Raw genomic sequence first — 325,980 nt, 5'->3', positions numbered from 1 at the left:
CTGCCGCCGAAACCTACATAACTCATTGAATCTCAAGGAGTTTTCCGTTTCGACTGCGCCGGAAGTGGGGCGAATTATAGACATCCTGAATCTGCCGTCAACCGTTAATTTCGCTTTTCTTGCAAAACCTGCTTTTTAGCCAGCAAACGCGGGATCCGACGCATCACTGGCGGAATACGCAGCAACAGAAGCACCGCGCCTACAAAGGCATAGATCGCCCATTCCTCGAGATCAGCACGCACGATCCACAGCATATGCAGCAAACCCAGGCCAAGAATCACATAGACCAGACGATGCAGCTTCTTCCAGCGCGAACCCAAACGACGCTGACTGTAGCGATTTGACGTCACCGCCAGCGCCAACAATCCGAGAAAACCCAAAGCCCCCACTATTATGTAGGGCCGCTTACGCAACTCGACAGTCAGCTGCGACCAATCGAAACCCAGAATAAACGCCATATAACTACACAGATGCAAAACCACATAGGCAAAACACCAGAGCCCCAGCTGTCGGCGCACTGCAATCCACCCAGCCCAACCGGTGAGCTTCTGCATAGGTGTCATGCTCAGAGTGATCAACAACAACACCAACGTCCCCAAGCCCAGCCGATCCACCAGCACTTTGCCAGGATCGGGCCCGAGTAAATCCCCGAGAGCCTGATACAACCACAGCATCGGCCAGACTGCCGCCGCAATGAAAACGCCTATACGCCAGTACGGGAATCGCATCAGTAATTCTTCCGCAGATCGAGCCCTGTGTATAAAGAAGCGACTTCATCCGAGTAGCCGTTGAACATCTGCGTATCCCGCACATTTGGCTTGAACAGACTGTTTGGCAATCGCCGCTCCCGCGCCTGGGTCCAGCGTGGGTGATCAACCGTCGGGTTCACATTCGCATAGAAGCCGTATTCATCTGCCGCGATACTCTGCCAGGTCGTCTTCGGCTGCTCGCTGACCAGGCTGATACGGACGATGGATTTAACGCTCTTGAAGCCGTACTTCCATGGCACCACCAAGCGCAGAGGCGCACCGTTCTGATTCGGTAACTCGCGGCCATACATACCCACCGCCAGAATCGCCAGTGGATTCATCGCCTCATCCAGACGCAAGCCTTCTACATAAGGCCAATCGATCAGGGCAAACCCTGAACGCTGGCCAGGCATGCTCTTGGGATCCTGCAAGGTTTCAAAACGGATGTATTTGGCCTTGGACGTTGGCTCGACCTGCTTGAGCAGCGCCGAGATTGGAAAACCGATCCACGGAATGACCATCGACCACGCCTCGACACAGCGCAAACGATAGATACGCTCCTCCAACTGGTAAGGCTTCATGAAGTCTTCCAGCGCATAGCGCCCTGGCTTACCCACCTCCCCGTCGACCACCACACTCCATGGTTCGGTTTTCAGCGAGCCCGCATTCGCCGCCGGGTCGCCCTTGTCGGTACCAAACTCATAGAAGTTGTTGTAGTGAGTGGCGTCTTTATAAGGCGTGACCGACTCATCCTTGACGTTGACCGCCCCCCATTTAGTAGAAGGCAGTTTCTCGGTGAACCATGCAGGTGACTTGCCCGGCTCGACGTCGGCATACCGCGCCGCATCGTCGGCATTGGCCCAGCGCGACAGGCTACTGACGGCGATACCGGCAGCAGTCGCCCCCAGCAATTGGCGGCGAGAGAGATAAATGGACTCAGGCGTGACATCCGACTCGTAGCAGTCGGACGCTTTGGGGACTTTGATCAACATGGCAACTCCGCAGCTTTGGAGGACAGATGCACCCATAGACTGCGGAGTATGCGGGAAATTACATCACTCGGCTTTTTTGTGCCGACGAAGATGCAACAGGTACTGAACCGGGCCGGAAGCCGCGTAAGCGAGGAACACCAGCAACAGAATGCGCGGCGGATCACTGAAGACCACGGCGAACACCAGCACCACCGCAAGGATCGCCACGAACGGTACGCGCCCTTTCAGATCCAGCTCTTTAAAGCTGTTGTACTTGATGTTGCTGACCATCAGCATGCCGGCAGCCGCCACCATCAACGCGACCAGGAACGACATCTTCGAACCCTGGATCCCGTAATCACTGAATGCCCAGACAATCCCCGCCACCACACCGGCCGCTGCCGGGCTGGCCAGACCGATGAAATAACGTTTATCCGCCGTGCCAACCTGCGTATTGAAACGCGCCAGACGCAACGCCGCGCCTGCTACATAGATGAAGGCAACCATCCAGCCGACCTTGCCCATGTCGCCCAACGCCCAACCGAATGCCAGCAACGCCGGTGCAACACCGAACGCGACCATATCCGACAGCGAGTCGTACTCGGCGCCAAAGGCACTTTGCGTATTGGTCATGCGCGCGACACGACCGTCGAGGCCGTCGAGCACCATGGCGACGAAAATCGCGATCGCGGCGAACGCAAAATACTTGCTCGCGTTCGCCGAATCACCGGCACTCAACGCAGCCTGGGCGCTCATCGAGTTGATGATGGAGTAAAACCCTGCGAACAGGTTCGCAGTGGTGAACAGGTTCGGCAGCAGATAGATACCACGATGCCGGACTTTACGACCTTCTGCGTCGTGCCCTTCTTCGATGTGCTCATCGATGGGCAACAGGCTTTCGGCGTCAGAAGCCTTGTTCGGCTCTTCGGGACGTTCGCTCATGGACATTACCTTGCAACGGTTTGAAGAAAATTCGACAGGTGCTTGAGGACGACAGTTCGGCCACAAACGCTGCAGCTTTATACCAGAACCACCGCCTCAAACGAAAAAACGCGGCCGAGGCCGCGTTTTTTCATACAAGGGACAACGACTTAGTTTTTGGCTTTGTCGACGATCTTGTTGGCACCGATCCACGGCATCATGGAGCGCAGTTGCTCGCCGATGACTTCGATACCGTGAGCGGCGTTGTTACGACGCTTGGCGGTCATCGAAGGGTAGCCGGTTGCGCCTTCGCTGATGAACATTTTGGCGTATTCGCCGTCCTGAATACGTTTCAGGGCGTTGCGCATGGCCTGACGGGATTCGGCGTTGATCACTTCCGGACCGGTCACGTACTCGCCGTACTCAGCGTTGTTGGAGATCGAGTAGTTCATGTTGGCGATACCGCCTTCGTACATGAGGTCAACGATCAGTTTCAGTTCGTGCAGGCACTCGAAGTAGGCCATTTCCGGCGCGTAGCCAGCTTCAACCAGGGTTTCGAAACCGGCTTTTACCAGTTCAACGGTACCGCCGCACAGAACGGCTTGTTCGCCGAACAGGTCGGTTTCGGTCTCGTCCTTGAAGGTGGTTTCGATGATGCCAGTACGACCGCCACCAACGCCAGCGGCGTAGGACAGCGCAACGTTTTTGGCGTTGCCCGAGGCGTCCTGGTAGATAGCGATCAGGTCAGGGATACCGCCGCCCTTCACGAACTCGGAACGTACGGTGTGACCCGGAGCTTTCGGCGCGATCATGATCACGTCGAGGTCGGCACGCGGAACAACCTGGTTGTAGTGGATCGCGAAGCCGTGGGAAAAGGCCAGGGTGGCGCCTTTCTTGATGTTCGGCTCGATTTCATTCTTGTACAGCGAGGACTGGAACTCGTCCGGGGTCAGGATCATGACCAGGTCGGCCGCAGCAACAGCGGAAGCAACGTCGGTCACTTTCAGGCCGTGAGCTTCAGCTTTGGCAACAGTGGCCGAACCTTTACGCAGACCAACGGTAACGTCGACACCGGAGTCTTTCAGGTTGCACGCTTGGGCGTGGCCCTGGGAACCGTAACCGATGATGGCAACTTTCTTGCCCTGGATGATCGACAGGTCGCAGTCTTTATCGTAGAAAACTTTCATGAATTTCCCCTTTATATCCAGGCCGTTCAGGCCATTCGCTAATTTGGTTTAGATGCTGAGTACTTTGTCGCCGCGGGCAATGCCGGTCACGCCGCTACGGACGGTTTCCAGAATCGATGCGGTGCCGATGGACTGAATGAAGCTGTCGAGCTTGTCGCTGGTACCGGTCAATTGAACGGTATACACGCTGGCGCTGACGTCGACGATCTGTCCACGGTAAATATCGGTGGTGCGTTTGATCTCGGCGCGCTGGGCGCCAGTGGCCTTGACCTTGACCAGCATCAGTTCGCGCTCGATGTGAGCGCTTTCCGAGAGGTCCACCAGCTTGACCACTTCGATCAGCTTGTTCAGGTTTTTGGTGATCTGCTCGATGACTTCATCGTGACCCACAGTGGTCAGCGTCAGACGCGACAGGGTCGGGTCTTCGGTCGGGGCCACAGTCAGGCTTTCGATGTTGTAGTTGCGCTGCGAGAACAGGCCGACTACGCGAGACAAAGCGCCGGGTTCGTTTTCCAGAAGCAAGGAAATAATGTGCCGCATGATTAAGTACGCTCCGTCTTGCTCAGCCACATATCGCGCATCGAGCCGTCTTTGATCTGCATCGGGTAGACGTGCTCGCTGGTGTCGACCGAAATATCGATCACGACCAGGCGATCCTTCATGGCGAACGCTTCTGCCATCTTCGACTTCAAATCTTTCGATTCAGTGATGCGTACGCCAACGTGGCCGTAGGCTTCAGCCAGCTTGACGAAGTCAGGCAGCGATTCCATGTAGGAGTGCGAGTGACGGCTGCCGTAGCTCATGTCCTGCCACTGACGAACCATCCCCAGAACACCGTTGTTCAGGATGACGATTTTGACTGGCAAGCCATATTGCAGGCAGGTCGACAGTTCCTGGATGTTCATCTGGATACTGCCTTCACCGGTGACGCAGGCAACGTCGTCATCCGGGAAGCTCAACTTGATGCCCATGGCCGCCGGAAAACCGAAGCCCATGGTGCCCAGACCACCGGAGTTGATCCAGCGATTTGGCTTGTTGAACGTGTAGTACTGCGCCGCGAACATCTGGTGCTGGCCCACGTCGGAAGTGATGAAGGCATCGCCTTTGGTCACTTCGCAGAGGGTTTCGATCACGGTCTGCGGCTTGATCAGGCTGCCGTCGCCCTTTTCATAAGGGAACAGGCCGCGATCACCGCGCCATTCATCCACCTGCTTCCACCAACTGGCCACGGACTCTTTGTTCGGGGTCTCGCCGATTTCCTTGAGGATCGCGACCATTTCGGTCAGGACGCTCTCCACCGGACCCACGATTGGCACGTCGGCCTTGATGGTCTTGGAAATCGAAGCCGGGTCGATGTCGATGTGAATGATCTTGGCGTTCGGGCAGAACTTCGCCGCGCCGTTGATCACGCGATCGTCGAAACGCGCGCCGACCGCCAGGATCACGTCAGCATGGTGCATCGCCAGGTTGGCGGTGTAACTGCCGTGCATGCCGAGCATGCCGATGAACTGACGATCAGTCCCCGGGAAACCACCCAGGCCCATCAACGTGTTGGTCACGGGCAGGTTGAGCATTTTCGCCAGTTCGGTCAGCGGTGCGGAACCGTTGCCGAGAATTACGCCGCCACCGGAGTACATGACCGGACGCTTGGCCGCCAGAAGCATTTCTGCTGCCTTGCGGATTTGCCCGGAGTGACCACGAACGGCCGGGCTGTAGGAACGCAGCTTGGCTTTCTTCGGGAAGATGTATTCGAACTTCTCGGCCGGGTTGGTCATGTCTTTCGGGATATCGACCACGACCGGGCCCGGACGACCGGATTGCGCCAGGTAGAACGCCTTCTTCATGACTTCCGGGATTTCCGAGGCGTGCTTGATCATGAAGCTGTGCTTCACGATCGGCCGGGAGATACCGATCATGTCGGTTTCCTGGAACGCGTCGGTGCCGACCATGGTGCTTGGCACCTGACCGGAAATGATCACCATTGGAATCGAGTCCATATAGGCGGTCGCGATACCGGTGATGGCGTTTGTGGCGCCAGGACCGGACGTCACCAATACCACGCCCGCTTTACCGGTGGCACGGGCATAACCGTCAGCCATATGGGTTGCCGCTTGTTCGTGACGAACCAGGATGTGAGTCACTTCCGGTTCTTTGAACAGGGCATCGTAAACATGCAGGAGAGCACCACCCGGGTACCCGTAGATATATTTGACGCCTTCGTCACGCAAAAAGCGGACGAGCATCTCACCGCCAGATAAAAGCTCCACGTTGTTCACCTCTAAAACGCCAGAATACCGTCCACAAAAAAGGGGCGGGTCTTAATAGGTTTACTTCTCGGCAGAGCATGAGCGACGGTGGTCGCCGACTACGTCAGCACTGACTGAGCAAGTATTGGGATCGTCCCAAGTGTTGCGGGCCTTTCCCACCCAGCGCGAGGTAACGCGTTGCGGGTGTAACAGGTCGGCGCGGATGTGCGCCTCATGATCTACCGAGTGGGTCTGCTTCTGGCAGTCCCTCTACAGCGGACTTTGGATTCTTCTGTTTCGCCCTCTCCAAGTCAAGCCGTCTATGTGGTTAATTGTGGGTAAGCACATGAGAACGCAAGAAAAAACCTGAAAACCGCTACTCTGTTAGTGTCAATTGCGCAATTTTGCCAAGGAATCAGCATGCGAACGCTCCTCCTTACTCTGCTGATCGGCCTCAGCCCATGGTGCATGGCCGCTCAAATCTACAAATGGGTCGATGCCCAGGGGGTCACGCACTTCGATGCGCAGCCGCCACCGGGTCAGCCATCGACGACAATGCAGACGCCCTCCTCGCCTCCGACCACACCGGCGGCAATGCCGGGCAGCGGTGTACTCGGTGACCAGAAGACTATCGACAACAAAGTGAAGAAACAGGTGGCCGACCAACAGGCGCAGCTCAAGCAGTTTTGCGAGCAGGCACGCACGAACCTTGCGCAATTGCAGAACAATCCGCGTTTGAGGGAAGAGGTGGAGGGACAGATGCGACGGCTGGATGATGCGCAGCGTCAGGAACGCATTGTCGAGGCTCAGAAACAGATAGCCGAGAATTGCCAATAGGCATCTGCAGGACGGTAGGAGCTGTCGAGTGAAACGAGGCTGCGATCTTTTGACTTTAAAGATCAATAGATCGCAGCCTTCGGCAGTTCCTACACAGAATCGGTATTAGCGCGAGGCAGTGATCAAAAGGTCAAACTCTTTGAGCAACACCTGAAGCTGACGATCCTTGCCCTGCAAGTTGCGCTGGGCGAAGACCATTTCAGCCATTTCCTGAATCCCCGAGGCGTTCGGCAACGGCAGATCCTGCTCAAGGATGTATTTCATCTTCGGCAGGAAGATCCATTGCAGCCATTGCTCGAAGTCGAGCGTATCGACCGAAAACGGCTCGACACTGCTCAACGCTTCCACCGACGGCTGAACCTCGTCCCACCAGCCTTGAGTGCGCAGTTCACGCTCGATCAGCAACAGCTGATCGGCGATTTTCGGGAAACGAGCATCCATTACAGCGAAACCTTGGCCTTCTGACGGGCCTGAGCGGCACCGGCGGAATCGCCTTGTTTCTCACGGGACTGAGCGATGATTTCCCACAGGTTGGCTTGCAGGTCCGGGCGACCGTTGGCCATGGTCAGCGCGCGACGAGCGAATTGCTCCGCTTGTGGCGCATCACCTTGGGCCATGCGCACCTGCGCCAAGCGATAAAGCACTTGCGGCTCACGCGGGGCAACACGCTGAGCACGCTCCAGGCTGGAGGACGCACCGTTGAGGTCACCGCCGGCCTGTTGCTGTTGAGCTGTCGTCAGCAAGGCGAGTACCGGGCCGTCCAGTTGCTCATCCGCCAACAGGCCACCGCCGCTGCTAGCCGAGGGAATACCGCTCGGTGTCGACGGCATGCTGTAGCTGCCCGTGTTGACCGGCGCAGAATCAATCGCTGAAGGGTTGTACGGGCCTACCGTGATACCACCGGACGCAGGGCCCGGCACAATCGGCGAAGAGCTGATCGGCGCGGACGTTGTCGCGCCGCCACCCGGCACCATCACCACCACGCCGGTATCGCCTTGCGGGATCGCTTGAGTCTGCGCTTGCGCAGGACGCTTTACGGTGGTTTGACGAAAGCCGCCATTGGCCGAAATACGTTCGCTGTTGGACACCGCAGTACCGGAGTCAACAACCGGAATCGAACCACGCTGTACGGTAGAGCAGCCGCTGAGCAAAGCCACGGCGGTCACCGCTGGAATCAACCACTTGTTCACTTGAAACCCTCTTTGCTTAATTCATCCAGCCCTTGACCCAATCCATCACCGACTCGCCGGAGGCAGGCGTTTCGCCCGCACACGCGGCGCCGGGTGGCGGTTCGCTGCCGCGAATATACGGCATCTGCACCGCCCCCGGACAGTTGGCATCGGAGCCCTGCCCGGTACGCGAATCGACCCAAGCCTGTACGACATTGTCCGGCTGCGGCATGTCCAGCGGTAGCGGATCGGCCTTGCGCATGAAACTGGTCCAGACCTGCAACGCACCGGTGGCCCCGGTGAACGGCGTCTTCCCGTTGTCATCGCGCCCCAGCCAGACCACCGCCAGCAGATCCTGACTGAAACCGGCGAACCAGCTGTCACGGGAATCGTTACTGGTACCGGTCTTGCCCGCCAGCGTCAAAGTCTTCGGCAACACGTTATAAACCGAGCTGCCGGTACCTTCACGCATCACGCGCTGCATGGCGTTCTGGATCAGATAGATGGACGCCGGATCGAAGCGCTGCTCGATCTGGAACGGATAACGCTTGAGCGGTTCGCCCTCGGCGGTCAGCACACTGCGAATACCGCGCATCGGCGTATTGAAACCACCGTTGGCCAGCGTCTGGTACATGGTCGCGACTTCGATCGGGGTCATGCCACCGGCACCGAGCAACATCGACGGGAATGCAGGAAATTCGCGCGTCACACCCAGACGACCCAAGGTCTTGAGCACATTCGGCACACCAACTTCCAGACCTAGACGCGAAGTCGAAAGGTTGTAGGAATGCGCGAGCCCCTGATAAAGGAACACGGTGCCGTGGGAGCGACGGTCGTAGTTCTGCGGTTTCCACACCTGACCGTTCGCGCCTTTGACCGACAACGGGTCGTCCGACAGCCAACTGGTCAGGGTGTACTGGCTCGGTTTTTCCAGCGCAGTCAGATAAACCGCAGGCTTGATCAACGAGCCGATCGGTCGCACGGCATCCAGTGCGCGGTTGAACCCGGCATAACTGGCCTGACGGCTGCCGATCATCGCCTGGACTTCACCGGTTTCCGGATTGGTCACGACCATCGCCGCTTCCACGTCATCAGAGCCTTTGCGCCCGGACAGACGTTTAAAGGTGTCGTTGACCGACGCCTCGGCTTTCATCTGCAGGATCGGGTCGAAGCTGGTGAAGATGCGCAGGCCTTCTTCGGTCAAGTCTTCGTCGCGATAGTCTTCACGCAACTGACGTTTGACCAGATCGATGAAGCCCGGGAACGAACTGTCGGCCAGTTTGCCACGAGTGGTCACGCCCAACGGCATGCTCTTCGCTGCGGCCACTTGCTCGGCCGTCGCCACGCCTTGCTGCTCAAGCACGTCGAGCACCAGGTTGCGCCGCTCCAGCGCACGCTCCGGGTTGCGACGCGGGTTGTAGTAAGACGGGCCTTTGACCATGCCGACCAGCAACGCCACCTGATGCAGTTTCAGCTCGGACAACGGCTGACCGAAGAAGAACTGACTGGCCAGACCGAAACCGTGGACCGCACGTTGACCGTCCTGGCCGACAAAGACTTCGTTGAGGTAGGCCTCAAGGATTTCCTTTTTGTCGTAATGCAGCTCCAGCAGCATCGCCATCATCGCTTCGGTGAGTTTGCGGGTCAGGCTGCGTTCGTTGGTCAGGTAGAAGTTTTTCACCAACTGCTGGGTCAGCGTACTGCCGCCCTGCGTCATCTTGCCGCCCGAGGTGTTGACCCAGATAGCGCGGGCAATCGACTTCGGCGACACGCCCCAGTGGCTGTAGTAATCGCGGTCTTCGACAGCGACCAGAGTTTCAAGCAGGTACGGCGGCACCTGATCGAGTTTGATCAGAATGCGGTCTTCGAGATTTTTCGGATAAATACCACCGATCATCAGCGGTTCGAGGCGCACCACAGACAATTTCGATCCGTTGGTCGCTGACAGCTCAGCCACATAATCGCCAGAGAAACGCACGCGCACCGGCTGCGGCTTTTCCAGACCTTCATAGAACTGGAAGCCACGGGTATTCAGATCGACGGTGTTGCCGCTAACGGCTGCCGCGCCGGGACCATTGCTCACGGCTTCGCGGCGATAACCGAGGGCATCGAGTTCGGTAAGGAAGTCGTCCTTGCTGAGCTTTTGTCCGACGAACAGCTCGAGCGGCCGCGCGTAAACCTTGGCCGGGATGGTCCAGCGCTTGCCGGAGAACTTCTCCTGCACCACGGCATCGAGGTAAACGGCGAAGCCAGCCAGCACGACAAGGCCGACCAGACTGAGTTTAATGGCCCAGCTCAACCATGGGCTAAGGCCCTTGGAGGGTGGTTTTTTCTTGGTACGGGGGGATCGAGTTCGAGTCATGGCGGCGGATTATACGCACTTTATTCATCCTCAACAGGAGCGCTCCGAGGTTTGCGTCGGGCTGGCGAGCGGCCATAATGGCGGCCTCGAATTTCCCCCAGTCTCTGAAGGATCGCCCGTGAGCCAGTCTCTGATCGCTGCCCTGCAAAACCCGGCCCTCTACCCGCACCCTGTCGAAGGGTTTCAGGTCATCGAAACCCATATCTCGTGGGTGATCCTCACCGGTCCCTTCGCTTATAAAGTGAAGAAGCCGGTTAATTTCGGCTTCCTCGACTTCACTGACCTCGAATCGCGCGCGCATTTCTGTGCGGAAGAGCTGCGTTTGAACCAGCGCCTGACCGATGATTTGTATCTGGAAGTGTTGCCAGTCACCGGCAGCCTTGAAGCACCGCAACTGGGCGGCGACGGTCCGGCCATCGAATACGTACTGAAAATGCGTCAATTCCCGCAGAGCGGTTTGCTCAGCACCTTGCAAGCCAACGGCGAGCTGACCACTCAGCACATCGACGAGATGGCCGAGCAGATCGCCCGCTTCCACCTCACCGCGCCAAAGGTCCCGGCCGAACACGACGCCGGCACCCCGGACAGCGTGATGGCGCCGGTCTCGCAAAACTTCGAACAGATCCTGCCGTTTCTCAGCGACAAAAACGATCTGCTGCAACTCGAGGCACTGAAAGCCTGGGCCGAAAGCAGCTTCGAACGTCTCAAGCCACTGTTCGCTCAGCGCAAGGTCGAAGGGTTCACCCGTGAATGCCACGGCGATATCCACTTGGGCAACGCCACGGTCATCGACGGCAAATTGGTGATCTTCGACTGCATTGAGTTCAACGAACCGTTCCGCTTCACTGACGTCTGGGCCGACACCGGTTTCCTCGCGATGGACCTGGAAGACCGTGGTCTGAAATCCCTGGCGCGCCGCTTCATCAGCCAATATCTGGAACTGACTGGCGACTATCAGGGCCTGGAAGTGCTGAACTTCTATAAAGCCTACCGTGCACTGGTGCGTGCCAAGGTTGCCCTGTTCAGCATGCCGGCTGACGCGACCCCGGTGCAGCGCGCCACCACCCTGCGCCAGTACCGCAACTACGCCAACCTGGCGGAAAGCTACAGCACCATTCCATCGCGCTTCATGGCAATCACCCACGGTGTTTCCGCTGTCGGCAAGAGCCACGTGGCCATGCGTCTGGTCGAAGCGCTGGGTGCCATCCGTCTGCGTTCGGACGTAGAACGCAAGCGTCTGTTCGGTGAGCAAACTGTTGCTAATGATGTGCAGGCTGGCATTTACAGTGCCGACGCCAGCGCCGCCACTTACGCGCGTCTGCATGAAATCGCTGAAGTGATCCTGCACGCCGGTTTCCCGGTGGTGATCGACGCGACTTACCTGAAGCGCGAACAACGCGACAACGCGGCAAAAATTGCCGAAGCCACCGGCACGCCATTCCTGATCCTCGATTGCAACGCGCCAAAAGCGGTGATCGAGAGCTGGCTGGCGATTCGTCAGGCCGACCAAAAGGATCCGTCCGACGCCACCCTGGCGGTGATCGAAGCGCAGCAGGCCAATCGCGAAGCGCTGACGCCGGAAGAAATCCTGCGCAGCAAACGCGTACAGACCAATGAATCCGGCACGCTGGACACCGTGGTCGCGCAGATTCGTCAACGCCTGCCAGGCCTGTAAAAAACTATTTCGGCCGTGAAGCCCACGCTTGCTTCACGGCCGCCAAATAGTGGCACTATACTGGCGTCATAAAACCAACGGTGATATGACATGAGCCAGCCGAAACTTCTCGACACCCCGCTATATGCCTTGCTGCACAAAGACGACATCACAGGTTTCAACAAAGAGCGCCCACAAGATGGCCCGATCGACATGGTCGGCGGCGATTTCCGTGGTCTTGATTTGCGTGAACTGAATGCCGATGGCGTGGATTTCAGGGACGCGTATTTCCGTTCTGCCGATCTGCGAGGCATCGATTTCCGCAACGCGTCGCTGGAAGGCGCGAGCCTGGCTCACGCGCAAATTTCCGGGGCTTACTTCCCGCCGGAACTGAGCGCTGACGAGATTCTGATGTCGATGAATTTCGGCACGCGCCTGCGCTATCGCACCCGCTGACAGATCTTTGCCTCTCTGACACAACGCCCCCCTCCTGTGGGAGCGAGCTTGCTCGCGAAGGCGTAGTGTCAGTGCCCCTATCGTGAGAGTCATACCGCTTTCGCGAGCAAGCTCGCTCCCACATTTATCAGCATTTCTCCCCGCCTCCCTGCGTCCGCCGAGCTTTTCGCAACCTTATACAGGGCCCTTTCTTAGAAGCGTTTGCGTTGAATCCGACCAAACAATCACGCTTTTCCTACTGATGGCTACACTCCTGAGAAGCTCGCCCACGCACCATTCGGCCGTCGCAAGGAGGCTTGATGAATGATGAACTGCAACACCTGAAGAATCTTGGCAAGACGTCGGCGCAATGGCTGCATGCCGTGGGCATCCACAGCGCCTCGGACTTGCGTCGCCTGGGCGCGGTGGACGCCTACCGGGCCGTGCGTACCCGCGGGTTTCGCGCATCGAAGGTGTTGTTGTATGCGATCGAAGGCGCGCTGATGGATGTGCACTGGAACGACATCCCCGCCGAACGCAAGGACGCCCTCAACAAGCAACTCGAAGCCATTTCCTCGCGCCACAAGAACTGAACGGGCATTGACCGTCATGTATTTACTGGGGGAACAATCGGCCTGCGCCGATGCCTTGATCAATCGTTTACAGACCTTGCCCGCACTGTGGCTGCGCGATTTGGCGCCTTGCGGTCCAATGCTGGAACTGGAGGCGGCGGATGATTTGCTGACGCAGTTACCCGCCGATCAGCTATTCATGCTGAATGAAGGGATGATCAACGGCTGTATCGGCGCCCGTCCGCTGTTTTATTGGCAGGACGGCGATTTGATCGGCCTTCAGCAAGGTGAGGACTGGGCTGATTGCCGTTTGTGCAGTGACGGGGCGTTGCGCTTGACGCCCTATTGGCGCCGTGAGGTTTTCCAGCATGTGTATGCCGACGCTCATCGGACAGACCAGTTTCTAGAGTATCTGCTGGGGCAGATGGCGATCCTCGCCCATGCCGTCGCGGAACTGAAACCGCGCGAGTTTCGCAGCACCAATGGCTTCAAACGGGTCGAGGCGGGTGAAATCCTCATCAGCCAGGGGGACGCGGCTGATCACGTGTTCGTGATCATCGACGGGCATGCCGAAGCGTTTGTCGACGGGCATAAGGTGGGAGATGTGGCCAAAGACGAGATTTTCGGTGCCATGGCCGTGTTTACCGGCGAGCCACGCAATGCCACGGTGATCGCACGAGAACCGAGCACGGTGATGCTGATTCCCGGTGATCATTTTTTGAGCATGACCCGCACCAATCCAAAGATCGCCCACAGCCTGATCGAGAGCATGGCACGGCGGATCGGCCAGTTGAATCGGCAGATCACGCAAATGACACCGACTGAAGGTCAACGCTAAAAGTCTTTGTTTGCGGGGCGTACCGACCATTTTCCAGACGATTTCAAAGAAACGGAAAAACAGTTGTTGACTCGGTAATGAGAATCGCTATGATTATCACAACTGGTCGCGAGATCAGTCGATATTCTGAAAAGCCCTTGGTTCGGACTCTCAGATTATCTCCTCATCAGGCTAATCACGGTTATTTGACCCGGTTTTTACCGGGTCTTTTTTTGCCTGTGGAAAAGTCATTTGCCGAACTGTTTACGCATCTGCTCGCAGTAATCCTGTTTTGGCGTGGCCGGCGTGTACCAAACGTAGTCGGCCATCGCGGCGGTCACTTCGGCGCCCTGCTCTGCCAGCATCAACACGGTGGGTGCCTGGGCGGCGCCCAGATCCACAACATGCAACGGCACGCCGACGTCCTTGCGCGCATGCCACGCACCGGCCAGCAGGACTGAAGATGAAGGAGCCGCCAGCAGACGCTCGGCCATACGCCGATCACGTTGTTGCTGAACGGCGAGCATCGCCGGCATCTGTGATTCGGGCAGCAGGCCACAGTGGGAATCGCTGATCTGCTCCAGCAAAACGGCTTTCACGGATTCCGTATTGCTGCGCGTCCCCTTTAACACCGGCGGATCACGATAGAAGGCGCGGATTTCAGCGCTATCCAGATTCGCCGCCAGCAGTGGATACGGCTGAGTCAGCGCGAAGCGGACAATCGGCCCATAGAAATTCCAGTCCCAGCCGTCCTCCCAGGCCAATGCACCCGGCAGTTCAGCGGGCGGCGTTTTCGCCTGACGCACTTGATCAACGCGAGGCTGCTGATCCGGCGTGAGCATTTCCAATAGCAGACTGCCCTGCGACCGCTGTTCACCGAGCGAGCGCAACAGCCACAATTGCGCGGCGTGATGATCGGCGTTGTCATGCTGCTCACCAATGATCAGCCGCTCAGGCTCGGCAAGACCCGTCAGCAACTGCTGTGCCGTCAGCACCTGACCGTTGCGCAGGTCGCGAATCTCGCCATTGATCGGCGGTGGCGCCGCAACATGCTGACACCCCGCAAGTAACATCACCGCCAACAACCACAACCCACGCATGCCATCACCTCAAGGATCCTGTCAGCGGGCGATGATCAGCGGATGCCCGCGCTCCGGGTGCGGCTGCACCAACACTTCGAGACCGAATACAGCCTGGAGCGTGTCCGGTCGCAAAACCTGCTGCGGTGTATCCAGCGCCACCGGACACCCACCTTCCAGCAGCAGAATGCGATCACAATAACGCGCCGCCAGATTCAGATCATGCAGGATCACCAACACCGCCGCGCCACGATCGGCAAACTCGCGTACGGCCTGCAGTGTCGTGTGTTGATGCAGCGGATCGAGCATTGACGTTGGTTCATCCAGCAGCAGCGTCTGTCCGGCCTGCCCCGGCCAAAGCTGCGCGAGCACCCGCGCCAGATGCACACGCTGACGCTCCCCCCCGGACAACGCCAGATAACTGCGACCGCTCAAGTGCCCGGCATCCGCTGCCGTCAATGCCTGTGCGATGATTTCGGCATCCCGCACCCGCCCGCTTTGCCAAGGCAAGCGGCCCATGCCGACCACTTCCTCAACGCGAAAAGCAAAATCCAGGGTCGACACCTGAGGCAACACCGCCAGTCGTTGCGCGCGCTGCGGGCCTGTCCAGTGACTCAACGCTTGCCCATCGAGCGAAACTCCGCCCGCGCTCGCTGCCAGCTCACCGCACAAGGCACCGAGTAACGTACTTTTGCCAGCACCGTTCGGCCCAAGCACACCGAGCACTTGACCCGGTTCGAGCTGCAACGAGACATCGCTGAGCACAGCCTTGCGAGCCCGAAGGATGTGCAGATTCTGCGCACCCAACATCAGGCACGCCCTCGCAGTAGCAAATAGAGGAAGAACGGCGCACCGATAAACGCGGTGACGATGCCGATCGGCAACTCTGCCGGTGCCAGCGCCAGCCGCGCGACCAGATCAGCCAACAGCAACAGGCTCGCCCCCGCCAGCACGGAGGCCGGCAGCAACACTTTGTGATCTGGCCCCGCCAGCAAGCGCACCAGATGCGGCACCACCAGCCCGACAAAACCGATCATCCCGGCGGCCGCCACTGCTGCGCCAACCCCGAGCGCCGTGCAAAACACCAATTCACGCTTGAGCCGCTCGACATCAATGCCCAAATGACCAGCCTCGGATTCCCCGAGCAGCAAGGCATTCAGCGCTTTGGCGCGACGCGGCAACCACAACGCCACGCCGGCGCTGATGATCAGCAATGGCCACAACCGCGCGTAACTGGCGCCGTTGAGACTGCCGAGGTTCCAGAACGTCAGCGTACGCAAGGTCGCGTCATCCGCCAGATAAGTGAACAGCCCCACCGCCGAACCGGCCAGCGCCGTCAGTGCGATGCCCGCCAGCAACATGGTAGCGACGTTGGTCTGGCCATTACGGCGACCCAGTCGATACACCAGCGCCGTCACGCCGAGGCCGCCGAGAAACGCGCAGACCGACAGCAGATACGGCCCGATCCATTCCGGCAGGCCGCCAAAAAAAGCACCGCCGACAATCGCGATCGCTGCGCCCAATGCCGCTCCGCTGGAAACACCGACCAGTCCCGGATCGGCCAGCGGGTTACGAAACAAGCCCTGCATCGCCACGCCAGACAACGCCAGCACACCGCCCACTGCAAGTCCCAGCAGCGTTCGCGGCAGACGAATCTGCCCAAGGATCAGTTCAGCCTGCTCCAGTCCGTCCGGTGCCAACGGCACACCAAGCATGCGTAACGCGGCACGCAACGTGTCGAACAGCGGCAGACTGACGGGCCCGAGTGCCAACGATAGCCAGATCGCCAATAAACACAGGAGCGTCAGGCCAATGAACAAGCCACGGGGTTTTACCAGTGTGGTCATTGGCCGCTCTTGGCCGGGTAGAAACCGTCAGTCAGGGTTTTCAGCGCCGCTGGCAAACGCGGCCCGAGCCCACCGACCAGCAGGGTCGGATCCAGCTCCAGCACACGCCCGGTCTTCGCGGCGCGACTTGAATTGAGAATAGGGTTTTCCTTGAACAGCGCCGCTTTCGCCGCCTCACCGGTCAACGCACGGTCGGCGAACACCAGCACTTCAGGATCGAGACTGGCAAGGGATTCCACGGAAAACGGCTTGTAACCCGTGTGCGTCGCCAGGTTATGTCCGCCCGCCTGTTGCAGCAACCAGTCGGCGGTGGTGTCCTTGCCCGCAATCAATGGCTTGCCACCGGCATGTCCAAGCAACAGCAGCACACCCGGCGCTTTTTGTTTGGTCTGCACTTCGGTAACCCGAGCCTTCTGCGCATCGAGTTGCTGTTGATAACTTTGCAGCAGTTGCGCGGCCTGAGCCTGTGCGCCGAGCAATTGGCCCAAATGAGTAACGTTTTTCTCCAGCGTTGGCAGATCTGGCTGAGCCGAAAACAACGCCACCTGAACCTTGGCCGCTTTTACCTGCGACAGTACCGATGGCGGGCCCATTTCTTCAGTGCCGATGAGAATGTCCGGACGCAGGCTGAGAATGCCTTCAGCGGAAAGGCTGCGCTGATAACCAATACTTGGCAGCGCCTTCAACGACTCCGGATGCTGGCTGGTGGTATCGACGCCAACCAGTTTCGACTCGCCGCCCAATGCCGTTACCCACTCCGACAGCGCACCGCCGGCGCTGACCCAACGTTGCGGCAAATCGGCCGCTGCAGCCTGGTGGCTGACCAAAAGTCCGACACACAGCACGGCAACGCGGGTACTCAGGCGCATACACAGCTTCCTTGAATAAGGTTTTTTCCCGGGCATCCGGATGGCAGGCCAAGTATCCTCGACATCTGCCAGACGCCTGCGGGTGAAGGCCGCCATTTGATAATTGTTTGCATTTAAACGTCAAGCTCGGACATATCCAGACACGAGCGGACACTAGAGGATAGTCATGAAGCTTCTCTGCGCAGGCGCCGATCTGGCGGAAGCGAAAAGTCGTGGATTCGAGATCGACGGAAAAAAGCTGTTTGCCGTGCGTCGCAATGGTCAGGCCTATGTCTACCTCAATCGCTGCCCGCACCGGGGCGTGGGCCTGGAATGGCAACCCGACCGGTTTCTCGACCCGAGCAACAGCCTGATCCAGTGCGCCACCCACGGCGCACTGTTTCTGATCGAGGACGGTGAATGCGTCGCCGGGCCTTGCGCCGGGCAAGCACTCACCGCCATTTCTTGCCGGGAAGATGCGCAAGGGCTGTGGATCGATGTTTAACCGTTAAGCAGCACGTCGAGACGCCGGTCGATGACCATCTCTTCATGGTCCAGCCGCACGCCATACGCCAGCACCTCAACGCCACAAGCCACCGCTTCGAGAAGGGCATCGGCGTAGGCCGAATCGATTTCCTTCGCCGGCCGCACCGCGTCAATCCCGGTCAGATTGACGCAATACAACTGCACCGCCCGAATCCCGTCCCGCGCCAGATGTGCCAATTCACGCAAATGCTTGGCGCCGCGCTGGGTCACCGCATCGGGAAACGCCGCCACGGCGGTGCCGTCGAAACCGAGGGTGACGCTTTTCACTTCAACATAAGCCGGGCCGCTCGGGTATTCGAGGCGGAAGTCGATTCGGCTCTTTTCCTGCCCGTACGCGACTTCACGTTTCAATGCGGTAAAGCCGTTCAACTCGCTGATGACGCCGGCCTGCAACGCCTCCTCGACCAAACCGTTGGCCCGTGCGGTATTCACGCAAAACAACCGACCCTGCGGGGTTTCACCAATTTCCCAAGTGCCCGGTAATTTACGTTTCGGGTCATTTGAGCGGCTGAACCAGACCTGCCCGCCTTCGACCTGACAGTTGAGCATCGAACCAGTGTTCGGGCAGTGAATGGTCAGCAACTCGCCGTCAACGGTTTCGATATCGGCGAGAAAACGCTTGTAACGACGGATCAGTCGCGCCTCTTCCAGAGCAGGATAAAAGCGCATCAGCCTTGCCAGCTCTTCAAACCACGGGCAATACGCTCCACCGCTTCCTGTAAGCGAGGGAGGTTTTGCGTGTAGGCAAAACGCACATGGTGGCTGGCCTGATAGCGACCGAAATCCAGACCCGGGGTGAACGCTACATGTTCGGTTTCGAGAAAATGTCGGCAGAACGCGAAGGCATCGCCGCCGAACTGGCTGATATCGGCATAAAGATAGAAAGCGCCTTCCGGCTCCACGGCGATGTTGAAACCCAACTCGCGCAACGCTGGCAGGAGGAAATCACGGCGGCGACCAAATTCGGTTCGGCGCTCTTCCAGAATGGCGATGGTGTCCGGTTCGAAACAGGCCAACGCCGCATATTGGGCCATGCTCGGCGCGCTGATGTAGAGGTTCTGCGCCAGTTTTTCCAGCTCGCTGACGGCAGCATCCGGCGCCACCAGCCAGCCGAGACGCCAGCCGGTCATGCCGAAATATTTGGAGAAACTGTTCAACACAAAAGCGCTGTCATCGACTTCCAGCACGCTCGCCGCATCGGTGCCGTAAGTCAGACCGTGATAGATCTCGTCCACCACCAGATGCCCGTGTTTCGCCTTGATGGCTGTGGATAACCCGGCCAGCTCATCGCGGGTCAGGATCGTCCCGGTCGGGTTGGCCGGCGAAGCGACCAATGCACCGACGCTGTCGTGATCCCAATGACGCTCGACCAGATCCGGAGTCAGTTGATAGCGCACGTCCGGGCCAACTGGCACCAGCTGCGCTGCGCCTTCGACCAGTCGCAGGAAGTGCCGGTTGCACGGGTAGCCCGGGTCCGCCAGCAGCCAGTGTTTCCCCGGATCGACCAGTAATGCACTGGCCAGCAACAGCGCACCGGAACCGCCCGGCGTGATCAGAATCCGCCGCGGATCGATGTTCAGGCCATAGCGCAATTGGTAAAAACCGGAAATCGCCTCGCGCAATTCAGGAATGCCGCGCGCAGCGGTGTAACGGGTCTTGCCCGCCGTTAAAGCGGCCTGCCCGGCACGGATGATCGGCTCGGCAGTAGTAAAGTCCGGCTCGCCGATTTCCAGGTGGATCACGTCGTGGCCTTCAGCCTGTAATTCATTGGCCCGCGCCAGCAGCGCCATCACATGGAACGGTTCGATCGCACGACTGCGCGCACTGTAGGGCTGAGCCATTGGTTTTCCTTCGGCAGGGAAAAAGAGACGATTCTACCCATCTGCCGGAACGAGCGAGAACCCGCAGCGGTCACAGCCTCAAGAACGCTGGACTGTAACGATATGAGCGTACGCTCCAGGATTGACTAAAATCAGTGATTGAACAGGTCTTCAGCACCACCAGACACGGCTTGCCAAACATTTGCAAGCGCCACCCGCCGGGGCCTCGACATCCGGGAGTAGCGCAGGCCGAATTGATCTGGTAAGTTCGCCCGCTTGCAGCCGCAGGGCCGGCAGGTGTCGGTGATGGAGCAATCCTGCGCAATGGATTACAAGAGTAGAGGCGGTCCATTTCATGCCCACCCAAGCAAAGCAACAGCAGCAAACGGCGATCAGTGGCTTCGAACCTTACGTTCAGGCCAAAGACGAAGAGTACATGGGCAAACCCATGCGCGCGCACTTCACCAAGATCCTGACCAAGTGGAAACTGGACTTGATGCAGGAAGTCGACCGAACTGTTGATCACATGAAGGACGAAGCGGCCAACTTTCCCGACCCGGCCGACCGTGCCAGTCAGGAAGAAGAGTTCGCCCTTGAACTGCGTGCCCGTGATCGCGAGCGCAAGCTGATCAAGAAGATCGACAAGACACTGCAACTGATCGAAGACGGCGAATACGGCTGGTGCGATTCGTGCGGTATCGAGATCGGCGTCAAGCGCCTTGAAGCCCGTCCTACCGCCGACATGTGCGTCGACTGCAAGAACCTGGCTGAGATCAAGGAAAAGCAGGTCGGCAAGTAATCTCGACCTGAACGAAAAACGGAGCGTGCGAACGCTCCGTTTTTGTTTCTGCCTTTTGCCTTTTGTAGGAGTGAGCCTGCTCGCGATAGCGGTGGGTCGGTCGATATCGGTGTTGAATGTCACACCGCTATCGCGAGCAGGCTCACTCCCACAGGTTGACCTGCGTATAGCCTGAAAAGTAGCTTCGTCTCCATGACTGCCAAAACATCCCCCGCCTACATCGGCCGCTTCGCCCCAACCCCCAGTGGCCACTTGCACTTCGGTTCGCTGGTTGCCGCCCTCGCCTCTTACCTCGACGCTCGCTCGGTCGGCGGTCGCTGGCTGGTGCGCATGGAAGATCTCGACCCGCCCCGCGAAGAACCCGGCGCACAAGCGGCGATTCTCAAGGCGCTGGAAAGCTACGGCTTCGAATGGGACGGCGACATGGTGCGCCAGAGCGATCGCCACGACGCCTACGCGGACGTGCTCAATAGCCTGTTCAATCACGGCCTCGCTTACGCCTGCACGTGCTCGCGCAAACAGCTCGAAGCGTATAACGGGATTTATCCGGGCCTGTGCCGCAATGCTGGCCACGATCAGCAAGACGCCGCTATCCGCCTGCGCGTACCCGAACTGGAATACCACTTTATCGACCGCGTGCAAGGCGAATACCGCCAGCATCTGGGTCGCGACGTCGGCGATTTCGTGATCCGCCGCCGTGACGGTCTCTACGCCTATCAACTGGCGGTGGTGCTGGATGATGCCTGGCAAGGTATCACCGACATCGTGCGTGGTGCCGACCTGCTCGACTCGACGCCGCGCCAACTCTATCTGCAAGAGTTGCTGGGGTTGCGCCAGCCGCGCTATCTGCACCTGCCGCTGATTACCCAACCGGACGGCAACAAACTCGGCAAGTCCTATCGCTCGCCGCCGCTGCAAGCCGATCAAGCCACACCATTGTTGCTGCGCGCCCTGCGTGCTCTGGGGCAAAACCCTGGCGCTGAACTGGCCCACGCCTCACCGCAAGAATTACTCAAGTGGGGCAGCGCACACTGGGATGCCACGAAGATCCCGCGCACACTGACCCTGCCCGAAGCGCAACTGCTATGACGACACTTGCAGTCGTGCGCCCATCCGTTACCATCGCCGCACGTTTTCGGGCACGCGCATAAAAAAGAGAGGCCGGGATGTACATCTATCGCTTGGTCCTGCTTTTAGTCGTGGGGATCTACCTGTTTTCCCCCGCCATCATGGATTGGTGGATCGACGCTACGGGCGCCTGGTATCGCCCCTATCTGCTCTGGCTGATCCTGATTGTCGTGACCTTCATCCTGCAGAGCCAAAAAGATGCCGATGAGCTTTAGCCTGACCCAGATGATCCTGATCAGCGCCGCGTACCTGGCGGTGCTGTTCGGCGTCGCCTGGATCAGCGAACGGGGCATGATCCCGCGGGCGATCATTCGCCACCCGCTGACCTACACCTTGTCGCTGGGGGTTTACGCCAGTGCGTGGGCGTTCTACGGCACGGTCGGCCTCGCCTATCAGTACGGCTACGGCTTTCTGTCCAGTTACCTCGGCGTGTCCGGCGCATTTCTGCTGGCGCCGGTGTTGCTCTATCCGATCCTGAAAATCACCCGCACCTATCAACTGTCGTCGCTGGCGGATCTGTTCGCGTTTCGCTTTCGCAGCACCTGGGCCGGCGCGCTGACCACTATTTTCATGTTGATCGGTGTGCTGCCGCTGCTGGCGTTGCAGATTCAGGCGGTGGCCGACTCCATCGGCATTCTGACCGGCGAGCCGATCCAGAGTCGCGTCGCGCTGGCGTTCTGTGCGCTGATCATCCTGTTCACGATTTTCTTCGGTTCCCGGCATATCGCCACCCGTGAGAAGCACGAAGGACTGGTGTTTGCGATTGCCTTCGAGTCGGTGATCAAACTGATCGCTCTCGGCGGCGTCGGCCTGTATGCGCTGTACGGCGTGTTCGACGGCCCGCAACAGCTTGAGATTTGGCTGCTGCAAAACCAGACTGCCCTCGCCGCGCTGCACACGCCGTTGCAGGAAGGCCCCTGGCGTACGCTGCTGCTGGTGTTCTTTGCCTCGGCGATCGTGATGCCGCACATGTATCACATGACTTTTACCGAAAACCTCAACCCGCGCTCGCTGGTCAGTGCGAGCTGGGGCCTGCCGCTGTTCCTGCTGCTGATGAGCCTGGCGGTGCCGCTGATTCTCTGGGCCGGCCTCAAACTCGGCGCCACAACCAACCCGGAATACTTCACCCTCGGCATCGGCATCGCCGCCAACAGCAAACCGCTGGCGTTGCTCGCCTATGTCGGCGGTTTATCGGCGGCCAGCGGGCTGATCATCGTCACCACGCTGGCGCTGTCGGGCATGGCGCTGAACCACTTGGTTTTGCCGCTCTACCAGCCGCCGGCCGAAGGCAACATCTACCGCTGGCTGAAGTGGACCCGCCGCGCGCTGATCGTCGCGATCATCATGGCCGGTTTCGGCTTCTACCTGATGCTTGGCGCCGAGCAGGATCTGGCCAACCTCGGCATCGTCGCGTTTGTCGCGACCCTGCAATTCCTGCCCGGGGTATTGTCGGTGTTGTACTGGCCGACCGCCAACCGTCGCGGCTTTATCGCCGGTCTGCTGGCGGGCATTCTGGTCTGGGTAGTGACCATGCTGCTGCCGCTGGTCGGCAATCTGCAGGGTTTCTACATCCCGCTGCTGAACATGATTTACGTGCTCGACGACACCAGTTGGCACATGGCTGCAATCGCCTCGCTGGCTGCAAACGTCTTGATGTTCACGCTGATCTCGCTGTTCACCAACGCCAGCCCGGAAGAAGCCAGCGCCGCCGAAGCCTGTGCGGTAGACAACGTCCGTCGTCCGCAGCGCCGTGAACTGCATGCGGCCTCGCCACAGGAATTCGCCACACAACTGGCCAAACCGCTGGGCGCCAAGGCTGCGCAGAAAGAAGTCGAGCAAGCGTTGCGTGACCTCTATCTACCATTTGACGAACGCCGTCCTTATGCACTGCGCCGTTTGCGTGACCGTATCGAGGCCAACCTTTCCGGTCTGATGGGCCCGAGCGTGGCGCAGGACATGGTGGAAACCTTCCTGCCCTACAAGGCGGGTGGCGAAAACTATGTGACCGAAGACATCCACTTCATCGAAAGCCGCCTCGAGGATTACCACTCGCGCCTCACAGGTCTGGCCGCCGAACTCGACGCCCTGCGCCGTTACCACCGCCAAACCTTGCAGGAACTGCCGATGGGCGTCTGCTCGCTGGCCAAGGATCAAGAGATCCTGATGTGGAACAAGGCCATGGAAGAGCTCACCGGAATCGCCGCCCAACGCGTGGTCGGTTCGCGCCTGAGTACCATCGGCGAGCCGTGGAAAGAGTTACTCCAGGGTTTCATCAACCTGCCCGACGAGCATTTGCACAAACAGCACCTGGCCCTCGATGGCCAAACACGCTGGTTGAACCTGCACAAAGCGGCAATCGACGAACCGTTGGCACCGGGTAACAGCGGCCTGGTGCTACTGGTCGAAGATTTGACCGAAACGCAGATGCTCGAAGACAAACTGGTGCACTCCGAGCGTCTGGCCAGCATTGGTCGTCTCGCGGCGGGTGTGGCTCACGAAATCGGCAACCCGATCACCGGCATTGCTTGTCTTGCGCAAAACCTGCGCGAAGAGCGTGAAGACGACGGCGAACTGACGGAAATCAGCGGGCAGATTCTCGAACAGACCAAACGTGTGTCGCGCATCGTCCAGTCGTTGATGAGTTTCGCCCATGCTGGCAGCCATCAGCACAGTGACGAGCCCGTTTGTCTGGCAGAGGTCGCTCAAGATGCAATCGGCCTGCTGGCCCTGAACCGACGCAATTTCGAGGTGCAGTTCTACAACCTCTGCGATCCTGATCATTGGGTCGAGGGCGATCCGCAGCGACTTGCCCAGGTACTGATCAATCTGCTCTCCAACGCCCGCGACGCCTCACCGCCGCACAGTGCGGTACGGGTCAAGAGCGAAGCCGGCGAACACACGGTCGATCTGATCGTCGAAGACGAAGGCAGCGGTATTCCGAAGAACATCATGGATAGATTGTTCGAACCCTTCTTCACCACCAAGGATCCTGGCGAAGGCACCGGTCTGGGCCTTGCACTGGTCTATTCCATCGTTGAAGAGCATTATGGACAAATCACCATCGACAGCCCGGCTGATGTACAGAGCCAACGCGGCACCCGTATCCGGGTGACCTTACCGCGTCATGTCGAAGCGACGTCCGCTGTGAACTGAGACCGTCGAGAGTATCGAATCAATGCCGCACATTTTGATCGTCGAAGACGAAACAATTATCCGCTCCGCCTTGCGCCGCCTGCTGGAACGCAACCAGTACCAGGTCAGCGAAGCCGGTTCAGTGCAGGAAGCACAAGAACGCTTCACCATTCCTACGTTCGATCTGATCGTCAGCGATCTGCGTTTGCCGGGCGCGCCGGGCACTGAGCTGATCAAGCTCGGCCAAGGCACGCCGGTGCTGATCATGACCAGTTACGCCAGTCTGCGCTCGGCGGTCGACTCGATGAAGATGGGCGCGGTGGACTACATCGCCAAGCCTTTCGACCACGATGAAATGCTTCAGGCTGTCGCGCGGATCCTGCGTGATCGCCAATCGGCACCGGCTGCTGGCGAAGCAGTTGCCAGTAAACCGGCCAATGGCAGCGGCAAATCTGCCGTCGACAACAGCAATGGCGAGATTGGCATCATCGGCTCCTGCCCACCGATGCAGGACTTGTACAGCAAGATCCGTAAAGTCGCGCCGACCGATTCCAATGTATTGATCCAGGGCGAGTCTGGCACCGGTAAAGAACTGGTGGCCCGCGCACTGCACAACCTGTCGAAACGCGCCAAGGCGCCGATGATCTCGGTGAACTGCGCAGCCATTCCGGAAAGCCTGATCGAGTCCGAACTGTTCGGCCACGAGAAAGGCGCATTCACCGGCGCCAGCGCCGGGCGTGCCGGTCTGGTCGAAGCGGCGGACGGCGGCACCTTGTTCCTCGACGAAATCGGCGAACTGCCGCTGGAAGCTCAGGCTCGCCTGCTGCGTGTGTTGCAGGAAGGCGAAATTCGCCGTGTTGGCTCGGTGCAGTCGCAGAAGGTCGATGTACGCCTGATCGCGGCCACTCACCGGGACCTGAAGAGCCTGGCGAAAATCGGCCAGTTCCGTGAAGACCTTTATTACCGTCTGCACGTGATCGCGTTAAAACTGCCGGCCCTGCGCGAGCGCGGCGCCGACGTCAACGAGATCGCCACGGCTTTCCTCGCTCGCCAAAGTGCGCGCATCAACCGTACCGACCTGAAATTTGCCGCGGATGCCGAACAGGCGATTCGTCATTATTCCTGGCCGGGTAACGTGCGTGAACTGGAAAACGCAGTCGAGCGCGCGGTGATTCTGAGCGAAAGCGCGGAAATCTCCGCCGACCTGCTGGGCATCGACATCGAGCTGAGCGATCTGGAAGACGACGAGTTCATCGGTCTGCCGCCACAAACGCCGGGTAACGCCAGCAACAGCAGCCACGAGCCGACCGAAGACCTGTCGCTGGAAGACTACTTCCAGCACTTCGTTCTCGAGCATCAGGACCACATGACCGAGACCGAACTGGCGCGCAAACTGGGCGTCAGCCGTAAATGTCTGTGGGAGCGCCGTCAGCGTCTAGGCATCCCACGGCGCAAGACCGGGGTCGCCAGCGAGAGCTGAACGTTACCTGTCGAGTGTGCGGGTAACGCTTGAAGATGTGAAAAAACTGTTACCTCAGTCGATTCACGTAACAGAAGCCGGGGTTATCGGTAACGAAACCCCGGCTTTTTTTCGCCCCGACAAAACGGTTATATCGACCTAACCCCTTGTTTTATTGGGTTTCGCAAAAGTTGGCACGGCCCCTGCTATATGTTTGGTACAAGAACAATAACAAGCAATGCACAAGACAATAAAAATAAGACGAATCGACTCACGCACAATAAAAACAAGACGGCGAGAGGCGCAGCTAACTGATTCTTTTGGAGAGGCGTTGTATTTGGGGCTTGCCCCACGACCAGGCCGAGAACAACAAAAACTGTCCTAAGACAGAGCCTGTACTGGTTGGATCGAGAGATCACTGCAATTCAGCGACCAAAGCAATCCGTTTGCTCTTGGCTCCCGATTGGGAGGGTCACGAAGGAAACACTTCGTGGCGAGGGCACTCAACAAAAACAAGAAGCCCGAATCAATAATAAAAAGAGCACGCAACTACTTCTTGGGGAGCTTCGGCTCCCCTTGTAGTTTCTCCCTTCCGGCAAAATCCTTCGAATTTCCCTTGCTCGCCCCTTGCAGCTTGGGGCTTACAGCTCAAATCTGCCGTGTCCTACACCATCCCCCGACTAAATGCTAGAATCTGCGCCCATCATGCGGTCATTCTTTGGTATGGCCGAACATTCCTTCAAACAGTGCATCCCATGCTGAAGAAGCTGTTCCAGTCATTCCGAACTCCCGTGCGTCGTACGCAACACATCCGCAGCACCCCTGAAGTGCTCAACAGCGGCCAACATTCGCTGCAGAAAACGCAATTCAGCCGCTATGCGGTGAATATCGTCGAACGCCTGCAAGGTGCCGGTTACCAGGCTTATCTGGTCGGCGGTTGCGTGCGTGACATGCTGCTGGGCATCACGCCCAAGGATTTCGACGTCGCCACCAGCGCCACCCCCGAGCAAGTCCGTGCCGAATTCCGCAATGCGCGGATCATTGGCCGTCGCTTCAAACTGGTGCACATCCATTTCGGTCGCGAAATCATCGAAGTCGCGACCTTCCGCGCCAATCACCCGGTCAACGAAGACGACGAAGACAGCAACCAGTCTTCGCGTAACGAGAGCGGGCGGATTCTGCGCGACAACGTTTACGGCACCCTGGAAGAAGACGCGCAACGCCGCGACTTCACCATCAACGCCCTGTATTACGATCCGGTCAGTGAGCGCATCCTCGATTACGCCAACGGCGTACACGACATCCGCAATCACCTGATCCGTCTGATCGGTGATCCGAAGCAGCGCTACCAGGAAGACCCGGTGCGCATGCTGCGCGCCGTGCGTTTTGCCGCCAAGCTCAATTTCGGCATCGAGAAGCACACGGTTCAGCCGATCCGCGAACTGGCGCCGATGCTGCGCGAGATTCCGTCGGCACGCCTGTTCGAAGAAGTACTCAAGCTGTTCCTTTCGGGACACGGCGCAATCACCTTCGAAATGCTGGTCGACCTGCAACTGTTCGCCCCGCTGTTCCCGGCCAGTGCCGATGCGCTGGAACATAACCCGGAGTACACCCACACACTGATCAGCGAAGCGCTGACCAACACCGACTTGCGCATCAAGCAGAACAAACCGGTGACCCCGGCGTTCCTGTTTGCCGCACTGTTGTGGCCTGCTTTGCCGGCTCGCGTGTTGCGCTTGCAGGAACGTGGCATGCCGCCGATTCCAGCGATGCAGGAAGGCGCGCACGAGCTGATCGCCGAACAATGCCAGCGCATTGCGATTCCGAAACGCTTCACTATGCCGATCCGCGAGATCTGGGACATGCAGGAGCGCCTGCCACGCCGCAGCGGCAAACGTGCCGACCTGTTGCTGGACAATCCGCGTTTCCGCGCCGGTTACGACTTCCTGTTGCTGCGTGAAAGCGCCGGCGAGGAGACTGATGGCCTCGGTGAATGGTGGACTGACTATCAGGACGCCAACGACAGCGAACGTCGCGATATGATCCGCGACCTCAGCGGCAAGGGCGATGACGCCAGCGGTGCTCCGCGCAAACGTCGCCGCAGCAGCGGTTCCAAGCGCAAACGCGCCGGCGCCCCGAGCGCTACAGGCGAATAAAGGCATGGAACGCATCTACATCGGCATGGGCAGTAACCTCGCTGACCCGGCCGAACAGTTGCGCAGCGCCGTCGAGGCGCTGGGGCAACTGCCGCAGACCACACTCGCGGGCGTTTCCGCCTTCTATCAAAGCGACTCGTTGCTGCCAGGCCAACCGCGGTACACCAACGCGGTCGCTGCGCTTGACAGCGATCTTGCGCCGCTGGATCTGCTCGATGCCTTACAGGCGATCGAGAATGATCAGGGCCGCGAGCGTCTGGAGCGCTGGGGCCCGCGCACGTTGGACCTGGATATTCTGCTGTTCGGTGATCGCTTGATCGACGAACCGCGCCTGAAAGTCCCGCATTATCAGATTCAGGAACGTGCGTTCGTGCTCTATCCCCTCGCCGAACTGGCGCCGCAAGATATGCGTCTGGCCGATGGCCGCACCTTGTCCGAGCTGCTGGCAGCCTGCCCGTTCGTCGGCCTGGAACGCCTCCCCCACGCCTGACACAAATCCGCCCTTTGTAGGAGTGAGCCTGCTCGCGATAGCGGTGGATCAACCAATAAATCTTTGGCTGACAGAACGCTATCGCGAGCAGGCTCACTCCTACAGGGATTGCGCCACATCCAGATTTATTGTCCGACAAAAACCCCGCGAATCAGGCCCGCCGCAGCGCTGAATCGCATCAGTAACGCCGGTAACACTCCCCTCGTAACAATGCGGTAACACACGCAATTGACTTCCTGTTGGCTCATCACGACTATAGGCGTCCCGCTGCCGCCAACCCGGCACATACGGGCGCAATCCAGGCCTTATAAGCACGACAAAAGAGCGTGCGCCTGAGTAGATGAAGAATCACGCGCGTTACTCGCAGTAGTTTCCAGAGCGCCTGAACGAGGATTTTTTACATGCCAGCCATCACCCTGACCACGCTCCAGAGCCTCAAGCAGAAAGGTGAAAAGATCACCATGCTGACCTGCTATGACGCGACCTTCGCCCACGCCTGCAACGAGGCTGGTGTCGAAGTGCTGCTGGTGGGCGACTCCCTCGGCATGGTCCTGCAAGGTCACGACAGCACTTTGCCGGTGACCACCGCAGAAATGGCCTACCACACCGCTTGCGTCAAACGTGGCAATACCGATGCCCTGATCCTGGCTGACTTGCCGTTCATGGCCAACGCCACCCTTGAACAAACCATGACTAACAGCGCCATGCTGATGCAGGCCGGTGCGCACATGGTCAAGGTCGAAGGTCAACTGTGGCTGGCCGAGTCGATCCGTCTGCTCGCCGAGCGCGGTGTGCCGGTTTGCGCGCACATGGGCCTGACCCCGCAAGCGGTGAACATTCTTGGTGGCTATAAAGTGCAGGGCCGCAACGAGAACCAGGCGCGGCAGATGCGTGCCGATGCGATCTCGCTGGAACAGGCCGGCGCCGCCATGCTGCTGCTCGAATGCGTACCGAGCGAACTGGCTGCCGAAATCAGCCAGGCGGTGAAGATTCCAGTCATCGGCATCGGCGCCGGTAACGCCACCGACGGCCAGGTCCTGGTACTGCACGACATGCTCGGTCTGTCGATCACCGGCCGCGTGCCGAAATTTGTCAAAAACTTCATGCACGGCCAGGACAGCATCCAGTCCGCGCTAAAGGCTTACGTCAACGAAGTCAAAGCCACCACGTTCCCTGGCATCGAACACGGATTCTCTGCATGAACACCGTTAAAACCGTACGCGAACTGCGCGCCGCCGTAGCCCGCGCCCGCAGCGAAGGCAAGCGCATCGGCTTTGTGCCGACCATGGGCAACCTGCACAGCGGTCACGTTGCACTGATCACCAAAGCCACCCAACGTGTGGACTTCGTGGTCGCGAGTATTTTCGTCAACCCGCTGCAGTTCGGTGCCGGCGAAGACCTCGATAAATACCCGCGCACGTTGGCAGCGGATCAGGAGAAGCTGCTCGAAGCCGGTTGCTCCCTGCTCTTCGCGCCGACTGTCGAAGAGATGTACCCCGACGGCATGGCCGGACAGACTCGGGTCAGCGTGCCGCAGTTGTCCGAAGGCCTGTGCGGCGCCAGCCGTCCGGGGCATTTCGAGGGTGTGGCGACCGTCGTCAGCAAACTGTTCAACATGGTCCAGCCGGACCTGGCGATTTTCGGCCAGAAGGATTACCAGCAACTGGCGGTGATTCGCGCGCTGGTGCACGACTTGAACATGCCGATCCAGATCATCGGCGAACCGACCGTACGTGCAGCCGATGGCCTGGCGCTGTCATCGCGCAATGGCTTCCTCAACGAGGAACAGCGCGCGGTGGCTCCGGTGGTCTATCGCTCACTGAGCAACATTGCCGAGTCGATCAAGCAAGGCCAACGCGACTTCCCGGCAATGATCAGTGCCCAGGTACAGCAGCTGGAAGCGGCGGGCCTGCGTCCGGATTACCTGGAAATCCGCCATGCACTGACCTTGCGTCCGGCGACGCCGGAGGATCGCGATCTGGTGATTCTGGTGGCGGCGTTTCTTGGCACTACTCGGTTGATCGACAACCTGCACCTGAATCTCGACACCCCCGCTTAAAAACACCGCAATACCCCCTGTAGGAGTGAGCCTGCTCGCGATAGCGGTGTGTCAGTCAGCATTAGTGTTGAATGACACACCGCTATCGCGAGCAGGCTCACTCCTACAGTGGTTTTCGGTGTTATGAAAATTGCGTTTCAAGCCTTATTGCCGCCCCTAAAGCCTTCGGGCACACTGCCCGCCGTTCGATTCCAACCCGGGAAAATCCCTCATGCACGCGATCATGCTCAAGGCCAAACTGCACCGCGCCGAAGTCACTCATGCGGTGCTCGATTACGAAGGTTCGTGCGCTATCGATGGCGAGTGGCTGGACTTGTCCGGCATTCGTGAATACGAGCAGATCCAGATTTATAACGTCGACAACGGCGAGCGTTTCACCACCTACGCGATTCGTGGCGAAGAAGGCTCGCGGATGATCTCCGTCAACGGCGCCGCAGCGCACAAGGCCAAGGTTGGCGACCGTGTGATCATTTGTGCCTACGCCCATTACAGCGAAGCGGAACTGGTCAATTTCAAGCCACGCATGCTCTACATGGCGCCAGGCAACGAGCTGAGCCACACCAGCAACGCCATCCCGGTTCAGCTCGCCTGATCCCGATTTTGCCCCGCCCCCTCCGTTTGTCGGCCAAATCCCGGTCTCGATGTTAAAAAAGTACAGGGATCTGGTCAGACAAAGTCAAGACAGAACGCAGCGCGAGGTTTACTGTATTCGCCCTGTGTCCAGAAATCGTGTCGACGCAGTTGATCCCATGCCCAAACATGGCGTGCCGGGTCTGTTCAGTGTTCAAAAGGCCGTTCAAGTAAAAAGGAAAACCGCAGCGATGGCGTATTACCTCACTCCTCAAGACGTTACCGCTCTGCCCGCCTGGCAAGCGTTGAAAGATCACCGCCAAGCCATGCAGGATTTCAGCATGCGCGAAGCCTTCAACGCCGATCCGCAGCGCTTCAACCAGTTCACCCTCAGCAGCTGCGGACTGTTTCTCGATTATTCGAAGAATTTGATCAACGCCCAGACCCGCAACCTGCTGGTCGGTCTGGCCAATGAAGTCGATCTCAAAGGCGCCATCAAAGCGCTGTTTGAAGGCGAAATCGTCAACACGTCCGAAGGCCGCCCGGCGCTGCACACCGCCCTGCGCCGCCCGGTAGGCGACAAGCTGTCGGTCAACGGCGTCAACGTGATGCCGGAAGTCCACAAGGTCCTGAACCAGATTACCGATCTGGTCGGCCGCATCCACGACGGTCTGTGGCGTGGTTACACCGAGAAGCCGATCACCGACGTGGTCAACATCGGCATCGGTGGCTCGTTCCTCGGCCCTGAGCTGGTTTCCGAAGCGCTGCTGTCGTACGCACAGAAAGGCGTGCGTTGCCACTATCTGGCGAACATCGACGGCAGTGAGTTCCACGAGCTGACGCAGAAACTGCGCGCCGAGACCACGCTGTTCATCGTTTCGTCGAAATCCTTCAACACCCTCGAAACCCTGAAGAACGCGCAGGCTGCGCGCGCCTGGTACCTGGCGCAGGGCGGTTCGGAGGCCGAGCTGTATCGTCACTTCATCGCCGTATCGAGCAACAACGCAGCGGCCGTTGCGTTCGGTATCCGCGAAGAAAACATCTTCCCGATGTGGGACTGGGTCGGCGGTCGTTATTCGCTGTGGTCGGCCATCGGTTTGCCGATCGCCCTGGCCATCGGCATGTCCAACTTCAAGGAACTGCTGTCCGGCGCCTACACCATGGACCAGCATTTCCAGACCGCGCCGTTCGAACAGAACATGCCGGTGCTGCTGGCCCTGCTCGGTGTGTGGTACGGCAACTTCTGGGGCGCGCAAAGCCACGCGATCCTGCCGTACGACCACTATTTGCGTAACATCACCAAGCACTTGCAACAGCTGGACATGGAATCCAACGGCAAGAGCGTGCGTCAGGACGGCACGCCGGTGTCGACCGATACCGGTCCGGTGATCTGGGGCGGCGTCGGCTGCAACGGTCAGCACGCCTACCACCAGTTGCTGCATCAAGGTTCGCAGTTGATTCCGGCCGATTTCATCGTGCCGATCGTCAGCTTCAACCCGGTCTCCGACCACCATCAGTGGCTGTACGCCAACTGCCTGTCGCAGAGCCAGGCGCTGATGCTCGGCAAGACCTTGCCGGAAGCCGAGCAGGAACTGCGCGACAAGGGCATGAGCGAAGATGAAGTGCACAAGCTCGCGCCGCACAAGGTGATCCCGGGCAACCGTCCGAGCAACACCCTCGTGGTCGAGCGCATCAGCCCGCGTCGTCTCGGCGCACTGGTGGCGATGTATGAACACAAAGTGTTCGTGCAAAGCGTGGTCTGGGGCATCAACGCCTTCGACCAATGGGGCGTGGAACTGGGCAAGGAACTGGGCAAAGGCGTTTACAACCGTCTGGTCGGCAGCGATGAAAGCACTGCTGATGACCCTTCCACTCAGGGCTTGATCAATTACTTCCGCGGTCGTCACCGCGGTTGATGTGATGGTTCGGCCCACAAGGTTTGGCTCAACCCAAATCCTGTGGGCACAGAAATCCCTTGTAGGAGTGAGCCTGCTCGCGATAGCGGTGAATCAGTCAGCATTGATGTTGAATGACACACCGCTATCGCGAGCAGGCTCACTCCTACAGTTGTTTTGGGGGCATTCAGAATCAGCTTCAGCCATCAGATTCCTGATCCGGCTTGAACCCTTCGCCCGCTCGGCGCATCTTTATTCCTGTCGCACCACAAGAATAAGGAACCGTCATGTTCGATATCAGCACGTTCCCCAAAGCCGATGCCGTCCGCCGGGCTGCGCAATTGAGTCAGGAAGACTATCGGCGCCTGTACCGCGAATCCATTGAACACCCCAGCACCTTCTGGGCCGAACAGGCCACGCGGTTCCTCGACTGGAGCACGCCGTGGCAGACCGTTCAGCGCTACGACCTGAAAACCGGTGAAGCCGCCTGGTTTGCCGGTGCGAAGCTGAACGTCAGTTACAACTGCATCGACCGCCATCTGGACAAGCGCGGCGATCAGACCGCCCTGCTCTGGGAGGGCGACGACCCTGCCGAATCGGCGCATATCACCTACAAAAAACTCCATCACCACGTCTGCCGTCTGGCCAACGTGCTGAAAAGCCGTGGTGTGAAGAAAGGCGACCGGGTGTGCATCTACATGCCAATGATCCCCGAGGCCGCATACGCCATGCTCGCCTGTTCGCGGATCGGCGCAATCCATTCGGTGGTGTTTGGCGGTTTCTCCCCTGACTCCCTGCGTGACCGCATCCTCGATGCCGATTGCCGCACGGTGATCACCGCCGATGAAGGCGTGCGCGGTGGCAAGTTCGTCCCGCTCAAGCAGAACGTCGACAAAGCCCTGCAAAGTTGCCCCGACGTCAGCACCGTCGTGGTGGTCGAGCGCAGCCAAGGCAGTGTCGACTGGGTCGAGGGTCGTGACCTCTGGTATCACCAGGCCGTGCGCGAGGTCAGCGACGATTGCCCACCGGAGCCGATGGACGCCGAAGACCCGCTGTTCATCCTCTACACCTCCGGCAGCACCGGCAAACCCAAAGGCGTGCTGCACACCACCGGCGGCTACCTGCTGCAAGCGGCGATGACCTTCAAGTACGTGCTCGATTACCGCGACGGCGAAGTGTTCTGGTGCACTGCTGACGTCGGCTGGGTCACCGGTCACAGCTACATTGTCTACGGCCCGCTGGCCAATGGTGCGACCACGCTGATGTTCGAAGGCGTGCCGAGCTATCCGAGCAGTTCGCGTTTCTGGCAGGTGATCGACAAACACAAAGTCAATATCTTCTACACCGCGCCGACCGCCCTGCGCGCGTTGATGCGTGAAGGTGCCGAACCGTTGAAGGAAACCTCGCGCGCCAGCCTCAGATTACTCGGCAGCGTCGGTGAGCCGATCAACCCGGAAGCGTGGGAATGGTATTTCAATGTCGTCGGAGAACAGCGCTGCCCCATCGTCGACACTTGGTGGCAGACCGAAACCGGCGGCATCATGCTCAGTCCCCTGGTCAGCGCCCAGCGAATCAAGCCTGGCTGCGCCACGCAACCGATGTTCGGCGTGCAACCGGTGCTGCTCGATGAGCACGGCAAGGAAATCAAAGGCGCCGGCAGTGGCGTGCTGGCGATCAAGTCGAGTTGGCCGGCGCAGATCCGCAGCGTCTATGGCGACCCGCAGCGCATGGTCGACACCTATTTCAAACCCTACCCCGGCTACTACTTCACCGGCGACGGCGCACGCCGCGATGAGGACGGCGATTACTGGATAACCGGGCGCATCGATGACGTGATCAACGTCTCCGGCCACCGCATCGGTACCGCCGAAGTGGAAAGCGCACTGGTATTGCACGACAGCATCGCCGAGGCCGCCGTGGTTGGTTACCCCCACGACGTCAAAGGTCAGGGCATCTACGCCTTCGTCACTCCCATGAACGGCACCGAACCCAATGACGAGTTGAAGAAAGAATTGCTGGCCCACGTCAGCAAGGAAATCGGCAGCTTCGCCAAACCGGATCTGATCCAGTGGGCGCCGGCCTTGCCGAAAACCCGTTCAGGCAAGATCATGCGGCGCATCTTGCGCAAGATCGCCTGCAACGAACTCGACAGCCTCGGTGATACCTCGACCCTGGCCGATCCGAGTGTGGTGCAAGGCCTGATCGACAAGCGCCTCAATCAGTAACACCCCGGGCGCGGTCAACCGGCCGCGCCTGGCCTTTCTCACTGAGTGGTCATGGAATTCATCCGCAGCCGTATCGAACAGCAACTCATGAGCCTGACCGGGCTGTCGCTCGGTCAGCTCGACCTGGAAAACCCCAAGGGCGATCCCGGCCTGTTTGGTCCGGACTCGATCAGTTGGCAGGTGCACGGCGATTTCAGCAGCATGTTGATCGGCGGTATCAGCGCGTTGTTGCTACAAGCTTTGCATCCGCTGGCGCTGGCCGGGGTTTGGGATCATTCGAACTTTCGTGAAGACATGCTCGGGCGTTTGCGGCGCACCAGCCAGTTTGTATCCGGTACCACGTTTGGCTCGCGCCGGGACGCCGACTGGTTGATCGAGAAAGTGCGCACCATTCATTTGCAGGTGGTCGGCACGGCGCCTGATGGCCGGCCCTACGCAGCCAGCGATGCGGATTTGTTGACCTGGGTGCATGTGGCGGAAGTGAGTAACTTTCTGGCGGCGCATTTGCGTTATCGCAATCCGCAGTTGTCGGGGGCAGATCAGGATCGTTATTACACGGAAATCGCCGTGATAGCCGAACGCCTGGGCGCGCGCGATGTACCGAAATCGCGGCAAGCCGTGGCCGAGTATCTGCAACGCATGCGCCCGCAGTTGCTGTGCGACGAGCGCAGCCGTGAGGTTTTGCGCCTGCTGCTCGACGCGCCGGCGCCGAGTGTTCTGGCGCGACCGTTTGGCGATCTGATGATGAAGGCCGGGATCGACCTGTTGCCGGACTGGGCCAGCGACATGCTCGACGTCCGCCAGAGTTCGCTGCAACGGCAACTGATTCGCGCCAGCGTCAGACGCAGCGCACCGATGCTGCGCTGGGCAATGCGCAACGGCTCAGTGCAACGGGCCAAACGCCGGATGGGCTTGAGCTGAAAACTTCGTCGGACGCCTTCGCGAGCAAGCTCGCTCCCACAGGAGATCTAATTTGCACCATGGATCCCATGAGGGAGCGAGCCTGCTCGCGAAGGGCGCAACTCGATTGCCCGCCAAGCTGCTAAACTCCCGCGCCCCCATTCTCACCAGCAAGGCGCCCGCATGTCTTCCTTGAATCAGGCGCTGCGCGCCGCCCTCGATCAACGCCAGGATCTGCTGGCCGAGCTGCACCGCCAGGGCACCGATTGCTATCGGCTGTTCCACGGCAGCCAGGAAGGCGCCGGCGGCCTGACCATCGACCGCTACGGCCCGCAACTGCTGGTGCAAAGCTTCCACCAGACGCTGGAGCGTGACGACCTGCTGCAACTGCACGCCATGGTTAATCAGAGCCTGGGGATGGAAACCTTGCTGGTTTACAACGACCGATCCCGAGGCAACTCGCGCATTGACCGTGAAGACAGCGTCTACAAAGCTGAAGACGCGGCACTGGCCGATCTGGTCGGCCACGAATGGGGCCTCAACTACCGGGTGCGCGGACGCCACGCCGGGCAGGATCCCTTGCTGTTCCTCGATCTGCGCAACACCCGTGGCTGGGTCAAGGATCACGCCCAAGGCAAATCCGTGCTCAACCTGTTCGCCTACACCTGCGGCGTCGGCCTCAGTGCGGCCGCCGGTGGCGCGCGTGAAGTGTGCAATCTGGATTTCGCCGAAGGCAATCTGGCGGTCGGTCGCGAAAACGGCCTGCTCAACCCGCAGTTGCCGGAGATGGAATTCATCCAGTCGGACTACTTCCCGGCCATCCGCCAACTCGCCGGGCTGCCGATCAGTCAGCGCCGTGGACAAAAACTGCCGAGCTACCAGCGCCTCGATCAGCGCCAATACGATCTGGTCCTGCTTGATCCGCCAGCGTGGGCCAAGAGCGCATTCGGCACTGTCGATTTGCTGCGTGACTATCAGAGCCTGCTCAAACCGGCCCTGCTGACCACCGCCGACAATGGCGTGCTGATCTGCTGCAACAATCTGGCGAAAGTCAGCATGGACGACTGGCGCGAGCAGGTGCTGCGCTGTGCCGAGAAGGCCGGGCGACCGGTGCGTGAGTGGAGCGTGATGACCCCAGGCGCCGACTTCCCGTCGATGGATCAGCAACCGCCGCTGAAAACCCTGATTCTGCAGCTCTGAAGCGCTCGCGCGGCGGCAACTGTTCCCCTGTGGGAGCGAGCTTGCTCGCGAAGGCGTCGTGTCAGTCGGCATCTTGATCAACTGGACGACCGCTTTCGCGAGCAAGCTCGCTCCCACATTTTTTGTGATTACAGAGAAATCTGAACAATCCTGCAGCACGGCTGTTACTTCGGAACCAGAATCGCGTGCCATACTCCAAGGCACTCCGATTCAGACAGATGAAGCCGCACATGCCCAAAGGATTGATTCGCGCGATTGGCGCCTTGTTGACTGCTCTGGCCCTCTACAGCCTGCTGGGGTTTCTGATTTTGCCGGGCATCGCCCTGCGCGTGGCCAATCAGCAACTGGCCAACTACGCAACAGTGCCTGCGCATATCCAGCGTATCGAGCTCAACCCGTTCAGCCTTGAAGTTACCTTGTGGGGGCTGGTCATCGGCGAGCCGGGCAAGGAACAGGTCGGTTTCGATCGCCTGTACGCCGACCTGCAAATCGACAGTCTGTGGACCAAAGCTCTGCATCTGGCCAACATCGAGCTGGACAAGCCAAAGACCGAAATCCTTTTCGCCAAAGACGGCAAGCTCAACCTGCTCGGCCTGTTCAATGTGCCGGCCAGCGAGCCGACACCGGCCGACCCTGACGCCAAGCCCTTCCCGCTGCGCATCGACAACATCAAACTGGCCGGCGGCGTCGTGCACTTTGAGGACGTGCGCCCGAGCGAGCCGATCGAATTCCTCTACGACGACCTCAGCTTCGAACTGAAAAACCTCAGCACCCTGCCCGAAGACAGCGCCGACATGACCCTGGTCGCCATCGGCCCTGCCGGTGGCCGGATCGACTGGAGTGGCAATTTCAGCCTGATCCCGTTCACTTCCGAAGGCACCCTGAAAGTCACCGACGGCAAGATGAAAGCCTTCTGGCCCTACGTGCGCGACTCGGTGCCTTTGGTACTCGAAGACGGCGTGATCAGCCTCAGCAGCGAATACAAACTCAATCTGTCGAAAGAAACCGAACTGCAGTTGAACAATGTCGCAGTGAGCATCGCGCCATTCGCCATCAAGGCTCCGGACGGGCGGCCACTGGCGAAACTCGAACGCCTCGACGTCAGCGAAGCCTCGGTGGATCTGGCCAAACAACAAGTGGTGGTCGGCAAGATCCGCAGCAACAAACTGGAAACCTGGGCTGCCCTTGAAGCCGACGGCCAGCTGGACTGGCAGAAACTGTTCGCCAGCCAACCGTCCAAACCTGCTGCCAAAGCCGCCGCAGAACCGGCGAACACGCCAGCCGCTGCCGACTCGCCGAAAGCTGAACCGACTGCGCCGAGCAAGCCTTGGCAAGTGCTGCTCAAAGACGTGCAATTGCGCAACTACACCGTGCATCTGGCCGACCGCTCGGCCAAACCGGCAGTAGCACTGGACATCACCCCGCTGAATGTCGATCTGCAAGACTTCGACAGCCTCAACGGCTCGCCCTTCAAGCTCAAGCTCGATAGCGGCGTGGGCAAACAAGGCAAGATCAGCGCAGACGGCACGGTCAATCTCGCCCCGGTCAACGCCCAGCTCAATGTAAAAACCCAGGACATCGACCTGCGCGTCGCGCAGTCTTACATCAACCCGTTCATTCGCCTGGAACTGCGCAGCGGCATGCTCGGCAGTGATCTCAAGGTCAATCTCAAGAGCACCGAGCCGCTGGCCCTAAGCGTCACCGGGCGCGCGCAGATCGATCAACTGCACACCCTCGACACCCTGAAAACCCGCGATTTCCTCAAGTGGCAGCAGGTCGTGGTCGAAGGCTTGAACTATCAGCACGGCGACAGCCTGTCGATTGACAAGGTCAACCTGTTCCAGCCGTATGTGCGGTTCATGATCAACGATGATCGCACCACCAACATCGATGACCTGCTGATCCCGCAGCCCGCCGACAGCGGCACCAAAAGCGCAGCAGCGAAACCGGCCAGCAACGAGAAACCGCTGGGCATTCACATCGGCGGCATCGCCATCAACGACGGTTCGGCCAACTTCGCCGACTTCAGCCTGACGCCGAATTTCGCTACCGCCGTGCAGCAACTCAATGGCCAGATCGGCACCATCGACAGCCGTCAGGCGAAACCGGCCAGTGTCGACATCAAAGGCAAGGTCGACCGCTATGCACCGGTGACCATCAAGGGCGCGGTCAATCCGTTCGACCCGATGGCCAGCCTCGACATCGCCACCAGTTTCAAACGTGTCGAGCTGACCACGTTGACGCCCTACTCCGGCAAATTCGCCGGTTACCGCATCCGCAAGGGCCGGCTCAACCTCGACCTGCATTACCTGATCACCAAGGGCCAGCTCAAAGCCGAAAACAAAGTGGTGGTCGAGCAATTGCAGCTCGGTGAGAAAGTCGACAGCCCGGATGCTGTGAGCCTGCCACTGAAACTGGCGATTGCCTTGCTCAAGGACGTCGACGGCAAGATCTCCATCGAATTGCCGGTGACCGGCGACTTGAACAACCCGCAGTTCAGCGTGATGCCGATTGTCTGGCAGACCCTGCGCAACCTGATCGTCAAAGCCGCTGCCGCGCCCTTCAAAATGATTGGCGGGCTGATCAGTGGTGGCGGTTCGGAAGACCTTGGCACGGTGTCGTTTGCCCCGGGTTCCAGCGAGTTGAACAAGGATGCCGAAGCGGCGCTGATCAAACTGTCTCAGGCGCTCAAGGAGCGCCCGGCCCTGCGTCTGGAAATCGAAGGCACTGCCGCGCAGAGCAGCGATGGTCCATTGCTCGCCGAGCAGCGTCTGGAGCGTGAATACCAGTACAACTACTACAAGATGCTCCAGCGTCGCGGCGATAAAGTCCCGGCGCAGGCGTCATTGCTGCAAGTGCCGGACAACGAGAAAGGTCCACTGCTCGAAGGCATTTACCGCACCCGCCTGAAAACCCAGCCACCGGCGCAATGGAAGGATCTGGGCAAGGAAGAACGCACGGCGAAGATGCGCGAAGGCGTGATCAAGTTCTGGAGTGGCAGCGAGGTGTTGTTGCGTCAGTTGGGTCAGGACCGTGCCAGCAGCATCAAGGATTATCTGGTCGATAAAGGCCAGCTGGCAGACGACCGCGTGTACTTCATCGACGCCAGTCTCGGTGAAGCCGAGAGCGATGGCCGCGTGGTGACGCAAATGCACCTGGATGCCGAATGATGAAACTGCAGTGGCTGGCCTTGATCGCAATGACCTTCGCGGCCAGCCACGCCTCGGCGTCCGATACCCTGCGCTGCGGCAGTCAACTGATCAGCCTGGGCGACCGTTCCAGCGAAGTCCTGCAAAAGTGTGGTGAGCCGGTCAGCCGTGATGTCTTGGGTTACAAGCGCAGCGCCAACCGCCGCGAGGAGTTTCAGGTCGAGGAATGGACCTATGGTCCGAGCAACGGCATGTACCAATACCTGCGCTTCGAAGGCAATCGCCTGCGACAGATCAACAGCAAACGCGGTAACTGATCCAAATCACTTACCCATGTGGGAGCGAGCTTGCTCGCGAAGGCGTCTGGTCAGTCAAATCCATTGTGACTGGCATACCGCTTTCGCGAGCAAGCTCGCTCCCACAGTTGTTTTGCGGTGCCCTTCGACTCTTTCGTCCCTGAAATAGAACAGGCCCCGACACAAGTGCCGGGGCCCGTAATGGTCACATCCGTGTGACCGTTCGCATGAACTCTAAAGTTGCGGCAGACGTATGGCTCGGCCCGTCTGTCGCGCCTTCTCCCGGTCCAGGCGAGAAGTCATGCCTTACTCGGCTTTCAGGCCGTCAGCGGAGACCGCTTTAACGCCTTTGATTTTCTTGGTGATGTTAACGGCTGTGGTTTTCTGAGCTTCGGTAATGGCTACAGTCGACGACAGCGACACAACACCTTTGTTGGTTTCTACTTTGATGTCAGTGCCTGGGATGCCTTTTTCGGTAACCAGGTCGCTTTTGACTTTGGTGGTGATCCAGGTGTCGGAAGTAGCTTCTTTCGCCTTGGTGACTTCACCGGCAGCCAGAGTCATTGGAGCCTGAGTAGCCTGGGTGGATTGTGCGAATGCACCGGAAGCCATGGTCAGGGTCAGCGCGGTAGCAGCAGCGGCAGTGATAGCGAACTTCTTCATACGAGTAACTCCTGTTTTTCTGGAAAGTCTGCTGGTTGTCTTGTCAGCAGGGTTACCAAGGTAGTTGCGAACGCTGTGCCAACTTTTTGAAAGACACAAAACCTATATAAATCAATTATTTACAGATATCTGAAAATTCCGGATTCATGCAAAATGCATGACTTGTGGAATATTCACATGCAAGTTGCGGTTTTTTGGAAAGTTCCTAAGGCGCTGAAATTATTGAAGCTTTTGTGAAGTGCCAGACAATAAAAATGCCCCGCAGAGCGGAGCATTCTGGCCAGCACACGTCAGCTTATGTACCGGTGGCAGTGCAGCCTTTAGGCGAATAGTCCGGAGCAACGGTGGTACCACAAGTCCACACACCTGCGCCGGTCCCTGAGGAACGTGTGAGGGTGATGGTTTTGCTCAGCACCGGACCCGGAGCATTGAGCAATGTGCAAGTGATGGTCCCGGCACCGGTGGATGCCGTGCCGGAAGCGGCCAGTGTGCAGTTGGAAGTCGCAGCGGTGGCACTGCCCGCCACTAGGGTCAGGGTCGGATCAGTGCCTTGATTGATGGTGTCCTCGAACGGCACCTTCAGCGCGCTGATTTCCGCCAGCCCCGCCGTCACCTTCGACCGTGCCTGATATTTGGAATATTGCGGCAACGCGATGGTCGCCAGAATCCCGATGATCGCCACCACGATCAGCAGCTCGATCAGAGTAAAACCTTGTTGTTTTTTCATAGACACGCTCCATGCATGAGTCGAATTCTCATGATCTGCAAGGGACGGAGCATAGGCCATGCCAATGCCTGCAAAGCCCCGTTCATTAGGCGCGAAGCGCTTGCAACGCCAATTCCTACAACCTGTAACCGCACTATCTGACACTTTTTGTCACCTGCACCCGCCGTGTTTGGCGCTGTCACTTGACTAGGCTATAAGTCATGAACGGCAAGCGTGCGGAATCCCCATGAATGACATCGCTCTGAGCGGTCTGGCCAAGCAATTGGTCCAGGCCGAACTGCTCACGGAAAAAGGCGCCCAGCAAGCCTGGCAACAGGCCCAGCGCAATCGCCTGTCGCTGGTCAGCTATCTGGTGCAGAACAAACTGGTCAAGAGCTGGCAGGTGGCCGAGATTGCCAGTGAGCATTTCGGCATGGCCTTGCTTGATCTCAATTGCCTGGACAAGGAAACCCAGCCCAAAGGCCTGGTCAGCGAAAAACTCGTGCGTCAGCATCACGCCCTGCCCTTGTGGCGGCGTGGCAACAAGCTGTTCGTGGGCATTTCCGACCCGAGCAATCATCAAGCAATCAACGACATTCAATTCAGCACCGGGCTGAGCACCGAAGCCATTCTGGTCGAGGACGACAAACTTACCGATGCCATCGAAAAATTCTTCGACACCCACACCAGCGGTCTCGAGGACATGGCCGATGTCGATCTCGACGGGGTCGATGTCGAATCCGTCGACGACAGCAAGCAGGACGCCATCGGCGGCCTCGACGCCGACGATGCGCCGGTGGTGCGCTTCGTGCACAAGATGCTGCTCGACGCGATCAAAAGCGGTTCTTCCGACTTGCACTTCGAGCCTTACGAAAAAAACTACCGGGTGCGGGTGCGCACCGACGGCATCCTGCGCGAGGTTGCCAAACCGCCGATCCAACTGGCCGGGCGCATCGCCGCACGCCTGAAAGTCATGGCCAGCCTGGATATTTCGGAACGGCGCAAACCTCAGGACGGGCGGATCAAGATGCGCCTGTCGAAAAGCAAGTCGATCGATTTCCGGGTCAACACCCTGCCGACCCTGTGGGGCGAAAAAGTGGTGATCCGGATTCTCGATCCGTCCAGTGCGCAGATCGGCATCGACGCGCTCGGCTATGAGCCCGAGCAAAAGGATCTGTACATGGCCGCACTCAAGCAACCACAGGGCATGATTCTGGTCACCGGGCCCACCGGTTCGGGGAAAACCGTGTCGCTGTACACCGGCCTGAACATCCTCAACACCGTCGACATCAATATCTCCACCGCCGAAGACCCGGTGGAAATCAACATGGAAGGCATCAACCAGGTCAACGTCAATCCCAAGCAAGGGCTCGACTTTGCCCAGGCATTGCGCTCGTTTCTGCGTCAGGACCCGGACGTGATCATGGTAGGTGAGATCCGCGACCTGGAAACCGCCGAGATCGCCATCAAAGCCGCGCAGACCGGTCACCTGGTGCTCTCGACCCTGCACACCAACAGCGCTGCGGAAACCCTGACGCGCCTGCACAACATGGGCATTCCCGGTTTCAACATCGCCACCTCGGTCAGCCTGATCATCGCCCAGCGCCTGGCGCGCAAACTGTGCAGCCACTGCAAGAAAGCCATCGAGATCCCACGCGAAACCTTGCTCAAGGAAGGCTTCCCCGAGGAACGCATCGGCCATTTCACGATCTACGAGCCGGTCGGTTGCGATCACTGCAACGGCGGTTACAAAGGACGCGTGGGGATTTATGAAGTGGTGAAAAACACACCGGAGCTGCAACGCTTGATCATGGCTGAAGGCAACTCGCTGGAAATCGACCTGCAGATGCGCCGCGACGGCTTCGACGACCTGCGCACCTCCGGGCTGCACAAGGCCATGCAAGGCATCACCAGCCTTGAAGAAATCAACCGGGTCACCAAGGACTGAACATGGCGGTCAAGGCAGCAAAAATCAGTATTTATGCCTGGGAAGGCACGGACAGAAAAGGCAGCAAAGTCACCGGTGAACTGAGCGGCCAGAACCCGGCGCTGATCAAGGCACAATTGCGTAAACAGGGGATCAATCCCGGCAAGGTGCGCAAGAAATCCGCGTCATTGCTGAGCTTTGGCAAACGCATCAAGGCCCGGGACATTGCCCTGTTCACCCGGCAGATGGCGACCATGATGAAAGCCGGCGTACCGCTGTTGCAGTCGTTCGACATTATTGGCGAAGGCTTTGATAACCCGGCCATGCGCAAACTGGTGGACGACGTGAAGCAGGAGGTCGCGGCCGGTAACAGCTTCGCCGCAGCCCTGCGCAAGAAACCGCAGTATTTCGACGAGTTGTATTGCAACCTGGTCGATGCCGGCGAACAGTCCGGCGCCCTCGACACCTTGCTCGAACGCGTCGCGACCTATAAGGAAAAAAGCGAAAGCCTCAAAGCCAAGATCAAGAAAGCCATGACCTATCCCACCGCCGTGGTGCTGGTCGCGGCTGTTGTCACCGGGATTCTGCTGGTCAAAGTAGTGCCACAATTTCAGTCAGTGTTTTCCGGTTTCGGTGCCGAACTGCCGGCGTTCACCCTGATGGTGATCAGCCTGTCGGAATTCATGCAGCAATGGTGGTGGGCGATTCTCGCTGCACTGGTCGCAGCGATTTTTGGCACCCGCCACGCGCTAAAAACATCCCAGGCCTTGCGCGATCGCAAAGACACCTGGCTGCTGAAACTGCCACTGGTGGGCACACTGATGTACAAGTCCGCCGTGGCGCGATTCGCTCGAACCTTGTCGACCACGTTTGCCGCCGGTGTGCCGTTGGTCGAAGCGCTTGACTCGGTGGCCGGCGCCACCGGCAACGTGGTCTTCAAGCGAGCCGTGCTGCGCATTCGCCAGGACGTGTCCACCGGTATGCAACTGAATTTCTCGATGCGCAGCACCGGGGTCTTTCCCAGCATGGCCGTGCAAATGACCGCAATTGGCGAAGAGTCCGGCGCCCTGGATGACATGCTCGACAAGGTTGCGGGCTTTTACGAGGAAGAAGTGGATAACATGGTCGACAACCTCACCAGCCTCATGGAGCCGTTCATCATGGTCGTGCTGGGGGTAATCGTCGGCGGGCTGGTGGTGGCCATGTACCTGCCGATCTTCCAACTCGGCTCAGCGATCTGACATGCCTATCGACGAACTGTTTGCCATGTATCCGCTAGCGTTTGTCGGCACCGCCCTGCTGCTGGGCCTGGTGGTCGGCAGCTTCCTCAATGTGCTGATCTGGCGCCTGCCGAAAATGCTCGAACGCGACTGGCGCCAGCAGGCACACGATGTGCTCGGTTTGCCCGGCGAAGCCTCGCAACCCATCTACAACCTGATGCTGCCGCACTCCGAATGCCCGCATTGCGCCCACCGGATTCGCCCGTGGGAGAACGTTCCCCTGCTCAGTTATCTATGGCTGCGCGGGCGCTGTTCAGCGTGCTCAGCTCCGATCAGCAAACGTTATCCGTTGACCGAGCTGGCCTGTGGGCTGCTTTCGGCCTTCATCGCCTGGCACCTGGGTTTCGGTTGGCCGGCGTGCCTGCTGATCGTCCTCACCTGGGGTCTGCTGGCGATGAGTCTGATCGACACCGAGCATCAACTATTGCCTGATGTGCTGGTGTTGCCGTTGCTGTGGCTGGGGTTGATCGTCAACAGTTTCGGCCTGTTCGTAACCTTGCACGATGCGTTGTGGGGCGCGGTGGCCGGTTATCTGGCGCTGTGGTCAGTGTTCTGGCTGTTCAAGCTGCTGACCGGCAAGGACGGCATCGGTCATGGTGATTTCAAACTGTTGGCGCTGCTGGGGGCATGGGGCGGCTGGCAGATTCTGCCGCTGACGATTCTGTTGTCATCACTGGTCGGCGCCATTATCGGGGTGATTTTGTTGCGCCTGCGCGAGCAAAAAACCTCGACGCCAATCCCCTTCGGCCCTTATCTGGCAATTGCCGGCTGGATTGCCTTGCTCTGGGGTGGTCAAATAACCGCCTTCTATTGGCAGTTTGTCGGTTTGAAATGAATACCCCTGTGGAAAAACCCTGGATTCTCGGCCTCACCGGCGGCATCGGCAGCGGCAAAAGCGCAGCGGCTCAGCACTTCATTGATCTGGGTGTCCACGTGGTGGATGCCGATCACGCGGCGCGTTGGGTGGTTGAACCCGGACGTCCGGCACTGGCAAAAATAGCCGAACACTTCGGGCCTGGCGTTTTACAGGGCGACGGCACGCTGGATCGCGCCGCCCTGCGCAAACTGATCTTTGAAGTGCCGGAAGAACGCCGCTGGCTCGAAGCCCTGCTGCATCCGTTGATCGCCGAGGAAATCGCTCATCATCTGGCGCTGGCAAAATCGCCTTACGCGATACTGGTTTCGCCGCTGTTGATCGAATCCGGGCAATACGCGATGACTCAGCGCATCCTGGTGATCGACGCCCCGCAACAATTGCAGATCGAACGTACCTTGCAGCGTGACCAGACCAGCGAGCAGCAGGTTCAGGCGATCCTCAAGGCTCAGTCGAGCCGCGAAGAGCGTGTGAGCCGCGCCGACGACGTAGTGGTCAACGACCGCGACCTCGCCTGGCTGCACAGCGAAGTAGAGCGTCTGCATCACTTTTACCTGACTTTATCCGGAGGCCAAGCATGAGCCAGATCCCCACCGTTGAATGCCCAACCTGCGGCGCCCCCGTGGAATTCACCCCCGCGAACAAATTCCGTCCGTTCTGCTCCGATCGCTGCAAACTGATCGACCTCGGCGCCTGGGCGTCGGAAGAACACAAGATTCCGGTCGCACCGGATGCCGAGGACGAACTGTTTTCCGGCGACTTCGATCCGCGTCACTGATCTCGATCAGGGCCGCATAAAGCCGTAGTCCTGATCGTCGTCGAGGTTTTCCGCCAGAAAGCGCAACTCGTCGGCCAGGTCTTCGGCGTTGCGCACGGCCTTGCTCTGCTGCACCACCGCACTGAGCAAGGCGCGCAAACTCAACCCCGGGTCAAAACCCACTTCCTGCGCCATCTCCAGACTCTGCCGGGTTTCCTGCCTGGCCCACTCGTAAACACTCATGCCGTTGCTCCTGAAGGGATTTGCGCGAGCATGAAATTTCCCGCGCGCAGCGGGTTTGATGTGGATCAAGACTTCGGATCGTCGTCCTTCCACGGCGCCGAAAGGTAGCGTGTGCGGTTGAAGGTCTCCAGCCATTCCGGGCTGAATACCACCAGAGCACTGACGATCATGCCGTTGATGAACGCCTCGGGGAAAATGATCAGCCACACGTAACCGATGAAGTCTTCCAGCCATTCCGGCATGGCGAAGAGGCCGTCGTACCACAGCAGCGTCAGGCTGAGGATCAGGCACAACAGGGCTGACAGCGCGGCGGCAAAGAAGCCGGAACAGAAGATGTACACGAACGGATTGCGTGGCTGAGCACGCTCGACGAGGATCGCCACACACTCGGTGACCAGCACCGGCAGCAAAATGAACAAGGCGCTATTGACCCCCATCGCCGCGAGATCCTGACGCCCGAGCAGCACCAGGCCGATTTGCGCCACCAGTCCGCCAACGATCGCCAGCGGCCAGTCCAGCAACAGGGTTACCGCCGTCATACCGAGGAAGTGATACGACACGCCCGTGTCGAAATCCCTGCGCATCAACCACAAGAGAAACAACGCAAACACGGTGCCGAACAGCAGATGCTGACGCCGGCTGTCGCTGAACAACTCGACCCACGGCGCACGCACGATCGCCCAGAGCAGCACCGGCAGATAAATCAGCCAGCCCAGCAACAGACTTTCACTTGCCAGCACCTCGACGCCGATCATGGGCGCGCCTTCTCCAGTGCCTCGCGCAGGTCACCCGCGTTGGCGTACTCACGTTGCGAGAGCAATCGACCGTCCTTGAGTTGCAACCACAACACCTGGCCTTCCGCGCCGGAATAGCGCGACGCAACCCGTCCTTCTCGATCCAGCATGACCCGATAGTGGTAGTCGCGCATGGCCGGTACGGCAAACATTCTGGCAATCAGCGCCGGCATGCGCTGGATGTCGGCAACGAACACCGCGTGACGGGCCTCCAGATAGCCCTTGGGCTGATCCTTCAACGCTTCCTTGATCAGCTTGGCGCCGTCCATATCCCGTGCCACCAGCAGCGTGGTGGTGCTGTTATCGAGGGTGAAGGGTTGCTCGTACTGATCGAGCAACGTCCAGGGAGCCAGACGCTCACCGGTTTCGAGCGCATGGGCACACAGCGGAAAAACAGCAAACAGCAGCAGCCAGCGAAATTTCACGATGAGTCCTCACGGTTTGGCGCAAATAATCGATTTCCATGAGTCTACACCGCCCTTCTCCACTGCCCACTGATGCACTTTGCCGCGGAACGCTTTCAGCTTGTCGCATTTGAACGCTAAGCTTGGGCTTATGGATGACTCAGATTATTTACGCCTGCTGACCATCGCGGCCGAGCAGGCCAACGCCTTTCTGTCCAATGCCCGCAAATGGGAGCGTGAGCGTTGGGTTTGCCAGCGCCTGCTGCAAGGCCTGAACATTCCCTACCGCGCCGACGAATTCGCGCCGGCCGGCGAGCCGCCGGACGTATTGTTTCGCGATGCCAATTTCGAGGTGTTCTTCGTGCTCGACGAGGGCCGTCGGCTCAACGACGAATGGCGCGATGAATTGCAGCGACGACGTAGCGCCTTTTCCCTCAGCCAACTGGTGCGCCGCGAAGCCAAGCCGAAACGAATCCCGGCCAATGAATTCCTGCTGCGACTGGCACCGACCTTGCGCAAAAAAGCACATAACTACAAGGAACGTGGCATGGATCTGGGCGAACTGGATATCATCGCCTTCGCCAGTCTTAAACGTGAGGTGCTGGATCTGAACAGCCATTTCCCCCCGCCTACTGAATACCTGCGCCAAGGCTGGCGCTCGCTGTCCCTCGTCGGCCCGACCTTCGCCCGCGTGCTGTTCGCCCACCCGGATGCGCCGGACTTTCTGCGCAGCAACCTCGGCCGCAGCATCGTCTTCGACGTCGGGATCAGCCTGTGACGCCACTTCAGCAATTGATTGCCGATGTGCCACAGACCGGGTGTGTGCGCTGGATTGGCGTGCGCCCTGATTCCCGTGGGCCGATGATCGAACTGGATGCCGTGGAGGCGCGACTTGAGGCCGGGCTGACCGGCGATCATGCGCGCCCCGGTGTGCGTAATGCGCGCCAGGTAACGCTGATCCAGTGGGAGCATCTGGCGGTGATCAGCGCATTGATGGGGCGCCCTGATGATCAACCGGTTAGGCCTGAAGATCTGCGGCGCAATCTGGTTATCAGCGGTATCAATTTGTTTAGTCTCAAGGGTCGGCGCTTTCGCATCGGTCAGGCAATATTCGAAACCACGGGCTGGTGTCAGCCCTGTGCACGCCTGCAGAACAACCTCGGCCCGGGCACCTTTCAAGCGGTGCGCGGGCATGGCGGAATTACCGCGCGGGTGTTACAAAGCGGGATCATTCGCCTCGAAGACCGGGTGAGCGTCGAACCGGTTCCGGACAGCGGCTATGCTGCGTTCAACCCCGGATAAAAACCGCTGTAGCTTCTGCCCATTCAGCAACGTCTACCTGACGAGGCAAATATGACCAGCCGCCTGAACCCCGAAGACCAGAAACATGTCGAAGAGTATCTGCAACTGTCCCAACACCGAGTCGAGCGCCGGCCTTTCCGGCCGTGGATGCTCCTCGTGCTGGTGCTGGCAGTGACCATTGGTCTTGGCCTGTTGAGCCGATTTATCAGTTACCTGACGCTATGAGCAGCTTGGCGCTCGCTTGGGTAACCGCACCGATTTCCTTTAAAAACCTTGCGAGTTATCCCCATGTCCCATCGTATTGTTATTGTCGGCGGCGGCGCCGGCGGTCTGGAGTTGGCTACCCGTCTGGGTAAGACTCTGGGCAAGCGCGGCACGGCCAGTGTGATGCTGGTCGACGCCAACCTGACGCACATCTGGAAACCGCTGTTGCACGAAGTGGCCGCCGGATCGCTGAACTCCTCCGAAGACGAACTCAACTATGTTGCCCAGGCAAAATGGAACCACTTCGAGTTCCAGCTAGGGCGCATGAGCGGGCTCGATCGCGCACAGAAGAAAATCCAGCTGGCCGCCACCTACGACGAAAACGGCGTAGAACTGGTGCCGGCGCGTGAAGTGCAATACGACTCGCTGGTGATCAGCGTCGGCAGCACTACCAACGATTTCGGCACTCAGGGCGCGGCGCAGCACTGCCTGTTCCTCGACACCCGCAAGCAAGCCGAGCGCTTCCATCAGCAACTGCTTAATCACTATCTGCGTGCACACGCCGGGCAAACCGATGTGGTCGAGCAAATCAGCGTTGCGATCGTCGGCGCTGGCGCCACTGGCGTCGAGCTGGCGGCCGAACTGCACAACGCCGCGCACGAACTGGCGGCTTATGGCCTGGACCGGATCAAACCGGAAAACATGCACATCACCCTGATCGAAGCCGGTCCACGGGTGTTGCCCGCCCTGCCGGAGCGCATCAGCGGGCCGGTGCACAAGACCCTGGAAAAACTCGGGGTCAACGTGATGACCAACGCTTCGGTCAGCGAAGTGACCGCCGACAGCCTGATCACCGCCGATGGCAACGAGATCAAGGCCAGCCTGAAAGTCTGGGCAGCGGGCATTCGCGCGCCAGGTTTCCTCAAGGACATCGACGGCCTGGAAACCAACCGCATCAATCAACTGCAAGTGCTGCCGACGCTGCAAACCACCCGCGACGAGAACATCTTTGCTTTCGGTGACTGCGCCGCGTGCCCGCAACCGGGTACCGATCGCAATGTGCCGCCGCGTGCCCAAGCCGCACACCAACAGGCGTCGCTGCTGGCTAAATCGCTGAAACTGCGCATCGAAGGCAAGACCTTGCCGGAGTACAAGTACACCGACTACGGCTCGCTGATCTCGTTGTCGCGCTTTTCGGCGGTGGGTAACTTGATGGGCAATCTGACCGGCAGCGTGATGCTCGAAGGCTGGCTGGCGCGGATGTTTTACGTGTCGCTGTATCGCATGCACCAGATGGCGCTGTACGGGCCGTTCCGCACGGCGATGTTGATGCTGGGCAGCAAGATTGGCCGTGGCACCGAGCCACGCCTGAAACTGCACTAAAACCTGTGGGAGCGAGCTTGCTCGCGAATGCGTTCTGTCAGTCAATGTTAATGCGACTGACCCGACGCTTTCGCGAGCAGGCTCGCTCCCACAATGTTTTGTGTTGATCGAAAGATCTGTTTCTTACTGTATCCCCGCCCCGCTTTTCCCTCCTTCGCTTACAAACTCCCCCGCTCCGCGACACAGACGCGATACACCGCCACCGCTTAATGGCCACACCCGAGCAACACCTGCTCAGGCAATCGTCCTTAACGTGTGGTTGCGCAGTGCAGCCCAGGAGAATGTAAATGTCCCGTACTTCGACCCTCGGTAAAAAATCCATTGGCCTGATCGGCGCCGCGCTGGCGGGCGGCCTGATGTTGTCTGGTTCGGTGTTTGCCGCTCAACCACTGGCGCAGGGCTACATGGTTGCGTCGGCGGAAACCTCGGTGAAAGCGCCGGAAGGCAAATGCGGTGAAGGCAAATGTGGCGATGCTTCGATGGCCAAGACGGACAGCGACGGTGACGGCAAGGTCTCGCGCGCCGAATTTCTGAAAGTCGCGCCGAAGTCCGATTTCGACAAGATCGACACCAACCATGACGGTTTCATCGACGAACAAGAGGCCTACAACAACGTGAAGGCCAACTTTGAAGCCAACGGCAAGAAGATGCCAAAAGGCTTGTTCGAGCACCTGAAAGATCAAGACGGCGCTTGATCGACAGTAAAAAACAAGCCGCGCTTCTCCTGAGAGAAACGCGGCTTTTTCACGCCTGCCCGTTTACAACTGGAAGCGCCGTACCATGCCCTGCAAGGCATTGGCCAGTTGCGACAACTCATGGCTGGACGCGCTGGTCTGGTCAGCGCCTGCGGCAGAACGTAACGATAAATCACGAATATTCACCAGGTTGCGATCCACTTCCCGGGCTACTTGCGCTTGTTCTTCAGCTGCGCTGGCGATCACCAGATTGCGCTCATGGATCTCATGCACCGACGCGGTAATGGTTTGCAGCGCCTCACCGGCACGCTCAGCCAAGGCCAGTGTGGTCGTCGCCCGCGCGGTACTGGCCTGCATCGAATCCAGCGCCAGGCTCGAACCGCTGCGCATGCCCTGGACCATCTGCTCGATCTCCTGCGTCGATTGCTGCGTGCGATAGGCCAGCGCGCGTACTTCATCGGCGACTACGGCAAAGCCTCGCCCGCTCTCACCGGCCCGCGCCGCTTCAATCGCCGCGTTGAGCGCCAGCAAATTGGTCTGCTCGGCAATCGCCCGAATCACGTCGAGCACTTTGCCGATGTCCTGCGATTGATTGGCCAGTGATTGCACCAACTCACCGGTCTGTTGCACATCGCTGGCCAGTGCATTGATGGCCGTGGCGGTCTCACTGACCCGCACCTGACCCAGATGCGCCGACTCGCTGGATTGACGGGTCGCGTCAGACGTCGACACCGCATTGCGTGCGACCTCTTCCACTGCTGCCGTCATCTGGTTGACGGCCGTCGCGGCTTGTTCGATTTCGTTGTTCTGCTGTTGCAGTCCCTGGGTGCTGTCGAGCGTCACCGCATTGAGTTCATCGGCAGCGGTCGCCAGTTGCGTGGCCGAACCGCTGATGCCTTGCAGCGTATCGCGCAGGTTCTGCTGCATGGTCGCCAACGCTTTGAGCAAGCGACTGACTTCATCGTTGCCATGGGTTTCGATCGGCCGGGTCAGATCCCCCTGCGCGACACTTTCTGCTGCGCTCACGGCGCTGCTGAGCGGACGAACGATACTGCGGGTGAGCATCATCGCCAGTGCCACCGTGGCCAGCGCGGCCAACGCAATAAACAAACTGACAATTGTGCGCGAGTTTTCATAGTGCGCAGCGGACTTCTGGCTTTCGGCGGCGACCTGTTTGGCGAACAGATCCGCCAGGTCGTTGAGTTGTTTGCCGGAGCCATCGACAACGGTTTTCATGTCGACCAGCAACAACCTGGTCAACTCATCACGCTTGCCTTGCTCGGCGAGGGCGAAGGATTGAGCGATACCGTTGCGGTACGCGGCGAAGGTCTTTTTGAATTGGTCGTATAGCTGCTGGCCCTCCGGGGTGTCGACCAGTTTGTCGTAGGCGGCGATTTTCTCGCTCAGCTCTTTGTCGCGGGTGTCCATCTGGCTGCGGTAGGTGGCGATATTGTTCGCGTCCTGATCCAGCGCCATACGCAACGAGATGGTGCGGATGCGCAGCATGATCTCGCGGATCTCGTCGCCGCCACGAATGCTCGGCAGCCACTGGTTTTCTACTGCGACTTCACTATCGCGAATGCTCGACATCTGCCCCAGCGCAAACACGCCGAGCAAGGCTACCAACACCGCGATCAGGGCGAACCCCAGGGCTGCCCGGGGAGCAATATTCAACTGACGAAGCAACATGACGAACGCCCTTATTCTTGTATTGGCCAGATTCAAGGGGCGAAAGCCATGGCAGTCCCCTCGTGTTAGCGGGCTATCGGCAGGTTGTATGATGACTTGAAGGGGAAATGAGTTTTTGTCGGACAAAAAAAATCCCCGTATCTTTCGATACGAGGATTTTTAATATGGTCGGGGTAAGGGGATTCGAACTCCTGACATCCTGCTCCCAAAGCAGGCGCGCTACCGGACTGCGCTATACCCCGGTAAAAAAAAGGCGACCTTTCAAAGATCGCCTTCTTCGATCAGCGCTTTTGGCCTCTGATCTTAAGATTCGATCCCAGCGCAAACTGGTTTCAAAAATGGTGGGTCGTGTGGGATTCGAACCTACGACCAATTGGTTAAAAGCCAACTGCTCTACCAACTGAGCTAACGACCCAAAAATGGTCGGGGTAAGGGGATTCGAACTCCTGACATCCTGCTCCCAAAGCAGGCGCGCTACCGGACTGCGCTATACCCCGGTTTGAAATTGGCTCCGTGACCAGGACTCGAACCTGGGACCCAATGATTAACAGTCATTTGCTCTACCGACTGAGCTATCACGGAACTACATATTTCAATTTACAACGGTGAAACTTACTGCATCTAGCCACTCGTTCGCATCGCTGCGTTCGTGTGTCTGAGGCGCGCTATTCTACAACCTAGAACACCTCTGTCAACCCCCTAAATTGCTTTCAAGTTAATGATTTGCAACTTATTTCAGATTTCAACTCAGTGAGCTGAGACCGTCTTGGCGACTGACTGCGGGGCGCACTTTACAAGCCTTTTCCTTTGAGTTCAACAGCCTAACGAAAAAAAAGGCCCCACAATGTGGGGCCCTCCTTTTTTCATTGGCGCTCAGGCTTAGTTGAAAACGATTTCGTCGTTCTCGACAGTGCCGGTTGCCGTGTCGCCCGGCATGAAGTGACCCGAGAGGATCAACTGCGCCAGCGGGTTTTCGATCCAGCGCTGAATTGCCCGTTTCAAAGGACGTGCGCCATACACCGGGTCGTAACCAACGGCGATCAACTTGTCCATCGCCTCCGGGCTGAGTTCCAGCTTCAGCTCGCGCTCGGCCAGACGGCTACGCAGACGGCCCAACTGGATCTCGGTAATGCCCGCGATCTGATCCCGCGCCAAAGGCTCGAAGATCACCACTTCGTCGACCCGGTTGATGAACTCCGGACGGAAGTGCGACGTCAGCGCATCCATGACTGCAGCACGTTGAGCCTCACGATCACCGACCAGTTCCTGGATCTGTACCGACCCCAGGTTCGAAGTCATGACGATCACGGTGTTGCGGAAATCCACCGTACGGCCATGGCTGTCGGTCAGGCGCCCATCCTCGAGCACTTGCAGCAAGATGTTGAACACATCCGGGTGCGCCTTCTCGACTTCGTCCAGCAGGATCACCGAATAAGGCTTGCGACGCACCGCCTCAGTCAGGTAACCACCCTCTTCGTAGCCGACGTATCCCGGTGGTGCACCGATCAGGCGAGCCACAGAATGTTTCTCCATGAACTCGGACATGTCGATCCGCACCATCGCCTCTTCCGTATCAAAGAGGAATTCGGCCAGCGCCTTGCACAGCTCGGTTTTACCGACACCGGTGGGGCCGAGGAACATGAACGAGCCGCTCGGACGATTCGGGTCGGACAACCCGGCGCGCGAACGGCGTACCGCGTTGGCGACGGCGACCACGGCCTCTTCCTGACCGATCACCCGTTTGTGCAACAGGCTTTCCATCTTCATCAGCTTGTCGCGCTCGCCTTCGAGCATTTTCGACACCGGAATGCCGGTCCACTTCGACACAACTTCAGCGATTTCTTCTTCAGTCACCTTGCTGCGCAGCAACTGGTTCTCGCTCTTGCCGTGCTGATCGACCATTTGCAGGCTGCGTTCCAGGTCCGGGATCACCCCGTACTGCAATTCAGCCATACGGTTGAGGTCACCTTTACGGCGCGCGGCTTCCAGTTCCTGCCGCGACTGCTCGATCTTCTGCTGAATCTGCGCAGAACCCTGCACCTCGGCTTTTTCCGAGTTCCAGATTTCTTCCAGATCGGAATACTCGCGTTCGAGGCGGACGATTTCTTCCTGGAGTTTCTCCAGACGTTTCATCGCCGCTTCGTCGCTTTCTTTCTTCAGCGCCTGGGATTCCACCTTCAACTGAATCAGGCGACGTTCCAGACGATCGAGCACTTCCGGTTTGGAGTCGATTTCCATGCGGATGCGGCTAGCGGCCTCGTCGATCAGATCGATGGCCTTGTCCGGCAACTGCCGGTCAGTGATGTAGCGATGGCTGAGCTTGGCCGCGGCGATGATCGCGCCGTCGGTGATTGCCACCTTGTGGTGAACCTCGTAACGCTCTTTAAGGCCACGCAGGATGGCAATGGTGTCTTCTTCGCTCGGCTCATCCACCAGAACTTTCTGGAAGCGTCGCTCAAGCGCCGCATCCTTCTCTATATATTGGCGGTACTCGTTGAGCGTGGTCGCGCCAACGCAGTGCAACTCACCGCGAGCCAGCGCAGGCTTGAGCATGTTGCCGGCATCCATCGAGCCTTCGCCTTTACCGGCGCCGACCATGGTATGCAGTTCGTCGATAAACAGAATGATCTGCCCTTCCTGCTTCGACAGTTCGTTGAGCAACGATTTCAGGCGCTCCTCGAACTCACCGCGATACTTGGCACCGGCAATCAGCGCGCCCATGTCCAGCGAGAGCAGACGCTTGCCTTTAAGACCGTCCGGGACTTCGCCGTTGATGATGCGCTGGGCCAGACCTTCGGCAATCGCGGTTTTGCCCACGCCTGGCTCACCGATCAACACCGGGTTGTTCTTGGTGCGGCGTTGCAGAACCTGAATGGTGCGGCGAATTTCGTCGTCACGACCGATCACCGGATCGAGCTTGCCATCTTCGGCGCGCTTGGTCAGGTCGACGGTGTATTTATCCAGCGCCTGCCGCGACTCTTCGTGGTTGGCGTCGTTTACCGCTTCGCCGCCACGCAGGTTGTTGATCGCGTTTTCCAGGGCCTTCTTGCTCACGCCTTGGCCGAGCAGCAATTTGCCGAGCTTACTGTTCTCGTCCATTGCGGCGAGCAGCACCAGTTCGCTGGAAATGAACTGGTCGCCCTTCTGCTGGGCCAGACGGTCAGCCTGATTGAGCAGGCGCGCCAGATCCTGCGACATGTTGACGTCGCCGGTCGGGTTCTGGATTTTCGGTAATTGGTCGAGCTCTTTGGTCAGCTCTTTGCGCAAGCTGTTGACGTCGAAGCCCACCTGCATCAGCAGAGGTTTGATCGAACCACCCTGCTGTTCAAGCATGGCTTGCATCAAGTGCGCCGGCTCAATCGCCGGATGATCGTGGCCGACAGCCAACGACTGGGCGTCGGACAAGGCCAACTGTAATTTGCTGGTTAAACGGTCTATTCGCATAAGTCACCTTCCTTTTGAGCAGGCCGGACCTAAAAACCATCCTGAATAAAGAAACCTGCCAGATACCACTGTAGATGCGGTCGATTCTGCAAGATTCAAGCGTCAGAGCGTTGATTCAGGTCAGGCAAGTCTAGCGGGTGAGCCAAACGAGGGAGGCAAATCGACCGGTGCGCGAGGCGCGGCGATAAGAGAAGAAGCGCGGATCAGTCACGGTGCAGAAACCGCCACCATAAACAGCGGTGACACCACGTTCAGCCAGACGCAGGCGCGCCAGCAAATAGATGTCAGCCATGAACTTGCCAGCATTGTGGCTTGGCACGAAGGCTGATGCCGCTTCCGGCAATTGCTTGACGAAGACTTCCCGAACCTCCGGGCCGACCTCAAAGGCTTGCGGGCCGATGGCAGGGCCGAGCCAGACCAGTACTTCTGCGGCCGGAACATCGAGACTGTCGAGGGTAGCTTCCAGCACACCCGCCGCCAGCCCCCGCCAACCAGCATGAGCCGCCGCGACACGGGTGCCGGCGCGATCGCAGAACAATGCCGGCAAGCAGTCCGCCGTCATCGCCGCGCAGGCGATACCCGGCGTTGCTGTCCAACTGGCGTCTGCGGTCGCAACAATGCCCGGATCCGCATGCGCCACGGCAATTCCGTGCACTTGCTGCAACCAGGCAGGCTTTATAGAGAAGTGATCGGTCAGGCGTCGACGGTTCTCGGCAACGGCCTCAGGACGATCATCAACATGATCGCCCAGATTGAGGCTGTCGAACGGCGCCTCACTGACACCACCCTCGCGGGTGGTGACGCAGGCTTTGACGCTGGCCGGCGCAGGCCAGTCCGGCGTCAGCCAGTTCATCCGATGAAGGCCTCGCGATCCTGCTTGAGCAAGGTCAGCAGCCAGACGAAATCTTCCGGCAGCGGTGACTCCCAGCTCATGCGCTCACCGGTCGTCGGATGATCCAGCTCAAGGAAGCGCGCGTGCAGGGCCTGACGCGGGAAATGCTTGAGGGATTCAACCATCGTCGGGTTCGCGGCTGGCGGAATGCGGAAACGGCCGCCATACGCAGGATCGCCGACCAACGGGAAGTTGATGTGCGACATGTGTACGCGGATCTGGTGGGTACGACCGGTTTCCAGCTTCACCCGTACGTGGGTGTGCGAACGGAAACGCTCCAGCACGCGGTAGTGGCTGACAGCAGGCTTGCCGCCTTCCATCACCGCCATGCGCTGGCGCTGCTGGCCATGGCGACCGATCGGGGCGTTGATCTTGCCCCCGGCAGTGACCACACCGATCACGATGCACTCGTAGATGCGGCTGACGCTGCGACTCTGCAGTTGCGTCACCAGCTTGGTCTGCGCCTGAATGGTCTTGGCCACCACCATCAGACCGGTGGTGTCCTTGTCCAGACGATGCACGATACCGGCGCGCGGGACATTGATGATGTCCGGCACGTGGTGCAGCAAGGCGTTGAGCAAGGTGCCATCGGCGTGACCGGCAGCCGGGTGCACCACCAGGCCCGCAGGCTTGTTGATCACCAGAATGTCGTCGTCTTCATAGACGATGTCGAGTTCGATGTCCTGGGCGATCCATTCGCCCTGGGCTTCCTGCTCGGCAGTCAGCTCAAGGATGGCACCGCCGTGCACGATGTCGCGAGGGCGGATGATCGCCCCGTCCACAGTCAGGCGACCTTCTTTGATCCAGGCGGAAAGGCGCGAGCGAGAGTGCTCAGCGAAGAGTTGGGCAGCGACTTGATCGAGGCGTTGGCCGCCCAATTCGGACGGCACCTCTGCGCGAAGTTCAATTTTATCGGACATGCTCTGACTGTGCGTCGGCACAGCTTTTGGTTTCGGCTGCGCGCTTGTGGTTAAATACGGCGTCTTTTGCCCCGAGGCTTTTCAACGGGGCGCTCATCATAACAGGACGGCCCCGCCCAAGACAGCGGCCGTCATAGGGACGCAAGCCGCCATGCAAGTGAAACACCTGCTGCTGATCGCCATCCTCGCATTGACCGCTGCTTGCTCATCGAAGGAAGTCGTAGACGAAAACCTCAGCGAAGCCGAGCTGTATCAGCAGGCTCAGACTGACCTGGACAACAACAGCTACACCAGCGCCACAGCCAAGCTGAAGGCTCTGGAGTCGCGTTATCCGTTCGGTCGCTACGCCGATCAGGCACAGCTGGAGCTGATCTACGCCAACTATAAAAACGCCGAGCCGGAAGCTGCAAAGTCTGCCGCCGAGCGTTTCATTCGTTTGCACCCGCAGCATCCGAACGTGGATTACGCGTACTACTTGAAAGGTCTGACCTCGTTCGACCAGGACGTCGGCCTGCTGGCGCGCTTCCTGCCGCTGGACATGACCAAGCGTGACCCGGGCGCCGCGCGCGACTCGTACAACGAGTTCGCCCAGCTGACCAGCCGCTACCCGAACAGCCGCTACGCGCCGGACGCCAAGCAGCGCATGATTTATCTGCGCAACCTGCTGGCCGCCTACGAAATCCACGTGGCCGACTACTACCTGACCCGTCAGGCTTACGTAGCCGCTGCCAACCGTGGTCGCTATGTCGTGGAAAACTTCCAGGAAACCCCATCGGTCGGCGACGGCCTGGCGGTGATGACTGAAGCCTACCAGCGTCTGCACCTGGACGACCTGGCAGCCACCAGTCTGGAAACCCTGAAGCTCAACTACCCGAACCACCCGAGCCTGCAAGACGGCCAGTTCGTGCCACGGGTTGCCGAAGCCGACAACCGTTCGTTCCTGAGCAAGGCGACTTTGGGTCTGATCGAGTCGCGTCCACCGCTGCCGCCGGGAGAAACCCGTGCCAACCAGGACGTGCAGAAGCAGTTCCAGGACGCGAAAGACGCAATTCCGAACGAGCTCAAGCCTAAAGACGAAAACGGCGACGTGATCGAAGAGCCAGAGCCTGAGTCGAGCAACACCGACCGCTCGTGGTTCAGCTACATGACTTTCGGCGTGTTCGACTGATCACACCGGATGTACAAAAAGGGAGATCTGCGGATCTCCCTTTTTCATTTCTGCGCTTTAATCCGCTGTGCGCTTGTCGGGAGCTTGGCTAAACTGCCGGATCATCAGTCGGAAAGCCGCTCATCATGCTTCGTTTATTGTTCTGGATCGTCGTGATTTTTGCCGCGATATGGTTGTGGCGTAAATTCAAGGCGCCTGCCGCGTCCAATCAATCCAACCGTGCCCCTCGCGAACAGGACGCCCCACCAATGGTGCGTTGCGCCCATTGCGGCGTGCATCTGCCGCGCGACCGCGCGCTGAGCGTGCAACAACAGTGGTATTGCAGCCAGGCTCACCTTGAGCAAGGCCCGGGTACCCGTGATCGCTGAGGCCACCCACGCCGACAGCAAACAGGCGCAGCGCCTGCTGCGCCTTTATCATCTCTACCGCTTGAGTATCGGCATCACGCTGGTGCTGCTGATCTCCAGCAACATGGACAACCGCCTGCTGACGTCGGCCAACGACGAATTGCTGCGCGGTGGCAGTTGGCTGTATCTGATCCTCAACATTCTGTTGGTAGTGTTCCTTGAGAACACCCGACGGCCAGCGCAGCTGTTCAGTCTGGCCCTCGTCGATGTCCTGCTTTTATGCGGTTTGTTCTTTGCTGCGGGCGGCGTCGGCAGTGCGCTGGGCAATTTGCTGATTGTCTCTGTGGCGATCAGCAACACCCTGCTACGGCGGCGCATCGGGCTATTGATCGCCGCCATCGGTGCGCTGGGCATCGTCGGCTCGAGCTTCCTGCTCGGCTTCAACCATGCCCTTAGCGCCAATGAATACTTGCAGGCCGGCACCCTTGGTGCGCTGTGCTTTGCCGCGTCGTTGCTGGTGCAGGGACTGATCCGCCGCCTCGAAGTCAGCGAAACCCTTGCCGAGCAACGTGCCAGTGAAGTGGTCAGCCTCGAAGCCCTCAACGCGCTGATCCTGCAACGCATGCGCACCGGCATTCTGGTGCTCGACGAGGCGCGGCGAGTGCAACTGGCCAATCACAGCGCGAAAACCCTGCTTGCGCAGTCGCACCTCCAGGGGCATTTGATCGATGACTATTCCACGGCGCTGGTCGATCGCCTGCAACTGTGGCTGAACAACCCGACCTTGCGCCCGCAGAGCCTGAAAATCCCCGGCAACGGCCTGGAACTGCAACCGAGCTTCATTGCCCTCGAACAAAGCCCCCACCAACAAACCCTGGTATTTCTCGAAGACCTCGCGCAAATCGCCCAGCAAGCCCAGCAACTTAAGCTCGCCGCACTCGGGCGCTTGACCGCCGGCATCGCCCACGAGATCCGCAATCCGTTGGGCGCCATCAGTCACGCCGCGCAGCTATTGGCTGAGTCCGAGGAACTCGATAGCGCGGATCGGCGTCTGACGCAGATCATTCAAGACCACTCCCAGCGCATGAACCGAGTCATCGAAAACGTCCTGCAACTGTCCCGCCGCCAGCAAAGCGCGCCGCAACGCCTGGATCTCAAGCCATGGCTGGAAAACTTCGTTGTCGAGAGTCGTGAACAGGCCAGCGAACGCCAGCAGATTCACCTGCGGATCAATTCGGGAGACTTCACCACGCTGATGGACCCGAACCAGCTCACGCAAATTCTCGACAATCTGTTACGCAACGGCTGGCGCCACAGCGCCCTACTGCATGATCAGGCCGAAGTCTGGCTGTCGTTGTTCAGTGATCCCGACAGCCAGTTGGCGGTCCTCGAAGTGCAGGACAACGGCCCCGGCGTCCCGCTCGATCAACAGACGCATCTGTTCGAACCGTTCTTCACCACCAGCAGCCAGGGCACCGGCCTTGGGCTTTATCTGTCCCGTGAGCTGTGCGAAAGCAACCAAGCGCGCCTAGACTTTCAGTCACGCCAAGGCGGCGGTTGCTTTCGCATCACCTTTGCTCACGGACGGAAACAAAGTTGAACACGAGCCCACGGCAAAAAATCCTCATCGTCGACGATGAACCGGATATCCGCGAACTCCTGGAAATCACCTTGGGACGGATGAAACTCGACACCTACAGCGCGCGTAATCTGGTTGAAGCCCAAGCGCTGCTGGACCGCGAGAAATTCGATCTGTGCCTGACAGACATGCGCCTGCCCGATGGTACCGGGCTAGAGTTGGTGCAGCACATCCAGCAACGCTATTCACAACTGCCGGTGGCAATGATCACCGCCTATGGCAGCCTGGAAACGGCCATCAACGCTTTGAAAGCAGGTGCTTTCGACTTCCTCACCAAACCGGTGGACCTCACTCGCTTGCGCGAACTGGTCGGTACAGCCCTGCGCATGCCGGCGGCGGGAGGCAGCTTTACCTCCATCGATCGGCGCTTGCTCGGCGATTCGCCACCGATGCGCATTCTGCGCAAGCAAATCGACAAACTCGCTCGCAGTCAGGCGCCGGTGTACATCAGTGGCGAATCGGGCAGTGGCAAGGAACTGGTTGCGCGGCTGATCCATGAACAAGGGCCGCGCGCCGGCCAGCCGTTCGTGCCGGTGAACTGCGGGGCGATTCCGTCAGAGCTGATGGAAAGCGAGTTTTTTGGCCATCGCAAAGGCAGTTTTACCGGCGCCGTCGAGGACAAACCCGGACTGTTTCAAGCCGCCCATGGCGGCACGTTGTTTCTTGATGAGGTGGCGGACTTGCCGCTGTCGATGCAGGTAAAACTGCTGCGGGCGATCCAGGAAAAAGCCGTGCGCAGTGTCGGCGGCCAGCAGGAAAGCGTGGTCGATGTGCGGATTCTCTGCGCCACGCACAAGGATCTCGATGCAGAGGTCGCGGCCGAACGCTTTCGTCAGGACCTTTATTACCGCTTGAACGTGATCGAACTGCGCGTGCCGTCCCTGCGCGAAAGACGTGATGATATTGAAGTGCTGGCGGCCAGTATGCTCAAGCGTTTGGCCAAGGACACCGGCCAGCCGGCAGCACGCTTGCATCCACAGGCGTTGGCAGCGCTGAAGAATTACCGGTTTCCGGGGAATGTGCGGGAGTTGGAAAACGTGCTTGAGCGGGCACACACCTTGTGTGAAAACCGCACGATCGAGGCTGAAGATTTACGTCTGAGCGAAGGCAACTGCGCGGCGGACGGCGGGATTGCCGATCTGACGCAGATCGACAATCTGGAAGATTATCTGGAGAACGTCGAGAGGAAGCTGATCTTGCAGGCGCTGGAAGAAACACGCTGGAATCGCACGGCGGCGGCGCAGCGGTTGAGTCTTTCGTTTCGTTCGATGCGCTATCGGCTGAAGAAACTGGGCCTGGATTGAGGGCCCCTTCGCGAGCAGGCTCGCTCCCACAGTTGATCTTTGTCGGTCACAAAATCCAGTGTGGGAGCGAGCCTGCTCGCGAAAGCGATCTGCCAGGCTCAACAGATATATCTGACTAGATCCGGCCCTCGGGCGCATACGGCGCCGGATCAATAATCGGCGCCCTTCCCAGCATCACATCGGCAAACAACTGACACGACGCCGGCGCCAGCACCAGTCCATTGCGGTAATGCCCGCAGTTCAACCACAACCCGTCAAACCCCGGCACCCGACCAATGTAAGGAATGCCCTCCGGCGAGCCCGGACGCAGCCCTGCCCAGTGCCCGATCACTTCGGCATCGGCCAACGCTGGCAATAACTCCACTGCCGAAGCCTTGAGACTTTCCAGCGCCACATCGGTCGGCGTCTTGTCGTAGCCTTCGTGCTCCAGCGTGCTGCCAATCAGAATGTGGCCGTCGCGACGCGGGATCGCATAACGGCCCTTGGCCAAGACCATGCTCGGCAGAAAATCCGCCGCGCACTTGTAGAGAATCATCTGCCCTTTGACCGGTTCGACCGGCAGCGTCAGGTCCAGCGTCTTGAGCAAATCACCGCTCCACGCACCGGCCGTCAACACGATCTGATCACCTTTGATCACGCCGTTGGAGGTTTCGACGCCGACGACCTGCGCGCCCTCACGGACGAACCCGCTGACCTCGCACTGTTCGTGAATCGTCACGTTCGGCAGTGCCTGTAGGGCCGACTTCAACGACTTCACCAGACGCGGATTGCGCACGTTGGCGACATCGGCCATGTAGATCGCCCGCGCGAACCCGCCACCGAGGACCGGCACCGCATCATGCGCCGCCGAGATATCCACAGCCCGCAACGGGCGGTTTTCCCGCTCGGCCCAGGCCAGCGCTTCGGCTTCGTCGTCCAGATCCAGCCAGTACAGGCCCGTGGTGTGCACTTCAGGATCAACGCCAGTGTCGGCAAACAAACGCTCGCCGAGCTGTGGATAAAAGTCCTGCGACCAGTGCGCCAGTGCGGTAACCGCCGGGCTATAGCGCCACGGATACAACGGCGAAACGATACCGCCGCCCGCCCAGGACGATTCCTGGCCGAGGTTCGAGCGATCGAGCAGCACCACGCTGCGCACTTCGGAGGCGAGATTGTAGGCGGTCAGCAGGCCAATCACCCCGCCACCGACAATCACCACTTGCTGTTGCCTGGTCATGTTTGATCCAACCGTAAAAAAGACAGTGGGCGCAAAAGGCACCCGAAAGAAAGCGCCTCAGCGGCCCCAGCAATCCTTGGTGGTCAGCCCGGTAGTCGCGTTGTTCATGCTTCTGACGCCGGTGTTGGTCAGGGTGAAATCCCCGCACTTGTCGGTGGCCATGGACGTACCCGTTTTGCGGGTAGCGGTCAGCAGGAAGGTCTGGTCAGCGATGGTCGGGGTGATGGTGTAGAAATCATTGCCCGTGCTCAGACCAGTGATGCCGGTATAGACATTGTTCTTGGTGTAGAAACGCTCGAGGGTTTGCGCCTGCTCCGAGAGCAGTGACACCACTTCGGCGCGACGGCCTTTTTTCAGGTACTCGGTATAGCTCGGTGCGGCGATGGTGATGACGATACCGATGATCGCAATCACGATCATGATTTCGATCAGGGTGAAGCCTCGGTTGAATCTGCGCATGCCTCAAACTCTCACTTACTGTATTTGTCGCCACATGATACGACGGCTGCCACCGCCGCCCTTTTCATTGATTATCGTGAGCTTTCCACTGGTGTCATTCACTCCCTTTTTCGTAGCGTTCGGGTTTATAAACGCCACGTTGGGAATGCCGTCAGCGAAACTCACGCCGCTGGAGATTGAGTCATTGTTGTCGACCAAACTATCGCCACCAGTATCAATCACCGCATAGTTGAGCATCTTACCGCTGAACGCCTCGAGTTCGACCAACTTGCCCGTACCAAAACTCGCACAAGGATCGGTGGTATCGACAATGGCCGTGGTGAAGACGATACGGCCAAGCACGATATTCGCTTGATTGATCACCCGTTCGCCGGTCAACACGTTGTTGTACACCAATGGCAGGAACCAGCCCTTCTCCCCCGGATATGTCGTGTCATTTTGCGTCGTGGTCAGAAACTGCCCGGAGCTGCCAGTAAATGATCCGGTAATCGCCTGTGCCTGCAAACTGCTGACAGTGATGTTTCCGGAGCCGCCATCGGCATCCCATACCGAATAGAACGCCTGCAAATCCTTGTTGGTCTTGTCGGCCGTTTCATTGAATTTGCCAGTGCCGACAAAGATCTGTTTGCCGCCCAATGCGTTATCCGCCAGCAGCGGCTGCGCGGTAATCGGCTGTGTCGCCCCGCCCGCCGTGGTGAACAGTGGTTTACCGGAAAACGCCACGCCCCAGCTGTCCGTCGATGTCGCGCTCAGATCAAACTTCCACAGGCGCCCTTTCAAATCACCGCCATAAGCGGCCTGGACGACATTTGAAGAGTTGACCTTGAGTTTTACCGAGGACAATCCGTTAGTGGTTTCCGTGCTGTCGATGACGATTTTCTTGATCAGCGAACCATCGCGCACATCCAGCACATACATCGCGGCCACACCGGAGTTGCTGCCGTAACCATTCGAGATGAACGCCGCCCAACGACCATCGGCCAAGCGTGCCACTTCCGGGCGGGCATAAGCGTAACCCAGATCATTAAATACATTGGCGGTGTTGGCCGTGGTCGGCGCGCTGACCTCCCACAACGCCTTGATCACATTGCCCGCAGAAGCATCAAACAGCTGCAGCCCGTAGAACGTTTTACCCCCGGCACCGACGCCACCAATGGCCAGGGTTTTCCAGGCCGTGCCAGACTGCGCGTCGAACACCCCGACCTGACCGTCGACGAGAAACTTGTGGCTGACACCGTTGATATAGGTCGGATCAGCAATCAGCCGTAGCGATGGCAACACACTGGATGGCATGTAGGCATAGCGTCGGGTGCCGTTGGCCGAGTTGATGACGTTGACGAAACCGTCGTTGGCATTCACCACCAGGCTGGAGTTCATGTTGGCAGCTTTGGTGGTCAGGTATGAGGTGTAAGTGGTGTCGCCGGACAAGTCAGCTGCGGTCTTGTCCGTGGGGGCCGCCAGCACCAACGGCGAGTTGATGATGTCACCGAGCAACACACTGCGAACCTTTAGCCCGGTTTTGTTGGTGCCTTTGCTCCACTCCACCAGGTCATTGCCGGTAATACCCGTGGGCAGACTCTGGCTGAGCGTCGCCTGCTGCGCAGGGGAAAAGTTGCCGTAAGCCAGCGTCACGGCGGCGCTGCTCGTGGTGTTCCATGATTGATACGTCGGCGCCGTCGCCCCCGGCACGATGGTTGTGTCAGTCGTCCAGAGTGCGGTCGAAGTATTCACAACCCCGGCCGACGTAAAACCGAAAGACTTGATGGTGCCTCGCCAATCCTTGGGATCATAAGTGGTTTGGTAAAAACTGCTGCCACTGGTGAGCGTGCCGACGCTGGCAACAGCTGCGCCGCCGGAACCGGCCTTGGAGGTGATATCACTCAGGGCCGACGACAACGCGGCGTTGAGGCCGGTGCTGTCAGTCGCCTGGTAATACCTGCCCTGTCCGTAACTGGCCGCGTCCGACAGCATGTCGTTATCGGCGGTGAAGCCCACGGTGTAGGTATTCATGTTCTGCTTGGGAAAATCCACCGCGTTCCAACTCTTGCCCGCCGCGTCGGTACCGGTCGAGCGCATGTCGATATCGAAGGCGAACTTGGCGATGTCATCCAGATACAGCGTGTCCCCTTCGTTGTCACCATTGAGATTGTTGCCGTCATTGTTGACGCCGTCCCAGTTCGGCAAACGGCTGCCGCCCAATGGGTCGTTAGTCGGGAAGGTTCGGTCGAAAGTGGGTAGACCGTCGGTAATCACGACGCCGTAGTTTTTCTGGCAGCGATACTGAATCGGGCTCGTGTAGGTAGTCGGCGTGCTGTTGTAGTACGGCGCCATACCGCGCATGTAGCGGGTGATTTCGTAATAGGCTTCCGCCAACGGCGTGTTGGCCACGGCGCTCAAGCCGTTTATGGAAGAGATCAGTGCGTTGTAATTGGTGTCGGCCTGGGCTTGAGTCACGCTGCCGGACACCGGCGACAAATCGGTGATCGATCGGGCGATGAAACCACCATTGCCCGAGTTGGTACTGGTGGCCGGGTTGAAGGTCGATAGGCCCATACGCAGGGTGCGGTTGCTGCTGACCAGTGCTGTGGAAACGCTTCGCGCAACGTTCATTCGATAATCGTTGGGAATCGCCCCTGTGGTGAAGTCACGGGTGCCGTTGCTCGTGGCCAGGCCGACGATATAGGAAATGTAATCGGCGGAATATCGGGTGTTCTCATTGCCTACGGGGTCGGGCAGCTTCAGGCATAACGGCGCCACGCTGTTGTTGTAGAACGCATAGGCGCCGCCCGAGCACCCGGAGGTCGGCAGGCTCGATAGAAACACCGTGTCGCCGGTGATCTGCGGAGCATTGAGCGCAGAGCACAATCCCAGGAAGGCATTGCACTGCCGGGCGGGTGCACGGTTGATGTTCGGATCAAATCCGGCGGCGTAAATGATGCTGTTCATACTCCCCGAATCATCGATCAGCAGCATCACATTCGGTGGCACCGCTGCAGCACTCAACAGCGGCGAATCGGAGGGCGTGAATGCATAGACGGGCGTCGCCAGATACAAGCTCAGCAGCAGGCCGAGCAGCAGCGATGTGCAGCGTTCAATACTTCGCATAGACACTCTCCACCACACTGCGCGAGCTGCCGGCAATGCCGACAGCAGTGACGCGATACAACGTCGCCGAGGTGTTGCTCGGCACGTTGACGGCGGTCAGTGTGGTGCCAATGTTCTGCACACCATAGAAACCATTACCGGTCGCAATCCAGGTCACACCCGAGGTCGAGTTGAACCCCGCCGCACTGACCACCGACGACTCCGCCGGCGGTGCGCATTGGGTGGTGCCGCTGCACACGGCGAGCGAATAACTGTCCAGTTGCACAGCGCTCTCCCCAACACGCAGAGTCGCCTCGGCCGTTTGAAACGACTGATTACGCAGACTCACGCTGCCGGCCATTTTTTCCTGCAGGTTGGCGCTTTGCATCGACGACAAACCAATCAGGGTCAACAACAGCAGGAATACCAGACTGACCAGCAACACCATGCCGTGCTGAGTCTGACGGGTGTGAAGAGAAATCCTCATCAGCGCGCCCTCACTGCAAGCGGTTGCGCAAAGCGGCAACCACGTTGAAGGTTTGACTGCGCACCCGGTTGTTCGGGTCGGTTAGGGTCAGGCTCAGGCGCACACTGCGGATACGCGCCGGGTCGCTGGGGTTGGCGTTGTAAGTCGAGGCCGCCACATCCGTCGCGGAACTGGCCAGACCGAAGGTGACGTTGAATGCACTGACATTGTTCACCAACACCTGCTGGGTCGGCGTTCCGCTGCCGGTGCCCATGAGAATCTGATTGTTGCTGAAGCTGTAGATCAGACGCCGGATCGGGAACGCGATCTGCCCGCTCGCCGGTGACCGCAAGCCGGTATAGGCCGTTGCGCTATTGCGACAGTCGGAGAGCACTGTCCAGGTTGGCGTGCCCCCGCCGCTGCCGATATCGGCGGTGACCAGCGTCAGTTTAAGGTTCGCATTATCCCAACTGATCGGGAGGACCTGTGCGGCGTTGAAATCCCCCGCCGAACTGGAATCCGTGATGGTGCCGAGACAACCGAACATCCCCACCATACGAATTTCCTGAATCATTTTGCTCAACACAAAACGCGCGTCTTCCTGCATCGCTGCGGCACTGTTCTGGCTGACATAGGTATTTTTTGCTGCAATGAAAATCTGCACCACACCCAGCACCACGATGAGGCCCAGTGCCAGGGCGATGAGCAATTCGATCAGGCCGAAACCACGTTGATGGCGCCTCATGGTGTGGCCACCGGATCGACTGCGGCGCGACTGCTCAGGACAAAACTGCGTTGAGCGCTGGCGGTGTTGGCTGCTCGCGCATCGCTCCAGTTGATGGTGATGGTGTAAACGCGCTGATTGAGGCTGATGCTACCGGTGGCCGTCGGCCCGCCGAAATTGCTGATATTGGTGGAGAAGTCGTAGAGGTCTTGATCGCGGGCAACGCTCAGATTGCCCGAGGTCGGCGGTGTGACAGTGTAGTCAGCGCCGGAGTTGGCGCGGATGCGGTCCATCATGTCGTAGGCGATGAAACTGGCCTGACTGGTCATCCGTGAGCTGTCGGTGTACTTCAGTGCATTCAGTTGCACGGCCGCCGCGCCCAGCAACCCGACCGTCAGTATCAGCAACGCGACCAGCACCTCGATCAGCGTCATGCCCTGCTGTGCGTGTTGACTCCCTACCCTCATCCGCAAGTTCCACCCAATTGAATTCGTCCGTTCAAACACACGTTCAGCGTCCTGCTTTGCGTTCCCAACGTGTAACTGATGGTCACCGCCGTCGACGGCGCTGCCAGACCACCGAGGTTATTGAAATCCAGTGCGGTCACTCCTGAGGGTAGCGTCAGAGTTGCGCCACTGCTCATCGCGGGAACAACCCGCAACACATTGGCCGAAGTGCCAGTACTGTCGTAAACCGACAACTCACTGGTCCAGACGCTGCCACCGGCGGTCGGGCGCAGACGCAGGGTAGTGCCTCGGTCGATGGCTTCGAGCCTGGCGAAATTGATCGCCCGCTGCAGGTCGCCCATTTCGGTGTCGGCCTTGCTGCCCTGAACCGAACGGGTGAATGCCGGCACCGCCAGGGTGATCAGAATCACGAAGATCGCGATCGCAACCAACAACTCGATCAGCGTGAAACCTTTTGTACGAAGATCCATCGATGCCCTCCGTTGCCGTCGGCTATACCTGCTTCTACACGCTAGAACATTCAACCGGCCCGCGTCGGTTGATTTGCCATGCCCGGCGCACGGAGCGCGCCGTTCATCACACTCCACGGAGGGATTTTTCATGCCGCAACAGGGTTTCAGCCTGATAGAACTGCTTATGGGACTGGCGATTGGCGCAATTGTTCTGCTGCTGGTCAGTCCGGCGTTTGCCGCGCTCAAAGAATCGAACCATCGGGATCAAGCGGCGCAATCGCTGCTCGATGGCCTTCGCAACGCCCGCACACTGGCCATCACGCGCAATCAGGGCGTGGTGATTCATGGCATCAACGGCGACTGGAGTCAGGGCTGGCGGATCATTCTGGATATCAGCGGCAAGGGGCAGAAAGACAGCAACAATCCACTGCTACAAGAAAGTGTGAGCGACACGCAGGTGCCAATTGTCGGCAATTGGTCGGTGAGTCGTTACGTACGTTTCAGCAGTCTGGGGCAACCGCTGATGCCCGGGCGGGCATTTCAGGCAGGGACATTACATGTCTGCTCGGCTCGCGAGCCGGTCAGCCAGCGTCAGATAGTACTGGCGGCGACCGGCCGTGTACGCCTGAACAGCCAAGAGACTGAGCAGGCGCTGTGCCACAAAAACCAGCGTGTCAGATCGAACGCACGCGCAGCTCTTTAGGCATCGAGAACGTGATGTTCTCTTCGCGACCGGCCAGCTCATCGGCACCGGTGGCACCCCAAGCCTGCAGTTGCTGAATCACACCACGCACCAGTACTTCCGGCGCGGAGGCACCGGCGGTGATGCCGATACGCTCAACGCCATCGAACCAGCTCTTTTGCAGGTCTTCCGCGCCGTCAATCAGGTAGGCCGGTGTGGCCATGCGCTCAGCAAGCTCACGCAGACGGTTGGAGTTGGAGCTGTTCGGGCTGCCAACTACCAGCACCACGTCGCACTCGTCGGCCAGTTGCTTGACCGCGTCCTGACGGTTTTGCGTGGCGTAGCAGATGTCGTCCTTGCGCGGACCGCCGATGGCCGGGAAGCGCGTGCGCAATGCATCGATGACGCGACTGGTGTCGTCCATCGACAGCGTGGTCTGGGTCACGAAAGCCAGTTTATCCGGGTTCTGCACCTGCAACTCGGCGACGTCATTCTCGTCTTCGACGAGGTAAATCGCGCCGCCATTGCTGCCGTCGTACTGACCCATGGTGCCTTCGACTTCCGGGTGACCGGCGTGGCCGATCAGGATGCACTCGCGACCGTCGCGGCTGTATTTCGCCACTTCGATGTGCACCTTGGTCACCAGAGGGCAGGTGGCGTCGAACACTTTCAGGCCACGGCCGGCGGCTTCGGTGCGTACGGCCTGGGATACGCCGTGAGCACTGAAGATCACGATAACGTCGTCCGGCACCTGATCCAGCTCTTCGACGAAGATCGCCCCGCGGCTGCGCAGGTCTTCCACGACGAACTTGTTGTGCACTACTTCGTGACGCACGTAGATCGGCGGCCCGAAGACTTCCAGGGCGCGGTTGACGATTTCGATCGCCCGGTCCACGCCAGCGCAGAAGCCACGGGGGTTGGCGAGTTTGATTTGCATGCTGTGCCTCGTGTCTTGCGCGCGAAAACAATGAAAAACCACTGTAGGAGCGAGCTTACTCGCGAAGGGGGCGTCACCTTCAACATCTCTGTTAGCTGACACACCGGTTTCGCGAGCAAGCTCGCTCCCACATTTGACCTTATACAGTCAGTTACAGCGCTTTAACGTTGATGATTTCCACGTCAAAGGTCAGCGTCTTGCCCGACAGCGGGTGGTTGAAGTCGATGGTCACTTGCGTGTCGTCGAACTCTTTCACCACACCCGGCAGCTCAGTATTGGCCGCGTCATTGAAGATCACCAGCAAACCCGGTGACAACTCCATATCGACGAACTGCGAACGCGGAATGATCTGTACGTTCTGCGGGTTCGGCTGACCGAAGGCGTTTTCCGGCTCGACGGTCAGCGTGCGCTTGTCGCCGGCCTTGAAGCCGAACAGCGCCGCTTCGAAACCCGGCAGCAGGTTGCCGTCGCCGACCTTGAAGGTCGCCGGGGCTTTGTCGAACGTACTGTCGACGGTGTCGCCGTTCTCCAGGCGCAATGCAAAGTGCAAGGTGACTTCCGTGTTCTGGCCGATGCGTTGCTCAGCCAATACCTGTTCAGTCATGAACGGCTTCTCCGGTCTTTTTACTTTTGAACATATCCAGTGCCAGCATCACCGCACCAACAGTGATGGCGCTGTCGGCGAAGTTGAACGCCGGGAAGTACCAGCGGTTCTGCCAGTGCACCAGAATGAAATCGATCACATGGCCCAAGGCAATGCGGTCATACAGATTGCCCAGCGCGCCACCCAGCACCAGCGCCAAAGCGACGGCCAGCCAGGTTTCGTTGCGGCCCAGGCGCTTGAGCCAGACCACCAGCACCGCACTGACCACAATCGCGATCAGGGCGAACAACCAGCGCTGCCAGCCGGAGCTGTCCGCCAGGAAGCTGAACGCCGCGCCGGTGTTGTAAGCCAGGGTCCAGCTGAAGTAATCAGGAATGATCACGATCTGCTGGAACATTTCGAGCTTGCCTTCGAAGTAGAACTTGCTGGCCTGGTCGATGACCAGAACCAGCAAACTCAACCACAGCCAGCTCAACCGTCCAAAACGGCCAACGGCATTAGGCATAGTGACGAACCTCGCCAGCGCCGCTGATGTTGTCGACGCAACGACCGCAGATTTCCGGATGCTCCGGGTTCACACCGACGTCTTCACGGCAGTGCCAGCAACGGGCGCATTTCGGGAAGGCCGATTTGACGATCTTCAGCTTCAGGCCGCTGACTTCAGTCACTACTGCATCGGCCGGAGCCTGTACGAACGGCGCAACGCTGGCTGTCGAAGTGATCAATACAAAGCGCAGTTCGTTGCTCAGCTTGGCCAGATCGGCGCTCAGGGCGTCTTCGGCGTACAGCGTCACTTCGGCTTGCAGGTTGCCACCGACAGCTTTCGCTGCGCGCTGGATTTCCATTTCTTTGTTGACCGCTACTTTGACCGCCATCACGCGTTCCCAGTAGTCGCGGCCCAGTTCAACGTCGGCCGGCAGTTCGGTCAGACCTTCGTACCAGGTGTTGAGCATGACCGATTCGTTACGCTCGCCCGGCAGGTATTCCCACAGTTCGTCGGCGGTGAAGGCGAGGATCGGCGCGATCCAGCGCACCAGCGCTTCGGAGATGTGGAACAGCGCGGTTTGCGCCGAGCGACGGGCCTTGCTGTTGGCGCCAGTGGTGTACTGACGGTCCTTGATGATGTCGAGGTAGAAACCGCCCAGCTCCTGCACGCAGAAGTTGTGGATCTTCGAGTAAACGTTCCAGAAACGGTATTCGCCGTAGTGCTCTTGCAGCTCACGTTGCAGCAGCAAGGTGCGGTCGACCGCCCAACGATCCAGCGCGAGCATTTCTTCAGCCGGCAGGATGTCGGTAGCCGGGTTGAAACCGCTCAGGTTCGAAAGCAGGAAGCGCGCGGTGTTTCGGATACGACGATAAGCGTCCGCACTGCGTTGCAGGATCTGATCGGAAACCGCCATTTCACCGGAGTAGTCAGTCGAAGCAACCCACAGACGCATGATGTCGGCGCCCAGAGTGTCGTTGACTTTCTGCGGCGCGATCACGTTACCCAGCGACTTGGACATCTTGCGGCCGGCTTCGTCGACGGTGAAACCGTGGGTCAGCAGTTCGCGGTACGGCGCGTGGTTGTCGATGGCGCAACCGGTCAGCAGCGACGAGTGGAACCAGCCACGGTGTTGGTCGGAACCTTCCAGGTACAGGTCGGCACGCGGGCCGCTCTCGTGACCCATCGGGTGCGAACCGCGCAGGACGTGCCAGTGCGTGGTGCCCGAATCGAACCAGACGTCGAGGGTGTCGCTGATCTTGTCGTACAGCGGCGCTTCGTCGCCGAGCAACTCGGCAGCGTCCATCTTGAACCAGGCTTCGATACCTTCGACTTCAACGCGTTTGGCCACTTCTTCCATCAGCTCGACGGTGCGTGGGTGCAGTTCGCCGCTTTCCTTGTTGAGGAAGAACGGGATCGGCACGCCCCAGTTGCGCTGACGCGAGATGCACCAGTCCGGACGGTTGGCGATCATCGAGTGCAGACGCGCCTGGCCCCAGGCCGGAACGAATTTGGTGTCTTCGATGGCTTTGAGCGAGCGCACACGCAGGGTGTCACCGCTGGTTGGCTCTTTGTCCATGCCGATGAACCACTGCGCGGTGGCGCGGTAGATCAGCGGGGTCTTGTGGCGCCAGCAGTGCATGTAGCTGTGTTCGATGACGGTGGTGTGCAGCAGCGCACCGACTTCGGTCAGTTTGTCGACGATCGCCGGGTTGGCCTTCCAGATGAACTGGCCGCCGAAGAATTCCAGCGACGGCACGTACACGCCGTTGCTCTGCACCGGGTTGAGGATGTCGTCGTTGACCATGCCATATTTCTTGCAAGTCACGAAGTCGTCCACGCCGTAGGCCGGAGCGGAGTGAACCACGCCGGTACCAGCGCCCAGTTCGACGTAGTCAGCCAGATACACCGGCGACAGACGGTCATAGAACGGATGACGGAAGTTGATCAGTTCCAGCTGTTTACCGGTGGTGGTGGCGATGACCGAGCCTTCGACGCCATAGCGCGTCAGGCAGGCTTCGACCAGCTCTTCAGCCAGTACCAGCAGCTTGTCGCCGATGTCGACCAACGCGTAGTTGAATTCCGGGTGAACGTTGAGCGCCTGGTTGGCCGGGATGGTCCACGGGGTGGTGGTCCAGATCACGATCGAGGCAGGTTTGCCCAGCGACGGCAAACCGAACGCGGCAGCCAGTTGGGCTTCGTCAGCGATCGGGAAGGCGACGTCGATGGTCGAGGACTTTTTGGTCTCGTACTCGACTTCCGCTTCAGCCAGGGCCGAACCGCAGTCGAAGCACCAGTTCACAGGCTTGAGGCCCTTGAACACGAAACCGCCCTTGACGATTTCAGCGAGGGCGCGGATTTCACCGGCCTCGTTCTTGAAATCCATGGTCTTGTACGGGTTGGCCCAATCGCCCAGCACGCCGAGACGGATGAATTCGGACTTCTGCCCTTCGATCTGCTCGGTGGCGTAGGCACGGCACAGTTCGCGAGTCTTGTCCGCGCCCAGATTCTTGCCGTGGGTCACTTCAACCTTGTGCTCGATCGGCAGGCCGTGGCAGTCCCAACCCGGAACGTACGGCGCGTCGAAGCCCGACAGGGTCTTCGAGCGGATGATCATGTCCTTGAGAATCTTGTTCAGTGCGTGACCGATGTGGATCGTGCCGTTGGCATACGGAGGACCGTCGTGCAGAACGAACTTCGGACGATCCTTGCCAATCTCGCGCAACTTTCCGTACAGGCCAATACTGTCCCAGCGCTGCAGGATCTGCGGTTCGCGCTGTGGCAGGCCGGCCTTCATTGGGAAGGCGGTGTCCGGAAGGTTAAGCGTGGCTTTATAGTCGGTCATTTAAGGCTCTTCATTAGCGATGGGCGCTAGGTGCGGCTAGTGCACGGGCGGTGGCGACATCCGCATTGATCGCCGTTTTCAATGCCTCCAGGGAGGCGAAGCGCTGCTCTTCACGCAGCTTTTGGTGGAAAACCACCGTCAAACGCCGGTCATACAGATCGCCGGCAAAATCTAGAAGATGGACTTCAAGGTGGGCCTTGCCATCACCTTGTACCGTGGGTCGTACGCCGATATTGGCGACACCGGGCCAGGTCTTGCCGTCGATATCGACATTCACCAGGTACACACCTGTGAACGGCACGCGACGACGTTTGAGTTGAATGTTGGCAGTGGGCGTACCCAGTTGCCGGGCCAGTTTCTGGCCATGCAGCACGCGACCGGCAATGCGGTACGGGCGACCGAGCAAACGTTCGGCCAGGGCAAAATCGGCGGCAGCCAATGCATTACGCACCTGCGTACTGCTGACGCGAATGCCGTCCAGCTCGACGGTTTGCGCGGCTTCGACGGTAAAACCGTGCATCTGCCCGGCCTGCAGCAGGAAGTCGAAATCGCCGAGGCGGTCGCAACCGAAGCGGAAGTCGTCACCGACTTCCAGATGCTGCACGCCGAGACCATCAACGAGGATGGTGTCGACGAACTCGCTGGCGCTGAGCTTGCTCAAGCGCTGGTTGAACGCCAGGCACAACACCCGGTCGACGCCTTCGGCAGCCAGCAATTGCAGCTTGTCGCGCAAGCGGGCCAGACGCGCCGGCGCGGTCTCGGGGGCAAAGAATTCCCGTGGCTGCGGCTCGAAAATCACCACGCAGCTGGGTACGCCCAACTCGAGCGCACGCTCACGCAGTCGGGCCAGGATAGCCTGGTGACCACGGTGAACACCGTCAAAGTTGCCAATAGTGGCGACGCAGCCCCGATGCTGGGGGCGCAAGTTGTGGAGGCCTCGAACCAGCTGCATAACGCGCTTCTTGCTCATAAAGTGGTCGATTATAACCACACCCGACGGTCGACGACAGGCAACACCGTAACGCAAAGTGAACGAGCCGACAAAACTGCCGGCCCGCGCCTGTTTATAAAGGGTAAAACCTTAACTCAAGGCCTTGCGATTGAAGTCGCGCAAACGGAAACCAAGCAGCAGCAACATACCGAAATAGGCGACCACGCCCGCCGCGACCAATGCGCCCAGACGCAGGAAGCGCTCAAGCATGTGCCCTTGGTCCCACGCCGGCATGAAATGCATGCCAACCAGTAACACCGCCGACATCACCGCCACCGCGACCACAAGCTTGAAGGCGAACTTGGCCCAACCCGGTTGCGGCTGATACATCTGCTGCTTGCGCAGTTGATAGAACAGCAACCCGGCATTCAGGCAGGCACCGGCGCTGATCGCCAAGGCCAGACCGGCATGAGCCAGCGGGCCGATCAACATCAAGTTGAACAACTGCGTGCACACCAGAGTGAATATTGCGATTTTCACCGGGGTACGGATGTTCTGCTGCGCATAGAAGCCCGGCGCCAACACTTTGATCACGATAATCCCGAGCAGACCGACAGAATAAGCAATCAGCGCACGCTGAGTCATTTCAGCGTCGAAACCACTGAACTGACCGTACTGGAACAGCGAAACGGTCAGCGGCTCAGCAAGAATCCCCAGCGCCAGCGAGCAAGGCAGCACCAACACGAAGCACAGACGCAGGCCCCAATCGAGAATCCTCGAATATTCGTGGCGATCCTTGCTCGCGTAGGTTTTTGCCAGCGTCGGCAGCAAAATTGTCCCCAATGCCACGCCAAGCACACCGGATGGCAATTCCATCAAGCGGTCGGCGTAATACATCCACGACACCGAACCCGCGACCAGAAATGAGGCGAAAATCGTGTTGATGATCAGCGAAATCTGGCTGACCGAGACACCGAGAATCGCCGGCAGCATCTGCTTCATCACGCGCCAGACACCGGTATCACGCAGATTCAGACGCGGCAGCACCAGCATGCCGATCTTTTTCAGGTGCGGCAGTTGATAGAGCAACTGCGCCAGACCGCCGACCAAGACCGCCCAACCCAATGCCATGACCGGCGGATCGAAGTACGGCGTGAGGAACAGCGAAAACACAATCATGCTGACGTTGAGCAACGTTGGCACAAAGGCCGGCACTGAGAAACGGTTCCAGGTATTGAGGATCGCCCCGGCCAGCGATGACAGGGATATCAGCAATATATACGGGAAGGTCACCCGCAACAGATCGGAGGTGAGCTGGAATTTTTCCGGCGTATCGGTAAAACCGGGCGCGGTGGCCCAGATCACCCAAGGCGCGGCGATCATGCCCAGCGCAGTGACAACCGCCAGCACCAACGTCAGCAAGCCCGATACGTAGGCAATGAACGTGCGCGTCGCCTCTTCGCCCTGCTGGCTTTTGTATTCGGCCAGAATCGGCACGAATGCCTGCGAGAAAGCGCCCTCGGCGAAGATCCGCCGCAGCAGATTGGGCAGTTTGAAGGCAATAAAGAAGGCATCCGTCGCCATCCCGGCGCCGAATGTACGGGCAATCAGCGTGTCACGAACAAAGCCCAGAATCCGGGAAAGCATCGTGATAGAGCTGACGGCGGCCAACGATTTGAGCAGATTCATTGAGGGAATTTGTGCCTGTCGATAAACAGCAGGCGAACAAAGCGCCTACTTGTGCGATACTCCGCGCCGCAGCAGCACAGAGCCAAAGCTCGCGAGTTTACAGGTCAAGCGCCGGAAATAAATATCCCGCCTCTTTATACCTACCACTTAGCGGAACGTTTCAAGTGCCCTTGACAAGACTTCAACTCATCGGCATGATTCGCGGCCTATTTTGTTTGCTATTTCCTAAAAAGTCTTTCGAGGAGCTCGACGGTGGCCAACTCACCTTCCGCCAAAAAACGTGCAAAACAGGCTGAGAAGCGTCGCAGCCACAACGCCAGCCTGCGTTCCATGGTTCGCACCTACATCAAGAATGTAGTTAAAGCCATCGACGCAAAAGACGCTGAAAAAGCTCAAGCTGCATACGTTCTGGCTGTGCCAGTTATCGACCGTATGGCCGATAAAGGCATCATCCACAAGAACAAGGCTGCTCGCCATAAGAGCCGCCTGAATGGCCACGTCAAAGCGCTGAAAGAAGCTGCTTAATCCGACGTAGTCATTAAAAAACCGACCTTAGGGTCGGTTTTTTATTGCCTGTGATTTAGCAAATCCAGCGCAAAAAAAATGTAGGAGTGAGCCTGCTCCGGGCGGCGTTCCGACGATGGCGGTTAGTCAGATGTACATTTGCTGACTAACACAGCTATCGTCGGAACGCCGCCCGGAGCAGGCTCACTCCTACAGTGGTTTTGCGGTGTTATTGCTGGACGGGTACCCACGGCAGGATCGGGATCGCGGTCACGGCATTCTGCGGACTGCCTTCGATCAAGCGATCGCTGTAGACCAGATACACCAGCGTATTGCGCTTCTTGTCCAGGAATCGCACCACCTGCATGGTCTTGAATACCAGCGAAGTGCGCTCCTTGAACACCTCATCGCCATCCTTCAGATCACCTTTGAACTTGATCGGGCCGACCTGACGGCAAGCGATCGACGCTTCTGCGCGATCTTCAGCCAGACCCAGACCACCCTTCACACCGCCCGTCTTGGCGCGCGACAGGTAGCAGGTCACCCCCTCAACTTTCGGATCATCGAAAGCCTCGACCACAATGCGGTCGTTCGGACCGACAAACTTGAACACCGTCGACACCTGACCGATTTCCTCGGCCGAGGCCAGCAATGGCATAGCCATCAGCAAGCCCAACAATCCTTTCGCTAAACGCATCGAATTTTCCTTAGACCAGAATCAGGTTGTCACGGTGAACCAGTTCAGGCTCCGCCATGTAACCAAGCAAACCGACAATCGCATCCGACGACTGACCGATGATTTTTTGTGCTTCCAGCGCACTGTAGTTGGCCAGGCCACGAGCAATCTCACGACCATCGGGCGCCACGCAGACGACCATCTCGCCGCGACGGAAACTGCCCTGCACCAACTTCACACCTACCGGCAGCAAACTTTTATTGCCCTTGGACAACGCCGACACCGCCCCCTCGTCCAACACCAACGTGCCGCGAGTCTGCAGATGTCCGGCCAGCCATTGCTTGCGCGCCGCGAGCATGCCGCGCTCAGGCGACAGCAACGTGCCGATGCGCTCACCCGCCTTCAGGCGATCAAGCACGCGCTCAAGACGCCCGCCAACGATAATAGTGTGCGCACCGGAACGCGCAGCCAGTCGCGCCGCTCGCAACTTGGTCTGCATACCGCCACGCCCCAGCGCACCGCCCGTACCACCCGCTACCGCATCGAGACTCGGATCATCGGCGCGCGCTTCGTAAATCAGCTGCGCCTCGGGATTATTGCGCGGATCGGCGTCAAACATGCCATCGCGGTCGGTCAGGATCACCAGCAGATCCGCCTCGACGAGGTTGGCCACCAGCGCCGCGAGCGTGTCGTTGTCGCCGAAACGGATTTCGTCGGTGACCACGGTGTCGTTTTCGTTGATCACCGGGATGACTTTCAGCTCGACCAATGCGCGCAAAGTGCTGCGGGCGTTGAGGTAGCGCTTGCGGTCGGACAAATCGTCGTGAGTCAGGAGAATCTGCGCAGTGTGCCGGCCATGCTCGGCGAAACTCGATTCCCACGCCTGCACCAGACCCATCTGACCAATCGCAGCGGCTGCCTGGAGCTCGTGCATCGCACTGGGTCGTGCGGTCCAGCCCAATCGACTCATGCCGGCCGCTACCGCCCCGGAGGACACCAGCACCAACTCGACACCAGCCTCATGCAAGGCCACCATCTGCTCCACCCAGACACTCATTGCCGCGCGATCCAGCCCTTTGCCATCAGCTGTCAGCAAAGCGCTGCCGATCTTCACGACCCAACGCTGCGCACCTGTCACCTTGCTCCGCATCATCTTCAACCTTAGCTTGAGGGCAACGCGACCCAGCGCCGCCCATGACGTTATTTGTGACTTGCGATTTCCAGATACTAAAACGCCGCTCGATTGAGCGGCGCTTAAGTTTACTGCAACGAATCAGTCACGCACGTAAATGATTTCCGGACCGTCTTCGTCATCCACATCTTCTTCGTCCCAATCATCGTCGCCGATGTCATGGACCGACTTCACGCCGCTGCGACGCAGGGCACGCTTGTCATCCAGCGCCTGCAGTTGCGCCCGCGCTTCGTCTTCGATGCGCTGATCGAGATCGGCCAGCTCTTCCTTGTAAGCCGGGTCATTGGCCAAGCGATCGGCACGATCTTCCATGTAACGCATGATGTCGTGACACAGACGCTCGGTACCGATCTTGGCGATCGCCGAGATCACATAGACCGGACCGGTCCACTCGAGGCGATCAACGATTTCCTTGACGCGCTCTTCGTGCTCTTCTTCAAGGATCTGGTCGCACTTGTTCAGCACCAGCCAGCGATCACGCTCGGCCAGGGACGGGCTGAACTTGATCAGTTCGTTGACGATCACTTCAGCGGCATCCGGTGCGCTGGAATCATCCAGCGGCGCCATATCGACGAGGTGCAGCAACAGACGCGTACGCGCCAAGTGCTTGAGGAAGCGAATGCCCAGACCGGCACCGTCGGAGGCACCCTCGATCAGACCCGGAATGTCGGCAATGACGAAACTCTTCCAGCGATCGACACTGACCACACCGAGGTTTGGCACCAGCGTAGTGAACGGGTAGTCGGCGACTTTCGGCTTGGCCGCAGAAACGGAACGGATAAAGGTACTTTTACCGGCGTTCGGCAAGCCCAGCAGACCGACGTCAGCCAGTACTTTCATTTCCAGTTTCAGGTCGCGCTGCTCACCCGGCTTACCCGGCGTGGTCTGACGCGGCGCCCGGTTGGTACTGGATTTGAAACGGGTGTTACCCAGACCGTGCCAACCACCCTGCACTACCATCAGTTTTTGGCCAGCCTTGGTCAGGTCGCCAATCACTTCCTGAGTAGCAGAGTCGATCACCGTGGTGCCGACCGGCACGCGCAGGATCAGGTCTTCGCCCTTCTTGCCGGTGCAGTCGGTGCTGCCGCCATTGGAGCCGCGCTCGGCATCGAAGTGCCGGGTGTAACGGTAGTCGACCAGGGTGTTGAGGTTTTCGTCAGCCATCATGTAGATGGAACCGCCGTCACCGCCATCACCGCCGTTCGGGCCACCGTTTTCGATGAATTTTTCCCGACGGAAACTCATGGCGCCATTGCCGCCGTCACCAGCCTTTACGCGAATCGATACTTCATCAACAAACTTCATAACCAACGCCTCTCGCCGTACGGACGAGCCGAAAAACAATCAAGACATAAGACTCTTGCAAAAATGAGCGCAGCGACCCCAAAACACGACCTGCATCGCACGCCGACAGCCCATACAAACAGTTTTGCAAGAGACTCACCCCACAAACGAAAAAGCCCCGTCGCGAGACAGGGCTTTTCCAGCGATCGCGCAATTAAGCTGCGACAACGCTCACGTAACGGCGGTTGAACGCGCCTTTTACTTCAAACTTGATCACGCCTTCGATTTTCGCGAAGAGGGTGTGATCCTTACCCATGCCAACGCCGTAGCCAGCGTGGAATTGGGTGCCGCGCTGACGCACGATGATGTTGCCCGGAATGATTTTCTGGCCGCCATACATCTTAACGCCAAGGCGTTTGGCTTCTGAGTCGCGACCGTTACGGGTACTACCACCAGCTTTTTTGTGTGCCATGAGTCAATTCTCCTAGTGAGGAATTAGGCTGAAATTAAGCCTGAATACCGGTGATTTTGATCTCGGTGTACCACTGGCGGTGGCCCATACGCTTCATGTGGTGCTTACGGCGACGGAACTTGATGATGCGGACTTTATCGTGACGACCTTGGGAGATCACTTCAGCCACAACGGTAGCGCCAGCAACAACTGGAGCGCCGATATTCACGTCGTCGCCATTGGCAACCAACAGAACGCGATCAAAGGTAACGGATTCGCCGGTAGCGATTTCCAGTTTTTCGATCTTCAGGTATTCACCCGGGGCGACTTTGTACTGCTTGCCGCCAGTAACGATTACTGCATAAGACATGGTATTTCTCCGATAATCCTGCTCACCCAGCTCTTTATAAGAAGAGGTATTGGCTGGCATGGCTGCATAAGGCTGGAAGGCCCGTTGCAATTGCGTAAGGCAGGTGCTGCCCAGGAAGTTCAGGGTGCGCGATTGTACGCAAGGTGCCGCAGGCTTGCAAGTAGCCGTCTATCGCGCCTTGACAGGTCTGGATGGGGGTCCTAGCATGCCGCGCAACCCTTCTGGAGCGACTCTCGCTGATGCAACCCCAAGCTTTCTACCGCGCGGTGGCGGACGATTTTAGCGCCGTCGACGGCATCATCAAGAAGCAGCTGACTTCCCGAGTACCGCTGGTATCGAAAATCGGCGATTACATTACCTCGGCCGGCGGCAAACGTCTGCGTCCTTTATTAGTGTTGCTCTGTGGCAAGGCCCTGGGTCGCGAAGGCGACGACATGCGCCTTTTGGCCGCCACCATCGAATTCCTGCACACCGCCACCCTGCTGCATGACGACGTGGTCGACATGTCCGGCATGCGCCGTGGCCGTTCTACCGCCAACGCCATGTGGGGCAACGCCCCGAGCGTGCTGGTCGGCGATTTCCTGTACTCGCGCTCGTTCGAAATGATGGTCGAACTGGGCTCGATGCCGGTGATGAAGATCCTGTCCCAGGCCACGCGCATCATCGCTGAAGGCGAAGTACTACAACTGTCCAAGGTGCGCGACGCCAGCACCACTGAAGAAACCTATATGGAAGTCATCCGCGGCAAGACCGCGATGCTCTTCGAAGCTTCGACCCACAGCGCCGCTGCATTGGCCGGTGCTACCGCTGAGCAGAGCGAAGCCCTGCGCACCTTCGGTGATCACCTCGGCGTGGCGTTCCAACTGGTCGACGACCTGCTCGACTACAAGGGCGACGCCGAAACCCTGGGCAAGAACGTCGGTGACGATCTGGCCGAAGGCAAGCCGACACTGCCGCTGATCTACACCATGCGTGAAGGTACGGCTGAACAGGCTGCACTGGTGCGTCAGGCGATCCAGAAAGGCGGGATCGAAGACCTGGAAAGCATCCGCATTGCCGTGGAAGCCTCCGGTTCGCTTGAGTACACCGCGCAACTGGCCCGCGATTACGTGGCCCGTGCGATCAAGTGCCTCGATGCCCTGCCGGCCAGCGAATACCGCGATGCGCTGGTTGAACTGAGCGAGTTTGCGGTCGCCCGTACGCACTGATACAGCCCACTGTGGGAGCGAGCCTGCTCGCGAAAGCAATCTGCCAATCGACATCAATGTTGACTGACACACCGCTTTCGCGAGCAGGCTCGCTCCCACAGTTGTTTCTGCGCTATGCCCTCCCTCGCGTAAAACCCTATACAATGTGCGACTTTTAGCGATCCATACCCAAGGAGCCTTAGTGAGCACGTTGCCACCCTGCCCGAAATGCAATTCCGAATACACCTACGAAGACGGTACCCAACTGGTGTGCCCGGAGTGCGCCCACGAGTGGTCCGCCAGCGGCGAAGCCGAAGTGGCGTCTGATGATGCCGTGAAGAAAGACTCGGTCGGCAACGTCCTGCAGGACGGCGACACCATCACCGTGATCAAGGATCTGAAGGTCAAGGGCACTTCGCTGGTGGTCAAGGTCGGCACCAAGGTCAAGAACATCCGTCTGTGCGATGGCGACCACGATATCGACTGCAAGATCGACGGTATCGGCCCGATGAAACTCAAATCCGAGTTCGTCAGAAAGGTCTGATTCCGTTGTCATCCATCCCGCGCCAGGCGTGGGATGGAGCTTCGCCCTCCCCGCTCTACCCCAGCAAAACCGCGCAATAGCCAAACGCCAGCCGTTTTGACCTTACGCAATCTTTACCCGGAAAATTTCAGAATCCGCCAATAGACGCTTGCTATTTGACGAATAAGAATTATTCTCATTGAAACCCTTCAAGGAGATGAGAACCATGACTTATTTGATCGACGCGTGGCTGGATCGCCCACACCCTTACCTCAGAATCCTCCATCGGGAGACCGGTGAAGTCTGTGCGGTGCTTGAGGAAGAAGCCCTGCATGAGTTGCAAGACCAAGGGGATCTGGACGTCAGCAGCCTAAATTCCAGCGAACCATTGGTGCTCAAGGAGCTGGTGCGCAATCTGTTCCTGTTCTGCTATGCCCGGGCCTTGCGCCCGACCAGTGAACTGCAGCACAAGATAGAACTATGAGCAGTAATACAAAACCTGTGGGAGCGAGCTTGCTCACGAAGGCTTCAACTCGAATCTCAAGTTAGATCCAGTCGCCTGCATTCGCGAGCAAGCTCGCTCCCACAAAGGTCTTACAGAACGTCCAGCAGCTCGACGTCGAATACCAGAACGCTGTGCGGCGGGATGCTGCCAACGCCTTGAGCGCCGTAAGCCAGTTCGCTCGGCACGTACAGACGCCATTTGCTGCCGGCATTCATCAGTTGCAGGGCTTCGGTCCAGCCAGCGATCACCCCGCCAACCGGGAATTCTGCAGGCTGGCCACGCTCGTAGGAGCTGTCGAACACAGTGCCGTCGATCAGTGTGCCGTGGTAGTGAGTACGGACCTGGTCTTCACGGGTAGGCTTGGCGCCTTCGCCCTGAGTCAGCACTTCGAATTGCAGGCCGGAAGCCAGGGTGGTGATGCCGTCACGCTTGGCGTTTTCAGCCAGGAAAGCCAGGCCTTCGCCAGCAGCGGCTTCAGCTTTGGCAGCGGCTTCGGCTTGCATGATTTCGCGGATAACCTTGAAGCTGGCGGACATTTCTTCCTGACCCACACGGCTTTCCTTACCGGCGAAAGCGTCGGTCAGACCGGCCAGGATCGCGTCCAGGCTAACGCCCGGTGGCGGGTTGTCGCGCAGCTGGTCGCCCAGTTGACGGCCGATGCCGTAGCTGACGCGGGTTTCGTCGGTGGACAGATTTACTTCGGACATGACACTGCTCCGCTGTGCGGACGGCCACAAGACTTGCCGTGCGAGCACAGCGCGTCCCGGCGCGCCCGGAACCAAAAGGGCGAGCAGACTAGCACAGATGCCCGGCGATGGGGCGCAAGGCCTACAGGGCTGAACGCCAGGCGAGCGGCACCTTCAGGCATTCATCGATACTGCCGCCCAGGCCGCACATTTCGTCATGCACCGAGGTGTGTACAAGATTGAAGGGCAGCACCGGAAACGCATGCAGCAGATCCCGCGCATGCTCCACTGATCGCAGGGTCAGCATCTTGCCTTTGGGATCACTCAACGGATATGCCGCCCCGTGCATCCGCGCTTCGAGCAGATAAATCCCGCCCTCCATGGAGATCAGGTTCAACTCATCGACCTTCCTGGCGATGGCAAACGCATTCAGCTCTTGCAGGTTCATGAACGCACCTCACAAAGTGGCGAGTCAGGACCTCTACAGGGATATGCTTGCGCGCACCAAAGCACAAGCCACAAACGACACCGCCCGTCTGTTTCGCAACAGACGGGCGGTGTTTTTTTGCAGCGATCAACGGTTGATCAGTGCTTGGTGACTTTGTCCAGGTAACCCATGGCGAACGCCGAAACGACGAAGGTCATGTGGATGATCACGTACCACATCAAATGCTCGGGATCGACGTTCTTGGCGTCCATGAAGATGCGCAGCAAGTGGATCGATGAAATCGCCACGATCGAAGCCGCCACTTTCATCTTCAACGACGAAGAGTCCATGGTGCCGAGCCAGCTGAGCTTTTCCTTGCCTTCGTCGATGTTCAGTTCAGAGACGAAGTTCTCGTAGCCGGAAATCATCACCATCACCAGCAGGCCGCCGACCAGTGCCATGTCGATCAGCGACAGCAGCACCAGAATCAGTTCCGACTCGGCCATCGAAAAAACGTTGGGCAGGATGTGGAACACTTCCTGGAAAAACTTCAGTGCCAGCGCCAGCAACCCGAGCGAGAGCCCGATATAGATTGGCGCCAGCAGCCAGCGCGAGGCGTACATTGCATTTTCGATAAAGCGTTCCATTGAATCTCACACAAGGGGGTGGAAATGGCGGCGAGTATACCAGCCCCCTGTGACAGCCAGAAACTGCCCGAAAATCCGCCACCTGCGCGTGTGGATGATTTTTTCTGCTAGTGTCGAAACCATTGACAGCCCAGTGACTGCAGACAGGACGTGTGGAAATGGATGTGCGATTACCGATAACGACGGCCGGAATTTGCCTTGCTCTGTTGATCAGCGGTTGCTCGCCCGGCGACGAAAAACACGCCACCAGCCTTGAAGAAAAAACCGCAAAGTTCGAACAATCGCTGGACGCCATCACCGACACCAAACTCAAGGACGCCATCACCGAACTCGGCGGCTCACTGCTGCTGCTCGAACGCGCGCAACTCAAGCTCAACGACAATCCGCCGCGCACCGAATACGGTGAAGACGCACTCGCCGTGCTCAAGCACTATCCTGCCCCGCAGGCGCTGGTCGATACGTTTATCAACGGCCTGTTCGTGCTGCACAAGGATGCCAGCTCCGATTACCTCACCGATCTGCAACCGGTGTTCCCGTTCAACCTGAACATTCCCGGCGGCTTCTTGTTTCCACACGGTGTGGAATGGCAGTCGGTGACGTTGAGCAACAAACGCGTGATCGCCTATCAGCCGGAATGGTCGGAAACCGATCCGGGCATTCAGCTCAGCCCCTCCAGCTCCAACGTCACCAACCCCGATGACCTGACCGTGACCTACCCGTTCATTGACGGACTGGACGTGGACAAGAAGTCCCTGCCGCAACCGGTCAGCCTGCAAGGCCAGATCGAAGTCATCGCACCGCGCCGCTTGTACAGCTTCGACCTGACGCAAAAAGACGTCGGCCAGACCCGCAGTAACGACAACCTCAGCGTCAAACTGCTGAAGCTCGAGAACAACTACGCCGAAGTGGAATTCAGCAACAATCTGCCACTGGCGGCGGAAGTCGCAGAGACGCAGCTCAATCCGCTGATCGTCCAGGCCCGCGACAAGACCGGGCAATACCTGATACGCGCCGGCTCGATCAACGAGAGCCCGGAGCAAGTCGCGTTCTACGAAAAACAACTGGCCTACCTGCAACAGCAGAAGGGCTGGAGCGATGCGCTGGAGAAGCAACTCACCGAAGAGCAGCAGGCATTCGAGGACAAGCACCCGCGTCGCTATAACAAGGTCTATTTCAATGGCCCGATCGACACTCTGGAAGTCAGCGTACTCGACTTCTCCTCGGCGACGGTGACGCGCAAATCGCTGGATCTGCCGATTCGCACGTTCAATCAACATACGACGCAGAAGGCCATTCAACCGCTGGATCTGCCAGTGACGGTCTACGACGATCTGGCAGCCAACTGGCTCAAGGGTGCGAGCCTGACCGAAGAGCAACTGAAGGCAGGCATCCGCGTCCATCAATACGTTGAAGAACCGAGCGCTGCGCGCATCGAGTTTTCCCATCGCCGTACGTTCAACGATGAACTGCTGGGCGATGACTTCAGCCCGGGGGTCAGCCCTGTCACGTTCTTTACCGAAAAACGCAGTGGCAAACTCGATGAACCGATCGAACTGCCGCCCGAGGCATACCAGGTCGATCCGCTGCGCGCGACGATCACTTACGACCTGAACCTGTTCCCGGAAACCCCAGCGATCGCCGTCGGTTCAATGCCGCTGTTTCTCGCGACTGTGGCCAAGCAGGCATACGACGCCAAGTCCTTGCCCAAAGGTCTGGAGATCAAGAACAACCTGCTGGTGGTGGACCTGAAATTGTTTCCGCCCAACGAATGGCGTTTCTTCGTCAAAGACGACAGCGGCAACTACCTCAAGCAGATTCTTTCTGTCAGCCACGATGCGAGCGCAGAAGGCCCGGCGCTGTTCGGCGTGCACTATTTTTATGGCCGCCCGACGCACGTAGAAACCTATCAGCGCACCGACCTCGCCACTGTGCACTACGGCTTTGAGGTCAAACTCGACCGGGCGCAGGTGCCTGAGGCTGCCCACTGAAGAGCCAGATCAAAAGATCGCAACCTGCGGCAGCGCCTACAGGGCGCGGCCACGGCCACCGTTGATCTGCCGCAACTGGGCTTGCAGGTGCAGGCTCCAGATCTGCGGATCATCGGCCAGTTCATAGCCGTGCAAGGTCAGGCTTTCAACGATGGTGTCGAGTATCGATTCGGCGGCGACCGGCCCATGAAACGGGCCCTGAGCTTTGATGGCGGAAGGTTGTTCACCGGCCATGCCGGCCGCGAAGAGCAGCGTCCACATGCCGTTATCGCCGGCCAACGGCTTGATGGCGCATTCGATACGGGTCACCAGACCCAGGCATTGACGGGTGAGACAGAGGTTGCGCGACATGGCGGCGACCCTCGGTGAAGCCGGTATTCAGCCCTCACGGGAGGACTGGCTCGATCCAGTGATACTGTCGATATCCTTGAGCTGAGAATAGAAGAAAAGTCCGCTGCGCAAGCCGAATGAGACCAGAAGGCGCCGAATGGTCATTGTGTGAATATTGGCGTCAGAGTTGTGGCATATCTCCCGAAGATCTCCACAAAAATCAATCTGGAAAAACAACTGTGGGAGCGAGCTTGCTCGCGAATACGGAGTGTCAGGCAACTGATTCGTCGACTGATACGCCGCTTTCGCGAGCAAGCTCGCTCCCACAGGGTTCGCTTTAAGACTGTTAAGCCGGTTTGGCTTCGGCCAGCGCTTCTTGGGCCAACTCTTTCTCGGCTTCCTTGAGGTCTTCTTCGCTGATCATCTCGGCGATGTCGCGCAAGCGCTCGACCACCCGTGCGTTGATGCTGCCTTCCGGGAATTCGCCGTCGGCATTCGGTTCACCGGCCGGTTCGCCCACCAACAGACTCAACGCCTCGTCGGCCTGACGCACCGCGTACACGTGGAACTGCCCGGCACGCACCGCCGCCAACACTTTCTCATCAAGCATCAGCGTGGCCACGTTGGCCTGTGGAATGATTGCGCCCTGCTCGCCAGTCAGCCCGCGCGCTTCGCAGAGTCGGAAGAAGCCTTCGATCTTCTCGTTGACCCCGCCCACCGCCTGCACTTCGCCGAACTGGTTGATCGAACCAGTGATCGCAAAGCACTGCTTGAGCGGGGTTTTCGACAGCGCCGAAATCAGCGTGCACGCCTCGCCCAGCGACGCGCTGTCGCCGTCGACGTAACCGTACGACTGCTCCAGCGCGATGCTCGCGGAAATCGCCAGCGGGAATTCCTGGGCATAACGGCTGCCCAGATACCCGGTGAGGATCATCACGCCTTTGGAGTGGATCGGCTGACCGAGGTTGACCTCACGCTCAATGTCGACAATGCCGCTGCCACCCGGGTAAACCGTGGCGGAAATCCGCGCCGGCACACCGAACGCCGAATCGCCGACTTCGAGCACGGTCAGACCGTTGCACTTGCCGACCGCCGCGCCATCGGTGTCGATCAGGATGATCCCGGCAAGCATGTCGTCGAGAATCCGCGCCGACACACGACCGGTGCGCGTGGCCTTGGCTTTCAAGGCACGTTCGATATGCCCGGCATCGGTCATTTCATCGCCGGCCAGGTGACGGATGAAATCCGCTTCGCTGACCAGTTGGAACAGATCACCAATGCGCGCCGACAAACGCCCTTGGTGCTCGGCCAAACGTGCGCTGTAGGTCGCCAGACGCGCTACCGCATCAGCGGTCAGCGGCGCCATGCCTTCTTCCGAAGTACGGGTTTTCAACAACTGGGCGAATTGCTCCAGGCTCTCGTCGACCATCGGGATGTCTTCGTCGAAATCCACGAGGACGCGGAACATCTCCTGGAAGTCCGGATCGAGGTCTTGCAGCGTGTAGTACAGCGACCGCGCACCGATGATGATGACTTTGACCTGCAACGGAATGTGCTGCGGGTTGAGCGTCACGGTGGCGAAACGGCCCATCTCGCCCAGCGGCGATTCCATTTTCAGCTTGCGCGATTGCAGGGCGCGTTTCAGCGCATCCCACACAAACGGCTCGCTGAGCATTTTTTCCGCTTCAAGAATCAGGAAACCGCCGTTGGCGCGGTGCAAGGCACCCGGACGCAACTGGCGATAAGTGGTGTAAAGCGCACCCTGATCGGTGGTGTATTCGATGCGACCGAAGAGGTTTTCGTACGTCGGGTGCGGCTCGAAAACGACTGGCGCACCGCCGCTGAGCGGATGACCGACCACCAGGCTCGGTGCGTATTGTTCTTCCAGCAGTTTGCGCGCGACGGCGTCGGTCTTGCTGTCGTCGACCAGTTGCTCGACCACGGTTTTCAGCAGATAGACCTGCATGGCTTGCAGGTAACCGCAGACCGCAGCGTTCTCGGCGTACTTCTCCGACAACGGCGACAGTAGCGGCTGCAGCGCCAAGGTAATGGTTTCTTCGTTGAGCGAGCGCAGTTGATTGTTCGACTCACGCTTCCACTGCGGCAGACTGGCGAGTTCTTCGTTCAGGCGCTCTTCGAGGCCGGAAATGTCGTCGTGAAAACGCTCACGATCAGCTTCCGGCAACTGGGCAAATTCCGCTTCGTCCAGTGCTTTGCCGTCGAGCATCGGCGTGAAGGCGATGTTGCTGCTGTCGCGATACAGGGCAACGTCTTTTTCCAGGGCCAGGCGCTCGATGATGTCGAGGGCTTTGTCGTAGCGCTGGTTGAATGCACGGTCGATGGCACTTTTCTTTTGCTGATAGGACGGGTGTTCGAACACCGCTGGAAACGTCGCCAGCAAGTTGTCGATCAAACCGTTGATGTCACCGATAAACGCGCCGGCAGTGCCCGAAGGCAGTTCCAGCGCACGCGGCTCGCGCGGCTCATCGAAGTTATTGACGTAGACCCAGTCCGCCGGGGTCTGCAGGCGCTTGCCTTCGGCCTTCAGGTAGCGTTTGACGAACGAGAAACGACCAGTGCCGGGCTCGCCCATGACGAATACGTTGTAACCGGGGCGTGGCATGGCCACACCGAACTGCAAGGCTTCGACCGCGCGTTCCTGGCCGAGCACACCGCGAAAGGGCTCCAGATCATTGGTGGTAGTGAAGCTGAACTGTTCAGCGGAAAACGGACGGGTCAGCGCTTCGGGCGCGAGACGCAAGCTGGCAGCAACAGGATCAGGCATCGGGCTTCCTTAACAATCAGGCGGGGCAGATAGCGGCATTCTGGCGCTGCCTGTGCCCCACTGGCAAGGCGCGCCACATGACAAAGCATAGACAACCGCGCCTCTGCACAGCAGCTCCCCTGAAACCGGGGTCATTAGCGAATCTTTTGTAAAAAATCACGGAACCGCAGGAACATGCCTAAACTCCAAACTGCGCGGCTGGAACTAATACCGGCCCACTGGCTTCGTTTGGATCTGTCTCGTACAGAGCTTGGGGGGCCAGAACCCTGTCCATTGGTATGCACACAAAGAGAAAAAAGCTATGAAACGGATTCTTCTCGGTACTCTCTTCACCGCTGTATCCATCAACGCAATGGCGCAAGCTCCAGGCGGCCCGGATTGCGGTTGGGGCAACATGCTGTTCGAAGGTCAGCGTGGCACCCCTGCTCACTTCCTCGCTTCCACCACCAACGGCACGTCCGGTAACGCCACCTTCGGGATGACGTCCGGCACCAACGGTTGCTCGACCAACGCATCGCTGACCTACGGCGGCAAATCCTGGTTTGCCATGAATGGCATGATGAACGAGCTGTCCGAAGACATGGCCAAAGGCAACGGCGAAGCGCTGACGACTTATGCCGTGGTACTGGGCGTGGCGCCGGAAGACCGTGCGCACTTCGCGGCTGTGACTCACGAGCACTTCCAGCAGATCTTCAGCAAGGCTGACGTGACCGCTGAAGACGTGCATACCAACACCCTGGCCGTACTGAAATCGGATCCTCGTCTGGCCAAGTACGCAACTCAGGCTTAAGCTCGACCTCGCCCGCTTCCTTCGGGAAGCGGGTTTTGTTTTTTCGGCCCGCCCTCCTTGGGTCTTTATTTCTTTCCTGTTCAAGTTGCCGACTATGCTCAAACGCCTTGCCTGGCTGGCGCTCTGTGTCTGCGCCCCGCTGTCCGCCGCGCCCCACATCGACCCTCAACGTTTGCAGCAACTGGCCAACGACCGCTTCTGGATTTCCCTCGGTCACTACGAAACCGCCAAGCTTGGCGGCTGGCGCAGCTATGTCAGCGACAAGAAATTCTTTCTCGCGCCCGATGGCAATGAGCATCCCGACCACGAACTGGCGGCCACCGTGCAAGCGCTGTACGCCCCGGCCAGTCTTGGCGAGCAACATGCGCAATGTGTTTATCCGGCGCGCACTCGCTGGCTGAAGGCGCAACTCAATCTCAGCGATCTGCCGACACCGGCATGCGCCGAATACAAAAAGTGGTTCAAGGACGTCTCGCCGCACAGCGCGGTGATGATCTTCCCGGCGGCTTATTTGAACAGTCCGTCATCGATGTTCGGCCACACCCTGCTGCGCATCGATCAAGCCGATGTGCAGGCCGACAAGACCTCGCTGCTCAGTTACGCGATCAACTTCGGTGCCTACATCGAAGGTTCGGACAACAGCATTCTGTATGCCTGGAAAGGTTTGATGGGCGGCTATCCCGGGTTGTTCGCGCTGGTGCCCTATCAGGAAAAACTCTCGGAATACCGCAGCCTGGAAAACCGCGATCTGTGGGAATACCGATTGAATCTGACCCAGGAAGAAACCGCGCGCATGGTCGAGCATGTGTGGGAGTTGAAGCAGATCCAGTTCGACTATTTCTTCTTCGACGAAAACTGCTCGTATCGTCTGCTTGAGTTGCTGCAGGTGGCGCGGCCGAGCCTGCGCCTGACCGAACAATTCCCGTTGACCGCAATTCCCACCGACACCGTCAAAGCGGTGAAGGAAGCCGGGCTGGTGGAAAGTATCGAATACCGCCCGTCCCGCGAGCGCGAATTGCTCAGCCGTGCCGAGCCTTTGAACAGTGACGAACAGCAATGGGTGCTGAACGTCAGCGCCGATCAACAGCAGTTGCAGGATCCGGCGTTCAAAGCCCTGCCCCGCGACCGTCAAGCGTTGATCATCGACGCGGCATATCGTCTGGAGCGCTACCGCGCCAACGGCCAGGAACGCGACCCACAACGGGCACAGCGCAGCTTTGAACTGCTGCGGGCGATCAACAAGAACCCCGCTCCCGAACTGGACATCCCGCAACCGGGCTTGCCCGAAGACGGCCACGAATCGCGCACCTGGCAGGCCGGTCTCGGCACCCGTGGCGACCGTGCGTTCGCTGAGTACGGCTTGCGCATGGCGTATCACGATCTCAACGACAACGCCGAGAGCTTCCCGCTCGGCGCGCAGATCGAGATCCTGCAGATGAAACTGCGTCAGTACGAAGGCAATCACTGGCAGTTCCAGCAGCTGGATCTGGCGACCATTCGTTCGCTGACGCCACGTAATGAGCTGTTGCAACCGCTGTCGTGGCAAGTCACTGGTGGTCTTGAGCGCGTACCGGGCAAGCACGATGACGAGACGCTGGTCAGCCACGTGAATGGTGGCGGTGGCGGCACTTGGGCGTTGGGTGATGACGTATTGGGTTTTGCCCTCGGCACCGTGCGCGTCGAGCACAACAATGACTTCGCCGAATTCGTCTCCCCGGCCGGCGGTTTCAATACCGGCGTGCTGTGGAAAAACCCGCTGGGCAATCTCAGCCTCGAAGCCAAAGGTGATTACTTTTTCAATGGCGAAGTGCGCCGCAGTCTGAGTCTGAATCAGCAGTGGGAGTTGTCGCGCAACCTTGGTTTGCGCCTGAGTGCGCAGCGTGAGTTCAGCCATCTCGCCACCCCGGAAACCGAGGTCATGCTTGAAGTGAAGTGGTATCACTACTGATCCCGAACACAGCACAAAACCAATGTGGGAGCGAGCTTGCTCGCGAAAGCGGTGGGTCAGTCGATATCAGAGTTGCCTGACACGAAGCCTTCGCGAGCAAGCTCGCTCCCACAGGGGATTTGTGGTGTTAATGGATTTTTCACGGCGCTTCGACAGCCGCCTCATGAATCAGCTTCTAGACTTTCCCCATAGGCCGGAGAACCGGCGCGGGAGAGTGCGATGTGGCGGTGTGCGGGTTTGCTGGGTGTTGTGCTGTTACTGGGCGGTTGCCAGACCACCCATGAAGATCTGATCGCCAAGGGTTATCCACCGGCCTTCGCCGACGGCTTCGATGACGGTTGTGTCAGCGGTCGTCAGGCGGCGGGTTCGATCAGCGGCGAGTTTCGCAAGAACGTGCCGCGCTATCTGAAGGACAAGCAATACGCCGAAGGCTGGACCGACGGCTTCCGCCAGTGTCAGGCAATGTTGGAAAACAAGGACCGCGAACAGTATCGCAATGAACATTGGGACGAACGCGAGCGCGCCTGGCAGCAACAGAAAGATCAGGACGCCGGGCGGGCCTATCGCTCGCAATAGGTCGTTTCCAGACATCCAGTGAAACCAAATGCCTGCGAGCATGGCCCAAACCTCATACGAGGAGGACACCATGAGTCGCGCATTCGTCAACGAAGACAACGCCGCCGCGCAAGCCGATCAGCCGGTAGAACGGCAGGTCAGCACGCAGCCCAATTACGTCACGCCGCAAGGGCTGGCGCAGTTACAGGCGAAGGTCGCCGAACTGCAAACCTTGCATGCCGAACAATCGGCCAAAGGAGAGCAGGCTGACAAGCAGCGTCTGGCGGATCTGGAAAGGGATTTGCGGTATTTCAATCAACGCCTGAGCAGCGCACAAGTCGCGGTTGCCGCGACCTCCACCGACAAAGTGCAGATCGGCAGTTGGGTGACCTACGCCGACGAGCACGATACCGAACGCCGGGTACAACTGGTCGGCGAGGATCAGGCCGATGCCAGCAAAGGCCTGATCAATTGGGGCTCACCGCTGGGCCGGGCGCTGCTCGGTGCGCAGCTCAATGACGAGGTGCTGTGGCAGCGCCCCGCCGGCGATCAAGTGATTGAAGTGATCCGCATCGAACCGGCTTAAACCACGCCCTGCGCGAGCATTGCGTCGGCGACTTTGACGAAGCCGGCGATGTTCGCGCCTTTGACGTAGTTGATCCGCCCGCTCTCTTCGCCGTAATGCACGCAAGCGTGGTGGATCGACTGCATGATCGCGTGCAGCTTGCTGTCCACCTCACCTGCCGTCCACAGCAAGCGCATGGCGTTCTGTGACATCTCCAGGCCACTCACCGCCACACCGCCGGCGTTGGATGCCTTGCCCGGAGCGAAGAGAATGCCGGCCTCTATAAAGATATCCACAGCCTCGAGCGTGGTCGGCATGTTCGCGCCCTCAGCTACGCACACGCAGCCATTGCGCAGCAGTGTGCGCGCGGCTTCGGCGTCGAGTTCGTTCTGCGTAGCGCACGGCAGCGCGATATCGCACGGCAACGACCACGGCAACTGACCGGCGCGGAATTCCAGGCCGAACGCTGCCGCCAGTTCGCTGATGCGTCCGCGTTTGACGTTTTTCAGTTCCAGCAGTGCCAGCCACTGCTCTTCGCTCAGCCCGGCTTCGCAATACAACGTGCCTTCGGAGTCGGACAGGGAAATCACCTTGCCGCCCAGGTCCATCACCTTGCGCGCCGCGTATTGCGCGACGTTGCCGGAACCGGAGATCGCCACACGCTTGCCTTCGACGGTCTGCCCGCGACGCTTGAGCATTTCTTCAGCGAAATATACGCAGCCGAAACCGGTGGCTTCCGGACGAATCAGGCTGCCGCCGTAGGTCATGCCTTTGCCGGTCAGCACACTGGTGAACTGGTTGCTCAGGCGCTTGTACTGGCCAAACAGGAAACCGATCTCGCGCGCACCGACGCCGATGTCACCGGCCGGCACGTCAACGTCGGCGCCGATGTGGCGGTACAACTCGCTCATGAACGCCTGGCAGAAACGCATGACTTCAGCGTCGCTCTTGCCCTTCGGATCGAAGTCGGAGCCGCCCTTGCCGCCGCCCATTGGCAGCGAGGTCAGGGAGTTTTTGAAGGTCTGTTCAAAGGCGAGGAATTTCAGCACGCCCATGTTCACCGACGGATGGAAACGCAGGCCACCCTTGTACGGGCCGATGGCGCTGTTCATCTGGATGCGGAACCCGCGATTGACCTGGACTTTGCCCTGATCGTCGACCCACGACACGCGAAACATCACCGCGCGCTCCGGCTCGCAAATGCGCTCCAGAATCCCCGAGTTCAGGTAATGCGGATTGGCTTCGAGAAACGGCCACAAACTGCGCAGGACTTCTTCGACGGCCTGGTGGAATTCGGGTTGATCCGGGTCGCGTTTTTTCAGGCGAGCGAGGAAGGATTCGACGGATTCGATCATGGGAAAAGTCTCGGCAAATTTATTGTCGTTGGAGGAGATTGGGCCGGACTGTAACAAACGAAATGCGCACAGGAACAGAGCAAAATGTCGCAGTTATGAAATTAAATGGTGCACAGGATATAAATCAAGCCGGTTTTTTGACCTGCTTTGCACGCTAATGGTGAGATTAGATTCACGTCATGCACCAACAGTTACAGCCCCTTCGCGAGCAAGCTCGCTCCCACATTTGAAATGCGTTCCCCTGTGGGAGCGAGCTTGCTCGCGAAGGGTTCGACTCGGTTAAACCTGAAAAACACAAAAAAAAACGGAGCCCGAAGGCTCCGCTCTTTTATGCCACCAACCCGATATCAGGCCAGTTTCTTGTGACGTACCCGGTGTGGCTGAGCAGCCGCTTCGCCGAGACGCTTTTTACGATCCGCTTCGTACTCGGTGTAGTTGCCTTCGAAGAAGATCGCCTGCGAATCGTCTTCGTACGCCAGGATGTGCGTCGCCACGCGGTCAAGGAACCACCGATCGTGAGAGATCACAATGGCAGCGCCCGGGAAGTCCAGCAGGGCTTCTTCCAGGGAACGCAGGGTTTCCACGTCGAGGTCGTTGGACGGTTCGTCGAGCAGCAGGACGTTGCCGCCCTCCTTCAGGGTCAGCGCCAGGTGCAGACGACCGCGCTCACCACCGGACAGATCCTTGACGAACTTCTGCTGATCGCCGCCCTTGAAGTTGAAACGACCGACGTAGGTACGCGACGGGATCTCGTAGTTGCCGATGCGGATCTGGTCGGAACCGTCGGAGATTTGCTGGAATACAGTCTTGCTGCCATCCAGGTCATCACGGCTCTGGTCAACGCAGGCCAGTTGCACGGTTTCACCGACTTCGATGCTGCCCGAATCCGGTTGTTCCTTGCCCATCAGCATGCGGAACAGGGTCGACTTACCGGCACCGTTACCGCCGATCACGCCGACAATGGCGCCTTTCGGCATCGAGAACGACAGGTTGTCGATCAGCACGCGGTCGCCGTAGCCCTTGGTGACGTTCTTGAATTCGATGACCTTGTCGCCCAGGCGCGGACCGGCCGGGATGTAGATCTCGTTGGTTTCGCTGCGCTTCTGGAATTCCTGCGATTGCATTTCTTCGAAGCGTTGCAGACGCGCCTTGGATTTCGACTGGCGGGCTTTCGCGCCTTTGCGCACCCACTCCAGTTCTTCTTTCATGGCTTTTTCGTGAGCCGACTGCTGCTTGGATTCAGCGGCCAGACGATCGGACTTGGCTTCAAGCCAACCGGAGTAGTTGCCTTCGTATGGAATGCCCGCGCCGCGGTCGAGTTCGAGAATCCAGCCAGCGACGTTATCGAGGAAGTAACGGTCGTGCGTGATCGCTACCACAGTGCCCGGGAAGTCGTGGAGGAAGTGCTCCAGCCACGCCACCGAGTCGGCGTCCAAGTGGTTGGTCGGTTCGTCGAGCAGCAGCATGTCCGGCGCGGACAGCAGCAGACGGCACAGGGCCACACGACGCTTTTCACCACCGGACAGGTGTTCTACTTTGGCGTCCCAGGCCGGCAGACGCAGCGCATCGGCGGCGACTTCCAGTTGACGCTCAAGGTTGTGACCATCGCTGGCCTGCAGGATCGCTTCGAGTTTGGCTTGCTCGGCGGCCAGCTTGTCGAAGTCGGCATCCGGATCGGCGTAAGCGGCGTAGACCTCGTCCAGACGCGCTTGCGCATCCTTGATCACGCTGACCGCTTCCTCGACCACTTCACGCACGGTCTTGGTCGGATCAAGTTGTGGCTCTTGCGGCAGATAACCGATGTTCAGGTCCGGCATCGGACGGGCTTCGCCCTCGAACTCGGTGTCGACGCCAGCCATGATTTTCAGCAGCGTGGACTTACCCGAACCGTTGAGGCCGAGTACACCGATCTTGGCGCCGGGGAAGAACGACAGCGAAATGTTTTTGAGAATTTCCCGCTTCGGCGGAACAACTTTGCCCAGCCGATGCATGGTGAAGACGTATTGAGCCATGGAGAACCTTGGGTCAGTGACAGATGAATGATTGCAGCGCAGGCGAAGCCCGGCCAGACCATGCGCGTCGTTCACTTGATGGTTATCAATGCGTGCGCGCTGAAAAAGTCTGAGTCTAGGAGCTGGAACGCTCCCGCGTAACCGGCAAAGCTACCTTAATGACCGGTGGCAGTCCAGCCGCGCGGGGCTGGCACTTCGCCACGACTCAAGGCATGCTAGCCGCCCTTTGGGCGTCCGGCTTATAGTGCACGTCGCGCCAGTCCAGCCAAATCGCAGGATCACAGCTTGTCCAATGTCACTCCGCCAGCTTCTGTGAGCAGCACCCCACCGGCGCCCGGCTCGTCCCTGCGCGGTACATTAAAGGGTGCGCTGGCGACGCTCGTGCTTTTATTGCTGGCGTTGCTGTTCTGGCAACTGCTCGATCAACTGCGCGAAACCCAGAAAAACCAGCGTCAGTACACCATCGATTACACCGCCGACCTCGCCGCGCAGGTCAGCCTGAACATGGCGCTGAACGCGCAAATCGCCCTCAATCTGCTACCGATCGTCGAACAACCGCAATCAGCCGACGAACAGCAGGTGCTATTGCGCAAGCTCCAGCAATCCTTGCCTGACCTGCGCAGCCTGGCCCTGCTCACCCCTTCCGGCAAAATCATCAGCGACAGTGACGACAACAGCCACGACGCCAGCTACCTCACCGAACTGGTACGCCGCAGCCGTGCACAGGCGCATTACTTCAGCAACGCCGACGACGGTTCTGTGGTGCATCTGTTATTGCATCAGGCCAGCGGCAGCACGCGCGGTTATTGGGCATTGCGCCTGACGCCGACGTTCTTCGACTCGCTGACCAAACAGGGCGAAACCGGCATCCGCCCATTGTGGCTGGTGGAAAACCGCCTCAATCATCAGATCATCAGCCGTGACGAAGCGCAGCCCTCGGCCAAGGCTGGCGTCTTGAGTCCGGACGACATGGCCAACACGGTGTTGACCGTGCCGCTGAGCAGCAGCGACTGGCAGTTGCGTGGTCTGTTTGACCGCCAGCGTGTGCTCGAAGAACTGCTGCCGGCGTTCATCGGCAAATGCCTGCTGGGCCTGGCGTTCTCGATGTTGCCGGTGATTGCCCTGCTCAACATGCGCCGGCGCCAGCGCCAGTTGCATGAGGGTCGCCGGCGTTATCAGGACATCTTCGAAGGCACTGGCGTGGCCCTCTGTGTGCTGGACCTGTCCGGTCTGAAGCAGGTCTTCGACAAGGCGCAGATCCAGACCAGCGACCAGCTCAAGGCCTGGCTCGACCAACCGGCGCAACGCCAGCAACTGTTGCAGGAATTGCGCGTCACCGAGGTCAACCAGGTCGCGCTGCAACTGCTTAACGTCAACTCCTGCGAGCACGCCTGGCAGCTGTTGATCGACGGCCATCCGCACCGCCAGTGCGCCATCGGCAATCAAGTGCTCGACGCCGTGTTGCAGCAACAAAAGCAGCTGGAACTGGAAATCAAACTGCCGGACATCAACGGCCGCGACCAACATCTGTGGATGGTATTGCGCCTGCCCACCGAGCAACACGACTACAAAGCGGTGATCCTCAGCATCAACGACATCACCAGCCGCAAGCTGATCGAACTGTCGTTGCTCGAACGCGAAGGCTTCTGGTCGGACGTGGTGCGCACCGTGCCGGATCATCTGTATGTGCAGGACGTGATCAGCCAGCGGATGATTTTCAGCAACCACCACCTCGGTCAGACCCTCGGCTACAACCGCACCGAATTGCACCAGATGGGTGAGTATTTCTGGGAGATCCTGCTGCACCCGGAAGATGCCGACTACTACCATCGCTCGCGGCAGATGCAGCGCCACGCCGGTTACAGTCAGTTGCTCCAGTGCCAGTTGCGTTTCCGCCATCGCGACGGCAAATGGCGGCGTTTCGATATTCGCGAACAGGCACTGGCACGGGACAAACACGATCAGGTCACGCGGATCATCGGCGTGGCCAAGGACATCACCGAACAGATCGAAGCCAGCGAATCCCTGCGCGACAGCGAGCAGCGCTACCGCATGCTCGCCGAAAGCATCAGCGACGTGATTTTCTCCACCGACAGCAAGCTCTCGCTGAACTACGTCAGCCCGTCGGTGCAGGCCGTGCTGGGTTATGACGCCGAGTGGATTTTCCAGAACGGCTGGCAATCGACTATCGCCAACCCGCAACAACTGAGCGGCATCTACACGCTGATGGATCGCGTCAGCAAGGCGCTGGACAAACCCGAGCAACTGGCGGTGTTGCGCAACCAGGTACAGACGCAATTGTTCCTGTTCGACTGCCTGCGCGCCGATGGCCGCAAGATCCCGATCGAGCTGCGTCTGGTGCTGGTGTGGGACGAACATGGTGCGTTTGAAGGCGTCCTTGGTGTCGGTCGCGACATCAGTCAGCAGCGCCGCGCCGAGAAAGACCTGCGCATGGCCGCCACGGTTTTCGAACACTCGACCTCGGCGATCCTGATTACCGACCCGGCCGGTTACATCGTGCAAGCCAACGAAGCCTTCAGTCGCGTCAGCGGTTATGCCGTGAGCGAAGTGCTCGACCAATTGCCGAACATGCTCACCGTTGATGAGCAGCAGGACGCGCACCTGCGCTACGTGCTCAAACAATTGCATCAACACAGCACCTGGGAAGGCGAAGTCTGGCTCAAGCGCCGTAACGGCGAGCATTACCCGGCGTGGGTCGGCATCACCGCGGTGCTCGACGACGAAGGCGATCTGGCCAGTTACGTGTGCTTCTTCAGCGATATCAGCGAACGCAAGGCCAGCGAGCAGCGGATTCACCGCCTCGCCTACTACGACGCCCTGACCCACTTGCCGAACCGCACGCTGTTCCAGGATCGTCTGCACACCGCGCTGCAATCGGCCGAGCGGCAGAAGTCGTGGGTGGTGCTGATGTTCCTCGACCTCGACCGTTTCAAACCGATCAACGACTCCCTCGGTCACGCCGCTGGCGATCGCATGTTGAAAGACATGGCCACTCGCCTGCTGGCCTGCGTCGACGATGACGACACCGTGGCGCGCATGGGCGGCGACGAATTCACTTTGCTGCTGCAACATCGCTCCAGCCGCGAACTGGCGCTGAACCGGGCGATTCATGTGGCCGAGCAGATCCTTGGCAGCCTGGTGCGGCCATTCGTGCTCGAAGGTCGCGAGTTCTTTGTCACGGCCAGTATCGGCATTGCCCTGAGTCCACAGGACGGCAATGAACTCAGCCAGTTGATGAAGAACGCCGACACCGCGATGTACCACGCCAAGGAGCGCGGCAAGAACAACTTCCAGTTCTATCAGGCCGACATGAACGCCAGTGCGCTGGAGCGTCTGGAACTGGAAAGCGATTTGCGCCACGCCTTGGAACAGAACGAATTCGTCCTGTATTACCAACCGCAATTCAGCGGTGACGGCAAACGCCTGACCGGCGCCGAAGCGCTGTTGCGCTGGCGCCATCCGCGCCGTGGCCTGGTGCCGCCGGGGGATTTCATTCCGGTGCTGGAAGAGCTGGGTCTGGTGGTGGACGTCGGCGACTGGGTGATCAGCGAGGCGTGCCGTCAGCTGAAGACCTGGCACCAGAATCGTGTGCGTGTGCCGAAGGTGTCGGTGAACATCTCGGCGCGGCAATTTTCCGATGGCCAACTCGGCACGCGGATCGCCACAATCCTGCGTGAAACCGGCCTGCCACCGGCGTGTCTGGAGCTGGAGCTGACCGAAAGTATCCTGATGCGCGAAGTCAGCGAAGCGATGCAGATTCTCGCCGGGCTGAAAAACCTTGGCCTGAGCATTGCGGTCGACGACTTCGGCACCGGTTACTCATCGCTGAACTACCTAAAACAATTCCCGATCGACGTGTTGAAGATTGACCGCACCTTTGTCGATGGTTTGCCGTCCGGTGAGCAGGACGCGCAGATCGCCCGGGCGATCATCGCCATGGCGCATAGCCTGAATCTGGCGGTGATCGCCGAGGGCGTGGAAACCCATGAGCAACTGGACTTCTTGCGTGAGCATGGTTGCGATGAGGTTCAGGGGTATCTGTTCGGCCGACCGATGCCGGCGGGACGGTTTGAGGCGCAGTTCAGCAATGATGCACTGTTCATGTTCGACTGAAGATCTGCGGCGCGCCCTTCGCGAGCAGGCTCGCTCCCACAAGGGATTGATGTCGGTCAGGAAATCGCAAGAGCACCTCGGTTACTGTGGGAGCGAGCTTGCTCGCGAAGAGGCCTTCAAAAGCACCGCACATCTGTCATGAACGCCACTTGTCTGCGACATGATGTCGTTTCATATGCCATCCAAAACCCATTGGGTTAGAATGCCCCCCTTTTCTGCCCCCGATCCTTGAGGACCGCCATGTTCAGCCGTGATTTGACTATTGCCAAGTACGACGCCGACCTTTTTGCCGCCATGGAGCAAGAAGCTCAGCGCCAGGAAGAACACATTGAGCTGATCGCTTCGGAAAACTACACCAGCCCAGCGGTGATGGAAGCTCAAGGCTCGGTCCTGACCAACAAGTACGCTGAAGGCTACCCAGGCAAGCGTTACTACGGTGGTTGCGAGTACGTTGACGTTGTTGAGCAACTGGCCATCGACCGCGCCAAGGAACTGTTCGGCGCCGATTACGCCAACGTTCAGCCGCACGCCGGTTCGCAAGCCAACGCTGCCGTTTACCTGGCCCTGCTGCAAGGTGGCGACACCATTCTGGGCATGAGCCTGGCCCACGGTGGTCACCTGACCCACGGCGCCAGCGTTTCCTCCTCCGGCAAGCTGTACAACGCCGTACAGTACGGCATCGACGCCAACGGCCTGATCGACTACGACGAAGTCGAGCGTCTGGCGGTTGAGCACAAGCCGAAAATGATCGTGGCCGGTTTCTCTGCCTACTCGCAGATTCTCGACTTCCCACGCTTCCGCGCCATCGCCGACAAAGTCGGTGCTTACCTGTTCGTCGACATGGCTCACGTAGCCGGTCTGGTTGCCGCTGGCGTTTACCCGAACCCGGTGCCTTTCGCTGACGTCGTGACCACCACCACCCACAAGACCCTGCGCGGTCCACGTGGCGGCCTGATCCTGGCTCGCGCCAACGCCGAGATCGAGAAGAAGCTGAACTCCGCGGTATTCCCGGGCGCCCAGGGTGGCCCGCTGGAGCACGTGATCGCCGCTAAAGCGATCTGCTTCAAGGAAGCGCTGCAGCCTGAGTTCAAGGCCTACCAGGAACAAGTGGTGCTGAACGCCCAGGCCATGGCCGAAGTGTTCATCGAGCGCGGTTTCGACGTAGTGTCGGGCGGTACCAAGAACCACCTGTTCCTGCTGTCGCTGATCAAGCAGGACATCTCCGGTAAAGACGCCGACGCCGCGCTGGGCAAAGCGTTCATCACCGTGAACAAGAACTCCGTGCCAAACGATCCACGCTCGCCGTTCGTCACGTCCGGCCTGCGCTTCGGTACTCCGGCTGTGACCACTCGCGGCTTCAAGCAAGCCGAGTGCAAAGAGCTGGCTGGCTGGATCTGCGACATCCTGGCTGACCTGAACAACGAAGCGGTGATCGACGCCGTTCGTGAGAAAGTCAAAGCCATCTGCAAGAAACTGCCGGTATACGGCGCTTAATTGCGACGTTAACCCCGCAGCATGAAAAACCGGCCAAGTGATTGGCCGGTTTTTTTTCGCCCCTGATTTCCCGTGTGGGAGCTGCCGAAGGCTGCGATCCTTTGATCTGGGTCTTAAAAACGAGATCAAAAGATCGCAGCTTTCGGCAGCTCCTACACGTGGTTTTGGCCACTGGTCAGACCGGTCATGCCAATTTTGATATTTTCACTTGTCATCCCAAAAAAACCGAGCGTAGACTGCACCCGCACTGGACATACCGGTAAGACCACAATAATTAAGTCCTGAATCTGATGCGTTCAAGCGCACGGCAGCCAGGACACCGACCAGGATTCCTCCCATGCTCAGATGGTGCTCGCGTTCAATCTTCCTCCAAGTGGTTCTCGGACTGATGCTCGGCATCGTCTGCGGGCTGACCCTTCCTGAATACTCGGCCCAGCTCAAACCGCTCGGCGACGGTTTCATCAAACTGATCAAGATGCTCATCGGCCTCATCGTGTTCTGCGTGGTGGTCAGCGGCATCAGCGGCGCCGGCGATCTGAAGAAGGTCGGGCGCATCGGCCTTAAATCGGTGATCTACTTCGAAGTCCTGACCACCATCGCGCTGGTGATCGGCCTGGTCTTCGCCTTCAGCACCGGCATCGGCAGCGGCGCGAATATCCATCTCGAGCAATTGTCCGCCGCCGATATGGGCGATCTCGCCGAACGCGGCCAGCACATGCACACCACCACGCAGTTCCTGATGGACCTGATCCCAACCTCGGTGATCGGCGCCTTCGCCGACAACAACATCCTGCAAGTGCTGCTGTTTTCGGTGCTGTTCGGCAGCGCGTTGAATCTGGTCGGTGAAGCGGCCTCCGGGATTTCCCGACTGATCAACGAACTCAGCCATGTGATCTTCCGCATCATGGGCATGATCGTGCGTCTGGCACCGATCGGCGTGTTCGGCGCCATCGCCTTCACCACCAGCAAATATGGCCTTGATTCGCTGCAACACCTGGGCAGTCTGGTCGGTTTGTTCTACCTGACCTGCATCGCATTCGTCAGCGTGATTCTCGGTCTGGTGATGCGTGCTTCCGGCCTGCGCATGTGGCCGCTGTTGAAGTATCTGCGTGAAGAACTGCTGATCGTCATGGGCACGGCATCGTCCGACGCCGTGCTGCCACAGATCATGCGCAAACTCGAACACCTCGGCATTGGCAGCTCGACCGTGGGTCTGGTGATTCCGACCGGCTACTCGTTCAACCTCGATGGTTTCTCGATCTACCTGACTTTGGCCATTGTGTTCATTGCCAACGCCACCGGCACGCCGCTGGCCATGACCGATTTGCTGACCATTTTGCTGGTGTCGCTGATCACCTCGAAAGGAGCCCACGGGATTCCCGGTTCGGCACTGGTGATTCTCGCAGCGACGCTGACCGCGATCCCGGCTATTCCGGTGGTCGGTCTGGTGTTGGTGTTGGCGGTGGACTGGTTCATGGGCATCGGCCGGGCACTCACCAATCTCATCGGCAACTGCGTCGCCACGGTGGCGATCGCCCGTTGGGAAAAAGACATTGATGTACAGCGAGCCAACAAAGTACTCAGCGGCCAGCAGGGCTACACCTTTCAGCCGCGTAAAACAGCAACTCCGGCGCACCAGCAGGAGTTCTGATTTCAACCCTGCAGGCGCTGCCGCAAGCGGCGATCTTTTGATCGAATTTGCGGCGGCCCTCGCAGGCACATGGAGCAAGACAAGTGATTACCACATCAACCGTCGTCAACTCAGTCGTAGAAAAACTCCGCGCCGCATTGGCCCGTGGGCAGTGGCGCTCCGGCGACATGCTGCCGGGTCAGCGCGAACTGGCCGAACAACTGGGTATCAGCCGCCCGAGCCTGCGTGAAGCGGTGATCGTCCTGGAAACCCTTGGTCTGGTGCGTTCGATGCCGGGCAAAGGCGTGGTCGTCCTCGACGCACAACTGAGCGACAGCCAGAGCCACGACAGCGCGGTGGCCGGCGCCAGCCTCGAAGACGTGCTGCAACTGCGCTACACCCTTGAGCCGTTCATTGTCGGTCTGGTCGCACAATCGATCAGCAGCAAGGAAGTCGGCCAGTTGCGCCTGACCCTGATGGACATGCGCGAAGCCCTCGAAGCCGGCGACAGTGAAGCCGGGGTCAGCGCCTACATCGCCTTCCACGAAGAGCTGTTCACCCTGACCTCGAATCCGATCTTCCAGAGTGTGGTGCAGCAAACCAGCAATGCGCTCAAGCAGAGCGCCGAGGTGCTGCGCAATTCCCCTGAACATCTGGCGGAACGCCTGGAAGAAAACGAAGCCGTAGTCCGCGCGATCCGCAGCAAGAACAGCGCCCAGGCCAGCGCCGAAATGCGTCGGCACATTTTGCGCGAAGGCCAGCGCATGGGCATTGAGCTGAATATTCCGGAAGACAACTTGAGTCGCTGATCCAATGGGAGACCGGTCATGAACAGTTTCGCCTCACCGTCGCCAACCCGATCGACTACTGCCCCCCTGCCCTTCTCCCGCCTGCGCACACCGGCGGAGGATCTGTATCCGCGGCTGTTCGATGCGATTCTGGAACAGCGCATCGATTCGGCCAGCCGTTTTACCGAGGACAGTTTGAAAGAGATGTTCGGCGCCAGTCGCGCCGACGTGCGCCGGGTGCTGACCCAACTGTCCCATGAGCACGTCATTGTCTTGCGCGCCAATCACCGGCCGCGGGTGGCGGCACCTGATCGGGAACAAACGCGGCAGGCCCTGCATGCGCGGCGGCTGACCGAGAGCACGCTGGTGCGTCTGGCCTGTCAGCGTCCGCAGGCAGACGATTTGAAGCACCTTCGCACGCTGATCGAGCGCGAACGTCAAGCGGTCGAGCAGGATCGGCGGGGTGCGGCGATTCGCTTGTCCGGGGAGTTTCATCTGCAATTGGCGCAAATGGCGGGGAATGCACCACTGGCGCATTTTCTTGGCAGTCTGGTGCCGCTGACGTCACTGGCGATTGCGCGAAGTGAGGGCCAGACGCATAGCTGTTGCGCATGGAAGGAGCATTTGGCGTTGCTGGAAGCAGTAGAGCGAGGCGATGCTTCCAAGGCCGGGATGCTGATGAATCGGCATTTGGATCTTCTTGAACAGGCACTGCTCGGTTCAGACCTTGAGCATTGTGCTGTCGGTTAGATAGCTATCGCGAGCAGGCTCACTCCTACATTTGAAATGCGTTCCCCTGTAGGAGTGAGCCTGCTCGCGATGGCGTCATTACGGGCACCGAAAGCCCATCAGGCAGAAGCCACTCTGGCAAACCCCGCCCGAATCGTCTCTTCCGGCAAATCATCGGCAATAAAAACAATCACACTTTCCCGCGCCTCACCCTCGGCCCATTCGGTATCCCAGTCAAAACCATAAAGCTTCAACACCCCCTGAAACACTAGGCGCCGATCCTCACCCGCGATGTTCAGCACGCCTTTGTAACGCAACAATTGCTTACCGTGTTCTTCGAGCAATTCATTCATGAACTCGCTGAGCTGATCGATATCCAGCGGCTGATCGGTGCGCAATACCAGACTGGAAATACGATCAATCGACGGCGCCTTGCTCACCGGGCGCAGGCTCAATCCGCCGCCGAGATCGGCGTTGAGGTTGAAACCGCGCACATCAAGAAGTTCTGCCAGATCAATGGTGCCGTGCTCGACTACACGAATCGGCGCCCGGCGGTTGATCCGTGTCAGCCGTTCGCTCAGCGCGTTGAACGTGGCTTCGTCGACCAGATCGGTCTTGCTCACCAACAAGCGGTCGGCAAAACCGATCTGCGCCTGGGCGATGGTCTGGGTCAGGTGTACGTCGGCGTGGGCGGCATCGACCAGGGTGATGATGCCGTCGAGCAGGTAGCGCTCGCGCAATTCCTCATCGATGAAAAAGGTCTGCGCCACGGGTGCCGGATCGGCCAGGCCTGTGCACTCGATGACCAGACGATCGAACGCAATCTCGCCGCTGTCCAGCCGCTCCAGCAGCAGGTACAGCGCTTTGGTCAGGTCTGTGTGAATGGTGCAGCACACGCAGCCGTTGGCCAGGGTCATGACTTGCACCGGTTCGTCACCGAGCAACTGAGTGTCGATGCCAGCGTCGCTGAATTCGTTTTCGATCACGGCGATTTTCAGGCCGTGCTCGGCTTTGAGGATATGGCGCAGCAAGGTGGTCTTGCCGGCACCGAGGAAACCGCTGAGTACCGTGACCGGGATGGGAGAGGACAAAACTCGATCTCCTTCAAATGAATGAACAACACAAAAACAAATGTGGGAGCGAGCTTGCTCGCGAAAGCGGTGTGCCAGTCAAATTATTCATCAACTGACATTCCGTATTCGCGAGCAGGCTCGCTCCCACAGGGATTACCTCAACCTTGCGCTGTCAGCTCAACAGCACTTCGGCCCACCCTTGCCACCGTAACGGGCTTCCTGACGTTCGCGAAAGAACATCTCGTAGCTCATCACCGGTTTGTCCGGGTGCTTGGTTTGCATATGCTCGACGTAGGTGTCGTAGTCGGGCATGCCGACCATCAGACGCGCGGCCTGACCGAGGTATTTACCGAGGCGACTCAGGTCATTGAACATGGTGCAATCCTCTGGTTACGCATCCGGCAGGGCCTGGAATGGCGATTCTTTATCCGTACGCTCTTTCTTGCCCCAGGCGGCGATGCCGACCTTGAGCGCATAGAACAGGATGCTGAAGACCACGAACAGGAACAGCGCGGTAAGCGTTGCGTTGGTATAAGCGTTGAAGATCACGTGCTGCATCTGCTCGACGCTTTTTGCGGGTGCCAGCACCTGACCATTGGCCAGCGCATCGCTGTATTTCTTGGCCAGCGACAGGAAGCCGATCGCCGGGTTGGCATCGAACAGCTTGATGAAGCCAGCGGTCGTGGTGCAGATCAGCAGCCAGGTGGCCGGCAGCAGGGTGACCCAGATGTAGCGCTGGCGCTTCATCTTGATCAGCACCACGGTGCCGAGCATCAGCGCAATACCGGCCAGCATCTGGTTGGAGATACCGAACAATGGCCACAAGGTATTGATGCCGCCCAACGGATCGATCACGCCTTGGTACAGCAACCAGCCCCACATCGCCACACAACCTGCGGTGGCGATCAGGTTGGCAGTCCACGACTCGGTGCGTCTCAGCGCCGGCACGAAAGAACCGAGCAGATCCTGCAGCATGAAGCGCCCGGCACGGGTGCCGGCGTCGACAGCGGTGAGGATGAACAGCGCTTCAAACAGGATCGCGAAGTGGTACCAGAACGCCATGGTGTTTTCACCCGGCAGGACACTGTGCAGAATCTGCGCGATACCGACCGCCAGGGTCGGCGCACCACCGGCACGGGCCAGGATGGTGGTTTCACCAATGTCATGCGCCACGGCTTGCAGCGCTTCGGGCGTGATCGCGAAGCCCCAGCTGGAAACCACTTGCGCAACCGATGCGACATCACTGCCGACCACAGCAGCCGGGCTGTTCATGGCGAAGTACACGCCAGGCTCGATCACCGACGCGGCAACCATTGCCATGATTGCCACGAACGATTCCATCAGCATGCCGCCGTAGCCGATATAACGGGCGTTGGTTTCGTTATCCAGCAGCTTCGGCGTGGTGCCCGAAGAAATCAGCGCGTGGAAACCGGATACCGCGCCGCAGGCGATGGTGATGAACAGGAACGGGAACAGACCGCCCTTCCACACCGGGCCAGTGCCGTCGACGAACTGGGTCAGCGCCGGCATTTTCAGCTCGGGCATGGTGATCAGAATACCGATCGCCAGGGCGACGATGGTGCCGATTTTCAGGAACGTCGACAGATAGTCGCGCGGTGCCAGAATCAGCCAAACCGGCAGCGATGCAGCGACGAAACCGTAACCGACCAGCATCCAGGTAATCTGCACGCCGGTGAAGGTGAAGGCCTTGGCCCACACCGGATCAGCGGCGATCTGACCACCGAGCCAGATCGACCCGAGCAGCAGCAACACGCCGACCACGGAGATTTCGCCGATGCGGCCCGGGCGGATGTAGCGCATGTAAATGCCCATGAACATCGCGATCGGAATGGTCGCCATTACGGTGAAGATGCCCCACGGGCTCTCGGCCAACGCTTTAACCACGATCAGCGCCAGCACCGCGAGGATGATGATCATGATCAGGAAGCAGCCGAACAGGGCGATGGTGCCGGGCACGCGGCCCATTTCTTCACGCACCATGTCGCCCAGGGAACGGCCGTTGCGCCGGGTCGACATGAACAACACCATGAAGTCCTGCACCGCGCCCGCCAGCACCACGCCGGCAATCAGCCAGAGCGTGCCGGGCAAGTAGCCCATCTGCGCGGCCAGCACCGGGCCGACCAAAGGTCCGGCGCCCGCGATCGCGGCGAAGTGGTGACCGAAAAGAATGTGTTTGTTGGTCGGCACATAGTCCAGACCGTCGTTGTTGAGCACGGCGGGGGTTGCCCGACGCGGGTCCAGTTGCATCACATTGTTGGCGATGAACAGACTGTAGTAACGGTACGCAACCAGATAAATGGCCACAGCGGCGACCACGATCCACAAGGCGTTGATTGCCTCGCCGCGGCGCAATGCCACTACGCCAAGGGCGCACGCTCCTACGATTGCCAGCACTAGCCAGGGTAAGTGGCGTAGCAGGCTATTATTATTTTTCATTTTATTATTCCAGCCAGGGTGGACAAGAAAGACAGCCACCCCGAGTTTAGCGCTTACGGCGCCAAAGGCCATACCCCGACATTGGTCTAGACGCTTTAGCGATTGGCTGGCGCCCGCATTCGCGGTCTATAGTCAGCGAACCTTCATGAGGATTGCGCCATGAGCGAGCACCCAGCTGAGCGTCGCCGCTTCAAACGTATCGCGTTCGATGCCAAGACTGAATTGAGTCAGGGCGAGTACATCTGGCCGGTCAAATTGATTGATCTGTCGCTCAAGGGTCTGTTGATCGATAAACCCGAGCCGTGGCTAGGTGATCGGGAGCGGCATTTTCTGGTCGATATTCATCTCAACGATGAGGTCGGCATCAAGATGGAGGTGCAACTGACCCACGACGACCATGGCCAGCTCGGCTTCGTCTGCAAGCACATCAGCCTGGAGTCCATCGAACGCCTGCGGCGCTTGATTGAGTTCAACCTGGGTGACCCGCAGGAGCTGGAACGCGAACTGGGTGCCTTGATCGAAATCTAGCCATCACTGCAAATCCCCTGTGGGAGCGAGCCTGCTCGCGAAGACGGTGTGTCATTGAGCAATGCTGCCGACTGACACGACCCCTTCGCGAGCAGGCTCGCTCCCACAGGTTCGGAGTTCACTCAAACAATGCGTCGAGGGCCTGTTCGAGGCGGGTCACGGCGATGATCTGCAAACCCGGAGGCGATTCCTTCGGCGCATTGCCCTTCGGCACGATCGCCCGCTTGAAGCCATGCTTGGCCGCCTCCTTCAGACGCTCCTGCCCACTCGGCACCGGGCGCACTTCGCCGGAAAGACCCACTTCACCAAACACCAACAGGTCATGCGGCAATGGCCGGTTGCGCAGACTCGACATCACCGCCGCCATCAACGCCAGATCAGACGCCGTTTCCAGCACCTTCACGCCACCCACCACGTTGAGGAACACGTCCTGATCATGGGTCGGAATGCCGCCATGGCGATGCAAAACTGCGAGCAACATCGCCAAACGGTTTTGATCCAGCCCCAGCGTCACCCGACGCGGATTGGCCAGATGGCTGTCATCAACCAGCGCCTGCACTTCCACCAGCATCGGCCGCGTGCCTTCCCACGTGGCCATGACCACGCTGCCGGGGACTTCTTCCTGCGCACGAGTGAGAAAAATCGCCGAAGGGTTGGAGACTTCTTTCAACCCCTTGTCGGTCATGCCGAACACACCGAGTTCGTTAACCGCACCGAAACGGTTTTTCACCGCACGCAGCAAACGCAAACGGCCATCGGATTCACCTTCGAAATACAGCACGGTGTCGACCATGTGTTCGAGAACTCGGGGCCCCGCGAGCGCGCCTTCCTTGGTGACGTGGCCGACGAGAAAAATCGCCGTGCCGCTCTGTTTTGCATAACGCACCAGCAGCGCCGCGCTCTCACGTACCTGGGAAACACCGCCGGGGGCCGATTGCAGCTGTTCGGTGAAGATCGTCTGGATCGAGTCGATCACCATCACCTTGGGCTTTTCCTGACGGGCGGTGGCGATGATGGTTTCGATGCAGGTTTCGGTCATTACCCGCAGTTGATCCTGCGGTAAGCCGAGGCGCCGGGCACGCATGGCCACTTGCTGTTGGGATTCTTCGCCGGTGACGTAGAGAGCCGGCATGCTTTTGGCCAGGTTGCACAATGTCTGCAACAGAATGGTCGATTTGCCGATACCCGGATCACCGCCGATCAGCACCACAGAGCCGTCGACCAGACCGCCACCGAGGACCCGGTCCAGCTCACCGGACGCTGTGGAAAAGCGCGGAATTTCTTCGATGCTGACTTCGGCCAGGGTCTTGATCTGCGCCTGCTGCCCGGCCCAGCCGGTGCGGCCGGTCGGTGCCGTGGCGCCGCCGCTTTCGATCATGGTCTCGGTCAGGGTGTTCCAGGCGCCGCACTCGCCGCACTGGCCCGCCCACTTGGGAAAGGTTGCGCCGCACTCGGTGCAACCGTACATGCGCTTGGCCTTGGCCATCAGAACCCCCGACAAAAACCGCGATGATAACGCACGTACCGCCGATCAGCGCGGCGCCGCACTACGGATTTCGCCACTGGCCAGACGCGCGGCGCTATTACCCAACGGATCTTCGGCATTCAGGTCCGCGCCCTTGGCCTTCAGCGCATCGAGCAATTCCAGACGCTTGAACAATCCGGCGTACATGGCTGCCGTCTGCCCGGCGCCATTGCGCTGATCGGGGCTGCAATCGGTGGCCATCAAGCGTCGGGCGATCTGTACTTCACCTTTGAAAATCGCCCCCATCAGCGCGGTGTTGCCACGTTGATCCTGGGCACAGGCATCGGCGCCGGCTGCAAGTAAACGCTCCACGGCCGGAGCCTGACCGTGATAGGCCGCCAGAATCAGCGCGGTGTAACCCTTGCTGTCGCGGGTGTCGAGGGAATAGCCGGACTCGATGAACGTGTCGAGCATCGGCACATCACCGCGTCGGGCCGCATCGAAGTAATAGTCGCGCAGTTGGGCCTGGATTGCCTCGGGACTCTGCTCGACCGGTGCCGCCCATGCCGCGAACGACAGGCAACCGGCCAAGAATAAAAGACAGCTTCGCATCAGCATTCTCCTTTAACGGAACGGGGCCTGACTCAGGCCCCGCGTGCGCTGCATCGGTATCAGTCGACCAGTTTCGCTGCCAGCGCCTTGACCCGGCTCAGGTCGCCTTTGGCCACTTCAGTGACGCCAGTGCCATATTCCGGATCGGCCTTATAAAGGAAGGACAGGATGATGTGCTTGCTCTCATCATCGGTGGTTGCCAGCGAGCCGCCGAAGCTGTCGATCAAGTCCCGGCGTTCTTGCTTGCTGAACGAGCGATACAGATCGCCGGCCTGCTTGAAGTTCTGCTCACGCTGGATTTTCGCCTGCTGGGTGCTGCCCGATAGCGCCGATTGGCTGTAACGCGCGCTTGGTGTCTCGTCACGGGGTTGCAGTCGGCTTGGCTGGTAGTTCACACCGCTGTTGCTGGCACCGAAGTTCATTGCGCCATCCTGATTGCCATTGTTCACGGCAACTTTCGGCGCATTGATCGGCAATTGCAGGGCATTGGCACCCAGGCGATACATTTGCGTATCGGCATAGGAGAACACTCGACCTTGTAACAAACGGTCTTCGGAAGGTTCGATACCTGGAACTACATTGGCTGGCGCCATGGCCACTTGTTCGGTTTCCTGGAAGACATTCGCCGGATTACGGTTCAACACCATTTGTCCAACTTTTCGCTCAGGAATACCTGGCCAGATCTTGGTAGCGTCTAATGGATCAAATTCAAACTTGGACAAATCTTGTGGTTTCAGCACTTGAATGTACAAGTCCCATTTCGGGAAGTTACCTTTATTAATGTTGCTCACCAGGTCATTGGTCATATGACTGTAGTCTTGACCCTGGACGTTCGCGACTTGTTTTGGCGTGAGGTTATTAAGTCCCTGCAAGCTCTTCCAGTGAAACTTGACGTAGTGGACTTCACCCTTGGCGTTAATCAACTTGTAAGCATGAACACCATTACCGTCCATTTCTCGATAACTGGCCGGCGTTCCCGAGTTCGAATACAACTCGGTCAGGGTACGGGTGGCTTCCGGTACATGGGAGAAGAAGTCGAATCGGCGCGAATCGTCATCTAGGTTAGTCCGAGGGTCCGGTTTGAACGCATGCACCATGTCCGGAAACTTGATCGCGTCACGGATGAAAAAGGTCGGGAAATTGTTGCCGACCAGGTCCCAGTTGCCGTCGGCCGTGTAGAACTTGGTGGCGAAACCTCGTGGATCGCGCAGGGTTTCCGGCGAGTGATTACCGTGCACCACCGCAGAGAAGCGTACGAACACCGGTGTGCTCTGGCCAGCAGCAAACACTTTGGCCTTGCTCAGGTCGCTGAGATCGTTGGTGACCGTGAACGTGCCATGGGCGCCAGTGCCGCGGGCGTGAACCACGCGCTCGGGAATGCGCTCGCGATCGAAGCGCTGCAGCTTCTGAATCAACTGTACATCCTGCAGCAGCACCGGGCCGCTGGCACCGGCGGTCTGCGAGTTCTGATTGTCGCCGACGGCGGCACCGTTATCGCGGGTCAGGGGCGCGGCGTTAACCGAAAAGGTCAACAGGCTGGCGGTGAGTACACCGAGGGTGCGGCGACGGGGAAAAGCCCCCAGTCCAAGTGCGGAATTCATATCAGGATCCTCTGGTTGTTTTGGGGCGCATCCAGATGCGCCAACCCAAGGCTAGAGGCCTGCGGCGTTGAACATAAATAGAAAGAACGTAACACCATGATTGAGAAAATTGGCTTTCCGATCAGCGAGTTACCGTATATTTCGCGCGCGATTGATGGCACTTTGCAAACTAATCGCCAATTGATGTGTCGATAAAAACGGGCATTGTAAGAAGGTGTTTCGCGCAGGACGCGTTTTGCTGATTTACACTGCGTACACCAAACTCATCTGTAACAAGGAAATAACTATGGGCGTGCTTAGCGAGTTCAAGGCCTTCGCGGTCAAAGGCAATGTGGTCGACATGGCCGTTGGTATCATCATCGGTGCTGCCTTCGGCAAGATTGTTTCGTCATTTGTCGGTGACGTCATCATGCCGCCAATCGGCCTGTTGATCGGTGGGGTGGACTTCAGTGATCTGGCCGTCACGCTCAAGGCCGCCGAGGGCAATGCGCCTGCAGTGGTAATGGCCTACGGCAAATTCCTGCAGACCATTCTGGACTTCGTGATCGTCGCGTTCGCCATTTTCATGGGTGTCAAAGCGATCAACCGCCTCAAACGCGAAGAAGCCGTGGCCCCTACCCTGCCACCGGTTCCGACCAAGGAAGAAGAGTTGCTGGGCGAGATCCGCGACTTGCTCAAGGCCCAGAACACCCGGCCCTGAATGCTGTGCACGATAGAAACAACGGCGCCTTCGAGGCGCCGTTTGTTTACCAGTAATTTTCCACAGCCACCTGACCGGGCCGGCGGGTCAGGCTGAGGCTCATGTGGCGTTTTTTCAGCAGCGCGCGGGTGTCATCGATCATCTGTGGATTGCCGCACAGCATGACGCGCGAGTGCTCCGCCGACAGCTCCACACCCGCGACGCGCTCCAGTTCACCATTTTCAATCAGGGTAGTGATGCGCCCGTGCAATGCGTCAGGATGCGCTTCACGCGTCACCGTCGTGATGAACTGCAATTTGTGCGCATGTTCGCTGAGGTATTCACGCTGCGTGAGTCCGGCAATCAACGCCTGATAGGCCAACTCCCGCGCCTCGCGCACGCTGTACACCAGAATGATTCGCTCGAATTTTTCCCAGACTTCGAAGTCCTGCAAAATCGACAGAAACGGCGCTACCCCGGTGCCTGTGGATAACAGCCACAGATCGCGACCGTCGACGAAACGGTCCAGCGTCAGGTAGCCGAAAGCCTGGCGATCCACCAGCAAGGTGTCGCCGACCTGCAGCCGACTCAGCTCACTGGTGAACTCCCCGCCCGGCACGACAATGGAAAAGAACTCAAGAAACTCGTCAAAAGGCGACGACACCATCGAATAGGCACGCCACACAATGCTGCCATCGGCTTTGGCCACACCGAGCCTGGCAAACTGCCCGGCGCGGAAACGGAACCCTGCATCCCGACTGGTACGCAAGGTAAACAGGCTTGGGGTCAAGGGTTGAACATCAAGCAATGTCTGCGTGGTGTATTTCTCGGCACTGGCGGTCATGAGGCACTCCATTGAACGATTGCTGCCAGTGTCGCGCATATTGGTCGCCTTAAACACCGACGATGAGTAATGGCATTCAGCTATTCACCTACATGAATAGAAACTCAACTCATCAAGAAACCTTAAATGTAAAACTGAAAGTTAGGATGACGACCTGAATACTAAACGCCGTCATTCGCTAAGAACTTTTTATAAAAACATTCCCACCATCAATATCGAAAAAATTTAATGCCCCTTGTATGAAACGTCCTACACTCCGTTGCGTGCCGGATCTTTTGGATCCATTTTGCGCCCCCCCAGCAATACCAATGGAGACTCTGTAATGGAAACGTGGAAGGAGTCGCAGTTAAAGCAACTGACTTTCGCCAGGGATATAGACGCTGCTTATACGATTCTGTTGAGATTCGCCGAAAACCTGGGCTTTAACTTTTGTGCCATTTCGGTTACATCACCCAATCGGGAACTACGTCTTAATCCCTTGCAAATCAACAACTACCCCAAAGAATGGAACGCACAATATGATCAGAAACATTACAGTAAAATCGACCCACTGATAGCACACTGTAATCACTCAATGATGCCCATCGTCTGGAGCGAGTCGGTATTTTCAGAAAAGCCTCAGCTTTGGCAGGGTTTGCAGCAATATGGACTGCAATATGGCTGGTCACAGTCGTTCCACCATGAGCAAAGCGGTTTGTGCAGCATTATCAGCCTGGCGCGCAAGCATTGCCCCATCAGTCCTCTGGAGTTGTATGAACATTTTGGTTATATGTTCTACGCCACCAGTCACCTGAGTGAACTGTTCGCCAGGACGCTGCCGCCCCAATCTCTCAAGCCCCGCCAACCGCACCTGTCGCCCCGCGAACTGGAGGTTCTGCAATTATCAGCCGGCGGCAAGACCGCTTATGAGATTTCGAAAATCCTCAGCCTGAGCGAACGCACCGTGAACTACCACGTGCAGAACGTCATCGAGAAACTCAACGTCTGCAACAAGATTTCCGCTGTCATCGCGGCCGCCAGAGCCGGCATCATCTAATCAAGCAGTCTTGCGTCCCCTATAAAACGTGCAGGTAATAACCAAGAAAAAAACGTACCATTCGCGACCCTCCTGAGTGATGACGTGAACGTTCGGCGTTGCAGTACACTCGGTCGGTGCCGCAGCACAATGTCAGGGCTGTGGAACACCCCGTTGATTACCCTGAGTTCCCGCCCCATGCCTTTGCTTGATACGCCCTTTGCCCAACTCGACCTGATCCGCCAGCCCGAACAGCAGAACGAACCGCTGCAAGCCTTCGATGCCGCTGACGAATACCTGCTCAACCATCTGGCGGCGCAGCAACCGGCGGCAGACACGCACGTATTGGTGCTCAACGACAGCTTCGGGGCCTTGGCTGCCAGTTTGTCAGGCAAGGTCAGGGTCAGTAGCAGCGGTGACTCATTCCTCGGTTTCCAGGGGCTGGAAAAAAACCTGCTGCGCAATGGTCAGGCATTCGACGCTGTTCGCGGGATCCCCGCCAGCGAGCCATTGGTCGGACCTTTTGATCGGGTGCTGATCCGCGTGCCGAAAACCCTTGCACTGCTGGAAGAACAACTGATCCGTTTACAGGGGCAACTCGCGCCCGGCGCTGAAGTCGTCGCAGCGGCCATGGTCAAACACCTGCCACGCGCCGCCGGTGATCTGCTTGAACGCTACATTGGTCCGGTGCAAGCCTCGCTGGCGGTGAAAAAGGCTCGCTTGTTGATCGCCACGCCTGAAGCAAAAGCCCCGGCCGTCTCGCCCTACCCGTCACGCTATCGCCTCGACGAGCCACCGATCGAGTTGCTCAACCACGCCAACGTGTTCTGTCGCGAAGGCCTGGACATCGGCACGCGTGCGTTCCTGCCGCATCTGCCGAAAAACCTGGGCAACGCCCGCGTCGCCGATCTGGGCTGTGGCAACGGTGTACTGGCAATCGCGAGTGCTCTGCAGAACCCTGATGCGCACTACACGCTGGTCGACGAGTCGTACATGGCGGTGCAATCGGCTAGCGAAAACTGGCGCGCAGCGCTGGGCGATCGCGAAGTGATCGTGCGGGCCGGCGACGGTCTGGCCGGACAGGAAGCGCAGTCGCTGGACGTGGTGCTGTGCAATCCGCCGTTTCATCAGCAGCAGGTGGTGGGCGATTTCCTCGCCTGGCGCATGTTCCAGCAGGCGCGCGAAGCGCTGGTAGTGGGTGGCGCGCTGTACATCGTCGGCAACCGTCATCTGGGTTACCACAGCAAACTGGCGCGGCTGTTCCGCGGCGTCGAGCAAGTGGCCGCCACGCCAAAGTTCGTCATTCTCAAAGCGCGCAAGTAAACCTCAAGGCAAAAAAAACCCTCCGTGAGGAGGGTTGCAAAACCGTACCCGAAGGCGCCGGGACGGGATGATTCAGTGTGTGGTCAGGCCTGCCGCATTCATGAACAGGCGCATCAGGCTGGCAGCGATAAACAGCGCACCGACGCTACCGCCCCAGATCAAGGCCAACCAGCCGAGCCGCTGCCACAGCGGTTTTTTTTCGGCTTCTTCAATGTCGTGCAGGGAATGTTTGCCGGTCATTGTTTCGATCCTCATCAGTCAGATCGATGGCGCCGTTGCCGACGCCATCGCGAGCAAGCTCGCTGCCAAAGGGTTTCGCTTAGTGATAACCGTCCTCATGGGTGACCTTGCCGCGGAACACGTAGTAGCTCCAGAAGGTGTAACCCAGGATGAACGGAATGATGAACAGCGTACCCACCAGCATGAAGCCCTGACTTTGCGGCGGTGCGGCGGCGTCCCAGATCGAGATCGACGGCGGCACGATGTTCGGCCACAGGCTGATGCCGAGGCCGCTATAGCCGAGGAAGATCAGTACCAGGGTCAGCAGGAACGGCATGTAATTGGCATTGCGCGCCACGGCGCGGATCAGGCCGTACATTGTCACCAACACCAGAATCGGCACCGGCATGAACCAGAACAGGTTCGGCATGCTGAACCAGCGCGAAGCGATTTCCGGGTGTGCCAGCGGTGTCCACAGGCTGACGACACCGATCACCGCCAACAGCACGAATGCCAGTGGCCGCGCCAGATTGTGCATTTGCTCTTGCAACTTGCCTTCGGTTTTCATGATCAGCCAGGTGCAGCCGAGCAAGGCATACGCCACCACGAGTGCGGCGCCGCAGAACAGGGTGAACGGTGTCAGCCAATCCAGTGAGCCGCCGGCGAACTGCCGATTGACCACCGGCAAGCCGTCGATGAACGCGCCCAGCGCCACGCCCTGGAAGAACGTCGCCGCCACCGAGCCGCCGATAAAGGCTTTGTCCCACAAGTGGCGCTTGTCGTCCTTGGCCTTGAAGCGGAACTCGAACGCCACGCCGCGGAAGATCAATCCGATCAGCATGAAGATCAGCGGCAAGTACAGCGCCGACAACACCACCGAATAAGCCAGCGGGAAGGCGCCGAACAACGCCGCGCCGCCCAGTACCAGCCAGGTTTCGTTGCCGTCCCAGACCGGCGCGACCGTATTCATCATTACGTCACGGTCGACTTTGCCCGGGATGAACGGGAAGAGAATCCCGATGCCCAGATCGAAGCCGTCCATGACCACGTACATCATGATGCCGAAGATGATGATCACGGCCCAGATCAGCGGAAGATCAATACCCATGGCTCAAATCTCCTTGGTCAGGCTGGGGGTGTCGTGATCGGCATCGGCCGAATCGTCGGCGGCGGACAACGGACGCGCCGGAGTACGCTGCTTGCCTGGACCACCGTCCGGCGTCTCGGCGCCTTCGCTGATCTTCGGCCCTTTGCGCACCAAGCGCATCATGTAACCGAGACCTGCGCCGAACAGGGCGAAATACACCACCACAAACATGATCAGGGTGATGCTCATCTGCATGAAGCTGTGGTTTGAAGACGCATCCGCCGTGCGCATCAGTCCGTAGACCACCCACGGCTGACGACCGATTTCGGTGGTGAACCAGCCAGCGAGAATCGCGATCAGGCCGGAAGGCCCCATCCACAATGCCAGATAGAGGAACGGGCGCGAGGTGTAGAGCGTGTCGCGCTTACGCAGCCACAGGCTCCACAGACCGGTGAAGATCATCAGGAAACCGAGGCCGACCATGATCCGGAACGACCAGAACACAATGGTCGAATTCGGCCGGTCTTCCGGCGGGAATTCCTTGAGCGCCGGCACCTGTTTGTCCAGCGAGTGAGTGAGGATCAGGCTGCCGAGGTACGGGATCTCCACGGCAAATCTGGTTTTTTCTTCTTTCATGTCCGGCCAGCCGAACAGGATCAGCGGCGTCGCTTCGTCGCCCTTGTTTTCCCAGTGACCTTCGATCGCGGCGATTTTCGCCGGCTGATGTTCGAGCGTATTCAGGCCATGGAAGTCGCCGATGACGGCCTGGATCGGCGCGACAATCAGCGCCATCCACATCGCCATCGACAGCATGGTGCGGATCGCCGGATTGTCCTTGCCGCGCAGCAAGTGCCAGGCCGCCGAAGAGCCGACGAAGAACGCCGTGGCGACAAACGCAGCCGTTGCCATGTGCATCAGACGATAAGGGAACGAAGGGTTGAAAATGATTGCCAGCCAGTCGGTGGGGATTACCTGACCGTTGACGATCTCGAAGCCCTGCGGGGTCTGCATCCAGCTATTGGACGCGAGAATCCAGAACGTCGAAATCAGCGTGCCGATGGCCACCATGACGGTGGAAAAGAAGTGCAGCCCACGTCCGACCTTATTCCAGCCAAACAGCATCACCCCGAGGAAACCGGCCTCAAGGAAGAATGCCGTGAGCACTTCATAGGTCAGCAACGGCCCGGTGACGGCGCCGGCGAAGTCCGAGAAGCGGCTCCAGTTGGTGCCGAACTGGTAGGCCATGACGAGCCCCGAGACCACGCCCATGCCGAAGTTGACGGCAAAGATCTTCGACCAGAAATGGTAAAGGTCACGGTAGGTGTCGTTATGGGTTTTCAGCCACAAGCCTTCGAGCACCGCGAGGTAACTCGCCAGGCCGATGGTGATGGCCGGGAACAGGATGTGGAACGAAATGGTGAACGCGAACTGAATTCGGGCGAGATCGAGTGCCTCTAAACCGAACATAAGTCTTCCTCTGTCAGGTAATACCGGCTTCGGGGCTTGTGGCCCCTGCGCCTACTGCCCCCACGGATATGGAGTGCGGCGAATTCTGATTCGTTCTTTTTTAACAACCATCGCAACGCAGGGAGTCTGGCCAACGGGCCACCAGAGCATGGCCCGGGAGGGTTTTGATCTGGATCAAGCAACGTTGAAAGAGTAGTCCCATTTCCGACGAACAACTGCGTGGTCGTTTGCCGCGTGACAAGTTGCCTCATCGGCGCGGCAATGCTCTGCAATGGATTTCTTGCGGCGAGTTGGAGGAAATCGATGTCTGGCTAACTAAATTTTTTGTCATAGCAACTTCCTGTTACAGACTGGTGATAACCTCGCGGTTCCCCTCGAGCCAGACCTGCCTTCAGATGCCCAGCCAAGAGCCCCTGCTGTTACGTCACCATCGTCCGTTTCTCGCTTTCTGGTTCGCGCGGATCTTCACCGCCAGTGGCTTTCAGATGCTCACTGTGGCAATTGGCTGGAACCTCTACCAATTGACCGGCAACGTCCTCGATCTGGGTCTGGTCGGGCTCGTCGAATTCGCCCCGCGTGTGCTGTTCATGCTGCACACCGGGCATGTCGCTGATCGTTACGACCGGCGCAAAGTCGCGGCGATCTGTCAGTCGTTGCAGGCATTGATCGCCCTGGCGCTGGCCATCGGCAGCGCCACCGATCACGTCACCCGCGAGATGATCTTCATCCTCGCCTTCCTGCTCGGCGCGGCGCGTTCGTTCGAGATGCCGACCACCCAGGCACTGCTGCCGAGTATTGTGCCCAGCGCACTGTTCCCACGGGCGGTAGCAGCGGCACAATCGGCGCAACAGTCGGCAACCATCGTCGCCCCGGCGCTGGGCGGCTTGCTCTACGCGTTCGGCAGCGTCTGGGTGTATGGCCCGACCGTGCTGCTGTATGTCATTGCCTGCACCTTGATGCTCAACCTGCCCGCGCGACAGACGCCGTTGAACAAAGGCAAAGCCACGCTGGATTCGTTATTGGCCGGGATTCGCTTCATTCGCAGCCGCCCGGACATTCTCGGTGCTATTTCGCTGGATTTGTTTGCGGTACTGCTCGGCGGCGCCACGGCGTTGCTGCCGGTATTCGCCAAGGACATCCTGCTGACCGGGCCGTGGGGCCTCGGCCTGCTACGTTCGGCACCGGCGGTCGGCGCACTGGGGATGTCGCTGTTCCTCGCCCGATTTGCCGTAGAACGCAACGTTGGCCGAGTGATGTTCACCGCGGTCGGGGTATTCGGCGTTGCCACCATCGCCTTCGGCCTGTCGACCTCGTTCTGGTTCTCGCTGGCGGTGCTGGTGGTGCTCGGCGCGGCGGACATGATCAGCATGGTCATCCGCGCCTCTTTCGTACAATTGGAAACCCCCGACGAAATGCGCGGCCGGGTCAGCGCGGTGAACGGGCTGTTTATCGGCGCTTCCAATCAGTTGGGCGAATTCGAGTCCGGTGTCACCGCTCACTGGTTCGGTACTGTCCCAGCGGTGGTCATGGGCGGGATCGGCACGCTGGTGGTGACCGGGACGTGGATCAAGTTGTTTCCGACGCTGGCTAACCGGGACCGGATGCATGTGCCGGTGGAAGAGGTGAAGGTCTGACAACCTCCAAAACACAAAATAACTGAAAAGGTGCGGTACATAGTTACCGCACCGAGTGTAATGTATCGCCTTACACTCCAGCCCATGATCAAATCCTTCACTGACAGGAGGCAGGCTCATGCCCATGCACAACCCGCCACACCCCGGCGAAACCCTGCTGATGGATGTTTTGCCCGAGCTTGGCATCAGCGTGACCGAATTGGCCCGACACTTGGGCTTCGCGCGCCCACATCTTTCCCGTGTACTACACGGACATGCGCCAATCAGCCCGGATCTGGCTGTGCGTCTTGAGCGTGATGGCATTGGCAAGGCGCGTGTGTGGCTAGGCGTACAAACCGACTACGATCTGTGGCAAGCGGAGCATCGGGAGCAACCGGTTATCGAACTGATCGCTGTCCACGCCTGACACCTCCAGCCACTACAACTCCCCCGCCACTTTTGCCCGCAAGGCCTTGCCGCCGAGTTGCTCGACCAGCGTCAAGGCAAACTCCAGCGCAGCGCCTGAGCCTTGTGCGGTGACGCAGTTGCCGTCGACCACCACCGGTTGATCAACAAACGTACAGCCCGAGAGTTGATGGCTGGCGCTGGGCAGGCAGGTCATGCGCCGCTGGCGCAGCACGCCGAAGGATTGCAGGGCGATGGCCGGGGATTCGGCGATGGCGGCGAACAGGCGTCCGGCGCTGGCTTGATCCTTGAGCAGTTGTTGCAGCGGTTGATGTGCGGCCAGATGTTGTGAACCGACAACACCGCCGGGCAGTACGATCAGGTCGAAGGTTTGCGCCAGCACATCGACCAGCATGCCATCGGCGGTCAGGCGTGTGCCACGGGCGCAGGTGAGCATGCGTCGCCCTTCAATACTGGCGGCCACCACCTCGATGGCGGCCCTGCGCAGCACGTCGATCAGGGTCACGCTTTGCAGATCATCGATGCCCTCGGCGAGGGTAATCAGGGCTCTAAAGGTCATGGGCGTTATCCGCTGGGTGATCTTCCAAGCGTAGACAGCTTTGTCCGGCCCTGTTCGCAGACAGCCGTTACTTGATGTAAAGCTGGGTCGACATCGTATTGCGTGGCGCGTTGATCGAGGTGTTGCTGAAGGTGAAGGTGCCTTCCTGCTTGCCCGCCAGATCGAAGGTATAAAGAGAACCGACGGTTTTGTTGCCGGGAGTGCACTCGGTCAGGTTGCCGTTATCAAAGGCACAGACCGGCGCTCGGGTGCCGTTCACCTCGAAACCGTCCAGGGTGGCATGCGGCTGGCTCTGGCCGTATCCGACTTCCAGTACATAGACCTTGATGCTCGGCCCACTATGATTGCATTGGGTCTGCGTCCGGCCATCGGCGATGTCCTCCAGGCCACAGGCCGGCGATTGCACCTTGATCACTTTCACTTGGGTCAACGGCTCCGCCGAGGCCGCCAGCACTATCGGAGCCACGGCCATCAGTGCTGCAATCAAACCCGAAACCTTCATCCAGCACCTGCTCATGCGCTTCCCGTCCCGAAAAAATCAGCGCGCAGTATGGCGCAGTTGGCTTCTAGGCAAAACTTCGCCGACGATCGACACCAACAACCGCCATATTCCTCACGCTGCTGGTATGATGCGCGGCTTTTTCCGGCCCACCACAATTTTCCAGGCGCTTGCGATGGTCTGTGCTTTGCTGTTGAGGTCGATACATTCACGGCGCCACGCGCGCCACGGGGAGCAGACATGCTGGAAAGGCTGTTTCAACTCAAGGCACACAACACCAACGTGCGCACCGAGATTCTGGCGGGCATCACGACTTTCTTGGCCATGGCCTACATTCTGTTCGTCAACCCGAGCATTCTCGGTGAGACCGGCATGGACAAGGGCGCAGTGTTCGTCGCTACCTGTCTGGCCGCCGCGATCGGTTCGACGATCATGGGCCTGATCGCCAACTACCCGATCGCCCTTGCGCCGGGCATGGGTCTGAACGCCTTCTTCACCTACACCGTTGTCCTGCACATGGGCCACACCTGGCAAGTGGCGCTGGGCGCGGTGTTCATCTCGGCGGTGTGCTTCTTCCTGCTGTCGATCTTCCGCATCCGTGAATGGATCATCAACAGCATCCCGCTGCCGCTGCGCTCGGCGATTGCTGCCGGTATCGGCCTGTTCCTGGCACTGATCGCCCTGCACAACGCAGGTATCGTCGTCAGCAACCCGGCGACCATGGTCGGCCTTGGTGACCTGAAACAACCTGCACCGATTCTCGCCACCCTCGGTTTCGCCCTGATCGTCGCCCTCGAAGCATTGAAAGTGCGCGGTGCAGTACTGATCGGCATTCTGGCAGTGACCATCATTTCCATCGCCATGGGCGTCACCCCGTTCAACGGCGTGACCTCGATGCCACCTTCGCTGGCGCCGACCTTAATGCAACTGGACATCAAAGGTGCGCTGGACATCGGTCTGGTCAGCGTGATCTTCGCGTTCCTGTTCGTTGATCTGTTCGACAACTCCGGCACCCTGATCGGCGTCGCCAAGCGCGCCGGTCTGATGGGCAAAGACGGCCACATGCCGAAAATGGGTCGCGCGCTGATCGCCGACAGCACCGCGGCCATGGCCGGTTCGTTGCTCGGCACGTCGACCACCACCAGCTACATCGAATCCGCGGCTGGCGTGAGTGCGGGCGGGCGTACCGGTCTGACGGCCATCGTCGTGGCGATTCTGTTCCTGCTGGCACTGTTCTTCTCGCCACTGGCGGCCAGCGTTCCGGCGTTCGCCACCGCGCCGGCACTGCTGTTCGTCGCCGTGTTGATGACTTCCGGTCTGGCGGAAATAGACTGGGACGACATCACCGTCGCCGCGCCGGTCGTGGTGACCGCGCTGGCCATGCCATTCACTTACTCGATCGCCAACGGCATCGCGTTCGGCTTCATCGCCTGGACCGTGATCAAGTTGCTGTCCGGCCGCGCTCGTGAGCTGAACCCGGCGCTGGTGATTCTGTCGATTCTGTTTGTGATCAAGTTGGGTTGGTTCAACGCATGACATTCGATTCCCAGGCTTACGCCGAGCAACTTGAAGCCAAGGTCACGCGTTTGCGTGATCTGCTGGCGCCGTTCGATGCCCCCGAGCCGACCGTGTTCGACTCGCCGCTGCAGAACTTCCGTCTGCGCGCCGAATTCCGCCTATGGCGCGAAGGTGGCGAGCGGCATTACGCGATGTTTTCTCAGGACGACAAACGCACGCCGATCCTCATCGAAGCGTTCCCGATTGCCAGCCTGCGCATCAACCAGTTGATGCCGCAATTGAAAGCGGCGTGGCAAGCCAGTTCGGCGCTGAGCCACAAGCTGTTTCAGGTGGAGTTCCTGACCACGCTGGCCGGCGATGCGATGATCACCCTGTGCTATCACCGCCCGCTGGACGAACACTGGCACGCGGCAGCAACCAGGTTGTCGGCGGATCTCGGTGTGAGCATCATTGGACGCTCGAAGGGTAAACGCGAAGTGCTTGGCCTCGATTACGTGGTCGAGAAACTCGATGTCGGCGGCCGCACTTTCAGCTATCGCCAGCCGGAAGGCGCGTTCACCCAGCCGAACGGTACGGTGAACCAGAAGATGCTCAACTGGGCGTACGAAGCACTCGGTGACCGCACTGACGACTTGCTGGAGCTGTATTGCGGTAACGGCAACTTCACCCTGCCGCTCGCGACTCGCGTGCGCAAAGTGCTGGCTACCGAAATCAGCAAAACCTCGGTCAACGCTGCACTGAGTAACCTCAGCGAAAACGCTGTGGATAACGTCACCCTGGTGCGTTTGTCCGCCGAAGAACTGACCGAAGCGCTCAACGACGTGCGCCCGTTCCGTCGCCTGCAAGGCATCGACCTGAAGAGCTACGAGTTCGGCAGCGTCTTCGTCGACCCGCCGCGCGCCGGCATGGACCCGGACACCTGCGAGCTGACCCGACGTTTCGATAACATCCTGTACATCTCCTGCAACCCGGAAACCCTGGCGGCGAACATTGCCCAGTTGCACGACACCCACCGCATTACGCAGTGTGCGTTGTTCGACCAGTTCCCGTGGACGCATCATATGGAATCGGGTGTGTTGCTGACCCGGCGTTGATTGCCGATGCCGGATACGAAAAAGCCGTCGTGATTGACGGCTTTTTTGTGGGCGCTCACTAAGCGGGATCGACCTTACGCGGACGCCCGCCCTTTTTGCCATTCGCCCGCGCGGCTGCAGACTTTGCCGCGCTGCTCTGACGGCCGTTGCGCGAAGCAACGGCAGAAGCGGCCATGGCCAATAGTGATGGGCTCGCCGAAATCATCCCAGAAATGGAAACGTCGAGGTCTTTACCCTCGTGACAAAGCGCAGTGCCCGCAAAGCCAACTGTCAGGTTTTCGTAATCCTCTGCATTGAATCCGTCGAACTCTGGATAACGATCCACCGGTAGCAACACACCGCTGCCGTCTTCAAAACGGATGATCAGGGATGGTTTCTCAAAGTTTACGGAGACAGCCTGCAAGCTACTCGCTCGGCGTGCCTCCCCTTGCAGGATGGCGGCGTCGATCATCTCCTCCGTCAGGGGACGATGTGTGGATGGCTTAGCCTTGATGACTTTCATAAATCGATTTCCACTCCTTCCAATGCGCCTATCAATGTCAGAAGAGTTTTGCCCTCTTCTGGCAGATAACGCGCCGATCCCACTCTGTATGTCTTGTCAGTGACGAGTTTCATCCCCAGCACTTCGTTTGAATGGCTGTCCCACAATTGATTGTCGAGACAGACAGTTTGCAATCTTGACCACCAGATCCCGCGTGCTCGTCGCAGATGAGCAGGCTGCTCAAGAGATCGACACAAGCCATCCAGCACGGTTAACGGTGGTCGACGAGAAAGCGGCATGACATCCCAAAGCTCAATATCGTTGTGCCAGAAACTGAACTGTAATCGGGCGCTCCAGCTACCTGAATTCACGTGAACGTGCGGGGGGCAATGCTCATCTCGCAACATGATGACAATCGACAATCCTTTGTAGCTGCACACCTTCATGCTAACCCATCCGTTAGGTTAATAAGTTTCAGGATTCAAGATTCCTTTCAAATCCGACGACTGGTGATCGGCACATGACGTTTCACCGCTTTTCAGGCTAGCGTCGCAACAGGTCATGAGCCGGGCAATCTCCAGTGAAAAACGTAAGCAAAGCTGTCGTCATATCTCGATCAATATTGCTTCTGTGCGATCACCGAACATAAAACGCCACGTCCATTTTTGTTCAATTGACCATGGTAACCATCTAGTACATTTTATCTCCACAGGCTGAAATCCTCGGCCAAAGCCAAAAACAATAAGTGGAGTTACCCCTCATGCCCCCTATCGTTCTGGTGCTCAATGGCCCGAACCTGAACCTGCTCGGCACTCGTGAGCCGGCGACTTACGGTCACGAAACCTTGGCGGACATCTCGGCGTTGTGCGGTCGCGCAGGCGAAGAATTCGGCCTGGCCGTAGAGTTTCGCCAGACCAATCACGAAGGCGAACTGCTCGACTGGATTCACGCCGCCCGCGGCCGTTGCGCCGGGATCGTGATCAATCCGGCCGCGTGGACGCATACTTCGGTGGCGATTCGCGACGCACTGGTGGCCAGTGAATTGCCGGTGATTGAGGTACACCTGTCCAACGTCCACGCCCGCGAGCCGTTTCGTCATCACTCGTTTGTCTCGGCGATTGCCACGGCGGTAATGGCCGGGTTTGGCAGTCATGGCTATCGCCTGGCGCTGGAACATTTCAGCCAGCGGCTGAAGGGGTAATGCGCATGTCTCGCTCTAACGTAATACTCGCCGGGCTGATCGGCGCCGGCATTCAGGCCTCGCGCACGCCGGCGCTGCATGAGCACGAAGGTGATGCCCAAGGCCTGCGTTATCTGTACCGACTGATCGATCTCGATCAACTGAAAATGGACAGCACCGCCCTGCCCGACCTGCTGCTGGCGGCCGAGCGGATGAACTACACCGGGCTGAACATCACCTTCCCGTGCAAGCAGGCAATCATTCCGCTGCTTGATGAGTTGTCGCCGGAAGCCAAAGGTATTGGCGCGGTGAACACCGTGGTGTTGAAGGACGGTAAACGTGTCGGCCACAACACTGACTGCCTTGGATTCGCCGAGGGTTTTCGCCGGGGGCTGAAGGACGCTGCCCGCGAGCGCGTAGTCCAGATGGGCGCCGGTGGCGCAGGCGCAGCAGTGGCCCACGCATTGTTGAGCGAAGGCGTACAGCAACTGACTATTTTCGATGTCGATCGTGAACGCGCTGAGAGTCTGGCGAACAATCTCAATCAGCATTTCGGCTCGGGTCGCGCCGTGGCCGGGCAAGATCTACCGAGTACGCTGAATCAGGCCGACGGGCTGGTGAATACCACGCCAATGGGCATGGCCAAACTGCCGGGCATGCCGGTGCCAGTCGAGTTGCTGCGCAAGGAATTGTGGGTGGCGGAGATTGTGTATTTCCCGCTGGAAACCGAACTGCTGCGCAACGCCCGCGCGCTGGGTTGCCGGACGCTGGATGGGGGCAACATGGCGGTGTTTCAGGCAGTGAAAGCGTTTGAATTGTTCAGTGACGTGGTGCCGGACGCGCAGCGGATGCTCGCGCATTTTCAAAGCATGAATGGCTGAGTTCTTTCCCCCTGCTCGCGAAGGCTTACGGCCAGCCAATACATCTGTTGACTGACACACCGCTTTCGCGAGCAGGCTCGCTCCCACAGGGGGAATGTGTCAGGCCTGCAGGTAGCGCAGCACCGATTCGCAAATCATCTCGCGATGCCGCTGTTTGATGCTTTCATCCGGCAGATCGATCTGAAAGATCTCGCCAAATGTGTGCCGGTTCGACACGCGATAGAAGCAGAACGAACTGATCAGCAAATGCACATCCAGCGCATCCAGCCCCACACGGAAAACACCTTCAGCAGCACCACGACGCAGAATCTCGCCGAGTGAATCGAGGATGGTGTTGTTCATCGCCTTGATCGCGTCGGAACGCTTCACGTATTCGGCGTTGTGGATGTTTTCGATGCTGACGATGCGCACGAAATCGACATTGCGGTCGTGGTGATCGAAGGTAAATTCCACCAGACGCCGAATCGCCTCTACCGGCGCCAGCTCGGCCAGGTGCAGACGGTTTTCGGTGCTGCGGATGTCACCGTAAAGCTTTTCCAGCACCTCGACGTACAACTGCTCCTTACTGCCGAAGTAGTAATAGATCATGCGTTTGGAGGTGTGGATTCGCTCGGCGATCGCATCGACGCGAGCACCGGACAAGCCTTGCTGGACGAACTCGACGATCGCCTCCTGCAAGATGTTCTCGCGGGTCTTTTCCGGGTTGTTCTTGCGACTCTTGCGCGGCTCTACAGTGGAAACTTCAGAAGCTGCGGAAAGTTCTGTATTCATCGTCATTGCGGGCTCACGGCCATCACTGCACAGGCGGCGATTATGGGCTGCGCAGCACAGTGAAGGAAGCCGCGCGGCCCGTGTTTAATCTCGCGTTTACGAATTTCCTACAACTTCGCCTGGCGCACGGCACCACTGCGAGATTTGGCCATCGCCGCCAGGCGCACCGCGACGTTCGCCGCGCCATACCCGGCATAGCCATTCTTGCGCTGGATGATCTCGAAGAAGAAACGCCCTTCAAACGGTTCGGTGTAGACGTGGAACAGCTCACCGCCCTGGGCATCACGGTCGTACAGAACGTTGTAATACGCCAGTTCACTGAGAAACTCGTCGTCAAAATCGAAGCGCGCGGCAAGGTCGTCGTAATAGTTGAGCGGAATATCCAGTAGCGGCACGCCGGCTTCTTTGGCGCGACTGACTTCGGCGAAGATGTCGTCACAATCGAAGGCGATGTGGTGCACCCCGGAGCCGCGATAACTCGACAGCGCGTGGGAGATGGCGGTGTTGCGGTTCTCGGAGATGTTCAGCGGCAAGCGGATCGAACTGTCGCGGCTACGCAAGGCGCGGCTCTTCACCAGACCATACGGATCAGGCAGCACCACTTCATCGTCCGCCTCGAAATCCAGCAGGCTCTTGTAGAACAGCACCCAACTGTCGAGGCTGTCGGCCGGCAACGCCATGGCCATATGATCGATACGCTTGAGACCGCCACGGGCCGGCGCGTCTGCCAGCAGGTTGAAATCGGTGCCGTAGACGTCGGCCTGTTCATCCACCAGATAAATCAGGCTGCCGTCCGGCGCGCGCACCGCTGCCAGTTCCAGTTCGTTGGGGCCGACCAGTCCACGATAGGGCTGACCTTTGTAAGCGACAGCACGGGCCAAGGCACTGGCGCTGTCCTTGACCCGCACAGCCGTGGCACACAGCGACGGGCCGTGAGCCTCGAAGAAGCTGTGCGCAAAGGAATAAGGCTCGGAGTTGAGGATCAGGTTGATGTCACCCTGACGTAACAGACTCACGCTCTTGGAACGATGCTGCCCAGCCTTGACGAACCCCAAGCGTTCCAGCCAGTTCGACAGTTTGGCGCCGAGGCTTTCATCGACGGCAAACTCGAGAAACTCGATGCCGTTGTACTCGCTGGCCTTCGGTGTTTCGAAAAGGATTTCGCGATTGGCGACAGGTGTCGCTTCCTGCTCAAGACGCTGACGGGTTTTCTCTTCCAGATACAGCAGTGAACGTAAACCGTCGGCGGCATTGGCCCGTGGCGGCGCGGCGCGGAAGCCATCGTTGAAAATTTCCAGCGACAGTGGCCCTGTGTAACCGCTCTGGATGATCGGCGCGAGGAAACCCGGCAGATCGAATTCGCCCTGTCCCGGGAAGCAGCGAAAATGCCGGCTCCACTCCAGCACATCCATGGCCAGGATCGGCGCGTCGGCCATTTGCACAAAGAAGATCTTGTCGCCGGGAATGTCGGCGATGGCGCGGGGATCGCCCTTCAGCGACAACGTATGAAAGCTGTCGAGCAACACACCGAGGCTCGGGTGATCGGCCTGACGCACGATGTCCCAGACCTGTTGATAAGTATTCACGTGACGGCCCCACGCCAGCGCTTCGTAACCAATGCGCAAGCCGCGCGCACCGGCATGCTCGGCCAGCAGGCGCAGGTCATCGACGAGAATTTGTTGATCACCGACGCTGTCGGCCGAGGCGTTACTGCAGACCAGCACCAGGTCGGTGCCCAGTTCCTGCATCAGGTCGAACTTGCGTTCGGCGCGCTCAAGGTTGCGCGCCAGGCGATCACGGCGGCAGCCTTCGAAATCGCGGAACGGTTGAAACAGAGTGATGGCGATGCCGAGATCGGCGCACATCTGTTTAATTTCCCGCGGGCTGCCGTCGTAGTACAGGAGGTCGTTTTCGAAAATCTCCACCCCGTCGAACCCGGCGGCGGCGATGGCTTCGAGTTTTTCCGGCAGGGTGCCGCTCAAGGAAACGGTGGCAATGGAACGCTGCATGTTTCAACTCCCGGACTGCGCCGCTTTATCTTTACTGTAGGAGCCGCCGCAGCCGGCAATCGTTTGATCTTTATTGCTGAAAAGCAAAATCAAAAGATCGCAGCCTTCGGCAGCTCCTACACAGGATGATTTTTATAGTGGGGGAAATTATTGGCTGCATCGATCGTGGCAGCAATTTAAAGTGTACTACCCGGTTAGTTTTGCGTGCGATTATCGAACACAATGGTGGTTTGGCGAATTGACGATTTTTCGTCCACTGCCCAACATCGACTGCACATTGAGTCCGGATCTGAACCACCGGTCGCAGCGTGCAAGTAACAAGCACACCAAATAACAAATCCAAAAACGGGTGGAACACATGATTCCTTCACAGACTTCCCGCATGGCTCCGGCCATGAGCACTGCCACGGGTGGCATCGGCGACAAGATCCGCGGCGCCATGGCTGTCGGCAAGACCCGTTGGGGCATGCTGGCGCTGGTGTTTTTCGCCACTACCCTGAACTACATCGACCGCGCCGCCCTCGGCGTCATGCAGCCCATCCTCGCCAAGGAAATGAGCTGGACGGCGATGGATTACGCCAACATCAACTTCTGGTTTCAGGTCGGCTACGCGATCGGTTTCGTCCTGCAAGGTCGCTTGATCGACCGGGTCGGCGTCAAGCGCGTGTTCTTCTGCGCCGTGCTGCTGTGGAGCCTGGCCACCGGTGCCCACGGTCTGGCAACGTCAGCCGTTGGCTTTATGGTCTGCCGGTTTATCCTCGGTCTGACTGAAGCGGCGAACTACCCGGCCTGCGTGAAAACCACGCGCCTGTGGTTCCCGGCCGGCGAACGTGCGGTTGCCACCGGCATCTTCAACGCCGGCACCAACGTCGGTGCGATGTTCACGCCGATGCTGCTGCCTCTGGTGCTGCACGTCTGGGGCTGGCAAGCGGCGTTCCTGTGCATGGCGGCGCTGGGCGGGATCTGGCTGTTGTTCTGGGGCTTGAAATACTTCAACCCGGAAGATCACCCGAGCGTGAAACAGTCCGAGCTGGACTACATCCAGCAGGAAGTCGAACCGGAACAGGCCCGCGTGCCGTTCTCGAAAATCCTGCGGATGCGCGGCACCTGGGCCTTCGCCCTCGCCTACTCGCTGACCGCGCCGGTGTTCTGGTTCTACCTGTACTGGCTGCCACCGTTCCTCAATCAGCAATACAATCTGGGCATCAACGTCACCCAAATGGGTATTCCGCTGATCATCATCTACGTCACGGCCGACTTCGGTAGCGTCGGTGGCGGCATTCTGTCTTCGTTCCTGATCGGTCGCGGGATGAACTCGATCAAAGCGCGGCTGCTGTCGATGCTCCTGTTTGCTTGCTGCATCATCGGCGTGATCATGGCCGCCGGCTCAGCCAACCTGTGGGTGGCGGTGGCCGCGATTTCTCTGGCAATCGGTGCGCACCAGGCGTGGACAGCAAACATCTGGAGCCTGGTAATGGACTACACGCCCAAGCACATGATGAGCACCGTGTTCGGTTTCGGTGGTATGTGCGCAGCGATCGGCGGGATGTTCATGACCCAGATCGTCGGCCACATCCTCACCGTGACCAACAACAACTACACCGTGTTGTTCACCCTGATTCCGGCGATGTACTTCATTGCGCTGACGTGGATGTATTTCATGGCACCGCGCAAGATTCCTACCGTCACCGAATAACCTGACCACTTGATTGGCCCCTTGTGGGAGCGAGCTTGCTCGCGAATGCGGACTGACAGTCGAAACAAATGTGACTGACATACCGCTTTCGCGAGCAAGCTCGCTCCCACAGTTTCTTGTGTTGTCAGCTCAACGGCGGCTCTGCTGCCACGCTGCCGCCAGTCCGCTGCAACAGATCACCGCGATGCCAATGATCGTCAGCAGACTCGGCGTGTGATTGAACAGCAGCCAGCCCAACAACCCGGCAAACACAATCTGGCAATAACCGAACGGCGCCAGCAGTGCTGGAGCGGCATGGCGGAACGCCTGGGTCAGAAACAAATGCGCGGTCATCCCGCAACTGCCCAGCGCCAGCATCAACCCGGCATGGGTCAACGTCGGCACCTGCCAGAAGAACGGCACCAGTGCACTCATCACCAGCGTGTTGCATAACCCGGCAAAGAAGTTGCTGGTGGTCGGGCTGTCCACCTCGGCGAGCTTGCGGGTCAGCAGTTGATAAAAGCAGAAAAACAGCGCCGAGCAGAACGGCAGCAACACCGCCGGAGTGAACAACTCACCGCCGGGATGGACGATGATCAGCACGCCGATAAAGCCGCAGATCACCGCGATCCATTGACCTCGGGTCACTCGCTCCTTGAGCAGCGGCACCGACAATGCGGTCACCAACACTGGCGCAAGAAAGTTGACCGCCGTGGCTTCCGCCAACGGGATGTACAACAACGCGGTGGTGAAGAACAGGCTGGTGCCGAGCAGGCACAGTGCCCGAACCAATTGCCATAACGGCTTCTTGGTGCGCAGCACACGCAACCCGGATTGCGGCAGAAAAATCCCCGCCATCAGCAGTGTGTGCACCAGATAGCGCGCCCAGACCACCATCACGATCGGATAAAAACCGGACAGGTATTTCGACAATGCGTCGTGACTGGAGAACAGGAAGGTTGCCACGACAATCAGCAAGATCCCCTTGAAGGGTTGGTTGACACCGGACAGCGGGGTGCTGACAGTCATTGGTTATCCCTGTTTGAACAACAATACGGTGGCGAAGGGGATCGCGCGGCGGTCGCCGATTGGGGACGGCTACGCAGTCCACTGGGAGCAAGCTCCCTCGCCACAAAAAAGACTCACAGTCGCGCCAACAATTCCCGCGTCCTGTCGATCGCCATCTGCGCTCGCTCCAATCCGCTCACGCCCTGCTCCAGCAGTTTTACCGTGGGAATTTCCAGACTCAGTGGAATATTAGTCGGCAGCGCTCGCAGCAACCCGAGCAGATCACAATCACCCTCGCCGGGAAACCGCCGCTCGTTGCGCGCCTGACGCAAGATCTCGGCCATGTCTGACGGCCTCGGCCCCGCTACATCACATAATTGCGCATAACGCAGACGCGACACTGGCACTTCAGCCAGATCCTCCAAGCGTGACGCCGAACGATCAAAGTGGAACGCATCGACCAGCACCGCAGCGTTTTCCCGATCAGCGTTTTCGACCATTCGCAGCGCTTGTTCGAGGTTGCGCGCATCAGTCCAGGGCATGAACTCCAGATGCGGGTGCAGCCCGTAAGGCGCGGCCAGATCGCAAAGCGCCGCAAAGTTATCGGTGAGCCGCTGTTCATCAGGATCGTTACCGGCGACCAGCAATTCGGTAGCGCCAAATTCCGCACCGACCGTAAGAAGTTTCTCGAAATCGGCGACGTCGGTTTGCGGCTTCAGACGCAGGATTTCCACGTCGAGCACGAGGATGCCGGTGTCGCGCAGCCGCTGCAAAGTCTGACGGCGCAATTCAGCATCGGCGACCAAAGGGAAATGATGCTCCTCGGGCGTCGCCGGTTCCAGGCGCAGGCCGACATGGCTGTAACCAGCACGTGCCGCCACTTCGACCATTTGCGGTGGCGACAACTCCAGCACGGTGAGGCTAGCCAGAGACAGGATTCGTTCGTTCATGTTCAAGCCTCTATCAGCGCAGGGGTGCAGGCACGGCCGGTGGCGGCGGCCTCGCGTATGGCTTCGATCAGCGCCAAAGTGCGCGCAGCGTCGGCCGCACTCACCAGCGGCTCGACTTCACGCCGCGCCACGCGTACGAAATGCTGTAACTGCAAGCGTAAAGCGTCGTCACCGCCGTAGGATTCTTCGACCATCAACAAGGGCTCATGCCAACCGGCGTCGAACTGCTCAGCGGCATAGTGCCAACGCTTGAGCTGCGGAATGCTCAACGCTCCGGCGGTTCCGGCCAGCAGATAGCACGGCTGATCCGCATGACGTGGATACACCGGGTTCTCGCCCGAATCCAGCTCCCAACTCCACGGCGCGGCGACCGCGTCGGAACCGCTCAATGTGCCCAGTGTGCCGCCTTCGAATCGCAGCAACACCGCCGCACTGTCTTCGTTGGCGAAACCGCGCACGGCGTTGTCGGTGATCGCTTGCACCGAGCGTACTTCACCGCACAGATGCCGTAATAGATCGAGGTCGTGAATCAGGTTGGTCAGCAACATCCCGGCGCCCGGTTCACGGCGCCACGGGATCTCGAAATAACTGTCCGGTTTGCGCAACTGGAACAGTGCAGTCACCGTGATCAGCCGTCCAAGCGCCCCGCTCTGCACCAGCTCATGAGCGCGAACGATCAGCGGGTTGTGGCGCCGATGATGGCCGACCAGCAACGGCACGCCGCTGCTTTTGACCGCCGCAACCAGTTCGCGCACTTCATCCAGGTGCACGCCGACCGGCTTCTCCAGAAGCACCGGCACACCCGCCGCCAGACAATCGAGCGCCGTGCTGACGTGTTGATTATTCGGATTGGCGACGATCACCGCGTCTGGCCGGATCTGCTCCAGCATCTGACGATGATCAGCGAAATGCCTTACACCCCATTCCGCCGCAAGCCCTGCTGCTTGCGACCCGGGATCCGCCACCGCGCACAGCGTTGCTTCGTTGAGGGTTTGCAGATGCCGATAATGTTGCTGGCCCATGTTGCCGGCGCCGATCAGGGCGATTCGAAGGGGCGAATTCAAGGTGCGGTCCTTTTGTGATTGTTGTTGGAATATCAATCCAGCAACAATTTAGAACCGAGTTCCAGAATCAAACACCCATCCATTCTAAAACCGTGCGAACACCGCACAACTTCGTGAACAACAAAAATCCCCTGTAGGAGTGAGCCTGCTCGCGATAGCGGAGTGTCAGTCGCCGTTAACGTTGGCTGACATACCGCTATCGCGAGCAGGCTCACTCCTACAGGGGGTCTGTGTGAACTCGGATTAGATAAACAGTTCTGAGGCCAGGCTTGCTGCTGATAATTCTTCGGTGAAGGTCAGCAACAGCGGTGCCAGCTCATGCAACCGCGCCCCCGGCATCCGCGCACTGGGACCGGCAATACTCAGTACACCGATCACCCGACCATCCGTTGGATGCCTCACCACCGCCGCAATCGCTGAAGTCCCCACTGCCGAACTTTCTTCGACACAGGCATAACCCTGCTCACGAGCCAGACGCAGCCGTTCCAGCAACTCGATATTTGAACGCGGCGCATTCGGCCCGATCCCCACCGGCACCTCCGCCGCCTGCCGCTCGACCAGTGACAACGCCTCGGCGTCGCTCATGCACGCCAGCCACGCATGCCCCGACGCGGTGTAGAACAGCGGCGCGTCGCGGCCCATGTCCGGGTCGTAACGCAGACCGGTGCGCGCGCCTTGTGCCTTGGCGATCCAGGTCTGGCGCTCGCCATCGATCACGCCCAGACGCACCAGTTCGCCGGTTTCCTGCGCCAGTCGGTCGAGTACCGGCTGGACGATATCGGCACCGCAGCTCGACAGGTATTGAAAGCCCATAGCGACCAGTTTGGTCGACAAGTGATAGCGCAACGTTTCCGCATTCTGCCGTACGTAGCCCAACCGAATCAGCTCGGCGAGCAAGCGGTGTGTTGCACTCTTGGGGATATCCAGCTGCTCGGCGAGCGTCTGCATCGGCAGCCCGCGTGGATCACTGGTGAGGCTTTCCAGCACGCTGAAAACCCGTTCGATTTGACTGCCGGCCATGGAGACGTCCAAAGAAATTTTGCCGATTCTAGAAGACATTGGCGGCAAAGCGAAATCTGGAACCGGCTGTTCGATAACCGCCCATTTTATAGGCTCAAGGCTTGTAGAGTCGTCGCGACACTGGTTATTTTCTGGAATCAAATTCCAAAAAAACTTACTGCCGGAGCGTTGTTTGATGTCTGCCGAACACCCTGATATCGACTGCGACGTATTGGTCGTCGGTTCCGGTGCCGCCGGTTTATCGGCCGCCGTGACTGCCGCGTGGCATGGTTTGAAAGTCATCGTTGTCGAGAAAGATCCGGTGTTCGGTGGCGCCACTGCCTGGTCCGGTGGCTGGGCGTGGGTGCCGTGCAATCCACTAGCGCGTCGGGCCGGGATCATCGAAGACATCGAACAACCGCGCACCTATTTGCGCCATGAACTGGGCGAGCACTTCGACCCGGCGATGATCGACGCTTTCCTTGAAGCGGGACCGCGCATGGTCGCGTTTTTCGAGCAACACACTGCGCTGCAATTTGCCGATGGCAATGCCATTGCCGACATTCATGGCGACACGCCGGGTGCTGGCACCGGTGGCCGCTCGGTCATCGCCGCGCCTTACGATGGACGCAAGGTCGGACGCTTGCTCAAGCGCCTTCGTACAACGATGCGCGAAACGTCCTTCATGGGCATGCCGATCATGGCCGGCGCCGATCTGTCGGCGTTCCTCAATCTGACCCGTTCACTGAAAGCCGCATGGCATGTCACCCGGCGCTTTACCCGACATTTGCTAGATCTCGCGATCCATGGCCGGGCCATGCAATTGGTCAATGGCGTGGCGTTGATTGCACGATTGGCAAAATCCGCCGAAGACCTCGGCGTGTTGCTTTGGGAATCGGCACCCGTGACAGCGTTACTGCGTGAAGGCTCGCGCGTCTCGGGCGCTGTGGTCAACACAGACAAAGGCCCGATCCGCATTCATGCACGCAAAGCCGTAGTGCTCGCCGCCGGTGGTTTTGCCAATGACATCGAGCGGCGCAAAGCCCTGTTCCCGCGCACGCCGACCGTTCACGAGCATTGGGCGCTGCCGCCGCTGGCCGTCGACGGCGATGGTTTGCGCCTGGGCGAAAGCGTCGGCGCGCGGGTCAATGCCGATGTGGCTTCGCCCGTGGCGTGGGCGCCGGTGTCGCAAGTGCCACATTCCGACGGCAGCATCGGCCATTTCCCACACATCATTGAGCGCGGCAAACCCGGGATCATCGGGGTTCTGCGCAACGGCCAGCGTTTCGTCAACGAAGCCAACGGTTATTACGACTACGTCAGCGCCATGGTCGCTGCTGCGCCGGAAGGTGAAGAAGTCGCCTCATGGCTGATCTGTACGCGCGCCTTTCAACGGCGTTATGGACTGGGCATATCGCGGCCATTTCCGCTGCCAGTGTCAGATTTTATCCGCAGCGGCTATCTGAAAAGCGGCAACAGTATTGAAGAATTGGCCCGCGCCTGCGGCATCGATCCGAGCGGATTGCGCCACACCCTCGACGATTACAACCGCCATGCCCGTCACGGCGAAGACCCGTTGTTCGGTCGCGGCGCAACACCCTACAACCGCAAACAGGGTGATCCGGCGAACCTTCCCAACCCCTGCGTTGCCCCAATAGACACTGGCCCGTTCTACGCCGTGAAAGTCCAGCCGGGCTGCTTCGGCACCTTCGCCGGGCTCAAGGTCAACCCGCACGCGCAAGTACTGGATGCCCACGAACAGCCCATCGCCGGCCTCTACGCAGCCGGTGGCGACATGGCCAGCATCATGGGCGGCCACTACCCGGCGGGCGGTATCAACATCGGCCCGGCGCTGACTTTCGGTTACATCGCCGCCCGGCATATTGCCGGCATGACTGCTTTCGAACAGGAGATCGACCATGCAGCACATCGTTAATGCCCAAGGTTTGAACATGCCGAAACTCGGTCTCGGCACCTGGCCGATGCTCGGCGAAGAATGCACCCGCGCCGTGGAGCAAGCACTGGAACTGGGTTATCGACACATCGACACGGCAGCGGCCTACAACAACGAGGACGCCGTCGGACAAGCATTGGCGAATACCCCGACACCGCGCGAGCAGATTCACGTCACCACCAAAGTCTGGTGGGATCAGTTGCAACCCGACGCGATGCGCCATTCCATGGACCGCAGCCTTACCGCGTTGCGCAGCGACTACGTCGACTTGTTCATGATCCACTGGCCGAGCACCGACTGGGACCTGCCACGCACCCTCGAGACATTGGCTTCGTTCAAAAAACAGGGGCTGGCACGCAACATCGGCGTGGCGAATTTTCCGCTACCATTGCTGCGCAAAGTCGTCGAAGACTATGGGATTGATCTGTCAGCGATTCAGGTCGAATACCACGTCCTGCTCGGCCAAAACGCCCTGCTCGACTACGCCCGTCAACACGACATGGCACTAACGGCCTACACCCCGCTGGCGCGCAACAAGGTCTCAGACATCCCGCAGATTCAACAGATCGCCGAAAAGCACGGCGTGCTGCCGACTCAGGTCGCACTGAAATGGCTGCTGGATCAGCCCAACGTCGCGGCGATTCCCAAGGCCAGCAGCCGGGCCAATCAACTGGCCAACCTCGCATCGCTGAAAGTTGAACTGGATGATGAAGACCGCGCATTGATTGCAGCACTGCCGAAAAACCAACGTCAGGTCAGCCCGGATTTCGCCCCTGAATGGGATGCCTTTGATCGCTGATTGATAATCCAGCGATAGAAATCCTGCGCGGGATTGAATTTGCCGCGCGCCAGACCGTCAATAACAGGCCCGACCTCGTCAGCACGAGGCCGGGCCTGTTTGCGTGTGGCCAATAGACGGACGACCGGACTGGCGCCACACTCACACAACAGCAACACTCATCACCACCCGATACACACAGAGGATTCCCACATGCTATGGAAAAAAGGCCGACGCAGTGACAACGTCGTCGATGCCCGTGGTGATGATGCCGGCGGTGGCGGCGGCATGCGCTTCGGTGGCGGCAAAGGCCTGAGCCTGGGGGCGATTCTGCTGATCGTCGGCATTGGCTGGATCACCGGGCAGGACCCAATGCAGATCCTCGGCCAGCTCGCCGGGCAATCCACACAACAATCTGCATCTACTTCGCAAACCCGCCAGGCACCGCCGGCCAATGATGAACAGGCCGAATTCGTCCGCTCGATCCTCGGCGATACCGAAGACACCTGGGGCGCGATTTTCCAACAGGCCGGGCGCCAATATAAAGATCCGACCCTGGTGCTGTTCAGCAATCGGGTCAATTCCGCCTGCGGTCTGGCGACCTCGGCCACTGGCCCGTTCTATTGCCCGGCGGACCAGAAGGTCTACCTGGATATGGCGTTCTTCCAGGAAATGTCGCAACGCTTCAAAGCGGCCGGCGACTTCGCCCAGGCCTACGTGATCGCGCATGAAGTCGGACACCATGTGCAGACGCTTCTCGGCGTCTCGGCGAAAATTCAGACAGCTCGCCAGCAAGGTCGGCAGATGGAAGGCGACGGCGGTTTGCTGGTGCGTCAGGAATTGCAGGCTGACTGCCTCGCCGGCGTCTGGGCCTACAGTGCGCAGAAGCGTTTGAACTGGCTGGAACCGGGCGATATCGAAGAGGCCTTGAATGCGGCCAACGCCATCGGTGATGATCGCCTGCAACAACAGGGTCAGGGCCGTGTGGTGCCGGACTCGTTTACCCACGGTACGTCGGCGCAAAGGGTGCGCTGGTTCAAAACCGGATTCGCGCAGGGCCAGGTCGGCCAGTGCGACACCTTCGCGGCGAAAAACCTGTAAATGCATAAATGGCTTTTGGCGTTACTGATCGTTGGCAGCACTGCGCAAGCCGCCGGTGTCGATGCGATCAGCCCCGGTCGTTTGCAACTCAAGGCAGGGGAAATGGCGGTCGGCATTGGTCCTGCGCCGGAGAAGATCGAACGGGTGCTGATCGTCATTCATGGCCGGTTGCGCAACTCGGAAACCTATCGCAAAAGCGCCGAGAGCGCCGCCGAGCTGGCGGGGCAAAGTGCCCACACGCTGGTAATCGCGCCGCAGTTCCTCAATGAAAGCGATGTCGCGCTGTACTCGCTCCCCGCCACGTTGCTGCGCTGGCAAGGCAACGACTGGATGGGCGGCAGCTTATCCACAGGGCCGAATCCGCTGAGCTCCTATGCCGCGCTCGATGAGATCGTTGGACGGATCAGCGACCGCAAACAGTTTCCCGACGTGAAGCAGATCGTGATCTTCGGTCATTCCGGCGGTGGCCAGGTGGTGCAGCGCTATGCCCTGCTGGCCAAGGATCAGCCTGCGTTGAAGGCCAACGGCATTCGCTTGCGCTACGTGGTGGCCAACCCGTCATCTTATGCCTACTTCAATGAACAACGGCCGGTGGCGTTCGATCACGCCAAATGCGCGGGTTTCAATCGCTGGAAGTACGGTCTGTCAGACATGCCGGTGTACGCCGGTGGGCAAACGCCGTTGCAGCTTGAGAGCAGTTACATCAAACGCGAGGTGATTTATCTGCTTGGACAGCAGGACGTCGATCCCAAGCATCCAGCGTTGGACAAGCGCTGTGAAGCCGAGGCGCAAGGTGCGTATCGCCTGGAGCGTGGGAAGTTGTACTTCGGCTATTTGCTGCGTCGGCATCCGGAAGGGGTGAATCAACGATTGGTTGAAGTGCCCGGGGTCGGGCATAACGGCGATGGGATGCTGACCTCGCCGGAGGGGCAGAAGGCGTTGTTCGATCAGTAAACTGTTTGGCGGATTTTATGCCCTCTTCGCGAGCAAGCTCGCTCCCACATTTGGAATACATTTCCTTGTGGGAGCGAGCTTGCTCGCGAAGAGGCCAGCTCAGGCAGCAAAGATTTCAGGCCAGCAGCATCCGCCGCAACTCGACACAATCCTTCGCATGCCAATCGGTCAACTCCGGCCAAGGGTTTTCCGGCAAATTCACCAACACCGTCCGCGCCCCCGCCGCTCGTCCGCAATCCAGATCAAAGCGGTAATCACCGACCATGACCATCTCGCTGGCCGGTACTTCCCAGGCGTCTGCCAGTTTCAGCAAGCCACCCGGATGCGGCTTCGGCGGCGCTTCGTCGCGGCCCAGCACATCGTCCACCGCGAAGCAGTCGGCGAGGCCAATCGCTTGCAGCGTCACATGCGCCAGTTCCCGCGCATTGCGGGTCAGAATGCCGAGGCGATAACCGCGTGCGTGCAGATCACGCACCAGCTCCACCGCGCCGGTGGCCGGGGTCGAACCCAGCGCCAGATCCCTTTCATGTTCCAGCAGCCAGGCGTGTTTCGCCGCCGCTTCATCCGCCGGCAACGCGGCGAGATGAGTGAGGATGTCGTCCTCCGGCGGAATCGCCAGCGCCACGCGGATCGCCGCAAAATCATGCACGGCGACGGTCAACGTGCCGTCCATATCGAACACCCAGTGCTTGACCTCTTTCAGACTCATGCCCAGTCCTTGCGATGGCGGATCAGGCCTTCCTGCGTCACCGAAGCGACCAGTTGCCCGGCGCGGTTGTACACGCTGCCACGGGAGAATCCACGGGAATTGCCGGCCCACGGACTGTCCATCGCGTAGAGCAACCAGTCATCGGCGCGCAGATCGTTGTGGAACCACAGCGCGTGATCAAGGCTGGCGACCTGCATGTCTTTCTGCCAGACCGATTTGCCGTGGGGCAGCATTGAGGTGGTCAACAAACCGAAGTCCGAGGCGTACGCCAACAAGTATTTGTGCAGTGCCGGGATGTCGGCCAATGCGCCGTCGGCACGGAACCAAACATATTTGACCGGATCGGCCGGCTGCGGGTTGTACGGGTCCTTTTCGGTGACCGGGCGCACTTCGATCGGTTTCGGGCACAGCAGTTTTTCACGCATGTGTTCCGGAATCAGGTGCGCGCGTTGCTGGGTCAATTCCAGCTCCGACGGCAGATTTTCCGGGCCGACCACCACCGGCATCTGGCTCTGATGTTCGAAGCCTGCCTCGTCGTATTGAAACGAAGCGCTGCAGGTGAAGATCGGATGGCCCTTCTGGATCGCCGTGACGCGGCGAGTGCTGAAACTGCCGCCATCGCGCACGCGATCAACCGAGTAGACCACTGGCAACTTGGCATCGCCCGGACGCAGGAAATAGCCGTGCATCGAATGTACATGGCGCGCCTCTTCAACGGTCTGACTGGCCGCCGACAGCGACTGGCCGAGCACCTGGCCACCGAACAACTGACGGAAACCCAGATCCTGGCTACGGCCACGGAACAGGTTTTCTTCGATCGGTTCCAGGGTCAGCAAGTCGACCAGATCTTCCAACACTTGGCTCATTCAGACTCTCCTCACACAAAGCACTATGCCGCGCAGTCTTGGCTGCGGCGGCCGATTCAGATTCTGGCGCGGGCCAATGATATGGCGGCCATTGTAAACGTCCGTGTCGGCTTATCCATGCAAGGTTTGCAGCCATTGTTCCCGAGTAATGCGGTACAGCAGATGCCGTCTCAGCGGATGATCGACCGCAAGCTTGGGGTGATCAAAATCATCTTCCGGGGCGTGATGCATGCCGATCGCCTGCATGACTTTCTCTGAGGGCAAATTGGATTGCGCGGTGAAGGAAACGATTTCCTTCAATGCCAACCGATCAAAGCCGCAACGCAGAGCGGTCCACGCTGCTTCGCTGGCGTAACCCAGGCCCCAATGTTCCTTGGCCAGGCGCCAGCCGATTTCCACTGCCGGGGTGAACGGTGCATCGAAACCAACCACGCCGAGCCCGGTGAAACCAATAAATTCGCCACTGTCCTTGCGCTCCAGCGCCCACAAGCCGAAACCGTGCTCGGCGAAATGCCCGCGCACGCGACCAATCATCGAAGCGCTTTCCAGTCGGCTCAATGGTGTCGGGAAGTAGCGCATCACTTGAGGATCGGCGCACATCGCGGCAAATGCCGGCAAATCCTCGTCCTGCCACTGACGCATCAGCAAGCGCGCGCTTTCAAGTTCCAGTATCGGCTCCATCATGCCCCTCCGTTTCCATGCCGCAAGTCTACATCGCTGGTAGGATCCTTCACTCTTTCCTACGTTCCTACATGAAACCGCCATGCCACTGCCGCTGATCTACCACGAAGACTACAGCCCCGAGTTTCCGGCGGATCACCGCTTCCCGATGGACAAGTTTCGTCTGCTGCGCGATCACCTGGTCGACAGCGGTTTGACCCGCGACGCTGATCTGCTGCGCCCGGATATCTGCCCCAACGACATCCTCGCCCTCGCCCATGACCATGCGTATATCGAACGCTATATGAGCGGCGAGTTGTCCCGCGAAGACCAACGGCGTCTGGGTCTACCGTGGAACGAAGCCTTGGCACGGCGTACGGTACGGGCGGTCGGCGGTTCGATTCTGGCCGCGGAGAAAGCCTTGGAGCATGGGCTGGCCTGTCACTTGGCCGGCGGCACTCACCATGCGCATTACGACTACCCGGCGGGGTTCTGCATTTTCAATGACCTGGCGATCATCAGCCATTACCTGCTGCAAAGCGGCCGGGTCAATCGCGTGCTGATCTTCGATTGCGATGTGCATCAGGGCGACGGCACCGCGCGAATCCTGCATGACACGCCGGAGGCAATTACCGTTTCCCTGCACTGCGAGAAGAATTTTCCTGCACGCAAGGCGGAAAGTGACTGGGACATCCCGCTGCCCAAGGGCATGGGCGACGCTGATTACCTGAAAGTGGTCGACGACACGCTCAACTATCTGCTGCCGCTGTATCAACCGGACCTGGTGCTGTATGACGCCGGCGTCGATGTACACAAGGACGATGCCCTCGGTTATCTGCAACTGACCGACGAAGGCGTCGCCGCCCGCGATGAAAGCGTGATGCGCCATTGCCTGGGCCGCGACATTCCGGTGATGGGCGTGATTGGCGGCGGTTACAGCAAGGATCGCCACGCCCTCGCCCGCCGCCACGGCATCCTCCATCACAGCGCGCAACGGGTCTGGCAGTCACACGGTTGTCATTGAGTTGTGCTGCGTTACCCACAATGGCTGTGGAACTGCCTGTGGATAACCTGAGTGAAAGGGACTGCAGGCCATACCGGTTATGGCCTGCAGCGCACTGATCATTTTTCAACCAACATTTCAAGCCCACCCGAATCCCTTGTAGGAGTGAGCCTGCTCGCGATAGCGTCAGCACCTTCAACATTAACTTGGCTGATACACCGCTATCGCGAGCAGGCTCACTCCTACAAAAGATATCGACTGTTAGAATGCGCGCCTTATCCCGCCATACCGCAGCGCTCACCATGACCCAGAACTCCGCCTCCTCCCCCGCTCACGTCGCCATCATCGGCGGTGGCCCCGCCGGCCTGATGGCCGCCGAAGTGCTGAGCCAGGCCGGAATCCGCGTCGACCTCTACGACGGCATGCCCTCGGTGGGCCGCAAGTTCCTGCTCGCTGGCGTCGGCGGCATGAACATCACCCACTCCGAAGCCTACCCGGCGTTCCTTTCACGCTACGCCGAGCGCGCCCCGCAAATCGCTCCGTTGTTACGCGGCTTCGACGCCGATGCGTTGTGTAAATGGATTCACGACCTGGGCATCGAAACCTTTGTCGGCAGCTCCGGCCGGGTGTTCCCCACTGATATGAAAGCGGCCCCGCTACTGCGCGCCTGGCTCAAGCGCCTGCGTGACAGCGGCGTAGTTATCCACACCCGCCATCGCTGGCTCGGTTGGGATGCACATGGCGCGCTGCGCATCGACAGCCCGGAAGGTGAAATCACCGTCAAACCCGATGCCACGCTGCTTGCCCTCGGCGGCGGCAGTTGGTCGCGCCTCGGTTCCGACGGTGCGTGGATGCTCGCCCTGGAGCAGCGCGGTGTAGGACTGGCGCCGTTGCAACCGAGCAATTGCGGCTTCGAGGTGCAGGCCTGGAGCGATTTGATGGTCAGCAAATTCGCCGGCGCACCGCTGAAAAATATCGCCATCGGTTTGAACGACGATGTACCGCGTTTGGGCGAATGCGTGATCACCGCGACCGGCATTGAAGGCAGTCTGATTTATGCGCTGTCGGCGCCGATTCGTGAGGCGATCAACCAATATGGCGCGGCGTTTGTTCACATTGATCTCTTGCCCGGCCGACCTGTGGATAAATTGCAGGCGGCGTTGAGCAAACCACGCGGTTCGCGGTCGATGGCCAAGCATCTGCACAGTCAGGTCGGGATTGATGGGGTGAAAGCGGCGTTGTTGCGCGAGTTGACTGATGCGGCGACGTTTGCTGATCCGGCGCTGTTGGCGCGGGCGATCAAGGCGTTGCCGCTGACTCTGGTCAAAACGCGGCCATTGGACGAGGCGATCAGCAGTGCCGGGGGCGTGACGTTCGAGGCGATGGATGAGCGCTTGATGCTCAAGGTGTTGCCGGGAGTGTTCTGCGCGGGGGAGATGCTTGATTGGGAAGCGCCGACGGGTGGCTATTTGCTGACGGGGTGTTTTGCCAGTGGCCGGGCGGCGGGGTTGGGAATTGTGCAGTGGCTGAAAAGCTAAACCCTCACCCCAGCCCTCTCCCAGAGGGAGAGGGAGCCGACCGAGGTGTCTGGCGTCCAACATCGACCTGAAACACCGAGTCGATTATGGATTCGGCCAACCGACCGAGGTGTCTGGCGAAACTCTGTCGATTATGGATTCACGACAGAAGAATCAGGTCGGCGTACTTCGGGAGCATCCCCCAATCAGTCCCCTCTCCCTCCGGGAGAGGGTTAGGGTGAGGGGCTTTTGACCTTAAGGCTTGCGCTTACGCGGTCCAGTGTTAAACACCGGCACCTTGCGCACAGGCTTGACCGAAGGCTCCGGCGCCTGCGTCTCGCCGCTGTCGACCCACTTGCCCAGATTGCGTTTGCCGCCACCACCCGAAGCTTTAGGTTTCTTCGGTTTCTTCGGCTTCTTGATCACCTGACCGCTGGCATCGGTGTCCGGCACGCGGTGCTCCGGTTCGAAATCCGGCTCGTTCTGACGTTTCAAGGTCTGGCGCGTCAGCATTTCAATCGCCGACAACATGTTCACTTCATCCGCGCACACCAGCGAGATCGCCTCGCCCGTCGCGCCAGCACGACCCGTGCGGCCGATACGGTGAATGTAGTCTTCAGCCACGATCGGCAGATCGAAGTTGATCACCAACGGCAGATCTTCGATATCCAGACCACGGGCAGCCACGTCAGTTGCCACCAGAATCTGCACTTCACTGAGCTTGAAACGATCCAGCGCCCGCTGACGGGTGGCCTGCGGCTTATCGCCGTGGATACCGTCGGCATTCACGCCCAGGCCCTGAAGTTTTTCCACCAGCGCATCGACACCATTACGGGTCTTGGCGAACACCAGCACCTGCTTCCACTTGTTCTTGCGCATCAGGTGCACGAACAGTTCGGCCTTGCGCTTCTTGTCCACCGTGACGATCCACTGCTTGACCGTATTGGCCGCGACGTTGCGCGGGCTGACTTCGACGGTCAGCGGATCGTTGAGCATCTGCCCGGCGAGCAGGCGGATGTCATCGGAGAAGGTTGCGGAAAACAGCAGGGTCTGGCGCTTTTTCGGCAGCATGCGGTAAATGTTCGCCAGTTCTTCGGAGAAGCCCAGGTCGAGCATACGATCGGCTTCATCCAGCACCAGAGTCTGCAACTGATCGAGTTTCAGCGCGTTCTGGCGGAACAGGTCGATCAGGCGACCGGGCGTGGCGACCAGCACATCGACGCCGCCGCGCAGCTTCATCATCTGCGGATTGATGCTGACGCCGCCGTAAACCGCATAGGTACGCAGCGGCAGGTTTTCGGCGTACTGACGCACAGACTCATGAACCTGCTCGGCCAGTTCACGGGTCGGCACCAGAATCAGTGCACGCGCCGAGTTGGCAGCGACTTTCGGCCCTTCCATGGCCAGCAACTGCAGCAGTGGCAAGGCGAAACCGGCGGTTTTGCCAGTGCCGGTCTGAGCGGCTGCCATCAAGTCACGACCGGCCAGCACGGCCGGAATGGCTTGCGCCTGAACCGGCGTCGGGGTCTGGTAGCCGAGCGTCTCGAGGGAGCGCAGCAAGGGTTCGATCAGGCCAAGGGTGGCGAAAGTCATGGGAGTACCGTAGGAAAAAATAACGCAGGCATGCAATGCCGCGCAGTTTACCCTAATTCGTACGCGTTTCTGTGGGAACGGCTGTCGGCGCCACGACTGGCGGCTGTGCCGGACGGCGCCACTGCGGCAGTCCGATCAACACCACCGCGCTGATGATCACCAGCATCGCCAGCGCTTCTTCGATGCCGATGGTCTCGCCGACAAACACAATCCCCAGCAACACCGCGACCGCCGGGTTGACGTAGGCATAACTGGTCGCCGCCGCTGGACGCACGTGCTTGAGCAAATACATATAAGAGTTGAAGGCGATGATCGATCCAAAGAAGATCAGGTACGCCAGCGCCAGCCAGCCTTCAACTGGCGGCATTGCTTGCAGACGCTCGCCACTGACGGCGCTGCCGATCAGCAGCACCACACCGCCGACCAGCATTTCCACCGCGCTGGCCATCGCGCCCTGTGGCAACGGCAAATGTCTGCTCCACACCGAACCGAACGCCCAGGTTGCCGCCGCGAAAATCAGCAATGCTGCGCCCAGCGGACTCGACTGCAGGTTCGAGCCCATGTTGAGCATGGCAATACCAACAATCCCCAACGCCACCCCGGCCCACTCCAAGCGGGTATTGCGCGCTCCCCAGAAATAGCCACAGAGCAACGTGAACAACGGCACCGTCGCCACCGCCAATGCCGCCACACCCGAAGCCACGCCCGTGTGCTCGGCCACGCTCACCGCGCCATTACCGAAACTGAGCAGCAAAATCCCGATGATCCCCGCCGCCTTCCACTGCGCCCAGGTCGGCGCCGGCGCCCCGCGCCAGCGCAGGAAGGCGTACATCAGGCTGCCGGCGATCACGAAGCGCACCCCGCCGAGCATCAGCGGCGGCCAGTATTCGACGCCGATGCGGATCACCAGATAGGTCGATCCCCAAATCACGTACAACGCAAAAAACGCGGCGATCAGCGGCAAGGAAAAACGGCGCAAGGCAGGCATGGGCAGCTCGAATGTCAGGCTCTCGGGATTAGTTATTCTAGAAAGGCTTGCGGGCAAAAATAAGTTACAAAACCTGTTTATAGGGCCGGTACACTTTTGAAAGAACGGAGATCGTCGGAATAAACCGGGATTTCGAAAGTCTGGCATTTTCAGGAGTCCGGTCTTGGACAAATACGACCGCATGCTGCTCAGCGCCCTGCTGGAAAACGGCCGTGCGTCCTACGCCGACCTGGCGCGCAAAGTGAACCTCTCCGCCCCGGCGGTGGCCGAGCGCGTGGCCAAGCTTGAAGCTGCCGGGGTAATCATCGGGTATGAAGCGAAAATCGACCTGTCGAAAATCGGCCTGCCGATCCAGTGCATGATCGAATTGCGCCTGCACCAGAACGGCAGCCAGAAGGTCTACGACGAACTGGTGAAAATCCCGCAACTGACCGAGTGTTTTCGAGTCACGGGCGATCCGTGCGTGATGATGAAGGCCGCAGTGGGCTCGATGACGGAGCTGGAGGCGTTGATCAATCGGGTGGCGAAGTTTGGCTTCAGCAAGACCTCGATTGTGTTGTCGAGCGCGATCGAAAAGCGCGTGCCGTTAGGCCAGATCGAAGGCAACGGCAAATCCTGAGAACGATGATGCCCCATGTGGGAGCGAGCCTGCTCGCGAAAGCGGTGTATCCGTCGATAAAAATTTTGGCTGACACACCGTCATCGCGAGCAGGTTCATAGCTCATTCACTCGATCAAAAATCAACTTTCCATCCTGAAACAACTAGCGGCCTTCATCTGTAGCTGGCCCCTTCCTGAGTCAACATGTACGGCATGTCTCGCATGCGTATCCATGGCTCATTGCGCCAATGCAGAAGTCTCAACGTTTCCCCGGCACACATGATCAAGCGCAAATGTGGGTCTGGAACTGACTTCGAGTTCTGACGAAGCATTGGCACAATCTCGTGAGTCAGCCAACGACGCAGATGACGGTTCTCTGGGGAATAGTGATACACCAGCATTGCGTAAACCCCTGACTCGCTCAGCATCAAAAACTCTTGAGCGCCATCATTACCTGACAGATGCATCATCCGCCGCTGATCCTCATCCAGCTTGAGCACTTGCCGCGCATTGATTTCCAGCCCCATGAGACGACCGATGTCTCGGGCACAGAACCAAGCCTCTGCATGCAGCTGCGTTGCACGCAACTGAATGTGGTGGCGGATAAAATTTTGAGGTACTACGAAAGAGTCACGGGCAGACGCTGAGCCAGAATCTTCCGGAGGGTTGGGCGTAGCTTTGAACATGGCAAATCTCCTAACGAAGGTTGGAGTCGCCAGCATCACTTGCAGATGATGGGTGGCGGCTGTGTGCGGGTCTGCAAGACCGAGTCGTTAGGCAACCTCGGCAGACCCAAGGGTCTCCCGCACACAGCCACCATAAAATCGATGAGCGCTAAAAAAGCGACGCGATTATAGATGCACCTGTCAGTGCCTAACAAACTATCGGCGGGCTTGCAGTCCCGATCGCTGATTTGCAGCGATATTAAGAGGTTAGTGGTCTAGGAACAGGGCTGCAAGACAGATATCCCCTATTATTCGGTAGGACCAATCGCCAAAAAACCGCATGGCGTTAAACATTAAAATCAACATAAATACGCAAAACCTCCATGACGCCAATAGACGGCATGAAAAACAGCGGATACCTTCAAATCAACCGTAAGAAGCAGCATTTGATAGAGCCCTGAAATTTTCGGATTGATCGAGCGGAAGGTTCAAGCTTTCGCTAACGCAAAGTCAAAACCACAAGGAGAATGCCTTGAATCTTGAAACTAAAATACCAACCGAACTCTGGACACTAACAAGAACGAATTATGAAAAACGGAACTTTACTGGAGCAATCTTAGACGCATTCCATTACTTAAGTGATCTCATCCGCAAAAAATCAGGATTGGAAGGTGATGGAGCACCACTTATCGGCGGGGCATTTGGAGGTGCCTCACCAAAAATAAAACTAAATAAGCTGCAAACCGAGTCAGAGCGAAACATACAAAAAGGCATGGAGCAAACACTTCGAGGAATTTATCAAACCTTTAGAAACCCGCGAAGCCATGAAAAAATATCTGACACCGAAGAAGATGCACAAATTATAATTATTTTTATTGGGTACATTGTCCGCCAACTGGACTTAGCAAAATCACAATTCTCTAGAGAAGATTACCTTAAACGCATACTCGACCCGGACTTCGTACCACAGGTGCGTTATGCGGAACTTCTAGTAGATGACATCCCCATAAACCAAAGACTAGAAACGTTTCTAGAGGTATACAGAGCAAAAACCTCTGGAAAAATCGAGCATCTCCGCTACTTCTTCAATGCATTAATCCCCAGACTTTCACAAGATGAAATAAACCAAGCACACGAGGTAATCTCCGACGAACTGAAAACAGCTGATGACGAAGCAACCTTAAGAATAATCATCGGTTCTTTAGGCTCCAAATGCTGGGAACACCTACAAGAGACCGCACGCCTGCGGATTGAAAACCGATTAATCAGATCAATTAAAGATGGCAAGTACGATACTAAATTAAATCGCGTACGAGATGGCTCCTTGGGAACATGGATTATTTCGATACTGCCGAAAATATCACTTAAACAGGAAGCACTCAGAGCGATTTCGGACAACCTGAACTCCAACAACGTGGAAAAAGAGGACTACGTAATTAGATACATCCTCCCAAGCATGATTCACTTATCCGAGAATCTCCCTTTTGGCTTCGATGTACTTTTTACTGAGAAAATACAAAAAGGCGACTTGAGATTTTACGACGCTGCAGATGTATTGCCTTGGAAGGACTGGAGCGAAGAACTTACGGATGCAGTTATCAACTTTAAGGCCGTTGCGCCTACTTATGATCCATTTGTCGACGACATCCCTTTTTAAATCATATCTCGACTCTCTCTCAGCTGAAGCGGCGATATTCTAATTTATTGGTTGAAAATAGACCAAAAAAAAATCGCCGCTTCGGCTCACTCAACAAGTCCTACAGAGAGTTTTCCATTTACTCGGAATCAGCGATAGCGCAGCAGGTGTTCGCTGACTTTCGCAGCGGGGACTTTCTGCAGCTTGCACAAAAGGTCATGGGACAGCTCACGCACGCCATGCTTGCCGCGCAACTCTTGCGCCAGATGCGCCATCAGGTTGGCCGCCATCTCGGCATCGGCCATTGCCCGGTGAGCCTGGCCCGTATGCGGCAAACGCGCAAACGTGGTGAGCGTACCGAGCTTGTGATTCGGCGCCGCCGGCATCAATCGCCGTGCCAGCAACAGCGAGCAGGCAAAATTCTGCAACCGCGTGCGCTTGATCCGCCCCAGTTCAAAGTCCCAGAACTTCTGGTCGAACGAGGCATTGTGCGCGACCAGCGGCGTGCAACCGACAAACTCATTGACCTCGTTCATCACCTGCTCGGCCGAGGGCGCGGTGCGCAACATGGCGTTGCTGATGCCGGTCAGTTGCTCGATGAACGCAGGGACGCGCACGCCGGCGTTCATCAGGCTCTGGTAACGCTCGACGATGCGGCCGTTTTCCAGCATGACCACAGCGATTTCCGTGGCGCGGCAGTTGCTGTTCGGCGACAGGCCAGTGGTTTCAAAGTCGATGACTGCAATGCGTTCCAAACCGGGTTCAACTCCGTACAAATCAATTCTTCAGTAACAGCTCAATTCTTCAACAACAGTGCGCCTTCAATCGGCACATAACGGCTGGCGGCGCGGATCAGCGAGTTGGCGGTCAGGCCCGGCACGCCATAGGCGACCGCTTGCACGCCGTGTTTGCTGATGATGCGTTCGAGCAGCATGTCGAAATCGCCGTCACCGGAAGCCAGGACGATTTCGTCGACGTGGTCGGCGGCGTCCATGATGTCGAGGGTGATGCCCACGTCCCAGTCGCCCTTGGCCGAGCCGTCGCTGCGCTGGATGTAGGGCTTGAGCTTCACGGTGAAACCGAGGTTGCGCAGGATCTGCTGGAACTGCTGCTGCTTGCTGTCGCCACGGTCGATCGCATAGGCGTAGGCCTCGACGATCTGCCCGTCCTTGCTGATGTCGGCCCACAATGCGGCGTAGTTGAAGTGACAACCATAAGCCTGACGCACGGTGTAGTAGAGGTTCTGCACGTCGGCGAACACTGCGATTTTTTTCACCGGAGTTCCTGTGGGCGCGCAAGCGCACGAAGCGGGATCAGGCGCCAGGCCCGAAAAAGGCGCTCAGTATGCCAGCCATCAGGAGGGTTCCGCGAATAATCGGCCCGGAGCCCTCAGGGGCTCCGGACGAATGGTGAGTCAGACGAAGGAATCGTCGTCATCGAAGAACGATGAGTTGTCGTTGCCGTAGTCGGTGTCGGTGAAGCCGCCCTGGTCATTGCCAGAGAAGCCGTTATCGGCCACACGCGGGTCATCGCCCCAACCGTTGTTGCTCTGGTCGGCGACCTGCGCCGGCTCTTCCTTGATCACTTCAACGATTTCTTCCGGCTGCTGGTTGTGATGGAACAGGCTGCTGATGCCCTGCGCCAGCATCACGCCACCGGCCACACCGGCGGCGGTTTTCAAGGCACCGCCGAGAAAGCTGCTGCCGGCTGCCGGAGCGGCTTGTTGCGCATAGTTAGACGGTGGTGCGCCGAAGTTCTGTTGGGGTGCAGACGCGCCGTAATTCTGCTGCGGTGCCGGGTCACGCCAGCCGCCGGTCGACGCCGGGGCGGCACTCTGAGTCGGCGCCGGACGCGGGCTGCCACCAAAAATGCTCGACAGGAAACCACCGCCGCCGCTCGACGCCGGTGCGGCACTCTGCGCCTTGGCCGCTTGCAACTCGGCCTGCAACTGCTGGACTTGCTGAGTCAGTTGCTTGTTCTGCTCGTCGAGGCTCTTGAGCGCTGCCTCTTGCACCAGAATCGCCTGGGTCATGAAATAACCTGCCGCCGGCTGGCGGGTCAGGTGTTCCTTGATCCGCGCCTCGGCCTGGGCGTCGCGCGGGGCTGCCTCCGTTTCGGCCTGTTGCAGCCGGGAAAACAGTCCATCGATCAGGGTTTGCTCTTCGCTGTTCATGGCGACCTCGTAGATTGCCGGGGATAACATTGCCCTCGTCCACGTTGGCCGAGGTGCTCTCCTGTAATGGAGACGGTGACAAAACGTTTCAATGACCTTTACCGAATGTTTACGTTTGTGTCGCGCCAGCCATCATCGGTTAAAGTGAGCCACTGTTTTCGACCTGCGATACCGACTGATGAATGCCCTCGAAGTGCTGCGCGACTCTCTGTATTTTTTCAAACGCCATTTGGGCAGCATCGTGCGGTTGTGCTTGCCGCTGGTGATTTTCGAAGCATTCCTGCAACAAGTGGTCGATCACGCCAGCGGGCCGGATAACATCTCGGCGATCAGCATCGTCGTTGGTCTGTTGGTGTATCCGCTGTACACCGCCGCACTGATCCTCTTTCTCGATGCGCGCAGCCGTGGCGAGGCGCCGCGCAACCGCGATCTGCTGGCGATGGCCGCCACCCTTTGGCCGCGCTTCGCGTTGCTCACGGCGCTCAATACCTTGCTGATTCTACTGGGCCTGTCGCTGTACTTCCTGCCGGGCCTGATGTTGATGGTGATGCTCGCGTTCGGCGAGTACCTGCTGGTGCTGCGTGGTATGGGTCCGTTGCAGGCGATGAAGGAAAGCCTGCGCCTGACCCGCGGGCATTTCTGGCGGATCCTGCTGTGCATTCTCTGCGTGATGACGCCGCTGTGGTTACTCAAAGGCGCGACACTGGCGGTGTACCCCGAGCCGCAGAATCCTGTGATCGCCATTCTGATCGACAGCGCTCACAGCTTCCTGCAACTGTTCACCAGTGTGGTGCTGTTTCGCCTGTTCATGCTGATCAGCGAATTACCTGACAAACGTGACAGAGCCATCTGACAGCACTGCACTTGGGCTTCGAGACGACCGTCAGGTATGCTCGGGGCCACTTTCTGTAACGCTATAAGCCGAGCCATGACCCGTCTACTGCGCTACACCCTGTTGCTTGTCGTGCTCGCCATCATCCTGATCGGCGGGCTGCTGTTCAGCCTGACCTGGCGCCCCGACGCCCGCGAAACCTTGCCGGTCAGTTGCACCGCCACAACGCCGACGCTGGTGCCGGGCCAGGCGCTGAAAGTCATGACCTGGAACGTGCAATACCTGGCTGGCAAACGCTACGTGTTCTGGAGTGATCTGGCTCAGGGCGATGATGAAGCGCCGACGCTGGAAGACATGGCCTTCAGCCTCGACGAAGTGGCGCGAGTGATCCGCGACGAGCAGCCCGATCTGGTGCTGTTGCAGGAGCTCGATGACGGCGCCAAGGCCAGTGATTATCAGGATCAGCTCAAACTGTTGCAGGAACGGGTCGCCGATCTGTATCCGTGCAGCGCCAGTGCGTTCGACTGGAAGGCCGAATTCGTCCCCGACCCGCACATTTACGGCAGCGTCGGCCGGCAACTGGCGACCCTGAGTCGCTACCGCATCGAACACGCAGAACGCCTGCAATTGCCGGTCGCTGCCGCCAACTTCATCAACCGCCAGTTCCAGCCGAAAGACGCCCTGCTCGCGACCAAACTGCCCCTGAGTGACGGCGGGCAACTGACCGTATTCAACACCCACCTTGAACGCTCCAGCCAACCGGGTGACACCGCGCTGGCACAATTGACCGCCATAGCCAAAGTGCTCGACAAGTACGAAAGCCAGGGCCTGCCGTGGTTGATCGGCGGCGACTTCAACATGTTGCCGCTCGGCCAGTATCGTCGCCTCCCCGCCGAGCAGCGCACGCCCTACTCCGCCGACAGCGAACTGCATCTGCTGTGGGACAAGTACCCGATGATCCCGACCAACAACGAGGCCAGCGGCATCGACCGTGCGCAGTGGCTGACCCACTACCCCAACGACCCCGGCCTGAATGGCCCGGATCGCACGGTCGACTACCTGTTTTACAGCCCGAAGATCAAGCGGGTCGAAGCAAGGGTGCGCCAGGACGACACGTTGCGCATCTCCGATCACCTGCCGGTGATTGCGCGCTTCCTGCTGCCGGCGGCGCCATAGGCTGGGCCGAGGATCATCGCCCCGTCGCCCGAATTGACGATATGGAATCCCATGAAAATCTTATTGGTGTGCAAGGACATTGGTGGTTACGCGCGCAAACTGGCGGACTATCTGATGATCGACAACGACGTGTGTTTCATCGATACGTCATCGATGCAGAACAGCTTTGATCAAGCGCCGAAAATCCTGCGCCGCCCACTGAGACGCTGGGCGCAGATACGCCTGTTCAACAAAGCCATCGCTGCGCATGGACGTTTCGATGTGGCACTCATCATCAACCCGGCCCAGATCGATGCAAACCAGTTGGCCGCCGGACTCAAGGTCTCCGACCACAAGATCGCCTACCTCTACGACAGCTTCAGTCGTTGGCCGATGACTCGCGAAGCCCTTACCGGTTATGACGAGGTGTTTTCCTTCGACCCGGAAAATGCCGAAAGCTACGGGCTGAAAAAACTCTACAACTTCATTTACGACGACTACATCGCGGACGGTGAGCCCGGTGAGTACTCGGCGTTTGTGGTGATGGCGGGCAAGGATCGGGTGCCGGCACTTGCCGGTCTGGCCGAGGAATTCGATCGCCTCGGGCTGACCGATTACAAGTTTCTGGTTCAGTCCAAACCGGTTCAGGGGGCGCATCCGGGCATCACCTTTTTCGAGCAAAGAATGTCGCTGGAGTCGGTAGGGGAGCTGGTCAAGCGCTCACGGATCATTCTCGACATTGCCAAGCCCGGTCAGGCGGGATTGAGTTTCCGGTTCTTCGAAGCCATGGCCTCACGGAAAAAAGTCATTACCACCAACCAGGGCGTGGTCGACTATGACTTTTACAACCCGGCGAACATTTTGGTCATTGATGAGGCTAATCCGGTGATTCCGGAACGGTTCATTACTGATCCGTATGTCGATGTGCCTGAGCACATCTACCAGAAGTACACCTTGCAGGGGTGGGTCAAAACCGTATTTGCCCGGCCGTAAGCTGACCTCGCCATCCCTTGCACCACAGGACCCTGTGGGAGCGAGCCTGCTCGCGAAAGCGGTGTGTCAGGCACCCTGTTTATCGACTGACACTACGCCTTCGCGAGCAGGCTCGCTCTCACAATGGCCAGGCTTTATGACCGTTGGATCAATGCACCTCTTCCAGATCATCATGCAGCAATCCGAAGATCTGTCGTTTCATGTCGATGAACGAGCGCTCCATGACCATGTCCAGTGAACGCGGGCGTTCGATCGGCACGTCGAGAATCTGCTTGATCCGCCCCGGTTTCGCGCCCATCACATAGACCCGGTCGCCGAGCAGAATCGCTTCGTCGATGTCATGGGTGACGAACAACACGGTTTTCTTGCTGTTACCCCAGACCCGCAGCAACAACTGTTGCATCTGCAGCCGTGTCTGGCTGTCGAGGGCGCCGAACGGTTCGTCCATCAGCAGAATCTGTGGATCATTGGCCAGTGCCCGGGCAATTGCCACGCGCTGCATCATCCCGCCCGACAGCTGTTTGGCGTAATTGTCGGCGAACCCGGCGAGACCGACTTCGTTGACGTAATAATCGACGATCTCCTTGCGCCGCGCCGCCGGCATGCCACGACGCTTGAGGCCGAACTCGACGTTCTGGCGTACCGTCAGCCACGGAAATAACGTGTAACTCTGAAAGACCATGCCGCGATCCGCGCCAGGGCCCTGCACTTGCTGGCCGCCGACATAAATCTCGCCGGAGGTCGGCTCAGCCAGCCCCGCAGTCAAATACAACAGACTCGACTTACCGCAACCCGACGGCCCGACCAGCACGGCAAACTGCTGATCCGGCACCTCGAACGACACCTCCTCCAGCGCTGTAAACGTTCCGCCGTCAGGTTTCTTGTAGCGCAGGCTGACCTTGTCCACCTGCAAGCGTGGCGCCGCTTGCGCCGGGGTCGCGACAGGTTCGATGAAACGATGATTGGCAGCAGTCACTGAGCCCATGCGGCAACCCTCAGGCGAAGAAAGCGGAACAGTTGATCGGTGACCAGACCGAGCAGGCCGATGATCGCGATGGCGAGGAAGATCACGTCAACCTGAAAACCGCGCATGGCCTTCAGGCTCAGGTAACCCAAACCGCTGGAAGCGGCAACCAGTTCAGCCACCACCAGATAGGTCCAGGCCCAGCCCATGGTCACCCGCAACGTGTCGAGCACGCCGGGCACCGAGGCCGGCGCGATCACATGCAATACCGCGTCGCGGCGGTTGGAGCCCAAGGTGTAAGAAGCGTTGATCAAATCCTTGGAAATGCCTTTCGACACGTCAGCGATCATCACCAGTTGCTGAAAGAACACGCCGAAAATAATCACCGACACGCGCTGCTCCAGACCGATGCCGATCCACAGGATGAACAGCGGCACAAACGAGGTCACTGGCAGATAACGAATGAAATTCACCAGCGGTTCAAGAAACGCCTGAACGATGCGGAAGCTGCCCATCAGCAACCCCAGTGGCACCGCCACCAGCGACGAAACAATGAAGCCGACCATCACCACTTCGACACTGGCCCACACATGGGTACCGAGGGTGCCGTCGCGTCCCAGGCGTACGGCGGCTTCAACCACAGCGCCCGGTGTCGGCAGAAACATCCCCGGGACGATGCCGCCGTAAGACAATCCGGCCCAAAGACCGACCAACAACACCCAGGCCAGAGCGCTGGCGCTCCACACCACTGGCACCGGCAAAGCGGTTTTCGGCGTGAGGCTGCGGCTCAGCCACGAATTGCGCTTGAACATGACAGACCTCCTAGAGCGGGCTGACAAAACGGTTGTCGACCAGCTCGTCGTTGCTGACGTTGTAGGGTTTGCCCTGCAATTCGCTGGCGGTTTCGTTGGCCAGTTTGATCAGCGCTGCGCTGTCGCCCGGTTTGCCCGGCGAGCCGAGAAGTTTCTCGCTCATGGCCTGATCGTAAAAACGCACGCCTTGTGCAGCGGCAGCCAGTTCCTTCGGATCAGACAGGTAGCCGCCGACGCCTTTGGCCATGATTTTGTACGCGTCTTCCGGGTGATCCTTGGTGTACTGCACGGCTTTGTACAAGCCGGCGACCAGCGCCTTGACGTCTTCCGGCTGTTTTTCGATAACCGTGCAATTGAGCGCGACCACATCGACGATCACCCCGGGGGTGCTGCTGCTGTCGATCAATACTTTGCCCTGCTGCTTGTCGCGGACCATCGACAAGTGCGGTTCCCAAGTCACGGCAGCGGGTACGCGACCGGCGATGAACGCGGTCGCGGCATCGTCAGCGGTCATGTTCTGCACGGTGATGTCGGTCATCTTCATGCCGTTCTTTTTCAGCAGGTACGAGAGCCAGAACTGTGAAGTCGAGCCTTCGTTGACCGCCACGGATTTGCCCTTGAGTTCTTGCAGGCTCTTCACATCCTTGCCGACCAGCACACCGTCGCCGCCATGACTGTCGTCCAGCGCCGCGACGGCTTTGAAGCAGAATTGCGGACGGTACTTGAGCACTTCATCGATGGTCGAGGCCGAGCCGGACAGTTGCCCGGAGGCCTGCGCGGCCATGTACATCGAGGCCTCTTCGACCACCGGCAACTCGACGGTCAGGCCATTTTCCTTGAAGTAGCCCAGGTCCTGAGCCAGATAGAGGGTGCCGTAGCCGACCCACGTGGTGTGGCCGATGGACAAGGTGCCGGCCTGGGCGCTGGTGGCGACCGTGGCAGCCAGGGCGGTGATTGCCAGAGGATGAGTAAGACGTGAACACAAGGACTTGATCATGGAGCACTCCCGACGCTGTTGATTTAGTTTTGTCATGGGCAGTACGGTCGCCGGCCGTTATGCAGTTGCTGCCGTTGGTCTCTCGCGGACGCTTGGGCGGACAACATTCGGCTGGCGGGCAAGATCGATGGTGGCCCATGTGCGCGGTGAGGAAAATCAGGAAATTGTTGGCTGCAAATGATGAAAAAACTGGCTAGTGCGCACTGCTAAAGGGCGGGGATTGCGGGGGTGCGCGAGGTGGGTGCAAATTGGGGATTTTCGGCTACTGGGAGAATGCTATCGCTGGCTTGCCAGCGATGGCGCCGCGTCAGTCGACATTTTCGCTGCTGACCCACCGCTTTCGCGAGCAGGCTCGCTCCCACAGGGGATCTGCCGTGCGACTTAGATCCAGTGTGGGAGCTGGCCTGCCAGCGATAAGGGCGACCCGGTTTCAGCGCAATTGAAACCAGGTAGTTTTCAGTTGGGTGTATTTGTCGAATGAATGCAATGACAGATCCCGGCCAAAACCCGATTGCTTGCCGCCGCCGAAAGGCACCGTCACATCCAGCGCATCGACCGTGTTGACCGACACCGTACCCGCGCGCAACTTTCGCGCGACTCGATGGGCGCGGTTAAGGTCATCGGTCCACAGCGACGCCGCCAACCCGTAGACACTGTCGTTTGCCAACCGCACCGCGTCCTCTTCACTGTCGAATGGCACGACCGCCAGCACGGGCCCAAATACCTCTTCACGAAACAGCGGCATGTCAGCTGTCACACCGGTAAAAATCGTCGGCTCAATAAAATTATCCGACCCGTTGAAACGCCGCTGCTGCCCACCACACACCCGCGTCGCCCCCGACTGCTCGGCATTGCGAATAAAGCGCATGATGCTCGCCGTCTGTTTGCTGTCGACAATCGCCCCGGCGCTGCTCTGCGGATCCAGCGGATCCCCCGGTAACCAACGCTCGGCCTGTGCTTTCAGGCGTTCGACAAACGCATCATGAATCGAGCGCTCCACCAGCAAGCGCGAGTTGGCCGAGCAGACTTCGCCCTGATTGAAGAAGATCCCGAACGCGGCTTTCTCCGCCGCCAGATCGAGATCCTGACAGTCAGCGAACACCAGATTGGCACTCTTGCCGCCGCACTCCAGCCAGACCTGTTTGAGGTTCGATTGTGCGGAGTACTGCATGAAATATTTGCCGACCTGCGTCGAGCCAGTGAACACCAGACAATCGACATCCGCGTGCAGACCCAAGGCCTTGCCAGTCTGCTCGCCAAGCCCCGGCAACACGTTCAGCACACCCGGCGGCAGCCCTGCTTCCAGCGCCAGTTCGGCCAGACGCAGTGCCGAAAACGGCGACTGCTCGGCCGGTTTGAGGATCACCGAATTGCCCGCCGCCAACGCCGGCGCGAGCTTCCACGCGGCCATGTCCAAGGGGAAATTCCATGGCACCACAGCAGCGACTACACCGAGTGCTTCACGGGTGATGGTCGCGAGCACATTCGGCGCACTGGGCGCGACCTGATCGTAGAGTTTGTCGATGGCTTCGGCGTACCAACGGAACACCCCGGCGGCGCCCGGCACGTCGATGTTGTAGGCATCCATCACCGGTTTGCCCATGTTCAGCGAGTCGAGCAACGCCAGTTCTTCGCGATGACTCATCAGTAAATCAGCCAGACGCAGCAGCACCTGTTTGCGCTCGGCCGGAGCACGTTGCGACCACGTACCGGCCTCAAAAACCTGTCGTGAATTGCGCACCGCCGCGTCGACATCAGCCTCGCCGCACGCAGCGACGTTGGCCAGACATTGCCCGGTCGCCGGGTTTATCGCAGCGAAAGTCTGCCCCGATTGCGCCGCGCAATGCTTGCCGTCGATCACGGCCTGATCGGGAAACTTCAATGCAACGGCGCGGCGCTGCCACTCTGCAAGCTCGAACACGACGGATGCTCCTGAGACGTTATTGTGCCTCGATGGTCGCTCAGGCCCGCACGGGCTAAAAATAGTAAAAATGTCTTCGCAGGCAATAAAAACACTGGGCAACGACTTTCCCCAAACCCCGCGCAGGTGGCTATGGTTGAGGGACAACAACATCGTCGCGCAACGGACGTGGCGGCGCACAAATTGCTTGCAAGTCGAGTCCGCTCGTCCTGAGGTTTGCCGTGGCCGCCTACAATTTGCGTCAGCTGAAATACTTCATCACCACCGTCGAATGCGGCAGCGTTGCCGAGGCTTCGCGCAAGCTGTACATCGCGCAGCCGGCGATTTCCACCGCGATCAAAGGCCTGGAAGACAGCTTCGGCGTGCAACTGCTGATCCGTCACCACGCCCAAGGTGTGTCACTGACCCCAAGCGGTGCGCGGTTCTTTCGCAAGGCTCAAGAACTGTTGCGCATGGCCAAGGAGTTCGAACAGAACGCCCTCGCCGACAACGACGTGGTCGCCGGGCAGATCGATATCGGTTGTTTCGAAACGGTCGCGCCGTTGTATTTGCCGCAGTTGATTTCCGGGTTCTCGGGGCTGTATCCGGGCGTGAAAATCCGCATTCGCGACGGTGAGCAACAAGAGCTGGTGCAAGGCCTGACGTCAGGCGCGTTCGATCTGGTGATTCTTTATGAACATGAGCTCGACGCGACCATCCAGACCGAACCGCTTATGCCGGCGCAACGACCTTATGCGTTGTTGCCGGCGGATCATCGCTTTGCCCAGTACAAGCAAGTGTCGCTGCGCGATCTGTGTCTGGACCCGATGATCTTGCTTGATGTGCAGCCGAGCCGGACCTACTTCGTCAGCCTGTTCGAAGAGCTTGGATTAACACCGCGTATCGAGTTCAGCTCGCCATCGATTGAAATGGTGCGCGGAATGGTTGGCCAAGGTTTCGGCTTTTCGATTCTGGTAACCAGACCGCATTCGGAATGCACCTACGATGGCAAGAAAGTCGTGTGCGTGGACATCGTCGAAGACGTCACCGGTTCCGGTTTGGTGGCGGCGTGGCTCAAGCGCGGGCAGTTGACCAAACCGGCGCAGCTGTTCGCCGATTATTGCCGCGAGCAACTGACCGCGAAGACCGCTCACATGCCTGGTGGAATATAACCGGGGACATACCTGACATTGGTGCACTTGCCATGCAGGATCCGTCCATCTTCGATCAGGAACTGCGCGATCTTCTTCTGTTGGTTGATTTTCGCCTGCAATTTGCAATCGGAACTGTGCCCGACTTGTTGATAGTGCTCGGTGTACACCATGCCATTGCCGGTATGGGTCATCGAAGTCCCGGCCGCTTCGGTGGTGGTCCAGCTCGCGGACTTGTACCAGGTCAGCACCGCCAAGGGTTCGCCGTTCGGACCGATCTCCTTTTTCATCGAGTCGGGTTTGCCGAACAAGTCCAGCGCTTCCTGCGCATCACGCCCTTCCCAGCGGCTCTGCGCAATGGTGGAACAGCCAGTCAAGAGCAACGCGGCCAACACGGTGGCCAGCAATAAACGGATGTAAGTCATGGGCTGTCCCGGCTTATTTTTTAAGTTCGAGCAGACTGTCGATGTTGTCCATCATCTGGCTCTTTTCCTGAATCGGTGCAAGTTTGAAGAACATCTGCTGGAGCATCTGGATCATTTGCATGTATTCCATCTTGCCCACGGCGGCCATGTCGTTTTTAGCCCGACTACCCGGCGCGCAGGCAAACTTCAGCGCTTGCTGGACCCAGAATTCTTTCGGGGTCTGCCATTGGTTGGCAACTTTCAGATGACGCAGGGTGTATGCGAGACGCTCGATGGACTGGCCATTGATAAAACGTACCTTGCCCGTAGAGCACTGGGTTTCGAGGTTGTACACGTCGATCATTGGTTTGCCGGGTTCTTCATACACCAGCGTGACCGCCACCATGGTCGCGCCTTTGGTTTTTTCCGAGGGCACCACCGACGTCGCATCCGCCACGTACATGATGTTTTTATGGGCAACGCCGTTGCCGTAGATAATCCACCAGTCGCCAACCGGGTTGGATTCTTCGGCATTTGCCGAATTGCAGGCAACGACAAGCGCAGCCGACAAGAAGATCAGCTTCTTGAACTTGAGAAAAGATGACATGGGCAGTTCCGTTCCTTGGGCACAGGTTGCCAGGCAGCAACTTGTTATTGTTCGGGCCGCCACTTTAGGAGGCGGCCCGAACAGGGGCAATTAGGGCGGATGGGCTAATGGCGCGCTGCCACTACTGCTCAGGTGCCCCGAGGCTTCGCTCGCGCCGTGGCTTCGGCGACCAGCGGATCATCCGGCCAATAATGCTTCGGATAGCGACCCTTCAAATCCTTTTTCACCTCGGCATAGGTGCTGCGCCAGAAGTTGGCCAGATCCTGCGTCACCTGCACCGGTCGCCTTGCTGGCGACAACAGATGCAACTTGACCACCTGCCGCCCGCCGGCAATGCGCGGGGTATCGGCGAGCCCGAACAACTCTTGCAAACGCACCGCGAGAATCGGCGGAAACTCGCTGTAGTCCAGACGAATCGACGACCCCGACGGCACACTCAGATGATGTGGCGCCAGCTCATCGAGCTTCTGCGGCAGCGGCCATGGCAGCAGATTGCGCACAATGCTCGACAGGTCGAGGTTGGCAAAATGACTGAGCCGCGAGACCTTGCCCAGATACGGCATCAGCCAGTCTTCGAGGGTGTTCAGTAATGTCGCATCGCTGACATCCGGCCACTGACTGTCGTCCTGATGGTTCAATTCCAACTGGCGCAACAACGCCACCCGCGCCTGCCACTGACGCAATTCCGGCGTCCACGGCAACAGCTCCAGCCCCTTGCGCCGCACCAGATTGACCAACGCCTGACTGCGCGCATTTTCATCAAGACCGGTCAACGGCTCACGGCTGAGAATCAACTCGCCGACCTTGCGCTGGCGCTCGGCGCGCAGCACACCTTCGCGCTCGTCCCAGTCGAGTTGATCAACGTTGCGCACCTGTTCGCCAAGCACTGAATCGAACAGCGCCGGATCGAAATCCGCCGCCAGATAAATGCGTTCTTCGCGCTGGCCCTGACGGCTGCCGAGATCGGCGATGACGATCCACGGCTCTTTCATCAGGCTGTCGGCTTCGGCGAACAGCGCCGCGCGACCGTTGGCCAGACGATATTCGGCGCCACCGGCACGCCGCTGTTGCGCGACGCGATCCGGGTAGGCCAGCGCCAGCAAGGCGCCGAGCCAGCGCGGATGATCGGGATCGCTGACCGGCTCGCTCGCCTTGCCGCGCAGATAACCGCGATATTGCCGCGCCAGTTGCCGGGCGCGCTGCACACCACCCTGCGCACCGCGAGCAGCGCGTTCTTCGCCGGATAGCAGGACCAATCGACTGTGCAAATCCGCCCCGGCACCGCGCAAGATATCGCGCTCGCCCAGCAGCGCGGCGACATCGCAGGCCATGTTCGCCAGCCCCAGCGCCTGACCGCGCAGGAGCAAATGCCCGATGCGCGGATGCGCCGGCAACTCAGCCATGGCCTGACCGTGAGTGGTCAGCGTTTCCCCTTCCAGCGCACCGAGCCGTTGCAGCAAATCCTGCGCCTGTGCATAAGCCGCCGCTGGCGGAACATCCAGCCAGACCAGTTCACCCGGCGTGACACCCCAGCGCCCCAATTGCAGAGCGAGGCTGGCGAGATCCGCCGAGAGAATTTCCGCACTGCCATAAGCGGCGAGTTGTTCGTGCTGATCCTGCGACCACAAGCGATAACAAACCCCCGGTTCCAGTCGCCCGGCGCGGCCCGCACGCTGAGTGGCGCTGGCCTTGGAAATCCGCTGGGTATCGAGGCGGGTCATGCCGCTGCCGGGGTCGAAACGCGGCACCCGCGCCAGCCCGGCATCAATGACTACGCGCACGCCGTTGATGGTCAAACTGGTTTCGGCAATGTTGGTCGCCAGCACCACTTTGCGCTGGCCGGTCGGCGCCGGGTCGATGGCGGCACGCTGGGCGTTGAGGTCCAGTTCGCCGTGCAATGGGCACAGCAAAACATCGCTGCGCTCACCGATGGCGTCGGCCAGTTGTTGATGGACGCGACGGATTTCCGCCTGCCCCGGCAGGAACACCAACAGGCTGCCGGTTTCGTCGTGCAGCGCTTCGAGCACGGTTTGCGTAACGCGCTGATCGATGTACTCGCCGGGCTGATACGGCCGGCCCCAACGCATCGTCACCGGGTACATGCGGCCTTCGCTGCGCAGGATCGGCGCGTCATCCAGCAACCCGGCCAGACGCTCGCCTTCCAGCGTGGCCGACATCAGCAAAATCTTCAGCGGCTGTTCAGCCCGGAACAGGTCGCGACCGTTCAGACTTAAGGCCAGCGCCAGATCGGCGTCGAGGCTGCGTTCGTGAAATTCGTCAAAGATCAGCAGGCCCACGCCTTCCAGCGCCGGATCATCCTGCAAACGGCGGGTGAGAATGCCTTCGGTGACCACTTCGATACGCGTATTGGGGCCGACTTTGCTGTCGAGACGAATGCGATAACCGACGGTTTCACCGACCTTCTCACCCAGTTCACTGGCCAATCTTTCTGCAGCTGCACGCGCGGCGAGACGGCGCGGTTCAAGCATCAGAATGGTCTGCCCGGCCAGCCACGCTTCATTGAGCAAGGCCAAAGGCACGCGGGTGGTTTTACCGGCGCCCGGCGGTGCTTCGAGCACGGCTTCGTGGCGTGTCGCAAGGGCTTCACGCAGGGCGGGTAAAACATCATCGATTGGCAAAGAAATCATGCTGGCTCCCCAGGGCGTGCCCACAGTAAATTGCGAGTCGCGTTAAAGTTGTGAGCGTGCCAGGCAAGGCGCGGGACGCAGGTAAGGGTCGTTTCCTTGCCAAGTCCCGCAACGCAGCACGGCGCGCTCACAGCTTTAGCCCGTAGGGCCGAACCCCGATAGGATTCATTAGCCTTCACGCGGTGTCGATCTGGAGAAAACAACTTCAATCCTCAACGTATTTCGGTAGGGGTGAGACGAGGCCGCAATTTACTGTGGGCATGCCCTGCCAGGCCCGAGTATAACGGCGAACTGCTAGGCGTTCGTCAGGGTCTTAACTTCACACGACTACGCTTCGTTCTTAGATGAATCAGGAGATTTCCCCATGCGCTTACCTTTTCGCCTGATCGGCGGTGTACTGGTCGCCACCCTGCTCACGCAAATCACCGCGTGCGGTTCGATTTTCTACCCGGACCGGCGCGGTCAGATCGACGGCAAGATCGACCCGGCGATTGCCGTGCTCGACGCCGTGGGCCTGCTGTTCTACATCATCCCCGGGCTGATCGCGTTTGCCGTCGACTTCGCCACCGGTGCGATCTATTTCGAACCGGGCCACACTGCGCAGATCGACCCGGCCAAACTCAAGCAAGCCATCGGCCCGGACGGTCAGGTCGATAATCACAAGTTGCAGGCTATTCTCGAAAGCGAGTTGGGCCGAGATTTCCCACTGGATGATCCGCGCCTGATTCAACACAAGGGCAGCACTCAACAACTGGCGATGTTCGGCCTGCAACCCGCCGCTTAAAAAGGACGTTCAATGACATCCAGCCCCGAACACGCCCGCCTGCTCAGGCTGGCGACCCGCGCCTCGGTAGCGGTGGCGTGCACGCTGATCATCGCCAAAGCCATCGCCTGGTGGCTCAGCGGCTCGGTGAGCATGCTCGCCGGCCTTACCGACTCGGCGCTGGATGGCATCGCTTCGCTGCTCAATCTGCTGGCCGTGCATTACGCGCTGCGCCCGGCCGATGACGATCACCGTTATGGTCACGGCAAGGCGGAGTCGCTGGCAGGGATGGCGCAGGCGCTGTTCATTGGCGGCAGCGCGGTATTGATCGCGTTTCAAGCCTATGAACGCATCCAGCATCCGGAACCGCTCGGCGCACCGTGGATCAGCATTGGCGTGATCATTTTCTCATTGCTGCTGACGGTGGCCTTGCTGGTGCTGCAGCATCGAGTGATCAAGCAGACCGGTTCCAACGCCGTGCGTGCCGACTCACTGCATTACCGATCCGACCTGTTACTCAACGGCAGTATTCTGGTGGCGTTGGTGTTGGCCGGGTTCGGCTGGCATCAACTGGATGCCTGGTTCGGACTCGGCATTGCCGCCTATATCCTGTGGAGTGCAATCCAGATCGCCCGGGAAAGTTTTTCGGTGCTTATGGATGAAGAACTGCCAACCGACGTCAGCCAGCACATGCTCGAACTGGCCTGCAGTGTGCCGGGGGTGTTGGGCGCGCATGACTTGCGCACGCGGATCTCCGGCAACCACTGGTTCGTGCAGTTGCATCTGGAATTGCCGGGGGAATTGACCTTGTCAGTGGCACACGGCATCAGCGACCAAGCCGCCGATGCCATTCACAAGGCCTACCCGCGAGCCGAGGTGCTGGTGCACGCCGACCCGCAGGAAGTGGTCAAGTCAGAACGGGCGCAAACCCGGCTTCAGTAACTGACCTGATAACCGCGACTGCTCAGGCAACTCCCTTGAGCCTGGCGGTAGGCCTGCACCACTTCGGGTGCCGGCTGATACGTCGCGGTGCGCGGGTCGAAACCGCTTTGCTGCACGGCGTACTGATAGCACTGGTATCCATCCTGCTGCACCTGCTCCGGCGACTGGCCGTTGGCCGGATAGGCTTCGACGTCATAGCCTTGGGATTGCGGCTGCGGTTGCGGCTGAACCGGCGGCTCGACGACTACATAATCCTGGGTCGCCTCCTGATACGCGTAGTAGGCACCGGCGGCGAGGAACAATAGCGAACCGCCGATCCACACTTCACGGGCGTAATCGGGCAAATACTGAATGCGAATCCCGCGTGGCGGCTGCACGACGATGTAGCGCGGGCCTTGCGGGCGATACCAGTAGCCTGCGGAGTAGAAGTAATCCTGACCGCGATACGGCACGCGGTAGTCACGATCCGGGAAACGGTCGATCACATGCCCCGGTCGATATTGCGGACCAGCCCCCCAGCCATTGCCATGACCATCCGGACGGCCCGGCCAGCGATTGTCATTGGGCCGGTTACCGGTCTGCCATTGCTGATTGTGATAACCGTTTTGCGGGCGCTCGTCGCGGTAGTAACCCTGACGCGGTTCCTGGGTCTGGCGCACGGTATCGGGCCGTGGCTGGATCGGCAGGCTGTTCGCCGGCAGTTGTGGCGGTGGTGGCGGCTGGCGCACCGGATTGGGGTTGTACGCCGGACGGTTCTGGTCGTGGTTTTGCCACTGGCCATTGTTGTTGTGCTGCTGGCCGTTGTGCTCGAACTGGCGACTGTTGTCGCCACGAATGATCTCGTTGTTCTGCGGGCGCGGCTGATTCTGCTGTGGCTGATTATTCTGCGGACGCGGCTGATTGTTGCCGCCATGGCCCTGATTATTGCCCTGATGGTCCTGGCCATGGCCACCGCCCTCCGGCCCGCGATTCTGCGGTTCATCGGCAAGCGCTTGCGCACTGACACTCACACACAGCAAACCAACACCGGCCAGACGCCAGATGCGCGAATTCATGCTTTTTCTCACTGCGGGGCCTGTAAATGTAAGAGGGCTTGTCACTAAGACCGGGAATACACACACCGGGTTCTGCAACAGGTTATCAGTCACGCAACTTATTTACTGAGCGTCCGGCATGAAATCGCAGGCAAGAAAAAAGGGAGACCCGTCGGCCTCCCTTTAGAGAACTTCGTCCTGGCTCGACGCTTTTGACGTCGGCTCACCTCACGCCGTCTTCTGGACAGTGTGCAGCTCGGGGGCCGGCACAACCCCGGTGGGGGTGGCGGCCGCGGCGGGCCTGATAGGGCGGGCCGCTGTGGACTGTGTTACCGAGCAGTGATTCTGGTGATAAGAATAGGCCTGAGACGGCGACAGAGGATTGCGAAGATTGCTGAAATAAACACCACTTGCGCAATTTTTAACCCTGGATAGATAATCTGCCGCAATAGTTACAACCAAGGACAGATTGATGAGCAAACTCGACCGTTACGACCTGAGTATTTTGGCGGAATTGCAGCGCGACGCCCGCATCTCCAACCAGGAGCTGGCCGAGCGCATCGGTCTGTCGCCCTCCCCTTGCTCGCGCCGGGTCAAGCAACTGGAAGACGACGGCTACATCTCGCGCCAGGTCGCATTGCTCGATCGCAAGATGCTCGGGCTGAGCCTGACCGCGTATGTGCTGATCGGCATGGACCGGCATACGCCGGAGCGTTTCGAGAATTTCGAAGCGGCGATTCGCACGTTGCCGCAGGTGCTGGAGTGCAGCCTGGTGACGGGGGTGGATGCTGACTATCAGTTGAAAGTGGTAGTGCCGGATATGGATCACTATCAGAAGCTATTGCTGGGACACCTGACCCGGATTGAAGGCGTGACCAGTGTGCGCTCGAGTTTTGTGCTGAATCAGGTTTTGAACAGCACGGAACTGCCGCTGACCCACCTGCGCAACTGATCAAAAGCCCCTCACCCCAGCCCTCTCCCGGAGGGAGAGGGAGCCAACCGTGAGATGCTGAGGAAGTACGCCGACCTGAGGGTTCTGCTGTGAATCCATAATCGACTCGATCTTTCAGGTCGATGTATGACGCCAGACACCTCGGTCAGTCCCCTCTCCCTCTGGGAGAGGGTTAGGGTGAGGGCAAAGGCTTCGGATCAGACCCAGATCAATGCCACCCCGCACACCTTGGCGTATACTCGCCGCGCCCTTTTAGCCGCGCCCATGCCGGAGAACCCCAATGGATCCAGCAGTATTCGAAGAGTGGATGATGACCGGTCTGGTCAGCATCCTGATCATTTTCATGGGTTTCATCGTCTGGGATCTGGCGAAGAAGTCCAAAGCCGGGCGCTTTGGCTCGTTCATTCTGTTCTTCGTACTGGGCCTGGGCGTGGCCGCGTTCATCATCAAGAGTGTGGTGATCGGCCTGATCGAGTCCGGCGCTTTATAAGCGCGCCGGCACTTCCTTCCACTGGCCCTGATCGAGTCCGTCGATCGTCCAGTCACCAATCTTCACCCGCACCAACCGCAATGTCGGCAGGCCTACCGCCGCCGTCATGCGCCGTACCTGACGGTTGCGCCCTTCGCGAATCACCAGTTCCAGCCATGACGTCGGTATGGTCGCGCGAAAACGTACCGGCGGATTGCGCGGCCACAATTCAGGCTCATCCAGTTGCCGCGCTTCGGCGGGCAAGGTCATGCCGTCATTCAGTTCAACGCCATCGCGCAAGCGCTGCAATTGCTCAGCCGTCGGCACACCTTCGACCTGCACCCAATAGGTCTTCGCCAGTTTGTGTTTCGGATCGGCGATACGCGCCTGCAACTGCCCGTCGTTGGTCAGCAGCAACAATCCTTCGCTGTCGCGATCCAGGCGTCCGGCCGGATAAATGCCGGGCACATCGATGAAATCCTTGAGCGTCGCCCGCCCTTCACCGTCGCTGAATTGCGTCAGCACATCGAACGGTTTGTTGAACAGGATCAGTTTCGGCTCGGCCGGCGGTGCCTTGGCAACACGGCGTGGCGCGGACGACTGAGGCTTCGCGCCGGGGCGGCGGGAAGGTGGACGCGGGGGACGAGACATAAGAGAACAGACATTTAGCGATCAGGGCTGACAATGCTAGTGCCCCGACCGCCAAATGACCACGACTAAGCGTTAACGGAACGGCGGCTCGTCGAAGCTGCGCAGTTTGCGCGAGTGCAACGAGTTGAGCTCGGTGCGCAGCAGGTCCACCGCTTCAATGCCGATCTTCAAGTGCTGGCTGACCGCGCGTTCATAGAAGGCGTTGGCCGAACCCGGCAGTTTGATTTCACTGTGCAGCGGTTTATCTGAAACGCAGAGCAACGTGCCGTACGGCACCCGCAGGCGATAACCCTGCGCTGCAATCGTGCCGCTTTCCATGTCCACGGCCACAGCGCGGGACAGGTTGATCAACGGTCGTTCCTGCGCCCAACGCAATTCCCAGTTACGGTCGTCGTAGGTCAGCACGGTGCCGGTGCGCAGGCGTTTCTTCAGGTCATCGCCCTTCTCGCCGGTGACGTTGGCCGCTGCTTGCTGCAGGGCCATTTGCACTTCCGCCAGGGCCGGGATCGGGATGTTTGGCGGCACCACACGGTCGAGAATGCCGTCGCGACGCATGTAAGCGTGGGCCAGCACATAGTCGCCGATGGTCTGCGACTGACGCAGACCGCCGCAGTGGCCGATCATCAGCCAGCAATGCGGACGCAGCACCGCCAAGTGGTCGGTGATGTTCTTGGCGTTGGACGGGCCGACGCCGATGTTGACCAGCGTCACGCCGTGGCCATCGCTGGCAATCAGGTGATAGGCCGGCATCTGGTATCGGTGCCAGACCACACCGGCCGCAATCGCCGATGCTTCGCCGTGATCCATGCCCTTCTCGATGATCACGTTGCCCGGCAAGACCATGCGCACGAATCGCGGGTCGCGGCGCAACTGTTCCAGACCATGGACGATGAACTGGTCGACATAGCGGTGATAGTTGGTCAGCAGAATCCACGGCTGTACATGGCGCCAATCGCTGCCGGTGTAGTGCACCAGACGGCGCAGGGAGAAATCCACGCGCGCAGCGTCAAACAAGGCCAGCGGCAGCGGATCGGTGTTTTCCCAGTCGTAGAGACCGTCGGCGATGCCATCGGTGGCGGCGGACAGGTCGGTACTCGGGAACACCCGCGCCAGCACGGCAGCAGTGACGCCGGAACCGGCGAGTTCATCGCCCTGCTCGACCACATACGGATACGGAATGTTTTGCTGGCTGACGCCGACTTCCACGGTCACGGTGAAGTCGTGCATCAATGGCACCAACTGTTCGAGCAGGTATTTGCGGAACGCCGCCGGGTGGGTGACGGTGACGCTGTAAGTGCCCGGCAGTTGCACCTTGGCATAAGCGCGGGTGGTCTGCGGCACTTCGCCCTGGCAGTGATAGGTCAGACGCAGTTCGGGATAACGAAACAGAGCACGCTGCGCAGCGTCGGGTTCGACGCGATCCTTGAGGTAACGCTTGAGCGCCGAGTTCAGCGCAGTGGTGGCCCGCTCATGCAGCTCGGCCAGACGGTCCACGGCTTGTTCGGCGGTTTGAACGACAATAAACGCTTCGGTCACGATCAGCTTCCTGTGTTCTGACTTGCAGAGCTTCATCTTGCCTGCATCGTGGCGTCACGGGAACAGTGGCGTTGTGGGTGTACCCAAATCTTCCCATCTAGGGAGATCCCGTGGGAGCGAGCTTGCTCGCGAATACGGATTGTCATTCAACATAGCTGTCGACTGATGTACCGCTTTCGCGAGCAAGCTCGCTCCCACAGGGTTTTGTGCCGCTTGGGAAATTGAGCTCAGAAACCTTGCGGGGTTGAGCGGGCGACGATGGCTTCGACGTCCAGTCCGCGAGGTAATGCACCGTAAACCCGGCCGCCACCGCTCAGGCGGCTGGCGATGAAGGCATCGCTGACCGTTGAATTTCCGGCCTCCAACAGAAGCTTGGCCTGTAAACCGAGCGCGATGTCTTCGGTCAGTTGCCGCGCGCGATACTGAATATCACTGGTGTCTTTGAACTGCGCCTGCAACTGCTGAATATGCGCCGCCAGACGCTTGTCGCCATGCCCGTCACCGAGTTCGCTGAACAACACATCCAGCACCCCCGGCTCTTTCGACAACGCGCGCAGCACGTCGAGGCATTGCACATTCCCCGAGCCTTCCCACGTAGAGTTCACCGGTGCCTCACGGTACAGACGCGGCAGGATACTGTCCTCGACATACCCGGCGCCGCCCATGCACTCGGCCGCTTCGTTGATCATCCCCGGCGCACGCTTGCAGATCCAATACTTGCCCACCGCCGTCACCAGCCGCGCAAATTGCGCTTCGTGGCGATCGTCCAGATGATCCAGCGCCTTGCCCATGCGCAAACTCAGGGCCAGCGCGGCTTCGCTTTCCAGGGCCAGATCAGCCAGGACGTTTTGCATCAACGGCTGTTCGCTGAGCAGCTTGCCGCCAACCTTGCGGTGCGCGCAGTGATGGCTGGCCTGGGTCAGCGCCTGGCGCATCAAAGCGCTGGAACCGACCATGCAATCGAACCGAGTCATGGCGACCATCTCGATAATAGTCGGCACGCCGCGCCCTTCCTCACCGACCATCCACGCCAGCGCGCCACGGAACTCCACTTCGCTGGAGGCGTTGGACTGGTTGCCGAGTTTGTTTTTCAGGCGCTGGATGTAGAACTGATTGCGCGTGTCGTCCGGGCGATGACGCGGCAACAGGAAGCAGCTCAAACCCTTGTCGGTCTGCGCCAGCGTGAGGAAGGCATCGCACATCGGCGCCGAGCAGAACCACTTGTGCCCGACCAGTTCATAGGCCTGACCCGGGCCACTGGCGCCGACCGGGTAAGCCTTGGTGGTATTGGCGCGCACGTCGGTGCCGCCCTGTTTCTCGGTCATGGCCATGCCGATGGTCACGCCGGCCTTGTGCGCCATGCCGACGTTGCGCAGGTCGTATTCGGTGGCGAGGACTTTCGGTAGCCATTGCTCGGCCAGATTCGGCTGCAAACGCAGGGCCGGCACGCTGGCGAAAGTCATGGTCAACGGGCAACCGCTGCCGGCTTCTGCCTGGCTGTGCAGATAGGTCATCGAGGCGCGCGCGACGTGCGCGCCGTCCTGTGGATGGGTCCATGGCAGCGACGTCAGGCCATGCTCGATCGCCGTGCCCATCAGTTCGTGATAGGCCGGATGAAATTCCACCAGATCGATGCGATGACCGTAGCGGTCATGGCTGGCGAACGTTGGTTTATTCTGGTTGGCGAGGAACCCGGCTTCCATCAACGGCCCACCAGCGAGTGCACCGTAGGCATCGATCCGCGACTCCGCCCACCCGGCACCAAAGCGCCGCGACCACTCCTGCAACGGCAGGTCGATGCGGTACAGGTTAGTGCCGTCCAGCGACGGTGGCTGGTTGGTGACTTCGTGGGTTTCGGCGAACTGATGCAGGTTCATGACGGGCTCCTTCGGGCAACCAAGGAACCCAGTTAAGCACCGCTCCGCAACCGGTCAAAGTGTCATATCCGCCGAATTCGCGGCGCTTTTACCCTACTAGCAGCACAGCACCCGCCGCTCCAGTGCAGATTGCAGATCTTCGAATTTTACGGGTTTGTTCAAGTAATCGACAGGCGCCCCCGTTGCGCAAAGCTCTCGGTCGGCAGTTAGCGCCAGCATGAATACCGGCAAGTTCGCGCAGCCCGGCAACGCATGAATCTGGCAGCACAATGACGCGCCGTCGTAAGCCGGCAACTGGCAATCGATCAGCACTGCGTCGAAAGTCTCTCGTTGCAAGCAATCCAATGCCGCCGCGCCGTTGTCGGCGGTACGCACGCGAAAGCCGAGCTTGAGCAACATGCCGCGCATCACCAGTTGGTTGACACTGTTGTCATCCACCAGCAACACCGTGCAGTCCTGCGGTGCACGCACACAATCGTGCGAAGGCGCGACGATCGGCGCAGCTTCAACCGCCGGCAGTTCAAACTCAACGTCCAGTTGAAAACGGCTGCCACGTCCAGGTTCGGAGCGATGAGTAAGCTTGCCGCCAAGCAGCTCGACCAACTGTCGGCAGATCGCCAGCCCCACGCCCAGTCCGCCGTATTCGCGGGTCATCGAACCGTCGAGCTGGAAGAAGCGCTGGTACATCGTCGCCTCGCCCAGATCGGTAAAACCGATGCCAGTGTCGATCACCGCAAACGACAACGCCAGGCGATTGTCCGTCAACGGTTTGCCGGTCACCCGCAGCGCCAGCCCGCCGACGCGGGTGAACTTGATCGCGTTGTCCAGCAGGCATTCCAGACATTGCGCGAGTTTGGCGCTGTCGCCGTGCAAACGATCCGGCAGGGTCGGCAGCACCTCGACCTTGAAGTCCAGCGACTTGCTCGCCGCGTTGCTGTCGAACTGCACGCGCAGCGCTTCGACCACCGCGCGCAGGCTGAAACTGCCCGGCACAGCCTTGAGCTTGCCGGCCTGCAATTCCGTGAGGGTGAGGATGCCGTTGACCATGCGCATCATGTCTCGCGCGGAACCGGCGGCGGTCTGCTGGTATTGCTCAAGCTCCGGATCCAGCTCGACGGTCTGCATCAGCTCCAGCGAACCGATCACGCCGTTCATCGGTGTGCGCAATTCGTGGGTCAGGGTCGCGAGGAATTCGTCCTTGAGTTTGTTGCTGTGGGCCAGTTGCTGGTTGAGCACTTCGAGTTTCTGCCCGGCGTCATACAAGGTCTGCGCCTGTTGCTCGCGCATCGCATTGATCCGGTCGGCCAGTGCCAGCGACAGCAGCGCCACCTCGATAGCTGAGCCGATCTGGCTGGCATACATCGTCAGGAACACGTTCGGCAGCAAGCCGAGCACCATCAGCGTGTTGACGATGCCGCCGAGCAGAAACGCCGACCAGGCGATGATGAAATAGCGCGCCACGCGCAAACCACGCCACCAGGCCAGAATCCCGGCGGCGAAAATCACCACAGTGAAGGTCAGCGCCAGTATCGTCGCCAGGCGCAGCGACAACGCGTAACTGGTCATCAGCGACAAACCAACCACCAGCGCACCGAACGCGATCAGTGCAATCAGCAGGCGATCAAGCCAACGACTATGGTTTTTGGTCTGCAGGAAACTGCGGGCGAACTGACTGCCGAACAGCCCCGCACAGCCGATGAAAAATGGCGTGGCCGCGTTGGCCCACCACGGATTGTCCGGCCAGAAATACTCCACCGCCGCGCCGTTCACCGACAACTGATAAAGGCCGAACGAGGCGATATAGAAGATGTAATAGAGGTAACTGGTGTCGCGCACACTCAGATAGATGAACAGGTTGTAGACCAGCATCCCCAGCAGCACGCCATAAATGATCCCCAGCACATACAGGCGCACCGGCTGATCTTCGAGGTACGCGGTGCTCGACCACAACGTCACCGGTGCCTGAATCGAGCCTTCACTGGCCAGTCGCAGGTACACGGTTTGTTGTTGACCCGGTGCGAAAGCGAGGTCGAACAAATAGTTGTTCTGGCGGATCTCGCGGCTGGCGAACGGCCAGGCGTCGCCGGTTTGCCGGACGAGGCGGTAGTCGCCATTGGCGTCGGCCGTATAGAGGTCGAGATGGTCAAGCGGTGGATAAGCCAGTTCCAGCAGCCAGGTGCGCTGGGCGGCGGGATTGCTCGGACGGTACTGCAGGTCAATTTTCAGCCAGAACGCCGAGCGCGAGTAACCGGCATTAAGCGTGGCCTTATCGTGAACTTTGAAATTGCCGGCGGCAGCTTGCGCACGAACATCGGCAATGCTCGCCTGACCGCTCGGGTCTTCGAACACTTGCAGCGACCGGCCCAGAGGGAGGCTCTGGGTAAATTCGTCGAATTCGACGGCGCTCGCCATGAGTGGCAAGCAGAACAACAACATCAGCAAATAGCGCATTGAAGCCCCAGCGTGGCTCGTCCGGTTGTGTCAGGAAGCCCCCCCATTCCCTTTGAGTAGACGTAAAACCGGTATTACCTGTTATTGGTTTGGATCCAGACTAGCATAGCCGTTGATGGCCATTGAGCACCATTGAAATTTTTCCTACAAAGGCTCTAGAACGGGCGTTCCAGAGCAAAGCAGCGAGCTAGAGCTGTTGAGATGGTCAGCTTGTGACAGAGCGGTCGGATTCTCCTGCCAGGTTAGCGGCCCGGGACAACGGCACTGAACCCGAAAATCAGGTTTGGTGGTAAGCTCGCGCACCATGAATATCTACAGCTCCCGCCCCGTTGTCCTCTGTCTCTCCGGCCACGACCCAAGTGGTGGCGCCGGCTTGCAGGCAGATATCGAAGCCCTGCTCGCGCAGGGTTGCCATGCGGCTCCGGCCGTCACCGCCCTGACCGTGCAAGACACCGTCAACGTCACTGACTTCCGCGTCCTCGACCGTGAGTGGGTATTGGCTCAAGCCAATGCCGTACTCAACGACTCCGAAGTCGCGGCAGTCAAACTGGGCATGCTCGGTTCGCTGGAAATGGTCGACACCGTTGTCGAACTGCTCTCGGCGCACCCGCACTTGCCGGTGGTCTGCGACCCGGTGCTGCGCGCCGGCGGCGGCGGACGTCTGGGCAAGGACGAGGTGGGTTACGCGATGCGTGAGCGTCTGCTGCCGCTGTCGATCATTGCCACCCCTAACCTTCCTGAAGCGCGAATCCTCGCCGAACTGCCCGAAGGCACTGCGGACGAGTGCGCTGAAAAACTCCTGCCGTTCGTCAAAAACCTGCTGATCACCGGCGGCCATGGCGACGAAACTGAAATCCACAACCGCGTGTATAGCCGCGACGGTCTGCGTGAAACCTTTATCTGTCAGCGTCTGCCCGGCAGCTATCACGGCTCCGGCTGCACCTTGGCCAGCGCCCTCGCCGGCCGACTGGCCCAAGGCGAACACCTGGCCAGCGCCGTACGCAGTGCACTGGATTACACCTGGCGCACCCTGCGCGATGCCGAACAACTGGGCAAAGGCCAGTTCGTCCCGCGTCGCCTGCCGCTGGATTTCTGCTCGTAACGTCGTGAGGTCTGCCTGATGAAACTACGTGGCCTGTATGCCATTACCGACAGCCAGTTGCTGGCCGGCAAGTTTCTGTCTTACGTGGAGGCGGCGCTGGAAGGCGGCGTCACCCTGCTGCAATACCGCGACAAGAGCAACGATGAGGCCCGCCGTCTGCGCGAGGCCGAAGCGCTGCGCGATCTGTGCGAACGCTACAAGACGCAGCTGATCATCAACGATGATGCTGAACTGGCGGCGCGCCTCAACGTTGGCGTGCACCTCGGCCAGACCGACGGCCCGCTGTCGCCGACCCGCGCCCTGCTCGGCTCGAAAGCGATCATCGGCTCGACCTGCCACGCGCAAATCGCGCTGGCCGAACAAGCGGCCAAAGAAGGTGCGAGTTATGTCGCCTTCGGTCGCTTCTTCAACTCCAACACCAAGCCCGGCGCGCCGACCTGCAGCCTCGATCTGCTCGACGAAGCCAAGTGCACACTGCACCTGCCAATCTGCGCGATTGGCGGCATCACCCTCGACAACGCCGCGCCGCTGGTGGCCCATGGGGTCGACCTGCTCGCCGTGGTCCACGGTCTGTTTGGTGCCGAGAGCACCGCCGAAGTGACCCGCCGCGCCCGCGCGTTCAATGAATTACTGAAAGTCTGATTTGAGAGCCCGATCATGTCTCGTTCCGAAACCCTGTTTGCCAATGCCCAGAAACACATTCCCGGAGGCGTGAATTCGCCGGTTCGCGCGTTCAAAAGCGTGGGCGGCACACCGCTGTTCTTCAAGCACGCTGAAGGTGCTTACGTTACCGACGAAGACGACAAGCGTTATGTCGATTACGTTGGTTCGTGGGGTCCGATGATCCTCGGCCACAGCCACCCGGACGTGCTGGACGCAGTGCGCAATCAGCTGCAACACGGCTTGTCGTACGGTGCGCCGACCGCGATGGAAACCGAGATGGCCGATCTGGTCTGCTCGCTGGTGCCATCGATGGACATGGTGCGCATGGTCAGCTCCGGCACCGAAGCGACCATGAGCGCGATCCGTCTGGCCCGTGGTTACACCGGCCGTGACAGCATCATCAAGTTCGAGGGCTGCTATCACGGCCACTCCGACAGCCTGCTGGTCAAGGCCGGTTCCGGCGCACTGACCCAGGGCGTACCGAGCTCCGCCGGTGTGCCGGCGGCTTTCGCCAAACACACCCTGACCCTGCCGTTCAACGACATCGACGCGGTTGAGAAGATGCTCACTGAAGTCGGCCAGGAAGTGGCCTGCATCATCGTTGAGCCAGTGGCCGGCAACATGAACTGCGTACCACCAGCACCAGGCTTCCTCGAAGGCCTGCGCACGCTGTGCGACAAGCATGGCGTGGTGCTGATTTTCGACGAAGTGATGACCGGTTTCCGCGTTGCCCTCGGCGGTGCTCAGGCGTATTACGGGGTCAATCCAGACCTGACCACCTTCGGCAAGATCATCGGTGGCGGCATGCCGGTCGGCTGCTTCGGCGGCAAGCGTGAAATCATGCAGCGTATTGCGCCGCTGGGCCCGGTGTATCAGGCCGGCACGCTGTCGGGTAATCCGTTGGCCATGGCCGCCGGCTTGACCACGCTGCGTTTGATCAGCCGTCCGGGTTTCCACGCCGAGCTGACCGACTACACCACGCGCCTGCTCGATGGCCTGCAACAACGCGCCGATGCTGCTGGCATTCCGTTCGTGACCACGCAGGCTGGCGGCATGTTCGGTCTGTACTTCAGCGGCGCCGACGACATCGTCACCTTTGAAGATGTGATGGCCAGCGACGCTGCCCTGTTCGGTCGCTTCTTCCACCTGATGCTGGAAGGTGGCGTGTACCTGGCGCCGAGCGCCTTCGAAGCCGGGTTTACCTCGATCGCCCACGGCGAAGCCGAGTTGAAACTGACACTGGACGCTGCCGAGCGCGCCTTCGCCGCACTGAAATAACCGCCGTACCGCTGACGTTGGCTATCGCCAGCGTCAGCATTCACCTACATCGACGCTGTTTTTCCGATGCTCCTGCTAAAAATCTCCCCTAAAGTGGGCGATATATTCCCCGCGCAGCAGAAAAACGAGTAAAGACTTTGTAAGGTTGGCCCTGCTTATTTCATAATGCGCGCTTATTGGATCCCTCGATGGGTCCGCGTGCCCTTCAGAGGTAAGTCGATTCCCATGAACCGCACCGGCCGCACCCTTGCCTTGGGCTGCCTGTTGCTCCTTCAGCCCCTGCTCGCGCATGCACAAGCAGGCGGCAACTCGTTGTTGATCCCGGCGATGGGTCGTTGCACCCTCAATACTCAGCCGCAAGACGTCACGCAGGCACTGGCCGCCTGCCAGAAAGCGGCGGACGAAGGGGATGCGCAAGCGCAATACGAGTTGGGTGAGTTCTACTACGACGGCAAGAATGCCCCGCGCGACCTCAATCAAGCCTTGAGCTATTTCGAAAAAGCCTCGTTGCAAGGCCACGCTCAGGCGCAATTCAAACTTGGCACCATGTTCTTCCACGGTGAAGGCGTGCAGGCCAACAATATTCAGGCGTACATCGTGCTGAAGATGGCCGCGGTCAACGGCGCTGAAGACGCGCTGGACACGGCCGACGAAGTCTCCGAAAAAATGTCTCGCGAAGACCTCGAAACCGCGACCCAGGTGCTCGGGCAAATTTTCCGTAAATACCTGATGGAACTGCAGAGCGCCGATGGGCGTACGCCGTTCTCGCCTCTTCCCTGATTTTTGCGCCGACCTTTCCGGCCCCTTCGCGAGCAAGCTCGCTCCCACAGTAGATCTCCAGTGTTCAGAAGATCCCCTGTGAGAGCGACGGTGCGACGATTCGACTTGCTCGCGAATGAGGGCGACGCGATCTTGTGTTTTACTTCTCAGGCATCGGCATCGGAAACGGCATCACATTGCCGACCGCGCCCCGGGCTTCGCTGATTTTCGGGGTGCCCAGACGTTCCACTTCGTCGATGCGCACAATCGAATGCATCGGCACAAAGCTGCGCACCACGCCTTCGAACTGCGCCTTGAGCTTTTCTTCGCTCGGATCGACGACCACTTGCGTGCGCTCGCCAAAGACGAACTCTTCCACTTCCAGAAAGCCCCACAGATCACTTTGATAGATCTGCTTGGCGTACATTTCGAACACCTGGCCCTGGTTGAGGAAAATCACCTTATAGATTGGAGCTTCGCGTTTGGTCATGGCGGGGGGATAACATCGGGGATAAAAATGAGGGCGCAAACTATAGCATAGCCACTGGACGCGCAGCGGTAGGAACCTGAAGGCTTGTTCCCTATAATGCGCGGTTCTTTGAATCACGTGATGACCCTAATCCATGGCCAAGAAGCTTTACATCGAAACCCACGGTTGCCAGATGAACGAGTACGACAGCTCGCGCATGGTCGATCTGCTGGGTGAACATCAGGCCCTGGAAGTCACCGCGCGTGCCGAAGACGCCGACGTGATTCTGCTCAACACCTGCTCGATCCGCGAGCGCGCCCAGGATCGCGTGTATTCGCAGCTCGGCCGCTGGCGCGAACTGAAACTGGCCAACCCGGAAATGGTGATCGCTGTCGGCGGTTGCGTGGCCAGCCAGGAAGGCGCGGCGATTCGTGATCGCGCGCCGTACGTCGACGTGGTCTTCGGCCCGCAGACCCTGCACCGCCTGCCAGAAATGATCGACGCCGCGCGCATCACCAAGCTGCCGCAAGTCGACGTCTCGTTCCCGGAAATCGAAAAATTCGACCATTTGCCCGAACCGCGCATCGATGGCCCGAGCGCTTACGTGTCGGTGATGGAAGGTTGCAGCAAGTACTGCACGTTCTGCGTGGTGCCTTACACCCGTGGCGAAGAAGTCAGCCGGCCGTTCGATGACGTGGTCGCCGAAGTCATTCACCTCGCCGAAAACGGCGTGCGTGAAGTGACGCTGCTGGGGCAGAACGTCAACGGCTATCGCGGTACGACCCATGACGGTCGTCTGGCTGATCTCGCCGAGCTGATCCGCGTCGTCGCCGCCATCGACGGCATCGACCGCATTCGCTACACCACTTCGCACCCGCTGGAATTCTCCGACAGCCTGATCCAGGCCCACGCCGACGTCCCGGAACTGGTCAAGCATCTGCATTTGCCGGTGCAGTCGGGTTCCGACCGGATTCTCGCGGCGATGAAGCGCAACCACACGGCGCTGGAGTACAAATCCAAGCTGCGCAAACTGCGTGCGGCGGTGCCGGGCATCTGTATCAGTTCGGACTTCATCGTCGGCTTCCCCGGCGAGACCGAGAAAGACTTCGAACAGACGATGAAGCTGATTGCCGATGTCGGTTTCGACTTCTCCTACTCGTTCGTTTACAGCCAGCGCCCAGGTACCCCGGCGGCCGATCTGGCCGACGAGACCCCGGAAGAGTTGAAAAAGGAACGCCTGAACGCCCTGCAACATCGCCTGAATCAGCAAGGCTTTGAGATCAGCCGACAAATGGTCGGCTCGATCCAGCGCATTCTGGTCACCGACTATTCGAAGAAAGACCCGGGCGAGCTGCAAGGGCGCACCGAGAATAATCGAATCGTCAACTTCCGCTGCGACAATCCGACCCTGATCGGCCAGTTCGCCGATGTGCACATCGACGCGGCGCAACCGCACTCGCTGCGCGGCTCGCTGGTCCAGTAACACTGCATTTCCCTGTGGGAGCGAGCCTGCTCGCGAAGGCTGCGACACATTAAACATTCATGTGTCTGACAGACCGCCTTCGCGAGCAGGCTCGCTCCCACATGAACCGTGGTGATTTAAGAGCTTTCGCACCCAGGCCTCTGGCGTTATCCTTGATTTCATCTTAATTGCCCCAGGGCGGCTAAATACGACCTTGAACGCACCCATAGAACCACATCGTTTTATCCTCGAGCCTTTTGAGGCTCGCCGCTTCGCCAATCTGTGCGGGCAATTCGACGAGCATTTGCGCTTGATCGAACAGCGCCTGACCATCGAGATCCGCAACCGCGGAAACCAGTTCGAGTTGATCGGCGACCCCAAGCACACCACGTCTGCGGAAAACCTGCTGCGCCGCCTGTACCGGGAAACCAAAGGTACCGAGCTGTCGCCGGACCTCGTGCACCTGTTCCTCCAGGAATCGGCCGTGGTCGAGCTGGACAATCACGCCCCCGCCGAAGCCTCTGTCGCCCTGCGCACCAAGAAAGGCATGATTCGCCCACGCGGCTTGAATCAACTGCGCTACGTGAAGGAAATCCTCGGTAACGACATCAACTTCGGCATCGGTCCGGCCGGTACCGGCAAGACCTATCTGGCCGTGGCCTGCGCTGTCGATGCCTTGGAGCGCGAGCAGATCCGTCGCATCCTGCTGGTGCGTCCGGCGGTTGAAGCGGGTGAAAAACTCGGCTTCCTGCCCGGCGACCTGTCGCAGAAGATCGACCCGTACCTGCGTCCGCTCTACGACGCGCTCTACGAGATGCTCGGCTTTGAATACGTGGCCAAGCTGATCGAGCGTCAGGTGATTGAAGTTGCGCCGCTGGCCTACATGCGCGGTCGCACGCTGAATAACAGCTTCATCATTCTCGACGAAAGCCAGAACACCACCGTCGAACAGATGAAGATGTTCCTGACCCGGATCGGCTTTGGCTCCACCGCAGTCATCACCGGTGACATCACCCAGGTCGACCTGCCGCGTGGCACCAAGTCCGGCCTGCATCATGTGATCGAAGTGCTCAAAGACGTGCCGGGCATCAGCTTCACGCACTTCCAGCCTAAAGACGTCGTGCGCCATCCTTTGGTACAGCGGATCGTCGAAGCCTACGAGCGCTTCGAAAACCGTGACGATGCCCCCAAGGACACCTCGCGAAATGCTTGAGCTAGACCTGCAAATCGCGACTGACGCGAACGCGCCGAGTGAGGCCGACTTCCGCCTGTGGTGCGAACTGGCCCTGCGCCAACGCACCGCCGACTCGGAAATGACCATTCGTCTGGTCGACGAGGAAGAAGGCCGCGAGCTCAATCACACCTGGCGCCACAAGGATTACGCGACCAACGTCCTGTCGTTCCCGGCTGAAGTGCCTGACGAGTTTCTCGACATCCCGCTGCTCGGCGATCTGGTGATCTGCGTGGCCGTGGTCGAGCGCGAAGCCGCCGAACAAGGCAAGGAACTAAAGGCCCACTGGGCACATCTGGTCATTCACGGCTGCTTGCATCTGCTTGGTTACGACCATATAGATGACGAAGAAGCCGAAGAAATGGAAGCACTGGAACGCGAGTTGCTTGCTGAACTGGGCTATCCCGATCCGTACGCGGAAGACGAACCCGAAACATCCCCTATCGTTACAACAAAGGATTCAGAGTAATCGCTATGAGCGAAGATCGATCGAGCAACGGGCAGAAGTCATGGCTGGGTAAACTGACCCAGGCTTTTGCCCACGAGCCGAAGAACCGTCAGGAGCTCCTCGAGCTGCTGCGTGATGCACATCAGAACAAACTGCTGGACAGCGAAGCGCTGGCCATCGTCGAAGGCGCCATTCAGGTGGCTGACCTGCAAGTACGCGACATCATGGTGCCGCGTTCGCAGATGATCAGCATCAAGGCGACCCAGACACCCCGTGAATTCCTCCCGGCCGTGGTCGATTCGGCCCACTCGCGCTATCCGGTGATCGGCGAAAGCCATGACGACGTGATGGGTGTGCTGCTGGCCAAGGATTTGTTGCCGCTGATCCTCAAGGAGAACGGCGACAGCTTCAACATCAAGGATCTGCTGCGCCCGGCCACCTTCGTGCCGGAGTCCAAGCGCCTGAACGTGTTGCTGCGAGAATTCCGCGCCAACCACAACCACATGGCCATCGTCATCGACGAATACGGCGGCGTGGCCGGTCTGGTAACGATTGAAGACGTGCTGGAACAGATCGTCGGCGACATCGAAGACGAACACGACGTCGAAGAAGACAGCTACATCAAGCCGCTGCCCAGCGGTGACTTCCTGATCAAGGCCCTGACCCCAATCGAGAACTTCAACGAGTTCTTCGACAGCGAGTTCTCCGATGACGAGTTCGACACTGTCGGCGGCCTGGTGATGAGCGCGTTCGGGCACTTGCCAAAACGCAACGAAATCACTGAAATCGGCGCCTATCGTTTCCGCATCCTGAACGCCGACAGCCGTCGGATTCATTTGCTGCGACTGACCCCTATCGCCCGGTAAGAAATCTAAGGACTGAAATGCGCTGGACAACCCGCCCCGGCTGGCCCGGTAACCTGCTGGCCGTGGCGGCCGGTGCAATCACCACTTTCGCTCTGGCACCGTTCAATATCTGGCCGCTGGCTTTGCTGGCGGTCGGCTTGTTCTATGCCGGTTTGCGCGAGCTGAGTCCGCGTCAGGCACTGGGCCGTGGCTGGTGCTTCGGTTTCGGCCTGTTTGGTGCCGGCACCAGTTGGATCTATTACAGCATCCACCATTTCGGCGGCGCTTCGGTGCTGTTGGCCGGATTCCTGATGCTGCTGTTTACCGCGGCGATCGCCTGGTTCTTTGCCCTGCCGGCCTGGCTGTGGGCGCGCTGGTTGCGCCGTAACGAGGCTCCGCTGGCCGATGCCTTGGCGTTTGCTGCGTTGTGGGTCGGCCAGGAAGCGTTTCGCGGCTGGTTCCTCACTGGTTTCCCGTGGTTGTACTCGGGTTACAGCCAGCTCGATGGCCCATTGGCCGGACTCGCTCCAGTGGGTGGCATGTGGCTGGTGTCGTTTGTTCTGGCACTGACCGCAGCACTGATCTACAACGCCCCACGCCTGCTGCAAACCGGCCGCAAAGGTTTTGTTGCCGCAGGTTTGGTGCTGCTGGTTGGCCCTTGGGTGGCCGGCATTGCGCTCAAGGGCCATGCCTGGACCAGCCCCTCCGGCGCGCCGCTGAGTGTTGCCGCGATTCAGGGCAACGTCGCGCAAAGCATGAAATGGGATCCGGCTGAGCTCAACGCGCAGTTGGCTTTGTATCGCGATTTGAGCTTCCGCTCGAAACCGGTGGACCTGCTGATCTGGCCGGAAACCGCCGTGCCAGTATTGAAGGAGTCCGCCGAGGGCTACCTGACCATGATGGGTACCTTCGCCGCCGAGCGTAAATCGGCGCTGATCACTGGCGTACCGATCCGCGAAACCGTTCGTCACGAAAAACGCTTCTTCAATGGCATCACCGTGGTGGGCGAAGGCGATGGCACCTACCTGAAGCAGAAACTGGTGCCCTTCGGCGAATACGTGCCACTGCAGGATGTATTGCGCGGGCTGATCGCCTTCTTCGACCTGCCAATGTCCGACTTTGCCCGTGGCCCGGCCGATCAGGCGTTGTTGCAGGCCAAGGGTTATCAGATCGCACCGTTCATCTGCTACGAGGTGGTCTATCCGGAATTCGCCGCCAGCCTGTCGGCGCGCAGTGATTTGCTGCTGACGATCAGCAACGATACCTGGTTCGGCACCTCGATTGGCCCGCTGCAGCATTTGCAGATGGCGCAGATGCGTGCGCTTGAGGCTGGGCGTTGGATGATTCGTGCAACCAACAACGGTGTGACCGGACTGATCAACCCGTTCGGGCAGATCACCGAGCAGATTCCGCAGTTTGAACAGGGCATCCTCTACGGCGAAGTGGTGCCGATGCACAACCTGACGCCGTATCTGCAATGGCGCTCGTGGCCATTGATCATCCTGTGCTTGCTGCTGTTTGGCTGGGCACTGATGGCCAGCCGGATGTCGAAAACGCTTTAAAGCAAAGATCGCAGCCTGCGGCAGCTCCTACACGGAATTTGTATTTTCCCAAGGAGCTGCCGCAGGCTGCGATCTTTTGATCTTCAGCGGTAAAACAGCGAATACCCCACCTGCCCCACCGCTTCATTCAACAACTGCCCGCTCTGCCAGATCGACTTGAACTCCGGCAGCCAGCCACCAAACGGTCTCGCGTTATCGGTTCCGAGAAATCCGACCGGGGCCGGCACCACTTCAAAACCCGCCTGTTGAAAACTCCATACCGATCGCGGCATGTGCCAGGCCTGCGTCACCACGACCACGCGCTTGATCCCCTGCGGCAACAAGATATCGGCCGTGAACTTCGCATTCTCCCACGTAGTGCGGCTCTCGCCTTCCTGCCAGCGCACGGTCACGCCAAAATCGTCGCGCAATGAATCCGCCATCAAGTTCGCCTCGGTCGGCGGCGTACCATAATGCAGGCCACCCGTGGTCAAAATCGGCAAACCGGATGCCTTCGCCAGTCGAGCCGCATACCGCTGACGCTCAAGGCCCACGCCGGTCGGCTGATCCTCTCCCCAGGCCAGATCACCGCGCTCGCGGCCGGAACCCAGCACCACAATCGCGTCAGCGCGCTGCGCCAACGTCGCCCACTCTTCACGGGCCAGCGGTGGCTCGCGTTCCAGAGCTTTCGCGCCCCACTGCACGACCACCGGCAGGCTCATCAGCCACATTCCGCCAAAGCCAATGGCAAAACACAATCCAGCCAGGCGCGGCCGTGAGCGGCGCAGCCACCAAGCGACCAGCAACAGCAGCAAAAGAATGCCGGGTGGTAACAAAAGTTGTTTGATGAAATAACGAAAAGGCATCGAGCATCTCCACAGATGCCCGAAGCCTAAGAGTGTTAATAAAGCGTTACAACCAATAGGTGGGATCCTGTTGAAAAAGATCCGGTTCTTGACCTGCCATGCGCTTACTTGGCCTGTACAGAGCGAATCTTGACGGTGTCTCTGCCGGGCGCCTTGTCCTTGAGCCAGATGACCTTGGCCGAATGTGCTGCATCGAGTTGCTTCACTGCCTGTGACAAGCATCCGTGCGTTTCACGTTCACTGCGATCCAGATAGGCCTTGACCAGTTTGAACTCGGCGGGGCTCAAGCCACGCAATTCCAGTTCCAGGGGGCGCTCGTCGCGCAGCCGGTCAGCGGTTTTTAATGCGTCCAGGGCCATACCAAGACGATCGATCAATCTTTCGTACAACTCGGGTTTCGTCACGTTTTTTTGCCGTTGCTCCACCATCCCTCACCTCATTGAAGATAAGACTCACTCCCCAGTTAGAGCTTAGCTTCGCTGCACAAACCGGCTGCACGCCGCGACCAACGGCCCTCGCCACGGATTTGCCGGGACAAACAGCTGTAATCAGGGTTTCCCTAGGCCGAGCGCGGTCATGTATGCTACGGCGCTTCCTGTAATTCCACTTCCAGCTCGTCCGGGCCAACCCCGGCACCTGCGTTGAAGAGGATTAGGCCACCCCTATCCAGTACAAAAGTAGCCATGCACGAACAATATCAGCCCCGTGAAATCGAAGCCGCCGCCCAGTCGTTCTGGGACGAGCAAAAGTCCTTTGAAGTCAGTGAACAGCCAGGCAAGGAAACCTACTACTGCCTGTCGATGTTCCCTTACCCCAGCGGCAAGCTACACATGGGGCACGTGCGCAACTACACCATCGGCGACGTGATCTCCCGCTACCAGCGCATGCTCGGCAAGAACGTTCTGCAACCTATGGGTTGGGACGCGTTCGGCATGCCGGCAGAAAACGCCGCGATGAAGAACAACGTCGCGCCGGCCAAGTGGACCTACGAAAACATCGCCTACATGAAAACCCAGCTGCGCAGCCTGGGTCTGGCGGTCGACTGGTCGCGCGAAGTCACCACCTGCAAACCGGATTACTACCGCTGGGAACAATGGCTGTTCACTCGCCTGTTCGAAAAAGGCGTGATCTACCGTAAAAACGGCACCGTGAACTGGGACCCGATCGACCAGACCGTTCTCGCTAACGAACAGGTGATCGACGGTCGCGGCTGGCGTTCCGGCGCGCTGATCGAAAAGCGCGAAATCCCGATGTACTACTTCAAGATCACCGCCTACGCGGATGAGCTGCTGGAGAGCCTCGACGAACTGACTGGCTGGCCTGAACAGGTCAAGACCATGCAGCGCAACTGGATCGGCAAATCCCGCGGCATGGAAGTGCAGTTCCCGTACAACGTCGACTCGATTGGCGAAGCCGGCACCCTGAAAGTCTTCACTACCCGTCCGGACACCCTGATGGGCGCGACCTATGTCGCCGTGGCTGCCGAGCATCCACTGGCGACCCAGGCAGCGCAGAACAACCCTGAGCTGCAAGCGTTCATCGCTGAATGCAAGGGCGGCAGCGTCGCCGAAGCCGACGTCGCCACGCAAGAGAAGAAAGGCCTGCCGACCGGCCTGTTCGTCGAGCACCCGCTGACCGGTGAAAAACTCCCGGTCTGGGTCGCCAACTACGTGCTGATGCACTACGGCGACGGCGCAGTCATGGCTGTACCGGCGCACGACGAGCGCGATTTCGAATTCGCTCACAAGTACAACCTGCCGGTGAAATCGGTAGTGCGTACCAGCTCTGGCGACAGTAACCCGGCCCCGTGGCAAGACGCCTATGGCGAGCACGGTACGCTGATCAACTCTGGCGAATTCGACGGCCTCGACTTCGCTGGCGCGTTCGACGCCATTGAAGTGGCCCTGATCAAGAAAGAACTGGGCGCCTCGCGCACCCAGTTCCGCCTGCGCGACTGGGGCATCAGCCGCCAGCGCTACTGGGGCTGCCCGATCCCGATCATCCACTGCGATGCATGCGGTGACGTGCCGGTGCCGGAAGATCAACTGCCTGTGGTCCTGCCGGAAGATGTGGTTCCAGACGGCGCCGGTTCGCCGCTGGCGCGCATGCCTGAGTTTTACGAGTGCAGCTGCCCGAAATGCGACCAGCCTGCCAAGCGTGAAACCGACACCATGGATACGTTCGTCGAGTCGTCGTGGTACTACGCCCGTTACGCCTCGCCGCACTTTGAAGGCGGTCTGGTGGAAAAATCCGCCGCTGACCACTGGCTGCCGGTCGATCAGTACATCGGTGGTATCGAACACGCCATTCTGCACCTGCTCTATGCACGCTTCTTCCACAAGCTGATGCGTGACGAAGGTCTGGTCAGCTCCAACGAGCCGTTCAAGAACCTGCTGACCCAAGGCATGGTGATCGCCGAGACTTACTACCGTCGCGAAGCCAATGGTGCCTACACCTGGTTCAACCCGGCGGACGTAGAACTCGAGCGCGACAGCAAAGCCAAGGTCATCAGCGCCAAACTGAAGTCCGACGGTCTGCCGGTAGAAATCGGCGGCACCGAGAAGATGGCCAAATCGAAGAACAACGGCGTTGACCCACAGTCGATGATCGATCAGTTCGGCGCCGACACCTGCCGCCTGTTCATGATGTTCGCTTCGCCACCTGACATGAGCGCCGAATGGTCCGACTCCGGCGTCGAAGGTTCGCACCGTTTCCTCAAGCGCGTCTGGCGTCTGGCGCAAGCCCACGTCACTCAGGGCTTGCCGGGCAAGCTGGACATCGCCAGCCTGAATGACGAACAGAAGGCCGTGCGCCGCGCCATTCACGTGGCCATCAAGCAGGCCAGCCACGACGTCGGCCAGAACCACAAATTCAACACCGCCATCGCCCAGGTAATGACGCTGATGAACGTGCTGGAAAAAGCCGCGCAAAGCACCGAGCAGGATCGCGCGCTGATTCACGAAGGTCTGGAAGCCGTGACGCTGTTGCTGGCACCAATCACGCCGCACATCAGCCACGAACTGTGGAACCAGCTGGGTCACGCCGATGCAGTCATCGACGCCGGCTGGCCGGCAGTGGATGAAAGCGCTTTGGTGCAGGACAGCCTGACCCTGGTCATCCAGGTCAACGGCAAACTGCGCGGCCAGATCGAAATGCCGGCCAGCGCGACCCGCGAAGAAGTTGAAGCAGCAGCCCGCGCCAACGAAAACGTACTGCGTTTCGTCGACGGCCTGACTATTCGTAAAGTGATCGTTGTGCCGGGGAAACTGGTCAACATCGTCGCCAGCTAATTGGATCGGGCGTCAGGCTCGCCTGGCGCCAAGTAAAACCTTTCGGGCCGTACAGTCGGCCCACGTGGTTTCAAGGGGAGCAACACAATGATCAAACGCAATCTGCTGGTGATGGGCCTCGCCGTTCTGTTGAGCGCCTGCGGTTTCCAGCTGCGCGGTACCGGCACCAACGAACTGTCGATCAAGGAACTCGACCTGAGCGCCCGTAACGCCTACGGCGAGACGGTCACGCAACTGCGCCAGGTGCTGGAGTCGAGCGGCGTCAAGGTTTACAGCGGTGCTCCGTACAAGCTGTTCCTGGCTGACCAGCAAGAGAGCCAGCGCATCCTCAGCTACGCCGGTGCCGGTCGTACGGGCGAGTATCAAGTCAGTACTGTTCTGAACTACGAGATCCGTGGCGACAAGAACCTGCAACTGCTCAGCGACAAACTTGAAGTTCAGAAAGTGTTTATTCACGACGGTAACAACCTCGTGGGCTCCGATCAGGAAGCCAACGACGCCCGTCGCGAAACCACTCGCGAACTGGTCCAACGCATGATGTTGCGTCTGCAGCAACTGACCCCGGGTCAACTGCAGCAGCTGCAGCAAGCCGCCAATGACCGCGCCAAGGCAGAAGCCGATGCGCTGCAAGCGGCACAAAAGGCTGAAGCGGAAACCCCGCGCCAGTCGCCGCTCGAAATACCGCAGCAGTAAGACGTTCGGGGCGCTCAGGCGCCCCGTTCGGCATTTCTTATGAAGCTCGCTCCCGCCCAACTCGGTAAACACCTGCAAGGTGCTTTGGCGCCTGTCTACATCATCAGCGGCGATGACCCGCTGCTGTGCCAGGAAGCCGCCGACGCCATCCGCAGCGCTGCGCGTCAGCAAGGTTTTGATGAACGCCAGGTCTTCGCCGCCGACGCCAATTTCGATTGGGGCACGTTGTTGCAGGCCGGCGCCAGCATGTCGTTGTTCGCCGAAAAGCGCCTGCTGGAACTGCGCCTGCCCTCGGGCAAACCCGGTGACAAAGGCGCCGCTGCATTCATCGAATACTGCTCGCGTCCCGCTGAAGACACGGTGCTGCTGATCAGCCTGCCGAAGATGGATGGCAGCGCGCAGAAGACCAAGTGGGGCAAGGCGCTGGTGGAAGGCCAGCAGACCCAGTTCATCCAGATCTGGCCGGTGGACGCCAATCAGTTGCCGAGCTGGATTCGTCAGCGCTTGTCTCAGGCTGGTTTATCGGCCAGCCAGGACGCGGTCGAACTGATTGCTGCACGCGTCGAAGGCAACTTGCTCGCTGCCGCGCAGGAAATCGAAAAGCTCAAATTGATGGCCGAAGGTGGGCAGATCACCGTTGAAACCGTGCAGGCCGCCGTGGCCGACAGTGCGCGGTTCGACGTGTTCGGCCTGACCGATGCCGTGCTCAACGGCGAACCGGCTCACGCTTTGCGCATGCTTGAAGGCTTGCGCGGTGAAGGTGTCGAACCGCCGGTGATTCTCTGGGCGCTGGCGCGGGAGCTGCGCTTGCTGGCTAATATTTCGTTGCAATACAGCCAGGGTACGCCGCTGGACAAGTGTTTCAGCCAGGCGAAGCCGCCGGTCTGGGACAAGCGCAAACCTTTGATGAGCAAAGCCCTGCAACGCTACTCGGCGCAACGCTGGGCACAGTTGTTGCTTGAGGCGCAGCGTATCGATGCGCAGATCAAAGGTCAGGCTGCCGGCTCACCGTGGATGAGCCTGAGCCGCTTGGCGTTGTTGATGGCTGGCCAACGTCTGACACTCCCCGCCGAATAACCTGCTCTACCGCATAACGGCCATTCGCGAGCAAGCTCGTTCCCACATTGGAATGCATTCCAAATGTGGGAGCGAGCTTGCTCGCGAAAGCGCCAGAACATTCCTACACAACAGAGACTGGACAGACGCCTGACATCGGCAGATTATTTCCCCCGCAAAACCCACTCAATCGAGAGAACCCTCATGAGCAAAAAGCCATCGAAACATGGCCCCAACAAGGCCAAATCCATCGTCGCCCAGCCCCTGTTCCGCAGTCGTCAGGAACGACCAACCAAGGGTAAAGGCAGCTACCGCCGCGAAGCCTTCCAGTCTGACAGCTGGGAGGCTTCTTACTTTCTGGCTGCCTGAAATTCACCCTTTTCCCTCCTCCCTTCCCTCGTTCCGGCTTCTTGTCTTCTGTTATTGAGTCTGGTCTGTCGCCTTAAAGATAAATGACGCTGATTGCTCAAGTGTTTGTGGCAGCGGGATGTAAATGATCGGAATTGTCACCCCTGTCAGTGCCCGGAAACGCCGCTGGTAAAGTTGTGCCCCCGCCAGACCAGTTGGCTTGGTGTAAAAAAAGGCTTCAATCGGCAATTGGCCCGGGATGTTCTGCGCCCAGGTTTTAAGCTTCGTGTCGTTGGGTGTGTTGAATGCATCTGGAGAAACCAGCCGGCCAGCACGCATACCTTCCAGAAACCGTCCAGCTGCTTGGTTATTGACAGAGTCACGCACATTAAATGAACACATTGACTCAAATTTATTGCCGCTAGCAGCGTCGTTTCGATACTTGCTCGCCCACTTGGCCGCCGTGTCAATTATCGGATTCTGTTCCTCGCAGCTTTTACTGGCTACCGGGTATCTGGGATGAGCCGCACAACCTCCATTGGGACGAGCATTTGATGAACCATCAACCGGAAAGAAACACAAAATCTCTATGAGCTGTTTGCCCGGTGGCGTGCTCAGGATGGGATAAAAGATCAATCCACTGTCATAGGTATAAGCGAGGCGTTTGACTTTGTAATCCGATCGCAAATAGGTGAACGATACTCCACCGTTGGCAACTGACGTCGGGCTCGGGTTCCAGGCATCGAACTGCGTGGATGGCTCCGTGCCACGCACCAGCAACCCGGAACACAGGAAAGCAGGTTTCGACGCGGCGCCACAATTGTCACGTGTATCTCGATAACGTTTTTCCAACTCCACTGCCAACTGTGCTCCACTGACAGCATTGGCCGAGGCGCCAACCTCCACTGCGGCGCCATCAGAATGCTCATGCTGTTTTTCAAGGGTATTGGAGGAGGAGCATCCGGCCATCAATGCGAGCAACAGTATTGTTGAGAACCTTTTCATTTGAGCACCTGCATCCTAGAGAGATGAGACGCGCGACGGCTGAAGATGCGCGATACCAGGAGGATTAAACGCTTGAAAATATCCATAGAACAGCTGTTAGAACTGACAGTTGAGTGGGCAAGAAAAAGGGGCTACGATTCTCAGTCCGGCTGTGCGTGACAATGCAATTTCTGGCTGGGCAGCCGATTCATTCAGCAGGCATGTTAAGGTCTGCACCTGATTCGTTTTCCTGGAACTGTGCATGCCCCCAAGTCTTTCCCGTCGTTGGCCTGTTCGCCAATTGATCGCTGCCTCCAGCTTCATTCTGCTTGTCGCCTGCGCGGAAAAACCCACCGCCGCCGATGCGCAACCCCTTCAAGCTGCCCCTGTCGCCACGGCCCCAGCGATTATCCCGCCGGTAGTGCCGTCCGCCGACCCTCTCGACCTGCAACCGACTCAAACCTTCGCTGAATGGCAGGCCGGTTTCCGCAAGGATGCCCTGGCCGCCGGAATTCGCGCGGAGCTGTTCGATCGCGCGTTCGCCAATGTCAGCTTCGACGCCAGCGTGATTCGGGCCGACCGCAGTCAACCGGAGTTCTCCCGGCCAGTGTGGGAATACCTCGATGGCGCCCTCTCGCCACTGCGCGTCCGTAAAGGTCAGGCACTGATCAGTCAGTACGCCGACATCCTGCAAAGCATCGAACAGCGTTATGGCGTTGACCGTCAGGCGCTGGTGTCGGTGTGGGGCATGGAAAGCAACTTCGGCCAGTTTCAGGGCAGCAAGTCGGTGATCAACTCGCTGGCCACCCTCGCTTACGAAGGCCGTCGGCCGGGCTTTGCTCATGCGCAATTGATCGCTGCGCTGCAGATCCTGCAACAGGGTGACATCACGCCAGAGAAGATGCTCGGCTCGTGGGCTGGCGCCATGGGGCAGACCCAGTTCATTCCGACCACTTACAACACTCACGCAGTGGATTTCGACGGTGACGGTCGCCGCGATATCTGGGGCAGTCCTGCCGATGCGCTGGCCTCAACTGCGCATTACCTGCAAAGCTCCGGCTGGCAACGTGGCCAGCCGTGGGGGTTTGAAGTGCAGCTGCCGAGCAGCTTCAACTACACCCTGGCTGATGGCGCGATTCGCAAGAGTGTCGCCGAATGGCGTCAGTTGGGCGTGACTCTGCCGAATGGCGGTCAGGTGCCAGCAGGCTCTGAACAGCTGTCTGCCGCCCTGCTGCTGCCGGCTGGTTATCGTGGGCCGGCGTTCCTGATCCTCGACAACTTCCGTGCGATTCTCAAGTACAACAACTCCTCGTCGTACGCGCTGGCAGTGAGCCTGTTGTCCGAGCGTTTCAGCGGTGGCGGCTTGATCAACGGCAGTTGGCCAAAAGATGACCTGCCGCTGAGCCGCACCGAGCGTATGGAGTTGCAGACCCTGCTGAGTGCACGCAATTACGATGCCGGCACGGCGGACGGGATTATTGGCGCCAATACGCGCAAGGCGATTCGCAGTGCCCAGCAGTCATTTGGCTGGCCGGCGGATGGTTATCCGACGCATAAACTGCTGGAAAGCCTGCGTTCCCAGTAGTGGTCAGTTTGTATGGCTGATGGCGCCTTCGCGAGCAAGCTCGCTCCCACATTGGATATCTGTCATTCACAGAACCCTGTGGGAGCGAGCTTGCTCGCGAAGACTGACTGTCAGGCAACCGACTTCTAAGCCTTGATCACCACATCCTGCTCCAGCATCAATTCCTGCTTCCCGGCATCCAGCCGCACCAGCGCCCCCATCGGCAGTGTCAGGTTCGGATCGCAATGCCCGCTACGCCACCCCGATAACACCGGAATCCGCAATGGCTCGAAAGTCTGCTTGAGCAATCGGTTCAGTGCCGCGACTTCCACCCCCGCCACGTCCCCGACCAGCACACCTCGCAATTTTGCCAACTTGCCGGCCAGACGCATCTGGGTCAGCAACCGGTCAATACGATATAGCGGCTCGTTGACGTCTTCGATCAGCAGAATCACCCCTTCGACATCAATCTCGTATGGCGTACCCAACGTCGATGCAATCATCGCCAGATTGCCGCCAAGCAAGCGACCGTGGGCGATACCGGGTTCGACCGTGGTCAACGGATAAGCCACCGGATGGCTCAGCACACTTCCCGCCTTCAATTGCCCGCGCAGCATGGCGAAGAATGAAGTGACCGTCGGCGGCTCCTTGTCGCCCAACAAGTCGGCGTTGAGCAGCGGCCCGTGGAAGGTCACGAATCCTGCGTAACGACCGATGGCCAGGTGCAGCGCGGTGATATCGCTGTAGCCAACGAATGGCTTGGCATGGCGGCTCAGCAGGTCGTAATCGATCCGGTCGAGCAAGCGCGGCGTGCCGTAGCCGCCGCGCAGGCAAATGATGGCATCGACCTCGGGATCAGCGAACGCCGCATGCAGATCGCGCAAACGCACGTCGTCACTGCCGGCCAGATAGCCGTCCTTTTCATAGACACCGGGAAACACCTTCAGCCCATAGCCACGGGCGCGCATCCATTGCACCGCCTTGTCGGTGTCCAGAGCACCGGGACCGGCAGGTGCAATAACACCGACCAGCCCCTCTGAAGGCAGTGCGGGCACGGCTCTGTGTGGACAAAGTGTGTGAGTCGGTCGAACGGTCATCCTTGGATCTCCCTGTGAAGTCATGCACACACAGTAGTCAGGTACGGCGGCAAACAGAAGAGGGTCAGCCACGCCGTGGATTGAAGGAAAAATCAGCAGCGAAGGTAATCCGGGCAAAAAAATGCCCGCCGGGCGTTAAAACCTCGGCGGGCATTTTTTCATTCAGCGCCGGATCAGGAACCCAGCAGCTCAGCCTTGACCAGCTTCGCTTGCTCGTCGGCGTGGTATGAAGAACGCACCAGCGGCCCCGAGGCAACGTTTTTGAAGCCCATCTTGTAACCTTCCTCGGCGAACCAGGCGAAGGTGTCCGGGTGCACAAAGCGCTGCACCGGCAAGTGACTACGGGACGGTTGCAGGTACTGGCCGAGGGTCAGCATGTCGATGTCATGTTCGCGCATGCGCTTCATGACTTCGATGACTTCCTCGTCGGTCTCACCCAGACCCAGCATCAAGCCGGATTTGGTCGGAATATGCGGCATCATCTGCTTGAAGCGTTGCAGCAAGGTCAGCGACCACTGGTAATCCGAACCCGGACGCGCTGCCTTGTAGAGGCGCGGCACGGTTTCCAGATTGTGGTTGAACACATCCGGCGGCTCGGCCGCGGTGATTTCCAGCGCGACGTCCATGCGGCCACGGTAGTCCGGAACCAGGGTTTCCAGCTGCACGTTCGGCGACAGTTTGCGGATTTCGCGGATGCAGTCGGCAAAGTGCTGGGCACCGCCGTCACGCAGGTCGTCGCGGTCAACCGAGGTGATCACCACGTACTTGAGCTTGAGGTCGGCAATGGCGATGGCCAGGCTTTGCGGCTCGTTGACGTCCAGTGGCTTCGGACGACCGTGGCCGACGTCGCAGAACGGGCAACGACGGGTGCAGATGTCACCCATGATCATGAAGGTCGCGGTGCCGCCGGAGAAGCACTCGCCGAGGTTCGGGCAAGACGCTTCTTCGCAGACGCTGTGCAGCTTGTGTTTGCGCAGCAGGCTCTTGATCCGGTCGACTTCCGGCGAAACCGGGATGCGCACGCGAATCCAGTCAGGTTTCTTCGGCAGTTCGGTGGTCGGAATGATCTTTACCGGGATGCGTGCAACCTTCTCGGCGCCGCGCAGCTTGACGCCGGCTTCTACCTTGGGACGCGGGGCCGGGCGCTCGGTCACGTCGAGCGTCGGGATCATGGTTTGCACTGCATCAGTAGTCATATCAGTCGATTCCGCCCGTCAGGGTCGTCTGCTCAGCATAGTCGAGGTGTTTGACGAGCTGCGCGCGCAGCCGGGCACTTACCTCGGCAAATTCAATCGATCCTGCGTGATCGCTCAGCTGGGTCATCGCCAGCCCGGCATAGCCGCAGGGATTTATCCGTCGAAACGGTTCCAGGTTCATATCCACGTTCAGGGCCAGGCCATGAAAGGAACAACCGTGGCGAATCCGCAAACCCAGAGAAGCGATTTTCGCTCCATCGACATAGACGCCGGGAGCATCTGGCTTGGCGGCAGCGATTACGCCGTAGCTGGCCAGCAGTTCAATCAGGCAAAGCTCCATGCGGCTGACCAGATCGCGCACGCCGAAACCCAGCTTGCGTACATCCAGCAACAGGTAGGCGACCAACTGGCCGGGGCCATGATAAGTCACCTGCCCGCCGCGATCGACCTGCACCACCGGAATATCTCCCGGAAGCAACAAGTGTTCGGCCTTGCCGGCCTGGCCTTGAGTGAACACCGGTGGGTGCTCGACGAGCCAGATTTCGTCGGCGGCATCGCTGCCGCGTTCGTTGGTGAAGCGTTGCATGGCATGCCAGACCGGCTCGTAAGCCATCTGGCCGAGCTCACGAAAGCCCAGCGTGCCCGACATCACAACACCATGTGCACGAAGCCGGTCGCCCGCAGTTCGCTGTTGATGTTGTACAGCTGATCCTGATCGGTCGCGACGATGTGTAACTGAATGGTGGTGTATTTGCCGTTGCTGCTCGAACGCTCGTCGACACGCTCATCATTGATCTTCGCGAATTTCTTCACGATTTCGATGATCTTGTCTTTGTGGCCAACCCCCGTGTCGCTGATTACCTTAACCGGATAATCAACCTGGGGAAATTCGATCTTTGGCGCCTTTACTTCGGTATCGGTCATGGCGTAACGGCCTCTTGAGCGCAAGCCGTGATAACGCGCATGGCCCCGCACCAGATCGGGGCGGGGCCATGCAGGTCAACACAAATCAGTTGAACAAGCCGTAGAAGAATAGACGGATGCTATCCCACATGCGGCGGAAGATACCACCCTCCTCGACGCCATCCAGAGCGATCAGGTCAGCGCTGTGCACGACCTTGTCTTCCAGTTTGACTTCGACTTTACCGATCACGTCGCCCTTGGCGATTGGCGCGGTCAGTTGCGGGTTCATGGTCATGCTCGCAGCAAGCTTTTTCAGCTGGCCTTTTGGCAGGGTCATGGTCAGGTCTTCAGCCAGGCCGGCCTTGACTTGATTGGTGGTGCCTTTCCACACCGGGGCCTGAGCCAGTTCGGTGCCCTTCTGATAGAAGGTCTGGGTTTCGAAGAAGCGGAAACCGTAAGTCAGCAGCTTCTGGGTCTCAGCGGCTCGTGCCACTTCGCTGTTGGTGCCGAACACCACGGCGATCAGACGCTGGCCGTCACGTACAGCCGAGGACACCATGCAGTAGCCGGCTTCGTCGGTGTGACCGGTTTTCAGACCGTCAACGGTCTTGTCGCGCCACAGCAGCAGGTTGCGGTTAGGCTGCTTGATGCCGTTCCAGAAGAACTCTTTCTGCGAGTAGATCGCGTAGTGAGCCGGGTCTTCGTGGATGATCGCACGGGCCAGGATCGCCATGTCGTGAGCCGACGAGTAGTGCTCCGGGTTTGGCAGACCGGTCGGGTTCATGAAGTGGGAGTTGGTCATGCCCAGATCAGTCACAGTCTTGTTCATCAGGTCGGCGAACGCGTCTTCGCTGCCGGCGATGTGCTCGGACAGCGCCACGCTGGCGTCGTTGCCGGACTGGATGATGATGCCGTGCAGCAGGTCGCTGACAGTTACCTGCGAGCCGACTTTGATGAACATCCGCGAACCGCCGGTGCGCCAGGCGTTTTCGCTGACGGTCACCGGATCGTTTTCACCGATCTGGCCGCGACGGATTTCCAGAGTCGCGATGTAAGCGGTCATCAGCTTGGTCAGGCTGGCCGGTGGCAGACGCTGGTCGCCATTGTTCTCGACCAGTACGTTGCCGCTGCTGGCATCCATCAGAACGTAGGCCTTGGCAGCCAGTTGCGGTGGCGACGGCATCATCTCGGCCGCGAAGGCGGCTGGCGAGAGGAGCAGCGGGACTAGCAGACACAGGCGTTTGGCAAAGGTGGTGATGTTCATCCGTCTCTCGAAATCGCTAATGGAAACTGTCCTTGCGGACAAAATTTAATCAGATGACTTTCTAACGAGTCATCGCGTGTTCAGTTGCTCACTCCAGTCACCCTTGCCGGGCTTTTGTTCTTCGACGAGCCAACAACCTGGTTCACCCCCCGATACCGCAAGTGAACCGTCAATCAAGTTCTACGTATTACTCGGTGACCACACTTGGCGAACCAAGGTTGGCCAGGCGCACGCTGTTCTGCACCTGGGCAATTTCACCCGGCGAGCCGATCGGCCCCAGGCGAACCCGGTGCAGGGTCTGTTGATTGCGCACGATCGAGCTGATGAACACCGGAGCGCTCACCATCCCGCTGAGCTTCGACCTCAGCAGTTCTGCAGCGTCCGGGTTGGCGAACGCGCCCACCTGCAGATACTGGCCAGACGCTGGTGCAGAAGCGTTTTTTTTTGCACTCATCGGCACAGGGACGGTGTCGGAGGCATGTTGCTGCGGTGGTGGCGTCCATTGCTCGACGGTGCCGGCCGAGGCCGTGATCACCGGGGCGCTATTCTGCGCGACTTGCGGCTCGTTGAGCATCAAAGGCGCCGGACGGCCCTTGGCGGCCCACCATTGCTGAGGATCGATGCCTTCGACCTTGACCCGCGCGGTGCCGATTTCGGCATAACCGAGCTTCTTCGCCGCAGCATAGGACAGGTCGATGATACGGTCGGAATAGAACGGCCCACGGTCGTTGACCCGCAGGATCACGCTCTTGTTGTTGTCCAGGTTGGTCACCCGAACGTAACTTGGCAGTGGCAATGTCTTGTGGGCGGCACTCATGCCGTAAAGGTCGTAGACCTCGCCGTTGGCCGTGTTCTGACCGTGAAACTTGGTGCCGTACCAGGACGCCGTGCCCGAAGCCACGTAGGTCTTCGATTCCTGCAGCGGGAAGTAGGTCTTGCCCAGCACCGTGTACGGGTTGGCCTTGTACGGACCGGTGTGCAGGGTCGGCGTGGCGTCCGGGATGCGCGACACATCGACGTCCCACCACGGCGCGCCATCTTTATGCGCACGGTTGATGTCCAGGCCCGGCTGGGCACGCACAGCGGTCGTGGTGGTTTTCTGAGTCGGCGAACGGCTGGTCGAGCAACTGGCGACCAGCACCGCCAACGCAGCGAATGCCACCAGCTTCAGGGGTTTATTGTTAGGCAATGCCCGCATTACTTGACGCCCCGTGCTTGTACCAGCTGTTCAGACAGTTGATGTACGGCCATGGCGTACATCACGCTGCGGTTATAACGCGTGATCGCGTAGAAATTCTTCAGGCCCATCCAGTATTCAGGGCCGTTGTCGCCTTCGAGGCGAAATGCAGTAACCGGCATATCATCGCGCAGCGCATCATGACTTGACCAGCCCAGCGCCCGCAACTCTCCAACGGTTTTCGTCGGCTCAATGCCGGTGGTCAGGCCTTCATCGACCTGCTCGCCGCGGACATCGGCACGGCTGACCACCGGCTCACCGGCGACCCAGCCGTGACGCTTGAAATAGCTCGCGACGCTGCCGATCGCATCATCCGGGTTGTTCCAGATATTGATGTGGCCGTCACCGTCGAAATCCACCGCGTAAGCGCGAAAGCTGCTCGGCATGAACTGCGGCAGGCCCATGGCCCCGGCGTACGAGCCTTTGAGGGTCAATGGATCGACCTGCTCTTCACGCGCCAGCAGCAGGAACTCACGCAGTTCCTTGCGGAAAAATTCGGCACGGGGAGGATAGTCGAAACCGAGCGTCGACAAGGCATCGATCACCCGGTAATTACCGGTATTACGCCCGAAAAAGGTTTCAACGCCGATGATCGACACGATGACTTGTGCCGGCACGCCGTATTCCTGCTCGGCCCGGGCCAGGGTGGCCTCGTGCTGACGCCAGAAGTCCACACCACGGGCGATACGCGCGTCGGTGATGAACATCGGACGGTATTCTTTCCACTGTTTGACCCGCTCGGCAGGCCTGGAAATGGCGTCGAGAATCGCCTGCTTGCGCTGAGCTTCGCGGAACACCGCCATCAGCTGCTCACCAGCAAAACCGTAGTCGCGGGTCATTTCACCGACGAACTCGGCCACCTGCGGCGAGCCTTCGTATTCGCCGGCCAGCGCTTCCTGCACGCTGCCCAGCAGGCCCATCAGGCCTACCAATGGCGCGCATCGAGTCGCCCAGCCACGCATAACTTGCATTGAACTCTTCACCTTATTCAAACCTGTGCGATCCACTTGCGATGGGTATGGATCGACATCAAAACCCCAAACGCTGACAGCAGCGTCACCAGCGAAGTTCCTCCGTAGCTAATGAACGGCAACGGCACCCCTACAACCGGCAACAGGCCACTGACCATACCGATGTTGACGAAAACGTAAACAAAAAACGTCATGGTCAACGCGCCGGCGAGCAATTTGCCGAACAGCGTCTGGGCTTGAGCGGTAATCACCAGCCCCCGGCCAATCAGCAACAGATAGATCAGCAACAGCGCGCAGATACCGACCAGACCGAACTCTTCGCCGAGTACGGCAATGATGAAGTCGGTGTGGCTTTCCGGCAGGAAGTCCAGGTGCGACTGGGTGCCGAGCAGCCAGCCCTTGCCGAACACGCCGCCGGAACCGATCGCGGCTTTCGACTGAATGATGTTCCAGCCGGTGCCGAGCGGATCGCTTTCCGGGTCGAGGAAGGTCAGGATTCGCTGCTTCTGGTAGTCGTGCATGATGAAAAACCACATCGCCACCGACACCGGGATCGCCGCCGCCAGCACGCTGAGAATCCAGCGCCAGCGCAAACCGCCCATGAACAGTACGAACGCGCCACCGGCAAGGATCAGCAGCGAAGTGCCGAGGTCAGGCTGACGGACGATCAGGATGAACGGCACACCGATCAGCATCAGGCTGATGCCGACATGCTTGAGTTGCGGCGGCAACGTGCGCTTGGACAGATACCAGGCGATGGTCGCCGGCATCAGGATCTTCATGAACTCCGAAGGCTGGAAGCGGATCACCCCGGGGATGTTGATCCAGCGCGTCGCGCCCATGGCGTTGTGGCCCATGATGTCCACCACCATCAGCAGCACCACGCCAATCACATAACCGAGCGGTACCCAACGGGCCATGAAACGCGGTTCGAACTGGGCGATGACGATCATCGACACCAGACCGATACCGAACGAAGTGGCCTGTTTGGCCAGCAGATCCCAGCTTTTGCCACTGGCCGAATACAGCACGAACAGGCTGCCGGCGGCGAGGATCAGCAGCAGGATCAACAACGGGCCATCGATATGCAGTCTTTGCAGCAGCGTCGCGCGGCGACGCATCACATCCTCACTGGAGAGCATGCGATCAAAGTTATTCATCACGGGCCGTAGCCTCCGCACTGATTGGGCTGGCGTATTCGGCCTTCAAACGTCCGTCCTGATCGAGCAGCCAGGCATCCATGACCTGGCGCACCACCGGCGCGGCAACGCCGGAACCGGACTCACCGTTCTCGACCATCACCGATACGACGATGCGTGGATCGTCGGCCGGAGCAAAACCGACGAACAAGGCGTGGTCGCGGTGGCGCTCCTGAACCTTGGAACGGTCGTACTTCTCGCCCTGTTTGATCGCCACGACCTGCGCGGTACCCGACTTGCCGGCGATGCGGTATTGCGCGCCGATCGCCGCTTTGCGCGCGGTACCACGGGCACCGTGCATGACCTGCTGCATGCCGTGGTTGACCTTGGTCCAGTCCGACGGATCACGCAGGACAATGTCCGGCATCGGGTTTTCATCCACCGGCTTCACCCCTTCGAGGGATTTGGCCAGGTGCGGACGGTTCCACACGCCTTTGTTGGCCACCAGCGCTGTGGCTTGTGCCAACTGCAGCGGAGTCGATTGCATGTAGCCCTGGCCGATCCCGAGGATCAGGGTTTCGCCGGGGAACCACGCCTGCTTGCGCGTCGCCCGCTTCCACTCGCGGGACGGCATCAGACCTGGGGATTCTTCGAACATGTCCAGCGAGACCTTCTGGCCGATGCCGAACTTGTTCATGTAGGCCGACAGCCGATCGATGCCGAGCTTGTGGGCCAGGTCATAGAAGTAGGTGTCGTTGGACCGCATGATCGCCGTGTCGAGGTCGACGAAACCGTCACCGGTACGGTTCCAGTTACGGTACTTGTGGTCATAGTTGGGCAGCATGTAGTAGCCAGGGTCGAATACCCGGCTCGACGCAGTGACCACACCGGAATCAAGGCCAGCAATTGCCACCGCCGGTTTGATCGTCGAGCCCGGCGGGTACAGACCGCGCAACACGCGGTTGAAGAGCGGCCGGTCGATGGAATCACGCAACTCGGCATAGGCCTTGAAGCTGATCCCGGTGACGAACAGGTTCGGGTCGAAACTCGGCTGACTGACCATCGCCAGCACTTCGCCGGTCTTCGGATCGAGCGCAACTACCGCACCACGACGTCCACCGAGCGCAGCCTCCGCGGCTTCCTGCAACTTGATGTCCAGGCTCAGAACAATGTCCTTGCCGGGAATCGGATCAGTGCGCTTGAGCACGCGCAAGACGCGGCCGCGGGCGTTGGTTTCGACTTCTTCGTAACCGACCTGACCGTGCAATTCCGGCTCGTAGAAACGCTCGATGCCGGTCTTGCCAATGTGGTGGGTGCCGCTGTAGTTGACCGGATCGAGGGTCTTCAGCTCTTTCTCGTTGATCCGCCCCATGTAGCCGACCGAGTGCGCAAAGTGCGCGCCCTGCGGATAGTGACGAACCAGCTGCGCCACCACTTCTACGCCGGGCAGCCGGAACTGGTTCACCGCAATCCGGGCGATCTGCTCCTCGGTCAGCTCGAACAGGATCGGCACCGGCTCGAACGGTCGGCGCCCCTGACGCATGCGTTTCTCGAAGATCACCCGGTCCTCAGGCGTCAGCTCCAGCACTTCGACGATGACGTCGAGCACTTGCTGCCAGTCGCCGGAGCGCTCGCGGGTCATGCTCAGGCTGAAGCTTGGACGGTTGTCCGCCACCACCACGCCGTTGCGGTCGAAAATCAACCCACGGGTCGGTGGAATTGGCTGCACATGGACACGGTTGTTTTCCGAGAGCGTCGAGTGGTACTCGTACTGGATCACCTGCAAGTAATACAGCCGCGCGATCAACACGCCGATCAGCAACATGATCGCAATGGCCCCGAACACGACGCGGCTACGCACCAGGCGTGCGTCCTTTTCGTGGTCCTTGATGCGGATCGGCTGAGACATGTGGGCTGGATTACTTGTGGTAAGGGTGACCGGACAACACGGTCCAGGCACGATACAACTGTTCGCCGATCAGGATCCGCACCAACGGGTGCGGCAACGTCAGCGGCGACAACGACCAGCGCTGATCGGCACGGGCGCAGACTTCAGGCGCCAGCCCTTCCGGGCCACCGACCATGAAATTGACCGTGCGCGAATCCAGCCGCCAACGGTCGAGTTCGACCGCCAACTGCTCGGTGCTCCAGGGTTTGCCGTGGACTTCCAGCGTGACGATCCGCTCGTTCGGCCCGACCTTGGCCAGCATGGCTTCGCCTTCCTGGCGGATGAATCGGGCCACGTCGGCATTCTTGCCACGGGTATTGAGCGGTATTTCCACCAGTTCCAGCGCCAGCTCGGACGGAAGACGCTTGGCATATTCATGCCAGCCTTCTTCCACCCACTTGGGCATGCGTGAACCGACGGCGATCAGGCGCAGTCGCACAGCAATCCCTTACAGCTGGTCTTTGTTGAGCTTGGTGAAATGCTCGTGGGTGTTTTCCGGGCTGTGATGCTTGGCGTCGGCCGCGCGGCTTTGCTCGGCACCGGCCCACAGGCGTTCCAGGTCGTAGAACTGACGTGCCGAGGCGGTCATCATGTGCACGATCACCAGGTCCAGGTCGAGCAGCACCCAGTCACTGTCGCCCTTGCCTTCTTCGCCCAGCGGCTTGGCGCCCTGCTTTTTGACTTCTTCGCGAACCTTGTCGAGCATCGCGTTGATCTGGCGGTTGGAAGTACCGGTGGCGATGATCATGTAGTCAGTGATGCTCTGCTTGTCGCGAACATCGATGATCTGGATGTCTTGTGCCTTGACGTCTTCCAGGGCAGCCACGGCCAGCTTGACCAGCTCGTCGCCTTTCAGCGGCTCATTGGTGTTGACCGGCTCTGGCAGCGGGGCGCTCTTGAATGTGCCTTTGCGCTTTACTTTGGTTTGGTCTTTGTCAGTCATATAAAACTCGTTTTGCTCGTATATTCGGCGGCTTGGCGACACGTGGATTCGTATCAGTGAAGCACGCCTTGTTCAGTTCGACGCACGGTACAGACCGTGCGCATCGATGTAGGCCAGGACCGCGTCGGGCACCAGGAAACGTACCGACTTACCGCTGGCCAGCAGTTGACGGATCTGGGTGGCGGAAACCGCGAGCGGTGTCTGCCAGACGAATGCAATCTGTCCGCTCGGCCCTTTCAGGGCCAGCGGGTCGCTCACCGAACGCGCTGCCAGCAGGTTGCGCAAGGCATCCGGCGGTTCGCTGTCGGCGTCCGGGCGCTGTAGCACCAGGATATGGCAATGCTGGAGCAACTCTTCCCAGCGGTGCCAAGTGGGCAGGCCGCAAAATGCGTCCCAGCCCAAAAGCAGAAAAACCTGGGTCTCGGCGGGCATTTCAGCGCGCATCGACTCCAGGGTATCAATGGTCCAGGACGGTTTGTCCCGCTGCAATTCGCGGGCGTCCACCACCAGCGGCGGCAATCCGGCCACCGCACATTCGACCATCGCCAGTCGATCCTGCGCCGAGACCTGCGGCGTACCGCGATGAGGCGGCCGCGCGTTCGGCATCAGGCGCAACTCATCGAGCGCCAGCGCTTCGGCGACTTCCAGCCCACCGCGCAAATGGCCGATGTGCACCGGGTCGAACGTGCCGCCCAGGACGCCAATGCGCCGGGGGCGGGACTCGTTGCCGGTTTGCGGCGCTGTCAGGTCGAGGCCGGTCAAGTCAAACCGTCGCCTGGCCGCGCAACTGGCCATCACCGACCACAACGTACTTCTCGCAGGTCAGTCCTTCGAGACCCACCGGGCCGCGGGCGTGCAGCTTATCAGTAGAAATGCCGATCTCGGCACCCAATCCGTATTCAAATCCATCGGCAAAGCACGTCGGCGTGTTGATCATCACCGAGGCCGAGTCGACTTCCGCCACAAAGCGGCGGGTATCGGCGAGGTTTTCGCTGACAATCGAATCGGTGTGATGGGAGCCGTAATGGTTGATGTGTTCGATAGCCTGATCCAGACCGTCGACGACGCGAATCGACAGAATCGGCGCCAGGTACTCGATGTTCCAGTCGTCTTCGCTGGCGGCAACGGCTTCGATGATCGCCCGGGTGCGCTCGCAGCCGCGCAGTTCGACGCCTTTTTCGCGGAACTGGGCGGCCATCGACGGCAGGAAATCCTTGGCAACAGTTTGATCGACCAGCAAGGTTTCCATCGCACCGCAGATGCCGTAGCGATAAGTCTTGGCGTTGAAAGCAATGCGTTGAGCTTTCGGCAGATCGGCGTGGGCACTGACGTAAACGTGGCAGATACCGTCCAGGTGCTTGATCACCGGCACGCGCGCGTCGCGGCTGATGCGCTCGATCAGGCCACGGCCACCGCGCGGCACGATCACGTCGACGTACTCGGGCATGGTGATCATCGCGCCAACGGCGGCACGGTCTGTGGTTTCAACCACTTGCACCACGGCAGCCGGCAATTCGGCCTCGGCCAGACCGCGCTGAATGCAGGCGGCAATCGCCCGGTTGGAATGAATCGCTTCAGAGCCACCGCGCAGGATGGTCGCGTTGCCGGACTTCAGGCACAGGCTGGCAGCATCGATGGTCACGTTGGGTCGGGATTCGTAGATGATTCCGATCACGCCCAGCGGCACGCGCATCTTGCCGACCTGAATGCCCGACGGACGGAAGCTCATATCACGGATCGCACCGACCGGATCCGGCAGTGCAGCGACCTGCCGCAAACCGACGATCATGCCGTCGATGCGCGCCGGGGTCAGTTCCAGACGCTCCAGCAGTGCCGGTTCCAGACCATTGGCGCGACCGGCAGCCAGATCCTGCTCATTGGCGGCGGCAAGCTCGGCGCGCGCGGCGTCCAAGGCATTGGCAGCAGCCTGCAAGGCGCGGTTTTTCTGCGCGGTGCTGGCACGGCCGATGACCCGGGAGGCTTCGCGGGCGGCGCGACCCAATCGGGTCATGTAGTCAAGAACGGACTCAGTCATGGTCTGCTGGGGTCTTGGCAAAGAGGAAAGCGGCAGATTATAGCTGTCGCGTCCCGGGACTAACAGCGGTGACGGGCGGATGGTCGAAATGAACGCGGATTCGCCGGCGTTCAGGCCCAATTAAGCCGCGCGTTGTTATCATCACGACCTCCTGAGCCTGGATAAACATTGCCTGCCATGTCCAACCTGACCGTTCGCAACCGCGCCGAACGCCTGCCGCTAGGGCTGCCGGACGCCTTTTTCGACCGTGATGCGCAAGTGCTGGCGCAGGATCTGCTCGGCAAAGTCATTCGTCACCGGGTCGGCGATCTGTGGCTGAGCGCGCGAATCATCGAAACCGAAGCCTATTACTGCGCAGAAAAAGGCAGCCACGCCTCGTTGGGCTACACAGAAAAGCGTAAGGCTTTGTTTCTGGATGGCGGCCACATCTATATGTATTACGCCCGTGGCGGTGATTCGCTGAATTTCAGTGCGCAGGGGCCGGGCAATGCGGTACTGATCAAATCCGCCTATCCGTGGGTCGATGAAATCAGCGGTCCGGCGAGTCTGGCGCAGATGCTGCTGAACAATCCCGACGCGCAGGGACGTGCGCGGCTTTCGCAAAAGCTCTGCGCCGGGCAAACCCTGCTGTGCAAAGCGCTGGGTCTGAAGGTGCCGGTGTGGGACGCCAAGCGTTTTGATCATGAAGTCCTTCTGGTAGAAGACACCGGGCCGGCACCTTCGCACATCATTCAAACCACCCGCCTGGGCATTCCCCATGGCCGTGACGAGCACCTGATGTACCGCTTTGTCGACGCCAACTATGCGCAATGGTGCACGCGGAACCCGCTGCGACGGGGTCAGGTCGAAGGCCGGGATTATTTTCTGCTGTAACCACACACTCATGTAGGAGCTGCCGAAGGCTGCTCCTACAGGAGGCCATTAATGATTTGGAGTTTTTCTGTATGGGCCCATGGCTCGATAGCATTACCGGTTGGCTGGCAGCCAATCCACAATGGCTGGCTGCTGCAGTTTTCATTGTGGCCTTTGTGGAATGCCTGGCGATTGCCGGTTTGATCGTGCCGGGCACCGTGCTGCTGTTTGCCGTCGCCGTGCTGGCCGGCAGCGGTGCCCTGTCATTGAGCGAGACATTGTTGCTGGGCTTTCTTGGCGGGATTCTCGGCGATGCCGTTTCGTACTTCCTCGGTCGCCATTTCCACCAGAACATTCGGCGCCTGCCGGGGCTACGGCATCATCCGGAATGGATGGCCAGTGCCGAGTCGTATTTCCAGCGCTACGGCATTGCCAGTCTGCTGGTCGGCCGTTTCATCGGGCCATTGCGACCGATGCTGCCCATGGTCGCCGGCATGTGCGACATGCCCTTCCCGCGTTTCGCCGCTGTCAGCCTGCTGGCGGCCGCCGGCTGGAGTCTCGCCTATCTGCTGCCGGGCTGGGCCACCGGCGCGGCCTTCCGCCTGCCATTGCCTGAAGGGTTCTGGCTGGAGGCCGGCATTGTCGCTGGCAGCATCGCCGCAATGGTCGGTCTCAGCGTGAACAGCAGCCTGCGTCGCCACCGTCGCGCGACCATCTGGATCAGCAGCATGAGCCTGTTGATTCTGATTGGTCTGTTCATCGGCTATCCGTACCTGACAGCGCTCGATCAAGGGGTGATGACACTGGTGCAGGAACATCGCCAGCCAATGCTGGATGAAATTGCGGTCACACTCACCCTGATCGGTGAGTTCCGCAACATGCTGCTGTTCAGCGTCCTGCTGACCGGCCTGTTGCTGGTGTGCCGGCAATGGCGTCATGCGATCTTCGTTGGCGGTACGCTGCTGGTGACCGCATTGGCCAACACCGGGACCAAATACTTCTTCGCCCGGGTGCGTCCGGAAGTGCTGACCGACCCACTGACCACTTACAGCATGCCCAGTGGTCATGCCTCAGGTTCGTTTGCACTGTTTCTGACCCTGGCGGTACTCGCCGGCCGTGGCCAGCCGCCACGCATGCGCCTGACCTGGTTGCTGATCGCCTGTATTCCGGCCCTCTCCATCGCCCTGTCGCGGGTCTATCTGGGCGCTCATTGGCCAACCGACGTGCTGGCCGGCGCCATGCTTGCCGCCTGTGTCTGCGCTGCCGCCCTGTGGCTGAGCCAGCGTAAAACCCCACTCAATCCCATGCCGTTCAAGATCTGGTGGTTGATCCTGCCGGCAATGTTGGCGCTGTTCGGGTTTTTCGTCCTGCGGCACTTGCCTCATACCTTGTTGCGTTACGCCTATTGAATCTGGCGATACACAAGCCTTAATCCTTCTGCACTGCTCTTTTAGGAATTCTCCGACAAGAGCAGCGCTGTTCTCTTATTCAAACTTACTCGTCCACGGTAAGAATCCTTATTTACCAAACCGCAACTTCGCACACTTCAAACTAAAAACAACCAAAGTTACATATGAATTACGAACCCTCACGCCAGCGCCTTCCATAACTTGAAAAACCAGTTAGATTAAATCCACATATTTGAAACCCTTCGGCATATTCTCACCCATTAAAGTGAGACCGCCTGCACTTGCCTGCCCAACAATCAATTCAACTGACGAAGCGAGGGTTTCAATACATCAACTGATTTCGAGTACGCCATGAGTCCAAAGACACCGCGCAAACCACCCCAGAGTTCAACGCAACAACCTGAAGCGAGCACATTCCCGCCCCTGCGTACCGACACACCGTTCACTCCAGGTGGCCCTTCGATTTTCCGGCTACCGGGTTTGCCGAGTGGCCAGAATCCCGTTGACACCGCTGGCGGCCGGCCGGTCGCGGATGGACCCCCGCCTGCCGTGGTCATCCAACCGATGCAGGCGACGAACCCTGCCCGCCTCGCAAACGATAATTCCCCCGACACCTACTGGCTGCGTGACGACTTCCTGCGTGGAATGAAACCGGCGGAGGATGACGGTTTTCGCTGGATCGTCGGACGACAGTTTGTCGACGTCGAATATGAAGGCGACTTGCGCACCACCCATGTCGGCCAGGATGCCGATGGGGTTTATCGCTGCAAGATGGTCACCGAGCGGTCCGCGTCCGGACCGGCGCTGTACCGGAATGAAGGCCGGTTGACCTGGCGCCTGACGGAGCATCCGGCACCCGCCATGGCCTCGACAAAACGACCTGCGCCGCTACCGGGCGATCAACCGGGGATCAACCCCGTCGCGAAACGGCCTCGACCCGCCCACCTCGATTCGAATCTGTACAAGGCATCGCTGCGTTCACCGGATGCCCAAGGCTATTACGAACTGGCCCCCGCATTCGGGGCGAACAACGCGATCACGCAATTTGCCTTTATGGACGCTTTTGGTCACTGGATCCCGGTCGATCCGCCCGCAGGCGGATTCGGTGCCCAGCCCACGCTCTTGAAGCATTGGACAGACCATGAGATCTGGCAGGTGTACAACATCCATGGCCAGGATCTCATGCGTTTTCGCACCGAAGCCCAAGCCAGCGGCAAGAGTCCGCAATGGGCGATTCCCGAAGTCACGAACCCGCACCGCGACTTGCTGCGCGACACCCTGCGCTGGCTGCACCCAAGCATGAATCCTGCACAGCGCGAAGCATTTCTGCAGTCCTATAACCTGCTGCCCAGCCAGCTGGCCCGCTTGCAACAGGACCTGAAGACCGAACTGAAAATGCCGCAATGGGCGCAGGCACACAAACACCTGATCGACGATCTCGACCATCCGCAGCGCCTCGAGCAACTGAGCCGCGAGGCTGTCGAGGAACTTAACCTCAAGCACGATGCCCGGCATGACTGGTATAGCCCGGAAACCAGCATGACCGCGCCAGTGCGCGAAGCGCTGCTGGGCAAACTCGGCTATCTGCGCAACAAGAACAATTGCCTGTACCGCACCGACGTGCCGGCGCTGTTCCGTGGCGATGAACGCACACCGTTCGAACTCGCCAATGACGGCTTCATGCTTCCGCGATACCAGCATAAACCGGGCGCCACCACGCATAAGCCGATGAGCGCAACCTTCAGCCTCAAAGAAGGCCTGGTGTACGCAAGGGAGCCTGACCCCGAGTACTTGCGGTTCAACAGCCAGACGAGCAAATACCCGGGGCGGGATGCTGACGATAGCGCCTCGGGCAGCGATGTCAGTGATACCGAGAGCAGCTCATCGTCCGAATGGTCCGACGCCACAAGCCCGGTGCCGTGGGATCGCGATCGCCGCTATGAATCAACACGCATACGTCAGCGGGAAATGTTTCTGTATGTGCTCGACACCCGCGACCTGGAAGTGGTGCCTCATGAAGAAAACATGAGTTTCAATTCAGCGGCCCGCGACACACCCCCCACCTGGTTTCCCTCCGATGACTTCGAAGGGCTGATATCAGTCAGCCGCAGAGGACTGGATGCCGAGCGTATCTGGCTGCTGAATTCGCACCTGAGCAAAGCCGTGAGGGTCGATGACCTCAAGGAACAGGCAGGCGCGAACGCTGAGCGCATCGAAGCCGCCACCCATGCCGGACACGAGAACAAATTCGCCTACGACCAGTTGATCGACAACGCCGAAGCCGCCGGCAAACCTGTGCTCAGTCTGTCGGGCAACGGCGACGAATTCGCCTACGCCATCCACTGGCCCGAGTCGACAACGCCGGCGGCTCGACATCAATGACACACCGGTAGGGACACCGGTCGTGCGTTTTCATTAAAGGATTAATGACATGTCAAAACTTATCGCTCCGCCACTTCAAATCGCCAATAGCAGCGCCGTTCAGGTCAATCCCGTCAGCGTCTCGGCCAACCCCCATGCGCCGCCGGCGGGCACGCTCAACGCAGTGTTGCCAGACGACGCTGACGCCCCTTATCGACGCACACTCAAATCTCTCGACAAACATTTCGGCCCCTTGCGCATCGGCGAAATACTCACCAGCCGCGTCGAACTCCTGGCCTTGGGCGCGACCGTGCACGGCCAACCCATCAGCCCGGCGAATGCCGGCATGCAGCGCGTGGATCAACACTTTCTCGACGGACTCAATTTCGATGCAGGCCGGGTGCAGGCGCGTCTGCTGTCCGTCGACAATCCGGACAGCAATGTAGCGGCGATGCTGTTTTATGAAATCGCCTGCAAGCGCTCGGTCGATGCCGGGCCGCTGTTCGTCGCCGATATAACCATTGCCACCGGCAGCGCGGTGGACCGCCTGAACCAGTTGGGCAAGGCTGCGCAAAAACTGGATATTCATCGCGCCGACGCACTGGAAAATGCCCCGGGCTGGATCAGCAAAAACAAAAGCTATTTGATGAGCGGCGCCGGGGTCGGCATGCAGGCGTTCGGCATCTACAGCGGCTACAAGGCGATGATTGATGCGATCAAGCACGGAGACACGCTGGAAGCGGTTTTCCAGGGTGGCTCGATCGCCGCCGAGTTCGGCTCGCTGATCATCGAACGCGGGCTGACCAAGACCGGTGAGGCCATGCTCAGAAACGGCGGCAACGCGCTGAAGTATTTCCCGCTGACCTCGGTGGGCAAATACATGAGCCGCGGTGCCGGGATGTTCGCCAGCGCCATCACCTTGCCCTTCGACATTATCGATGCCATCAAGTCGTTCAATGCCGCCGCCGCAGCGCAGGGCAAAGAGGCCCAGGATCATTACGTCAGCGGCGGTCTTAGCGTCGCCGGGGCGAGTATCAGCCTGGTGCTGGGCGTCGCCGCACTGGCCGGGTTTGGCAGCGTCGCCGGGCCGGTCGGGCTGGTCGCCGCCGGACTGCTTATCGCCGCCTCGATGATCTACCAGGCCGCCCGAGTGGTGGACGACATCGATGACTACATCGAACTGACGCTTGAAGAACGCATGCGCTCCGGCTGGTTCGCCTTCACCAACAAGGAACTGGACCAGGACGTACTGGATCGCTTCAAGCTCGCCAAGGGCTATCGGGACCACCAGCGACAACTGCAGTTGTCGGCCAAGGACATGCTGGAGAACGCCTACAAACACGCCATCGAACACGTGATCAACGGTGCCTTTCAGGTTGAATTGAAGCCCGTTGAAATCTGGCGCTACCAGTGGGACGAAAGCGCTGGCCAACAACCGTTCAAGCTCGACAACCAGGCCGTGGTTGTCGACGGCGATGACGTGATCGATGCCGGCAAAGGCGTGCCCGCCAACCTCAAAGGCAAAGTGTCGGGCAGTGCCGGTGATGACAAAGGCATTTTCTGGCGCTTGGGTGACGGCAATGACCGGGTTATCGGGGTCCGGGACAAGCCCAATCTGTTCACCTATCGCGCGGATCACAAGGCTTTGACCGGAGGCGACAGGGACGATGCGTTCTATCAGGACATTACCGAGCAGCAATTGAACCTCACCAGCAAACCGGCCCACCTCAATGTGCTGGACGGCGGCGCAGGTGCCGACACCCTGGCCTTCGAAGGCAGCCTCCCGCTCAGCGACACCCGCCATATCGGTCACGACATCAACCTGCACAGTGGCAGGGTGGCGCTGCGCGGTCTTGATCCTGAGGAAAATGCCGTTGACGTCGCGCAGCTCACGTCGATCGAAAACGTCTCGACCCTGCGCAGAGGCACCAGCCGCGTCAGCGGAAACGAGGCGGCCAACCGGATTTCCGCCAATGGCTACGACCGCATCAGCGCCGGCGCAGGCGATGACACGATTGCCGTCTACGGAGTGGACTGCCGGGTGGACGGCGGCAGCGGCGCAGATCGTTTTTACATCGCCAGCAGCAACGCCCGCACGACCATCAACGAGGACGCTGAAGCGTCGAGTCTGATCGAGTTCGGCTGGCCGGCGGAGGTCATCCAGCGTTGGCAGATCGTCGGCACTGCGCTGGTGATCAGCTCATTGCGCGGCAAGGATGGTAACGACCCGGAACATGTACTGACACTCGAAAATGTCTACCAGTGGGTCGATGGCAAACGCCTGTTGAACAATGACCGTTTCCGTTTCAAGACCGAGGATGGCTATGAGCTGCTGGTCCAGCTACCCCAGCAGCCAGGTGAGGTGCTGCAGCAGGATATAACCCCCGTCGTTGTCGTCATCGGCCAACCCGCCGCTGCACCGCAAATCGTTAACGGCGGCATGATCGAGATCGCCGAACAGGGCTTGAAGCAGCACTTTGTTGCTCGCACCGAGCGTCCGGTGGAATTCGTTGCCCAGCGCAATACCGCCGAAACGTCCCGCACTGTTTATCTGGAATTCGACAACGCTGAAATCATCGATGTGCAGGTCAGTTATGAGGTGCAGGTGCGCAAAGGCGTCTCTGGTACGACCCACTTGTACTACACAGACTTCACCCTGTCGGTCTCCCTGCCGTCGAAATTGGTCATGTTCAAAGGTGTGGTCCAGCCCATCGCCGCGGCCACCGGTTACAGCGGCAGAAACAACCTGAAAGTCACCACCCCACGCCTGCAGCAGGATGTTGTGCTGGTGCTGCAGGACCAGGTTTCCTACCGCCTGCAAGTTCCCGCACTGGATTATGAAGACGATGTAAAAAACCCCGGCACCCGCGTACGCAGCACGCGAAGTTGCCTCAAGCAACGCAATGGCAACTATCGCTTTGTCAGACCATTGGCCAGCGTGAAACCGCTGATAACGGCAGAACCCAGTCGCATCACCATCGACACCGGTTCGCACACCGGCATCTATGTACTCGATGGCCAGAGCTCGACGTACGATGTCCATCTGGCCAGCAACACCATCATTCGCCTTTCGACGCCAGGCGCTGCAGCGAAAACCGCCGATGCGTCAACCTGGACGCTGTACACCGACAAAATGAAAGAAACGGTCACCCGCGACGACATCCAACTGGACGGCAATCGTCTGCACATCGCCAGCGTCACCGTCGAATTGCCCGATATCGAAGACGACGTCCCGGTGGAATCCATCAGCGTGGCCACTTCGGCCGGCCATATTTATGAAGTGTCGCTGTTGTTTGAAGTGCTGCAGCTTTACGTCATCGATGCACGTGGCTACGCCGATATCGAAGCTCTGTTGGCCGAGATCAATGCCCATCAACAGCGAAACGAACTGGCAGCAAGGGTTCATGTAACCCACGTCGGAATCGACGCCGGAACGATCGGTACGGTGGTTTACAACGCAGTAAGGAAACACTGGGCGCTGGCCAGCGATCCACAGATACGAATCAACCCGCAAGACCTGGTCTTTTCCAACGACAAGACCTGATCCTCGCCACGTGCCCGTATGGACCTGACGTCCACACGGGCACCCGTCCTCCTCAGCCTACGGACAGGCTGACTCGCAAAAAACGGAGTTTATTCATGCGTCAAAAACCCGGACTACGGCCTAAATCACCTTCAGTCGAAACGCCCGCCACCTCAACACTGGCCTCCGCAGATCATTCGCCGAGCAGAGCGATAGTTGCAAACCCTGAAAACATTCCGGGGCCTATACCCGTCGAGGCGCCCTCTTCACCCAAGCGAGCTCGTCTGGAGGAACCCGGGACCTCCCAAGCAAAAACCTCACCCATCGAAGTGAGCGTCACATCGAGATCCCCCACAGACAGACAGGACTTTTCGATGACGTCGCTGGAAGATTTCGCCCATCCGTATTTCGGCGATCTGCCAGGTCCGAATGAAGCCGGTATCCGGCGTTATCTCGCCAAGGACTGGGTGGACGTGCGACTGCCAGGCTCAGAAGGCCGACACCACGTTTGTGTTCAATATGATGCCGACCTCAGGGCCTATCGGGCGATGTCCTCCTGGCGCCTGGCACCAGGCCCACCCATTTACCGGACCACGCAAGGCCATCTGTGGAGCCTGGATCGGCACCTCACCCTCCTCAACGTCGATGACTACACGTTTTCCGCGACACCGAATGCTGACGGTTACTACACCTTTCGCGCTCTCGAAACGAGCGGCGATGACGCCATCCTCGGCTATGCCATCAAGGATCCGGAGCATCACTGGATTGCCATCGATCCCGCGCAGGCAAAACGCGACAGGAAAGCCGATGCGCCACTTGCGCAATGGTCGAATCAGGACATCCAGCGCATGTACATTCTGGATGACACCCGGATTGCCGCCTTCCGCGCAGAAGCACAAGCGGCCGGTAAGCCACCGGACTGGGCTCTTCGCGCGCAGAACACCGAAGACCATCTGTTTGTCGCTGATTCTTTGAAGTGGCTGCATCCACACATGACCCTTGCCCAGCGCCTGCAATTGCAGCGCAGCTATAACCTGACCCAGAACCAACTGTGTCGGCTGCGCACAGAGTCGGGCGACGGCCAGATACCGCAATGGGCTGAACAGCACAAACGCCTGACGCTCGATGCGACCAATGAGCAGCGCTTCAAGCTGATCGGAGAGGAGCTGGAAAACTACGTTGAGGAATTACGGAGTCAAGGGCTGGCCCTCGCCCACCATTGGCCCGCCACCCGCTACAGCGACGCCTTTTTGGCCGACTACGCGACCCACCTCGGCTACCAGCGAACCCGCCACGGCATGTTATATCGCACCGACATTCCGGCGATGTTCCGCGGCGAAACCCGATTACCCTTCGAGTTGGCGCGGGATGATCGAATGATGCACCGTAAAGGCAATCCCAAGGGCACCACGAACAAGCGCGCATTGAGTGCAACGTTCGGACTGCATGACGCCACCGCCTACGCGGCGACCAAGGGCGGCTTCTATCACGAGCTGCATTACAACTCGCAGGCCAATCGCTTTCCCGGGGTGAATCCTCAAAGCTCGAAAACACGAACCGGCGAATCCTCCGACTCGGGCAGCAGTTCGGTGTCGGAGGGTAAACGAACCGGCGACGAGACCGACTCTGACAGCTCGTTCGTTTTCGATGATTCGAAAGATTATGTATCCACGCGCCGCCAGCAAACCACGTCATTCGTCTACGCCATTGATACCCGAGGCCTGGAAGTGGTGCCGGGGGCGGAAAACAAGGCATTCAACCCCGCTAACGGCACATTCCTCTTCGACGACCTGGAAGGGCATATCTCCACGCCCACACGCGGCATCAGTGCCGAGCGGATCTGGCTGGTGCGTTCCGACCTGACAAAAGCCGCCCGGGTCAAGGATGTGCTGACACAGGCGGGTGACCGGGTCGCGGCCATCGAGCAGGCCACCTGGGCGGGAACCGACAGTCGTGCTGCCGGGTATTTTGGCGCCAACGCCTATGACAGCCTTATCGATGAAATCGCCGGTTCTGGCGGCGTGATACTGGATCTGCCCAAAGGCGACAAGACGTTCGCCGACGACATTGTCTGGCCGGTACCCGAGCACGACCGGCCCTGACCCTGTTCAGCCATTGGATGGCTGACTCAACCACATGGAGTGACATTTATGCGCCAAAAACCCGGGCCGCTGCGCCCATCCCCCACACCCGAAACGCCCGGCACCTCGACCTCCCGGCCTGTGCCCTACGATCGACCTGTCGAACTGGATTCCCGTCTACCTGGACGCATCAAACCGGACGGTTCAACCGAATCGCCGGGCATTCACTCCGACAGTCCTCACAGCAGCACCGAGAGAGTCGAGCCCGGCATAACGATTACGCAAATGCCCGAAACGCAGACACCTCAACGTCGAGCAGCGACATCACCTCTGGAGCCCTATTTGCAGAATGTCGACGAGTCGTTGAGTCACAATGCCGAAGGATTGAAGGTGTACAAGGGTCGAACATTCGCTGACATCGCCAACGACGACGGGGCAGCCGCCGGACTGACGGTGATGGTGGCGTTTCACGATCTGATCAAAACCTACCGCGCCCGGTTACCCAGTGAGCGGGTGCCATCAGGACCTCCGCTTTATCGCGTGGCCGACAGTAATGTCTGGAGCCTGAACAAGCCGATCGAATACTACGACCCGATGCAATACGCCTCGTCTTATACCGTGGATGCACGGGGATACTACTCAGTTCACGAACACCGGGCGGTGGAGCACGCTGGCCCGTATGGCAAGTGGATTGAGTTCATCGTGGTGAAGCGAGAGGCAGGTTTCGCCTTTATCGATGAGCATCGACGCTTGATTCGGGTTGATCCGGACGAGGCACGGGGCGATACATCTGTCCCGCTCAAACTTGCGCATTGGAGCGATGGTGATATTTGGAGCCTATACCGCCTGAAGGGCGCGCAGGCCCTGGTCTTTCGAATCGAAGCAGAAGCCCTGGGAAAAGCACCAGACTGGGCCACGCGTTTCAACGAGCCGGATACGCGCAAATTTCTCAGCGACTCATCGAGATGGTCTTATCCACAGAAGTCCGAGACGGAACGCGCGCAAATCCTGCGCAGCTACAACTTGAGCATGGCTCAGCAAAACCGACTGCGACAAGACATGGAGCATGGGCGGTTCCCAGAATGGGCCGAACAGCACAAACGCCTGACTCAGAATCTGTCGGACGACAGCCGCTTTGAGCAGATTGCAGAAGAATTGCAGCCTCTTATTCTAAGAATGAGAGAGGGAGGCCAGACCCCTTACTTCGACTCGCATCCCGTTGAGCAGCGCTATGAAGAGAGCTTTCTGAAGAGCTATCTGGAACATGCCGGCTACCAGCGCAATCAGCATGACTACCTTTATCGAACGGACATTCCCGCCATGTTCCGCGCCGATTTGCGCACGCCCTTCGAACTGGCTCGGGACAAACGCTTGGTGAAGTTAAGGGGGAATCCCTCCGATTCCACGACCAAATCGGCCTTTAGCGCGACATTCGGTGCGGCCAATGCTTTGAGCTACACGGGATTTGATTACTACTCCAACCCTCGGCACTACAACACTCAGGCGAACCTGTATCCAGGGCATTTTTCTGACAGTGATTCCTCTAGCGGGTATCGACATAATTCGGCTGAAGAATCTGATACATCCTTTGAAATGGATCACTCGCGTGACTATCCATTGCTCCGTCGCAAACAAACATTGGGCTTTGTGTATGTCATCGACACCCGCGGCATTGAAGTGGTCCCGCGAGTCGAAAACATTTATCTGAACGACAAGGATTTTGACGGGGACAAACTGGAAGGCCGGATATCAATGCCCACACGTGGGATCAGTGCAGAGAGGATCTGGTTGGTGAACTCGGACCTGAGCCAAGCGGCAAGAGTCGAGGATATTTTGCGCGAGGCCGGGGACAACGCTGAGGCTATCGAGAAAGCCACATGGGCAGGAGCCGATTTCATGCGGTATGGCGCTACCGAATATGACCAGTTGATCAATCGAATAGCCCACGCCGGTGGCGTTGTGTTGAAGCTGCCCAAAGGTGAAAACAGCTACTCCAACGATGTGACCTGGCCGGTACCCGAGCATTACCGAACCTGAAAAAAGGCGCCATTCATCCAGACATGAATGGCGCCTTTTTAGGGAGTAGCGGCTGGGCGCTATTGGATAACCTTGATCACAAATATTGCCGGTTTGTGATTGAAGGCGTTATGCCCCGTCCTGTTAGGATCGACGTCGAGGAATGTGCTCATTCCGCTGCTTATATGGCGATACAAGGGCTTGTCATCAGGTTCGCGGATCAACTCCAGATAGGCAGGACCGGATTCGATATCACTGAAGGAGGCCTTTGAAGCACCAGACTTGCTGATTGAAAAGTATTGCTCTGGCGCACGGGTACTGGCCAACAGATTATGAGTCTTGTCCTCTATGAATAACCGCGCACCATCGAATGTTCCTGCGAGCACAAGGCTGATGGCATATTCGTCACCCTTTGGGACGAACTTCAACAACAGTGGTGTGTCGTCATCATGGTCAGCCAGCGTTATGAAGCTGGACACGCGCGAATCCGCCAACCCCACTTCGGCATCCAGTTTTTCCGCCTTGGTTATGCGAAGGTCACGCAAAGCCTGTTGCAGACGTAGTTGATTAAGTACCACTGGCCGGCCATCAAGATAAAGATGCGCAGTGAATGTCTGGTTATTTGTTTTTGCTAAAGCCATGGGATTGCCCACCTGTAAACACCCCGCCGTCAATTAGCCACGACGACAGGCAATGCTGAAAAAGGAAATAATCAAACCGCAGTCGCAGTCACTACGCTGGTGGCGGACGCCGACATCCGTGGCACTTCGCCGCCAGGAACTTTTTCAGATTTTCGTTTACGCCGGGCTATTACCATCCGGTCCGCATAAGTGGATGCCGCCTCAATCACGTGGCTAACGTTATGATCCGTCTCGGCATGTTTCAAAATATACTTGCCGGCAATATCATCCCAAAACGCCCATTCATCTTCATAGACAGTCATGCTTTCATCCTTATTTTTATTCAAGTTATCCGCTTCCTGCGGACAACTTGAAATTAAGACAAAGACAAAAGCAAAACAATGCTGGCAGGCGCCATCAGTTAATTCAAAGTGCAACTAGGCGAACAATTCACCTTGTAGTTCGTCGAGCAGCGCCTGAATTGCATCCAGCCGCTGCTGGGGATCATCGAGTTGTAACAGATCGATCTTGTCTTCTTCGGCGAACGGCAGCAGATAGGCCAACTGATTGGCCAGCGATTGCTGACCCAGCGCTTCAGTGCCCATGTCCAGCGCTTCCACCATCGGGTGCTCGGCCAGTGCCTTGAGCAGCGCCACCAGATCAGCATCCTCGTCCTGTAACGGTTGCTCGGGTTCGTCATCCAGCCAGTCGACATCGGCGAGGATCAACTGATCGCGCTGCACCTCGGTACGCAACACCGCGAACCGCCGCCCGCCCTGCACACGAATGCCGAGCAAGCCGTTGTCCTGCTGCTGAAAGTCGGTGATGCGCGCTTCGCAGCCGACCCGAGCCAAACCTTCTGGCGCGACGCCGACTTCTTCTCCATCAAGGATGCACACCACACCGAAACCGCCACCCTGCTTCATGCAGCGGCCGATCATGTCGAGATAGCGCGCCTCGAATATCTGCAAATCGAGGTTGCAGCCGGGAAACAACACGGTGTTCAGCGGGAAAAGCGGCAGACTCATAGACATTTCCTTACACCACCATCGACACCGCCAGCGGCAGGAAGACTGCCGTGGCCACGCCCATCAGACTCATCGCCAGCGCCGCAAACGCGCCGCACTCATCACTTTCCTGCAACGCCACCGACGTGCCGACCGCATGCGCGGTCATGCCCAGCGCCATGCCGCGCGCCTCGGGACTGTGCACGCCGAGGCGGGTCAACAACGCCGGGCCGAAGATCGCACCGATCACCCCGGTGATCAACACGAATACCGCCGCCAGCGCCGCAACGCCACCAATCTGCTCAGCCACCAGCATTGCGATCGGTGAGGTCACCGACTTCGGCGCCATGGTCATCAGAATCATGTGCTCGGCACCGAACCACCAGCCCAGCAACACGCCCATGCCCGTCGCGACCACCCCGCCTATCACCAGCGTAGTAAAAATCGGCCAGAACAATTGGCGAATACGCCGCAGGTTGAGATACAGCGGCACCGCCAGTGCCACGGTCGCCGGGCCAAGCAGAATGCTGAGGATCTCGGTGCTCTTGCGATATTCGGCATAGGTCAGGCCACAGCCGACCAGCACACCGATCACCAACAGCATGGAGACCAGCACCGGTTGCAGAAAGATCCAGCGGGTTTTCTCGAAAGCCGCCAGCACCAGTTGATAGGCGCCGAGGGTGATGCCGATGCCGAACAGCGGATGATGGATAACGGAGGCCCAGGCGCCCTGCCAGTCAAAGAGCATCAGGACTCCTCCGACGTGGGGGCGTGCCGTTTGACCAGGCGTTGCATCAGCACCCCGGCGAAGGCCATCGACAGGATCAACGACAGCACCAACGCACCGACAATCGCCCAGAAATCCGCGGCAATGTCGCTCGCATAAACCATCACGCCCACGGCCGGGGGCACCAGCAGCAATGGCAGATAGCGCAGCAGGCTGCCAGCAGCGAGGTTCAGCGGCTCCCCCACTTCACCGCGAACGATCAGGAAGACCAGCAACAGCAGCAGACCGATGATCGGCCCCGGCAGCACTGGCAAGAGCAAATGATTGAGCGCCGTGCCGAGCAATTGGAACAGCACCAGCAGGGTCAGGCCACGTAGCAACATCCGACATCTCCGTCTTACTTTTCACCCAGCAGGGGCTCGGCATTATAAGCACGCCTGCGCTATGGATCGGCATTCGCCAAAAGCATGGTCGGTTGACCGGAGCAAATCGCCATGATGATCTACAGTGGTTCGCAGGGCGGTCAAATCCCCCACCTGAAAAACTATAAAACCGATGAACCCAAGGAGAGTCTCAATGCCCTATGTTCCCGTTGCAGAGCTCAAAGATTATGTCGGCAAGGAACTCGGACGTTCCGAATGGCTCACCATCGATCAGGAACGCATCAACCTGTTCGCCGAAGCCACCGGTGATTATCAGTTCATTCACGTCGACCCGGTCAAAGCCGCGCAAACGCCATTTGGCAGCACCATTGCCCACGGTTTCCTGTCGTTGTCGCTGATCCCGAAATTGATGGAAGACATCCTGATTCTGCCGCAAGGCGTGAAGATGGTGGTCAATTACGGGCTGGACAGCGTGCGTTTCATCCAGCCAGTGAAGGTCAATTCCAAGGTCCGCCTCAAGGTCGATCTGGGCGAAGTGACCGAGAAAAAACCGGGCCAGTGGCTGCTCAAGGCCACCGCGACACTGGAGATAGAAGGCTCGGACAAACCGGCCTATATCGCCGAGCCACTGTCGCTCTGCTTCGTCTGATGGTTCTGGATGCGAAGCAGCGCACGCTGTTTCGCGTCAACACTGTTTTTACCGGCTGCATTAGGTCACATAGCTGCGGCATACTCGGTCGCCTAATTGCCCGGATCCCGCTATGCGCTCACTCGCTCGTCTTGCACCCCTTGCCTTGACCCTGATGCTCACCGCGTGCGGCGACGGCGAATCGCTGCTGCCCCCGGATGCGCGCCTGCCCGACGGTGGACGCTATCGTGGTGAACTGGTCGATGGCTTGCTGCAAGGTCAGGGCCGCGTCGACTACCCCAACGGCAGCTGGTATGCCGGGCAGTTCGATAAGGGTCAGTGGCATGGTCAGGGCGAATGGCATGGCAGCAACGGCGAGGTCTATCGCGGGCAGTTTCAGCAAGGCCTGTTCGACGGCCAAGGCAGCCTGACCACCAACGCCAGCAGTTACACCGGCGGCTTCAAACAGGGACGCCGCGAGGGCGAAGGCACCCTGAAAGAAAACGCCATGACCTACCGTGGCGAGTTCAAGGCTGACCAATACTCCGGGCTCGGCCGTCTGGAAATGGACGACGGCAGCTCCTATCAAGGCCAGTTCGCCCACGGCAAGCCCAACGGCGAGGGCCAGCGCGGCGATGCCAGCGGTAACTCGTTCAGCGGGCATTTCGTCAACGGTCAGCTGGAAGGCAACGGCACCTTCAATAGCGCTGACGGCGACATCTACGTCGGCGGTTTCAAGAACAATCAATTGCACGGCAAAGGTCGCTACGAAAACGCCGACGGCGATGTCTGGCTCGGCCAGTTCAAGGAAGGCGCGCTGACCGGCAAGGGCGAACTGATCGGCGCCGACGGTAGCCATTACATCGGCACGTTCAGCGACTGGCGCTTCAGCGGTCAGGGCCGCTTGAACCTGTCCGATGGCAGCTTTTACATCGGCGGCTTCGACAACGACAGTTACTCCGGACGCGGCACCCTGGTGCTCACCGATGGCAGTGTGATGAGCGGCACCTGGGTCAATGGCCAGCGCGTGCGCGACGCCGACGGCAAGTTATTGCCCGATACGCTCGAACTCGGCTTGCTCGCTCAGGGCCGCCTGCTTGATGACGCGTTGGCCGCCATTCCCGCGTCGACCCCGGCGGTCGAGTTGTACACGTTGACCCTCGGCGGCGACGGCAAACAAAGCGTATTCCTGCGCGAATCCGACTACGTCGCCAACATGCTCAACACGCGCTTTGGCGCTTATGGCCAGGTCCGTCTGGTCAACCACCGTGACCACCTCGGCGACCGGCCGATGGCCACCCGCGAGAACCTGCGTCGTGCCGCGCAAACGCTGGCCGAACGCAGCGGCCCGGAAGATCTGCTGTTCATCTACCTGACCAGCCACGGCACCGCCGAGCATGAGTTGGTGCTCGACCAGCCGCGCATGGAACTGGCCGACCTGCCCGCCGATGAACTCGCCGCTGTACTGGCGCCGCTGAAAAATCGCGACAAGATCATCGTGATTTCGTCGTGCTACTCCGGCGGCTTTATCCCGGCGCTGAAAGACGAACGCACGCTGATCATGACCGCCTCGCGCGCCGATCGGGTGTCCTTCGGCTGCTCGGAAGAAGCCAACTTCACCTACTTCGGCGATGCACTGTTCGCCCAGGCGCTGAACCAGACCGATGATCTGGAGCAAGCCTTCAAACTGGCCAAGGCCACCGTCGCCGAGCGTGAACTGGCGGATAATTTCGAAGCGTCGGAGCCGCAGATCTGGGCGCCGAAAACCGTGCTGTCGCACTGGCAACTGCTGCGCAAACAGCAAGCCAGAAAAGCATTGCAGAGTGCTGCATTGAACGACGGAGCGACAAAGAGCAACTAAGCTGAACAGTATCAAGGGAGAGACACTATGTACTTGACGCCTCAGCACGTATTGCTTGCCGGAGCCACCGGTTTGACCGGTGAACATCTACTCGACCGTTTGCTCAACGAGCCGACGATTTCTCGCGTGCTCGCCCCTTCCCGTCGCCCCTTGGCCGAACATCCGCATCTTGAAAACCCGGTGGGCGATCCGCAGGTGTTTCTGCCGCAACTCAGTGGCCGCGTCGACATCGCCTATTGCTGCCTCGGCACCACCATCAAACAGGCCGGCTCTGAAGCAGCGTTTCGCGCGGTGGATCTGGACATGGTGGTGGCGTTCGCCAAACGCGCGCGGGAGATGGGCGCGCGGCATCTGATCGTGATCAGCGCAATTGGCGCGGATCCGAAATCGTCGGTTTTCTACAATCGGGTCAAAGGCGAAATGGAGCAGGCCTTGCGTGCGCAGGACTGGCCGCAATTGACCATTTGCCGGCCTTCGCTGTTGTTGGGTGAACGGACCGAACCACGTCTGGCCGAGCAACTGGCCGCGCCGTTGTCAAAGCTGATTCCGGGTAAATACCGGGGCATCGAAGCGTGCCAATTGGCGCGGGCGATGTGGCGGTTGGCGCTGGAAGAGCAGGATGGGGTGCGGGTGATCGAGTCGGATGAGCTGCGCAAGCTGGGCAAATAATCTTCCGCCGCATGATCGTTCCCACGCTCTGCGTGGGAACGCAGCCACGGACGCTCTGCGTCCCAAAGCGTGACGCAGAGCGTCACCGGAGGCGTTACCACGCAGAGCGTGGGAACGATCTGTCTAACTACAAGCCGCCCGTTGCCTGAAAACTCACGCCTATCACCGTGAGCAGTGACAACGGCAACAACAGCGTATCAAGCAGCGCACTCGCCGGCAGATCCACCCCCGGATAGCTCGGCGCTTCAGCCCCGAACCGATCCATCGCGCAACACCCGCCATTCAATGCATACAAGTCCAGCCGCGTCCCGGAATACACCACCGGCGCGCCCGGTTTGGCGGCGTCGAGAGTGCGCGCAGTGGCGCAACCGGTCAGTTGCAGCGCCAGCAAAATCGCCAGCAGCTTATTCATCGCTGCTCAGATGATGCTCACCCCAACGCGGCAGCATGTCCTGGGGAATGCCGAGCAGATTGAGAATCCGCGCCACAACGAAATCGATCAGGTCATCAATGGTCTGCGGCTGATGATAGAAACCCGGTGAGGCCGGCAGAATCGTCACACCCATGTTCGACAGCTTGAGCATGTGCTCCAGATGAATACTCGAATAGGGCGCTTCGCGCGGCACCAGAATCAATTGGCGACGCTCTTTCAAAGTGACGTCGGCGGCGCGTTCGATCAGGTTGTTGCAGGCGCCGGTGGCAATCGCCGACAACGTCCCGGTGGAACATGGCACCACGACCATCGCTGCCGGTGCGCCGGAGCCCGAAGCTACCGGCGACATCCAGTCTTCCTTGCCGTACACGCGGATCTGCCCGGCGGCAGCTCCGGTGTATTCGGTCAGGAAGGCCTGCATCATTTGCGGCTTGGGCGGCAGCGTCACATCGGTCTCGGTGGCCATCACCAGTTGCGCAGCCTTGGAGATCAGGAAGTGCACCTCGCGATCTTCACGCACCAGGCAATCAAGCAGGCGTAAACCGTATTGAGCACCGGACGCGCCGGTCATCGCCAGCGTGATGCGTTCGGGGCCATTGCTCTCAAAACGAGTGTTCATTGCAGCGCCTCGGCGAGTTTGCCGTGCAGGCCGCCGAAGCCGCCGTTACTCATGATCACCACATGCGTACCCGGCTGCGCCTGGCTCTTCACGCGCTCGATGATGCCTTCCAGCGAGTCGCTGACGATCGACGGCACGGTGCACAACGCGGCGGTGCCGGCCAGGTCCCAGCCGAGGTTGGCCGGGGCGTACCAGATTACCTGATCGGCATCGACCACGCTGTCCGGCAAACCATCACGGTGCGCGCCGAGTTTCATCGAGTTGGAGCGCGGTTCGATGATCGCGATAAGAGGCGCGTCGCCGATGCGTTTGCGCAGGCCGTCGAGGGTGGTGGCAATGGCAGTCGGGTGGTGGGCGAAGTCGTCATAGATGGTAATGCCGCGTACTTCAGCGACCTTCTCCATGCGGCGTTTGACGTTCTTGAACGCGCTCAGGCCAGCGATGCCCATCGACGGCACCACGCCCACATGACGCGCAGCCGCCAAAGCAGCCAAGGCGTTGGCGACGTTGTGCTGACCGGTCAGCTCCCATTCGACGGTGCCTTGCGACACGCCTTCGAACATCACTTCAAACGCCGAACCGTCTTCGCTGAGCAGTTTGACCTGCCATTGGCCGCCGGCACCGGTGGTCTGCACCGGGGTCCAGCAGCCCATTTCGATCACCCGTTGCAAGGCCGGCTCGGTGGTCGGATGGATGACCAGGCCTTCGCTCGGGATGGTCCGCACCAAGTGGTGGAATTGCCGCTCGATAGCTGGCAGATCCGGGAAGATGTCAGCGTGATCGAACTCAAGGTTATTGAGGATCGCTGTGCGCGGACGGTAGTGGACGAATTTCGAGCGCTTGTCGAAGAAGGCGCTGTCGTACTCGTCGGCCTCGATCACAAAGAACGGCGTACCGCCTAAACGCGCCGACACCGAGAAGTTCTGCGGCACGCCACCGATCAGGAAGCCCGGGCTCATGCCGGCGTGTTCCAGGACCCAGGCGAGCATGCTGCTGGTGGTGGTTTTGCCATGCGTACCGGCAACCGCCAATACCCAGCGACCTTGCAGCACATGGTCAGCCAGCCATTGCGGGCCGGACACGTACGGCAGACCTTTGTTCAGCACATATTCCACCGCCGGATTGCCGCGGGACATGGCGTTGCCGATTACCACCAGATCCGGTGCCGGATCAAGTTGCGCCGGATCGTAGCCCTGCGTCAGTTGAATGCCTTGGGCTTCCAGCTGCGTGCTCATCGGCGGATAGACGTTGGCGTCGGAGCCGGTCACGTGATGGCCCAGCTCTTTGGCCAAGACCGCCATCGAGCCCATGAAAGTCCCGCAGATACCCAGAATATGAATGTGCATAGTCGACCTCGTAAAACATGGCCGCAGGTTAGCGTAGGGAGGGGGAAATCGCACTCTTTAGGTGAGGGGCGGGACTGGTTGACCTCAGCATCTCGGTTCGGCTGCTGATTGTCGCCCCTCACCCCAGCCCTCTCCCGAGGGAGAGGGAGCCGATCTTGGTTGCCTTCAAATCCTGAGTTCGGCTCGATATGTCAGGTCGGCGTAAATCGCCAAAACACATCGATCAGTCACCTTTACCCCAGGGAGAGGGAGCCGATCTCGGTTGCTTTCAAATCCTGAGTTCGGCTCAATATTTCAGGTCGGCGTAAATCGCCAAAACACCTCGATCAGTCACCTTTCCCCTCGGGAGAGGGAGCCGATCTTGGTTGCCTTCAAATCCTGAGTTCGGCTCAATATTTCAGGTCGGCGTAGATCAGTAGACCGACTCGGTCAGTCCCCTCTCCCTCCGGGAGTGTATGTACCGGAGACATGGTGGACAGGTGTTCGGAGACATGGTGGACACTTTTTAATAGACACATTGTTCATCGCGAAGGAGATGACCTGTGTCTTGGGAAGAGGTGTCCACCGTGCAGCTTCGTACAGAATTCGTGCTTTTGGCTCAGCAGGAAGGGGCCAATATTCGGCAGCTTTGCCGCCGATTCAATATCAGCCCAAGCACTGCCTACAAATGGCTCAACAGGTTTGAAACCTCAGGTGCAGAGGGATTGATCGATCAGTCTCGACGACCAAAGACATCACCCAAACGTTGCGCTGACGATGTTGAGCAGCAGATTCTGACCGTGAGTCAGGAGTACGCCGCTTGGGGCGCTCGCAAGCTCAAGCGTGTGCTGGAAGACGACGGCAAAGTGATGCCTTCGGTCAGTACCGTGCATGCGGTTTTACAGCGTCATTCGCGCGTTGATCCAAAGGCCGCTGAGATCAAACCGTTTATCCGGTTCGAGCATGAAGCGCCCAACGATCTTTGGCAGATGGACTTCAAGGGACATATCCGCCTGGCTCAGGGGCGTTGCCATCCGTTGACGATATTGGACGATCATTCACGGTTCTCGCTGTGCATCGCGGCATGCATCAATGAGCAGCGCCAAACCGTTCAGGAGCATCTAATCCGGACTTTTCGGCGCTTCGGCCTGCCTTCACGCATGACGATGGACAACGGTTCGCCATGGGGTGATCAGACAGGCGTTTATACCGCACTGGAGGTCTGGCTGATGAGCCAGGGCATCAAGGTCGGCCACTCCCGACCTTATCACCCGCAAACCCAGGGAAAGCTGGAGCGCTTCCACCGCAGCCTGAAAAGGGAAGTCCTGCAAGGCCAGCTCTTCATCGATCTGGACGATGCGCAACGGGCGTTTGATATCTGGCGTGAGATTTACAACCAGAAGCGCCCGCATCAAGCACTGGGCATGCAGGTTCCTGCTACTCGCTACAGCAGTAGCCCGCGGGAATATCAGGAGCAACCGGCGGCGCCTGAGTACGATGATGGGGATGTGGTCAGGAAGGTTCAGGTGAAGGGCGAGATCTACTGGGGCAATCGTGAATACACAGTTGGAAAGGCATTTTACGGGAGGTCAGTGGCTATCAGGGAAACGACGGAGGACGGCATCCACGATGTCTACTGGAGTAGACATCGTATCGCCCGAATCGACTTGAACTTGCAGATCGTTACGGCAGGTAAGAAGATCTAAAACCGTCCACCATGTCTCCGAACATGTGTCCACCATGTCTCCGGTACATACAGGGAGAGGGCTAGGGTGAGGGCCTTCTAACTGACCCGCCGCTCAATCCCGTGCTTACGCAGCTTCCTGTAAAGAGTGTTGCGGCTGACACCCAGTTGCTGAGCCGTTTGGGTCATGTGCCAGCGGGTTTGCTCCAGCGTATTGAGCAGAGCCAACCGTTCGGCGTCTTCCAGCGGATGATCGGACTCCTTAACCGCTAATACTGTCGGACTCCCCTGCCTAATCATCACCGGTAAATCCTCAACCCCGATCCGCCCTTCATCACACAACGCCGCCAGCGTACGCAGCACATTGCGCAACTGCCGCACATTCCCCGGCCACTTGAAGGCCAGCAAAGCCTGTCGCGCCGGCTCTTCGATCAGGATCGCTTCAGCGCCCGCCTCTTCAGCCAGCAGAAAATCCAGCAACTGCGATTTATCACTGCGCTCGCGCAAAGCCGGCAACGCCACTTCCAGGCCGTTGAGCCGATAATACAAATCCTCGCGGAAGCTGCCATCCGCAACCCGATCCAGCAGATGGCGGTGGGTGGCGCTGATGATCCGCACGTTGACCGCTTCCGGTTCGCCGCCAATCGGCACCACCTGCCGATCCTCCAGCACCCGCAACAACCGAGTCTGCAAGGCCAGTGGCATATCGCCGATTTCATCGAGGAACAACGTGCCGCCGTCGGCCTGTTGCAACTTGCCACGCATGCCGTCCTTGCGCGCACCGGTGAAGCTGCCCCCGCGATAGCCGAACAGTTCGCTCTCGATCAGGCTCTCGGGAATGGCCGCGCAATTAAGGGCAACGAAAGCTTTGCTCGAGCGTTGACTGGCCTGATGCACGGCCTTGGCGAAGGCTTCTTTGCCGGAGCCGGTTTCGCCGTTGATCAACAGTGGTACGTCGCGCTCGAAGACGCGCAAGGCTTTTCGGAAGTCAGCCTGCAACGCCTCATCACCGAGACAGATACCCGACAAGCGCGGCGCCTCAGCCACTACCGGCGTCGATAGCATCGGTACAGGTTTGCGCGATTCCCCGCGCAACACAGCAAACAAATGTCGCCCGTCACAGGTGCGCAGTGGCCAACTGGCACTGGCATTGGCACTCGCGCGGCCAAGCAACTCATTCAGTGAACAATCGAAAAACGCCTCCACCGGTTTACCCAGCAAACCACCGCGAATATGCCCGAGCAAATTCAGTGCACTCTGATTCACCGCGCTGATCCGCCCTTCCCCGTCAAACGCCAACAAGCCTTCGCTGAACAACCCGACCGATTCGGCCTGCAGATGAAAACGCAACAACCATTGGTTATCGAAACAACGCAGGAAGTAGCAACTCTCGATCATCTTCGCCGAGAGGTTGACCAGCGCCATGGTATGAAACTGGCTCTGCCGCGAGACATCGTGACGCGCTGAAGACACGTCGAGCACCGCCAACAGTTCACCGTGCGGGTCGAACACCGGGCTCGCCGAACAGGTCAGGCCGGTGTGACGGCCGCGGAAGTGTTCGTCCTGATGGATGGTCAGGGCCTGACGCTCGACCAAGCAGGTGCCGATGCCGTTGGTGCCTTCGCAGGCCTCGCTCCAGTCAGCACCAAGCCACAGCCCGGCGCGTTCGAAGATCTTGCGTTCGGCCGGCGCGGTGACGCAGTTGAGGATCACCCCGCGCGCGTCGGTCAGCAGCACCGCGTGGCCAGCGCCGGAGAGTTGTTGATGCAGGCTGCTCATTTCATTGCCGGCGATCTGCAGCACTTGTTGCAGGCGTTCGCGGCTTTCCAGTACGCGTCCGTGTTCAAGCACGGTCGGCGCCATGCTTAGCGCCGGGTCGAGGTGATAGTCCTCAAGACAGCGCAGCCATGAACGGGCAATCGACGGATCGGCGCCGGGCCCGTGCAGGTGCGGTTTGCCCTGGGTCACGGTGAGAACCTGTTGGGCATGGCGACTCAAATGATTGTCGTGCATTTCTTATTGTTCTCCCCGAGGCTCGACGGCCCAATGCTGAGGTGATGCCCAGCATCCTCCAGCCATCGACGCATTGCAATGCTGGCAAGACTGTCCGGTCACTGGCTGTGCCAAAAGCGGTACAAGCTGTCACCCCCGCTGTACCGAAACCGTCACAGGTGCCATCCGCCCGTCCGACAAAAACCTGCCAAACCCTTGATTTACCTGCCCTGCACGGCAGTGGCCCGACCTTTGCTCTACGCTTATAGCAAGCGCACTTGCGCGTTTCTCTAATAAGTACAAAGCCAAGGAGAACATCATCATGCGTTACGCTCACCCCGGTACTGAAGGCGCCAAAGTCTCGTTCAAAGCCAAGTACGGTAACTACATCGGCGGCGAGTTCGTCGCGCCTGTCAAAGGTCAGTACTTCACTAATACCTCGCCAGTGAATGGCCAACCGATTGCCGAATTTCCCCGTTCCACTGCCGAAGACATCGACAAGGCACTGGACGCCGCCCACGCCGCTGCCGACGCGTGGGGCGCGACCTCCGTGCAGGCGCGCTCGCTGATCCTGCTGAAAATCGCCGACCGCATCGAACAGAATCTCGAACTGCTGGCGATCACCGAAACCTGGGACAACGGCAAAGCCATTCGCGAAACCCTCAACGCCGACATCCCGCTGGCCGCTGACCATTTCCGCTACTTCGCTGGCTGCCTGCGCGCCCAGGAAGGCAGCGCTGCCGAAATCGACGGCAACACCGTGGCCTATCACATTCACGAACCGCTGGGCGTGGTCGGCCAGATCATCCCGTGGAACTTCCCGATCCTGATGGCCGCGTGGAAACTCGCGCCAGCGTTGGCCGCCGGCAACTGCGTGGTGCTCAAACCGGCCGAGCAAACCCCGCTGGGCATTACCGTATTGCTGGAACTGATCGGTGATCTGCTGCCGCCGGGCGTGCTGAACATTGTTCAAGGCTATGGCAAAGAAGCCGGCGAAGCGCTGGCCACCAGCAAACGCATCGCCAAGATCGCCTTCACCGGCTCGACCCCGGTCGGCTCGCACATCATGAAGTGCGCCGCCGAAAACATCATTCCGTCGACCGTGGAACTGGGCGGCAAGTCGCCGAACATCTTCTTCGAAGACATCATGCAGGCCGAGCCGACCTTCATTGAGAAAGCCGCTGAAGGTCTGGTGCTGGCGTTCTTCAACCAGGGCGAGGTCTGCACCTGCCCATCGCGCGCGCTGGTACAGGAATCGATCTACGACGAGTTCATGGCTGTCGTGATGAAGAAAGTCCTGCAAATCAAACGCGGTGATCCGCTGGACACCGACACCATGGTCGGCGCGCAGGCGTCCGAGCAGCAATTCGACAAAATCCTTTCGTACCTTGAAATCGCCAAGGGCGAAGGCGCCGAGTTGCTGACTGGCGGCAAGGTGGAAAAACTCGAAGGCAATCTGTCGACCGGCTATTACATCCAGCCGACCCTGCTCAAGGGCACCAATAAAATGCGCGTGTTCCAGGAAGAAATCTTCGGCCCGGTGGTGAGCATCACCACGTTCAAGGACGAAGCCGAAGCCCTGGCGATCGCCAACGACACCGAGTTCGGCCTCGGCGCCGGTCTGTGGACTCGCGACATCAACCGCGCCTATCGCATGGGCCGCGCGATCAAGGCCGGCCGCGTATGGACCAACTGCTACCACCTGTACCCGGCACACGCCGCGTTCGGCGGGTACAAGAAGTCCGGCGTCGGCCGTGAAACCCACAAGATGATGCTCGATCACTATCAGCAGACGAAAAACCTGCTGGTGAGCTACGACATCAATCCGTTGGGCTTCTTCTAAAAACCCGGGGCAACACTGATGTTTCAGTGTTGCCCTATCGACCGCTATCGCGAGCAGGCTCACTCCTACAATTGCACCGTATTCCTCCTGTAGGAGTGAGCCTGCTCGCGATTGGCGTCCTCAATGACACAACACAAGGCCTGGCCGCTCTGGCACGGCCCTTGCGTACCCGTCATTCAGGTTTCGCACTAAAACTGCCGCTGCGTGAACAGCACTCATCCACCCAACTACTGCACCCGAAAGTCCAACAGATCGAACAATAAAAAAACAGAGAGGACTTATGACTTCCACCACACAGCTCAAACCCACACTCGGCACCCTGCATCTGTGGGGCATTGCCGTTGGCCTGGTGATTTCAGGCGAATACTTCGGCTGGAGTTACGGCTGGGGCACCGCGGGCACCCTCGGATTTCTGGTCACGGCGCTGATGGTCGCGACCATGTACACCTGCTTCATCTTCAGCTTTACCGAATTGACCACCGCCATCCCACACGCCGGGGGGCCGTTTGCCTACAGCCGTCGGGCGTTCGGCGAAAAAGGCGGATTGATCGCAGGCATCGCCACGCTGATCGAGTTCGTCTTCGCGCCACCGGCGATTGCCATGGCCATCGGCGCTTACCTGAATGTGCAATATCCGGAACTTGATCCGAAGATCGCCGCCGTCGGCGCGTATTTCGTCTTCATGACGTTGAACATCCTCGGCGTCAGCATCGCGGCGACCTTTGAGCTGGTAGTCACCGTGCTCGCCGTCGCCGAGTTGCTGGTGTTCATGGGCGTGGTCGCGCCGGGCTTCAGCTTCAGTAACTTCGTGCTGAATGGCTGGTCGGGCGCCAACGAATTCACACTGGGCTCAATTCCGGGAATATTCGCAGCGATACCCTTTGCGATCTGGTTCTTCCTCGCCATCGAAGGTGCAGCCATGGCGGCCGAAGAGGCGAAAGACCCGAAACGCACGATTCCCAAGGCCTATGTCAGCGGCATTCTGACCCTGGTGTTCCTCGCCATCGGTGTGATGGTCATGGCTGGCGGTGTCGGCGACTGGCGCCAACTGTCGAACATCAACGATCCGCTGCCGCAAGCGATGAAAGCCGTGGTCGGTAATAACTCGTCGTGGATGCATATGCTGGTGTGGATCGGTCTGTTCGGGCTGGTGGCGAGTTTCCACGGGATCATCCTCGGCTACTCGCGGCAGTTCTTCGCCCTCGCCCGCGCCGGTTATCTGCCTAAAAGCCTGGCCAAGCTCTCGCGATTCCAGACGCCACATCGGGCAATTCTGGCCGGTGGCGTGATCGGCATCGCGGCGATTTACAGCGACGGCCTGGTCAACCTGCAAGGCATGACCCTGACGGCGGCGATGATCACCATGTCGGTGTTCGGGGCGATCGTGATGTACATCATCAGCATGCTCAGCCTGTTCAGACTGCGTAAGACCGAACCGAATCTGGAGCGCACCTTCCGCGCCCCGGGCTATCCGGTGGTACCGGCGATTGCGCTGTTTCTGGCGGTGGTGTGCCTGATCGCGATGGCGTGGTTCAACACGCTGATCGGTTGTGTGTTCCTCGGTTTCATGGCCGCCGGTTACCTGTATTTCCAGCTGACCGCCAAGCAGCGCTCCGAAGCGCCGGCAGACGCTATGCTCGAAGGTATCTAGTTGCACCGGCACCGGGCCAAATACCTGGTGCCCGCATTATTGAAGTGCATACAACACCTGTAGGAGTGAGCCTGCTCGCGATCGCATCGACGCGGTATGACTGTTGTACCGAGTTGCCTGCATCGCGAGCAGGCTCACTCCTACACAAAAGCAGATTGCAGTAATTACTGGAGGACACCGCCCCATGGCCGCATTCGCCCATTCCGTCGGCGCCCAGACCTATCGCTTCGACAGCCTCAAGGACGTCATGGCCAAGGCTAGCCCGGCGCGTTCCGGGGACTTTCTTGCCGGCGTCGCCGCACTTAACGACGGCGAGCGGGTGGCTGCGCAAATGGCGCTGGCCGACATCCCGCTCACACATTTCCTGCAGGAAGCGCTGATCCCCTACGAGTCGGATGAAGTCACCCGACTGATCATCGACACCCACGACAAGCAGGCCTTCGCGGTCGTCAGCCACCTTACCGTCGGTGGTTTCCGCGACTGGCTGCTCAGCGACGCCGCCGACGAAACCAGTCTGCGTAACCTCGCCCCGGGCCTGACCCCGGAAATGGTCGCCGCCGTGTCGAAGATCATGCGCGTGCAGGATCTGGTGCTGGTGGCGCAAAAGATTCGTGTCGTCACCAAATTTCGCGGCACCCTCGGCCTGCGCGGACGTTTGTCGACGCGCCTGCAACCCAATCATCCGACCGACGAACCGTCCGGCATCGCCGCGAGCATTCTCGACGGTCTGCTCTACGGCAACGGCGACGCGATGATCGGCATCAACCCGGCCACCGACAGCATCGCCTCGATCTGCGCGATGCTGGAAATGCTCGACGCGATCATCCAGCGCTACGACATCCCGACCCAGGCCTGTGTGCTGACCCACGTCACCACCTCCATCGAGGCGATCAACCGCGGCGTGCCGCTGGACCTCGTGTTCCAGTCGATTGCCGGCACCGAAGCGGCCAACGCCAGTTTCGGCATCAACCTGAATGTCTTGCAGGAAGGCTACGACGCCGGCCTGAGCCTGAATCGCGGCACCCTCGGGCAAAACCTGATGTATTTCGAAACCGGTCAGGGCAGCGCCCTCTCGGCCAACGCCCACCACGGTGTCGACCAACAGACCTGCGAAACCCGGGCCTACGCGGTGGCGCGACATTTCAAGCCGTTTCTGGTGAACACCGTCGTAGGATTTATCGGCCCGGAGTACCTGTACAACGGCAAACAGATCATCCGCGCCGGCCTCGAAGACCATTTCTGCGGCAAGTTGCTCGGCGTGCCGATGGGTTGCGATATCTGCTACACCAACCACGCCGAAGCCGATCAGGACGACATGGACACCCTGCTGACCCTCTTGGGTGTCGCGGGGATCAACTTCATCATGGGCATCCCCGGCTCCGACGACATCATGCTCAACTACCAGACCACCTCGTTCCACGACGCCCTCTACGCCCGCCAGACCCTGGGCCTGAAACCGGCGCCGGAGTTTGAGCAGTGGCTGGCGAACATGGGCATCTTCACCCAAGCGGACGGCAAGGTTCGCTTCGGTAACAACTTGCCGCCGGCCTTCCGCCAGGCGCTGGCGCAACTGGGATGAGTCACATGGAAAAACCGCCCGTGGACCCGCAAAACCCTTGGCTGGAACTGCGCCGCCTGACCCCGGCACGGATCGCCCTCGGCCGTACCGGCACCAGTCTGCCGACCAGCGCGCAACTGGATTTTCAGTTTGCCCACGCGCAGGCACGCGATGCCGTGCATCTGCCATTTGATCATGCCGGACTCAGTGCGCAATTGACTGAACGCGGACGCGAAAGCCTGCTGCTGCACAGCGCCGCTACGGATCGAAACAGTTATCTGCAACGCCCGGATCTGGGGCGCAAGCTCAGCGATGAATCGGCGCAGGCCCTGCGTGAATACGCTGCGGCGCATCCGGGTGGTGTCGATCTGGCGATTGTCGTGGCCGACGGCCTGTCGGCACTGGCGGTTCATCGGCATACCCTGCCGTTTCTGACCCGACTGGAGGAGCAAATGAGCGCTGACGGCTGGTCGATGGCGCCCGTTATCCTGATGGAACAGGGTCGCGTTGCCGTCGGTGATGAAATCGGCCAATTGCTCGGTGCAAAAATGCTGGTGATGCTGATTGGCGAGCGCCCGGGCCTCAGCTCACCGGACAGTCTCGGTTTATATTTCACCTACAATCCAAAAATCGGCCTGACCGACGCCTACCGCAACTGCATCTCCAATGTGCGGCTCGAAGGCTTGAGCTACGGCATGGCGGCGCATCGCTTGCTCTATTTGATGCGCGAAGCCTGTCGGCGGCAGCTGTCAGGGGTCAACCTGAAGGACGAAGCACAGGTTCAGACGCTGGAATCGGACGCCGGTGTAGACATGAAAGGTAATTTCCTACTCGATCCGCCCACAACCTGAACCGTTTCCGCATTGCGTTTCTGCGCCGGTTTCAGGCAGGATCGATGCACGGCCGCACGGGTTTCCCATCGCCGTCAGAGCAGTTGAAGACAGCCACTTGAAGACGAGACCTATCATGCGGATTATTCAAGCGACCCTCGAACATCTGGATTTGTTGACCCCATTGTTCGTCAAATATCGCGAGTTCTACGGTTCCCTGCCTTACCCGGATTCCTCCCGTGCGTTCCTTGAAAAGCGTCTGCGCCGCAAGGAATCGGTGATCTACCTGGCCCTGGCCGACGATGACGACAAGAAGCTGATGGGCTTTTGTCAGCTCTATCCGAGCTTCTCTTCGCTGTCGCTCAAACGCGTGTGGATCCTCAACGACATCTATGTCGCCGAAGACGCGCGCCGGCAACTGGTCGCTGACAACCTGATCCGCACTGCGAAGAAAATGGCCAAGGAAACCCAAGCCGTGCGCATGCGTGTCTCCACCAGCAGCAACAATGAAGTTGCGCAGAAAACCTACGAGTCCATCGGGTTCAAGGAAGACACCGAGTTCAAGAACTACGTGTTGCCGATCAGCGAAGAGCTTTGACCGCGCGTGCAGCCTGTGATGAGGGAGCCTGCTCCCTCAGCCACGTTAACTACATCCTGACAATTGCTCACACCCCGACATCCCCCGCTACAAAACCAACGCGCTTTTCATCTTTCAGACCGTATAATCCCGAGCTTTCCGGCTTGTAAGAAAAACTACACCCCGCTGTAGGCTTACACCCGAATCATCCGCACAGGCCTGCAGAGTCGGGCCGTCATACAGGTGCCCCCATGGATTTCAACCCGCTCGACCTTATCCTGCATCTCGATGTGTACCTCGATTTGCTGGTGAACAACTATGGTCCATGGATCTACGCCATCCTGTTTCTGGTGATTTTCTGTGAAACCGGGCTGGTGGTGATGCCATTCCTGCCGGGTGATTCGTTGCTGTTCATTGCCGGTGCCGTTGCGGCGGGCGGCGGCATGGATCCGGTGCTGCTGGGCGGTCTGCTGATGCTCGCGGCCATACTGGGCGACAGCACCAACTACGTGATCGGACGAACGGCCGGCGAAAAGCTGTTCAGCAACCCAAACTCGAAAATATTCCGTCGCGATTACCTGCAACAAACCCACGACTTCTACGACAAGCACGGCGGCAAAACCGTGACCCTGGCGCGTTTTCTGCCGATCATCCGCACCTTTGCACCCTTCGTCGCTGGTGTAGCGAAGATGCCCTACCCGCGTTTCTTCGGTTTCAGCGTGTTCGGCACGGTGCTGTGGGTTGGCGGTCTGGTGACATTGGGCTATTTCTTCGGCAACGTGCCGTTCATCAAGAAAAACCTGTCGTTGCTGGTCGTCGGCATCATTCTGCTGTCGCTGGTACCGATGATTATCGGTGTGGTTCGCAGCCGCTTCGGCGGCACCAAAGCCCAATCGCACTAAGCCGATGTGGTCGCTGAGCGCCTGGCGTCGCCGGCGCACTCTGGCGAAGCACCCGATTGCCGACGACATGTGGCAACGGGTGCGCCATCACCTGAGCTTCCTTGACGGCATTAGCGCAGCCGAAGACCAGTGGCTGCGCGAAGCCTGCGTGCTATTCCTCGAAGACAAACACCTGAGCGCCCTGCCCGGCGTCGAACTGCATCAGGAACAACGCCTGTTGCTCGCCGCCCAGGCGCAACTGCCGCTGCTCAATCTCGGCGATCTGAACTGGTATCAGGGTTTTCATGAAATCGTCCTCTACCCGGACGATTTCCTCAGCCCGCAACGTCATCGTGACGCCAGCGGTGTCGAGCATGAGTGGGACGGCGAACACAGCGGCGAAGCCTGGCAGCAAGGGCCGATCATTCTTGCCTGGCCGGGTGTGATGGCCAGTGGTGGCTGGGAAGGCTACAACCTGGTGATCCACGAACTGGCGCACAAACTCGACATGCTCAACGGCGACGCCAATGGTCTGCCGCCGCTGCATGCCGACATGCGTGTCAGCGACTGGGCCGACGTCATGCAAAAGGCTTACGACGACCTCAACCGTCAGCTCGACCATGATCCTGACGCCGAAACCGCCATTGATCCCTACGCCGCCGAAAACCCCGCCGAGTTCTTTGCGGTCACCAGCGAGTACTTCTTCAGCGCCCCGGATCTGCTGCACGAGGCTTATCCACAGGTCTATGCGCAGTTGCAGCTTTTCTACCGGCAGGACCCGCTGGGCAGGTTGCGGCAACTTCAGGCCACAGACCCGGTCTATCAGGCGCACGACTAAGGTCTGCACGACTTTCGGTACATGGCGTCGACGGCAGAATATGCCTATAATCGCCGCCACTTTTTGGTCAATCCGGCCAAGTGTTTTTGGTCAACTACGGGGGCAACGCCCAATGAGCTACAGCAAGATTCCGGCTGGCAAAGACCTGCCGAACGACATCTACGTCGCGATCGAGATCCCGGCCAACCACGCGCCGATCAAATACGAAATCGACAAAGACAGCGATTGCCTGTTCGTTGACCGTTTCATGGCCACCCCAATGTTCTACCCGGCCAACTACGGTTACATCCCGAACACCCTGGCTGACGACGGTGATCCCCTCGACGTACTGGTTGTGACCCCTTACCCGGTTGCCCCAGGTTCGGTAATCCGCGCGCGTCCAGTCGGCATCCTGAACATGACCGACGACGGCGGCGGCGATGCCAAAGTCATCGCAGTACCACACGACAAGCTGTCCCAGCTGTACGTCGATGTGAAGGAATACACCGACCTGCCGCCACTGCTGATCCAGCAGATCGAGCACTTCTTCGCGAACTACAAAGATCTCGAAAAAGGCAAATGGGTCAAGATCGAAGGCTGGGGCGGTGCAGACGCCGCCCGCGAAGCGATCACCAAGTCGGTTGCCGCCTACAAAGGCTAAGCAGTTGCGCTACGCGTGAGGCTTGAAGAAAACCCCGGTTGATCCGGGGTTTTTTGTGCTCGGGAAAAGCCGCCTTAAACAGAGTGTTTATGACGGACTACAGAAAAGTTTTATCTTGTGTAATTTCCCACAAGAACGTCTTACATCCCGTCGCAAAATTCAGCCCGTTTTTGAACGCCCGGTTTATTCAAACCGCTCTGGCACGGCCGTAGACTCCGTGTTTATGAGAAAGAACACTAGCGGTCCAAGATTCAAGGCACTCCTGGAAGCTGCGAACATCTCGACGACGGGTTTCGCAAAGTTCTGGGGCACGGAAGCCCAAAATGTCCACAACTGGTACACCCGGGGCGTCCCGGCGTATCGCATGGAAGAAGTCTCACGCCTGCTGTCCGTCAACAGCGAATGGCTGAAAACCGGCCAAGGCACAAAAGAGCTGCCAAGCCTGACTCCGCCAGCCAGCAATGGCGACAGCTTCGACGCTCAGGATCCCCAGGGGTCCTATCGATTCATCCATCCCAACGACATCGAACTGGCCTTCTTCAAAGAAACACCCCTGACCAACGGCTCCGACAAAACCCACGTCATCCAGGACCCTGACCTGTCCATCCGCCTGCTGCGTGCACCACTGGATCAACTGGAAATCCGCCACGCCGACGCCATCTGCGCGCACATGATCGGCAACAGCATGGCCGAACGTATCGAAGACGGCTCCATCGTCGCCATCGACCGCAGCCTGACCCAGGTCGTCGACGGTGAGATCTACGCCATCGAACACGACGGCATGCTGCGCATCAAATACCTGCACCGCATGCCCGGCAACGGCCTGCGCCTGCGCAGCCACAACAACGCCGAATACCCGGACGAAGTGTTCCGCCCGGCACAGATCGAGGAGCAAAGGATTCACATATTGGGCTGGGTGTTCTGGTGGTCGACAGTGAGCAAGCGGCGGCCGGTGGTGCCGTTTCTATGATCTCACGGCCTGCAAAGCCTCCTGTAGGAGTGAGCCTGCTCGCGATGAGGCCCTGATAATCGGTACAAATCTCGAATTTGTTCGACTGCGGTTGCTCTAAACCGCACTTCAGGCTGGGAATCCACAACAAAACTCAGTATCCTGCGCCCCACATTTGCGCATCGACCCGCCCCGCGGCTCAGACAGCGCCCGACGCGGCAGACCAACGTCTGACCAAGTCCCACAGCCGGACGCAGATCCGGATGTACGTTTTGAAGGCTGGCGCGGTTTACCAAAAATAAACCAAGCCAGTCCCCGAGAAGCCGGCCACAAGCCGGCTTTTTAATGCCTGAAATAAACCCGGCCTACCGTCTGAAACATAAATTCGCGCTTGTCGAACAGAAGAGCCTCTTGGTACCGTAACGACAAACGTCATTACAGGTATTTCATCATGGCCTCCATCAACATTCGCATCGACGATGATCTGAAGCAGCGCTCCTTCGCCGAACTGGAAAAGCTGGGAGTAACTCCCTCAGAGCTTTTGCGTCAGACACTCCAATACGTCGCCGAGCGAGGCAAGCTACCCTTCAAAGCAGCATTGCTCAGCGAGGAAGATGAAGTACTCATAGCCGTAGTCACCGAACGCCTCGCGGCACCTCAACGAGTCAAGGTAAGTCTGGATGACCTATAACCTTGAATTTGATCGTCGTGCTTTAAAGGAGTGGAACAAACTCGGCGATACGGTTCGCCACCAGTTCAAGAAGAAGCTCACAGAGGTATTGGAGAATCCTCGAATAGAAGCCAATCGACTTCGCGAGCTCCCGGATTGCTACAAAGTGAAGCTGAAAAGCGCTGGCTATCGCCTGATCTATCAGGTCCTTGATCAAGAGATTGTGGTGTTTGTAATCGCAATCGGGAAGCGAGAGAGAGAAGCTGCTTACGAGGTTGCGCAGGACCGTCTTTCGCTCCTGCCCTGAGTCGGTCCAATGTCTGCGACCTGAAATTGGGCAGCAACCCGCAGCCCAATTCCCTCACGGATAACTGAACGCCTTAACCAACGTCAACTCCCCCACCGCCCGCATCGGGATCAGAAACGTCTCCATCTTCTCGCTCGGCGTACCCTCTTCAGTAATCACCGTCACCTGCGCCGTGGTCAGTGCCTGTACCGCTTCATCCCCGCCCTCGTCATCCCCGCGATACCCACCGCCGTAATAATTCACATACACCAGATACTGCCCCTTGATCGGCGCCGGCATGGCGAAGATTTCCGGGCCATAACCGGTGGTGACGTCAACGTCGAGTGCGGCGCCGTTGGCGGCGCTGCGGTTGCCGTACCAAATGTGCGCGCCGTCAGGGGTGATCAGGTGCAGGTCGAGGTCGGTGCCGTCGCTGTCCCACGCCAGCAGTACGCGCAGTTTTGCCGGGGTGGCGCCGCCGCTGGTATTGAGGAATTGCGTGCGGTGGCGTTGCTGGCCGTCGGGACTGCGTACTTCGACGCTGTTGCTACCGTTGGGGAAGGAGAACGGGCGGTCGAAGCGGCCGCTGTCGTCGATTTTCAGCGGCATGCTCACGCCGTTGACGATCAGGCGGCCGGGTTCGTTGTCCTTCCGCGCAGCTTTGATCTCGCCGCTGATGCGGGCAGTGTTGGCCTGGCCGACCGGGGTGTTGACCGATGAGGCCGGGTAATTGACGGTCTGGCGGAAGCTTTCGCCCTCGCCTTCGGGGGCGCCGCTGCGCCAGCCGCCGATCGGGGTGTCGAGTTTGACGCTGTCGGCAGCGATGACCGGCGAAAGCGCGGTCAACGTGCAGAGCAACAGCAAGACCTGTGGATAACGGAGTGTCATGGTCTATTCCAGCAAAAGGTGACGGGCGAGCCCTTCGATGTAGGTTTCATCCTGGCCGTTGGGGTGTGCTTCAAAGGCCAGGTGCAGATATTCGTGGGTCAGGTCGAGGCGATCCTGCAGGGTCAGTACGCCGCGCACGTAGATACGTTGGCGTTCGCGGTCGACGAAGGGCCTGCCGAAGGCCAGTTTGCACACGGCGAATGTGCTGACTTCGTTGTAGCCGGTTTCGCTTTCCAGCTTCGGGCGCCAGCCGCGCCGCTGTTTCTGCAGCCAGTCTTGCGCGGCGGGCAGTGCCTCGCAGGAGGCGACCGGATTGTCCCAGCGACTGAGGCTGGCGCGCGGATAGGCGTGCAGGAGGATCGCGTCGTAGCGCTGACCGGCGTTGGCCTGCTCGACGGCTTGTTGCCAGGCGAGTTTGTCCGGGCCGGGTTGATCGGAGTGATAGGTGACGGTGCTACCGGCCAGTACCAGATCCGCCGTCCACGCCGCGATGTTGCGTGACTCGGCCGAGGCTGGACGCGGTGCGACGCGTTGGCGATTGCTGCTGTCGTCGATGCTCAGGCAATCGCCGTTGCGCGTGGCGTTTTGCAGCAGATAAGTGCGGATTGCCACGGCCAGCGCTTTGGCCGCTTCGGCGGGTTCCGGTTTGGCTTCGCGCTCTAGGACGCGAGCTACATATTCTTCGCGATCAAGCCTGGCGACCAGTTTGTCGTTGAGCAGAAACAGTTCGCCGTCACTGTGGATATCCAGCGCGTTGCCATTGGCGAATTCGACGCGGTAATCGCCCTGCAACGGGCCGGACGTCATCACCCGCTCACCAGCCAAAACCCGCGTGAGCGGATAGCGCGAGAACAACCCGACTTCAACACAGCGCCCGGCTTCTGCCGGCCATGCGGCGGGCAACACCGTCGCCAGTGCCTGCCCGTAATGGCGCAAAACCATCTGACTGGTACCACGCCCACCCGCCCAGAGCGGAGATCCGTCCGCGGTCCAACCGGCGAAACCACCCTGGCGCGACTGCGGATCCTGATCGCCAAGCCAGCTCCAGGTTTTCACCCGCAAACGCCCGCCCAGTTCGCCGACGACATTACCGTCCGCCGCATTCAGCACCACATCGAGCAGCACTCGACGCGCTTGATCCTGCGCCGGCAAAGCAGCCAAGACCTTCAACAACTCAATCACGGAAACCCGTTGAGCCGGCTGCACCGACGGCAAATCCAGCAGCCACGATGGCGCCCGCCGCGCCTGCCAATACGTGCGCCAATAGGCAGAAGAAATCCCCAATCGCGCAGGCTCAAAGTACAAACCGCAGGATTTCACCAACGCCTGATCACGCTCGATCCTGCCGCCCGCCGAGCAGCAATAAACCTCTTCCTTCGACTGTCCGCGACATTCATACGCCGGCTCACGCGCACCGGTATCGACCAGCCATGCGTATACGAACAATTTCCACAGACTGCCCAACGGGGTATCGAGCGTCGGCGGCAAGGGCTCGCGGGCGATCAATTGCGTCTGACTCAACGACAACAACTCGCCCTTATAGGCCACGCGCAACGGCTCATCCTGCGCCGTCGCCAGCGCAGGTATCACACACATCAGCAGCCACAGCAGCGGCCGGCTCATGTCAGTTGACCGTGACCTGACCAAGGGCGGCTTTCGCTTCCTGGGCCTGATGCTGCGGCGCGTAGACTTGCTTGAAGCGCACCGGCGGCAGGTTGAACTGGCCCTTCTGCGAGAAGCGCACCAGATGGCGCAGGCGCAACTCACCACTCAACGCATCGACCGGCACCGCGTACGCCAGTTGACCCGGTTCGAAGCGCGCCTTCTCCAGCGCGGTCGGCTCGGTGCCGTCCTTGCCCTGCAACTTGATGCCCCAGGTGGTGCGCTCGACATCGGCGCCCGGTGGTAGCGGCACTTCGAGCATGCCGTAGCGCAGCGGTTTCGGCGCTTTGCTGGTGAGGATCACTTCGTCCAGATACAGGCTGTCGCTGGACAGCGGCTTGCTGCCGATCGGCTCCAGTTTGAAGGTGAACGCTTCGTCGCCCGGTACCAGTCGCGACAGGCGACGGGTGATGGTCACGGCCATCGGATCGACTGCCGCTTGCTGGGTCTGGAAACTCAACGCCGCGCGCAGCGGACGCTCCTGCGTACCGGACACCGACAACACGCTCGGCACTGGCGTCGTGCCCTGCCACGTCCAGTACATCTCGCCGCTGGCTCCGTAGTTCTTCTTCCAGCCTTCACCCGGCGTCAGCGCAATGGTCGGCGACGCCTGGGCGATGCTGCGCTGCAGCCAGGTCAGCGCCAGCGCACGTTCGAGGGTCGATTGCTGCGGCAGCAAACGTTGCAACAACGCCGTAGCACGCGCCTGATCGAACGCTTGCAGCGACAGGTTCAGCGCCTCGGCGAACGGCTGCGAACTGACCGCCAGACGCTGTTGCGCAGCCCCTACCTGACGATTGAACGTTTCCGGCAAGGCAACCTTCGACTGCGTGGCCAACGCAGCGGTCAACACCCGCGCCGCCGCCAGACCGAGCGCCGAATCCGGGTCGCTCATCACCAGACTGTCTTCGCCGTCGTCCATCAGGGTTTCGGCGTTGCCTTCACCGGCCTTGGCCAGATCCTCCATCAAGCCGCTGAGCAAGGTGTTCACCGGCAAATGCATCTGCTTGGCGAACGACAGAATCAGCGCGCGCTGCAGCAACGGTGTGTTCGGCGCTTGCTTGGCGTAGACCTCCAGCACTCGCTGCCAATGCTCCGGCGGCAAGGTCAATTCCAGCACCTGGCTAGCGTTCCAGTCGGCGTAGTAAGCGTAAGCCGTGAGGAACGCATCCGGCTCACCGTCGTAGCCCCACCAGGTGAAGCTCGCCGACGGCCCGGCCATTTGCACCAGACGCAGACGGCTGTTCTGCATGATCAGGCGCAAGCGATCACGAATCTGCGGATTCGATGCCAGCGATGGATAGGCAATGCTCAACGGCAGCAAACGGCTGGCAGTCTGCTCAACGCCGCCGTACGGATAGCTGAGCAGATCATCGAGTGCCGAGCGGAACAACGCTTGCGGGCTGTCATCCAGACGCAGGCGAATATCGGTGGCGTCGGCCGGCAGACTCAACGGTGTGTCACCGCTGGCCACGTCGAGGCTTTGAGTCTGAGTGACTTGCCAGCCGTCACCGGTCGCACTCAGGCGCACGGCGAGAGAGTCGGCGGTCTTGCCGTCCTGCACCAACTCCGCCGTCCATTCGCCGGAAGCCAATGAGAACGCCGGCAGCGGCAGATAATTGATGCCGTTGTTCAGGGTCACAGGCAGACGCTGTTCGGCGCCCGCATAGTGAGTCACCAGTTCAGCCTTGACCGGTTTCTCGGCCTGACTGAACGCAAACACGCCAAGTTGCGGCTGATCACCCTTGCGGAATTTGCTCGGCCCGCTCCACTTCAGGTACAGCGGTTTTTCCGAACGCACGAACTGCTTCTTCTGCCCGACCTGACCATCATCGGCAATTGCCCGCGCGGTGATGCGCCAGCGGGTCAGCGAGTCCGGCATCTTGAAGGTGAAACGGGTTTTGCCGTCGGCCCCGGTCAACAACTCTGGCTGCCACGCAGCGGTATCGACGTCCTCACGACGCGGCCGCTCCAGCACTTTCACCCCGCGCTCGCTGCGGTTGGCTTTGCCCGGTGCGCCGGGGCTGCCCGGCAACGCGACGTCGTAACTGATGAAGGACAGGCTGGCACTGGTGCGCACGTTGTTACGGCGCGGGTGATAGAAGAACTGGTCGATGGTCGGCGCGACTTCCGGTTGCAGTGCGTAGACCATTTCGTCGACAACACTGACGGTCAGATGCGCCGGAACCGCTTTGCCGGCGAACTGGGTGGTCAGATCAACCGTGACCGTGTCGCCCGGCAGGTACACCGCTTTGTCGGTGCTGATCGCCACGTCGATTTGCGGCGCAACCACTTTGATCCCGGCGTTCTGGAAGCTGTACTGACCGCCCTTGGTGTAGAGCACGGAGAAGGTCAGGTTCGGTGCAAAGTTGTCCTTCACCGGAATGCGCGCGCGGTATTGGGTGTCGCTGAGTTTTTCCAGTTTCAACCAGTCGCCGCCCTTGGCCAGCAGCGCGGTGGCTTCGACCTTGTCGCGTTCCAGCGAGAGCAACGCATCACTGACCGGCTCCGGGAAAGTGATCAGCGCCAGCGCTTCATCGCCGGCCTTGTACTCAGGCTTGTCGAGGACGATTTCCACAGTGCCCGGTACCGCTTTGACGCCGTCGCCAGTGACCGAATGCCCCGTGGCACCGAGGACGCGACCGTGTTGATCTTTCAAGGTCAGGTTGTAAGTGCCCGGGCGTTCGAAGGCCATGCTGAAGCCCTTGTCAGTCGCCGCGAGCTTGCCTTCACCGGTGCTCTGGTCTTCCAGACGTACCCAGCCATAGGTGCTCGGCGTCACCGCTTTGCTTTGCTCGGTGCCGCCCTCGTTGGCGTAGCTGAATGCGACTTTGTCGCCGACCGCGCTGAAGCGTTGCGGCGCACTCAGACGGAAGCTCGCCGCGCCACGGTCGATAAGGATTTCCTTGGTGGTCTTGACCCGATACGCCGCGCCATCGCTGGCGAACACGGTGAGCATGTAGCGGCTCGGCTTGTCGGCGGCCGGCAGGTCGAGGCTCGCATTGCCTTTGCTGTCGGTGGTCAGTTCGGTGCTGGTCAGCTCCACCGGGAATTGCCCGAGGTATTGCAGCTCGTTGTCGACCATCGACAGTTGCTGGGCGCGCAGGCTCAGGGTCAACTTGGCGTTAGCCACCGGTTTGCCGTCCGGGTACAGCAACAGCAGACTGCCTTTGACCGGCTCGCCAGTGCGGTAATCCTGCTTGGCCAGATTCAGCGAAATCTCGAAGTGCGGCTTGATGTACTCGGCCACGCGGAAAGCGCTGCTGTAAGCCTGGTCCTTATAGTTGAAACGGATCTCGTAACCACCGGCCACTGCGTTGTCCGGCAACTGGAAGCGGCCCTGAGTGCCGGCCTTCGAATCGAGTTTCAGGTCGAGGTGTTGCAACTCAGTGCCTGTGGCGTCAAGCACGCTGACCGTGACATCTGCAGCACCCGGCAACACCGAGTCCCGCGCATTCTTGAACTCACGACCAACGATTTTCAGCGACACCCAATCACCTGGGCGATACAGCGGCCGGTCGGTGAACGCGTAGAGTTTGGTGTCGTAGATTTCGCTGTCGTAATAGAAGTTCTCGGAGACGAACACCCCGCCCTCTTCGTCCTCGCCGATGACGAACGAACGCTCCGGGCTGACATGTTTCAGGCGCAGCAAACCGTCAGTATCGGTGGCACCGCTGCTCATCACGCCGAGGCCGTCGGTCCACAGCACATTGACCTTCGGTACCGAACTGCCTTCGTGTTTGCGCGCGGCCCAGACCAGCAATTCATCACCGGCAATCTTGCTCACCGCGACGGTGTTGGAGACGAACACCATGGTGGTTGCGCGGTACTTGCCGATCAGCGCTTCGACCAGGTACAGACCCGGCTTCAGATTGCCCAACGGGATATAAACGTTACCCGGTGCGACGCTGACGAAATCGCTCGAAGACCCGGCCAGATTGACCCCGGCCGGCGGCTGAATCGGCTTGGCCTGCCACAGCGGATAACGGAACTGGCTGACCACCGGCAGACCCGGAATCAGCGCAAATTGCGGCTGCGCGTCGTACGGCGTCGGCGCTGCGATGGCGTTGCCCATCTTCAGTTCCGGCACTTCTTCGGTGACCTGTTTGCGCGATTCATAAGAGAACGCGCGCTGCATCACCCGTCGGGATTTGCGGTACCAGTTGTCCCACAGATACGCGAGGGTGTTGGACAGGCCTTCACCCTTGAACTGGCCGTCGCTGACCACGCGATGCAGATTCTTTTGACGCTTGAGGAAATCCAGCGGTTTGTCGATGCGGTACACACGAATATCCGCGCCGCCGTAAGGTTCCATGCGGAAACGACGATAGTCACGGCCCGGCGCTTCGAGACGGACCATTGCCTGTTCATCAGCAGCAAAACTGCTGTCGGCGAGCAGGAAAAAGCTTTCACCCGAGACCGGCGTGTAGCCGCTCGGCTCGACCGAATCTTCGGCGCTGACGGTAGCCACTGGCAGCAACAGCGCCAGCAGCAAAGGAATTCGGGAGCAGAGTCGCAACATGCGGGCACCGGTCATTGGGAGAGAAAGTTCAGTCGATAGACGCCGATGAAGTTGGGGTTGGCTGCGTCGGGTATCCATCGGGTGTCCTTCCATGTCATGAGTTGCTGCAGGCTTGCCGAACGCATGCCGTTGTCAGTGGGGGTGGTGGTGCCGGTGTGATAGGCGATGTAGCGGCCCATCCAGATCATCAGGTGCTGGTCGTCGCCCTGATCGAAAAACATCAAATCACCGGGCCGTGCCTGCGAGACGTCACGGCTGACCAGATGACTATTGAACTGAATCAGTTTGATCGCGTTGACGTACGGCCCGACCTTGCCGCCGCCCTGCTGCCATTGCTGGGCGAGCTTGCGTTGCTCATTGCTGAGCGACAGCTCCGGCGGCAGATAACGATTGGACAGGCCGTTGCTGCGCAGCCATTTGTCGTCGTGGACTTTCAGCGCTTCGTTGGCGGCAAAACGCACCAGCCCGGCACAGTCCTGCTGATACCAGCGCGGACTTGGGCCTTGGCTCAACTGCTCTTGAGCGATGCGCACGAACCAGGCGCGAAACACCTGGGATTGCGCCGGATCGAGTGCGGGTGCTTCAACGGCGCGGGCGCCCGCACTGAGCAACAGCGCGAGCAGGCCGAGGCTGCGGATCAGTGTCGTCACAGCGCTTTCCATTCCAGCGGCAACCATTGCCAGTGGCCGTCAGGCTCGCTGCCTTCCGGCAGCGTCAGCGCGTACTTGCCGTAGCCGCCGAGGGTGCGCAGTTTCGGAATCAGATAGGTTTGCGCGGCGTTGTAGAACACCGGTTCCATGTCCTGCGGCAGGCTATCGAGGGTCTCCTGCTGCATCAGCTGCGCCATCGAATCCGGGCCGAAGTAGATCGGCATCAGCACGTCTTTGGGCAACACGTCGGCCATCGGCGGGAAGCGTTTGTCGAGGGTGCCGAGGGCCTTGTCGACGAGTTTGTCGTCGAGGGAAAACAGCAGCGTCGAACCGTGGCGAGCTAGGCTGACCTTCATGAAAGCCTTGCCGGAAATCGCGTCCGGGTTCTCCGCAGTTTTCGCCGCATACGGGCCGAAGTTGGAGCTGACCTGACGCTGCCAGACGTGGTTCTGGCCTTCCTGCTTCTCGACTACCGGGAACACGTTTACTTCAACGTTGGCTTCGAATGCACCGACCATCGAACCGAACAGTTTGCCAAGATCACCGTCGAGTTTGCTGCTGTCCTCGTCTTTCAGACTGGCCACCAGCAATGGCGTGTACAAACGCGAATCGGCGTACCAGCACAGGCCTGCCGCGCCGGCCACGTGTTCGGTGAGAGTTTGCGCCACGGTTTCTTCAGCGCCGAGTTTCACCAGCAATGGTTTTTGCGGTTCGGCCGCGACCGGAAGGGTCACGCAGGCACTGGCGCCCAGCGGCATTGCTTGCCAGACCGGTTTGAAATCGAAGTCGGGCTGGTTGTCCAGTTCGTCCATGGCGAGGTAGCTGTGCCAGCCCTTGTCATCCATGTCGAAGCGCAGCCCGGCGAAGTTCGGGATGAAACGTTGATAACCCATGGCCAGAACGCTGGAGTTGACCGACAGGCGTTGCTTGGTTTCCGGAGTTTTCGCCGGCAGGCCGAACGCTTCGGGGAACAGTTTTTCGCCATTGAGCAGCGCCGCCAGCGCTTGTGGCGAGACATGGCCGGATTCCTCGGAGGCGCCGCTTTCCGGGTCGTAATACTTGGCCGGGTTGGACAGCACCACCAGTTTGTCGCCGTGGGAGGCGAACAACAGGGCTTTGCTGGCGTTATAGGTCAGTTGATACAGCGGCACAGTGTCGCCGCCGACCTTGAGTTCGCTCATCTGACTGAGCTGCGTGTCATCCAGCGCAACCTTTGCCAATGGCTCGAGCAGTTTCGCCAGCCCACCACGATCCATCACCAAAAGGAAATCCTTCAAGCGCCCATCCGCGCCACGCCACAACGCAACGTCGGCCGGTTGATCGAAAAGCTGCTCGATCAGGCTGTCCTGCAACTTCAGATCATGCTCGTAAATGATCCGGCGCAGACTGCCAATCAGCCCCATGCGGTCGGCGTGGGTTTCGTAATAAAAGACGAAATCTTCGGTGAGCGTGGCCTTGAGGAACGGCACCGTCAGCAGGTCCTTGGGCAACTGGCTCAGCGAGCGGGTTTCCAGCAACGCATCCGGGCGGCTGAGGCCGAGCTTGTCACTGGCCAAGTCCGCCGGCGGCGCCTTGGGCTTGAGCAGCAGCCAGCCAAAACCACCCGCTACACCGGCCACCAGACACAACCCGGCCAGCAGCAAGGGCCAGCGCCGCGAAGGTTTGGCCGCTGGCGTGTCGGCAGCCGAAGTAACAGTGTTATCGCTCATCTTTTCGCTCATTTCCCAAAGCTCAGGATTTCATCCGTGGCGGAATGCTTAATAGTTGAAAGTCTTGACCAGCAGCAGATCACCGATCGCCCGCAGGGGCACGATGAACGTTTCGCGTTTTTCGTCGACGGTGTTTTCGTTGAGTACCAGCGTGATTTGCGAGGTGATCACCTCGTTCTGGTTGCTGGTCTCCTCGAAGTTATAGCCGCCGTTGCCGAAGTTGCCCCAATAGTTGACGTAAACCAGATAAGTGCCGTGCAGCGGCGCAGTCATGGTGAACATTTCCGGGCCGGGGCCGTCGACGCCATCCGGGTCGAGACCGCCGCCATTACTCAGCGCCGGCTGCGCCCAGAACGCATGCTGACCGTCGGGCGTGACAATGTGCAGATCGAGCTCGGCTTTTGGATCGTCCCAGCCCAAGACAAGACGAATTCGCGCCGGCGTGCGCAAATTGTTTGCTTCATAAAATTGCACGCGCTTGAGCGACTGGCCTTCGGCGCTGATCACTTCGACGCTGTTGGAGCCGGCGCCGAACGCGTAGGGCCGGGCGAAACGGCCCTGGTCGTCGGTGTACAGATTCAATGGATTGCCATTCACGGCGAGGCTGTGCGGCGGGCGCATATGGCCGATGGCCTTGAGCTGGCCCTGGATCATCGTGCGATTGCGCTGAATGCCGCGATCAATCGGCGGCGTGGGATAGGCGACTTGCGGGTTTTCCGTGCGATCGAGCAAGCCGTGATAGCGCCAGCCGCCCACCGGTTCCGACAGTTCAGCGCTCGGCGCGGCCGACAGCGCGGGCGCGCAGGCCAGGCCGATCAGTAGCCAAAGAAATGAACGCATGTAATGCCTCCTGCCATGCCTGAACGAAACCTTGCACCCGATCCTCGGTACTTCACAGCGGTGAAAACTGCGTTTCGTCTGAAAGACCCGTGACTGTAGGGTCGTAGAAGGCGCGAAGATTAGCCATTTGGCAGTTTTTTAACAATCGGATACATGTGCAATCGCTGTAGGAAACCTGCTTTTCAAGGGGCGTGAGCCGAATAGAGAGATTATTCGGCTCACAAAATGAGCCGAATAGGTTTCAGCCATCCCGAATCGCCTCAGGAAAAAGGGCCGGTCGCACCCCGCTCATTTGCCCATAAACCCCCTATCTGCTAGTGTCGCGCCGGTTTAACGTCAACCGGAAATCGCCGCCATGGCCCGCAAAAAAGCTGCACTGGATTTCGAACAGTCCCTCGCCGACCTGCAAACATTGGTCGAGCGTCTGGAGAACGGTGAATTGTCGCTGGAAGACTCGCTGACCGCTTTCGAGCAGGGCATCGGCCTGACCCGTGATTGCCAGGCAGCGCTGGCGCAAGCCGAGCAGAAGGTGCAAGTGCTGCTGGAGCGCGATGGCGAACTCGCCGAGGAACCCTTCGACGCGGAACAGCCAGAATGATTGCGGCGTACACGGCGAGCAGCCAGACCCGGGTAAACGCGGCGCTGGAAACCCTGTTCAACGCGCCGTTACCGGAGTTGGCGCGGCTTTACGAAGCCATGCGCTACAGCGTGATGAACGGCGGCAAACGCGTGCGTCCGCTGCTGGCCTACGCCGCGTGCGAAGCCCTCGGTGGCAAGGCGGAGCAAGCCAACGGCGCGGCCTGCGCGGTTGAGTTGATCCACGCTTATTCGCTGGTTCACGACGATTTGCCGGCGATGGACGACGACGATCTGCGTCGCGGCCAGCCGACCACCCACAAGAAATTCGACGAAGCCTGCGCGATTCTCGCCGGTGACGGCTTGCAGAGCCTGGCTTTCAGTGCCCTGCTCGACCCGCGCCTGAGCGATTGCAGCAGTGACATCCGCCTGCAAATGGTCACTGCGCTGGCACAGGCTGCGGGCCCGGCAGGCATGGTCGGCGGTCAAGCCATCGACCTCGGCTCGGTTGGCCTGAAACTCGATCAGAAAGCCCTCGAACAGATGCACCGGCACAAGACCGGCGCGCTGATCGAGGTCAGCGTCAAACTCGGTGCTCTGGCCAGCGGCCGCGCCGAGAAGGACGAACTCAAGGCCCTGCAGACTTATGCACAGGCTATCGGTCTGGCCTTTCAGGTGCAGGACGACATCCTCGACGTCGAAAGCGATACCGAAACCCTCGGTAAACGCCAAGGCGCCGACATCGCCCGCGACAAGCCGACCTACCCGGCGCTGCTCGGCCTCGACGCCGCCAAGGCCTACGCGCTGGAACTGCGTGATCAGGCTCTGCACGCCCTGCGACCGTTTGACGCGGCCGCCGAGCCCTTGCGTGAGCTGGCCCGGTATATCGTCGAGCGGCGCAACTGACGGCGTATCCGCCAAAAAAGACCAACGCGTGGGCAGGGGGCGATGCATCAGGTAAACTGCCGCATCTTCTATACCTATAACGATTCGCCTGATGCCCACGACGTTTCATGAGATTCCCCGCAAGCGCCCGACCACGCCCCTGCTCGACCGCGCGAATACGCCGGACGGCCTGCGCCGGTTAGGCGAAGCCGAGCTGGAAACCCTGGCCGATGAGTTGCGCCTGGAATTGCTCTACACGGTCGGTCAGACCGGTGGGCATTTCGGTGCCGGCCTGGGCGTGATCGAGCTGACCATCGCGTTGCATTACGTCTTCGACACACCGGACGACCGTCTGCTGTGGGACGTCGGGCACCAGGCGTATCCGCACAAGATCCTCACCGGTCGCCGCGAGCGCATGGGCACCCTGCGCCAGAAGGACGGCATTGCCGCGTTCCCGCGTCGCGCCGAGAGTGAATACGACACCTTTGGCGTCGGCCACTCCAGCACTTCGATCAGCGCTGCACTGGGCATGGCCATCGCCGCCCGCCTGCAGAACAGCGATCGCAAGGCAATCGCGGTGATTGGTGACGGCGCGTTGACCGCCGGCATGGCTTTCGAGGCGCTGAACCACGCGCCGGAAGTCAACGCCAACATGCTGGTGATCCTCAACGACAACGACATGTCGATCTCGCGCAATGTCGGTGGCCTGTCGAATTATCTGGCGAAGATCCTTTCCAGCCGCACCTACGCGAGCATGCGTGAGGGCAGCAAGAAAGTCCTGTCGCGCCTGCCCGGCGCCTGGGAAATCGCCCGTCGTACTGAAGAATACGCCAAAGGCATGCTGGTCCCCGGCACCCTGTTCGAAGAGCTGGGCTGGAACTACATCGGCCCGATCGACGGCCACGACCTTCCAACCCTGATCGCCACCCTGCGCAACATGCGCGATCTGAAAGGCCCGCAGTTCCTGCACATCGTCACCAAGAAAGGCAAGGGTTTCGCCCCGGCGGAAGTCGACCCGATCGGCTACCACGCGATCACCAAACTCGAACCGGTCGATGCTCCGGCTGCTGCGCCGACAAAGGCTGGCGGTCCGAAGTATTCGGCGGTGTTCGGCGAGTGGCTGTGCGACATGGCTGCTACTGATCCGCGTCTCGTCGGGATTACCCCGGCGATGAAGGAAGGCTCGGATCTGGTGGCGTTCAGCGAACGCTTCCCGCTGCGCTACTTTGACGTGGCGATTGCCGAGCAACACGCGGTGACATTCGCGGCCGGCATGGCCTGCGAAGGCGCAAAACCGGTAGTGGCGATCTACTCGACGTTCCTGCAGCGTGGTTACGACCAGTTGGTGCATGACGTCGCGGTGCAGAACCTCGACGTGCTGTTCGCCATCGACCGCGCCGGCCTGGTGGGCGAAGACGGCCCGACCCACGCTGGCAGCTTCGATCTGTCCTACCTGCGTTGCATCCCGGGCATGGTCATCATGACCCCGAGTGATGAAAACGAACTGCGCAAAATGCTCACCACCGGCCACCTGTACAACGGCCCGGCAGCTGTGCGCTATCCACGCGGCACCGGCCCGAACGCGACGATCGACAAAGACCTCGAGCCGATTGAAATCGGCAAAGGCATCGTCCGTCGCCAGGGCAGCAAAGTCGCTCTGCTGGTGTTCGGCGTGCAACTTGCCGAGGCGCTGAAGGTGGCTGAAAAACTCGATGCCACCGTGGTCGACATGCGTTTCGTCAAACCGCTGGATGAAGCGCTGGTGCGCGAGATTGCCGGCAGTCATGAGTTGCTGGTGACCATCGAGGAGAACGCGATCATGGGCGGCGCCGGTGGCGCGGTCAGTGAATTCCTCGCGCGGGAGAACATCCTCAAGTCGATGCTGCATCTGGGCTTGCCGGACGTCTACGTCGAACACGCCAAGCCTGCGCAGATGCTGGCCGAGTGCGGGCTGGATGAGGCAGGGATCGAAGCGTCGATTCGTGAGCGTCTGGAATTGCTCAACAAGTAATCGCAATACCTGTGCAAAACCCTGTGGGAGCGAGCTTGCTCGCGAATGCGGACTGTCAGTCGACTCACTCATGACTGACCCACCGCATTCGCGAGCAAGCTCGCTCCCACAGTGGTTTATGAACTTTCAAAATTGAATTCGCCCTACGCGTCAACGGACCACCGATGAACCTCTCGCGCCTCGCCCTGCCCTTCCTCCTGCTGCCAGCCGCCAACGCCCTCGCCGACACCTTCGAACGTGAGCAAGCCCTGAAGCTGCCCGACATGCTGATCTCCGCCAACCGCCAGGTCGAAGCCCGCAACGACAGCAGCGCCGCCAACACGGTGTTCACCCGCGAAGACATCGACCGCCTGCAGCCGAGTGACGTGCCGGACCTGCTGCGTCGCGTCCCTGGTGTGCAAGTGGCGCAAGCCGGCGGACGTGGCAGTCTGCCGGGCATTTACATTCGCGGCACGCAGTCGGCGCAGAGTCTGGTGCTGGTCGACGGCCAGCGCATTGGCAGCTCCACTTCCGGCGACAGCAACCTGCAGCATCTGAACATCGAGCAGATCGAGCGGGTGGAAGTGCTGCGCGGTTCGCGTTCGGTGATTTACGGCAGCGATGCGATTGGCGGGGTGATTCAGATCTTCACCCGGCGCGGCACTGAGCAAGGTTTGCAGCCACGGATGCACGTCGGTTTCGGCAGCAACCAAACGTGGGAACGCAGCCTCGGCTTGTCCGGGGGCGACGAGAAAACCCGCTTCAATCTCGGTGCCAGCCTTGATGAAACCGACGGAGGTGACCGTACTCACCAGTCGTACCCAAGCGATGCCGATCACGACGCCTACCGCAATGAGTCCGTTAGCCTGAGCCTCAGCCATGCGCTGAGCGATGACATCGAAGTCGGCGCCAATCTGCTGGATAACCGCGGCAAGAACGAGTTCGACAACCCGTTCGGCCGCTTCGACATGAACACCTTCGAATCGGTCCAACAGCAGCCCTACAGCGATTTCAACGTCAGCAGTGTCAGCAGTTACGTCGATGCTCGGGTCAACGAAACCTGGAAAACCCGGATCGAATTCGGCCATACCGAGAACCGCGAGAAGAGCCTCGACAAGCTCAGCGACGAACGCACGGTGTTCAACACCTACCGCGACTCGGTGAACTGGCAGAACGATCTGACGCTGGACGCACGCAACAGCCTGATTCTCGGCGGCGACTGGTACGAAGACCGGGTCAACAGCAGCACCGCATTCGACGAAGACAGCCGCTGGAACCGCGCCGCATTCATCCAGCATCGCTATCAGGCCGACAGCTTCTCCACGGAACTGGGTCTGCGTCACGACGACAACCAGCAATTCGGCAGCCAGAACACCTGGAGCGGCACGTTCACATTGCCGCTGAACCCGGACAACGACCTGTTGCTGAGCTATAGCGAAGGCTTTCGTGCGCCGACTTTCAACGATCTGTACTACCCCGACTTCAGCAACCCGGATTTGAAACCGGAAACCTCGAAAAGCTATGAGTTGCAGTGGCGCAGTCAGTTGACTGACAGCAGCCGTCTCGAGGCGTCGATTTACCGTACGGACCTGGAAGACGCGATCATCTTCGGCAGCAATTCACGCCCGGAGAACATCGCGTCGGCGCGGATCAACGGTTTTGAAGCGGCACTGAAGCAGGAACTGTTCGACTGGCAGAGCAACCTTGGCGTATCGATCATTGATCCGCGCGACCGTGATACTGGCCACACCCTGGCCCGGCGTGCGCGGCGCACGTTGAGTTGGGATCTGGATCGACAATTTGATCAAGTCAGCCTCGGTGCCAGTTGGCAGGCGGTCAGCAGCAGTTATGACGACCTGAAAAATGAAAACCCGCTGGGTGGTTATGCGTTGTTCGGCTTGCGCAGCAGTTGGGCGTTGAACCGCGAGATCAAGCTGGATCTGAAGGTCGATAATGTTTTCGACAAAGGTTACAGCCGGGCGAATTACAGCTATGACGGCAGCCAGTACGGTTATCGCGAGGAAGGTCGGGTGTGGATGTTTGGGGTGACTTGGACTCCCCAGCTTTGATTTGAATCTTCGGTGATTTGACTGACCCCTTCGCGAGCAGGCTCGCTCCCACATTTGGAATGCAATCCTCCTGTGCGAGCGAGCCTGCTCGCGAAGAAGTCACCGCAATTTCAGCGGTCAGGCGCGATCAATTGGCAGAGTTTGGCGGTAGCGCTGATCATTTGGCCACTTGGGCGTTCGAGACCTTTGTCGGTGACCAACAGTAATTTTTCCTGCTTCACCGCCGCCACCTGTGGCCAGGTTTTCCACGCATTCAACTGCGCCTGATCACTCGCCAGAATCACTTCAGGGTCGCGCTGCAACACTGCCTCAATACTCACCTGCGGCGCCGGCAGACTCAGGTCGGCGAACACATTGCGCGCCCCGCACACCTCAGCCGCATCGCTGATAATCTGCCCGCCACCGACGGTGTACAGCGGTTTGTCCCAGACCTGATAGAAGACCCGCAACGGCACTTCCCGGCGATAGCGCTGGCGCAACTCCACGAGTCGTTGGCGCAACGCCGCCGCCCGTTTCACCCCACGCTCCGGTCGCCCCAATTGCACGGCAATGGCTTCAATCTGGGTGGTGAGTTGTTCTAAAGAATGCGGTTCGGCGACGAAGGTCGGGATGCCCAGGCGCTTCAGTTGATCACGCTGCGCCGGGCCGACACTGCCGGGCCACAGCAACAACAAGTCAGGTTTGAGGCTCAGCAACTGCTCCATATCGAGCTGACCATAGCGGCCGACAGAAGGAATGCTGGCAATCGCCGCTGGCCGCTCACCGGCATCAAGCACACCGACCAACAGATCTGCCGAATCCAGCTCAACGACAATTTCAGAAAGGGACGGCGCGAGGCTGACCACCCGCAGGCCCGCCAGCACCGGAGTCGAGACGGCCAGCAGCAGAACCGCCAGCCAGAGGCGGCGCATCAGCCGAGTTGACGCGGGATACGGTAGAGATAAAACAGCACCGCCGTGGACAACGCCAACAGCATCAACGGTACGGCTTCAAGACCGACAAACACCGCCAGTGCGCCGATCCACGCCGGCAAGGCTGCCACGAGAAAAGCCGCACGACGACGAGCTGCAAGCGCAATCCACGCGGCCGGTTCATCCGGGGTATCGAGGGCTTTTTGCGTGGCGATCAGCGCATGTTTATAACGGCCAAAAAATTTCAGGCTGACAAACATCGATGCCACGCCGGCAATAAAGAACGGCATCGCCAGCACAGGAAGAATGCCTTCGCCCTGACCGAACAACGCGTTGAGTACGAACAGCGGCACCAACGCCAGTGCGAGGTATTTCCACCAATCGACCGATAACCGGCGCCGCACCTGACCCCGCGTCACGCGCGATCGACCTCGCCCTGATGCTCGTTGCCCATCATGTGGTCGAGCTTGCTGGCCTTGGTCGCCAGATACAGTTTGTTGTGGGGGTTGTGACCGGTGTGTAGCGGCACGCGCTCGGCGACAGTAATGCCCATATCGGTCAAGGCTTTAACCTTGCGCGGGTTGTTGGTCATCAGGCGCAGGGATTTCACGCCCAGATGCTCGAGCATCGGCAGGCACATGGCGTAGTCACGCTGATCAGCGGCAAAGCCCAGACGCTCGTTGGCTTCAACGGTGTCGGCGCCGCCATCCTGTAATTCGTAGGCACGGATCTTGTTCAACAAGCCGATGCCACGACCTTCCTGACGCAGGTACAGCAACACACCACGACCTTCACGGGCGATGGCTTTAAGCGCGCCTTCCAGTTGCGAACCGCAGTCGCAACGCTGGCTGAACAAGGCATCGCCGGTCAGGCATTCGGAGTGCAACCGGCCGAGTACCGGGGCACCGTCGGCAATTTCACCCAGGCTCAGCACAACGTGCTCGCGGCCGGTGGCTTCATCGAGAAAACCGTGCATGGTGAATTGCGCAAAAGGCGTTGGCAGCTTGGAAGCGGCGACAAAGACGACAGGCACCGGTGTGCTCCTGATCTAAAGAGTCTGAAAATTCGCAGGCCGGCATTGTAACAGCAGGTTCCTACCGGCGCTTAGGCTGAATTATCGGGCATAACGATCAAAAAGTTTGATAACAACTGAGTTGCCTCGATCCCCTGTGGGAGCGAGCCTGCTCGCGAAGGCGTCGTGTCCATCGCCCCAATGCTGGCTGAACCACCGCTTTCGCGAGCAGGCTCGCTCCCACAGGGGTAAGTGGTCAGTTCGAGTTGAACGGATACGGCTGCTTCCACTTCTCGAAGATCGGCTTCAACTCGCCGCTCTTCACCAACTGCTCCATACGCTGGTCATACAGCGCCATCAGCGCTCGCGCCTGTGGCGTGTCGGCAAAGCCGAGAAACAGCGGCAGCTCGGCCAGGTGTGAATAGCGATACTGCGCCGGATCGGCTGCGGTTTTCACCACGGCTTCAATCTCGGTCAGCGCATCGATGTAGTAATCCGCCCGCCCCTGCTTGAGCATCGACAGGATCCCGCTACGCCGCTCGATCTGGTTGTAGCGCTTGATATTCGGCAAGAAGTTTTCGTAGCGATAACCGCGCACCCAAGCCAGGCGATACTTGCCCAGCGTCGCTTCGGTAGGCGCCGGATTACTCGCCAGGCCTAATGCGTAAATGTGGTCGGAATCGAAATTCCAGTGCGGGTACAGGACCTGTTCGGCTTCGTCGCGGTAGGAACCGACCAGCGCGTCGACTTCCTTCAATTGCACCAGCCCGACCGAGCGGGTGTAAGGCACGCTGCGAATGTCGAGCTTGACCCCGGCCGGTTCGAACACTTTGCGCAGCACGTCCCAGCCCAGGCCATGGCCGTCAGCGGCGGTGTAGTCTTCCCAGTCTTCGCTGGCCAGATGGATGACTGCCGGCGTCGGCGCAGCTTCCTGCGCACCGGCCACGGTGCTCAGTAAAGCCAAAACCACTAGCGCCAACCAGCGTCGAGCCATCCCTAGTCCCCTCACTTGACCCTGATATCCCTTGGACTCAGGCGAAAATCCACACCAGTCCCTGCATGGCCAGCCAGGCGAACACGCCGGCCAACACGTCGTCGAGCATGATGCCGACGCCGCCATGCACGTGCCGGTCGATCCAGCGGATCGGCCATGGCTTGAGAATGTCGAAGAAACGGAATACGAGGAAACCCGCGAGCAACCAGTACCAGCCTTCCGGCACCAGCCACAGGGTGATCCACATCCCGACCATTTCGTCCCAGACGATGCCTTCGTGGTCGTGTACCCGCAGATCGTCAGCGACTTTGCCGCACAGCCAGAAGCCGAACAGCATGGTGATCCCGAGCATCAGCCAGTAACCCCAGTCGGGCAACATCTGCCATAACGGGATAAAGGGTAGAGCAACCAGCGAGCCCCACGTTCCCGGCGCCTTGGGCAAGGTGCCGGAACCGAAGCCGAACGCGAGGAAATGCCAGGGATTGCGCCAGACCGACGGCGGAACGAATTCGGCCGGAACCTGTTTCGGGTGATCTGTCACGGTGTCTCCTGAAAATGTTGATAGCCCCGGATTTGCGGGGTGATGTCGTGCCCTTCGCGATCCAGCAGGACCACGCCCTGACCTTCTGCCACGCGACCGATTACATGGATCGGCCAGCCGTTGGCCAGCAGCGCCGGCAATTCGACGGACGGCAGGGTGAACGCCAGCACGTAATCATCGCCACCGCTCAGCGCAGCGCGCTCGGCGCCGCGCTGACCGAGAAACGCCACTAATGCATCCGACAGCGGTACGCGCTCGCGTTCAATCTCAAGTCGGACCTTTGAGGCCAGCGCGATATGGCCGCAGTCGGCGAGTAATCCATCGGAGATGTCCAGCGCCGAGGTGGCTTTGCCACGCAGGGCCTGGCCGAGGGCGAGTTGCGGTTGTGGTGACCAGTAATGATCGAGCAGCGGGTGGGCGACGTTCGCTTCGGCGTCACGCTGACCGAGCACCAGCGGCAAGGCGCCGGCCGCATTACCAAGTTCGCCACCGACACAGAGCAAGTCGCCCGCTTGCGCGCCACTGCGGGTCAACGCCTGACCGGCAGGCACGCGACCAAACACGGTCACCGTCAGGCTCAACGGCCCGCGCGTGGTATCGCCGCCGACCAGCGCGACGCCGCAGCTCTGCGCCATACGGTTCAAACCGTGGGCATAGGCTTGCAGCCAATCAGCAGTCACCGTCGGCACAGTCAGGGCAAGGGTAAAGGCAACGGGCGTGGCGCCCATGGCGGCCAGATCGCTGACCGCAACGGCCAGCGAGCGCTGACCGAGCAGAAACGGATCGCAGGGGTCGGCGAAATGCACACCGGCCACCAGCGTATCGGTAGAAATCGCCAACTGCTCCCCGGAAGGAACAGCGAGCAAGGCGCAGTCATCGCCGATCCCCAGCGCAACGCCTTCGCCGCCCTGCGCACAAGGCGCGGCGGCGAAGAAATTGCGGATCAGCTCAAACTCGCCCATTGAAGTATCAAGCGCGTTTCAGCGCTTGAACGCCTTCACTTCAGCTTCACGCAGGCGCGGGGCCAGCTTGTCGAGCACACCGTTGACGAACTTGTGACCGTCGGTCGAACCGTAGACTTTCGCCAGTTCAATCCCTTCGTTGATCACAACGCGGTACGGCACGTCGACGCGCTTGAGCAGTTCCCAGGTCGACAGGCGCAGTACGCACAGTTCAACCGGGTCGAGCTCTTCGATGGTCAGGTCCAGGCACGGCGCCAGCGCAGTGTCGATCTCGGTCAGACTGGCCGGAACACCGTGCAGGATGTCGTGAAAGTAGCTGGCATCGGCGAAGGTGAAATCGTTATCGACGCGGAACTGCGCTTCGATTTCGTTCAGCGAAGTACTGGCCATGTGGCGCTGGTACAACGCTTGAGTCGCCAACTGACGGGCAGCGCGGCGCTTTTCACTTTTCGAAGGCTTGCCGGCGTCGGTTGGACGCGGCTCGCGCGGGTTGAAACGATCGCTTTCGTCGCTAATCACTTGGCCTCCAACTGTGCCAGCAGGCTGACCATTTCCAGAGCGGACAGGGCAGCTTCGGCACCTTTGTTACCGGCCTTGGTGCCGGAACGTTCGATGGCTTGCTCGATGGAATCAACGGTCAGGACGCCGAAGGCAACCGGCACGCCGAACTCCATGGACACCTGGGCCAAGCCCTTGGTGCACTCGCCTGCCACGTATTCGAAGTGCGGAGTACCGCCACGAATGACCGCGCCGAGGGCGATGATGGCTGCGAATTCACCTTTCTGGGCGACTTTCTGCGCAACCAGCGGGATTTCGAAGGCGCCAGGTGCGCGGATGATGGTGATGTCGCTTTCGCTCACGCCGTGGCGAACCAGGGCATCAACTGCACCGCTGACCAGGCTTTCAACGACGAAGCTGTTGAAGCGGCCCACTACCAAAGCGTAGCGGCCTTTAGGGGCGATGAAGGTACCTTCGATGGTCTTCAGGGTCATTCGTCAGTTCTCTTAAAGAGCCGGGACGCGTCTGCTACGCGTCCCTCAGTGATTTATTTGCCGCGAATCGGAGACCGGAAACAACCGGTCATTATTCGGAGGGCACGTATTCTACAACTTCCAGATCGAAACCGGATATCGCATTAAATTTCATTGGCGCAGACATCAAACGCATTTTGCGCACACCGAGGTCACGCAGAATCTGCGAACCGGCACCGACGATGCTGTAAGTGGTCGGTTTTTTCGGCGCTGCCTGCTCACCCGTTTCACGGATATGTGCCAGCAGCACATCGCCATCGAGCGGGTGACCAAGCAACAACACGACACCGCTGCCCGCCTCGGCGACCGCAGCCATGGCGGCGCGCAGGCTCCAACGGCCCGGTTGTTTGACCATCAGCAGGTCGCGCAGCGGATCCATGTTGTGCACCCGAACCAGAGTCGGCTCTTCGGCGCAAACAGTGCCCAGCGTAAGGGCCATGTGCACATCGCCTTCCACCGAATCACGATAGGTCACCAGGTTGAATTGACCCAGTTCGCTGTCCAGTGGCTGCTCGGCAATCCGCTGAACGGTACGTTCGTGGATCATCCGGTAGTGAATCAGGTCGGCGATGGTGCCGATCTTGATGTTGTGCTCAGCAGCGAACGCTTCCAGTTCAGCGCGACGGGACATGGTGCCGTCGTCGTTCATCACTTCGCAGATCACGCCACTTGGCTCGAAACCGGCCATGCGCGCGAGGTCGCAAGCCGCTTCGGTGTGGCCGGCACGAGCGAGGGTGCCGCCGGCCTGGGCCATCAGCGGGAAAATGTGGCCCGGGCTGACGATGTCTTCAGCCTTGGCGTCTTTGGCGGCCGCCGCTTGCACGGTGCGCGCACGGTCGGCGGCGGAAATGCCAGTGGTTACGCCTTCGGCGGCTTCGATCGACACGGTGAACTTGGTGCCGAAACCGGAACCGTTGCGCGGCGCCATCAGCGGCAGCTTCAACAGTTCGCAGCGCTCGCGGCTCATCGGCATGCAGATCAGACCACGGGCATGTTTGGCCATAAAGTTGATGTGCCCGGCCTGGCAGCATTCGGCGGCCATGATCAAGTCGCCTTCGTTCTCGCGGTCTTCGTCATCCATGAGGATGACCATCTTGCCTTGGCGGATGTCTTCAACCAGTTCTTCGATGCTATTGAGCGCCACAAGGCACCCCCTTCAGTCAGGATTTGAGGTAGCCGTTGGCGGCCAGAAAGCTTTCGGTGATGCCACCAGCGCTCGGCTCTGCGGCCTTGTCGCCGAGGAGCAGACGCTCCAGATACCGTGCCAGCAAGTCAACTTCCAGATTCACCCGGCGACCTGGCTTGTACGACGCCATGATGGTTTCACTCAGGGTGTGCGGAATGATCGTCAGCATGAACTCGGCGCCATCGACGGCGTTCACGGTCAGGCTGGTGCCGTCGACAGTGATCGAGCCTTTATGGGCGATGTACTTGGCCAGTTCCTTCGGCGCGCGAATGCGAAATTCCACGGCGCGGGCATTGTCGCTGCGCGAGACGATTTCGCCGACACCGTCGACGTGGCCGCTGACCAGGTGCCCGCCGAGACGGGTGGTCGGGGTCAGGGCTTTTTCCAGATTGACCGGGCTGCCGCTTTTCAGGTCGTTCATGGCGGTGCAGTCGAGGGTTTCACGGCTGACGTCGGCGGCAAAGCCGTCGCCCGGCAGCTCAACAGCGGTCAGGCAGACGCCGTTGACCGCGATGCTGTCGCCGAGTTTGACGTCGCTCAGGTCGAGCTTGCCGGTGGCGACGTGGACCCGCACATCACCGCCCTTTGGGGTCAATGCGCGGATACTGCCGATGGATTCGATGATGCCGGTAAACATGGGGTTCTCCTTGAGAACTGGGCCAGCGCTAACGCGATGGCCGGGAATTATACGCTCGCCGAAAGGACAGGGATGGCAGTGACTCGCCAGTCATCGCCCACCGCGCGAATTTCAGTGATTTTCAGCTCCGGCGCATCCTTCATATAAGCCAGCGGCCAGTCCAGCAGCGGACGCGCCGAAGAACCGAGGAACTTGCCGGCGATGAAGATCACGAATTCGTCGACCAGACCGAGCTGAGCAAAGGCACCGGCCAAGCGTGGGCCAGCCTCGACCAGCACTTCGTTGGTGCCTCGCTTGGCCAGTTCGATCAGCAATTGATGCAGATCGACCTGACCGTCATCACCCGGCACGATCAGGCACTCGGGGCCATGCGCGTATTGCTCTTCGATCGCGACACAGGTGGCAACCAATGCCGGGCCAGCCTTGAAGAACGGCGCATCCAGCGGCACCCGCAGGCGCCCGTCGATCAGCACGCGCAGCGGCGGTCGGCTCATGGCCAGCGCGGTTTGCTCGGCATCCAGACCCAACTCTTCAGCACGCACGGTCAAACGCGCGCCATCGGCCAGCACGGTGTCGGCGCCGGTCAGCACCACGGCGGCTTGAGCGCGCAAACGCTGAACGGCCGAACGTGCGGCCGGGCCGGTGATCCATTGGCTCTCGCCGCTTTCCATGGCTGTCCGACCATCGAGACTCATAGCCAACTTGACCCGCACGTACGGCAAGCCGTGCTCCATGCGTTTCAGAAAACCTTGATTGAGCTCGCGCGCCTCGGCTTCGAGCACGCCGCTTTCGGTAGCAATGCCGGCATCGGCCAGGCGCTGCAGACCACGTCCGGCGACTTGCGGGTTCGGATCGCGCATCGCTGCCACCACCCGGGCAACCCCGGCATTCACCAGCGCTTCGGCACACGGCGGCGTGCGGCCATGGTGGCTGCACGGTTCCAGCGTCACATAAGCGGTCGCGCCCCGGGCCAATTCACCGGCGGCGCGCAGGGCGTGGACTTCGGCGTGCGGTTCGCCGGCGCGCTCATGCCAGCCTTCGCCGACGATCTGCCCATCACGCACCACAACGCAGCCGACCCGAGGATTGGGATGGGTGGTGTAATGACCTTTGCGCGCCAGTTCCAGCGCGCGAGCCATGAAGTGAGCGTCGAGGATGGCCTGCTCGCCGGCGCTGGTCATTCTTTCACCGGTTCGCGGGCGAGGCGGTCGATTTCTTCACGGAACTCGTTAAGGTCCTGGAAGCGTTTGTACACCGAGGCGAAGCGGATGTAGGCGACTTCATCAAGCTTTTGCAACTCAGCCATCACCAGTTCGCCGACCACGAGGGATTTGACCTCGCGCTCGCCGGTGGCGCGCAGCTTGTGCTTGATGTGAACCAGAGAGGATTCGAGGCGCTCGACGCTCACCGGACGTTTCTCCAGGGCGCGTTGCATCCCGGCGCGGAGTTTTTCTTCGTCGAACGGTTGGCGGCTGCCGTCGGTTTTGATCAGGCGCGGCAACACCAGTTCGGCCGTCTCGAACGTCGTGAAACGCTCGCCGCAGGCCAGGCATTCACGCCGGCGGCGCACCTGCTCGCCCTCGGCGACCAGACGCGAGTCGATGACCTTGGTGTCGTTGGCACCGCAGAAGGGACAGTGCATGGTGGCTGGCAACAAAAAAAGGGAGGGCCATGGTAGCGCATCCCGGTGGCAAGACAAGCCATAGGCTTTGCGGTATACAGAACGGCATGATCGTTTGATCCATAGATTTCATTTTGCTGGAGCATCCAATGCCGTTACGTCCGCTCGTTTTGCTCAGTCTTTTCAGCCTGCTGGTGGCCTGTGGCAGCGATGCACCCAAGCCCCAGCCGCCAGCACCGGGACCTGCGCCGCAGCAAGCGCAGAAAAAAGCCAAAGAGGCTGCCGAACTTGGCCCGCTGCCGGCTTATCAACGGGAATTGAGCGGCACCCTGCAAGGCGTGCCGGCCGGTGCCGAAGTCGAACTGGCGCTGCTGGTGATCGACGAAAAGGATCGCCCGCAACAATTGCTCGCCAGTTCCAGCCTGATCGGCAACAACCAGATCCTGCCGTTCCGCCTGCGCTTCAACCCGGACGCGTTCCCGGCCGGCGCGCGGGTTGAGCTGCGCGGTCGCGCCAGCCAGTCCGGTCAGTTGATCCTGCATCTGCCGTCGCAAACTATCGGCCAGCCGACCACTCAGGCGTTGGGCCAACTGCAATTTGTCAAAGCACCATGACTGCACCGCTCGACCTGCAACAGGCGTTAGGTGAATTGCTCGGCGACGCCAGACTCAAGGTCTGTGCGTTGCCGGACACTGATTTACAGCTATGGCTGATCGATGGCGACAACATGGATCGCGAATTCAGCCAGGAAGAAATTCAGCGAATTCTGCACGAGCCACCGTATTGGGGTTTCTGCTGGGCCAGCGGTCTGGCGGTGGCGCGGTATCTGTCGGAGTTTCCCGAGTGGGTGCGCGGCAAGCGTGTGCTGGATTTCGGCGCTGGTTCCGGGATTGCCGGGATCGCGGCGGTGAAGGCCGGGGCGCTGGAGGTGGTGGCGTGCGATCTCGATCCGCTGGCGATTTCCGCGTGTCGGGCGAATGCCGAGCTGAATGATGTGCAGATGAGTTATTCGACGGATTTCTTTGCCGAAGCGGATCGGTTTGATCTGATTCTGGTGGCGGACGTGTTGTACGACCGGGCGAACTTGCCGTTGCTCGATGCGTTTTTAAGTCGTGGCCGTGAAGCGCTGGTGGCGGATTCGCGGGTTCGGGATTTTAGGCATCCATTGTATGAGCGCATTGAAATGCTTGAGGCGATGACCTTGCCCGATCTGGCGGAGCCGGAAGAATTCAGACATGTCAGCCTCTACCATGCGCGGCGCTAGCTAAAAGCTTCGCGAGCAGGCTCGCTCCCACATTTGGAATGCGTTTCCCTGTGGGAGCGAGCCTGCTCGCGAAGGCGTCCTGCCAGACAACACATCTCTGCCTTCCGGCCACCCCCCGCCAAGCCGTATAGTTGCCCCATTCACGCTTCTACGAGATCCCCCATGAGTGAGCAAACGCCGTACATCTTCGACGCCACGACGGCCGATTTCGACCAGTCGGTGATCGAGGCTTCCTTCAACAAACCGGTGCTGGTGGATTTCTGGGCCGAATGGTGTGCGCCGTGCAAAGCGTTGATGCCGATGCTGCAAGGCATTGCCGAGAGCTATCAGGGCGAGTTGCTGCTGGCCAAGGTCAACTGCGACATCGAGCAGGACATCGTCGCCCGCTTCGGTATTCGCAGCCTGCCGACCGTGGTGCTGTTCAAGGACGGTCAGCCGGTCGACGGCTTTGCCGGTGCACAACCGGAATCCGCCGTGCGCGCCCTGCTTGAGCCGCACGTGCAGATGCCGCCACCGGCCGCAGCCGATCCGTTCGAGCAGGCTCAGGCGTTGTTTGATGACGGCCGTTACGCCGATGCCGAGGCAGCGCTGGTGGTGATGCTCACTGAGGACAACACAAACGCCAAGGCACTGATCCTCTACGCGCGCTGCCTGACTGAACGCGGCGAACTGGATGAAGCGCAAACTGTGCTCGACGCGGTCAAGAGCGACGAGCACAAGGCTGCACTGGCCGGGGCCAAGGCGCAGATCAAGTTCCTCGGTCTGGCGCGTGACTTGCCGGATGCTGCCGACCTGAAAGCGCGACTGGCGAAAGATCCGCAGGACGATGAAGCGGTGTATCAACTGGCGATCCAGCAACTGGCGCGTCAGCAGTACGAAGCGGCGCTGGATGCTTTGCTCAAGCTGTTCGTCCGCAACCGCAACTATGCCGAAGGCCTGCCGCACAAGACCTTGCTGCAGGTGTTCGAGCTGCTGGGCAATGATCATCCGTTGGTGACGATGTACCGCCGCAAAATGTTTGCTGCGCTTTATTAAGATCAAAAGATCGCAGCCTGCGGCAGCTCCTACATTGGGATCGTGTACACCCTTGTAGGAGATGCCGCTGGCTGCGATCTTTTGCGGTTCACTCGATCCAGCTGTAGAGCGGCGTATCCCCGCCGCTCACCACTTTCACGTCCGCACTGTGGCGCAGGCGCACCAACAAGCGTTTGCCCGCCACCGCGCTGCCGGTCAGCCCTTCCAGTTGATCAAGCAGATCCGGACCGCTGAGCTGCCCGGCCTTGCGCAACAGATCCTTGGCCAACTGCCACGAGGCATCGTCCTGATTCAGCGGTTTCGCCGCCGGGGCAGACGCGACCGCCTCAGATTGAGCAACCGGCGCCTGCCCATTCAGTGCCGAACCGAGCTTCGCCCAATCGCCGTCATCCAGCTCCACCGTCAAATCCACCGGCACGTCGCCGACGGTTCCGCGTATCCGCAACATTGAGTTCGCTCCTGCACTTTTCTGACGTGCATGCTCCCACGGGACTTGTGCAACGCCAAGCGCACGGGCAAACTCTGCGCACTTTCGTTATAAGATTACATAACAAACTCGTCACTTTACTTCCCGGAGACCGTCATGCGTCGTCTGCTGCTCGCTTTGCCGTTTGCCCTGTTGCCGCTGGCCATCGCCCATGCTGCCGATGAGCACGATCACGACCATGAACACGGCAGCCTCGGTGCGCATGAACATGGTGTTGGCCGTCTGAATGCCGCGCTCGATGGCCAGACCCTTGAGCTGGAGCTGGAAAGCCCGGCGATGAACCTCGTTGGTTTCGAACACGTTGCGACCACGGACGCCGACAAGGCCAAAGTCGCTGCCGCCCGTGCGCAACTGGAAAAGCCGCTGACCCTGTTCAGCCTGCCCACTGCTGCCGGTTGCAAAGTGGTCAGTCAGGAACTGGAAAGTCCGTTGTTCGGCGACAAGCCGGATGCCGATGACCATGACGACGATGAAGCGGACAAGGACGGTCACGAGCATCACCACGACCACAGCGAAATCCACGCGCATTACCAATTCAACTGCGCCACACCGGGTGCGTTGAAGACGCTGGACCTGACTAATGTCTTCAATACCTTCCCGGCGACGCAGAAAATTCAGGTACAACTGATCAGCGCCAGCGGCCAGCAAGGTACCGAAGTGACGGCCAAGGCTGCTGCCCTGAAATTCTGAAATCTGTGAAGATCCCTTGTAGGAGTGAGCCTGCTCGCGATAGCAGACTGTCAGTTGATTCAGTGCTGACTGGTACACCGCTATCGCGAGCAGGCTCACTCCTACAAAGGGGCCACTCAACTCCATATCCGGTTTCAAATGACCCAAGCACTCATCGAACTGTCCGACCTGGGCTTCAACTGGCCCGGTCATCCGCCGCTGCTGGACATTCCGGCGTTTCGTCTGGAAGCCGGCGAAACCCTGTTCCTCAAAGGCCCCAGCGGCAGCGGCAAGACCACCCTGCTCGGTCTGCTCGGCGGCGTGCAGAAACCCGGTCGCGGCAGCATTCGCTTGCTCGGCCAGGAGCTGACCGAACTCTCCGCCGGCGCTCGCGACACCTTCCGCGTCGATCACACCGGCTACATTTTCCAGCAGTTCAACCTGCTGCCGTTTCTTTCGGTACGCGAGAACGTTGAACTGCCGTGTCACTTTTCCAAGCTGCGCGCGCAACGGGCGAAACAGCGCCACGGCAGCGTCGATCAAGCCGCCGCCACCCTGCTCGCCCACCTCGGCTTAAAGGATGAAAGCATCCTCAGCCGTCGCGCCGATTCGCTGTCGATCGGCCAACAGCAGCGGGTTGCTGCAGCCCGCGCCTTGATCGGTCAGCCTGAGCTGGTGATCGCCGACGAACCGACCTCGGCACTGGATTACGACGCCCGGGAAAACTTCATCCGCCTGCTGTTCGCCGAATGCCGCGAGGCCGGATCGAGTCTGCTGTTCGTCAGCCACGACCAGAGCCTGGCGCCGCTGTTCGACCGTCACCTGTCCCTGGCCGAACTCAATCGCGCCGCCACGTCTGCCGAGGTCTGAGATGTATCTGTTTCGTCTGGCCATGGCCAGCCTGGCCAACCGCCGCTTCACCGCTTTGCTCACGGCTTTTGCCATCGCCCTCTCGGTGTGTCTGTTGCTCGCCGTTGAGCGGGTGCGCACCGAGGCCAAAGCCAGTTTCGCCAGTACTATCAGCGGCACCGACCTCATCGTTGGTGCCCGTTCCGGCTCGGTGAACCTGTTGCTGTACTCGGTGTTCCGCATCGGCAACGCCACCAACAACATCCGCTGGGACAGCTTCGAACACTTCGCCAGCAACCCGAAAGTGAAGTGGGCGATCCCGATGTCCCTCGGCGACTCCCATCGTGGCTACCGGGTGATGGGCACTACCGAAGCCTACTTCGAGCATTACCAGTACGGTCGCCAGCAGCATCTGCAACTGGCGGACGGTCGTGCGTTTGCCACCGATCCTTTTGAAGTGGTGCTCGGTGCGGAAGTGGCCGATGCGCTGCATTACAAGCTCGGTGACAAACTGGTGCTGGCCCACGGAGTGGCCGCGATCAGTCTGGTCAAGCACGACGACAAACCGTTCACCGTGGTCGGCATTCTCAAGCGCACCGGCACCCCGGTCGATCGCACATTGCACATCAGCCTCGGCGGCATGGAGGCGATTCACATCGACTGGCACAACGGTGTTCCGGCGCGTGGCAATGGGCGGATCACAGCGGATCAGGCGCGCAACATGGACCTGACGCCGCAAGCGATCACCGCATTCATGCTCGGCCTCAACAGCAAGATTTCCACCTTCGCCCTGCAACGCGAGATCAACGAATTCCGTGGCGAGCCGATGCTGGCGATTCTGCCGGGTGTAGCCTTGCAGGAGTTGTGGAGCCTGATGAGCACCGCTGAAAAAGCGCTGTTCGTGGTCTCGTTGTTTGTGGTGTTGACCGGGTTGATCGGCATGCTCACGGCGATTCTCACCAGCCTTAACGAACGGCGTCGCGAGATGGCGATCCTTCGTTCGGTCGGTGCGCGCCCTTGGCATATCGCGAGTCTGCTGGTGCTCGAGGCGTTTGCACTGGCGCTGACCGGGGTGATTGCCGGGGTGGCGTTGTTGTACATCGGCATCGCCGCCGCGCAGGGTTATGTACAGGCCAATTACGGTTTGTATCTGCCGCTGGCGTGGCCGAGCGAGTATGAATGGACGCTGCTCGGTGGCATTCTGGCGGCCGCGCTGCTGATGGGCAGCGTGCCGGCCTGGCGCGCTTATCGCCAATCCTTGGCCGATGGCCTGTCGATCCGTTTATGAGGATGTTCACCATGCCCCGCGCTGCACTCGCGCTGCTGTTGTTGATCGCCCTGCCCGTGTGGGCAGCGGCGCCGAAAGACCTGACGTGGTCGGAAATGATTCCACCGGACGCCGCGCCGGAAGTGCCGAACATGACCCCGCTGCACGACATGTCGAAGATGAGTGATGCGCTGTCCGCCGAGTCCGCGCCAGCGGCCAAGCAGGACCTGCCGAACGCGCCGGTGGTGAAGTCCCTCGACGGTCAGAACATTCGTTTGCCGGGTTATATCGTGCCGCTGGAAGTCAATGAAGAAGGACGCACCACGGACTTTTTGCTGGTGCCGTATTTCGGCGCCTGCATCCACGTGCCGCCACCGCCGTCGAACCAGATTGTGCATGTGAAAAGCGAGTTGGGCGTGAAGCTTGATGAGCTGTATCAGCCGTACTGGGTCGAGGGACCGTTGCAGGTCAAGGCGTCGAGCAGCGAACTGGCGGATGCCGGGTATCAGATGGATGCGGACAAGATTTATGTGTATGAACTGCCGGAGTAAACCCCGGTAGTTTTGTATTGGCTGATCTATCGTCTTCGCGAGCAGGCTCGCTCCCACAGGAAATCACATTCCAGGGTGGGAGCGAGCTTGCTCGCGAAGGGGCCTTCAAAGGTTCCACAGAAACCCGCCCCTTCACTGTTTCATTGAGCTGAGTCAAAAGACCGTATCAGTTGGCTTCGTACCATAGGACATCGAACATTTTTAACGTCCTTTCGGAGCCCCCATGAACAAGTCCTTGCTCAGCGCTTCGCTGTTTGCCCTCGCGCTCGCAGCCCCGCTCGCCCACGCCCACGAAGCCGGTGACATCCTCATCCGCGCCGGTGCGATCACCGTCAACCCGAAGGCCGACAGCTCCAGCGTCAAGGTCGATCAGGGTCCGTTGAGCGGCACCAATCTGGGCGGCAAAGCGACCATGAGCAGCGACACTCAATTGGGTCTGAACTTCGCTTACATGCTTACCGATCACGTCGGCCTCGAGTTGCTCGCGGCCACGCCGTTCGAGCATGACGTCAAACTCAAGGGTACTGCCCTGCCAGCGGCCAACGGCAAGCTCGGCACCCTGAAACACCTGCCGCCGACCCTCAGCGTCGTCTACTACCCGCTGGATTCGAAGTCGCCGTTCCAGCCGTATGTCGGTGGCGGTATCAACTACACCTGGATCTATGACGAACACGTCGGCAGCGAAGCCAGTGCTAACGGTTTCAGCAACTTCAAGGCGAAAAACTCCTGGGGTCTGGCCTGGCAGGTCGGTGCCGACTACATGCTGACCGACAACATCATGCTCAACGCCCAAGTGCGTTACATCGACATCGACACCCGCGCCACCGTCGAAAACAACGCCGTTGCGCCGGGCACTCGCGCACGGGTGAATGTGGATGTGGATCCGTTCATCTACATGGTCGGTTTGGGCTATAAGTTCTAAGTCGATTGACCGAACGTTCACGTGGTGGTGAATGAGGCTTGGTGGTGAGCAGGCATAGAACTGACGGCGACCGTACGCAGTTGATCGGGGGATAACATCCCCTTGCCACAGGAGTAGCGACAGATTCCGGCCGTGAAAAAGGCGCCTGTCAAAGGGCGCCTTTTTCATGTCTGCCTGGAATGCGTGGTGAGTTTGAGTCTCCCCCCTCACCCCAGCCCTCTCCCTCAGGGAGAGGGGGAAAGGGAGCCGATTTGGGTGCTTTTCAAATCCAAGTTCGACTCGGTATCTCACGTCGGTGTAACTCGAAAGAACACCTCGGTCAGTCCCCTCTCCCTCTGGGAGAGGGTTAGGCGGGCGGCGTTCCGATGAGGGGCTCTTTTCAGGCACGCCCCAACAACCGCGCCAAACCCACGCTCATCGGCGTCTGCTGCGGCAGCTTGAAGCGTTCCAGCAGACGAGCGTTATTCGCCCGGGAATGACGGATATCACCGGAGCGCGCCGGGCCGTAGCTGACGGGTGGCAGTTGACCGACCACCGCTTGCAGGGCTTCAAGCATCTGCTTGAGGCTCATCGCCTGATTCCATCCAACGTTCACCGGACCGACTTCCACCTCAGGTTTTTCGATGCCCTGTACCAGCAAATCGACCAGGTCTTCGACATAGAGGAAATCGCGCGTTTGCTCACCGTCACCGAACACGGTAATCGGCAAGCCTTTCTGTGCGCGTTCGCTGAAGATGCTGATCACCCCGGAGTACGGCGAGGACGGATCCTGACGTGGGCCGAAGATATTGAAGAAGCGGAAAATCACCGGCTCCAGGCCATGCTGGCGGCGATAGAAATCGAAATAATGTTCGCCCGCCAGCTTGTCCGAAGCGTAAGGCGTCAATGGGGCTTTGGGCGTTTCTTCATCAATCGACTCACCCTCGCCATTGTTGCCGTACACCGCCGCGCTGGAGGCGTACAACACCCGTTTGACCCCGGCCAGACGCATGGCTTCGCAGACATTCAGCGTGCCAATGAAGTTGCTCTGGTGAGTTTTCACCGGATCGTCCACCGAGGCCTGCACCGACGCCACGGCCGCCAGGTGAGCGACTGCGCTGCAGCCTTGCATGGCTCTGGCCACCAGCGTCGCATCGGCGACATCGCCGACAATCAGCTCAACCTTGGAGTTATCCAGCGGCAGGTTGCTGCGCTTGCCGGTCGACAGATCGTCGAGAATGCGCACCGAATGCCCCTTTGCAAGCAAGGCGTCGGTCAGGTGCGAGCCAATGAATCCGGCTCCGCCGGTGATTAAAACAGTCCCTTCAGCCATGACGGTAGAACCTATCCAGTAAGCCCGGGAGTGCGGCGCGCCAGGCGCGCGGTTTGATCCCGAAAGTGTGCAGAATTTTCTTGCAGGCCAGCACCGCGTGTTGCGGCTCTTCGGCAGCGTCCGGTCGCGCGGCGTGAGCCTGGGCGGTTGGTGCTTCGATCGCTAGGGCGTGCAGGCTGCGCGCTTCGGTCAGAATCGCCTGGCCCAGCGCCAGCGGTGTGGTCGCTTCGTGGCCGGCGTAGTGGTAAGTGCCCCACAGTGGCGCGGCGCAATCGAGTTGTTTGAGCACCGAAATGATCACTCGCGCGGCATCGTCGACCGGGGTCGGATTGCCACGGCGGTCATCGGCCAGCAGCAACTCTTCCGGTTGTTCGGCGCGGGCGAGGAAGCGCCCCAGAGTGCCGTCCGGGCTGTCATCGAGCAACCAGCCAAATCGTAGCAAAACGTGTTGCGGGCAAGTGGCGCGCACACTTTGTTCAATTCGCCACAACGCCTGACCGCGCAAACCCAGTGGCACCGGTTCGTCTTTTTCGCTGTACGCCGTGGCACGCGAACCGTCGAACACCCGATAACTGGAAGGCTGGACGAGGACGATGTTGTGGTGCTGGCACAGTTCGGCCAGACGTTCGATCGCACGTTCCTGCCCGGCCATGCGGCTTTCGCTGACGGTTTCGGCCTGGAACCAGTCGAAATAGTAGGCGAGATTGATCAATGCATCGGGACGGGTGTCGTCGAGCAATTGGGTCAGGCTCGCGGCATCCCAGCCGTTTTCGGGCGGGCGGGGGGCGAGGAAACCGATGTCTTCCTCTGCACCGAGGCGAATCAGCGCCTGCCCAAGGGCATTTCCGCCGCCCAGTAACATAAGGCGCATTCGCATAGAGTCAGCAGGCCCAGTCTGATTGGAACGATGGCTTTAGCGACGGCTCTTGTGAAACCGTCGTCGATAATTGCCGGAATCGTTGCATTTTGCGGGTTTAGTGCGCAACCGTCATCCGTAAAGTGCAGATCGCCGGGATTTGTGTCGTGGCCACTGGCCCCTTCGCGAGCAAGCTCGCTCCCACAAGGGATTTACGGCGCACACAAATCCACTGTGGGAGCGAGCTTGCTCGCGAAGAGGTCCGGCAAGACGCTGAAGATCCCAGCGGTACTTGCATCTTCACACCCGCGCCCGCATAACTTAAGCCATGAATCTGCCCATCCCCACGGACGCGGCCCTGGCAGGCTTTCACCCCGCCGTCAGCGCCTGGTTCAGCAACACATTCGCGACGGTCACCGCCGCCCAGGCCCGCGCATGGCCGTTGATCCGCCAGCGCCGTTCGACGCTGATCGCTGCGCCCACCGGCTCCGGCAAAACCCTCACTGCGTTTCTGGCCGTGCTCGACGACCTCGTCCACCGAGGCCTTGAAGATCCCGACGGCCTGCCCGACGAAACCCTGGTGGTCTACGTCTCGCCACTGAAGGCGCTTTCCAACGACATTCGCATCAACCTGCAAAACCCATTGGCGGGGATCACCGAACACCTGCGGCAGATGAGTCTGCCTGGGCTGGCAATCACCACCGCCGTGCGCACTGGTGACACCCCGCAAAAAGAACGCGCGGCCATGCGCAAGACCGCGCCGCACATTCTGGTGACCACGCCGGAATCGCTCTACGTGCTGCTCGGTTCGGAATCGGGACGAAAAATGCTCGGCACCACGCGCACGGTGATCATCGATGAAATCCACGCGATAGCCGCAGGCAAACGCGGCAGTCATCTGGCCCTCAGTCTTGAGCGACTGCAGGCGCTGTGCGGCGAACCGCTGACCCGCATCGGCCTTTCGGCCACGCAGAAACCGGTCGAAGCCGTGGCGCAATTTCTCGTCGGCCATGAGCGCCCCTGCGAAATCATCGACATCGGCCATGCGCGGCCACGGGATCTGGGCATCGAAGTGCCGCCCGTGCCGTTGTCGGCAGTGATGGCCAACGATGTCTGGGAACGGGTCTACGACCGCCTCGCCGAACTTGCGCGCGAGCACCGCACCACGCTGATTTTCGTCAACACCCGGCGCCTGGCCGAACGCCTGAGCCGGCACCTCAGCGAACGCCTGGGCAAACACGCCGTAGCCGCGCACCACGGCAGCCTGGCCAAGGAGTTTCGCCTCGACGCCGAACAACGGCTCAAACGCGGCGAGCTAGAGGTGTTGATCGCCACCGCCTCGCTGGAACTGGGCATCGATATCGGCGAAGTCGATCTGGTCTGCCAGATTGCCTCACCGCGCTCTATCGCCGGTTTTCTGCAACGTGTTGGCCGCTCCGGGCACCAGGTGGGCGGCACACCCAAGGGCCGTTTGTTCGCCACCACCCGCGACGACTTGATCGAATGCACCGCCCTGCTCGACTGCGTGCGCCGAGGCGAACTCGACACCCTGCACATCCCGGTCGCGCCGCTGGATGTTTTGGCGCAGCAGATCATCGCCGAAGTCAGTTGTCAGGAATGGCCGGAGGACGCCTTGCTGGCGATGTTCCGCCGCGCCTCGCCCTACCGCGACCTCGACGAAAAACACTATCAAGCCCTGCTGAGCATGCTCGCTGAAGGCTACAACGGTCGCCAGGGCATCCGCAGCGCCTACCTGCACCGCGACGCCGTCAGCCGCACCTTGCGTGGCCGTCGCGGTTCACAACTGACCGCCGTGACCAGCGGCGGCACCATTCCCGATAACGCCGACTACAGCGTCATGCTCGAGCCGCATGGCCTGAACATCGGCAGCGTCAACGAAGACTTCGCGGTGGAAAGTATTGCCGGCGACGTGTTCCAGCTCGGCAACACCTCCTATCGCATCCTGCGCGTGGAAACCGGCAAGGTCCGCGTCGAGGATGCCCACGGCCAGCCGCCGACCATTCCGTTCTGGCTCGGCGAAGCGCCGGGACGCAGCGATGAATTGTCATCGGCTGTCGCACGTCTGCAAGCACAACTCGATGAACTGCTCAGCGCCAGCCCCGGCAATCTGCAACCGGCACTCGACTGGCTGACACAGACCCTCGGCCTCAACCGCGCCAGCGCCGAACAATTGGTCGAATACCTCGCCCGCGCCCGGCAGACCCTCGGCGCCCTGCCCTCGCAAGACACGCTGCTGATGGAGCGCTTTTTCGACGAATCCGGTGGCACCCAACTGATCATTCACTCGCCGTTCGGCAGCCGCATCAACCGCGCCTGGGGCCTGGCCCTGCGCAAGCGATTCTGCCGCACCTTCAACTTCGAATTGCAGGCCGCCGCCAGCGAAGACGCGATCGTCCTGTCGCTGTCCACCAGCCACAGCTTTGAACTCGATGACGTCTGGCGTTACCTGCACAGCAACAACGCCGAGCACATCCTGATTCAAGCCGTACTCGACGCGCCGCTGTTCGGCGTGCGCTGGCGCTGGAATGCCGGTGTGGCGTTGGCGCTGCCGCGATTTACCGGCGGGCGCAAAGTTGCGCCACAGTTGCAGCGGATGAAAAGCGAAGACCTGATTGCCAGCGTGTTTCCCGATCAGATCGCCTGCCTGGAAAACCTTGCTGGCGAGCGCGAGATTCCCGAACATCCCCTGATTGAGCAAACCCTCGACGATTGCCTGCACGGGGCGATGGACAGCGAGGGCTGGCTCAATCTGCTACGGCGCATGGAGCGTGGCGACGTGCGCTTGATCAGCCGCGACTTGCCGGCGCCATCGCCGCTCGCGGCAGAAATTCTCAGCGCGCGGCCGTACACCTTTCTCGACGATGCACCGCTCGAAGAACGTCGTACCCAGGCGGTAATCAATCGGCGCTGGAGCGATCCACAATCGACCGATGACCTCGGTGCTCTGGATGCGGACGCGATTGCCGCCGTGCATGAAGAGGCGTGGCCGACACCGAACGCTGTGGATGAAATGCATGAGGCGCTGATGAGCCTGGCGTGCATCAGCGATGAGGAAGTGCAAACGAACGAAGGCTGGCGTGCATGGCTGGAAAATCTGGCCAGCAGTGGTCGCGCCTGCCGTCTACAGATCGATGCCGAGCATGGCTTGTGGCTGGCCCGCGAACGCCTGACGTGTCTGCAAGCGCTTTATCCACAGGCCAAATTGCAAGCCGAACTGAAGGCGTTGCCGGGATTCGATGAGGCGTGGACGTTCGATGAAGCGCTGATCGAAGTGATTCGCGCGCGCCTCGGTGCCTTCGGACCGCTGCCGTTATCCGCGATTGCCGAACCGCTCGCGTTGCAGGCCACTGAAGTCCATCAAGCCCTTGCCCAACTGGAGCGCGAAGGTTACGTGCTACGCGGCCAGTTCACGCCCAAGGTCAACATTGAGGAATGGTGCGAACGGCATCTGCTCGCGCGCATTCATCGCTACACGGTCAAGCGCCTGCGCCGGGAAATCGAACCGGTCGCGCTGCAGGATTTCATGCGGTTTCTGTTCGACTGGCAGCATCTGTCGCCCGCAACTCGCGGTCAGGGCAGCGCCGTGTTGCCCGCGATTGTCGGCCAGTTCGAAGGCTACGCGGCGGCCGCTTCGGCGTGGGACAGCGACATTCTTCCGGCCCGCCTCAAAGACTACTCACCGAGCTGGCTGGATGATTTGTGCCGCAACGGCAAACTGGTGTGGACGCGCCTCAGTGCCCGGCAGAAAGTCAGCGGCACGGCGTTGCGCAGCACGCCGATCGTGCTGCTGCCACGTAGTCAGGTCGGTTTGTGGAGTGCGCTGGCCGAACAGACGCCGGTGAACGAACTGTCGCCAAAAACCCAGAAGGTCTTTGAAGCCTTGAGTCAACACGGCGCGTTGTTTTTCGATGAGCTGATTCATGAAGCGCACCTGCTGCGCACCGAGCTGGAAATCGCCTTGCAGGAGCTGGTTGGCGCCGGTCTGGTGAACGCCGACAGCTTCGCCGGCCTGCGCGCCTTGATCACCCCGCCGAGCAAACGCCAGCAGCGCAGCAGTCGTCGCGGGCGCGGGGCGTTTGTCGGTGGAATGGATGATGCCGGGCGCTGGGCGTTGCTGCGGCGCGGAACGGCTGTGGATAACAGCGAAACCCTGGAACATGTCGCGATGACATTGTTGCGCCGTTATGGCGTGGTGTTCTGGCGCTTGCTGGAGCGTGAGGCGGACTGGTTGCCGAGCTGGCGCGAATTGCTGCGCACGTTTCATCGGCTGGAAGCACGGGGCGAGATTCGCGGTGGACGATTTGTCAGTGGTTTGGCGGGGGAACAGTTTGCCTTGCCCGAGGCGATTCCATTGTTGCGCGAAGTGCGTCGGCGACCGCATGACGGCAGTCTGGTCGCGGTGTGCGGGGTCGATCCATTGAACCTGGCCGGGACGTTGTTGCCGGGGACGAAAGTGCCGGCGCTGGTGAGTAATCGGTTGGTCTATCGGGATGGGATTCCAGCGGCGGCGGAGATTGCCGGAAAGCAGCAGTTTTGGCTGGAGCTGGATCAGATCGGCATGGAGCAGGTGCGCGGCAAGCTGATCCGGCATTGAGGTTGGCGGGTCTGGCGCCATCGCGAGCAGGCTCACTCCTACATTTGGAATGCGTTCCCCTGTAGGAGTGAGCCTGCTCGCGATAGCGCTGGCATTCCCACCAAAAATCCACCCGTTAAGTCCGCGATTCCTGCGGCACCTCGCTCACCACCACCGCCCCTTCCTGCTGCCGCTTCGGCAACAAAACCTGCTGTGGATAAGTCTGCGCGAAATGCACCTCCGGGCTGTTATCCACAAGCTTCTTCAAGCGCTGATTGAACGCCCGGCTCACCGCATACTGCCCACCGGATACCGTGCGGAACTGCGCCGTCAGCACCACGCCGTTCAAATCCATCTTGTCCACACCAAACACGTCCAGCGGCCCTTGCAGGTTGTACTTGAGGAACGGGTCTTCACGGATCGAATCACCGGTCTCGCGAATCAGCTCGATGGCTTTATCCACATCCGTGTCGTAAGTGAACTGCACCGAGAAAAACGCAAAGGCAAACTGCCGCGATTGGTTGGTCACAGCCTTGATCTGGCCGAACGGCACCGAGTGCACAAAGCCCTTGCCGTCGCGCAGGCGCAGAGTGCGGATGGTCAGCCCTTCGACGGTGCCGGCATGCCCGGAATCGAGCACCACCCAGTCACCAATCGACAGTGTGTCTTCGATGATGATGAACAGCCCGGTGATCACGTCCTGCACCAGTTGCTGCGAACCGAAACCGATGGCCAGCCCGACCACCCCGGCACCGGCCAGCAGTGGCGCAACGTTGATCCCCAGATTGGCCATAGTGGTGATTGCGCAGATCACCACGAGGATGATTTTGATCGCGTTGCGCAGCAGCGGCAGGATGGTTTTCACCCGTGTGCTCGGCTGGCGCGCCGCGCGTTTGCTGAGTGGCGGTTTCAGCGCTTCCTGAATCGCTGTGTCGAGTACCACCCACAGCAACCAAGTGACCAGGAAGATCAGGCCAATGCTGCTCAGCGCGTTACTGATGGCTCGTCCAACCGTGCTGCTCTGAGCGAAATCGAGCAGCGACACGCCCCAGATCCGCCCGAGGATATCGATGAACGCGATGGCGATGACAATCCGCAGCAAAGCGTGCAACAGGCTGAGAAAGCGCTCCTTGTAGGCACTGCTGCGCTGGATTGCCTCAGCCTTTCGTGACTTGAACAGATGCTGCAGGATCGTGCTGAGGAACACCGTGCCGATCAGCAACACCGTGGTGAACAACGCACAACGCAGGGCCTTCTGATTGTCCTCACCGATACCGATCAGATTCACTGCCGAGACCAGCACCATCAGCACGATTGGCCAGTACCACAGTCCCGAGAAAATCCGCAGCGACTCCTGCAACGAAGGCTGTTTCAGCCGTTGGCTCAGCGAACGATTGCGGATCAAATGCGCCACCGGGCGGCGCAGTCGAATCACCAGCAAGCCGAAAATGATCGAGGCGATCAGCCCGGTGAACACCGCGATACTGCTGGTGATATTGCCGCCCAGTTGTCGGGCGATCTGCGGGCTGGTCAGCGCATCGCTGAGAGCCGCGAGGAAACCGATCAGGAACAGCGGTCGAGGACAGTAGTTGCGGATGATCCGCGCCGCCGGACGTTTATGGCCGACGTTGAACATCACCACCACGCACAGCAACATCGAGGTGGAAAAGATGCCGCTGCTGGTGGCGTAGGCCAGACACAGCGCCAGCGCACGGCCGACCGATGCTTGCAGAAAATGGCTGACGTACAGCGTCAGCGGCAGGCAGATCAGCGCCGGCACGGTGTACGGCAGCAAGTAACCAATCAGATCCTGACTGCGCTGGCGGGTGCGCAACCAGCGCCCCTCACGCAGACGCTTGGCCATCAAACTGCCGAGCACGGTCAACAACGCGAAACTGCCAAGCCAGACGCCCGACAGCGTGAGGAAGTCCCCGGCGACGCTCCAGCCCGAGCGGTTCGAGGGTTGGTTGACCAGTTTGTCGACTTCATCGGCGGCGCGATCGGCGCGCAGGCGCCAGGCGTCGACCAGGTGTTCGTTGAGATCGAGTTTGTCCTGGACGTCATCGATGCTCGAACTGATCGCGCCGAGCAGACCGCCCTGCACTATCGGCTCGGGTTTGGCCGCTTCTTCGGCGGCGGCCGGCACACCCGGCAATGCAGCGGCGTCGATTTCACTGGCGCCGAGAAACAGCAGTGCTCCCAGCACAATGGCGATCCTGAACTTGATCAAAACTCCGATCTCCCGTGGCTGAACCTGTAAGGAACTGATCGATATTTGTACGGCAAGTTCAAGAGCGCCCTCACCCTAGCCCTCCCGAAACGTCGGACCGCCCATAGGGAGAGGGAACTGACCGAGTTGTCTGCGAGAAGTACATCGACCTGAGTGTTCGGAGTCGAACTCAAACCCTGAAAACCCTGAAGATCTGCTCCCTTTCCCCCTCGCCCCCTCTGGGGGAGAGGGTTGGGGTGAGGGGGAACGCTTTTGATCTTCGCCTCAAGACGTGACCGTCCGTAATACCGTCGAAACTTTCCCGAACCGCCCGCAGTCATCAAAAGATACCGGCAACACGAGGACTTTCGACGGAGGGCGGCATGGCAACGATCCACATCGGTATTTCCGGCTGGCGCTACGCACCGTGGCGCGGGGACTTCTACCCCAAGGGACTGTCGCAGAAACGCGAATTGCAGTTCGCTTCGCGGGCGGTCAACAGCATCGAAATCAATGGATCGTTCTACGCCCTGCAACGGCCCGAACGCTATTCGCAGTGGTACGCCGAAACGCCGGACGACTTCGTTTTCAGCGTCAAGGCGCCGCGCTTCATCACCCACATCCGCCGCTTGCGCGAGATCGAAAAGCCTCTGGCCAATTTCTTCGCCTCGGGGGTGCTGGAGCTCAAGGAAAAGCTCGGACCGATCCTTTGGCAGTTCCCGCCGAACTTCAAATTCGAGCCTGAGCGCTTTGAACATTTCCTCGCGCTCCTGCCCCACGATACCGAAGCCGCCGCCACCCTCGCCCATCAACACGACTCCCACCTGCATGGCCACGCCAGCATGAAAGCCTGGCGCAAAAAGCCACTGCGCCATGCCGTGGAAATCCGCAACGATAGCTTCCTTGATCCCGACTTTGTGCGCTTGTTGAAACGCCACAACACCGCACTGGTGATCGCCGACACTGCCGATAAATGGCCGTACCGCGAAGACCTCACCAGCGACTTTGTCTACCTGCGCCTGCACGGCGCCGAAGAACTTTATGCCAGTGGCTACACCGCACCGGCACTCAAGCGCTGGGCCGAGCGCATCGACGCCTGGCACCACGGCGAGCAACCCAAAGATGCTCATCTGATCGCGCCACGCTTGAAGCCACGCGCACGCAAATCCCGAGAGGTATTCTGCTATTTCGATAACGACATCAAAGTCCGCGCCCCGTATGACGCTCGCGAGTTGTTGCATTGTTTCGAACTGGATAAAGACCTCGCCACCACCCCCGGCGAACCCGCTGGCGAAGGAGTGTTGGCATGAGCATTCCGGAACCGGTCGGTTTTACAGACGAAGGCTCGGTAGTCGCGCCATCGGTACGCACGTTCACCGTGCTGACGGTCAATACCCACAAGGGTTTCACCGCCCTCAACCGGCGTTTCATCCTGCCGGAGTTGCGCGAAGCGGTGCGCAGCGTCGCCGCCGACGTGGTGTTTCTGCAGGAAGTCCATGGCACCCACGAACAGCACCCCAAGCGCTACAACAATTGGCCGACGATGCCGCAATACGAATTCCTCGCCGACAGCCTCTGGCCGCAGTTCGCCTATGGGCGCAACGCGGTGTACCCGGAGGGCGATCACGGCAACGCGCTGCTGTCGAAATTCCAGATCATTCGCCACGACAACCTCGACGTATCGATCAGCGGCCATGAGAACCGTGGCCTGCTGCATTGCGTGCTGCGCCTGCCCGGTGACGGCACCGAAGTGCATGCGATCTGCGTGCATCTGGGCCTGCGCGAGAGTCATCGCAACGCCCAGCTGGACTTGCTCATGCAACGCTTGGCGGAGTTGCCCGACGACGCACCAGTGATCGTCGCTGGCGATTTCAACGACTGGCGCCAGCGCGCCGATGCGCAGCTCAAACCCTGCGGCCTGCGCGAAGTATTCGCCGAGCACCAGGGCAAACCGGCGCGCAGCTTTCCCGCGCGCCTGCCGACACTGCGGCTCGACCGTATTTACGTGCGCAACCTCAAGGCCAGCCAGCCGAAAGTCCTGGCGAACCGGCCCTGGTCGCACCTTTCCGACCACGTTCCTTTATCGGTAGAGATCGAACTATGAGCAGTGCGCCGCTGGAGAAATCCGCCGTGGAACCGATCGCCATCAACCCGCCGATACGCGAGCCCGGCCATGTTGATGTCGAGTACAGCTGGCAGGGCAACAATCGCGTTGAGTTGCTGGAGAACGGCGAGGAGTATTTCCCGCGAGTGTTCGACGCGATGCGCGCGGCGAAGAGTGAAATCCTCCTTGAGACGTTTATCGTTTTCGAAGACAAGGTCGGTGCCGAGTTGCAGGAGATTCTGATCAACGCTGCCCGGCGCGGTGTGCGCACCACGGTCAGTCTCGACGGTTTCGGTTGCGGCGAGTTGACTACCGGTTATCTGACCGCGCTGAGCGAAGCCGGCGTGCACCTGCAAATCTTCGATCCGGCACCGAAACGCCTGGGCATCCGCACCAACTGGTTCCGCCGCTTGCACCGCAAGATCGTGGTGGTCGACGGCCTGGTCGCGTTTATTGGCGGGATCAACTTTTCCGGCGATCACCTGGCCGATTTTGGCCCCGAAGCCAAGCAGGATTACTCGGTGCAAGTCCAGGGGCCGGTGGTCGCTGACATCCACCACTTTGCCCTGCTGCAAAGCGGTCGCCCCGGACGCGCACGCTTCTGGTGGCAACGCCGGCGCCAGCGCCGCGCGGAAATGGCGTTCAACGATCACGACGGTCAAGTACGCCTGGTATTCCGCGATAACGACCAGCACAACTCCGACATCGAAGACGTGTATCTGCAGGTGCTGCGGCGCGCCAAACGCCGGGTCGTGATCGCCAACGCCTACTTCTTCCCCGGTTATCGCCTGTTGCGGGAAATCCGCAATGCGGCACGCCGTGGAGTCGAGGTGCGCCTGATTCTGCAGGGGCAACCGGACATGCTGGTGGCCAAACTGGCGGCGCGCATGACCTACGACTACTTGCTCAAGGCCGGGGTGCAGATCCACGAATATTGCCAGCGCCCGCTGCACGGCAAAGTCGCGCTGGTCGATGAAGAATGGAGCACCGTCGGCTCGAGCAATCTCGATCCGCTGAGTCTGTCGCTGAACCTGGAAGCCAACGTGCTGATCCGCGACCGCGCGTTCAATCAGCATCTGTTCGAGCGTCTTGAAGACCTCAGCCAGAACCACTGCAAAGCCATGGACCCGAGCAAGTCCCCGCGTGGTCGGATCTGGCACATGACCGTGGGTTTTCTGGTGTTCCATTTCTTGCGGCATTTTCCGGCGATGGCCGGTTGGCTGCCGGCGCACAAACCACGGCTCAAGCCATTTCGAGGAAACACGCCATGAGCCATTCCGAAGCGCATTCGAGCGGTCATTCGGCACCAGCGACGCACTCGAAATGGAGTCGCTGGAAACGCCCGTTGAGCCTGCTGTTTTTCCTCGCACTGATCGTCTTGCTGACGCTGTTCGCCACGCGTATCGAATGGGCCGAAGTGCTGCAAACCCTTGCCGACTTCAAGCTGCGCACGCTGATCATCGCCGCCGGCCTGACCCTGCTGAGTTTTCTGGTCTACGCCAGTTTTGACCTGATCGGCCGCACCTACATTCGTCAGGACCTGACCTGGAAACAGATCCTGCCGGTGGGGATCATCAGCTATGCGTTCAACCTCAATCTCAGTGCCTGGGTCGGCGGCATTGCCATGCGATATCGCCTGTATTCGCGACTGGGCGTGAGCAAAGGCAACATCGCCAAGATTCTCGGGCTGAGCCTGGCGACCAACTGGTTTGGCTACATGACCATTGCCGGCGTGGTGTTCAGCAGTGGACTGGTGCGCATGCCGCCGGGCTGGAAAGTCAGTAGTGATGCGTTGCAAGGCATTGGTGTTTTGTTATTACTGATCAGCGCCGGCTATCTCGCGGCGTGCCAGTTTTCCAAGCGCCGCGAGTGGTCGATTCGCGGGGTGGAAATCAATCTGCCCTCCTTGCGCATGGCGGTGTTGCAATTGCTGCTGGGCGCGCTGAACTGGTCGCTGATGGCGGCGGTGATCTTCACGTTGCTGCCGAGCAAACTGGATTATCCGTTGGTGCTGGGTGTGTTGCTGATCAGCGCGATTGCCGGGGTCATCACCCACATTCCGGCGGGGCTTGGGGTGCTGGAGGCGGTGTTTGTGGCGCTGCTGCAACACGAGGCTTCGCGCGGCAGTCTGGTGGCGGGTTTACTGGCTTATCGGGCGATTTATTTTCTGTTGCCGTTGTTGATTACGGTGGTGATGTATCTGGTGGTTGAGGCCAAGGCCAAGGCGCTTCGGATCGAGAAAAACCCCTCTTGAGTTAGTTTTTGAATTCGAAATCGCTATCGCGAGCAGGCTCACTCCTACAAGTGAACGCATTCCAAAATGTAGGAGTGAGCCTGCTCGCGATAGCGTTCGAAAGAACACTAAAAAATCATGCTGATTGAATAATGCTCAACCGTTCGCCCACAACCATCTCGGTAATCCAGTCCACCAGAATCGAGGTGTACGCCTGCTGCGACACCGGTTCGCTCAACGCATGATCGGCGCCATCGATAATCCTGTGCGTCAGTGAATGGGTCTGCTGACACGCCGCGCGGTAACTCATGATCGCCGCATGGGGCACGTAATCATCGGTTTCCGACTCCACCAGCAACACATCCCCGGTGAATTGTGAACAGGCATGCAGCGCCCGATTGGTGTCCGCGCGCACCAGCGTGCTTCGATAATCACGCAAATCCGCCTTGTCCAGATCGCGCTTGGGTGTGTGCCATTGCTCGTCGCGATACAGCGCCGGTACGCGCAGTGCCAGCCAGCGTACCGGGCGCAATGAGGTAAGGATGGCCGCCAGATACCCACCATAACTGGTGCCGACTACGGCGATAGCCGAAGTGTCGAGCGCCGGATGCGCGAGCAGACGATCGTACGCCGCGAGCAAATCACGCAGGTTATCTTCGCGAGTCACGCGGGTCAGCGGGATCCCGGTACCGCCGGTATGTCCGCGCAAGTCGAACGTCAGGCACACACACCCGAGACCGGCGATGCCTTTTGCCCGCTCCAGATCACGCTCCTGACTACCGCCCCAACCGTGGACAAACAACACGCCAGGCACTTTCGATTTGGGACTGAGAAAGGTCCCGCTCATCTGTTCATCATCAATGTCGATTTGAATGCTTTCGCTTCTAGCCGTCATAGGATTTGACCGTTACGTATTTGAGGAGAAATTCGCTGTTCTCAGCCGGGCCGCGATAGACCTCGATGGCATCCGCCGGCAACGGCTGATCGATGTAGGTTTCTACCGAAGACACACGGATCGCGCGCATCCCCGGATCGTTGACGAAGCTTTGCAACGCGGCAACTTCAGCACTGCTGGCACCGCCCATGCGCCACGATTGTTCGAGCACACCGCTGCGGTTTTTGCCGTTGCTGTCCAGACCTTGGGCGATGTCGTAGTTGCGCCGCGAAGCGTAAAAACGCGGATAGGCTTCATCCGCCGCACTGTCGAATACCTGTGCCTGCTCGATGGCCAGGCGCACATCGTCAGGCAACTCCACCGCCAGCAGTTCCTCGTAACCACCCTGCACCACCAGCAAGTCCGAGCCACCGTAGACGTCTTCGCCGTGAGCATCCTTGGTCAAGTATTGATCACCGCAGTAACTCAGCACTTTATCGCCGATGAACGACTGACCGACGCTGTGGGTGACAACGTCGCTCAAGTCCTGCTCCAGCACCACGCCTTCGCTGAACTGCTTTGCAATGTCGGGTCGGGACAGGATTTCGTCGAAGGCATCAAGGCTCTTGATCACTTCCTGGCCTCGACCGGCGCAGGCGTGAACCGGCTTCATGCGTATCGGGCCGCTGTACAGCAGATGTTCGGCGGCGGGTCGTGCATCTTCCAGGGCAAACACGCTGAGGCCGTCGAGCACCACGTTGCGCACGCGCTCGGAAAACAATGGCGACCAGCCCTGCGGCGCGTGGGCCAGATGACTGCGCAGGCCGTGGCTGATGGCTTTGGTGCAGATGAAGTCGTGCTCGACGAAACCGCCCCACAGATCTTCCGGACCTTTGATGCCGAGTTGCTGAGCGCTGGCCGTGCCGACAATGGTTTGCGTCGGCAGTAGATACAGCTCACGACCGCGATGTTTGTCCGGATCGTAACTGCCGCCGAATTTGCATCCGAGAATCTGCGCCAGCCAGCGCGCCAAGGCTTTATTGGTTTGCACTTCGTGCTGCGGCGCGTCAGGGCGCACCGAATGGGCAACCACGATTTTCCTGCTGGGTGTCGGGGTCATGCGTCCCCCTTCCATCGGTTCGATGACTGTGGCGGTGAGAGGTGCAGAGATCAGGCCAACGGCTGCATCACAAAAATCCTAGCCTAATCAGAAACTTGCCAGAATCGTACTGACACCGCGCCTGTTTCAATCTGCACGACCGCGCGCCGATCCCCGGCAAATTGCACGATCTATGGCCCGGTGGAATTCAATGTGGGAGCGAGCCTGCTCGCGAAGGCGTAGTGCCAGCGAACAACAGTTTCGCAGATCCACCGCTTTCGCGAGCAGGCTCGCTCCCACATTAGATATTCGTCGGCTTCGGGTTTGGGGACACACCAAACCGCGTCCGATAATCACTCGGCGCCAGCCCGGTAATCTTCTTGAAGATCGCGCGAAACGCCCCCGGATCCTGATAACCCACCGTCCACGCAATGTGATCAATCGTACCATTACTGAATTCGAGCATTTCCCGTGCCTTGCCCACCCGCAGATGCTGGCAGTACTCGGTCGGTTTCAAACCGGTTGCCGCGCGGAACCGGCGCAGAAAGGTACGTTCTTCCAACCCCGCCCGCTCCGCCATCGCCGCCAAGGAAACATCCGTCGCGCCGGTGCTTTGCAGCCAATGCTGAACCTTGAGAATCGCCGCATCGCCATGCCCGAGAATCGGCGCGAAATTACTTCCGCACTCACTGGCGCTGTCACTGTGCTCTATCACCAGAAATCGCGCGGTGCCGGTGGCAATGCTCGGCCCGAGCAACCTGTCGACCAGGCGTAATCCCAGTTCCGACCAAGCCATCAATCCGGCCGTGGTGATCAAGTCGCCGTCGTCGACAATCGGGGTATCAGCCTTGAGCTTGATCTTCGGGTAACGCTCGGCGAAGGCCTTGGCCGAGGTCCAATGGGTGGTGGCGCTGCGGCCGTCGAGCAGACCGCTTTCAGCCAACATCACCGAGCCTACGCAAACCCCGCCCAGCGTCGCACCGTGGGCATGTTGATCCCGTAACCATTGCATCAGGCTGGCCGGCGCTTGCGCCGCCGAGAACCCGCCGATCGATGGCGGAATCAGTACCGCCAGCAAAGCGCTGTCGTCACCCGCATGACTGGCGTAAGTGCGCGTTGGCGGCTGATCACCTTCGACCTGCCAGTGACTGACCCGCAGCACAGGCAACTGCGCGGCCTGATGTTCGGCGGCAATCCGGTTGGCCACCGCAAACAGATCGGTCAGACCATGCACCGCCGCCATTTGCGCGCCAGGATAGATCAGCACACCCAATTCAGCGATGGCGGCACTTTCTGCGCCCATTGTCAGTTTTCCCCTGTCTATTGTCGGTGCGGCCAATCCCCGAATCGCTGATCAGCGCCAATACTGCAGCCACTTCCAGCCAATCCATCGAGGACACACCCATGGCCAAGCAAGCGCTCATCGTAGTCGATATCCAGAACGACTACTTCCCCCAAGGCAAGTGGCCGCTGGCCGGTGCTGATGCCGCCGCCGACAACGCCGCCCGGCTGATCGCCGCCTTCCGCGAGGCCGGCAATCCGGTCATCCACATCCGCCACGAGTTCACCTCAGCGGACGCGCCGTTTTTCACCCCGGGCTCGGACGGCGCCAAGCTACACCCGAAAGTGCTCAATCGCGCCGATGAACCGGTGGTACTCAAGCACTTCGTCAACTCGTTCCGCGAAACCGAATTGCAAGCGATCCTCGACGAACAAGGCATCAAGGAGCTGGTGGTGGTCGGCAGCATGAGCCACATGTGCATTGACGGCATTACCCGCGCGGCGGCGGATCTGGGTTACGCCGTCACGGTGATTCATGACGCCTGCGCCAGCCGTGACCTGGCGTTCAATGGTCTGACGGTGCCGGCGGCACACGTCCATGCCGCGTTCATGTCGGCGCTCGGTTTCGCCTACGCCAGCGTGGTATCTACTGACGAATACCTCGCTGCCAAACATTGAGTCATTCTGCGAAAAACCTGTGCCCGCCTCGTAGCGGGCCTTTTTTCGTCTGTCATAAAAATCTCACGCGTGAGCCATTGATGGCACTTTGAATTGGTTGTAGTGTGGCTCACGCGTGAGATGTCCATAACCGAGCCATTGCCATGAAAAGCCGTTCCCCCACCGCGAAATCAGAGAGTCCCAAGGGGGAGCGCGCGAAACCGTCTGCGAAAAAACCTTCGAGTTTCTATATGAAGCAGATGCGCGCAGGCCTGGCCGCAGCAGGTTATGTGAAACACGAAACTTGGGTGCTTCCCGAAAACCGAAGCTTGCTCAAGCAAATGGAGCAACAGCTACGCCAACCGATTCTGGCTGGCTCTTTCATGTCGGAGAATTACATGAGCGCAGGCAACAACTGGACCATCGATAGCCTCTTCAACGCCCTCAAGGCCCTCGACGAGGTGGCTTCGCAAGAAATCACGCTGTCGCTGATCCAGAGCTCCGAACCCAGCATCAAGCTGGAAATGAACGAATTCGGCGGTCTGCCGATTCACATCGCCCTGGCCGGCCAGCAGATCATCGTCGACACCGTGCTGGTGGACATCGATTCGATCAGCGACGTGCGCGCCTTCAACGATGCCGTGTTGCGCAGCCGGGAAATGTTCCCGCTGTCGTCGATCGGGATCGAGTCGATGCCGAACGGGCAGACCGTTTACAACATGTTTGGCGCCCTCAGCGCCGACTCGAGCCTGACCAACGTTGTTACCGAGGTGAAAACCCTGGTCGACAACGTGCAGCGCGCGAGCGAAGCCTTCGAACACTTCTTCAAGTAATCAACAGGGAATATCCAATGACTCAGTCCATCTGGAGCAAGTTGTTCACCGCACTGCGCGGCGGCGCCAATGAAGTCGGCGAAGCGATCGCGGACCAACAGGCCCTGCGCATCCTCGATCAGGAAATCCGCGATGCCGACAGCGCGCTGTCGAACGCCCGTCGCGAACTGGTCACCATCATGGCTAAACACAAACTGGCCGCCGACCGCGTAAGCGAGTACGACGCCAAGATCAAGGATCTGGAGGCCAAAGCCGTCTCGGCGCTGAACGCTGGCCGTGAAGACCTGGCACTGGAAGTGGCCGAAGCGATTTCGACCCTGACCAACGAGCTGGATGTTGAGAAAAAGCAGAGCGACGAATTCGGTACTTACGCCGAAAACATGCGCAAAGACATCAGCAAAGCCGAGTCGCGGATCAAGAGCCTGCGCCAGCAAGTGGACATGGCCAAGGCCCGTGAAAGCGTGCAGAAAGCTCAGGTCAGCGCTTCCATCGCCAGCGGCGGCGCCAATGGCAAACTGGAAACTGCCGTCGGTACGTTGAACCGTCTGCAGGCCAAGCAGCAGCAACGTGCTGCCGAGCTGAGCGCGGCGGACGAACTGGCTGACGCCTCGACCGGCAACGACCTGGAACGCAAACTGCGCGACGCCGGCATCACGCCGAACGAAGGCAGCGCCAATGCGATTCTTGAGCGTCTGAAGCAGAAGTCCTCGCAGTAAGCATTTGCACGAAACCTGTGGGAGCGAGCCTGCTCGCGAAGACGGAGTATCAGTCGGCATATGAGTCAGCTGACATGACGCTTTCGCGAGCAGGCTCGCTCCCACATGGTTTGTGGCGTGTCGTTGATCGCTCAGCCCGGTACACTAGCCACGCTTTTTTCGCCGACGAACACCTCCACCCGCTTCAAGGAACGTACCCATGGGATGGTTTAAAGACTTGCTGGGCACCAGCAACTGGCAGACCGCTGCGCCAACACCGACCGTTGCCAGTGGCCCACTCGGCATGGCGCAAGGCAAGGCCGTCAGGTTCGATACAACCCTGGCGCTGCTGCTCGATGGCTCGACCACGGTGCGGGTGCCCTTCGATCAGGCGATCTGGAGCCATGGCTGGGTCGACCTCGGCCAGTCCAACAAACTGCACCGCTATTACATGAACGACGAGGATTTCTGGCTGCAGATCCACGTCACCGGTGACGACCAGATCGAATCGGTCACCCTGTTCAACTACCTCAGTTACGTGACCGTCAACAGTGACGCCGAACTGCAACGCCTGGCCGGCCCCAACAGCTCGATCGGTCTGCCCGCCTACAGCCACGACGGTGTCGAATACACCCGCGAGTGGGGCACCGAACAAGGCCAGACCGAACTCGTACCGATGACCGAACAAGTGGTCAATCCGGACGAGAGCTACACCATCGAACACCACTCCATGCTTTATGCGCGCGAGACCGGCCTGACCGATCGCCGCGAACTGCTGCTGTTCTCCGTCGAACAGGACGAAGAAGGCACCGTCAGCCTGAGCACCTCGCTGGGCATTTCGCTGTACACGACAGATCTGAGCACCATTTAAAAAGGAAGTTTTTCATGCTGGAAGTGCTGGCCGTTTCCCTGAACAAAACCGCGCTGGTCGGTTTCGTCGTCTACCTCATCGGCGCCGTGCTGCTGTTCATGCTGTTTCAATTTGTCTATACCCGCATCACGCCGCACAAAGAGTTCGAGCTGATCCGCTCCGGCAACGTTGCCGCCGCCATCGCCCTGTCCGGCGCGATCATCGGCTTCGCGATTCCGGCCAGTAACGTGATTGCGTTTTCGGTCAACGTCCTCGACTTCGTGCTCTGGGCGGTGATTGCCGCGGTGGTGCAACTGCTGGCATTCCTCGCCACGGGCCTGGTGCTCAAAGGCACATCCCAGCGCATCGCCAACGGCGAAGTGGCTTCGGGTATCTATGTCGCTGCGGTCGCGATCAGCGTCGGCATGCTCAACGCCGCGTGCATGACACCGTCCAACTGATCGGCAGGAAGCCTTAGATGAAACGCAGCAAATACGTTCAGTTGTCCCTCGCCGCCTCGGTGGCGATGGCCATTTCCGGCCAGGCGACAGCCGCAGATCAACCACGCAGTTTCCAGAATGTGGAACAGTGCGTCGACGCCGAAGTGGCCGCCGATGTCTGCTCCAACGCTTACGTCGCCGCCCTGACCGAACATCGGCGCATTGCCCCGGCGTACGACAACAAGGCCAAGTGCGACGCGGACTTTGCCGCTGACTGGTGCCAGAAGAATTCTGACGGCCGCTTCGTGCCGAGACTCGGCGGCTTCAAAGTGCCGAAAGACGGTGAGCCGGCGCAGAATCTTGACGCCATCGCCGGCGCGCAAATGCCTGCGGGTGATGCGGCGGCTGTGCAGAGTGTGCAAAACACTTCGCACACCTCCAGTGGCGGTGGCAACGGTTGGCTGACCGGCTGGCTGATCGGCAACGCGATGAGCAACAACGCCGAACGCACGGTTTACCGCGATCGCGAAACGCGCCAGCCGTACAACACCTCGACGCAGTACCGCAGAGCCGACACCACGACGCGCAGCCAAACGGATTACGAAAGCAGCAAAAGCAAACCGGTCAACGTGGCTTCTTCGACCTCACGCGGCGGCTTCGGCAGCCAGTCCAGTGCCCGTAGCGGCTGGGGTGGTTGGGGCAGCAGTTCTGGTTCTGGTCGTTCGAGCAGCTGACGATGAAGAAGATCCTCTGCGCCGAGCGCCCCGACTGGAAACAGACCGCCGAGAGCCTCGGTTTCATGTTTCACACCATCGACGATGAGCCGTACTGGGACGAAAGCGCGTACTACCAGTTCACGCTCGCGCAAATCGAAAACGATCTTGAGGACCCGACCACCGAACTGCACGAGATGTGCATGGATCTGGTCGACCGTGTAGTTAACAGCGAAGAGTTGCTAGATCGCCTGAGCATCCCGGCGGCGTACTACGACATGATCCGCACGTCCTGGCGGGAAGGTCATCCGCATCTGTATGGACGCATGGACTTTTCCTACAGCGGCAACGGCCCGGCGAAGCTGCTGGAGCTCAACTACGACACGCCAACCAGTCTTTATGAAGCGGCGGCGTTCCAGTGGGGCTGGCTGGAGCAATGCATCGAGCGCGGCACGCTGCCGCGTCATGCCGACCAGTTCAACAGCATCGACACCCATCTGCATCAGGCCTTCGCCGAATTACAACTGAAGCGGCCGTTCTACTTTGCCTCGATGAAAGACTCGGTCGAGGACAAGGGCACAACGGATTATCTGCGGCTGATCGCCGAGAAGGTCGGCATCGAGTCGCGGCACATCGATATCGAAGACATTGGTTTGACAGCTGAAGGGCGCTTCGTCGACCTGGAAGATCGCTGGATCCCGCACCTGTTCAAGCTGCATGCCTGGGAATTCATCTTCCACGAACCCTTCGGCGCGGCGATTGCCGAGTGCGATACGCAGTTTTTCGAACCGGCGTGGAAGGCGATTCTGTCGAACAAGGGTGCACTGCCATTACTGTGGGAACTGCACAAAGGGCATCCGAATCTTCTGGCGGCGCATCTCGATCCGAACCCGACCAATGCAGTGCCGAAAGGCTGGGTACGCAAGCCGTACTTTTCCCGCGAAGGGGCGAACATTGAGTTGCAAACGGCTGACGGTCTGATCGTCAAAGAGGACGGGCCCTACACGGATGCGCCATTTATCCTGCAGGAGTTTGCGCCGTTGCCGAAGTTTGGCGACAGCTACACGCTGATCGGTTCGTGGGTAGTTGGCGATCAGGCCGCAGGGATTGGGGTGCGGGAAGACAACAGTTTGATCACCAAAGACTCCAGCCGCTTCCTGCCCCACCTGATCCTTGATTGAAACCCAGATCCCTTCTGTGGGAGCGAGCCTGCTCGCGAAAGCGGTGTGTCATTCAACCATTTTTTGAACTGACCGACGCCTTCGTGAGCAGGCTCGCTCCCACAGTTGATCGGGGGGATTGCAGGTTATTTGCTCCACAAAAAAAGGCCCGTCGTTTAAGCGACGGGCCTTTTTATTTGCAGCGGTTACAGCAGCGAATCAGAACGGAATATCGTCATCAAAGCTGTCGAAATCCGGAGCCGGTTGCGGTGCGGCCTGCTGAGGAGCCGGGGCCGAACGCTGCTGTGGAGCCGACTGCTGAGGACGCGGAGCCTGCTGGCGTGGAGCCGGAGCCGACTGCTGGTAGTTGTTGCCACCGCCTTGTTGGTCGCCCTGTTGTGGACGGCCGCCGAGCAGTTGCATGGTGCCTTGCATGTCGACCACGATTTCAGTGGTGTAACGCTTGATACCGTCTTTTTCCCACTCGCGGGTCTGCAGCTTGCCTTCGATGTAGACCTGCGAACCTTTACGCAGGTATTCGCCGGCGATTTCCGCAACCTTGCCGAACATCGAAACACGGTGCCACTCGGTCTTCTCGACCTTCTGACCGGTTTGCTTGTCGGTCCATTGTTCGCTGGTGGCCAGACTCAGGTTGGTCACGGCGTTACCGTTAGGCAGGTAGCGAACTTCGGGATCCTGGCCGCAAGTGCCGACCAATATGACTTTGTTAACCCCACGGGCCATAACGTTCTCCTAGGCTTCGCAAGCAGCCCCGGCCGGGTTGTTCACCAGGCGTTCGAGGGTGTCGCGATCCACTAATTCTTTGTCCAGTTTGATGTAAACAGCCGCTTCATCAGCAACTATCACTGCATCGGTTACCCCTACGAGGGCCTTGAGGCGCTCGACCAGACCCGCTTCGCGGATCGCCTCGGGCGACAACGGCAAGCGCAGGCTCGTCACGTAGGGAGGTTCACGCATGGTAACAGCAAAGGCCAGCCAGATGGCAGCCAGACCCGCGCATCCGAGGAACACAACCGACAGACCGCCATGCTGAAACAGCCAGCCGCCGAGTATCCCGCCGAGTGCTGAACCGAGGAACTGACTGGTGGAATACACGCCCATGGCCGTGCCCTTCCCGCCCGCCGGTGAAACCTTGCTGATCAGCGACGGCAATGAAGCCTCCAGCAGATTGAACGCGGTGAAGAACACCACCGTACCGATCACCAGAGCCCGCAGGCTGTCACCGAACTGCCAGAAGAATAGCTCAGTCAGCATCAGCGTCATGACGGCGCCGAGCAAAACTCGTTTCATTTTGCGTTTCTTCTCGCCGTAGATAATGAACGGGATCATGGCGAAGAACGAAATCAGCAGCGCGGTGAGGTAGACCCACCAGTGCTGTTCCTTGGGCAAACCGGCTTTTTCCACCAGCGCCAACGGCAACGCAACGAAGCTCGACATCAACATGGCATGTAACACAAAGATGCCCAGATCGAGGCGCAGCAGATCCGGATGCTTGAGCGTCGGCATCAAGGCCTGACGCGCCACCCCGGACTCCCGATGCTGCAATGGCCCGGTGGAGCGCGGCACCATGAACATGATGATGGCAATACCGACCAGTGCCATGGCACCGGTGGCGAGGAACAGTCCGGACAGACCGAAAGCGCGGGTCAGCAAAGGCCCGACGACCATGGCCACGGCAAACGACAAACCGATGGTCATGCCGATCATCGCCATTGCCTTGGTGCGGTGCTGTTCGCGGGTCAGGTCGGAGAGTAGCGCCATCACCGCCGCTGAAATCGCCCCGGCGCCCTGCAGGATCCGCCCGGCGATCACGCCCCAGATCGAGTCTGCCTGAGACGCCAGCACGCTGCCGAGGGCAAAAACGATCAGCCCGAGGTAAATCACCGGACGGCGGCCAATGCGGTCGGAAATGATCCCGAACGGAATCTGGAAAATCGCCTGGGTCAGACCGTAAGCGCCAATAGCCAGCCCGATCAGGGCCGGGGTCGCTCCTGCCAGGTCCATGCCGTAGGTTGCCAATACCGGCAACACCATGAACATGCCAAGCATACGGAAGGCGAACACCAGGGCCAGACCGCTCGCTGCGCGAGTCTCGCTACCACTCATGCGTTCGCTGTGGGGATCGTGCATGGAAAAACCTCGTGTGAACCGGCGGCGATTCTACCAGTCCCATCGAAAGACGGGGTATATCGCGACGCTATGACGCGTATAGATGAAACTCTCTTCATGTAAGGTAAAAACCCTTCGCTTGATAGTGTGCATCCATCCAGTATTTGCCCGTATACTCCTACGTTTTCGACGCCCGCCGAGCGAGGCCACTTTGGACAAGATCCTGATACGTGGGGCCCGTACCCACAACCTGAAGAACATCGACCTGACCCTGCCACGGGACAAGCTGATCGTCATCACCGGCCTGTCCGGATCCGGCAAGTCGTCCCTGGCCTTCGATACGCTTTACGCCGAAGGTCAGCGCCGCTATGTCGAATCGCTGTCGGCCTACGCCCGACAGTTTCTGTCGATGATGGAAAAACCCGACGTCGACACCATCGAAGGCCTGTCGCCAGCGATCTCCATCGAACAAAAGTCGACCTCGCACAACCCGCGCTCTACGGTCGGCACCATCACCGAAATCTACGACTACCTGCGCCTGCTTTATGCACGCGTCGGTACGCCACGCTGTCCGGATCATGACATTCCGCTGGAAGCGCAGACCGTCAGCCAGATGGTCGACCTGGTGCTGGCGCAGCCGGAAGGCAGCAAACTGATGTTGCTGGCACCGGTTATTCGCGAGCGCAAAGGTGAACACCTTTCGGTCTTCGAAGAGCTGCGCGCCCAAGGTTTCGTTCGCGCCCGGGTCAACGGGCGGATCTGCGAACTGGACGAACTGCCCAAACTGGATAAACAGAAAAAGCACTCGATCGATGTGATCGTCGACCGCTTCAAGGTTCGCGCCGATCTGCAGCAACGTCTGGCCGAATCTTTCGAGACCGCGTTGAAACTGGCGGATGGCATTGCACTTGTCGCACCGATGGACGACGAACCGGGCGAAGAGATGATTTTCTCCGCGCGCTTCGCCTGCCCGATCTGCGGCCACGCGATCAGCGAACTGGAACCGAAGCTGTTCTCCTTCAACAACCCGGCCGGCGCTTGCCCGACCTGTGACGGCCTGGGGGTGAAGCAGTTCTTCGATATCAAACGGCTGGTCAATGGCGATCTGACCTTGGCCGAAGGTGCGATTCGCGGCTGGGACCGGCGTAACGTCTATTACTTCCAGATGCTCGGCTCACTCGCTTCACACTATGGTTTCAGCCTGGAAGTACCGTTCAACGAACTGCCGGCCGATCAGCAGAAATTCATCCTGCATGGCAGCGGCTCGCAGAACGTCGACTTCAAATACCTGAACGACCGTGGCGATATCGTCAAACGTTCGCACCCGTTCGAAGGCATCGTGCCGAACCTGGAGCGTCGCTACCGCGAGACCGAGTCGGCAAGCGTGCGCGAAGAGCTGGCCAAGTTTCTCAGCACCCAATCGTGCCCGGATTGTCGTGGTACCCGTCTGCGTCGCGAAGCGCGGCATGTGTGGGTTGGCGAGAAAACGCTGCCAGCGGTGACCAACCTGCCGATCGGCGACGCTTGCGAGTACTTTGGCGAGCTGAAGATGACTGGCCGTCGCGGCGAAATCGCCGACAAGATTCTCAAGGAAATTCGCGAGCGTCTGCAGTTCCTCGTCAACGTCGGTCTCGACTACCTGTCGCTGGACCGCAGTGCCGATACGCTGTCCGGTGGCGAAGCACAACGTATTCGTCTGGCCAGCCAGATCGGTGCCGGTCTCGTCGGTGTTCTGTACATCCTTGACGAACCGTCCATTGGTTTGCACCAGCGTGATAACGACCGCTTGCTCGGCACGCTCAAGCACCTGCGTGATATTGGCAACACTGTGATCGTGGTCGAACACGACGAAGACGCGATTCGTCTGGCCGATTACGTTGTGGATATCGGCCCGGGGGCTGGTGTGCATGGTGGGCAGATCGTGGCTGAGGGCACGCCGGCGGAAGTCATGGCGCACCCGGATTCCCTGACCGGTAAATACCTCTCGGGCCGCGTGAAGATTGAAGTGCCGGCCAAACGCACGCCACGCAATAAAAAGCTCAATCTGTCGCTCAAAGGGGCGCGCGGCAACAACCTGCGCAATGTCGATCTGGACATCCCGATTGGTCTGCTGACGTGCGTGACCGGCGTGTCCGGCTCGGGCAAATCGACGCTGATCAACAATACCTTGTTCCCGCTGAGCGCCACGGCCCTCAACGGCGCGACCACGCTGGAAGCGGCAGCGCACGACAGCATCAAGGGCCTGGAGCATCTCGACAAAGTGGTCGATATTGACCAGAGCCCGATCGGCCGTACACCGCGCTCCAACCCTGCTACCTATACCGGCCTGTTCACCCCGATCCGCGAGCTGTTCGCCGGCGTACCCGAGTCACGCTCCCGTGGTTACGGCCCGGGGCGTTTCTCGTTCAACGTCAAGGGTGGCCGCTGCGAAGCGTGCCAGGGCGACGGCCTGATCAAAGTGGAAATGCACTTCCTGCCAGACATCTACGTGCCATGCGATGTGTGCAAGAGCAAGCGCTACAACCGCGAAACCCTTGAGATCAAATACAAGGGCAAGAGCATCCACGAAACCCTCGAGATGACCATCGAAGAGGCCCGGGAGTTCTTTGACGCGGTGCCAGCACTGGCGCGCAAGCTACAGACATTGATGGATGTCGGCCTGTCGTACATCAAGCTCGGGCAGTCGGCGACCACGTTGTCGGGTGGTGAGGCGCAGCGAGTGAAACTGTCTCGCGAGTTGTCCAAGCGTGACACCGGCAAAACACTGTACATCCTCGATGAGCCGACCACCGGTTTGCACTTCGCGGACATCCAGCAATTGCTCGACGTGCTGCATCGCCTGCGCGACCACGGCAACACTGTGGTAGTCATCGAACACAACCTCGACGTGATCAAGACGGCTGACTGGCTGGTCGATCTCGGGCCGGAGGGCGGCTCCAAAGGTGGGCAGATCATTGCCACCGGCACGCCTGAGGATGTGGCCGAGATGAAGCAATCTCATACCGGTCATTACCTCAAGCCGCTGCTGATCCGCGATCGGGCTTAAACGCCAGGCATGAAAAAGCCCCTGTCACTTCATCAGTGACAGGGGCTTTTTGTATCGATTGCAATCAGGACGTGTGGGATTGCAGGTAGTTCTCAAGACCGATCAACTTGATCAGGCCCAACTGCTTTTCCAGCCAGTAGGTGTGATCTTCTTCAGTGTCGTTGAGCTGAATCCGAAGGATCTCACGGCTGACGTAATCCTTGTGTTGCTCGCACAACTCGATGCCTTTGCACAGCGCTGCGCGAACTTTGTATTCAAGACGCAGATCCGCTTCGAGCATCTCCGGCACAGTGGTGCCGACATCCAGATCATCCGGACGCATACGCGGCGTGCCTTCGAGCATCAGAATTCGGCGCATCAACGCATCAGCGTGACCGGCTTCCTCTTCCATCTCATGGTTGATTCGCTCGTAGAGCTTGGTGAACCCCCAGTCCTCATACATCCGCGAATGAACGAAATATTGATCACGCGCGGCCAGTTCGCCGGTCAGCAACGTGTTGAGGTAATCGATTACGTCTGGGTGGCCTTGCATCGCCCTACATCTCCCTACTTGAAAGTCTGTAGTTTGAACCAAGCTGACCGGAAGGTCACCCGATTCGCGCAATAAAAGCGAAGATATTCTTAGAAAAGCAGCCTAAATAACGCAAAAACCGCCCAGATGAGGGCGGTTCTGCTTCTCGTTTAGACTTCGTTAAGCTGTACGTTGAGCAGCTTTGCGATTGCTTCTCCATACGCCGGATCGGCCTTGTAGAAGTGCTGCAACTGGCGATCGACGATATCAGTGGAAACGCCCGCCATGGCACCGGCGATATTGCTGACCAGCAATGCTCTCTGATCGTCGCTCATCAGGCGGAACAGCGCACCGGCGTGGCTGTAGTAATCGGTATCTTCGCGGTGATCGTAGCGATCGGCAGCACCGCTCAAGGCCAGCGCTGGTTCTGCGTAACGCGGAGCTTGTTTCGGTGCTTCGGTGTAGCTGTTCGGCTCGTAGTTAGGTGCTGCACCACCGTTACTGCCGAATGCCATCGAGCCATCACGCTGGTATGTGTTAACCGGGCTGCGTGGCGCGTTTACCGGCAGTTGCTGGTGATTGGTACCCACGCGGTAGCGGTGAGCATCAGCGTACGCAAATACGCGCCCCTGCAGCATCCGATCTGGCGACAGACCAACCCCCGGCACCATATTGCTCGGGCCGAACGCCGCTTGCTCGACTTCAGCAAAGTAGTTTTGCGGGTTGCGATTCAGTTCCAGTTCACCCACTTCGATCAGCGGAAATTCTTTCTGCGACCAGGTTTTGGTGACGTCGAAAGGGTTCTCATAGTGTGCCGCAGCCTGGGCCTCAGTCATGATCTGAATGCACACGCGCCATTTCGGGAAGTCACCGCGCTCGATGGCTTCGAACAGGTCGCGCTGGGCGTAGTCTGGATCAGTGCCCGCCAACCGTGCGGCATCGGCCGGTGCCAGATTCTTGATGCCTTGTTTGGTCTTATAGTGCCACTTCACCCAGTGACGCTCGCCTTGGGCGCTAATCAGGCTGTAAGTGTGGCTGCCGAAGCCGTGCATGTGACGGTAGCCGTCAGGAATACCGCGATCAGAGAACAGAATGGTGACCTGGTGCAGGGCTTCAGGCGAATGCGACCAGAAGTCCCACATCATCTGCGCGCTTTTCAGGTTGCTTTGCGGAAGGCGTTTCTGGGTGTGAATGAAGTCTGGGAATTTCAGGGGATCACGAATGAAGAACACTGGCGTGTTGTTACCCACGATGTCCCAGTTACCTTCTTCGGTGTAGAACTTCAACGCGAAACCCCGTGGATCGCGCTCGGTGTCGGCAGAACCCCGTTCGCCGCCTACCGTCGAGAAACGCAGGAACGTCGGGGTTTGCTTGCCAACAGCTTCAAACAGCTTGGCGCTGGTGTAATCCGTGATATCGCGGGTAACGGTGAATGTGCCGTAAGCTCCCGAGCCTTTGGCATGAACGCGACGTTCAGGAATGTTTTCACGGTTGAAGTGGGCGAGCTTCTCGATCAGGTGAAAGTCGTCGAGCAGCAGCGGGCCACGAGGGCCGGCGGAGCGAGAATTCTGGTTGTCAGCGACAGGTGCGCCACTGGCGGTCGTAAGCGTTTTGATCTGGCTCATACGGTCTTCTTCCTCTGTCAGTCTTGAAACTGCCGGCTAATCGGCTTGCTGGGAAGTATCGATCATCCATGTGACACCTACAAATTCATTAACTTGCAAGCTTCGATAGATAATTACTAATTATGTTTCCCGGCACATAGTGACAACAGAGACATGTCAGAAGCTTGTATGAACAGCGCATTTTCTTGCGGACACAAAAAACCGGGCACTAGGCCCGGTTTTTTGTTTCAGACTGACGTCTTACTCGGCGGATACAGCTTCGCCGGCAGTAGCACGATCAACCAACTCGACGTACGCCATAGGCGCGTTGTCGCCAGCGCGGAAACCGCACTTGAGGATGCGCAGGTAGCCACCCTCACGGGTAGCGTAACGCTTGCCCAGGTCGTTGAAGAGCTTACCAACGATAGCTTTCGAACGAGTACGGTCGAAAGCCAGACGGCGGTTAGCCAGGCTATCTGTCTTGGCCAGAGTGATCAGCGGCTCAGCAACGCGACGCAGTTCTTTGGCTTTTGGCAGAGTAGTTTTGATCAGCTCGTGCTCGAACAGCGACACCGCCATGTTTTGGAACATGGCCTTGCGGTGCGAGCTGGTGCGGCTCAGGTGACGACCACTTTTACGATGACGCATGGTTCATTCCTTACCAAACACTACGTTCGGTGATTACGACGATCAGGCAGTCGCCTTGTCGTCCTTCTTAAGACTTGCAGGCGGCCAGTTGTCGAGGCGCATGCCGAGGGACAGACCGCGGGAGGCCAGAACGTCCTTGATTTCAGTCAAGGATTTCTTGCCCAGGTTCGGAGTCTTCAACAGCTCTACTTCGGTACGCTGAATCAGGTCACCGATGTAGTAGATGTTTTCCGCCTTAAGGCAGTTAGCCGAACGTACAGTCAGTTCCAGATCGTCAACCGGGCGAAGCAGGATCGGATCGATCTCGTCTTCCTGCTCGACAACCACTGGCTCACTGTCACCTTTGAGGTCGACGAACGCAGCCAACTGCTGTTGCAGGATGGTTGCAGCGCGGCGGATAGCCTCTTCAGGATCCAGGGTACCGTTGGTTTCCAGATCAATAACCAGCTTGTCCAGGTTGGTACGCTGCTCGACACGGGCGTTTTCCACCACGTATGCGATACGGCGAACCGGGCTGAACGAAGAGTCAAGCTGCAAGCGACCGATGCTGCGGCTTTCGTCTTCATCGCTCTGACGCGAGTCGGCTGGTTCATAACCACGACCACGAGCTACGGTGAGCTTCATGTTCAGGGCGCCGTTAGACGCCAGGTTAGCGATTACGTGATCGGGATTAACGATCTCGACATCATGATCCAGCTGAATATCGGCAGCGGTAACCACCCCCGAACCCTTCTTCGACAAGGTCAGCGTAACTTCGTCACGACCGTGCAGCTTGATGGCCAGACCTTTAAGGTTCAACAGGATTTCAATTACGTCTTCCTGTACACCTTCGATGGCGCTGTACTCGTGGAGCACACCGTCAATCTCGGCCTCGACTACTGCGCAGCCGGGCATTGAGGACAACAGGATGCGTCGCAGCGCGTTGCCCAGGGTGTGGCCAAAACCACGCTCGAGAGGCTCGAGAGTGATCTTGGCGCGGGTTGGACTGACAACCTGCACATCAATGTGGCGGGGTGTCAGGAACTCATTTACCGAAATCTGCATGGATGCACCTATTTTCTAGCCCTTACTTGGAGTAGAGCTCGACAATCAGGCTTTCGTTGATGTCGGCGGACAGATCACTGCGAGCAGGAACGTTCTTGAAAACGCCCGACTTCTTCTCAGTGTCTACTTCTACCCATTCTACGCGGCCACGTTGGGCACACAGATCGAGAGCTTGGACAATGCGAAGTTGGTTTTTTGCTTTCTCGCGAACTGCAACCACGTCACCAGCACGAACCTGATACGACGGAACGTTTACGGTCTGACCGTTAACGCTGATCGACTTGTGCGATACCAGCTGACGGGATTCGGCACGAGTCGAACCAAAGCCCATACGGTATACAACGTTGTCCAGACGGCATTCGAGCAGTTGCAGCAGGTTTTCACCGGTTGCACCTTTCTTGCCAGCAGCTTCTTTGTAGTAGCCGCTGAACTGACGCTCGAGAACGCCGTAGATACGACGGACCTTCTGCTTTTCACGCAGTTGGGTGCCGTAATCGGACTGGCGACCGCGGCGTTGGCCGTGGATACCAGGTGCTGCTTCAATGTTGCACTTCGATTCGATCGCGCGCACGCCGCTCTTCAGGAAGAGATCGGTGCCTTCGCGACGAGCGAGTTTGCATTTTGGACCAATGTAACGAGCCATTCTTTACAATCTCCTGGATTACACGCGGCGCTTCTTCGGCGGACGGCACCCGTTGTGCGGGATTGGCGTCACGTCGGTGATGCTGGCGATCTTGTAGCCACAGCCGTTCAAAGCGCGGACTGCGGATTCACGACCTGGACCTGGGCCCTTGACGTTAACGTCGAGGTTTTTCAGGCCGTATTCCAGCGCAGCTTGACCAGCACGTTCAGCAGCTACTTGAGCAGCAAACGGGGTGGACTTGCGGGAACCGCGGAAACCCGAACCACCGGAGGTAGCCCAGGAAAGAGCGTTACCTTGACGGTCGGTAATGGTCACGATGGTGTTGTTAAAAGATGCATGGATGTGGGCGATGCCATCAACCACTGTCTTTTTAACTTTTTTACGAGGACGAGCAGCAGGTTTTGCCATGATTAAATTCCTGTCGATTCGCTGGGGCGATTACTTGCGGATCGGCTTACGCGGACCTTTACGGGTACGCGCGTTGGTCTTGGTACGCTGACCGCGTACTGGCAGACCACGACGATGACGCAGACCGCGATAGCAACCGAGGTCCATCAAGCGCTTGATTTTCATGTTGATTTCGCGACGCAGGTCACCTTCAGTGGTGAACTTCGCCACTTCGCCACGCAGCTGTTCAATTTGCTCGTCGCTCAGATCTTTGATCTTTGCTGCTGGGTTTACCCCAGTCACTGCACAGATCTTCTGCGCAGTAGTGCGACCAACACCATAGATGTAGGTCAGCGAGATAACAGTATGCTTGTTATCTGGAATGTTAACGCCTGCAATACGGGCCATTCAGTGGGACTCCAATTGACAGCTACCTACGCCCCGGAAGCCAAGAAATAGGGCGCGAGATAATATCGCTGTAATAACAAATAATCAACCCGGTAGCGCACTAGCTACCGGGCTTGAAGCACAATCACACTCAGCCTTGGCGCTGTTTGTGACGCGGTTCCGCGCTGCAAATTACTCGAACAACACCTTCGCGGCGAATAATCTTGCAGTTACGGCACAGCTTTTTCACCGATGCACGAACTTTCATCACCAACTCCTCGAACCTTATGGGTACTCAGCGCAACATGCCGCTGCCGTAACCCTTCAGGTTGGCTTTCTTCATCAGGGATTCGTACTGGTGCGAAACGAGGTGCGATTGTACTTGGGACATGAAGTCCATCACAACCACGACCACGATCAGCAACGAGGTCCCGCCAAGGTAGAACGGAACGTTTGCTGCAACCACAAGGAACTGGGGCAACAGACACACGGCCGTCATGTAAAGAGCACCGAACATGGTCAAGCGGGTCAGAACGCCATCAATGTAGCGCGCCGACTGCTCACCTGGACGGATGCCCGGAATAAAGGCACCGGACTTCTTCAGGTTTTCCGCTACGTCTTTCGGATTGAACATCAACGCCGTATAGAAGAAGCAGAAGAAAATAATCCCTGCACTAAACAGCAGAATATTCAACGGCTGACCAGGAGCGATCGACTGCGAGATGTCCTGCAACCAGCCCATACCTTCAGACTGACCGAACCAGGCACCCAACGAAGCCGGGAACAGCAAAATGCTGCTCGCGAAAATAGCCGGAATAACACCGGCCATGTTCACCTTCAACGGCAGGTGGCTAGTCTGCGCAGCAAAAACCTTGCGGCCCTGCTGACGCTTGGCGTAGTGAACAGCGATACGACGCTGACCACGCTCAATGAACACCACGAAACCGATAATCGCTACTGCCAGCAAACCGATGGCAACCAAGGCGAAGATGTTGATATCACCCTGACGCGCAGACTCGAAAGACTGCCCGATTGCTCTCGGAAGACCGGCGACGATACCCGAAAAAATCAACATCGAGATACCGTTACCTACACCACGCTCAGTAATCTGCTCACCCAGCCACATCATGAACATCGCACCAGCCACAAAAGTGGATACCGCGACGAAATGGAAGCCAAAGTCACCAGTGAACGCAACGCCCTGCCCCGCCAGACCAATGGACATGCCAATAGCCTGAACGAGAGCGAGGACGACGGTGCCGTAGCGGGTGTACTGGCTGATCTTGCGACGGCCAGCTTCACCTTCCTTCTTCAACTGCTCCAGCTGCGGACTGACGGCGGTCATCAGTTGCATGATGATCGATGCCGAAATGTACGGCATGATCCCCAATGCAAAGATGCTCATCCGTTCCAGCGCGCCGCCGGAGAACATGTTGAACAAGCTAAGAATGGTCCCCTCATTCTGTCGAAACAGGTCTGCGAGTCGGTCCGGGTTGATACCTGGAACCGGGATGTGTGCGCCTATTCGGTAGACGATAATCGCCAGGAACAGAAAACGCAGACGAGCCCAGAGTTCAGACATACCGCCTTTGCCGAGCGCAGAGAGAGCACCTTGCTTAGCCATTTATTCCTCGAACTTGCCGCCAGCTGCTTCGATAGCCGCACGCGCACCTTTGGTGGCGCCGATTCCCTTGCCGATAGTGACAGCGCGAGTCACTTCACCGGACAGCATGATTTTCACACGCTGTACGTTGACGTTGATCACGTTGGCATCTTTCAGGGACTGCACGGTGACGATGTCGCCTTCCACTTTAGCCAGCTCGGACAGACGCACTTCTGCGCGGTCCATGGCTTTCAGGGAAACGAAACCGAACTTCGGCAGGCGACGATGCAGCGGCTGTTGACCGCCTTCAAAGCCTGGAGCAATGGTGCCACCGGAACGGGAGGTCTGACCTTTGTGACCACGGCCACCAGTCTTACCCAAACCGCTACCGATACCACGGCCCGGACGATGCTTTTCGCGACGGGAACCCGGCGCTGGACTCAGATCATTGAGTTTCATCGATTAACCCTCGACACGCAGCATGTAGTAAGCCTTGTTGATCATCCCGCGATTCTCGGGAGTATCCTGGACTTCTACAGTGTGACCGATGCGACGCAGACCCAGACCCTTAACGCACAGTTTGTGGTTAGGGATGCGGCCGGTCATGCTTTTGATCAGCGTTACTTTAACGGTAGCCATGATCAGAAGATCTCCTTGACGCTTTTGCCACGCTTGGCGGCAATGGATTCAGGAGACTGCATAGCTTTCAAACCTTTGAAAGTGGCGTGAACCACGTTTACCGGGTTAGTCGAGCCGTAGCACTTGGCCAGAACGTTCTGAACGCCAGCAACTTCGAGGACAGCACGCATAGCGCCGCCAGCGATGATACCGGTACCTTCAGAAGCAGGCTGCATGTACACCTTCGAAGCGCCGTGAGCGGACTTCATTGCGTACTGCAGAGTGGTGCCGTTCAGATCAACTTGGATCATGTTGCGGCGAGCAGCTTCCATTGCCTTCTGGATCGCAGCAGGCACTTCACGCGACTTGCCACGGCCGAAGCCAACACGCCCTTTACCATCACCCACCACGGTCAACGCAGTGAAAGTGAAGATACGGCCGCCTTTAACGGTTTTGGCTACGCGGTTAACTTGAACCAGCTTCTCAATGTAGCCTTCGTCGCGCTTTTGGTCGTTATTTGACATAACTTAGAACTCCAGCCCAGCTTCACGAGCAGCATCAGCCAGCGCTTTAACGCGGCCGTGGTACTTGAAGCCAGAGCGGTCGAAAGCCACTTGCGAGACGCCAGCGGCCTTAGCACGCGTAGCGACCAGCTGGCCAACCTTTGTGGCCGCGTCGATGTTGCCAGTGGCGCCATCACGCAGTTCTTTATCCAAAGTCGAGGCACTTGCCAGGACTTTGTTGCCGTCGGCCGAGATGACCTGGGCGTAGATGTGCTGCGACGAGCGGAACACGCAGAGACGCACGACTTCGAGTTCGTGCATTTTCAGGCGTGCTTTGCGAGCGCGACGCAGTCGAGTAACTTTTTTGTCGGTCATTTGCTATGCCCTACTTCTTCTTGGCTTCTTTACGACGGACGACTTCGTCCGCGTAGCGCACACCTTTGCCTTTGTACGGCTCTGGTGGACGGAAGTCGCGGATCTCAGCGGCCACTTGACCTACCAGCTGCTTGTCGATGCCCTTGATCAGGATATCGGTCTGGCTAGGAGTCTCAGCGGTGATGCCTTCCGGCAGTTCGTAATCCACTGGGTGCGAGAAGCCAAGGGCCAGGTTCAAAACCGTGCCTTTTGCTTGCGCCTTGTAACCAACACCGACCAGCTGGAGCTTGCGCTCGAAGCCTTGGCTTACGCCTTGGACCATGTTGTTTACCAACGCACGCGTGGTACCGGCCATTGCGCGAGTTTGTTGATCGCCATTGCGAGCAGCGAAACGCAGCTCACCAGCTTCTTCAACGATCTCAACGGACGAATGGATGTTCAGTTCAAGAGTACCCTTGGCACCCTTCACCGAAAGCTGTTGGCCTGCGAATTTTACTTCGACACCGGCTGGCAGCTTAACGGGGTTCTTAGCGACGCGAGACATGCTTATCCCCCCTTAGAACACAGTGCAAAGAACTTCGCCGCCGACACCGGCAGCGCGCGCAGCACGATCCGTCATCACACCTTTGTTGGTGGAGACGATAGACACGCCAAGACCGCCACGAACTTTCGGCAGATCTTCAACGGACTTGTACTGACGCAGGCCTGGACGACTAACGCGCTTCACTTCTTCGATAACCGGACGGCCTTCGAAGTACTTCAGCTCGATGGACAACGACGGCTTAGCGTCGGTGGTGATCTGAAAATCCGCGATGTAACCTTCGTCCTTCAGGACTTTTGCTACAGCCACCTTCAGCGTGGAAGACGGCATGCTTACGACAGACTTTTCAGCCATCTGGGCATTACGGATTCGAGTTAGCATGTCCGCTAACGGGTCCTGCATACTCATGGGCTAGACGCTCCTAATACAGAAAAATTAGCCTTGCGGCTACTACTTGTCGCCGAGAACTTCCGGGCATGAAAAACACGGGCTCAGGCGAGCCGGTCATTCTAGACACACCCCAGAAATGAATCAAGCCCCAAAAGGGGCTTGATTCAGATTCAAGGCCACCGATGGTCAGGTTCTTGCGAACCCGAACATCGAGACTTTGACAGCAATTACCAGCTGGCTTTAACCAGACCTGGTACGTCACCACGCATTGCAGCTTCACGCAGCTTGTTACGGCCAAGGCCGAACTTGCGGTAAACGCCGTGCGGACGACCAGTCAGGCGGCAACGGTTACGCATGCGCGAAGCGCTTGCGTCACGTGGTTGCTTCTGCAGAGCTACGGTAGCTTCCCAACGCGCTTCTGGACTTGCGTTCAGATCAACGATGATAGCTTTCAGCGCTGCACGCTTGGTGGCGTACTTGGCAACGGTGAGCTGACGCTTCAGCTCACGGTTTTTCATGCTCTTCTTGGCCATTTTCCTACTCCAATCAGTTGCGGAACGGGAATTTGAAAGCACGCAGCAGAGCGCGGCCTTCATCATCGTTCTTGGCAGTGGTGGTCAGGGTAATGTCCAGACCGCGGAGAGCATCGATCTTGTCGTAGTCGATTTCCGGGAAAATGATCTGCTCTTTCACGCCCATGCTGTAGTTGCCACGACCATCGAAGGACTTGGCATTCAGGCCGCGGAAGTCGCGAACCCGAGGCAGGGAGATCGACAACAGACGATCCAGGAACTCGTACATACGCTCACGGCGCAGAGTCACCTTGACGCCGATCGGCCATCCTTCACGGACTTTAAAGCCAGCGATGGATTTACGAGCGTAGGTCACAACGACTTTTTGGCCGGTGATCTTTTCCAGGTCAGCAACAGCATGCTCGATGACTTTTTTGTCACCAACAGCTTCGCCCAGACCCATGTTCAGGGTGATTTTTGTAACGCGTGGAACTTCCATCACGTTCGAAAGCTTAAGTTCTTCCTTAAGCTTCGGTGCGATTTCCTTCCAGTAAATCTCTTTTAGTCGTGCCATGGTCTTCTACCTAGCAGTGTTCAAGCATCAACCGCTTTTTGGGTCGACTTGAAGACACGAATTTTCTTGCCGTCTTCTACTTTGAAACCAACGCGGTCAGCCTTGTTGGTTTCGCCGTTGAAAATGGCGACGTTAGAAGCGTCCAGTGGAGCTTCTTTTTCGACGATACCGCCTTGCACGCCCGACATCGGGTTAGGCTTGGTATGACGCTTTACCAGGTTCAGACCGCTGATAACCAGACGGTTATTAGCAAGAACCTTGAGCACCTTACCGCGCTTACCTTTGTCTTTGCCGGCGATCACGATGATCTCGTCGTCACGACGAATCTTTTGCATGTCGGATCTCCTTACAGCACTTCTGGGGCGAGCGAGACGATCTTCATGAACTTCTCAGTACGAAGTTCACGGGTCACTGGCCCAAAGATACGGGTGCCGATCGGCTCTTGCTTGTTGTTCAGAAGAACAGCAGCGTTGCCATCAAAGCGGATAATGGAGCCATCAGCACGACGTACGCCGTGACGAGTGCGGACTACAACAGCAGTCATCACTTGGCCTTTTTTCACTTTACCGCGAGGAATTGCTTCCTTCACGGTAACTTTGATGATGTCACCGATACCAGCGTAACGACGATGGGAGCCACCCAGCACCTTGATGCACATAACACGGCGAGCGCCGCTGTTATCGGCCACATCGAGCATGGATTGAGTCTGAATCATATAATTTCTCCGACCCCTAGTCCTTAGACTTCCACAGCGCGTTCGAGAACATCAACCAGCGCCCAAGACTTGGTCTTGGCCATAGGACGAGTTTCACGAATAGTGACTTTGTCGCCGATGTGGCACTGGTTGGTTTCGTCGTGCGCGTGCAGCTTAGTCGAACGCTTAACGTATTTACCGTAGATCGGGTGCTTTACGCGACGCTCGATCAGTACGGTGATGGTTTTGTCCATCTTGTCGCTGACAACACGGCCAGTCAGCGTACGGACAGTTTTTTCGGCTTCAGCCATGATCACTTACCTGCCTGCTGGTTGAGCACAGTCTTCACGCGAGCGATGTCACGTTTAACTTGCGAGAGCAGATGAGACTGCCCCAACTGGCCAGTTGCTTTCTGCATACGCAGATTGAACTGGTCGCGCAGCAAGCCGAGCAGTTGCTCGTTCAGCTGCTGTGCGGATTTTTCACGAAGTTCATTCGCTTTCATCACATCACCGTCCGTTTAACAAAGGCGGTGGCGAGCGGCAGCTTTGCAGCAGCCAGGGCAAAAGCCTCACGCGCCAGCTCTTCAGAAACACCCTCGATTTCATACAGGACTTTGCCTGGCTGAATCTGGGCAACCCAGTACTCCACACTACCCTTACCTTTACCCATACGAACTTCGAGGGGCTTTTTGGAAATAGGCTTGTCCGGGAATACACGGATCCAGATCTTGCCGCCACGTTTAACGTGACGGGTCAGAGCACGACGCGCTGACTCGATCTGACGAGCGGTGAGACGACCACGAGCTACAGACTTCAGCGCGAACTCGCCGAAGCTGACTTTGCTACCGCGCTGAGCCAGACCACGGTTGTGGCCTGTCATCTGCTTGCGGAACTTCGTACGCTTAGGTTGCAACATTTGGCGTACCCCTTACTTAGCAGCTTTTTTACGAGGCGCTGGTGCTTGTGGTTTCAGCTCTTCTTGGCGACCACCAATTACTTCGCCTTTGAAGATCCAAACCTTTACACCGATCACACCGTAAGTGGTGTGAGCTTCGTAGTTGGCATAGTCGATGTCGGCACGCAGGGTGTGCAACGGCACACGACCTTCGCGATACCATTCAGTACGTGCGATTTCAGCACCGCCGAGACGACCGCTCACTTGGATTTTGATGCCCTTGGCACCAATGCGCATGGCGTTCTGTACTGCGCGCTTCATAGCGCGACGGAACATTACACGACGCTCCAGCTGCTGAGCTACGCTCTGCGCAACCAGCATACCGTCGAGCTCCGGCTTGCGGATCTCTTCGATATTGATGTGCACAGGCACACCCATTTGCTTGGTCAGGTCCTGACGCAGTTTCTCAACATCTTCACCTTTCTTCCCGATAACGATACCTGGACGAGCGGTGTGGATGGTGATACGTGCAGTTTGGGCCGGACGATGGATATCGATACGGCTTACGGACGCGCTTTTTAGTTTGTCTTGGAGATACTCACGCACTTTCAGATCTGCGAACAAGTAGTCCGCATAAGTCCGACCGTCTGCGTACCAGACGGAGGTGTGCTCCTTGACGATTCCCAGGCGAATGCCAATGGGATGTACTTTCTGACCCATCTCTTCGACTCCGTTACTTGTCAGCAACCTTGACAGTGATATGGCAAGACCGCTTGACGATGCGATCAGCACGGCCTTTGGCACGTGGCATGATGCGCTTCAGCGAACGCCCTTCGTTGACGAAAACGGTGCTGACCTTCAGGTCATCAACGTCTGCGCCTTCGTTATGCTCGGCGTTGGCTACGGCCGACTCCAGCACTTTCTTCATGATCTCGGCGGCTTTCTTACTGCTGAAAGCCAACAAGTTGAGCGCTTCGCCCACCTTCTTCCCGCGGATCTGGTCGGCGACCAAGCGGGCTTTCTGGGCGGAGATTCGAGCGCCCGACAACTTAGCGGCTACTTCCATTTCCTAACCCCTTAACGCTTGGCTTTCTTGTCAGCCACGTGCCCGCGATAGTTGCGGGTACCGGCGAACTCGCCCAGTTTGTGGCCGACCATGTCTTCGTTAACGAGAACTGGGACGTGCTGACGACCGTTGTGTACTGCGATGGTCAGACCGACCATTTGTGGCAGGATCATCGAACGACGCGACCAAGTCTTAATTGGTTTGCGATCGTTCTTTTCCGCCGCCACTTCGATCTTCTTCAGTAGGTGAAGATCAATAAAAGGACCTTTTTTCAGAGAACGTGGCACTGTCGTATCCCTCTATTTACTTGCGACGACGGACGATCATTTTGTCGGTACGCTTATTACCACGAGTCTTCGCGCCCTTAGTCGGGAAGCCCCATGGCGATACCGGATGACGACCACCAGAGGTACGACCTTCACCACCACCATGTGGGTGGTCAACCGGGTTCATGGCAACACCACGAACGGTTGGGCGAACGCCACGCCAGCGCTTGGCACCAGCTTTACCCAACGAACGCAGGCTGTGCTCGGAGTTCGAGACTTCGCCCAGGGTCGCACGGCATTCAGCCAGGACTTTACGCATTTCACCGGAACGCAGACGCAGGGTAACGTAAACGCCTTCACGAGCGATCAGCTGAGCCGAAGCACCAGCGGAACGAGCGATCTGCGCGCCTTTACCTGGCTTCAGTTCGATGCCGTGTACGGTAGAACCGACTGGAATGTTGCGCAGTTGCAGAGCGTTGCCTGGCTTGATTGGAGCCAGAGCGCCTGCGATCAGCTGGTCGCCAGCACTCACGCCTTTAGGGGCGATGATGTAGCGGCGCTCGCCGTCTGCGTAGCAGAGCAGTGCGATGTGAGCAGTACGGTTTGGATCGTATTCGACACGCTCGACAGTGGCGACGATGCCATCTTTGTCGTTGCGACGGAAATCGACCATACGATAATGCTGCTTATGACCACCACCGATGTGACGCGTGGTAATACGGCCATTGTTGTTACGACCACCAGTCTTCGATTTTTTCTCGAGCAGCGGTGCGTGAGGAGCGCCTTTATGCAGCTCCTGGTTGACCACCTTGACCACAAAACGGCGGCCAGGGGAAGTCGGTTTGCATTTAACGATTGCCATGATGCACCCCTTCCTTACTCAGCACTGCTGCTGAAATCGAGATCTTGGCCTGGCTGAAGGGAGATAACTGCCTTCTTCCAGTCATTACGCTTGCCCAGACCGCGAGCAGTGCGCTTGCTCTTACCCAGAACATTCAGGGTAGTGACGCGCTCTACTTTCACGCTGAACAGGCTTTCGACGGCCTTCTTGATTTCCAGCTTGGTTGCGTCAGTAGCAACCTTGAAAACGAACTGGCCTTTCTTGTCTGCCAGAACCGTAGCCTTCTCGGAAACGTGCGGGCCAAGCAGAACTTTAAATACGCGTTCCTGGTTCATCCCAGCAGCTCCTCGAATTTCTTCACGGCCGACACGGTGATCAACACCTTGTCGTATGCGATCAGACTAACTGGATCGGAACCTTGAACGTCACGTACATCTACGTGCGGCAGGTTACGAGCAGCCAGGTACAGGTTCTGATCAACAGCGTCCGACACGATCAAAACGTCGGTCAGGCTCATGTTGTTCAGCTTGCCCAGCAGATCTTTGGTTTTCGGAGTTTCAACAGCGAAATCCTGAACCACGACCAGACGATCAGTACGCACCAGCTCAGCAAGGATGGAACGCATTGCTGCGCGATACATCTTCTTGTTCAGCTTCTGGGAGTGATCCTGTGGACGTGCTGCAAAAGTGGTACCGCCGCCACGCCAGATTGGGCTACGGATAGTACCGGCACGAGCACGGCCAGTACCTTTCTGACGCCATGGGCGCTTACCGCCACCACGAACGTCGGAACGGGTCTTCTGCTGCTTGGTACCTTGACGGCCGCCGGCCATGTAGGCCACGACTGCTTGGTGAACCAGCGTCTCGTTGAATTCGCCGCCAAATGTCAGTTCGGAAACTTCGATCGCTTGAGCGTCATTTACATTTAATTGCATGTCAGCTTCCCCTTAACCGCGAGCCTTGGCTGCTGGACGTACAACCAGGTTGCCGCCAGTAGCGCCAGGAACAGCACCCTTGACCAACAACAGATTGCGTTCAGCGTCCACGCGCACTACTTCCAGGGACTGCACGGTCACGCGCTCAGCGCCCATATGACCGGACATTTTTTTGCCCTTGAATACACGACCAGGAGTCTGGCACTGGCCGATAGAGCCTGGGACGCGGTGGGATACGGAGTTACCGTGGGTGTTATCTTGCCCGCGGAAATTCCAACGCTTGATCGTACCCTGGAAGCCTTTACCCTTGGACTGACCGGTTACATCAACCAGTTGACCAGCGGCGAAGATTTCAGCGTTGATCAGATCGCCAGCCTGGTACTCGCCTTCTTCAAGACGGAATTCCATGGTAGTGCGACCAGCGGCAACGTTCGCTTTAGCGAAGTGGCCAGCCTGAGCTGCTGTTACACGCGAAGCACGACGCTCGCCGACAGTGACTTGCACTGCACGATAGCCATCGGTCTCTTCAGTTTTGAACTGGGTGACGCGATTCGGCTCGATCTCAATGACCGTGACCGGAATGGAGACACCTTCTTCGGTGAAAATACGGGTCATACCGCATTTACGACCGACTACACCAATAGTCATGTTGTAAACCTCATGAGTGTACGGGGCTTTCACCCGCTATGGCCGCCCATTTCAGAGCGTTACACGACTAAGACCGAGTCTTAGCCGAGGCTGATCTGCACTTCCACACCGGCCGCAAGATCAAGCTTCATAAGAGCATCAACGGTTTTATCCGTTGGCTGGACAATGTCCAGAACGCGCTTATGAGTGCGGATTTCGTACTGGTCGCGCGCGTCTTTGTTGACGTGCGGAGAAACCAGAACGGTGAACCGCTCTTTACGGGTAGGCAGTGGAATTGGACCACGCACTTGAGCACCAGTACGTTTCGCGGTTTCCACGATTTCCTGGGTTGATTGGTCGATCAGGCGATGGTCGAAAGCCTTCAACCTGATACGGATTTGCTGATTTTGCATTGGATTTCAGACTCCGGCTGCTATTCCCACCGAGCGCAATACGCCCGTTAAAAGGAGGCGCAATTCTATAGACGCCCCAGATGGGTGTCAACCCAATAAAAAAGCCCCCGCTGAGCGGGGGCTTTTTTCAAAGCATCAAGCAAACTCTAAAAAAGAGAATTACTCGATGATTTTGGCTACGACGCCAGCGCCGACGGTACGACCGCCTTCACGGATAGCGAAACGCAGACCGTCTTCCATCGCGATGGTTTTGATCAGGGTAACAGTCATCTGAATGTTGTCACCTGGCATTACCATTTCAACGCCTTCTGGCAGCTCGCAGTTACCAGTCACGTCAGTAGTACGGAAGTAGAACTGTGGACGGTAGCCTTTGAAGAACGGAGTGTGACGACCGCCTTCTTCCTTGCTCAGAACGTAAACTTCTGCGGTGAACTTGGTGTGCGGCTTAACCGAACCCGGCTTAACCAGAACCTGACCACGTTCAACGTCGTCACGCTTGGTACCACGCAGCAGAACGCCGCAGTTCTCGCCAGCACGACCTTCGTCGAGCAGCTTGCGGAACATTTCAACACCGGTGCAAGTAGTAACGGTGGTGTCACGCAGACCAACGATTTCCAGCGGATCCTGAACGCGAACGATACCGCGCTCGATACGACCAGTCACAACAGTACCGCGACCCGAGATCGAGAATACGTCTTCGATTGGCATCAGGAATGGCTTGTCGATCATACGAACTGGTTCTGGGATGTAAGCATCCAGAGTCTCAACCAGTTTCTTGACGGCAGTGGTGCCCATCTCGTTGTCGTCTTTGCCTTCCAGAGCCATACGAGCCGAACCGATGATGATTGGAGTGTCATCGCCCGGGAAGTCGTAGGTGGACAACAGGTCACGAACTTCCATCTCAACCAGTTCCAGCAGCTCTGCGTCATCTACCAGGTCAGCCTTGTTCAGGAAAACCACGATGTACGGAACGCCTACCTGACGGGACAGCAGGATGTGCTCACGGGTTTGCGGCATCGGACCATCAGCGGCCGAGCAAACCAGAATAGCGCCGTCCATTTGAGCAGCACCAGTGATCATGTTCTTCACATAGTCAGCGTGACCCGGGCAGTCAACGTGAGCGTAGTGACGGATCTTCGAGTTGTACTCAACGTGTGCGGTGTTGATGGTGATACCGCGAGCTTTTTCTTCTGGTGCGCTGTCGATCTTGTCGAAGTCAACGATTGCGGAACCGAAAACTTCCGAGCAAACGCGAGTCAGAGCAGCAGTCAGAGTGGTTTTACCGTGGTCAACGTGACCAATGGTCCCAACGTTGACGTGGGGCAGGGAACGATCAAATTTTTCCTTAGCCATCGATATCACCCTCAACAGAAGAAATTAGACAAACAATATCAGCCATTAAAACAAAGGCAGATATTTTCATATCTGCCTTGTTATATGGAGCTCTTGAGCGGATTTGAACCGCTGACCTCACCCTTACCAAGGGTGTGCTCTACCAACTGAGCTACAAGAGCAAAACACTTTGCACAACCTGCAAACTTGGAGCGGGTAGCGGGAATCGAACCCGCATCATCAGCTTGGAAGGCTGAGGTTCTACCACTAAACTATACCCGCGGAGCCTGCAGCTCACGCTTAAATCTGGTGGAGGGAGAAGGATTCGAACCTTCGAAGTCGTAGACGTCAGATTTACAGTCTGATCCCTTTGGCCGCTCGGGAACCCCTCCTAATCAGGCCGGCATTCTATACTATGCCAAACCCCTGTCAAGCATTTTCTCATTTAAAAACCTGAGGTTAGCTGCGTTGACATCGCTTCATTTTGAATCCCTACTTAGGTCTTCGCTGTGGAGCGGGCGCCATTCTATGCAAACTATTCAGTAGGTGCAACCCCCTCACACAGCATTATTTTATGTTTTAACTCATTGAATTCGTTGGAAAGGTTTTGGAGCTGGGCATCCCCCAGCAAACGCTGGCCCTGAGGCGAAACAGACAACCAATAACCAGCCCCAGAAGAATCCCTCGACGAAGATTTTACATCGACTCCCATTTCAGCCAAACGCTGCTGGAGCGCCGTAATCGACTCCTGTCGAGAAAAACCACCAAGGAACAGACACTCTTGCCGACGCCCTCCCTGCCCCTCTCGAACATTGCTCGTCGTTTCACTGAGCAAGCGAATGTCTTGCTGGGAACCTCGATACAAACTAAGAGGCGTTACATCCTTCGCCCGCAAGGGCGCCTCCTGCTGATGCCAGACATAATAGAAAACATTAAGAACAAGAAGCAGGAGGAACAACCAACGCATACAAACCTCAGGAAAAAGGACACGCCATAGCCAGCCCCACAAACACCAGGTCAGGAACGACTCGGGCCTCAGGGGCGACAGCTGCAACCAATTCAGCATCCCCCCCAGTTATAAAGACTGCGAAGTCTTCTCTCCAGTAAGAGCGCGCCAGTTCCAACTGTGTCAATACGAAACCTCGCAACATCAATGAACACCCGCGCTCCACCGCCTCAGCAGTGGTCCGCCCAGGCGCATTGCTTGACAGCGCGCGCTCAGCCGCCAGATCTCCATAGCGAATCTTACGGGTATGCGTACGCAACTGATTTCGCATCAAAGGCATTCCGGGGCAAATAAAACCACCAAGATGCTCACCACCCGCAGCAATAAAATCTGCAGTCACTGCCGTACCGAAATCAAGCACCAGGCAAGCGCCGCCTGATGCGAGATGAAACCCGCCAAGCATGGCCAGCCATCGATCCAGCCCTAGACGCTCGTACTCTTCATAACCGTTTTTGACACCGGACATTTCACGTGCGGGCTTCGCGCACACCACCGAAATACCAAACTCACGCTCGATAATAGCGATCAAGGCATCAGTCTCCTCCGCAGTCCTGACACTGACCACGCGGCACTTACGAAGCTCAAGCCCATTGAGAGCTTTCAAACTGTCTAGCAATGCGAGATCAGAGTCGACAACCCCTTCGGAAAAGACAGCGCCAAGTGCAGCCTTCAGTACTCGCCACTTAATGAAGCTGTTCCCACAGTCGAGCTCAAGAATCATCACGCAACCTCAGGCTGAGCTCACCACCACTAAAGACTTTTTCCACACCATCCACCTTCAGGCGCAGCGCACCCTGACTATCGATTCCGAGCACAACACCATCTATCTGACTGGAACCCGCAATCAATGACACAGAGCGATCCTGCCACAAATGGTTCGCCTCCCATTCCGCCTGGAGAGCCGAAAAACCATCCACTTGATGGCGCCGGATATAAACACTTAACTGCTTACTAAGTTCTGCCACCAGGGAGTTACGGTCAGTACTCCTACCTGACTCAAGCCGAATCGAAGTCCATTGCTGGCCAACTTCATCAGCCACTTGCATGTTCACATTTACACCAATACCCAGCACCACATGGCAAACATCTGCCGGATCACCAACGAGTTCAAGGAGAATGCCGGCAATCTTCTTGTTACCCACCAAGACATCGTTGGGCCACTTCAATCCCGCACCTGGCACTCCAAAATTTCTCAGAGCCTGCAAGACAGCCAACCCAACAACAAGACTCAAGCCCTCGAGCTGGCGCATTCCACCATCAATACGCAGGACAAGGCTGTAATAAAGATTCTCTGCAAAGGGACTTACCCACTTGCGACCTCTTCGCCCACGACCAGAGACTTGGCGTTCCGCGAGCACCAAAAAGGGCGCCAAACTACCCTGGCCAATCGCCCGCAAGGCCTCAGCGTTTGTCGAGTCGACCGAATCCAAGACCATCACCGGCCAATCTGGCGCCATTGCCGATATTGCTCGAGAGTCGAGTAGCGTCAATGGAACAGCCAATTGATAGCCTCGTCCTCGCACTTTATGAATGGACAAGCCAAGCTCAGCCTCAAGATGCTGAAGCTGTTTCCATACCGCACTTCGACTTATTCCCAAGGCGGCGCCAAGATCCTGACCAGAATGGAATCGGCCATCTTTCAGGAGGTTCAACAACGTCAACATGCAGGTCTCGCCCTCACAATGAGGCCCGAATAATATCCATGACCCGGGCTGTTGCATAGAAATCAAGCAGATGCTTTTCCTGCGGGCAAAACAAAACCCCAACTGCTTTCGCAATTGGGGTTTCGGAATTTAATCTTGACGATGACCTACTCTCACATGGGGAAACCCCACACTACCATCGGCGATGCATCGTTTCACTGCTGAGTTCGGGATGGGATCAGGTGGTTCCAACGCTCTATGGTCGTCAAGAAATTCGGGTACTGACTCGTGACCAGATGGTCTCGCTTCAGCAAATTGGGTATGTGACAGCTTTCGGTGTTTTGTGAACATCGAACTTTCGGTTCGTTTCGTCTTCACACACCGCAATCTGGTCTCTTCGACGCAAATTGCTTGGGTGTTATATGGTCAAGCCTCACGGGCAATTAGTATTGGTTAGCTCAACGCCTCACAGCGCTTACACACCCAACCTATCAACGTCGTAGTCTTCGACGGCCCTTCAGGGAACTCAAGGTTCCAGTGAGATCTCATCTTGAGGCAAGTTTCCCGCTTAGATGCTTTCAGCGGTTATCTTTCCCGAACATAGCTACCCGGCAATGCCACTGGCGTGACAACCGGAACACCAGAGGTTCGTCCACTCCGGTCCTCTCGTACTAGGAGCAG

General features: G+C 59.2%; 315 protein-coding genes, 7 tRNA genes, 2 rRNA genes and 1 pseudogene. 138 read left to right on the top strand and 187 right to left on the bottom strand.

All coding sequences use genetic code 11. The features are described 5' to 3' along the window. Window positions 1-104: 104 nt before the first annotated feature. From msrQ to BMY54_RS17475, 6 genes are all read right to left on the bottom strand, one after another. Window positions 105-728, bottom strand: coding sequence for a protein-methionine-sulfoxide reductase heme-binding subunit MsrQ (gene msrQ, locus BMY54_RS17500; RefSeq protein ID WP_093434948.1), 624 nt, complete (start codon window positions 726-728; stop codon window positions 105-107). After that, window positions 728-1,741, bottom strand: a complete 1,014-nt coding sequence (gene msrP, locus BMY54_RS17495) for a protein-methionine-sulfoxide reductase catalytic subunit MsrP (protein WP_093434946.1) — start codon at window positions 1,739-1,741, stop codon at window positions 728-730. Before msrP ends, msrQ begins: the two co-directional genes overlap by 1 nt. A 63-nt stretch (window positions 1,742-1,804) precedes the next feature. Then, window positions 1,805-2,662, bottom strand: coding sequence for a CDP-diacylglycerol--serine O-phosphatidyltransferase (pssA, locus tag BMY54_RS17490; RefSeq protein WP_016983477.1), 858 nt, complete (start codon window positions 2,660-2,662; stop codon window positions 1,805-1,807). A 149-nt stretch (window positions 2,663-2,811) separates the two neighbouring features. Next, complete coding sequence (gene ilvC / locus BMY54_RS17485; RefSeq protein WP_007909969.1) at window positions 2,812-3,828, bottom strand: ketol-acid reductoisomerase; 1,017 nt, start codon at window positions 3,826-3,828, stop codon at window positions 2,812-2,814. Window positions 3,829-3,876: 48 nt separating this feature from the next. Beyond that, the gene (gene ilvN / locus BMY54_RS17480; RefSeq protein WP_003176102.1) at window positions 3,877-4,368 is read right to left on the bottom strand and encodes an acetolactate synthase small subunit; all 492 of its coding nucleotides are present in this window, start codon (window positions 4,366-4,368) and stop codon (window positions 3,877-3,879) included. A 2-nt stretch (window positions 4,369-4,370) separates the two neighbouring features. Beyond that, entirely contained in the window at window positions 4,371-6,095 is a 1,725-nt protein-coding gene (locus BMY54_RS17475; RefSeq protein WP_093434972.1) for an acetolactate synthase 3 large subunit, read from the bottom strand. Window positions 6,096-6,494: 399 nt separating this feature from the next. On the opposite strand from BMY54_RS17475, the gene BMY54_RS17470 reads away from it, so the two are divergent. After that, window positions 6,495-6,911 carry a DUF4124 domain-containing protein gene (locus tag BMY54_RS17470; RefSeq protein ID WP_093434944.1) on the top strand — a complete coding sequence of 139 codons (417 nt, stop codon included), beginning with the start codon at window positions 6,495-6,497 and terminating at the stop codon, window positions 6,909-6,911. Window positions 6,912-7,016: 105 nt separating this feature from the next. Here BMY54_RS17470 and BMY54_RS17465 read toward each other — a convergent pair whose 3' ends face one another. From BMY54_RS17465 to mrcB, 3 genes are read right to left on the bottom strand one after another with little or no spacing between them, the layout of a single operon-like run. After that, entirely contained in the window at window positions 7,017-7,352 is a 336-nt protein-coding gene (locus tag BMY54_RS17465) for a YqcC family protein (protein ID WP_093434942.1), read from the bottom strand. Beyond that, a complete protein-coding gene (locus BMY54_RS17460; RefSeq protein ID WP_093434940.1) occupies window positions 7,352-8,101 on the bottom strand; it encodes a tetratricopeptide repeat protein in 750 nt (249 codons plus the stop codon). Before BMY54_RS17460 ends, BMY54_RS17465 begins: the two co-directional genes overlap by 1 nt. A 16-nt stretch (window positions 8,102-8,117) precedes the next feature. Next, window positions 8,118-10,442 carry a penicillin-binding protein 1B gene (gene mrcB, locus BMY54_RS17455; RefSeq protein WP_093434938.1) on the bottom strand — a complete coding sequence of 775 codons (2,325 nt, stop codon included), beginning with the start codon at window positions 10,440-10,442 and terminating at the stop codon, window positions 8,118-8,120. Between the two features lie 118 nt (window positions 10,443-10,560). Between mrcB and BMY54_RS17450 the strand changes: the two genes are divergently transcribed. The 4 genes from BMY54_RS17450 (at window position 10,561) to BMY54_RS17435 (ending at window position 13,941) form a co-directional block, all read left to right on the top strand. Further along, window positions 10,561-12,117 (top strand): bifunctional aminoglycoside phosphotransferase/ATP-binding protein, encoded by a 1,557-nt coding sequence (locus BMY54_RS17450; protein WP_093434936.1) that lies wholly within the window; start codon window positions 10,561-10,563, stop codon window positions 12,115-12,117. Window positions 12,118-12,207: 90 nt separating this feature from the next. After that, window positions 12,208-12,552: a pentapeptide repeat-containing protein gene (locus BMY54_RS17445; RefSeq protein ID WP_007909940.1), complete on the top strand. Its 345-nt coding sequence runs from the start codon at window positions 12,208-12,210 to the stop codon at window positions 12,550-12,552. A 299-nt stretch (window positions 12,553-12,851) separates the two neighbouring features. After that, entirely contained in the window at window positions 12,852-13,124 is a 273-nt protein-coding gene (locus BMY54_RS17440) for a TfoX/Sxy family protein (protein ID WP_003228231.1), read from the top strand. A gap of 16 nt (window positions 13,125-13,140) precedes the next feature. Further along, a complete protein-coding gene (locus tag BMY54_RS17435; RefSeq protein WP_093434934.1) occupies window positions 13,141-13,941 on the top strand; it encodes a Crp/Fnr family transcriptional regulator in 801 nt (266 codons plus the stop codon). Between the two features lie 227 nt (window positions 13,942-14,168). On the opposite strand, the gene BMY54_RS17430 is transcribed toward BMY54_RS17435, so the two are convergent. From BMY54_RS17430 to BMY54_RS17415, 4 genes are read right to left on the bottom strand one after another with little or no spacing between them, the layout of a single operon-like run. Continuing rightward, window positions 14,169-15,020 carry a ChaN family lipoprotein gene (locus tag BMY54_RS17430; RefSeq protein ID WP_093434932.1) on the bottom strand — a complete coding sequence of 284 codons (852 nt, stop codon included), beginning with the start codon at window positions 15,018-15,020 and terminating at the stop codon, window positions 14,169-14,171. 21 nt (window positions 15,021-15,041) lie between these two features. Further along, complete coding sequence (locus BMY54_RS17425) at window positions 15,042-15,809, bottom strand: heme ABC transporter ATP-binding protein (protein ID WP_093434930.1); 768 nt, start codon at window positions 15,807-15,809, stop codon at window positions 15,042-15,044. After that, window positions 15,809-16,846 (bottom strand): FecCD family ABC transporter permease, encoded by a 1,038-nt coding sequence (locus BMY54_RS17420; protein ID WP_093434927.1) that lies wholly within the window; start codon window positions 16,844-16,846, stop codon window positions 15,809-15,811. Before BMY54_RS17420 ends, BMY54_RS17425 begins: the two co-directional genes overlap by 1 nt. After that, on the bottom strand, window positions 16,843-17,715 hold the full coding sequence (locus BMY54_RS17415; protein ID WP_093434925.1) for a heme/hemin ABC transporter substrate-binding protein: 873 nt from the start codon (window positions 17,713-17,715) through the stop codon (window positions 16,843-16,845). The genes BMY54_RS17420 and BMY54_RS17415 overlap by 4 nt, the downstream gene beginning before the upstream one ends. A 166-nt stretch (window positions 17,716-17,881) precedes the next feature. On the opposite strand from BMY54_RS17415, the gene BMY54_RS17410 reads away from it, so the two are divergent. Beyond that, complete coding sequence (locus tag BMY54_RS17410) at window positions 17,882-18,199, top strand: Rieske (2Fe-2S) protein (RefSeq protein WP_093434921.1); 318 nt, start codon at window positions 17,882-17,884, stop codon at window positions 18,197-18,199. On the opposite strand, the gene sfsA is transcribed toward BMY54_RS17410, so the two are convergent. Both sfsA and BMY54_RS17400 read right to left on the bottom strand, forming a co-directional pair. Beyond that, on the bottom strand, window positions 18,196-18,909 hold the full coding sequence (gene sfsA / locus BMY54_RS17405) for a DNA/RNA nuclease SfsA (RefSeq protein WP_093434919.1): 714 nt from the start codon (window positions 18,907-18,909) through the stop codon (window positions 18,196-18,198). The two genes, BMY54_RS17410 and sfsA, sit on opposite strands and share 4 nt — an antisense overlap. Next, window positions 18,909-20,081, bottom strand: a complete 1,173-nt coding sequence (locus BMY54_RS17400; RefSeq protein ID WP_093434917.1) for a pyridoxal phosphate-dependent aminotransferase — start codon at window positions 20,079-20,081, stop codon at window positions 18,909-18,911. The genes sfsA and BMY54_RS17400 overlap by 1 nt, the downstream gene beginning before the upstream one ends. Window positions 20,082-20,415: 334 nt before the next feature. Here BMY54_RS17400 and dksA point away from each other — a divergent pair, with 334 nt between their 5' ends. From dksA to BMY54_RS17315, 16 genes are all read left to right on the top strand, one after another. Next, window positions 20,416-20,859: an RNA polymerase-binding protein DksA gene (gene dksA / locus BMY54_RS17395; RefSeq protein ID WP_007909922.1), complete on the top strand. Its 444-nt coding sequence runs from the start codon at window positions 20,416-20,418 to the stop codon at window positions 20,857-20,859. A gap of 192 nt (window positions 20,860-21,051) precedes the next feature. Beyond that, window positions 21,052-21,948: a tRNA glutamyl-Q(34) synthetase GluQRS gene (gluQRS, locus tag BMY54_RS17390; protein WP_093434915.1), complete on the top strand. Its 897-nt coding sequence runs from the start codon at window positions 21,052-21,054 to the stop codon at window positions 21,946-21,948. A gap of 77 nt (window positions 21,949-22,025) precedes the next feature. Next, window positions 22,026-22,202 (top strand): hypothetical protein, encoded by a 177-nt coding sequence (locus BMY54_RS17385; RefSeq protein WP_003176118.1) that lies wholly within the window; start codon window positions 22,026-22,028, stop codon window positions 22,200-22,202. Next, entirely contained in the window at window positions 22,186-25,140 is a 2,955-nt protein-coding gene (locus tag BMY54_RS17380; RefSeq protein WP_175559618.1) for a sensor histidine kinase, read from the top strand. Before BMY54_RS17385 ends, BMY54_RS17380 begins: the two co-directional genes overlap by 17 nt. A gap of 22 nt (window positions 25,141-25,162) precedes the next feature. Further along, the gene (locus BMY54_RS17375; protein WP_093434911.1) at window positions 25,163-26,599 is read left to right on the top strand and encodes a sigma-54-dependent transcriptional regulator; all 1,437 of its coding nucleotides are present in this window, start codon (window positions 25,163-25,165) and stop codon (window positions 26,597-26,599) included. A gap of 734 nt (window positions 26,600-27,333) precedes the next feature. Further along, complete coding sequence (locus tag BMY54_RS17365; RefSeq protein ID WP_064118692.1) at window positions 27,334-28,734, top strand: polynucleotide adenylyltransferase PcnB; 1,401 nt, start codon at window positions 27,334-27,336, stop codon at window positions 28,732-28,734. 4 nt (window positions 28,735-28,738) lie between these two features. Further along, on the top strand, window positions 28,739-29,224 hold the full coding sequence (folK, locus tag BMY54_RS17360; protein WP_093434907.1) for a 2-amino-4-hydroxy-6-hydroxymethyldihydropteridine diphosphokinase: 486 nt from the start codon (window positions 28,739-28,741) through the stop codon (window positions 29,222-29,224). Window positions 29,225-29,625: 401 nt separating this feature from the next. Continuing rightward, window positions 29,626-30,426 carry a 3-methyl-2-oxobutanoate hydroxymethyltransferase gene (gene panB, locus BMY54_RS17355; protein ID WP_093434905.1) on the top strand — a complete coding sequence of 267 codons (801 nt, stop codon included), beginning with the start codon at window positions 29,626-29,628 and terminating at the stop codon, window positions 30,424-30,426. Further along, on the top strand, window positions 30,423-31,283 hold the full coding sequence (panC, locus tag BMY54_RS17350) for a pantoate--beta-alanine ligase (RefSeq protein ID WP_093434903.1): 861 nt from the start codon (window positions 30,423-30,425) through the stop codon (window positions 31,281-31,283). Before panB ends, panC begins: the two co-directional genes overlap by 4 nt. A 211-nt stretch (window positions 31,284-31,494) precedes the next feature. Further along, the gene (panD, locus tag BMY54_RS17345; protein ID WP_003205654.1) at window positions 31,495-31,875 is read left to right on the top strand and encodes an aspartate 1-decarboxylase; all 381 of its coding nucleotides are present in this window, start codon (window positions 31,495-31,497) and stop codon (window positions 31,873-31,875) included. 229 nt (window positions 31,876-32,104) lie between these two features. Next, window positions 32,105-33,769 (top strand): glucose-6-phosphate isomerase, encoded by a 1,665-nt coding sequence (gene pgi, locus BMY54_RS17340; protein ID WP_093434901.1) that lies wholly within the window; start codon window positions 32,105-32,107, stop codon window positions 33,767-33,769. A 266-nt stretch (window positions 33,770-34,035) separates the two neighbouring features. After that, window positions 34,036-35,973: an acetate--CoA ligase gene (gene acs / locus BMY54_RS17335; protein ID WP_093434898.1), complete on the top strand. Its 1,938-nt coding sequence runs from the start codon at window positions 34,036-34,038 to the stop codon at window positions 35,971-35,973. A gap of 51 nt (window positions 35,974-36,024) precedes the next feature. Next, on the top strand, window positions 36,025-36,894 hold the full coding sequence (locus tag BMY54_RS17330) for an oxygenase MpaB family protein (RefSeq protein WP_093434896.1): 870 nt from the start codon (window positions 36,025-36,027) through the stop codon (window positions 36,892-36,894). 162 nt (window positions 36,895-37,056) lie between these two features. After that, window positions 37,057-38,073 (top strand): class I SAM-dependent rRNA methyltransferase, encoded by a 1,017-nt coding sequence (locus tag BMY54_RS17325; protein WP_093434893.1) that lies wholly within the window; start codon window positions 37,057-37,059, stop codon window positions 38,071-38,073. Between the two features lie 218 nt (window positions 38,074-38,291). After that, window positions 38,292-41,243 (top strand): DUF748 domain-containing protein, encoded by a 2,952-nt coding sequence (locus tag BMY54_RS17320; RefSeq protein ID WP_093434890.1) that lies wholly within the window; start codon window positions 38,292-38,294, stop codon window positions 41,241-41,243. After that, on the top strand, window positions 41,243-41,539 hold the full coding sequence (locus BMY54_RS17315; protein ID WP_093434887.1) for a DUF2845 domain-containing protein: 297 nt from the start codon (window positions 41,243-41,245) through the stop codon (window positions 41,537-41,539). Before BMY54_RS17320 ends, BMY54_RS17315 begins: the two co-directional genes overlap by 1 nt. A 285-nt stretch (window positions 41,540-41,824) precedes the next feature. On the opposite strand, the gene BMY54_RS17310 is transcribed toward BMY54_RS17315, so the two are convergent. After that, window positions 41,825-42,181: a BON domain-containing protein gene (locus BMY54_RS17310; RefSeq protein ID WP_093434884.1), complete on the bottom strand. Its 357-nt coding sequence runs from the start codon at window positions 42,179-42,181 to the stop codon at window positions 41,825-41,827. 295 nt (window positions 42,182-42,476) lie between these two features. Continuing rightward, window positions 42,477-42,908, bottom strand: a complete 432-nt coding sequence (locus tag BMY54_RS17305; protein WP_093434881.1) for a pilin — start codon at window positions 42,906-42,908, stop codon at window positions 42,477-42,479. Window positions 42,909-43,134: 226 nt separating this feature from the next. Between BMY54_RS17305 and pilB the strand changes: the two genes are divergently transcribed. From pilB to yacG, 5 genes are read left to right on the top strand one after another with little or no spacing between them, the layout of a single operon-like run. Beyond that, a complete protein-coding gene (gene pilB / locus BMY54_RS17300; protein ID WP_093434878.1) occupies window positions 43,135-44,835 on the top strand; it encodes a type IV-A pilus assembly ATPase PilB in 1,701 nt (566 codons plus the stop codon). Between the two features lie 2 nt (window positions 44,836-44,837). Further along, on the top strand, window positions 44,838-46,055 hold the full coding sequence (locus BMY54_RS17295; RefSeq protein ID WP_093434875.1) for a type II secretion system F family protein: 1,218 nt from the start codon (window positions 44,838-44,840) through the stop codon (window positions 46,053-46,055). 1 nt (window position 46,056) lies between these two features. Continuing rightward, window positions 46,057-46,929 (top strand): prepilin peptidase, encoded by an 873-nt coding sequence (locus BMY54_RS17290; protein WP_093434872.1) that lies wholly within the window; start codon window positions 46,057-46,059, stop codon window positions 46,927-46,929. Further along, window positions 46,926-47,549, top strand: a complete 624-nt coding sequence (gene coaE / locus BMY54_RS17285; protein ID WP_093434870.1) for a dephospho-CoA kinase — start codon at window positions 46,926-46,928, stop codon at window positions 47,547-47,549. Before BMY54_RS17290 ends, coaE begins: the two co-directional genes overlap by 4 nt. Then, the gene (gene yacG, locus BMY54_RS17280) at window positions 47,546-47,746 is read left to right on the top strand and encodes a DNA gyrase inhibitor YacG (protein ID WP_016773149.1); all 201 of its coding nucleotides are present in this window, start codon (window positions 47,546-47,548) and stop codon (window positions 47,744-47,746) included. The genes coaE and yacG overlap by 4 nt, the downstream gene beginning before the upstream one ends. A 6-nt stretch (window positions 47,747-47,752) precedes the next feature. Here yacG and BMY54_RS17275 read toward each other — a convergent pair whose 3' ends face one another. From BMY54_RS17275 to BMY54_RS17265, 3 genes are all read right to left on the bottom strand, one after another. Continuing rightward, entirely contained in the window at window positions 47,753-47,968 is a 216-nt protein-coding gene (locus BMY54_RS17275) for a hypothetical protein (protein ID WP_007959584.1), read from the bottom strand. Window positions 47,969-48,033: 65 nt separating this feature from the next. Then, complete coding sequence (locus BMY54_RS17270; RefSeq protein ID WP_093434867.1) at window positions 48,034-48,723, bottom strand: energy-coupling factor ABC transporter permease; 690 nt, start codon at window positions 48,721-48,723, stop codon at window positions 48,034-48,036. Continuing rightward, window positions 48,720-49,187, bottom strand: a complete 468-nt coding sequence (locus tag BMY54_RS17265; protein WP_093434864.1) for an FAD/FMN-containing dehydrogenase — start codon at window positions 49,185-49,187, stop codon at window positions 48,720-48,722. Before BMY54_RS17265 ends, BMY54_RS17270 begins: the two co-directional genes overlap by 4 nt. A 130-nt stretch (window positions 49,188-49,317) precedes the next feature. Between BMY54_RS17265 and BMY54_RS17260 the strand changes: the two genes are divergently transcribed. From BMY54_RS17260 to BMY54_RS17240, 5 genes are all read left to right on the top strand, one after another. Beyond that, entirely contained in the window at window positions 49,318-49,944 is a 627-nt protein-coding gene (locus BMY54_RS17260) for a DUF1780 domain-containing protein (protein WP_007909887.1), read from the top strand. Beyond that, window positions 49,941-50,468, top strand: a complete 528-nt coding sequence (locus BMY54_RS17255) for an MOSC domain-containing protein (protein WP_093434861.1) — start codon at window positions 49,941-49,943, stop codon at window positions 50,466-50,468. The genes BMY54_RS17260 and BMY54_RS17255 overlap by 4 nt, the downstream gene beginning before the upstream one ends. Window positions 50,469-50,519: 51 nt before the next feature. Next, entirely contained in the window at window positions 50,520-50,693 is a 174-nt protein-coding gene (locus BMY54_RS17250; protein WP_007909875.1) for a DUF3094 domain-containing protein, read from the top strand. 63 nt (window positions 50,694-50,756) lie between these two features. After that, complete coding sequence (locus BMY54_RS17245) at window positions 50,757-52,055, top strand: NAD(P)/FAD-dependent oxidoreductase (protein ID WP_016986237.1); 1,299 nt, start codon at window positions 50,757-50,759, stop codon at window positions 52,053-52,055. Window positions 52,056-52,342: 287 nt separating this feature from the next. Further along, a complete protein-coding gene (locus BMY54_RS17240) occupies window positions 52,343-52,750 on the top strand; it encodes an HvfA family oxazolone/thioamide-modified RiPP metallophore (protein ID WP_016986236.1) in 408 nt (135 codons plus the stop codon). 63 nt (window positions 52,751-52,813) lie between these two features. On the opposite strand, the gene BMY54_RS31350 is transcribed toward BMY54_RS17240, so the two are convergent. From BMY54_RS31350 to rluD, 9 genes and pseudogenes are all read right to left on the bottom strand, one after another. Continuing rightward, complete coding sequence (locus tag BMY54_RS31350) at window positions 52,814-53,677, bottom strand: methyl-accepting chemotaxis protein (RefSeq protein ID WP_371914443.1); 864 nt, start codon at window positions 53,675-53,677, stop codon at window positions 52,814-52,816. Next, window positions 53,669-54,439, bottom strand: a pseudogene (locus BMY54_RS31345) (MCP four helix bundle domain-containing protein); the annotation flags it as partial. The gene BMY54_RS31350 and the pseudogene BMY54_RS31345, both read right to left, overlap by 9 nt. A gap of 165 nt (window positions 54,440-54,604) precedes the next feature. Further along, window positions 54,605-54,681, bottom strand: a tRNA-Pro gene (locus BMY54_RS17230). Window positions 54,682-54,778: 97 nt separating this feature from the next. After that, window positions 54,779-54,854: transfer RNA gene (locus BMY54_RS17225), tRNA-Lys, on the bottom strand. Between the two features lie 5 nt (window positions 54,855-54,859). Next, a tRNA-Pro gene (locus BMY54_RS17220) sits at window positions 54,860-54,936 on the bottom strand. Between the two features lie 9 nt (window positions 54,937-54,945). Then, a tRNA-Asn gene (locus BMY54_RS17215) sits at window positions 54,946-55,021 on the bottom strand. Between the two features lie 297 nt (window positions 55,022-55,318). Further along, complete coding sequence (clpB, locus tag BMY54_RS17210; protein WP_093434855.1) at window positions 55,319-57,883, bottom strand: ATP-dependent chaperone ClpB; 2,565 nt, start codon at window positions 57,881-57,883, stop codon at window positions 55,319-55,321. A 130-nt stretch (window positions 57,884-58,013) separates the two neighbouring features. After that, window positions 58,014-58,736 carry a peptidoglycan editing factor PgeF gene (gene pgeF, locus BMY54_RS17205; RefSeq protein WP_093434852.1) on the bottom strand — a complete coding sequence of 241 codons (723 nt, stop codon included), beginning with the start codon at window positions 58,734-58,736 and terminating at the stop codon, window positions 58,014-58,016. Then, window positions 58,733-59,695 (bottom strand): 23S rRNA pseudouridine(1911/1915/1917) synthase RluD, encoded by a 963-nt coding sequence (rluD, locus tag BMY54_RS17200; protein ID WP_093434849.1) that lies wholly within the window; start codon window positions 59,693-59,695, stop codon window positions 58,733-58,735. The genes pgeF and rluD overlap by 4 nt, the downstream gene beginning before the upstream one ends. A 151-nt stretch (window positions 59,696-59,846) precedes the next feature. On the opposite strand from rluD, the gene BMY54_RS17195 reads away from it, so the two are divergent. The 4 genes from BMY54_RS17195 (at window position 59,847) to BMY54_RS17180 (ending at window position 64,153) form a co-directional block, all read left to right on the top strand. Then, the gene (locus BMY54_RS17195; RefSeq protein ID WP_093434846.1) at window positions 59,847-60,863 is read left to right on the top strand and encodes an outer membrane protein assembly factor BamD; all 1,017 of its coding nucleotides are present in this window, start codon (window positions 59,847-59,849) and stop codon (window positions 60,861-60,863) included. 125 nt (window positions 60,864-60,988) lie between these two features. After that, window positions 60,989-61,231 carry a PP0621 family protein gene (locus BMY54_RS17190; protein WP_093434843.1) on the top strand — a complete coding sequence of 81 codons (243 nt, stop codon included), beginning with the start codon at window positions 60,989-60,991 and terminating at the stop codon, window positions 61,229-61,231. Next, a complete protein-coding gene (locus BMY54_RS17185) occupies window positions 61,221-62,810 on the top strand; it encodes a sensor histidine kinase (protein ID WP_093434840.1) in 1,590 nt (529 codons plus the stop codon). The genes BMY54_RS17190 and BMY54_RS17185 overlap by 11 nt, the downstream gene beginning before the upstream one ends. After that, entirely contained in the window at window positions 62,807-64,153 is a 1,347-nt protein-coding gene (locus BMY54_RS17180) for a sigma-54-dependent transcriptional regulator (protein WP_093434837.1), read from the top strand. The genes BMY54_RS17185 and BMY54_RS17180 overlap by 4 nt, the downstream gene beginning before the upstream one ends. A gap of 115 nt (window positions 64,154-64,268) precedes the next feature. Here the strand turns inward: BMY54_RS17180 and thiO are convergent, their stop codons facing one another. Genes thiO through BMY54_RS17145 form a run of 7 tightly spaced genes read right to left on the bottom strand, consistent with a single transcriptional unit; the run spans window position 64,269 to window position 71,039 of the window. Then, window positions 64,269-65,369 carry a glycine oxidase ThiO gene (gene thiO, locus BMY54_RS17175; protein WP_093434834.1) on the bottom strand — a complete coding sequence of 367 codons (1,101 nt, stop codon included), beginning with the start codon at window positions 65,367-65,369 and terminating at the stop codon, window positions 64,269-64,271. A 57-nt stretch (window positions 65,370-65,426) separates the two neighbouring features. Further along, window positions 65,427-65,828 carry a type IV pilin protein gene (locus BMY54_RS17170; RefSeq protein ID WP_093434831.1) on the bottom strand — a complete coding sequence of 134 codons (402 nt, stop codon included), beginning with the start codon at window positions 65,826-65,828 and terminating at the stop codon, window positions 65,427-65,429. A gap of 15 nt (window positions 65,829-65,843) precedes the next feature. Further along, a complete protein-coding gene (locus BMY54_RS17165) occupies window positions 65,844-68,933 on the bottom strand; it encodes a pilus assembly protein (RefSeq protein ID WP_093434828.1) in 3,090 nt (1,029 codons plus the stop codon). Then, window positions 68,920-69,399 carry a pilus assembly PilX family protein gene (locus BMY54_RS17160; protein WP_093434826.1) on the bottom strand — a complete coding sequence of 160 codons (480 nt, stop codon included), beginning with the start codon at window positions 69,397-69,399 and terminating at the stop codon, window positions 68,920-68,922. Before BMY54_RS17160 ends, BMY54_RS17165 begins: the two co-directional genes overlap by 14 nt. A 10-nt stretch (window positions 69,400-69,409) precedes the next feature. Further along, complete coding sequence (locus BMY54_RS17155) at window positions 69,410-70,123, bottom strand: PilW family protein (protein WP_093434824.1); 714 nt, start codon at window positions 70,121-70,123, stop codon at window positions 69,410-69,412. After that, a complete protein-coding gene (gene pilV / locus BMY54_RS17150) occupies window positions 70,120-70,569 on the bottom strand; it encodes a type IV pilus modification protein PilV (RefSeq protein WP_093434821.1) in 450 nt (149 codons plus the stop codon). The genes BMY54_RS17155 and pilV overlap by 4 nt, the downstream gene beginning before the upstream one ends. Then, window positions 70,566-71,039, bottom strand: coding sequence for a GspH/FimT family pseudopilin (locus tag BMY54_RS17145; protein WP_093434819.1), 474 nt, complete (start codon window positions 71,037-71,039; stop codon window positions 70,566-70,568). The genes pilV and BMY54_RS17145 overlap by 4 nt, the downstream gene beginning before the upstream one ends. A 130-nt stretch (window positions 71,040-71,169) precedes the next feature. Here BMY54_RS17145 and BMY54_RS17140 point away from each other — a divergent pair, with 130 nt between their 5' ends. Beyond that, window positions 71,170-71,724, top strand: a complete 555-nt coding sequence (locus BMY54_RS17140; protein ID WP_093434817.1) for a GspH/FimT family pseudopilin — start codon at window positions 71,170-71,172, stop codon at window positions 71,722-71,724. Here the strand turns inward: BMY54_RS17140 and ispH are convergent. From ispH to murJ, 6 genes are all read right to left on the bottom strand, one after another. Further along, window positions 71,696-72,640: a 4-hydroxy-3-methylbut-2-enyl diphosphate reductase gene (ispH, locus tag BMY54_RS17135; protein ID WP_093434814.1), complete on the bottom strand. Its 945-nt coding sequence runs from the start codon at window positions 72,638-72,640 to the stop codon at window positions 71,696-71,698. The genes BMY54_RS17140 and ispH overlap by 29 nt on opposite strands. A 151-nt stretch (window positions 72,641-72,791) precedes the next feature. Then, on the bottom strand, window positions 72,792-73,229 hold the full coding sequence (gene fkpB / locus BMY54_RS17130) for an FKBP-type peptidyl-prolyl cis-trans isomerase (protein WP_175559621.1): 438 nt from the start codon (window positions 73,227-73,229) through the stop codon (window positions 72,792-72,794). Between the two features lie 7 nt (window positions 73,230-73,236). Beyond that, window positions 73,237-73,749, bottom strand: a complete 513-nt coding sequence (gene lspA, locus BMY54_RS17125; RefSeq protein WP_007909836.1) for a signal peptidase II — start codon at window positions 73,747-73,749, stop codon at window positions 73,237-73,239. Further along, window positions 73,742-76,573 carry an isoleucine--tRNA ligase gene (gene ileS / locus BMY54_RS17120; RefSeq protein ID WP_093434808.1) on the bottom strand — a complete coding sequence of 944 codons (2,832 nt, stop codon included), beginning with the start codon at window positions 76,571-76,573 and terminating at the stop codon, window positions 73,742-73,744. Before ileS ends, lspA begins: the two co-directional genes overlap by 8 nt. Window positions 76,574-76,586: 13 nt before the next feature. Continuing rightward, on the bottom strand, window positions 76,587-77,525 hold the full coding sequence (gene ribF, locus BMY54_RS17115; protein ID WP_174244482.1) for a bifunctional riboflavin kinase/FAD synthetase: 939 nt from the start codon (window positions 77,523-77,525) through the stop codon (window positions 76,587-76,589). Window positions 77,526-77,654: 129 nt separating this feature from the next. Then, window positions 77,655-79,193 carry a murein biosynthesis integral membrane protein MurJ gene (murJ, locus tag BMY54_RS17110; protein ID WP_093434803.1) on the bottom strand — a complete coding sequence of 513 codons (1,539 nt, stop codon included), beginning with the start codon at window positions 79,191-79,193 and terminating at the stop codon, window positions 77,655-77,657. Between the two features lie 252 nt (window positions 79,194-79,445). Here murJ and rpsT point away from each other — a divergent pair, with 252 nt between their 5' ends. Beyond that, a complete protein-coding gene (gene rpsT / locus BMY54_RS17100; RefSeq protein WP_003228351.1) occupies window positions 79,446-79,718 on the top strand; it encodes a 30S ribosomal protein S20 in 273 nt (90 codons plus the stop codon). 208 nt (window positions 79,719-79,926) lie between these two features. Here the strand turns inward: rpsT and BMY54_RS17095 are convergent, their stop codons facing one another. The 5 genes from BMY54_RS17095 to rplU form a co-directional block, all read right to left on the bottom strand. Beyond that, window positions 79,927-80,394, bottom strand: coding sequence for a CreA family protein (locus tag BMY54_RS17095; protein ID WP_007909822.1), 468 nt, complete (start codon window positions 80,392-80,394; stop codon window positions 79,927-79,929). A 10-nt stretch (window positions 80,395-80,404) separates the two neighbouring features. After that, on the bottom strand, window positions 80,405-81,523 hold the full coding sequence (gene proB / locus BMY54_RS17090) for a glutamate 5-kinase (protein ID WP_042704923.1): 1,119 nt from the start codon (window positions 81,521-81,523) through the stop codon (window positions 80,405-80,407). 123 nt (window positions 81,524-81,646) lie between these two features. Beyond that, window positions 81,647-82,870 carry an Obg family GTPase CgtA gene (gene cgtA / locus BMY54_RS17085; protein ID WP_093434800.1) on the bottom strand — a complete coding sequence of 408 codons (1,224 nt, stop codon included), beginning with the start codon at window positions 82,868-82,870 and terminating at the stop codon, window positions 81,647-81,649. 193 nt (window positions 82,871-83,063) lie between these two features. Next, window positions 83,064-83,321 carry a 50S ribosomal protein L27 gene (gene rpmA, locus BMY54_RS17080; RefSeq protein ID WP_003176049.1) on the bottom strand — a complete coding sequence of 86 codons (258 nt, stop codon included), beginning with the start codon at window positions 83,319-83,321 and terminating at the stop codon, window positions 83,064-83,066. Window positions 83,322-83,355: 34 nt separating this feature from the next. Then, window positions 83,356-83,670 carry a 50S ribosomal protein L21 gene (gene rplU / locus BMY54_RS17075; protein ID WP_003176051.1) on the bottom strand — a complete coding sequence of 105 codons (315 nt, stop codon included), beginning with the start codon at window positions 83,668-83,670 and terminating at the stop codon, window positions 83,356-83,358. A 239-nt stretch (window positions 83,671-83,909) separates the two neighbouring features. Between rplU and BMY54_RS17070 the strand changes: the two genes are divergently transcribed. The 3 genes from BMY54_RS17070 (at window position 83,910) to BMY54_RS17060 (ending at window position 85,864) form a co-directional block, all read left to right on the top strand. Continuing rightward, window positions 83,910-84,878: a polyprenyl synthetase family protein gene (locus BMY54_RS17070; protein ID WP_093434797.1), complete on the top strand. Its 969-nt coding sequence runs from the start codon at window positions 83,910-83,912 to the stop codon at window positions 84,876-84,878. 181 nt (window positions 84,879-85,059) lie between these two features. Beyond that, window positions 85,060-85,401 (top strand): zinc ribbon domain-containing protein YjdM, encoded by a 342-nt coding sequence (locus BMY54_RS17065; RefSeq protein WP_016986200.1) that lies wholly within the window; start codon window positions 85,060-85,062, stop codon window positions 85,399-85,401. 205 nt (window positions 85,402-85,606) lie between these two features. Next, window positions 85,607-85,864 (top strand): PA4570 family protein, encoded by a 258-nt coding sequence (locus BMY54_RS17060; RefSeq protein ID WP_007909813.1) that lies wholly within the window; start codon window positions 85,607-85,609, stop codon window positions 85,862-85,864. A gap of 110 nt (window positions 85,865-85,974) precedes the next feature. Here BMY54_RS17060 and BMY54_RS17055 read toward each other — a convergent pair whose 3' ends face one another. The 3 genes from BMY54_RS17055 to BMY54_RS17045 form a co-directional block, all read right to left on the bottom strand. Beyond that, window positions 85,975-86,592 carry a BamJ family beta-barrel-assembly machinery protein gene (locus BMY54_RS17055; protein WP_008078561.1) on the bottom strand — a complete coding sequence of 206 codons (618 nt, stop codon included), beginning with the start codon at window positions 86,590-86,592 and terminating at the stop codon, window positions 85,975-85,977. 121 nt (window positions 86,593-86,713) lie between these two features. Continuing rightward, complete coding sequence (locus tag BMY54_RS17050; RefSeq protein ID WP_093434795.1) at window positions 86,714-87,019, bottom strand: DUF6482 family protein; 306 nt, start codon at window positions 87,017-87,019, stop codon at window positions 86,714-86,716. A 137-nt stretch (window positions 87,020-87,156) separates the two neighbouring features. Continuing rightward, window positions 87,157-87,645, bottom strand: coding sequence for a TIGR00645 family protein (locus BMY54_RS17045; RefSeq protein WP_007909801.1), 489 nt, complete (start codon window positions 87,643-87,645; stop codon window positions 87,157-87,159). 158 nt (window positions 87,646-87,803) lie between these two features. Between BMY54_RS17045 and BMY54_RS17040 the strand changes: the two genes are divergently transcribed. Beyond that, window positions 87,804-89,633 carry a hypothetical protein gene (locus tag BMY54_RS17040; RefSeq protein ID WP_093434793.1) on the top strand — a complete coding sequence of 610 codons (1,830 nt, stop codon included), beginning with the start codon at window positions 87,804-87,806 and terminating at the stop codon, window positions 89,631-89,633. A 36-nt stretch (window positions 89,634-89,669) separates the two neighbouring features. Here BMY54_RS17040 and BMY54_RS17035 read toward each other — a convergent pair whose 3' ends face one another. Both BMY54_RS17035 and BMY54_RS17030 read right to left on the bottom strand, forming a co-directional pair. Further along, the gene (locus BMY54_RS17035; protein WP_007909799.1) at window positions 89,670-89,984 is read right to left on the bottom strand and encodes a PA4575 family protein; all 315 of its coding nucleotides are present in this window, start codon (window positions 89,982-89,984) and stop codon (window positions 89,670-89,672) included. A 325-nt stretch (window positions 89,985-90,309) separates the two neighbouring features. Beyond that, on the bottom strand, window positions 90,310-92,748 hold the full coding sequence (locus BMY54_RS17030) for a Lon protease family protein (protein ID WP_016986197.1): 2,439 nt from the start codon (window positions 92,746-92,748) through the stop codon (window positions 90,310-90,312). 301 nt (window positions 92,749-93,049) lie between these two features. Between BMY54_RS17030 and BMY54_RS17025 the strand changes: the two genes are divergently transcribed. From BMY54_RS17025 to BMY54_RS17010, 4 genes are all read left to right on the top strand, one after another. Then, window positions 93,050-93,538: a DUF3015 domain-containing protein gene (locus tag BMY54_RS17025; RefSeq protein ID WP_007909797.1), complete on the top strand. Its 489-nt coding sequence runs from the start codon at window positions 93,050-93,052 to the stop codon at window positions 93,536-93,538. Window positions 93,539-93,632: 94 nt separating this feature from the next. Next, window positions 93,633-95,486 carry an Lnb N-terminal periplasmic domain-containing protein gene (locus tag BMY54_RS17020; protein ID WP_093434791.1) on the top strand — a complete coding sequence of 618 codons (1,854 nt, stop codon included), beginning with the start codon at window positions 93,633-93,635 and terminating at the stop codon, window positions 95,484-95,486. 219 nt (window positions 95,487-95,705) lie between these two features. Further along, window positions 95,706-96,062, top strand: coding sequence for a hypothetical protein (locus BMY54_RS17015; protein WP_093434789.1), 357 nt, complete (start codon window positions 95,706-95,708; stop codon window positions 96,060-96,062). Window positions 96,063-96,132: 70 nt separating this feature from the next. Next, window positions 96,133-96,627, top strand: coding sequence for a GreA/GreB family elongation factor (locus BMY54_RS17010; RefSeq protein ID WP_093434786.1), 495 nt, complete (start codon window positions 96,133-96,135; stop codon window positions 96,625-96,627). On the opposite strand, the gene gdhA is transcribed toward BMY54_RS17010, so the two are convergent. After that, complete coding sequence (gene gdhA, locus BMY54_RS17005) at window positions 96,624-97,961, bottom strand: NADP-specific glutamate dehydrogenase (RefSeq protein WP_093434783.1); 1,338 nt, start codon at window positions 97,959-97,961, stop codon at window positions 96,624-96,626. The two genes, BMY54_RS17010 and gdhA, sit on opposite strands and share 4 nt — an antisense overlap. A 347-nt stretch (window positions 97,962-98,308) precedes the next feature. Next, on the bottom strand, window positions 98,309-99,973 hold the full coding sequence (gene ettA / locus BMY54_RS17000) for an energy-dependent translational throttle protein EttA (protein WP_093434780.1): 1,665 nt from the start codon (window positions 99,971-99,973) through the stop codon (window positions 98,309-98,311). A 285-nt stretch (window positions 99,974-100,258) separates the two neighbouring features. Between ettA and morA the strand changes: the two genes are divergently transcribed. The 5 genes from morA to BMY54_RS16970 all read left to right on the top strand — a co-directional run bounded on the left by morA (window position 100,259) and on the right by BMY54_RS16970 (window position 108,769). Next, on the top strand, window positions 100,259-104,107 hold the full coding sequence (morA, locus tag BMY54_RS16995; RefSeq protein WP_093434777.1) for a cyclic di-GMP receptor MorA: 3,849 nt from the start codon (window positions 100,259-100,261) through the stop codon (window positions 104,105-104,107). Between the two features lie 240 nt (window positions 104,108-104,347). Beyond that, complete coding sequence (gene glyA / locus BMY54_RS16990) at window positions 104,348-105,601, top strand: serine hydroxymethyltransferase (protein ID WP_093434775.1); 1,254 nt, start codon at window positions 104,348-104,350, stop codon at window positions 105,599-105,601. A 337-nt stretch (window positions 105,602-105,938) separates the two neighbouring features. Continuing rightward, window positions 105,939-107,252 carry a C4-dicarboxylate transporter DctA gene (locus BMY54_RS16980; protein WP_093434772.1) on the top strand — a complete coding sequence of 438 codons (1,314 nt, stop codon included), beginning with the start codon at window positions 105,939-105,941 and terminating at the stop codon, window positions 107,250-107,252. An 83-nt stretch (window positions 107,253-107,335) separates the two neighbouring features. Next, complete coding sequence (locus BMY54_RS16975) at window positions 107,336-108,040, top strand: FadR/GntR family transcriptional regulator (RefSeq protein WP_034153832.1); 705 nt, start codon at window positions 107,336-107,338, stop codon at window positions 108,038-108,040. Window positions 108,041-108,058: 18 nt separating this feature from the next. After that, the gene (locus BMY54_RS16970; RefSeq protein ID WP_093434769.1) at window positions 108,059-108,769 is read left to right on the top strand and encodes a GntR family transcriptional regulator; all 711 of its coding nucleotides are present in this window, start codon (window positions 108,059-108,061) and stop codon (window positions 108,767-108,769) included. A 98-nt stretch (window positions 108,770-108,867) separates the two neighbouring features. Here BMY54_RS16970 and yjiA read toward each other — a convergent pair whose 3' ends face one another. The 3 genes from yjiA to BMY54_RS16955 form a co-directional block, all read right to left on the bottom strand. After that, window positions 108,868-109,839: a GTPase gene (yjiA, locus tag BMY54_RS16965; RefSeq protein WP_093434766.1), complete on the bottom strand. Its 972-nt coding sequence runs from the start codon at window positions 109,837-109,839 to the stop codon at window positions 108,868-108,870. Between the two features lie 159 nt (window positions 109,840-109,998). Continuing rightward, window positions 109,999-110,196 (bottom strand): YbdD/YjiX family protein, encoded by a 198-nt coding sequence (locus BMY54_RS16960; protein ID WP_003228401.1) that lies wholly within the window; start codon window positions 110,194-110,196, stop codon window positions 109,999-110,001. Between the two features lie 15 nt (window positions 110,197-110,211). Continuing rightward, window positions 110,212-112,278 carry a carbon starvation CstA family protein gene (locus BMY54_RS16955; protein WP_093434763.1) on the bottom strand — a complete coding sequence of 689 codons (2,067 nt, stop codon included), beginning with the start codon at window positions 112,276-112,278 and terminating at the stop codon, window positions 110,212-110,214. Window positions 112,279-112,437: 159 nt separating this feature from the next. On the opposite strand from BMY54_RS16955, the gene BMY54_RS16950 reads away from it, so the two are divergent. Further along, a complete protein-coding gene (locus BMY54_RS16950; protein ID WP_093434760.1) occupies window positions 112,438-112,806 on the top strand; it encodes a PilZ domain-containing protein in 369 nt (122 codons plus the stop codon). Between the two features lie 118 nt (window positions 112,807-112,924). On the opposite strand, the gene radA is transcribed toward BMY54_RS16950, so the two are convergent. The 3 genes from radA to katB are packed head-to-tail and all read right to left on the bottom strand — an operon-like array spanning window position 112,925 to window position 116,484. Further along, window positions 112,925-114,292 carry a DNA repair protein RadA gene (gene radA, locus BMY54_RS16945; RefSeq protein ID WP_007909773.1) on the bottom strand — a complete coding sequence of 456 codons (1,368 nt, stop codon included), beginning with the start codon at window positions 114,290-114,292 and terminating at the stop codon, window positions 112,925-112,927. Window positions 114,293-114,337: 45 nt separating this feature from the next. Further along, window positions 114,338-114,883 carry an ankyrin repeat domain-containing protein gene (locus BMY54_RS16940; RefSeq protein WP_093434757.1) on the bottom strand — a complete coding sequence of 182 codons (546 nt, stop codon included), beginning with the start codon at window positions 114,881-114,883 and terminating at the stop codon, window positions 114,338-114,340. Between the two features lie 59 nt (window positions 114,884-114,942). Then, a complete protein-coding gene (gene katB, locus BMY54_RS16935; protein WP_093434754.1) occupies window positions 114,943-116,484 on the bottom strand; it encodes a catalase KatB in 1,542 nt (513 codons plus the stop codon). Between the two features lie 286 nt (window positions 116,485-116,770). On the opposite strand from katB, the gene mscL reads away from it, so the two are divergent. Beyond that, complete coding sequence (gene mscL / locus BMY54_RS16930) at window positions 116,771-117,184, top strand: large-conductance mechanosensitive channel protein MscL (RefSeq protein WP_093434751.1); 414 nt, start codon at window positions 116,771-116,773, stop codon at window positions 117,182-117,184. Between the two features lie 46 nt (window positions 117,185-117,230). Here the strand turns inward: mscL and BMY54_RS16925 are convergent, their stop codons facing one another. Further along, window positions 117,231-118,007 (bottom strand): ferredoxin--NADP reductase, encoded by a 777-nt coding sequence (locus tag BMY54_RS16925; RefSeq protein WP_093434748.1) that lies wholly within the window; start codon window positions 118,005-118,007, stop codon window positions 117,231-117,233. Between the two features lie 322 nt (window positions 118,008-118,329). Here BMY54_RS16925 and BMY54_RS16920 point away from each other — a divergent pair, with 322 nt between their 5' ends. Next, window positions 118,330-119,043 (top strand): autoinducer binding domain-containing protein, encoded by a 714-nt coding sequence (locus BMY54_RS16920; protein WP_093434745.1) that lies wholly within the window; start codon window positions 118,330-118,332, stop codon window positions 119,041-119,043. Window positions 119,044-119,220: 177 nt separating this feature from the next. Further along, window positions 119,221-120,345 (top strand): methyltransferase, encoded by a 1,125-nt coding sequence (locus tag BMY54_RS16915; RefSeq protein ID WP_093434742.1) that lies wholly within the window; start codon window positions 119,221-119,223, stop codon window positions 120,343-120,345. 72 nt (window positions 120,346-120,417) lie between these two features. On the opposite strand, the gene BMY54_RS16910 is transcribed toward BMY54_RS16915, so the two are convergent. From BMY54_RS16910 to BMY54_RS16900, 3 genes are all read right to left on the bottom strand, one after another. Further along, window positions 120,418-120,585, bottom strand: a complete 168-nt coding sequence (locus tag BMY54_RS16910; protein WP_093434739.1) for a DUF2474 domain-containing protein — start codon at window positions 120,583-120,585, stop codon at window positions 120,418-120,420. A gap of 79 nt (window positions 120,586-120,664) precedes the next feature. Continuing rightward, entirely contained in the window at window positions 120,665-121,672 is a 1,008-nt protein-coding gene (gene cydB / locus BMY54_RS16905) for a cytochrome d ubiquinol oxidase subunit II (RefSeq protein WP_093434736.1), read from the bottom strand. Window positions 121,673-121,675: 3 nt separating this feature from the next. Further along, a complete protein-coding gene (locus BMY54_RS16900; RefSeq protein ID WP_093434734.1) occupies window positions 121,676-123,118 on the bottom strand; it encodes a cytochrome ubiquinol oxidase subunit I in 1,443 nt (480 codons plus the stop codon). Between the two features lie 395 nt (window positions 123,119-123,513). Here BMY54_RS16900 and BMY54_RS16895 point away from each other — a divergent pair, with 395 nt between their 5' ends. Both BMY54_RS16895 and BMY54_RS16890 read left to right on the top strand, forming a co-directional pair. After that, the gene (locus BMY54_RS16895) at window positions 123,514-124,752 is read left to right on the top strand and encodes an MFS transporter (protein ID WP_007909739.1); all 1,239 of its coding nucleotides are present in this window, start codon (window positions 123,514-123,516) and stop codon (window positions 124,750-124,752) included. 118 nt (window positions 124,753-124,870) lie between these two features. After that, a complete protein-coding gene (locus BMY54_RS16890) occupies window positions 124,871-125,158 on the top strand; it encodes a HigA family addiction module antitoxin (RefSeq protein WP_093434731.1) in 288 nt (95 codons plus the stop codon). A 12-nt stretch (window positions 125,159-125,170) separates the two neighbouring features. Here BMY54_RS16890 and BMY54_RS16885 read toward each other — a convergent pair whose 3' ends face one another. Together BMY54_RS16885 and BMY54_RS16880 are read right to left on the bottom strand one after the other, a co-directional pair. After that, window positions 125,171-125,716 carry a DJ-1 family glyoxalase III gene (locus BMY54_RS16885; RefSeq protein WP_093434728.1) on the bottom strand — a complete coding sequence of 182 codons (546 nt, stop codon included), beginning with the start codon at window positions 125,714-125,716 and terminating at the stop codon, window positions 125,171-125,173. Between the two features lie 67 nt (window positions 125,717-125,783). Next, window positions 125,784-126,218 carry a DUF4879 domain-containing protein gene (locus tag BMY54_RS16880; RefSeq protein WP_371914442.1) on the bottom strand — a complete coding sequence of 145 codons (435 nt, stop codon included), beginning with the start codon at window positions 126,216-126,218 and terminating at the stop codon, window positions 125,784-125,786. A 237-nt stretch (window positions 126,219-126,455) separates the two neighbouring features. Between BMY54_RS16880 and BMY54_RS16875 the strand changes: the two genes are divergently transcribed. Together BMY54_RS16875 and trmA are read left to right on the top strand one after the other, a co-directional pair. Continuing rightward, window positions 126,456-127,751: an NCS2 family permease gene (locus BMY54_RS16875; RefSeq protein ID WP_093434722.1), complete on the top strand. Its 1,296-nt coding sequence runs from the start codon at window positions 126,456-126,458 to the stop codon at window positions 127,749-127,751. Further along, window positions 127,748-128,827: a tRNA (uridine(54)-C5)-methyltransferase TrmA gene (gene trmA, locus BMY54_RS16870; protein WP_093434719.1), complete on the top strand. Its 1,080-nt coding sequence runs from the start codon at window positions 127,748-127,750 to the stop codon at window positions 128,825-128,827. Before BMY54_RS16875 ends, trmA begins: the two co-directional genes overlap by 4 nt. Window positions 128,828-128,885: 58 nt before the next feature. Here trmA and BMY54_RS16865 read toward each other — a convergent pair whose 3' ends face one another. Then, window positions 128,886-129,329 (bottom strand): DUF2442 domain-containing protein, encoded by a 444-nt coding sequence (locus tag BMY54_RS16865; protein WP_093434716.1) that lies wholly within the window; start codon window positions 129,327-129,329, stop codon window positions 128,886-128,888. After that, on the bottom strand, window positions 129,326-129,754 hold the full coding sequence (locus BMY54_RS16860; protein WP_093434713.1) for a DUF4160 domain-containing protein: 429 nt from the start codon (window positions 129,752-129,754) through the stop codon (window positions 129,326-129,328). The genes BMY54_RS16865 and BMY54_RS16860 overlap by 4 nt, the downstream gene beginning before the upstream one ends. 314 nt (window positions 129,755-130,068) lie before the next feature. Between BMY54_RS16860 and aroQ the strand changes: the two genes are divergently transcribed. Together aroQ and BMY54_RS16850 are read left to right on the top strand one after the other, a co-directional pair. Further along, window positions 130,069-130,509 carry a type II 3-dehydroquinate dehydratase gene (gene aroQ, locus BMY54_RS16855; protein ID WP_007909727.1) on the top strand — a complete coding sequence of 147 codons (441 nt, stop codon included), beginning with the start codon at window positions 130,069-130,071 and terminating at the stop codon, window positions 130,507-130,509. A gap of 5 nt (window positions 130,510-130,514) precedes the next feature. Continuing rightward, complete coding sequence (locus BMY54_RS16850; protein ID WP_093434969.1) at window positions 130,515-131,369, top strand: shikimate dehydrogenase; 855 nt, start codon at window positions 130,515-130,517, stop codon at window positions 131,367-131,369. Window positions 131,370-131,468: 99 nt separating this feature from the next. Here the strand turns inward: BMY54_RS16850 and BMY54_RS16845 are convergent, their stop codons facing one another. Together BMY54_RS16845 and quiC are read right to left on the bottom strand one after the other, a co-directional pair. Beyond that, entirely contained in the window at window positions 131,469-132,146 is a 678-nt protein-coding gene (locus BMY54_RS16845) for a TetR/AcrR family transcriptional regulator (RefSeq protein WP_093434710.1), read from the bottom strand. 101 nt (window positions 132,147-132,247) lie between these two features. Then, on the bottom strand, window positions 132,248-134,149 hold the full coding sequence (gene quiC, locus BMY54_RS16840) for a 3-dehydroshikimate dehydratase QuiC (protein ID WP_077574630.1): 1,902 nt from the start codon (window positions 134,147-134,149) through the stop codon (window positions 132,248-132,250). 358 nt (window positions 134,150-134,507) lie between these two features. Here quiC and BMY54_RS16835 point away from each other — a divergent pair, with 358 nt between their 5' ends. After that, the gene (locus BMY54_RS16835) at window positions 134,508-135,845 is read left to right on the top strand and encodes an MFS transporter (protein WP_093434708.1); all 1,338 of its coding nucleotides are present in this window, start codon (window positions 134,508-134,510) and stop codon (window positions 135,843-135,845) included. Window positions 135,846-135,974: 129 nt separating this feature from the next. On the opposite strand, the gene BMY54_RS16830 is transcribed toward BMY54_RS16835, so the two are convergent. The 4 genes from BMY54_RS16830 to BMY54_RS16815 form a co-directional block, all read right to left on the bottom strand. Next, window positions 135,975-136,853: a DMT family transporter gene (locus tag BMY54_RS16830; protein WP_034153813.1), complete on the bottom strand. Its 879-nt coding sequence runs from the start codon at window positions 136,851-136,853 to the stop codon at window positions 135,975-135,977. Between the two features lie 113 nt (window positions 136,854-136,966). Beyond that, window positions 136,967-137,782, bottom strand: coding sequence for a sugar phosphate isomerase/epimerase family protein (locus BMY54_RS16825; protein WP_093434705.1), 816 nt, complete (start codon window positions 137,780-137,782; stop codon window positions 136,967-136,969). 2 nt (window positions 137,783-137,784) lie between these two features. After that, window positions 137,785-138,846 (bottom strand): Gfo/Idh/MocA family protein, encoded by a 1,062-nt coding sequence (locus BMY54_RS16820; RefSeq protein WP_093434702.1) that lies wholly within the window; start codon window positions 138,844-138,846, stop codon window positions 137,785-137,787. 243 nt (window positions 138,847-139,089) lie between these two features. Continuing rightward, a complete protein-coding gene (locus BMY54_RS16815; protein WP_093434699.1) occupies window positions 139,090-139,866 on the bottom strand; it encodes an IclR family transcriptional regulator in 777 nt (258 codons plus the stop codon). A 175-nt stretch (window positions 139,867-140,041) separates the two neighbouring features. Here BMY54_RS16815 and BMY54_RS16810 point away from each other — a divergent pair, with 175 nt between their 5' ends. The 4 genes from BMY54_RS16810 to BMY54_RS16795 all read left to right on the top strand — a co-directional run bounded on the left by BMY54_RS16810 (window position 140,042) and on the right by BMY54_RS16795 (window position 144,632). Further along, on the top strand, window positions 140,042-141,781 hold the full coding sequence (locus BMY54_RS16810; protein ID WP_093434696.1) for an FAD-dependent oxidoreductase: 1,740 nt from the start codon (window positions 140,042-140,044) through the stop codon (window positions 141,779-141,781). Beyond that, window positions 141,765-142,598, top strand: coding sequence for an aldo/keto reductase (locus BMY54_RS16805; protein WP_093434693.1), 834 nt, complete (start codon window positions 141,765-141,767; stop codon window positions 142,596-142,598). The genes BMY54_RS16810 and BMY54_RS16805 overlap by 17 nt, the downstream gene beginning before the upstream one ends. 192 nt (window positions 142,599-142,790) lie before the next feature. Beyond that, a complete protein-coding gene (locus BMY54_RS16800) occupies window positions 142,791-143,678 on the top strand; it encodes a KPN_02809 family neutral zinc metallopeptidase (protein WP_093434690.1) in 888 nt (295 codons plus the stop codon). Beyond that, window positions 143,679-144,632, top strand: coding sequence for an alpha/beta fold hydrolase (locus BMY54_RS16795; protein WP_093434687.1), 954 nt, complete (start codon window positions 143,679-143,681; stop codon window positions 144,630-144,632). It begins immediately after the preceding gene. 115 nt (window positions 144,633-144,747) lie between these two features. Here the strand turns inward: BMY54_RS16795 and BMY54_RS16790 are convergent, their stop codons facing one another. From BMY54_RS16790 to BMY54_RS16780, 3 genes are all read right to left on the bottom strand, one after another. Beyond that, window positions 144,748-145,341, bottom strand: a complete 594-nt coding sequence (locus BMY54_RS16790; protein WP_093434684.1) for an HAD family hydrolase — start codon at window positions 145,339-145,341, stop codon at window positions 144,748-144,750. Then, window positions 145,338-146,207 (bottom strand): acyl-CoA thioesterase II, encoded by an 870-nt coding sequence (gene tesB / locus BMY54_RS16785; RefSeq protein ID WP_003228466.1) that lies wholly within the window; start codon window positions 146,205-146,207, stop codon window positions 145,338-145,340. Before tesB ends, BMY54_RS16790 begins: the two co-directional genes overlap by 4 nt. Before the next feature lie 111 nt (window positions 146,208-146,318). Then, window positions 146,319-146,888: a GNAT family N-acetyltransferase gene (locus BMY54_RS16780; RefSeq protein WP_093434681.1), complete on the bottom strand. Its 570-nt coding sequence runs from the start codon at window positions 146,886-146,888 to the stop codon at window positions 146,319-146,321. An 82-nt stretch (window positions 146,889-146,970) separates the two neighbouring features. Here BMY54_RS16780 and BMY54_RS16775 point away from each other — a divergent pair, with 82 nt between their 5' ends. Then, window positions 146,971-147,891, top strand: a complete 921-nt coding sequence (locus BMY54_RS16775; RefSeq protein ID WP_093434678.1) for a histone deacetylase family protein — start codon at window positions 146,971-146,973, stop codon at window positions 147,889-147,891. Between the two features lie 281 nt (window positions 147,892-148,172). Next, entirely contained in the window at window positions 148,173-149,408 is a 1,236-nt protein-coding gene (locus BMY54_RS16770) for a TIGR03862 family flavoprotein (RefSeq protein WP_093434967.1), read from the top strand. Between the two features lie 234 nt (window positions 149,409-149,642). Here BMY54_RS16770 and BMY54_RS16765 read toward each other — a convergent pair whose 3' ends face one another. Together BMY54_RS16765 and yedA are read right to left on the bottom strand one after the other, a co-directional pair. Then, the gene (locus BMY54_RS16765; protein ID WP_093434676.1) at window positions 149,643-150,980 is read right to left on the bottom strand and encodes an RNA helicase RhlE1; all 1,338 of its coding nucleotides are present in this window, start codon (window positions 150,978-150,980) and stop codon (window positions 149,643-149,645) included. A 52-nt stretch (window positions 150,981-151,032) separates the two neighbouring features. Then, window positions 151,033-151,968 (bottom strand): drug/metabolite exporter YedA, encoded by a 936-nt coding sequence (yedA, locus tag BMY54_RS16760; protein WP_093434674.1) that lies wholly within the window; start codon window positions 151,966-151,968, stop codon window positions 151,033-151,035. 163 nt (window positions 151,969-152,131) lie between these two features. On the opposite strand from yedA, the gene BMY54_RS16755 reads away from it, so the two are divergent. After that, on the top strand, window positions 152,132-152,587 hold the full coding sequence (locus BMY54_RS16755) for an Lrp/AsnC family transcriptional regulator (protein WP_093434672.1): 456 nt from the start codon (window positions 152,132-152,134) through the stop codon (window positions 152,585-152,587). A gap of 153 nt (window positions 152,588-152,740) precedes the next feature. Here the strand turns inward: BMY54_RS16755 and BMY54_RS16750 are convergent, their stop codons facing one another. Then, window positions 152,741-153,253, bottom strand: coding sequence for a BRO-N domain-containing protein (locus BMY54_RS16750; protein WP_093434670.1), 513 nt, complete (start codon window positions 153,251-153,253; stop codon window positions 152,741-152,743). A 511-nt stretch (window positions 153,254-153,764) separates the two neighbouring features. On the opposite strand from BMY54_RS16750, the gene BMY54_RS16745 reads away from it, so the two are divergent. Next, entirely contained in the window at window positions 153,765-154,889 is a 1,125-nt protein-coding gene (locus BMY54_RS16745) for a TIGR02391 family protein (RefSeq protein ID WP_093434668.1), read from the top strand. 128 nt (window positions 154,890-155,017) lie between these two features. On the opposite strand, the gene BMY54_RS16740 is transcribed toward BMY54_RS16745, so the two are convergent. The 3 genes from BMY54_RS16740 to BMY54_RS16730 form a co-directional block, all read right to left on the bottom strand. After that, window positions 155,018-155,623 (bottom strand): 3'-5' exonuclease, encoded by a 606-nt coding sequence (locus BMY54_RS16740; RefSeq protein WP_093434666.1) that lies wholly within the window; start codon window positions 155,621-155,623, stop codon window positions 155,018-155,020. Between the two features lie 41 nt (window positions 155,624-155,664). After that, window positions 155,665-156,144, bottom strand: a complete 480-nt coding sequence (locus tag BMY54_RS16735; protein ID WP_007949802.1) for a LabA-like NYN domain-containing protein — start codon at window positions 156,142-156,144, stop codon at window positions 155,665-155,667. A gap of 138 nt (window positions 156,145-156,282) precedes the next feature. Beyond that, complete coding sequence (locus BMY54_RS16730; protein WP_093434964.1) at window positions 156,283-157,041, bottom strand: DUF2076 domain-containing protein; 759 nt, start codon at window positions 157,039-157,041, stop codon at window positions 156,283-156,285. 178 nt (window positions 157,042-157,219) lie between these two features. On the opposite strand from BMY54_RS16730, the gene BMY54_RS16725 reads away from it, so the two are divergent. From BMY54_RS16725 to BMY54_RS16715, 3 genes are all read left to right on the top strand, one after another. Beyond that, the gene (locus BMY54_RS16725; protein ID WP_093434664.1) at window positions 157,220-157,894 is read left to right on the top strand and encodes a YciC family protein; all 675 of its coding nucleotides are present in this window, start codon (window positions 157,220-157,222) and stop codon (window positions 157,892-157,894) included. A gap of 75 nt (window positions 157,895-157,969) precedes the next feature. Then, window positions 157,970-159,049, top strand: a complete 1,080-nt coding sequence (locus tag BMY54_RS16720) for an endonuclease/exonuclease/phosphatase family protein (RefSeq protein WP_093434661.1) — start codon at window positions 157,970-157,972, stop codon at window positions 159,047-159,049. Between the two features lie 51 nt (window positions 159,050-159,100). Continuing rightward, on the top strand, window positions 159,101-160,021 hold the full coding sequence (locus BMY54_RS16715) for a WaaS/CpsH family glycosyltransferase (RefSeq protein WP_093434659.1): 921 nt from the start codon (window positions 159,101-159,103) through the stop codon (window positions 160,019-160,021). Between the two features lie 148 nt (window positions 160,022-160,169). Here BMY54_RS16715 and BMY54_RS16710 read toward each other — a convergent pair whose 3' ends face one another. The 4 genes from BMY54_RS16710 to BMY54_RS16695 form a co-directional block, all read right to left on the bottom strand. Then, complete coding sequence (locus BMY54_RS16710) at window positions 160,170-161,006, bottom strand: ABC transporter ATP-binding protein (protein ID WP_034153794.1); 837 nt, start codon at window positions 161,004-161,006, stop codon at window positions 160,170-160,172. Next, window positions 160,994-161,797, bottom strand: coding sequence for an ABC transporter permease (locus BMY54_RS16705; RefSeq protein ID WP_064392296.1), 804 nt, complete (start codon window positions 161,795-161,797; stop codon window positions 160,994-160,996). The genes BMY54_RS16710 and BMY54_RS16705 overlap by 13 nt, the downstream gene beginning before the upstream one ends. A gap of 10 nt (window positions 161,798-161,807) precedes the next feature. Beyond that, window positions 161,808-162,794, bottom strand: coding sequence for an ABC transporter substrate-binding protein (locus tag BMY54_RS16700; RefSeq protein WP_093434657.1), 987 nt, complete (start codon window positions 162,792-162,794; stop codon window positions 161,808-161,810). A gap of 430 nt (window positions 162,795-163,224) precedes the next feature. Continuing rightward, a complete protein-coding gene (locus tag BMY54_RS16695; protein ID WP_093434655.1) occupies window positions 163,225-164,715 on the bottom strand; it encodes an aldehyde dehydrogenase in 1,491 nt (496 codons plus the stop codon). A 221-nt stretch (window positions 164,716-164,936) separates the two neighbouring features. Here BMY54_RS16695 and BMY54_RS16690 point away from each other — a divergent pair, with 221 nt between their 5' ends. After that, window positions 164,937-165,866: a LysR family transcriptional regulator gene (locus BMY54_RS16690; protein WP_093434653.1), complete on the top strand. Its 930-nt coding sequence runs from the start codon at window positions 164,937-164,939 to the stop codon at window positions 165,864-165,866. Here BMY54_RS16690 and BMY54_RS16685 read toward each other — a convergent pair. From BMY54_RS16685 to hrpB, 3 genes are all read right to left on the bottom strand, one after another. Then, the gene (locus BMY54_RS16685) at window positions 165,845-166,270 is read right to left on the bottom strand and encodes a hypothetical protein (protein ID WP_093434651.1); all 426 of its coding nucleotides are present in this window, start codon (window positions 166,268-166,270) and stop codon (window positions 165,845-165,847) included. The genes BMY54_RS16690 and BMY54_RS16685 overlap by 22 nt on opposite strands. Before the next feature lie 13 nt (window positions 166,271-166,283). Then, window positions 166,284-166,856, bottom strand: a complete 573-nt coding sequence (locus tag BMY54_RS16680; protein ID WP_093434649.1) for a hypothetical protein — start codon at window positions 166,854-166,856, stop codon at window positions 166,284-166,286. A gap of 128 nt (window positions 166,857-166,984) precedes the next feature. Further along, the gene (gene hrpB / locus BMY54_RS16675; protein ID WP_093434647.1) at window positions 166,985-169,504 is read right to left on the bottom strand and encodes an ATP-dependent helicase HrpB; all 2,520 of its coding nucleotides are present in this window, start codon (window positions 169,502-169,504) and stop codon (window positions 166,985-166,987) included. Window positions 169,505-169,868: 364 nt separating this feature from the next. On the opposite strand from hrpB, the gene BMY54_RS16670 reads away from it, so the two are divergent. Then, window positions 169,869-170,288, top strand: coding sequence for a hypothetical protein (locus BMY54_RS16670; protein WP_016986146.1), 420 nt, complete (start codon window positions 169,869-169,871; stop codon window positions 170,286-170,288). A gap of 12 nt (window positions 170,289-170,300) precedes the next feature. Further along, complete coding sequence (locus BMY54_RS16665; protein WP_093434645.1) at window positions 170,301-171,209, top strand: cation diffusion facilitator family transporter; 909 nt, start codon at window positions 170,301-170,303, stop codon at window positions 171,207-171,209. Here BMY54_RS16665 and BMY54_RS16660 read toward each other — a convergent pair. Continuing rightward, window positions 171,203-172,264: a DUF6515 family protein gene (locus BMY54_RS16660; protein WP_093434642.1), complete on the bottom strand. Its 1,062-nt coding sequence runs from the start codon at window positions 172,262-172,264 to the stop codon at window positions 171,203-171,205. The genes BMY54_RS16665 and BMY54_RS16660 overlap by 7 nt on opposite strands. Window positions 172,265-172,715: 451 nt before the next feature. On the opposite strand from BMY54_RS16660, the gene BMY54_RS16655 reads away from it, so the two are divergent. Both BMY54_RS16655 and BMY54_RS16650 read left to right on the top strand, forming a co-directional pair. After that, window positions 172,716-173,195 carry an Lrp/AsnC family transcriptional regulator gene (locus tag BMY54_RS16655; protein WP_008081091.1) on the top strand — a complete coding sequence of 160 codons (480 nt, stop codon included), beginning with the start codon at window positions 172,716-172,718 and terminating at the stop codon, window positions 173,193-173,195. A 280-nt stretch (window positions 173,196-173,475) separates the two neighbouring features. Beyond that, window positions 173,476-173,685: a DUF2788 domain-containing protein gene (locus BMY54_RS16650; protein WP_003228500.1), complete on the top strand. Its 210-nt coding sequence runs from the start codon at window positions 173,476-173,478 to the stop codon at window positions 173,683-173,685. Here BMY54_RS16650 and BMY54_RS16645 read toward each other — a convergent pair. The 4 genes from BMY54_RS16645 to BMY54_RS16630 all read right to left on the bottom strand — a co-directional run bounded on the left by BMY54_RS16645 (window position 173,680) and on the right by BMY54_RS16630 (window position 180,179). Beyond that, entirely contained in the window at window positions 173,680-174,315 is a 636-nt protein-coding gene (locus BMY54_RS16645; protein WP_093434639.1) for a pseudouridine synthase, read from the bottom strand. The two genes, BMY54_RS16650 and BMY54_RS16645, sit on opposite strands and share 6 nt — an antisense overlap. Window positions 174,316-174,387: 72 nt before the next feature. Next, window positions 174,388-175,887: an AMP nucleosidase gene (gene amn, locus BMY54_RS16640; RefSeq protein ID WP_016986142.1), complete on the bottom strand. Its 1,500-nt coding sequence runs from the start codon at window positions 175,885-175,887 to the stop codon at window positions 174,388-174,390. 191 nt (window positions 175,888-176,078) lie between these two features. Continuing rightward, complete coding sequence (locus BMY54_RS16635) at window positions 176,079-177,728, bottom strand: acyl-CoA dehydrogenase family protein (protein WP_093434636.1); 1,650 nt, start codon at window positions 177,726-177,728, stop codon at window positions 176,079-176,081. 96 nt (window positions 177,729-177,824) lie between these two features. Next, the gene (locus BMY54_RS16630; protein WP_093434633.1) at window positions 177,825-180,179 is read right to left on the bottom strand and encodes a hybrid sensor histidine kinase/response regulator; all 2,355 of its coding nucleotides are present in this window, start codon (window positions 180,177-180,179) and stop codon (window positions 177,825-177,827) included. Between the two features lie 304 nt (window positions 180,180-180,483). On the opposite strand from BMY54_RS16630, the gene BMY54_RS16625 reads away from it, so the two are divergent. The 4 genes from BMY54_RS16625 (at window position 180,484) to BMY54_RS16610 (ending at window position 184,002) form a co-directional block, all read left to right on the top strand. After that, window positions 180,484-181,281, top strand: a complete 798-nt coding sequence (locus tag BMY54_RS16625; protein ID WP_007909650.1) for a hydroxymethylpyrimidine/phosphomethylpyrimidine kinase — start codon at window positions 180,484-180,486, stop codon at window positions 181,279-181,281. Window positions 181,282-181,299: 18 nt separating this feature from the next. Beyond that, the gene (gene thiE, locus BMY54_RS16620; RefSeq protein ID WP_093434631.1) at window positions 181,300-181,923 is read left to right on the top strand and encodes a thiamine phosphate synthase; all 624 of its coding nucleotides are present in this window, start codon (window positions 181,300-181,302) and stop codon (window positions 181,921-181,923) included. 15 nt (window positions 181,924-181,938) lie between these two features. After that, window positions 181,939-183,222: a glutamate-1-semialdehyde 2,1-aminomutase gene (hemL, locus tag BMY54_RS16615; protein ID WP_093434628.1), complete on the top strand. Its 1,284-nt coding sequence runs from the start codon at window positions 181,939-181,941 to the stop codon at window positions 183,220-183,222. Between the two features lie 225 nt (window positions 183,223-183,447). Then, window positions 183,448-184,002: a tetratricopeptide repeat protein gene (locus tag BMY54_RS16610; RefSeq protein ID WP_003228518.1), complete on the top strand. Its 555-nt coding sequence runs from the start codon at window positions 183,448-183,450 to the stop codon at window positions 184,000-184,002. A gap of 139 nt (window positions 184,003-184,141) precedes the next feature. Here BMY54_RS16610 and BMY54_RS16605 read toward each other — a convergent pair whose 3' ends face one another. Then, a complete protein-coding gene (locus BMY54_RS16605) occupies window positions 184,142-184,471 on the bottom strand; it encodes a DUF1820 family protein (RefSeq protein ID WP_003185742.1) in 330 nt (109 codons plus the stop codon). Between the two features lie 133 nt (window positions 184,472-184,604). Here BMY54_RS16605 and miaB point away from each other — a divergent pair, with 133 nt between their 5' ends. The 5 genes from miaB (at window position 184,605) to lnt (ending at window position 189,998) form a co-directional block, all read left to right on the top strand. Next, window positions 184,605-185,933: a tRNA (N6-isopentenyl adenosine(37)-C2)-methylthiotransferase MiaB gene (miaB, locus tag BMY54_RS16600; RefSeq protein ID WP_093434625.1), complete on the top strand. Its 1,329-nt coding sequence runs from the start codon at window positions 184,605-184,607 to the stop codon at window positions 185,931-185,933. A 193-nt stretch (window positions 185,934-186,126) separates the two neighbouring features. Continuing rightward, the gene (locus BMY54_RS16595) at window positions 186,127-187,125 is read left to right on the top strand and encodes a PhoH family protein (protein ID WP_093434622.1); all 999 of its coding nucleotides are present in this window, start codon (window positions 186,127-186,129) and stop codon (window positions 187,123-187,125) included. Beyond that, window positions 187,118-187,612, top strand: a complete 495-nt coding sequence (gene ybeY, locus BMY54_RS16590; protein ID WP_093434619.1) for an rRNA maturation RNase YbeY — start codon at window positions 187,118-187,120, stop codon at window positions 187,610-187,612. The genes BMY54_RS16595 and ybeY overlap by 8 nt, the downstream gene beginning before the upstream one ends. 5 nt (window positions 187,613-187,617) lie before the next feature. After that, complete coding sequence (locus BMY54_RS16585; RefSeq protein WP_007909641.1) at window positions 187,618-188,457, top strand: HlyC/CorC family transporter; 840 nt, start codon at window positions 187,618-187,620, stop codon at window positions 188,455-188,457. A gap of 17 nt (window positions 188,458-188,474) precedes the next feature. Next, window positions 188,475-189,998: an apolipoprotein N-acyltransferase gene (gene lnt / locus BMY54_RS16580; RefSeq protein WP_093434616.1), complete on the top strand. Its 1,524-nt coding sequence runs from the start codon at window positions 188,475-188,477 to the stop codon at window positions 189,996-189,998. A gap of 83 nt (window positions 189,999-190,081) precedes the next feature. On the opposite strand, the gene BMY54_RS16575 is transcribed toward lnt, so the two are convergent. Further along, window positions 190,082-190,843, bottom strand: a complete 762-nt coding sequence (locus tag BMY54_RS16575; RefSeq protein WP_093434613.1) for a YdcF family protein — start codon at window positions 190,841-190,843, stop codon at window positions 190,082-190,084. Window positions 190,844-190,947: 104 nt separating this feature from the next. Further along, window positions 190,948-191,271 (bottom strand): hypothetical protein, encoded by a 324-nt coding sequence (locus BMY54_RS16570; RefSeq protein WP_093434610.1) that lies wholly within the window; start codon window positions 191,269-191,271, stop codon window positions 190,948-190,950. 255 nt (window positions 191,272-191,526) lie between these two features. Here BMY54_RS16570 and leuS point away from each other — a divergent pair, with 255 nt between their 5' ends. From leuS to arfA, 4 genes are all read left to right on the top strand, one after another. After that, complete coding sequence (leuS, locus tag BMY54_RS16565) at window positions 191,527-194,133, top strand: leucine--tRNA ligase (protein ID WP_093434607.1); 2,607 nt, start codon at window positions 191,527-191,529, stop codon at window positions 194,131-194,133. Window positions 194,134-194,220: 87 nt separating this feature from the next. Beyond that, complete coding sequence (gene lptE / locus BMY54_RS16560) at window positions 194,221-194,826, top strand: LPS-assembly lipoprotein LptE (protein ID WP_093434604.1); 606 nt, start codon at window positions 194,221-194,223, stop codon at window positions 194,824-194,826. A 39-nt stretch (window positions 194,827-194,865) separates the two neighbouring features. After that, entirely contained in the window at window positions 194,866-195,903 is a 1,038-nt protein-coding gene (holA, locus tag BMY54_RS16555; protein WP_093434601.1) for a DNA polymerase III subunit delta, read from the top strand. Between the two features lie 183 nt (window positions 195,904-196,086). After that, the gene (gene arfA, locus BMY54_RS16550; protein ID WP_016986126.1) at window positions 196,087-196,251 is read left to right on the top strand and encodes an alternative ribosome rescue factor ArfA; all 165 of its coding nucleotides are present in this window, start codon (window positions 196,087-196,089) and stop codon (window positions 196,249-196,251) included. A gap of 51 nt (window positions 196,252-196,302) precedes the next feature. Here the strand turns inward: arfA and BMY54_RS16545 are convergent, their stop codons facing one another. Continuing rightward, entirely contained in the window at window positions 196,303-197,235 is a 933-nt protein-coding gene (locus tag BMY54_RS16545) for a hypothetical protein (protein WP_093434598.1), read from the bottom strand. Between the two features lie 241 nt (window positions 197,236-197,476). On the opposite strand from BMY54_RS16545, the gene BMY54_RS16540 reads away from it, so the two are divergent. Further along, window positions 197,477-198,799 carry a lytic murein transglycosylase gene (locus tag BMY54_RS16540; protein WP_093434595.1) on the top strand — a complete coding sequence of 441 codons (1,323 nt, stop codon included), beginning with the start codon at window positions 197,477-197,479 and terminating at the stop codon, window positions 198,797-198,799. Window positions 198,800-198,924: 125 nt separating this feature from the next. Here the strand turns inward: BMY54_RS16540 and BMY54_RS16535 are convergent, their stop codons facing one another. The 13 genes from BMY54_RS16535 to BMY54_RS16475 all read right to left on the bottom strand — a co-directional run bounded on the left by BMY54_RS16535 (window position 198,925) and on the right by BMY54_RS16475 (window position 211,511). Beyond that, window positions 198,925-199,875: a S66 peptidase family protein gene (locus tag BMY54_RS16535; protein ID WP_093434592.1), complete on the bottom strand. Its 951-nt coding sequence runs from the start codon at window positions 199,873-199,875 to the stop codon at window positions 198,925-198,927. 173 nt (window positions 199,876-200,048) lie between these two features. After that, the gene (lipA, locus tag BMY54_RS16530; RefSeq protein ID WP_167394918.1) at window positions 200,049-201,047 is read right to left on the bottom strand and encodes a lipoyl synthase; all 999 of its coding nucleotides are present in this window, start codon (window positions 201,045-201,047) and stop codon (window positions 200,049-200,051) included. Between the two features lie 25 nt (window positions 201,048-201,072). Continuing rightward, entirely contained in the window at window positions 201,073-201,720 is a 648-nt protein-coding gene (lipB, locus tag BMY54_RS16525) for a lipoyl(octanoyl) transferase LipB (RefSeq protein ID WP_093434586.1), read from the bottom strand. Beyond that, window positions 201,720-201,995 (bottom strand): DUF493 domain-containing protein, encoded by a 276-nt coding sequence (locus tag BMY54_RS16520; protein ID WP_008087908.1) that lies wholly within the window; start codon window positions 201,993-201,995, stop codon window positions 201,720-201,722. The genes lipB and BMY54_RS16520 overlap by 1 nt, the downstream gene beginning before the upstream one ends. Window positions 201,996-202,080: 85 nt before the next feature. Beyond that, the gene (locus tag BMY54_RS16515; protein ID WP_038361911.1) at window positions 202,081-203,238 is read right to left on the bottom strand and encodes a D-alanyl-D-alanine carboxypeptidase family protein; all 1,158 of its coding nucleotides are present in this window, start codon (window positions 203,236-203,238) and stop codon (window positions 202,081-202,083) included. Between the two features lie 187 nt (window positions 203,239-203,425). After that, window positions 203,426-204,436: a septal ring lytic transglycosylase RlpA family protein gene (locus BMY54_RS16510; RefSeq protein WP_093434584.1), complete on the bottom strand. Its 1,011-nt coding sequence runs from the start codon at window positions 204,434-204,436 to the stop codon at window positions 203,426-203,428. Beyond that, complete coding sequence (mltB, locus tag BMY54_RS16505) at window positions 204,436-205,446, bottom strand: lytic murein transglycosylase B (protein ID WP_093434581.1); 1,011 nt, start codon at window positions 205,444-205,446, stop codon at window positions 204,436-204,438. Before mltB ends, BMY54_RS16510 begins: the two co-directional genes overlap by 1 nt. A gap of 17 nt (window positions 205,447-205,463) precedes the next feature. Further along, the gene (gene rodA / locus BMY54_RS16500) at window positions 205,464-206,567 is read right to left on the bottom strand and encodes a rod shape-determining protein RodA (protein WP_175559619.1); all 1,104 of its coding nucleotides are present in this window, start codon (window positions 206,565-206,567) and stop codon (window positions 205,464-205,466) included. 31 nt (window positions 206,568-206,598) lie between these two features. Continuing rightward, window positions 206,599-208,494, bottom strand: a complete 1,896-nt coding sequence (gene mrdA, locus BMY54_RS16495) for a penicillin-binding protein 2 (protein ID WP_093434576.1) — start codon at window positions 208,492-208,494, stop codon at window positions 206,599-206,601. Window positions 208,495-208,504: 10 nt separating this feature from the next. Continuing rightward, on the bottom strand, window positions 208,505-208,972 hold the full coding sequence (rlmH, locus tag BMY54_RS16490) for a 23S rRNA (pseudouridine(1915)-N(3))-methyltransferase RlmH (RefSeq protein ID WP_003185785.1): 468 nt from the start codon (window positions 208,970-208,972) through the stop codon (window positions 208,505-208,507). A 9-nt stretch (window positions 208,973-208,981) separates the two neighbouring features. Further along, window positions 208,982-209,476 carry a ribosome silencing factor gene (gene rsfS, locus BMY54_RS16485; protein ID WP_016986117.1) on the bottom strand — a complete coding sequence of 165 codons (495 nt, stop codon included), beginning with the start codon at window positions 209,474-209,476 and terminating at the stop codon, window positions 208,982-208,984. A gap of 72 nt (window positions 209,477-209,548) precedes the next feature. Next, window positions 209,549-210,271 (bottom strand): nicotinate-nucleotide adenylyltransferase, encoded by a 723-nt coding sequence (gene nadD, locus BMY54_RS16480; protein WP_093434574.1) that lies wholly within the window; start codon window positions 210,269-210,271, stop codon window positions 209,549-209,551. Next, window positions 210,240-211,511, bottom strand: a complete 1,272-nt coding sequence (locus BMY54_RS16475; protein WP_093434961.1) for a glutamate-5-semialdehyde dehydrogenase — start codon at window positions 211,509-211,511, stop codon at window positions 210,240-210,242. Before BMY54_RS16475 ends, nadD begins: the two co-directional genes overlap by 32 nt. 177 nt (window positions 211,512-211,688) lie before the next feature. Here BMY54_RS16475 and BMY54_RS16470 point away from each other — a divergent pair, with 177 nt between their 5' ends. The 6 genes from BMY54_RS16470 (at window position 211,689) to BMY54_RS16445 (ending at window position 223,774) form a co-directional block, all read left to right on the top strand. Beyond that, complete coding sequence (locus BMY54_RS16470; protein WP_093434571.1) at window positions 211,689-212,384, top strand: DNA-3-methyladenine glycosylase; 696 nt, start codon at window positions 211,689-211,691, stop codon at window positions 212,382-212,384. Window positions 212,385-212,455: 71 nt separating this feature from the next. Next, complete coding sequence (locus tag BMY54_RS16465) at window positions 212,456-213,772, top strand: bifunctional DedA family/phosphatase PAP2 family protein (protein WP_093434568.1); 1,317 nt, start codon at window positions 212,456-212,458, stop codon at window positions 213,770-213,772. Window positions 213,773-214,321: 549 nt separating this feature from the next. Then, window positions 214,322-216,154 carry a hypothetical protein gene (locus BMY54_RS16460; protein WP_256573913.1) on the top strand — a complete coding sequence of 611 codons (1,833 nt, stop codon included), beginning with the start codon at window positions 214,322-214,324 and terminating at the stop codon, window positions 216,152-216,154. A 49-nt stretch (window positions 216,155-216,203) separates the two neighbouring features. Then, window positions 216,204-219,677, top strand: a complete 3,474-nt coding sequence (locus BMY54_RS16455; protein ID WP_093434562.1) for a hypothetical protein — start codon at window positions 216,204-216,206, stop codon at window positions 219,675-219,677. 353 nt (window positions 219,678-220,030) lie between these two features. Then, complete coding sequence (locus tag BMY54_RS16450) at window positions 220,031-221,758, top strand: hypothetical protein (RefSeq protein ID WP_256573912.1); 1,728 nt, start codon at window positions 220,031-220,033, stop codon at window positions 221,756-221,758. A gap of 48 nt (window positions 221,759-221,806) precedes the next feature. After that, window positions 221,807-223,774 carry a hypothetical protein gene (locus BMY54_RS16445; RefSeq protein WP_093434556.1) on the top strand — a complete coding sequence of 656 codons (1,968 nt, stop codon included), beginning with the start codon at window positions 221,807-221,809 and terminating at the stop codon, window positions 223,772-223,774. A 59-nt stretch (window positions 223,775-223,833) separates the two neighbouring features. Here BMY54_RS16445 and BMY54_RS16440 read toward each other — a convergent pair whose 3' ends face one another. The 5 genes from BMY54_RS16440 to BMY54_RS16420 all read right to left on the bottom strand — a co-directional run bounded on the left by BMY54_RS16440 (window position 223,834) and on the right by BMY54_RS16420 (window position 226,490). Beyond that, window positions 223,834-224,394, bottom strand: a complete 561-nt coding sequence (locus BMY54_RS16440) for a hypothetical protein (RefSeq protein ID WP_093434553.1) — start codon at window positions 224,392-224,394, stop codon at window positions 223,834-223,836. Window positions 224,395-224,465: 71 nt separating this feature from the next. Further along, a complete protein-coding gene (locus tag BMY54_RS16435; protein ID WP_093434550.1) occupies window positions 224,466-224,696 on the bottom strand; it encodes a hypothetical protein in 231 nt (76 codons plus the stop codon). Window positions 224,697-224,810: 114 nt separating this feature from the next. Continuing rightward, window positions 224,811-225,401, bottom strand: coding sequence for an LON peptidase substrate-binding domain-containing protein (locus tag BMY54_RS16430; protein WP_093434547.1), 591 nt, complete (start codon window positions 225,399-225,401; stop codon window positions 224,811-224,813). A 10-nt stretch (window positions 225,402-225,411) separates the two neighbouring features. Next, a complete protein-coding gene (locus BMY54_RS16425) occupies window positions 225,412-226,128 on the bottom strand; it encodes an LrgB family protein (RefSeq protein WP_053124192.1) in 717 nt (238 codons plus the stop codon). Next, complete coding sequence (locus BMY54_RS16420) at window positions 226,128-226,490, bottom strand: CidA/LrgA family protein (protein WP_093434544.1); 363 nt, start codon at window positions 226,488-226,490, stop codon at window positions 226,128-226,130. The genes BMY54_RS16425 and BMY54_RS16420 overlap by 1 nt, the downstream gene beginning before the upstream one ends. A 193-nt stretch (window positions 226,491-226,683) precedes the next feature. Here BMY54_RS16420 and BMY54_RS16415 point away from each other — a divergent pair, with 193 nt between their 5' ends. From BMY54_RS16415 to BMY54_RS16405, 3 genes are all read left to right on the top strand, one after another. Continuing rightward, on the top strand, window positions 226,684-227,139 hold the full coding sequence (locus BMY54_RS16415; protein ID WP_007909575.1) for a MaoC family dehydratase: 456 nt from the start codon (window positions 226,684-226,686) through the stop codon (window positions 227,137-227,139). 112 nt (window positions 227,140-227,251) lie between these two features. After that, window positions 227,252-228,979 (top strand): C13 family peptidase, encoded by a 1,728-nt coding sequence (locus tag BMY54_RS16410; RefSeq protein ID WP_093434541.1) that lies wholly within the window; start codon window positions 227,252-227,254, stop codon window positions 228,977-228,979. A gap of 27 nt (window positions 228,980-229,006) precedes the next feature. Beyond that, window positions 229,007-229,648 (top strand): oxidoreductase, encoded by a 642-nt coding sequence (locus BMY54_RS16405; protein ID WP_093434538.1) that lies wholly within the window; start codon window positions 229,007-229,009, stop codon window positions 229,646-229,648. Window positions 229,649-229,775: 127 nt separating this feature from the next. Here the strand turns inward: BMY54_RS16405 and BMY54_RS16400 are convergent, their stop codons facing one another. From BMY54_RS16400 to mpl, 3 genes are read right to left on the bottom strand one after another with little or no spacing between them, the layout of a single operon-like run. Then, window positions 229,776-230,060, bottom strand: a complete 285-nt coding sequence (locus BMY54_RS16400; RefSeq protein ID WP_007909569.1) for a YceK/YidQ family lipoprotein — start codon at window positions 230,058-230,060, stop codon at window positions 229,776-229,778. Continuing rightward, complete coding sequence (gene ubiX / locus BMY54_RS16395; protein ID WP_007909567.1) at window positions 230,053-230,700, bottom strand: flavin prenyltransferase UbiX; 648 nt, start codon at window positions 230,698-230,700, stop codon at window positions 230,053-230,055. Before ubiX ends, BMY54_RS16400 begins: the two co-directional genes overlap by 8 nt. Further along, the gene (gene mpl / locus BMY54_RS16390) at window positions 230,697-232,046 is read right to left on the bottom strand and encodes a UDP-N-acetylmuramate:L-alanyl-gamma-D-glutamyl-meso-diaminopimelate ligase (protein WP_007909560.1); all 1,350 of its coding nucleotides are present in this window, start codon (window positions 232,044-232,046) and stop codon (window positions 230,697-230,699) included. The genes ubiX and mpl overlap by 4 nt, the downstream gene beginning before the upstream one ends. Before the next feature lie 542 nt (window positions 232,047-232,588). Here mpl and BMY54_RS16385 point away from each other — a divergent pair. Continuing rightward, window positions 232,589-233,731 carry an IS481 family transposase gene (locus BMY54_RS16385; RefSeq protein WP_093434535.1) on the top strand — a complete coding sequence of 381 codons (1,143 nt, stop codon included), beginning with the start codon at window positions 232,589-232,591 and terminating at the stop codon, window positions 233,729-233,731. Window positions 233,732-233,808: 77 nt separating this feature from the next. On the opposite strand, the gene BMY54_RS16380 is transcribed toward BMY54_RS16385, so the two are convergent. Beyond that, a complete protein-coding gene (locus BMY54_RS16380) occupies window positions 233,809-235,722 on the bottom strand; it encodes a sigma-54-dependent Fis family transcriptional regulator (RefSeq protein ID WP_093434532.1) in 1,914 nt (637 codons plus the stop codon). A 301-nt stretch (window positions 235,723-236,023) separates the two neighbouring features. Between BMY54_RS16380 and BMY54_RS16375 the strand changes: the two genes are divergently transcribed. The 11 genes from BMY54_RS16375 to BMY54_RS16325 all read left to right on the top strand — a co-directional run bounded on the left by BMY54_RS16375 (window position 236,024) and on the right by BMY54_RS16325 (window position 246,445). Continuing rightward, complete coding sequence (locus BMY54_RS16375; RefSeq protein WP_016984137.1) at window positions 236,024-237,544, top strand: acetaldehyde dehydrogenase ExaC; 1,521 nt, start codon at window positions 236,024-236,026, stop codon at window positions 237,542-237,544. Window positions 237,545-237,824: 280 nt separating this feature from the next. After that, complete coding sequence (gene eat, locus BMY54_RS16370; RefSeq protein WP_093434529.1) at window positions 237,825-239,195, top strand: ethanolamine permease; 1,371 nt, start codon at window positions 237,825-237,827, stop codon at window positions 239,193-239,195. 184 nt (window positions 239,196-239,379) lie between these two features. Next, window positions 239,380-240,774, top strand: a complete 1,395-nt coding sequence (locus tag BMY54_RS16365; RefSeq protein WP_053124208.1) for an ethanolamine ammonia-lyase subunit EutB — start codon at window positions 239,380-239,382, stop codon at window positions 240,772-240,774. Further along, window positions 240,771-241,604: an ethanolamine ammonia-lyase subunit EutC gene (gene eutC / locus BMY54_RS16360; protein WP_371914441.1), complete on the top strand. Its 834-nt coding sequence runs from the start codon at window positions 240,771-240,773 to the stop codon at window positions 241,602-241,604. Before BMY54_RS16365 ends, eutC begins: the two co-directional genes overlap by 4 nt. A 115-nt stretch (window positions 241,605-241,719) precedes the next feature. Next, on the top strand, window positions 241,720-242,181 hold the full coding sequence (locus BMY54_RS16355; RefSeq protein WP_007910890.1) for a GNAT family N-acetyltransferase: 462 nt from the start codon (window positions 241,720-241,722) through the stop codon (window positions 242,179-242,181). 230 nt (window positions 242,182-242,411) lie between these two features. Further along, window positions 242,412-243,062: a DedA family protein gene (locus tag BMY54_RS16350; RefSeq protein ID WP_064118832.1), complete on the top strand. Its 651-nt coding sequence runs from the start codon at window positions 242,412-242,414 to the stop codon at window positions 243,060-243,062. 4 nt (window positions 243,063-243,066) lie between these two features. Beyond that, on the top strand, window positions 243,067-243,879 hold the full coding sequence (locus BMY54_RS16345) for a M90 family metallopeptidase (RefSeq protein WP_093434526.1): 813 nt from the start codon (window positions 243,067-243,069) through the stop codon (window positions 243,877-243,879). Between the two features lie 112 nt (window positions 243,880-243,991). Beyond that, entirely contained in the window at window positions 243,992-244,519 is a 528-nt protein-coding gene (ppa, locus tag BMY54_RS16340) for an inorganic diphosphatase (protein ID WP_093434523.1), read from the top strand. A 223-nt stretch (window positions 244,520-244,742) separates the two neighbouring features. Continuing rightward, window positions 244,743-245,489: a S24 family peptidase gene (locus BMY54_RS16335; protein WP_093434520.1), complete on the top strand. Its 747-nt coding sequence runs from the start codon at window positions 244,743-244,745 to the stop codon at window positions 245,487-245,489. Window positions 245,490-245,919: 430 nt separating this feature from the next. Beyond that, window positions 245,920-246,159, top strand: a complete 240-nt coding sequence (locus BMY54_RS16330; protein WP_016984130.1) for a type II toxin-antitoxin system RelB/DinJ family antitoxin — start codon at window positions 245,920-245,922, stop codon at window positions 246,157-246,159. Beyond that, window positions 246,149-246,445 (top strand): type II toxin-antitoxin system RelE family toxin, encoded by a 297-nt coding sequence (locus BMY54_RS16325; protein ID WP_016984129.1) that lies wholly within the window; start codon window positions 246,149-246,151, stop codon window positions 246,443-246,445. The genes BMY54_RS16330 and BMY54_RS16325 overlap by 11 nt, the downstream gene beginning before the upstream one ends. Before the next feature lie 54 nt (window positions 246,446-246,499). On the opposite strand, the gene BMY54_RS16320 is transcribed toward BMY54_RS16325, so the two are convergent. Genes BMY54_RS16320 through BMY54_RS16295 form a run of 6 tightly spaced genes read right to left on the bottom strand, consistent with a single transcriptional unit; the run spans window position 246,500 to window position 256,695 of the window. Then, complete coding sequence (locus BMY54_RS16320; RefSeq protein WP_093434517.1) at window positions 246,500-247,312, bottom strand: YfaP family protein; 813 nt, start codon at window positions 247,310-247,312, stop codon at window positions 246,500-246,502. 3 nt (window positions 247,313-247,315) lie between these two features. Continuing rightward, window positions 247,316-248,935 (bottom strand): DUF2300 domain-containing protein, encoded by a 1,620-nt coding sequence (locus tag BMY54_RS16315; protein WP_093434514.1) that lies wholly within the window; start codon window positions 248,933-248,935, stop codon window positions 247,316-247,318. Between the two features lies 1 nt (window position 248,936). Next, complete coding sequence (locus BMY54_RS16310) at window positions 248,937-253,511, bottom strand: alpha-2-macroglobulin family protein (protein WP_093434511.1); 4,575 nt, start codon at window positions 253,509-253,511, stop codon at window positions 248,937-248,939. Then, on the bottom strand, window positions 253,508-254,158 hold the full coding sequence (locus BMY54_RS16305; RefSeq protein ID WP_093434508.1) for a DUF1175 domain-containing protein: 651 nt from the start codon (window positions 254,156-254,158) through the stop codon (window positions 253,508-253,510). Before BMY54_RS16305 ends, BMY54_RS16310 begins: the two co-directional genes overlap by 4 nt. Beyond that, entirely contained in the window at window positions 254,143-255,855 is a 1,713-nt protein-coding gene (locus BMY54_RS16300; protein ID WP_093434956.1) for a DUF2138 domain-containing protein, read from the bottom strand. The genes BMY54_RS16305 and BMY54_RS16300 overlap by 16 nt, the downstream gene beginning before the upstream one ends. Before the next feature lie 48 nt (window positions 255,856-255,903). Then, a complete protein-coding gene (locus BMY54_RS16295; RefSeq protein WP_093434504.1) occupies window positions 255,904-256,695 on the bottom strand; it encodes a YfaP family protein in 792 nt (263 codons plus the stop codon). A gap of 355 nt (window positions 256,696-257,050) precedes the next feature. On the opposite strand from BMY54_RS16295, the gene BMY54_RS16290 reads away from it, so the two are divergent. From BMY54_RS16290 to BMY54_RS16275, 4 genes are all read left to right on the top strand, one after another. Next, entirely contained in the window at window positions 257,051-257,293 is a 243-nt protein-coding gene (locus tag BMY54_RS16290) for an exodeoxyribonuclease VII small subunit (protein WP_003228627.1), read from the top strand. Beyond that, window positions 257,290-258,177 carry a (2E,6E)-farnesyl diphosphate synthase gene (gene ispA / locus BMY54_RS16285; protein ID WP_093434501.1) on the top strand — a complete coding sequence of 296 codons (888 nt, stop codon included), beginning with the start codon at window positions 257,290-257,292 and terminating at the stop codon, window positions 258,175-258,177. The genes BMY54_RS16290 and ispA overlap by 4 nt, the downstream gene beginning before the upstream one ends. 91 nt (window positions 258,178-258,268) lie before the next feature. Next, entirely contained in the window at window positions 258,269-260,167 is a 1,899-nt protein-coding gene (gene dxs, locus BMY54_RS16280) for a 1-deoxy-D-xylulose-5-phosphate synthase (RefSeq protein ID WP_093434498.1), read from the top strand. A 164-nt stretch (window positions 260,168-260,331) separates the two neighbouring features. After that, window positions 260,332-262,215, top strand: coding sequence for a TonB-dependent receptor domain-containing protein (locus BMY54_RS16275; RefSeq protein ID WP_093434495.1), 1,884 nt, complete (start codon window positions 260,332-260,334; stop codon window positions 262,213-262,215). 110 nt (window positions 262,216-262,325) lie between these two features. Here the strand turns inward: BMY54_RS16275 and BMY54_RS16270 are convergent, their stop codons facing one another. The 12 genes from BMY54_RS16270 to nrdR all read right to left on the bottom strand — a co-directional run bounded on the left by BMY54_RS16270 (window position 262,326) and on the right by nrdR (window position 271,131). Further along, on the bottom strand, window positions 262,326-263,126 hold the full coding sequence (locus BMY54_RS16270; RefSeq protein WP_093434492.1) for a cobalamin-binding protein: 801 nt from the start codon (window positions 263,124-263,126) through the stop codon (window positions 262,326-262,328). Beyond that, window positions 263,126-263,545, bottom strand: a complete 420-nt coding sequence (locus tag BMY54_RS16265; protein WP_016984118.1) for a hypothetical protein — start codon at window positions 263,543-263,545, stop codon at window positions 263,126-263,128. The genes BMY54_RS16270 and BMY54_RS16265 overlap by 1 nt, the downstream gene beginning before the upstream one ends. Beyond that, entirely contained in the window at window positions 263,542-264,159 is a 618-nt protein-coding gene (gene ribA / locus BMY54_RS16260) for a GTP cyclohydrolase II (protein WP_016984117.1), read from the bottom strand. Before ribA ends, BMY54_RS16265 begins: the two co-directional genes overlap by 4 nt. A gap of 235 nt (window positions 264,160-264,394) precedes the next feature. Next, window positions 264,395-265,132, bottom strand: a complete 738-nt coding sequence (locus tag BMY54_RS16255; RefSeq protein ID WP_093434489.1) for a substrate-binding periplasmic protein — start codon at window positions 265,130-265,132, stop codon at window positions 264,395-264,397. Between the two features lie 37 nt (window positions 265,133-265,169). Then, window positions 265,170-265,673: a phosphatidylglycerophosphatase A family protein gene (locus tag BMY54_RS16250; RefSeq protein WP_007910933.1), complete on the bottom strand. Its 504-nt coding sequence runs from the start codon at window positions 265,671-265,673 to the stop codon at window positions 265,170-265,172. Then, complete coding sequence (gene thiL / locus BMY54_RS16245) at window positions 265,670-266,635, bottom strand: thiamine-phosphate kinase (protein WP_093434486.1); 966 nt, start codon at window positions 266,633-266,635, stop codon at window positions 265,670-265,672. The genes BMY54_RS16250 and thiL overlap by 4 nt, the downstream gene beginning before the upstream one ends. 18 nt (window positions 266,636-266,653) lie before the next feature. Next, on the bottom strand, window positions 266,654-267,154 hold the full coding sequence (nusB, locus tag BMY54_RS16240) for a transcription antitermination factor NusB (protein WP_034153728.1): 501 nt from the start codon (window positions 267,152-267,154) through the stop codon (window positions 266,654-266,656). Then, complete coding sequence (gene ribE, locus BMY54_RS16235) at window positions 267,151-267,627, bottom strand: 6,7-dimethyl-8-ribityllumazine synthase (protein WP_003228649.1); 477 nt, start codon at window positions 267,625-267,627, stop codon at window positions 267,151-267,153. Before ribE ends, nusB begins: the two co-directional genes overlap by 4 nt. A gap of 91 nt (window positions 267,628-267,718) precedes the next feature. Then, entirely contained in the window at window positions 267,719-268,810 is a 1,092-nt protein-coding gene (gene ribBA / locus BMY54_RS16230) for a bifunctional 3,4-dihydroxy-2-butanone-4-phosphate synthase/GTP cyclohydrolase II (RefSeq protein ID WP_093434483.1), read from the bottom strand. 16 nt (window positions 268,811-268,826) lie between these two features. Then, complete coding sequence (locus BMY54_RS16225; protein WP_093434480.1) at window positions 268,827-269,489, bottom strand: riboflavin synthase; 663 nt, start codon at window positions 269,487-269,489, stop codon at window positions 268,827-268,829. Between the two features lie 47 nt (window positions 269,490-269,536). Further along, window positions 269,537-270,670, bottom strand: coding sequence for a bifunctional diaminohydroxyphosphoribosylaminopyrimidine deaminase/5-amino-6-(5-phosphoribosylamino)uracil reductase RibD (gene ribD / locus BMY54_RS16220; protein WP_093434477.1), 1,134 nt, complete (start codon window positions 270,668-270,670; stop codon window positions 269,537-269,539). Next, entirely contained in the window at window positions 270,667-271,131 is a 465-nt protein-coding gene (gene nrdR / locus BMY54_RS16215; RefSeq protein WP_007910946.1) for a transcriptional regulator NrdR, read from the bottom strand. Before nrdR ends, ribD begins: the two co-directional genes overlap by 4 nt. A gap of 128 nt (window positions 271,132-271,259) precedes the next feature. On the opposite strand from nrdR, the gene BMY54_RS16210 reads away from it, so the two are divergent. The 3 genes from BMY54_RS16210 (at window position 271,260) to trxA (ending at window position 273,409) form a co-directional block, all read left to right on the top strand. After that, window positions 271,260-271,724, top strand: a complete 465-nt coding sequence (locus BMY54_RS16210; protein WP_093434474.1) for a YbaY family lipoprotein — start codon at window positions 271,260-271,262, stop codon at window positions 271,722-271,724. Next, the gene (locus tag BMY54_RS16205) at window positions 271,721-272,374 is read left to right on the top strand and encodes a class I SAM-dependent methyltransferase (protein ID WP_093434471.1); all 654 of its coding nucleotides are present in this window, start codon (window positions 271,721-271,723) and stop codon (window positions 272,372-272,374) included. Before BMY54_RS16210 ends, BMY54_RS16205 begins: the two co-directional genes overlap by 4 nt. Before the next feature lie 162 nt (window positions 272,375-272,536). Beyond that, window positions 272,537-273,409, top strand: coding sequence for a thioredoxin (gene trxA, locus BMY54_RS16200; RefSeq protein WP_093434468.1), 873 nt, complete (start codon window positions 272,537-272,539; stop codon window positions 273,407-273,409). Window positions 273,410-273,497: 88 nt separating this feature from the next. Here trxA and BMY54_RS16195 read toward each other — a convergent pair whose 3' ends face one another. Then, entirely contained in the window at window positions 273,498-273,857 is a 360-nt protein-coding gene (locus BMY54_RS16195) for a hypothetical protein (protein ID WP_093434465.1), read from the bottom strand. Window positions 273,858-273,992: 135 nt separating this feature from the next. Here BMY54_RS16195 and BMY54_RS16190 point away from each other — a divergent pair, with 135 nt between their 5' ends. The 5 genes from BMY54_RS16190 (at window position 273,993) to BMY54_RS16170 (ending at window position 278,154) form a co-directional block, all read left to right on the top strand. After that, window positions 273,993-274,586, top strand: a complete 594-nt coding sequence (locus BMY54_RS16190) for a DUF2796 domain-containing protein (RefSeq protein WP_093434462.1) — start codon at window positions 273,993-273,995, stop codon at window positions 274,584-274,586. A 138-nt stretch (window positions 274,587-274,724) separates the two neighbouring features. Continuing rightward, window positions 274,725-275,435 (top strand): ABC transporter ATP-binding protein, encoded by a 711-nt coding sequence (locus tag BMY54_RS16185; protein ID WP_016984101.1) that lies wholly within the window; start codon window positions 274,725-274,727, stop codon window positions 275,433-275,435. 1 nt (window position 275,436) lies between these two features. Then, the gene (locus BMY54_RS16180) at window positions 275,437-276,702 is read left to right on the top strand and encodes an ABC transporter permease (protein ID WP_093434459.1); all 1,266 of its coding nucleotides are present in this window, start codon (window positions 275,437-275,439) and stop codon (window positions 276,700-276,702) included. Window positions 276,703-276,713: 11 nt separating this feature from the next. Further along, window positions 276,714-277,232 (top strand): DUF3299 domain-containing protein, encoded by a 519-nt coding sequence (locus BMY54_RS16175; RefSeq protein ID WP_093434953.1) that lies wholly within the window; start codon window positions 276,714-276,716, stop codon window positions 277,230-277,232. A 223-nt stretch (window positions 277,233-277,455) separates the two neighbouring features. Continuing rightward, window positions 277,456-278,154 carry an OmpW/AlkL family protein gene (locus BMY54_RS16170; RefSeq protein ID WP_007910962.1) on the top strand — a complete coding sequence of 233 codons (699 nt, stop codon included), beginning with the start codon at window positions 277,456-277,458 and terminating at the stop codon, window positions 278,152-278,154. Between the two features lie 379 nt (window positions 278,155-278,533). Here BMY54_RS16170 and BMY54_RS16165 read toward each other — a convergent pair whose 3' ends face one another. Both BMY54_RS16165 and BMY54_RS16160 read right to left on the bottom strand, forming a co-directional pair. Continuing rightward, entirely contained in the window at window positions 278,534-279,466 is a 933-nt protein-coding gene (locus BMY54_RS16165) for an NAD-dependent epimerase/dehydratase family protein (RefSeq protein ID WP_093434456.1), read from the bottom strand. Continuing rightward, window positions 279,459-280,343, bottom strand: a complete 885-nt coding sequence (locus BMY54_RS16160; RefSeq protein ID WP_049802170.1) for a sugar nucleotide-binding protein — start codon at window positions 280,341-280,343, stop codon at window positions 279,459-279,461. Before BMY54_RS16160 ends, BMY54_RS16165 begins: the two co-directional genes overlap by 8 nt. 307 nt (window positions 280,344-280,650) lie before the next feature. Here BMY54_RS16160 and BMY54_RS16155 point away from each other — a divergent pair, with 307 nt between their 5' ends. Continuing rightward, the gene (locus tag BMY54_RS16155) at window positions 280,651-284,937 is read left to right on the top strand and encodes a DEAD/DEAH box helicase (protein ID WP_093434453.1); all 4,287 of its coding nucleotides are present in this window, start codon (window positions 280,651-280,653) and stop codon (window positions 284,935-284,937) included. Between the two features lie 115 nt (window positions 284,938-285,052). Here the strand turns inward: BMY54_RS16155 and BMY54_RS16150 are convergent, their stop codons facing one another. After that, window positions 285,053-287,146 carry a mechanosensitive ion channel family protein gene (locus BMY54_RS16150; RefSeq protein ID WP_093434450.1) on the bottom strand — a complete coding sequence of 698 codons (2,094 nt, stop codon included), beginning with the start codon at window positions 287,144-287,146 and terminating at the stop codon, window positions 285,053-285,055. A gap of 362 nt (window positions 287,147-287,508) precedes the next feature. Between BMY54_RS16150 and BMY54_RS16145 the strand changes: the two genes are divergently transcribed. The 4 genes from BMY54_RS16145 to BMY54_RS16130 are packed head-to-tail and all read left to right on the top strand — an operon-like array spanning window position 287,509 to window position 291,483. Then, entirely contained in the window at window positions 287,509-288,435 is a 927-nt protein-coding gene (locus tag BMY54_RS16145; protein ID WP_093434447.1) for a DUF72 domain-containing protein, read from the top strand. Beyond that, window positions 288,432-289,229, top strand: a complete 798-nt coding sequence (locus BMY54_RS16140; RefSeq protein ID WP_093434443.1) for an endonuclease/exonuclease/phosphatase family protein — start codon at window positions 288,432-288,434, stop codon at window positions 289,227-289,229. Before BMY54_RS16145 ends, BMY54_RS16140 begins: the two co-directional genes overlap by 4 nt. Continuing rightward, entirely contained in the window at window positions 289,226-290,500 is a 1,275-nt protein-coding gene (gene clsB, locus BMY54_RS16135; RefSeq protein ID WP_093434440.1) for a cardiolipin synthase ClsB, read from the top strand. The genes BMY54_RS16140 and clsB overlap by 4 nt, the downstream gene beginning before the upstream one ends. Further along, a complete protein-coding gene (locus tag BMY54_RS16130) occupies window positions 290,497-291,483 on the top strand; it encodes a lysylphosphatidylglycerol synthase domain-containing protein (RefSeq protein ID WP_093434437.1) in 987 nt (328 codons plus the stop codon). Before clsB ends, BMY54_RS16130 begins: the two co-directional genes overlap by 4 nt. 115 nt (window positions 291,484-291,598) lie before the next feature. On the opposite strand, the gene BMY54_RS16125 is transcribed toward BMY54_RS16130, so the two are convergent. The 3 genes from BMY54_RS16125 to BMY54_RS16115 form a co-directional block, all read right to left on the bottom strand. Continuing rightward, window positions 291,599-292,357, bottom strand: coding sequence for an alpha/beta hydrolase family protein (locus tag BMY54_RS16125; RefSeq protein ID WP_093434434.1), 759 nt, complete (start codon window positions 292,355-292,357; stop codon window positions 291,599-291,601). Then, entirely contained in the window at window positions 292,347-293,456 is a 1,110-nt protein-coding gene (locus BMY54_RS16120; protein ID WP_093434431.1) for a DUF3182 family protein, read from the bottom strand. Before BMY54_RS16120 ends, BMY54_RS16125 begins: the two co-directional genes overlap by 11 nt. Before the next feature lie 280 nt (window positions 293,457-293,736). Next, window positions 293,737-294,738 carry a GlxA family transcriptional regulator gene (locus BMY54_RS16115; protein ID WP_093434428.1) on the bottom strand — a complete coding sequence of 334 codons (1,002 nt, stop codon included), beginning with the start codon at window positions 294,736-294,738 and terminating at the stop codon, window positions 293,737-293,739. 101 nt (window positions 294,739-294,839) lie between these two features. Here BMY54_RS16115 and BMY54_RS16110 point away from each other — a divergent pair, with 101 nt between their 5' ends. The 7 genes from BMY54_RS16110 to BMY54_RS16080 all read left to right on the top strand — a co-directional run bounded on the left by BMY54_RS16110 (window position 294,840) and on the right by BMY54_RS16080 (window position 300,085). After that, a complete protein-coding gene (locus BMY54_RS16110; RefSeq protein WP_093434425.1) occupies window positions 294,840-295,394 on the top strand; it encodes a cysteine hydrolase family protein in 555 nt (184 codons plus the stop codon). A gap of 143 nt (window positions 295,395-295,537) precedes the next feature. Further along, window positions 295,538-296,206 (top strand): YjfI family protein, encoded by a 669-nt coding sequence (locus BMY54_RS16105; RefSeq protein WP_093434422.1) that lies wholly within the window; start codon window positions 295,538-295,540, stop codon window positions 296,204-296,206. 17 nt (window positions 296,207-296,223) lie between these two features. Then, entirely contained in the window at window positions 296,224-296,922 is a 699-nt protein-coding gene (locus BMY54_RS16100; protein WP_016983574.1) for a PspA/IM30 family protein, read from the top strand. 199 nt (window positions 296,923-297,121) lie between these two features. Further along, window positions 297,122-297,772, top strand: a complete 651-nt coding sequence (locus BMY54_RS16095) for a DUF2491 family protein (protein ID WP_093434420.1) — start codon at window positions 297,122-297,124, stop codon at window positions 297,770-297,772. Between the two features lie 14 nt (window positions 297,773-297,786). After that, entirely contained in the window at window positions 297,787-298,212 is a 426-nt protein-coding gene (locus BMY54_RS16090) for a DUF350 domain-containing protein (RefSeq protein WP_007917221.1), read from the top strand. Between the two features lie 17 nt (window positions 298,213-298,229). Further along, the gene (locus BMY54_RS16085; protein WP_093434417.1) at window positions 298,230-298,925 is read left to right on the top strand and encodes a DUF1190 domain-containing protein; all 696 of its coding nucleotides are present in this window, start codon (window positions 298,230-298,232) and stop codon (window positions 298,923-298,925) included. Window positions 298,926-298,927: 2 nt separating this feature from the next. Further along, window positions 298,928-300,085, top strand: a complete 1,158-nt coding sequence (locus BMY54_RS16080) for a glutathionylspermidine synthase family protein (protein WP_093434414.1) — start codon at window positions 298,928-298,930, stop codon at window positions 300,083-300,085. Between the two features lie 198 nt (window positions 300,086-300,283). Here BMY54_RS16080 and BMY54_RS16075 read toward each other — a convergent pair whose 3' ends face one another. Beyond that, window positions 300,284-300,808 (bottom strand): single-stranded DNA-binding protein, encoded by a 525-nt coding sequence (locus BMY54_RS16075; RefSeq protein ID WP_008081898.1) that lies wholly within the window; start codon window positions 300,806-300,808, stop codon window positions 300,284-300,286. 9 nt (window positions 300,809-300,817) lie between these two features. Further along, complete coding sequence (locus BMY54_RS16070) at window positions 300,818-302,215, bottom strand: MFS transporter (RefSeq protein WP_093434412.1); 1,398 nt, start codon at window positions 302,213-302,215, stop codon at window positions 300,818-300,820. A gap of 190 nt (window positions 302,216-302,405) precedes the next feature. Between BMY54_RS16070 and uvrA the strand changes: the two genes are divergently transcribed. Further along, window positions 302,406-305,240: an excinuclease ABC subunit UvrA gene (gene uvrA / locus BMY54_RS16065; RefSeq protein ID WP_093434409.1), complete on the top strand. Its 2,835-nt coding sequence runs from the start codon at window positions 302,406-302,408 to the stop codon at window positions 305,238-305,240. A gap of 64 nt (window positions 305,241-305,304) precedes the next feature. On the opposite strand, the gene bfr is transcribed toward uvrA, so the two are convergent. From bfr to BMY54_RS15870, 39 genes are all read right to left on the bottom strand, one after another. Next, window positions 305,305-305,772, bottom strand: coding sequence for a bacterioferritin (bfr, locus tag BMY54_RS16060; protein WP_047303712.1), 468 nt, complete (start codon window positions 305,770-305,772; stop codon window positions 305,305-305,307). Window positions 305,773-305,921: 149 nt separating this feature from the next. Then, window positions 305,922-307,376: a catalase gene (locus BMY54_RS16055; protein WP_093434406.1), complete on the bottom strand. Its 1,455-nt coding sequence runs from the start codon at window positions 307,374-307,376 to the stop codon at window positions 305,922-305,924. A gap of 240 nt (window positions 307,377-307,616) precedes the next feature. Continuing rightward, the gene (gene rplQ / locus BMY54_RS16050; RefSeq protein ID WP_003176402.1) at window positions 307,617-308,003 is read right to left on the bottom strand and encodes a 50S ribosomal protein L17; all 387 of its coding nucleotides are present in this window, start codon (window positions 308,001-308,003) and stop codon (window positions 307,617-307,619) included. A 42-nt stretch (window positions 308,004-308,045) separates the two neighbouring features. Continuing rightward, the gene (rpoA, locus tag BMY54_RS16045) at window positions 308,046-309,047 is read right to left on the bottom strand and encodes a DNA-directed RNA polymerase subunit alpha (protein ID WP_003186012.1); all 1,002 of its coding nucleotides are present in this window, start codon (window positions 309,045-309,047) and stop codon (window positions 308,046-308,048) included. Window positions 309,048-309,069: 22 nt separating this feature from the next. Further along, window positions 309,070-309,690: a 30S ribosomal protein S4 gene (gene rpsD / locus BMY54_RS16040; protein WP_003176404.1), complete on the bottom strand. Its 621-nt coding sequence runs from the start codon at window positions 309,688-309,690 to the stop codon at window positions 309,070-309,072. A gap of 18 nt (window positions 309,691-309,708) precedes the next feature. After that, window positions 309,709-310,098: a 30S ribosomal protein S11 gene (gene rpsK, locus BMY54_RS16035; protein ID WP_002555466.1), complete on the bottom strand. Its 390-nt coding sequence runs from the start codon at window positions 310,096-310,098 to the stop codon at window positions 309,709-309,711. Between the two features lie 30 nt (window positions 310,099-310,128). After that, window positions 310,129-310,485: a 30S ribosomal protein S13 gene (rpsM, locus tag BMY54_RS16030; RefSeq protein WP_003186020.1), complete on the bottom strand. Its 357-nt coding sequence runs from the start codon at window positions 310,483-310,485 to the stop codon at window positions 310,129-310,131. 130 nt (window positions 310,486-310,615) lie between these two features. Continuing rightward, window positions 310,616-310,732 (bottom strand): 50S ribosomal protein L36, encoded by a 117-nt coding sequence (gene rpmJ / locus BMY54_RS16025; protein ID WP_002555468.1) that lies wholly within the window; start codon window positions 310,730-310,732, stop codon window positions 310,616-310,618. Window positions 310,733-310,759: 27 nt separating this feature from the next. After that, the gene (gene secY, locus BMY54_RS16020; RefSeq protein WP_003228718.1) at window positions 310,760-312,088 is read right to left on the bottom strand and encodes a preprotein translocase subunit SecY; all 1,329 of its coding nucleotides are present in this window, start codon (window positions 312,086-312,088) and stop codon (window positions 310,760-310,762) included. Beyond that, entirely contained in the window at window positions 312,089-312,526 is a 438-nt protein-coding gene (gene rplO / locus BMY54_RS16015) for a 50S ribosomal protein L15 (RefSeq protein WP_003228720.1), read from the bottom strand. Window positions 312,527-312,529: 3 nt separating this feature from the next. Continuing rightward, a complete protein-coding gene (gene rpmD / locus BMY54_RS16010) occupies window positions 312,530-312,706 on the bottom strand; it encodes a 50S ribosomal protein L30 (protein ID WP_003176408.1) in 177 nt (58 codons plus the stop codon). A gap of 2 nt (window positions 312,707-312,708) precedes the next feature. Further along, window positions 312,709-313,209, bottom strand: coding sequence for a 30S ribosomal protein S5 (gene rpsE / locus BMY54_RS16005; protein WP_003186035.1), 501 nt, complete (start codon window positions 313,207-313,209; stop codon window positions 312,709-312,711). Between the two features lie 3 nt (window positions 313,210-313,212). Then, window positions 313,213-313,563, bottom strand: coding sequence for a 50S ribosomal protein L18 (gene rplR / locus BMY54_RS16000; RefSeq protein ID WP_003186037.1), 351 nt, complete (start codon window positions 313,561-313,563; stop codon window positions 313,213-313,215). Window positions 313,564-313,573: 10 nt separating this feature from the next. Then, window positions 313,574-314,107, bottom strand: a complete 534-nt coding sequence (rplF, locus tag BMY54_RS15995; protein WP_003176412.1) for a 50S ribosomal protein L6 — start codon at window positions 314,105-314,107, stop codon at window positions 313,574-313,576. Window positions 314,108-314,119: 12 nt separating this feature from the next. Next, complete coding sequence (gene rpsH, locus BMY54_RS15990; protein ID WP_007918458.1) at window positions 314,120-314,512, bottom strand: 30S ribosomal protein S8; 393 nt, start codon at window positions 314,510-314,512, stop codon at window positions 314,120-314,122. Between the two features lie 209 nt (window positions 314,513-314,721). After that, the gene (gene rpsN / locus BMY54_RS15985; RefSeq protein WP_003228726.1) at window positions 314,722-315,027 is read right to left on the bottom strand and encodes a 30S ribosomal protein S14; all 306 of its coding nucleotides are present in this window, start codon (window positions 315,025-315,027) and stop codon (window positions 314,722-314,724) included. 13 nt (window positions 315,028-315,040) lie between these two features. Beyond that, window positions 315,041-315,580 carry a 50S ribosomal protein L5 gene (gene rplE, locus BMY54_RS15980; RefSeq protein WP_003176415.1) on the bottom strand — a complete coding sequence of 180 codons (540 nt, stop codon included), beginning with the start codon at window positions 315,578-315,580 and terminating at the stop codon, window positions 315,041-315,043. A gap of 20 nt (window positions 315,581-315,600) precedes the next feature. After that, window positions 315,601-315,915, bottom strand: coding sequence for a 50S ribosomal protein L24 (gene rplX / locus BMY54_RS15975; RefSeq protein WP_008081905.1), 315 nt, complete (start codon window positions 315,913-315,915; stop codon window positions 315,601-315,603). Window positions 315,916-315,926: 11 nt separating this feature from the next. Continuing rightward, window positions 315,927-316,295: a 50S ribosomal protein L14 gene (gene rplN, locus BMY54_RS15970; RefSeq protein ID WP_002555479.1), complete on the bottom strand. Its 369-nt coding sequence runs from the start codon at window positions 316,293-316,295 to the stop codon at window positions 315,927-315,929. A 23-nt stretch (window positions 316,296-316,318) separates the two neighbouring features. Further along, window positions 316,319-316,585, bottom strand: coding sequence for a 30S ribosomal protein S17 (gene rpsQ / locus BMY54_RS15965; RefSeq protein WP_003194644.1), 267 nt, complete (start codon window positions 316,583-316,585; stop codon window positions 316,319-316,321). Window positions 316,586-316,587: 2 nt separating this feature from the next. Beyond that, window positions 316,588-316,779, bottom strand: a complete 192-nt coding sequence (rpmC, locus tag BMY54_RS15960; protein WP_002555481.1) for a 50S ribosomal protein L29 — start codon at window positions 316,777-316,779, stop codon at window positions 316,588-316,590. Further along, complete coding sequence (gene rplP / locus BMY54_RS15955; RefSeq protein WP_007896757.1) at window positions 316,779-317,192, bottom strand: 50S ribosomal protein L16; 414 nt, start codon at window positions 317,190-317,192, stop codon at window positions 316,779-316,781. The genes rpmC and rplP overlap by 1 nt, the downstream gene beginning before the upstream one ends. Window positions 317,193-317,204: 12 nt before the next feature. Beyond that, window positions 317,205-317,891: a 30S ribosomal protein S3 gene (rpsC, locus tag BMY54_RS15950; protein ID WP_003176422.1), complete on the bottom strand. Its 687-nt coding sequence runs from the start codon at window positions 317,889-317,891 to the stop codon at window positions 317,205-317,207. Window positions 317,892-317,904: 13 nt separating this feature from the next. Continuing rightward, window positions 317,905-318,237 carry a 50S ribosomal protein L22 gene (gene rplV, locus BMY54_RS15945; protein ID WP_003103908.1) on the bottom strand — a complete coding sequence of 111 codons (333 nt, stop codon included), beginning with the start codon at window positions 318,235-318,237 and terminating at the stop codon, window positions 317,905-317,907. Between the two features lie 11 nt (window positions 318,238-318,248). Next, the gene (gene rpsS, locus BMY54_RS15940; RefSeq protein WP_011336172.1) at window positions 318,249-318,524 is read right to left on the bottom strand and encodes a 30S ribosomal protein S19; all 276 of its coding nucleotides are present in this window, start codon (window positions 318,522-318,524) and stop codon (window positions 318,249-318,251) included. A 16-nt stretch (window positions 318,525-318,540) separates the two neighbouring features. Continuing rightward, window positions 318,541-319,365 carry a 50S ribosomal protein L2 gene (gene rplB / locus BMY54_RS15935; protein ID WP_093434403.1) on the bottom strand — a complete coding sequence of 275 codons (825 nt, stop codon included), beginning with the start codon at window positions 319,363-319,365 and terminating at the stop codon, window positions 318,541-318,543. Window positions 319,366-319,379: 14 nt separating this feature from the next. Further along, window positions 319,380-319,679 carry a 50S ribosomal protein L23 gene (gene rplW, locus BMY54_RS15930; RefSeq protein ID WP_002555488.1) on the bottom strand — a complete coding sequence of 100 codons (300 nt, stop codon included), beginning with the start codon at window positions 319,677-319,679 and terminating at the stop codon, window positions 319,380-319,382. Continuing rightward, window positions 319,676-320,278 carry a 50S ribosomal protein L4 gene (gene rplD / locus BMY54_RS15925; protein ID WP_007918468.1) on the bottom strand — a complete coding sequence of 201 codons (603 nt, stop codon included), beginning with the start codon at window positions 320,276-320,278 and terminating at the stop codon, window positions 319,676-319,678. Before rplD ends, rplW begins: the two co-directional genes overlap by 4 nt. Window positions 320,279-320,290: 12 nt before the next feature. Then, window positions 320,291-320,926, bottom strand: coding sequence for a 50S ribosomal protein L3 (rplC, locus tag BMY54_RS15920; protein WP_003228738.1), 636 nt, complete (start codon window positions 320,924-320,926; stop codon window positions 320,291-320,293). An 80-nt stretch (window positions 320,927-321,006) separates the two neighbouring features. Next, complete coding sequence (gene rpsJ / locus BMY54_RS15915) at window positions 321,007-321,318, bottom strand: 30S ribosomal protein S10 (protein WP_003186070.1); 312 nt, start codon at window positions 321,316-321,318, stop codon at window positions 321,007-321,009. Window positions 321,319-321,477: 159 nt separating this feature from the next. Further along, window positions 321,478-322,671, bottom strand: coding sequence for an elongation factor Tu (gene tuf / locus BMY54_RS15910; protein ID WP_064361246.1), 1,194 nt, complete (start codon window positions 322,669-322,671; stop codon window positions 321,478-321,480). 85 nt (window positions 322,672-322,756) lie between these two features. Then, a tRNA-Thr gene (locus tag BMY54_RS15905) sits at window positions 322,757-322,832 on the bottom strand. A 26-nt stretch (window positions 322,833-322,858) separates the two neighbouring features. Next, a tRNA-Gly gene (locus BMY54_RS15900) sits at window positions 322,859-322,932 on the bottom strand. A 25-nt stretch (window positions 322,933-322,957) separates the two neighbouring features. Then, a tRNA-Tyr gene (locus BMY54_RS15895) sits at window positions 322,958-323,042 on the bottom strand. Window positions 323,043-323,185: 143 nt separating this feature from the next. Beyond that, on the bottom strand, window positions 323,186-323,617 hold the full coding sequence (locus tag BMY54_RS15890; protein ID WP_093434400.1) for a hypothetical protein: 432 nt from the start codon (window positions 323,615-323,617) through the stop codon (window positions 323,186-323,188). Window positions 323,618-323,624: 7 nt separating this feature from the next. Next, window positions 323,625-324,377, bottom strand: a complete 753-nt coding sequence (locus tag BMY54_RS15885) for a pantothenate kinase (protein ID WP_093434397.1) — start codon at window positions 324,375-324,377, stop codon at window positions 323,625-323,627. Beyond that, complete coding sequence (gene birA / locus BMY54_RS15880; protein WP_093434950.1) at window positions 324,367-325,320, bottom strand: bifunctional biotin--[acetyl-CoA-carboxylase] ligase/biotin operon repressor BirA; 954 nt, start codon at window positions 325,318-325,320, stop codon at window positions 324,367-324,369. Before birA ends, BMY54_RS15885 begins: the two co-directional genes overlap by 11 nt. A 133-nt stretch (window positions 325,321-325,453) precedes the next feature. Further along, window positions 325,454-325,569: ribosomal RNA gene (gene rrf, locus BMY54_RS15875) — 5S ribosomal RNA — on the bottom strand. A gap of 152 nt (window positions 325,570-325,721) precedes the next feature. Further along, window positions 325,722-325,980, bottom strand: a 23S ribosomal RNA gene (locus BMY54_RS15870); the annotation flags it as partial.

Origin of the sequence: Pseudomonas sp. ok266, from assembly GCF_900110195.1 — a bacterium.
In the GTDB taxonomy this organism is placed as follows: Bacteria; Pseudomonadota; Gammaproteobacteria; order Pseudomonadales; family Pseudomonadaceae; genus Aquipseudomonas; species Aquipseudomonas neuropathica.
The sequence above is the reverse complement of the archived record's forward strand: the minus strand, read 5'-3'. Positions and strand labels throughout refer to the sequence as shown.

What these genes read in the sequence shown, in the direction of transcription:
- msrQ (WP_093434948.1), bottom strand. Translation starts at nt 728, where the DNA reads ATGCGATTCCCGTACTGGCGTATAGGCGTTTTCATTGCGGCGGCAGTC.
- msrP (WP_093434946.1), bottom strand. Translation starts at nt 1,741, where the DNA reads ATGTTGATCAAAGTCCCCAAAGCGTCCGACTGCTACGAGTCGGATGTC.
- pssA (WP_016983477.1), bottom strand. Translation starts at nt 2,662, where the DNA reads ATGAGCGAACGTCCCGAAGAGCCGAACAAGGCTTCTGACGCCGAAAGC.
- ilvC (WP_007909969.1), bottom strand. Translation starts at nt 3,828, where the DNA reads ATGAAAGTTTTCTACGATAAAGACTGCGACCTGTCGATCATCCAGGGC.
- ilvN (WP_003176102.1), bottom strand. Translation starts at nt 4,368, where the DNA reads ATGCGGCACATTATTTCCTTGCTTCTGGAAAACGAACCCGGCGCTTTG.
- BMY54_RS17470 (WP_093434944.1), top strand. Translation starts at nt 6,495, where the DNA reads ATGCGAACGCTCCTCCTTACTCTGCTGATCGGCCTCAGCCCATGGTGC.
- BMY54_RS17465 (WP_093434942.1), bottom strand. Translation starts at nt 7,352, where the DNA reads ATGGATGCTCGTTTCCCGAAAATCGCCGATCAGCTGTTGCTGATCGAG.
- mrcB (WP_093434938.1), bottom strand. Translation starts at nt 10,442, where the DNA reads ATGACTCGAACTCGATCCCCCCGTACCAAGAAAAAACCACCCTCCAAG.
- BMY54_RS17445 (WP_007909940.1), top strand. Translation starts at nt 12,208, where the DNA reads ATGAGCCAGCCGAAACTTCTCGACACCCCGCTATATGCCTTGCTGCAC.
- BMY54_RS17440 (WP_003228231.1), top strand. Translation starts at nt 12,852, where the DNA reads ATGAATGATGAACTGCAACACCTGAAGAATCTTGGCAAGACGTCGGCG.
- BMY54_RS17435 (WP_093434934.1), top strand. Translation starts at nt 13,141, where the DNA reads ATGTATTTACTGGGGGAACAATCGGCCTGCGCCGATGCCTTGATCAAT.
- BMY54_RS17430 (WP_093434932.1), bottom strand. Translation starts at nt 15,020, where the DNA reads ATGCGTGGGTTGTGGTTGTTGGCGGTGATGTTACTTGCGGGGTGTCAG.
- BMY54_RS17425 (WP_093434930.1), bottom strand. Translation starts at nt 15,809, where the DNA reads ATGTTGGGTGCGCAGAATCTGCACATCCTTCGGGCTCGCAAGGCTGTG.
- BMY54_RS17420 (WP_093434927.1), bottom strand. Translation starts at nt 16,846, where the DNA reads ATGACCACACTGGTAAAACCCCGTGGCTTGTTCATTGGCCTGACGCTC.
- BMY54_RS17415 (WP_093434925.1), bottom strand. Translation starts at nt 17,715, where the DNA reads ATGCGCCTGAGTACCCGCGTTGCCGTGCTGTGTGTCGGACTTTTGGTC.
- BMY54_RS17410 (WP_093434921.1), top strand. Translation starts at nt 17,882, where the DNA reads ATGAAGCTTCTCTGCGCAGGCGCCGATCTGGCGGAAGCGAAAAGTCGT.
- sfsA (WP_093434919.1), bottom strand. Translation starts at nt 18,909, where the DNA reads ATGCGCTTTTATCCTGCTCTGGAAGAGGCGCGACTGATCCGTCGTTAC.
- BMY54_RS17400 (WP_093434917.1), bottom strand. Translation starts at nt 20,081, where the DNA reads ATGGCTCAGCCCTACAGTGCGCGCAGTCGTGCGATCGAACCGTTCCAT.
- dksA (WP_007909922.1), top strand. Translation starts at nt 20,416, where the DNA reads ATGCCCACCCAAGCAAAGCAACAGCAGCAAACGGCGATCAGTGGCTTC.
- gluQRS (WP_093434915.1), top strand. Translation starts at nt 21,052, where the DNA reads ATGACTGCCAAAACATCCCCCGCCTACATCGGCCGCTTCGCCCCAACC.
- BMY54_RS17385 (WP_003176118.1), top strand. Translation starts at nt 22,026, where the DNA reads ATGTACATCTATCGCTTGGTCCTGCTTTTAGTCGTGGGGATCTACCTG.
- BMY54_RS17380 (WP_175559618.1), top strand. Translation starts at nt 22,186, where the DNA reads ATGCCGATGAGCTTTAGCCTGACCCAGATGATCCTGATCAGCGCCGCG.
- BMY54_RS17375 (WP_093434911.1), top strand. Translation starts at nt 25,163, where the DNA reads ATGCCGCACATTTTGATCGTCGAAGACGAAACAATTATCCGCTCCGCC.
- BMY54_RS17365 (WP_064118692.1), top strand. Translation starts at nt 27,334, where the DNA reads ATGCTGAAGAAGCTGTTCCAGTCATTCCGAACTCCCGTGCGTCGTACG.
- folK (WP_093434907.1), top strand. Translation starts at nt 28,739, where the DNA reads ATGGAACGCATCTACATCGGCATGGGCAGTAACCTCGCTGACCCGGCC.
- panB (WP_093434905.1), top strand. Translation starts at nt 29,626, where the DNA reads ATGCCAGCCATCACCCTGACCACGCTCCAGAGCCTCAAGCAGAAAGGT.
- panC (WP_093434903.1), top strand. Translation starts at nt 30,423, where the DNA reads ATGAACACCGTTAAAACCGTACGCGAACTGCGCGCCGCCGTAGCCCGC.
- panD (WP_003205654.1), top strand. Translation starts at nt 31,495, where the DNA reads ATGCACGCGATCATGCTCAAGGCCAAACTGCACCGCGCCGAAGTCACT.
- pgi (WP_093434901.1), top strand. Translation starts at nt 32,105, where the DNA reads ATGGCGTATTACCTCACTCCTCAAGACGTTACCGCTCTGCCCGCCTGG.
- acs (WP_093434898.1), top strand. Translation starts at nt 34,036, where the DNA reads ATGTTCGATATCAGCACGTTCCCCAAAGCCGATGCCGTCCGCCGGGCT.
- BMY54_RS17330 (WP_093434896.1), top strand. Translation starts at nt 36,025, where the DNA reads ATGGAATTCATCCGCAGCCGTATCGAACAGCAACTCATGAGCCTGACC.
- BMY54_RS17325 (WP_093434893.1), top strand. Translation starts at nt 37,057, where the DNA reads ATGTCTTCCTTGAATCAGGCGCTGCGCGCCGCCCTCGATCAACGCCAG.
- BMY54_RS17320 (WP_093434890.1), top strand. Translation starts at nt 38,292, where the DNA reads ATGAAGCCGCACATGCCCAAAGGATTGATTCGCGCGATTGGCGCCTTG.
- BMY54_RS17315 (WP_093434887.1), top strand. Translation starts at nt 41,243, where the DNA reads ATGAAACTGCAGTGGCTGGCCTTGATCGCAATGACCTTCGCGGCCAGC.
- BMY54_RS17310 (WP_093434884.1), bottom strand. Translation starts at nt 42,181, where the DNA reads ATGAAGAAGTTCGCTATCACTGCCGCTGCTGCTACCGCGCTGACCCTG.
- BMY54_RS17305 (WP_093434881.1), bottom strand. Translation starts at nt 42,908, where the DNA reads ATGAAAAAACAACAAGGTTTTACTCTGATCGAGCTGCTGATCGTGGTG.
- pilB (WP_093434878.1), top strand. Translation starts at nt 43,135, where the DNA reads ATGAATGACATCGCTCTGAGCGGTCTGGCCAAGCAATTGGTCCAGGCC.
- BMY54_RS17295 (WP_093434875.1), top strand. Translation starts at nt 44,838, where the DNA reads ATGGCGGTCAAGGCAGCAAAAATCAGTATTTATGCCTGGGAAGGCACG.
- BMY54_RS17290 (WP_093434872.1), top strand. Translation starts at nt 46,057, where the DNA reads ATGCCTATCGACGAACTGTTTGCCATGTATCCGCTAGCGTTTGTCGGC.
- coaE (WP_093434870.1), top strand. Translation starts at nt 46,926, where the DNA reads ATGAATACCCCTGTGGAAAAACCCTGGATTCTCGGCCTCACCGGCGGC.
- yacG (WP_016773149.1), top strand. Translation starts at nt 47,546, where the DNA reads ATGAGCCAGATCCCCACCGTTGAATGCCCAACCTGCGGCGCCCCCGTG.
- BMY54_RS17275 (WP_007959584.1), bottom strand. Translation starts at nt 47,968, where the DNA reads ATGAGTGTTTACGAGTGGGCCAGGCAGGAAACCCGGCAGAGTCTGGAG.
- BMY54_RS17270 (WP_093434867.1), bottom strand. Translation starts at nt 48,723, where the DNA reads ATGATCGGCGTCGAGGTGCTGGCAAGTGAAAGTCTGTTGCTGGGCTGG.
- BMY54_RS17260 (WP_007909887.1), top strand. Translation starts at nt 49,318, where the DNA reads ATGGATGACTCAGATTATTTACGCCTGCTGACCATCGCGGCCGAGCAG.
- BMY54_RS17250 (WP_007909875.1), top strand. Translation starts at nt 50,520, where the DNA reads ATGACCAGCCGCCTGAACCCCGAAGACCAGAAACATGTCGAAGAGTAT.
- BMY54_RS17245 (WP_016986237.1), top strand. Translation starts at nt 50,757, where the DNA reads ATGTCCCATCGTATTGTTATTGTCGGCGGCGGCGCCGGCGGTCTGGAG.
- BMY54_RS17240 (WP_016986236.1), top strand. Translation starts at nt 52,343, where the DNA reads ATGTCCCGTACTTCGACCCTCGGTAAAAAATCCATTGGCCTGATCGGC.
- BMY54_RS31350 (WP_371914443.1), bottom strand. Translation starts at nt 53,677, where the DNA reads ATGCAGCAGAACCTGCGCGATACGCTGCAAGGCATCAGCGGTTCGGCC.
- clpB (WP_093434855.1), bottom strand. Translation starts at nt 57,883, where the DNA reads ATGCGAATAGACCGTTTAACCAGCAAATTACAGTTGGCCTTGTCCGAC.
- pgeF (WP_093434852.1), bottom strand. Translation starts at nt 58,736, where the DNA reads ATGAACTGGCTGACGCCGGACTGGCCTGCGCCGGCCAGCGTCAAAGCC.
- rluD (WP_093434849.1), bottom strand. Translation starts at nt 59,695, where the DNA reads ATGTCCGATAAAATTGAACTTCGCGCAGAGGTGCCGTCCGAATTGGGC.
- BMY54_RS17195 (WP_093434846.1), top strand. Translation starts at nt 59,847, where the DNA reads ATGCAAGTGAAACACCTGCTGCTGATCGCCATCCTCGCATTGACCGCT.
- BMY54_RS17190 (WP_093434843.1), top strand. Translation starts at nt 60,989, where the DNA reads ATGCTTCGTTTATTGTTCTGGATCGTCGTGATTTTTGCCGCGATATGG.
- thiO (WP_093434834.1), bottom strand. Translation starts at nt 65,369, where the DNA reads ATGACCAGGCAACAGCAAGTGGTGATTGTCGGTGGCGGGGTGATTGGC.
- BMY54_RS17170 (WP_093434831.1), bottom strand. Translation starts at nt 65,828, where the DNA reads ATGCGCAGATTCAACCGAGGCTTCACCCTGATCGAAATCATGATCGTG.
- BMY54_RS17165 (WP_093434828.1), bottom strand. Translation starts at nt 68,933, where the DNA reads ATGCGAAGTATTGAACGCTGCACATCGCTGCTGCTCGGCCTGCTGCTG.
- BMY54_RS17160 (WP_093434826.1), bottom strand. Translation starts at nt 69,399, where the DNA reads ATGAGGATTTCTCTTCACACCCGTCAGACTCAGCACGGCATGGTGTTG.
- BMY54_RS17155 (WP_093434824.1), bottom strand. Translation starts at nt 70,123, where the DNA reads ATGAGGCGCCATCAACGTGGTTTCGGCCTGATCGAATTGCTCATCGCC.
- pilV (WP_093434821.1), bottom strand. Translation starts at nt 70,569, where the DNA reads ATGAGGGTAGGGAGTCAACACGCACAGCAGGGCATGACGCTGATCGAG.
- BMY54_RS17145 (WP_093434819.1), bottom strand. Translation starts at nt 71,039, where the DNA reads ATGGATCTTCGTACAAAAGGTTTCACGCTGATCGAGTTGTTGGTTGCG.
- BMY54_RS17140 (WP_093434817.1), top strand. Translation starts at nt 71,170, where the DNA reads ATGCCGCAACAGGGTTTCAGCCTGATAGAACTGCTTATGGGACTGGCG.
- ispH (WP_093434814.1), bottom strand. Translation starts at nt 72,640, where the DNA reads ATGCAAATCAAACTCGCCAACCCCCGTGGCTTCTGCGCTGGCGTGGAC.
- lspA (WP_007909836.1), bottom strand. Translation starts at nt 73,749, where the DNA reads ATGCCTAATGCCGTTGGCCGTTTTGGACGGTTGAGCTGGCTGTGGTTG.
- ileS (WP_093434808.1), bottom strand. Translation starts at nt 76,573, where the DNA reads ATGACCGACTATAAAGCCACGCTTAACCTTCCGGACACCGCCTTCCCA.
- ribF (WP_174244482.1), bottom strand. Translation starts at nt 77,525, where the DNA reads ATGCAGCTGGTTCGAGGCCTCCACAACTTGCGCCCCCAGCATCGGGGC.
- murJ (WP_093434803.1), bottom strand. Translation starts at nt 79,193, where the DNA reads ATGAATCTGCTCAAATCGTTGGCCGCCGTCAGCTCTATCACGATGCTT.
- BMY54_RS17095 (WP_007909822.1), bottom strand. Translation starts at nt 80,394, where the DNA reads ATGCGTTTAGCGAAAGGATTGTTGGGCTTGCTGATGGCTATGCCATTG.
- proB (WP_042704923.1), bottom strand. Translation starts at nt 81,523, where the DNA reads ATGCGGAGCAAGGTGACAGGTGCGCAGCGTTGGGTCGTGAAGATCGGC.
- cgtA (WP_093434800.1), bottom strand. Translation starts at nt 82,870, where the DNA reads ATGAAGTTTGTTGATGAAGTATCGATTCGCGTAAAGGCTGGTGACGGC.
- rpmA (WP_003176049.1), bottom strand. Translation starts at nt 83,321, where the DNA reads ATGGCACACAAAAAAGCTGGTGGTAGTACCCGTAACGGTCGCGACTCA.
- rplU (WP_003176051.1), bottom strand. Translation starts at nt 83,670, where the DNA reads ATGTCTTATGCAGTAATCGTTACTGGCGGCAAGCAGTACAAAGTCGCC.
- BMY54_RS17070 (WP_093434797.1), top strand. Translation starts at nt 83,910, where the DNA reads ATGCAACCCCAAGCTTTCTACCGCGCGGTGGCGGACGATTTTAGCGCC.
- BMY54_RS17060 (WP_007909813.1), top strand. Translation starts at nt 85,607, where the DNA reads ATGACTTATTTGATCGACGCGTGGCTGGATCGCCCACACCCTTACCTC.
- BMY54_RS17055 (WP_008078561.1), bottom strand. Translation starts at nt 86,592, where the DNA reads ATGTCCGAAGTAAATCTGTCCACCGACGAAACCCGCGTCAGCTACGGC.
- BMY54_RS17050 (WP_093434795.1), bottom strand. Translation starts at nt 87,019, where the DNA reads ATGAACCTGCAAGAGCTGAATGCGTTTGCCATCGCCAGGAAGGTCGAT.
- BMY54_RS17045 (WP_007909801.1), bottom strand. Translation starts at nt 87,645, where the DNA reads ATGGAACGCTTTATCGAAAATGCAATGTACGCCTCGCGCTGGCTGCTG.
- BMY54_RS17040 (WP_093434793.1), top strand. Translation starts at nt 87,804, where the DNA reads ATGGATGTGCGATTACCGATAACGACGGCCGGAATTTGCCTTGCTCTG.
- BMY54_RS17035 (WP_007909799.1), bottom strand. Translation starts at nt 89,984, where the DNA reads ATGTCGCGCAACCTCTGTCTCACCCGTCAATGCCTGGGTCTGGTGACC.
- BMY54_RS17030 (WP_016986197.1), bottom strand. Translation starts at nt 92,748, where the DNA reads ATGCCTGATCCTGTTGCTGCCAGCTTGCGTCTCGCGCCCGAAGCGCTG.
- BMY54_RS17025 (WP_007909797.1), top strand. Translation starts at nt 93,050, where the DNA reads ATGAAACGGATTCTTCTCGGTACTCTCTTCACCGCTGTATCCATCAAC.
- BMY54_RS17020 (WP_093434791.1), top strand. Translation starts at nt 93,633, where the DNA reads ATGCTCAAACGCCTTGCCTGGCTGGCGCTCTGTGTCTGCGCCCCGCTG.
- BMY54_RS17015 (WP_093434789.1), top strand. Translation starts at nt 95,706, where the DNA reads ATGTGGCGGTGTGCGGGTTTGCTGGGTGTTGTGCTGTTACTGGGCGGT.
- BMY54_RS17010 (WP_093434786.1), top strand. Translation starts at nt 96,133, where the DNA reads ATGAGTCGCGCATTCGTCAACGAAGACAACGCCGCCGCGCAAGCCGAT.
- gdhA (WP_093434783.1), bottom strand. Translation starts at nt 97,961, where the DNA reads ATGATCGAATCCGTCGAATCCTTCCTCGCTCGCCTGAAAAAACGCGAC.
- ettA (WP_093434780.1), bottom strand. Translation starts at nt 99,973, where the DNA reads ATGGCTCAATACGTCTTCACCATGCATCGGCTGGGCAAAGTTGTTCCG.
- glyA (WP_093434775.1), top strand. Translation starts at nt 104,348, where the DNA reads ATGTTCAGCCGTGATTTGACTATTGCCAAGTACGACGCCGACCTTTTT.
- BMY54_RS16980 (WP_093434772.1), top strand. Translation starts at nt 105,939, where the DNA reads ATGCTCAGATGGTGCTCGCGTTCAATCTTCCTCCAAGTGGTTCTCGGA.
- BMY54_RS16970 (WP_093434769.1), top strand. Translation starts at nt 108,059, where the DNA reads ATGAACAGTTTCGCCTCACCGTCGCCAACCCGATCGACTACTGCCCCC.
- BMY54_RS16960 (WP_003228401.1), bottom strand. Translation starts at nt 110,196, where the DNA reads ATGTTCAATGACCTGAGTCGCCTCGGTAAATACCTCGGTCAGGCCGCG.
- BMY54_RS16955 (WP_093434763.1), bottom strand. Translation starts at nt 112,278, where the DNA reads ATGAAAAATAATAATAGCCTGCTACGCCACTTACCCTGGCTAGTGCTG.
- BMY54_RS16950 (WP_093434760.1), top strand. Translation starts at nt 112,438, where the DNA reads ATGAGCGAGCACCCAGCTGAGCGTCGCCGCTTCAAACGTATCGCGTTC.
- radA (WP_007909773.1), bottom strand. Translation starts at nt 114,292, where the DNA reads ATGGCCAAGGCCAAGCGCATGTACGGTTGCACCGAGTGCGGCGCAACC.
- BMY54_RS16940 (WP_093434757.1), bottom strand. Translation starts at nt 114,883, where the DNA reads ATGCGAAGCTGTCTTTTATTCTTGGCCGGTTGCCTGTCGTTCGCGGCA.
- katB (WP_093434754.1), bottom strand. Translation starts at nt 116,484, where the DNA reads ATGAATTCCGCACTTGGACTGGGGGCTTTTCCCCGTCGCCGCACCCTC.
- mscL (WP_093434751.1), top strand. Translation starts at nt 116,771, where the DNA reads ATGGGCGTGCTTAGCGAGTTCAAGGCCTTCGCGGTCAAAGGCAATGTG.
- BMY54_RS16925 (WP_093434748.1), bottom strand. Translation starts at nt 118,007, where the DNA reads ATGACCGCCAGTGCCGAGAAATACACCACGCAGACATTGCTTGATGTT.
- BMY54_RS16920 (WP_093434745.1), top strand. Translation starts at nt 118,330, where the DNA reads ATGGAAACGTGGAAGGAGTCGCAGTTAAAGCAACTGACTTTCGCCAGG.
- BMY54_RS16915 (WP_093434742.1), top strand. Translation starts at nt 119,221, where the DNA reads ATGCCTTTGCTTGATACGCCCTTTGCCCAACTCGACCTGATCCGCCAG.
- BMY54_RS16910 (WP_093434739.1), bottom strand. Translation starts at nt 120,585, where the DNA reads ATGACCGGCAAACATTCCCTGCACGACATTGAAGAAGCCGAAAAAAAA.
- cydB (WP_093434736.1), bottom strand. Translation starts at nt 121,672, where the DNA reads ATGGGTATTGATCTTCCGCTGATCTGGGCCGTGATCATCATCTTCGGC.
- BMY54_RS16900 (WP_093434734.1), bottom strand. Translation starts at nt 123,118, where the DNA reads ATGTTCGGTTTAGAGGCACTCGATCTCGCCCGAATTCAGTTCGCGTTC.
- BMY54_RS16895 (WP_007909739.1), top strand. Translation starts at nt 123,514, where the DNA reads ATGCCCAGCCAAGAGCCCCTGCTGTTACGTCACCATCGTCCGTTTCTC.
- BMY54_RS16890 (WP_093434731.1), top strand. Translation starts at nt 124,871, where the DNA reads ATGCCCATGCACAACCCGCCACACCCCGGCGAAACCCTGCTGATGGAT.
- BMY54_RS16885 (WP_093434728.1), bottom strand. Translation starts at nt 125,716, where the DNA reads ATGACCTTTAGAGCCCTGATTACCCTCGCCGAGGGCATCGATGATCTG.
- BMY54_RS16880 (WP_371914442.1), bottom strand. Translation starts at nt 126,218, where the DNA reads ATGAAGGTTTCGGGTTTGATTGCAGCACTGATGGCCGTGGCTCCGATA.
- BMY54_RS16875 (WP_093434722.1), top strand. Translation starts at nt 126,456, where the DNA reads ATGCTGGAAAGGCTGTTTCAACTCAAGGCACACAACACCAACGTGCGC.
- trmA (WP_093434719.1), top strand. Translation starts at nt 127,748, where the DNA reads ATGACATTCGATTCCCAGGCTTACGCCGAGCAACTTGAAGCCAAGGTC.
- BMY54_RS16865 (WP_093434716.1), bottom strand. Translation starts at nt 129,329, where the DNA reads ATGAAAGTCATCAAGGCTAAGCCATCCACACATCGTCCCCTGACGGAG.
- BMY54_RS16860 (WP_093434713.1), bottom strand. Translation starts at nt 129,754, where the DNA reads ATGAAGGTGTGCAGCTACAAAGGATTGTCGATTGTCATCATGTTGCGA.
- aroQ (WP_007909727.1), top strand. Translation starts at nt 130,069, where the DNA reads ATGCCCCCTATCGTTCTGGTGCTCAATGGCCCGAACCTGAACCTGCTC.
- BMY54_RS16850 (WP_093434969.1), top strand. Translation starts at nt 130,515, where the DNA reads ATGTCTCGCTCTAACGTAATACTCGCCGGGCTGATCGGCGCCGGCATT.
- BMY54_RS16845 (WP_093434710.1), bottom strand. Translation starts at nt 132,146, where the DNA reads ATGACGATGAATACAGAACTTTCCGCAGCTTCTGAAGTTTCCACTGTA.
- quiC (WP_077574630.1), bottom strand. Translation starts at nt 134,149, where the DNA reads ATGCAGCGTTCCATTGCCACCGTTTCCTTGAGCGGCACCCTGCCGGAA.
- BMY54_RS16835 (WP_093434708.1), top strand. Translation starts at nt 134,508, where the DNA reads ATGATTCCTTCACAGACTTCCCGCATGGCTCCGGCCATGAGCACTGCC.
- BMY54_RS16830 (WP_034153813.1), bottom strand. Translation starts at nt 136,853, where the DNA reads ATGACTGTCAGCACCCCGCTGTCCGGTGTCAACCAACCCTTCAAGGGG.
- BMY54_RS16825 (WP_093434705.1), bottom strand. Translation starts at nt 137,782, where the DNA reads ATGAACGAACGAATCCTGTCTCTGGCTAGCCTCACCGTGCTGGAGTTG.
- BMY54_RS16815 (WP_093434699.1), bottom strand. Translation starts at nt 139,866, where the DNA reads ATGGCCGGCAGTCAAATCGAACGGGTTTTCAGCGTGCTGGAAAGCCTC.
- BMY54_RS16810 (WP_093434696.1), top strand. Translation starts at nt 140,042, where the DNA reads ATGTCTGCCGAACACCCTGATATCGACTGCGACGTATTGGTCGTCGGT.
- BMY54_RS16805 (WP_093434693.1), top strand. Translation starts at nt 141,765, where the DNA reads ATGCAGCACATCGTTAATGCCCAAGGTTTGAACATGCCGAAACTCGGT.
- BMY54_RS16800 (WP_093434690.1), top strand. Translation starts at nt 142,791, where the DNA reads ATGCTATGGAAAAAAGGCCGACGCAGTGACAACGTCGTCGATGCCCGT.
- BMY54_RS16795 (WP_093434687.1), top strand. Translation starts at nt 143,679, where the DNA reads ATGCATAAATGGCTTTTGGCGTTACTGATCGTTGGCAGCACTGCGCAA.
- BMY54_RS16790 (WP_093434684.1), bottom strand. Translation starts at nt 145,341, where the DNA reads ATGAGTCTGAAAGAGGTCAAGCACTGGGTGTTCGATATGGACGGCACG.
- tesB (WP_003228466.1), bottom strand. Translation starts at nt 146,207, where the DNA reads ATGAGCCAAGTGTTGGAAGATCTGGTCGACTTGCTGACCCTGGAACCG.
- BMY54_RS16780 (WP_093434681.1), bottom strand. Translation starts at nt 146,888, where the DNA reads ATGGAGCCGATACTGGAACTTGAAAGCGCGCGCTTGCTGATGCGTCAG.
- BMY54_RS16775 (WP_093434678.1), top strand. Translation starts at nt 146,971, where the DNA reads ATGCCACTGCCGCTGATCTACCACGAAGACTACAGCCCCGAGTTTCCG.
- BMY54_RS16770 (WP_093434967.1), top strand. Translation starts at nt 148,173, where the DNA reads ATGACCCAGAACTCCGCCTCCTCCCCCGCTCACGTCGCCATCATCGGC.
- BMY54_RS16765 (WP_093434676.1), bottom strand. Translation starts at nt 150,980, where the DNA reads ATGACTTTCGCCACCCTTGGCCTGATCGAACCCTTGCTGCGCTCCCTC.
- yedA (WP_093434674.1), bottom strand. Translation starts at nt 151,968, where the DNA reads ATGCCTGCCTTGCGCCGTTTTTCCTTGCCGCTGATCGCCGCGTTTTTT.
- BMY54_RS16750 (WP_093434670.1), bottom strand. Translation starts at nt 153,253, where the DNA reads ATGTTCAAAGCTACGCCCAACCCTCCGGAAGATTCTGGCTCAGCGTCT.
- BMY54_RS16730 (WP_093434964.1), bottom strand. Translation starts at nt 157,041, where the DNA reads ATGAACAGCGAAGAGCAAACCCTGATCGATGGACTGTTTTCCCGGCTG.
- BMY54_RS16725 (WP_093434664.1), top strand. Translation starts at nt 157,220, where the DNA reads ATGAATGCCCTCGAAGTGCTGCGCGACTCTCTGTATTTTTTCAAACGC.
- BMY54_RS16720 (WP_093434661.1), top strand. Translation starts at nt 157,970, where the DNA reads ATGACCCGTCTACTGCGCTACACCCTGTTGCTTGTCGTGCTCGCCATC.
- BMY54_RS16715 (WP_093434659.1), top strand. Translation starts at nt 159,101, where the DNA reads ATGAAAATCTTATTGGTGTGCAAGGACATTGGTGGTTACGCGCGCAAA.
- BMY54_RS16710 (WP_034153794.1), bottom strand. Translation starts at nt 161,006, where the DNA reads ATGGGCTCAGTGACTGCTGCCAATCATCGTTTCATCGAACCTGTCGCG.
- BMY54_RS16705 (WP_064392296.1), bottom strand. Translation starts at nt 161,797, where the DNA reads ATGTTCAAGCGCAATTCGTGGCTGAGCCGCAGCCTCACGCCGAAAACC.
- BMY54_RS16700 (WP_093434657.1), bottom strand. Translation starts at nt 162,794, where the DNA reads ATGATCAAGTCCTTGTGTTCACGTCTTACTCATCCTCTGGCAATCACC.
- BMY54_RS16685 (WP_093434651.1), bottom strand. Translation starts at nt 166,270, where the DNA reads ATGACTTACATCCGTTTATTGCTGGCCACCGTGTTGGCCGCGTTGCTC.
- BMY54_RS16680 (WP_093434649.1), bottom strand. Translation starts at nt 166,856, where the DNA reads ATGTCATCTTTTCTCAAGTTCAAGAAGCTGATCTTCTTGTCGGCTGCG.
- hrpB (WP_093434647.1), bottom strand. Translation starts at nt 169,504, where the DNA reads ATGATTTCTTTGCCAATCGATGATGTTTTACCCGCCCTGCGTGAAGCC.
- BMY54_RS16670 (WP_016986146.1), top strand. Translation starts at nt 169,869, where the DNA reads ATGCGCTTACCTTTTCGCCTGATCGGCGGTGTACTGGTCGCCACCCTG.
- BMY54_RS16665 (WP_093434645.1), top strand. Translation starts at nt 170,301, where the DNA reads ATGACATCCAGCCCCGAACACGCCCGCCTGCTCAGGCTGGCGACCCGC.
- BMY54_RS16660 (WP_093434642.1), bottom strand. Translation starts at nt 172,264, where the DNA reads ATGAATTCGCGCATCTGGCGTCTGGCCGGTGTTGGTTTGCTGTGTGTG.
- BMY54_RS16655 (WP_008081091.1), top strand. Translation starts at nt 172,716, where the DNA reads ATGAGCAAACTCGACCGTTACGACCTGAGTATTTTGGCGGAATTGCAG.
- BMY54_RS16650 (WP_003228500.1), top strand. Translation starts at nt 173,476, where the DNA reads ATGGATCCAGCAGTATTCGAAGAGTGGATGATGACCGGTCTGGTCAGC.
- BMY54_RS16645 (WP_093434639.1), bottom strand. Translation starts at nt 174,315, where the DNA reads ATGTCTCGTCCCCCGCGTCCACCTTCCCGCCGCCCCGGCGCGAAGCCT.
- amn (WP_016986142.1), bottom strand. Translation starts at nt 175,887, where the DNA reads ATGAAGCTCTGCAAGTCAGAACACAGGAAGCTGATCGTGACCGAAGCG.
- BMY54_RS16635 (WP_093434636.1), bottom strand. Translation starts at nt 177,728, where the DNA reads ATGAACCTGCATCAGTTCGCCGAAACCCACGAAGTCACCAACCAGCCA.
- BMY54_RS16630 (WP_093434633.1), bottom strand. Translation starts at nt 180,179, where the DNA reads ATGCGCTATTTGCTGATGTTGTTGTTCTGCTTGCCACTCATGGCGAGC.
- BMY54_RS16625 (WP_007909650.1), top strand. Translation starts at nt 180,484, where the DNA reads ATGAATATCTACAGCTCCCGCCCCGTTGTCCTCTGTCTCTCCGGCCAC.
- thiE (WP_093434631.1), top strand. Translation starts at nt 181,300, where the DNA reads ATGAAACTACGTGGCCTGTATGCCATTACCGACAGCCAGTTGCTGGCC.
- hemL (WP_093434628.1), top strand. Translation starts at nt 181,939, where the DNA reads ATGTCTCGTTCCGAAACCCTGTTTGCCAATGCCCAGAAACACATTCCC.
- BMY54_RS16610 (WP_003228518.1), top strand. Translation starts at nt 183,448, where the DNA reads ATGAACCGCACCGGCCGCACCCTTGCCTTGGGCTGCCTGTTGCTCCTT.
- BMY54_RS16605 (WP_003185742.1), bottom strand. Translation starts at nt 184,471, where the DNA reads ATGACCAAACGCGAAGCTCCAATCTATAAGGTGATTTTCCTCAACCAG.
- miaB (WP_093434625.1), top strand. Translation starts at nt 184,605, where the DNA reads ATGGCCAAGAAGCTTTACATCGAAACCCACGGTTGCCAGATGAACGAG.
- ybeY (WP_093434619.1), top strand. Translation starts at nt 187,118, where the DNA reads ATGCTTGAGCTAGACCTGCAAATCGCGACTGACGCGAACGCGCCGAGT.
- BMY54_RS16585 (WP_007909641.1), top strand. Translation starts at nt 187,618, where the DNA reads ATGAGCGAAGATCGATCGAGCAACGGGCAGAAGTCATGGCTGGGTAAA.
- lnt (WP_093434616.1), top strand. Translation starts at nt 188,475, where the DNA reads ATGCGCTGGACAACCCGCCCCGGCTGGCCCGGTAACCTGCTGGCCGTG.
- BMY54_RS16575 (WP_093434613.1), bottom strand. Translation starts at nt 190,843, where the DNA reads ATGCCTTTTCGTTATTTCATCAAACAACTTTTGTTACCACCCGGCATT.
- BMY54_RS16570 (WP_093434610.1), bottom strand. Translation starts at nt 191,271, where the DNA reads ATGGTGGAGCAACGGCAAAAAAACGTGACGAAACCCGAGTTGTACGAA.
- leuS (WP_093434607.1), top strand. Translation starts at nt 191,527, where the DNA reads ATGCACGAACAATATCAGCCCCGTGAAATCGAAGCCGCCGCCCAGTCG.
- lptE (WP_093434604.1), top strand. Translation starts at nt 194,221, where the DNA reads ATGATCAAACGCAATCTGCTGGTGATGGGCCTCGCCGTTCTGTTGAGC.
- holA (WP_093434601.1), top strand. Translation starts at nt 194,866, where the DNA reads ATGAAGCTCGCTCCCGCCCAACTCGGTAAACACCTGCAAGGTGCTTTG.
- arfA (WP_016986126.1), top strand. Translation starts at nt 196,087, where the DNA reads ATGAGCAAAAAGCCATCGAAACATGGCCCCAACAAGGCCAAATCCATC.
- BMY54_RS16545 (WP_093434598.1), bottom strand. Translation starts at nt 197,235, where the DNA reads ATGAAAAGGTTCTCAACAATACTGTTGCTCGCATTGATGGCCGGATGC.
- BMY54_RS16540 (WP_093434595.1), top strand. Translation starts at nt 197,477, where the DNA reads ATGCCCCCAAGTCTTTCCCGTCGTTGGCCTGTTCGCCAATTGATCGCT.
- BMY54_RS16535 (WP_093434592.1), bottom strand. Translation starts at nt 199,875, where the DNA reads ATGACCGTTCGACCGACTCACACACTTTGTCCACACAGAGCCGTGCCC.
- lipA (WP_167394918.1), bottom strand. Translation starts at nt 201,047, where the DNA reads ATGATCCCGACGCTCGACGTGACCGAGCGCCCGGCCCCGCGTCCCAAG.
- lipB (WP_093434586.1), bottom strand. Translation starts at nt 201,720, where the DNA reads ATGTCGGGCACGCTGGGCTTTCGTGAGCTCGGCCAGATGGCTTACGAG.
- BMY54_RS16520 (WP_008087908.1), bottom strand. Translation starts at nt 201,995, where the DNA reads ATGACCGATACCGAAGTAAAGGCGCCAAAGATCGAATTTCCCCAGGTT.
- BMY54_RS16515 (WP_038361911.1), bottom strand. Translation starts at nt 203,238, where the DNA reads ATGAACATCACCACCTTTGCCAAACGCCTGTGTCTGCTAGTCCCGCTG.
- BMY54_RS16510 (WP_093434584.1), bottom strand. Translation starts at nt 204,436, where the DNA reads ATGCGGGCATTGCCTAACAATAAACCCCTGAAGCTGGTGGCATTCGCT.
- mltB (WP_093434581.1), bottom strand. Translation starts at nt 205,446, where the DNA reads ATGCAAGTTATGCGTGGCTGGGCGACTCGATGCGCGCCATTGGTAGGC.
- rodA (WP_175559619.1), bottom strand. Translation starts at nt 206,567, where the DNA reads ATGCGTCGCCGCGCGACGCTGCTGCAAAGACTGCATATCGATGGCCCG.
- mrdA (WP_093434576.1), bottom strand. Translation starts at nt 208,494, where the DNA reads ATGTCTCAGCCGATCCGCATCAAGGACCACGAAAAGGACGCACGCCTG.
- rsfS (WP_016986117.1), bottom strand. Translation starts at nt 209,476, where the DNA reads ATGACTGACAAAGACCAAACCAAAGTAAAGCGCAAAGGCACATTCAAG.
- nadD (WP_093434574.1), bottom strand. Translation starts at nt 210,271, where the DNA reads ATGGCCAGTTGCGCGGCCAGGCGACGGTTTGACTTGACCGGCCTCGAC.
- BMY54_RS16475 (WP_093434961.1), bottom strand. Translation starts at nt 211,511, where the DNA reads ATGACTGAGTCCGTTCTTGACTACATGACCCGATTGGGTCGCGCCGCC.
- BMY54_RS16470 (WP_093434571.1), top strand. Translation starts at nt 211,689, where the DNA reads ATGTCCAACCTGACCGTTCGCAACCGCGCCGAACGCCTGCCGCTAGGG.
- BMY54_RS16465 (WP_093434568.1), top strand. Translation starts at nt 212,456, where the DNA reads ATGGGCCCATGGCTCGATAGCATTACCGGTTGGCTGGCAGCCAATCCA.
- BMY54_RS16455 (WP_093434562.1), top strand. Translation starts at nt 216,204, where the DNA reads ATGTCAAAACTTATCGCTCCGCCACTTCAAATCGCCAATAGCAGCGCC.
- BMY54_RS16450 (WP_256573912.1), top strand. Translation starts at nt 220,031, where the DNA reads ATGACGTCGCTGGAAGATTTCGCCCATCCGTATTTCGGCGATCTGCCA.
- BMY54_RS16445 (WP_093434556.1), top strand. Translation starts at nt 221,807, where the DNA reads ATGCGCCAAAAACCCGGGCCGCTGCGCCCATCCCCCACACCCGAAACG.
- BMY54_RS16440 (WP_093434553.1), bottom strand. Translation starts at nt 224,394, where the DNA reads ATGGCTTTAGCAAAAACAAATAACCAGACATTCACTGCGCATCTTTAT.
- BMY54_RS16435 (WP_093434550.1), bottom strand. Translation starts at nt 224,696, where the DNA reads ATGACTGTCTATGAAGATGAATGGGCGTTTTGGGATGATATTGCCGGC.
- BMY54_RS16430 (WP_093434547.1), bottom strand. Translation starts at nt 225,401, where the DNA reads ATGAGTCTGCCGCTTTTCCCGCTGAACACCGTGTTGTTTCCCGGCTGC.
- BMY54_RS16425 (WP_053124192.1), bottom strand. Translation starts at nt 226,128, where the DNA reads ATGCTCTTTGACTGGCAGGGCGCCTGGGCCTCCGTTATCCATCATCCG.
- BMY54_RS16420 (WP_093434544.1), bottom strand. Translation starts at nt 226,490, where the DNA reads ATGTTGCTACGTGGCCTGACCCTGCTGGTGCTGTTCCAATTGCTCGGC.
- BMY54_RS16415 (WP_007909575.1), top strand. Translation starts at nt 226,684, where the DNA reads ATGCCCTATGTTCCCGTTGCAGAGCTCAAAGATTATGTCGGCAAGGAA.
- BMY54_RS16410 (WP_093434541.1), top strand. Translation starts at nt 227,252, where the DNA reads ATGCGCTCACTCGCTCGTCTTGCACCCCTTGCCTTGACCCTGATGCTC.
- BMY54_RS16405 (WP_093434538.1), top strand. Translation starts at nt 229,007, where the DNA reads ATGTACTTGACGCCTCAGCACGTATTGCTTGCCGGAGCCACCGGTTTG.
- BMY54_RS16400 (WP_007909569.1), bottom strand. Translation starts at nt 230,060, where the DNA reads ATGAATAAGCTGCTGGCGATTTTGCTGGCGCTGCAACTGACCGGTTGC.
- ubiX (WP_007909567.1), bottom strand. Translation starts at nt 230,700, where the DNA reads ATGAACACTCGTTTTGAGAGCAATGGCCCCGAACGCATCACGCTGGCG.
- mpl (WP_007909560.1), bottom strand. Translation starts at nt 232,046, where the DNA reads ATGCACATTCATATTCTGGGTATCTGCGGGACTTTCATGGGCTCGATG.
- BMY54_RS16380 (WP_093434532.1), bottom strand. Translation starts at nt 235,722, where the DNA reads ATGCACGACAATCATTTGAGTCGCCATGCCCAACAGGTTCTCACCGTG.
- BMY54_RS16375 (WP_016984137.1), top strand. Translation starts at nt 236,024, where the DNA reads ATGCGTTACGCTCACCCCGGTACTGAAGGCGCCAAAGTCTCGTTCAAA.
- eat (WP_093434529.1), top strand. Translation starts at nt 237,825, where the DNA reads ATGACTTCCACCACACAGCTCAAACCCACACTCGGCACCCTGCATCTG.
- BMY54_RS16365 (WP_053124208.1), top strand. Translation starts at nt 239,380, where the DNA reads ATGGCCGCATTCGCCCATTCCGTCGGCGCCCAGACCTATCGCTTCGAC.
- eutC (WP_371914441.1), top strand. Translation starts at nt 240,771, where the DNA reads ATGAGTCACATGGAAAAACCGCCCGTGGACCCGCAAAACCCTTGGCTG.
- BMY54_RS16355 (WP_007910890.1), top strand. Translation starts at nt 241,720, where the DNA reads ATGCGGATTATTCAAGCGACCCTCGAACATCTGGATTTGTTGACCCCA.
- BMY54_RS16350 (WP_064118832.1), top strand. Translation starts at nt 242,412, where the DNA reads ATGGATTTCAACCCGCTCGACCTTATCCTGCATCTCGATGTGTACCTC.
- BMY54_RS16345 (WP_093434526.1), top strand. Translation starts at nt 243,067, where the DNA reads ATGTGGTCGCTGAGCGCCTGGCGTCGCCGGCGCACTCTGGCGAAGCAC.
- ppa (WP_093434523.1), top strand. Translation starts at nt 243,992, where the DNA reads ATGAGCTACAGCAAGATTCCGGCTGGCAAAGACCTGCCGAACGACATC.
- BMY54_RS16335 (WP_093434520.1), top strand. Translation starts at nt 244,743, where the DNA reads ATGAGAAAGAACACTAGCGGTCCAAGATTCAAGGCACTCCTGGAAGCT.
- BMY54_RS16330 (WP_016984130.1), top strand. Translation starts at nt 245,920, where the DNA reads ATGGCCTCCATCAACATTCGCATCGACGATGATCTGAAGCAGCGCTCC.
- BMY54_RS16325 (WP_016984129.1), top strand. Translation starts at nt 246,149, where the DNA reads ATGACCTATAACCTTGAATTTGATCGTCGTGCTTTAAAGGAGTGGAAC.
- BMY54_RS16320 (WP_093434517.1), bottom strand. Translation starts at nt 247,312, where the DNA reads ATGACACTCCGTTATCCACAGGTCTTGCTGTTGCTCTGCACGTTGACC.
- BMY54_RS16315 (WP_093434514.1), bottom strand. Translation starts at nt 248,935, where the DNA reads ATGAGCCGGCCGCTGCTGTGGCTGCTGATGTGTGTGATACCTGCGCTG.
- BMY54_RS16310 (WP_093434511.1), bottom strand. Translation starts at nt 253,511, where the DNA reads ATGACCGGTGCCCGCATGTTGCGACTCTGCTCCCGAATTCCTTTGCTG.
- BMY54_RS16305 (WP_093434508.1), bottom strand. Translation starts at nt 254,158, where the DNA reads ATGGAAAGCGCTGTGACGACACTGATCCGCAGCCTCGGCCTGCTCGCG.
- BMY54_RS16300 (WP_093434956.1), bottom strand. Translation starts at nt 255,855, where the DNA reads ATGAGCGATAACACTGTTACTTCGGCTGCCGACACGCCAGCGGCCAAA.
- BMY54_RS16295 (WP_093434504.1), bottom strand. Translation starts at nt 256,695, where the DNA reads ATGCGTTCATTTCTTTGGCTACTGATCGGCCTGGCCTGCGCGCCCGCG.
- BMY54_RS16290 (WP_003228627.1), top strand. Translation starts at nt 257,051, where the DNA reads ATGGCCCGCAAAAAAGCTGCACTGGATTTCGAACAGTCCCTCGCCGAC.
- ispA (WP_093434501.1), top strand. Translation starts at nt 257,290, where the DNA reads ATGATTGCGGCGTACACGGCGAGCAGCCAGACCCGGGTAAACGCGGCG.
- dxs (WP_093434498.1), top strand. Translation starts at nt 258,269, where the DNA reads ATGCCCACGACGTTTCATGAGATTCCCCGCAAGCGCCCGACCACGCCC.
- BMY54_RS16275 (WP_093434495.1), top strand. Translation starts at nt 260,332, where the DNA reads ATGAACCTCTCGCGCCTCGCCCTGCCCTTCCTCCTGCTGCCAGCCGCC.
- BMY54_RS16270 (WP_093434492.1), bottom strand. Translation starts at nt 263,126, where the DNA reads ATGCGCCGCCTCTGGCTGGCGGTTCTGCTGCTGGCCGTCTCGACTCCG.
- BMY54_RS16255 (WP_093434489.1), bottom strand. Translation starts at nt 265,132, where the DNA reads ATGGCTCGACGCTGGTTGGCGCTAGTGGTTTTGGCTTTACTGAGCACC.
- thiL (WP_093434486.1), bottom strand. Translation starts at nt 266,635, where the DNA reads ATGGGCGAGTTTGAGCTGATCCGCAATTTCTTCGCCGCCGCGCCTTGT.
- ribE (WP_003228649.1), bottom strand. Translation starts at nt 267,627, where the DNA reads ATGACCCTGAAGACCATCGAAGGTACCTTCATCGCCCCTAAAGGCCGC.
- BMY54_RS16225 (WP_093434480.1), bottom strand. Translation starts at nt 269,489, where the DNA reads ATGTTTACCGGCATCATCGAATCCATCGGCAGTATCCGCGCATTGACC.
- ribD (WP_093434477.1), bottom strand. Translation starts at nt 270,670, where the DNA reads ATGACCAGCGCCGGCGAGCAGGCCATCCTCGACGCTCACTTCATGGCT.
- nrdR (WP_007910946.1), bottom strand. Translation starts at nt 271,131, where the DNA reads ATGCACTGTCCCTTCTGCGGTGCCAACGACACCAAGGTCATCGACTCG.
- BMY54_RS16210 (WP_093434474.1), top strand. Translation starts at nt 271,260, where the DNA reads ATGCCGTTACGTCCGCTCGTTTTGCTCAGTCTTTTCAGCCTGCTGGTG.
- BMY54_RS16205 (WP_093434471.1), top strand. Translation starts at nt 271,721, where the DNA reads ATGACTGCACCGCTCGACCTGCAACAGGCGTTAGGTGAATTGCTCGGC.
- trxA (WP_093434468.1), top strand. Translation starts at nt 272,537, where the DNA reads ATGAGTGAGCAAACGCCGTACATCTTCGACGCCACGACGGCCGATTTC.
- BMY54_RS16195 (WP_093434465.1), bottom strand. Translation starts at nt 273,857, where the DNA reads ATGTTGCGGATACGCGGAACCGTCGGCGACGTGCCGGTGGATTTGACG.
- BMY54_RS16190 (WP_093434462.1), top strand. Translation starts at nt 273,993, where the DNA reads ATGCGTCGTCTGCTGCTCGCTTTGCCGTTTGCCCTGTTGCCGCTGGCC.
- BMY54_RS16185 (WP_016984101.1), top strand. Translation starts at nt 274,725, where the DNA reads ATGACCCAAGCACTCATCGAACTGTCCGACCTGGGCTTCAACTGGCCC.
- BMY54_RS16180 (WP_093434459.1), top strand. Translation starts at nt 275,437, where the DNA reads ATGTATCTGTTTCGTCTGGCCATGGCCAGCCTGGCCAACCGCCGCTTC.
- BMY54_RS16175 (WP_093434953.1), top strand. Translation starts at nt 276,714, where the DNA reads ATGCCCCGCGCTGCACTCGCGCTGCTGTTGTTGATCGCCCTGCCCGTG.
- BMY54_RS16170 (WP_007910962.1), top strand. Translation starts at nt 277,456, where the DNA reads ATGAACAAGTCCTTGCTCAGCGCTTCGCTGTTTGCCCTCGCGCTCGCA.
- BMY54_RS16165 (WP_093434456.1), bottom strand. Translation starts at nt 279,466, where the DNA reads ATGGCTGAAGGGACTGTTTTAATCACCGGCGGAGCCGGATTCATTGGC.
- BMY54_RS16160 (WP_049802170.1), bottom strand. Translation starts at nt 280,343, where the DNA reads ATGCGAATGCGCCTTATGTTACTGGGCGGCGGAAATGCCCTTGGGCAG.
- BMY54_RS16155 (WP_093434453.1), top strand. Translation starts at nt 280,651, where the DNA reads ATGAATCTGCCCATCCCCACGGACGCGGCCCTGGCAGGCTTTCACCCC.
- BMY54_RS16145 (WP_093434447.1), top strand. Translation starts at nt 287,509, where the DNA reads ATGGCAACGATCCACATCGGTATTTCCGGCTGGCGCTACGCACCGTGG.
- BMY54_RS16140 (WP_093434443.1), top strand. Translation starts at nt 288,432, where the DNA reads ATGAGCATTCCGGAACCGGTCGGTTTTACAGACGAAGGCTCGGTAGTC.
- clsB (WP_093434440.1), top strand. Translation starts at nt 289,226, where the DNA reads ATGAGCAGTGCGCCGCTGGAGAAATCCGCCGTGGAACCGATCGCCATC.
- BMY54_RS16130 (WP_093434437.1), top strand. Translation starts at nt 290,497, where the DNA reads ATGAGCCATTCCGAAGCGCATTCGAGCGGTCATTCGGCACCAGCGACG.
- BMY54_RS16125 (WP_093434434.1), bottom strand. Translation starts at nt 292,357, where the DNA reads ATGACGGCTAGAAGCGAAAGCATTCAAATCGACATTGATGATGAACAG.
- BMY54_RS16120 (WP_093434431.1), bottom strand. Translation starts at nt 293,456, where the DNA reads ATGACCCCGACACCCAGCAGGAAAATCGTGGTTGCCCATTCGGTGCGC.
- BMY54_RS16115 (WP_093434428.1), bottom strand. Translation starts at nt 294,738, where the DNA reads ATGGGCGCAGAAAGTGCCGCCATCGCTGAATTGGGTGTGCTGATCTAT.
- BMY54_RS16110 (WP_093434425.1), top strand. Translation starts at nt 294,840, where the DNA reads ATGGCCAAGCAAGCGCTCATCGTAGTCGATATCCAGAACGACTACTTC.
- BMY54_RS16105 (WP_093434422.1), top strand. Translation starts at nt 295,538, where the DNA reads ATGAAAAGCCGTTCCCCCACCGCGAAATCAGAGAGTCCCAAGGGGGAG.
- BMY54_RS16100 (WP_016983574.1), top strand. Translation starts at nt 296,224, where the DNA reads ATGACTCAGTCCATCTGGAGCAAGTTGTTCACCGCACTGCGCGGCGGC.
- BMY54_RS16095 (WP_093434420.1), top strand. Translation starts at nt 297,122, where the DNA reads ATGGGATGGTTTAAAGACTTGCTGGGCACCAGCAACTGGCAGACCGCT.
- BMY54_RS16090 (WP_007917221.1), top strand. Translation starts at nt 297,787, where the DNA reads ATGCTGGAAGTGCTGGCCGTTTCCCTGAACAAAACCGCGCTGGTCGGT.
- BMY54_RS16085 (WP_093434417.1), top strand. Translation starts at nt 298,230, where the DNA reads ATGAAACGCAGCAAATACGTTCAGTTGTCCCTCGCCGCCTCGGTGGCG.
- BMY54_RS16080 (WP_093434414.1), top strand. Translation starts at nt 298,928, where the DNA reads ATGAAGAAGATCCTCTGCGCCGAGCGCCCCGACTGGAAACAGACCGCC.
- BMY54_RS16075 (WP_008081898.1), bottom strand. Translation starts at nt 300,808, where the DNA reads ATGGCCCGTGGGGTTAACAAAGTCATATTGGTCGGCACTTGCGGCCAG.
- BMY54_RS16070 (WP_093434412.1), bottom strand. Translation starts at nt 302,215, where the DNA reads ATGCACGATCCCCACAGCGAACGCATGAGTGGTAGCGAGACTCGCGCA.
- bfr (WP_047303712.1), bottom strand. Translation starts at nt 305,772, where the DNA reads ATGCAAGGCCACCCAGACGTAATCGATTACCTCAACACGTTGCTGACC.
- BMY54_RS16055 (WP_093434406.1), bottom strand. Translation starts at nt 307,376, where the DNA reads ATGAGCCAGATCAAAACGCTTACGACCGCCAGTGGCGCACCTGTCGCT.
- rplQ (WP_003176402.1), bottom strand. Translation starts at nt 308,003, where the DNA reads ATGCGTCATCGTAAAAGTGGTCGTCACCTGAGCCGCACCAGCTCGCAC.
- rpoA (WP_003186012.1), bottom strand. Translation starts at nt 309,047, where the DNA reads ATGCAGATTTCGGTAAATGAGTTCCTGACACCCCGCCACATTGATGTG.
- rpsD (WP_003176404.1), bottom strand. Translation starts at nt 309,690, where the DNA reads ATGGCTCGTTACATTGGTCCAAAATGCAAACTCGCTCGTCGCGAAGGC.
- rpsK (WP_002555466.1), bottom strand. Translation starts at nt 310,098, where the DNA reads ATGGCAAAACCTGCTGCTCGTCCTCGTAAAAAAGTTAAAAAGACAGTG.
- rpsM (WP_003186020.1), bottom strand. Translation starts at nt 310,485, where the DNA reads ATGGCCCGTATTGCAGGCGTTAACATTCCAGATAACAAGCATACTGTT.
- rpmJ (WP_002555468.1), bottom strand. Translation starts at nt 310,732, where the DNA reads ATGAAAGTTCGTGCATCGGTGAAAAAGCTGTGCCGTAACTGCAAGATT.
- secY (WP_003228718.1), bottom strand. Translation starts at nt 312,088, where the DNA reads ATGGCTAAGCAAGGTGCTCTCTCTGCGCTCGGCAAAGGCGGTATGTCT.
- rplO (WP_003228720.1), bottom strand. Translation starts at nt 312,526, where the DNA reads ATGAAACTCAATGATCTGAGTCCAGCGCCGGGTTCCCGTCGCGAAAAG.
- rpmD (WP_003176408.1), bottom strand. Translation starts at nt 312,706, where the DNA reads ATGGCTACCGTTAAAGTAACGCTGATCAAAAGCATGACCGGCCGCATC.
- rpsE (WP_003186035.1), bottom strand. Translation starts at nt 313,209, where the DNA reads ATGTCAAATAACGACCAAAAGCGCGACGAAGGCTACATTGAGAAGCTG.
- rplR (WP_003186037.1), bottom strand. Translation starts at nt 313,563, where the DNA reads ATGACCGACAAAAAAGTTACTCGACTGCGTCGCGCTCGCAAAGCACGC.
- rplF (WP_003176412.1), bottom strand. Translation starts at nt 314,107, where the DNA reads ATGTCTCGCGTCGCTAAGAACCCCGTTAAGCTGCCAGCCGGTGTCGAA.
- rpsH (WP_007918458.1), bottom strand. Translation starts at nt 314,512, where the DNA reads ATGAGTATGCAGGACCCGTTAGCGGACATGCTAACTCGAATCCGTAAT.
- rpsN (WP_003228726.1), bottom strand. Translation starts at nt 315,027, where the DNA reads ATGGCCAAGAAGAGCATGAAAAACCGTGAGCTGAAGCGTCAGCTCACC.
- rplE (WP_003176415.1), bottom strand. Translation starts at nt 315,580, where the DNA reads ATGGCACGACTAAAAGAGATTTACTGGAAGGAAATCGCACCGAAGCTT.
- rplX (WP_008081905.1), bottom strand. Translation starts at nt 315,915, where the DNA reads ATGCAAAAGATTCGTCGTGACGACGAGATCATCGTGATCGCCGGCAAA.
- rplN (WP_002555479.1), bottom strand. Translation starts at nt 316,295, where the DNA reads ATGATTCAGACTCAATCCATGCTCGATGTGGCCGATAACAGCGGCGCT.
- rpsQ (WP_003194644.1), bottom strand. Translation starts at nt 316,585, where the DNA reads ATGGCTGAAGCCGAAAAAACTGTCCGTACGCTGACTGGCCGTGTTGTC.
- rpmC (WP_002555481.1), bottom strand. Translation starts at nt 316,779, where the DNA reads ATGAAAGCGAATGAACTTCGTGAAAAATCCGCACAGCAGCTGAACGAG.
- rplP (WP_007896757.1), bottom strand. Translation starts at nt 317,192, where the DNA reads ATGTTGCAACCTAAGCGTACGAAGTTCCGCAAGCAGATGACAGGCCAC.
- rpsC (WP_003176422.1), bottom strand. Translation starts at nt 317,891, where the DNA reads ATGGGTCAGAAAGTACATCCCATTGGCATTCGCCTGGGAATCGTCAAG.
- rplV (WP_003103908.1), bottom strand. Translation starts at nt 318,237, where the DNA reads ATGGAAGTAGCCGCTAAGTTGTCGGGCGCTCGAATCTCCGCCCAGAAA.
- rplB (WP_093434403.1), bottom strand. Translation starts at nt 319,365, where the DNA reads ATGGCAATCGTTAAATGCAAACCGACTTCCCCTGGCCGCCGTTTTGTG.
- rplW (WP_002555488.1), bottom strand. Translation starts at nt 319,679, where the DNA reads ATGAACCAGGAACGCGTATTTAAAGTTCTGCTTGGCCCGCACGTTTCC.
- rplD (WP_007918468.1), bottom strand. Translation starts at nt 320,278, where the DNA reads ATGCAATTAAATGTAAATGACGCTCAAGCGATCGAAGTTTCCGAACTG.
- rplC (WP_003228738.1), bottom strand. Translation starts at nt 320,926, where the DNA reads ATGACTATTGGTGTAGTCGGTCGTAAATGCGGTATGACCCGTATTTTC.
- rpsJ (WP_003186070.1), bottom strand. Translation starts at nt 321,318, where the DNA reads ATGCAAAATCAGCAAATCCGTATCAGGTTGAAGGCTTTCGACCATCGC.
- tuf (WP_064361246.1), bottom strand. Translation starts at nt 322,671, where the DNA reads ATGGCTAAGGAAAAATTTGATCGTTCCCTGCCCCACGTCAACGTTGGG.
- BMY54_RS15890 (WP_093434400.1), bottom strand. Translation starts at nt 323,617, where the DNA reads ATGCGTTGGTTGTTCCTCCTGCTTCTTGTTCTTAATGTTTTCTATTAT.
- BMY54_RS15885 (WP_093434397.1), bottom strand. Translation starts at nt 324,377, where the DNA reads ATGATTCTTGAGCTCGACTGTGGGAACAGCTTCATTAAGTGGCGAGTA.
- birA (WP_093434950.1), bottom strand. Translation starts at nt 325,320, where the DNA reads ATGTTGACGTTGTTGAACCTCCTGAAAGATGGCCGATTCCATTCTGGT.